Here is a 461,373-nt window from a genome sequence, read left to right as displayed (position 1 = left end):
CCGCATCAGTCGCTGGTACGCCCATCACTTGAACCTGTTCAAGCTCAAGGCCGGTCAGGCAGCGACTCACGGGCTGTCGAAGGGCAGGGTGACCAGTGCGTTGGTGGTGCTGGGGCTGTTGGTGTTCTCCAAGTATTTCTACATGGCCAGCCTCACGAGCTATTTCACGTTCTACCTGATCGAGAAGTTCGACCTGTCGGTGGCCAGTTCGCAGTTGCACCTGTTCCTGTTCCTCGGTGCGGTGGCGGCGGGCACGTTCTTTGGCGGGCCGATCGGCGACAAGATCGGGCGTAAGGCGGTGATCTGGTTCTCGATCCTCGGCGTCGCGCCGTTCACGCTGCTGATGCCCCACGTTGATCTGTTTTGGACCAGCGTCCTCAGCGTGGTGATCGGCTTCATTCTGGCTTCAGCGTTCTCGGCGATTGTGGTGTACGCGCAGGAACTGGTTCCGGGTAATGTCGGGATGATTGCCGGGGTGTTCTTCGGTTTGATGTTTGGTTTTGGCGGGATTGGCGCGGCGTTGCTGGGGCACCTGGCGGATATTCACGGGATTGAGTACGTGTATTTCCTCTGCTCGTTCCTGCCGTTGTTTGGCGTGTTGGCAATCTTCTTGCCGCGTACCAAAAAGGCCTGATTCACGCATTTCCCATTGTAGGAGTGAGCCTGCTCGCGATAGCGGTGTGTCAGTCAGCACATCTGTAGCTGATAGAACGCTATCGCGAGCAGGCTCACTCCTACAGGGGGAATGTGTTGAGGCATAAATTTCAGGCACAAAAAAGCCGCGTATCAAACGCGGCTTTTTCTTGGGCGTAACGCTTACACGTTGAAGCGGAAGTGCATCACGTCGCCGTCCTTGACGATGTAATCCTTGCCTTCCAGGCGCCATTTACCGGCTTCTTTGGTACCGGCTTCGCCCTTGTACTGGATGAAGTCGTTGTAGGCGATGACTTCGGCACGGATGAAGCCTTTCTCGAAGTCGGTGTGGATCACGCCGGCAGCCTGAGGTGCGGTGGCACCGACTTTGACGGTCCAGGCGCGGACTTCTTCGACACCGGCGGTGAAGTAGGTCTGCAGGTGCAGCATTTCGTAACCGGCGCGGATCACGCGGTTCAGGCCAGGCTCTTCCAGGCCCAGGGCCTCGAGGAACATGTCCTTCTCTTCGCCGTCATCGAGTTCGGCGATTTCCGCTTCGATCTTGTTGCAGACCGGAACGACCATCGCGCCTTCTTCTTCGGCAATGGCGCGAACCACGTCCAGGTGCGGATTGTTCTCGAAACCGTCTTCAGCGACGTTGGCGATGTACATGACCGGTTTGGTGGTCAGCAGGTGGAAGCCCTTGATCACGGCCTTTTCGTCAGCGCTCATGTTCTTCATCAGGCTGCGCGCCGGCTTGGCTTCGGTGAAGTGCGCGATCAGTTGCTCAAGCAATGCTTTCTGAACGACTGCATCCTTGTCACCGCCCTTGGCGTTGCGCGCAACTTTCTGCAGTTGCTTCTCGCAGCTGTCGAGGTCGGCGAAGATCAGTTCCAGGTCGATGATTTCGATGTCGCGTTTCGGGTCGACGCTGTTGGAAACGTGGATCACGTTTTCGTCTTCGAAGCAGCGCACCACGTGAGCGATGGCGTCGGTCTCGCGGATGTTGGCGAGGAACTTGTTGCCCAGGCCCTCACCTTTCGAGGCGCCGGCCACCAGGCCTGCGATGTCGACGAATTCCATGGTGGTCGGCAGGATGCGCTTCGGATTGACGATGGCCGCCAGTGCTTCCAGGCGCGGATCCGGCATCGGCACGATGCCGCTGTTCGGCTCGATGGTGCAGAAGGGGAAGTTCTCGGCCGCGATACCGGATTTGGTCAGGGCGTTGAACAGGGTGGACTTGCCGACGTTAGGCAGGCCGACGATGCCGCAATTGAATCCCATGGTGTTTCCCCTCGGAGTAGAGTCAGGCCTTCTGGCTGTGCAGGTTTTTCATCGCGCGGTTCCATTCACCGGCGAGGATATCCGGCAGCACGCCGAGGGCAAAGTCGATGCTGGCATCGAGTTTTTCCTGTTCGGCGCGTGGCGCACGACCCAGGACGAAATTTGAAACCATACTGGCGACGCCCGGGTGGCCAATGCCAAGCCGCAGGCGGTAGAACGTATTCTGATTGCCCAGTTGCGCAATGATGTCGCGCAACCCGTTGTGACCGCCATGGCCGCCGCCCTGCTTGAGCTTGGCAACGCCCGGAGGCAAGTCGAGTTCGTCATGCGCCACCAGAATTTCTTCAGGCTTGATGCGGAAGAAACCGGCGAGTGCCGCCACGGCCTGGCCGCTGCGGTTCATGTAAGTGGTGGGAATCAGCAGACGAACATCCTGACCCTGATGCGAATAGCGCCCGGTCAGGCCAAAATATTTGCGATCGGCCACAAGATTCACATTCTGTGCGTGGGCGATGCGCTCAACAAAAAGGGCCCCTGCGTTATGCCGGGTCTGGTCGTATTCGGCGCCTGGATTACCCAGGCCAACGATCAGTTTGATGGCAGTCACGATAGGGGCCCTTCCTTTGAGTGGTGAGTAACATCGCCGCAATCAGGCAAAGCGGCGAAAGTGGACGAAAAATGCTCATTTACCATGGATGTAAACTCCGCGTTCTCGCCCGCTTTCTCGCTACGTTCCAGTCCGCGATGTTACTTGCTCACTCAGGCTAAACAGAGTGAATTACTCTGCTGCGCCTTCTTCGGTAGCTTCTGGAGCAACGCGTGGAGCGTGTACGTTTGCAACAGCTTTGTCGTCACCGTGAGCCAGTGCAACGAACTCAACGCCTTTAGGGGCTTTGAGGTCGGACAGGTGGACGATTGCGCCGATTTCCAGAGCCGACAGGTCGACTTCGATGAACTCAGGCAGATCTTTCGGCAGGCAAGTTACTTCGATTTCGTTCAGGACGTGCGAGATCTCGCCGCCTTTCTTGATCGGAGCTTCTTCACCAACAAAGTGCACAGGCACGATAGCGGTCAGTTTCTGACCGGCTACGACGCGTACGAAGTCAGCGTGCAGAACGTGACCCTTGGACGGGTGACGTTGCAGAGCTTTGATGATGACGTTCTGCTTTTTGCCGCCAACGTTCAGTTCGATAACGTGGCTGTAGGCAGCTTCGTTTTCGAGCAGTTTGGCAACTTCTTTGGCCAGCATGCTGATGGATTCAGGGGCTTTTTCGCCACCGTAAACAACAGCTGGAACCAGAGCGGCGAGACGACGCAGGCGGCGGCTCGCACCTTTCCCCAGGTCGGAACGCACTTCAGCATTCAGAGTAAAATCGTTCATTTTGTATCTCCAAAATAGCCATGACCGAGTGGCGTTTGCGACCAGCGCCGAACACGGTATGGGCAAAAAAGCCCCGCCCCGGCAGGAATGCCGGGGCGGGGCGCTTTTCGTCAACGAGACATTTCGAGAAGGGCAGGGCCCTTAACGGAACATCGCGCTGATCGATTCTTCATTGCTGATGCGGCGAACCGCTTCGGCAACAACCGGTGCGATATCCAGTTGACGGATACGTGCACAGGCTTGTGCTGCAGCGGACAGCGGGATGGTGTTAGTCACCACCAGCTCGTCCAGCACGGAATTTTCGATATTCTCGATGGCCCGACCCGACAGCACAGGGTGTGTGCAGTAGGCAAAGACCTTGGCTGCGCCATGCTCTTTCAGGGCCTTGGCCGCGTGGCACAGAGTGCCGGCGGTATCGACCATGTCATCGACCAGAATGCAGGTACGCCCTTCGACATCACCGATGATATGCATCACTTCAGAGTGATTGGCTTTCTCACGGCGTTTGTCGATGATCCCGAGATCCACGCCCAGGGATTTGGCAACGGCACGTGCACGCACGACGCCACCAATGTCCGGGGATACGATCATCAGGTTTTCGAAGCGCTGATCTTCAATGTCATCCACCAGAACCGGGGAGCCGTAGATGTTATCTACCGGAATATCGAAGAAACCCTGAATCTGGTCAGCATGCAGATCAACCGTGAGAACACGGTCGATGCCGACTACGGTAAGCATGTCAGCAACGACTTTCGCGCTGATAGCCACACGTGCGGAACGCGGACGGCGATCCTGACGGGCATAACCAAAATAAGGAATAACAGCAGTGATACGAGTAGCCGAGGAGCGGCGGAAGGCATCAGCCATCACTACCAGTTCCATCAGGTTATCGTTGGTCGGGGCGCAAGTCGGCTGAATAATGAAAACGTCTTTACCGCGAACGTTTTCATTGATCTCGGCAGTAATTTCGCCGTCGGAGAACTTACCGACAGAGATGTCACCGAGAGGGATATGCAGCTGACGTACAACACGCCGAGCCAGATCGGGGTTAGCATTCCCCGTAAAGACCATCATCTTGGACACGCGCAGTACCTAGAGGCTGAGGGTAACCTGGATGAGTATAGAAAATGGCAGGGGCGGCTGGATTCGAACCAACGCATGGCAGGATCAAAACCTGCTGCCTTACCGCTTGGCGACGCCCCTGTATCTGTTGCATCAAGTGCCGTGCACTTGGTTCCTTTAGAGCAGACTTTGCAGCTTGCGGTGCAACATCGAAACGTTGCTGCCTTTGGCTACAAACCCTGTAAGGGTCTCTGTCAGAAGGGCCGAGACTTTATCAGCTTCAGCTTTGCTTGGGAAGCCCCCAAACACACAACTTCCAGTTCCGGTGAGCTTTGCTTCGGTAAATTTACCTAACAAATCCAATGCGTTACGTACTTCTGGATAACGCCTTGCAACCACCGGCAAGCAGTCATTTCGACTGTTTCCCTCGGGAACGGGGCGCACTTTAATGGGCGGCGTGTTACGTGTCAACAAAGGATCGGAAAAAATTTCTGCCGTACTTACAGAGACTTGCGGCACGAGCACCAGATACCACGGTTCTTCGGGATCCACGGGGGTGAGTTTCTCGCCCACGCCCTCGGCAAACGCCGCGTGGCCACGGACGAAAACCGGTACGTCGGCCCCCAGCGAAAGGCCCAGTGCGGCCAGGCGATCTTCATCCCAGCTCAACTGCCACAAATGATTCAGGCCGAGCAAAGTCGTCGCCGCGTTCGAACTGCCGCCACCGATGCCGCCGCCCATGGGCAGGACTTTATCAATCCAGATATCGATGCCGAGCGTGCAACCGGACTGTTGCTGGAGCATTTTTGCTGCACGCACGATCAGGTTGCTGTCATGCGGCACGCCGGCGAACTCGGTGTGCAGTTGAATCACACCGTCATCACGCACGGCAAAAGTGATTTCATCGCCGTAATCGACAAACTGAAACAGCGTCTGCAACTCGTGATAACCGTCTTCACGGCGACCGAGAATGTGCAGCATCAGGTTGAGTTTGGCCGGCGACGGCAGGGTCAGGCGTGCAGCGGTCATGGGTTACTGCCCCAACTTGCGCGGTTGCCAGGTCTTGATCACCAGCGTCACGTCGAGGTCATTGCCGTGCAGTTTGATGCGCTCGGGCAACCAGTAACCGTTTTGTTCGGTGTAAGCGGTGTATTCGACCTTCCAGCCATCCTGTTCCAGGTTGGCCAGACGGCTGTCGGCGTCCAGGTTCAGGCGACTTTTGCTGTCTGGAGCGGGCAGGCCACGCACCCACCAGGCCAGATTCGACACCGGCAGTTTCCAGCCAAGCTGTTCTTCGAGCAAGGCTTCCGGGGACTGCGATTCGTAGCGCCCCTGATTGGCGACTTCCAGCGACACTTTGCCCGGACGCCCGGTCAGTCGCGCGGCGCCACGACCCAGCGGGCCGGACAAACGAATGTCGTAGTAATCCTGACGTTGCAGCCAGAACAGCGTGCCGCTACCGGAATCTTTCGGTGCGCGGATACCGATCTTGCCGTCGATCTGCCAGCCATCAAGGCCGGTCAGCTGTTGTTTGTTAGCGGCCCATTGAGCCGGACTGCCGTGGCCCTCGACCGATTCGCGGGTACCAAAACCCGAGCAGCCGGCGAGCAGGGCGATGAAGCTGAAAACAATAACGTGGCGCGAAAACATGGGTTAGAGAGTCTCGGATCCGGTCAGGCGCTTGATGGTGCTGCGCAGAATGGTGCTGTCGGGCTGATCCTTGAGGAATTTGCCCCAGATTTGTTTGGCTTCACGCTGGTTGCCCTTGGTCCACAACACTTCACCGAGGTGCGCGGCGACCTCGTGATCAGGGAAGCGCTCCAGCGCCTGACGCAGATATTTCTCGGCGTCATCCAGATTGCCCAGGCGGTAATTCACCCAGCCGAGGCTGTCGAGTACGGCTGGGTCTTCCGGATTGATCTGGTGCGCCTGCTCGATCAGCGCTTTCGCTTCAGCGTAGCGTGTGGTGCGGTCGGACAAGGTGTAGCCGAGCGCGTTAAGCGCCATGGCGTTGTCCGGATCGCGCTTGATGATCAGGCGCAGGTCTTTTTCCATCTGTGCCAGATCATTGCGTTTTTCCGCGAGCATCGCCCGGGTGTAGAGCAGATTCAGGTCGTCCGGGTATTGCTGCAAGGCGTGTTGCAATACTTTCCAGGCCTTGTCGTCCTGTTTGTTGGCCGACAGGGTTTCCGATTCGATCAGATAGAGCTGAATCGCGTAATCCGGTTGCTCGTCGCGCTGGGCGGCGAGTTTGCTCTGCGCTTCAGCGGTCTTGCCGTTGTTCATCAAGATATCGGCCTGACGCAATTGCGCCGGCAGATAATCATTGCCCGGGCCAACCTGGGCGTATTCGATAAGGGCGCCTTGCGGGTCGTTGCGCTCTTCAGCGATGCGACCGAGGTTCAGGTGCGCCGAATCGACGTGACTTTCGCGGGCGATCAAATCTTCCAGATAACCCTTGGCCTCGTCCCAGGCCTTGGCTTCCAGGCAGACCAAGGCCAGCGAGTAACGCAGTTCGTCGTCTTCCGGGTATTGCTGAACCAGACTGGAAAACTCGGCCTTGGCGTCGTCCATGCGGTCTTGCTCAACCAGCATGCGCGCGTAAGTCAGGCGCAGGCGTTTGTCGTCCGGGTACTTCTTGATGCTTTTTTGCAGCAGGGGCAGCGCTTCGTCGCCACGGTTCAGCAATTGCAGCAGGCGCGCGCGCAGCAGAATCGGGGCGATCTCGCCTTCTTCCGGCGGGTGGTCTTCGAGCAATGCCAGTGCGGCTTTGTTGTCGCCGTCCTGTTGCAACAACAGGGCCTTGCCGAAAATCAGCTGGCTGTTGTTCGGATGGCGCTGCAACAAACGGTCGAAACTTTTCATCAGGCCGTTACGGGTTTCCTGATCGGTATCGGCGGCCGACAGCGCGAGGAAGTCGAAATGGGTATCGCCCTTACCCTGCAGGACTTTCTCCATATAGACCATCGAGTCGTCATAACGCCCGGCACGCGCCAGTTGCACGGCCGCGGCGCGTTGCGCTTCGAGGTCGTCCGGGGCGTTTTTCGCCCAGATCAGCGCGGTATCGAGGGCCGGTTGATCGGCGCCCAGATATTCGGCGATACGGAACGCACGCTCGGAGACACCCGGATCCTGGGTGTTGATGGCCTGGGTTACGTAGTTATCCAGGGCAATGTCGAAACGATTGCGCTGGCCGGCGAGTTCGGCGCTCAACAGGCTGAAAACGGTTTCCTCGCTGAACGAGCTGTAAACCTTGGGCTTTTCAGGCGCGGGCGTGGTGTCTTCGACCGAAGGCGTACCGTCCGGCGAAACGGGCGCCAAGGCCTGGCAGCCGCTGAGGAAGACAAAAGCGAGGAGCAACGCGGAAGATCTATTCATATAGGAAGAGGACGACTAACCTGCGGTCGGATCATCATGACACAAGCCTTCGGCCAAACATAACCGAGACTCAATTGTGCCCATTATAGGGGCTGACGATTGGGACAATAGTCAGCGGTAGTTGTTCTGAATCTTTCGAAGGTGGACAATTGCCGGCTTCACGTCACCATCAGCGACCTTGAATGGCCTTCCTTGCACTCGGTATCAACCACAAGACTGCTTCAGTAGACGTCCGCGAGCGCGTGGCTTTTACTCCTGAACAGCTGGTGGAGGCCTTGCAGCAGCTCTGCCGACTGACCGACAGCCGCGAAGCTGCGATCCTCTCCACCTGCAATCGCAGTGAGCTTTATATAGAACAGGATCAGCTTTCGGCCGATATCGTGCTGCGCTGGCTGGCCGACTATCACCATTTAAGCCTCGATGAGCTGCGCGCGAGTGCTTATGTGCATGAAGATGATGCGGCAGTTCGTCACATGATGCGCGTCGCCTCCGGGCTCGACTCGCTGGTGCTGGGCGAGCCGCAAATTCTCGGTCAAATGAAATCGGCCTACGCCGTGGCCCGCGAGGCCGGCACCATCGGGCCGCTGCTGGGGCGGCTGTTTCAGGCAACCTTCAATGCCGCCAAACAGGTACGCACCGACACCGCCATCGGTGAAAACCCGGTATCAGTGGCGTTTGCCGCCGTCAGCCTGGCCAAGCAGATTTTCAGTGATTTGCAGCGCAGTCAGGCTTTGTTGATCGGCGCCGGCGAGACCATCACTTTGGTCGCCCGCCATTTGCACGAACTGGGCGTCAAGCGCATCGTCGTTGCCAACCGCACTCTGGAACGGGCCAGTCTGCTGGCCGAGCAGTTCGGTGCTCACGCGGTGTTGCTCTCGGACATCCCGGCCGAACTGGTGCGCAGCGATATCGTCATCAGTTCAACCGCCAGTCAGTTGCCGATTCTTGGCAAGGGCGCGGTGGAAAGCGCATTGAAACTGCGCAAGCACAAACCGATCTTTATGGTCGACATCGCCGTTCCCCGGGATATCGAGCCGGAAGTCGGCGAGTTGGACGACGTTTACCTCTACAGCGTTGACGATCTCCACGAAGTGGTCGCCGAAAACCTCAAGAGCCGCCAAGGCGCAGCGCAAGCCGCCGAAGAGATGGTCTCGGTCGGCGCTGACGATTTCATGGTGCGCCTGCGCGAACTGGCGGCGGTCGATGTGCTCAAGGCCTATCGTCAACAAAGCGAACGCCTGCGCGACGAGGAGCTGCAAAAAGCCCTGCGCCTGCTGGCCAATGGCGGCAACGCCGAAGACGTGCTCGGACAACTGGCCCGTGGCCTGACCAATAAACTGTTGCATGCGCCCAGTGTGCAACTGAAAAAGCTTTCTGCCGAAGGCCGCCTCGATGCGCTGGCCATGGCCCAGGAACTCTTTGCCCTCGAGGGCTCACCGGATAGCTTTTCGGATAAAAAACCGCAATGAAAGCGTCACTGCTCAATAAGCTGGACATCCTCCAGGACCGTTTCGAGGAACTGACCGCGCTGCTCGGCGACGGCGAAGTCATTGCCGATCAGGCCAAATTCCGCGCTTATTCCAAGGAATACGCCGAACTTGAGCCGGTGGTACAAGGCTATAAAAAGCTGCTCAGCGTACAAAGCGATCTTGAAGGCGCGCAGGCGCTGCTCAAGGACAGCGACCCGGACATGCGTGAAATGGCCGTGGAAGAAGTCCGCGAAGCCAAGGAATTGCTGATCACCCTGGAAGCCGACCTGCAACGCATGTTGCTGCCCAAGGATCCCAACGACGGCCGTAACGTCTTTCTCGAAATCCGTGCCGGCACCGGTGGCGACGAGGCGGCGATCTTCTCCGGCGACCTGTTCCGCATGTACTCGCGTTACGCCGAGCGGCGCGGCTGGCGTGTCGAGATCCTGTCGGAAAACGAAGGCGAACACGGTGGCTATAAAGAAGTCATCGCCCGCATCGAAGGCGACAACGTTTACGGCAAGCTGAAATTCGAATCCGGTGCGCACCGCGTACAGCGCGTGCCTGCTACCGAATCACAGGGCCGTATCCACACCTCGGCCTGCACCGTGGCGGTATTGCCCGAGCCGGACGAGCGCGAAGCCATCGAGATCAACCCGGCGGATTTGCGCGTCGATACGTTCCGCTCCTCCGGGGCCGGCGGTCAGCACGTTAACACCACCGACTCGGCGATCCGCATCACGCACATACCGACCGGCACTGTCGTCGAGTGTCAGGAAGAACGTTCCCAGCACAAGAACCGCGCTCGGGCGATGGCCTGGCTGTCGGCCAAACTCAACGATCAGCAAACCGCAGCGGCGGCCAACGCGATCGCCAGCGAGCGTAAATTGCTGGTTGGCTCGGGCGACCGTTCCGAGCGAATTCGTACCTACAACTTTGCTCAGGGCCGGGTCACTGACCATCGCGTCAACCTGACCCTGTACTCCCTTGACGAAATTCTTGCCGGTGGCGTTGAAGCGGTGATCGAGCCATTGCTGGCCGAATACCAGGCTGACCAACTCGCAGCGATAGGTGAATAAATGACCATCATTGCCAGCCTGTTGCGTGCCGCGCAATTGCCGGATTCACCGACTGCGCGTCTGGATGCCGAGTTGCTTCTCGCCGCTGCACTGGGCAAATCGCGCAGTTTTCTGCACACCTGGCCCGAGCGCATCGTGCCGAGCGAAGCGGCGCTGACTTTTGCCGAGTACTTGCAACGCCGCCGTAGCGGTGAACCGGTGGCTTATATTCTCGGGCAGCAGGGCTTCTGGAAACTCGATCTTGAAGTCGCGCCGCACACGCTGATTCCGCGTCCTGACACTGAATTGCTGGTGGAAGCGGCGCTGGAGTTGCTCCCCGCGACGCCGGCCAAAGTGCTCGACCTCGGCACTGGCAGTGGCGCAATTGCGTTGGCCTTGGCCAGCGAACGTCCGGCGTGGAAAGTCACTGCCGTGGATCGCGTACTCGAAGCCGTGGCCTTGGCCGAACGCAATCGTCAGCGTCTGCATTTGAACAACGCCACGGTGCTGAGCAGTCATTGGTTCAGCGCGCTGGAAGGTCAGCGTTTCCAGTTGATCATCAGCAATCCGCCGTACATCGCTGCGGCCGATCCGCATCTGGTCGAGGGCGATGTGCGCTTCGAACCGGCCAGTGCGCTGGTTGCCGGTGAGGATGGACTCGACGATCTGCGTTTGATCGTCGCGCAGGCTCCGGAACATCTGGAGGCCGCTGGCTGGCTGATGCTCGAACACGGCTATGATCAAGCCGAAGCCGTGCGCGATTTGCTGTTCACGCGCGGTTTTGAAGAGGTCCACAGCCGCACCGATCTGGGCGGCCATCAACGCATCAGTCTGGGGCGCCTGCCGTGCTGAATGATCAGGAATTGCTGCGCTACAGCCGGCAGATTCTGCTGCAACACATCGACATCGATGGGCAACTGAAGCTCAAGGACAGTCGCGTGTTGATCGTCGGCCTCGGCGGTCTCGGTGCACCGGTTGCCTTGTATCTCGCGGCGGCGGGTGTCGGTGAATTGCATCTGGCGGATTTCGACACGGTCGATCTGACCAACCTGCAACGCCAGATTATTCACGACACCGACAGCGTCGGTATGAGCAAGGTCGACTCGGCGCTCAAGCGTTTGACGGCGATCAATCCAGAAATCCAACTGATCGCTCATCGTCAGGCACTGGACGAGGATTCTCTCGCTGCTGCCGTGGCGGCGGTGGATCTGGTGCTCGACTGTTCCGATAATTTTTCCACCCGCGAAGCGGTCAACGCCGCGTGTGTGGCGGCGTGCAAACCTTTGGTCAGTGGCGCGGCGATTCGGCTGGAAGGGCAGTTGTCGGTGTTCGACCCGCGTCGTGCCGAGAGTCCGTGTTACCACTGTTTATATGGGCACGGCAGCGAAGCCGAACTGACTTGCAGCGAAGCCGGTGTGGTCGGGCCGCTGGTCGGCCTGGTTGGCAGCCTGCAAGCACTGGAAGCTTTGAAGGTTTTGGTCGGTTTTGGCGAACCACTGGTGGGGCGCTTGTTGTTGATCGATGCCCTCGGTTCGCGTTTCCGCGAGTTGCGGGTCAAACGCGATCCGGGTTGCAGCGTCTGTGGTCCGCGCCATGCGTGAAGCGCCGATCGGCGTGTTCGACTCCGGCGTCGGCGGCTTGTCGGTACTGGCGGAAATCCAGCGTTTGCTACCCAATGAATCGCTGCTCTATGTCGCTGATTGCGGGCACATTCCCTACGGTGAGAAAACCCCTGAATTCATTCGCCAGCGCTGCAGCGTGATGGCCGGGTTTTTCCGCGAGCAAGGCGCCAAGGCCTTGGTCATCGCGTGCAATACTGCGACGGTCGCGGGTGTCGCCGATCTACGCCGTGATTTCCCTGACTGGCCGCTTGTCGGCATGGAGCCTGCGGTCAAACCTGCCGCTGCCGCGACCCGCAGCGGAGTGGTCGGTGTGCTCGCCACCACCGGCACGTTGCAGAGCGCCAAGTTCGCCGCACTGCTTGATCGCTTTGCCACCGACGTGCGCGTGATTACTCAGCCATGTCCCGGTCTGGTCGAGCTGATTGAAAGCGGCGATCTGCACAGCGCCGAGTTGCGCCAGTTGCTGCAAGGGTATGTCGAGCCACTGTTGGCCAGCGGTTGCGACACGATCATTTTGGGCTGCACCCACTATCCCTTTCTCAAGCCGATGCTCAAGTCGATGATCCCCGCGGACATTAGCCTGATCGATACTGGCGCTGCTGTGGCGCGGCAACTTCAGCGGCTTTTGGCGGAGCGCGATTTGCTCGCTGTCGGCCCGAACCAACCGGTCAGATTCTGGACCAGCGCCGATCCTGAGTACTTCAAAAACATCCTGCCACTGCTCGGACAAAACGCTGGCGAAGTGCAAAACTTCGACTTGTAAAAAAATTGTGAAATAACTAAAAAATCAGCTGAACTTCTAAGTAGGCGCCAGCTTCTATAGCGAAGAGTTATCTAGAAAACCAAACGATCGTTCCGGAAAAGGAAGTTTCAACGTGAAGCGACTATTCTGCTTGGCCGCGATTGCGGCCGCACTGATGGGGCAAAGTATTACTGCACAAGCGGCAGGTGTTGAGTTTGCGGTGGGGGCCACCAGCGACTCGACCATGACGTACCGCTTGGGCATGAATTTCGACTGGGACAAGAGCTGGCTGCAAAGTGACGTCGGTCGCCTGACCGGTTACTGGAGCGGGGCTTACACCTACTGGGAAGGCGACAAGACCTCCAGTAACAACAGCCTGTCGTTCTCGCCGGTATTTGTTTATGAGTTTGCCGGTGAATCGGTCAAACCGTATGTCGAGGCGGGGATCGGCGTAGCCGCGTTCTCCAATACCAAGTACGAATCCAATAATCTCGGCGGCTCTTTCCAGTTCGAAGACCGCTTCGGTTTTGGTCTGCGTTTCGATGGCGGACATGAAGTCGGGATTCGTGCGACGCACTATTCCAACGCCGGTCTGGCCAGTGACAACGACGGTGTAGAAAGTTACTCGCTGCATTACACGATGCCGCTCTAACGGCTAAACGCTTGACCCCTGTGGGAGCGAGCCTGCTCGCGAAAGCTGTTTCATGTTCAACGAAGATGTTGAATGAAAGACCGCTATCGCGAGCAGGCTCACTCCTACATTTGTTTTGGGGTGTTCTTGTGATCAGCGGTAGGCAGTCGTGATGCCTTTGCGTTCTTCAATGCACTCCGGCGCGCCCATCTCGAACTCGCGGCAAATCAGCGGACGCTTCTCATAGATCGTGCACATCATCGTGTCGCGATCCAGCGCCGCGCACCAGCCGTCATCCAGACGCAGCATCACTTCGCCGCCCCACTCATCGGTATCGATAAAGCGATCAGGCACGCCAGTGTCGGTGATCAGCATCACTTCGAGCTGGCAACAACACGCCGCGCAGGTCGAGCAAGTGACCGCCGGTTCCGTGATTTGTTGGTGGGGAATGGTCTTCATGGTCGGCAGTGTAAGGCAGTGGCCGGCACACGTGTGAAAGGTCTGACAGACGCTCAGTGCGCCAGCCGCCGAGCCATCGTATGCAGCAACGGAAACAGCAGCGCCCAGAGCAGGCCGATACCGATCAGCGTCGGCAGTTCGCCATAGGGAAATTGCACCCCGGCCAGGCGCCCGCCAGCGTAATACGACAGCGCGCCGCCGACAGCGCCGAGTAAGCTCGCCAGCCACCAGGGCCGCGCGCTCCAAGCCAGGCAATGGCGCAAGGTGGTCGCCAACAACGCCCAGAGCAACATCAGCCACAACGGAATTAGCGGCGACTGATCCTGAAACGCGAACACCCCGGCACCGCGCAACACACTGTCGACAGCGGTGCCGACAATCACCACGCTGAGGATCAAACGCCCCTCAGCCGCCCAACTGCTGACCCAGCACAGATGGATCACCAGCACCGCCAGCGCGACCAGCAACCACAGGCTGTTGCCGCCGAGCACGCAAGTCAGCCAGCCGATCTGGAACAGTACGGCATTGGCGACACGCTCAAGCATCGAAGCGTCCGAGCAGCGGCGCAGTCATTGCGGCGGGTTTGGCCAGTAGCAACTGCGCGGTGCCGATGGTGCGTTCGAGGAAACCGCCCTCGCAGTAACACAGGTAAAACTCCCACAGCCGCAGGAAATAATCGTCATAGCCCAGTTCGCTCAAGCGGCCATGGGCGCGGCGGAAGTTCTCGTGCCACAGGCGCAGGGTGCGGGCGTAGTGCAGGCCGAAATCTTCCATGTGCAGCAGGTTCATGTCGGTGTCGCGGCCGACCACTTCGAGCATTTTCTGCACGCAGGGCAGGGCGCCGCCGGGGAAGATGTAGCGCTGGATGAAATCGACGCCGCGCTTGGCCTGTTCGTAACGCTGCTCGCGGATGGTGATCGCCTGGATCAACATCAGGCCGTTGCTCTTGAGCAACTGCGCGCACTGTTTGAAGTAGGTCGGCAGGAAGCGGTGGCCGACGGCTTCGATCATCTCGATCGACACCAGTTTGTCGTATTCGCCGGTCAGGTCGCGGTAGTCCTTGAGCAACAGCGTGACGCGATCCTGCAAACCCAGTTGTTCGATGCGTTGCGCGGTAAACGCGTACTGCTCTTTCGACAGGGTCGTGGTGGTCACGCGGCAGCCATAATGTTGCGCGGCATACAGCGCCATGCTGCCCCAGCCGGTGCCGATCTCCAGCAAATGGTCGCTGGGTTGCAGCGCGAGCTTCTGACAGATCCGCTCCAGTTTGTTCAGTTGTGCCTGTTCGAGGCTGTCTTCCGGGGTCAGGAATTGCGCTGCGGAATACATCATGGTCGGGTCGAGAAACTGCTCGAACAGATCGTTGCCAAGGTCGTAGTGCGCGGCGATGTTCTTCTGCGAACCCTTGCGCGTGTTGCGGTTGAGCCAGTGCAGACCTTGCACCAACGGCCGGCTGAGACGGGCCAGACCGCCCTCCATGGCATCGAGCACGTCGAGGTTGCTGACGAACACGCGGACCACGGCCGTCAGATCCGGCGAACTCCAGTAGCCGTGGATAAAGGCCTCGCCGGCGCCAATCGAACCGTTCCCGGCAACCATGCCCCAGACGGCCGGATCGAGCACATGGATTTCCCCGAGCAAAGCACTGCCCGGGGTACCGAACATCAGGCGTTCGCCGTCCTCGACCACCAACAGTTGCCCGTTTTTCAACTGAGCCAATTGGCGCAGCACGCCACGGCGCAGCAGCGACCCGGTCAAACCGTTGGTGCTGAGCCGACTGACCGACAGACTAGAGGATTTCATGGCGGTGCTCCTTGGGAGGCACAGTGGCTGTTTGAAAACTGCCGTCGGCAGTCTGATGAGCAAAAATCGGTGCGCGTTTGAGCAGCAGTCGCAGCGCTTGCCAGTAAATGGCCAGGGCGGTTTTCGCGGTCATCCACGGAAAGCGCCGCAGGTAACGATGCAGGCTGCGCCGGTCGAGGCTTTCGCGTTGCAGATTGAGCGTCGCGTCGAACAGTTTGTGCTCGCCCTGCCAGTCAGCCATGTGCACGCCGAGTTTTTGCGCGGCGGGGCTGAAGCTCATGCGGTATTCGAGATCGCGCGGCAGAAACGGCGAAACGTGAAAGGCTTTGGCCACGGCAAAGTGCTGATGGAAATCCTGCAGATTGACCGGCGGGCGCGCCGGCAACACATAGTGATAGCGCTCGCCCCACGGCGTGTTGGTGACTTCACAGACGATCGCCGCCAGTTGCCCGTCCGCCTCATGGCAGTAAAAGAAACTCACCGGGTTGAACGACAGCCCCCAACTGCGCGCCTGGGTCAGCAGGCAGATCGAGCCTTGCGGTTCGTGGCCGATGGCGATGCCGACCTGCTGGCGTACGGCATCGATCAGGCGTATGCCACGGCCGGTAAAGGTCTTCAGGTAGTCAGTCTCGCGAAATGAAAACGGCGCAAAGCGACTGCGTCCGGCCAGCGGCGACAGTGCAAGCACGGCGTCCTGTTCGCTGAGATCGAGGTAGAGCAAGCCGATCCGGTAACGGAATTCATGGCGGCGCGGCGAAAAACGCCGATGGCCGATCCAGCCGCTATACAGGGCGCTGTTCATAAGCTTTCCCCGAACGCGGCGGCCACGCGCAAGGCGCTGACGACACCGTCCTCATGGAAACCGTTGGCCCAATAGGCGCCGCAATAATGTGTGTGTTGCGCGCCATCCAGCTCGCCCCAGCGCTGCTGCGCGGCCACGGCCGCGAGGCTGAACTGCGGGTGGGCGTAGGTGTAGCGGGCAAGCACTTTGTCGGGGCTGATGCCGGCACTCTGATTGAGGCTGACGCAGAACGTGGTGTCGCTCTGAATGCCCTGCAGAATGTTCATGTCGTAGGTGACGGCGGCGTGAGTATGGCCAGCGCCGCTGAGTCGATAGTTCCAGCTGGCCCAGGCAAGTTTGCGCGTTGGCAGCAAACGCGTGTCGGTGTGCAGCACTACTTCGTTGTCGGCATAGGGCAGGGCACCGAGGATCGCGCGTTCGGCTTCGCTGGGCACCGCCAGCAGTTTCAGCGCCTGGTCACTGTGACAGGCGAACACCACCCGATCGAAATGCTCGAGGCCTGCCGGGCTGTGGATAACTACGCCATGCACATCGCGATCGACCCGGGTGACCGGACAATTGAGCCGAATCCTGTCCTTGAACGCGGCCGTCAGTGGCGCGATGTAAGCGCTCGAGCCGCCTTCGATGACTTGCCATTGCGGCCGATCACTGACTGACAACAGCCCGTGATTCTTGAAGAACCGCACAAAAAACTGCAGGGGGAAGTTGAGCATTTCCGCCATCGGCATCGACCAGATCGCCGAACCCATCGGCACGATGTAATGCAGGATGAAACGTTCGCCGTAGCCGCCGGCCTTGAGGTATTCGTCGAGGGTGGTGTCGGCGGCAATGCGCAGTTCGACGAGGTCACGCTGGGCTTCTTTATTGAAGCGCAGGATGTCGCGCAACATGCCCCAGAACCCCGGCGACAACAGATTGCTGCGCTGGGCGAAGAGGCTGTTGAGGCTGTTGCCGTTGTATTCCAGGCCGGTGTCCGGGTCGGTTACCGAAAAACTCATTTCGGTCGGTTTGAACGCCACGCCAAGCTGGCCGAGGAGGCGGATAAAGTTCGGGTAGGTCCAGTCATTGAACACGATGAAGCCGGTGTCCACGGCGTAGGGCTGCCCTGCGACGGTGACGTCTACCGTGTGCGTGTGGCCACCGACCCAGTCGCCCGCCTCGAACACCGTCACTTCATGGCGGCGATTGAGCAGGTAAGCGCAGGTAAGCCCGGCGATGCCGCTGCCGACGATGGCAATTTTCATGTCGGATCCGTCAGCGGAGGCGACTTGCGCACCATGCGCTTGCCGATGGCCAGTTGCACGCGTGCCGGCAGTTTCGACAGCGGCCACAGCGCGGCCATGAACAGCGCCGGGAAGGCGATTTCCAATGGCCGATCTTTGAGCTTGGCGAAGATGTGCCGCGCGGCTTTATCCACAGGCCAGCTCAACGGCATGGGGAAATCGTTTTTCGCGGTCAGCGGTGTTTCCACAAAACCGGGGCTGACCACGGTGACTTCAATGCCTTCGTCGGCCAGATCGATGCGCAGCGATTCGAACAGGTAACGCAATCCGGCCTTCGAGGCGCCGTAGGCTTCGGCCCGTGGCAGCGGCAGGTAGGTGACCGAACTGGCCACGCCGATCAGATGCGGCGCGGTGCCTTTGCGCAGCAGCGGCAGCGCGGCCTCGATGCAGTAGCTGCTGGCGAGCAGGTTGGTGCGCACCACATGCTCGATGATCGAGGCGTCGAACTGCTTGGCATCGACGTACTCGCAGGTGCCGGCGTTGAGAATCACCGAATCCAGCGAACCCCAATCCGTGGCGATCTGCTCGCCGATTTCGCGAACCGTCTGGCTGTTGGTCAGGTCCCCCGGCACCACCAGAACTTGCCCCGGATAGCGTTGCGACAAGACCTTGAGCGGGGCGATCTGACGGGAACTGACCGCCAGGTGCGCACCGGTTTTCAGGATCTCTTCAGCCAGCGCCGCGCCGATGCCACTGCTGGCCCCGGTCAACCAATAGCGCCGTGGAGGTGTACGACTCATCCCATTCTCCTTTTCAGCCAGGCGATGACCCGGCCCAATACTGGCAAGTGTTCATACAGCAGCGCCCCGGCATCGAAATAATCCCGATGGCGATAAACCTTGTCGTGCCAAAGCAGGTGCGAGCAGCCGCTGACACGAATCACACGGCCACCCGCCAGGCGCGGATGGCGATAACTCATGACCCAACGCAGGTAGCCTTCGCAGTCGCCGATCTGGTCGAAACCATGAAAATCGAAGCGCAGTTCGCTGACGTTGGCGTACAGCTCGCCGAAGTAGTCGCGCAATTGCGCCAACCCTTGCACCTCGTGCAGTGGGTCGGTGAAGTGAATGTCATCGCTGTACAGCTCGCCGAGGTTTTGCAGGTTGTCTTTGTTCAACGCTGAAAATTGCCGGGCGAAGCGGCGCAGGAATTCACTCATCATCGCCTCCGGAAGACGTACGCGAAGGCAGGTTCTTGAAGGCGGCCAATGCGCGCTGGCGCGAAGTGCTGAGGTTGACGATCGGCGACGGGTAGTTCGCCACGCCGAACAAACCACCGACGTCGGCCGGGTTGTGCACTTCTTTCTTGTTGAGAGCCGCCAGTTCCGGTAGCCAGTGCTTGATGAACAGGCCTTCGCTGTCGAACTTTTCCGACTGGCTCAACGGATTGAAGATGCGGAAGTACGGAGCCGAATCGGTGCCCGTCGACGAGCTCCATTGCCAGCCGCCGTTGTTCGCCGCCAAGTCGCCATCAATCAGGTGACGCATGAAAAAACGCTCGCCTTCGCGCCAGTCGATCAGCAGGTTTTTGGTCAGGAACATCGCCACGATCATGCGCAGGCGATTGTGCATCCAGCCGGTTTCGAGCAATTGGCGCATGGCCGCGTCGATAATCGGCAGACCGGTGCGCGCCTCTTGCCACGCGGCGAGATCGTCCGGCGCATCACGCCAGGCCAGCGCTTCGGTTTCCGGGCGAAACGCGCGGTGCCGCGAGACCCGTGGATAGCCGACCAGAATATGCTTGTAGAATTCGCGCCACAGCAGCTCGTTGATCCAGGTAACCGCACCGACCTTGCCGCTCTCGAACTCGCCCTGATTGCTCTGCAGGGCGGCGTGCAGGCATTGGCGCGGCGAAATCACCCCGGCAGCGAGGTATGCCGAGAGCTGACTGGTGCCGGGCTTGGCCGGGAAGTCGCGTTCGCTTTGGTAGTAGTCGATCTGCGCGTCGGTGAAGGTGTCGAGACGGCGCCGGGCTTCCTGTTCGCCGGCCGGCCACAGATCGCGCAGGGTTTGGCTCGGTGTGGCGAAGCCTTTGACGGAGTCGGGAATCAGGTCGCTGTCGATGGCAAGTTTTGCCTGTTTGCCTGGTGCCTTGACCAACGCAGGCATCGAGCGGTGCAAGCGTTCATAACAGACTTTGCGGAACTGGCTGAACACCTTGAAGTAACTCTCGGTCTTGGTCAGCACGCTGCCGGGTTTGAACAGCAACTGATCAAGGTAGCTGTGAAACGTGATGCCCTCGGCCTTCAGCATGTCCGCCACCGCTGCATCGCGACGGCTTTCATGGACGCCATATTCTTCGTTGACGTGGACGGCTTCAATCTTCAGTTGCCGACAGAGCTTGAGCAGTTCCGCTGGGGCTTGATCCCAATGCGCGGCAGTACGGATCAGCAACGGAATATTCAACGCGGCGAGGCTTTTGCTCAGCTCATCGAGGTTGCGCAACCAGAAGTCGACCTTGCACGGCGCATCGTCATGTTCCAGCCACTGCTGCGGACTCAACAGGTACACGGCGACCGTCGGGCCGCGCGCTGCGGCGGCCGCGAGGGCGGTGTTGTCATGTTGGCGCAAGTCGCTGCGCAGCCAGATCAATTGCATGTCGGCACTCACGGCGTCCATTAAATCAGCCCGCGCTGAACGAGTTCCTGGTGCGCAAGAAGCGCGTCTTCCGCCAGGAACACATCAGCCATCTCGGAGGTTTTTACGGACAACTCGGCGTGGTGGATGCATACCGTTGGTCCGACCAGCATTTTTGGGCAACTGACTCCGTTCAACAGCTTGGGCAACTGCGCAAGGTTCATGGCTTTGCTGGAATACAGCAGTACGCCACGGGCCTGCAGGTGTTCGACCGCCAGCGCCAGTTCGGTGGCCGGCAGCGGCCAGTCAAACACTTGCACCGGACAATCGGCGCTGCTGATCAGCCACGCGCACAGCCACAGATGAGGTTCCAGTGGCAGGTCGGAGTGATTGATCAACAACAGCGGGGCGCCATGTAGCTGACGATTGTTATGGTAGATGCGTGTGCCGAATTTGCTGCGTAGCCACGAATAAAAGAACACCCGCTCCATCTGCGCGCCGAACTGGCCTTGCCAGCGCTGCTCCAGTTCCGCCAGCAGCGGCATCAGCAATTGCTCGCACAGCGTGCGTGGCGGGTAGAGCGCCATGGCCTGATTGACGCTGTCGTCGAGGCTGCGTTCATTGAGCTGCGTGACGGCCGCCAGCAATGTCTGGCGCAAATGCTGCCAGTCGTTTTCCACCGATTCGCTGAACGCCTGTGGTGCGTCGAGCAGCGGCTTGACCTGACTGACGGCAACACCACGATTAAGCCAGGTGAGGATGGTCAGGATTTGCTGCACATGTTCGGCCGAATATAGTCGGTGGCCCTTGGGCGTGCGTTGTGGCACGACCAACCCGTAGCGGCGCTCCCACGCGCGCAGGGTGATCGCGTTGACGCCGGTCTGCCGCGCGACTTCGCGAATCGGTAGCCAGCCCTCGTCGAGGGCTTTCTTAAAATCCGCGCCAAGGTCTTCCTGGGCGCTGGTATCCATTTTGTCGTTCATTAGATTGCGTTTCGCAGGCTGAGGTTTTCCGGGTGCGGTTGCAGGTAAACCTGTTGCGCGATGTAGGAATCCGGATGGAGGCGAAAGTGATGCTTGAGCAACGTCAACGGCACCACCAGCGGCACGATGCCCTGGCGGTATTGGCCGATGACGTGTTGCATTTCCTGTTTGTCTTCGGCGCTGATCGCCTGCTTCAGATAACCGCTGATGTGCAGCAGGACATTGCTGTGAGTGCCGCGCGTGGCACATTTCTTCAGGGCGGCCATCAGTTCGCTGAAATAGCGCGGGCCGAGTTCGGCGGGATCGGTGTCGGCCATATTGCCCAACAACTTGCCCAGCGTTTTGTATTGCAGTGGGTTGTGCGCCATCAGCAAGTATTTGTAGCGCGAATGGAATTCGGTGAGGGCGCGACGGCTCAGGCCATTGGCGAGGACCTGTTGCCATTCGCTGTAGGCGAACACACGGGTGATGAAGTTCTCACGCAGTACCGGATCGTTGAGGCGCCCGGCTTCTTCCACGGGCAGATCCGGGTGCTGTGCGCAGAACGCCTGGGCGTAAATCCCGCGCCCGCCGCCGTTCACCGGGGCGCCGTTGGCGTGGTAGACCTTGACCCGTTCGAGGCCGCAGGACGGCGACTGCTGCATGAAGATGTAGCCGCAGATGTCATTCAGCTCGGCGGCCATTTTTGTGCCGTACTCGGCCAATGGCTGAGTGACGTTGATCGACGGGTTTACCGTGCCGACCGCTTGCGGATGCTCGGCCTCGCCGACAAGGCGGATCGGCTCGCGCGGGATGCCCATACCGATCGCGACTTCCGGACACACCGGGACGAAATCGAAATGTTCGGTGAGGGTGCGGCTGCACAGGCGGGATTCCTTGTGTCCACCGTTGTAGCGCACCTCGGCGCCCAGCAGGCAGGCGCTGATGGCGATTTTGGGTTTGGCTGCGCAAGAGTCAGACATGGGCACCTCGAATCCATACCTGTACAGAGGTTGATCTCTGTACAACTTTGCTCAGCATAGATTCATGGGTGTACAAGTCAAATGGTTTGTATAACTTTTTCGGTTGAGCGCGGTTCATTGTGGGAGCGAGCTTGCTCGCGAATACGGATTAACATTCAACAAATTCATTGATTGACACACCGTTTTCGCGAGCAAGCTCGCTCCCACAGGGGACGGTATTTACTTCCAGCCCTGCAGCCATTCAGCGTTGTTTTGTAGTGTCTGCCAATCGAGTCGCTCCGCACGCTGGGTCAACACCGCCTGCAACTCAACTTCCAGCACCGTGCCTTCCTCGTCGCGAAACAGCTCGGTCACCAGAAAGTGTTTTTCACGATTCTGCGGGTGGGCTGCTGTCCATTTCGACAGCAGCAATTTACGCGGATTGATGCGGTTCATTGCAGGTGTTCGTGCAAGCGTCGCGCAGCTTCCTGGCCACTGAGCCAAGCGCCTTCGACGCGCCCGGACAGGCACCAGTCGCCGCAAGCATACAAACCCAGATCGGCATCGGCCAGGGTGCCCCATTCGTGGCCCGTCGCCGGACGTGCGTAGAGCCAGCGGTGGGCGAGGCTGAAGGTTGGCGCGGGCATGGCGCTGTGCAGCAATTCGGCAAAAGCACCGTGCAGTTGCTCGATCACAGCTTCCTTGGACAGATCGATGTGCTGCCGGCTCCACGCGCTGCTCGCATGCAGCACCCAGGTGTCGAGGCTGTTGTCACGTCCGGGCTTGCTGCGGTTGCGTGCCAGCCAGTCGAGCGGACTGTCCTGCACGAAGCAGCCTTCAATGGGCGTATCCAGCGGTGTGTCGAAGGCGAGGGCGACAGCCCAGGTCGGGTCCATTTTCACCCCGGCGGCGGCCCCGGCAAGTTTCGGGGCTGCGGCCAGCAAGGCTGTCGCTTGAGGGGCCGGCGTGGCGATCACCACGTGGCTGAACGGGCCATGGGTGAAGCCTTCGGCGTCCTGCAGATGCCAGTGTTCTTCACCGCGAAAGACCTCGGTGATGCGGCAGGCAAAGTGCACTTCCAAGCCATCGAGCAGTCCACGAGTGATGGCGCTCATGCGTGGCGTCCCGACCCAGCGCGTCTGCTCGTCCGGCGACAGATTCAGTTGCCCGCCCTGATACGTGTAGAGCTGCGGTGTCCACTCGGCGACCCAGCCCAGGCTTTGCCAGCGCTGCACTTCGGTGACGAAGCGCCGATCACGCGCGGTGAAATATTGCGCGCCCATGTCCAGTGAACCGGCGTCGCTGCGTTTGCTCGACATGCGCCCGCCGCTGCCGCGACTTTTATCGAACAATTGCACGGTATGCCCGGTCTCTGTCAGAGCCTGGGCGGCGGAAAGTCCGGCGATGCCGGTGCCGATGATTGCGATAGGTACAGTCATAGGGGCCTCGTTTACCTTTCTGTACAGACTACGCCGTGGATGAAACCTGTACAATTTTGTTTTTTGGTATAACTTCTAGCGTTCTCGATCTGACAGCTTGGCCTATGGTTAAACAATAGAGCCTGCCCGATAGAAAAGATCCCTGCTTTTAAAAATAGACTAGTGATCCGGGTTAAACGCCACGCGAGGAAGATGTCATGCACATATTGCTGACCGGCGGTACTGGTTTGATCGGACGTGCGCTCTGCCGATACTGGTTGGAGCAGGGGCATCGCTTGACGGTGTGGAGCCGCAAACCGGAGAAAGTCGCGAAAATCTGTGGTGCGCAGGTGCGGGGTATTGCGCGTCTGGAAGACCTTGGCGAGGAGCCTGTGGACGCGATCATCAATCTTGCCGGTGCGCCGATTGCCGATCGGCCGTGGACCCATCGACGCAAAGCGTTGCTGTGGAGCAGCCGTATCACGCTCACGGAAACCCTGTTGACCTGGCTCGACACGCGCGCGCAGAAACCAGCGTTGCTGATCTCCGGATCAGCCATTGGCTGGTATGGCGATGGCGGTGAGCGCGAATTGACTGAAGATTCGCCGCCGGTGATCGACGACTTCGCCAGTCAGTTGTGTATTGCCTGGGAGGAAACCGCACAGCGTGCCGAGACACAAGGCATTCGCGTGGTGCTGGTGCGAACGGGTCTGGTGCTGTCGGCCGAGGGCGGCTTTTTGTCGCGCTTGCTGTTGCCGTTCAAACTCGGGCTCGGCGGGCCTTTGGGCAATGGCCGGCAGTGGATGCCGTGGATTCATATCAACGATCAAATCGCCCTGATTGATTTTCTTCTGCATCGTGATCAGGCCAGTGGTCCTTATAATGCGTGCGCGCCGAAACCTGTGCGCAATCGCGAATTTGCCAAGACGCTGGGCAGCGTGTTGCACCGCCCGGCGTTCATGCCGATGCCGACCCTGGCGCTGAAGGTCGGCCTCGGTGAGATGTCATTGCTGTTGCTCGGCGGCCAGAAGGCTATGCCGGCACGCTTGCTGGAAGCGGGTTTCACTTTCCAGTTCACGGATTTACGCGCGGCCCTGGACGATCTTTCCAGCCGCCTCTGAAATAGGACGTTGCATGACCGATCACGCCTTGCTTCTGGTCAACCTGGGTTCCCCGGCCTCAACCTCAGTGGCCGATGTGCGCCGCTACCTCAATCAATTCCTGATGGACCCGTACGTGATCGACCTGCCGTGGCCGGTGCGGCGTTTGCTGGTGTCGCTGATCCTGATCAAGCGCCCGGAGCAGTCGGCCCACGCCTATGCGTCGATCTGGTGGGACGAAGGTTCACCGCTGGTGGTGCTCAGCCGGCGCCTGCAAGAGCAGATGAAGGCGCAATGGAAGCAGGGGCCAGTGGAGCTGGCGATGCGTTATGGTGAGCCGTCGATTGAAACCTGCCTGCTGAAACTGGTGGCGGCGGGGCACAAGCGCATCACGCTGGCACCGCTGTATCCACAGTTCGCCGACAGCACCACGACCACAGTGATCGAAGAAGCCAAGCGGGTGATCCGCGAAAAGAAACTCGACGTGCAACTGTCGGTACTGCAGCCGTTCTACGATCAGCCGGAATACCTGGATGCGCTGGTCGAAAGCGCCCGGCCGCATCTGCAGCAGGATTACGATCACTTGCTGCTGAGCTTCCACGGTCTGCCTGAGCGGCACCTGACCAAACTCGATCCGACCGGCAATCATTGCTTCAAGAATGAAGACTGCTGCAAGAACGCCTCGCCTGCGGTATTGGCGACCTGTTATCGCGCGCAATGCCTGCGTACTGCGGCGTTGTTCGCTGAGCGCATGGGCCTGCCGGATGGCAAATGGTCGGTATCGTTTCAGTCGCGTCTGGGCCGGGCCAAGTGGATCGAACCCTACACCGAGGCACGGCTGGATGAGCTGGCGAAAAGCGGCGTGAAGAAAATACTGGTGATGTGCCCGGCGTTTGTCGCCGATTGCATCGAGACGCTGGAAGAGATTGGTGATCGCGGCAAGGAACAGTTCCGCGAAGCGGGGGGCGAAGCGGGGGGCGAAGAGTTGGTGCTGGTGCCGTGCCTGAATGACGACCGGCAATGGGCTAAGGCGTTGGCAACCCTCTGCGAAAGAGCGCCGCTGGCCCTGTGATGATCGTTCCCACGCTCCGCGTGGGAACGCAGCCCGTGACGCTCCGCGTCACTGGACGCAGAGCGTCCCTAGAGGCATTCCCACGCAGAGCGTGGGAACGATCAGATCTAAAGGCTTAGATCAGCGGCTCATCCGCCTTCTTGTTCTTCCAGCCATCATTGCCCGGCAGAATCAGGTTCAGCGCAATCGCCACCACCGCGCACAACGCGATGCCTTTGAGGCCGAAGTCGTCTGGACCGGTGCCGGTGCCGACCAGCACACCGCCAATGCCGAACACCAGCGTCACCGACACGATCACCAGATTGCGCGCCTCGCCCAGATCGATCTTGTGACGGATCAGGGTGTTCATCCCCACCGCCGCGATCGAGCCGAACAGCAAGCACAGAATCCCGCCCATCACCGGCACCGGAATGCTCTGCAGCAGCGCGCCGAACTTGCCAATGAACGCCAGGCTGATAGCGAAGATCGCCGCCCAGGTCATGATTTTCGGGTTGTAGTTCTTGGTCAGCATCACTGCGCCAGTCACTTCCGCGTAGGTGGTGTTTGGCGGGCCGCCGAACAGACCGGCGGCGGTGGTGGCAATGCCGTCACCGAGCAGGGTGCGATGCAGGCCGGGCTTCTTCAGATAGTCGCGACCGGTCACGCTACCGACGGCAATCACGCCACCGATGTGTTCAATGGCCGGAGCCAATGCCACTGGAACGATGAACAGAATCGCCTGCCAGTTGAATTCCGGCGCGGTGAAGTGCGGGATCGCAAACCATGGCGCTGCGGCAATCTTCGCGGTATCAACGACACCGAAATAGAACGCCATGGCAAAACCGACCAGCACGCCGGAAATGATCGGCACCAGGCGGAAGATGCCTTTACCGAACACCGCCACGATCAATGTGGTCAGCAATGCCGGCATCGAGATCAGCATCGCGGTCTGGTAATGGATCAGTTCAGAACCGTCGCCAGCCTTGCCCATCGCCATGTTCGCGGCAATCGGCGCCATGGCCAGGCCGATGGAAATGATCACTGGACCAATCACCACCGGTGGCAGCAAGCGGTCGATAAATCCGGTGCCTTTGATCTTCACGGCAAGACCGAGGAAGGTGTAGACGAAACCGGCTGCCATCACACCGCCCATGGTCGCAGCAAGGCCGAACTGGCCCTTGGCGAGAATGATCGGGGTGATGAAAGCGAAGCTCGACGCCAAAAACACCGGCACCTGACGCCCGGTGACGATCTGGAACAGGATCGTCCCAAGACCTGCGGTAAACAGTGCCACGTTCGGGTCCAGGCCCGTGATCAGCGGCATCAGCACCAGGGCGCCGAAAGCCACGAACAGCATCTGGGCGCCGGACAACACCGTACGCCAGAGCGGATCGTTGAACTCTTGCTGCATGGTCACGCGTCCTTCTGCTTGGTGCCGAAGATCTTGTCACCGGCGTCGCCAAGTCCTGGGATGATGTAACCGTGCTCGTTCAAGCGCTCATCGATGGACGCGGTGTAGATGGTCACGTCCGGGTGAGCCTTTTCTACAGCGGCAATACCTTCCGGCGCGGCCACCAGCACCATGGCGCGGATGTCTTTGCAGCCGGCTTTCTTCAACAGATCAATGGTCGCCACCATCGAGCTGCCGGTAGCGAGCATCGGGTCGATGATCATCGCCAACCGTTCGTCGATTTCCGGAACCAGTTTTTCCAGATAAGTGTGCGCTTGCAGGGTTTCTTCGTTGCGGGCAACGCCCACAGCGGAAACCTTGGCACCCGGGATCAGGCTCAGCACGCCTTCGAGCATGCCGATGCCGGCGCGCAGGATCGGCACGACGGTGATCTTCTTGCCGGCGATCTTCTCGACCGACACGGTGCCGCACCAGCCTGCAATATCGTAGGACTCCAGCGGCAAATCTTTTGTAGCTTCATAGGTCAACAGGGCGCCGACTTCCTGAGCGAGCTCACGGAAGTTCTTGGTGCTGATATCGGCGCGGCGCATCAGGCCGAGTTTATGACGGATCAGCGGATGGCGGATCTCGAGGATGGGCATGGAAAAACTCCGGCGGCGGGCAAAAAAACCGGCCTAGATTAATCTATCCGAGGGTGATGTCCTATAGGACATTCTGTACGTTAGTCCATAAAGGCTTGATTCGGCCTCAATGGATGCGTACCTTTGCCCGCTTTTCCGAAAACATCCCCCCCTGGAGAGCGCCATGTCCGCTGATCTCGAGCATATCCGTCAAATCATGCGAGAGGCTGACTGCCTGTACACCGAAGCTGAAGTCGAGGCCGCCATCGCCCGCGTCGGTGCACAAATCAACGAACAACTGGCTGACAGCAATCCGGTAGTGTTCTGCGTGATGAACGGCGGGCTGATTTTCTCCGGCAAACTGCTGACGCATCTGCAGTTCCCGCTGGAAGCCTCCTACCTGCACGCGACCCGTTATCGCAACGAAACCAGCGGCGGCGACCTGTTCTGGAAAGCCAAGCCGGAAGTTTCGTTCATCGACCGCGACGTGCTGATCATCGACGACATCCTCGATGAAGGTCACACCCTCGGCGCGATCATCGACTTCTGCAAACACGCCGGTGCGCGCAAAGTGCACACCGCCGTGCTGATCGACAAGGATCACGACCGCAAGGCGCGTCCAGACCTGAAAGCCGATTTCGTCGGCCTGCCGTGCATCGACCGCTACATCTTCGGTTACGGCATGGACTACAAAGGCTACTGGCGCAACGCCAACGGGATCTTTGCCGTTAAAGGCATGTAAGAACCCAGCACTACCCCCTGTAGGAGTGAGCCTGCTCGCGATAGCGTCGTATCAGCCAACATCAACGTTGCTGACAGACCGCTATCGCGAGCAGGCTCACTCCTACATTTGTTTGCACGATACCCATGCTAGAGTGCTCGGCCCCGCCTTCCGGAGCCTGTCATGCGCCTCTTGATCCGCAGCCTCGCCGCGTTTTCCTTGATCTTCTGCCTGCCTCTTTCCGCCGCGCCGATGCACAGTCAATTCCTGCCGCCGGACGATCTGACCGTGCGCGATGCCGAGCCCGAGCAGCAGCAATTGCTGCAGGTCACTGATTATTCCGTGGTCGTCGGCGCGCAACGCCAGTCCAATCAACAACCGATTCCGGTCACGTCTCCATTGATGATTCGCCTCAAGGGCAAATCCCTCAACAAAGGCGCGACCATTACTCAGGTGTTGGTCAATTTCGACGGTGAAAGCAAAAGCCTGAAAAAGCCGGTTTATGACGACAAGAGCAAAACCCTCACACTGTTTTATCCACAGGCCCAATACCGCGTGATCATCGATCTGCTGCGCAACGACACTGTGTATGTGCAGTTCCTCAGTTACGCCAATGGCCATATCTGGGCCGATTTGCACACCGGGGCGGTGCGATCGCGTTGAGCCGGGCGGCCGGGCAGGGGTAAACTGCCCGCCCCGTGTAATGTCTGCGAGCTGGAGTCGGCAATGCGTAAAGATAAAAAACAAGTGATTGGTGACGAGATCGGCGATGAGCAGATCAAGCTGTTCCTCGATTTTGAGCCGGTCGACGCCACTTCGCCGTCGCTGCACAAACTGATCAAGGCTTACCGTGGCCTGCGCATTGATGATTTCGAGCGGTTTCTGACGTTCTTCGTTGCCGCCGGTTATGACGTGGATGGCAAGGACGAGCACGGTCAGACGTTCGTTGCTCAGATCAAGGATCAGCGCAACGCGGCCGAGTACATCGGGCTGATCGACAAGGCCCGCAGCTAAGATCAAAAGATCGCAGCCTGCGGCAACTCCTACAGAGAGTTTGTGTTTACCCTGTAGGAGCTGCCGCAGGCTGCGATCTTTTGCTTTTCAAGGCCATAAAAAAACGCCCCGCACTCACTGAGTACGGGGCGTTTTTTTATGCGGCAAGATCAAGCGTAGCTTGGGGTTTCGCTGCTTTCTTCAACCAGTTCCAGCGCGATGTTGTTCTGCGTGTTGATCTTGCGATACAGCGCAGCATCAGTTTCCAGGACCTTTTCACGGGCCGGGAAGATCTCCGCCAGTTTGCCAGCCCACTCACCCTTGGCCTTGGCCGGGAAGCACTTCTCGATCAGTTCCAGCATGATCGAAACGGTCACCGACGCGCCTGGCGAAGCGCCGAGCAGGGCGGCGAGGGAGCCGTCCTTGGCCGACACCAGTTCGGTACCGAACTGCAGGATGCCGCCCTTTTTCGGGTCTTTCTTGATGATCTGTACCCGTTGGCCGGCCACTTCCAGGCGCCAGTCTTCGGCTTTCGCCTCAGGGTAGAAGCGGCGCAGGGAATCCAGACGCTGCTCCATCGATTGCATCACTTCGCTGACCAGGTACTTGGTCAGGTCCATGTTGTTTTTCGCCACGGCCAGCATCGGCCCGATGTTGCCGGCGCGAACCGACAACGGCAGGTCCATGAAGGAGCCGTGCTTGAGGAACTTGGTGGTGAAACCGGCGTATGGCCCGAACAGCAGGGATTTCTTGCCGTCGACCACGCGGGTGTCCAGGTGCGGCACCGACATCGGTGGCGAACCCACCGCGGCCTGGCTGTACACCTTGGCCTGGTGATGCTTGACCACTTCCGGGTTGTCGCAACGCAGCCACTGGCCGCTGATCGGGAAGCCGCCGAAGCCTTTGCTTTCTTCGATGCCCGAGGCCTGCAGCAACGGCAGCGCCGCGCCGCCCGCACCGAGGAAAACGAACTTGGCGTCGACTTCACGGCTGCTGCCGCTGTTGACGTCCTTGATGCTGACGGTCCAGCCAGCGCCGTTACGCTTGAGGCCGGTAACGCGCTTGCAGTATTTGACTTGAGTGTCGGGAGCGCTGGTCAGGTGCTTGAGCAACTGATTGGTCAGGGCGCCGAAGTTGACGTCGGTACCGTTCATCACGCGAGTGGCAGCGAGGACTTCGTCCGGCGAGCGGCCCGGCATCATCAGCGGCATCCACTCGGCCATCTTGGCCTTGTCCTCGGTGTACTCCATGTCGGAGAAGGCGTGATGCTTGTGCAGGACGTCGAAACGTTCCTTGAGGAAGGAAACGCCTTTGTCGCCCTGAACGAAACTCAGGTGCGGCACCGGGCTGATAAAGGATTTGCACGAGCCGAACGTGCCTTTCTTGGTCAGGTACGACCAGAACTGCTTCGACACCTCAAACTGGGTGTTGATGTGCACGGCTTTCTTGATGTCGACGGTGCCATCGGCGGCTTGCGGCGTGTAGTTCAGCTCGCAAAGGCCAGCGTGACCGGTGCCGGCGTTGTTCCATGGGTTGGAACTCTCGGCAGCACCGGAATCCATCAGCTCGACGACTTCCAGCTTGATCGCGGGGTCGAGCTCTTTGAGCAGCACGGCCAGGGTGGCACTCATGATGCCCGCCCCAACCAGAACTACGTCGACTGCTTCGTTATGCGCCATTTAACGCGTCTCCAAAATCTGCAGCACCAAATTGTCGGCATGGCTGCCAGGCGTTCCGGGACAGGTCAGTGATGTCCAGGCTATCCATGGTCAGGTTCGCCATGTCCGAATCTTCGCAATTTTTCGCAACTTCGACGGATGTATGCGGCTTGGCTTTCAAGAGCTCCATGAACTCATTTCAGCACGCAGCTGGCAATTCGACTTATGGTCGAGACATCCGTTTTTGTGCAACCAAATCCGTAGCGGACAGGCTTCAGGCTCCGATATTCGAGGTATACCCGGTCCTGTGTCGTTGGGCTGTTTCAGACGCTAATGGTGCATGTTCAGACGCAAAACTTTTCATTTGCTCGCCACACTCTTGTGAAGTTGTGAAAACCCGTTTTTTTCACGCTCTTTTGAAGACGTGAACCTCAAAAAAGGGCTGTCCAGGCCTGGCACCTTGCCCGCAAAGGCAAAACAACGCGGTGGCCGAGCGTCATGACAGCTCTGCAGATTCGCGAAAAGCGGGGTTTTTGCCGGAAGAACAGGCAAGCGCGCCAACTTCACTCGATCTGTGTGGGCGGCTCTCTGTGGGCGATTTTGGGTGTCGATGCATGCGCATTGACGCTGTTGCGGGGCCCGATCAGGAGACGTCCTTATAATCGGGGGGAGATTGTATCGAAGAAATGCGGGCAGTTGCTCGTGTTTAATGACTTTTATTAGGCATCCGGTCAGATGCTCAACATCGCTTGCACCCGTGCACGGGGCTGCGACGCTATGACGCGGGCGCTGGCGGGCAGTGGCTGGTGCAACCAGTTGAGGCGGATTTCTTCGATTTCCACCCAACCGTCGCCCATCGGCTGCAGGCTGCACTGCTTGAATGCCTGGCAATGGCCATTGCGGTCGAGCAGGGCGAAGCTGCGGTGCAACGGGCGTGGCGCGAACAACGAGATCAGATAACGCATGATTGAGTACCTTGTGGGGGACTGATTGCAAGGTTGCCAAGGCGCCGTGACGTGAACGTGTATGCCGGGTGAATAATCTGTGACAGGAACCGCTTTCCCACGGGTTTGTCAGACATTTCAGTATTCGCTGCCGGGCGCTGGTTACCCGCAGTGGCCCACCGCTATACTGCCGGCCTGTTTGTGCCTGATTCTGGAGAGAAGAGCATGTTGCAACGCCTGTTGTTCGGTTTGATCACTGTGGCCGGTTTGACCCTGACCGGCTGCGCCCACAGCCCGCAACAACTGAGCCCGGAGCCGAAGCTGACCACTCAGCTGCCAGCGGTCGGCCGTGGCCAGCCAGTCGTCGTGCGTGTGGTTGACGGTCGTCCGTCGCCAACTTTGGGCACCCGTGGCGGCCTGTACCCGGAAACCAGCGCCATCACCGTGCAGCGCGAGCAGATCCTGCCGAAGTTGCAGGCTCAGGCTGAAGCCGCCGTGCGTTTGCTCGGCTTCACCCCGACCAACAACGCACCCAACGCTCCGCAGTTGACCGTGACCCTGGCCGAGCTGAAGTATCAGTCGCCGAAAGAAGGTATGTACGTGACCGAAGCGACCATTGGCGCAACCTTCCGCTCCGATGTGCAGAACGCCAACCGCCGTTATAGCGGCCGTTACGGTGCCTCGCTGGACCAGCGTTTCGGCATGGCGCCAAACCAGGAAACCAACACCAAACTGGTCAGCGATGTCTTGAGCGATGCGCTGACGCGTCTGTTCAAGGACCCGACGGTGGGTCAGGTTCTGGCTGAGTAAGTTTTCGGCGGATGTGAAAAAGCCCGGGGCCAGTGATGGTTTCGGGCTTTTTTGTGGGTGTCAGGTTTGGGATTTGTATCGTATGGGAGATCGATCCCCCTCACCCCAGCCCTCTCCCCCAAGGGGGCGAGGGGGAAAGGGAGCCGATCTGTGTTGTGCCTGCGATCTGCATTCATCTCGGAGTTTCAGGTCGATTTGCGTTGTTCTTGAGATCTACATTCACCTCGGACTTTCAGGTCGATGTACCTCGACAAAACACCTCGGTCAGTCCCCTCTCCCTCCGGGAGAGGGCTAGGGTGAGGGTGCTTTTGCTTTTAGGCAGCCTGGGAATAAAAGTCGAGCACGCTAACACCCGTCAACAAATCCGTCTCCGGCAAATCCGCATGCTGATGCCCGCCCAGCGCGCAATACACCAGCCAATGGCGATCCTGGACATTGAAGGCGAGGCTGCCGACAAGGCTTTGTTGCTCGTCGTAAGGGCTAATGAGGTACAGACGATCCTGGTTTTCAGCGTGAAGCATGTCGCGTTCCATGTGCGTTTCGAGGCGCGCATCTTGGTGTATCCACATGACGAAGCCGTGACACAGGACAGCCATCGGTCGATTGTCAGGTTATTTGTCGCAAAGACTGGGGGTGAACCGGCAGGTTTGGTTAGAATCCGCGCCGCAGTCGTCGATCTGGCGTCTGCCACACCGGTTCAGATAGAGGTCTGTGATGTCGCTGCACTTGATGACGCTGTTTACCGCCCATCCCGCCAAGTTGATCAACTTGCTCGCGTTGTTGTTGGCGTTTCCGGGGAGTTGGCTGCTGCACGCCACTCGTCGCCGTGAACAACGTGCGATGGCCAGCATTGCCGCTCAGCGCCAGGCGCAACCGAATGCCGAACCAATCCTTGATTGGGCGACCTTGCGCATGAACCGGTTTTTCTATCGTTTTGGTTTTGCTTGCCTCGGGCTGGCCCTGATCGTCTCCTGGATCAGCACGCGCTATTAAAAGCAAAAGATCGCCGCCTTCGGCAGCTCCTACACGAATCCCCTGTAGGAGCTGCCGCAGGCGGCGATCTTTTGATCTTGCCGTTGCTTTACAACGGCAACCCAGCCTTGACCCGGTATTGATTACGCACCGGCGTCGCATATTGCAGCACCAGATACGGACGATGCTCCTCAGGGCACGCATCCAAGCGTTCCTGCCACTCTTGCTGCGCCTTGGCCAGCTCATCCGCCGGGAACACCTCGGCAGCTTTCGGCACATTCAACTGCGGATCGGCATCGGCCCACTGGGCGTACGCCAGGTAGTGCACCGGGAACAACCGGTAGCCACCGAGAATTTGTTTGTCCATCTCGATCGCCAATTGCTTGGTGTCTTCGAACAGCTCGGTAATCGGCGCGGCAAAGTTCACGTGCACCCGGCCCTTGTAGCCAGTGATGCCTTTGGCGATGCTCACGTCATCTTCGCCCGGCGCTTTCGCGTAAGTGCCGGTGGTGGCGCGGATGTACAACTCGCGAGCCTTGGCCTGGTCGCACGGGTCATATTCGTAGCTGATCGACACCGGGGTAACGTTCAGCGAGCGGATGACTTCGCCGAACGGCTCGTCCTTGCGGCTCATGTGGAACATCTTGAGGATCGCCGACTCGGTACGGTCATCGCCATCCTTCGCCCGACCTTCAGCCTGAGCGATCCAGATCGACGCGCAATCGTTGCGGATCGAGTGGTTGATGTACGCCGACAGCAACTGATAAGCAGCCATTTTCTCGCGACGGCCGGTGATCGAACGGTGGACGATGAAGCTCTTGTTCAGACGCATCAGATCGCTGACAAACGGCTTCTGCAGCAGGTTGTCGCCGATCGCGATGCGCGGCGTCGGCAGGCCGGCGTGGTACACGGCGTAGTTGACGAAGGCCGGGTCCATGACGATATCGCGGTGGTTGGCGATGAACAGATAGGCGCTGCCGGACTTGAATTGCTCGACACCGGTGTAGGTCACGCCGTCGGTGGCGCGCTCGATGGTGTGGTCGACGTAGGACTCGACCTTGTCCTGCAACGTCGCCACCGAAGTCACGTCGGCGAACTCACGACGTAGCCGATGGGCTATAAGTGGTTTGAGCATCCAGCCGAAGGCACCGGCAAAACGCGGGAAGCGGAAGTGGGTGAGGATATCTAGAAACGCCTTGTCGCCGAGCAGTCTTGCCAGTACCACAGGTACTTCGCTGTCGTCGTAAGGTCGGATGGCATCGAATTCGCCCATCATGCTCTCTTGTTGGAAACGGCTAGGGTAAGTAAAGGTTTTGATCGAAAACCCGCGGGGCACGGTCTGAAAAAGTAGCCAGACAAAAATAGCCCTGCAAATAGACCGGCGATTATACGCACAAGTCACTTGGGAGACCGCGATGCTGGAAACCGCTGAATACGAATGTCCTTATTGTGGGGAGCTTGTTGAGACGTCGGTGGACTTGTCCGCCGGCGATCAGACCTATATCGAGGACTGTCAGGTGTGTTGTCGGCCAATAACGTTCGTATTGCAGGTCCATGGAGAGGACTGGTTTCTGGAAGTTTTCAGTGAGAACGAATAAGGGGCGCCCATGCAGCGAATCTACGAGCCGGAAAATCTGATGGAAGGTGAAATGCTCAAGGGCATGCTCGCCAGCGAAGGCATCGAGGCGCATTTGATTGGCCGCGATTTGCTCGGTGGAACGGGCGAGCTGCCGATCTTCGGTCTGTTGGGCTTATCTGTGGATAACGATCAGGCCGAATACGCCCGTGAGCTGATCACCGCGTACAATGCCGCGCTGCCGCTGCCCGGCGATGAACCGGAGAGCTTCCCCGGGACGCTGGTCTGTTAGGCTGAGCTTCGTATTACTTCAGAGTCGTGTTGCCCCATGTGTGGACGTTATGCCCTGTTTCGCTGGAACCGCGACTTCGCGGCCCTGCCTGGTTTTCCCGCCGATCAGCAGGCGCAGTGGAACATTTCCCCCAATGATTCGGTGCTGATGCTGCGTGCCAGTGAAGATGGCCAGCGCAGCCTGGCCCGCGCCCGTTGGGGATTAACGCCGCCGTGGCTGACCGATCTGTCGAAAACCCCGGCACATGCCCGGGCGGAAACCGTGGCTGAGCAGCCGATGTTTCGTGAGGCGCTGCGCCAGCGTCGTTGCCTGCTACCGGCGAATGGTTTTTACGAATGGCGCGGGACCCAGCGCAAGCGGCCGTTCTGGCTGACGCCGGGGGAGGGTTCTTCACTGTTTTTCGCGGCGATCTGGGAGGCTTATCCGGTGCAGGAACAGGTGTGGTTGAGTACGGCGGTGATTACTCAGCCGGCGTCGAGTCAGCGCCGGCCGTTGATTCTCGATGAGGCGGGGCAGGCGGCGTGGCTCGATCCCGAGACGCCGTTGCATGTGTTGCAGGGGTTGCTGGCCAGTGAACCCGCGGCGCTGCGTGAGCGGGTGTTGGCGAATCTGATCAATGATCCGAAGCTCAACGGGCCGGAGTGTTTGACCCCGGGCTAAAGCCTGCAGATCAAAAGCCCCTCACCCTAGCCCTCTCCCAGAGGGAGAGGGGACTGACCGCGGGATATTGACGAAACACACCGACTTGAAAGCTTTTCACCGAATCCATAATCGCCACGATTTTTCAGGTCGATGTATGACGGGAGACAACTCGGTCGGCCCCCTCTCCCTCCGGGAGAGGGCTGGGGTGAGGGGCTTTTCGCTTTTCAGACCTTGAACTGATTGATCAACCGCCGCTGCTGCTCTGCCAGTTTGGTCAAATCGGCACTTGCCGAACTCGACTCATCCGCGCCCCCCGCCACTTCATTGGCCACTTGCCCGATGTTGATCACATTGCGGTTGATGTCATCGGCCACCGCACTCTGCTCTTCCGCCGCACTGGCAATCTGCGTGTTCATGTCGTTGATCACCGAAACCGCCTGGGTGATCGTTTCCAGCGCCTCAGCCGCTTTCGCCGCATGCTGCACGCTTTCATCGGTGCGGTTCTGGCTGTCTTCCATGACCCGCACGACATCGCGGGTGCCTTGTTGCAGTTGCTGGATCATGCTCTGGATTTCTTCAGTGGCTTTCTGGGTTTTCTGCGCCAGATTGCGCACCTCGTCGGCCACCACGGCAAACCCACGACCCTGTTCACCGGCACGCGCCGCCTCGATCGCCGCGTTCAGGGCCAGCAGGTTGGTCTGCTCGGCGATGCCGCGAATGGCGGTGAGAATGGCGTTGATGTTCTCGCTGTCCTTGGCCAGGGTCTGTACCACATCCACCGCTTTGCCGATTTCCACTGCCAATACGCCAATCGAATTGGACGTATCGCGGACAATCTGCATGCCCTGGCTGGCGGCCTGGTCGGCATGACTGGCCGCTTGTGCCGCCTGCGTCGCGTTCCGCGCGACATCCTGCGCGGTGGCGGTCATTTCCTGCACCGCCGTGGCGACCTGATCGATCTCGGCCATTTGTTTTTGAATGCCGATGTTGGTGCGAATGGCGATGTCAGCGGTGTGTTCCGAGGAATCGCTGACGCTCTGTACCGACGTCACCACCTGCGTGATCATCGCCTGCAACTTGGCCAAAAAGGTGTTGAAGCCCTTGGCGATCGAGCCCAGTTCATCACTGCGATCGCTGCTCAAGCGTCGGGTCAGATCACCTTCGCCCTGCGCGATGTCATTGAGCATGGCGACCATCTGTTTAAGCGGTCGGGCGATGCCGTGGCCGACCAGCCAGATCACCAGCAGGCCGAGGCCGGCGATCAGCAGACCGACCATGGCCATGCCGAAGGTGTCGGATTTGCGTTGCGCATCGAGGTCGGCCTGCAGTTTTTGCAGATCCGCCATCACGGCGTTGAGCGGCAGTTGCAGCATCAATGTCCAGCGCGCGTCGGTCTGACCGATGCCGAACGGCAGGTACAACTCGATGCGGCCCTTGTCCTTGTTGACCGAGTAAGTCACTTCGCCGCGTTTGAGATTGGCCAGGTTGGCGGTCTGCCCGGCGTCGAGGATGTCGCTGACTTTCTCGCCGAATTTGCTCGGGTCTTGGGTGTACGCGACGATCCGGCCGTTGCCGCCGATCAGGGCCATTTGCCCGGCGCCGCTGTACAGCTTTTGGTTGGCGCCGAGGAGCATTTCCTGAATGAAGTTCACCGACAGGTCGGCGCCGACAATGCCCTGGAAGGCACCGTTAAGCATGATCGGCTCGATAAAGGAGGCGAGCATGACGATCTTGTCGCCGACCTTGTACGGCGCCGGATCGATCACGCAGGCTTTCTTCGTTTCCTTCGAGCACAAGTAGTACTCGCTGGCGCGCACGCCGGTGGACAGGGTTTTCTGGTCGTCGACGTCGACCAGTTTGTCCAGGCCGAGGGTGCCGTCATCGTTGCGGAACCACCACGGCAGGAAGCGCCCGTTGGCGGCATCGATGCCAACGACGCTGGTGCCGACGTAGGCCGCGTCATTGTGGTCCAGGGCGTTCTTTTCCCAGCCGATGTAAGTGCCGAGAATCTTCGGGTTCTTCTCGACGTTTTCTTTGATCAGGCTGATCAGTTGCTCGCGGCTGACGCTCAGGCGTGGCTGGCCATCGGCGCCCGGCGTGCCGAGCAGGGCGTTGACTCGCACCAGGCCGCCGGCAATCAGCAGCGGCGCCTCGAGCTCGCGCTGGATCTGGCTGACCTGGGTTTGCGCCAGCGAGGTCAGGCGCTGTTCGATGACTTGCTCGAACTGCGCCTGGGTGCGTTGTTGCACCATTTCTTGCGTGCGCGCACCGGAGAACAGCGCATACAGCACCAGCGCGGCGACCACACTGAGCACGATGGCGCCGGCCAGGGCGGCGACGGAAAACTGGATCGACTTGAACTTCATGGGAGCTCCGCACGCAAGAGGACGTCTGCGCTGATGTATCGGCAGCGGGCATTGGGCCATGAGTGCGAGCCGGAGCAATTGAAAGCTAATGTCGCAAATGGATCAGTGCGCGACGCAGTTGCACGGGACTTGGCGGTCGCTGTGAATTTTTTGCGACAGCTCTGGTGGGAAACGTCTGAAAGTCGCTGCAACACGTCCGTTGTATCTGGCGTCGATACAATTACCCGCCTAGGATACGCGCAGGTTTTCAGGGAGCTTTTGAATGAACAAGACATTGGTTGTAAGTGCACTGAGCGCAGCGCTGTTGCTGGTCGGTTGTCAGTCGGTCAACACCACCAGCGGCGGCGCCGTGGGGGTGGAGCGCAAGCAGTACATGTTCAGCATGCTGTCCTCGCAAGAGGTCGACCAGATGTATGCCCAGTCGTATCAGAAGACCGTCGGCGAGGCGTCCAGCAAAGGTGTGCTGGACAAGACCAGTCCCGAGGCCAAGCGGGTTCAGGCGATTGCCAACCGTCTGATTGCCCAGGCGCCGAACTTCCGTCCGGACGCGGCGCAATGGCAGTGGGAAGTCAATCTGATCAAGAGCGATGAGCTCAACGCCAACTGCGGTCCTGGCGGCAAGATCATTTTCTATACCGGGCTGATCGACAGCCTGAAACTCACCGACGATGAAATCGCTGCGGTCATGGGCCATGAAATCGCGCATGCCCTGCGCGAACACGGTCGTGAAGCGATGTCCAAGGCGTACGGGATTGAAATGGCCAAGCAGGGCGCAGGTGCATTGCTCGGTCTGGGTCAGGACAGTCTGGCGCTGGCCGACACCGTGGCCAACTACGGCATGACCCTGCCGAACAGCCGTGCCAACGAAAACGAAGCCGACCTGATCGGTCTGGAACTGGCCGCACGCGCCGGTTACAACCCGAACGCCGCGATCACTTTGTGGAACAAGATGAGCAAGGCATCGGAAGGTTCGCCGCCGGAGTTCATGAGCACTCACCCGGCTTCGACCAGCCGGATTGCCTCGTTGCAGGCGGCAATTCCGAAGGTTATGCCGTTGTACGAAAAAGCTCCTAAATCCTGAGTCGGTGATCGTTCCCACGCTCTGCGTGGGAATGCCTCAAGGGACGCTCCGCGTTCCAAGCGGGACGCAGAGCGTCCCCGGCTGCATTCCCACGCAGAGCGTGGGAACGATCCTTCACTGAGGATTAAACCCAGCCACTGCTCTGCATCGCCTTGTACACCGCAACAATCGCCAAAATCATGAATGCCGAAGCGGCGAGGCGACGGATCAAGGTCAGTGGCAGTTTGTCTGCGGCGAAGTTACCTGCCAGCACCACCGGCACGTTGGCAATCAACATGCCCGCCGTGGTACCGATAATCACCAGCCACAGTTCCGGATATTGCGCGGCGAGCATCACCGTCGCGACCTGAGTCTTGTCACCCATTTCTGCGAGGAAAAACGCAATCAGCGTGGTCAAGAACGGCCCGAACTTGCGTGCGGTGCTGGTTTCATCGTCATCCATTTTGTCCGGGACCAGTGTCCACAGCGCAGTGGCCGTAAAGCTTGCGGCGAGAATCCAGTGCAGCGTGGCATTCGAGAAGAAGCTGCCAAACCAGGCGCCTACCGCACCGGCTGCTGCGTGGTTGGCCAGGGTCGCGGCGACAATACCGGCAATGATCGGCCAGGGTTTGCGGAAGCGAGCGGCGAGAATCAGCGCGAGCAGTTGCGTCTTGTCGCCGATTTCGGCCAAGGCAACGATTGCGGTGGGAACGAGTAACGAGTCCAGCATCAGGATTTCCTAAGGGGCGGGTCGACACGGCTATGACACGTACAGCCTTCCCGCCCCGGGTAAGGTGTGCGTGTCATAGGTCTTGTCAAACCCTGCGATCCGTCTGCTGCGGACGCTTGGGTCGCATACGCCATGATCTGAGGATCAAGTATGTTGACGTATGCCGGACGAGCTTGGCGCTCGTGGGAGACTACTCCCCTAGGACGGAGCGGATTCTGCCTTCGCAAATCCGATTGAGCAAGAACAAATTTTCAGCCGCGCTTGGCCCGGTAAATCCGGAAACCATTGCCTTCGGCCTTGACTGCACAGACGCCCAGATGCTCTTCGATCAGCGGTTGATACTTGAGGAAGCTGTTCGCCACCAAGCGCAGTTCGCCGCCATTTTTCAGGTGTTTGGCCGCTTTTCGCAGCAAGTTCTCGGTTGCGAAATAATCGGTGTGCACGCCGACATGGAACGGTGGATTGCTCAGAATCGCACTCAAACCCATCGGCGCGGCATCGATACCGTCGCCAGTCAGCACTTCAGCTTCCAGACCATTGGCCGCCAATGTCAGGCGACTGCTGGCGGCGGCGAACGCATCGACATCAAGCAGGGTCACCTGATTGTGTGGGTAGCGACGCTTGACCGCAGCGCCCAGAACACCGGCACCGCAACCGAAGTCGAGCAGATGGCCGCTCGGCAATTTGTCCAGATGCTCCAGCAGCAGGGCGCTGCCGCGATCCAGGCGACCGTGGCTGAACACGCCCGGCAGGCTGATAACTTTCAGCGGACCCTCGGCCAAAGGCAATTCATAGGTCTGCGCCAGGCTTTCCAGGGATTTCACTTCAGGGGCGTTGGCCACGGTGACTTGCCAGAGCTGGCAATGACGCGCGCTGTCGAGTTTGCGCGGCTTGCCGAACGGGTTGAGCTGCTTGGATGCGCCTTCGATGCCGCTGCGCTTTTCCCCGACCAGAAATACTTCACGCCCGGCCAGACGCGAAGCCAGGGCGTTGAGGATGTAGTCGGTGAGGTCTTTGGACTTGGGCAGAAACACCACGGCGCTGTCGAATTCTCGCTCGGGTATGTTCACGCCAAAATGGCTACGGCCTTCAAAGCGTGCGTCCAGCGCGGCCTGGTCGCCGGCATGCCAGCACCAGCCAAATGCGTTGGGCAGGCGCCCGAGCAAATCGTCGGCAGGCAAACCGGCCAACAACAGCGAACCTTGAAATAACTCGGGCTGACGAAGCAGTACTTCACTGCGCGGATCCATAACTGCTCCTCAAAAAAAAGTGCCGCAGTTTATCAACTGACGACCCGCAGCGCCTTACCGCTGAAGAACGCCTGAGCGTTTTCGGTCAATTGGCCGACGATGCGCTGCCGAGCCTCGCGGCTGCCCCAGGCGTTGTGTGGCGTAACGATCAGGCGTGGGATGTCCGCCGCGAGCAACGGATTGCCTTGGGTCGGCGGCTCTACACTCAACACATCGGTGGCCGCGCCGCCAAGGTGACCGTTGCGCAGGGCTTCGGCCAGCGCCTGTTCATCGATCAGACCGCCACGCGCGGTGTTTACCACGAACGCACCGGGCTTCATCGACGCCAACTCGCGAGCACCGATGAAATGGCGAGTGTGTTCGTTCAGCGGGCAGTGCAGGGTGAGGGCGTCGATCTGCGGCAACAGTTCATCCAGCGGCAAACGATCCGGACGAGCAGGGCGCCCGGGAATCTGCCCGAGCAACACGCGCATGCCGAACGCTTCGGCCAATCGCGCCACAGCGCCGCCGAGTTCGCCATGACCGAGCAGGCCGAGGGTTTTGCCTTCCAGCTCGACAATCGGATAGTCGAGCAGGCAGAACTGTTTGGCTTGCTGCCAGCGACCTTCGCCAACGGCTTTTTGATAATCGGCCAGACGCGTGGCGAGGTTGAGCAACAGCATGATCGTGTGTTGCGCCACCGACGGCGTGCCGTAACCCTGGCAGTTGCACACGGTGATGCCCTGAGCACGAGCGGCGACGAGGTCGACGTTGTTGGTGCCCGTGGCGGTGATCAGGATCAGTTTCAGAGCGGGGTTGGCGGCCATGGCGGCAGCGTTGATCATGATCTTGTTGGTGATCGCCACCGTCGCCCCTTGCAGGCGCTCGGCAACCTGCTCGGGCAAGGTCTGGGCGAAAAGCTGCAGATCGCTGAAACACTCACGCAGCGGACTGAGGTCGAGGTCGCCGAGATCCAGCGAAGGGTGATCAAGGAATACCGCGCGGTGCGTGTTGGTCATCAACTGTACCTTTCGTGCTGTGAGCGTAGGGCGTAATCTGCCGAGCCTACCAGATGAAACAAATTGATACGCTTGGCCGAAAGGAGCCCCCATGTACTGGACCGAGTTCTTGACCGTTGCACTGATCCACTTGCTGGCCGTCGCCAGCCCCGGCCCGGACTTCGCCGTGGTGGTGCGCGAGAGCGTGACCCACGGTCGCAGCGCCGGCACCTGGACCGCGCTGGGCGTGGGCACGGCGATTTTCCTGCACGTTGGTTATTCGCTGCTCGGTATCGGCCTGATCGTGTCGCAATCGATCGTGTTGTTCAACGCGTTGAAATGGGCGGCGGCGGCTTACTTGCTGTACATCGGCTTCAAGGCATTGCGCGCGCAACCAGCGAAAGCCGTGGCCGATGACTTGCACAAAGAGGCCGGCGTACGCACGGCGCGCGGCGCGTTCACGTCAGGCTTCGTGACCAATGGTCTGAATCCGAAAGCCACGCTGTTCTTCCTGTCGCTATTCACCGTGGTGATCAACCCGCACACGCCACTGGCGGTGCAGGCCGGTTACGGGATTTACCTGGCGGTCGCGACTGCGTTTTGGTTCTGTCTGGTGGCGATGTTGTTTAGTCAGCAGCGGGTGCGTGCCGGTTTTGCCCGCATGGGCCACTGGTTCGACCGCACCATGGGCGCGGTGCTGATCGCTCTCGGCGTGAAAATCGCGTTCACCGAGATGCACTGATCTCAGAACCGCGACTTAAATCTGTGGGAGCGAGGCTGCTCGCGAAGGCGTTGGGTCAGTCGACATTATTGGTGGCTGAAAGACCGCTTTCGCGAGCAGGCTCGCTCCCAAAGGGCCTTACACAAGTTCGCTGAGTTTGCTCAGGGTGTTCAGGTAGTCGCGGGGATTCTCTCCCAGCAAACGGCGAAACATCGCGCTGAACGCCCGTGCGCTGCCGTAACCCAAGTCCTGCGCCACACGCTGCACGCTGTCCCCAGCGAGCAGGCGCGGCAGGGCTTCCATCAGGCGCAGTTGCTGACGCCAGGCGTTGAAACTCATCTGCACTTGTTGCTGAAACAGCCGCGCCAGCGTGCGTGAGCTGGCGCCGACCTGCTGCGCCCAGTCTTCCAGCGTATTGGTGTGATCGGGGGTGTGCAGCAGTGCCAGACAGATATTTTGCAGACGCCGGTCGGTTGGCATCGGAATGTGCAGCGGCAGGTTTTCCAGACCGGCGAGCTCTTCCAGCATCAACTGCTGAATCAGCGGATTGTCGGCATGCGGCGGCCCTTGCACGGCACGCAGGATCAGCTCGCGCAGCAGCGGCGTCACCGCCAATACGCAGCACTGTTGCAGGCTGGCGGGTGACAGTTCTGGGGCGATGAACAGCGAGCGCATCTGCACGTCGCCGCTCATGAAAATCTCGTGCGCCACTTCTGGCGGAATCCACACCGCGCGACTTGGCGGAATCACCCATGCACCCGAGTCCGTGACCACGCGCATGATCCCGCTGACGGCATACAACAACTGCGCCTCACGATGCAGGTGCAGCGGCTGGTGCGCGCCATCCAGATAATCCCGGGGGTAGGCGCTCACCGGGCCGTGTTCGAAATGGCTGATCAACATGTCTGATTCGATGACTTGTCTGGCAGGAATGCGCTTTGTGGCCAACTTAGCATAGCGCCACACAACAACGTAAAGCGTGCCGCCATGAATCAATCCAGAAACGTCATTCGCTATATCAACGCCGCCCATGTGATCGATCACATGTTCATGCTGATATTTCCCGCCGCCGTGCTCGGTATGACGCAAGCCTTCGGTCTCGACTACGCCACGCTAATCGGCCTGTCACTGGGCGGCTTCATTGCCTTCGGCGCGTGTTCGCTACCCGCTGGTTGGCTGGGCGATCACTGGAGTCGGCGGCAGATGATGCTGGTATTTTTCTTCGGCATCGGCGCTTCAGCGATTTTCACTGGCCTGAGCAGCAGCCCGGCCATGCTGGTGATCGGTCTGACCCTGATCGGTATTTTTGCGGCGATTTATCACCCGGTCGGCACGGCGATGTTGGTCGCTTATGCACAAAATCGCGGCCGGGAAATCGGCATCAACGGTATGTGGGGGAATCTGGGTGTGGCGTTTTCGGCGCTGATCACCGGTTTGCTGGTGGCGCAATTCGGCTGGCGCTCGGCGTTTCTGATACCGGGCGCAGTGGCGATTGTGCTGGGGGTTGGCTTCGCCTTGCACGTGCGTGAAGAGCCGATTCCGAAGCGTGCGCACACGCCACTCAAGGGGGCCGCTGGCCAGCGTATTTCCATGCTCATGGTGTTCGGCGTGCTGGCGCTGGCGACGGCCACTGGCGGCGTGGTGTTCAACGCCACCACCATGACCTATCCGAAGCTGTTTCAGGAGCGTTTGCATGAGCTGTTTGCCTCGCCGCAAACCCTTGGTGTGGTGGTCAGTCTGGCCTATGCCTTTGGTGCGGTTGCACAGTTGAGCATTGGTCGGGTGTTGCATCGGCTCAGCCTGAAATGGCCGTTCATTGTCCTGACGCTGTGCCAGGCACCGCTGCTGTTTGCGCTGGCCTATGCCGACGGCTGGGCGGTGATCGCCCTCGGCGCAGCGTTCATGTTCGTGGTCTTCGGTCAGGTCACCGTCAACGATGCGATGGTCGCCAACTTCGTCGCCCCGCAATGGCAATCACGGGTGTTCGCCCTGCGTTACTGTTTATCGTTCGGTGCCAGTGCGACGGCGATTCCGCTGATTTCCTATGTCGAACCGCGCCATGGTTTTGTAGGCCTGTACTTGATTCTTGCGGGTTTCGGCGCTTTGACCTTCCTTGCAGCAGTCGTATTCCCACGGACGCCTTCCGAGGAGGCTGTAGGGCAAACTGCCTGATCAATAGCGAAAACCGGCAAATGCTGGCGCAAAGCTAGCATTTGTACGGCTTTGCAAATCATTCCTTTGGCTGATTTGGCTGGCGTATAAGGGTTCTAGAGTACCGATCTCTACGCCAACACCGTGCAGTCAGAAAAGGGATTCTTATGTTGCAGACTCGCGTCATTCCCCCGGCCGATGGGGCCTACCAGTATCCATTGCTGATCAAACGGCTGCTGATGTCCGGCGCCCGTTACGAGAAAACCCGCGAGATCATTTACCGTGACCAGATCCGCTATAGCTACCCGACCCTGATCGAGCGTGTGGCGCGGTTGGCCAACGTGCTCACGGCGGCCGGTGTGAAGGCCGGTGACACCGTGGCGGTGATGGACTGGGACAGCCATCGTTACCTGGAATGCATGTTTGCGATCCCGATGATTGGCGCGGTGATTCATACCATCAACGTGCGCCTGTCGCCGGAACAGATCCTCTACACCATGAACCACGCCGAGGACCGCTTTGTGCTGGTCAACAGCGAGTTCGTCGGTCTTTACCAGGCAATCGCACCGCACCTGAGCACGGTCGAGAAAACCCTGCTGCTGACTGATCTGCCGGAAAAAACCGCCGAGCTGCCGAACCTGGTCGGTGAGTACGAACAACTGCTGGCCGCCGCGAGCCCGCAGTACGACTTCCAGGACTTCGACGAAAACTCGGTCGCCACCACCTTCTACACCACTGGCACCACCGGCAACCCGAAAGGCGTGTATTTCACCCATCGGCAACTGGTCCTCCACACCATGGGTGTGTCGACGATCATGGGCGCGATCGACAGCGTGCGCCTGCTCGGCACCAACGACGTGTACATGCCGATCACACCGATGTTCCATGTACACGCCTGGGGCCTGCCGTATGTGGCGACCATGCTTGGCCTCAAACAGGTTTATCCGGGGCGCTACGATCCGGAGTTTCTCGTCGAGTTGTGGCGCAAGGAGAAGGTTACCTTCTCCCACTGCGTGCCGACCATCCTGCAAATGCTGCTCAACGCCAAAGGCGCGCAGGGCACCGATTTCGGCGGCTGGAAAATTGTCATCGGCGGCAGCGCGCTCAATCGCACCTTGTATGAAACCGCCAAGGCGCGGGGTATTCAGCTCACCGCTGCGTACGGCATGTCGGAAACCGGGCCGCTTGTATCCTGTGCGCACCTCAATGATGAGTTGATGGCCGGCACTGAAGACGAACGCACCACCTACCGGATCAAGGCCGGCGTGCCGGGGCCGCTGGTGGAAGCGGCGATTGTCGATGCCGAGGGTAACTTTCTCCCGGCCGACGGCGAGACCCAGGGCGAACTGGTGCTGCGTGCGCCATGGCTCACCGAAGGCTATTTCAACGAACCGCAGAAGGGCGCCGAGCTCTGGGCTGGTGGCTGGTTGCACACCGGCGACGTTGCCACACTCGACAGCATGGGCGTGATCGACATCCGCGACCGCATCAAGGATGTGATCAAGACCGGCGGCGAATGGATCTCCTCGCTGGACCTCGAAGACCTGATCAGCCGTCACGTTGCGGTACGCGAAGTAGCAGTGGTGGGCATCGCCGATCCGCAGTGGGGCGAGCGTCCGTTTGCCTTGCTGGTAATCCGTGAAGGGCATGTGATCGGGGCACGCGAGCTCAAGGAACACCTCAAGCCGTTCGTGGAATTGGGGCACCTGAGCAAGTGGGCGATCCCGAGTCAGATCGCCCTTGTTACCGAAATTCCCAAGACCAGTGTCGGCAAGCTCGACAAGAAGCGCATCCGCCTCGACATCACCGAATGGCAGGCCAACAACAGCACCTTCCTCTCGACACTTTGAGTGTCTGCTGGCGCGCCGAAACCGGCGCGCCAGACCCACCAAGCAAGCGCTTGGCTTGTGAAATCGAAAAAATCAGCCATCCTTGCCGTGCCGACATGCGTCGGACTGGCGAAAGGACTGTTCCAGAGTGGTTGGCAGCTGCAAATCACACTTTAGAGGGATCAAGCAGTACCACCTGCTGGCTATAGTCCGCTCAAGGATTTTTAAGAACGGGGCACACGCACAAAACGGGGCGATGCATTTTTGGAGTGATTTCGGGTTGTCTCTGGCACCCGGTCCTTCAGGCGTTTTTAAAAGTACTCACTGCCATAACAATAATGCACATGGAGTAGCGTCGATGACCTCAGTAAACCAGTTCTGGCGCCGGGCGAAACTGCCTCTGGCAGTCAGTCTTGCCTCTTCGCTCGCCGGGCCCGCATTCGGCGTCAGTTTCAACGTCGGTGAAATCGAAGGCCAGTTCGACTCATCCCTGTCGATCGGTGCCAGTTGGTCTACTCAGAGCCCGAACAAGAACCTCATCGGCGTCAACAACGGCGGCCACGGCCTGTCGCAAACGTCCGATGACGGTCACGCCAACTTCAAGAGCGGTGAAACCTTTTCGAAAATCTTCAAGGGCATTCATGACCTTGAACTGAAGTACGGCGACACCGGCGTGTTTGTCCGTGGCAAATACTGGTACGACTTCGAACTCAAGGACGAAAGCCGCGAGTTCAAGGACATCAGCGATTCGGGCCGCAAAGAGGGCGCCAAGTCGTCCGGCGGGCAGATCCTCGACGCCTTTGTCTACCACAACTACGCGATCGCCGATCAGCCGGGCTCCGTGCGTTTGGGCAAGCAGGTGGTGAGCTGGGGTGAAAGTACCTTCATCGGTGGCGGCATCAACTCGATCAACCCGATCGACGTTTCCGCGTTCCGTCGTCCGGGCGCCGAGATCAAGGAAGGCCTGATCCCGGTCAACATGTTCTACGTGTCCCAGAGCCTGACCGAAAACCTTTCGGCCGAAGCGTTCTATCAGCTGGAATGGGACCAGACCGTCGTCGATAACTGCGGCACGTTCTTCTCGCAGCCAGACATCGTTGCCGACGGTTGCAACGACAACCTGCGCGTGCTGAACAAGCGTTCGCAAATCCCGGCCATTGCCCTGGGGCCGTTGGCGGCCAACGGTGTCAACGTCAACGAAGAAGGCGTTCTGGTGCGCCGCGGTCCGGATCGTGATGCCCGTGACAGCGGCCAGTGGGGCGCGTCCTTCAAGTACATGTACGAACCGCTGGACACCGAGTTCGGCGCCTACTTCATGAACTACCACAGCCGTGCGCCGATCTTCAGCGCCACCGGTGCTCCGCAATCGGTCTACAACACCGCGCGCGCGCTGCCGGGGCCGTTTGCGGCACTTGCGCCATTGCTGGTCGCGGGCAACTCGAATTACTTCATTGAGTACCCTGAAGACATTCGCCTCTACGGTCTGAGCTTCTCCACCACCCTGCCTACCGGTACCGCGTGGAGCGGTGAGATCAGCTACCGTCCGAACGCGCCGGTACAACTGAACTCCACCGACATCCTGTTCGCCGGTGTGCGTCCGATCGGCGGGGCACTGACCAACGCTTCGATCCTCAATGGCGTGCCGGGTCAGGATCTGCACGGTTACGAGCGCAAGGAAATCACCCAGATCCAGACCACGTTCACGCACTTCTTCGATCAGGTCATGGGCGCCAGCCGTCTGACCCTCGTCGGCGAAGTCGGCGCGACCTACGTCGGCGGGCTGGAAAGCCGTTCCGACAAGCGCTATGGCCGCGATCCGGTGTACGGCCCGGGTGAGTTGCCGGCCACTGGCGGTGTGAATACCTGCGCCAATATTCTCAACGCCAGCACCATCAATGGTGCCGGGCCGGGCTCACCGCAGAACAACCGCAGCCGCAATTGCGACAACGACGGCTTCACCACCTCGATGTCGTGGGGCTACCGCGGTCGCGCCATCTGGGAATACAACGACGTCTTCGCCGGTGTGAACCTCAAGCCGAACGTGGCCTGGTCCCACGACGTCAGCGGTTACTCGCCAGGCCCTGGCGGCAACTTCGAGGAAGGTCGCAAAGCGGTCAGCCTGGGCGTCGATGCCGAATACCAGAACACCTACACCGCGAGCCTGGCGTACACCAACTTCTTCGACGGCAAGTACACCACTGTGGATGACCGCGACTTTGTTGCGCTCAGCTTCGGCGTGAACTTCTAAGCACTGCATTTCAGGACGAACGAATTTATGAAAATAACAAAGAGTCTGTTCCACGCCGGTGTTCTGGGCCTGTCGCTGCTGGCGACCGGCGTCATGGCCGCCGTGCCTGCTGCCGAAGCCGACAAACTGGGCAAGAGCCTGACGCCGATGGGAGCGGAAATGGCCGGTAACGCCGACGGTTCGATCCCGGCGTGGAAGCCGCTGCCGAAGAATGCCGGCTCGGTCGACAGCAAGGGTTTCCTGTCCAATCCATACGCCAGTGAGCAACCGCTGTTCACCATCACTGCGAAAGATGTCGACAAGTACAAGGACAAGCTGGCGCCAGGTCAGTACGCGATGTTCAAGCGTTACCCGGACACCTTCAAGATGCCGGTCTACCCGTCCCATCGTGGTGCGACCGTGCCGGATGACGTGTTCGCAGCGATCAAGAAAAACGCCACCACCACCAACCTGGTGTCCGGCGGCAACGGTCTGGAAAACTTCGATACCGCTGTACCGTTCCCGATTCCAAAAACCGGTGTGGAAGTCATCTGGAACCACATCACCCGCTATCGCGGCGGCAGCGTGACTCGTCTGGTGACTCAGGCCACGCCGCAACCGAACGGCTCGTACAGCCTGGTGTACTTCCAGGATCAGTTCGTGTTCCGCGACAAGATGAAGGACTACGATCCGGCGAACCCGGGCAACATCCTGTTCTACTTCAAGCAGAAAGTGACCGCGCCGGCACGTCTGGCCGGTGGTGTGCTGCTGGTGCACGAAACTCTCGATCAGGTGAAGGAACCACGTTCGGCGTGGGTCTACAACGCCGGCCAGCGTCGTGTGCGTCGTGCGCCACAAGTGTCCTATGACGGTCCGGGTACTGCGGCGGATGGCCTGCGTACCTCCGACAACCTCGACATGTTCAACGGTGCGCCTGATCGCTACGACTGGAAGCTCGAAGGCAAGAAAGAGATGTACATCGCCTCCGACAGCTACAAGCTCGACGATCCGAAACTGAAGTACGCCGACATCATCAAGGCCGGTCACATCAACCAGGATCTGGCGCGTTACGAGCTGCGCCGCGTCTGGCATGTGGTTGCCACCCTGAAAGAAGGTCAGCGTCACATCTACGCCAAACGTGACTTCTACATCGATGAAGACACCTGGCAAGCAGCGGTGATCGACCACTACGACGGTCGCGGCCAACTGTGGCGCGTCGCCGAAGCGCATGCCGAGAACTACTACGACAAGCAAGTGCCGTGGTATGCCCTGGAAACCCTCTACGACTTGCAGTCCGGCCGCTATCTGGCACTGGGCATGAAGAACGAAGAGAAGAGTGCGTATGACTTCGGTTTCACCGCCACCACCAGCGACTTCACCCCGGCCGCACTGCGTCAGGATGGCGTTCGCTAACCCGCTGTAACCCGAGGCCGCATCCTCGTGAAAACGCCCCGACTGGTTCGGGGCGTTTTTTTGCGTGTAGCCTTTTTGTAGCCATTTGTAGCAGCAACCTTCATAACCGGTTCGTTTAAGGCTAGTCTGCGGACATCTGCAATGCCGCCAACAGCAATTCGAACAAGAGCCGGCCATGACTGATCTGTCCCCACTTCCGGGTCCCGCAAGTGTTGCCGTCGCGGCACTGGACGGGCGTTTTTTCCGCCCGCCGCTGCCCGACGGCTACGTCTTGCGACCACGCCTTTGCGAGCGCCTGCAGGCCGGGCTCGGTGGGCGTCTGTTGCTGGTCAGTGCCCCTGCCGGGTTTGGCAAGAGTTCGCTGGCGGTGGAGTTCTGTCAGAGTCTGCCGGCACACTGGCAAAGCCTTTGGCTGGGCCTGAGTCCTCGCGACAGCGACCCGGGGCGCTTTCTCGAACGTCTGCTCGAAGGCTTGCAGGACTACTTTCCGCAACTGGGCAGTCGCGCACTCGGCCTGCTGAAAATGCGCCAACGCCATCAGCCCTTCGCCTTCGAAGAATGGCTCGACGGCCTGCTCGATGAACTGACCCTGCACCTCGATCCCGATGCGCCGCTGCTGTTGGTGCTCGACGATTACCATCTTGCGCAAGGCCCGGTGCTCGATCGCTGCCTGCAGTTTTTCCTCAACCATTTGCCCGATGGCTTGCTGGTGATGGTCACCAGCCGCCAGCGTCCGGACTGGCATCTGGCGCGCTTGCGTCTGTCACGGCAGTTGCTGGAGTTGCATGAAGCGGATCTGCGCCTGACTCACGACGAAGCCCTGACCTTGCTCGATCGCCACAGCAGTTCGCTGCGCGGTGAAGCGCTGGAAAACCTGATCCAACGCAGCGAAGGCTGGGTCGCCGGTTTGCGGTTCTGGCTGCTCGCGGTGTCTGAGGCCGGCAGCGATGCGGCGCTACCGCAAGCGTTGAACGGGGGGGAAGGGCTGATCCGCGACTATCTGCTGGAAGAGGTCATCGACTGCCTGCCGGCCGAGGTGCAAGCCTTTCTGTACGACACCGCCCCCCAGGAACGCTTTTGCAGCGAGTTGTGCGACGCCGTTCGCGAAGCCCACGACAGCGCCGAGATCCTGCGTTTCCTGTTGGCCCATCAGGTCTTTCTGGTGCCGCTGGACGAGCACGGTCACTGGTATCGTTATCACCATTTATTTTCGGATTTGTTGCGCAGTCGGCCGATTGCTCAGGCGATGGTGCCGACTGCAACGCTGCACCTGCGTGCCTGTCGCTGGTTCAACGCACAAGGGCTGCTGGATGAAGCCGTGGAGCAGGCGTTGCGCGCCGGTCACCTGGATGTTGCGGCAAATCTGGTACAGAACCTCTCGGAGGAGCAACTGCTGGCCGAGCAAAACGTCGGCATGCTGCTGCGCTGGAAAATGGACCTGCCAGACAGCCTGTTGATCAGCACCCCGCGCTTGATCGTGTTGTACAGCTGGGCGCTGGGGCTGGCCTGTCAGCTCGATGCCGCCGAAGAGTTGTCCAGCCATCTGAGCCGTTTCCTGCCGGCGCCTTCCGCTACCGCGCAAAAGTCGATGCTGGCGCAATGGCTGGCGTTGAGCGGGATTATCGCTCGAGGGCGTGGGCACCGTGAGCTGACGATCAGATATTGCACCGAGGCCCTGGAAAGCCTGCCGGCCAAACGTTATGGCCAACGGCTGATGTGTCTATCGACCTTGTCCAATCTGGCCATTGCCGATGGCGATCTGTGGCGTGCACGCGGTCTTAACCGCGAATCCCTGGAGCTGGCGCAGCGGGTCGGCAATCCGTTGTTCGAAGCTTTGGCCCATTACGACCGTGCACGGGTGTTGCAATCGCGTGGCGAAATCCTGCGCGCACTCGATGAAGTCCATCAGGGCCTTGAGCGACTGCGTGGTTTGTCGCCACAACGTCTGTACGCGGTGCGCGCTCGGCTGACGTTGTATGAGGGTTTTCTGTTGGCCATGCGCTTGCAGCCTCAGGCGGCACGCGTGCGGTTGTTGGCCGGGATCAGCGAGGCACGAGCCTGTCGCGATATCAGCGTATTGATCGGCCATTGTGTCATCGCTCGTCTGGACGGCAGCAGTGGCGAATTCGCCAAGGCTTTTGCCGAACTCGCCGAAGCCGAACGCCTGATGCACATCTGGGACGTGCCGCCGATCTACTACCTGGCGATGATCACGCTGGTCAAATGTGAACTATGGCTGGCGCAGGGCCGTACTGATCTGGCCGAAGCGTGGCTGGCGCGATTGGGCCAGACCTACACCGGCGAACGCGCCGCTGCGCCGCCGGAGTTCCATCCACAACTGCCGCTGCATGTGGAACTGCAACAGGCGTTGCTGGACATTATTCAGGGGCAACCGATGCTCGCCGAAGGGCGTTTGAACGTGTTGCATGAAAACGGCCAGCAAACCGGCCGGCAGTTGCTCAGTGTGATGGCGTTGACGCAGAAGGTGGCGCTGTTGCTGGCAGGTGGCCGCGAGCCTGAAGCGCGCAAGGCATTGGGTCAGGCGCTGGAAGCAGCCGCCGGAGGCGTGCTGCAGCCGTTCGATGCCTTGATGAAGGGGCACGAGAATTGGCTGCGAAGCCAATTGCAGACTTCGCCGGCGCTCACAGGACAGCAACTGCTTGATCACTTCCCGCCAGCGACGTCTCGCCCGGTTGTGGATTGCGCAGTGGCTGAGCAACTCAGCAGCCGCGAACTGGCGGTACTACGCCTGATCGCCCAAGGCTGTTCGAATCAGGAGATCAGCGAACAGTTGTTTATCTCTTTGCATACCGTGAAAACCCACGCCAGCCACATAAACAGCAAGTTGGGGGTCGAGCGGCGCACGCAAGCGGTGGCCCGGGCGAAAGAATTGGGGGTGTTGCAGTAGCCGGAGCTGGATGCCTCTGGCGCAAGGCGAACCTTGGGCCAGAGGTTGTCGATTACTTCGCTTCGTCAGCGTCCACGCCGTTTATCGACCCCTCACGTTCAAGAATCGACATCAGGCCCAAGGCGCAATCATCGCTAGTTTTGCTGGCGATGGACTGTTGCAGGTTCTCGCTCAGCACAGCTTTGAATTTTTTCCCAGGCAGCGTCGCATTCCACCCCAGCAGTGTCTTGACTGCCGGTGCAGGTAATCCGCTGGATTTTTGATAAAGGCTTTCTGCGCTGCCGTCACTCATGATCGCAAAGCCGGTTGGCGTGTCGATGTGGCCGCGGTACAACCGTAGCTTCGATATCGCTTTAGGGTCAGTCAGAAACCAGGTGGTATTGGCGTATTCACCGTTTTCTGGAGGCGAGAGAGTCTGGAGTTGCCCGTCCGAATCAATGCTTGCGATGACACCATCGCCCAAGTGCCCGGCCATGTAGCGACCCTGCGAGTAAGCAACGAACGACAGGGTGCACGCCAGATCGTTGATGTCGCCGCCGTGCTTGGCGGATTTGCGCCTGAATGCGTCCAGACAGCGATTGACCAGACGCTGGGCTGCCTTCGCATGGATTTTTTCCATATTTTGCCAAAGGCTTTCAAAATTCTTGCAGACGTAGGCGAGTGTCGCGGTGACCGCGACCTGGGCGCCAATGTCCGACCGGGCTCTGGAGCCCGCACCGTCAGCCAGGGCTATGCAGGTCACGCCGTTGGACTCTCTTGCCGCGACATAGTCCTGGCAAGGTGTTTGAGTTTTCAGGTGCGAGCGCCCCGCGACCGACGCGAAAGCGGTTTTACAGGTGAAGTCTGGGAGGTCAGACATGGCTCAGACCTGTCCCCAGGCTTCGATGCCTTTGATATCCAGTGGCACTGCGTCACCGGGTGTCGACTGTGAGGCACGGGAAACACTTTTGCTCAGCCAGGCAAAAAACTCGTTGAAGCGCAGGCCTTTGAGGCGCAGTGGCGGGCGTGACGGCGAGAATCGAGCCAGCGATTGTACGTTCGCGGCTTTACCGATTGCGATGGGGAACACGGTCAGTTTGCGTTTGCTGATCATGTCGCTGACGCGAGTGGCTGCTTCGCTAATGTCATCGGTCGGCTCGCCATCCGTCATGAGAACCATCCACGGCTGAAAGTAATCCACGCCAGCCTGTTGATAATCCTCTTTGCGCGCTTCCAGCAAATCCAGAGCGATGCCCACGGCGTGCCCCATCGGAGTCATGCCGGAAGCGACCAGCGGCGGTACGTCCTGACGGCTGATGGAGCCGAAATCCATGACTTTCTGCGCTGTTCCGCCAAAAGTCACGATGCAGATTTCAGCGGCATATTGCGCTATTTCATCGTCCTTGATTGCTTCGAAAAACTGCTGAACGCCCGAGTGCAGTTCTGCAATAGGTTCGCCTTCCATTGATCCGCTGACATCCAGCACGAGGCAGACGGGTACGCGTGTGGTCGGGTTCTCAGCAAGTTCTTCCTGACTGAGGAGATAGTTGTCTGGCATGGAATTGTCCTTGTGGGGTGAGCGTTACAGCCAACGCTTCAAGAGTCGTTTGAACCAGCGCAAAACGATGTTTTGCGGATTGCTCGCGTGCACTGGCAATGGTCGATAGGGTTGCGGTCGAGCGGATGTCGGTTGCTGCGGCGGCCTTGCCGCTGTCGGGCGAGCGGTTGCAGGTGCAGCCGCGGGCGCAGGACGTTTCGGAGCCGGTGCCGCCACTTTGGGAGGCGGAGGCGGCGTTGGGCGAGGCACGATGGGCGCCGGAGGTGGCGCCGCACGCTGGCCGGCCTGCTCGATTTTCTTTTGGCTCTCACTGGCCAGTTTTTTCAGTTTCGCTGTTTTCTGGCAGTCCGAGCATATGGTCGGCTTGCCTGCCGCCTTCATTTTTTCAAACCAGTCCTTGGCCACCTTGTGGGGCTTTTTGCAACTGCCACAGACGTCTTCAACGGGATCTTTGATATGAAACGCGGCAGGAAACAAATCATCGCAATGTTTGCCTTTGCGTAACCCTTCGCCGTACTGAGTCAGCAGTTTTAGCCAGTCATCGATGGGGCGTCGCTGATTGTCTTCGAAAGTATTGCTGAATGCCTGTTTAAGCGGATACGGCAAATGACTCCAGATATGCTGCCAGACGCCCACCGGCGCGACGCTTGCCCGGCCGATGCCGCTGCCCTTTTTGAATCGGTAGGGGAAGTTCATGTTCTTGATGTTGTCGGAAGCCGTTCCGCCACCCTGTTGAGAATAGGGTGGTTTGCCTGGCAGCAGGATCATGAACAGCATGGTGGCGATGGCGAACAGCTCGTGATTTTTTGTGCGCAGGTAGTCGCCATATTTTTCGTCCTGGATTTCCGGCGCGGTGAACGGCACCGTGCCCACTTCGCAGGGGAAATGTCCAATCTGGAAGCTGTCGGTATCGACCATCCAGACCTTGTTGCTGTCTGCCGTCACGAGCAGGTTCATCGGATTGATGTCGCCCACGATGATATTCAGCGAGTGCAGATAGTGCACCTGTTTCAAAAAGGCGGTCGCGACATTCACCAGGTCACGCCGCGTCCATTTCGCGAAGGTCTTCAGCAGTACCTGTTTGACGAATACCGTGCTGTGGAGTGTTCTGCCATCCGCGCGAGGCATGACATAACCCACGAACTCCTTTTGCGCATTGAACACCAGCTCGGTCGGCCAACAAATGCCGGGTTCGGCGATTTTACGCGTCACCATCAGGCTGATTTTCTCGCGGCGCCGGGTCGTGAGTTTTTCAATGTGATAGATCTTGCAGACTTCTGCGTTGCCAGCCACGGCATGGATCGTTCCTTCTCCGCCGGCGCTGATGGCTTTATCCAGGGTCAATTGACGACCGCTCGAGGTGGTCACCACCGAGCCTTGCGCGACACGTTCACCTTGGTTGCGAATAACCATGTCGGCAGTGAGGAGCGGGGTTGCCGGCATGTCGAAAGGCACGATCGGTGCAGGTGCAGGTGCAGGTGCAGGTGCAGGTGCAGGTGCAGGTGCAGGTGCACTTTTAGGTGGTAGCGAGGGTGCCGGTCCGGTCCAGCGCTGGGCTCTGGCCTGCGCGGCTTTGCACTGCGCGAGCTGCGATTCGTCGCATGTCAGTAGCAGCAGATCGTAATGGCGGCACAAGTCGACGACTTCTCCCGACGGGCTTTGCTCCAGTGGCGTGGTCGTGCGTTTGAGCGCGAAGATCGCTTGGCCATTGAACGAGCATTCGGCCAGCAGATCGCCGGGATGCAGCGCTGTACCTTTAGGGAGCGCACGGTGCGGCCGAGACGGTTTGCCGATGAAGTACCGAAAAAAATCCCGTGCGTTGCGGTGGACCTGCTCTTTTCCCTCGGTCAGGGACTGAAGCTTCAGAAGATCGGAATGGGCGATAAAAGGCAAACCATTCCTGGCGCGAATGCGGTTGATAATGTCCGGGTCCAGAAAAAGGACGCTTTTATCGACGAGCACGTGTTCCATAGAGTGGGGCATTGGCTTCCTGCCGTCTTGTTTCAAAATTGGCACGGCGCGAGGATACCCCATCAATTTTGCGCATCACAACCGCAGTGGCACGCCTTGGCATCAGGATCAAAACCATGCAAACCCCGAACACAGCGCTCATCCGCGAAACCTTTCCCGTCGGTCCGCTCCAGTGCAACTGCACCATCATCGGCGACCCGATCACCAAAAAAGCCATCGTCGTCGATCCGGGTGGTAATCCTGACCTGATCATGGCGCGCCTTGATGCCCATGGCCTGAAAGTCGTCAGCATCATTCACACCCACGCGCACCTCGATCACTTTCTCGCTTCCGGGCAGATGAAGGAAAAAACCGGCGCGACCCTGCATTTGCACAAGGAGGACCAATTCCTTTGGGACAACCTCGAAATGCAGTGCCAGATGTTCGGTGTGCCCTACACACCGGTGCCATCGCCAGATCGCTGGTTGAGCGACGATGAGGAACTGGCCTGCGGTTGCGGTGTTGCCCTGCACACGCCGGGACATACACCCGGTTCCATGAGCTTTTGGTTTTCCGAGGCTAAGCTGTTGATAGCCGGCGACACGTTGTTTCGTCGCGGGGTAGGGCGCACGGATTTATGGGGCGGCGATCAGGCGACCATCGTGCGTTCGATCAAGCAGCGGCTATATACGCTGGACGAGGACGCGACCGTGGTGACCGGTCACGGGCCGGATACGCGTCTGGGTGATGAAATGCGCGAAAACCCGTTTGTGCGCGCCTGAATATTTTGTCACGAGTGCTCCGCGGAATTTTTGTGCATTGTCATGATCCAACGCCCGCACAGGTCCATTACTTAGTGGCCGCTGCACCACAGAATGCAAAAAAAGTAGGAGCTCTCCATGTTCACCACGCGTCGTTTGATTATTGTCGCTACTGCCGTGGCCTTGCTGTCCGGCTGCGCCTCGCCTAACCCGTATGACAATCAGGGCCAGGCCGACGGTGGCTCGCAAGGCATGAGCAAAACCGCCAAATACGGCGGCCTCGGTGCACTCGCCGGCGCACTGGCCGGTGCCGCCATCGGTCACGACAACCGCGGCAAAGGTGCCTTGATCGGTGCGGCGGTGGTGGGTGCGTCCGCCGCCGGTTACGGTTATTACGCCGACCAGCAAGAAAAGAAACTGCGCGCGAGCATGGCCAACACTGGCGTTGAAGTGCAGCGCCAAGGCGATCAGATCAAGCTGATCATGCCGGGCAACATTACGTTCGCCACTGATTCGGCGAACATCGCGCCAAGCTTCTACCAGCCGCTGAACAACCTCGCGGGCTCGTTGAAAGAGTTCAACCAGAACCAGATCGAGATCGTTGGCTATACCGACAGCACCGGTAGCCGCCAGCACAACATGGACCTGTCCCAGCGTCGTGCGCAGAGCGTGGCGACCTACCTGACCTCGCAAGGTGTCAGCGGTGCCAACCTCTCCGCCCGTGGTGCCGGCCCGGATAACCCGGTTGCCAGTAACGGTGACGTGAATGGCCGGGCGCAGAACCGTCGCGTTGAAGTCAACCTGAAGGCGATTCCGGGTCAGCAGTATGGTGGTCAGCAGCAACAGCAGCCGGGTACGGTTCAGCAGTATCCGTAAGCGCTTGCCCGAATGAAGAAATGCCCGGTCCTGTGATCGGGCATTTTTTTGTCTGGCCTGTTATGGCCTCATCGCGAGCAGGCTCACTCCCACATTTGAAATGCATTCCCCTGTGGGAGCGAGCCTGCTCGCGAAGGGGCCGCTACAAACACCGAAGATTACAGACACAAAAAAGCCCCCGGGACACATCACTGTCCGGGGGCTTTTTGTTTTCAGCGAAGGCTGATTACTTCTTCAGACCATAGTGCTCATCGAGCATGCCCGGCGAGTTCGGGGTCTTCGGTGCGTAGTCTCGCGGTGGCTCCTGATCGCGCGGTGGCGTCAGGCGTTCACGTGGCGTGACTGCCGCGTCAGCGTGCAGGGCAGCGATCAGGCGCTGGCGGGTCTGCTCGTCCAGGGCCAGACGATTGGCACCCTCGGCGAGATGATCCTGCACTTCCTGATAGCTCTGGGTCAGCTTCTTGACCAGCATCGCGGTGCTGTTGAAGTGGGTGACCACTTCGTTTTGATAACTGTCGAAACGCTCCTGGATATCATCCAGTTGACGCTGCGTACGGCTCGGCGCGGCGTTCGGCGCAACGCGCGCGATCAGGAATCCAATGGCGACACCCACAACCAGGGCAAGAGTCGGTAACAACCAAACTAAGAGCGAGTGTTCCACGAGTCCTTCCTCTATAAACGGCTTTGCTTTACGTTAACGGCTCGAACCTGCGCTGTATACCGCGATTCACTCGCAATAGATTGGCACAGACAATTTGCTAGACGAGTCGACCCGATTCGAGGTCACGGAGTTCCTTCCTTGCTGATGCGTGAAACCCCTGTAGTGATTGATGGCCCAGTCGGCCAAATCGAAGCTTTGTACCTCGACAACGAGCAGCCGCGCGGCATCGCGCTGATCTGCCATCCGAATCCGGTGCAGGGCGGCACCATGCTCAACAAGGTCGTCTCGACCCTGCAGCGCACCGCGCGCGACGCGGGCCTGATCACCTTGCGCTTCAACTATCGCGGCGTTGGTGCCAGCGAAGGTTCCCACGACATGGGCACCGGCGAGGTCGACGATGCTCAGGCTGCCGCTGCATGGCTGCGCGAGAAACACCCGGATCTGCCACTGACCCTGTTCGGTTTCTCCTTCGGCGGATTTGTTGCAGCAAGTCTCGGCGGTCGTCTCGAAGCCCAAGGCGTGCAGCTCAAGCACCTGTTCATGGTCGCCCCGGCGGTGATGCGCTTGGGCGAGCAGGATCAACTGCCGCAACAGGGCGAACTCACGGTGATCCAGCCGGAAACCGACGAAGTCATCGATCCGCAACTGGTCTACGCCTGGTCGGAAAAACTCCAGCGCCCCCATGAGCTGCTGAAAGTGGCAGAATGCGGACACTTTTTTCATGGCAAGTTGACCGATCTCAAGGATCTGATCCTGCCGCGTCTCTCGAATTGATTGCAGTCTGACAAGCGATTACCCATGACGAACCGTACCCGTATCCTCACTGGCATCACCACCACCGGCACGCCGCACCTGGGCAACTACGCCGGCGCCATCCGCCCGGCGATCCTCGCCAGCCGCGACAGCAATGCCGATTCGTTCTATTTCCTGGCCGACTACCACGCCTTGATCAAATGCGATGACCCGCTGCGCATCCAGCGCTCGCGTCTGGAAATCGCTGCGACCTGGCTGGCCGGTGGCCTCGATGTCGACCGCGTGACCTTCTACCGTCAGTCCGACATCCCGGAAATCCCTGAACTGACCTGGCTGCTGACCTGCGTCGCGGCCAAGGGCCTGCTTAACCGTGCGCACGCTTACAAGGCTTCGGTGGACAAGAACGTCGAAACCGGTGAAGACCCGGACGCCGGCATCACCATGGGCCTCTACAGCTACCCGGTGTTGATGGCCGCAGACATCCTGATGTTCAACGCGCACAAGGTGCCGGTCGGTCGTGACCAGATCCAGCACGTGGAAATGGCCCGCGACATCGGCCAGCGTTTCAACCATCTGTTTGGTCAGGGCAAAGAGTTCTTCACCATGCCCGAAGCATTGATTGAAGAAAGCGTGGCGACGTTGCCAGGCCTCGACGGTCGCAAGATGTCGAAGAGCTATGACAACACCATCCCGTTGTTCTCCAGCGCCAAAGAGATGAAGGACGCGATTTCGCGGATCGTCACGGACTCCAAAGCGCCAGGCGAAGCCAAGGATCCGGACAACTCGCACCTGTTCACCCTGTTCCAGGCCTTCGCCACACCGGCGCAGGCTGATGAGTTCCGCAGCGAACTGCTCGGTGGTCTGGGTTGGGGCGAGGCGAAGAACCGTCTGTTCCAGTTGCTCGACAACGATCTCGGCGAAGCGCGCGACAAGTATCACCAGTTGATCGAGCGCCCGGCAGACCTGGAAGACATCCTGCAAATCGGCGCCAAGAAAGCCCGTGCCGTGGCAACGCCGTTCCTCAATGAACTGCGTGAAGCCGTGGGCCTGCGTTCCTTCGTCAATCAGGTGCAAGTCGCCGCGACCACGAAGAAGAAAGCCGCGAAAGCCGCGCGTTTCGTCAGTTTCCGTGAAGACGACGGTAGTTTCCGTTTCCGTCTGCTGGCAGCCGATGGCGAGCAACTGCTGCTATCGCGCAACTTCGCCGACGGCAAAGCCGCAGGCCAGGTGACCAAACAGCTGCAATCCGGCCAGCCGCTGGACGTGCGCAGCGAAGACCTGAGCTTCAGCGTCTGGCTGGAGGGCGAGTGCGTTGGCGACAGCCCGGCATTCGCTGACACTGCTGCGCGAGATGCGGCCATCGAGGCTCTGCGCGTCGCGCTGACCCCGGTTCAGGACTAATCGGCGGCACGGTCCGACCAAGGGCCGATTGCCATTCCCACGGGCCGTCGCTACAGTGACGGCCCGTTTTTGTTGCCTTGCTAACGAATTATGACGCCCCTAGAACGATACCAAGCTGATCTGAAACGCCCGGACTTCTTCCATGACGCCGCGCAGGAAACTGCCGTGCGTCATTTGCAGCGTCTGTACGAGGATCTGATCGCCGCCGATCAGAACAAGCCGGGTCTGCTGAGCAAACTGTTCGGCAAAAAGGATCAGACGCCGGTCAAGGGCCTGTATTTCTGGGGCGGCGTGGGTCGCGGCAAGACTTACCTGGTCGACACCTTCTTCGAAGCACTGCCTTTCAAGGAAAAGACCCGCACTCACTTCCACCGCTTCATGAAGCGTGTGCACGAAGAAATGAAAACCCTCGGCGGCGAGAAAAACCCGCTGACCATCATCGCCAAGCGCTTTGCGACTGAGTCGCGGGTGATCTGCTTCGATGAGTTCTTCGTCTCCGACATCACCGACGCGATGATCCTCGGCACGCTGATGGAAGAACTGTTCAAGAACGGCGTGACCCTGGTCGCGACCTCGAACATCGTTCCGGACGGCCTGTACAAGGACGGTCTGCAACGTGCGCGTTTCCTGCCGGCGATTGCGCTGATCAAGCAGAATACCGAGATCGTCAACGTCGACAGCGGCGTCGACTACCGTCTGCGTCACCTCGAACAAGCCGAGCTGTTCCACTATCCGCTCGACGAAGCTGCTCACGAAAGCCTGCGCAAGAGCTTCCGCGCGCTGACGCCGGAGTGCACCGCCGCAGTCGAGAACGATGTGCTGATCATCGAAAACCGCGAGATCCGTGCGTTGCGCACATGTGACGACGTGGCGTGGTTCGATTTCCGTGAACTGTGCGACGGCCCGCGTAGCCAGAACGACTACATCGAACTGGGCAAGATCTTCCACGCCGTGCTGCTCAGCGGTGTCGAGCAGATGAGCGTCACCACTGACGACATTGCGCGCCGCTTCATCAACATGGTCGACGAGTTCTACGACCGTAACGTGAAGCTGATCATTTCGGCTGAAGTCGAGTTGAAGGATCTGTACACCGGCGGCCGCTTGAATTTTGAATTCCAGCGCACGCTGAGTCGTCTGCTGGAGATGCAATCGCACGAATTCCTGTCACGGGCGCACAAGCCTTAAGCAGAATCGCGAAACAAAAAAGGGCCTGCAATTGCAGGCCCTTTTTTATGCGCTGAAGCAAAATTCGAGCGGACTGCGATTCCTGTGGGAGCTGGCTTGCCAGCGATGGCGTCGTGTCAGGTGATATTTATTTCACTGACAAACCGCTATCGCTGGCAAGCCAGCTCCCACAGGTTTTGTATTTGCTTCGGGGGGCTATGCAGCCTGCTGAAACTGCTGTCGATACTGATTCGGCGACAGCTCGGTGTGCTGACGGAACAGCCGCGCAAAGAAGCTCGCATCATCGTAACCGACCTCATAACTGATGGTCTTGATGCTCTTGCGGCTGCCGGACAGCAGGCCCTTGGCGGTTTCGATACGCAGGCGTTGCAGGTAATGCAGTGGCTTGTCACCGGTGGCGGTCTGGAAGCGGCGCATGAAGTTGCGGATGCTCATGCCGTGCTCGCGGGCGACGTCTTCGAAGCGGAACTTGTCGGCGAAATGCTCTTCAAGCCAGTGCTGGATCTGCAGGATGATCACGTCCTGGTGCAGCTTCTGCCCACCGAAACCGATGCGTCCTGGCGCATAGCTGCGCTGCACTTCATAGAGAATGTCGCGGGCCACGGCTTGCGCGACATTGGCCCCACAGAAACGCTCGATCAAGTAGATGTAAAGGTCGCAGGCTGACGTGGTACCGCCGGCGCAATACAAGTTGTCGGCATCGGTCAGGTGCTTGTCCTGATTGAGATAGACCTTGGGAAAGCGCTCGGCGAAAGCATTGAAGAAACGCCAGTAGGTGGTCGCTTCCTTGCCGTTGAGCAGGCCGGCCTCGGCCAGCCAGAACACCCCGGTGGCTTCACCGCACAACACCGCGCCACGGGCGTGCTGTTCACGCAGCCAGGGCAACACTTGCGGATAACGGCCGCACAACGTGTCGAAATCGTCCCAGAACGCCGGGAGGATAATGACGTCGGCGTTTTCCAGGCCACCGTCGACCGGCATTACCACGTCACTGAAGCTGTTCACCGGTTTGCCGTCGGGGCTGACCAAGCGTGTTTCGAACGCTGGAGTCAGGCCGTGGCCCAGTTGTTTGCCATAACGCAGGCTGGCCAGATGGAAGAAATCCTTGGCTTGCATGAGAGTGGAGGCGAAAACCCGGTCGATTGCCAGGATGCTGACGCGCCGCAAGGGCGTGGAGACTTGCTTGGACATAATTCAACTTTTGTTTTGTTTTTATAAGGGAAAGTGGTCACCAGACGGCTGGATCGTCTTATTTTTTGTCGGATGTGTCCAGTGTCCTGTGTCAGAGGGGAGGCTTAGTCTCTGAAGGCCATCTCCCTCCAACAACAAAGAAAGGTGCCGCATGATCCCCAGAACCTTGTTCAGCTCCGAGCACGAATTGTTTCGCGACAGCGTCCGCACCTTCCTCGAAAAAGAGGCGGTGCCGTTCCATGCGCAATGGGAGAAACAAGGCCATATCGACCGCAAACTCTGGAACAAGGCCGGGGAGGCGGGGATGCTCTGCTCGCACCTGCCGGAAGAATACGGCGGCCTGGGGGCGGACTTTCTCTACAGTGCGGTGGTGATCGAGGAGGTCGGGCGACTGGGCCTGACCGGCATCGGCTTCTCGCTGCATTCGGACATTGTCGCGCCGTACATCCTGCATTACGGCAGCGAGGCGCTGAAGCACAAATACCTGCCGAAACTGGTTTCGGGCGAGATGGTCACGGCCATCGCCATGACCGAGCCGGGGGCGGGTTCCGATCTGCAAGGTGTGAAGACCACCGCTGTGCTGGACGGTGACGAATATGTGATCAACGGTTCGAAAACCTTCATTACCAACGGCTTTCTCGCGGATCTGGTGATCGTGGTGGCCAAGACCGATCCAAAGGCCGGCGCCAAGGGCACCAGCCTGTTTCTGGTGGAAGCGGGTACGCCGGGTTTCGATAAGGGCAAGCGCCTCGAGAAGGTTGGTATGAAGGCGCAGGACACGTCGGAATTGTTTTTCCAGGACGTGCGCGTGCCGAAAGAAAACCTGCTGGGGCAGGCCGGGGCCGGGTTCGCTTATCTGATGCAGGAGTTGCCGCAAGAACGTCTGACGGTGGCGATCGGTGGCCTGGCTTCAGCTGAAGCGGCGTTGCAATGGACGCTTGATTACACCCGCGATCGCAAGGCGTTCGGCAAAGCCATTGCCGACTTCCAGAACACCCGCTTCAAGCTGGCCGAGATGGCAACTGAAATTCAGATCGGCCGAGTGTTCGTCGATAAATGTCTGGAGCTGCACCTGCAAGGCAAGCTCGACGTGCCGACGGCGGCGATGGCGAAATACTGGGGCACCGATCTGCAATGCAAGGTGCTCGACGAGTGCGTGCAGTTGCATGGCGGTTACGGCTTCATGTGGGAGTACCCGGTGGCCCGGGCGTGGGCGGATGCGCGGGTGCAGCGGATCTATGCCGGCACCAATGAAATCATGAAGGAGATCATTGCGCGGTCGCTTTGATGATCGTTCCCACGCTCTGCGTGGGAATGCCGCCGGGGACGCTCCGCGTTCCGCTTTGGTGGTGATCTGATCGGCCTCTTCGCGAGCAGGCTCGCTCCCACAGGGGATCACCGTACCTGTGGGAGCGAGCCTGCTCGCGAAGCTTTTAGCGGTAAATCAAGGCGCTGGGTTCGGGTGATCCTTGTGAATCGCCTCGATCCCTGTCAGCACTTCATCGGAAAGCTTCAGATCAAAACTGGCAATGTTGCTGTCCAGTTGCTCAAGCGTCGTCGCGCCAATGATGTTACTCGTGACGAATGGTTGCTGAGTGACGAACGCCAATGCCATCTGCGTCGGGTCCAGACCGTGCTCCCGGGCCAGCGCGACATAACGGCTGCACGCTGCTTCCGACTGCGCATTGAAATAGCGGCTGAAGCGACTGTAGAGGCTCAGGCGACCTTTCGGCGGACGAGCGCCACCTTCGTACTTACCTGACAGGAAACCAAACGCCAGCGGCGAATAGGCGAGCAGGCCGCACTGTTCGCGTATGGCGATTTCCGCCAGGCCCACTTCAAAACTGCGGTTGAGCAGGTTGTAGGGGTTCTGGATCGACACCGCGCGCGGCCAGCCACGCGCTTCGGCCAAGGCCAGAAAACGCATGGTGCCCCACGGGGTTTCGTTGGACAGGCCGATGTGGCGGATCTTGCCGGCCTTCACTTGCTCGTCGAGTGCTTCGAGAGTGTCTTCGAGCGGGGTCAGGTTGGCTTCGATCTTGTGCTTGTAACCCAGTTGTCCGAAAAAGTTGGTGCTGCGTTCCGGCCAGTGCAATTGATACAGGTCGATGTAATCGGTCTGCAGGCGCTCGAGGCTGGCGTCCACCGCTGCGGTGATGTGCTGGCGGTTATGGCGCAGGTTTTTGTCGCGGATGTAGTCGATGGTGTTGCCGGGGCCGGCGATCTTGCTGGCGAGGATCCAGTCGGCGCGGTCGCCGCGACTTTTGAAGTAATTGCCGATATAGCGCTCGGTGGTGGCGTAGGTTTCGGCTTTCGGCGGCACCGGGTACATCTCGGCGGTGTCGATGAAATTGATCCCGGCTTCTTTGGCCCGTTCAATCTGCGCGAAGGCTTCAGCTTCAGTGTTTTGCTCGCCCCAGGTCATGGTGCCGAGGCAGATTGCACTCACGTTCAGGTCGGTACGGCCTAGCTGGCGATAGTCCATCGGGTGCTCCTTGGGCAAAACAATCATAAAAGCAGGTTGAAATATTTTTCGCAATCTGCATAATTGCCGACCTCTTTCTGCAGTGGAAGTGATGCGCCGCCGCCGAAGAATCTTGCCGTTGAACGGACGCGCCGACCCGAGCCCCCGAAAGCGTCTGTATCCGGCTGCCTTTGACTTGTCAAAGTACGCACTATTCAGTAAGATCCGCCGTCTAATTTACAGGGCGGCCCCTGAGGCTATAAAGAATGAAAACTTTTACTGCTAAACCGGAAACAGTAAAGCGCGACTGGTTTGTCGTCGACGCTGCTGGTCAGACCCTGGGTCGTCTGGCCACCGAAATCGCGAGCCGTCTGCGTGGCAAGCACAAGCCTGAGTACACTCCTCACGTTGACACCGGCGACTACATCGTCGTCATCAACGCCGAGCAGATTCGTGTTACCGGTGCTAAAACCACTGACAAAATGTACTACTCCCACTCCGGTTTCCCGGGCGGCATCAAGTCGATCAACTTTGAAAAGCTGATCGCTAAAGCCCCTGAGCGCGTGATCGAGACCGCGGTTAAAGGCATGCTGCCTAAAAACCCACTGGGTCGCGACATGTACCGTAAGCTGAAAGTCTATGCGGGCGCTGCACACCCACATACTGCTCAGCAGCCCCAAGAACTGAAGTTTTAACGGAATAGTACATTATGTCGGCGACTCAAAATTACGGCACTGGCCGTCGCAAGACCGCAACCGCACGCGTTTTCCTGCGTCCGGGTACTGGTAACATCTCCATCAACAACCGTTCGCTGGAAAACTTCTTCGGCCGTGAAACTGCCCGCATGGTAGTTCGCCAGCCGCTGGAGCTGACTGAGACTGTCGAGAAGTTCGACATCTACGTCACCGTGATCGGCGGTGGTGTAAGTGGTCAAGCTGGCGCAATCCGCCACGGCATCACTCGCGCTCTGATGGACTACGACGAAACCCTGCGTGGCGCTCTGCGCAAAGCTGGCTTCGTTACTCGCGACGCCCGTGAAGTTGAACGTAAGAAAGTTGGTCTGCGTAAAGCGCGTAAGCGTCCGCAGTACTCGAAGCGTTAATTCCGCTTCCGCGTTCAAAAAGAACGCCCGCCTCCTCACGGAAGCGGGCGTTTTTTTATGCCTGTGATTTATCAAAGAATTGCGCTGCGACAACTTGCCACTTCCGTAGACCCCCTATACTGCAAGGCTTGAGGGTAAGAGCTCCGGGTAATTCCCTTGTCAGAATTGGGGCTTTTCATTACCATTCGGCAAAATTTTTATAAGTAACATTGATTTATTTAGTAGATGCCTGATTTAACAGGCCACAAAAGCTGATGGGAGAGGACTGAATGAGCAATGACGGCGTGAATGCAGGCCGGCGTCGCTTCTTGGTAGCAGCCACATCCGTGGTGGGTGCTGCAGGAGCGGTGGGGGCTGCGGTCCCGTTCGTGGGGTCATGGTTTCCCAGTGCCAAGGCGAAAGCCGCCGGTGCACCGGTGAAAGTGAATGTCAGCAAAATCGAGCCAGGACAGCAGATGATTGCTGAATGGCGCGGCCAGCCGGTGTTCATTGTCCGCCGTACTGCGGAAATCCTGGGGAATCTCAAGAAGATCGAGGGCCAGCTCTCCGATCCAACCTCCAAAAACTCCACGCAACCCACCTATGTCGACCCTGAAGTGCGTTCGATCAAGCCGGAAATTCTGCTGCTGATCGGGATCTGCACGCACCTGGGTTGCTCACCAACTTTCCGTCCCGAAGTGGCACCTGCGGATCTCGGCAAAGACTGGGTCGGTGGCTATTTCTGCCCTTGCCACGGCTCCCACTACGATCTGGCTGGCCGCGTCTACAAGTCGCAACCTGCGCCTTTGAACCTGCCAGTTCCCCCGCATTCCTATGAGACCGATGACCTGATTGTCATCGGCGTCGATACGGAGAAAGCGTGATGAGCAAGTTCATGGATTGGGTTGATGCGCGCTTTCCTGCGACCAAAATGTGGGAAGACCATCTCAGCAAGTATTACGCTCCAAAAAACTTCAACTTCTTCTATTTCTTCGGCTCTCTGGCGCTGCTGGTGCTGGTCAACCAGCTCGTCACCGGCGTCTGGCTGACGATGAGCTACACGCCATCGGCAGAAGAGGCTTTTGCGTCTGTCGAAGGCATCATGCGTGACGTCAATCACGGCTCGATTTTGCGTCTGCTGCACGCTGTCGGCGCTTCGATGTTCTTCATCGTGGTGTATCTGCACATGTTCCGCGGCCTGCTTTACGGCTCGTACCAGAAACCGCGCGAGCTGGTCTGGGTCTTCGGCATGCTGATTTATCTGGCGCTGATGGCTGAAGCGTTCATGGGTTACCTGCTGCCATGGGGTCAGATGTCCTACTGGGGTGCCCAGGTGATCATCTCGCTGTTCGGTGCGATTCCGGTGATCGGCAACGACCTGACGCAGTGGATTCGTGGTGACTATCTGATCTCCGGAATCACCCTGAACCGCTTCTTCGCCTTGCATGTCGTGGCTCTGCCGATCGTGATTCTCGGTCTGGTGGTGCTGCACATTCTGGCGTTGCACGAAGTCGGTTCGAACAACCCTGACGGCGTCGACATCAAGAAGCACAAAGATGAAAACGGCATCCCGCTGGACGGCATTGCTTTCCACCCGTACTACACCGTGAAAGACATTGTCGGTGTCGTTGTGTTCCTGTTTATCTTCTGCTTTATTGTGTTCTTCTTCCCGGAAATGGGTGGCTATTTCCTCGAAAAACCAAACTTCGAGCCGGCCAACCCGTTCAAGACGCCGGAGCATATCGCGCCGGTCTGGTACTTCACGCCGTTCTACGCGATCCTGCGAGCAATCCCTGACAAACTCATGGGCGTTATTGCCATGGGCGCTTCAATTGCTTTCCTGTTTGTCCTGCCGTGGCTCGATCGCAGTCCGGTCAAATCCATGCGCTATAAAGGCTGGATGAGCAAAGTCTGGCTCGTCATATTCTGCGTTTGCTTTGTGCTGCTTGGCTGGACTGGCGTGAAAGCTCCGACGCCGTCTCTGACGTTGCTGTCGCAGGTCTGCACCTTCCTGTACTTCGCGTACTTCATCCTGATGCCGTTCTACACCAGGCTCGAGAAGACCAAACCGGTTCCGGAAAGGGTGACTGGCTGATGAAAAAGTTATTTTTTGCTCTGATTTTTGCTGCTCTGCCTGTTCTGTCCTTCGCCGCTGAACACGGTGGTCCGGAGCTGGAAAAGGTCGACATCGACGTTTCCGACAACGCTGCGCTGCAGGATGGCGCACGTACCTTTGCCAACTATTGCATGGGTTGCCACAGTGCCAAGTTCCAGCGTTACGAGCGGGTGGCCGATGATTTGGGCATTCCTCACGAAATGATGCTGGAGAAACTGGTGTTCACTGGCGCCAAGATTGGCGATCACATGAACATCGGCATGCAGCCGGCAGACGCCAAGACCTGGTTTGGTGCCGCACCACCGGATCTGACCCTGGTCGCTCGCGTACGCGGCACCGACTGGCTCTACGGTTACCTGAAGTCGTTCTACGAAGATCCTGCACGTCCATGGGGCGTGAACAACAAGGTCTTCCCGAACGTCGGCATGCCTAACGTGCTGGTCGGCCTGCAAGGTCGTCAGGTCGTGGGTTGCAAACAGGTGCAGATCGTCGAAGACGGCAAGAAGCAATATGATCCGCTGACCGGTACGCCTCTGACTCATGAAGCGTGTGATCAACTGACCATCGTGCCGAAATCCGGTGCTCTGAACGAAGAGCAGTTCGATGAGAAGGTCAAGAATCTGGTAACCTTCCTGGCTTACTCGGCTAACCCGGTTAAGCTGCAACATCAGCGCATCGGTACTTATGTCTTGCTGTACCTGGCGTTCTTCTTTGTGTTCGCCTACCTGCTCAAGCGTGAATACTGGAAAGACGTGCACTGATACGCTTCAAGCATTGCTGTTAATCGCGCGCGCCCAAGGGCGCCTCCGATAGCGCAACGTCTGGTTTGCCAGGTGTTGCGGGAGGCGCCCTCTGGGCGCGCGCGTTTTTCCGGTTCCGACAAATTCAACAAGCGAGGAGGATCGCCATGGGCGTGACCAATCGGTTGGCCTGTTACTCCGACCCCGCCGACCACTATTCCCACCGAGTGCGCATTGTGCTTGCAGAGAAGGGTGTCAGCGCCGAGATCATTTATGTGGAAGCTGGTCGCCAGCCGCCTAAACTGATTGAGGTAAACCCTTACGGCAGTCTGCCGACGCTGGTCGATCGTGACCTGGCGTTGTGGGAGTCGACCGTGGTGATGGAATATCTGGATGAGCGTTACCCGCACCCGCCGTTGATGCCGGTTTATCCGGTGGCGCGTGCCAACAGCCGTTTGCTGATTCATCGAATTCAGCGCGACTGGTGTGGTCTGGTGGATCTTATTCTGGATCCCAAGTCCAAGGAGGCGGCGCGTGTCGTGGCGCGCAAGGAATTGCGTGAAAGCCTGACGGGCGTGTCGCCGCTGTTTGCCGACAAGCCGTTTTTCCTCAGTGAGGAACAAAGTCTGGTGGATTGCTGCCTATTGCCAATACTCTGGCGTTTGCCGATTCTGGGTATTGAACTGCCGCGGCCAGCCAAGCCGCTGCTTGATTATATGGAGCGCTCGTTTGCGCGTGAGGCATTCCAGGCGAGTCTGTCTGGTGTCGAACGCGATATGCGCTAAGGCTTAAGGAGCCGCTATGAACTCCAGTCGACCTTATCTGGTCCGCGCGCTCTACGAGTGGATTGTTGATAACGATTGCACCCCGCACATGCTGGTCAATTCCGAGTACCCGGCAGTGCAGGTGCCGCAGGGTTTCGCCAGCGACGGGCAGATTGTCCTGAACATCTCGCCGAGTGCTGTGCGTCATCTGCACATGGACAACGACGTGGTGACCTTCGAAGGTCGCTTCGGTGGTGTCCCGCACAGTCTGTACGTGCCGATCAGCGCGATCCTGGGGATCTACGCCCGGGAGAATGGTCAGGGCATGGTGTTCGATCTCGAGTCGCCAATGGATGACGAAGAAGAGATCGAGTCGGATGACGACTTGCCGCCACCGGACAGTGAACCGCCGCGCCCTAGCGGCCGGCCAAGCCTGAAAGTGGTGAAGTAATAAAAAAGGCGATCCAGATGGATCGCCTTTTTTATTACATGGGGTTGTGCGTCAGTCGATGTATTCGAACAGCTTGACGATCTTCTGCACGCCGGAAACGCCCTGAACCAGATTAGTTGCCTGAGTGGCTTCCTGTTTGGTCAGCAGGCCCAGCAGATAGACGATGCCGTTTTCGGTCACGACCTTGATGCGTGAGCCAGGAATGCTGGCGTCGGTAAGCATCTGCGTCTTGATCTTGGAGGTCAGCCAGGTGTCATTCTGGCGAGCCAGGAAGCCGGACGGCGGTATGACCTGCAGTTCGTTATGAACAGTTTTTACCCGTTGCACGGCGGCTGCCGCTTGCTCGGCTTTGGCTTTCAAATCTGCGCGAGGCGTTTGACCGGCCAGCAAGACAACACCGTTGAAACTGGTGACGACGATGTGCGAGTCGTTGTCCAGTGCCGGGTCGGCCTTGGCCACGTTCACACCGACTTTGGTTTCGATCAACGAGTCATCGATCTTGCTACCGAAGGTGCGCGTGCCACGGTCGTCGTCGATCGGTGCTTCACGGCTGGCGTTCACCACTGAGGTGCAGCCACTGATGCCGAGGCACAGGGTCAAGGCCAGAAGGCCAAGGCGATTAGGGGTCATTCTTCACTCCCGAACAGTTGGCTGTCGATCAGATCGCAGAGGCAATGGATCGCCAGCAAGTGGACTTCTTGAATACGTGCAGTGACATTGGCCGGTACGCGAATCTCGACGTCCTCGGGCAGCAGCAGTGACGCCATGCCGCCACCATCGCGTCCGGTCATAGCTACGACAATCATTTCGCGATCATGTGCGGCCTGGATCGCTTGAATAATGTTCGCCGAGTTGCCGCTGGTCGAAATCGCCAGCAGGACATCGCCTGGCTGACCGAGCGCGCGGATCTGTTTGGAGAACACTTCGTTGTAGCTGTAGTCGTTGGCGATCGAGGTGATCGTCGAGGTGTCGGTGGTCAGGGCGATGGCCGGCAGGCTCGGGCGCTCGCGTTCAAAGCGGTTGAGCAGCTCGGAAGAGAAATGCTGGGCATCGCCGGCCGAGCCGCCATTGCCGCAAGAAAGCATTTTGCCTTCGTTGAGCAGGGCATTGACCATGATCTGGCTGGCTTGCTCGATGTGCGGTGCAAGTACGTCCATCGCCTGTTGCTTGGTGTCGATACTGGCCTGGAAAAGCTGGCGAATTCGGGATTGCATGTCCATCTGTGTGACCTTAAGTAGCGCGGCTGTCCGGCACATGAATGTGCAGCCCGCAAAGCAAAGAGCAAAATTTGTCGGTGGGATTGTCCGGGTCGCAACGCCGGCGATCAACTGTCGAAAGCATTCTGCAACCAGTTCAGCTGACTCGGATGGCTGTCGATGGCCACCACGTCGAAGCGGCAAGGGGAATTGGCCCAGCGCGATTCGCGCTGAAGAAAATACTGTGCAGCGAAAATCAGTTTCTGCTGCTTGCGCCTATCAATGCTAGCGAGCGCGCCACCCCATTGAGTGTTTTTTCTGTAGCGAACTTCAACGAATACTACTGTATCGCCATCAAGCATGACCAGATCAAGCTCGCCGCGTTTGCATAACCAGTTCTGCGCCAGCAGGCGCAGACCTTGTTGTTGCAGATGCTCGAGCGCCTGGCGCTCGGCATCCTTGCCGCTTTGCGAGCGTGACCTGTCAGGCATCAGCGCGGGGTATCCGGCAGGCGCTGCACCTGGCCGCTGACGAACTGTGCCCAGGGCAACTGGCGCACAACGCGTTGGGTCTGGGTCATGCCGAGGCTGCCCGACTCACCGTCGATGCGGCTGTCTGGCAGGGCCTTGAGTTGACCCAGGCGCGGAGCCAGGCGATAGGCATCCACACCCATCGCGTACAGGCGACCGAGGCTGCCGGCGGCTTGCGGCCACTGCGCAACCACTTGCTGACGCAGTGGGTCGCTGGTGTCCAACAGCCATGGGGTTTCGCAGAAGCGAATGCCGTTCATGTCGTTGTACTGGTTGACGTCGCCACTGGCGCTGTAAACGTGCGACGTCGCGTACACCGGAACGTCACCAGCGTACTGGAAGTTCAGGGTTGGCTTGATCTGCTGCGCCTGTTGCGGGGTCGCGGCGAGGAAGATGAATTCGATGTCCTGACGACGCGAAGGCTGCGCGGCTACGTTGGTGCCGGCGGCATTTTGCAGGCTCTTGGCGCGGGCTTCGCTTTGACGCAGCTGGAACATGTCGGCTATCTGCTGGGCCAGTTGCACAGGCTGATCAACCCGTTCAGTGGCGACGATGCTGCCACCGTTGGCCTGCCAGTCCTGGCTGAAAGCACGCAGTACACGGTCGCCCCATTCGCCTTTCGGCACCATGATCGCGGCGCGGTGCAGGCCATCGGCACGGGCGCGGCGCGATACTTCGCGGGCTTCGTCTTCAGCCGCCAGGCCAAACTGGAACAATTGCGCCGGGCCTTGATCACCTTCGCTGTAGTTCAGCGCGAGGGTGGTGATCGGCAGTTGCGGGCGAGTGCTCAACTGTTTGACCAGTGGTTTTTCCAACGGGCCAACGACCAGTTGCACGCCGTCAGCCTGAGCCTTGCGGTAGAACTCGTCCATCGAAGTCAGCTTGGAACTGTCGTAGAACTCGATCGCTGGCGGCTTTTGCCCGGCCTGTTGAGCCTGGTAGTGCGCAGCCATGAAACCTTCACGCAGTGCCTTGCCGACAGCGGCCAACTGGCCGTCCTGTGGCAGCAGCAGGGCGATCTTGCTCAGGGGCTGGCTGGCCAGTTCCTTGAGTTTGGTCAGTGGCAACGGCAGGTTGATGGCGGCCGGATGCTTTGGATTTTGCGCGCGCCAGGTGTCGATCGCCGCTTGCTGCTGTTCCAGGGTGCCAGCGGATTTCACTGCCATGGCCAGCCCCATCCAGCCGCCGAGATCGTCGGTGCTGTTCGGTTGCAGTTGATCAGTTGGCAGCGAGCCGATCAGGGTCCAGATCGCTTCGTGGTTCTTGCTCGCGGCGTCGCCTTGCAGCATCGGCGCGATGAACACGCGCTCGCGGGCAGCGGCCAGGGTCTGGCCATCGGCCTCAAGGGCGCGGGCATGTACGGTGCCGGTGCGCACTTGCTGCTCTTCAGGCATCTCGCCCAAGTGCTGCAGGCTTGGATGGCTCAGGGCAGTCAGCGCGGCTTTCGGCTGATTGCGGGTCATGGCCAGTTCAGCATTCAGCGTGCTGGCGAAAATCTGCTGGCCTGGCTTCAGTTGCTCCATTGGCACTTGTTGAAGGATCTGCGCGGACTGTCCGGCGTTACCCTGACGGTAAGCCAGATCCGCAGCGCTCAGGCGCAGCAGGGCGGCTTTTTCCGGGGTTTTCGCCTGGCTAGCCTGTTCGAGCAGTTGCTCGATGCTGGCATCCGGGGTCCGTGGAAGTTCGCCAAGGCTGGAGGAAGGGGAGCTGGCGCAAGCCGCCAACAAGGCAGCGAGGCAGAGGGCAGTGAACAGCCGCAGGCAAGCGATCATGTAAGTGTTCCTGATACTCGATCAAATTAGCGTCGAATTGTACCCAAGCACTGGCCGGGGCGCGATGTTACTGGCGTGAATCGGACGATTTAGCTGAAGTAAATGTTGCAGTGCTGCATAACCACGGACAAAACCGTGGTGGCTCGAAGCGCGTCGCAAGCCTCGTGTCGCGCTACAATGGCCGCTTTTACCGATCACGAGGTGTGCGCTTTGACTGCTCCAGGTTCCCTGAATTCCGCTGCTGGCTCGCTTTATGTGGTGGCGACGCCCATCGGCAACCTGGACGACATCAGCGCCCGGGCCCTGAAGATCCTCCGCGAAGTGGCCTTGATCGCTGCCGAAGACACTCGTCACTCGGCGCGCCTGATGCAACACTTCGGGATCGGCACGCCGCTGGCCGCGTGTCATGAACACAATGAACGAGATGAAGGTAGCCGCTTTATTACCCGCTTGCTGGCGGGTGATAACGTCGCGTTGATTTCCGATGCGGGAACGCCGCTGATTTCCGATCCGGGGTATCACCTAGTGCGTCAGGCCCGCGCGGCCGGGATCAATGTCGTGCCAGTGCCGGGCGCCTGTGCCCTTATCGCTGCGCTGTCGGCGGCCGGTCTGCCGTCTGACCGTTTCATCTTCGAAGGTTTTCTGCCGGCCAAGTCGGTCGGACGCAAGGCGCGACTGGAAGCGGTTAAAGAAGAGCCGCGTACGTTGATTTTCTACGAGGCCCCGCACCGCATTCTTGAATGTCTGCAGGATATGGAAGCCGTGTTTGGCGGTGAGCGCCAGGCATTGCTCGCCCGCGAGATCACCAAGACCTTCGAAACGCTCAAAGGTCTGCCATTGGCAGAGTTGCGCGCGTTCGTCGAATCCGATAGCAATCAGCAGCGTGGCGAATGCGTAGTGCTGGTGGCGGGCTGGACGGCACCGGAGTCCGAGGATGCCGTCAGCAGCGAGGCGATGCGTATTCTTGATCTGTTGCTCGAAGAGATGCCGCTCAAGCGTGCCGCCGCGTTGGCAGCACAAATCACAGGCGAGCGCAAAAACGTGCTGTATCAGGTCGCGCTGGAGAAACAGAAAGGCGTGTAGGCCGTCACCCATAGCGGTCTTGAGGCTTTTAGCGCTTGTTCTTCGGGCGCTCTGCCGTTAACCTTCGCGGCGGAGAGTCGATCGGACAGTCGCTGCCCTCTATGAAAATTAGGGGGGGGAGGAAAGTCCGGGCTCCATAGGGCGAAGTGCCAGGTAATGCCTGGGAGGCGTGAGCCTACGGAAAGTGCCACAGAAAATAACCGCCTAAGCGCTTCGGCGCCGGTAAGGGTGAAAAGGTGCGGTAAGAGCGCACCGCACGTCTGGCAACAGTTCGTGGCTAGGTAAACCCCACTTGGAGCAAGACCAAATAGGGTCTCAAGGCGTGGCCCGCGCTGGGACCGGGTAGGTTGCTAAAGATGTCCAGTGATGGCCATCGTAGACGAATGACTGTTCAAGACAGAACCCGGCTTACAGATCGACTCTCCACCTTTTTCTTTCCCTGCTTGAATCATTGGCAACAGGGCTGTGTAATATCAGCAGGCCTGCTCTGAAAGTCCGGCAGCGGCAAACGCAGTAATAGCCATTTCCCACCTTGCTTCAATCAACAGCAGAAGCGCTTTTGTAATACCGAAAAAATCTTACTCTTAACAAATTACTTTAACTTTCGAGCGCAGCTTTCAGTGCTGCATCAAGTTATTGGTCAAAAGTATCCGTCAGATTCTCGTTGCACCTCCTTTTATGCTCCTAAATCTCCGTTCTGTAAGGGTTTTCCTTTAATCCGCGCCTTGACGGTGTGGTGGGCGCATTCCTATAGTGTGCGCAAGTGGCGGAAAGTGGCATGAAGTGGGTTTTTTGAGCTCAAAACGATAAAAATTGGAGAAACGCAGACGTGTTTCGCGGAGCTAACGCTATCAGTCTCGATGCAAAGGGCCGTCTCGCCATGCCGAGCCGGTACCGTGACGAGCTCGATTCGCGTAGTTCTGGCCAATTGATCGTGACCATTGATGCCGTTGATCCGTGTTTGTGTGTCTATCCGCTCGACGAGTGGGAAATTATTGAAACCAAGTTGCGCGCGCTTCCTTCGCTTCGCGAAGAAAACCGTCGCCTGCAACGTTTGCTGATTGGTAATGCCGTCGACCTCGAACTCGATGGCAGCGGTCGTTTTCTGGTTCCACCGCGTCTGCGCGAATACGCCAAGCTCGATAAGCGCGCGATGCTGGTAGGCCAACTGAACAAGTTCCAATTGTGGGACGAGGATGCATGGAACGCGGTATCTGCCGCTGACCTTGCTGCTATTCAACAACCGGGCGCGATGCCTGATGAACTGCGTGATTTGATCCTGTGACTATTGATAGCGGCTTTAACCACATCACCGTACTGCTTGACGAAGCCGTCGAGGCTCTCGCCGTACGTCCTGATGGCTGCTATCTGGACGGCACGTTCGGGCGCGGCGGACACAGCCGGCTGATCCTCAGCCAGCTCGGCACGGACGGTCGGCTCATCGGGTTCGACAAAGATCCACAAGCGATTGCCACCGGGCAAACGCTAGCGGCCGAAGACGGCCGCTTTGTCGTTGTGCAGCGCAGCTTTGCCGAACTGGGTTCGGTGGTTGCCGAGCAAGGTCTGGCCGGCAAGGTCAGCGGCATTCTGCTCGATCTGGGCGTGTCTTCGCCGCAGCTCGACGACGCTGAGCGCGGCTTCAGTTTCCTCAACGACGGCCCGCTGGACATGCGCATGGATCCGTCCCGCGGCATCAGCGCTGCCGAATTCGTCAACACCGCGCCGGCTGAGGAAATCGCCCGGGTGTTCAAGGAATACGGCGAAGAACGTTTCTCCGGTCGCATGGCCCGTGCTGTCGCCGAGCGTCGCGATATCAAACCGTTCGAGCGCACTGCCGATCTGGCCGAAGTATTGAAAGTCGCCAACCCGGCATGGGAAAAGGGCAAGAACCCGGCCACCCGTGCATTCCAGGGTTTGCGCATTCACGTCAACAACGAGCTGGGTGATCTGGAAGCCGGCCTCGAAGCCGCACTGGATGCTCTGGAAATTGGCGGCCGTCTGGTGGTGATCAGCTTCCACTCGCTGGAAGACCGCATCGTCAAATTGTTCATGCGCAAGCTGGTGAAAGGCGAAGCCGACAACCTGCCGCGCAACCTGCCGGTTCGCCATGTCGCGTTCGAACCGAAAATCAAAGTCCATGGCAAAGCGCAGACGGCCTCCGACGCCGAACTCAAAGCCAACCCACGTTCCCGTAGCGCCGTCATGCGCGTCGCGGAGAAGCTGCGGTGAGCAAGCTTTTCGCCAAGCCACTGCCCGGCGGCAGCTTTCTGATGCTGCTGCTGTTTATCGGCGTGCTCGTCTCGGCCATCGCCGTGTCGTACAGCGCGCACTGGAACCGGCAGTTGCTCAACACCCTTTATAACGAACTCAGCGTGCGTGATAAGGCGCAGGCCGAGTGGGGGCGTTTGATTCTTGAGCAAAGCACCTGGACCGCGCACAGCCGCATCGAAGTGCTGGCTACCGAGCAACTGAAAATGCACATTCCTGGCGCGGCTGACGTGAAGATGGTGGCGCCATGATGAAACTCGAAGGCGCACTGTTCCCATGGCGCTTCCGCCTGATGGTGGCGCTGCTCGGCATCATGGTCGCGGCGATCTGCTGGCGCATCATCGACCTGCAAGTGGTTGACCGTGACTTCCTCAAAGGTCAGGGCGACGCGCGCAGTCTGCGTCACATTCCGATTCCGGCTCACCGTGGTCTGATCACCGACCGTAACGGCGAGCCTTTGGCTGTAAGTACCCCCGTGACCACGCTGTGGGCCAACGCCAAGGAAATGCAAACCGCTAAAGAGAAGTGGCCGGCACTTGCCGCCGCGCTGGGTCAGGATCCCAAAGCCCTGACCGAGCGCCTTGAAGCCCAGGCCAACAAAGAATTCATTTATCTGGTGCGCGGGCTGACCCCCGAGCAAGGCCAGGCTGTGCTCGATCTGAAAGTCCCAGGCGTCTACGGCATCGAAGAATTCCGCCGGTTCTACCCGGCCGGTGAAGTCACCGCGCACATGGTCGGTTTTACCGACATCGATGACCACGGTCGTGAAGGTGTCGAGTTGGCTTATGACGAATGGCTCGCCGGGGTGCCGGGCAAACGACAAGTCATCAAGGATCGGCGCGGTCGGCTGATCAAGGATGTTCAGGTCACCAAAAACGCCAAGGCCGGCAAGCCCTTGGCGTTGTCCATTGACCTGCGTCTGCAATATCTGGCCAACCGCGAACTGCGCAACGCGATCATCGAGAACGGCGCCAAGGCCGGCAGCCTGGTGATCATGGACGTCAAGACCGGCGAGATTCTCGCCATGGTCAACCAGCCGACCTACAACCCGAACAACCGCCGCAATCTGCAACCGGCCATGATGCGTAACCGCGCGATGATCGACGTGTTCGAACCGGGTTCGACCATGAAAGCCATCTCGATGGCCGCTGCAATCGAAACCGGCCGCTGGAAACCGAGCGACACCGTCGAGGTGTATCCGGGCTCCCTGCAGATCGGCAAATACACGATCAAGGACGTTTCCAAGAGCGAAGGTCCGGTGCTCGACTTGACCGGCATCCTGATCAATTCCAGTAACGTCGGCATGAGTAAGGTCGCGTTCGATATCGGCGGTGAAACGATTTTCCGCCTCGCGCAGAAAGTCGGTCTCGGCCAGGACACCGGCCTCGGCTTCCCGGGCGAACGTGTCGGTAACCTGCCGAACTACCGCGATTGGCGCAAGGCTGAAACTGCGACCCTGTCCTACGGCTACGGTATTTCCGTGACCGCGATTCAGTTGGTGCACGCGTTCTCGGCGCTGGCCAACAACGGTCGTCTCGCGCCGTTGACCCTGATCAAAACCGACAAGCCGCCGCAGACCACGCAAGTGCTGCCGGAAGCCGTGGCGAAAACCTTGCAAGGCATGCTCACCCAGGTGATCGAAGCGCCGCGCGGCGTGTTCCGTGCGCAGGTGCCGGCGTATCACGTAGCGGGCAAGTCGGGTACCGCGCGCAAGACCTCGGTGGGCACCAAAGGCTACGCGGAAAACTCTTACCGCTCGCTGTTCGCCGGTTTCGGCCCGATGAGCGATCCGCGTTACGCCATCGTTGTCGTGATCGATGAGCCAAGCAAGGCCGGTTACTTCGGTGGTCTGGTTTCCGCGCCGGTGTTCAGCCGTGTGATGTCCGGCACCCTGCGCCTGATGAACGTAACGCCGGACAACTTGCCGACGACACAGCAGGCCAACGCCACCCCGGTCATACCGCTGAAAGCCAATGGAGGGCGCGGCTGATGTCATTAAGTCTGAACAAGATATTCCCCCACGCCGGCCACGATCTGTTGATCCGTGAACTGGCGCTGGACAGCCGCAACGTGCGCGCGGGCGATTTGTTCCTCGCCGTGCCGGGCGGCAAATTCGATGGCCGTGCGCACATCGCCGATGCCTTGCAGCGTGGCGCTGCGGCTGTAGCCTATGAAGTGGAAGGCGCCACCGTGCTGCCGATCACTGACGTGCCGCTGATTCCGGTCAAAGGCCTGGCAGCGCAGCTGTCGGACATCGCCGGGCGTTTTTACGGTGAGCCAAGTCATCACCTGAACCTGATTGGCGTGACCGGCACCAATGGTAAAACCAGCGTGACCCAATTGGTCGCGCAGGCGCTGGATTTGCTCGGCCAGCATTGCGGCATCGTCGGGACCTTGGGTTCCGGCTTCTATGGCGCACTGCAAAGCGGTCTGCACACCACGCCGAATCCGATCGCGGTGCAAGCGACCTTGGGCGACCTGAAAAAGGCCGGCGCCAAAGCCGTGGCCATGGAAGTGTCGTCCCACGGTCTGGATCAGGGCCGCGTGACGGCGCTGGCGTTCGACGTCGCGGTGATGACCAACCTGTCCCGCGATCATCTGGATTATCACGGCACTATGGAGGCGTACGCCGAGGCCAAGGCCAAGCTGTTCGCCTGGAATGATCTGAAGTGCCGCGTGGTCAACCTCGACGACGATTTCGGCCGGCAACTGGCCGCGGAAAAACGTGAATCGCGCTTGATCACCTACAGCCTGCTCGACAGCAGCGCTTACCTGTTCTGCCGCGAAGCGCAGTTCGACGATCACGGCGTGCGCGCCACACTGGTCACGCCGCAGGGTGAACATCATCTGCGTAGCACCCTGCTCGGTCGTTTCAATCTGAGCAACGTACTGGCAGCGGTCGGTGCCTTGCTCGGTCTGGATTACGCGCTCGACGAAATTCTCAAAGTACTGCCGAAACTCGAGGGCCCGGCCGGTCGCATGCAGCGCCTGGGTGGCGGCACGCAGCCGTTGGTGGTGGTCGATTACGCCCACACCCCGGATGCACTGGAGAAAGTACTGACCGCGCTGCGCCCGCACGTCAAAGGTCAACTGCTGTGCCTGTTCGGCTGCGGCGGTGACCGTGATCGCGGCAAGCGTCCGTTGATGGCCGAAGTGGTCGAGCGTCTGGCCGATCAGGTGCTGGTCACCGACGACAACCCGCGCACTGAAGATCCGGCAGTGATTTTCGATGACATCCGCGCCGGTTTCACGGCTGTGGATAAAGTCACTTTCGTCGCCGGCCGTGGTCAGGCGATTGCACAACTGATTGCGGGCGCCTCGGCCGATGACGTGATTGTTCTGGCCGGTAAAGGTCACGAGGACTATCAGGAAATCAACGGCGAGCGCCATGCCTTCTCTGATCTGGTCGAGGCTGATCACGCCCTGACCGCGTGGGAGGTGGCCCATGCTTAAGGCCCTCAAACTCAGCGAACTGACCAACGCGCTCGACGCACGTTTGATCGCCGCCGATGCCAGTTTCGACGGCGTCAGCATCGACAGCCGTGCGATCCAGCCGGGTCAACTGTTTATTGCGTTGACCGGCCCGCGTTTCGACGGTCATGACTACTTGAACGATGTCGCCGCCAAAGGCGCCGTCGCTGCACTGGTCGAACGTGAAGTTGCCGACAGCACGCTGCCGCAACTGCTGGTCAAAGACACCCGTCAGGCCCTCGGCCAATTGGGCGCGCTGAACCGTGCTGCATTCACTCAGCCAGTCGCTGCCATCACTGGCTCCAGCGGCAAGACCACGGTCAAGGAAATGCTCGCGAGCATCCTGCGCACGCGCGGTCCGGTATTGGCGACCCGTGGCAATCTGAACAACGACCTCGGCGCGCCGCTGACCCTGCTCGAATTGGCCCCGGAACACACTTCGGCGGTGATCGAACTGGGCGCCTCGCGTCTCGGCGAAATCGCTTACACCGTTGGCTTGACCAAGCCTCACGTGGCGATCCTCAACAATGCCGGCACCGCGCACGTTGGTGAGTTTGGCGGCCCGGAAAAAATCGTCGAAGCCAAAGGCGAAATCATCGACGGGCTGGCGGCCGACGGCGTCGCCGTGCTCAACCTCGATGACAAAGCCTTCGGCATCTGGAAGACCCGTGCGGGCGTGCGCAAAGTGCTGACCTTCGCCCTGAGCAACACTCAGGCTGACTTCTACGCCAGCGACCTGACCACTGATGCCCGTGGTTGCCCGGCCTTCAATCTGCACACACCTGAAGGTGTCGAGCACGTTCAACTGAACCTGCTCGGCACCCATAACGTCGCCAATTCCATGGCTGCCGCCGCTGCCGCTCACGCCTTGGGCGTGTCGCTGTTCGGCATCGCCACCGGGCTTGGCGCCGTGCAACCGGTCAAGGGTCGCACCGTCGCGCAACTGGCGAAAAACGGTATGCGCGTGATCGATGACACTTACAACGCAAACCCCACCTCGATGTGCGCGGCCGTTGATATACTCGCCGGCTTTTCCGGCCGCACCGTCCTGGTGCTCGGAGATATCGGCGAGTTGGGCGATTGGGCGGAGCAGGGGCACCGCGACGTGGGCGAGTACGCCCGGGGCAAGGTTTCCGCGCTTTATGCCGTTGGGCCAAACATGGTTCACGCCGTAAACGCTTTCGGTGAACAGGCCTATCACTTCGGCAGCCAAGCCGAACTGATTCAGGCCCTCGACGCCGAGCAGGACACAAACACCACCATTTTGATCAAGGGTTCGCGCAGTGCAGCGATGGAAAACATCGTTGCGGCTCTGTGCGGGCCCAGTCTGGAGAAACATTAATGCTGCTGCTGCTAGCGGAGTATCTGCAACAGTTCTACAAAGGCTTCGCGGTCTTTCAGTACCTGACCCTGCGCGGGATCCTCGGTGTGCTGACCGCGCTGGTTTTGTCGCTGTGCTATGGCCCGTGGATGATCCGCACCCTGCAGAACCGTCAGATCGGTCAATCCGTGCGTAACGACGGTCCGCAATCGCACCTGTCCAAGTCGGGCACCCCGACCATGGGCGGCGCGCTGATTCTGTCTTCGATCGGCGTCAGCACTCTGCTTTGGGCTGACCTGAGCAACCGCTACGTCTGGACTGTTTTGCTGGTGACTCTGCTGTTCGGCGCCATCGGTTGGGTCGACGATTACCGCAAGGTCATCGAGAAGAACTCCCGTGGCTTGCCGAGCCGCTGGAAGTATTTCTGGCAGTCGGTGTTCGGCCTCGGCGCGGCGATCTTCCTTTATATGACCGCCTCCACCCCGGTGGAAACCACGCTGATCCTGCCGATGCTCAAGGACTACAGCATTCCGCTGGGCCTCGGTTTCATCGTGCTGACTTACTTCGTGATCGTCGGTTCGAGCAACGCAGTCAACCTGACTGACGGCCTCGACGGTCTGGCGATCATGCCAACCGTGATGGTCGGCGGTGGCCTCGGCATCTTCTGCTACCTGTCGGGTAACGTGAAATTCGCTGAGTACCTGCTGATCCCTTACGTGCCGGGCGCGGGTGAACTGATCGTGTTCTGCGGTGCGCTGATCGGTGCCGGCCTCGGCTTTCTCTGGTTTAACACCTATCCGGCGCAAGTGTTCATGGGCGACGTCGGTGCACTGGCACTCGGCGCGGCACTGGGCACCATCGCGGTGATCGTCCGTCAGGAAATCGTCCTGTTCATCATGGGCGGTGTGTTCGTGATGGAAACCCTGTCAGTCGTCATTCAGGTTGCGTCCTTTAAGCTGACCGGTCGCCGTGTGTTCCGCATGGCACCGATTCACCACCATTTTGAACTCAAGGGCTGGCCCGAGCCGCGCGTGATCGTCCGTTTCTGGATCATCACCGTGATTCTCGTGCTGATCGGCCTTGCCACCCTGAAGCTGAGGTAGAACGAGTGTCTCTGATCGCTTCTGACCACTTCCGCATCGTTGTCGGCCTCGGCAAGAGCGGCATGTCCCTGGTTCGCTTCCTGGCGAACCGGGGCACGTCGTTTGCCGTCGCCGATACGCGGGAAAATCCACCGGAACTGGCCACGCTCAAGCGTGACTATCCGCACGTGGAAGTGCGTTGTGGCGAGCTGGACGTCGAATTCCTCTGCCGTGCCGACGAGCTCTACGTGAGCCCCGGCCTGGCGTTGGCGACCCCGGCCCTGCAAGCCGCTGCGGCCCGTGGCGTGAAACTGTCCGGCGACATCGAGCTGTTCGCGCGTAACGCGCGGGCGCCGATCGTGGCCATCAGCGGTTCCAACGCGAAAAGCACCGTCACCACCCTGGTCGGCGAAATGGCGGCTGCGGCCGGCAAGCGCGTTGCTGTCGGTGGCAACCTCGGCACCCCGGCGCTGGATCTGCTCAGCGACGACGTCGAGCTGTACGTCATGGAACTGTCGAGCTTCCAGCTGGAAACCACCGACCAGCTCAATGCCGAAGTGGCCACCGTCCTGAACATCAGCGAAGACCACATGGATCGCTACAGCGGTCTGCCGGCGTACCACCTGGCCAAGCACCGGATCTTCCGTGGCGCGAAGCAGTTCGTGGTCAATCGCCAGGATGCGCTGAGCCGTCCGTTGATGGGCGAGGGTCAGCCATGCTGGACCTTCGGCCTGACCAAACCGGATTTCAAGGCATTCGGTATCCGCGAAGAAGATGGCGAGAAGTATCTGGCCTTCGAATTCCAGAATCTGATGCCGGTGCGTGAGCTGAAAATTCGCGGCGCACACAACCAGTCCAACGCCCTCGCGGCATTGGCGCTGGGGCATGCCGTGGGCTTGCCGTTCGAGGCCATGCTCTCGGCGCTGCGCAACTTCGCCGGTCTCGAACACCGTTGCCAGTGGGTGCGTGATCTCGACGGCGTGGCGTATTACAACGATTCGAAAGCCACCAACGTCGGCGCCGCTCTGGCCGCCATCGAAGGCTTGGGCGCGGATATCGACGGCAAGGTCATCCTGATCGCCGGTGGCGATGGCAAGGGTGCCGAATTCAACGATCTGCTTGATCCGGTAGCGGTCAACTGCCGTGCCGTGATCCTGATGGGCCGCGACTCCGACAAGATCGGTGAAGCCATCGGTGATGCCGTGCCACTGATTCGCGCGACCTCGCTGGTTGACGCCGTCGCGCAATGCCGCGCCGCCGCCCAACCGGGTGACGTGGTGCTGCTGTCGCCGGCCTGCGCCAGTTTCGACATGTTCAAGAACTATGAAGACCGTGGTCACCAGTTCGTCCGCGCTGTGGAGGAACTGGCATGAGTCTGTTCAATATCATCAAGCCGTACCCGTCGCCGATTATTACCGGGCGCGGCATCGACCTCGATTTTCCGATGCTCGCCGGTTGCCTGGCTTTGCTCGGTCTCGGTTTGATCATGATCGCTTCGGCGTCCACTGAGGTGGCAGCCGCGCAGTCGGGCAGTCCGCTGTATTACATGATTCGCCACCTTATTTATGTGGTGCTGGGCCTGGGCGCCTGCATCGTCACCATGATGATTCCGATCGCCACCTGGCAACGCCTCGGCTGGTTGATGCTGATCGGGGCGTTCGGCTTGCTGGTGATGGTGATCATTCCCGGCATCGGTCGCGAAGTGAACGGTTCGATGCGCTGGATCGGTTTCAGCTTCTTCAACGTGCAGCCGTCCGAGATCGCCAAAGTGTTCGTGGTGATCTACCTCGCCGGTTATCTGGTGCGGCGTCAGAAGGAAGTGCGCGAGAGCTGGATGGGCTTCTTCAAGCCGTTCATCGTGCTGCTGCCGATGGCCGGCCTGCTGCTGATGGAGCCAGACTTCGGCGCCACCGTGGTGATGATGGGCGCTGCGGCGGCGATGCTCTTTCTCGGCGGGGTCGGACTGTTCCGTTTCTCGCTGATGGTGGTGTTGGCGGTCGGAGCGGTGGTCTTGCTGATTCAAATGCAGCCGTATCGTATGGCGCGTCTGACCAACTTCGCTGACCCGTGGGCCGACCAGTTCGGCGCCGGCTACCAATTGTCCCAAGCGCTGATCGCGTTCGGTCGTGGCGAATGGCTGGGTGTGGGCCTGGGCAACAGCGTGCAGAAGCAGTTCTACCTGCCGGAAGCGCACACCGACTTCGTGTTCTCGGTATTGGCTGAAGAACTCGGCGCGGTGGGTTCGCTGTGCACCGTGGCGCTGTTCGTGTTCGTGTGTATTCGTGGCATGTACATCGGCTTGTGGGCCGAGAAAGCCAAGCAGTTCTTTGCCGCTTATGTGGCCTACGGCCTGTCGTTCCTGTGGATTGGTCAGTTCCTGATCAACATCGGAGTGAACGTCGGCCTGCTGCCAACCAAAGGTCTGACCTTGCCGTTCCTCAGTTATGGCGGCAGCTCGTTGGTGATCTGCTGTGCCTGCCTCGGTTTGTTATTGAGGATTGAGTGGGAGAGTCGAACCCACCTGGGCAGTGAAGAGATGGAATTCCATGAGAGCGACTTCGCCGAGGAGCCGAATCATGGGCGCTAACGTATTGATCATGGCCGGCGGAACCGGCGGCCACGTGTTCCCGGCGCTGGCCTGTGCTCGCGAGTTTCAGGCGCGCGGCTACACCGTGCACTGGCTCGGCACGCCACGCGGAATTGAAAACGAACTGGTGCCCGCGGCAGGTCTTGAACTGCACCGCATCAACGCCACCGGCCTGCGCGGCAAGGGCAAGCTGTCGCTGCTCAAGGCGCCGTTCATGCTGCTGAAATCGGTATGGCAGGCGCGGGCAATCATTCGTCGCTTGAAGCCGGTGTGTGTGGTCGGCTTCGGTGGTTATGTGACTGGCCCGGGTGGTCTTGCCGCGAAACTGGCCGGCGTGCCGGTGATCGTTCACGAGCAGAACGCCGTGGCCGGCACCGCCAATCGGTTGCTGGTGCCGTTCGCCGCTCGGGTGTGTGAAGCGTTCCCCGACACCTTTACTCTGTCGGACACCCGCCGTACCACCGGCAACCCGGTGCGCAGCGAGCTGTTCCTCGACACATCGCGACCTGCTCTGGCCGGCCGCAAAGCGCGTTTGCTGATCCTTGGCGGAAGCCTGGGCGCAGAACCGTTGAACAAATTGCTGCCTGAAGCCCTGGCCCAAGTCGCTGCCGATTTGCGCCCGGAAGTGTTTCATCAGGCCGGCAAAAACCACGATGAAGTGACTGCAGAGCGCTACCGCGCCGCCGGCGTGGATGCGCAGGTGCAGCCGTTCATCAAAGACATGGCCCAGGCCTATGGCTGGGCTGACCTGGTGGTGTGCCGCGCAGGCGCGTTGACCATCAGTGAGCTGGCTGCCGCCGGTCTGCCCTCGATGCTGGTGCCTTTGCCCCACGCGATCGACGATCACCAGACCCGCAACGCCGATTATTTGGCCCGTGAAGGCGCTGCCTTCCTGATGCCACAAAGAACGACTGGTGCCGCGGACCTTGCCGCGCGCCTGACAGAGGTCTTGATGCAACCGCAACGACTCGAAGATATGGCCCAAGCGGCCCGCCGTCTGGCGAAACCCGATGCCACCCGTAGCGTGGTCGATACCTGTCTGGAGGTGGCACATGGTTGAGAATCAGAAAGCCATGCCACAACCGGAAATGCGCCGCATCCGTCGCATCCACTTCGTCGGCATCGGCGGCGTGGGCATGTGCGGCATCGCCGAAGTGTTGTTGAACCTGGGCTACCAAGTGTCCGGTTCCGACCTGAAAGCTTCGCCGGTGACCGAGCGTCTGGAGTCGTTCGGCGCGCAGATTTTCATCGGCCACCGTGCCGAGAACGCCGCTGCTGCCGATGTGCTGGTGGTGTCGAGCGCGGTAAATACCTCTAACCCGGAAGTGGCGAACGCGCTTGAGCGTCGTATCCCGGTGGTGCCGCGTGCAGAAATGCTCGCCGAGCTGATGCGCTATCGCCACGGCATCGCCGTCGCCGGTACCCACGGCAAAACCACCACCACCAGCCTGATCGCTTCGGTGTTCGCGGCCGGAGGCCTGGACCCGACGTTCGTTATCGGTGGTCGTCTGAATGCGGCGGGCACCAATGCCCAGCTCGGCACCAGCCGGTACCTGATCGCCGAAGCCGATGAAAGCGATGCGAGTTTCCTGCACCTGCAACCGCTGGTGGCCGTGGTTACCAACATCGACGCCGACCACATGGCGACCTACGACGGTGACTTCAACAAGCTGAAGAAAACCTTCGTCGAGTTCCTGCACAACCTGCCGTTCTACGGTTTGGCGGTCATGTGCCTGGACGATCCGGTGGTGCGTGAAATCCTGCCGCTGGTGAAACGTCCGACCGTGACTTACGGCTTCAGTGAAGACGCTGACGTGCGCGCGATCAATATTCGCCAGCAAGGCATGCAGACCTTCTTCACCGTGCTGCGCCCGGATCGCGAGCCGCTGGACGTGTCGGTGAACATGCCCGGCAACCACAACGTACTCAACTCGCTGGCAACCATCTGTATTGCCACCGACGAAGGCGTCAGCGATGAAGCCATCGTCCAGGGCCTGTCGGGCTTCCAGGGCGTTGGTCGACGCTTCCAGGTTTACGGCGAACTGCCAGTGGACGGGGGCAACGTGATGCTGGTCGACGATTACGGTCACCACCCGACCGAAGTCGCCGCAGTGATCAAAGCCGTGCGCGGTGGCTGGCCGGAGCGCCGTCTGGTGATGGTTTACCAGCCGCACCGTTATAGCCGCACCCGTGACCTGTACGACGATTTCGTCAATGTACTGGCCGACGCCAACGTGCTGCTGCTGATGGAAGTCTATCCGGCCGGCGAAGAGCCGATCCCGGGCGCCGACAGCCGCAAGCTGTGCAACAGCATCCGTCAGCGCGGTCAGCTCGACCCGATCTACATCGAGCGTGGCGTCGATCTGGCGCCGCTGGTCAAGCCGCTGCTGCGTGCCGGCGACATCCTGCTGTGCCAGGGCGCCGGTGATATCGGCGGTCTCGCGCCGAAGCTGTTGAAAAGTGAATTGTTCGCTGGCGCCGTGGCGGCGCCGGTCGAGGGGAAGTTGAAATGACTGCTGCCTACGCCAAGCTGTTTTCCACTATCGCGCCGAAAGACTTCGGCCGTGTCGCCGTGCTCTTCGGTGGCCTGAGTGCCGAGCGTGAGGTGTCGCTGAAATCCGGTAACGCCGTACTCGACGCGCTGCAAAGCGCTGGCGTGGACGCGTTCGGCATCGACGTTGGCGAAGACATTCTGCAACGGCTGCTCAGCGAAAAGATCGACCGCGCGTTCATCATTCTTCACGGCCGTGGCGGTGAAGACGGCTCCATGCAGGGCCTGCTCGAAGTGGCGGGCATTCCGTACACCGGCAGCGGCATTCTCGCTTCGGCACTGGCGATGGACAAACTGCGCACCAAGCAGGTCTGGCACAGCCTCGGGATTCCGACGCCGCGTCACGCCGTGCTGTGCAGCGAAGCCGATTGTATTTCGGCGGCGACGGAACTGGGCTTCCCTTTGATCGTCAAACCGGCGCATGAAGGTTCAAGTATCGGGATGGCCAAAGTGAGTTCTGCGTCCGAGTTGATCGACGCATGGAAAGCGGCCAGTACCTACGATTCGCAAGTCTTGGTTGAGCAATGGATTCAAGGTCCGGAGTTCACCATCGCCACCCTGCGTGACCAGGTGTTGCCTCCGATTGCCCTGGGTACACCGCACACGTTCTACGACTACGACGCCAAGTACATCGCCAACGATACCCAGTACCGCATTCCGTGCGGGCTGGATGCCGCCAAGGAACAGGAACTCATGGATCTCACGGCCAAGGCCTGTGAGGCGCTGGGTATTGCCGGTTGGGGCAGGGCGGACGTGATGCAGGACGCCGACGGGCAGTTCTGGTTCCTGGAAGTGAACACCGCACCGGGCATGACCGATCACAGTCTGGTACCGATGGCGGCCCGTGCGGCTGGCCTGGATTTCCAGCAACTGGTTCTGGCCATTCTGGCCGCCAGTGTTGAAGACGCTCGAGGTTAAGACGATGCAAGGCGCTCAGCTCCGACATCAGCCTCCCGCACCCGGCCGCAAGCCGGTGCCACGGGGTGCCAGCCGAATGGTGGCGAAAGAGCCGATGTCCGCGCGCCTGCCGAAAGCCAATTTCGGCTTTCTGAAAAGTCTGTTCTGGCCAGTGCTGCTGGTGGTGCTGGGCTTTGGTACTTACGAAGGTGCAACGCGTTTGCTGCCGTACGCCGACCGGCCGATCACCAAGATCGCCGTGCAAGGCGACCTGAGCTACATCAGCCAGCAAGCGGTGCAGCAGCGGATCGCCCCGTACGTGGCGTCGAGCTTCTTCACCATCGACCTGGCCGGTATGCGCACCGAGCTTGAGCAGATGCCGTGGATCGCCCATGCCGAAGTCCGTCGCGTGTGGCCGGACCAGGTGGTGATCCGCCTCGAAGAGCAACTGCCGGTGGCGCGTTGGGGCGACGAGTCGTTGCTGAACAACCAGGGCCAGGCGTTTACGCCCAAGGAACTGGCGAACTACGAACACCTGCCACAGCTGTTCGGCCCACAACGGGCCCAGCAGCAAGTCATGCAGCAGTATCAGGTGCTGAGCCAGATGCTGCGGCCGTTGGGCTTCTCGATTGCGCGCCTGGAATTGCGTGAACGCGGGAGTTGGTTCCTGACCACCGGTGCCGGCAGTTCCGGCCCCGGCATCGAGTTGCTGCTGGGACGCGGCAACCTGGTGGAAAAGATGCGCCGTTTTATCGCCATCTATGACAAGACGCTTAAAGACCAGATTACGAACATTGCGCGCATCGATCTGCGCTACGCCAACGGCCTTGCTGTTGGCTGGCGGGAACCAGTAGCGCCGACGACAGCCCAACCCGCTGTCGCAAAGAATTAAGAAGAGGCAGGACCCATGGCAAACGTGCAAAGCGGCAAAATGATCGTCGGTCTCGATATCGGCACCTCCAAAGTGGTGGCGCTGGTCGGCGAGGTTTCCGACGACGGCTCGCTGGAAATCGTCGGGATCGGTACCCATCCGTCCCGTGGCCTGAAGAAGGGCGTGGTGGTCAACATCGAGTCCACCGTGCAATCGATCCAGCGCGCGATCGAAGAAGCCCAACTGATGGCGGGCTGCCGCATTCACTCGGCGTTCGTCGGCGTGGCGGGCAATCACATCCGCAGCCTGAACTCCCACGGCATCGTCGCGATCCGTGATCGCGAAGTCAGCTCGGCCGACCTTGAGCGCGTCCTCGACGCTGCTCAGGCCGTGGCGATTCCGGCAGACCAGCGCGTGCTGCACACCCTGCCGCAGGATTACGTGATCGATAACCAGGAAGGCGTTCGCGAACCACTGGGCATGTCCGGCGTACGTCTGGAAGCCAAGGTTCACGTGGTCACCTGCGCCGTCAACGCCGCCCAGAACATTGAAAAATGCGTGCGTCGCTGCGGTCTGGAAATCGACGACATCATTCTTGAGCAACTGGCCTCGGCCTACTCGGTACTGACCGACGACGAGAAAGAACTGGGCGTGTGCCTGGTCGACATCGGCGGCGGCACCACTGACATCGCGATCTTCACCGAAGGCGCGATCCGCCACACCGCAGTGATCCCGATTGCCGGTGATCAGGTGACCAACGACATCGCCATGGCGTTGCGCACCCCGACCCAGTACGCCGAAGAAATCAAGATCCGCTACGCCTGCGCCCTGGCCAAGCTGGCCGGTGCCGGTGAAACCATCAAGGTGCCGAGCGTTGGCGACCGTCCACCACGCGAACTGTCGCGTCAGGCCCTGGCCGAAGTGGTCGAGCCGCGTTACGACGAACTGTTCACGCTGATTCAGGCCGAGCTGCGTCGCAGCGGCTACGAAGACCTGATCCCGGCGGGCATCGTCCTCACCGGCGGTACTTCGAAGATGGAAGGCGCCACTGAACTGGCCGAAGAAATCTTCCACATGCCGGTGCGCCTCGGCGTGCCGCATGGCGTGAAGGGCCTGGATGACGTGGTGCGCAACCCGATTTATTCCACTGGCGTTGGTTTGTTGATGTACGGCCTGCAAAAGCAGTCCGACGGGGTTTCGTTCTCCGGCATCGGCAGCCGCGACAGCTACAGCAACGAAGAGCCACAGGCGCCGTTGCTGGACCGATTGAAGAAGTGGGTTCAAGGCAACTTCTAAAGCTTTACCGCAACACCGCAACAAAAAAGCAGTAGGCGAAAAAACTAGAGAATGTAAGGAGAGGGAAAATGTTCGAACTCGTAGACAACATCCCCGCAAGCCCGGTAATCAAAGTTATCGGTGTTGGCGGTGGCGGCGGCAACGCTGTCAATCACATGGTCAAGAGCAACATCGAAGGCGTTGAATTCATCTGCGCCAACACTGATGCTCAAGCGCTGAAAAACATCGGTGCGCGTACCATTCTGCAACTGGGTACCGGCGTGACCAAAGGTCTGGGCGCTGGCGCCAACCCTGAAGTAGGTCGTCAGGCCGCTCTCGAAGACCGTGAGCGCATTGCCGAAGTCCTGCAGGGCACCAACATGGTGTTCATCACCACTGGCATGGGCGGCGGTACCGGTACCGGTGCTGCGCCGATCATCGCCGAAGTGGCCAAGGAAATGGGCATTCTGACCGTTGCTGTCGTAACGCGTCCGTTCCCGTTCGAAGGCCGCAAGCGTATGCAGATCGCCGATGAAGGCATCCGCATGCTCTCGGAAAGCGTTGACTCGTTGATCACCATTCCTAACGAGAAGCTGCTGACCATCCTCGGTAAAGACGCCAGCCTGCTGTCGGCTTTCGCCAAGGCTGACGATGTACTGGCCGGTGCCGTTCGCGGTATCTCCGACATCATCAAGCGTCCGGGTATGATCAACGTCGACTTCGCCGACGTACGTACCGTGATGAGCGAAATGGGCATGGCGATGATGGGCACTGGCTGCGCCAGCGGTCCGAACCGTGCACGTGAAGCCACCGAAGCGGCGATCCGCAACCCGCTGCTGGAAGACGTGAACCTGCAAGGCGCACGCGGCATCCTGGTGAACATCACCGCCGGTCCTGACCTGTCCCTGGGTGAGTACTCCGACGTGGGTAGCATCATCGAAGCCTTCGCTTCCGAACACGCGATGGTCAAGGTCGGTACCGTTATCGATCCGGACATGCGCGACGAACTGCACGTGACTGTGGTTGCCACTGGTCTGGGCGCGAAAATCGAGAAGCCTGTGAAGGTCATCGACAACACCGTTCACACCTCCATGGCTTCTGCCCAGGTACAACAACCGGCTGCGGCCCGTCAGGAAGCGCCAGCGGTCAACTACCGTGATCTGGATCGTCCGACCGTCATGCGCAACCAGGCTCAGGCCGGTGCTGCGGCTGCCGCGAAGATGAATCCGCAAGATGATCTGGACTACCTGGACATCCCGGCTTTCCTGCGTCGTCAGGCCGATTGATGGAATGTATCAGGGCTATGAAGGTGATTGGTGTTCAGCAAAGGCATGGTCTGCTATCATCGCCAGCCTTTGTTGATACCAGTTCGCAATTTGCGCTGAAGCGGCCCAAGCCATGATTAAACAACGCACACTGAAAAATATTATCCGTGCCACAGGTGTAGGCCTGCACTCCGGTGAGAAGGTCTATCTGACCCTCAAGCCTGCGCCTGTCGACACTGGCATTGTGTTTTGTCGCGCTGACCTCGACCCTGTGGTGCAGATTCCTGCCCGCGCGGAAAACGTCGGTGAAACCACTATGTCGACGACGCTGATTAACGGCGACGTGAAAGTGGACACGGTAGAGCACTTGCTCTCGGCCATGGCTGGCCTGGGCATCGATAACGCCTACGTCGAGCTCTCCGCGTCCGAAGTCCCGATCATGGATGGCAGCGCTGGACCCTTCGTATTCCTGATTCAATCGGCAGGCCTGGAAGAACAGGACGCCGCCAAGAAATTCATCCGCATCCTGCGTGAAGTGACAGTGGAAGACGGCGACAAGCGCGCCACTTTCGTCCCTTTCGAAGGGTTCAAGGTGAGCTTCGAGATCGATTTCGATCACCCGGTATTCCGGGACCGCACCCAAAGTGCAAGCGTGGATTTTTCCAGCACTTCGTTCGTAAAGGAAGTCAGCCGCGCCCGTACCTTTGGTTTCATGAGTGATATCGAGTACCTGCGCAAGCACAACCTCGCACTCGGCGGCAGCGTTGAAAACGCAATCGTGGTCGATGCCGATGGCGTACTGAACGAAGACGGCCTTCGCTATGAAGACGAATTCGTGAAGCACAAGATCCTCGATGCCATTGGCGACCTGTATCTGCTGGGTAACAGCCTGATTGGTGAGTTCAAGGGCTTCAAGTCCGGCCACGCACTGAACAACCAGCTGCTGCGCAAGTTGATTGAGCAGACAGACGCTTGGGAAGTGGTGACGTTCGAAGACGCCAGCACCGCACCAATCTCTTACATGCGCCCGGTTGCGGCGGTGTAAGTAAAAAACCTCTCTAGTTTTTTGAAGGCCATCCTCGGATGGCCTTTTTTTATGCCCTTTTAAAATCAAAAGATCGCAGCCTTCGGCAGCTCCTACAGGGTGATCGCATTCTCATGTAGGAGCTGCCGAAGGCTGCGATCTTTTGATCTTAATAGCTGACGACGCGGTTACGCCCACTTTCCTTGGCCTGATAAAGCGCCTTGTCCGCCGCAAACAACAACTGCTCCAGCGTCATCTCACTCGCCGCCGTCCAGCTCGCAATGCCGATACTCACGGTCATCGGCCGCTCGGCCCCGTCGACCAACGGCAACTGCTCCACCCCCTGACGAATATGCTCGGCTATCTGCTGTGCGCCATGGCCATCGGTCTCGGCGAGAATCACCGAAAACTCTTCACCTCCGTAGCGCGCCACCAGATCCGTCGGTCGCCGCACGTTTTCCGTGATGACCCTGGCCAGCGTCTTCAGCGCCAGGTCGCCGGCCTGATGCCCATGTCGATCATTGAAAGCCTTGAAGTGATCGGCATCGATCATCATCACCGACATCGGTTTGCCCGAGCGCTGGGCGCGGAACCACTCATGGCGTAGTGCCTGATCGAGCATCCGCCGATTGGCCACGCCCGTCAGCGCATCGGTAGCGGCCAGTTGGGCCAACTCGCGCTCGGCCCGTTGGCGCAGGCGCAACTCGCGGGCCAACAGCCAGGTCAGCCACAGCAAACCCATACACAACACGCCCGTGGCACCACTGATCAGCATCGCGGTGCGCCGCCAGGTGCCAAATACTTCATCGCTGGACAGCGCGACCATCACCGTCAGTGGCAGATTGCCGACCCGCGAATAGGTATAGAGGCGTTGTTGATGGTCCATGCTCGAGGTGCTGGTAAAACTGCCATTGCCATCCTTGTCTCCCAGAATACGCACGACATTCGGTCGGTTGCCGTAGCTCTTGCCGATGGAATCGCTTTGCAGATACGGCTTCTGCGCCAGCAGGACACCGTCGTTGTTGATGATGTTCAACGTGCTGTCTTTGCCAATGTCGAGGCTGTTGAACAACTGATCGAAGTAATCGAGTTTCATCGACGCCACGGCTACCCCGGCGAACTCGCCGGTTTGCGAGGAAATCCGTCGACTGAAGCTGATTCGCCACTGATTGGCCTCCTCACAGTCGCAACGGGTCTTGAACGGGCGGCTGATGAACATGCCGACGTCGTGATTGAAAGCGTGGGCAAGGAAGTATTCGCGGTCGGCAAAGTTGCCCGGTTTTGGCTCGATCCGTGAGGAGTCGGCAATCACATCTCCGTGCTTGTCGAGGAGCAGTATGTCGCCCTTGAAGCGCGCGGTGGTCGAGCGGTCGAACAGCGCCAGATGGCGGATCTGCGGTGAGACATCTTGCAGGTCGTCGCGCTGGGCGGCGGCGATCAGGCCTTGCAGGGTCAAGTCGTACAACTCGACGGTGCGCAGGACATCGGCGTCGATCAGTTGCGCGATGGTGGTGGCACTGCGGGTAGCCGACTCCTGAGCGTTGGCGTGCTCGCGGATCAGGAGGAACGTGACGATGCACAGAATCGCGATCACGGTCAGCGAACTGCCGCAGATCAGCAGCAACTCGGGGCGTCCGGTCTTGCCCGCAACGGGTGGGGTACGGCTCGCGATCATGATTGGGCTGTCGGTTGGGGAGAAGTCTTATAAGCGTAGTAGGCCAAAAACCACAGCCGAAGCCAGAAACCATTTCCAATGTGGGAGCAGGCTCGCTCCCACAGGGTGCATCACTGAATTCAAGACGGTGTTATGGCGCCGATCTTAGAAGACGTTGATCGGGTAGTCGATGATCACGCGGTATTCATCTGTATCCGAATCAATCACGCCGTAGCCGTTGCCGCCACGGTTGGTCGCCCATTGCAGGTGGAGCGCCAGATCCTTGGCCTGACCGCTCTGCACCACGTACTTCAAGTCGAGATCGCGTTCCCAATGCTTGGCGTTGCGGCCATCGGCGCTGTACCAGTTGGAATAGCCTTTGCTGTCGGGGTCGACCTTGGTCAGGTCCACCTTGCCGCGCGAATACGACACCGCCGTGGTCAGCCCCGGCACGCCGACACCGGCGAAGTCATAGGCGTACTTGAGCTTCCACGAGCGTTCGTTCGGGCCGTTGAAGTCGGAGTATTGCTGGGAGTTGTCGAGGTAAACGCTGTCGCCTTGGCTGATGTAGTCGAACGGCGTGTTGCCGTTGACCCGCTGATACGCGGCGGTAACGCTGTGATTACCGACGCCAACGGTGAAATGCAGGCTGTAGGTGTTGTTGTCGATGTTGCCCAGCAGCGCATCACCGGTGTCTTGCGTGTGATAGAAGTGCAAGCCCGGGTTGAGGCTGACTAGATCGTTCAACTGCCAGGTGTAGTCGAGGTCGTAGTAATACTGGTTCCAGATGTCCTTCAACTCAGAGGCATAAAGGCTGCTGGTCAGGCCTTCGACACCGCTCCACGCCACGCCGGCCCAGTTCAGGTGCTGGCTCTCATCACCGTCGGCAAGAGTGCCGTAGGAAGTGCCGATGCGCGTGTGGCCACTCTGGTTGTAAGGCTTGTTGAAACTCGCCTGGCCGCCTTCGATCAACCAGCCATCGAAGCTGTGGTTGGTCAGGCTCACACCACGAAAAGTCTGCGGCAGCATGCGCGTTTCACCGCCGGCAATCACCGGGTTGGTGAGGAACAGGTCACCGGCCTTCAACTCGGTATCGAACGCGCGCATTTTCAACGTGCCGCCCGCCGTGGAGAACGCCCCCGGCGCTTTGCCGCCATTCTCTCTGACCGGCAGGATGCTCGAGCCGTCGGTGCCGCCACCGCCATCGAGCTTCAACCCGAGCATGGCGTGGGCATCAATGCCGAAACCGACCGTACCTTCGGTGTAGCCCGACTTGAAGACCCCGAGAAAGCCCTGGCCCCACTCGATGTTGTCGTCCGCTTTCTGCAAGCGGTTGCGATTCATGTAGTAGTTGCGGGCGTTGAGGTTGAGGCTCGAACCCTCGACAAAGCCATCTTTGGCAGGCTCGTCAGCGTGAGCGGCAGGGGCAATCGTTGCGGCAATTGCAAAGAACAGCGGGGTGCAGCGAACTGGGTAACGCACGTGCGATGGAGCTCCTTGGGTCAACTGGCCCTTCAATGGCTTGAGGGCTTGATGTTTCTTGTTGTTACAGACGAACCAAACGGCTTTCAGACCACAACGAAAAAAGGCCGCTGAAAGGCAGCGGCCTGGAATGACGACGGTTGAACGGGAAGAGCCAAACAACCGCGTCGAGGGAAACGTTGGCGCGGAGCGCGACTCAGCTGTCTGTCTCGCTTGCTTGAGTCTGGGAAGTGGCAGCCTGCGGGGCTTGCGAGGCGTCCTGAGCCTTGGCCATCACTTCGGCCTGATGCTGATCGAAGGCCTGAGCGCGAGCGATATTTTGCGCTACGAACGACTGCGATTCTTCAGCCATCGCCATCGGCGACAGGATCAATGAGGACAAAACGAAAGCGCTGGCAATACCCATACTGTTGGACATCTTGAAAACCTTCTCGCTTGGCGAGTGCTGTTTGGTGCGGGCAAAGATAAGGTCGCCGGGCGTTGGGAAACAGCGTGATTTTCATAAATGACTGTTGCGCAGGAGGTAAAAGTCGAAGTTCGCGGTGTAGCCAAGAGCAACCCCCTCACCCCAACCCTCTCCCCCAAGGGGGCGAGGGGGAAGGGAGCAGATTGGGGGCTTTTCAAAGCCTGAGTTCGACGGGATATTTCAGGTCGGCGTACTTCGAGAGAACAATTCGGTCAGTCCCCTCTCCCTCCGGGCGGTCCGACGTTTCGGGAGGGTTAGGGTGAGGGGCTTTTCAGACCGGCAAATAAATCCCGAAGGTATTCATCCCCCGATCACTGCGCACAAACACATCGCCGCCATGCATCAGCGCAATCGCCTTGACGATCGCCAGCCCCAAGCCATGGTTATTGCCACTGTTGCTGCGCGAGGCATCCACCCGATAAAAGCGCTCGAACAAGCGCGGCAAATGCTCGCTGGCAATCGGCGAACCGGGGTTGGCCACGCCGATACTCACCTGATGCGCTTCAACCTCAATCCGCACCTCGATCACCTGACCCGGCCCGGTGTGCTGCACCGCATTGCTCAATAGATTGATCAACGCCCGACGCAAATGCGCAACCTCGATTTGCACCTGCGCATCGCCGCTGACCTGCACCTGAACCTGCGCATCTTCAAGAATGAAATCCAGATACTCCAGCGTCGTCGCCACCTCATCCGCCAGCGACGTCGAGGTCAGTTTGGTCGCCTTGTTACCCTGATCGGCACTGGCCAGAAACAACATGTCGTTGATTATCGAACGCAGCCGTTCCAACTCTTCCAGGTTCGATTGCAGCACTTCGAAATAATGTTCGGCAGAACGCCCACGGGTCAGCGCCACCTGAGTCTGGCCAATCAGATTGGTCAGCGGCGAACGCAGCTCATGAGCGACGTCGGCGTTGAACGATTCCAGCCGCGAGTAGGCCTGTTCAACCCGTTCCAGCGTCGAGTTGAAGGAGTCGACAAACTGCTCAAGTTCCGGCGGGAGCGGCGACAAACGCAAGCGCCCGGCCCGCAGCGGCGGCGCCAGACGCTGGGCTTCATGGGACAGTTTGATCAGCGGTTTGAGACCAATCCGCGCCACCCAATAACCCAGCGCCGAAGCCATCAGCACACCGACAATCGCCAGCCCGATCAAGGCAATCAGCAGGTTGTGCTGCGTCTCATGAAAGGTCTCGGTATCGATGCCGATCATGAACCTTAGCGGCGGACGCTGATCCTTGGCCGGCAACTCGGTCAGCAGCACTTTCAGTGGATAAGGCTGGCCGGGCAACTGCAAGTCATGCATGCCCAGCGGGCCTTTGGCAAAAGTACGGATCGCCGCATCGGGCTGACCGTATTCGTAACCCGGATCACCGCTCACCACCCAGAAACGAATGCGTTTGTCCTCTTCACCCAGCAGCTTCAACTTGGCGTTGATCTTCACCCAATGCTCGGGTGTGCCGAAGCGATTGAGCGCCGATTCGAGCACGCTGTAACGCGCATCCAGCTCGGCTTCCGGCAGCAGCCCGAGGCCTTTATCAACCTGTTGATACAACGCGCCGCCGATCAACAGAAACACCAGCAGCGCCACCAGCGTGAACATGCCGCTCAGGCGCAGCGCGATGGAATTACTGGACACCACGGCTCTCCAGCACGTAACCCATGCCACGAATGGTGTGCAGCAGTTTCTCGTCGAACGGCCCGTCGAGCTTGGCGCGCAGGCGTTTGATCGCGACTTCGACGACGTTGGCATCGCTGTCGAAATTGATGTCCCAGACCATTTCGGCGATGGCGGTTTTCGAAAGGATTTCACCTTGGCGACGGGCGAGGACGCTCAACAACGAAAACTCCTTGGCGGTCAGATCCAGTCGGGTTCCAGCGCGAGTCGCCTTGCGGCTGATCAAATCTATCCACAGGTCGGCGATGCTCACCTGCACCGGTTCATGGCCGCCGCTGCGGCGGGTCAGCGCTTGCAGGCGCGCGACCAGTTCAAGGAAGGAAAACGGTTTGCCGAGGTAATCGTCGGCGCCGTCGCGCAGGCCTTTGATGCGGTCTTCGACGCGCTCACGGGCGGTGAGCATGATCACCGGGGTTTGCTTGCGCGCACGCAACGCGCGCAGCACGCCGAAGCCATCGAGGCCCGGCAACATGACGTCGAGGACGATCACCGCGTAGTCGCTTTCCAGCGCCAGATGCAGACCCTCGACGCCGTCACGGGCCAGATCCACGGTGTAACCCTGTTCCGTCAGACCGCGGTGCAGATAGTCCGCGGTTTTTTCCTCGTCTTCGATAATCAGAACGCGCATGACCCGCCTCAGTCTGTGGTCGCCAGCGCCGCTACGGGCGCAGGTTTGGGCCTGTGGAACAGCCGCTCAAGCCACAAGTATATGACCGGAGTGGTAAACAACGTCAGCATCTGGCTGACCAGCAAACCGCCGACCACCGCGATCCCCAGCGGCTGACGCAGTTCGGCGCCAGTGCCGTAGCCGAGCATCAGCGGCAGCGCGCCGAGCAGGGCGGCGAGGGTGGTCATGATGATCGGCCGGAACCGCGTGATGCATGCTTCGAAAATCGCATCCTGCGGTGACAGGCCTCGGTGGCGCTGCGCTTCGAGCGCAAAGTCGATCATCAGAATGCCGTTCTTCTTGACGATACCGATCAGCAACACCAGGCCGATCAAGGCCATGATCGAAAAGTCCTGGCCGCAGATCCACAGCATGATCACCGCACCCAAACCTGCCGCCGGCAGCGTCGAAATGATCGTCAGCGGGTGCACGAAGCTTTCATAAAGCACACCGAGAATGATGTACACCGCCACCAGCGCCGCGAGAATCAGCCACGGCTGACTGGCCAGCGAACTCTGGAACGCCTGCGCCGCCCCCTGGAAATTGCCGCTGATCGCCGTCGGCATGCCGATCTCGGCCTTGGCCTGATTGAGCAGAATCACCGCATCACCCAGCGCAACGCCGGGCGCGAGGTTGAACGACAAGTTGGCGGCCGGGAACATGCCGTCGTGGGCAATCGACAACGGGCCAATGGTCGGCGCATCGAACTTGGCCAGCGCCGACAGCGGCACCATCTCGCCACTCAGCGGCGAACGCAGGTAGAAATAGTTGAGGCTTTCGGCCTTGCCGCGTTGCTTGGTGTCCAGTTCCAGAATCACGTTGTACTGGTTGACCTGAGTCTGGAATTCATTGATCTGCCGTTGCCCGAAGGCATCGTACAGCGCCTCGTCGACATCGCTGGCGGTCAGGCCGAAACGGGCGGCGGCGCTGCGGTCGATGCTGATGTGAGTGATGCTGCCGCCCAGTTGCAGGTCGTTGGAAATATCGCGGAACGCCGGGTTGCTGCGCAGTTTTTCCGTCAGGCGTTGCGTCCATGTCGCGAGGGTCGCGCCGTCGTTGCTCTTGAGTACGTATTGATACTGCGCGCGGCTCGGGCCGGAGCTGAGGTTGATGTCTTGGCCGGCGCGCAGATAGAGGACGATGCCGGGGACTTTCATCAGTTGCGGACGGATGCGGTCGATGAACTGGCTGGCGCTGACGTCACGGTCGCCGCGTTTTTTCAGGGCGATCCAGAAACGGCCGTTGGCGATGGTCTGGTTGCTGCCGGAGACACCCACCGAGTGGGAAAACGCCTGCACGGCCGGATCGGCGGCGACGATTTCGGCCATCGCCAGGTGTTTTTTCACCATGTCGCCGTAGGAAATATCCGCAGCGGCTTCGGTGGTGCCGAGGACGAAACCGGTGTCCTGTACCGGGAAGAAACCTTTGGGGATAAAGATGTAACCGCCGATGGCCAGCGCCAGCGACAGACCGAACACGCCGATCATCAATTTCTGATGGGCGAGGGCGCGGCGCAGGCCTTTCTCGTACCAGCCGAGCAAGCGTTCGCTGAAGCCCGGTTTGGCGTGGGCGTGATGCACCGGTTTGCGCATAAACAGCGCCGCTAGTGTTGGCGCCAGAGTCAGCGACACCACCACGGAAATCATGATGGTCGAGGTCGCTGTCAGGGCGAATTCCTTGAACAGTCGCCCGACCACACCGCCCATGAACAGCAGCGGAATAAACGCCGCCACCAGCGAGAAACTGATCGAGACCACGGTGAAGCCGATCTCGCCCGCACCCTTGATCGCGGCCTCGCGCATGTCGTCGCCGGCCTCCAGATGCCGGTGGATGTTTTCCACCACGACAATCGCGTCGTCGACGACGAAGCCGACCGCGACGACGATCGCCACCAGCGTCAGGTTGTTCAGGCTGAAACCGAGGAGGTACATCAAAGCGAAACTGGCGATCAGCGAAACACCCAGAACCGCCGAGACAATCAGGGTCGCCGACAACTGACGCAGGAACAGCGCCATCACCGCGACCACCAGCAGGATCGCGATCAACAGGGTGATTTCGACTTCATGCAGGGAGGCGCGAATGGTCTGGGTGCGGTCGATCAGGGTTTTCACTTGCACCGAGGCCGGCAGCATGGCTTCGAGGCCGGGCAGGGCGGCTTGAATGCGGTCGACGGTTTCAACAATGTTCGCGCCCGGTTGGCGCGAGATCACCAGGTTCACGCCAGGTTGATCTCCGGCCCAGGCTTGCACGTAGGCATCTTCCGAACCGTTGACCACTTTGGCGACATCACGCAGGTGAACCGGGGCGCCATCCTTGTAGGAAACGATGAGTTGGCTGTAGTCCTCAGGGTGGAACAACTGGTCGTTGGTCGACAACGTCGAGATGCTTGATTCGCCGTACAGCGCCCCTTTGGCCAGGTTGAGGCTGGTTTGCTGAATCGCCAGTCGGATGTCGGCGAGGGTCAGGCCGATCGCCGCGAGTTTGTCCGCCGAAGCTTGCACGCGGATCGCCGGACGTTGCTGACCGGTGATGTTGATTTGGCCTACGCCGTCGATCTGACTGATCTGACGCGAGAGCAGGGTTTCCACCAGGTCGCTGAGTTCGGTGCCGGGCATTTGCGTCGAGCTGACGCTGAGGATCAGCACCGGGCTGTCGGCCGGGTTGACCTTCTTCCAGGTCGGTAGCGTCGGCATGTCCTTGGGCAGTTTACCGGCGGCGGTGTTGATCGCCGCTTGGACTTCCTGAGCGGCAGTGTCGATGCTTTTATCGAGGGTGAATTGCAGGGTCAAAAGGCTGGAGCCCAAGGCACTGCTGGAGGTCATCTGGGTCATGCCGGGGATGGCGCTGAATTGCACCTCAAGCGGCGTGGCCACGGATGAGGCCATGGTGTCGGGGCTGGCGCCGGGCAACTGCGCGGAAACCTGAATCGTAGGAAATTCCGCTTCCGGCAGTGGGGCGATTGGCAAGCGCGGGAAGGCAATCAAACCGACCAGCACCAAAGCGATGGTCAGCAGGATTGTGGCGACCGGGTGATCGATGCACCACGTCGAAACACCTTTATGCGCCTTCATGGCTTCGGCTCCGCCTGCACCACTTGCGGCGGCTCGCTCATGACTTGCACGGTCGAACCGGGTTTAAGCCGCGACTGGCCGTCGGTGACCAGCACGTCACCGGCCTTCACGCCTTTGATGATGTCCTGGCCGCTGCCTTGATAAACCATCTGCACTTGCACCGCTTCGACCTTGTCGCCATTCACCCGGTAAACGAAGTGTTGGTCGAGGCCGCGTTGTACGACGGTGGGCGGGACGACCAGCGCATCTTTGTCGAGGGCTGTCTGAATTTTTACCGTGACCAGCAGGCCAGGCCAGAGCTTCTGGCTGGCGTTGTCGAATTCGGCCTTGGCGCGGATGGTGCCGGTGTTGGCGTTGATCTGGTTGTCGATGAGGGTCAGGTGACCTTCGCCGAGCAGGTTGCCGGTTTCGCCGTCCGTGTCGGCGCCGATGTAGGCCTTGACTTGCGCGCGTTGCGGGTCGTTGATCAAGCCTTGCAGGGTCGGCAGCATTTGCTGGGGCAGGGAGAATTCGACGGCGATCGGGTCGATCTGGGTGACGGTGAACAGGCCGGCGGTGTCGGTCAGGCGCAGGAAGTTGCCTTCGTCGACTGTGCGAATACCGACGCGGCCGGTGACCGGGGAGCGGATCTGTGTATAGGAAAGTTGTACTTGCGCAGCATCAATCGAAGCCTGGTTGCCTTGGGCGGTGGCTTTCAGTTGGTTGACCAGGGCTTGTTGTTGGTCGTAGGTCTGTTTCGAGATGCCGTCGTCGACGGTGAGCAGTTTGTAGCGTTTGAGGTTGACCAGGGCGACTTGCAGTTGCGCCTGGCTTTCGCCCAGTTGGGCGCGGGCTTGGTCGAGGCTGGCGCGGATGGAGCGGTCGTCGATGGTGGCCAGCAGGTCGCCTGCTTTGACGAGTTGGCCTTCTTTGACGAGGATTTTGGTGAGGATGCCGTCGATCTGGGGGCGCACTACGACGCTGTGTAATGAGAGTACGGAGCCGATGCCGCTGGTGTAGCGGGGGACGTCTTTTTCGCTGACCGCTATGACTCGCACCGGGATGGCGGTGGGGGTGGCGAGTTTGGTGGGGGCGGGTTTCATTGCCCACCATGTACCTGCGGCGGCCAGGACGATCACTAGGGCTAGCAGGGCTTTGTTTTTTTGGATTCGCATGCGGGGTGGGCGCCGGACGGAGTTTGGGCAGGGTTAGGGTCTTTATAAACTTGTTTGGGGGTCAGGAGGGTGACGGCTAGCTGTCGGCGCTGTCAGTTTTCTTTGCGGTGGATCCGTTGCTGCGGTAACGGCGGCTTAGGGTTTCGCCCTTACGGCGACTCACTTTTTTACAAGCGCCTAAAAAAGTAAGCAAAAAACGCTTGCTCCTACGTACGGCCCGCTCGCTCGGGCTCGGGGTTCCTTCGCTGCGGGATCGATCCGGGCGCAGCGCCTACGGTTTGCTTCGCTGCACCTCCTCTCGCTGTGTTTGGCTGCGCCAAACGGTCGCTGCGCTCCCACGCCCGGATCAATCCCTCCGCTCAGCCTTCCGACGTCGCCCGTGGATCAAGATCAAGAGCAGGCGAGCTGACACTCGGCCTATTGAGTGGTGAAGAGCGGGGCGTGGTCGGCTTTGAATTTGTGGTGGTGCTTCCCCTCACCCCAGCCCTCTCCCCGAGGAGAGGGAGCCGATTTGTGGGCCTTTCAGAATCTGAGTTCAACGCGGAATTGCACGTCGGCGTAGCTCTCCCAAACACCACGGTGAGTCCCCTCTCCCTCCGGGAGAGGGTTAGGGTGAGGGGCTTTTGATCTGTTTCAGAATCTGAGTTCGACTCGATATTGCACGTCGGCGTAGTTCTCCCAAACAACTCGGTCAGTCCAGTCTCCCTCCGGGAGAGGGCTAGGGTGAGGGGCTTTTGATCTGTTTCAGAATCTGAGTTCAACACGGTATCGCACGTCGGCGTAGCTCTGCCAAACACCACGGTCAGTCCCCTCTCCCTCCGGGCGGTCCGACGTTTCGGGAGGGCTAGGGTGAGGGTTGGCTTTTGGCTGTTTAAATTTGTGTCAAATAACCAGAACCTTCCCACAAGGTTTTCAGGTTGTCCGTCGGACGTGCGCTCTCTAGTCTTTGGTTGTCGCCGAAAACTCGGCGATCGGGTGTGAGAACCCGGGCTAAGTATTATTCCAATACCAGTACCGTCATAATCGGCGCCAGCTGATTGCTGCCTGCATTTTTATGGCGGCTATGTACGGGCGGACTTCGGTCCGGCCGGAGGTTGTACTGGTCCTTGCCCGGTTTCTCACCCCGTACGTAGCTGCCACCCAATTCGCCGCGTGAGAAACGGTAATTGTTGGCTCCAATCAGTGAGGACTGAGTAAATGACTAAGCCCGTACCCGATCCACCCATCGATCCCACCACCCCACTCGAAGACGCCATCCGCGCCGACGACCAGATCAAAACCCGCGAAGCCATCAAGCGCGCCCTCGATTTCTACCTTTGCCCCGAACCAGTCAAACCACGTCAGCCCAGTACGATGTTCCTCATCCACCCGAACATCGACACCGAAAGCCTGCTCGCCCACGCCTGCGAATCGCTGGCTTCAGCCAATGTCATGGCCGGTGATCTGGCCGATCAGCTCAGTCGCCCGCAGCGCAGTACGGCGCTGGCGATCCAGCAGATCGTCATGCTCGCCGAGCTGGCGGTAAACCGGGCGCTGGATCGGGTTGATCCTCAGGGTTGAACGCCGCGTCATCGTTCATCGCCAGCAGGCTGGCTCCCACAGTTAAAACGCATTCCAATTGTAGGAGTGAGCCTGCTCGCGATGGCGGTATAACGGTCCCAAAAAGGGACCGATCAGTCCCTATTCGGGACCCATTTGCCAACTATGCTTCTCAAGATCCGTCCCAGCACGCGGATAACATTGTGTAGCCCGGGTTCTCTGGGCCGTTCACCCCCGGGAGTGTCTTGAAATGAAGCTGAAAACCGCTCTGCCGTATGTGCTTCTCTTGCTTCCACTCACAGCGTTCGCCGCGCCGGCCAGTCAATCCGGCGAGATCCGTTTCACCGGGCAAATCGTTGATTCGGGCTGTCAGGTCGGGCCGGCCGGGGCGTTTGTTGCTCGTGAGTCTCGCCAGATTGAAATCAAGCCCGGCGTGAAAGTCGATGTCGACACTGAGCGCAACGCCTGTAGCCATCAGTCGCTGCCGATTTCCATGCGCTATGAAGCGCTGAAGACCTCGACTGACAAAGGCATCGTCACCATCACCTACCTGTAAACCGTTCGGCGTGCGCTGCAAATCTTCAGGTGCCGAGCCATGGCGCACAGGTATACTGCGCGCCTTCGCGGCTCACTGATCGGGCCCGACTTTTTGCTTTCCGGAGCTTTTATGACTTCCCCGACCCTGCCGCCGGTTGACGACGCTGTGAGCGATGTCTCGGCTGAACTGGCCGATACCAGCGAAATCAAAGCCGAAATCCCGGCGTTCAAATTTCCGTTCAAACCGGGCGAACTGGCTTCTGCCAAAGGCTCGAACCAGCCGTGGTACAAGAACGGCGCCAAGAACGGCCACACCAAGACCCCGGGCATGGCGCCGCCGGGCACCCGTCGTTCGATGGGCAAGCGCTGAGTTTTATTCCCGCCTGCGTTCAACGCGGCGATTGATACTGCCTGTGCCGGACCTTTCGCTGGCAAGCCAGCTCCCACAGGGTTCTGTGTCGTACACAAATTACGTGAACGCCCGAGATACCTGTGGGAGCTGGCTTGCCAGCGATGAGGCCAGTTCGGTTTTTGCAAAATCCCGATCAAGCCGCCCGTAGCGAGATAAACGCATACGTCTGCGCCGGCTCCGTCACCACCTGCGCCCCGGCCGCCAAAATCTGCGCGGCAACATCATCGCCCGATAGATGAAACACCCACTCACTGGGTGCAGTCATCAACGGCTGCGCGGTCACCTGATCAATCACCGCCGCAAACGCATCCATGTTCGGCAAGTACGCAGTAAAGCCGTCCCCTTTCAGTGCTGTGGTGCGAATCCCGAGCATCGCGCAAATCGCGTCCTTGATGCCGATGTCATCCCGATCGGCCTGGCGCGAGCGCTGAATCAACTCCACCAGTTCCTGATCGACCAACTCACCGCCGGCAATCAACACCGGCCCCTGTTGCCAGGACTCCGGCGGACAATCCTTGGCGGCAGGGTTGAGCGGGATATGCGGATTGATTTCTGCCGGATAAATGCGGCACACCAACGGCCGTCGCTCGTAGATCCGGCACAACTTGTCTTCGTCAAGATTCCGACAGGGGCCGACGTTGTACGCGGCGAAAGTGATCGCCACATGGGCGTCTGCCGCGCCGCTGCGAACGAGCGCTGAGCGTCGTTCGGCATGTTCCCGCTGCTGCGCCGGCAAACCCAGGCCATTACCGAGAAATGCCTCCACCAGCACGATCACCTGACCGCCATCCGCCGCCCACATGCGGGCTTCGGCCAAGGTCAGCGGGACATGGTGGTCGGTGCAGCATTTGCCACAGCCTACGCAGGAAAACGTCGTATTCATTGAGCGATCTGTCTTCAATCAGGGTGTGAAACGGTGGCGGAAAACCACCGCACAGGCGCGGATCGAAGCAAGTTATGCGCCACTCACTGGGATTTGGCTGTCGGGCGGATCGAGTCCCACTCGGTGACGAAGGCGGTTTTCGATTTTTTGTTGTAGAGGCAAAGCTCGGTGCCTTGCTGGCCTTTCATGTGTTTTTGCGGGTATTGGCCTTGCAGCAGAACGGCGGTGTAGCCGACGCGGTCATCGAATTGTGCGGGGATGCCGACTGGTTTGGCGTTTTTCAGGCCGCTGGCCTTGGTGCAACTGGCGAGCACGGTTTTGTCGTAGGCGGCCCAGGCATCGGGGCTGGAGGCTTGAGCCTGGGAGGTTAGGGCGGTGAGGCAGAGCAGGCTTGCGGTGAAGGTTTTCATGGTGGGCGTCCTTGGTCGTGGGTGGCCAAGGTTTGAGTCTGTCTGAGAAGGGAAGTTGCCTGTGCTCGCGAAGACGGTCGATCAGTCCGGCACCAGCTCGCGGCGGACCACATACATCCCGGCACTTTCATACAAGCGCTGCGCCCGCTGGTTGTCCTCCAGCACTTTCAGATCAACAAACCCTTCACGGCGCTGCTTAAACACCTTGAATGCATTGAGCAACAACGCCCGGCCCAAACCGCGGCCCTGCATGCGCGGATGCACCACCAGATTCTTGATATACGAACTGGTCCAGCATTGCGCCACGCCGACCACGCCTTCGCCATCACGGGCAATCAAACACAGGCTCGGATCGTATTCAGGATCGGTTTCGAACTGCTGCTGCCAAACGTCCAGCACCGGCACTCGGCCGCCACCTTCGCGATAACCGAGTTGCATCAAGTCATGCACATCCGCCGCCAGTTCGACGGAGTACGTGCACAGTTCAATGTCTTGTGGCCAAGGGGCATCCGGCGCGTCCTTGCCCAGGTCGCGCCGCATCAAAAAACAATGCCTCTGGGCCAAGACTCAGTGCCCGTGGGCGGCGACGTGTTTGGCCGCTTCGATCAGGCAGTGGGTCAGTTCTGGAGAGGAGAACTTGGTCAGCACACCGTTCGCCCCGGCCAGCCGCGCTTTTTCGCTGTTCATCGCGCTGTCCAGCGAGGTGTGCAGCAGCACGTACAAATGGGCGAAGTCCGGGGTCTCGCGCAGGGTGCGGGTGAAGGCGTAACCGTCCATTTCGGACATCTCGATGTCGGAGACGATCAGGTTGATCTGCTGCGCCGTGCCTTGCAGGTCGAGCAGGCAGTCGATGGCTTCCTTGGCGCTGCGTGCGGTATGGCATTGCAGGCCGAGGTTGCGCAGGGTGTGCACCGATTGCTGCAGCGCCACTTGGCTGTCGTCGACCACCAGGATGCGTGCGTTGCCGAGCACCTCGGCGTCTTCCATGCTCAGGTCGGTCGGGGCCATTTCGATCTGCGCCGGGGCGATGCTGTGGATAACCTTTTCGATATCCAGCACCTGCACCAGCGTACCGTCCACCGAGGTCACGCCGGTGATGTAGGCACGCGAACCGCCCGAGCCGAAGGGCGGGGGCTTGATGTCGGTGGTCAGGCAGTGGACGATTTTGCTCACAGCCTGAACGTGCAGGCCCTGCTTGGAGCGGCTGACGTCGGTGACGATCAGGCAGCCGCCGTTCGGGTCTTCCAGCGGGCGTTCGCCGATGGCGCGGCTGAGGTCGATCACCGACAGCGAAGCACCGCGCAGGGTGGCGATGCCTTTCACGTGCGGGTGCGACTCCGGCAGCTTGGTCAGCGGCGGGCAGGGGATGATTTCACTGACTTTCAGCAGGTTGATCGCCATCAGCTTGCCGCTGCGCAAGGTAAATAGCAGAAGCGAAAGTGAGTCTGCGCGGGCTTTGGTGGAGGACATATGAACCTTCTGTGGAAAAGGTGGTGGGCGAGGGTGCAAATCGCCAGAAACTATTGATGCCGGGTTATCGGCGTTAAAAGGTTGGGCTTTAGGTTAGTTGTCGGGTGGCGTGCAGATCAAAAGCCAAAGCCCCTCACCCCAGCCCTCTCCCGGAGGGAGAGGGGGCCGACCGAGGTGTCTGGCGTTGTACATCGACCTGAATGACCGAGTCGATTATGGATTCGGTAAAGATCAATCACGTCGGCGGAATTCTGCAATGTCCCCCAATCAGTCCCCTCTCCCTTTGGGAGAGGGCTAGGGTGAGGGTGTGCTTTTAGCTCTTCATGCCTAGTCGTTTGGCCATGCGGCCGAGGTTGGCTCGGTCCAGCCCCAACTCCCGCGCCGCACTCGCCCAGTTATCTTGATTACGCTCCAGCGCCGCACTGATCAAACGCCGCTGATATTGCTCGGTCGCACTGCGCAGATCCCCGCTAATCAGCGGCATCTCAGCCACAACTCCGGCAACCGCCTCAACCGAGTTATCCACAACCTCGCGCGGCAAATCCAGATCCGCCGCGCTCAAACTGAGAATCTTCGGCCGCACCTTGCAGTTGCCCAGCGCCTTCAACGCACTGCGCCCGATCAAGTGTTCCAGTTCACGCACATTGCCCGGCCACGTGTAGGCGAGCAACGCCTCCTGGGCGTCGCTGCTCAGGCGCAGGCTGTTGAGACCCATGCGTGAACGGTTCTGCTCAAGAAAGAAGCCGCTGAGCAACAACACATCGCGACCGCGCTCACGCAGCGCCGGTACGCGCAGCGGGTACACGCTCAGGCGATGGTAGAAGTCGGCGCGATAGCGACCGCTGCGTACTTCTTCGGCCAGGTCACGGTTGGTCGCGGCAATCAGACGCACATCGACCTGATGCTCCTTGTCCGAGCCCAAACGTTGCAACTGGCCGCTCTGCAAAACGCGGAGCAATTTCGCCTGCACGGTCAGCGACAATTCACCGACTTCATCGAGAAACAACGTACCACCATTGGCCAGTTCGAACTTGCCGCGTCGGTCGCTGGTGGCGCCGGTGAAGGCGCCGCGCACGTGGCCGAACAGTTCGCTTTCTACCAGCGTGTCGGGCAGGGCGGCGCAGTTGAGGCTGATGATTGGTTTTTCGGCGCGGGGAGAGGCGGCGTGAATCGCTTGGGCGACCAGTTCTTTGCCGACGCCGGTTTCCCCGGTGATCAACACCGTCAGATCGCTGCCGCCGACCAGATTGATTTCCTCCACCAGTTTTTTCAGCGCCTTGCTCTGGCCGATCATTTCGCGGTTCTGCTGGCCGCTGGCCTGACGATAAACTTCGGCGCGCTGGTGCTCGTCTTCTGCGCGATTGGCCAGACGTTCTATACGTTCGGCGGCGTTGACCGTGGCCGAGGCGAGGCTGGCGAAGGCTTGCAGGGCGTCGAGTTCGATCGGTTCGAAACGCTCGGGGTCGAGAGCGTCGAGGGTGATCAGGCCCCAGAGTTTTTCATCGACAAATAAAGGACAGCCGAGGCAATCGTGAACCTCCAGATGCTCGTCGAGTCCGTCGACGAGACCGTCATAAGGATCGGGCAAGTCGCTGTCGGCGGCGAAGCGCGTGGGTCCGGCTCCGCTGAGGAGCATTTCGAAACGCGGGTGCTCGCTGACTTTGAAGCGCCGACCGAGGGTGTCCGTACTTAAACCGTCCACGGCCAGCGGCACCAGCGATTCACCATCGAGACGCAACAACGCTGCTGCATCACAGGGCAGCAGGGCGCGCATGGCTTCGAGCAGGCGTCGATAACGCTCGCCCTCGGGCAGTTCGCGGGACAAATCGGAAACTAAAGGCAGCAGGGCGGTGAGCAGGGATTTGGCGGTCATGGTCTTGTAGTCAAAGAGACAAGATGTAGTCGGGATGACTATAAAGGCCTTTGGGTCGTTATGACTACATCGTTATTAAGTTATTGAGTTATATGAAAAAATAAGTTGGCACGGAATCTGATAACCCTAAGGTAACTTTTCAAAGAAGCTCAGGAGTCAACCTAATGCTTAGCGTTCAGGATCGTGCCATCGTCAAATCCACCGTGCCTCTGTTGGAAAGCGGCGGTGAAGCGCTGATCACGCACTTCTACCGCATGATGCTCGCCGAATACCCTGAAGTCCGCCCGCTGTTCAACCAGGCGCACCAGGCCAGCGGTGATCAACCGCGCGCCTTGGCCAACGGCGTGTTGATGTACGCGCGGCACATCGATCAGCTCGACCAGTTGGGTGATCTGGTGGCGAAGATCATCAACAAGCATGTTGCCCTGCAGATCCTCCCTGAACATTATCCGATTGTCGGTGCCTGTCTGCTCCGCGCTATTTCCGAAGTGCTCGGCGAAGAGATCGCCACGCCAGAAGTGATGAGCGCCTGGGGCGCGGCGTACGGTCAACTGGCGGACATTCTGATCGGCGCCGAAACCGCGATCTATGACCAGAAAGAACAAGCCGTCGGCGGCTGGCGCGGGGCGCGTGAATTCATCGTCGCGGCCAAGGTCGAGGAGAGCGCGGAAATCATTTCGTTCTACTTTGAGCCGGCAGACAAAGGCCCGATTCTCGCGGCCGAACCGGGTCAATACATCGGCATGAAGCTGATCCTTGATGGCGAGGAGATCCGCCGCAACTACTCGCTGTCGGCACTGGCGAACAACGGTCAGTACCGCATCAGCGTCAAGCGCGAACCGGGTGGCCGTGCCTCCAACCACTTGCACGATCAACTGCAGGTTGGCGCCAGCATTCAGCTGTTCCCACCATCGGGTGAGTTCACTTTGACCGCGAGCGACAAGCCGTTGGTGTTGATCAGCGGCGGCGTCGGCATCACGCCAACTCTGGCGATGCTTGAAGCCGCGCTGGAAACCGAGCGTCCGGTGCACTTTATCCACTGCGCGCGCAATGGCAGCGTGCATGCGTTCCGCGACTGGATTGATGAGTTGGCTGAGCGTCATCCGCAACTCAAGCGTTTTTATTGCTACGCCGAGGATGACGGTGTGAGTCCGGCGGCGGACAAGGTCGGGATGTTGAGTCAGGAGTTGCTGGGCGAGTGGTTGCCGGCTCAGCGTGATGTCGACGCCTACTTCCTTGGGCCGAAGGGTTTCATGGGGGCGATCAAGCGGCATTTGAAAGCGCTGGGTGTGCCGGAGCAGCAGAGCCGTTATGAGTTTTTTGGGCCGGCTGCGGCTTTGGAATAATCCAGAACCGAGTCACCTTCATTCGCGAGCAGGCTCGCTCCCACAGGATTTGTGTTCGACGCAGATCCAATGTGGGAGCGAGCCTGCTCGCGAAGGCCGTTATGCGGTCTCGATTCTTAAATTCTGTTTAAAGGTTAATCGTTTCTTAACCGCTTTATCGTTTATTCCCCCGGTGTAGACTTGCGACAACCTTCAGCCGCGAGCCGGTTGAACCATGGACATAAAAGGGAAACGCGATGAGCGAGGAAACGATTCGGTTGGGCCGTGAGCGGCGCTTTCTGGTGCTGTTGGGGATCATCTGTCTGGCGCTGATCGGTGGCGCTCTATATATGCAGATCGTGCTCGGCGAAGCGCCGTGCCCACTGTGCATCTTGCAGCGCTATGCGTTGCTGCTGATCGCGCTGTTCGCGTTCATCGGCGCGGCCATGCGCACCCGTCGCAGCATCACCGTTTTCGAGGTGTTGGTGGTGATTTGTGCGATTGCCGGGGCCGGTGTGGCCGGGCATCACGTGTACACCCAGTTCTATCCGGCGGTGAGTTGCGGCATCGATGTGCTGCAGCCGATTGTCGATGATCTGCCGCTGGCGAAGATCTTCCCGCTGGGCTTCCAGGTTGACGGTTTCTGCTCGACGCCGTACCCGCCGATCCTTGGCTTGTCGTTGGCACAATGGGCACTGGTGGCGTTCGTGCTGGTGGTGATCCTGGTGCCGCTGCTGACCTCGCGTAACCGAAAAGCACTGCGCTGAGTCAACTAATCGGCTGTCTGGCCGATACAGAAAACGCCTCGATTTGCGGATCAGCCAATCGGGGCGTTTTGCTTTTCACGGTGTTTGTGAAAACACCGTGACGGGTGGCAAGGAAGGGTGTGTCAAGTGTGCGACATGTTGTCACACGCGCCATGTCGCAGGGCCATTGAGTGACGCGGAATCGGCCGTTGTTACAAAAAAGGATTGGTCAGTTTCCGGGTTTTTCGGCTTTAGCACGCGAGTGCCAGAGCAGGCAGTTTTAACAAGCGCGGGTATATGGCCAAAAGCCTTGGGTTATCGGGCTTTGCGCTGTTCCAGCGTTCGGAAATAGCCTTCGGAGCTGTCTGAACTGACGCGGGTACACCTACATTTTTTGGTGTTTTTGTTGAGAATCTATTTCGATAACATGTGGAACTTTTGCAAAAATGGCGATGCATTGTTGCTCGAACGGATAAAAATTATTTCGGGATAAGACATGGTGTATAGGGCGCTACCTATCTACAATCGCCCGCACTGAATTCCCGGCACTGTTCAGCCTTTATTAAGGAGGCGAGCAGGAAGTCGGGTGTCGAGTGAGTCGAAAGGCTTTCAAGACACCCAGGTGTCGGTGCCTTCCAACTTTCCGCACCAAATGGAATTGGTCTGTAACAAGGCCTTTGACCACGAATTCGAATAAGAACTGACCGCTGTCCCAGGTTTTGTCGAGCGTCTGACGCGCGACGGGCGGCCCTTATTCAATCCAAAGAAAATGCCAACCCTTGGCAGGGTGAAGTGTTGGCGATCAAAACCCAACTGCATTGCGCAAGCTGCTTTAGAGGTCGTGAGATGAGTAAAAACAGGTACCCCAGATTACTAGGCCTAGTGCCGCTGCTCGGCACGTTGTTGCTGGGAGGCTGCAACATGACCTTGCTCAATCCAACGGGCCAGGTTGGCCTGGAACAGCGAAACCTGATCATCACCGCGACCCTGCTGATGCTGTTGGTCGTTGTGCCGGTTATCGTCATGACCTTCCTGTTCGCCTGGAAGTACCGCGCGTCGAACAAGAACGCCGTCTACACCCCGAAATGGTCGCACTCGACCAAAATCGAAGTGGCAGTCTGGACCATCCCGGTCCTGATCATCATTGCCCTGGGTTACATCACCTACATTTCGACCCACGAACTGGACCCGTATCGTCCGATTCAATCCGACGTCAAGCCAGTGACCATCGAAGTCGTTGCGCTGGACTGGAAGTGGCTGTTCATCTACCCGGAACAAGGCATCGCCACGGTCAACAAGATCGTGTTCCCGGCGCACACGCCAATCAACTTCAAGATCACCTCTGACGCTGTGATGAACTCGTTCTTCATCCCGGGTCTGGGCGGCCAGATCTACGCGATGGCGGGCATGCAGACCAAGCTGCACCTGATCGCTGACCGTAACGCTGAAATGGACGGTATCTCCGCCAACTACAGCGGCGCGGGTTTCACCGGTATGAAATTCAAGGCTATCTCCACCACTCAGGAAGATTTCGACGCCTGGGTAAGTGAAGTCAAGAAGTCACCTAAACAGCTTGATCAAGCTGAATACGCGGCCCTTGCCAAACCGAGCCAGAACAACCCAGTCGAGCTCTACTCCTCGGTCACGCCGAACCAGTTCCAGATCATCGTCGACAAGTACGAAGGTATGAAGCCGGGCAAGCCGCTGAAGCACGAGAAGAAAGAGAAAGAAGTGGCGGCCACGGAAATTGACTCGAGTTCGCATTCAGCTGCCGGGGCAGAGGAGTAAACGATGTTTGGTAAATTAAGTTGGGAAGCAGTCCCATTCCACGAGCCGATCGTGATGGTGACCATCGCCATGATCGCCCTCGGTGGTCTGGCGCTGTTCGCTGCAATCACCTACTTCAAGAAGTGGACCTACTTGTGGACCGAGTGGTTGACCTCGGTCGACCACAAGAAAATCGGCGTGATGTACATCATCGTCGCCATGGTCATGCTGCTGCGCGGTTTTGCCGACGCCATCATGATGCGTACCCAGTTGGCTATGGCCACCGAGGGTTCGCCTGGCTACCTGCCACCTGAACACTATGACCAGATCTTCACCGCTCACGGTGTGATCATGATCATCTTCATGGCGATGCCATTCTTCACCGGCCTGATGAACCTTGCAGTGCCGCTGCAGATCGGCGCGCGTGACGTTGCGTTCCCGTTCCTGAACTCCCTGAGCTTCTGGCTGCTGGTTTCCGGCGTAGTGCTGATCAACCTGTCCCTGGGCGTCGGCGAATTCGCCAAGACCGGTTGGGTTGCCTATCCACCATTGTCGGGTCTGCAATACAGCCCTGGCGTGGGCATGGACTACTACATCTGGGCGCTACAGCTATCCGGGTTAGGTACGACGCTAACGGGGGTTAACTTCCTCGCGACCGTACTGAAAATGCGTACCCCTGGCATGAAACTGATGGACATGCCGATCTTCACCTGGACCTGCACCTGGGCAAACGTTCTGATCGTGGCTTCGTTCCCGATCCTGACCGCTACCCTGGCACTGCTGACCCTTGACCGTTACATGGATTTCCACATTTTCACCAATGAACTTGGTGGCAATCCAATGATGTACGTCAACCTGTTCTGGGCCTGGGGCCACCCTGAGGTTTACATCCTGATCCTGCCGGCATTCGGCATCTTCTCGGAAGTGATCTCGGCGTTCACCGGCAAGAAACTGTTCGGCCACCACTCGATGATCTACGCCTCGGGCGCGATCTCGGTACTGGGCTTCATGGTTTGGCTGCACCACTTCTTCACCATGGGTTCGGGTGCCAGCGTCAACGCCTTCTTCGGTCTGGCGACGATGCTGATTTCCATCCCGACGGGTGTGAAGCTATTCAACTGGCTGTTCACCATCTACCAGGGCCGTCTGCGCTTCACCAGCCAGGTTCTGTGGACTCTGGGCTTCATGGTGACCTTCGCCATCGGCGGCATGACCGGCGTACTGCTGGCCATCCCGGGTGCTGACTTCGTTCTGCACAACAGCCTGTTCGTGATTGCGCACTTCCACAACGTGATCATCGGCGGCGCGGTATTCGGTTACATCGCTGGTTTCGCGTTCTACTTCCCGAAAGCGTTCGGCTTCAAGCTGCACGAAGGCTGGGGTAAAGCAGCGTTCTGGTTCTGGATCTCGGGCTTCTTCGTCGCGTTCATGCCGCTCTATGCACTGGGCTTCATGGGCATGACCCGTCGTCTGAACGCCACCACCAACCCTGAGTGGGTACCGTACCTGTACGTTGCCATGTTCGGTGCGGTGATGATCGCTGTCGGTATCGCCTGCCAACTGATCCAGCTGTACGTCAGTGTGCGCGACCGCAACAAGCCAGAGAACGTTTGCGATCACGGTGACCCGTGGAATGCACACACCCTGGAATGGTCGACCTCGTCGCCACCTCCGTTCTACAACTTTGCTGTGCTGCCTAAGGCTGACTGCATCGACCCGTTCACTGAAGCCAAGGAAAACGGTACTGCGTACCAGCGTCCGGCCAAGTACGAGCCGATCCACATGCCGAACAACACCGCCACTGGCGTGGTGATGGGCGCACTGTTGACCGTCTTCGGTTTCGCGATGATCTGGCACATCTGGTGGTTGGCAATCGCCAGCCTGGCCGGCACCGTCATCTACTTCGTGATCCACGCTGCACGTGACGACCAGGGCTATATGGTTCCGGTTGAAACGATCGAGCGTATCGAAGCCGAGCAGCACAAGCGTCTGGTTGCGGCAGGGAAAATCCCGGCCGGTGCCACCCGTGTTGAAACCTCGTTGGAACAGGCTTAAACCATGTCGAACTTAGTGACCAATGTTGGACACGCCCATGGTGACCATGGGCACGATGACCATCACCACGACTCGGGCGAGATGACCGTATACGGTTTCTGGCTCTACCTGATGACCGACTGCATTCTGTTTGCGTCGATCTTCGCGGTGTACGCAGTACTGGTAAACAACGTTGCCGGTGGCCCGTCGGGCCACGACATCTTCGAACTGCCATACGTGCTGGGCGAAACCGCTCTGCTGTTGTTCAGTTCGATCACCTACGGCTTCGCCATGCTGGCGTTGTTCAAAGGCAAGAAGCAGCAGGTTCTGGGTTGGTTGTTCATGACCTTCCTGCTGGGCGCAGGCTTTATCGCCATGGAGATCAACGAGTTCCACCTGCTGATCTCCGAGGGCTTCGGTCCTAGCCGTTCGGGCTTCCTGTCCGCGTTCTTCACCCTGGTCGGTACCCACGGTCTGCACGTATCTGCGGGTCTGATCTGGATGGGCATCATGATGTACCAGGTCAACAAGCACGGCCTGACGGCGACCAACAAGACCCGTCTGAGCTGCCTGAGCCTGTTCTGGCACTTCCTGGACGTGGTGTGGATCTGCGTATTCACCGTTGTTTACCTGATGGGGACTCTGTAATGGCTAATGCACACTCCCATGACAGCCATGATGCTGGCCACGGCAGCGTAAAGTCGTACGCCATTGGCTTCATCCTGTCGGTGATCCTGACCGTGATTCCATTCGGTCTGGTGATGTACCCGAGCCTGCCGAAGGCCACCACGCTGGCAATCGTTCTGTTGTTCGCAGTGATCCAGGTGATCGTTCACCTGTATTACTTCCTGCACCTGGACCGCTCCATTGCTCAGCGTAACAACGTGATCGCGTTTGTCTTTACGGCCATTGTGATCGTGCTGCTGGTTGGCCTGTCGTTGTGGATCATGTTCAGCATCCACACCTACATGATGGCGAAGTGAGGTAAGACCCGATGTCGCTCAAGCACTTTATCCAAATCACCAAACCGGGGATCATTTTCGGTAACGTGCTTTCTGTGGCAGGCGGGTTTTTCCTGGCCTCGAAAGGGCATGTGGATCTGGCGGTGTTTCTGGCTGCCATGATCGGTACATCCCTGGTTGTTGCCTCCGGTTGCGTGTTCAACAACTGCATCGACCGCGACATCGACCTGAAGATGGAACGCACTAAAAACCGGGTGCTGGTGCAGGGCTTGATCTCCCTGAAACTGGCCCTGGTCTACGCGACCATCCTTGGTGTTCTCGGCGTTGCGTTGTTGTATAAGGTGGCCAATCCGTTGGCCGCTTTGTTCGCGGTGATCGGTTTCATCATCTACGTCGGCTTCTACAGCCTGTACCTCAAGCGCAAGTCGGTTCACGGCACGCTGGTGGGCAGTCTGTCGGGCGCCATGCCGCCAGTGATCGGTTACGTTGCCGTAACCAACAGCTTCGACATGGCCGCGCTGACGTTGCTGGTGATGTTCAGCCTGTGGCAGATGCCGCATTCCTACGCCATCGCGATCTTCCGCTTCAACGATTACCTGGCCGCATCGATTCCGGTGTTGCCAGTGAAGCGCGGGATCCAAGTGGCCAAGAAGCACATCCTGCTCTACATCCTGGCGTTCCTCGTAGCGACCTTGATGCTGACCTTCAGCGGTTACGCTGGCATGAGCTATCTCGCGGTGGCTGCGGCCATGGGCATGTACTGGTTGTACATGGCCTGGACCGGCTACAAGGCAGTGGATGACACGGTCTGGGCACGCAAGCTGTTTGTGTTCTCGATCTTCACCATCACTGCGTTGAGCGTCATGATGTCCCTGGACTTCAAGGTGCCGGCAGAGTTGCTGCTGACGTACGCGCCGTAAGGTTTAAAGGCTTGAAGAAAAACCCCGCACATTGAGAGATGTGCGGGGTTTTTTGTTTATCTGGAGCCGGATTTGTTGATAGTCTGTCTGTAGGCGATTTGCCTATAGTTTGCACATGCGAACCGTATTCTTTGAAACAACGATATTTACCACAAGCGTTGGTCATTACCTGACAGACGATGAGTACCGAGAACTGCAGGCTTATATGCAGGGCAATCCGTTGGCAGGCGATGTGATGCCCCGAACGGGTGGATTCAGAAAACTACGTTGGGCTGATGCTCGACGTGGCAAGGGCCGACGAGGCGGCTTGCGGGTCATCTATTATTGGCTTATGAATGATGGTCAGTTCTGGATGTTTGCAATTTACGACAAAGATGGGCTTGAGAATCTGACTGCCGAGCAAGAAAAGGCGCTCAAAAAAGCCATAGATAAAGAGTTGAAAACACGAGGTACCCCATGAAAAAACGCGACCTGTTTGCAGAGTTGATGCAGGGCGTTGATGAGATGGCGGCTCAACGCGAAGGAAAAATTACCCTGCGCAATACAGTGCTTGAGGACAAACCAGTCCCGGAAGTCGGAGCCCAAGAAATCGTGGCTTTGAGAGAAAAGTTACATATGTCTCAAGCCGTCTTTGCCAAGCGAATCAGGGCGAGTCCCAGCACTCTGAGAAACTGGGAGCAGGAAAAGTCAAAGCCAAATGCTCAAGCTGCTTTGTTGATCCGTTTGGTTGAAAAATTCCCTGACATGGTTGACCGCCTGAGCGCCGTTTAACGACAAAGTCATTTAAATTTAAAGCCCCATTACTTCGAAAGAGGTGTGGGGCTTTTGTTTTCCGTGACTGCGGGTTGCGGCGCAGTAACAAACCCCCTAGATTTGGATCCAACCATGACAGTGATAGCTCCTTGCCATTTGCGGTTGCCCATCTGTCTTAACCTGCGGTTCTTCATGCACTGATCATAAGGCTGGGCGAAATGACTGAGAGGATGACCTGCGACGAGCGTTTTATTGCCCTGGCCCAAGAGCTGAACTACGACATCTATGGTGAGAACACCGCCGGCGGCAATTACGCGCCGCTGATCCGACATCATGATGAGCTGTATATCAGCGGCATGGTCCCGCGCACCCACGGCAAGATTCAGTATCCCGGTCGGGTTGGGCTGGAGTTGACCCTCAAGGATGCCCAGGCCGCCGCCAGCATCAGTGCAATGCGTTGCCTGGCGCTGATCGTCGATGCGGTGGGTTCGCTGGACAAGATCAAGGCGTTGTTGCGGGTGACGGTGTATGTGAAGTCGACGCCGGACTTCGTTGACCTGAGCGAAGTCGCCAACGGTGCGTCGGACGTGTTCAGTCATGTGCTCGGCGATGCCGGCCGGCACACGCGCACTACGGTCGGTGTGTATCAGTTGCCGAAGAACGCGGCGATTGAAGTGGACATGATTGTAGCGTTGCATCCTTCGGCTTGAGGGTGGTTTGACGGCTTGCCCTCACCCTAGCCCTCTCCCAGAGGGAGAGGGGACTGACCGAAGGGCTCTCAAGGTGTACGTCGACCTGAAGTATCGAGCCGAACTCAGGTTTGAAAATCACACAAATCCGCTCCCTCTCCCTCGGGAGAGGGCTGGGGTGAGGGGCTAGGATTTTCGCCTCCTCACGAATCACAAGCCGGACAACAAAAAGCCCCGCACTGAATCTCAGCGCGGGGCTTTTTCGTACAGCGGCTGCGCTATTACTGCGCGGCGATGCTGTAACCATCAAACGCAGTCTGCTGTTGCAATGCGGTGATGATGTTCTTGCGGTTCACTGCCTGCTCTGTACCCGCATTATCAACGAAGACTTCGCTTTCCAGTTCCGCTTCCTCACCTTCACCGACGAAGGTGAAGCCGAGGAACTCCAGCGCTGCACGGTCAACGTTCAGGCGCGAGCGTGGCGTGCGCAGTGGCAAGGTCACGCTGATGCCGTCCTTGCTGATGGTGAAGATTTCGACTTCTTTCTTCTTCGCCGCTTTGCTCTTGCCGCCGCTCGGATTGCTGATCGCCTGATGGGTCTGGTTCAGCACCTTGAGGGCCAGGCCATAAACGATTTCCTGGAACGCCGGATCGTCCTTGAAGCTGGACAGAATGCGGCCGATCGAGAACTTGCTGCTGAGGTCTTCAAGAGCAGCGAGGTCGGCGGCTTCGGCGTCTTTCAGCGCCTTGAGTTCGCCCATCAGCTCGTAGGCCTTGTCGTCATCGAAGCTGTCGTGAGCCTGACGGATCGCCGCGCGCAGCTCGCGGATCTGGTCGCTTTCGCGGGTCGACTGGAACGCGTCCAGGACCATCTCGCTGATGATTTTGGCTTGTGGCAGGTGTTGTGAAAGATTGATGGAGTTTTCGTATTCCGCTTTGGACGATTCGGTGACTACGGATTCAGCGGTGTTGAAATCGGACATTGAAATTTCACTACTTTTTAACTTGAGTGGAGATGAGAAAACCGAGGGCTTTTTCAGGCCGACTAATTTAGGGGAGCGGGGCGGCGTTGTCACGGAGCAACGGGCCGGCGGTCTCAACTATTTGCCCTGGCTGTGCAAATTCATTGAACGCATCATCCATTGTTCGGCGCTTTGCTGATCTGTTGATCGCGAGAAGCGGAACGTCGCGCCACGCCCGCTCATGTCCAGTAACTGTATATCGCGCCCGTGTAGTTGCAGGATACGGTGCACGATACGCAACCCCTCAGGAAAAACCGGTGTTGGTGAAAAACGGCTCCTGAATCATTGGGCGCCCAATGGCGGGCGTTGAGCCTGAAGGGTGCGCAGCAAACGGTAATATTTCAGTGAGCGAGCGCTAATCAGACCACTGATAAAGCCTGATGCTGCGGCTTTGAACAGCAACATATCCGGGGCGGCAGCGCGCTCTGGGTGCACGTCATCCTGATAACCGAAGTAGTAGTTCACTGCAAAAAAAAGCAGGAGCAGAATCAGCGCTTTCCAAGTGCCCGGCACGATCAACCCGGTTTCCGGATCATCAAGATTTATCCCCTTGTCGGGGAAAATCAGCCATGCCGACAGAGTGCCCAGTAACAAAGCAATGAGCCAGCCGCTGAGGCTCAAGCCTGGATCAACCGTCAGGTTCAACGACAACAGCGACCAGCCCAACAACACCAGCGGGGTCGACAGCAGGGAAAACCGGCTTTCATGTTGGGGTTTGCGGGCCTTGAGGCCGAAATACACCAGAACCAGAAAAACCACATAAACCCACAAGGGAGTATTTTGAAGAGTGACGAGCATCGCGCAGCGTCCATGCTGGAAAGAGAAGCTGATCATAGCCGTTGCCAGAGCGCACGCCCGTTATTTCAATCGCGGTCGCTCCATGGCAATCACCGACGTCTCAAAACCCAGGCGGGCAAAAAAGGCTTCGGCGCCTTCTCGTCCTGCACGCAGTACCCAGGTGATATCGGGGTTATCGCCCATGACATGCTCAACCAGTCTGCGGCCAATGCCTGTGCGTCGATACTCGCCATCGACCACGACCATCGACAGGTAACCGTTGGACAAGCCATCGGTTATGCCCCGGGCAAAGCCAACGATCTGCGCGCCGAGCAGGGCAATCGCCGTGCGTTGCGAGTGTTCGATGAGTTGCGCGAAATGTTCGCTGGAACCGGTACGGTGCCCCCAGCCATGTTGGCCGAGGAACAGCCGTACCGACTCCACTTCGTCAGATAGCAGGTCGCGTACGGTCAGGTTGTTGTTCATCTTCGCTTCGACTCCTTGTCAGTAATTCTTCGAAACATTGTCCATGTCGCTCGTTTTCAGGATCTGCCCCATGTCTGCATCGCGAATTCGACGAAGCGGCGCAGCTTTGGCAAACGATAGCGATCCGGAGCATAAAGCAAATGCAGGGGGCGGCTTGGAGGTTGATAGTCGGGAACGACGGTCACCAGTTTGCCGTCGCGCAGATCCTGTTCCACCAGTGCATCGGGCAGCATCACGATGCCCATGCCGGTGCGTGCGGCCTGGTGCAACCCTGCGGAAGTGTTCATCAGCATCGGCCCGCTGACGTCGACGAGAATTTCTCCCTCGGGGCCGCTGAGGCGCCAGCGTTTTTCCACCGATTGCCAATCGTCACCGGCAGGGTAGGCGAACGACAGGCAGTCGTGTTGTTGCAAATCCTCAGGTGTTTGCGGCATGCCGCGCCGGGCCACGTATTGCGGGGACGCGCACACAGTCAGTGTGTAATCGATCAGGGGGCGAGCGATCAGATTCGACTCCTCGAAATGCCCCAGCCGAAACGCCACGTCCAGACCACTTTCCAGCAAGTCTGGACGGCTGTTAGTCAGCACCACGTCCATTTTGACCTGTGGGTACTGCAGGGAGAATTCGCTGAGCGCTGGCGCCAGGCGTTCTACGCCAAAAGTCAGTGGCGCGGTAATGCGCAGCAGGCCACGCGGCTCATCGAGTGCTTGTTCCGCCAAGCGTTCGGAGTCGGCCACCAGTCCCAAGACATCCAGACAACGCTGGTAGTAAACGCTGCCAAATTCAGTCAGCCGCTGGCGTCGGGTGGTGCGCTGCAACAGTTGCACACCTAATCGATGTTCGAGCGCGCGCAGGTGATTGCCAACCATGGTCGTCGACATGTCGCACTGCAACGCGGCCGCCGTCATGCTCCCGGCTTCGACGACTTTGACGTACACGCTCATCGACTGGAACAAGTCCATTATCAAGCCTTGCTTTTAAATGAATGAAGTTTTGCCGAGTTTATCCAGTTTCGCTGGCTAACCATACTGCCAGCACACCGACCTGCACTGGAGTTTGAAGTCATGACCGCCGCCCTGATGAACACCTACCAACCACTGGCCTTGAGTTTCACCAAAGGCCTGGGCACTCGCCTGTGGGATCAGGCCGGCCGCGAGTATCTGGATGCGGTGGCCGGTGTCGCGGTGACCAATGTCGGCCACTCGCACCCGCGGATCGTTTCGGCGATCAGCGAGCAGGCGGGATTGCTGCTGCACACGTCGAATCTGTACAGCATCGACTGGCAGCAGCAACTGGCGAAACGGCTGACTGAGCTGTCGGGGATGGAGCGCGCGTTCTTCAATAACTCGGGTGCCGAGGCCAATGAAACGGCGCTGAAACTCGCGCGTTTGTACGGCTGGCGCAAGGGCATCGAACAGCCGCTGGTGGTGGTCATGGCCAACGCGTTCCACGGCCGCACACTTGGTACCTTGTCAGCCAGCGATGGCCCGGCAGTACGTCTGGGTTTCAACGATTTGCCGGGGGATTTCCTCAAAGTGCCGTTCGGCGATCTCACGGCGCTGGAGCAGGTGCAGCAAAAGCACGGCGAGCGCATCGTGGCGATTCTGGTTGAGCCAATCCAGGGAGAAAGTGGCGTGCAACTGGCGCCGCCCGGTTATCTGAAGGGCCTGCGTGAATTGTGCGATCGCCATGCGTGGCTACTGATGCTCGATGAGATCCAGACGGGTATTGGCCGCACTGGCCGCTGGTTTGCGTTCCAACATGAAGGCATCGTCCCGGACGTCATGACCCTGGCAAAAGGACTGGGCAATGGCGTGCCGATCGGCGCGTGCCTGGCGCGGGGCAGGGCGGCGGATCTGTTCACGCCCGGCAGCCATGGCAGCACCTTCGGCGGCAATCCGCTGGCGTGTCGGGTCGGTTGCACGGTGCTGGATATCATCGAAGAACAGGGTCTTTTGGAAAACGCCCGGGTTCAGGGGGAACGGCTCTTAACTCGTTTGAGCGCAGAGCTGGCGGACAATCCCAATGTGCTGGCGATTCGTGGTCAGGGTTTGATGATCGGTATCGAGCTGAAACAACCGGTGCGTGATCTGACCCTGATCGCCGCGCGGGATCATGGACTGTTGATCAACGTCACGCGTGGCAAGACGATACGGCTGCTGCCACCGCTGACGATTGATGAGCGGGAGGTGGAGATGATTGTCAGAGGTGTGGGCCGAGCACTGATCGCGCATTGATGGCTTGTAAGTAGCACTGTGGGAGCGAGCCTGCTCGCGAAGGCGGACTATCGGTCGACATCTCTGCTGGATGATCGACCGCTTTCGCGAGCAGGCTCGCTCCCACATGTTCGGTGTAGACCTTAGTCCGGATAGTCCGCCAGATCCGGCGCCAGCATCCGCGTCTTCGCCTTGCCATTCGAATTGTGCTGAATGATTTCGCGCGGCTGCCCCTGCTCATTGAAAAACACCTGGCCGATTCCCGCCGAATTCCATAAGCGTTCACCTGCCTCAGCATGTTCCGGCGTATACGGCACGATGCGCATGCGTCGGCGTTTGGTGAACCAGTTCAGCGGTGAGCGTGGCGAGTAGAGCCAGCGGTTGAGGCGGTCGAACCATTCCAGCAGGGTTTTCGGAAACTCGTTTTTGATCCCGCTGCTGGTGATCTGCCAGATTCGCGGCCCGGCCTTGCGGTGTCGGATAAGTACTTCGTAGACGAAGGAATAATGCACATCGCCCGACAGCACCACGTAGTTACCCGGTGTGCGCGAGTGGCGGAAAATATTCAGGATCACCTGCGCCGCACCGCGATGGGCCATCCAGTTTTCCGCGTCGACCAGCAGCGGAAAACCGCACCAACTGAAGACTTTTTGCACGGTTTCAATCAGCTTCACGCCGAAGATCGGCGCCGGGGACACGATAATCGCTGATGGGTGATCGAGCAGTTCCTGCTGCAGTTCGCTCAACGCCTCCCAATCGAGCAAGCCCGAGGGTTGCTTGAGCGCCAGCTCGCTGCGCCAGCGGCGGGTACGGGTGTCGATGACTACCAGCGCCGGACTGCTCGGCAGGACGAAATGCCATTGCTGAAAGCGCAGCAAATCATCGATCAGAGCATCTTGCACCGGGCTGTCGAGATACTGGTCATCACCGCTGGCGCTCAGCCCCAGGGTTTTCTCCAAAACATCCTTGAAGGCATCGGGATTGTTGCCCCAGCCCTGACACAACATGTAGGCGATCAGCGCGTTGCCGATGATGCGTTTGGAGAACGGATGGCCGTAGGCCGTTTCCTCCCATTGCGCGGACAGGTTCCAGTCATCGGTGATGTCGTGATCGTCGAAAATCATCAGGCTCGGCAGATGCGCGAGCGCGCGGGCGACCTTGTCCAATCCAGCCTTGAACGCGTCGATGCGGGTCTGTTCGAGGGTGTAGCGCTTGAGGCGTTCGGGCGTCAGTTCGGGCGCTTGCGGATCGATCAGCGACCAAGGCGTCGGCGACCACACCAGCAGGTACATCGCCATGACTTCGGCGAACGTCACCAGGTGATTGTCAGCACTGCTGCTGGTGAAAATCGGCTTACGCGCACCGCCGAAAAATCGCTCGCGCAATGTCTCGTTGCTCTCCAGCGCCGGTAACAAATCCGCACGGTGGTAGTAACTGGCCGGGTGTTTGTAGAGCTTGGCGCTGTCGCTGACCACGGCACCTTCGAGGTGTTCGTCGAACAGGCCAAGGCGTTCGATCAAGGCATGAATCGCCCGCAACATCGGGCCGGCCACGTCGTCGGCGTAGACCTGATCGCCGCTCATCATCAACAGGGCGGGGCGTTGTTGTGGATCGGTTTCCGTTGCCAATAATTGGTCGACGCAAAGCAAACCATCCGCCGCCGGGTGATGCGGTTTGCGGCAGGAGCCGTGTAGCAGTTGATCGATCCGTGAGCGCAGGACGAAGTTCGGACTGGTTGCATCGCCGTACAGCAGATGCGGTGCCCAGTCGGCGATGCCCTCTGCATTGTCGATCAGCAGGTCATAGTCGATACATGTATCGCAGGGCAGGGCGCTGTCGAGAGAAACATCGATGAGATGAACAAACGCCTGACGACCTACGGGAATGACGGCGCATTTCCCAGCGTCGAGAGGAATGTCTCCTACACCTTGCAGGCGCAAGGTCAGCGCCAGTGGCCGCGTGCCGACCAGCCACATGACCACGCGCGTTGGCTCCAGCCGTCGCAACAGCGGGCCGGCCAGGACAGGAGGCAGCGGGATCAGGTCAGCGGGTGTCGAGGACATCGAGGGCAAAGCTCAAGGCGCACAGGCCGGCGATGATAGCGCAGGCGGCGCCTTGATCCCTTAAATAAGCCTTAAGAGTCGGCTTTTTGCACTTTCAGCGCCAACAAACGCCATTGCGCAGGCAGCGCGTCAACTCGCGGCTGCTCTTGCACCGAGCAATCGAAACGGTAGGTGACATCGTCGCCGTTCATGTTGCGCGCGGTGACGGTGTTGTTGAAGGTGTAGACCTGATCCTTGAAGCGGTGGCTGACCAGTGCCTTGCTGTCAGCAAAACGCGCCGAAGCGGGGAAGCGCAACGTGCTGGTCACAAACGGGCTGCACATGACATACGCGATCATCGACTTGTCGGCCTGTGCGTCGCCGCGCAATTTCTTGTTCAGCGCTGCCAGGGCCATGCGCCCCTGATAGTCGCTTTGATCCAGCACGGTCTGTAACCCGATTGATTTCGGCGCCCGGCTGGCGTAATTCGGCAACAGTGCGGAGTCGGCGGGAGAGGGCGTGTCGTCCGGCTCGATGGCAGCAAAAGCCGGCGCATCTTTCAGTTCGGCGGCGGGTGTGACTGCCTCGGCTTCAGGTAATAGGGAGGTCGGCTCGATGACTTGCGTGTTTTCAGCCTGCGCCGCTTCGTAGTCATGCGACGAAGGAAACAACGACAACGTGATCGACAGCACTACCATCGCGACAATGAAACCGCCCGCTGCGCCGACGATGTTGCCGTAGAAAATATTCCAGCTGCCACGGTTCTTGACCACCCAGCGCCACATGAACCCCCACACCGCGACAAACGCCAGAAAACGCAGAAACTCCATTTGATCCTTTCCTTAAACCTTCAAAACCTGAAATCAACGCACGCCCAAGGTGAACGCTGACGATGGGCGGCAAGATAACAAAACAGACGTGTAATGCCAGTGACGATAGCGGCGCTCAGTGAAAATTAAGCGCGAAAAACGCCAGCGTCGACACACCCGCAGCCAATCCACAGATGCCAGCGAAAAGTTGCCGGGCCAACGGATGCTCTGGCCGAGGACGCCTGACCAACCACATCCAGACACCCGCCAACACGCCGAACGTGGTGATTACTTGCAACACGCTACTGGCCAGGTTCTCCGGCGAAGGAGACACGTGCGCCGGGAACAGGCCTGAGCAGACCACCGAAAAAATCATCGCTACGATAAAGCCGCTGGCAGCACCCGCCAGGTTGGCGAGGATCAGGTTCCAGGCACCACGGGTCTGCACGACCCAAGCCCAAACGGCTGCCCAGACGAAAAAGTACAACACGGCCATCAAGGTGTTTCTCCCTCTGAAAATCGATTCCATCGAGGCGCTGGCGACCTCGTTACTGGCAGTGGACGGCAAGATAGCAAAATAGTAGCGTCGCGCCATCGCTCTTCTCTGTAATGGACTACCTATGCCTGTCAGAACTCATTTTTTGCGCCTGTTCTGCGCAATCACAATTGCCGTCGCAATAACCCCCGCATTCGCCGCCGTGCAAGAACACCCGGAAAACAGCTGGAAGTATTACGCCGGCAACTGCCAGCGCGTGCTGGAAAAAATGGCCGACGTACAAAGCGGTCGCACCACCGCCTACGACGTGATGTTTGCCCTGGAAAGCAACCTGCAGACCATGAATGAACACCGCTCCAATCTGACACCCAATCACCTGGGCTCGCGAGAATTCGCCGAATGCGAAAACTTCGCGGGCCAGGCTGAATCAATCATTGCCCAAGGCAAAGCCGAGTTCGCCGCGAAAATGCAAGGCGCTGCGGAGCAAGGCCGCATCGCCCACCAGAACTCCCCCGAATACCAACGCGCCCGCGCCCTCGGCTACAGCGACGTCGGCGACATCTCCTTCCTCAAACTGCACGAAGACACCGACGGCGAAGCACGCCTGAAAACCATGTTGATCACTGTCGACGAAATCTGCGGCCAATACTTCCGCGCCACGCAATACGTGAAGCCGTATGTGATCTATACGGTTCGGCCTTCTGACGGCGGCTGTGGCGAAGTGAAACGCGTGGCGGTGGTTGGCGGCCGATCAGTGGAGAAGGGCGATTACATTGATGAGAAGGGCGAGTTTCAGTATCTGGGTTGGAAAAAGCTTGTTGGCGCCGATGGCTTCCCGACGGATATCCGCGTGCTGAAAGCCCGTCGTTGAACCAAAGAAATACCGGGATGTTTTCTTGAAGATGAGGATGGACAGATGATCGACTTCAACAACAAAGGCTTCTTCAAACTCAAGCAGAACGATGAGTACGCCGAACGCGTAAGTGCGCTGCTGCTGGATGGCGAAGAAGTGATCGACTCTTACAAGGCCATGCGTGACGGCGTGGTGTTTACCAACAAACGCATCATCGCGGTCAACGTTCAGGGGATTACCGGCAGCAAGAAGGATTTCACTTCCTTGCCGTACAAAAACATCGTCGCCTACTCCGTGGAAACCTCGGGCACGTTCGATCTGGATTCGGAGCTGGAGATTTACTTTTCGTCACTGGGGAAGGTGAAGTTCGAATTCACCGGGAAGACCTCGATGGTGGAGATCTCCAAGTACATCTCGAAGCATCTGCTGTAACGGCTCAGCCCATTACAAGATGTCTTTCAAGTAACCCTTCAGCGCAAGGAGCGGCTGATCCAGCTGCTCCAGCGAGCGCGCTTCGCTGAACTCCGCGGATAACTTGTGCAGCTCGCGCCCCAGCGGTTTCTCGACACCGCCCAAGGCGTCCATCGCCAGGCTCAGGCATTCATTCATCTTGAACTGAATGGTCTCGACATCCCCACGCCGCACCAATAGTTCGAAAATGTCTTTCTGGTAATCACCCATGACCATGTCGTCCCGCAAAATCGGGCTCAGGCCTTCTTCCTCATAAGCTAGTTTGAGAGAGAAAAGGGCGACTGTTTCCAGTGACGTTTCCATGGGGGGGGGATCCTTGGGTTTTCGGTTGACCAAGAAGCGGTGGATCAAAAGATCGCAGCCTGCGGCAGCTCCTACAACAGCAGCCACTTTCCGGCAGACGAAAAAAAAGGCCTTGCTAAGCAAGACCTTTCTTAATTTTGGTGCCCCGAGGGAGACTCGAACTCCCACTCCTTTCGAAAACGGATTTTGAATCCGCCGCGTCTACCAATTCCGCCATCAGGGCTCAATGGCGGCGAAGTATAGAGATGAGATTACCGTCGGTCAATCAGGTACATAGAGAATTTTCGATATTTCCGCTAGACTTTCCGGCCCTGCTAGACGAACCCCATCATGCGCGTTGCTGACTTTACTTTCGAGCTCCCTGATTCGCTGATCGCCCGCCACCCTTTGGCCGAGCGTCGCGGTAGTCGCCTGCTGACCCTTGACGGGCCGAGCGGCGCCCTCGCACACCGTCAATTCACTGATTTGCTCGAGCATTTGCGCCCGGGCGATTTGATGGTGTTCAACAATACCCGGGTGATTCCGGCGCGGCTGTTCGGGCAGAAAGCGTCCGGCGGCAAGCTGGAAATCCTCGTTGAGCGGGTGCTCGATACGCACCGCGTGCTGGCCCATGTGCGCTCCAGCAAGTCGCCGAAGCCGGGTTCGAAGATCCTTATCGACGGTGGTGGCGAAGCCGAAATGCTTGCGCGTCACGATGCGTTGTTCGAACTGGGCTTCGCGGAAGAAGTGTTGCCGCTGCTCGATCGCGTCGGGCACATGCCGTTGCCTCCTTATATAGACCGCCCGGACGAAGGCTCGGATCGCGAGCGTTATCAGACCGTGTACGCCGAGAAACTCGGTGCGGTGGCGGCGCCGACGGCGGGGCTGCATTTCGATCAGTCGCTGATGGAAGCGATTGCGGCCAAGGGCGTTGAGACCACTTTCGTCACGCTGCACGTGGGCGCGGGGACGTTCCAGCCGGTGCGCGTCGAGAAGCTTGAAGATCACCACATGCACACCGAGTGGCTGGAAGTCGGCCAGGATGTGGTCGATGCGGTCGCAGCGTGCCGTGCGCGCGGTGGTCGGGTGATTGCTGTCGGCACCACCAGCGTGCGTTCGCTGGAAAGTGCCGCGCGCGATGGCGTGCTCAAGCCGTTCAGTGGCGACACCGATATCTTTATCTTCCCGGGCCGACCGTTCCATGTGGTCGATGCCCTGGTGACCAATTTCCATTTGCCGGAATCCACGCTGTTGATGCTGGTTTCGGCATTTGCCGGTTATCCCGAGACCATGGCTGCCTACAAGTCCGCCGTCGACAACGGTTACCGCTTTTTCAGCTACGGTGATGCGATGTTCATCACCCGTAATCCCGCACCTACTGCCCCTAAAGAAACCGGCCCAGAGGAAACAGAATGAGTCGCGAATGTCGCATGTCCTTTGAACTTCTGGCCACCGATGGCAAGGCCCGGCGTGGTCGCCTGACCTTCCCGCGTGGCACCGTCGAGACCCCGGCGTTCATGCCGGTGGGCACTTACGGCACGGTCAAGGGCATGTTGCCGCGTGACATCGTTGCCACCGGTGCAGAAATCATTCTCGGCAACACCTTCCACCTGTGGCTGCGCCCTGGCACCCAAGTGATCAAGGAACACGGCGACCTGCACGATTTCATGCAGTGGAAAGGCCCGATCCTCACTGACTCCGGCGGTTTTCAGGTGTTCAGCCTTGGCGCGATGCGCAAGATCAAGGAGGAGGGCGTGACCTTCGCCTCCCCGGTCGACGGCGCGAAAGTGTTCATGGGCCCGGAAGAATCGATGCAGGTGCAGCGCGATCTCGGCTCCGACATCGTGATGATCTTCGACGAATGCACGCCGTACCCGGCTGATGAAGATGTCGCGCGGATTTCCATGGAACTGTCGCTGCGCTGGGCGCAGCGCTCGAAAAATGCCCACGGTGAAAACACCGCGGCGCTGTTCGGCATCGTTCAGGGTGGCATGCATCAGGATCTGCGCATGCGCTCGCTCGAAGGCCTCGACAAGATCGGCTTCGATGGCCTGGCCATTGGCGGTCTGTCGGTGGGCGAGCCGAAGCACGAGATGATCAAAGTATTGGATTATCTGCCGGGCATGATGCCGGCTGACAAACCTCGTTACCTTATGGGCGTTGGCAAACCGGAAGATCTGGTTGAGGGTGTGCGCCGCGGTGTGGACATGTTCGATTGCGTGATGCCAACCCGTAATGCCCGCAATGGGCATCTGTTCATTGATACAGGCGTGCTGAAGATCCGTAACGCGTTCCATCGCCATGATGAATCGCCGCTGGATCCGACCTGCGATTGCTATACCTGCCAGAACTTCTCCCGCGCTTATCTGCATCACCTGGACAAGTGCGGCGAAATGCTGGGAAGCATGCTCAATACCATCCACAACTTGCGCCATTATCAGGTGCTGATGGCTGGTTTGCGCGAGGCTATTCAACAGGGTACATTGGCCGCCTTTGTCGATGCCTTCTACGCCAAACGCGGGCTCCCCGTTCCGCCTTTGGACTGAGTTTTCTGACCCCAAGATTCAACATTTGCAACTGGAGTGCTAAATGAGCTTTTTTATCTCTAACGCCATGGCTGACGCGGCTGCACCGGCTGCTGCCGGCCCAATGGGCGGCGGTTTCGAGTGGATTTTCCTGGTCGGCTTCCTGGTCATCTTCTACCTGATGATCTGGCGTCCACAGGCCAAGCGCGCCAAAGAGCAGAAGAACCTGCTGAGCAGCCTGCAGAAAGGTGACGAAGTTGTGACCACTGGCGGCATCGCTGGCAAGATCACTAAAGTTGCCGATGACTTCGTGGTTCTGGAAGTTTCCGACACCGTGGAAATGAAGTTCCAGAAAGGCGCCATCGCCGCCACGCTGCCAAAAGGCACGCTGAAAGCGATCTGAAGCAACAACTTCTACTCAATCGACGGGGCGCGCAAGGCGCCCCGCGTTCATAACGGGCGGCGTGATGCTGAACAAATATCCTCTGTGGAAATACATTCTGATCCTGGCGGTGCTGGCGGTCGGTCTGATTTATTCCGCTCCGAATCTATACCCCGATGACCCGGCCATTCAGGTCAGCGGTGCAAGCACTGCGCTGCAAGTCAATCAGGCTGATCTGGATCGTGTGAGCACTGCGCTCAAGGAGTCCGGGATCAACGTCAAGGCAGCCACGCTGGCCGCCAACGGCAAGGGCGGTCTGATCCGTCTGAGCAAGGCTGAAGACCAGCTGCCGGCCAAAGACGTTGTGCGCAAGGCATTGGGTGACGACTACGTTGTCGCGCTGAACCTGGCACAGACCACCCCGCAATGGCTGCGCAACCTGGGCGCGCACCCGATGAAGCTGGGTCTGGACTTGTCCGGTGGTGTGCACTTCCTGCTGGAAGTGGACATGGACAAAGCCCTCGATGCACGCCTGAAAGTCTACGAAGGCGACGTCAAGAGTCTGCTGCGCAAAGAGAAGCTGCGCTATCGCAGCCTGCCGCAACTGGGCGGTGCCATTCAGTTGGGCTTCAGCGATGAAGACTCCCGCGAACAGGCCCGTGCACTGATCCGCAAGAACTTCAACGATTTCGACATTGTTCCGGCCGACCTCAACGGTCAACCGGTGCTGCGTCTGGCGATGACCCCGGCCAAGCTGGCGGAAATCCGTGAATACTCCATCAAGCAGAACTTGACCACGGTACGTAACCGCGTCAACGAGCTGGGTGTTGCCGAACCAATCGTTCAGCGTCAGGGCGCCAACCGCATCGTGGTTGAGCTGCCGGGCGTGCAGGACACTGCCGAAGCCAAGCGTATTCTCGGCAAGACGGCCAACCTTGAGTTCCGTCTGGCTGCTGAGCCGGGTGCTTCGAAAGCCACCTCCGAATCCTTTGAGTTCCGTGAAGGCAATCGTCCGCCAGCGCAGATCGAGCGTGGCCTGATCATCACCGGTGACCAGGTTACCGATGCCAAGGCTGGTTTTGGCGAGCACGGCACACCAGAAGTGAACATCCGTCTGGATGGTCACGGTGGTGAGCTGATGAGCCGCGCCACCCGTTCTAACGTCGGTCGCAGCATGGCGGTGATCTTCATCGAACAGCGTCCGGTCACCACTTACACCAAGCAAGTGGTTGATGGCGTCGAGAAAGACGTTGCGGTGCAAACGTTCAAGGAAGAGAAGAAGATCATCAGCCTGGCGACCATTCAGTCGCCGCTGGGTGCTCAGTTCCGCATCACTGGCCTGAACGGTCAGGGGGAGTCGTCCGAACTGGCGCTGCTGCTGCGTGCCGGTGGTCTGGCTGCACCGATGTACTTCGCTGAAGAGCGCACCATCGGCCCGAGCCTGGGTGCTGACAACATCACCAAAGGTATCGATGCGTCGCTGTGGGGCATGCTGTTCGTGTCGCTGTTCATCATCGCCATCTACCGCTTCTTCGGCATCATCGCCACCGTCGCACTGGCGGTGAACATGGTGCTGCTGCTGGCCTTGATGTCGCTGCTGGGTGCAACGCTGACCCTGCCAGGTATCGCCGGTATCGTGCTGACCATGGGTATGGCGGTCGACGCCAACGTGCTGATCTTCTCGCGGATCCGTGAAGAGATCGCCGCCGGCATGACCGTGCAGCGTGCAATCAACGAAGGCTTCGGCCGGGCATTCACCGCGATTCTCGACGCCAACCTGACTACCTTGTTGGTCGGCGGGATTCTCTTTGCCATGGGCACCGGCCCGGTCAAAGGTTTCGCAGTGACCATGTCCCTCGGGATCTTTACCTCGATGTTCACGGCCATCATGGTGACCCGCGCAATGGTCAACCTGATCTTCGGCGGACGTGACTTCAAGAAGTTGTGGATTTAAGGGGCTGCCATGTTACGTACAATCAACTTCATGGGCGTTCGCAACTTCGCGTTCGGCGTCACAGTATTCCTCACGTTGCTGGCTATGTTCAGTGTCGCTACCAAGGGCATGAACTGGGGTCTGGACTTCACCGGCGGTACGCTCATCGAGCTGACCTACGAGCGTCCGGCCGACGTTACCAAGGTGCGTGAGCAGCTGGTGACGTCGGGTTACCACGAAGCAATCGTGCAGAGCTTCGGTGCGACTACCGATCTGCTGGTGCGGATGCCGGGTGAAGACCCGCAACTGGGCCATCAGGTGGCGGAAGCGCTGCTGAAGGTCGGCGGCGACAACCCGGCAACGGTCAAGCGTGTCGAGTTCGTCGGCCCGCAGGTCGGTGAAGAGCTGCGTGACCAGGGCGGCCTCGGCATGCTGCTGGCGCTCGGCGGCATCCTGATCTACCTGGCTTTCCGCTTTCAGTGGAAATTCGCGGTCGGCGCCATCGTTTCGCTGATTCACGACGTGATCGTAACCATCGGTATCCTGTCGTACTTCCAGATCACTTTCGATCTGACCGTGCTGGCGGCGGTGCTGGCGATCATCGGCTACTCGCTGAACGACACCATCGTGGTATTCGACCGGGTTCGTGAGAACTTCCGTGTCCTGCGCAAGGCAACGCTGATCGAGAACATCAACATCTCGACCACGCAAACCCTGCTGCGCACCATGGCAACGTCGATCTCGACTTTGCTGGCGATCGCGGCACTGCTGTTCTTCGGCGGTGACAACCTGTTCGGCTTCTCGATCGCGCTGTTTATCGGGGTTCTGGCGGGTACTTACTCGTCGATCTACATCGCTAACGTGGTGCTGATCTGGTTGAATCTGACTACCGAGGATCTGATTCCTCCGGCCAACACCGAGAAGGAAGTCGACGACCGTCCATAACGGCCATCGTTTTCCCGGCTGTCAGCCCAAGAAAGGCGCGAGTTGAACTCGCGCCTTTTTTTATGCTCCAAGGCTGGGAGAAGCGCGGGCGCGTCCCGCATGTGATGGTCAGGAGGTTCATGTGAACAAGTCGTTGCTGGTTGGTGCGGTATTGGGTGCTGTCGGTGTAACTGCCGGGGGTGCTGTTGCCACCTACAGCCTGGTTAAAAGCGGCCCTGAGTATGCGCAAGTATTGGCCGTTGAACCGGTTAAAACACAGATCAAGACTCCACGTGAAGTGTGCAAGGACGTGACAGTGACTCGTCAGGCACCGGTAAAAGATCAACACCAGATTGCCGGTACCGTCGTCGGTGCGCTGGCAGGTGGTTTGCTGGGTAATCAGATTGGCGGCGGCACCGGCAAGAAAATTGCCACGGTGGCCGGTGCGGTCGGTGGCGGTTATGCGGGTAACAAGGTGCAGGAAGGCATGCAAGAGCGTGACACCTACACCACCACGCAAACCCGCTGCAACACGGTCAATGACATCAGCGACAAGGTCGTCGGTTACGACGTGCGTTACTCGCTCGATGGCAAGGAAGGCAAGGTGCGGATGGATCGTGATCCGGGCAACCAGATTCCGGTCGACAAGGAAGGCAAGCTGATTCTGTCGCAGAATGAGCCGGCTCAGTAAGTACCGACTGTTTTAACAAGAAGCACCCTGCGGGGTGCTTTTTTTGTGCCCGCAGTTTTTGGCTAAACCGTGCCCCCCTGTGGGAGCGAGCCTGCTCGCGAATGCGGTGTGCCAGCCGGCATCAATGTTGATTGTCAGAATGCATTCGCGAGCAGGCTCGCTCCCACATGAAGATTTTGGTGGTCTGAAGATCGAATTCCAGGCATAAAAAAAGCACCCCGAAGGGTGCTTTTTTCCTTTCGCGTGAAGCTTAGCGCTTCAGCGAAGCCGGCAGGTGCGGCTGGATCGCCGTCAGTACTGCCTTGAAGCATTTGGTGTTGCCGGCAACGATGTGGCCTTTTTCAAGGAAGTCGTGACCGCCGGTGAAGTCGCTCACCAGGCCGCCAGCTTCTTGAATCAGCAGGGCGCCTGCAGCCATGTCCCACTCGGACAGACCCGATTCCCAGAACGCGTCGAAACGACCGGCAGCGACATAAGCCAGGTCCAGGCTTGCCGAACCGGCACGGCGGATGCCGGCAGTCTGGCCAACCAGGGCGCGGAACATGCCCAGGTAGTTGTCGAGGTTGTCCATCTGGTCGTCACGGAACGGGAAACCGGTACCCAGCAGGGCGCCGTCAAGGCTGGTACGACCGCTGACGCGCAGGCGACGACCGTTCAGTTGAGCGCCGCGACCACGGCTGGCGGTGAATTCTTCCTGGCGAACCGGGTCCAGAACCACTGCGTGCTCCAGGCGGCCACGGTACTTACAGGCAATGCTGACAGCGAAGTGAGGAATGCCACGCAGGAAGTTGGTGGTGCCGTCCAGTGGATCGATGATCCACAGGTACTCTTCGCCTTCGATACCGGTGCCGGCGTGCATGCCGGTCTCTTCACCCTGGATCGAGTGATTCGGGTATGCCTTGCGCAGGGCGTCGATGATTTTCTGTTCAGCGGCGCGATCGACCTCGGATACATAATCCTTGGCGTCTTTTTCGTCGACCTTGATGGTATCCAGGCGCTCGATGGAGCGGAAGATCAGTTCACTGGCGCTGCGGGCGGCGCGCAGCGCGATATTCAGCATGGGCTGCATGGATGTGTCACCTAAGGTTGTTAAAGAAAGCCGCGCATTCTATCAGAACTTTTCTTCAGGTGAAGGACGCTGTTCGCTTTCATAGCTTAACGGTAGGCTGTTCTGTAAGATTTGCACCCCTTTCCTGTGTCCGAGAGCGCCTCCCTTGCTGCAGAACATTCGTGTCGTCCTGGTCAATACCAGCCACCCCGGCAACATCGGCGGGGCCGCGCGCGCCATGAAAAACATGGGTCTGTCGCGATTGGTGCTGGTCGAACCGCGGGTCTTCCCGCACCACGAAGCCGATGCTCGTGCTTCCGGTGCCGGTGACATCCTTGAAAATGCGCAAGTCGTCGCCACCTTGGAAGATGCCTTGGTCGGCTGCAATCTGGTGCTTGGCACCAGCGCCCGTGACCGCCGCATTCCCTGGCCACTGCTGGATCCGCGCGAGTGCGGCACCAAAGTAGTCGAGGAAGCCGGGCAGGGCGCCGAAATCGCTCTGGTATTCGGTCGTGAAGATTCCGGTCTGACCAACGAAGAGCTGCAGCGATGTCACTTTCACGTGCATATCCCCTCCGACCCTGAGTTCAGTTCGCTGAACCTCGGCGCGGCGGTGCAGGTGTTGAGCTATGAGGTGCGCATGGCCTGGCTGGCCGCCCAAGGCCAGCCGAGCAAGATCGAGAAAGAAGAAGTGGCTTCGGTGAAAAGCGCCGAGCTGGCGACCATGGATGAATTGGAACGCTTCTATGAGCATCTGGAGCAGACACTGGTCGCCATCGAATTCCTCGATCCCGAGAAACCACGGCACTTGATGGCGCGCCTGCGTCGGTTGTACGGACGCAGCTCGGTCAGCCGGGCGGAAATGAATATTTTGCGTGGCATCCTCACGGAAACCCAGAAAGCGGCCCGTGGTGAGCTTCTTAAGCGGAAGGACTAAATGATGTTTGAGCGTTTGCGTGAAGATATCCAGAGCGTATTCCATCGAGACCCGGCGGCGCGTAACGCTTTTGAAGTCCTGACCTGCTACCCCGGCATGCATGCGATCTGGATCCATCGATTGGCCGGCATGCTCTGGCGCAACGAGCTGAAATGGCTGGCGCGGCTGGTGTCGAACTTCGGTCGCTGGCTGACCGGGATCGAGATTCATCCGGGGGCCAAGGTCGGTCGTCGTTTCTTTATCGACCATGGCATGGGTATCGTCATCGGTGAAACCGCCGAGATTGGCGATGACGTGACTATTTATCAGGGCGTGACCCTCGGCGGCACTAGCTGGAATAAGGGCAAACGCCACCCGACGCTGGGTGATGGTGTGGTCGTGGGCGCGGGCGCCAAGGTGCTCGGCCCGTTCACCGTCGGCGCTGGTGCCAAGGTTGGTTCCAACGCCGTGGTGACTAAAGAAGTGCCGCCGGGCGCCACTGTTGTCGGTATTCCTGGGCGAATCATCGTCAAGTCCGATGAAGAGCAGGATGCCAAGCGCAAGGCCATGGCCGAGAAGATCGGTTTCGATGCCTACGGCGTCAGCGAAGACATGCCTGACCCGGTGGCGCGCGCCATTGGTCAGTTGCTCGATCACCTGCAAGCGGTGGACGGGCGGCTGGAGGGGATGTGCGGCGCGCTGAAGGATCTGGGTAGCAATTACTGTGCGAAAGATCTGCCTGAACTGCGTGAAGAAGACTTCGCCTGCGTCAAAGGCAAAGACGAGTCCAAAGCCAGCTAGCGCCTCCTGTAGGAGCTGCCGAAGGCTGCGATCTTTTGATCTTGTCTTTCACAGAATCAAAAGATCGCGCCTTCGGCAGCTCCTACAGAGGCTTGCGTCAACCGGTGTGCCATTAGGCCGCAGACCCTGCTATCATTCGCGCGCTCTTTTGCGGGTAAACCTGACTAAAGTACTAGGTCTTAAAGTTGACTTAAATACTCGGGAATTGCATACTCGCCCCATTCTGAACTCCGTGGTAACTGTCCATGCGACTGACTACAAAAGGCCGATACGCCGTGACCGCCATGCTCGACCTGGCGTTGCACGCGCAGCACGGGCCCGTGTCCCTGGCCGATATCTCCGAGCGCCAAGGCATCTCCCTGTCCTACCTCGAACAGCTGTTCGCCAAGCTGCGCCGCAGTAACCTGGTTTCCAGTGTTCGCGGCCCGGGTGGTGGCTACCAGTTGTCCCGCGAGATGCAGGGTATCCAGGTCGCCCAGGTGATCGATGCAGTAAATGAATCGGTCGATGCCACCAAATGCCAGGGCCAGGGCGATTGCCATTCCGGCGACACCTGCCTGACCCATCATCTGTGGTGCGATTTGAGCCTGCAGATTCACGAATTTCTAAGTGGTATCAGCTTGGCTGATCTTGTGACTCGCCGTGAGGTGCAAGAAGTAGCCCAGCGTCAGGACCAGCGCCGTTGCAACAGCAAGGCGCCACGCCTGGACAAGATTGAAGCGTCCGCCGTCGAATGACAGCCAGAGAGCTAGCGGCACGCCAGCCCTGATTTAGGAGATAGTCCATGAAATTGCCGATTTACCTTGATTACTCTGCGACCACCCCGGTTGATCCGCGTGTTGCGCAAAAAATGAGTGAATGCCTGCTGGTCGACGGAAACTTCGGTAACCCGGCGTCCCGTTCCCACGTGTTCGGCTGGAAGGCTGAAGAGTCCGTTGAAAACGCCCGTCGTCAGGTGGCCGATCTGGTCAACGCTGATCCGCGCGAAATCGTCTGGACTTCCGGTGCTACCGAGTCCGACAACCTGGCAATCAAGGGCGCGGCACATTTCTACGGCTCCAAGGGCAAGCACCTGATCACCTCCAAGATTGAGCACAAGGCTGTCCTCGACACCATGCGCCAACTGGAGCGTGAAGGTTTCGAGGTTACTTACCTCGAGCCGACCGAAGACGGTCTGATCACCCCGGCCATGATTGAAGCTGCACTGCGCGAAGACACCATTTTGGTCTCCGTAATGCACGTGAACAACGAAATCGGCACCGTTAACGACATCGCCGCGATCGGCGAAATGCTGCGCGCCAAGGGCGTTCTGTTCCACGTCGACGCCGCTCAGTCCACTGGCAAGGTCGAGATTGACCTGCAGAAACTGAAAGTCGACATGATGTCGTTCTCCGCCCACAAAACCTACGGCCCTAAAGGCATCGGCGCGCTGTACGTCAGCCGCAAGCCGCGTGTGCGCATCGAAGCGACCATGCATGGCGGCGGTCACGAGCGCGGCATGCGTTCCGGCACCCTGGCGACCCACCAGATCGTCGGTATGGGTGAAGCGTTCCGCGTAGCCAAAGAAGACATGGCTGCTGAAAACGTCCGTATCAAAGCCTTGAGCGACCGCTTCTACAAGCAGGTCGAGCATCTGGAAGAGCTGTACGTCAACGGCAGCCTGACCGCCCGCGTTCCGCACAACCTGAACCTGAGCTTCAACTACGTTGAAGGCGAGTCGCTGATCATGGCGCTCAAGGATCTGGCGGTATCGTCCGGTTCGGCCTGCACCTCGGCGTCGCTCGAGCCTTCGTACGTGCTGCGCGCCTTGGGCCGCAATGACGAACTGGCGCACAGCTCGATCCGCTTCACCTTCGGCCGTTTCACCACCGAAGAAGAAATCGACTACGCCGCGCAGAAAGTCTGCGAGGCCGTTACCAAGCTGCGCGCTCTGTCGCCGCTGTGGGACATGTACAAAGACGGCGTCGATATCTCGAAAATCGAGTGGGCGGCACACTAAATATAGAAGCCGCCAGATACAGATCCTGTAGCGACGCGGCGGTTTACGCAGCGCAGTTGCAGGGTCTCAAGAGCGGCCCTGATGAGTGAGGATTGAGAATCATGGCTTACAGCGAAAAGGTCATCGACCACTACGAAAACCCGCGCAACGTCGGCAAGATGAACGCGGAAGATCCTGATGTCGGCACCGGCATGGTCGGCGCTCCGGCGTGCGGCGACGTGATGCGTCTGCAAATCAAGGTCAACGACGCTGGCATCATCGAAGATGCCAAGTTCAAGACCTACGGCTGCGGTTCGGCCATCGCTTCCAGCTCCCTCGCCACCGAGTGGATGAAGGGCAAGACCCTGGACGAAGCCGAAACCATCAAGAACACTCAGCTGGCCGAAGAACTGGCCCTGCCGCCAGTGAAAATTCACTGCTCGGTACTGGCTGAAGACGCTATCAAAGCGGCTGTTCGCGATTACAAGCAGAAGAAAGGCTTGATCTGACTTTCTGGATTAGGCGACGAGTAAGGAGTCACCGATGGCTATCAGCATGACAGAAGCGGCTGCTCGACACGTGCGGCGCTCCCTCAACGGGCGCGGCAAAGGTGAAGGGATTCGTCTGGGTGTTCGCACCACAGGCTGTTCCGGCCTTGCCTACGTGCTGGAGTTTGTCGACGAGGTGGTTGCAGAGGATCAGGTGTTCGAGAGTCACGGCGAAAAAGTGATCATCGACCCGAAAAGCCTGGCTTACCTGGACGGCACCGAGCTCGATTTCGTCAAGGAAGGGTTGAACGAAGGCTTCAAGTTCAACAACCCCAACGTACGCGGTGAATGTGGCTGCGGCGAAAGCTTCAACATCTGAGGCTTGTCGTGGGTATTCCTTGTCATTTCGCTTTATTCGAGCTGCAACCGGGTTTCCGTCTGGATCTCGAGCAGTTGGCTACGCGCTATCGTGAGTTGGCGCGCGGCGTTCATCCTGATCGCTTTGCCGACGCTTCCGAGCGTGAGCAGCGGTCGGCACTCGAGCAGTCTGCGCGGCTCAACGACGCCTATCAGACGCTCAAGAGTCCGGCCCAGCGCGCACGCTACCTGCTGACCATCAGCGGGCATGAAGTGCCGATGGAAGTCACGGTCCATGATCCCGAGTTTCTTCTGCAGCAGATGCAATGGCGCGAAGAGCTCGAAGACCTCCAGGACAGTGCTGACCTCGAAGGTGTCGCGGTGTTCAAGCGGCGCCTGAAAGTGGCTCAGGAAGAACTCAATGAAAGCTTCGCAGCCTGTTGGGATGATGCGGCGCAACGCGAACAGGCCGAACGCCTGATGCGGCGCATGCAGTTCCTCGACAAGCTCACCTACGAAGTGCGCCAGTTAGAAGAGCGCCTCGACGATTAACCCAGTGCCGCTCCGGTCGCACGCCTGATATACAGATAAGTCCTGATCACGATGGCCCTACTGCAGATCGCCGAACCCGGCCAAAGTCCTCAACCGCACCAGCGTCGTCTGGCTGTGGGGATCGACTTGGGCACTACCAATTCGCTGGTCGCTGCGTTGCGCAGTGGTCTTTCCGAGCCGTTGGCTGACGCAAACGGGCAGGTCATCCTGCCGTCCGCTGTGCGTTACCACGCCGATCGCGTCGAAGTCGGCGAGTCGGCCAAACTGGCCGCCGCTTCCGATCCTTTGAACACCGTGCTGTCGGTCAAGCGCTTGATGGGTCGTGGTCTGTCCGACGTCAAGCAATTGGGCGAACAACTGCCCTACCGCTTTGTCGGTGGCGAATCGCACATGCCGTTCATCGATACCGTGCAAGGCCCGAAAAGCCCGGTTGAAGTCTCCGCCGATATCCTCAAGGTTCTGCGTCAGCGCGCTGAAGCGACGTTGGGTGGCGAACTGGTGGGTGCGGTGATCACCGTTCCGGCGTATTTCGACGATGCCCAGCGTCAAGCGACCAAGGATGCGGCCAAATTGGCGGGTTTGAACGTGCTGCGTCTGCTCAATGAGCCGACTGCGGCCGCTGTGGCGTACGGTCTGGATCAGCACGCTGAAGGCCTGGTCGCGATTTATGACCTCGGCGGCGGTACTTTCGATATTTCGATTCTGCGTCTGACCGGCGGTGTTTTTGAAGTTCTGGCCACTGGCGGCGATAGCGCGCTGGGTGGCGATGACTTCGATCACGCGATTGCCGGCTGGATCATCGAGAGCGCGGGTCTGTCCGCCGATCTCGATCCGGGCGCACAACGCAATCTGCTGCAAACCGCTTGCGCGGCCAAAGAAGCCCTGACCGATGCGGCCAGCGTTGAAGTGGCCTATGGCGACTGGAAAGCACAGCTGACCCGTGAAGCCTTCGATGCGCTGATCGAGCCGATGGTCGCTCGCAGCCTGAAAGCCTGCCGCCGCGCTGTCCGTGATTCCGGTATTGAGCTGGAAGACGTGCACGCCGTGGTCATGGTTGGCGGTTCGACGCGCGTTCCGCGTGTTCGCGAAGCCGTTGCCGAAGCCTTCGGTCGTCAGCCGCTGACCGAAATCGATCCGGATCAAGTGGTGGCCATCGGTGCCGCGATCCAGGCCGACACCTTGGCTGGCAACAAACGCGATGGTGGCGAACTGCTGCTGCTCGACGTGATTCCACTGTCCCTGGGGCTGGAAACCATGGGCGGCCTGATGGAGAAGGTGATTCCGCGCAACACCACCATCCCCGTCGCTCGCGCACAAGATTTCACTACTTATAAAGATGGCCAGTCGGCCATGGCGATCCACGTATTGCAGGGCGAGCGTGAGCTGATCAGTGACTGCCGCTCGCTGGCGCGCTTCGAATTGCGCGGCATTCCAGCGATGGTCGCCGGTGCGGCGAAGATTCGTGTGACCTTCCAGGTCGATGCCGACGGTCTGCTCAGCGTTTCCGCCCGTGAGTTGGGTTCAGGCGTTGAGGCAAGCATTCAGGTCAAGCCGTCCTACGGTCTGACCGACGGCGAAATCGCCAAGATGCTCAAGGATTCGTTCCAGCATGCCAATGACGACAAAGTCGCCCGCGTTCTGCGTGAGCAGCAAGTCGATGCCCAACGCTTGATCGAAGCGGTGCAGGGCGCTCTGGAGGCCGATGGCGAGCGTTTGCTCGACGCCGAAGAGCGTATGGTCATCGATCTGCAGTTGCAGGAACTGGCCGAACTGATGAAAGGCACTGATGGTTACGCCATTGAGCAGCAGACCAAGCGTCTGTCGCAAGTGACCGATGCTTTTGCTGCCCGCCGCATGGATCTGACGGTGAAAGCCGCTCTGTCTGGGCGCAATCTGAATGAAATCGAGGATATCTGATGCCGCAGGTCATTTTTCTGCCCCACGAGAAGTTCTGCCCTGAAGGCATGGTGGTCGAGGCTGCGCCCGGCACCTCGATTCTCGAACTGGCCCACGAACACCACATCGAGATGGAAAGCGCCTGCGGCGGCGTCTGTGCTTGCACCACTTGCCACTGCATCATCCGCGAGGGTTTCGACTCGATGGAAGAGGCTGACGAGCTGGAAGAAGACTTCCTCGATCGCGCCTGGGGCCTGGAAGCGCAATCGCGTCTGGCTTGCCAGGCGATCGTCGGTGAAGAAGACATCACCGTCGAAATTCCGAAATATTCGCTTAACCATGCGGCTGAAGCGCCGCACTGACTGGTAAGACTGTCATGAGCTACGGTTGGAATGATGTTCAACGTATTGCAGAAGAATTGGCCGAGGCCAAACCGGGCGTAGACCCGTTTTCTGTCAATTTCGTCGATCTGCAGCAATGGATCAAAGAGCTGCCGGATTTTGACAATACCTCTGGTCGTGTTGGCGAGAAGGTGTTGGAAGCGGTTCAGACGCTCTGGGCTGAAGAATTGGACTGATCGTCCTCGCAGGTTAGGCAATACCCAAGAACCCGCGTATAATTCGCGGGTTTAATTTTTCGCAAATTACCGTTTCTGGAGTTACACCATGGCTGTTCAACGCACTTTCTCCATCATCAAGCCTGACGCTGTTGCAAAAAACGTCATCGGCGAAATCACCACTCGTTTCGAAAAAGCCGGCCTGCGCGTTGTAGCTTCGAAACTGAAGCAACTGTCCAAAGCTGAAGCTGAAGGCTTCTACGCTGAGCACAGCGCTCGTGGTTTCTTCGGCGACCTGGTTGCTTTCATGATCTCCGGTCCTGTTGTTGTTCAGGTTCTGGAAGGCGAAAACGCTATCGCTCTGAACCGTGAGCTGATGGGCGCTACCAACCCTAAAGAAGCTGCTGCCGGCACCATCCGCGCTGACTTCGCTGATTCCATCGACGCCAACGCTGTTCACGGTTCGGACTCCGAAGCCGCAGCTGCTCGTGAAATCTCGTACTTCTTCGCAGCTACTGAAGTAACCACTCGCTAAGCATTGGCTTAAGAGTGAAGGTGAATCCATGACTACATCGACTGTAAAAACCAACCTGCTGGGTCTGACTCAACAGGAAATGGAAAAATTCTTCGACTCAATCGGGGAGAAGCGTTTCCGTGCCGGTCAGGTAATGAAATGGATTCACCACTTTGGTGTCGATGATTTCGACGCCATGACGAACGTCAGCAAGGCCTTGCGCGACAAGCTCAAGGCCATTGCTGAGGTCCGTGGTCCGGAAGTGGTCAGCGAGGACATCTCCAGCGACGGCACCCGTAAGTGGGTGGTGCGCGTGGCGTCCGGCAGCTGCGTCGAGACCGTGTACATTCCCCAGGGCAAACGTGGCACTCTGTGCGTTTCGTCCCAGGCAGGCTGTGCCCTGGATTGCAGTTTCTGCTCCACCGGCAAGCAAGGCTTCAATAGCAACCTCACCGCCGCCGAAGTCATCGGTCAGGTGTGGATTGCCAACAAATCTTTCGGCAGTGTCCCGGCTACCGTCGACCGTGCCATCACCAACGTGGTGATGATGGGCATGGGTGAGCCATTGCTGAACTTCGACAACGTCGTCGCCGCCATGCATCTGATGATGGATGACCTCGGCTACGGGATCTCCAAGCGCCGCGTGACCCTGTCCACCTCGGGTGTGGTGCCGATGATCGATGAGCTGGCCAAGCACATCGACGTTTCCCTGGCGTTGTCCCTGCACGCACCGAATGACGCATTGCGTAACCAATTGGTGCCGATCAACAAGAAGTATCCGCTTAAGATGCTGCTCGAGTCGTGCCAGCGCTACATGTCCGCCCTTGGCGAGAAACGTGTGCTGACCATCGAGTACACCTTGCTCAAGGACATCAACGACAAGGTTGAACACGCCGTCGAGATGATCGAGCTACTGAAGAATATTCCGTGCAAGATCAACCTGATTCCGTTCAACCCGTTCCCGCATTCCGGGTACGAGCGGCCAAGCAACAACGCGATCCGTCGTTTCCAGGATCAGTTGCATCAGGCCGGTTTCAACGTCACCGTCCGCACCACCCGTGGTGAAGACATCGACGCTGCATGTGGTCAATTGGTAGGGCAGGTGCTGGATCGCACCCGTCGCAGCGAACGTTACATCGCCGTGCGCGAGTTGAGCGCCGACAGCGATCTGGCACAGAACGCCGCGAACACAAATTAAGAGAGGATCTCTATGTCCCTGCGCTTTGCGCTGCTGTTGCTGTTGGCCAGCCTGTGTGCTGGTTGTGTCCTGTCGGGTGACTACAACCCGATGAAGACCAGCAAGGGCCGCGATGAAGCGCGGGCTGCCTACGTGCAGTTGGGGCTGGGATACTTGCAGCAAGGCATGACCGAGCGTGCCAAGGTGCCGCTGAAGAAGGCGCTGGAAATCGACGGTTCCGATCCTGACGCCAACGCTGCCCTCGGGTTGGTGTTTCAGTCCGAAATGGAGCCTGAGCTGGCCGACGAACACTTCCGCAAGGCTTTGTCCTCCCGTCCCGCCGATGCGCGCATCCTCAACAACTACGGCAGTTTTCTCTACGAACAACAGCGTTATAAAGAAGCCTACGAGCGTTTTGAACAGGCCGCCGCCGATACCCTGTATCCTGAGCGTTCGCGTGTGTTCGAGAACCTCGGCATGACGGCGGCGAAGCTCGGTCAGCGTGATCTGGCACAGCAACAGCTGGAAAAAGCACTGCGTTTGAACCGTCAACAACCACGTGCTTTGCTGGAAATGGCTGAGTTGTCCTTCGAAGACAGGCATTATGTGCCCGCGCGAGACTATTACGACCGTTTCAGCCAGTTGACCGAACAAAATGCACGTAGTCTATTGCTCGGCGTTCGGCTGGCAAAAGTGTTTGAAGATCGCGACAAGGCCGCCAGTTATGGCCTGCAATTAAAACGACTCTATCCCGGTACGCCGGAATATCAGCAATACCTGTCGGAGCAATGATGAAAGCGGCGCATCCCGAAGTTGTAGCAGCGAATCGCGTTAACCCCGGTGAGACCCTGCGCCAGGCCCGCGAAAGCAATGGCTGGTCGCTGGCCGAAGTGGCCCTCAAGCTCAACCTCACCGTGACTTCCCTGAGCAATCTTGAAGCCGGCGCTTTCGACAAGCTGCCGGGGCATACCTTCGCTCGCGGTTACATTCGCGCTTATGCCAAATTGCTCGGCATGGACCAGACCGTTCTGGTTCAGCAGTTCGACCAGTCCACCGGTACCGACTCCCAGGGCAGCAACGTGCATGCCCTTGGCCGTATCGAAGAGCCTGTGCGGGTTTCCCACACCATTTTGCGTATTGTCAGCCTGCTGTTGCTGATCGCGGTCATCGGCGGCGGTTTCGTCTGGTGGCAGGATCAGACATCCCAGCGCACCAAGGACCTGACGTCGCTGGCGCCTGAGCACGTTGAAGTCGAAGGTGCTGACGGCACCACCCAGATTCACCCGATCGATGAGCCGGAAGACCAGGCTGTCGAGGAAAACCAGGCCGATACTTCAACGGCGTTGGCGCTGCCTCAGTCTGAAACCACCGCTGAGTCCACCGGTGCCGAAGCTGCTGCGCCAGCGACTGCTCCAGCAGCTCCAGTCGCTCCGGCCACCACGCCAACTGCTCCGGTTCACACCCCAGCGCCAGTTGTCGCTAACCCGGCCACTCCAGCGCCAAACACTCCGGTCACTCCAGCGCCGACCGTCACTGCTCCGGTAGCCCCTGCGGCATCAGCAGCTACCGCAGAAGCGGCTGCTCCGGTGGTTGGCGATGGTCAGGTACAACTGCAGTTCAGTGCCGATTGCTGGGCACAAGTGACCGATGGCCGTGGCAAAGTGATTTTCAGTGGTCTGAAGCATAAAGGCGATAGCGTCACCGTTTCCGGCAAGCCGCCGCTTAACGTACGTCTGGGCGTTGCCCGCGCCGCGCAGGTCAGCTACAACGGCCAGCCGGTCGATATCGCTCCGTTCACCAGTGGCGAGACTGCTCGCCTGAAGTTGGGTCAATAAGTCATGCACGGCGAATCTCCAATCAAACGTCGCGTTTCGCGCAAGATCTGGGTCGGCAACGTACCGGTGGGCGGCGATGCGCCGATCGCGGTACAGAGCATGACCAACAGCGACACCAATGACGTTGCCGCCACTGTTGCGCAAATCAACCGTCTGGAAGCCGCTGGCGTCGACATCGTCCGCGTCTCGGTGCCGGACATGGACGCCGCCGAGGCGTTCGGCAAGATCAAACAACTGGTCAAAGTGCCGTTGGTTGCCGACATCCACTTTGACTACAAGATCGCTCTGCGCGTGGCCGAACTGGGCGTGGACTGCCTGCGTATCAACCCGGGCAACATCGGTCGTGAAGACCGTGTTCGGGCGGTGGTCGATGCAGCGCGTGATCGCGGCATTCCGATCCGCATCGGCGTCAACGCCGGCTCGCTGGAAAAAGACCTGCAGAAGAAATACGGCGAGCCGACCCCTGCTGCGCTGGTCGAATCTGCTTTGCGTCACGTTGAGCACCTCGAACGCCTGAATTTCCAGGACTTCAAGGTCAGCGTTAAGGCCTCTGACGTGTTCATGGCCGTCGAAGCCTACCGCTTGCTGGCGAAAGAAATCGTTCAGCCGCTGCACCTGGGCATCACCGAAGCCGGTGGATTGCGTTCGGGCACAGTGAAATCCGCCGTGGGCCTAGGTATGCTGCTCGCCGAGGGGATTGGCGATACTATCCGCATCTCGCTGGCGGCCGACCCGGTCGAGGAAGTGAAGGTCGGTTACGACATTCTCAAGTCTTTGCATCTGCGTTCCCGGGGCATCAACTTCATCGCCTGCCCGAGCTGCTCGCGGCAGAACTTCGATGTGGTGAAAACCATGAACGAGCTGGAAGGGCGCCTTGAAGACCTGCTGGTGCCGCTGGATGTCGCGGTGATCGGTTGTGTGGTCAACGGCCCCGGCGAAGCCAAGGAAGCCCATATCGGCTTGACCGGCGGCACGCCAAACCTGATTTACATCGACGGCAAGCCGTCGCAGAAACTGACGAATGACAATCTGGTGGACGAGCTGGAAAAGCTGATCCGCCAGAAAGCGGCCGAAAAGGTCGAAGCTGACGCTGCGGTTATTGCGCGCGGCTGAGCCTGATTGAAGCGCCGAACGAATTTAAGGATTTAAAGTGAGCAAGTCTCTGCAAGCCATTCGTGGCATGAATGACATCCTGCCCGAGCAGACCCCGTTGTGGCGTTATTTCGAGGGCACCGTTGCGCGTTTGCTGGATAACTACGGTTACAAGCAGATTCGCATGCCGATCGTTGAATTCACCGAGCTATTCAAGCGCTCGATCGGTGAAGTGACCGACATCGTCGAAAAAGAGATGTACACCTTCGAAGACCGCAACGGCGACTCCCTGACCCTGCGTCCGGAAGGTACCGCGGCGTGCGTGCGTGCCGTACTCGAGCACGGCATTACCGGCGGTGGCCAGGTGCAGAAACTCTGGTACATCGGCCCGATGTTCCGCCACGAGCGTCCGCAGAAAGGCCGTTATCGTCAGTTCCACCAGATCGGTCTGGAAGTGTTCAACCTCGACGGCCCGGACATCGACGCCGAGCTGATCACCATGACCTGGCGTCTGTGGGGCGAGCTGGGCATTCGTGATGCGGTCAAGCTCGAGCTCAACAGCCTCGGCACCAGCGAGTCCCGTGGGCGTTATCGTGAAGCGCTGGTCGAGTACCTCTCGGCGCACCACGACAAACTCGACGAAGACAGCCAGCGTCGCCTGAAAACCAACCCGCTGCGCGTGCTCGACACGAAAAATGCCGACACTCAAGCGGTGCTGGTCGATGCGCCGAAAATGGCCGATTACCTCGACGACGAATCCCGTGCGCACTTTGAAGGTTTGAAAGCGCGTCTGGATGCCGTCGGCATTCCTTACGTGCTCAACCCGAAACTGGTGCGCGGCCTCGATTACTACAGCAAAACCGTATTCGAATGGGTCACCGACAAACTCGGCGCCCAGGGCACTGTTTGCGCGGGCGGTCGTTACGACGGTCTGGTCGAGCAAATGGGTGGCAAGCCGACCACCGGCGTCGGTTTCGCCATGGGCATCGAACGTCTGGTGCTGATGCTGGAAACCCTGGAGCAGATCCCGGAAGAAATCTCCCGTCAGGTCGATGTCTATCTGTGCGCCTTCGGTGAAGAAGCCGAGCTGGCCGGTCTGGCTCTGGCTGAACGTGTTCGTGATCAACTTCCAAACCTGCGTCTGCAAGTCAATGCCGGCGCCGGCAGCTTCAAAAGCCAGTTCAAGAAGGCCGACAAGAGCGGTGCGCTGTACGCACTGATCCTCGGTGACGACGAAATGGCCCAGCAAGTGGTAGGTTTCAAACCCCTGCGTGGCCAGGGCGAACAACAAAGCATTGCCTGGGATGCGCTCGCCGCTCACCTGGCCACCTGCGTCGTGCAGGGTTGAAGCTGTCCAAACAGCCGATTTAGCGATTAAGGAGTATTGGGGTGTCGAGTACCGAAGACGAACAGTTGGCGGATTTGAAGGACTGGTGGACACGCAACGGCAAACCTCTGGTCACTGGCGGCCTGTTGGCGCTGGTCATCGTGTTCGGCTGGCAGGCTTATCACAAGTATCAGAGCAACCAGTCGCAAGGCGCCTCGGTGCTCTATCAGCAACTGCTGGAAACCACGCTGACGCCTGACGGCAAGCCTGATGCGGCCCGCGTTGCGGATCTGGCCGGCAAGCTCAACAGCGAATTCAGCGGTTCCGCCTACGCGCAGTACGGCAGCCTGTTCGTCGCCAAAGTGGCGGTCGACAGCGGCAAGCTGGATGACGCCGCGGCCGAACTGAAAGCCATTGTCGACAAACCGGCCAACCCGGCGCTGGGCGAAATCGCCCGTCAGCGTCTGGCGCAGGTACTCGGCGCGCAGAACAAGGCTGAAGATGCCCTGAAACTGCTCGACGGTGATGCCGACAAAGCATTCCTGGCCACTCGCGAAGAACTCAAGGGCGACCTGCTGGTACAGCTGGGCCGTACCGATGACGCGAACAAGGCGTATCAAAAAGCCAAGGCGGCACTGTCGGATGAAGCGGCGGTCGGTGGCCTTCAAATCAAGCTCGACGACCTGGCCAAAGGGGATGCGTGACGTGATCCGTTGGAAGCATGCAGCATTGCTGGCTCTGGCCCTTCTGGCCGCGGGTTGCAGCAGCAACAGCAAGAAAGAATTGCCACCGGCTGAACTGACCGACTTCAAAGAAGAAGTGGTTCTGCACAAGCAGTGGAGTCGTTCGATCGGTGACGGTCAGGGCGAAACCTACAACATGCTGGTGCCGGCGATCGACGGTGACACCATCTACGCCGCCGATGTAACCGGCGTGGTGATGGCCATGGATCGCGGCAATGGCGACGTGAAATGGAAGCAGGATCTTGACCTGCCTGTCTCCGGCGCCGTTGGCGTGGGTTACGGTCTGGTTCTGATCGGTACGCTGCGCGGCGAAGTCGTTGCTCTGGACACCAGCAACGGTGAAGAGAAGTGGCGCGCTCGTGTGAACAGCGAAGTCCTCGCGCCGCCAGCCAACAACGGCGACGTGGTGGTGGTACAGACTCAGGACGATCGTCTGATCGGTCTGGATGCTTCCACCGGTACTCAGCGCTGGGTGTATGACAGCACCCCGGCCGTGTTGACCCTGCGTGGCACCAGCGCACCGCTGGTTACCAACCGCCTCGCGGTGGCTGGCCTGTCGACCGGTAAAGTGGTCGCTCTGGACATTTCCAACGGCGTGCCGGTCTGGGAACAACGGATCGCGATTCCACAAGGTCGTTCGGAACTGGAGCGCGTAGTCGACATCGACGGCGGTCTGCTGTTGTCCGGCGGTACGCTGTACGTTGCCAGCTATCAGGGTCGCGTGGCGGCACTGGATCTGGAAAGCGGTCGTCAACTCTGGCAGCGCGATGCGTCGAGCTACGCCGGTATCGCTCAGGGTTTCGGTAGCGTTTACGTGAGCCTGTCCTCGGGCACCGTTGAAGGCGTCGACGAACGTTCCACCACAGCATTGTGGAGCAACGATTCGCTGGCTCGTCGTCAACTGTCGGCTCCGGAAGTGTTCTCCAGCTATGTTGCAGTCGGTGACCTGGAAGGTTATCTGCACCTGCTGAGCCAGGTTGACGGTCGTTTCGTCGGCCGTGAGCGCATCGACAGCGACGGCCTGCGTGCCCGTCCGCTGGTGGTGGGTGACACGATTTATGTCTATGGCAACAGTGGCAAACTGGAAGCCCTGACCATCAAGTAACAACTATGCTTGGGGTTAAACCCCCAGGCGGCCCCGGATTCATGGGGCTTGCAGCGCTAACAGGCGTTGCCCCGAGCACCAGCCGCTGCCTCGCAGCGGCTTTTGTATTTTCTGAAATAACGAAGTGGAGAGCCGCATGGTTCCCGTAATCGCCCTGGTGGGCCGACCGAACGTCGGCAAGTCCACCTTGTTCAACCGCCTGACCAGGACTCGCGACGCCATCGTCGGCGACTTGTCCGGTCTGACCCGTGATCGCCAGTACGGTGAGGCCAAGTGGCAAGGGCGTTCCTACATTCTGGTCGACACCGGTGGTATCTCCGGTGACGAGCACGGTATGGACGAAAAAATGGCCGAGCAGTCGCTGCTGGCCATTGAAGAAGCAGATGTAGTGTTGTTCCTGGTAGATGCCAAGGCCGGTTTCACCGCCGCCGACCAGATGATCGCCGAACACCTGCGCAAACGTAACAAGCGTTCCTACGTGGTCGCCAACAAGGTCGACAACATCGACCCGGAAATGGCCCGCGCTGAATTCGCCCCTCTGGGCATGGGCCACGCGATCCCGATCGCCGGTGCTCACGGTCGCGGCATCACCCAGATGCTGGAAATCGCCCTGGGTGATTTCCCGAGAGACGAAGAAGAGCCAGAAGAAGGCGAGGAAGAGATCGTTGCCGAAGGCGAGGAAGCCAAGCGCATTCCTGGCCCGAGCGAAAAAGACGGGATCAAGATCGCCATCATCGGTCGTCCGAACGTCGGCAAGTCGACCCTGGTCAACCGCATGCTCGGTGAAGACCGGGTTATCGTCTATGACCAGCCGGGCACCACTCGCGACAGTATCTACATCCCGTTTGAACGGAATGAAGAGAAGTACACGCTGATCGACACCGCCGGTGTGCGCAAGCGCGGCAAGATCCACGAAGAAGTCGAAAAATTCTCCGTGGTGAAAACCCTGCAGGCGATCAAAGACGCCAACGTGGTGATCTTCGTGATGGACGCCCGCGAAGGCGTGGTCGATCACGACCTCAACCTGCTGGGCTTCGCCATCGAATCCGGTCGTGCACTGGTGATCGCGATCAACAAGTGGGACGGCATGACGCCGAGCGAGCGCGACTTCGTCAAGGTCGAGCTGCAACGTCGCCTGTTCTTCGTTGACTACGCCGACATCCACTTCATCTCGGCCCTGCACGGCACTGGCGTGGGTAACCTCTACGCGTCCGTACAGAACTCGTTCAAGTCGGCGGTCACGCGCTGGCCGACCAACCGTCTGACCCAGATTCTGGAAGACGCGGTGGGCGAGCACGCGCCACCGATGGTCAACAACCGCCGGATCAAGCTGCGCTACGCCCACTTGGGTGGTGCGAACCCGCCGATCATCGTGATCCATGGTAACCAGATTGAGAAAGTGCCGAAGTCGTACGTGCGCTATCTGGAGAACACTTACCGCCGTGTGCTGAAGCTGGTCGGTACGCCGATCCGCATCGAGTTCAAGGGCGGCGAGAACCCGTACGAAGGCAACAAGAACACGCTGACCGACCGCCAGGTCAACAAGAAGCGTCGCTTGATGTCGCACAACAAGAAAGCCAGCAAGAAGCGCCGCGACAAGAAGTAAGGTGCGGCTCGTTGATCGTTCCCATGCTCCGCGTGGGAATGTATCCCGTGACGCTCTGCGTCACATAAGCGGTGGACGCAGAGCGTCCAAGGCTGCATTCCCACGCAGAGCGTAGGAACGATCAACATGAGAGAAGGGTGCCATCCGGCGCCCTTTTTTTATGGGCGCCGGATGGGCTATCCTCGGGCTCTCCCGCGCCGTCGTCAGAGCCGGGTGTTGAGCAGGGAACCCCCGATGATCACCAGTAAGCTGCCGAATGTCGGCATCACTATTTTCACGCAGATGTCTCAGCTCGCGGCCCAGACCGGAGCGATCAACCTGTCCCAGGGTTTTCCTGACTTCGACGGCCCGCAGTCCCTGCGTGATGCGGTCGGTCGGCACATCGCCAGTGGCCACAACCAGTATTCACCGATGACTGGCCTGCCGGCGCTGCGCGAGCAGATTGCGGCGAAAATCGCTCGCAGCTATGGCGTGCAAGTCAGTGCCGACAGTGAAGTGACGGTCACGCCAGGCGCGACCCAGGCGATCTTTTGTGCGATTCAGGCGGTTATCCACAGCGGCGACGAAGTCATCGTGTTCGATCCGTGCTACGACAGCTACGAACCGGCGACGGAGTTGGCGGGCGGTCGTTGCGTACATGTACAACTGAATCCGAACGACTTCTCCATCGATTTCGATCAACTCGCTACTGCCCTGAGTCCGCGCACGAAAATGATCGTCATCAACACCCCGCACAACCCGAGCGGCGCGCTGATCAGTCGTGCCGAACTCGATCAACTGGCAGAGTTGATCCGTGGTCGCGACATCTACCTGATCAGCGATGAAGTCTACGAACACCTGGTGTTCGACGGCGTGCCGCACGTCAGCGTGCTGGCCCATGAAGAGCTGTATCAGCGCGCATTCGTGGTCAGCTCGTTCGGCAAGACCTATCACGTCACCGGCTGGAAAACCGGTTACGTCGTCGCGCCGCCAGCGCTGACCACCGAACTGCGCAAGGTCCACCAGTACGTCAGTTTCTGCGGCGTCACGCCGTTGCAATATGCGCTGGCCGATTACATGGCCGAGCACCCGGAACACGTCGAAGAGTTGCCGGGTTTCTATCAGGCCAAGCGCGATCTGTTCTGCGATCTGCTGGCGCCGTCGCGCTTCACCTTCACCCGAGTCACTGGCACCTACTTCCAGTTGGTCGATTACTCGCAGATCCGTCCTGACCTGAATGACGTCGAGATGGCCATGTGGATGACCCGCGAACACGGCGTGGCGAGTATTCCGGTGTCGGTGTTCTACCAGAACCCACCGCAAGGCCAGCGCCTGGTGCGCCTGTGTTTTGCCAAACGCGAGGAGACGTTGCGTGAAGCGGCGGCAAAACTATGCGTGATCTGAGTGCGTTACCTGATCTGAACCTGGCGCTGATCCAGACCAGCCTGGCCTGGCATGACCGCCAGGCCAACCTTGAACATTTCGAGGTGTTGCTGGAGCAGGCGTGGGGGGCGGATCTGATCATCCTGCCGGAAATGTTCACCACTGGATTCTCCATGGAATCCGAAACCCTTGCCGAAGCCGAGAATGGCCCGACCAGCAAATGGCTGCGGGTTCAGGCGGCAAAGCTCGATGCAGTCATTACCGGCAGCGTGATCATTCAGGCCGCCGACGGCAGCCATCGCAATCGCCTTCTATGGGCGCGACCGGACGGTGAAGTGTTGCATTACGACAAGCGTCACCTGTTCCGCATGGCCGGCGAGCACAATCACTACACCCCCGGCGAACGTCAGGTGCAGTTCGAACTCAAGGGCTGGCGCATCCGTCCGCTGATCTGCTACGACCTGCGCTTCCCGGTGTGGAGCCGCGATGCGCAGGACACTGATCTGTTGCTGTACACCGCCAACTGGCCGGGCGCGCGGCGTCTGCACTGGAATCGCCTGTTGCCGGCGCGAGCCATCGAAAACCTTTGCTATGTGGCGGCGGTGAATCGCGTCGGCACGGACGGTAAGGGCTTCGCCTACACCGGTGACAGTCAGGTGCTGGATTTCCAGGGGGAAACCTTGCTGGCGGCGGGGGAGGCGGACGGGGTGTTCAAGGTGGTTTTGGAGGCGGCGTCACTGGCGGCGTATCGCGAGCGCTTTCCGGCGAATCTGGATGCCGACACCTTCGAGTTCACCTGAGGTAACTGATTGTTCCCACGCTCTGCGTGGGAATGCAGCCGTGACGCTCCGCGTCACTGGACGCAGAGCGTCCCTTGAGGCATTCCCACGCAGAGCGTGGGAACGATCGCAAGCAAAAAAAGGCCCCGGAGTTTGCACGCCGGGGCCTTTTGCATTTCAGCGATCGATTACGCCGCTTTCGCCTCAGGCTGGCTCAGTGAGCGGTTCAGCGCGCTGAACAGGGCCTTGAAGCTGGCCGTGGTGATGTTTTCATCGATGCCCACGCCGTGCACTGCACGTTCGCCGTTCACACGCAGCTCGATGTACGCCGCTGCTTTGGCGTTGGTGCCTGCGCCGATCGCGTGTTCGTTGTAGTCCATGATCTCCACCGGAATCGGCAGGCCAGCGACGAGTGCTTCCAGTGCACCGTTGCCCTTGCCGCGCCAGTGCAGGTTGGTTTCGCCCTGACCTTTGCTTGCCACTTCCACTTCGACGGCGCTGTTGCCGTTTTCTTCCTGCAGGCGATGGCTGACCAGCGCATACGGGGTGTTGGCTTGCAGGTATTCGCTGATCAACAACGAGTGAATCTGTTTGGCGGTCATCTCCAGGCCCAGACGATCGGTTTCACGCTGCACAACCTGGCTGAATTCGATCTGCATGCGACGTGGCAGGCTGATGCCGTACTCCTGCTCCAGCAAGTAGGCGATGCCGCCCTTGCCCGACTGGCTGTTGACGCGAATCACCGCCTCGTAGCTGCGGCCGATGTCGGCCGGGTCGATCGGCAAGTACGGCACTTCCCACAGTGCATCCGGTTTCTGCTGGGAGAAGCCTTTACGGATCGCATCCTGGTGCGAGCCGGAGAACGCAGTGTGTACCAGGTCACCAACGTACGGGTGACGCGGGTGAACCTGAATCTGGTTGCACTCTTCGACCACTTTGCGCACGCCGTCGATGTCGGAGAAGTCCAGCTGCGGGTCAAGACCCTGGGTGTACATGTTCAGAGCGACGGTGACGAGGTCAACGTTACCGGTACGCTCGCCGTTGCCGAACAGGCAGCCTTCGACGCGATCGGCGCCGGCCATCAGGCCCAGCTCGGTAGCGGCGACGCCGGTGCCACGGTCGTTGTGGGTATGCAGGCTGATGATCACGCTGTCACGACGGTTGATGTTGCGGCCGAACCACTCGATCTGGTCGGCGTAGACGTTCGGGGTCGCGCACTCAACGGTAGCCGGCAGGTTGAGGATCATCTTGTGCTCAGGCGTCGGGTTCCACACCTCGATCACCGCGTCACAGACTTCCTTGGCGAATTCCAGCTCGGTAGCGCTGAAGGTTTCCGGCGAGTATTCGAAGGTCCACTCGGTGTCCGGCTGCATCGCCGCGTATTTGACGAACAGCTTGGCCGCGTTCACGGCGATGGCCTTGATACCGTCCTTGTCCTGGTTGAAGACGATGCGACGGAAAGAAGGCGAGGTGGCGTTGTACAAGTGAACGATGGCTTTTTTCGCACCGCGCAGGGATTCGAAAGTACGCTCGATCAAATCTTCACGGCCCTGGGTCAGCACCTGAATGGTGGTGTCGTCCGGGATGTGGCCTTCTTCGATCAGGGTACGCACGAAGTCGAAGTCGGTTTGCGAAGCGGCCGGGAACGAGGCTTCGATTTCCTTTACACCGACCTGCACCAGGGTTTTCCAGAAGCGCAGCTTTTTCACCGCGTCCATCGGTTCGATCAGCGACTGGTTGCCGTCACGCAGGTCGGAACTGCACCAGATCGGCGCGGTGTCGATGGTTTTCGACGGCCAGGTGCGATCCGGCAAGTTGATGACGGGAAACGCGCGGTATTTCGAAGACGGATCTTTGAGCATGCTCATCGGGAAATTCCTTATTGTCTGGGCCGAAAAGAGGCGGCCTGCCGGTGTTACGAATGTTCTTGGAAAAGCGTGGGACGAGGTGCCGCGATTCAGCCTGGCAGTCGTGCGCTGACAAGGCACAGGCTGCGGTGCTGGCGAAGCTGAATGAGGGTGTGAGAGGTTTTCATGCCTTCAACCCTAACCGCGGGGGGAGAGGTTGGCAAGCAGTCGGAAAAAATTGAGAGGAATACTCGGAAAGCGAGGCTATGCAGGATTTTATTGCGCTTAAGGCGGTGGATCTTATTGATGTTTGCGTGCGGTTAGATTGGGGCGCAATTGAGTTTTTGAAGATTCATTGAGTGTGGCGGTGTTTTATAGGCCGCCTTCGCGAGCAGGCTCGCTCCCACAGGGGATCTTTGTTGTGAATAAGATCCAGTGTGGGAGCGAGCCTGCTCGCGAAGAGGCCGGTCGCCTCAACACATATTTAAGGTTGAAATGCACCAATAAAAATCGCCGGATCCACCCGCGCATCATTCAGGCTGACATTCCAGTGCATGTGCGGCCCGGTTGCCCGGCCCGTCGAGCCGACTTTGCCGACCACCGCGCCCCGCGCCAGTTGATCGCCGACTTTCACATCAATCTTCGACATATGGCAGAACATGCTGATAAAGCCCTGCCCATGGTCGACAAACACGGTGTTGCCATTAAAGAAGTAGTTGCCGATCAGAATCACTTTGCCCGCCGCCGGAGTCTTGATCGGCGTGCCCGCTGGCACGGCAAAGTCGAGACCCGCGTGGGGATTGCGTTCTTCACCATTAAAGAAACGACGCACGCCAAACTTGCTCGACAGCGGCCCGTTGACTGGTTTATCCAACAACAAATTGCTTGGCGTGTTCGGGCTGAAGCTGCGGTAAGCCTTGATCTGCTCGGCCAGTTCGCCCTCGATGCGCTTGAGGTTCGACTGATCCGGGTTTACTTGCTGTTTGTTCTTCAGGGTGATGCGCTGTTCCGGGTATTTCTTGTTACCCACGGTGAATGGCAGATTGCGCCCGCCACTGCTGATCTGTTGCGCGCCCGGCTTCACCGTCAACGGCACGCCGACAATCGCCAGCCAGTTGTTCTGCTCTTTCACCACCAGCACCGGTTTGCCCTGATACGTGGCTTTCGGTGCCTGCGCGGCGGTGCCCAGATCAACCACCGCCACACCGCCCGGCACCGGTTTGTTCAGTAGCCGGGTGATGTAACTGTCGGCGTGGGCATTGAAGGTCAGGCAGAGCAAAAACAGTGGAGCGAGAAAGCGCGGCATGGATCAGTCCAGTAAGGAGAGAGTGACAGGCGTCAGGTGATTGTCCTCGACGCGCACTTGCAGTTCGCCTTCGCCGAGTTTGGCTTTGAGGCGCTGGCCGGTGTGGGTCTGTGCAGCGTTGCGAATCGCATGGCCACGCTCATCGAGCAAAATGCTGTAACCGCGACCGAGCGTCGCCAATGGGCTGACCACGTGCAGCGTCTGCATCTGACTGTGCAATTGCAGGCGCCGGTTTTTTAGACCTTCGCGCATGGCGCGAGGCAAGCGTTCGGCGAGGCTGTCGAGTCGCTGGCGCAACATCGCCAATTGCCGCCCCGGATGCTGGCCGGCGAGGCGTGTTTCCAGGCGGATCAGGCGCTCGCGACGGGTATTGAGATGGCGCTCGAACGCCCGACGCATGCGCATGTCCAGATCATCCAGGCGCTGAGCCTGTTGGCGCAGACGTTCGCCGGGATGGCGCAAGCGACGGGCCATGCCTTCCAAGCGCAGACGATCACGCATCAAACGGTCGCGCATGCGCATCACCAAGCGCCGATGCAGGCTTTCGACCTGACGGATCAGATGACTGGAATCGGGCGCGAGTAATTCGGCAGCCGCAGACGGCGTCGGTGCGCGCACGTCGGCAACAAAGTCGCTGATCGACACATCGGTTTCATGGCCGACGGCGCTGACAATCGGCGTCACGCAGGCATCAACGGCACGGGCTACAGCTTCTTCGTTAAAGCACCAGAGGTCTTCCAGCGAGCCGCCGCCACGGGCGAGGATCAGTGCGTCGAAACCACGGGCATCGGCCATTTTCAGAGCGCGGACGATTTGCGCGGTGGCTTCCCGGCCTTGTACGGCAGTCGGAATCAGCGTCAGTTGCACCTGCGGCGCACGGCGGCGGAATACGCTGATGATGTCGCGAATCACCGCGCCGGTTGGCGAGCTGATGATGCCGATGCGCTGCGGATGCGCGGGCAACGGCACTTTGCGTTCGGCACTGAACAGACCTTCGGCGCTGAGCTTTTCCTTCAGCGCATCGAAGGCCAGACGCAGTGCACCGTCACCGGCAGGTTCGACAGTGTCGAGAATCAACTGATAGTCGCCACGGCCTTCGAACAGCGAAACCTTGCCACGCACCTTCACCGCCAGGCCGTCCTTCAACGCCTGACGCACTCGCGCAGCGTTCTGCCGGAACAGCGCGCAACGCACCTGCGCGCCGCTGTCCTTGAGGGTGAAATAGATGTGGCCGGACGCCGGGCGCGCGAGGTTGGAGATTTCGCCTTCGACCCAGATGTTGCTGAACACGTCTTCGAGCAACACCCGCGCGCGGCCGTTGAGCTGGCTGACGGTCAGGACCTCACGGTCCAGGCCAAGTCTTGCAAAGGGATCTTTAATCATGGGGCGCAGTTTAAAGGCATTTGCCGTCGAATCACCATGACACCGCACAAAACCCTGTGGGAGCGAGCCTGCTCGCGAAAGCTTCTTATCCTTCGACATCTTCAGTGGCTGACAGTCCGCTTTCGCGAGCAGGCTCGCTCCCACAAGGGGGATTGGTGAAGGTCTGGAGGAAGTGTTGGATCAGCGGGGTCGGATTCTGTGGGTAGGCGAGGGCGACGGTGCTTTGGCAATCGGGATCGGTCAGCGGCAGAAATCGTACGCCGCTTGGGGCGATGTCCTGCATCGATTCCGGCAGCAGGGCGATGCCGAACCCGGCCTGAATCAGCTGGAGCTGGGTGGTCTTGCGCGACATGACCCGCGCCGCTTGCGGAAAGAAGCCCTGACGCATGCACAGGTCAGCACACAGATAGCTCAGGCCGCCACGCTGTGGATGCGGGATCGAGATGAACGCTTCGTCCTTCAGTTGGGCCAGATCGACACGCTCAGCCTCGGCCAATCGATGATTCATCGGCACTGCCAACAGCAACCGTTCAGTAAACAGCGGCACAATCTGAATACCTTCGCGCTGGCGCAACACTGGCAGGCGCAGCAGGCCGACATCGAGGCGTCCTTCGACGAGTTCTTCCAGTTGCGCTTCCGAAGAGAGTTTGCCGATATCCAGTGACACGCCAGGCTGTTGCTGCAGATAAGCGCCGAGATCACTGAGCACCCGGCCACTGATAGACACAGTGCTGGAGTGACTGAGGCGCAAGGTGCCGAGCTGGCCATTGCCGACTTCGGTGGCCATGGCGCTAGCCTTGCTCAGCTCATTGAGCAAATTTTTTGCTCGCGGCAAAAAAGCTTCCCCAGCCGCAGTGAGGCGAGGCTGGCGCGCGGTGCGCTCGAAAAGCGGGGTTTGCAGGCGCGTTTCCATGTCCTTGATTTGCCGGCTCAGCGCCGATTGCGCAACGAACAAACGTTCAGCCGCAGCACTGAAACTGCCACATTCGGCAATTTCGACGAAGTAACGCAATTGACGGGTTGAAAGCACCAGTTATGCCTTTTTGAGATGGGTGATCGACTTTGAAGATATTAGTCGCAACCCTCGGCGCTGGCTAAAGTCATCTCAGGCTTATTAAGGAAGCGGATCGATGAGTGTGGCGGGGTTGTTGAGTGAATGGGCGTGGGGCGCTGGCGGCTGGGCTGTGATTGGGTTGGGCATCGCATCGGCTTACATCGTGTTCGGCATTGCCGGATTTGGCACCGCACTGGTGGCGGGGCCGATTCTGCTTCTGTTCATGCCGTTGTCGAAGATTGTGCCGCTGCTGGTGCTACTGGATTTCGTTGCAGCGTTCGGCAACCTGCTGCCGTCGCGGCGGGATGTGGCTAAGCCGGAGTTGTTGCGGCTACTGCCGTGCATGGCGCTGGGCTGCACGCTGGGAGTGATTTTCCTGCTTAATCTGAAATCCGATCTGTTGCTGTTGTTGATGGGCCTGTTTATCAGCGCTTATGCGGTTTACAGCCTGTGGGTCAAAGCCCGGCCGGCGCAATTGTCGGCGGCCTGGGCAGTGCCGATGGGCACGGTGGGCGGGTTGTTCGGCGCGCTGTTTGGCAGTGGTGGCTTTCTATACGCGATTTATCTCAACAGTCGACTGCCGAAAGACGCTGCGCGGGCGACGCAAAGTGCGCTGATCAGTTGCAGCACGGTGGTGCGTTTGAGCCTGTTTGCCATCGCCGGTGTGTATGCCGAGCTACCCTTATTGATGCTGGCCTTGTGTTTGTTGCCGGCCATGGTGCTGGGGTTGTGGATCGGGCGGCGCTTGACCATGAAGTTGTCGCGCGAGGCGTTTGTGCGGCTGGTGACATGGCTGGTGCTGGCGAGCGGGCTGGCGTTGATCGGACGCTACCTCAGCACTTGACCGGATTTTGTCAGGGATTAAGCTGCCGGCCTTTAGGGCCTCTTCGCGAGCAGGGAACTGCATGCCATTGTGGGAGCGAGCCTGCTCGCGAAGGCGTCAGAAGTCACACCGCAGGATTTCCCATGAATTCGCAAAGCATCATCGTCCCGAAAATCTCCACCCTGCCGGTCCACGAACCCCGGGCCCGGGCGATCGTGCGCTGGCTGGTGCGCAAGAACATCATCAAAGAAGAGCTGACAACCTGTGGCCGCACCGGCAACCGCATGGCTTACGCGATTGCCGATGGCGCCCGCGCCGTGGTCCTGCACCCGCAAGCGCTGCCATTTGGTGAGCCGATCAACGGGCTGGAGATCGTCACCAAACGCTGCATCTACACGCCGGCCAAGGGCTTTCTCGAAGAGGCTGGTTGTGCCGAGTGTCGTCGCGAGATCGGCGAAGCGCTGTTTGAAAGCCTCGAAGACTGGATGCCGGGGCGCACCGACAACTTCACCTGCCCGGAATGCGGTCACGAAGACGACATCAACGGCTTCCTGTACCTGCAGGAGTGCGGGTTTTCCAACCTCGGCTTCATCTTCAATAACTGGCTGGAGGCGGGCTTCAAGCAGAGCTTTATCGATGAGTTCGCCGATTGGCTCGATCAACCTGTCTCTTGGGTCAAGGTGGAGCTGTAGCGGCGGGGGTCTCCGTATATCAGCAACATTGATATTAAGCTGAGTTTTACATTGAACAGCAGGGGGTGGATGACTATAATGGCGCGCTTCCATTTTCCCGCTCGGGAGCCCCCGCGATGCTGCGTATCAGCCAAGAAGCTCTGACATTCGACGACATTCTCTTAGTGCCTGGTTATTCCGAGGTGCTTCCTAACGAAGTCAGTCTCAAGACCCGCCTTACCCGTGGCATCGAGCTGAACATTCCTCTGGTTTCTGCTGCAATGGACACCGTCACTGAAGCCCGTTTGGCAATCGCCATGGCTCAGGAAGGTGGCATCGGCATTATCCACAAGAACATGACCATCGAGCAGCAAGCTGCCGAAGTGCGTAAGGTCAAGAAGTTCGAAGCCGGCGTCGTCAAGGATCCGATCACCATCGAGGCTGATGCCACGGTACGTGACCTGTTCGAATTGACCCGCATGCACAACATTTCCGGCGTTCCGGTCCTGCACGATGGCGACCTGGTCGGCATCGTCACTTCCCGTGACGTGCGTTTCGAAACCCGTCTGGAAGCCACCGTACGTGAAGTGATGACGCCTAAAGAGCGTCTGGTCACCGTGCGTGAAGGCGCCGACAAGAACGAAGTCCGCGAGCTGCTGCACAAGCACCGTCTGGAAAAAGTTCTGATCGTCGATGACAAGTTTGCCCTCAAAGGCATGATGACCGTCAAAGACATCGAAAAAGCCAAAGCCTACCCGCTGGCCAGCAAGGACGATCAAGGTCGTCTGCGCGTTGGCGCTGCGGTCGGTACGGGTAAAGACACCGGTGACCGTGTAGCGGCTCTGGTCAACGCTGGCGTGGACGTCGTGGTAGTCGACACCGCGCACGGTCACTCCAAAGGCGTGATCGACCGCGTTCGCTGGGTTAAAGAGAATTTCCCTGAAGTGCAGGTGATCGGCGGCAACATCGCCACCGGCGCCGCAGCCAAGGCTCTGGCCGAAGCTGGCGCTGATGCGGTCAAGGTCGGTATCGGCCCTGGCTCGATCTGCACCACCCGTATCGTCGCCGGTGTCGGCGTCCCGCAAATCAGTGCCATCGCCAACGTCGCCGCTGCCCTTGAAGGCACTGGCGTACCGTTGATCGCCGACGGCGGTATCCGTTTCTCCGGTGACCTGTCCAAGGCCATCGTAGCCGGTGCTTCCTGCGTGATGATGGGCTCGATGTTCGCCGGTACTGAAGAAGCGCCGGGCGAAATCGAACTGTTCCAGGGCCGTTCGTACAAGGCGTATCGCGGCATGGGTTCGCTGGGCGCCATGTCCCAGGCTCAAGGTTCCTCCGACCGTTACTTCCAGGACTCCTCGGCAGGTGCCGAGAAACTCGTTCCGGAAGGCATCGAAGGCCGTGTGCCTTACAAAGGCACCCTGAGCGCGATCATTCACCAGTTGATGGGCGGTCTGCGTTCCTCGATGGGCTACACCGGTAGCGCCAACATCGAAGAAATGCGCACCAAGCCTGAGTTCGTGCGGATCACCGGCGCTGGCATGGCCGAATCCCACGTTCACGACGTGCAGATCACCAAAGAAGCGCCAAACTACCGCGTAGGTTGAGCCTTCAAGCAACAAGCAAAGCAACCGGGGCTGTTTGATTCAGCCCCGAGTTGTTTCTGAATCACGACTGTTTCTGAACGACTTAGACGAGACTGAATCATGGCCCTCGATATTCACGCTCACCGCATCCTGATCCTCGACTTCGGCTCGCAATACACCCAACTGATCGCCCGCCGCGTGCGCGAAATCGGTGTGTACTGCGAACTGCACCCGTTCGACATGGACGAAGATGCGATCCGCGAATTCGCTCCTAAAGGCGTCATCCTCGCCGGCGGCCCCGAGTCCGTGCACGTCGCCGACAGCCCGCGCTGCCCACAGGCAGTGTTCGATCTGGGCGTACCGGTCTTCGGTATCTGCTACGGCATGCAGACCATGGCCGAGCAACTGGGTGGCAAGGTTGAAGGTTCCGAACTGCGTGAGTTCGGTTACGCCCGCGTTGACGTGGTCGGCAAGAGCCGTCTGCTCGACGGCATCGAAGACCACATCGACGCTGACGGCCTGTTCGGCCTCGACGTATGGATGAGCCACGGTGACAAGGTCACCAAAATGCCGGAAGACTTCCACATTCTGGCCAGCACCCCGAGCTGCCCGATCGCCGGCATGTTCAACGACGACCGTGGCTACTACGGCGTGCAGTTCCACCCGGAAGTAACCCACACCAAGCAGGGCGGTCGCATCCTGTCGCGCTTCGTCCTCGACATCTGCGGCTGTGAAGCCCTGTGGACCCCGTCGAAGATCGCTGAAGACGCCATTGCCAACATCCGCGCACAAGTCGGTACCGACAACGTGCTGCTGGGTCTGTCCGGCGGCGTTGACTCCTCGGTAGTTGCCGCGCTGCTGCACAAGGCCATCGGCGACCAACTGACCTGCGTCTTCGTCGACAACGGCCTGCTGCGTCTGCACGAAGGCGAGCAAGTGATGGCCATGTTCGCCGAGAACATGGGCGTCAAAGTGATCCGCGCCAACGCTGAAGATCAGTTCCTCGACAACCTGGCCGGCGAAGCCGATCCGGAAAAGAAGCGCAAGATCATCGGTCGCACCTTCATCGACGTATTCGATGCCCAGTCGAACAAACTGGAAAACATCAAGTACCTCGCTCAGGGCACCATCTACCCGGACGTGATCGAATCGGCTGGCGCGAAAAGCGGCAAGGCCCACGTGATCAAGTCGCACCACAACGTGGGCGGCCTGCCGGAAGAGATGAACCTGAAACTGGTCGAGCCACTGCGCGAACTGTTCAAGGACGAAGTTCGTCGTCTGGGTCTGGAGCTGGGCCTGCCGTACGACATGGTCTACCGTCACCCGTTCCCGGGCCCGGGCCTGGGCGTGCGCATCCTCGGTGAAGTGAAGAAGGAATATGCCGACCTGCTGCGTCGCGCTGACCACATCTTCATCGAAGAACTGCGCAAAGCCGACTGGTACCACAAGGTCAGCCAGGCCTTCGTCGTGTTCCAGCCAGTGAAATCGGTTGGCGTTGTTGGCGACGGCCGTCGTTACGCCTGGGTTGTGGCCCTGCGTGCTGTAGAAACCATCGACTTCATGACCGCGCGTTGGGCTCACCTGCCTTACGAACTGCTGGAAACCGTATCCGGCCGCATCATCAATGAAATCGAAGGCATCTCTCGCGTCACTTACGACGTATCGAGCAAGCCGCCGGCGACGATTGAGTGGGAATGATCTCACTACTCGTTGATTAACGAAAAACCCTTGGCCTGAAGCCAAGGGTTTTTTCGTTTCATGTCTTGAAAACGGGTTAGTTGGGTAAGCGACTTTGCAGGGTCAGGCCGATCTCTATCAGGCGCTGGGATAAAGCGCCGAGGTTACGGAACATGATGCCGCTGATCCGGGGCATCGACTGTGCCCAGATGTAAAACTGACCATTCCTGCAATTTACTATTGTTCGAACGATATTGCTGGAGCTGTCGCGACGCACGAGCATGTAGGTATTTTGCATTTTTTTGAGCATGAACATGCCGTTGCGATTGAGGAGTGTGTTCTCTGCTGCCTCAGTCCATTGCGGCATAGGTGTTTCGATCTGCAAGCGCAGATCGGCGAATAGAATATCGGATGAGTTGCGCGTCGTTGCCCCGTTATCAAACGGGCCCCGAGTGACTTTCAGTCCCGGGTCGATACTGACGCCGGGCACTTCGCTGGGCACCGCTTCTTCAATGCGTAAACCGATGCCGCCCCTGAGTTCGCTTATGCCTGGCAGATTTCTGAAAGCGTTGGTGTTCGTTGCCTCGACTAGGGCAGCCCATTTTCCGGTTCTGTTAAGGAGCTCGTCACCCCACATGATTTGAGAGGCGAGCCGGGCGTGGATCATCTGCTCTTCGATCGAAGTCAGCGGTATTTTCAGTTTGTAACTGTGTGCGACTTCAAGACCATGGCTGCGGATGCCATTGGCCTGGGCAGCCTTGATCAGTTCAAGCATGTTGAATCGGTCATCAGGGTCGGTACTCAGGCTGGACAAGTAGCCGCTAAGGTCCTCTGACATCTCTCCCGACAGGTAAAAGTCGTTGAGGTCTGCCTGGGCAAAATCGCTCAGCAAACCACGTACATAAAGTGTGTCGATATGCCGTGCGAACGCCGGCATGTTTTCGATCATGAAACGCATGCTGGCGATGCGATCAAGGGTTTCGCCGACGACCAGTCCATCGGTATTGGCAAAGATGCGATCAATCAACTCAGCCGTCTGCATCTCGGCATCGATTGGCGGGATGACTGGCCGTGCGGGCAGGTTGGTCCAGTTCAGCTCTGAGTAATACTCTTTGGCCTCGTTTAGCAGGAACGAGCGTTTTTCGCGAAAATAGGCCGCGTACGTATCGGCAGTTGATGGGTTACCACGGTTTGCGCTGGAGAGCTCGGCGAAAGTCTCGGGCAGGTTCATTGCCCATCTTTTCATTTTCGCAATGTCCATTCCTACGATGTCGTTCAGGGGCGTAACCAGACGCAGTGGTCGCGCAACTGGTGAAACCGGTTCAACGAGGGGAAGCTCCGCTGACGGGGTTGATGAGGCTGGGGCCGAGGATGAGGACGAGGGCAGGTCAATGCCCAGTAAACAGGCCTTGCCCACGCATTGGCCGCCTCCCCTGAGGCGCAACGCGGGTATGCGTTCCCACTTGCCGCTACTACTCAAGCGTACTGGCAACGAGTAAGCGAACTGATTGGGTCGCTCGGGATTGACGATGGCCCAGTGGCCAGTGTCTTCGGATTCGGCAAAGTAGCGCACGTAGTAAGCCGCACCCTCTATTTCGATGGCATAGCCCGGTTCCTTGTCCAGGCGGTAAATGCCCTCATACTTGCCTGGAGCTGCCTCTGCAGAACGCTGGGCAAGTAGCTCGTTGCATCGATATTTGGCAGGAATCTTTGGAACAGACCAACCTTGGCGCGCAGCCGCCGTGGCCAACTGCTGGGTGGATGCGATGGTGGTCTCGGTGGCGATTTCGTTTGCCAGCTCAACGGTCGCCTGTGGATCAATCGTCGCGACTGGCGGTTGATCCACAGGCGGCAAGAAGGGTGCGTCAGGCGCAGTGAACTCGACCAACCCGAGCATTTCTTGCGCTTCGGCAAACTCCACCTGCGGGCCCACTTCAAGTTGCGCGCCCGTGCTGATCAGAAACGGAATGTTGAACACAATGTCGATCGCATTCAGCACTGCGCCGGTAACTCCGGCCTTGCGTTCGGTTGGCGTGGTGCCGTTGATGGCCTGATCGATGTTCAATCCCATGTTCGCGATGCTGGCGCCAATCAAAGGCAACGCCAAAGGCCAGCCCACCGCTGCCATCGGACCGAATACTTTCAGACCGGCACTCAAATAACCGATCCAGAGTTTTTTGCGCAATTGACTGTTGGAAGTGAGTACAAGGTGCGCCTCGGCAACCATGGCCGTACGTGTCGACTCGCTCAACCAAGTGAATGCGTCACCGCTGATCGCGACGTTGCTGCGATTGATCATTTGATGATCGCTGTGACCCCAAGTGCTCACTAGGCGGTTCATCAGATCGGTGAGGTTTTCGGTCAAGTGATTGCGGTCAGCCAGCGGGAAATGCTTGAGAAAAGCCGTGCGCTTGTCCTCTGAATTCATCTGCTCCAGCATCCACCAATGCAGATCCGCTTCATTCTCCATCAAGAGGAATGTCTGGGCTTCGCCTGGCAAGTAAAGGGTCTGGCGGCCACTGTCTTCCACCAGACGCAGTGCATTGGAGGCTACGTGGCCATCGAGATCCAGCGCCCGCACTTCAGCACCGACCGGGTGTAACGCTTGCAGCATTGGCAAGGTAACGGGCCAGGTGACGGGCCCGATTACCGAGTCGACGACGCGCTGAAAGTCAGTTCCGTCAAGGTCACCCTGTTGCAGCGCCTGCACCGCCAGGCTGAGAAAGTTGCACTTTGCCAGGGCTCGGAAGTTATCCGACGAGGTTTGCCAGAAAGTCGTCAGTTGGCCTATGTAGCGCGCGCTGAAGTCGACGTCCCAGAACGCCTTCAGCACATCACTGCCCAGCAACCGGACTTCATTGCTCTGATTGAAGTTTTCTGCCTCCGGGCCATCCGAGTAGAACCCGCAGTAAAGACCAAGCAGATCTGCGTTGTCTTGATCAGTCGCGCGAAAGCGATGGATCACCAACTGTGTGAGGGTGAGCGTTTCGTAAGGCTTTTCCAGCAAATGTACCCAACCCGTGAAGGTCAGCGTGCTGCTCTGCGCCGTTTTGAAACGGTGGAAGTAAACACGGTCGGAATCGAGGCCGGACAGTCCGTTGTCCGCCAGTATTTCGTTGGCCACTTGATGGGCAGCGTCGAGCAGGCTCGGGCAGGTCTGCACGATCGTCGCAGCAATGGCTTTGAGGGCAGTTTTGTCCTCAGCGTTTGGCAGGAGACGTCGTTCGGGGGAGGTCATGCGTTCTTCATCCTTGAGAAACAAAGACTGAGCATGACCGATTCGCTTAAGGGCAGTGCACTACCCGGCTACCGCATATTGCTCCCCTATTGATAATCGAGTGGGTGTGATGGGGGAGGATGGCTTGTATGGCGTTCTCCAGGCACCTGTCATCGGTATCAAAGATATTGGGATCGAATCAGATCCGTATCGAACGGCGTCAGCCCTTTATCTAGCGCAAACACTTGCTCAGCCTGCTGCGGCGAATCCACTCGTTCTCCCCGCGCTCGAGCATGTAAGTCGAACAGCGTTTCCAGATCCGGCCGTGGTGTATGCACCAAGGCCCGTAGCATCAACGATACCCCGCTAAGATTTTTGTCGACGTTGTTCCACCGGGGAGATGAAGTAAGCCCCAGATCGGCCCAGACCACGCGTCGTTCCTGTAAGTCCATCACGAATGGCAGACAAATTACTGTGTCGGAGGCGATATCGATGCGGTCGACCACGGAGCGTGGCTCGAACACTTCACCCGACGCCGTGTCGGTGCGGGCCATCCATCCGGCGAAGCATTCCGGAAGATCGCAATACGGCTGCTGAGTAAAAGAGTTAATGGACGTGACGACATAGCGGATACCTTTCTCAACCAGAATATCAAGGTCGAGGTCGATGAACTCCGAAGCCCCGTCGGGCGCATCGACGATGTCGCCGCTGTGGTAGCCGCCGTAACCCTTCAGGTTGTAGTACGCGACCGTATCTTTGAACACGAAATTGGCGTCGAAAAATGCGGCGGACAAGTCGATGTCCGTACGAGCACGACCGTTCTTCCACCACAGAAACAGTCGAATAAAACGTGTGTCGGGCATTGGCAGCCGACTGCCCCGAACGAGGGTGCGCAGGGACTTCGATGAGGCACGCTGAGCCAGCGGCACCTTGTATTCGCGTAATGCTGGATCGACGTAACAGCGGCCTAATGGCGGTAGCAGCGCAAAACGATTTACCAGAGCGTCTTCGCAGATGCGAGCCGCGCGCGCCAACAGTTCAGGTGAGAGAGGCTCTCGGTGATCCCTGATGGCATAGACTTTGGCGAATGAACCTTTCGGTGTGAACGCCCGCAGGGGCAAGGGGCGCGAGGCGCGAACCTGGGCCAGCACCTGCAACAGGACAGGCGAGGACACTCGTGCTGCAACCGTCTCAAACGCGTCGAGTACCGGGTCTGCTTCCGTCGCGCGGCGCAGGGTCACGTCTAGTCTTCGTGCGAACTCACCTGGACGGCTTTGTAAAAGGGGCGTAAGCGCGGTGATGTCACGTTGGGCCAGCAATGTTTCGACACGTGAGTTAAATGTGACGGGCGGATCGTTACGGCGCGCTGCCGTGATAACGGCTAAAGCTCGAGGATACTTATCGCCATAATCGCCGGGATGTAATACCTCAGCCAGGCGCTTCCAGCGCTCAGCATGGCGCATCACGTCTTCTGCAGCGTTGGGTATGTTATCGAGCAGGCGCAAAAATAGACGGCGCATCGAGCGCTTCATTGCTTTGAAGCGTGTCGTAGCTGTCGTCAGCGACACATCTGCGCCACTCAACGCGACAGCCAGTCGTAGCACGTCAGTTGCGGTCTCGACGTTTCGTTGCAGGAAGGCGTCCACCCTTGCATCGGTGGCGACATACCGGATCAGTGCGCCGCCAACCTGTGCACGGATCTCCCGGAACGGAATGGTCTCAGGCAGCAAGCGGAACACATCGCTTTTGTACTCTCGAATAAACCAGACTACATCGGCCGTTTCTTCTTCAGAGAGCGAAGTGCGCGATGAAACCAGCGGCTCAAGCAGTGACTCGAATTCAGAGACGCTTCCCGGTTCGATAACGCGGGATATGAAGTTGCCTTCAAGCATCGGAGGTCGAGCGTGTTCTGTTGCTGGTAAGCGCCAGAGCGTGAGGTAGTGGATGACGGCGTTAAGGTACAACTCCGCCTGGGAGGCCGTCAGAACCTGCTCTGGGAAGTCAGGATAAAACGGCCGGTGATGCACGTGAGCACCAGTCTGCCGTCGAAGCACTCTGATAATTTCGCGTAGCCAGTACTTCAGTTCTGTAGCTGACAACGTGCCGATTTGCTCAATCAGAGACTCTGACAGTACGCATCGGAACGCCGCGATTTCCTGGACAGCCGACGCGACCTGGGCGCGCGTAGCACCGCCAGAGCCCATCGGGACGTGAACTTTGCTGCGGCGACGCAGGAACAGCTCCTGATTCATACTTGAGTTTCTCCTTTGATCGCCGTCATGGACGAGCTGCAGCATCGTGTCTACAGCAGATATAAAAACGCCTGCAAGAAAGCAGGCGCAGTGTGGAGAGCGAAACCCCTAGGTCATAGGAGGTTTAGAAGGAAGGTGTTCCATAGCCACGGCGGCATTCTACGTAAGGTTGTCTCTGTTTGTCAGGTGGTTGCCTGTCTCAACGGTAACAAGCTGCTTCGGCAGAAGATTGGTTACTAACGATCAGCCTCAATCAGGGATCCGGCTACGCAATATCAGCCCGGTATCGGACAACCGTTGAGACATGTCCTTCAGGTTGGCGAATGCGATGTCATTCACCCGCTGCCACGCAGGTCGGTGGAGGGAGACCTTGCCGTCACTCGATCGAGTGATCGGTGTGCGTTGCAGCATGCCTTGTTTGCTGCGGTGGATCAGCGTGTAGCGCTCACCTGTTTTTTCGAACAGATACATGCCGCGCCTGTACAACAGATTCTCCAGCGTTTCTTCGGTCCAGGTCACCTCGGGTGCGGGCATTTTCAAGCGCAGATCGGCGCGCAGAAAGTCTGGATTTCCTTGTCTGACAGTGCCGCCGGGCGAGCTGCCGCGTGGTACTTCAATACCCGGATCGACATCCACGCCCAGCTCTTCACCGGCGCCGACTTCATCGATTCGCAAGCCTATTCCCCCCTTCAGTTCACTGATGCCCAGCAGTCCTCTGAAGGTATTGGTGCTGTGAGCATCGGTTACTACGATCCATTTTCCCGGGCTGTTGAGGTAGACGTCACCGGTCATGATGTCGTTGGTCAGGAAGGTGTTCATCATTTGCTCGTCGACGGACGGCAGCGGTGTTTTCATTTTGTAGCTGGCGGCGCAATCGATCGCCTGAATCCGAACCCCGTTCGCTCGCGCGACCTGGACCAGTTCCAGTGGGTTGAATCGACCGGCGGGATCGGTGCCCAGACTGTTCAAGTAAGTGTGTAAATCCGCAGTCATATTGCCGCTGGTGAAGTAGCGGTTCAGTTCCACTTGAGCGAAGTCACTGAGCAGGCCGCGCAGGTAGAGGGTTTTCACGTGTCGGGCCAGCGCCGGCATGTTTTCGATCAGAAAACCCATGCTGGCAATGCGATCAAGGGTTTCTCCGACCACCAGTCCGGAGGCACTTTCAAAAACGCCATCGACAAGATCGGTCAGTGGCATCAGCCGGTTGATCTCGGGTATCACCGGGCGCGGGGGCTGGATGACCCACGGCAGGTTCTTGAAAAAACCTCGGGCTGAACTTTGCAGAAGTTGGCGTTTGCCGGCGGCATACAACTCGAACGGATCGTCCATGGCGAAACCGCCGGCACCGTCGGGCTGCAACCGGGCATGGGTTTCGTTGAGGTTTAACGCCCAGGCTTTTATCGAACGGCGTACCGACGGTTCGATGTCAAAGGCACTGGTCACCGGGCGTGGGGGCCTCGATGTCGAGGGTTGCGGTTCTTCTGCCGGTTGCACGGGCGTTTCGGGCGAGGCAGGTTCGAAGGTGTCGAGTTCGAGATCCGGAGTGCATTGTTTGCCCATGCACTGGCCGCCACCCTTGAGACCCAAGGCTGGCATGCGCTCCCATTCTCCTTCGCCATTGAGACGGACAGGCAGCGCGTGGACAAGCTGGTTTGGGCGCTCAGGGTCGACGATCGCCCAGTCGCCGTTGCCGTGAGCGTTGGCGAAGTAGCGCACATAGTACGGCGTGTCATTCATCAGAATGGCATAGGGCGGATCCGAGTCGAGGCGGTAGACACCGTGGAACTTCCCGGACTCTTCGCCGAGTGCTGTGCCATCAAGCAGCTCGTTGCATTGGTAACGTTCGGGCACCGGAGGCGGTAGGGCTTTCTGCGCCGGAACCAGCATCGTTTCATCAATATCTGGCCCGGGGATGTCGGCATCGTCCGGCACCATGATCGGCTCTTGGTAATCGGCTTTGGCAGAGGCATTCCAGGTTTCGCTGTACTCAGCCATCTCGGCGGCTTCTGCAGCCTCGACCTCGGCGCCAACCTCCAGCATCGGCCCGGTGCCGATCAACAATGGAAGGTTGAATAACAGATTGATACCACTCAAAACCGCACCCAGCACGCCGGCCTTGCGTTCGGCCCTTGTCTTGCCGTTTTGCGCCTGATCGATATTCAGACCCATGCTCGCAAGGGTGGCGCCAATCACCGGTAGCGCCAGTGGCCAACCGACAGTGGCCATCGGACCAAATACCTTGAGGCCCGCACTCAGATAGCCGATCCACAGTTTCTTGCGCAGATCGCCATTGGATGTCAGAGACAGGTGGGCTTCAGCAAACATCGCCTGACGTGTCGAGTCGCGCAGCCAACTGAATGCATCATCGCTCAGTTCCTGGTTTGTGCGGTTGATCAGGTGATGGTCGGCCCGGCCCCAGGTGGCCACCAACCGATTCATCAGATCGGGCATGTTCTCGCTCATGTGCTGACGATCGGCGAGGGCAAAATGCTCCAGGAAGGTCGCGCGGCGTTTGGCGTCGTTCAGTTGATCCAGAACCCACCAATGCAGGTCTGCCGGCGTTTCCTTGACCACGAACGCTGCGGTCGCACTCGGCAGATAGATAATCTGCCGACCGGCAGAATCGACGAAGCGTAGCAATTGCGTGGAGATATGCCCGTCTATGTCGAAGGCGAACACATCTCCCGTTGTCGTGTGGCTTGATTGCAACATGCTCAGGGTGACCGGCCAGCTAACCGGTCCCACCACTGAGTCCACCAGCCATTGAAAGTCACTGCGGGTGAGTTGCCCAAGGTCCAACGCCTGCACTGCACGGCTAAGGAAATTGCACTTGGCCAAGGTGCGGAAATCCTCGCCGTGGCTGTTCCAGAAGTCCGTCAGCGTGGCGCTGTAGTACCCACTGAAATCGAGGCTCCAGAACGCCTTCAAGACCTCGTTGCCGTGCAGGCACACCTGGTTTTTTTCGTCGAAATTTTCGCCCTGCGGACCTTCGCTGTAGAAGCCACCGTACAGATCGAGCAGGTCGGCGTTGTCCTGGTCGGTGGCACGAAAACGATGAATGACCAGCTGTGTCAGGGTCATCGATTCGTAGGGTTTCTCGCGGATGTGCTCCCAGCCGGTAAATGAGCGAGTGCTGCTCTGGGCCGTCTTGAAGCGATGGAAATAAACCTCATCCGGGTCGAGGCTCGACAGGTCTTTTGCTTCCAGCAGATCACGGGCGGCTTCATGGGCAGCGTCCTGCAGTCCGGGGCAATTGTGCACGACGGTATAGGCGATTCGCTTCAGAACCGCCTTGTCTGCCGCGTTAGGCAGAAGGCTTTGTTGGGTGGCGTACATGCTTTCTCCATCCTTGAGAAATGAAGGCCGAGCATGGCCGATTCGCTCAAGGGGAGTGCACTACATATGTACCGCACATGATCGTTGGAAACGTGTCGGGGTCAGCGCCGTGCCACGTCGGAAAAGTAGAATTTGTCGAGGGTGTGGCGGGATTCGGTGTACTCGAACTGACGCCCGTCCTGGAGGAAGGTCTGGTTGCTGACCACGATCACATGGCTCTGGCCATCGAGGTCCAGGTGCAGTTGATCATCCTTGCTGCGCGGCACCGCTTCGATGGTGCGTTGGGCGTAGGCAATCTGTAGCTGCAGGGTCTGCTCGATATGGGCGTAGATCGATTGCTCGGCGATGTCGAGGGACAGGCCGGGAATCACTTCGCTGACGAAGTGGTTGATGTCGAGGATCACGCGTTTACCGTCGATCCGCCGCACACGTTTGATTCGGGTGATGAGGCTGCCGGGTTCGGCATGGATGTGTTCGAGCAGGGGGCCTTCGAGCGGGATCTGGCTCAGCTCGACCACTTCGGTGCTGACATCTTTGCCCAGGCGCGGATAGGTTTCCTGGAAACTGACGATGCCGCCGAGCTGAAATTCGATCGGGTTGGTCGAAAGCACAAAGGTGCCCTTGCCGTGGATTTTCTGCGCAAAGCCGCGCTCCTGAAGCAGTTCAATGGCTTTGCGCACCGTGCCTCGGCTGGCCTGATAGCTGTCCATCAGTTCGGTTTCGGAAGGCAGGCGGGCGCCGCGCTCCAGGCGTTCAGTCGTGATGCTGGCCAGCAGATCGCTATAGATCTGGTTGTATTTGCTCATGGGTAGGCTCGGTGCCGACTGTGCTCAAAGCTTCGAACCTTAAGGCCAGGGTAGGGCTTTGTCCATGTGGGCGATGGAAATCACCCTAAGGCAGGGTAGGAAAATTCGCCTTCGGTCTGGCAGGAACATACATAAACAAACTCGTCTGTACGAGTTGTTGCATTAACTCGTACAGACGAGTATTTTTCGCTTCGGCGTGCTGCCAATAACAACAATCCATAGCGGAAGAACTAGCATGAGCCACGACTATCCGAACATCACCAGGCAATTGCTGCAAAGCCTCGGCGGCAGCGACAACCTCGAACAGGCCGCCCATTGCGTCACGCGGTTGCGGCTGGCCCTGAAAGATCCGGGCCTGGTCGACAGTGCCATGCTCAACCAGATCGACCTGGTCAAAGGCTCGTTCTTTACCGGTGGCCTGTATCAGGTGGTGATCGGTCCGGGCGAAGTGGAAAAGGTCTATGCCGAACTGCGTCGTCAGACCGGTCTCGCGGCGTCGACGATCGCTGACGTCAAACAAAAAAGCACTGAAAAAATCAACGCCATGCAGCGTCTGGTGCGGGTGTTTTCCGACGTGTTCATGCCGATTCTGCCGGCACTGATCATTGCCGGCCTGCTGATGGGCATCAACAATCTGCTGGGTGCCAAAGGCATGTTCATCGACGGGCAGACCCTGCTCGATGCCTACCCGAAACTCGATGGGCTATGGAGCCTGATCAATCTGATGGCCAACACCTCGTTCGTGTTTCTGCCAGCGCTGGTGGGCTGGTCGGCGGCCAAGCGCTTTGGCGGCAGCGAGATCCTTGGCATCGTGCTCGGTCTGATGCTGGTGCACCCGGATCTACTCAACGCCTGGAACTACGGCAAGGCCGTGGCCGGGCTGGACGGGCAGCAGTTGCCGTACTTCGACATTCTCGGATTGTTTCAGGTGGAAAAGGTCGGCTATCAGGGGCAGATCTTGCCGATTCTGCTGGCCGCTTACGTAATGAGCGTCATCGAAAAATGGCTGCGCGCGCGCGTGCCCAACGCCATTCAGTTACTCGTGGTACCGATCACCACCATCGTCGTTACCGGCGTATTGGCGCTGGCCGTGATTGGCCCGGTAACCCGCCACATCGGCATCTTCATCACCGAAGGGCTGGTCATGCTGTTTGACCTGGCACCAATGGTGGGTGGCGCCATTTTCGGTCTGCTGTATGCGCCGCTGGTGATCACCGGCATGCACCACATGTTTCTCGCGGTCGACCTGCAATTGATCTCGACCCAGGGCGGTACCTTCATCTGGCCGATGATCGTCATGTCCAACCTTGCTCAGGGCAGTGCCGCCCTGGCGGTGTTCTGGATGACCCGTAATGCACGGGACAAGAGCATGGCGTCGACTTCGGCAATCTCTGCCTACTTCGGTATCACCGAGCCGGCGATGTTCGGCGTCAACCTGCGCTACAAGTTTCCGTTTTATGCCGCGCTGACCGGTTCGGCACTGGGCTGCGTGTTCCTGTCGCTGAATAAGGTTCAGGCCTCGGCCATCGGCGTCGGCGGACTGCCGGGGTTCATCTCGATCATCCCGCAGTACATCCCGATGTTTGTGCTGGGGATGCTGATTGCCATGCTCGTGCCGTTTGTTTTGACCTGTGCATTGAGCATGAAGATCGTCCGGCCCGGTTATCGGGTTGCCTGAACAATCGCTTTCGCGAGCAGGCTCGCTCCCACAGTTGATTGCATTTCAATCTGGGCGCGAGCCGCACGGACTTATTGAAGGAGTTGTGCCATGCAAGACTGGCAGCGTTCGGTGATCTACCAGATCTATCCGAAGAGTTTTCATAGTCACGCCGGCAACCCGACGGGTGATCTGCTCGGTATCGTCGCCAAACTCGATTACCTGAAGTGGCTGGGCGTCGACTGTTTATGGATAACGCCATTTCTGCGTTCGCCGCAACGCGATAACGGCTATGACATCAGCGATTACTACGCCATCGACCCGAGCTACGGCAGCATGGCCGACTGCGAATTGCTGATCGCCGAGGCGGGCAAGCGCGGGATCAAGCTGATGCTCGACATCGTGGTCAATCACACCTCGATCGAACACGTCTGGTTTCAACAGGCGCGCAGCAGCCTCGACAACCCGTACCGTGACTTCTACATCTGGCGTGATCAGCCGAACAACTGGGAATCCAAGTTCGGCGGTTCCGCCTGGGAGTACGAAGCCCAGACCGGTCAGTATTACCTGCACCTGTTCGACCACACCCAGGCCGATCTGAATTGGGACAATCCCAAGGTGCGCGCTGAAGTGTTCCGGATGATGCAATTCTGGCGAGACAAGGGCGTCGGCGGTTTTCGCCTGGACGTGATCAATCTGATCTCCAAGCCTGCGGACTTCCCCGAAGACGACAGCGATGGCCGACGCTTTTATACCGACGGGCCGAATGTCCACGCGTACTTGCAGCAGATGCACCGCGAAGTCTTCGAAGGGCACGACCTGATCAATGTCGGCGAGATGTCATCGACCAGCCTCGAACACTGCATTCGCTATTCGAATCCGCAGTCGAAAGAGTTGTCGATGACCTTCAACTTTCATCACCTGAAAGTCGATTATCCAAACCTGCAGAAGTGGGTACGCGCCGACTTCGATTTCCTTCAGCTAAAGAAAATTCTGTCCGACTGGCAGACCGGCATGCAGGCGGGTGGCGGCTGGAACGCGCTGTTCTGGTGCAACCACGATCAGCCGCGCGTGGTCTCGCGCTTCGGCAACGACGGCGAGTACCGCGAATGCTCGGCGAAGATGCTCGGCACCGCACTGCACTTTCTGCAGGGCACGCCGTTCGTCTATCAGGGCGAAGAGTTGGGCATGACCAATCCGGGGTTCGAATCGATCGAGCATTATCGCGATGTCGAGACGCTGAACATTTTTCGCCTCAAGCGCGAGGCCGGCAGCAGCGATACCGACAACATGGCGGCGATCATGCAGAAGTCCCGCGATAACGGGCGCACGCCGATGCACTGGGACGCCGGGCCAAACGCCGGTTTCAGCCGTGTCGAACCGTGGATCGGAGTGCCGGCCAATGCTGCGCAGATCAACGTCGCAAACCAGCTCGACGACCCGGACTCGGTGTTGCATCACTACCGCCGTCTGATCGCGCTGCGCCGCAGTGAACCGTTGATCACCGACGGGCTGTACCAACAATTACTGCCCGAACATCCGCAGGTCTGGGCGTATGTGCGTGAAGGTGACGCCGAGCGTTTGTTGGTGGTGAACAACTTCTACGGGACAACCTGTGAAGTGGAATTACCGGCGACGGTCATCAGTGAATCGATGAGCCAGCGCCAGTTGATCAGCAATTATCCAGAGGGCGCGTTGCGCAAGCGCCAGGTGACGTTGCGACCTTACGAGTCCTTCGTCCTGCACCTGATCGATCCCTGACCTTTAACTAAAAAAACAACGTTCAAAAAACACGCAGAGCACTGCGCGGGGGATTTCTGCGCGCCGAATTCATGCAACCAGACAATAAAAACAATGGGGTGGCTTATGAAAACAACAATAAATCGCAGCCTTGCAGTCGCAGGTTTTTGCCTGGCCTTACCGCCAACGTCACAAGCGCTGGAGTTTGGCGGCTACCTGCGCAGCGGTGTCGGCACGTCAGTCAACAGCAGCGGTCAGTCGTGCTTCCAGTTACCGGGTGCGCAGACCAAATATCGCTTGGGTAACGAATGCGAGCAGTACGGCGAACTCGAGTTGCGGCAGGACCTGTACACCCTTGACGACGGTTCGGTACTGAGTGTCGACGGGATGGCCTCGCTGTATAACCGTTACGACCGCAGCCCCACGTTCAAAGACGACAATGGTTCGATCCGCTTGCCGCAGGCCTACGCACAGTGGTCGGCGATGCCCGCGCTCAACGGTGGTTCATTGTGGGCCGGACGCCGTTACTACAAGCGCAATGACATCCATATTTCCGACTTCTACTACTGGAACCAGAGCGCCACGGGGGGCGGGGTCGAAGACGTGTTGATCGGCGATCTGAAATACAGCTACGCCTTCTCGCGCAAGGACAACCTGTACCAGAAGGACTACATCAATCGGCACGACTTCAACATCGCCGGTTTCAAGACCAATCCTGGCGGTGAGCTGGAGTTCGGCTTGAGTTATATCGACAAACCCGACAGCCGCGATGCCCACCGGGGCTGGGCGATCACCACGCAACATGTGCAGACGGATTTTCTCGGCGGCAAAAACAAACTGGCGCTGCAATACGGTGAAGGGCCGGGCACCGGACTGGGTTATACCGGCAACGTCAAATTGGACGACAGCAATAAAAGTTATCGAGTCGTCGAGTTTTTCGACTGGCAGGTGACGCCGCGCTTCGGTGGCCAGATTGAAGCGGTGTACCAGAAAGACATCCGCCCGGACGGTGTCGACCAGAACTGGATCTCGCTGGGGGTGCGACCGACTTATGCGCTCAGCGAACACTTCAAACTGGTCACCGAGCTGGGTCACGATCAAGTCGAAGCTCCGGGGGGTACGCGCAAACTGAGCAAATTTACCTTTGCCCCGACCTGGTCGCCGAAAGGCCCGGAGTTCTGGGCGCGTCCCGAGGTGCGGCTGTATTACACGTACGCCACCTGGAACGAGGCGGCCAAACGCGCGGCCAACGAACTGGCCAAAGGCTCGGCACTCTCCGACACCGGCGCCTTCGGTAGCGCTCGCCACGGTGCGAATGTCGGATTGCAGGTCGAATACTGGTGGAAATAAGCGATGCTGATGGAGCGTCGCGCTCCATGGGCACTTCAAAGAACAAAACTGCAGGTGACGTCATGGCCACACCCCAACCATTGCAATTGCTGGCTCCCTTGTCCGGTGTCCTGATCGCGCTTGAGCAGGTGCCCGATCCGGTGTTTTCCGGGCGCGTGATCGGCGACGGTCTGTGCATCGACCCGACTTCATCGACCCTGTGTGCGCCCATGGCCGGCGTCATCAGCAACGTGCAGGCCAGCGGGCATGCCGTGAGCATCACCGATGACCATGGCGTACAAGTGTTGATGCACATCGGCCTTGATACCGTGAACCTCGGCGGGCAAGGCTTCACCCGCCTCGTTGAAGAGGGGCAACGGGTTGCCGCCGGACAAGCGTTGATCGAATTCGACGCCGATTACATTGCCCGGCATGCGCGCAGCCTGATGACGTTGATGCTGGTGGTCAGCGCAGAGCCGTTCACCTGGCGGGTCGCGTCGAGCGGATGGGTCGAAACCGGTCAGCCGTTGCTTGAGCTCGCCCGTACTCAGGCTTGTGGCGTGGATGCTGGCGCGGCAGAAGGTCAGGCCGTGTTCTCTCAAACGTTGAAACTGCCCAATCCCAACGGATTGCACGCGCGCCCGGCAGCGGTGTTCGCGCAAGCGGCAAAGGGCTTCGCGGCAAAGATTTACCTGCATAAACAGCAGGCTCAGGCCAACGCCAAATCCCTGGTGGCGATCATGGCGTTGCAGACCGCGTGCGGCGACAGCGTGCAGGTCAGTGCGGTGGGCGAAGATGCTGACGCGGCAATCGAGGCGCTGACTCGATTACTGATTGAAGGCTGCGGTGAAACGGTGACGGCGGTGGCGCCTGTCGAGCTGGTCGAAACCGAGGTTCTGACCCTGCTGCGTGGCGTCTGCGCGTCACCCGGTTCGGCGTTGGGCCAAGTGGTGCAGATCAGCGAGCCGGTGTTCGACGTCAGCGAGTTCGGCGGCGGAGCAGACGGCGAGCGCGAGGCCCTCGCCAATGCCCTGATCGAAGCCGATCTGGCCTTGCAGCATTTGCGCGACACCGCCGCTGGCGAGGCCGAGGCCGAGATCTTCAAGGCGCATCAGGAACTGCTCGAAGATCCGGGGCTGCTCGATCAGGCCCAGGCATTGATCAGTGAAGGCAAAAGCGCGGCGTTTGCCTGGCGCGCGGCCACTGAAGAAACCGCGGCGATGTTTCGCCAACTGGGCAGTGCGTTGCTGGCTGAACGGGCGGCGGACCTGACCGATGTCGGGCGCCGCGTGCTCAAGCTATTGCTGGGGATAGGCGAGCAGGCGATGGAGCTGCCGCATGGAAGCATTCTGATTGCCGATCAACTGACCCCGTCGCAGACCGCCGGCATTGATACCAGCAAGGTGCTGGGTTTTGCCACGGTCGGCGGCGGCGCAACCAGTCACGTGGCGATTCTTGCGCGCGCCTGCGGTCTGCCGTCGATCTGCGGGGTGCCGGTGCAGATGTTGGCGTTGAGTAACGGCACCCCGGTGTTGCTCGATGCCGACAAGGGCGAATTGCATGTGCGTCCCGATCCTGCGGCCGTCAGTCAATGGCAGGCGCGGCACGCACAACAGCGTCAACGCCATGAGCATGAGTTGGCCAGCGCAACGCTCGCGGCGCGGACCCGTGACGGCCATCACATCGAGGTGTCGGCCAACGTCGCCTCGTTAGCGGAAACCGAGCAGGCCATGGCCCTCGGCGGTGCGGGCGTCGGCCTGCTGCGTTCGGAGTTTCTCTACCTGGGCCGTAATCATGCGCCGAGCCATGACGAACAGGCTGCGACCTACAGCGCCATCGCTCGCTGCGTGGGACCTGCGCACAATCTGGTGGTGCGCACCCTTGATGTCGGTGGTGACAAACCGCTGGCCTACGTGCCGATGGACAGCGAAACCAACCCGTTCCTTGGCGTGCGCGGCATTCGTTTGTGCCTGGAGCGCCCGCAGTTATTGCGTGAGCAGTTCCGGGCCATGCTCGGCTGCTGCGAGCTGACACGTTTGCACATCATGTTGCCGATGGTCACGCAACTGTCGGAGCTGCGTCTGGCGCGGCAAATGCTCGACGAGGAAATCCTCGCGCTGGGGCTAACGCAACGGCCGAAACTGGGGATCATGATCGAGGTGCCGGCCGCGGCGCTGATGGCGGACCTGTTTGCGCCGCTGGTGGATTTCTTCTCGATCGGCACCAATGACCTGACGCAATACACCCTGGCGATGGATCGCGATCACCCGCGTCTGGCCAGTCAGGCGGACAGTTTTCATCCCTCGGTATTGCGCCTGATCGCCATGACCGTCAAGGCCGCGCACGCCCATGGCAAATGGGTCGGAGTCTGCGGGGCAATGGCCTCGGAACGTCTGGCGGTGCCGTTGTTGCTGGGGTTGGGCGTGGATGAACTGTCGGTGAGCGTGCCGATGATTGCACCGGTAAAGGCGACGGTGCGCGAACTCGAGCTGGCCGATTGTCAGATCATCGCCCAACAGGTGCTGGGGCTGGAAAGTGCCGGGCAGGTGCGCGAGGCGTTGCAGCTCTTTCACGAGGCAACCGTCGATACTTTACGGGTTCTGGAGAACTGAAGATGTTGGATAAATTGCAGAAGGCATTCTGGAAAGCCCTGACCCCGGATCTGGTGGTGGACACACCCGAAGTCCCCGCCGAGCCGTGCGCCGGATTGAGCGCCGCCATCGTCGCGGCGCTGGGCGGTGTGGATAATCTCCAGTCACAGCAACCGCTGGCGTTGACGCGGGTGCGGGTAGTATTGCGTGATGTGTCGGGTATCGATCAACAGGCGTTGAGCGCCGCCGGGGTCGCGGGCGTGATGCCCTTGGAGGATGGTGTCGTGCACCTGATTACCGGGCTGCGACCTTAAGCCGGTCAAGGGCATGCGGCCTCAGGTCGCCCTTACTGTTTCTCAACCGCAGGTGTATCGTATTCGCCTTTTGCAGGCTTTCAGGGCCTGTCGCTGATACGTGAGGTAGTTGAGTTCATGTCCTTTACCCGTCGCCAAATCCTCGGTGGCCTGGCCGGTCTTGTTGTCGTTGGTGTCGGTGCGGGGGGCGCGTCGCGGTATTGGCTGGGAAAAATGGCCGACGCCGAGGCGGGCCACGACTATGAGCTGATCGCCGCACCGCTGGACGTCGAGCTGGTGCCGGGGCACAAGACCGAGGCCTGGGCATTTGGTCCGTCGGCGCCGGGCACCGAGTTGCGGGTGCGTCAGGGTGAATGGCTGCGGGTGCGTTTCATCAACCATCTGCCGGTAGCGACGACCATTCACTGGCACGGCATTCGTCTGCCGCTGGAAATGGACGGTGTGCCGTACGTGTCGCAGCTGCCGGTGTTGCCGGGCGAGTACTTCGATTACAAATTCCGCGTGCCGGATGCCGGTAGCTACTGGTATCACCCGCATGTCAGCAGCAGCGAAGAGCTCGGGCGCGGCTTGGTCGGGCCATTGATCATCGAAGAGCGCGAGCCGACCGGTTTCAAGTACGAAAAGACTTTGAGCCTGAAAAACTGGCACATCGATGACGAAGGCAATTTCGTCGAGTTCAGTATTCCCCGTGAAGCGGCTCGTGGCGGTACGGCGGGGCGGTTGTCGACCATCAACGGCGTGCCGAACCCGGTGATCGAACTGCCGGCCGGGCAGATCACCCGGGTGCGCTTGCTCAACCTCGACAACACGTTGACTTACCGCATCAACATTCCCGGCGTCGAAGCGCAGATCTATGCGCTGGACGGCAACCCGGTCGAACCGCGGCCGCTGGGCAAGGAATACTGGCTGGGCCCGGGCATGCGTATCTGTCTGGCGATCAAGGCGCCGGCAGCGGGTGAAGAATTGTCGCTGCGCAACGGCCCGGTGCGTCTGGGCACGCTGCGTTCAGTGGCCAATAACGATGCGCCGACTGACTGGCCGAAAGCGCTGCCGGCCAATCCGGTGGCGGAGCCGGACCTGGCCAATGCCGAGAAACTCAACTTCAATTTCGAGTGGGTCGGTTCGGTATCGGTCAACGTCGACAACGGCAGGCCGCCGAGCCTGTGGCAGATCAACGGCAAGGCCTGGGACATCACCGACAAGACCTGCGCCGACCGGCCGATTGCCAGTCTGAAACTGGGGCAGAGCTACATCTTCGAATTGAAGAACATGACCCAGTATCAGCACCCGATCCACCTGCACGGCATGAGTTTCAAGGTGATTGCGTCGAACCGGCACAAGATCATTCCGTATTTCACCGACACCTATCTGCTGGGCAAGAACGAGCGCGCGCAAGTGGCGCTGGTGGCCGATAATCCGGGGGTGTGGATGTTCCACTGCCACGTGATCGATCACATGGAAACCGGCCTGATGGCCGCCATCGAGGTGAAGTGATGCGCCAGATTCGCCCTGCGGCAATTATCGACCGCAGCCGTGATCGCGATTTCATGCGCGAAGCGCTGCTCCTCGCCGCACAAGGCGCAGCCCTCGGCGAAGTGCCGGTGGGCGCGGTGCTGGTGCAGGACGGCGAGATCATCGGTCGCGGTTTCAATTGCCCGATCAGCACCAGCGACCCGAGTGCCCACGCGGAAATGGTCGCCATTCGCGAGGCCGCGCAGGCGGTGGATAACTATCGTCTGCCGGGTAGCACGCTGTATGTGACGCTGGAGCCGTGCAGCATGTGCGCCGGTTTGATCGTGCATTCGCGGGTGGCGCGGGTGGTGTATGGCGCGCTGGAACCGAAAGCGGGGATTGTGCAGAGTCAGGGGCAGTTCTTCACTCAGGGCTTTTTGAATCACCGGGTGTTGTATGAGGGTGGGGTGTTGGCGGAGGAGTGTGGCGCGGTGTTGACCGAATTCTTTCGCGCCCGAAGAGCAAAAAGCCCCTCACCCTAACCCTCTCCCGGAGGGAGAGGGGACTGACCGGGTTGAATGGGCGATCTGCGCCGACCTGAGTTATCGAGTCGAACTCAAGTCTTGAAAAGCTCAACGATCAGCCCCCTCTCCTTGGGGGGATGGGGCTGACCGAGCTGGATGGGCCAAGTCCGTCGACCTGACATACCAAGTCGAACTCAAGTTTTGAAAAGCCCAAAGATCAGCTCCCTCTCCCACAGTGTGAGGGGACTGACCGGATTGGATGGGCGAGGTGCACCGACCTGAGTTATCGAGTCGAACTCAAGTTTTGAAAAGCCCAAAGATCAGCTCCCTCTCCCACAGTGAGAGGGGACTGACCGGATTGGATGGGCGAGGTGCACCTACCTGATTTATCGAGTCGTACTCAAGTTTTGAAAAGCCCAAAGATCAGCTCCCTCTCCCTGGGGAGAGGGCTGGGGTGAGGGGTGGGCTCACCGCGGTGTTTGGGCGATTGGATTATTTACGGGCGACAATCACCGCCCGCATCGGCGCCGGCAAGCCTTCGATGGTTTTGCTGTGGTCTTCGGGATCAAGGAAGTCGCTCAGCGACTGATACTTCATCCACTCAGTCCCGCGCTGTTCTTCAACCGTGGTTGTGCTCACGTCCACGCAGCGAATATCGGTGAACCCGGCACGGCGCAGCCACAACTCCAGCGCCGGCACCGACGGCAGGAACCACACATTACGCATCTGCGCATAACGGTCTTCCGGCACCAGCACCTGATGCTTGTCGCCTTCGACCACTAGCGTTTCCAGCACCAGTTCGCCACCCTTGACCAGGCAATCCTTCAGCGCCAGCAAATGCTCGATCGGCGAGCGACGGTGGTAGAACACGCCCATGGAAAACACCGTGTCGAAGCCTTCTAGGTTTGGCGGCAGGTCTTCGAACGGAAAGGGCAGGTGCCAGGCATTGGGTTCTGACAGATAACGCTGCACGGCCTGGAACTGGCAGAAGAACAGCCAGTTCGGGTCAACACCGATCACACTGTTCGCGCCGGCACCGAGCATGCGCCACATGTAATAACCGTTGCCGCAACCGACATCGAGGATGCGTTTGCCCTTCAAGTCGAGGTGCGGAGAGACACGCGACCACTTCCAGTCCGAACGCCATTCGGTGTCGACGTGCACACCAAACAAGTCGAACGGCCCTTTGCGCCACGGCGACAGGCCCATCAACGCGGTGTGCATCTGCGCGCGGGTTTCATCGTCGCAATCGGTGTCGAGTTTCAGACCGTTGAGCAGGTCGACTTCGCTCGGCTGGATTTTCGGCAGGGCATCCAGCGCACTTTGCCAGCGCTCCAGGTCGCCGTGACCTTTCTCCATTTTCTTGTCGAGTTGCGCTTGCAGAGTGTTGGCCCATTCGGCCAGCGGTGTGCCGGCCAGACGGCGGGCGAGGGGAGACAGATCAATCATGGCAAGGCAATCAACGAGGCAAAGTTAAGACACTGGAACCACGGCACGACTTTCGAGAACCCGGCGGCCAGCAGGCGTTCGCGGTGTTCTTCGAGGCTGTCGGGCTTCATGACGTTTTCGATGGCGCTGCGCTTCTGGGCGATTTCCAGTTCGCTGTAGCCGTTGGCGCGTTTGAAGGCGACATGCAGATCGGTGAGCAGCGCGTGTTCTTCGGCATCGTTGAAGCGCAGCTTCTCCGAGAGGATCAGCGCGCCGCCCGGCAGCAGCGATTGGCGAATGCGCGAGAGCAACGCCGTGCGCTGATCGGGGGCGATGAATTGCAGGGTGAAGTTCAGCGCCACCACCGAGGCGGGCTGGAAGTCGAGGGCGAGAATGTCGCCTTCGATCACTTCGACCGGCAGCAACTCCTGGAACATCGAGTCCTGACCGTTGAGGTATTCGCGGCAGCGCTCAACCATCGCTGCCGAGTTATCCACAGCGATTACCCGGCAACCGTCGGTGCGCACGTGGCGACGCAGGGCTTGAGTGACAGCGCCCAAGGACGAGCCGAGGTCGTAGAGCACGCTGTTCGGCTGGGCGAACTGCGCGGCGAGCACGCCGAGGTTTTCGACGATGGTCGGGTAACCCGGCACCGAGCGCTTGATCATGTCCGGGAACACCCGCACCACGTCTTCATTGAAGGCGAAGTCGGGCACCTGGGCCAAAGGCTTGGCGAAAATACGATCGGGTTCTTTGCTCACGGCGGTTCCGGCGGTGTAAATGGAAAGGCCGGCATTTTAGCCAAAAGGGCGCGGGGATGCTTGGGTTGTCTGATAAAGCGTTTTTTTGCCGGTGATCGTTCCCACGCTCTGCGTGGGAACGCCGCCCCGGACGCTCCGCGTCCCTGCGCAAATGACGCAGAGCGTCACAGGATGCATTCCCACGCGGAGCGTGGGAACGATCAGATTCGTTTAGTCTGGGAGAAAGCGGAGGCGGCGATGCCCCATTGGCCCAGCCAGTAGCTGAGGATGATGACGTACGGCGCGGCGTGGAATGGCGATACAAAGCGATCGATGCCAATCACGCTGTCAGAGAACACAAACGCCACTGCACCGCCCGCCGCCAGCAACGCCGAACGTTTCGGCACATCGGTGCCGAGACGAGCAAGCGCGCGCCAGAGCATCGCGCTGATTGCCGTGCCATAGACAATCACCGGTACTAGCAACGGCCCGAGTCCGCTGGAAATGAGCATCCCCAGCAACACCGCGCCAACACCGAGAGCAAGCACCAGCGGCAACACCGCCAGACGCTTGCAGTCACTCAGATAAGCCTTCAGATAAGCCAGGTGTGCGACCAGAAACGCACCGAGGCCAAACACGAACAAATCCCCCGGCCAAGCGAGCAACACATCACCCAGCAACGAGAAAATCAGGCCGAGACTGATCCAGCGCCGATAGTCGCTGGGTGGCGCATCGTGCAGCCAGCCGAGCAGCGCCAGCACCGGCAACGGTTTGACCAACAGACACAGTAACGCCGCGTGGGTGCTGACACCGTAGAGAAACGTCACCGCGCCCATCAGCGCCAGAATCAGCCAGCCCACGATCAGTTCACCGAAATGGCGCAGTCAAAGGTTTCCACGGGCAGCACTTCCGGTGCCCATGGCTGTTGCGAGGTCAGGCGCAGACGCCCGGTGCCGGGGGCAAATGCTTGAAAGCGCCAGGTCGATACGCCCGCCGCGCCGACGACGCCGGCGTCTTCCGGATTGCTGTAGACCTCGGGGCTGAGTGCACGCAATACGCCGCCAGCCGAATCCTGAATGGCCCAGCGATAGCCGGTGGTCGGGTTGCTTGGCAGCATGATGATGAGGTTTTGCCCGTTAGTCAGCCGTACGGGGCATTCGCTTTGTTTTTCCACGGTCACGTTGTGTTTCGGTTGTGTGGCGCAGGCGGCCAGCAACGAAAGGGCGAGGGGGACAAACAGGCGAGTGGGGGACATAAGGTCAGAGGCTCCGGCGTTTACGACGAACGGCGAGCATAACTGAAGATGAGACAAAGTGTGACAACGCCAAGCCCTCACCCTAACCCTCTCCCAGAGGGAGAGGGGACTGACCGAGGTGTCTTGTGTCATACATCGACCTGAAAGACCGAGTCGATTATGGATTCAGCGAAGTACTTTCAGGTCGGTGTAACTCTGCAATATTCCGCAATTAGCTCCTTCTCCCTCCGGGAGAGGGTTGGGGTGAGGGGTTTTCTGTCAGAACAATACCTTCGCTACATCGGCAAACTTCTTCGCGAAATGCACCGTAATGCCTTCCTTCAGATAATCCGGCAATTCCTCAAAATTGCCCCGGTTCGGCTCCGGCAGAATCAACTCGAAAATCTTCTGCCGGCGCGCCGCAATCACCTTCTCGCGCACCCCGCCAATCGGCAGCACATGCCCAGTCAGGGTCAATTCGCCGGTCATCGCTACACCTTTCTTCGGCGGCTGATTGCGTGCGAGCGAGAGCAGGGCGCTGGCCATGGTCACGCCGGCGCTCGGACCGTCCTTGGGTGTCGCGCCTTCCGGTACGTGCAGGTGGACGAAGGCTTCGTCGAAGAACTTCGCGTCGCCGCCGAATTGTTTCAGGTGCGAGCTGACGTAGCTGTAGGCGATCTCCGCCGACTCCTTCATCACATCACCCAGTTGCCCGGTGAGTTTGAAGCCACGGTTAAGCGTATGAATCCGCGTGGCTTCGATCGGCAACGTCGCGCCGCCCATGCTGGTCCATGCCAGACCGGTAATCACGCCAGTACCGGACAGCACTTGTTCGTTGCGAAACACGGGATGGCCGAGTGACGCTTCGAGGTCTTTCGGCCCGAGTTTGATCACCGCTTTCGGCTCGTCGATCAGCTTCATCACCGCTTTGCGCACCAGTTTGCCCATTTGCTTTTCCAGCTGGCGCACGCCGGCTTCACGGGCGTAACCGTCGATCAAGGCTTTGAGCGCGGTGTCGCTGATGCTCAGGCTGCCCTTGGACACGCCGGCCTTTTCCAGCAGTTTCGGCCACAGGTGACGCTTGGCGATGGCGACTTTTTCTTCAGTGATGTAGCCCGACAGGCGAATCACTTCCATGCGGTCAAGCAATGGGCCGGGGATTGAATCCAGAGTGTTGGCGGTGCACACGAAGAGGACTTTCGACAGGTCCATGCGCAGGTCGAGGTAGTGGTCGAGGAATTCGACGTTCTGCTCCGGGTCGAGGGTTTCCAGCAGCGCCGAGGCCGGGTCGCCCTGGTAGCTCTGGCCCATCTTGTCGATTTCATCGAGCATGATCACCGGGTTCATCACCTCGACGTCTTTCAACGCCTGCACCAGTTTGCCCGGCTGCGCGCCGATGTAGGTGCGGCGGTGGCCCTTGATCTCGGCTTCGTCGCGCATGCCGCCGAGGCTGAAGCGGTAGAACGGCCGGCCGAGTGATTCAGCGATGGATTTACCGACGCTGGTTTTACCCACGCCTGGCGGGCCGACCAGCAGCACGATGGAGCCGCTGATCTCGCCTTTATAAGCACCCACGGCGAGGAACTCGAGGATGCGATCCTTGATGTCGTCGAGGCCAGCGTGGTGTTTGTCGAGGATTTTGCGCGCGTGCTTGAGGTCGAGTTTGTCCTCGCCGTAGACGCCCCACGGCACTGACGTCGCCCAGTCGAGGTAATTACGGGTGACCGCGTACTCGGGCGAACCGGTCTCGAGGATCGACAGCTTGTTCATTTCCTCTTCGAGGCGCTTCTGCACTTGCGCTGGCAGGACTTTGCCTTCCAAGCGTTGCTCGAACTGTTCAAGATCGGCGCTGCGGTCGTCCTTGGTCAAGCCAAGTTCCTGCTGAATGACCTTGAGTTGTTCCTTGAGGAAGAACTCGCGCTGATGCTCGCCGATCTTGCGGTTAACTTCCGCCGAAATCTCTTTTTGCAGGCGCGCGACTTCGACTTCCTTGCGCAGCATCGGCAGGACTTTTTCCATGCGCTTGAGCATCGGCACGCAGTCGAGCACTTCTTGCAGTTCGGGGCCGGTGGCCGAGGTCAGCGCGGCGGCGAAGTCGGTCAGCGGCGACGGGTCGTTGGGGCTGAAGCGGTTGAGGTAGTTCTTCAGCTCTTCGCTGTACAGCGGGTTGAGCGGCAGCAGTTCTTTGATCGCGTTGATCAGCGCCATGCCGTAAGCCTTGACCTCGTCGGTCGGCTCGGTGGGCTGGTGCGGGTATTCAACCTCCACCAGATACGGCGGGCGGTGGTGTTTCAGCCAGGTCTTGATGCGCACGCGGCTCAGGCCTTGGGCGACGAATTGCAGTTTGCCGTTCTCGCGGCTGGCGTGGTGGACTTTGACCAGCGTGCCGTATTGCGGCAGGGCGCCGGTGTCGAAGTGGCGCGGGTCTTCCTGGGGCGTGTCCATGAAGAACAGGGCCAGGGAATGGTGTTCGGATTTGCTGACCAGTTCGAGGGTTTCAGCCCAGGGCTCTTCGTTGACGATGACTGGCAGGACTTGCGCCGGGAAGAACGGGCGATTGTGGATCGGGATGATGTAGACCTTGTCCGGCAGGTTCTGGCCGGGCAGGGCAAGGCCTTTGCCGGAAGACGTGTGTTCGATGTGTTCGGCTTCGGTGTAGTCGTCGGGGTTTTCCGGGAATTCTTGCTGGTCGCTCATGGGGCACCTGCGCAATGGAGTATGGGTCTTAGATGGGGCAGGCCTTGGGTGGTTTCAATGGGGGGCGATGTTTCTGCTTGTGTGTTCAGGGTTTTGACAGGGTTTCTCTGCACTTGGCGATCGTTGTTTCCATCTGAACGCCACCCGAAACACGCTCGCTGAGACATTGGCCTGCGCTATTGCTATAAGGCGCAGAGCGGTGGCATCCGGGCTATAAAAAACCACCGGGCCGTCAAGCCCGGTGGTGGTTGGCAATGCGCAGGTCAGGCCTGACGGTTATTTCACCTCGGTCAATTTCAGATCACTGACCAGCATATCGATCAAGGTCCCCAGGTATTTGAAACGCTCATCTTTTTTCTCCCAGCGATCAATGAAAAACAAGCCGTGGTCATTGACCTGAATCGGTGTCTCAACGATGTCGCCGGACCTGGATTTATGCACCAGACGGAGCTCGCCCGTATCCGTATTTTCGATCATGAACATCCCGGGTCGGGTCAGTTTGCTGCGCTCGACGGCCGGCGTCAGGGCTGGTTTTTTCTTTCCGGCGACGGCCACTTCCAACAGGAAATCGCTGCGCAAGGCCCGGCTATTGGTTCCGCGCTCGCTGGCCACCGCTCTCCAGGTCCCGCGATGGATATCTCTGGCCAGTTCCGGAGCGGTGTCGCGTACGTGGAGACTGACCGCCGAGAGCGTATCCGCCAGACCCGGCACACCCAGGTTGTAGTTGGTGTGGGCATTGCCGATGAGGGCCACCCACTTGTGCGGCCCATGTGCCAGTTGGTCGGCATCGATCACATGGGTGGCGAAATAGCTGAACATCTCGTTTCGCGAGATATCTTCGTTAAACACACCCTTGAGGTGGTAAGACGCCGTGCAATCGAGGGCCCTGATACGGACTTTGTACTTGGCCGCCGCCTGGAGCACCTCTGTGTAGGTATCGTTACCGTTATAGGTCGGCATTTGGCCACGATCCTGAACGCGCAGGTAATTCTTCAGTCTGTCCGGCATGCGCTGTGTCCGAAAAAAAGTATCCAGATCGGCCTGGTGCAAATCGGTGAACAGATGTTCCACGTAGAGCGTGTCATACCCGGCTTGCTTGAGCGCCTTCATGTACTTTTTCAGCAGCGCTTTGCTCGATACGTGGCTATGGGCCTCACCGATCAGCAGGTTCAAGCGGCCGTCGGTCAGCAGCTGCAAAAACGCCTCGAACGTGGTGTCTGAGGTGAGCGTCGGCAGCGTGGCCGCTTCGGGGGGCGTGTAGTAAGTAAATGCGTCCCTGGCCTTTTTCTCCAGACGTTTGCGGTGGGCGATGAACGCGTCGAACGCCTTTTTTTCACTCGGTACGGTCGGGCTGTAGCGTGAATCCATGGCGTAGGGTTGATGCAACATTTGCGCAATATCGTCGCGCATCGAGGGCGGGATATCGTACTCGCTGAAATGCTCGACAACGGGGGTAATCGCTGCTGGCCTGGAGACGGGCTGAGGCGCCTTGTACGCCGTCGGCCATTGCACACGATAATCGCCCTTGGCGGCCGAATCCCCGGCGATTGCCCCGGCTGAATCGAGGCCGATACGTGCCGCCTGACCCTCTGCGACATCCTCCACGCGCACGGCGACAGCCGCGTGCAAGTCGGCCAGGCCGGGGGTGTTGTCGAAGGTGGACATGCGTGATTGTTCGGTGAGGATCACCCAGCGCTCATCAGGCGCGTCGGCGATATCGGCGGCCAGCGTCTTGTGCGAATAGAAATTCCTCAGGCTGTTGCTGCGAGGGGTCAATGGCGAGACCTCGTCCAGTACCAGCGCGCCTTCCAGTTTGTAGCTGGTCGAAGCATCCAGCGCATGGATTTTCAGGCCCTTTTCGCGAGCGGTACGCACCAGTGCCAGATAGGAAAATGGCGCGTCCTGCTCATGGCCCAGCGCACGGTCGACGGCTTCAAGATGTTTTTCGATGTGTTTCCAGGATTTTCCCTTGTTCATTTTTTCCAGCTTCGCCTTGAAGACATCCGCTGCCAGGTATTCCACGTAAAGTCGCTTGAAGCCACTTTCAACGAGGGTGTCCAGATGATTGATCAGCAGTTGTTTGCTGGCGATCGAACCGGGCTGGGCGCCGATCACCAGATTCTTCCCTTTGACCGCGTCACTGGCGATCAACTGTGTAAATGACAAGTCGTCGGCGATCGGCGGGACTTGGGCGCGGGCTGGCAGCGCGGTAAGGTCAGCGAAATGCGCGGCGGCGTCTTTGCTGAGCTTTTCGACCTGTTTCAGGTAGGCGGTGCGTGTCGAGGCGAGGCGTTCCACGACCCCGACAAGGATCAAGCGGGGATCGGTGCCCATGTAGTCTTGACTGCTAAGGAGGGTGTTTTCCCGGGTTTGCGGATTCATCACCGTTTCGATGCGCTGGCGGTATTTGGGCTCGACGCCATAGATCTTGTGCGGACCGTCTGGCTCTGGCACGGCCTCGTACTTCGGCGCACCGCCGGACACGCCGGCGCGCACCATCACCCCGTCGGAATTGCGCACGGCGAGAATGCCGCTCGAGAGGGGGGCGCCGAATTCCGGGTTGTTCAGATAGAGCACATGACGACCGAGTAAGTCGGCATTTTCCCGGATGTAGTACACCTGGCCTCTGAAAAACACCGCACTCATTTCATTCCGCTTGGGGCCAGGTTCCACTTGTTCGATCACGGTCATGACATCGCGTTGTTCGTTGAGGGCGCTGGCGATGCTCTGTCGCAAAGGCCGGGGCACAGTTTTGAGCGAACGCAGCGCCGGACGCAGGTCGGTCAGCAACGCGCCGACACTGTTGAACAGATAACCGACCAGGTGCTGGAACGCTTCGCCGTGGTCACCCTGACGGTACGCGTGCAGCACGAGCATGGCGTCCTTGAACGCCAGGAGCAGGCCGGTGCTCAGGCTCAGCAGCGGGAACGGCGCCGTGGCAATGGCGGTGATCCATTCGATACTGTTCCAGACCAGACCGGCGATCATCTCGGCACGGCTGGTGGTGGTGGCGTTAACGTCGTCGATACGACGTTGCAACTTCATGTCGTAAAGGACAGTGCGCAGGTCACTGACCGCCGCGACCGCGCGGGTCGAGTCGTAGCGTGCAGGGCTGGGTGTGGTTTTATTGAGGTCTTTGGGCAGCCCTTTCTTGATGTTTTCAAGGTATGTGCGAACCCGGGTCCGGGCGCTGACGTCGACGCGCAACGTCAGGTATTCGAGCATGCCGGACTGCTGCTGAAGCAGGTAATTGAACAGCCGCGCTTCGCGGAAAGCGACGCCGTCGGGCGCCTCGGGGGTGTAGAGCAGAACCGGGTTGGCGCCATGGCTGAACAGCCACGCATCGAGCACCCATTCGCCGTCGATCATCAAACGGTGGAGCGGATAGGTCGTGCGCATGGAGCCGGAAGTTTCAGCCATGCTGTCGATACTCTGCTCCAGCCATTGCAGATCATGGCTGGCGATATGGCCCTGCAGCTGGCATTCCAGCGCGGCGTTTTTCATCTGGCGCTGGGTAATGGCCAGGGTCGTGTTGCGCCGGAAGTCATAGCCTTCGCTCGTCGAACTTTGCAGTTCAGCCTTGACCTTGTCGATGTAGCGTTGGCCGATCCACACACCGGTGACCGAGCGTGCGACATTCTGTGCGGTCAGGCTGCTGATATCGATGCCTTGCGGGCCTTTGAAGCGGGCCGAGCGGAAAAATTTCTCATCGAGAAAACCGACGCCGTCGGCGTAGCCATCGCGATACAGCGTGGTGTAGTTCAGAGGTTTTGGCGTCCACGAGCGCACGATGGCGGTCGGCGAGTAAGCCCAGACGGTATCCGGATCGACATCGTTGGTGGTGCGCTTGAGCAAGCGGTTCAAGCTGATTTTGGCTTGCTCGTGCACGTAGTCATCAAACGCCGGAAAGCGACTGCCCGACAAGGCATGCTTGTTGAACGCGCGCAAGGCGCCTTCGGCGTCTTCACTCAGGGTCGTCAGCTTTCGGCGGTTGGCAGCCGTGGTGGAGCGATACCACAGCGGTGTACTGAAGTCATAGTCGTCGATCCGTGTGGCGAGCACATGTTCAGCCATCGCGCGCAGGCAATCGGGATGACTGCCGGTGTGAGCGAACGTGACCTTTTGATGCTCCAGCGCCTCAGGTTTGAAACTCAGCCCGGCCAACACGTGGCGCAGCTTTGCGCGAAAGCGCATGGGCGCACGGCTGATCAGGTAGCCGGCCATGCTGTCGGCGGCATCACTGTGTTTGGCCCAGCCCAGCAGGTGGGTCTGGCATTCGCGCTCACTGTCGAAGGCCTGGAATTGTTGCGTTCGCGGCGCCTGTGGTGTGCACAGCAACAGCCGTTTGAGCGCGCCGCCGTCATCGTACTGGCGCAGCACCCAAAAATCTTGCAACTGGGCGCCGTGCAGCGACAGGGTGGCGGCGCGCAGGCGCGCATCGCTACCGTCACGCAGGCGCTGGATCAGTTGCAGGTCATTGTCGAGCAAGTGCCCTTGCAGCACCGCCGTGTGAGCGAGGGCGACGATACGTTTATCGAGCATCTGCTCGATGGCAGGTTTGATTGCGGGCCTGGCCTGCAGCTCATTTTGCAAGTGATTGAAGTCAATCCGAGGTTGCAGCTCTACGGCTTGCCTGATCAGCCACGCCGGCGTCACGTCCGCGTAGGCTGGCGGCAAAGGCGCGTCATCGTAGGTGAGGGTGGTGTACTTCAAAAACTCCGAACCCGGTAATTCATCGCCGGTGTGCGGGCCGCGCAAGGACAGCTCGAGCAGACTGGATTGATGCACATAAACGCCGTAGCCCGGCACTCGGCGATCGGTCGAAAGGCTTAACTTTGCCGGCTCGAGGTCGTCGATTTCCAGGTCTTCGCTCAGGCGCTCCAGCCATTGCTGGCGGGCCAGTGCCGTCAGACTGCCAGCCGGCTCCATCAAGTCGAGCAGGTCTTGCCGCGCCTGCTGGTAGTTGCGCAGATGCTGCGCCAGTGCGTCTTTTTGCGCGGTGCTGGCGCTTCGAAACCAGTCCGGTGCGCTGTAGTGCAGGTGGCGCTCGAACAAGGTTTGCGCGCGTAATTCCAGACGCGGCGTGAGATCCGGCAGGGCAGCGGCAATGGCGCGGTCCAGCGCGGTGAGCAATTGCCTGGGGTCTTGCTGAGGGTTTTCGGCGAAGCTCAAGGCGCGCTCGATATCCTGCGTGCGTTTTTCGATCAGCGCGTCGTAGGTGTGTTCGAACAACGGTCTGCTGTCGATTGGCGCGAGCAGCAGCGGGCAGATCCCTGCTGCGCCCACGGCGTGATAGCGCGTCGGCAACATGGACATGAACTCCTCGCTACCGCTGGCGTGGTTCAGCGATGTGCGCAGTTGGCTGTCGAGATCAGCAAGGGAGTTGAAGAATTCGATGCCTCTTGCGGGGGTAAACAGCAGGGCGAAACCCATGCTCTGGTCGGTCTGCAGGTCCTTGACGCGGCGAGTGTCTTTTTCCGTGACCACAAAGGCGCCGGCCAGCTCAACGGTGGTGTCTTGATAGCTGAACTGCAGCGCGTACATGGCCGGACGCAGCATCGGCACCGCATCGAGTTTTTGCAGCAGTTCGCCGGCTTGCGGGTGCAGCAGGCGGTCGGTGACGGCCTGTCTGGCTTCGTGGCCGATGGCGGTGAAGCCTGCGTCATATTTGAGGAAGGTTTTCGCTGGTTTATCGTCGATCCGGTCGCGCTGATCCATGTTGATCAGTTGGGTGGCCAGCCTGACTTTCAGGGTGGCGATCAGTTGTTTGCCTTCGTCGCTTTGCAGATCGCTGTTTTCCAGCGCCTGATACAGCTCGCGGCTGCGTTGCAGGTAGCTGGTGCGATAGGTTTTCAGTTGTTCGTCGAGGCGTTTCAGAAAGGCCTGTTCGGTACTCGGTTTTTGTTCGGGAAGCAGCGGGGTTGATGTATTGAACAGGTGATGGGCGATCGCGTTGAGATCGTTTTTGACCTCTTCGGAGGTGGGGGTTGTGGCGAGGTTCATGGGCATTTTTTCCATGCTGAGGGTGAGCGGCCAGCATGGCGAGGGGCAGTGGGGGGCGGGTGGTATATATGTATAGGGGGTTATTGGTCTGTCGATGTAGAGCTTGGGTTCGACTCGGTATTTCACGTCGGCATGCGTCTGCCCTGCACCTGTGATGGAGCGGCAGACGCACGTTTAACCCGACGAGTGAAATCCTGATCTGTTTGTTAGATAGGGGAAGTCAGCTCTTGGAGAAAAAAGTATCCGCTACCGGTGAGTTCACGTGTTTCATCACCGTGGCGTGCCTTACCGGAAAGTTGCAAATTATCGAGGGAGTATAAGTACAGGCCGCTATTGAGTTGACTTACAGAAATGTCGGAAGAGGATGTCACTTCATAGTCATAAGGCTGAATACCTCGTTCGGTCACGACATATTCAAGGTAGCCAGCGATTGCAGGATCCAGCAGCTTGCGAAGCGAGATGGAGATGGCTCGTAGGCTCGATGAACCGTGGTTATCTTCGAAAGAAAAATTGTAACCGCCGAGCTGGTTGACAGAGGTGGAAATGCTGGTTGTCGTGAAGCTGGTCAGATTAACCGGCGTACCGCCAATGGTGCCTTTTACATTAACGTTGAGAATACCGTTTACCCAAACTGCTGGGGATGCCTTTGGATGGGTCATGGGGTGCTTCCTGTGCCTGATTTTGGTTGGAGAAGGAAGTCTGATTGGGCGGGTGAAGACAGTGAACTGTCATATCTGACAGGTTTTTATACGTGTTCGCGATGAGCCTTCTTGATAGGAGTTATATGGCAGGCACAGTGTTGATCAAGTGCGGGGCAGGCTTGCTCGCGAAAGCACTGCGTCAGTCAGTCCAACTGCCGAATGGGCTGACGCCTTCGCGAGCAGGCTCGCTCCCACAGGGGGTTAGCTGTGTGTTGGGGATTGCGCGATTTCGTGGTTATCCAGCACGCGGTTCACCGCCAGTTCGGCGAGCATGATGATTTGCTGGATGGCCAGAGTCGTGCGCCGCTGCGGCAGGTCGATGTAAGCGGCGATGTCGCTGGTCATGAGGCTGGCCTGGGCCAGCGATTCGCAGGCGTGGACCAGCAGGCTTTCGCTGTCCTGTTCGGGGGCGACCTGGAACATGGTGCTGGGTTTGTGAAAGCGCAGGGTCAGGGCGTTGGGTTTGAGGTAGTGGTCAAGGGCGCGTTCGGCGGCTTCGTGGAATCGCTTCGAGCCGGGGAATTCGTAGGGGGTGGTGTCTTCGGTTTCGGGCGGATTGGGTGTTGGCTTTTTCATGGTGAATACTCAGTTGGTGAAAGTGGAGCTGCCTTCGATTGCCGCGACGCAATCTGAGGTGGCAGCTGTACGCGGGTTCGCGGACCGATAACTGAGAAATCGGCATACCTCCAAGAAGGTATCCCGCGCACAGCCGCCATGACACAGACAAACAGCACCGAGGTGCCGTCAGGTTGGCGATTATGCATCAGTTATCGGGCCGCGACGCCCGTTCGCTGAATTTGCAGCGCCCCCCCGAGCCTATCCAGCCGATTTCCGAGGCACAACCGACACGACTTGTCGGAAATCTCCCTGCAACTCCCAGCATCTGTAGGACAAGAACAATTCCTACAACCAACGCTGATCAAACTGTGGGAGCTGGCTTGCCAGCGATGGCGTTCTTCCAGCCGGCATATGTGCCGGCTGACCCGACGCTATCGCTGGCAAGCCAGCTCCCACAGGTTTCTCCAGAGGATTCAAAATTGGCAGGCACAAAAAAGGCGATGTCCCTTGCGGGGCATCGCCTTTGTTTTACCGCCGCTAAAACTTATTCCGGCAGTTTGTACGCAATCACATAGTCACCCATCTTGGTGCCCAGCGAGCCATGACCGCCGACAACCAGCAGCACGTATTGCTTGCCGTCCTTGCCGGTGTAGGTCATCGGTGTCGCTTGACCACCCGCCGGCAGACGCGATTTCCACAGCTCTTTACCGCTGTTCACGTCGTACGCGCGCAGGTACTGGTCGAGGGTGCCGCTGAGGAAGCCGACGCCGCCAGCCGTGACCATCGAACCGCCCATGCTCGGCACACCCAGGGTGAAACCGATCGGGATGGGCGAGCTGTCGCGGCTGGTGCCGTTTTTACGTTTCCACACGACTTTGCTGGTGGTCAGGTCGATACCGGCAACGTAGCCCCAGGCCGGGGCCTGGCACGGTACGCCGAATGGCGACATGAACGGGTGCATGATCACCGCGTATGGCGCGCCGGTGTTTGGCTGCACACCAGCGGTTTCGCTTTCGCGTTTGCTGCCGGCGGCGACTTGCTCGCGTGGCACCATTTTCGAAACGAAGGCCATGTAGTTCGGGCTGGTGAACAGCATTTGCCGAACCGGATCGACCGAGACGCCGCCCCAGTTGAACACGCCGACGTTACCCGGGTAGATCAGGCTGCCCTGTTCCGACGGCGGGGTGTACTGGCCTTCATAACGCAGTTCCTTGAACTGGATGCGGCACAGCATCTGGTCGAACGGGCTCGCGCCCCACATGGCTTTTTCGGTGAGTTCCGGGGCCAGCAGGTTGAGGTCCGAACGGGCCTGGGTCGGTGCGGTGTGGTCGCCTTTGACAGCGCCTTGCGGGACCGGGATTTCCTTGATCGGAATGATCGGCGTGCCGTCACGACGGTCGAGGACGTAAAGGCTGCCCTGTTTGGTCGGAGCGATCAGCGCCGGTTTCACGCCGTCGGCGGTTTTCATGTCGAGCAGGGTTGGCTGGCTGCCAACGTCCATGTCCCACAGGTCGTGGTGGGTGAACTGGTAGTTCCAGCGCACTTTACCGGTGGCCAGGTCCAGAGCCACGATGCCGGCGCTGAATTTCTCGGCGCCCGGGGTGCGATCAGCGCCCCACTGGTCTGGGGTCTGGTTGCCCAGTGGCAGGTAAACCATGCCGAGTTTTTCGTCGACACTGGCCAGCGACCACATGTTCGCCGAGTTGCGGCTATAGGTTTCGCCCGGTGCCAAAGGCTCGGTGGCGTCAGGCTTGTCGCTATCCCAGTTCCATACGAGGTGACCGTCGCGCACGTCGAAAGCGCGGATCACGCCCGATGGCTCGTTGGTCGATTCGTTGTCGGTCACGTGACCGCCCATGATCACCAGATCACGAGTAATCGCCGCTGGCGAGGTGGAGTAGTAACCACCGGCGGTGAACGGGCCGATGCCTTGGGTCAGGTCAACCACACCGTTGTTGCCGAAGCCTTCGCAGATCTTGCCGGTGTCGGCGTTCAGGGCGATCAGGCGGGCATCAGCGGTGGGCAGGTACAGACGACGCGGGCAAGCCTGAGCAACGGCTTTGCCAGCTTCGGAAATTACCGCCGAGGCTGCGTTTTCAGTTTTGGCGTAAGCGGCTTCGTCGTAGTACGACACGCCACGGCAAGTCATGTGGGCGAAGCCTTTGAAGCCGACCGGGCTCTTGATCTGTGGGTCGAAGCGCCACAGTTCTTTGCCGGTGTCCGGGTCCAGGGCTAACACTTTGCTGTGCGCGGTGCAGGCATAGATCATGCCGTTGGCTTTCAGCGGAGTGTTTTCGTTGGTCAGCTCGACCGGGTCATCAGCGGTCGGCAAGTCACCGGTCTGGATGCGCCAGGCTTCTTGCAACTTGCCGACGTTGGCCGGAGTGATCTGCTTCAGTGGCGAGTAGCGGTCACCGAATTCGGTGCGGCCGTAGGCCTGCCAGTCGCCATCGGGCATGGCTGGCGCGGTGCTGGTGGTGTCCGCGGTGTCGCGGCCCAGTTCGCCGAAGGTTTCGCCCGGGTGGGTGAACAGGCTGGCCAGAGCGGTGACGCCGGCCAGCACCACAGCGACGGTCAGACCGCCAGTGCCCATCGGCGCCGGGCCGTTAAGCAGCAGCGGACGACGGAACCACGGCAGCAGCATGACGAAGCCGAGGACAAACCACAGGGCCAGGCGTGGCACCAGTTGCCACCAGTCCAGACCGACTTCCCACAGCGCCCAAACGGTGCTGGCAAACAGAACGATGGCGTACAGGCCCAGCGCCGCGCGACGGCGCATCAGCATCAGAATGCCGGACAGCGCGATGCCGATACCGGCCAGCAGGTAGTACAGCGAGCCGCCGAGCATGCTCAGCTTGACCCCACCGGCCAACATGGCCAGGCCCATCAGTAGAAGCAGAATGCCGAGCAGGCTCGGTAGCAGACGGCCCCGACTCGAAGCACTTTCGGTGCTCATAGTGTGATTCTCCGTGACGTTTATGTAGTCCCGCGCTGTAGTCACTTTAGATGACGATTAGGCACAGGCATGGTTCAGATAAAAACTTGTCTAGCTAACGAATTTCTTTTTTGTAGGAGTGAGCCTGCTCGCGATGGCGGTGTTTCAGTCACTGGAGATGTCGCCTGAAACACCGCTATCGCGAGCAGGCTCACTCCTACAATGGATTTACGTAAATCTTTAGAACGAGGACTGGATCTTGATCCCGCCGATCAGGGCGTCGTCGACGTCGTTCACGCCACCGGGGTGGCGGATGTATTGCAGGTTCGGGCGTACGGTCAGCCAGTTGGTCACGTGCACGCCGTAGTACAGCTCGGCGCTGTATTCGGTGTCTTGCGGCGGCAGGAAGGACGGATCGTCGTAGTCGTACACGGCGTTGGCGCGGTTGCTGGCTTCGGCGTTTTTGCGGAAAGCCGGGTTGACGTGCACGCGGGCGAGGGCGAAACCGATGTCATCCTTGGCGCGCGCATCGAGCGGGCCTTTGTAGGTGATGCCGGCCTGCACGTAGTTGTCGATCGCGTTGGTTTTCTTGTCGTGCATCGTGCCGTTGGCGAACACGCTCAAGCCGCGACTGTTATCGCTGGCCATGCTGGTGATCTGCTGCTGGATGCCCAGCCATACGCCGTGTTTGCTCGACGCGCTGCGATAGGCTTCACCGCTCAGCGCTGCCGGCTGGCCTTGGCTGTCTTTATAGACGTCGCTGGCCTTCGCGTTGCTGTAGTAATAACCGGCGCGGTATTCGCCCGGCAGGCCGTTGAGTTTCGGCGTCCACACCAGTTCGATCGGCAGGATCGCGCCCTGGGTGCCGCTGCCGCTGAGTTTGAAACCGTTGCCGCGATCGAGGTTCGACGGGTTCTGCTCGTAAGCGCCGACCTGTGCGTACAGTTCCGGGGTGAGGTGATATTTGACGCGCAGCGCCCACTGGCTGACCGGCCAGTTGTACCAGATGCCGCCGACCCAGTTGCCGACCTGCGAACCGCAGAACGCGAGGTTCTGGAAGTCGCACGGAAAGCTGTTGAAGTCTTCGCCTTCGCCGAAACGGCCGACCTTGATGTCGAGTTTCTGATCGAAGAATTTCTGCTGGTACCACATCTGTGTCAGGCGCGTGGTCTGGCCACGGCCCCAGACTTCCTGGGCCGAGGTGAAGCCGCCAACGCGCGGATCGTTGATGCGGTCATTGCTGATGTTGTTGCCGCTGCGTTTGGTGATGGTCAGTTGAAACTCGGCGTCGTCCCAGCCGAGGATCTTTTGCAGGTCGAGGTGTGTGCCCAGACCGAACTGATCGCTATAGCGCGCAGTGCGGTCGTGGTCGTAGCCGCCGTGCAGGTTGCTGCCCATTTCGCCGGTGTAATCGAGCTTGAAGTCGTAGCCTTTTTCCGAGAGTTCGGTGCGCGTGCCGTTCCAGTCACCGAGCATGTACGGTGATTCACTGTCGAACGCGGGCGCCGCTTGAACGCAAGTGGCGAGGCCGAGGGCGGTAAAGCCGCCAAGGGTGCGCAGGGTTGAGGTAGCGCTGTCTCGGGAGAAGGAAAAGTCGGGCATGGCTCAGTCTTTTTTTGGTGTTTTCGGGGTGCAATTCGAGCGCTTCAATATGTCGCAGGCAGTGAAGCGATTCAGCGGAAGGGCGGCAGGATAAAGATCTGTTACAAAAAGACAAAGGCCTTTTGTGAACATGCAGCGTTTCGGATTCGGTAACAGTGCGGCAAACGGGCGCATTGTCGGCCGGATCGTGGCCTGCGATCTTTCCGGGTTGGCCTACATTTAAAGTCAGGCCTTCCACCCAGTCAGCCCCTCGGCTAAGGTGCGCGGCTTCCGCATTTTCACTTCGCCCATAGGCCTGGCATGAACGAACAAACTCCCGATCCGCTGCACGGCGTCACCCTTGAACAGATCCTCAATGCACTGGTGAGCCATTACGAATGGTCGGGATTGGCCGAGCGCATCGATATTCGCTGCTTCAAGAGTGATCCGAGCATCAAGTCGAGCCTGACGTTCCTGCGTAAAACGCCATGGGCGCGCGAAAAGGTCGAGCGTCTGTACGTGAAATTGATGCGCACCAAGCGACCGCTCTGAAATGCATACCGGTTGTTGGCGCCGCCGCCTGATCACCTGCGCAGCCATATTGGGCTGGGCGGGGTTGGGCATTCAGCTTTATCTGATTTTCTTTGCGCGTTTAAGCGTCGGCGCCAGCCTGTTGGGCGGGCTGGTGAGCTTTTTCAGCTACTTCACGATTCTGACCAACACGCTGGTGGCGACGGTGCTGACCTGTGCCGTGACCGCTCGCGAATCCGCCGCGCGCCGCTGGTTTTTGCAGTCGTGGGTCAGCAGTGGCATTGCCGTGAGCATTGCTGTGGTGGGGCTTGCCTATAGCCTTTTGCTGCGGCATTTGTGGCACCCGGAAGGCTGGCAATTTATTGCTGACGAGTTGCTGCACGACGTGATGCCGTTGCTGTTTCTTGCTTATTGGTGGCTCTGCGTACCGAAAGGCACGCTGCGGTTGTGGCATCTGCCGGTGTGGCTGATCTATCCGCTGGTGTATTTCATCTACGCCTTGCTGCGCGGGCATTTGCTCGGCGCGTATGCGTATCCGTTCATTGACGTGGCGGTGTTGGGTTATCCACAGGTGCTGCTCAATGCCGGGGGGATATTGCTGGGGTTTGTGGGGATTGGCTTGCTGGTCATTGGCCTCGACCGCTGGAGGCTTGCACGAAGTTAAAGCACCTGTAGGAGCTGCCGCAGGCTGCGATCTTTTGACTTTGCTTTTTCAAAAACAAGATCAAAAGATCGCAGCCTGCGGCAGCTCCTACAAGGGGTATCACTCTTCTTCGGAAGTGCCTTCAGCGCGCCAGTAGCCGACGGCTTTGATGAGCTGTTCATCCAGCCCATGCTCATCGATCAGCACCCGGCGAATCTGCCGTGAAACTTTCGTTTCGGTCGCCACCCACGCATACAGATTGCCTTTAGGCACCTGCAGTTGCTTCACCGTCGCCAGCAGGTTGTCCTTGCTACCCTCGCGTAACACCCAGATCACATTGACCTGCGCCGCGCTTTCGAGCACTTGCTGTTCGGCGCCGTTTTCCACTTCGATCACCACCAAGGCCTTGCGATTGGCCGCCAGGCCTTCGAGGCGGCGGGCGATGGCGGGCAGGGCGGTTTCGTCGCCGATCAGCAAGTAGCTGTCGAAAATATCCGGGACGATCATCGAGCCGCGCGGGCCGCCGATGTGCAGGTATTGCCCGGGTTGCGCTTGCTCGGCCCAGGTCGACGCAGGGCCGTCACCGTGCAGGACAAAATCGATGTCCAGTTCCAGCGCATCGAGGTCGTAGCGACGCGGCGTGTAATCACGCATTTCCGGTTTTGGTCCATCGTCCTTGCCGGCGCCGAGCACCATGGTCTCCAGCGCGGCGGCTTGTTCGGCGTTCTGCGGGAACAGCAGTTTGACGTGATCGTCAGTGCCCAGGCTGATAAACCCGGCCAGCTCCGGCCCGCCGAGGGTAATGCGGCGCATGCGCGGGGTCAGGTCGACCACGCGCAACACCTCAAGCTTGCGGCGTTTGATTTCGTGCATCACACGGTGAATGGTTTGGGTATCGACTGCAGTCATTCGGCTTTCTCCGGGGCAGGTTGAACGGCAGGGCCGTCGACGATGGCTTTGGCGGTGTCGTTAAGCAGGTCACGCACGCGCAGGATTTCTGCGGCGCTCCAGCGGCCGTGGTGCATTTGCAGGGCATGCCGCAGGTTGTGCACGGCTTCGTGGATTTCCGGCGGCCGATCATGGCCACGTAGTGAGCGTTTGCTCACATCGATCCGCATGCGCACGCCGTCCAGCGCGACCGCTTGCTCACTGAGAGATAAACGACCGGCCTCGGTGACGCTGTAGCGTTTTTTACCGCCCTCGGCGTCGCCAGTGATCAGTTCGCTCTCTTCGAGAAAGGTCAGGGTCGGGTAGATCACCCCGGGACTGGGGCTGTACGCGCCGTCGAACATGCCTTCGATCTGGCGGATCAGGTCGTAGCCGTGGCACGGCTGTTCGGCCACCAGCGCCAGCAGCAGCAATTTCAGGTCACCGGGGGCGAATACCCGTGGGCCACGGCCGCCGCGCTCACGTCCGGGGCGCTTCTCGAAGCCGTCACGGCCGTCGCCGTGTTCGCGGTGGGGGGAATGATGGTCTCTCATTTCAGTCTTCTCTCGTCGTGTTTAGATACAACTTAAGATATATCTTAAGGTCTGCGCAAGACGTTTTTCCCGCGTCGCGACCTCGGCTGACGAGCGGCAGCCCACCCGCCAATGCAAGCGATGATTTTTCAGGGGGGTGTAAGTCAGCGATAACTTGAAAGTTAAAGTCATCACTCTATTTGATGTAGAGTATATGTTCTAAATGACCCTGAGTTACCGCACTATCAGGGCGAAGTTGCTGTATGGTTTTTTAATTTAAACTGTCTGTAGGGGATAACTTACAGTTACTGTTTCGAATATCGTTATTTTGTTCTTTTTTCTGGCGAGTCATGGGGTTGTTTAACTACGAGGTTATCGGAAGTTGCTTGCTTACTTTCCAGAGGCAACAGTCGATGATGCCTAGGCGTTGAACGTTCAAGTTGATCTGGCTCAACTCGGGCAATGATTTACCTGAACTTTCAATGTTCATCCCCCTATCAAGAAAACAGGTACATAACGATGTTCAAGAAACTCGCAATCGCCGCTCCACTGGCTCTTCTGGCACTGGGTTCCACTGGCGCATTCGCCGCTGGTGAAGCGTCGCACTCGATCAGCCTTGTCGCGCATGTGCCGACCAACGGTTTCTATGTGGTGCCGACCGATCCGGATCTGGTCAACAAGGACCAGGACATGAGCTATCAGCCAACCACCGGCAAGATGCGCGACGTCAATGGCTTCTTCGACGTGCGCAACAATAACGGCTCGGTACACGCCAGCCTCGAGAGCCTGCCAAAACTGGTCTCGGGCAGTACTTCTATCGAACTGCGCGTGCTGTTCAACAACAAGGAACTGACCCTGACTCCGCAACTGGTCGTGGGTGAAGCCGAGTCCGACGTCAACTACCGTGCGCCGCTGAACATTAGCGCGGTGGGCAACAACTTCCAGCCTGGTGATTACACCGGGGCCGTGGCGATGATCTTCGACGCCGTGACGCCATAACAGCAGTCACTTGATCGATCGATCAGGCACTAAGCCCAACTTCAATGTTGACGCTTGACCGTCGGGGCTGACGATTTGTTTGCCTCGACGGACTTCCATTGTTTGTTATCCGAGTACGCGTTCATGTTCCCGATGACACCCATCGCGGCTGCGCTTGCGCTGTTGTTTTGTGCCAGCGCAGCTGTGGCTTCCAACTCCACCGGCACCACACCACGCAGTCTGCTGGCGCAGGCCAAGGGTTTGCCGGCGGATTTCGAGGAGCATTTCTTTGATGTACCGCTGGCGGTACGGGTCGAAGTCGATCAGCAACCACTGGGTGAGGCCATGGTGGTGTTGTCCCGCGACGATCGCCTCACCCTGCTCGAATTCACTGACACCAGCGAAAATCGTTTTGGCCCCGCCGAGCGGGAAAAATGGGCGAGCTATCTGAAACCCGGCGTGCCCTTGGGTGCGTGCAGCGGTTCCTGCCCGGACCAGTTTCTGGCGGTGCATTACAACCTGGAAAACTCGCTGGTCTCGATTCTCACCGAAAATGCCGAACGCGACGTTGAAGCCAAGCGTTACTTCGAACAGCCTGATGGTGGCAGTCATGGCTTGATGGTGCGTAACCAGCTCAACCTCAATGGCGGCCAGGATCAGGATCTCGGCGGGCGTTTCGGCCTCGAAGCCAGCTCAAGTCTGGGCAGTTGGAGTCAGACACTGAATCTGCAAGTGGCCCGTCTCGGCGGTCCGGACGACAAGCTTTATCACGCCGTTCAAGAGCTGCACACCCAGCGCGAACTGCAAGGCAGTTTTTTCCGCCTGGGCTATTTCACCCCCAATTCCGAAGGGCTGACGCGCCAGCCGCGTACGTTCGGCAGCAGTCCCGACACCGCCGTCGGCGTGATGTACGGCAGCTCCGACAGCCTGGCCATCAACAGCCCGATGCCCAGCGTTTATCCGATCTATGTCACGGCCAACCGCCAGGGTTCCGTCGAGATCTGGCGCGATGGCCTGCTGATCAATACCCAATCGGTGCCGGCCGGTTTGCAGACCCTCGACACCCGGCCGCTGCCCGGTGGCATTTATGAGGTGGAAGTCCGGCTGATCGAAGACGGCCAGATCACCTCCACTACTCAGGAGTTGGTGTACAAGCCCAACAACTGGCGCAACCTCGACGAGCGCTGGCGCTACAACGTCTTTGCCGGCGAAGAACAGAAACTGCTGAGCAACTGGGACACCCAGGCCAGCGGCAGCCCGACAGCGGGCGCTTCGGTGAATTACCTGTTGCATCCGCGCGTCATCCTCGGGCTGTCGGCGCGGCAGATTCGCGAAAAGCTGCAATACGGCACGTCCATCGACTGGACCTTGGCCAATCACATCAGCCTCTACGCCAACGTCTACAAGACCGAGGATTACGGCACCGGTCTCGATCTGCAAAGCCTCTACAACTACGGCGCCGGCAGTCTTGTCGTCAGCCATAACCGCAGCTGGCTCGACACCACCAATACCTACGACACGTTGCCGGACGGCACCCGGGTGCGCCCGCGCAATGTGTTCATCGGCCAGACCAGCAATTCCTCGCTGGCGCTCAACCATCGCCTCAGCAGCAAGAGTTCGGTCAACGCGCGGGTCTCGCACAGCGAGGGCAATGTCGAAGGCATGGGCGTCGATCTGGGCTGGACCCAGCGCACGATGGTGCTGGGCAGCGATGCCAGTTGGCGCCTGTCGATTTTTGATCGTCCCGGCAGTTTCAGCAGCGGCGATGCGCGCAATCGCGGGGTCGACCTGAGCATCAACATGGCGCTCGGCGCCCCCGGTCAGCAGATCAGCGGCAGTATCGGCTCACGCACGGCCCGTGACGGTGCGCGTGACAACAACGCCTCGCTCGGCTGGCGCAAGGATTTCCGGGATCACGTCTTGCAGAACGTGTCGGTCACGGCACTCACCGACACCTACGGGGTGGGCGTCGCCAGCCTGGCCAACTTCCGCACCGACGCGGTCAATGGTGACGGCTTTATTCAGCGCTCCTCCTACAACGGCAACTTCACCGGTGGCCTCAACCTCGACAGCACGCTGGTGGTCGGTGCGCAGCAGATGCTCATGACCAGTCAGACCGAAGTGCGCGGCGCCGGGCTGATTGTCGACGTCGAGTCGGACATCGAGGACATCGTTCTGCGGGCCGACGATTTCAGCGGTGGCGGTGCGGCGTTGAAGCCGGGGCGCAATTTCATCCCGATCACCGCGTACCAGAACAGCTCGGTGAGTTTCGACTTCGAGGGCAACCACGTACCGGCCGCGTCCATCGAACCGCCGCGCACCCGCTATCACTTGAACAAGGGTGGCGTGGAGTACCGCAAGGTCCGCGTGATGAAAACCATGACCGTACTCGGCCGACTGGTGGATGGCCAGGGGCGGCCGCTCAAGGGCCATCACGTGATCAACCACGCCAGCCGTGGGGTGAGTGAAGTCGACGGGTTCTTCTCGATGGAAATGAACGCCGGCTCACCGACCCTGGAAGTGCGTCAGGGCAACCAGTTGCTCTGCCAGTTCCGCCTCAACGAGTCCGACCATCGCAGCGAAAACAATGTGCTGATGATCGGCGATCTGCGCTGCACGCCGGACACCCTCGCTGACGCTACCTCCACCGAACAGAAGGCAGGTTGATCTTATGAAAAAACTTACAGGTGGTTGTGCATTGCTGCTGGCGCTAAGCATGCCCACGGCACAGGCGATAAATCAGGAAATCCGTGCGCTGTTTCAACCCGATTCTTCGCAACCGGGCAAGAACCTGTTCGTCAACCAGACGCCCAATAGCGGCTATTGCGTGAACTTCCCTGCGCAGTGCGCCAGCGCCAACATGTTCAGCATCGAGTTGCCTGTCGGCTATAGCTCAACCGGCGAGCTTATGCCGGGTGACGATGTCTCAGTGCAGGCCCCCGCCGACTGGAAACGGTTGACGGTGACTAATCAGGATACTCAGGAAACGGAAACCGTAGAGGTGCGCATCACCGGCATAGGCTCCAACTATATCCTGAGCGATACCGTGGAAAAACTGACCGGGGTGGAGCACCCGACAGGCCATGACATCCTCTGGACGTCCCTTAGCGGTTGGCTCTACGCCCCCGCGCCTTGCAGAGGCACTAGCGTGTCCGGGTACAGCGCTCGCACCTATCGCTTTTTCTGGCAGACGCCTGTGCAAGCGCCCTGCACCAAGACCGCTGCTTTCCGTATCCCCTCGATGTCTTTCGAGAAGATCGATTTTGCGTATGAGCTGAGAACCCCCAACCCGTTGAGCATGTCGAGCGGTCTGTATACCGGATCCATCGAATACTCGATGGGACCCGGTGGCGATTTTGACATGGGCGCGGCTTTTCAGCCGGACGAAGGCAGGCTGACCCTCGACTTCGTACTGGACGTACAGCACACCCTCAAAGTCGATCTCCCGCCGGGTGGCAGCAAAGTGTCGCTGGAACCCGAAGGCGGATGGGCGCAGTGGATCGACAGCGGGCGTAAGCCGAAGCGGATCTTTCGCGACCAACCGTTCTTCATCTCGGCATCTTCGCGCTTCAAGGTGATGATGCTATGCAATTCCCAGGGCGGGCCGTACTGCAATCTTGGCAGCCCCTCGGGCGACACCACATCGGTCAAGGTCTCGATGACTTTGCCCGCGGGAATCGACGGCGCCGGCAATGGCCCCGTCAATAGAATGCCGTTGAACTTCAACAACTGGGTCGGCCCGTTCCAGCCCAGCCTCTATGTCGAGCGCAAGCCCGGCGCGCTGCATTTCGAGCTGGACCCGTTTGCGATCGATTTCCTCCTGCGCCCCGGCAAGAACGACCGGCTACGCGGCAACATCACCATTATCTGGGACTCGGATGCGTGAGCGCTCCAGTCCGGCCCATTTCGATTTTCATGGAGTTGAACGCGATGAAACGTGGTTTTCTGCTGGGCGTGCTCAGCATGTGTTGCCTGACGGCGCAGGCCGGCCCGCAAATCAATGTCGGCACCGTCTACGACTATCTCGACGCTGATAAAAGTACTTACCTGAAACGCGTATTCAATAGCGGCGATGCCACGGCCTTCGTCAAGGTCAATGTGCTTGAGATCATCTACGGCGCCGATGGCGTGCCGCAGGAAGTGCCCGTGCAAAACGCTGCCGACGGTGCTTCACGCAATGGCGTGATGGCCAGTCCGGCGCGGCTGATCGTCCCGGCGCAGGGCATGCAGGGTACGCGTTTGCTGTACATGGGCGAGCGCGATCGCGAGCGCTATTTCCGCGTGCGCTTCGTCCCGGTGGTACCGGAAAAGGAAGACGAATTCGTGGTCAGCAGCGAGGAGCGCGAAGACTACAAAAACTCGCTTTCAGCCGGGGTCAACGTAATGACCGGGTTCGGCACGATCTTCTTTGTGCGGCCGAAGGACGCGCGTTTTGCCACCGTCATCAATGACACCGAAAAACGCTATGAACTGCGTAACGATGGCAACACCGTGCTGATTGTCGATGAGTTCAAGAGCTGTTCACTGAGCAAAGAAAGCGACTGCGGCGCGACCACCAAACACCATGTGCTGGCGGGCAAGACCTTTGCCTTCGACAAGGAAAAGGGCCGCGAATACCGCTTCTTCCTGATCGAAGGCAGCGAGAAAAAAAGCATGAAGACCGCCAGTCGCTAGGTTTGTTTTCCATTGACCCATCGGGTAACCAACATGATCAAGCAATGCACCGCCGCCGCGCTGATGGTCGCCACTGCGCTGACCGGCGCCGGGGCGTGGGCCGCGCGCGAAGAGCACACCTTCGAAGTGTCCCTGACCATTCCCAGCCGCCCGTTCTATATCATTCCGGCAGAACCGGACTGGATTCACCGGCCACAGCGGCTTGAGTGGGACTATCAGCGCTCGACCCTCAGCGGGCTGATGCGCAATTTCGATGTGCACCATGACAGTAGCGCGATTGAAGCGCGTCTGGCGTTCGATCCTTATCTGGAGAATGGCCGCCCCGGCGAAGTGATCGATCTGCTGGTCTCCTTCAATGATGTCGAGCTGAGTTCGCACGTCACCCCGCGCCAGGTGTTGTCCGTGGAAGAAGCCGCCAGGGGCAAACGCGTGGCGTTGAAAATCGACCCGATCGAGCCGGAGGGCGGCTATCGTTCCGGGGATTACCACGGCAGTGTCGTGCTGATGTTCAATGCCAGGGCACCGGGGGCGGAATGAGTGCGGTTTGGCCTGACCCAGAGCACGCAAGCCCGGGCCTATGGGGGGGCGAAAAGCTGTCGCAGGGGCCGGCCAGTCCTTGATGGTCTGACCGGTTTGCAAGCCTGCCGTCAGAGGTTCGCGATTCTCATGGCCTCCCGGGTCAATTGTCGGGAAAGGTCATCGCGCTGATAACCGATTTGTTTCTGCAGGTCCTGGTACAGCCTTTGGCTCAAGGGCTCATCCTTGAGTACATCGGCCACGGAAATGCCGAGTTGGTTCGCAAGACTTTCCAGTTTTTGCGTCAGTGGTTTTATCTGACCCGGATCCTTGAGTTCAGCCCACTGCGCTTTTATTTCCTTCAATTCTTCGACCCATTCGAGTTTGTTCTCAAACAGATGATCATTGCGCTCGTATTGTGTCGGGTGAGTCTTGCGCAGGTGGCGCTCCCAGAAATTGTCCGAAGGAAGATTGATCATTCCATTGACCAGACCGTCGCCCTGTTCCCGCCTCATGATCATCCTGTAAGCCAACTCGATCTCCGCTTCGTTGACACCAGAACGAGGCTGGTAGCGCATGCCTTCAGACTGCCAGGGCAGTTCAAGTCGTTCAGCCAGTCCGGTTTCGAATGCCAGATGGACCTCGACCTCATCCGGGGCGAGGTTGTTCGGGTCGATCAGGTTCTGTTGTTCCTGACGGCTGTATTCCACGCGAGCCTCGTCGCTCACCAAGTCCAGCCGCGCAGCACTGCGGGCCAGGCGTACGAGGGTGTTATCCAGAACCTGGGCCGATGTCGGCGCTGTATAGGCTTTGGACACCAGCACTTTCATTCCCAGTGAATTGAACAATTGCGCACCGAGATCGCCGCAGTCCTCCGGGGACACGATCTGTTTGAACAGTTTTTCGCGCAGCTCCGAATCGAGGGCGGCGGCTTCGACCATTTCCCAGACACGTTGGGTCAGCTTGCGGCGTGCGGGCTCAGTCCGGTAGTCGGCGCTTTCTCTTTGTTTGGCAATCACGCTGAAAAAACCGGCGGAGTCCGGCTCCGCCATCAGGTCATGCCAGGTTTCTTCGCGGTATTTGCTCAGTGCCGAAGACGGGCCGAAACCGCCGGGTACATCGGCAACGAGTTGCCAATGGCGGAGTTCGTCATTGGCGGCGGGAAAATAATCCTGCACAAAACCCAGGCCTGAAGACTCTCGATACTGGCCATAACGCACCCGCTCTTCATTGGTCAGTTTTTCCGGGCTGAAACGTGCGCGGCTGAGCACAAACGCCTGATCAGAGCCAGGCGTGACTTCGGGCAGGGTATTGATCGGCGCCCCCCGCATGTCGAGCATGAAACTGCGTGGCCGGTGTCGGTTGGCTGTGCCGACCTTGAACAGTCCCTCGGGCCAGGTCTGGATGCCGGTATTGGCCAGGCTCAGCTCCTCCAGCCGGTACATTCGCCCGACATCCGGGGGTATGCGCAAGGGATTGCCGTTCAGGTTTAGCGTGCGCAGACGTACCAGTGCGTCGAGTTGTTTGCTGGAGCGATACGTCAAGTCGATACGGTTATCGGCCAGATCCAGATCCTCAAGTTGACGCATCTGGCCGATGCTGGAGGGTATTTCTTTCAGATTGCACTGGCGGGCGCTCAATTGGCGCAGATGAGGGAAGCTGCCGAGCAGTCCGTCGCGATTTGCCGAGAGGGATGTCTTGTTGAGCCTAAGTGCGGTGATCTGATCAAGGTGTTGCTTCATGCCGGGTTGCTTGCGCAATTCTTCCCACCAGTATTCGAGATCATATCGGTTCAACTCAGTGGTCAGGTCCAGCGTATAGCCTTGCTCTGGATGATGGATCTGTTCGTCGAACCCAGCGCTTTTGCGCTCGAAACACTCAATTAACCTTTCTTCTATGTGCCTCCCGCCAAGTTGCATGTAATCCATGGACGCTCCGTAGCCCGGATTTCCCTCGTCGTCCACGCCGGCGGGTTGTTTTTCACGCGATGCCTGTAATTTACGGTGCAAATCCTTGCGCTCGCTTTCCAGCTTTGCGATGGCATCGACTGCATTGCCCTCGCTCTTGCGCTGCAATATTTCAATGAACGTGTTCACCTCCCTTTCATTCATTTTCGGGTAGAGCTTGCCGATACGTTTTTCCAGCGTCGGCTCACCCCAAAGCCATGACCAACCGCGCACCAGCGTTTCGGTTTCAATCGTCGCCACCGGACGGATGGGCGGCTCTGCCAGCGCAGTTCGGCGCTGCGCAGGGCCGGCGGCCTCTTCCATGATCCACAGTTTCAACGGGCGTCCCTGGCCGCGCGAGTAACCCACGGCAGGCAGTGTTTCGGCAGGCACGGCATGCAGAATCGACTCATAGAAATCATCCGCGTCATGCAGCGAGCGGTTGCCTGCGTCGAGCACCTCATAGCGGCCCTGTGCGTCGCGGATCAGGCGCCTGACGACGGCTGCATCATCCGATCCGACACTGCAGCGCAGCGGGCCGTCATAGGTGCCATCGCGCACCTCCAGACGCAGATCGGCAAAGGTGTCGGTGTTGAGCTTGAGGGTGTTGAGCGCAAGGCGTTCGCTGTCCGCGGTCAGCAATTCGTCGTGATAAAAACCCTCATAGGCGCGGGCGGCGCAGGCTTCGAAATCCAGTTCTCGGGCCTGGACCTTGAGGCGTAACGGTAGGCGTTTTTCCTTGGCGATTCTTTGCAGTTCGGCGGGTCTGGCCTGGGCCACGAGTTTTTCGGCAAGCGGCAGCGGCAGATCGGGAAAGGTCTGTCTAACGGTTTTGATGTCGGTTTTGTCGGTTCTTTCCCCTGCTTGATAGACACGGCGGGAGACGTCCCCGCGACGTTCATCGACGGCATTGGCGAGGTGATTGCGCAAGACCGCTGCACGGTCGTCGCGAGGAATTTCCGGGCCCAGCAGGTGGTTGAATTCTTCATTGGTGAGGAAGTTCGTCACGCGATCCGGCAACTGTCCCGCATTCAGATCGTTGAGGCTGATGCGCAACGTCTCCGCCGGCGCAGCCTGCGGATTGCCGTACTTGCGCGAGTAACCACTCAGACTGGCATCGGCAAACACCTCCAGCGCTTTGCTGTAAGGCCAGCCCGGCAAACCGGTCAACACCGGTTCCAGCCAGACGGCCTGTGGATCGATCGGGCGGCCCGCGCGGATGTCGGCAGTCGCCGTGAGTACATCGTCGTAGGCGCTGAAGCGCTTGACTGTGTCGGCCAACAGCGGCGGAGGCGGGCTGTTGTCGATATGCATCTGACGCAGGGCGTCGTGATCGGTGCCGCTGCCGATGCGGATCTGCTCAAGTTCCGCGGGCGAAAAGCGTTCGACGCTGTGGCCCAGTCGTCGCATCAGCGCGTCATTCGGCCAGTTGTGCGGGGTCTCCGCTTCATGCACCCAGGCGCCGTGGCCGTTGTGTTCGATTTTCGGCCGGTAGGCGTTGGCGCGGCTCGGGTGCTTGATGCGGTGGGTGTTGGACGTCGCATCAGTCGTGGCCTTTTCGACGACGTACAGCTTGCCTTCCAGCGGCAGGACGTGTTCGTTGCGGTACTGATGCAGGCCATGGCGATCGGGTTTGGCGCCGGGCGAGAGCATCAGTTCGTTACGTTCGTAGGGATTCAGGTCCGGGTGCCATAAGCTGTTTTTGCCATTGGGCAGCTTGACCGGTTTCATGCCGTCTACCAGCGACGACAGTTTGACGCGAAAGGTTTCGCCGATCTGCGCGCCGGCGGCGAAGGCGGCCAACTGAATGATGTCGGTGACCACACTGATGACATGCCCGGCAGCGTCCTGCCAAAGCCCTTCGGCCAGATCAACGATGCCTTCGATCACATCGCTGGTTAGCTGGTAGGCCGTGTAGGCCATCATCAGTTCGCCCAGCCCCGGCACGAATGGTGTGGCGATCAACAGCGCCACGTTGAAAATGTCCGAAAGGATTTTCTTGAAGTTGTCCCACCACGCCCAGCGCGCTTTGCTGTCGGTGTCGGCGGTGGAGACGGCGATCTCCCGGGCGTCGTTGAGGATCTTGTTGAGCTTTTGCTGATAGGCGTGGCGCCAGTAATCGCCCTGCAATTTCACCCGACCGATCTGCAGGTTGGGATTGTCCTGCGGGTCCTTGCGCCACGGTGGTTGCTGATCGGTGGGATCCTGACGCGGGTGATACCTGACGATGAACAGGCGTTGCTCAAGCTCGGCAAAGAAATGCCCGCGCTGCTGATGGTCGACAAACTGGCTGAAGAACTGACGGTAGGTCTGTTCGGTCCACTCGCTGAATCGGTCCTCACGAAGCTGGCGCACCAACTCCTCCCGGAAGGCTTTCAGAGAGTTGTACTCCTTGACCGGGTGATCCGGGTCGTGGGGAATGTAGACGATCAGGCGTCGAACACCGCGGCTGTCCGATGCCGTGTGCGTCAGCAGCAGAATCCCGGTCAGCCGGGTGCCGAGCAGCGACAGGTCAGCGCACTGCATCGCGCGGCCATTGAGCAGCAGTTGCGGTTTTTCCTCGGTCAGGCTCAAGAGCATTTTGTAGGCGTCGTACTGGATATCGTCCTTGATCAGCGCCAAATGTGCGGCGACGGCGAGGGCGTCCTTCTGACTCTGGTTGACCTTGTACTGCAGCACGCTCTCGGCCAGCGGTTCGCCGGGCAGCAGGTAACTTTCCAGGTGTTTTTTATACTGCGCGCCGATATCCAGATCGCGGCACAGCGCCTGAAACTGGCTGATGGGCATGGCGCTTTTGATCGGTACGACATCGAACAGACCGCGCTCATCGGGCTCGCTGATGTAGTCCGAGCCATGGCCGACCGTTTCACTGCTGGCGAAATTGTGCAGGGCGGCATCCAGCAGCGAGATGGTGCGGGTCACGACGCCTGCGGAAAGGTCGATGGCGTACCACGGTTTGTCCTTGGGCAGGTAAAGGCGCAGAAAGGTGCTTTTGACGTCCGGCTCGATGCCGTGCCGCTCCTTGATTTTTGCCTTGAGCAGCGGCTCGGCGAAGGCATGGAGATCGACTTTCGCCAAGAGATGATCAACCTGGTTCTGCGATCCCCAGGCCTTGAGGTTGGCCGCAGCGAGTTTGTTCAGATACGCGGAAGGTGCTTTGGTGTACCAGGCTTCATTCTTCAGTGGCGAAGCTGCCAAGGCGAGGCTCCGGCTGACGGTGGCACTTTTGAAATTGTCGTTGACGGCGGACTTGATGAATTCGTAGTGCCGTCCTTTGTCCGCGTTTTCCGCAGGCAGGGGAGAGAGAGACATGGCCAATCATCCTTGATTGTTGAGGAGTGATCAGCCTACTCAGGGCAGGGCAAAACAAAAGTTCAAAGATCGGGAGGCAAACCGCGTTGCCGGTCACCAACCCGACGAAAATTCGAATCTGAAAAATACATAAATACCACCCGCCAAACTGAAAATTCGTCACCCTGATGCAGAAAAACCCGACACGATTTGTTACCTCGCCGTAGGGCGCAGCGCTTCGAGCATCGCCACGCTGGCGGTCTGCGTCGGTTTGCACTGTGAGTCGCTGCCGGGTTGCAGATACGGCGTCAGAATCGGCGCCATGCCCTTGAGCACCTGCACTGGCAGGGCCGAGGTGAACTTGAAGTTCTCTGCCGAACGCCCCGGAACGAACGCGGTGAGGGTGCCGAAGTGGTGATCGCCGATGTAGAAAACGAACGTCGCCGTGCGGTTGATCGACTTCGAACTGAGGATGCGTCCGCCCGAACCGATGGCTTCGATGCGGTTGTCGCCGGTCCCGGTTTTGCCACCCATAGCCAGTGGGCTGCCATCAGCGAGTTTGAAACTGCCGGAAACACGTTTTGCCGTGCCGGCGTCGACCACTTGCGACAGTGCCTCGCGCATGGCTGTGGCGACCGCGGACGGCATCACCCGTTTGCCGACATGCGGGTCATTGACCAGTTGCGTTTCGTAAGGCGTGCCTGCGGCGAAATGCAGGCTGTCGATGCGCAGCGTCGGCATGCGCACGCCGTCATTGAGGATGGTGCCGATCAACTCGGCCAGAGCGGCAGGGCGGTCACCGGAGCTGCCAATCGCGGTGGCCAGCGACGGCACCAGATGGTCGAACGGGTAGCCGACTTTCTGCCAGCGCTGGTGAATTTCAAGGAACGCTTCAATCTCGAGCATGGTGCGAATACGGCTGTCGCGGGCGCCCTTGTGCTTGCTCTTGAATAGCCAGCTGTAGACTTCCTGACGTTCGAAGTGACTGGCCTTGACGATCTCGCTGAAGGTCGCGTCTGGGTGGTTCAACAGGTAGCCCATCATCCACAGATCCAGCGGATGCACCTTGGCGATGAAGCCTTGATCGGGCAAATCGTAACTGCCGGGACCATAGGAATCGTAGAGGCGGATCAGGCGATCATCAGTGAGTTTTTCGGTGAGCTTGGTGCCTTTAAGGTGCGAGCGGACGAACGTGTTGAAGTCTTCTTGGCTGGCATCGGGTAGCAGGTAGCGATGCACGGCGGCCATGCGGATCGGCGTCGGGCGCATGCTGTCGAGGAAGGTGTCGAGACGCGCCTGCGTGTCTTTGTTCCTGTATTTTTTCCAGAACTTGAGCTGGAACGCCGTGCCTTCGCGGTCGGCGAAACTTGCCAGGTATTCCTGCCGACGCGGATCGCGATCGTCCTTGAGCAGTTCGGCACTGCTATTGGGCCCTGAATAAGTGACATAACGCACCACATCGCGCATCAGCCGAATAAACGGCAGGTTGATCGATTCGCGCAGGGCGTCGCGCAGAGTCGGTATGCGACCGTTGTCCTCTTTGCGAAAATTGTGAAATGTATGCAATCCGCCGCCGGTGAAAAACGCCTCGCCGGGGCTGGCCGAGTATTTGCGGTCGAGGGCTGCGCCGAGCATCTTCGACAGGTCGTGATCCTTGTTCTGGATCAGGTAATCGATGACCCACTGGCTCAAGCGGTCCTGATCGGGGACTTCGACTTTCTTCAGTTCCGGCACGCTCATGGCGCCGTACTTGTCGTGCAGTTCGGCGATGATTTGCAGGTAAGTGGTGAGCACGCGCATTTTCGCGGTGGAGCCGAGTTCGAGTTTGCTGCCTTCGTTGATATCGAACGGCTGGTCAGTGCTATCGGTCTGCACCCGCACGCGGGAACCGTCCGGAGTCAGTTCGAAGAGGGTAAAGCTGTAGCGCACTTGGGTGGTGCTGGTCGGGGTCAGCAAACGTTCACCGAGCAAGCCGATTTCGGCGGCATAGGCCGGGTCGGCGAGTTTCTTCAGGTAAGCGGTGGCCTGGGTTTGCAGTTCGCCCTGCAGGGTGCTGGTGGCCGAGAGGTCGAGGCGGTCGAGGTCGTACAGCGGCCGGTTGAGCATGCTCGCCAGACGACTGCGGGCAACGCTGATGCCCTTGTTGGTTTCGATCGGCTGAATGGTCGGCTGGGTCTGCCAGTCGCGGTAAGTGACTTTGCTGGCAAGGGCGGCATCGGCTAGCGCGTTGTCGATCACACCGTTCTGTTTGAGCAGGCGCAAATGGCTGTCGGTAAGCTCGGCAAGCTCTTCACGGCCCTTGGTCAGGTAACGCGAAGGGCGGCGCTGGGCGATCATCAGCGACAACATCTCGCGCAGGGCCAGGCCTTTGGCGGCCATGGTCTTCGCATCGGTGGCCGGGCTGTTCAGTTGTTCGTTGGCCTGGTTGAAGTCGCTGCCGTACCAGACGCGCAGGCCTTCGGCCATGCCATGTACTTCGCCATGCCCTGGCACCGCCGACAGCGGCACGCTGTTGAGGTAGTCACGCACGATGTTCTGTCGTGCCCCGAGGGTTTGCGGGCCGGGCTGATAGGCACGCACGCTGGCCGACATCATCTGCCGCAGTTTCTCGGCACCGGACACCGTCAGGCCATCCGGGGAATGCCGGTACTTTTCTAATTGCGTGGCTAACGTACTGCCACCCGCCGACTGGCCCGGCAGGCGCAGCAATTTCGCCACTTGTGACCACGCGGCCATGCCGAAGCGCGGCCAGTCCACCGCCGGGTTGGCCAGCGGCTGTTTCGGGTCGAGCAGGAAGCGGTTTTCGATGAATAACAGGCTGCTGACCACCACTGGCGGGATGGATTCGAAGCTTGAATATAGCTGTTGCGGGTAGTTGTACTTGTACAGCGGTGCGGCCCGGCAATCGGTGATCGACAGCCCGGCCTGAATCTTTTCGGAATACGGCACGAACAGGCCCTTGTCGGTGTAGCTGAGCAGTGCCGGGGAAAACCGCGCCTGTTCGGTGATGACGTAGTTGCGTTTGAGCAGGCGCGGCAGGAATTCATCCAGCGAGCTGTAACCCAGGCGCAGATCGAACGGGCCATTGCCCGGATAACGAATGGCTTCGCTGGGGCCGGGTTCGAGGGTGTACGTCAGTGACGCGGCGTATTGGCTGAGCTCACGCGCCTGGAAGCGCGAAGTGCGCATTTCCTTGGACGCAGCCAGCCCCACGACGATCGCGATAATCACCAGCAACAACCAGAAAGCCTTCCACCCATGCCGGTTGCGGCGGGGTTTTTCAGGGACAGGCGCTTCATCCACTCGTTCAGTCGGAACCACGGCTTTACTCGAATCGGTTTGCCACAAAGCGCCCATAGTCGATTGATCCATTCACGCAGATTGATCGGACTTGTCTGAAGCTTAGACGGTGGTTGGGGCTGGTGAAAAAAATGTGCGGGATGGGCGAGGGGAGTTGCTGAATAAATCTGGAAGGCGGGTGCCGGAGCGAAAATGAGCCTGAAGCAAACTTTGCGGCGAGGGAGATCTGAGCGGCCGCAATAGAACCGTTCAGCAATAAAGTTGACCAAGCGGACACATGACGATGCACCAATGCTGTGCAATACTCGGCGGCTTTTTCGGCGGCGAATATTCCTACGCAAAGCAGGGAATGCCTCTCGGCATACCGGGCTTTTACCGAGAGTTGTCGCTGAATGTTGTGGCTTATAGAGTGAAAACTCCTGCCAAAGGCTTTTTATACTGCACGTCCCGCTGATCTTGCAGGCTGTCCTGCAAGACGTGTCTGCTCACAAAGCAGGCGCGGTTTCATTTCAAGCCAGGGCTTATCGGCCGACGCTTCGACACTCGGTGGTCATATCCAATAACAAGACGAGGTTGCACCCCTATGCCAGTCGGCAATCAACTGCCTCACGGCGACACCGCTCAGGGCGGTCCGCTCAAACGCGAACTCGGCGAACGGCATATTCGCCTGATGGCACTCGGTGCCTGTATCGGCGTCGGTCTGTTTTTAGGTTCCGCCAAGGCCATCGAAATGGCCGGCCCGGCGATCATGCTGTCGTACATTCTGGGTGGTCTGGCGATCCTGGTGATCATGCGCGCTCTCGGCGAAATGGCCGTGCACAATCCGGTCGCCGGCTCGTTCAGCCGTTACGCGCAAGACTACCTCGGCCCGTTGGCGGGCTTCCTCACGGGCTGGAATTACTGGTTCCTGTGGCTGGTGACCTGCGTCGCGGAAATCACCGCGGTGGCCGTGTACATGGGCATCTGGTTTCCCGATGTACCGCGCTGGATCTGGGCCCTCGCGGCGCTGATCAGCATGGGTTCGATCAATCTGATCGCGGTAAAGGCCTTCGGTGAGTTCGAATTCTGGTTCGCCCTGATCAAGATCGTCACCATCATTGCGATGGTGATCGGCGGCGTCGGCATCATCGCCTTCGGGTTCGGCAATGACGGCGTGGCACTGGGGATTTCCAACCTGTGGGCCCACGGCGGCTTCATGCCCAACGGCGTGACCGGCGTGCTGATGTCCCTGCAAATGGTCATGTTCGCCTACCTCGGCGTGGAGATGATCGGCCTGACCGCCGGTGAAGCGAAGAACCCGCAGAAGACCATTCCCGATGCGATCGGCTCGGTGTTCTGGCGGATTCTGCTGTTCTACGTCGGCGCACTGTTCGTGATTCTGTCGATCTACCCGTGGAACGAAATCGGCACGCAGGGCAGTCCGTTCGTGATGACCTTTGAGCGTCTGGGCATCAAGACCGCCGCCGGCATCATCAACTTCGTGGTGATTACCGCAGCATTGTCGTCGTGCAACGGCGGTATCTTCAGCACCGGGCGTATGCTCTACAGCCTGGCGCAGAATGGCCAGGCGCCGGCCGGTTTTGCCAAGACTTCGAATAACGGTGTACCGCGTCGAGCGCTGTTGCTGTCGATCGGTGCGTTGTTGCTGGGCGTGCTGCTCAACTATCTGGTGCCGGAAAAAGTCTTTGTCTGGGTGACCTCGATTGCCACCTTCGGCGCGATCTGGACCTGGGTGATGATCCTGCTGGCGCAACTGAAATTCCGCAAAGGCCTGAGCGCCAGCGAACGTGCCGGCCTCAAGTACAAGATGTGGCTGTACCCGGTCAGCTCGTACTTTGCGCTAGCGTTTCTGGTGCTGGTAGTCGGCCTGATGGCGTACTTCCCGGACACGCGCGTGGCGCTCTATGTGGGGCCTGCGTTCCTGGTGCTGCTGACCGTGTTGTTCTACGTGTTCAAGCTGCAACCGAGCAACGTGGCGCAAGGTGCGGCGCGTTCGGCTTCGTAAGTTTTAGCGTCTGCATCAACCAAGCCCCGGTCGCGAGACCGGGGCTTTTTATTGCCCGTGCCGCGGATCGTCTCCAAGGCTGAACCACCTGCGCTTGCTGCAGCGGCAGTGTGATGTCCACTCGTCGGAAGTAGCCGCGCACCTGTAATTTCTGACAGTAGACCTGGCACCTGCCTTGGCCTAGGTTGAAGTTTCGCCAAACGTGGCAAGAGCGGGGCACCGGCATGAAGGGATTCTCGGCATTGACGGTTATCGGAATCGCCGATGGATTGATCCATTGGCAGATCTTTTTCGTCCTGTGCACGGCTGCCGAACTGACCCAAGCCGCCAGCAATTTCGCGGCTTTCTGCGTAGCGGCCATGTTCTCGTTTTACGTGAACATGCTGTACACCTTTGACAGCCGAACGTCGGTGCTTGGTTATCTGCTGTTTATCGTGGTGATGGGCGCGCTCAGTTTTGCTATCGGTGCGATCGCCGATACGCGTGATCTGCCGGGATTGCTGACGGTGGCGGTGTTTACACTGCTGAATCTGTTGCTGGGGTACAGCTTTTTCAGGTTTGTATTGTTTCGCAGACAACGGCTATGAAGACTTTTGCGGCCGTTGCATTTGTCAGACGAGCCTTTACGCCAGTGCTCGTTGATCGATTCGCGCTCGCTATCGTTTTGATCCTCGCACTACTCGTACGGTTTTACGCTATTTCAGTACCCGCCATCTGGAACGATGAAGCCTATAGTCTGCTGCTTGCACGCGAAACACCGGAGCGCATCTGGGCGCTGACGGCACGGGATGTGCACCCACCGCTTTACTACATGCTGTTGCACTACTGGGTGTCGGTGTGGGGAGACTCGGCGTTGTCTGCCCGGGCCTTGAGTGCACTCGCGGATCTCGGCACTCTTTTACTGTGTATCAAGTTGATGAGCCTGATTTCAACGCGCAGGGCGACATGGATTGCCGCGCTGCTATTGGCGTTACTCCCGATTTCGGTGCGCTATAGCCAGGAAGTAAGGATGTACAGCCTGCTCGGGTGCTGGTTGATGGCTGCAACTGTTGCGTTGGTTTGTTGGGCGAGGGTTGCGGAGCAAGGCCGTTTTGCGGTGATCTACGTGCTCCTGATGAGCGCTGCTTTTTACACTCACTACTTCGCAGGTTTGTGTGTACTGGTGCATTGGTTGTTTTGGTGGCTGAGCCGGAATAACCGTCCCGGGATGGCGATTACCCTAGGGCAATGGCTACTTGCTAACCTGACTATCGTGGTCCTGTATTTGCCTTGGGTACCTCATCTGATTGCTCAACTTGCGAATACGACGGGCTTGGGTTGGATCAAACCGGTGACGCTGCAGGAGGCGTTGTCGCTAGTCTGGCAGTTCACGCTGATGGGAAATGGGCCTTTTCAAGCATCGGCGTGGCATCTCCTGCCTCTGGCGCTTTTACTGTTCTGCGCCACAACAGTCATCGCGGACTACTCCCTAAAGCGACCTTTTCGTTTTTTGCCGATTGGTTATTTTTTTGTTCCGCTGACAACGCTCTATGTGTTTGCCTTATTCCTTCCACTGTTCGTTCCTAGATATCTGGTTTTTTCGGCGCCCGCCATTGCGATGATTGCAGCGTTGGCACTTGACGGCATCTGGAGACGTCGAGCGTTGTTGGCGACTGTTGGTTTATTGCTTTTTGTTGTTGTGCAATTAAATGGTCTGACTGCGGTTTACCGGCAGACAGATGGCTTGAATGGAACGAATTACCGCAGAGATACCGAGTTTGGTCAGTTGGTGAAGCGGCTCAATCAGAATGCCCTTCCAGGTGATGAGGTGATCATTGCTAACCCGTTCTGGTACCCGACATTCACTTATTACGACACCACTGGTATTGATCCCCGGTTTGAGGTGCGCTCATCGATTGATGATTACCTGAAGCTGACCAGTCGTGGTCTTTTGAGCCTGATCAAAGATCCCGTAGCGAGTATTTATATTGATGGGATAACGGTTTTGGATTGCCGCAGCCAAAGAGTCTGGTGGATCACAGATGCTGATTTGCATGCTGACAGGCCACAGTTCGCAAAGGATCGGACTCCCGTGTTGACGATTCACGGGGGAAACATTTCTGCGTATCTGTTTACTGCCGATTCGGTGCCGGCTTCAGCGCAGGCCAGCACCTATTGCACACTTAAGCCACGGCCACTTCCTGCGGCTCAAAACTGTCCGCCCGCGCCATCTGCCACATCCGCGAATAGAACTCGCCATTCACTTCCCCGGTGAGCAATTCCCCCGGTTTCAGGAACACATGCAACTGCGAGAACAGTTTGATCTCGGTCGCCGACATGCGCCGCACCAAGTGCTTGGCCGACAGTTGCGACGGATGCTCAAGACCGGCGGCGGCAAGCATTTCTGCCAGCGCCTTGAGGGTATTGCGGTGGAAGTTGAACACGCGCTGTGCCTTGTCCGGCACTACCAGCGCGCGTTGGCGCAAGGCATCCTGAGTGGCCACGCCGGTCGGGCATTTGTTGGTGTGGCAGCTTTGCGACTGGATGCAGCCGATGGCGAACATGAAGCCGCGTGCGGAGTTGGCCCAGTCTGCACCGATGGCCAGTACGCTGGCGATGTCGAAGGCGCTGACGATCTTGCCGCTGGCGCCGAGTTTGATCTTGTCGCGCAGGTTCAGGCCGACCAGGGTGTTGTGGACAAACAGCAGGCCCTCGCGCATCGGTACGCCGATGTGGTCGGTGAACTCGACCGGTGCGGCGCCGGTGCCACCTTCCTTGCCGTCGACGACGATAAAGTCCGGGAGGATGCCGGTTTCCAGCATGGCTTTGGCGATGCCCATGAACTCCCACGGATGGCCGAGGCAGAACTTGAAGCCCACCGGTTTACCGCCGGACAGTTCACGCAGTTGCTGGATGAACTGCATCATTTCGATCGGCGTGGAAAACGCACTGTGACGTGACGGCGAGACGCAATCTTCGCCCATCAGGATGCCGCGTGTTTCGGCGATTTCCTTGGTGACTTTGTGTTTGGGCAGGATGCCGCCGTGGCCGGGTTTCGCGCCTTGGCTCATCTTGATTTCGATCATCCGCACTTGCGGGTTCTGCGCCTGGGTGGCGAAGCGTTCCGGGTCGAAACGGCCGTCGCTGGTGCGGCAACCGAAATAGCCGCTGCCCAGCTCCCAGGTCAGGTCGCCGCCGTGTTCGCGGTGATACGGGCTGATGCTGCCTTCACCGGTGTCGTGGGCGAAGTTGCCGAGTTTCGCGCCTTGGTTCAACGCGCGAATGGCATTGGCGCTGAGCGAACCGAAGCTCATCGCCGAGATGTTGAATACCGAGGCCGAGTACGGCTGACTGCACTGCGGGCCACCGACGGTGACGCGGAAACTGCTCGGGTCGCTCAGCGGCGCCGGACGCATCGAGTGGCCGATGAATTCGAAACCGGATTGATAGACATCGATCAGCGTACCGAACGGCTTGTCGGCGGTTTCGTTTTTCGCTCGCGAATAGACCAGCGAACGCTGGGCGCGGGAGAAGGGCAGGGCATCGCTGTCGGACTCCAGCAGGTACTGGCGGATCTCCGGGCGGATGCCTTCAACCAGATAGCGGATATTGCCGAGGATCGGGTAGTTGCGGCGCACCGCGTGCGGGCTTTGTAGCAGGTCGAACAGACCGATCAGGCTCAGTACACCGGTGACGGCGGTGATTGGCCATAGCCAGTCATGTTCGAGGAAAGGCAGGCTGGCGAGGGTGAACATCACGCAGACGGCAAAGAAGGCGTAGCGGCTCAGGAGTGACAGGCTCATACGGTTTCCTTGGTTCGGACTCAGAGATTTCGGCGAAAGGCTCAGGGATGTACAAAATCCCTGTGGGAGCGAGCCTGCTCGCGAAAGCGACCTGTCAGTAGAAAAATTATTGTCTGATCCGACGCATTCGCGAGCAGGCTCGCTCCCACAAAAAGCAACTTCACCAAACGATCAGGCGTTTTGTGCCTGAAGAAAAATCGAAAACAGCTCGGACTGGGATTTGATCCCCAGCTTGCTGTACATGTGTTTCTTATGGACTTTCACGGTTTCTACGGAGATTTCCAGCTTACGGGCGATTTCTTTACTGGAGCAACCGCTGAGCATCAAACGCCCGACATCCAGTTCACGGGCGGTCAATTGCGCGCCCTTGAGTTGCTGCACCGACGCCTCCAGTTGCACCCGCCAGTCTGCCCGGACAGGGGCGGCGGCGAGGGCCACGGTTTCGTTGATCTCGTACGGCAGGCGCTGGCGCAGCAGGCCCAGCACCCAAGGCTGGATCAATGACAGCAAGGCGATATGTTCGCCAGTGAAACGTTTTTCACTGCCCAGCGACAGACACAAGGTGCGATCGCCTTCGAGCTGACAATTGAACTGGATTTCGTCGGCCACGACATTCAGACGAAAGTATCGCTGGTAATACTCGGTCAGTTCGAAATGCTCCGGCGCCACTTCCGAGAGGCGATACAGACCGGTGCGCGTTTGCTCGCGACAGGCGATGTAGAACGGGTCGAGCAGGTACAGGCCGCGTAAGTAATCCTGAAACAACGGGTCAGGGTTGCCGTCTGCGCCCGGGCATTCGGCGAAGACTTGCGGGTGTTGATCGGCGCTGAACAGCAGCACCACCCAGCTATCGAACGGCACGTATTGGTCGAGCAGTCGCACCAGTTGCGCCCAGAAATTCGGCTTGTCGAGCGCGTCGATCAATTGCCCGACGGCGCGGTGCCAGGTGATGTCGTCAAACGAAAGTGTCATCGATCTACCCCTATCGGGTTACCCCGGCCGCGTAATTCCCTGGCCGCTCGCTTGCTGCGCATACTGGCCCACAGACAGCCACCGGGCAATCTTTCAGCGCCCGCCGCTTATCACAAGGAATTCCCATGAAAGTCGAACTCGCGCAATTGGCAGGCCGTGACAATGCCACGGTCTACAACCTCGAACGCGCACTGGCAGCGATTGCCGCGTGTGCGGCCGACACGCAATTGATCGTGTTCCCGGAAACCCACCTGATGGGCTTCCCGACGGCCGAAACCGTGGCGCAAACCGCCGAACCGCTCGACGGCCCGACCGTCAGCACCGTGCTGGCCGCCGCGCGTGAACACAACATCGCCGTGGTGATCGGTATGGCCGAGAACGACAACGGTCGCTTCTACAACACCACGTTGCTGATCACCCCTGAAGGCATTGCCCTGAAATACCGCAAGACCCATCTGTGGGCGTCGGATCGTGGCGTGTTCGAGGCCGGCGACCGTTACACCACCTGCGAATGGAACGGCGTGCGTATTGGCCTGTTGATTTGCTACGACATCGAGTTTCCGGAGTCGGCCCGTGCCTTGGCGCAACTGGGTGCCGAGTTGCTGATCGTGACTAACGGCAACATGGACCCGTACGCGCCGACTCACCGCACCGCGATCATGGCCCGTGCCCAGGAGAATCAGGCCTTTGCGTTGATGGTCAATCGCGTGGAGGCGGGGGATGACGGTTTGATGTTTGCCGGTGGCAGTGCGCTGGTCGATCCGCTGGGGACATTGCTGTTCGAGGCCGGGCGTGAGGAAGGGACGTTCTGCGTTGAACTGGATTTCGCGCGGTTAGAGATTGCGCGCAGGGATTACCGCTATCTGGATGATCAGCGCTTGAAGTTGCCGGGGGAGGTGGTGGAGCACGGTGATGGTGTTCGTGAGTTGTTGATTCCACGCCGTTGACCGCTGCCTCACCCTAGCCCTCCCGAAACGTCGGACCGCCCATAGGGAGAGGGGACTGACCGAGTTGATTGTTCGAGGTACGCCGACCAGAAGCAACGGGTCGAACTCAGGTTTTACCCGATCGTTCCCACGCTCTTCGTGGGAATGCAGCCCGGGACGCTCCGCGTCCCAAGAGCGGACGCAGAGCGTCCATTGAGGCATTCCCACGCAGAGCGTGGGAACGATCAGCCACACCCGAAAACATTCGCCGAACCCGGCTCTGCCATAAATCCAATAACATTCGGAGTAAGTCGCCCATGGCTCGTTTGCAACGCACCCTTTCATTAGGGTCGGTGGTGCTGTTCGGCATCGCCTACATGACGCCGATCATTGTCCTCGGCACCTTCGGCATCCTCGCCCAGTCTACCGCCGGCATGGTGCCTGCCGCGTATCTGGCGGCGCTGGTGGCGATGTTCTTCACCGCTATGAGTTACGGGCGCATGGCCGCTGCATTCCCCGTCGCCGGTTCCGCCTATAGCTACGTGCGCAAGGCAATCAGCCCGAAACTCGGCTTCATCGCCGGTTGGGCGGTGTTGCTCGATTACCTGTTTCTGCCGATGGCGATCTGGCTGATCGGCGCGGCTTATCTGGCCTCGGCATTCCCGTCGATCCCGCAATGGATCTGGGTGCTGGCCTTTATCGGCATCACCAGCGCGATCAACATCATTGGCCTGAAACTGGCCAACGGCATCAACGCCTTGTTGATGCTGGTGCAGTTCCTCGTGCTGATCGCTTTCGTCGCGCTGTGCGTGCACTACATCGGTGGCGATGCGAGCACGCCGTTGTGGTCGATCAAGCCGTTCTTCAACGGCGACATGCAGATGCCGCTGATCATGAGCGGTGCGGCCATCGCCTGCTACTCGTTCCTCGGCTTCGATGCGGTCAGCACGCTGACCGAAGAAACCCGCGATCCACGCCGCACCATCCCGCTCGCGATCATGTTGATCACCTTGATCGGCGGGCTGATCTTCGTTGGCGTTTCATACTTTGTGCAGATCGCCCATCCATCGTTCCAGTTCGACAGCGTCGACTCCGCCGCCTATGAAATCGCGCGCAATATCGGCGGCGATCTGTTCGTCTCGATCTTCCTCATCGGCCTGATTGTCGGTCAGTTCGCTTCGGGGCTGTCTGCGCAAGCCAGTGGCTCGCGCCTGCTGTTCGCCATGGGCCGCGACGGCGTGTTGCCCAAGTCGTTCTTCGGCACTTTGCACGCGCGCTTCGGCACACCGGTCAACAGCATCCTGCTCTGCGCCGTGGTGGCGTTACTGGCACTGAAACTCGACGTGACCACCTCGACCTCGTTCATTAACTTCGGCGCGTTTCTGGCGTTCAGCCTGGTCAATCTCTCGGTGATCTTTCATTACTGGATCGGCGGTGAGAAAAAAGGTCCGCGCGAGCTGCTGCTGTTTCTGCTCTTCCCGTTGATCGGGCTGGTGGCGGACTTGTGGCTGATGGTCAGCCTCGATCACCTGGCGGTGTACCTGGGCTTGAGCTGGCTGGCGATCGGCGTGGTTTACCTGGCAGTACTTACCGGTGGTTTCCGTCGCCAGCCACCGGAAATGGACTTTCAGGAAGCGACCTGAGGCGTCTTCAGGCAGCGGGCCGGTTCTGGCGCATCGGCAACTCGATGCGAAAGGTCGTGCCCACCCCCGGTTCGCTGCGTACCGAAATGTCGCCACCGTGCTTTTTCACAATGCCGTAGGACAGGGACAGGCCAAGCCCGGTGCCCTGGCCGACGGGTTTGGTGGTGAAGAACGGATCGAAGATTTTCTGCAGGATCTCCGGCGCAATCCCCGCGCCGGTGTCCGCGACTTCCACCCACGCCGTGTCTTGTTGTTGCCCGGTGCGCAAGGTGATGGTGCCGCGTTCGGAGCCCATGGCCTGCGCCGCATTGACCACCAGATTCATGATCACCTGATTGATTTGCGACGGCAGGCATTCGATGTCCGGCAGGGGCTGGTACTCCTTGATCAGGTCGGCCTTGTACTTGAGTTCACTGGCGACAATGTTCAGGGTCGACTCGATGCCTTGTTGCAGATTGGCCCACTGCCATTGCTGCTGGCTATCGACCCGGGAGAAATCCTTCAGGTCCTTGACGATCTGCCCGACCCGGCCAATGCCTTCCTTGGATTCGCGGATCAGCACCGGAATGTCTTCGAGGAGAAAATCCAGATCGGCGTCTTTGCGCAATTGCTCAAGCCGCGCCACGGATTCGCTGTCTGGTATTGGCCCAAGCGTCTGCCAGGCATCGAGTACGCTGAGCAATTGTTTGAAGTAGCCGTCGAGGGTGCCGAGGTTGGAGGAGATGAAGCCGATCGGGTTGTTGATTTCATGGGCCACGCCCGCCGCCATTTGCCCGAGTGAGGCGAGTTTTTCCGACTGTACCAGCTGACTTTCCAGTTGCTTGCGCTCATCGATTTCCCGTTGCAGGTCTTCGCTGGCCTGCTTGAACTGGGCGGTGCGCTGATCGACCAGATGTTCCAGGTGATGCATTTGCAATGACGCGCGTTCGGTCATCTGCCATTTGGTCAGCAGGGTGTTGGCCATCTGCTGCACTTCGATGTTGTCGAACGGCTTCTTCAGAATCAGCAAGCGGTCATGCGCCTGCAGACGCTCCAACAGTTCATCCCAGGAATAATCCGAGTAGGCGGTGCAGACCACCACTTGCAACTGTGGATCCTGCTGCCACAGATGCTCGATGGTTTTCGCGCCGTCCCAGCCGTCGGGCATGCGCATGTCGACAAAGGCCAGCGCATAGGGGCGTTGTTCCGCCAAGGCCTGATTCAGCTTGCCCAGACCTTCCTCGCCGCCATAGGCCGAGTCCAGCTCGAACGGCGGACGTTTGGCGCGCACCTGAGCGCCGAACAGTGCTGCTTCCATCTCGTCCAGTTCCACCGACTGCACCGCCGGCGGCGCGAGAATCTTGCGAAAGTCTTCATGGATCGACGGCATGTCGTCGATCAGCAGAATGCGGCGGTTCGACAGCTCGCTCATGCGCTCTCCGTGACGCTGATCAGGGGGATCTGCAAGGTGAACAATGCACCCTGGCCCGGGCCGTCGCTGTGCGCGGTGAGGTGGCCGTTCATCTCGATGGCGGCCAGGGCGCAGCTGTGCAGACCGAAACCGTGGCCTTCCTTGCGGGTGGTGAAACCGTGGGCAAAGATCCGCGTCATGTTTTCCGCGGCGATGCCTTCGCCGTCGTCCTTGACGCTGATTTCAAGGAAGTTGTCATCGACAATTTTGACCGCCAGGGTCATGGTGCGTGGGCGGTTGCTGAGGTCGGACATGGCGTATTTAGCGTTGCTGATGAGGTTGATCAGGATCAGCAGCAAACGGTGTTTGTCGCCCATCACCTGCGGCACGTCAGCGTACTCCCGGACCACCGTGACGTGGTGCCGGGTGAGTGCCCCGGCGTTCATGCGCAACGCGTCTTCGAGCAATTCGTTGATGAACAGCGGTTCGGTCATGCTGTTGGCACCGGCATAGGATTGCTGGGTGGCGACGATGTCTTTGATGTGGTCGACGCTTTTGTTCATCTGGTTCAACTCGTCGAGCATTTCCTGCTGTTCCTGGGTAATGGCGACCACCAATTGGTTGAGGTAGCCGGGGAGCAATTTGCCCTTGGCGTCTTCGCTGAGGAACACGCCGAGGTCATCCGGGTGTTCGTTGATCAGTTGCATGGCCTTGCCCAGGCCTTGGGCCTTGCTGTTGCGCAGCTTGCGCGTGATCAGGTCGCTGGAAATGTTCACGCTGTTGAGCACGTTGCCGACGTTGTGCAGCACATTGGTGGCGATTTCCGCCATGCCGGCCTGACGTGCCGCGTCGAGCAGTTCGCTCTGGGCGTCCCGCAGTTCCCGGGTGCGTTCTTCGACTCTTTGTTCCAGTGCATCGTTGGCCGTTTGCAGGGCGTTATTGACCCGATTGATTTCGGCGAAACTGCCGATCAAACGAATGGCCAGCCACACCAGTGACAACACCAGCAAGACCGAAAACAGCAGCAGGTAGAAGTGGTACTGCCGGTCGACCTGATCGGCGCGCTGCTGATCGCGATCGAGCATGGTGGTGATGTTGTCGAGGCTGTCGGCCACGGGGATGTTTTCGATGCTTTCGAGCAACTGATTGACCACTGGCTGCTCGCGCGCAATCAGCGAAATATGGCTGCTCATGATTCTGATCGGGGTCTGAAACGCGAGCGGCAGGCGTTGTGCATTGACCTTCAGTTTGTTCAGGCCGACCTCGATGTCGGCGGCCCGGTCGTCGGAGGTGACCTGGGCGAATTCGAGGGCGCTGAGCAGCAGGTCGTAGGTGTCGGTGGTGATGTTTTGCAGCTGCAATTTATCGAAGTCCGACAGGCTGGCCAGTTGCTGTTGGATGTCGTCTTCAGCGGTGGGCAAAAAAGCCAGGGAGTTGCGTAACAGCGCGTTGTGCGATTTGAACTGTTCGACCAGACGGGTCTTTTCCTGCATCGCCTGCAGGAAGCTTTCGTGAGCATCGTTCCATTGCGTCGAGTCGTTGCGCCCATGCCCGGACTCGATCTCGTCGAAGCGCGCCCAGAGCCGGTTCATCTCATTCATCGGTGACACCAGCGGATCGTAGTTGTGGGTCAGCGCCACCCTGGCCTTGAGGATCTCGTTCTCCCACTGCGAATTCTGCTGTTTGATCTGCCGGATCAGATCCCGCGATTCGGTGTACGTCATGCTCTGGTCAGAGCTCGACTTGAAGTACAGGAACAGCAGGATCGAGGCCAGCGCCAGGGCCACCAGGGTCAGCAACAACAGGCTGCGTCGCCGCGAAATGTTGATCATGGCTGGACTTCCCGTTGGCCGGTCAGGGTTGTGAGAAACAGCATGATCAGCCGTTTATCCTCAGCGCTTGGCATGCGCCCCAACTGATACTGGAACATCACATCCACGGCGCGTTCGAGGGTAGGGGCCGATCCGTCGTGAAAGTACGGTGCGGTGATCGCGACATTGCGCAGGCTCGGCACCTTGAACACCGCCCGGTCTGCTTCGTCGGCGGTGACGTTGAAGCGGCCTTGGTCGGCCACGGTCGGGTTGCCACGATCGGCAATGTAATCGCCGAACACGCCGAATTTCTGGAACATGTTGCCACCGATGTTGACCCCCTGATGGCAGGCAATGCAGCCGTACTCCTTGAAGCGCTGGTAACCGTACTTTTCCTCCAGGGTGAGGATGTCGGTATTGCCCTGCAGGTATTGATCGAAGCGTGAATTGGGCGTCAGCAAGGTGCGTTCGAAACTGGCCAGCGCTTGCTGGACGTTGGCCTGGGTTACGCCGTCCGGGTAGGTGGCGGCGAAATCGCGACGGTAATCGGGGTCGTTGCCGATGCGTTCGATTACGGTGCGCCAGTCGCTGCCCATTTCATGGGGGCTGGTGATGACGACGTTGCTTTGTTCCTCCAGCGTTTTAACGCGGCCATCCCAGAACTGGCGGAAGTTGAGGGCTGCGTTGAACACGGTCGGTGTGTTGACGGCCACCGGTTTACCGTCGAAGCCCAGTGACAAGGCGCGGCGGTCGGCACCGTTCTTGTCGAGTTGATGGCAGCTGGCGCAGGACAGCGTGTTGTTGATCGACAAACGTGGCTCGTGGAATAGCCGTCGACCGAGTTCCACGCGCCGGGGATCCTGCTGCGGCACCGCGGGCAACGGTTTGAGCGGCTCGTCCAGCGGCTCGGCACTGGCGCCGATACAGACTCCGTACAGCAGCAACGCGACGGCGTGATGGAAAAGGCTCATCGGCATTTGTCTCCCTGACTCAAGGCCGGTTTCACAGTGATCATTCAATCGTCCAGGGCGCGGGTTGCGTACCGGCCAGCAACCGCGCAAATGCGTCTGCGGGTAGGGCTTCGCTGAAAAAGTAGCCCTGGCCTTCTTCGCAGTGATGGGCCTTGAGAAAGGCCAGTTGGTCAGCGGTTTCGATGCCTTCGGCGATGACGTCCAGTTCCAGACTCTTGCCCAGGTTGATGATGGCGCTCACCAGCGCGGCATCGTTGCGGTCGTTGCACAGGTTGCGAATGAACGATTGGTCGATCTTCAGCACATCGATGGGAAATCGCCTCAAGTAGCTCAGGCTGGAATAGCCGGTGCCGAAGTCATCAATGGCCAGACGCGTGCCCAGCGTTTTCAGGCGATTGAGCGCCGTCATCGTCGCCTCGACGTTTTGCATCAGCACGCCTTCGGTAATTTCCAGCTCCAGCCACTCGGGCGCCAGACCTGTCTGTTCCAGGACGCGCTCGATACCAGCGACGAAGTCACGCTGGCGAAAATCGATGGGTGAAGTGTTGACCGACATGCGGATCGGCGGCAGTCCGGCCAGTTGCCAGGCACGGGTCTGACGACAAGCTTCAGCCAGCACCCATTTGCTCAACGGCACGATCAGGCCGCTGTCCTCGGCCACCGGTATGAAGTCCGACGGATAGACCCAGCCATGCCCGGGTTTCTGCCAGCGCAGCAGTGCTTCGGCACCCACCACTTTGGCACTGCGCAGGTCGACTTTCGGCTGATAGTGCAGGACGAATTCATGCGCCTGCAGGGCGCGGCGAATGCCCGACTCGATGCTGTGCTGCTCCCGGGCGTGCTGGTTCATGGCTTCGATGAAAAAGCCGATGTTGTCAGGCCCCTGCTCCTTGACGTTGCGCATCGCGGTCTCGGCTTTCTTGATCAGCTCGGTGGCTTCGAGGCCGTCTTCGGGGTAGACGCTGATGCCGACGCTGGCGGTGACGCTGACGTCGTGGCCGGCAATCGTCTGCGGCAGGCGAATGGCGGCGAGGAGTTTTTCCGCGATGCCGTGGGTTTGCTGAGGGTGGTTGATGTCGCCGAGGATCACCACGAACTCATCGGAACCGTAGCGAAACACCGAGTCCGAATCGCGCACGCAGGACAACAGTTGTCGGGCGACCCGTTTGAGCATCTCGTCACCCGCCGGATGGCCCAGCGCATTGTTGATGCGCTTGAAGCGATCCAGACCGAGAAACATCACCACCAATTGTTTGTCATGCCGTCGGCACACGGCCATGGCCTGACTCAGGCGATCACCGAGCAAGGTGCTGTTGGGCAGCTCCGTGAGGCTGTCGTATTGCAGCAGGTGCGAGACCTTGAGCAGTTCGTGCACCCGCGCCTCGATGGTCCGCTCAAGGCTGAGCATCTTCAGCGCCGCGTCCTGCGCCAGTTGCCATTTCCAGGTCAGGGCATTGGCCATCTGACGGATTTCCAGACTGTCGAACGGCTTTTTCAAGATCAGCAACTGATCGCCGAACTCCAGCCGTTCGGCCATCGCTTCCCAGCTGTAGTCGCTGTACGCCGTGCACAAGGCGATTTGCAGGTTCGGGTCGACACGCCACAGTTGCTCGATGGTTTCCAGGCCATCCCAGCCGGGCGGCATGCGCATGTCGATAAAGGCGAGGGCGTAGGGATTGCCACTGGCCAGTGCGCGATTGACCAGTGCCAGCGCTTCCAGGCCTTGATAGGCGGAGTCGAGCTGGAAGCTCAGGTGCGGCGTCTGCTGGCTGCCGAACAGCGTCTGCTCCAGTTGCTGCAAATCGACGGCGTCCGCCACCTGCGGGGCGAGGATCTTGCGAAAGTCATCGTGGATCGCCGGCGTGTCATCGATGATCAGGATGCGCCGGTTGGTCTGTGGAAAAGGCGTTTTCATGCCTCGTCCTCCTTTGGCGCCAGACGGCAACTGTCCTTGAGCAACTGCCCGGCTTGTTCGGCGCTGACCGCTGCGCTGAAATACATGCCCCGGGCGCTGGGCAGCGGGGGCGCGGTGGGGGGCGTGCACGGTTGATCCGACGATGGCTGGCCTTCGGCAATGATGTCGATGTCCAGGTCCCGGGCGAAGTTGACGATCGCGCGCAGGGCGTTGGCACTGGCGACATCGTGGGCGGCACTGTCGACGAAACTCTGCGCCAGTTTGAGGTGATTGACCCGGTAGGTTTTCAGGTAGTCGAACGAGGAGTATTCGGTGCCGAAATCATCGATGGCGATGCTCACGCCCAGTTCACGCAGGCGCGGCAACGCGTCGTTGTGCGTCCACTTGGTCTGGGCCAGTGTGGCCTCGGTGACATCGAAACGCAGGTCCCAAGGGGCGAGTTCCCAACGGGCGGTGGTGCGCAGCACGTTGTAGATCAGCTCGGGGCCGCTCTTGAGTTGGGCCAGCGAAAGTTTGATCGCCATTACGGGCGGCGCGACGCCTTCGTTACGCCACAGATGCATCTGGTGGCAGGCGTGATCCAGCACCCAACGCCCGAGCGGAATGATTGCGCCGGTTTTCTCTGCAATCGGCACGAAGTCGCAGGCCTGCAGCAGGCCGCGACTAGGATGCTGCCAGAGGACTTGTACCTCCATGCCGAGAATCCTGCCGCTGTGCAGATCGACCTCCGGCGCATAGCGCAGCATCAGCTCATTGCCCTCGAGGGCGGTCATCAATTCGCTGACCAGAGTCATGCGTTCGGCCACTTCCCGAGAGATTTCCTCGGAGTGGAAGTGGTACTGGTTGCGGCCCATTTCCTTGGCGCGGTACAGCGCCATGTCGGCTTGCCCGAGCAGCGCGTCGGCATCGAGGCTGAGGTCGCTGTAACTGCTGATGCCGATGCTCACCGAAATATGCAGCGCATTACCGGCCAGGTGGTAGGGCGCCAGCAGCGTGTCGCGAATCTTGGCGGCCATCGCGGCCGATTGGGTCGGGTCGCTGACGTCCAGTTGCAGGATCGCGAATTCGTCGCCGCCCAGGCGCGCCACTACGTCACTTTCGCGGACACCGGACTTGATGCGCCGGGCGACTTCCTGCAACAGCAGATCGCCCACCGGGTGGCCGAAGGTGTCATTGATCCGCTTGAAATGGTCGAGGTCCAGGTAGAACACCGCGAACGGCATGGCGCCTCGTCGTGCGGCGGCGAACGCTTGATGCAGGCGCTCGATCAGCGTGGCGCGATTGGCCAGCCCCGTGAGGCCATCGGAGCGGGCGAGCAAGGCCAGTTTGTCCTCGGCCAGGCGGCGCTCGGTGATGTCGAGGATGATGCCTTCGACTTCCAGCAGACGGCCGTCATCATCGCGCACCGGAATGTAGCGGTTCTCCACCCAGCGCCAGGTGCCCTGGCCGGTGCGCATGCGGAACTCGATGGACGCGCCCGACGCATGCCGATCCAGCACCCGGGCCATGGCCGCATCGACGTTCGCCTGATCGTCCGGATGAATCAGTGCCTGCGCCCAGTCGGGCGAACCCACCAGGTCGGCGGCGACATGGCCGTAACGGGTGATGTTGTGGGAGATGTACATCAGCGCAAACGAGGGGTCGCCGCGCAAACGGTAAAGAATCGTCGGGCTGTTCTGCACGATCACATTGGCGTCGGACAGCTCCCGGGTGCGTTCCTGCACCGCAGCTTCTAGCAGGCTCATCTTCAGTTCAGCGTCTTCGGTCATCTGCCATTTGACCGTAAGGGCGCTGGCCATCTGGCGGATCTCGATGGCGTCGAAGGGCTTTTTCAAAATCAGCAAGCGGTCGTTCAGTGCCAGACGCCGGTCGATGTCTTCCCAGGAATAATCGGAATAGGCCGTGCACAGCGCAACTTGCAGCTTGGGGTCGACTTGCCACAGCCGTTCAATGGTCTCCAGGCCATCCCAGCCCGGTGGCATGCGCATGTCGATGAAGGCCATGGCGTAGGGGCGGTTTTCTGCCAGCGCGGCCTCAAGTTTTTCCAGGGCTTCGCGGCCCTGAAACGCCGAATCCAGTTCGAAATGTTGGGTTTGCGGTGCGGACGGCGTGCCGAACAGCAGGCTCTCGGTTTCGCCCAAACCATCGACACCGGGGATGACCGGGCTGAGAATCTTGGCGAAATCGCCATGGATCGCTGGGCTGTCGTCAACGATCAGCACGCGGCGATTGATGTGCACGGTTGGCGCTGTCATGCCGCGCCACCCGTGGGGAGGCATGCTGTGGTGATCCGGGGCATCCTTTTCCCTCGCCATTTGCCTGTTTGTATCAGCCGATGGAGTCTTGCGCTGTCTTCAGCATAGTCGGCTCCCCGGTACTGCGCTTTCGGCCCCGGACAAAGATCGGCGTGAATGCCGGCCAAAATCATCTAGCCTTGGACTCAGGCGCGGACCGGCGCAGTGTTGGCTCGGTGCGTCGTAATTTCCCTGTTTGCTTGAGGCCATGCCATGGAAGAGCCATCCGCGCCGCTGCCGGCGCATCGACCCACGGTGCTGCTGGTCGATGACGAGGAGTCGATCCTCAACAGCCTGCGCCGCCTGTTACGCGGCCAACCCTACGATCTTCTGTTGGCCACCAGCGGCGCTCAGGCGCTGGAGATCCTCGCGCAGCAGCCGGTGAACCTGGTGATGAGCGATGCGCGGATGCCGGGCATGGACGGTGCTTCGTTGCTGGCGCATGTCCGTGAACGTTTTCCGGCGACGGCGCGGATCATGCTCACCGGCTATGCCGAACCGGCGGCGATCATCAAAGCCATCAATGACGGGCAGATTCACCGGTACATCAGCAAGCCGTGGAATGACGAAGAGCTGTTGCTGATTCTGCGCCAGTCCCTCGAACACCAGCATTCCGAGCAGGAGCGCCAACGGCTGGAGCGCTTGACCCGAGTGCAGAACGATCAGCTCAAACTGCTTAACAGCACTTTGGAAAAGCATGTCGCAGCGCGCACCGCCGAACTGCAGCAGACCGCCGACATGCTTGATCTGGCGTACGAAGAGCTCAAGCACAGCTACGTTACCGGCACCGAAGTGTTCTCGCTGCTGGCCAATTTGCGCTTGCCACCTGCCAAACAGACCAACCGGCAGATCATCGAACTGGTGCGCAGCTACTGCAAACAGCATGGGCTGGACGAGGCCACCAGCCGTGATCTGACCATGGCTGCGGCGCTGTACAACATTGGCAAACTGAGCTGGACCGACGCGATGATGACCACGCCCTCGGATCTGCTGCGCCATACCGAACGCGAGCGTTATCGCAGCTATCCGAAGCAGAGCGAATCGTTGCTCATGACCCTGGACCCGATGAAGGATGCGGCGCGTCTGATCCTGCATCATCAGGAGCGTTGGGACGGCAGCGGCTTTCCCGACCGGCTCAAGGGCGAGGGCATTCCGTTCGGCTCACGCTTGCTGAAACTGGCGGTGGATTTCGTCGAGTTGCAGCGCGGTCTGATCCTTGAGCGGCAGATGAACAGCGATGAAGCGCTGCTGTACCTGCGCCAGTACGCCGGACGTTTGTACGATCCCGATCTGGTCGAGGATTTCATTCAGGTGTGTGCCGCGTTCCTCAGCGACGTGACGCTGGCCGATCCGTCGGTCAAGGTGCTGTCCACTCGGGATCTGGCGGCGGGGATGATTCTGGCGCGCAACCTCAATGCCGATAACGGCATGCTGCTGCTCAATGCTGGCAAGGTGCTCAGCGCGCTGTTGGTGGAAAAGCTGATTGCGTTTGAAGCCATGGAGGGCGGCAAGTACACGATTTTCGTCAAGGTGCCGGAGGAGGTTGAAGCCACGCTCAAGGCGCAGGGGGAATGATCGGTGAGGTGACGTCATTGGGCCGGGCATGGGATCCTTGCGGTTTTTCCAGGCCGGTGGCTGATCCATGACTTGTGCATCCGTTGTCTCTGCAAACCTCATTCGTATAGCCGCCGCGCTGTTGCTCAATCCCGCAGGCCAGACTCTGTTGGTGCGCAAGCGCGGCACTACGGCGTTCATGCAACCGGGCGGCAAGATCGAGGCGCACGAGTTGCCGGTGCACGCGCTGGCCCGCGAGCTGGAAGAAGAGCTGGGCTTGCAGATCGATCCGGCGCAGGCGGCTTTTCTCGGCCAGTTCTCGGCGCCTGCGGCCAACGAGCCGGGGTGTGTCGTGCAGGCCGAGATCTTTCAACTGACGATCGAGGCCGACGTCACGCCGGCGGCGGAAATCGAAGAAGTGATCTGGGTCGATCCGGCCACTGATCCTGCTGTGGTTCTGGCGCCATTGACACGTGACCTGATCCTGCCGTTTTATCGCAAGTCGCTGAACGCAATCGCCTGATCATCCACGCAAAGGACTTTGCCATGATCCCGCTTCAAGACTTGCTGATCTTCGCCGCTGCCGCATTGCTGATGGTGCTGACGCCGGGGCCGAACATGATCTATCTGATTTCGCGTTCGATCTGTCAGGGACGCAAGGCCGGGGTCACGTCGTTGCTCGGTGTGGTCAGTGGATTCTTTGTGCATATGTTCGCCGCGGCGGCGGGATTGACTGCGGTGTTTCTGGCAGTGCCGATGGCCTATGAAGTGCTGAAGTGGGCCGGTGCGCTGTACCTGCTGTGGCTGGCCTGGCAAGCAGTGAAACCCGGTGCGCGCTCACCGTTCGAGGCGCAGCAATTGCCGCCGGACTCGTCGCGAAAGCTGATCACCATGGGCTTTCTCACCAGTGCGCTGAACCCGAAAATCGCCGTGTTCTACCTCTCGGTGTTTCCGCAGTTCATCTCCCCTGAACACGGCTCGGTGTTCACCCAAAGCATCATTCTCGGCCTGACCCAGATCAGCGTCAGTTTCTGCGTCAATTTGCTGATCGCGCTGTTCGCGGCGGGCATCGCTTCGTGGTTTGTGCGTAACCCGACGTGGCTGGCACTGCAGCGTTATTTCATGGGCTTCGTCCTCGGCGGCCTCGCTGTGCGGCTGATGCTTGAGCAACGCAGGACGGCGTGAACATGTGGATCGAACGGCTGGACGCCAGTCATGCCCTGGCTTACCGCGAACTGATGCTCGAAGCCTATGACCGCCATCCGCAGGCGTTCACTTCCAGTGTTCGCGAACGCGCGGTGATGCCATTGAGCTGGTGGGAAGGGCGCCTGACCAGCAAGCTCGATGTGGTGCTTGGCGCGTTTGAAGCTGGCACGTTGGCCGGCATCGTCGGCCTGGCCCTCGAACCGCGCGAGAAGGCCCGCCACAAGGCCACGTTGTTCGGCATGTACGTCTCGGCGGATTTTCGCCAGCACGGTCTGGGCCATGAACTGGTGCAGGCGGCCATTACCGAAGCGCAAAACCACCCGGCACTGAAACTGCTCCAGCTTACCGTTACCGCCGGCAATGACGCCGCGTTCAATCTCTACCAGCGCTGCGGCTTTATCCAGTTCGGCCTCGAACCGCTGGCGGTGCGGGTGAACGAAGATTATTTCGACAAGATCCACATGTGGCGTCAACTCTGATATTGCGCTGATCCCTGTGGGAGCGAGCCTGCTCGCGAAGGCAATCTGACAGTCACTATTTGTGTGTCTGATACATCGCTTTCGCGAGCAGGCTCGCTCCCACAAGTGACTCAGCGAACCGCGCTGACACCGTCCAGGGTCGAGAACGACGTGTCCTTCGCCGTCAGCAGAAAATCCCGCATGTACGGTGCATCGAGCATGTCGGTGCGAATCGCCGCGTACAACGTTGCGAACAAACCTTTTTCCCCCAGCCGTTTACCCTTCACGTAACCGCGCGAGCTGTATTCGTGCAGCGCCCAGTGCGGCATGCCGCAAACACCACGACCACTGGCGACCAGTTGCATCATCATCACCGTCAGTTCCGAAGTGCGCACCTGCGCCGGCTCGATGTCGGCCGGCTCCAGGAAGCGTGTGAAGATGTCGAGACGGTCGCGTTCCACCGGGTAGGTGATCAGCGTTTCCGTCAGCAAGTCTTCGGGGACGATGTACGGCTTGCTCGCCAGCGCATGCTGATTGGCCACGGCAAGCATGGCTTCGTAGGTGAACAGCGGTACATAGGTGATGCCGGCGATTTCCAGTGGATCGGAAGTCACCACCAGATCCAGATCGCCACGCGCCAGCGCCGGCAGCGGTGCGAAGGCGAAACCCGAAGCGAGATCGAGTTCGACTTCCGGCCAGGCATCGCGGAACTGGTCGATGGTCGGCATCAGCCACTGAAAGCAGCTGTGGCATTCGATGGCCATGTGCAAACGCCCGGCCGTACCACCGGCGAGACGGCCGATATCCCGCTCGGCGGCGCGCAACAGCGGCAGGGTTGCGTCAGCCAGTTGCAGCAAGCGCAAACCGGCGCTGGTGAACCGGACCGGTTTGGTCTTGCGCACGAACAACGCCATGCCCAGGCGTTCCTCAAGCTCCTTGAACTGGTGGGACAGCGCCGACTGCGTCAGGTGCAAACGGTCGGCGGCATCGACCAGGCTGTCGGCTTCACGCAAGGCGTGCAGGGTTTTCAGGTGACGGATTTCAAGCACCGAAGGCTCCATGAGGAAAACTTGTGATAAGCGCAAAGAGGGTGAGTTTGTCTCATGATGATAGCGCTGTCGACATCGACGCGTTCTTTTACGGCAGAACTGCCGAGTGACGGCTCGGCAGTTCTTCATATGACTACAGTGTCTTATGCTCAGAGTCCCTCGAAATGCCGCAGGACAATGGACTGTGCAGTGATTCTGGAATCAAGCAGGGTCGGGTCGTCAGCGTGAGTCAGCTTGCGATGCGCCGGCAGTTTCAGGTGGGCTCTTTCGAATTGGCGCAAGGGTCGGGTCGCCGAACGGTAATGGAAATGCACGTACCAGAGTAATTGCGCGGGCTCCTGTGTGAGGTTCCAGACCTCATATTCCTGCAGGTAGTTGGGGCGCCCCTGATGATCAGCCAGTTTTTGGATCGCAAGGGGTTTGCGGATCTCCACCGCGTTCTGTCCGATGAGGTCATCAAGCATGCCGTCGGTGGGCTTTTGACTGGTCATCGAGCGTTGGGTGCGCAAGGCGCGACCTTCGACGATCAGCTCCGCGGCCTGATCGCGCAATTGCTGGATGATCGGTTGCTCTGCCGACTTGGCAGCGATACCGTCGGCACGGGTGGTGAGTTCACTCGCCTGACTGTCAAGCATGTGTTGCAGGTCGACGGGCAGCATGCCGCGATTGGCGTTGCTCTGCACCGTGGCGCGGTAAGTGGCCACGTTCTCCAGACGTTGCTGTGCCTCAGTTACCAGGGTGGCCAGACTCAGCTCGGCGGGGGAGGGAACTGCCAGGTTTTGCGGGTTGGTCAGGCGCACGACGCCATCGGCGCCATGTTCCCAGATTTCTTCATAGCCTCTAATCCCGGTACTTCTGTATTGACGGGCGTTGGTCAGGTTATCCCATTGCTCCACGCCATGGCGCAATTGGTTGTCATCCGTGATGAACACGCGCTGCAGGGGTTGCCCCGCGACCCTCGGCTCGGGTGGCCTGTTGATAGCGGCACGCGCTCGATCCGCCAGGCGATCAACGCCTTCCAGCAAGGGCTCGACTACGCCCAGATGAAAGAATTGCGGATAGCTGGCGGTCCATACCGCCATCTCGCGCCGATACTCGACGCAAGCGTCGATGCTTTCCTGAAGAATGCGATTACGTTGGGCGGTCGTGTTCTGCATGTTCGGCAAGTCGTACTGGCGGTACAGATGCAGATCGATTCTGTTGCGCAGGGGCTCTGCCATCGTCACAAAATAGCGCCACGAGGCATCGTCGGGGCTGCCGGCTTTTCTGACGATTTCCAAGCGTTGGGAGGTTTTCAGGTACAGCAGGATGGGTTCACTGTGACGGCTGTTAATGTTATCGACCAGCGCCGTCATTTCCGGCCGGTCTTTAGCCAGCATGCGATCATACCAATGATGGACCTGGTCCCTGAGTTCGCCCAACTGATCGAGCTGATTGACGATCTCGACACGAAACCTGTGTATGTCTTCAATGTGTTTCAAACGTTCAGCCACAGCATCACCCGGCAGCGCATTGTGTAGCTGCTTCAATCGGTTGATTGCTCGTGTTGTGCCATGAATTTTATGCGACAGGTGGAAGGCGCGTCGCTGGTAACGATCAGTCAACAGCCATGCGGTCTTGCCTCGCATTTGGGCGACAGTCCTGTGTTTTCTGCCTTGGGTCAACGCAGTCAACTCGGTCAACGCCTCATAACGTTGCCTGGCCAGTTGGATATCGCCAATGCATGCGGCTTCGGCCGTTGGCAACATGGTCAGGCGTTGCGCTTCCGTGGCTTCGGCGTAGGCATTGATCACCTGGTCACTTTTCGCTCCCCTGAGTTGCAATTGGCGGCCCAAATTGTTTGCGGTGGCGGCCAGTTGATGGTGGCGGCGGAAGTTTCGATCTACCAGCCAGCGCGGCAGGTGTTGCCGAATCACCGACGGCCAGTAAGGGTCGAGTGTATCGACCAGGCGCCCGCCGACATTGCCACCCCCCACCACGCCACCTTCAAGGGCTGTGCCATAGACGCCAAACCAGGTGTCCCATTGCCCGCTTTCATCCAGTGCGATCGGCTGCTTGTAGGTTTTTCGCGAGTTGCCGGACAGACGCCAGCTGCGCGAATCCCGGCTCAGCTCTACTTGGTAGACGCGGCCCTGACGCTCGATGAAGTCGCCGTCGGCAAGCCGGTAGATCCCGCGGTAGAGGCCGTGGCTGGCCGGTTCTGTGCCACCCAGGGAAATCGGCTTTTCATAGTCGTAATCCTTGAAGCGCGCCAGCACATGTCGGGCGTGGCGCTGCGACTTGACCTGCAGTGTCGCCACATCGCGCACCACCGCGTGCAGCTGACGCGCCCGTGTCAACGCGCGGGTCGTCCGGGAGGGCGTCGAGGCCGCGGCTTCACCCGGGAGCAGATCCATGAAGGCGTCGATCAGCGACAGCAGCATTGACTCGATTTCAACTAGACCGTCAGCCACGTCACCACGCAAGAACGCGGCGGCTGCCTGATTGGCAGCGGTCCAGGCCTGATAGAGGGCCAGCACACTGCCGACGAAGGGCACCATGCCCAAGGCCATTTTGATGTAGTTGAAGGCGCGCGGGCCTTTCAGGGCGTAGCGCTCGAAGAACAGTTCATCGTTGGAGCGCGACGTGCCGCGATGGGCCTCGATCAAGCGTCCCATGTGCGCATCGAGCAGGTGTGCGGCCAGCGAGGTACTGGCCGGCCAGCGCACTCCGACTTCGATGATCGCATCGAAGTTTTTTTCCACGGCCTGACCGATTCGGTTGACATGGGCCCTGACGTTACCTTGCAACGTTCTGTGCGCCAGGTACTCGATCCACTTGTCACTTGCGCACAAGGTGAACAGTCCTTTGCGCGCCGCTTCGAGCGTGTCGTAGCGGCGCAAGAACTGTCCGTCGTGGCTGTCCGGCAGGTACAGCAGAGTGACGCCGCTGATCTGCTCTTCGATGAAGCTGACGCCGGACAGGGTCACCGGGCCTTCGCCGGGGGTGTCCTTGCCGCCGACTTTCAGCGACACCGGCAACAGCACAAGACGCTTGCCGCTGGCTTGCCACGCCTGTGGGGTGTCGGCGTCGATGGCGATGTTCAGCAGCGCCGCTTCATCAGCGCTGAGGTGTTTTTGCAGGCGTGCATTTTCGCTCTGTATTTTCAGCATCAGGCGCCACGGCTCGATCAGGCTTTCCCGGCGATGTTGTTTGACGAATGCCGACTCGCTGGCGGCGCCCTGGAAGGCGTCACGGATCTTCTGCTCATAGGCTTTGGGCAGGTCCAGCTCCGGCAGAACCTTGCGCAGATAGGTCAGGTTGATGCCGTTGAGCAGGCGCGTCCGATCCTTTTTATGCGTCGCGGTGATTTCCAGACGCAAGAAGATCAAGCGTTGTGACAGCGAGTCATTGAGCACCGATTGCACGTTATCGATATTGAGCTGGGCCAGGTCCTCCAGTGACATTTTGCTGCGTGCTTTGCTGGGCACAATGGTCGTGATCTTTCTGACGCCACCCGGCCCCGACTCCGGGACCTGTTCGGTTTTGGTCGAGTCGGGCAGTTCGACTTGTATGGAAAAGTCGCCCTCAAGGGAAAAGTCCCTGCGCAATCGGGCGTGCAGATGGCGGCGGGTGAAGTCATCACGAGGTTCCAGGGCGAGGGTCATGAGGGCGTGGCTTTGACGCATCGCCGCGACGTACGCCTCGATGTTCTGTTTCAGCGCGCTACGCTCGTTTTCCTTGAGTTTGACCAGCCAGCCCGGCAGGTTGCCGGCGAGGGTGCCGCTGCGTTGCTGTTCCTGCAGATGAGTGAAAGCCAGGTGTCTGGCGGCGTGCAGCGGAACCTGAAGATTGGCCAGGCAGCCTTGGCGCAGAACCTCCAGCGCGTCAGCCTGTTCGGGTTTGCCGCGCAGGGGTGTGGCTTTCGCTTCGAAGTCGCTCACCAGCGCGTTGAGGCAATAAAGCAACGGGTCGGTGGTGATCGGACTCAGTTGCAGGGCCAGGTCGTTGTCGTCGTCGAGAATCCTGAACACCTCGCGCGCCAGTGTCCGGCGATCGGCAAAGCGTTGCAGGCCACCGCCATTGCCCGGCCAGTAGAGCATCAGACTGGAAGTGTCCGAGAGTGCCGCCTGGCGTCCGATGACGAGTGCGCCCTTGAGCACTTCGCTTTGCGTTGTCGTGACCCCGTCCTTGGTTTTGCTCAGTGACAAGGTCAGGCTGGCCGCCGTGATATCCGTGTCACGCTCGGCCGCGACGGGGGGGGCCAGCACGGCCTTGAGCAGATCGTGTTCGGCGCTGTCAAGTTGGCCAAGGTTTGCTTGCAGTCTGCCTTCGGCATACAGGCCGTCCCGGTGTGCCTGACGCAGGGCACTGAGGGCGGTGTTGAAGGTATTCGCGTCGAGGGCCGTTTCGCGGTAAAGCAGGGTTGTGGCAGCGGTCGCGCCAGTTTGTTCGGCGGCTTCCAGCGCTTTGAGGGCGTCCTGGCATTCTCGGTATCGAGAGCCGTCGCTGTCATTGGCCTGCAAGCGCTCAAGCGCCTCGCGTTGGCGTTTGAGCGCCGCGTGGCGCACCGCCAGTGGAATCCCGGCGGACAGGCTGCCGAACAGCGGTGTTTCGTCGGTCTCGACATCGCTGGCGGAATTGAGTGGTTTTGGCGGCGCCGCCACGATGATCGCGCTGCTGCGCTGATGATCAATCAGGTCGACATGCACCAGTGAGCGCGCGCCATGCGCCCTGAGCCCGGGATGGCCTTTGTTGGTATTGCTCAAGGCGTCGAGCTGCGCGTGGTGACGGTCGGCGAACAGATCGCTGGCGCCAGTGACCATCGGGTCAAGCGCTGTGCTGTAGTCAACGCGAAGGATTTTCTTGGGCAGTCCGGTGGGGATCTGTACCTCGCTGGTCAGCCACGTCTGCATGTCTGCGCGGGTGGTGAAGGCCTGGATCGATATGGCGTTTCCGGGCAGATAAAGCAAAGGCGCCGCCGTGGCCAAATTGCCGACGCTGACGACCCATGCACCGGGGAGTTTGATTTTGCTGTCGTTGCTCAGCACCAGGGCCAACTTTTCCGTGTGCACAGGTTGACCCTCGATTGTCAGCGCGCCAGCACCTGAATCAATGATCAGTTGCAGCGTTTTGAGTTGTGCCGGGGTAATCGTCTGATGGGCGAGAGCCATGTGCGCAGTGGCTTCGAAATGCTCGCGGTAAAGCTGCGTGGCGCGGCTACGTCGCGACACCGGTGTGCGCGGCGCTCGCGCGTCCCAGAATTCTGCCCAGCGAATCTCGTGGCTTTTGCGTGGGTCGAGGGCTTTGAGTTTTTCCAGGAGCTGCAGGGGCTTCAGGGTGGCTAACAGATGGCCCGCGCGGATACCGGTGAGGACACAACGCTGATCCAGATCGGTTTCCAGTGTCGGGTGTTGAACGACAAAGGCACAGGCGTCGGTGAGGCTGACGATGTGCTCCGGCTGGTCAGCGGTGGCCGCAAAGCGCAGTCCGGTCTTTTCGCCGTCTAGTTGCAGTTGTTGGCGCAGCAATTCATTGACGCTGTCGCGCAGGGCCGGGCTGGCGGCAAACAAATCGCGCAAACCCTCGCTGCTGGCGCGCCAGCGTTGGCAAGCCTGCAGCAGGAGGCTGTCATCAATCGTTTTCGGCAGCTGTTCGACGGTCTCGGGCAACGGTGACGGTGCGGGGAGCTCATCCAGAATAAGGCGCTCGAGCATGGTGGCGTGACTCGCATTGGCGGGGCGGGGAATCCGTCCCTGAGCGGGTCATTCAAGAGAAATCGCGCAAGGCGATGGCGGTACATAGATATTGTTTGCAACCACCGCCCATGACCATTCGGCACTCTTCATTAAACTGTCATCGAAGTGTGGCAGCGCGCTTGAACAAACTTCATCAGACTCGCGCTCTACTGGGGTTCTGCGTTTCGGTGTTTTTCATGGTCAAGGGTTTTGTATCGGTCGCGGCTGTTCTGGTCGCGATTTTTTTCGGATCGTCGTCTTGGGCGGCGGCGCGTTGCGACGTCAATGTGCCGACCGAGCACGTTGATCTGCAGCAGGTGAGCCTGGCTTACCAGAGCATTGGTCGCGCGTCGGATCCGGCGTTGTTGCTGGTCATGGGCTTGGGTGGACAGTTGATCCACTGGCCGGACGAAGTAGTGGTTGCGCTGTGTCAGCAGGGTTTTCGGGTGATTCGCTATGACAACCGCGACGTCGGTCTGTCGACCTGGCGGCAGGCGCCGGCTGACGCCAATCTGACCTTCGAAGTGCTGCGCTACAAGCTCGGTCTGCCGGTGGCAGCGCCTTACAGCCTGACCGACATGGCAGACGACGCGCTGGGCTTGATGGACGCGTTGCACGTCGAGCAATTCCACGTGCTGGGCGCGAGCATGGGCGGGATGATTGCCCAGCACATGGCGGCGATGGCACCGCAGCGGGTCGAGAGTCTGACATTGATCATGACCACCTCGGGCGCCGAAGGTCTGCCGGCACCCAGCGCGGCGCTGGTGCAGTTGTTGTCGCGTCGCGGCGCACCGAATCGACAGGTGGCGCTGGAACAGCAGGCTGATCTGCTGGCCGCGCTGGGCAGCCCGGCGGTCACCGATGATCGCCAGGTCTTGCTGCATCAGGCTGCGCTGTCGTATGACCGCGCGTTCAATCCCGAAGGCGTGAAGCGGCAGATCATGGCGATTCTTGCCGAGCCGAGCCGGGTGGCATTGCTCAATCAGTTGCGGGTACCGACGCTGGTGGTGCATGGCACGGCGGATCCGTTGTTGCCGGTGATGCACGGGGTTCATCTGGCGGCGCATATTCGCGGCAGCCAGTTGAAACTGATTCCGGGGTTGGCGCATCGCTTTCAAGAGGCGTTCAAGGAGCCGTTGCTGGCGGCGGTGCTGCCGTATTTGCAGGCGCATCGTGAAGACACTTCGCATTGGGCGCAGATTGAGCCGGTGGTGGGCGGGAATCTGCTGTAATCGAGGTATTTGTATCGCCTGAGCGGGCCTCTTCGCGAGCAGGCTCGCTCCCACAGGGGAACGCATTCCAAGGGTGGGAGCGAGCCTGCTCGCGAAGGGGCCACTACGGTCACCAAAAAATCCGGAGCAGGTGTATCGTGCAAATTTTCCCGCACGATTTCCCCCCGCGAGGTGTGTGATGAGTTCTGCCTTGAAAATCGATTTTGTCAGCGACGTCTCCTGCCCCTGGTGTGTCATCGGTTTGCGTGGCCTGTTACAGGCACTGGAGATTCTGCGCAACGAAGTGCAGGCCGAGATCCGTTTCCAACCGTTCGAACTCAATCCGAAAATGGGCGCAGACGGGCAGAACATCGCTGAGCACATTCAAGAGAAGTACGGCTCGACCCCGGAGCAATCGCAGAAAAATCGCGAAGCCATTCGTGCCCGTGGCGCTGAACTCGGGTTTGCGTTTCGCACTGACGGCAACAGCCGTATCTACAACACTTTTGATGCGCACCGCTTGCTGCACTGGGCCGGGCTCGAAGGTGTGCAACTGTTGTTGAAAGAGGCGCTGTTCAAGGCGTATTTCAGCGATGGCGGCAATCCGTCGGATCATCGGCAACTGGTGCAGATTGCGGAAAGTGTCGGGCTCGATCGTCAGCGAGCCGAGGCGATTCTGGCGTCCGACGAGTTTGCCGATGAGGTGCGTGAAGAAGAGCAATTGTGGTTGCAGCGCGGGGTGAGTTCGGTGCCGACCGTGGTGTTCAACGGGCAATACGCGGTGACGGGTGGGCAACCGGTGGAGACGTTTGTCGGGGCGATCCGGCAGATCATGGCTGACGCCCGGGGTGGTGCCGTCAACTGAAAAGCTAAAAGCCCCTCACCCTAGCCCTCTCCCTGAGGGAGAGGGGACTGATTGGGGGATGCTGGAGTGATACGCCGACGTGAACGTGCTGTACCGAATCCATAATCGACTGGATCTTTCAGGTCGATGCAGCTTGCAAGACACCTCGGTCGGCCCCCTCTCCCGGAGGGAGAGGGCTGGGGTGAGGGTGGCTTTTGCACTTAGCTGTGCAGGCGCACCCACACAGTCACCAACACCGTGGCGGCCATCAACCAGGCCACCGCCGCCACCGCCAACGAAGCCTCCAGCCGCAACCGATCCACCATCACATACAACGTCGCCAGATACACAAAGTACGGAATGATCGACCACATGCCGAACACAATCGTGGTCTTCAAATCCTCAATTGAACGCCCCCTGCCGACGATGTAATGCGCAATCAGCGCAAACGTCGGAAACAGCGGCACCAATCCGGCGATGTAGTAGTTTTTGGTTTTCGACAGCGCCGCGATGATCAGTACTACCGCGGCGCCCAACAGGGCTTTGAAAAACAGATCCACATCGTTCTCGCTTAATGGCTCAGACCGTATTTTTTCACTTTGTCGAACAGCGTGGTCTTGGCCATGCCCAATTCCAGGCTGGCCTGAGTCAGGTTACCGCCGCTGCGTTGCAGGGCGTCGCTGAGCAGGTTGCGCTCGAAGGCTTCCACCGCTTCGGCAAACGCCAGGCCTTGGCCGCCAGCGCTGGTGCCGGACTTCTTGAACGCCGGCAAACCGAGGGCAAAACGTTCGGCGACGTTGCGCAATTCACGCACGTTGCCCGGCCAATCATGGCTCATCAGGTTCGACAGGGTCTGGTTGTCCAGCTCCGGCAGTGCGCGGTCGAAGCGCAGTGCTGATTGCTGGGTGAAGTGTTCGAACAGTTGCAGGATGTCTTCGCGGCGTTCGCGCAGTGGTGGCAGCTCCAGCGTTACCACGTTGAGGCGGTAGTACAAGTCGCTGCGGAACTCGCCGGCCTTGCTCGCTTCGTCGAGGTCGGATTTGGTTGCTGCGATCACCCGGCAATCCACGGCCACGCTCTGGTTCGAGCCGAGACGTTCGAGGGTGCGCTCCTGCAACACGCGCAGCAGTTTGATCTGCAATGGCAGCGGCATGCTTTCCACTTCGTCGAGGAACAGCGTGCCGCCGTCGGCGTGTTCGATCTTGCCGATACGGCGTTTGCCGGCACCGGTAAAGGCGTTGGCCTCGTGGCCGAAAATCTCGCTTTCGAAAAGGTTTTCCGGCAGACCGCCGCAGTTCAACGCGACGAATTGCTTGCTGTGGCGACGACTGAAATCGTGCAGGCAGCGGGCGACCAGTTCCTTACCGGTGCCGGTCTCGCCTTCGATCAGCACGTTGGCCGAAGTGTCGGCGACGTTGGCAATCAGTTCGCGCAGGTTCTGCATCGCCGGCGAGCGGCCAATGATCCGCCCTTCAAGGGAGTCGCGCTCGGCCAGTTGCCGGCGCAGCGATGAGACTTCGCGGGCGAGGCTGCGTTGCTCCAGTGCCCGCCGTGCGACGTCGACCAGGCGCTCCGGCGAGAACGGTTTTTCCATGAAGTCATAGGCGCCTTTCTGCATCGCGCCGACGGCCATGGAAATGTCGCCGTGGCCGGTGATCAACACCACCGGCAGGCTGCGATCACGTTGCTTGAGGCGGGTCAGCAGTTCGAGGCCATCGATGCCCGGCAGGCGAATGTCGCTGATGACGATGCCGGCAAAGTTGTCGCCGACGCGCTCCAGCGCTTCTTCTGCACTGCCGACGCCGACACAGGGAATGTCTTCGAGGGTCAGCGCCTGTTGGCAGCCGAGCAGCACATGGGGGTCGTCTTCGACGATCAGCACACTAAGGTCGTGGTTCATATTGGCTCGGCAGGAGTAGGGCTTACCAACGGTAAACTGAGGACGAAGGTGGTGCCACCGCTGGCCGGGTGTTCGACACCCAGATGCCCGCCGGTGGCGGCGGCGAGGCTGGCGGAAAGGGTCAGGCCAAGGCCCAGGCCTTGTTCGCCGGGTTTGGTGGTGAAGAACGGTTCGAACAGATGCTTGCGCGCTTCAGCGTCGATGCCGTGACCGTTGTCACGTACACGCAGGCGATATTTGGCGTTGAATTCTTCACCCTCCAGCCACAGCTCGGGCAGGGGTTGCGCCTGCATGGCGTCGAGGGCATTGCCGATCAGGTTGACCAGAATCTGTTCGAGGCGGGTCTGGTCGATCTGCACCTGGACATCGATGAACTGGCGGTGAATGTTGACCGCCGAACTCTCCAGGCGTGCACCGAGCAATTGCAGCGCGGCCTCCACGGCTTTGCCGAGGCTGGCCTGGCCCTGGTTGTCACCGCGCCGGGCGAACGAACGCAGGCTGGCGGTGATCCGGCCCATGCGGTCGATCAGCTCGTTGATGGTTTTCAGATTGGTGCTGGCGACATCCAGTTGGCCCCGTTCGAGGAAGCGCACGGTGTTGCCCGACAGCGTACGCATCGCCGCCAGCGGCTGATTCAATTCGTGAGCGATGCTGGTCGACATCTGACCGATGGCGGCGAGCTTGCCAGCCTGCACCAGTTCATCCTGCGCACGGCGCAACGTCTCTTCGGCCTGACGCCGTTCGCGGATCTGGCTCTTCAGGCGCTCGTTGCTGGCGCGCAGATCAGTGGTGCGTTCGGTAATCCGACGCTCCAGTTGATTGTTGGCTTCCTGCAAGGCTTCGCGGGCGGCGAGACGGGTGGCGATGACCTTGCGTCGCTCGTTCCAGGCGATCAACAGGAATGCCACCAGCGCAAACGCGACGGCGACCAGAATCCCTTGGTTGATGGCTTCGCGGCGCAGGTCCTGCAACGGCGTGAGCAGGGTGAAGTTCCACGGTGTGTCGCTCAGTGGCCGGGTCTGTGCCAGATAGCTGATGTCGTCATCGTCGGAGCGCACTTCGCTGTTGGCGGGGAAGGTCAGTTTTTCCACGCCTTCGGACAGGGTTTCCCGGGCCAGCGGTTGCAGTTCGTTGAGCGGGAACCAGTAGTACTGCAGGCTGCGGGCGAGTTTTTCTTTGATTTCGTCGGTGAGCGGGATCACTGACTTGAGGCGTCGAGCCGGATCGCTGGAGAGAATGATGATGCCGTTCTCATCGCTGACAAAGGCTTCTAGACGGGCGCGTTGCCAGCGTTCTTCCATGGCTTCCAGGCGCACTTTGACCACGGCGACGCCGATGATCTTGCCATGCTCTTCGAGGCCGTGGGCGAGGTAATAGCCGGGCTCACCGTTGGTGCTGCCGATGCCGTAGAAACGCCCCGACTCGCCGCGTACGGCTTTCTGGAAATAGGCGCGGAAGGACAGGTCTTCACCGAGATAACTGTCGACATCGCGCCAGTTGCTGGTGGCCATGACACGGCCGGTGGTGTCCATCACGTAGATGGCCCGACTGCGACTGCGCCGGTTCAGGCCTTCAAGGTAATCGTTGACCGTTCGCCGGTGTTCCGGGGTCGGGTCGGCCAGCAACTGCGACACACTGGTTTCGAGTTCCAACAGGCTGGGCAGGTAGGTGTATTTGCTGATTTCGCTTTCGACGGCGCGGGCGTTCAGTTCGAGCTGACGCTGGCCGTTTTCGCCGAGGCTGCGAATGCCGAAATGCTCACTGGTCCAGAAGCCGGCGTAACCCAACCCGATCATCAGGACGATGACCAGTGGCGGCAGGAACAGATGACGAATCAGACGAGGCTTCACGGCAAGTGATGGCGGCGCGGCGCGATAGAGATTGGGGTCGCATTTCATCACAGTTGCCTTGGGTCAACCACCACACTTGTTGCAAGGGCAGCGCCGGCCCTTGTGGGAGCGAGCCTGCTCGCGAAAACGGACTGACATTCAACATCCAGGCTGAATGTAATGGCCTCTTCGCGAGCAGGCTCGCTCCCACAGGGATGGAGCAATGCCCCGGCAGGTGTGTTGCTTTTAGTGCTGCAGGATTTTCTCGAGGAAGTGCTGCGCGCGTTCGGAGCGGGCGCTGATGTCGCCGAAGAATTCCTCTTTCGGGCAGTCTTCGATGATCTTGCCGGCGTCCATGAAGATCACCCGGTCAGCCACTTTGCGCGCAAAGCCCATTTCGTGGGTCACGCACATCATGGTCATGCCTTCGTGGGCCAGTTGCACCATCACGTCGAGCACTTCGTTGACCATCTCCGGGTCGAGCGCCGAGGTCGGTTCGTCGAACAGCATGACGATCGGGTCCATCGCCAGCGCACGGGCAATCGCCACACGCTGTTGCTGACCACCGGACAGTTGCCCCGGATGCTTGTGGGCGTGAGCGGACAAGCCGACGCGCTCGAGCAATTGCAGACCTTTCTTGGTCGCCTCTTCCTTGCTGCGGCCCAACACCTTGATCTGCGCGATGGTCAGGTTTTCGGTGATGGTCAGGTGCGGGAACAGTTCGAAATGCTGGAACACCATGCCCACGCGCGAGCGCAGTTTCGGCAGGTTGGTCTTCGAGTCGGCAATCGAGGTGCCGTCGACGACGATGTCGCCTTTCTGGAACGGCTCCAGCGCGTTGACGCATTTGATCAGGGTCGATTTGCCGGAACCCGACGGGCCGCAGACCACGATCACTTCGCCTTTTTTGACCTCGGTGCTGCAATCAGTCAGCACCTGGAAGTCCCCATACCACTTGTTGATGTTCTTGATAGAGATCATACGGCGAACCTTTTTTGCAGACGCTTGACCAGCAGCGAGGCGGAAAAGCTGATGATGAAGTAGACGACACCGGCGAAGATCAGGAACTCGTTGGATCGACCGATGATGTCGCCGCTGGAGCGGGCGGAGTTGAGGAAGTCCACCAGGCCCACGGTGTAGACCAGCGAGGTGTCCTGAAACAGGATGATCGACTGTTGCAGCAGCAACGGGGTCATCTTGCGGAACGCCTGGGGCAGGATGATCAGACGCATGGTCTGGCCATAGGTCATGCCCATTGCTTGTGCGGCGGCCATCTGGCCTTTGGGGATCGACTGCACACCGGCGCGGACGATTTCGCAGAAGTACGCGGCTTCGAACATCATGAAGGCCACGACGCAGGAGGTGAACGCCCCGATTGGAGTGTCTTCACCGGTGATCCAGCGCAGTACGAATGGCACCGCCAGGTAGAACCAGGTGATCACCAGCAGCAGCGGGATCGAACGGAAGTAGTTCACATAAGCGCCGGCCACCCGCGACAGCAGTTTGCTCGACGACAGGCGCATCAGTGCGAGGATGGTCCCCAGCACGATGCCGCCGACCACGCCCATGACCATCAACTGCAAGGTCATGACCATGCCGTTCCACAGGCCCGGAATGGCGGGGATGATGCCGCTGAAATCGAAGTCCATTATTTACCCCCCACGGAGATCAGGCCGGGCACTGCGACTTTCTTCTCGACCATGCGCATCAGCAACATCAGGCTCATGTTCAGGGTGAAGTAGATCAGCGTGGCCAGGGTGAAGGCTTCAAACAGGTTGGCCGAGAATTCGGCGGTCTGTTTGGTTTGCGCCAGCAGTTCCATCAGGCCGATCAGGGACGCCACGGAGGAGTTCTTGAAGACGTTGAGGAATTCCGAGGTAAGCGGCGGAATGATGATCCGGTAGGCCTGGGGCAGCAGCACGTTCCAGTAGATCTGCGGCAGCTTGAATCCCATGGCGCGCGCGGCGGATTCCTGGCCGCGTGGCAGCGCCTGAATGCCAGTACGCACTTGCTCGCAGACACGGGCGGCGGTGAACAGGCCCAGGCACACGACAACGCTCAGGTAAGCCGAGGTGGTCGGGTTGAGGTCCTGTTTGTACCAGTCCTGCAGGTTTTGCGGCAGCAGGTCGGGCACCAGGAAGTACCAGATGAACAGTTGCACCAGCAGCGGCACGTTACGGAACAGCTCGACGTAGCAGGTCGCGATGCCCGATACGATGCGGTTTGGCACCGTGCGCATGACCCCCAGAATGGAGCCCAGCAGCAAGGCGATGATCCATGCCACGATGGCGATGGCAATGGTCCAGCCCAGGCCGGAGATGTACCAGTCGAGATAAGTCTCGCTGCCAACGCCGGTGGACTTGAAGAACACGCCCCAGTCCCAGTTGTAATTCATTAGGGTCTCCCCTCGAGATCGATCGATGTACAAGCACCCGCTTGGGGAAGATCCTTTCCCGCCTGACGTTGAACGTCAGGCACACGCGATCGGCTCGGAAACCGCCAGGTCGAGTGTTCCACAGTGAAGCCAGCAGGTAGTAACAAACGCCTGAGGGAGGGTCGCCCCCTCAGGAGACAAGGTTAGTCAGGAATCAGATTTTTACGTCAGGCGCCGGCTTGTCGCTCGGGTTGGCGATCAGATCTTTTACCTTGTCGCTCATCGGGAAGTTCAGGTTCAGGCCTTTTGGCGGGATCGGGCTCTCGAACCACTTGCTGTAGATCTTGTTGATCTCGCCGGACTTGTACAGGCCGACAATGGCGGCATCGACGGCTTTCTTGAAGGCCGGGTCGTCTTTACGAACCATGCACGCGTAGGCTTCGAAGGACTGCGGCGTACCGGTGATGATCCAGTCAGTCGGCTTCTTGGCCTTGGCTTCTTCGCCGGCCAGCAGGGCGTCGTCCATCATGAAGGCTACGGCGCGGCCGCTTTCCAGCATGTTGAAGGATTCGCCGTGGTCTTTGGCGGAGATGATGTTCATGCCCATCTGCTTGTCGGCGTTCATCGCTTTGATGATGCGCTCGGACGTGGTGCCGGCGGTGGTCACGACGTTTTTGCCTTTCAGGTCGGCAAAGTCAGCGTAGGACGGCTTGCCATCCTTGTCTTTCTTGACCAGCAGACGGGTGCCGATTTCGAAGATGTTGACGGTGAAGTCGACTTGCTGGGCGCGTTCGGCGTTGTTGGTGGTGGAGCCGCACTCGATATCCGCGGTACCGTTCTGGATCAGCGGGATACGGGTTTGCGAGGTTACCAGGTTGTATTTGACCTGCAGGTCTGGCTTGTTCAGGTCTTTTTTCAGGGCTTCAACGATGGCCACTTGAATGTCGTGGGAGTAGCCCACTGGTTTGCCGGAAGCATCCGCGATGTAGGAAAACGGAATGGAGCTGTCGCGGTGAGCGAGCGTGATGGTGCCCGAATCGTTGATTTTCTTCAGGGTGCCGGTGAGTTCGGCGGCGAAAACTGGCGTGCTGATCAGAGCGGCCGCAATGGCTGCGCCCAGGATATGGGGAACGATGCGCATCAAATTTTCCTCGAATTGTTTTTTTTATGGAGCCAGTTCGTCGGCCCTTTTGTGCTTCGAATGCCTGACGGCTCCTGAAGTGTTGGCACAACAAGCATTCGTCGAGAGAGTGTAGAGCATGACTCGTGCCAGACCAGGGAGATGTACTTAACTTTATGATTTATAACGTTATTAAAGTTTTGTGATGGTTTGTTTTGGCGTAACTGATCCGGTTTACCGAATCGACCGGGAAGTCGCGTTCGGAAAACCGAACGATCAAAAGCCCCTCACCCTAGCCCTCCCGAAACGTCGCACCGCCCAGAGGGAGAGGGGACTGAACGCGGCGACTGGGCGAGATGCACCGATTTGAGATACCGAGTCGAACTCAGAATTTGAACCTCATGAAGATCGGCTCCCTTCCCCCTCTACCCCCTGGGGGAGAGGGCTGGGGTGAGGGGGGAACGATCAAACTGACACAATCAAATTTTGCAGAGCCCACAAAACAAAAAGCCCCTGAATCTCTCAATTCAGGGGCTTTCGTTTAAAGCGATGTTCACATCACGCCGCTTCAATCTTGCTACGGTTCTGCTCGACCTTGCCTAGGTACGCCGCCAGTTTCTCCTGCTCGGCCGGAGTGGTGAACAGGCCCAGCTTGCTGCGGCGCCACAGAATGTCGTGGGCCGTGGTTGCCCACTCTTCGCTGCACAGGTAATCGACTTCGCGGGTGTAGAGCCCGCCGCCGATGTGTTCGCCCATGTCCGCGAGGCTTTCCACACCTTCAAGCATGCGCCAGGTCCGGCTGCCGTAGGTGGTGGCCCAGCGGCGGGCGATCTCGGTCGGTACGAAGTCGAACTTGTCGCGGATCTGCGCGCACAAGGCTTGCGGGGTGGTCATGTCCTCGCCGCCAGGCAGGGTAGCGGTGGCGGTCCAGCTCGGGCGCATCTGGGTGAAGAACGGCATCAACTGCGCCATCGCCGATTCGGCGAGCTTGCGGTAGGTGGTCAGCTTGCCGCCGAACACCGACAACAGCGGTGCCTCTTCAGTGCTGCCCGACAAGGCCAGGGTGTAATCACGGGTGACGGCCGACGGGTTGTCGGATTCGTCGTTGCACAGTGGGCGTACGCCCGAGTAGCTGTGCTGGATGTCGTCACGGCTGATCTGCTGCTTGAAGTGGGCGTTGACCACTTTCAACAGGTAGTCGGTTTCGGCGTCGGTGATTGCCACTTTCGCCGGATCACCGGTGTACTCACGATCGGTGGTGCCGATCAGGGTGAAGTGGTTCAGGTACGGAATGGTGAAGACGATGCGCTGATCTTCGTTTTGCAGAATGTGCGCGTGATCGCCTTCATACAACTTCGGCACGATGATGTGGCTGCCCTGGATCAAACGGATGCCGTAAGGCGATTCCATCTTCAGGTCGTCACGAATGAACTTGGCAACCCACGGGCCGGCGGCGTTCACCAGCGCTTTGGCGGTGATTGAAAACAGGCTGCCGTCGGCTCGTTCCAGATGCAGGTGCCACAGGCCTTTGGTGCGACGGGCGCTGACGCACCGGGTCTGAGTGTGCACGTGGGCACCTTTTTCGCGGGCGGCCATGGCGTTGAGTACCACGAGGCGGGCGTCGTCGACCCAGCAGTCGGAGTATTCGAAGCCTTTCTTGATTTCGCTTTTCAGTGCGCTGTCGGCACCAAACTTGAGGCTTTTCGAACCTGGCAGTTTTTCGCGCTTGCCGAGGTTGTCATAGAGGAACAGGCCAGCGCGGATCATCCATGCCGGGCGCAGGTGTGGACGGTGCGGCAACACGAAGCGCATCGGTTTGACGATATGCGGCGCCTTGGCCAGCAACACTTCGCGCTCAGCCAGCGCTTCACGTACCAGACGAAATTCGTAATGTTCGAGATAGCGCAGGCCGCCGTGGATCAGCTTGCTGCTAGCCGACGAGGTGTGGCTGGCCAGATCGTCTTTTTCGCAAAGGAACACCGAAAGCCCGCGACCGGCGGCATCCGCTGCGATCCCCACGCCATTGATCCCGCCGCCAATGACAGCGATGTCGTAGATCTCGGAGAGAGGGGGCGTACGCAAGGTAGAGGTGGACATCGGCTGGCCTCGGGTTCTTTTGATTTTCTATATTGGAAATCGAACATGAATGTTCATTTGCGAAAATGGTAGCCCATAAACACGCGCACAGCCAGTCACGTTCGATTGAAAAAACTCATCGAAGGGCGAGTAAAAGAAAATATTCGAACATTTACGGGCAGGTCGTTCCCATGCGCAGCAAAGGAATGCATCCATCGACGCTCTGCGTCGGCTTTGAGGTGGGACGCAGAGCGTCCCGGGCTGCATTCCCACGCGGAGCGTGGGAACAAGTAACTAGACGACTTCCAGGCGAATCTTGTGCTGACTCAACAACTGCGCCAGCGCCGGCACCGGCTGCTGATCCGTTACCAGGCAATCGATCAGGCTGATCGGCCCCAGGCGAATCATCGCATTACGCCCGAATTTGCTGGAGTCCGCCGCCAGAATCACCTGCCGCGCATTGGCAATGATCGCCTGCGACACCCGCACTTCCTGATAATCGAAATCCAGCAAGCTACCGTCTTCATCAATACCGCTGATCCCGACCAGGGCGAAATCAACTTTGAACTGATTAATGAAATCCACGCTCGCCTGACCGACCACGCCGCCATCACGGCGCACATTGCCGCCGGTCAGCAGCACATCGAAATCATCCTTGGCACTGAGCATCGACGCCACATGCAGGTTGTTGGTGATGATCTTCAGATGATTGTGGTTGAGCAGGGCGCGGGCAATCGATTCGGTGGTGGTGCCGATATTGATGAACAGCGAGGCGTGATCGGGGATCTGGGCGGCGATGGCTTCACCGATGCGTTGTTTTTCATCGCGCATCTGGTCGGCGCGCATTGCATATGCAGTGTTTTCGACGCTGGAATCGTAGGCTGCGCCGCCATGGTAGCGACGCAACAGATTGGCTTCCGCGAGCTGATTGATGTCGCGGCGGATGGTTTGCGGGGTAACAACGAACAGCGTGGCCATTTCCTCGATGCTCACATAGCCGCGTTCGCGGACCAGCTCGAGGATTTGCTGCTGACGGGGAGGCAGATTCATGGGGCTTCCTTTGGGCTGCCGTGCAAAATTTGCCCATGATGCCGCACGAATCCGCTCCCGACCAGTTAGATGCCTATCTAGATCTGAAGGTTGGCTTATTCAGCGTCTTCACGCGCCCAGTCACGGGTGCGGCTGACGGCTTTTTTCCAGCCTTTGTACAGCTTCTCTTTCTCGGTTTCGTCCAGGCTCGGTTCAAACTCACGCTCGATCACCGCTTTACCGCGTAGTTCGTCCAGGCTGCCCCAGAAACCGCACGCCAGACCGGCCAGATACGCGGCGCCAAGTGCCGTGGTTTCGCGCATTTGCGGACGCTCGACCTGCGTGCCGAGGATGTCGGCCTGGAACTGCATGAGGAAGTTGTTCGCCACCGCGCCGCCGTCCACGCGCAGGGCTTTGAGGCGTTCGCCGGAGTCTTGCTGCATGGCGTCGAGCACGTCGCGAGTCTGGTAAGCGATCGACTCCAGTGCGGCGCGGATGATGTGATCCACGCGCACGCCGCGAGTCAGGCCGAACAGCGCGCCACGGGCATACGGGTCCCAGTACGGCGCGCCCAGACCGGTGAAGGCTGGCACCAGGTAAACGCCGTTGCTGTCCTTCACTTTATTGGCGAAGTATTCGGTGTCGTGGGCGTCGTTGATGATTTTCAGTTCATCGCGCAGCCACTGCACGGTCGAACCGCCGTTGAACACCGCGCCTTCCAGTGCGTAAGCGACTTCGCCACGCGGGCCGCAAGCGATGGTGGTGAGCATGCCGTGTTGGGATTTCACCGCTTTGTCGCCAGTGTTCATCAGCAGGAAGCAGCCGGTGCCGTAGGTGTTTTTCGCCTGACCCGGCTCCACGCACATCTGGCCGAACAATGCGGCTTGCTGGTCACCGGCGATACCGCCGATGGCAATGCCGCTCTTGGTACGACCGTAGATTTCCGAAGACGCCTTCACTTCCGGAAGCATCTCGCGCGGGATGTCGAGGATTTCCAGCATCTTCGAATCCCATTCCAGCGAATGGATATTGAAGAGCATGGTGCGCGAGGCGTTGGTGTAGTCGGTGACGTGCACCTTGCCGCCGGTGAATTTCCAGATCAGCCAGCTATCGACGGTGCCGAACAGCAGCTCGCCGTTGCGCGCTCGCTCGCGGCTGCCTTCGACGTTGTCGAGGATCCACTTCAGTTTGGTGCCGGAGAAGTACGGGTCGGTGACCAGACCGGTGTTGTCGCGGATGTAGTCTTCGTGGCCATCGCGCTTGAGCTGCTGGCAGATCTCGGTGCTGCGGCGGCACTGCCAGACGATGGCGTTGTACACCGGGCGGCCGGTGGTCTTGTCCCAGACCACGGTGGTTTCACGCTGGTTGGTGATGCCGATGGCAGCCACCTGATCGTGATGCAGCCCAGCCTGGGCCAGCGCTTCAACCATCACCGCGCTCTGGGTGGCGAAGATTTCCATCGGGTCGTGTTCAACCCAACCGGCTTGCGGGTAATGCTGGGCGAATTCGCGCTGCGCGGTGCAGACCACGTTCGCGTCGCGGTCGAAAATGATCGCGCGGGAGCTGGTCGTACCCTGATCGAGGGCAATGATGTAGTTCTTATTCTGAATGTCGGTCATGTCGATTGCCTTGGACGAAATAAGGGAGAGTGGGCCGTGGCGCAGGCTCTATAGGGCAGGAGCCGGTGCCGACTGTTTCAAGAAGTTCTTGGTTTGCCGTCAATGGCCGGTTCTGCATCCTTTGTAGCAGGTGTGGCGCCGGTCAGGTGACGGGCGATGAGCCCGCGATACCCGGCAGCGCCGAGGCAGGCACCGACAATCGGTGCAAAAATCGGAATCAGGAAATACGGAATATCACGGCCGCCAGTGAAGGAAATTTCACCCCAGCCGGCGAAGAAAGTCATCAGTTTCGGACCGAAGTCACGCGCCGGGTTCATGGCGAAACCGGTCAACGGCCCCATCGAACTGCCGATCACCGCGATCAGCAAGCCGATCAGCAGCGGTGCCAGCGGGCCTTTCGGCAGGCCGTTGTTGTCATCGGTCAGGGACATGATCACGCCCATCAGGATCGCGGTGATGATCATCTCGACCAGGAATGCCTGGGCGGTGGACAGCACCGGGTTCGGGAAGGTCGAAAACACCGAGGCCAATTCAAGGCTGGCGGCCGAGCCGCGGACCATTTGGTGAGTTTGTTCGTAATCGAAGAAAAGATTGCTGTACAGCGTGTAAACCAGCAGCGCGCCGCAGAAGGCGCCGGCGATCTGGGCAAGAATATAGAACGGCAGTTTGCGCTTTTCAAAGTCGGCGAAGATCGCCAGGGCGATGCTCACGGCCGGGTTCAGGTGCGCGCCGGAAACTCCGGCGGTGAGGTAGATCGCCATGCTCACGCCGACGCCCCAGATGATGCTGATTTCCCACAGGCCGAAGCTGGCACCCGCGACTTTGAGCGCGGCGACACAGCCGGTGCCGAAAAAGATCAGAAGAGCAGTACCCAGAAACTCGGCCATGCATTGGCTTGAGAGCGTTGGTTGCTGTAAAGCAGTTGTCATTGAAAACCTCGTTTTTGTTGTTGTCTGGCGCGTTTGCCAACAGGGCAAGGCGCGATTTTCCCCGAGTAGGAATCCCCATTCCGTTCCCGGTTTACTGCTGGGTGTCGCTGTGACGACAATTCTTACATTATTCAGATTCGAAAAAATATAGACAAGAAACAAACCTGTCAAAGGTCGAAAGTGAACCATCGGTCACAATAAAACTATTCGCTGGGTGAATGATCCTTTGTGGCCCAGGTGCGACAACGTGCGCTGAATGTCTGCGAGCCGCGGGAATCGTGGCTTGGGATAGAGCCTTTTGGAGGCTGATCACCTAGAATCCGGCGGAGGTTTTTTTTGCCATTGCCGAACCTGGAGCTGCCATGACCCCTGCGTTGGACTTGTTGAAAAAAGTTCGTGCCGAACATCGCGTGCACAGTTACGAACATGACCCGAAGGCCGCGTCCTATGGCCTTGAGGCCGCAGAGAAGCTGGCACTTGAACCGGCACAGGTGTTTAAAACCCTGCTCGCGGCCAGTGAAAAAGGCGAGTTGCTGGTGGCGGTGGTGCCGGTCGTCGGAAGCCTCGACCTCAAAGGTCTGGCCCATGCCGCTGGCGTAAAAAAAGTCGAGATGGCTGACCCGGCAGCCGCTCAGCGCTCCACCGGTTATCTGTTGGGCGGCATCAGCCCGTTGGGGCAGAAGAAGCGCCTGCGTACCTTTATCGACAACTCGGCTCAGGGTTTTGCGACTATTTATGTCAGCGCCGGTCGGCGTGGCCTGGAGGTGGAACTGGCGCCCGCGGTGCTCGCCGAACACACCCAGGCCAAATTTGCCGACATCGGCCGTCCTTAGTCATTAATGCTGTATGTAAAAAATTGACTGGTTCTGTCACTGGCGCTGTTCACGGCGTGGCTGCATCCTCCGCCGACTGACTCAGGGAGAAAGTTATGCAGCTCGAGTTTCATCAGGTCGACGCGTTCAGTGATCGGCCGTTCAGTGGCAATCCGGCGATGGTTTATCGGCTGGAGACGTGGCTCGCGGATGAGTTGATGCAGAAGATCGCCGCCGAACACAATCTGGCGGAAACTGCGTTTCTGGTGCGCGAAGGTCAGGCCTGGCATATCCGCTGGTTTACCCCGACCACTGAAGTGCCGTTGTGCGGGCACGCCACGTTGGCCAGTGCTTATGTGCTGTTCGAGATCTACAAGGAAAGCGCCGAGCGTATCGACTTTACCTGTAAATCCGGTCCGCTGAGCGTCACGCGGGAAGGTGATCGGTTGTGGCTGGATTTCCCGTCGATCATGCCGTCTGAGATTGGTGTGACTGTCGACGTTGAGCGGGCGCTGGGGGTCGAAGCGGTGGATGTGCTCGGCTCCAACGAACTGTTTGTGGTGCTGGAGTCGGAGCAGGCGGTGCTCGATTGCAAACCGGACATGGTCGCGCTGGCCAAATTGCCGTGGCTGGGCGCTATCGTCACGGCGCGGGGTAATCAGCACGACTTCGTCTCGCGCTATTTTGCACCGGCGATCGGCATCAATGAGGACCCGGTGACCGGTTCGACGCATTGCAGCCTGATTCCGTATTGGTCCAAGCGTCTGGGCAAGTCGAGCCTGACCGCGTATCAGCGATCGGCGCGGGGTGGGGAGTTGTTTTGTCGGCTGGAGGGTGAGCGAGTGAAGATTGGCGGCAATGCGACGCTGGTTGCGAGCGGCACCCTGATCCTCGGTTAAAAGCTAAAAGATCGCAGCCTTCGGCAACTCCTACATTGATCCCTGTAGGAGCTGCCGAAGGCTGCGATCTTTTGATCGTTAAAGCGCGGTGCTGTAGCGGCGCACGCCGTTTTCCACTGCCGGGATTTGTGCGGCGGTGCTGCCCGATGCCTGGAACAGCACTAGATGCTCAGCGGCAACACGAATCCCCACCTCCGCGCCCACCTGATGATCCGCATGGCTCGGGAAAATCGATTCCAGCTGCGCACCCGTCGGCAATTGCAGGCGATACAGCGTCGAAGCGCCAAGGAACGTCTTACCCACAATCCGTGCTTTCAAGGCGCTGTCCGGCGCATACACAATGTCATCCGGGCGCAGCAACACGTCCACTGCACCGCCAATCGGCCAGGTATAAGCGCGATTTCCGCGTAACTCACCCAGTTCAGTCTGCACCGATTCCGGGCTGTCGAGCTGGCCGCGAATGAAGTAACCCTGACCGATGAAGCTGGCCACATACGGTGTCGCCGGTTCGTGATAAAGGTTGTACGGCGTGTCCCACTGCTCCAGTCGACCTTCCTTGAACACGCCAACGTGATCGCTGACGGCAAAGGCTTCCTCCTGATCGTGGGTCACCAGAATCGCGCTGGTACCTCGGGCCTTGAGGATGTCGCGCACTTCGTGGCTGAGCTTGCGGCGTAGTTCGCCATCGAGGTTGGAGAATGGCTCGTCGAGCAACAGCAATTGCGGTTCCGGCGCCAGGGCGCGGGCGAGGGCAACACGTTGCTGCTGGCCACCGGACAACTCGTGCGGGAAGCGTTTGCCGAGATTCTTCAGGTTGACCAGTTCGAGCAGCTCTTCGGTGACGCGCTCTTTGTTCGGATGCTTGCGAATACCGAAGGCGATGTTGTCGGCAACGCTCAGGTGCGGGAACAGCGCGTAGTCCTGGAACACCATGCCGATCCGGCGTTTTTCCGGGGCGAGCGTGAAACCGGCGCTGGAAATGGTTTCGCCACCGAGGGTGATTTCCCCTTCGTGCACTGGCTCGAATCCGGCAATGGCACGCAGGGTGGTGGTCTTGCCGCAGCCAGACGAGCCTAGCAGGCAGCCGATATCACCGGCGTTGAGGTGCAGATTGAGGTTCTGCACCACACGTTGATCTTGATAGCCGCAAGCGAGGTTGCGCAGGTTCAGCAGTAATTCATGGCTCATGCGTGGTGATATGCCGGTTCAACGAGGAACTCGAGCAGGGCCTTCTGTGCGTGGAGACGGTTTTCTGCCTGATCCCAAGCGACGGAGCGCGGGTCATCAAGCAGGTCGAGGCTGATTTCTTCGCCACGGTGCGCCGGCAGGCAATGCATGAACAGCACGTCCTCGGCAGCGAGGTCGAGCAGGGCGCGGTTGACCTGAAACGGCGCGAACAGCTTGAGGCGCTTGGCAGTTTCCTCTTCCTGACCCATCGAAGTCCAGACGTCGGTGCTCACCAGATGCGCGCCGCGCACGGCGTCTTGCGGGTCGCGGACGATGGTCACGCGATCGCCAGCTCTGGCGACGAATTCAGGATTTGGCTCGTAGCCTTCCGGGCAGGCAACGCGCAACTGGAAGTCGAACTGGATCGCCGCTTCTATATAGCTGTTGCACATGTTGTTGCCGTCGCCGATCCAGGCGACCGTTTTGCCCTGGATCGAGCCACGGTGTTCAAGGAACGTCTGCATGTCGGCCAGCAACTGGCACGGGTGCAGGTCATCGGACAGGCCGTTGATCACTGGCACGCGCGAGTTGGCGGCGAATTCGGTCAGGGTGCTGTGGGCAAAGGTACGGATCATCACCGCATCGAGCATGCTCGACATGACGATGGCGCAGTCGCCGATCGGCTCGCCACGGCCCAGTTGGGTATCGCGCGGCGACAGGAAGATTGCCTGGCCGCCGAGCTGGATCATGCCGGCCTCGAACGAGATCCGGGTACGGGTCGAGGATTTTTCGAAGATCATCCCCAGCACGCGGTTTTTCAGAGGCTCGAACAGTACGCCGCGGTTACGCAGGTCCTTGAGCTCAACGCCTCGACGGATCACGCTGACCAGCTCTTCGGGCGTGCAATCCATCAGGGAGAGAAAGTGCCTTGCGCTCATCATTGACTACCTTTTGCTACAAACCGCAGATGCTCAAAGCCTTGTTTAACGGAACAACGGGCGAGACCTGCGGCGTAAGCCGCACGGGGCGACGAAATAGGGGAAGGCGCGATATTGACACTAAATGTCGCGTTTTTCCAATAGGCTACGGTTTTTGCGGGATTCGGAGGGCGCACTGAATGTTGCAGTCGCGCATTTGAAGCCGGGTTCAGGACAGCAGCGAGCCTCTTTGTACACTGGCGTTACAGGGCTTGGCAATGCGGCGTGGCGGGGATCGCGTCGCTTGGGTCGGTTTACCACCGTGGCGCCATGCCATCACTTGGTCGGATGCTCAGGCTGAAACATTTGCTAAAGCAAAGTGCTGGGTTATAAATAAGTTTCGAGCGACGCAGGAAGCCTCCGCATGGAATCGAAAGAAAAACTGTTAATGGAACTGCTGGGCCACACGGCTCGCTCACTGACCCATCTCACCGCCTCAGTCACTTCAATGTCATTCGAACTGCTGCGCAGCGAAGACGAAGTGGTGAAGAGCGCCGGCCGCCACATGATCGATCGCATGGCGACCATCAGTGCCGGGCTCGACGAACACTGGCGATTGATCGGCGAGCTCACCGGCGTACATGTCGCCCACGAGCAGATTGAAACCATTCAGGAGATTCAGTTGGCCGCACCGCCTCAGCTGCCGTCGAACTGATCATGGCGGTTTATCGGCTCGCCTGATAACCGCCGATTCACAAGACGAACGTCGCTGGCGCAGGATCGGCGCCGGGGCCATAGTTTTGTTCCCGCGGGCGTGATTGCCTGCCCAGAACAAGACAGAGACTGGCCATGACCAAGACTCTCCATCACCGTGCCTGCCATCTGTGTGAAGCCATTTGCGGGCTGACCATCGAAACCACCGAAACCGAGGGCAACGTCGCGATCACTTCAATCAAGGGTGACGCGCTCGACACGTTTAGTCGTGGACACATTTGCCCCAAGGCTGTGGCCCTGCAAGACATCCAGAACGATACTGATCGCCTGCGCCAGCCAATGCGCCGTGTGGGCAGTGAATGGCTGCCGATAGAGTGGGACGAGGCTTTTGCGCTGGTGGCCGAGAAGCTGGCGGCCATCCAGGAGCGTCATGGCCAGAACGCCGTGGCGGTCTATCAAGGCAACCCGAGCGTGCATAACTACGGGCTGATGACCCACAGCAATTATTTCCTGGGGCTGCTGAAGACGCGCAATCGCTACTCGGCGACCTCGGTCGATCAGTTGCCGCATCACCTGAGCAGTTATCTGATGTACGGCCATGGTTTGCTGTTGCCGATTCCAGATATCGATCACACCGACTTCATGCTGATTCTCGGCGGTAATCCGCTGGCGTCCAACGGCAGCATCATGACCGTGCCGGATGTCGAGAAGCGTTTGAAAGCGATTCAGGCGCGCGGCGGCAAAGTGGTGGTTGTCGATCCACGGCGCAGCGAGACGGCGGCCATGGCTGATCAGCATTTGTTCGTGCGTCCGGGGGGCGATGCGGCGTTGTTGTTTGGCGTGTTAAACACCCTGTTTAGCGAAGGCTTGACCAGCGAAAGTCATTTGCCGGTCGATGGGCTGGATGACGTGCGCGCCGCTGTCGCTGCGTTTACCGCTGAAGCCATGAGCCCGTTGTGTGCTGTTCCTGCCGAGCAGATCCGCCAACTGGCCCGGGATTTCGCCGCCGCGCCGAGTGCCGTGTGCTACGGACGCATGGGCGTTTCGACGCAGGCCTTCGGCACCTTGTGTCACTGGGTGGTGCAATTGATCAACCTGGTCACCGGTAATCTTGATCGCGTCGGCGGTGCACTGTGCACTGAACCCGCAGTGGATCTGGTGGCGTCGACTTCGGGCGGGCATTTCAACAAATGGCAGAGTCGCGTTTCCGGGCGTCCCGAGTACGGCGGCGAGCTACCGGTCTCGGCCCTGGCCGAAGAGATGCTCACCGAAGGCGAGGGCCAGATTCGTGCGCTGATCACCGTCGCTGGCAACCCGGTGTTGTCGACGCCGAACGGGCGGCAACTGGAGCAGGCGCTGGATGGCCTGGAGTTCATGGTCAGCGTCGACCTGTACATCAATGAAACCACGCGCTATGCCGACCTGATTCTGCCGTCGACCTCGGCGCTGGAAAACGATCACTACGACACGACGTTCAACCTGTTCGCGGTGCGCAACGTCACCCGCTTCAACCGCGCGATCCTCGCCAAACCCGAGGGCGCTTTACATGACTGGGAGATCTTCGTGGGCCTGGCCAAGGCCTTGGCCGAGAAGACTGGCAAGGAACTGAAACCGACCATGCCACCGGCGAAGATGATCGACATGGGCCTGCGCATGGGCCTGTACGGTGACGCGTCCGAGCAAAAGCTTTCGTTGGCAACGTTGTTCGATCATCCCCACGGGATTGATCTGGGCGCGTTGAAGCCGAACCTGGCTGCGCGCCTGAAAACGCCGAATCAGCGCGTGCAGGCTGCTCCGCCAGAGATCCTTGCTGACCTCGCACGCTTTGCCGCATTGCAGGCGCCGGCCGCCGATGAGCTGTTGATGATTGGCCGTCGTCATGTGCGCAGCAATAACTCGTGGATGCACAACTATCACCGTCTGGTGAAGGGCAAGCCGCGCCATCAACTGCTGATGCACCCGGATGACCTCGCTAGCCGTGGGCTTAACGATGGTCAGTTGGTTCGCGTCAGCTCGCGGGTGGGGCAGATCGAGGTCGAGGTGCTCGGCAGTCTGGACATGATGAAAGGTGTGGTAAGCCTGCCGCATGGTTGGGGGCATGCGCGGCCGGGCGTGCAAATGGCGATTGCCAGCAGTCAGCCTGGGTCTAGCGCAAACGATCTGACCGATGAGTGTCAGCTTGATGAGCTGTCGGGTAACGCCGCACTTAATGGTGTGCCGGTGACGGTGGCGGCGGCCTGAATGTGACCGTCGGGGAGACCGAGCATGGCGCTCGGGATTCCGTTACAATGCGTCACCGTGCCGACCCATGAGTCGGAAAGTTCAGCCGAGGTGCTCCATGGATATCATCGAAACGATTAAAGAGCAGATTGCCAACAACACCATTCTGCTTTACATGAAAGGCTCGCCGAATGCCCCACAGTGTGGCTTCTCTGCGAAAGCTGCGCAGGCTGTGATGGCTTGTGGCGAAAAGTTTGCGTACGTGGACATCCTGCAGAACCCGGAAATCCGCGCCAACCTGCCGAAGTACGCCAACTGGCCGACTTTCCCGCAACTGTGGGTCGGCGGTGAACTGGTCGGCGGTAGTGACATCATGACCGAGATGGCTGCAGACGGTTCGCTGCAAAGCACCATCAAGGCGGCTGTTGAAGCGGCAGCGGCGAACAAGTCCGAAGCCTGATCGGCCAGGTTTCATGCGACAGCTGCTGCTTGTGTAGGAGCTGTCGCATGAAACGAGGCTGCGATCTTTTGATCTTCAGCCAATAAAAAGCCCCGCCACTCGAAAGAGTGCGGGGCTTTTTAGTGCGTTCGAAAAGTTACTGCAAGTTGCCGGTGCAACCTGAAAAGATCGCAGCCTTCGGCAGCTCCTACTCTTCGCCCATCTGCGATTGCAGATAGTTCTCAAGACCGACTTTGTCGATCAGGCCCAGTTGGGTTTCTAGCCAGTCGATATGTTCTTCTTCGGATTCGAGAATGTCTTCGAGCAGTTCACGGCTGCCGAAATCGCCAACGGTTTCGCAATGGGCGATTGCGGTCTTCAGGTCAGCGTGACCGGTCTTCTCGATACGCAGGTCGCACTCCAGCATTTCCTTGGTGTGCTCGCCGATGTGCAGCTTGCCCAGGTCCTGCACGTTCGGCAGGCCTTCGAGGAACAGGATGCGCTTGATCAGCTTGTCCGCGTGTTTCATCTCGTCGATGGATTCTTTGTACTCGTGCTTGCCGAGCTTGTTCAGGCCCCAATCTTCATACATGCGTGCATGCAGGAAGTACTGATTTATCGCGACCAGCTCATTGGCAAGGATCTTGTTGAGATGCTGGATGACTGTAATGTCGCCTTTCATGATCGGAGTCCTGCCCTGTATTAGCTGTATATACGGCAGAGTTTGAGCTTCGTACTTATAAGTGTCAAACCTAAGTTATTGAATAATATATGAAAATTAATCGGAATAAGAATGTTTGTGTTCCGCGTCTGGGCGCTAAGCAGTTGATTTACAGGCATAAAAAAACCGGACATAAGTCCGGTTCTTTGAAATGGGGGGCAATTAGGCGGCAGTAAATTCTACAGGATAGGGGATCGCAGCCTGAGCGGTTTGCAGCTTGGTCAGGGTTTCGCGAACGACTTCCTTGGCAAGGCACGCACATTTGCCGCATTGGCTGGCGACGCCGGTGGCCTGGCGGACTTCTTTATAGCTGCAGCAACCTTCATAGATCGCATCGCGGATCTGTCCGTCGGTGACGCCAGTGCAGAGACAAACATACATAAGTGAGAACCGTCGCTGGTTGTGACTCAATTGCGATGGATCTTAATGTTAACGAGAATGATTGTCAAAGTGCTTTCGGAAGGCTTCTGCTGATTCACAGCCGTGACTGACGAACGGTATTTGCTGGCGATTTGCCTGGCCCCGTAAATGCAGCGCCGTTCTACGCCTGCTTTGAAAAACCGTTAAGGACAGGCCAAATTCGCAGTGTATGATGGTCGGCCCTTGCGAAGGGGGTTCGTGTCACAGGGCTGTCGCTTGAGGGTGGCAGGCTGGCGCGGACCCTGAACTTCAAGTTTTTACACCAGGAGATATCAATGAGCGTACTCGTAGGCAAACAAGCCCCTGACTTCACCGTCCCGGCCGTACTCGGCAATGGCGAGATCGTTGACAGCTTCACCCTGTCCTCGGCCATCAAAGGCAAATACGGCCTGGTGTTCTTCTACCCACTGGACTTCACCTTCGTCTGCCCGTCCGAGCTGATCGCTCTGGACAACCGCATGGCCGACTTCAAGGCACGCAACGTTGAAGTGATCGCTGTGTCGATCGACTCGCACTTCACTCACAACGCATGGCGCAACACCCCAGTAAACAATGGCGGCATCGGCCAGGTGAAATACACCATGGCTGCCGACATGAAGCACGACATCGCCAAGGCTTACGACGTTGAATCCGAAGGCGGCGTGGCTTTCCGTGGCGCGTTCCTGATCGACGACAAAGGCGTTGTCCGTTCGCAGATCATCAACGACCTGCCGCTGGGCCGTAACATGGAAGAGCTGATCCGTCTGGTAGACGCTCTGCAATTCCACGAAGAGCACGGCGAAGTCTGCCCAGCCAACTGGAAAAAAGGCGACAAAGGCATGAACGCTTCGCCAGAAGGCGTTGCGGCTTACCTGACCGAGAACGCTGCAGCCCTGTAAGGCGCAACGTCGAGGTACAAAAAACCGGCCCACGTGGCCGGTTTTTTTATGCGGAGAATTAATTGAAACAGCCTCTCGGCATCATTTGTTTCAAATGTTCGGAAAAAATACTGGATGAGTGAACAGTGGCTGGATAGGGTTGTGCTCGAGCGATAACGGGGTACGAAGGCGACTGCCTTGTCCTGAATCGCGCCTCACTTCAGTAAGGACGGTGCAATGGATTGCATGATGCAGAAGGGGATTCAAATGCCGAGTAGCTTGGACGTTGCGGATTATTTCCTCTGCCTGGAAGGGCATGAGGGCGAGATATCCAATCTCAAGATTCAAAAAATGGTTTATTACGCTCAAGGGTTCAGTCTGGCCGTCCATGGTGAGGCTCTCTTCCCTGAAAAGCTGGAGGCGTGGATGCACGGGCCGGTGGTCCCGGATCTGTATCGAAGATTCAGCCAATTTGGATCGAGTGCCATTCCTCCTCCAAGTGATTTCAATCCAGATCTTTTCAGTGCCAAACAACAAAGTCTGCTCAACGAAGTATTCGACGTTTATGGCCAGTTTTCGGCGTGGAAACTACGTCAGTTGACGCATGAAGAAGCCCCTTGGCGTAGAAACTTCAAGGAAGGGGAGTTCAGCCGAGAAATTCCCGCCTGTGAGATGGAGGAGTATTTCCGGGAGCATTTGGTGAACTGAAATGGCCAAGTTCAAACGCAGGGAACGCGATGCGGCAATTACAGTAACGGCACGGACGTCCACCATCGAAATAGATTCATCGGAAGCGCGACCTCCGGTTTTCTCATTTGAGTATTTGCAGAATGGCTGGTGCATTCAAGATTGCGAGGCCGTCGAACGGTCGAAAATGCTTGAGCGTCTGAGGATTCTGGGAAGAATGCCGTGGAGAGAATTGCGCAGAGAGCATAGGCATCGATATGGCTGTGAAACAATTGAGAGAAACAGTCTGAAAGTGGGAATTCCTGCTTTTTTGACAGGTGATGTCAGATTGCTGGTGTTTCGGGCTTTTGAACGTGTAGCGATGGTGGGATACAAGAGCCATCGGATTTTTTATGTCGTGTGGATTGATCGAGAATTTAAGCTCTATAAGCATTAAACAAAAAAACCGGCCCACGTGGCCGGTTTTTTTATGCGCGGGATTTACCCGACGACCCTCAATCAGTCGTCGAAGTCTTCCCAGCCGCCCATCTGTTTCCAGCGGTTGACGATGCCGCAGAACAGCTCAGCGGTTTTCTCGGTGTCGTAACGCGCCGAGTGCGCCTCGCGGCCGTCGAAATCGATGTCAGCGGCCTGGCAGGCTTTCGCCAGTACGGTTTGGCCGTATGCCAGACCAGCCAGCGTCGCGGTGTCGAAACTGGAGAATGGGTGGAACGGGTTGCGTTTCATGTCCAGACGCGCAACGGCTGCGTTCAGGAAGCCAAGGTCGAAGCTGCTGTTGTGCCCGACCAGAATCGCGCGCTTGCAGCCATTGGCCTTCAGCGCCTTGCGAATGCCACGGAAGATGTCGGTCAGCGCGGTTTCTTCGCTGACCGCCATGCGCAGCGGGTGATCGAGTTTGATTCCGGTGAACTCCAGCGCCGCAGCTTCGATGTTGGCGCCTTCGAACGGCTCAACGCGGAAGAAGTAGGTGTGATCCGGGTATACAAAACCCTTTTCATCCATGGCGATGGTGGTCGCGGCAATCTCCAGCAGAGCGTCGGTGGCCGAGTTGAAGCCACCGGTCTCTACGTCAACGACAACCGGCAGGTAGCCGCGAAAGCGTGCTGCCATCGGGTGACGGGAGCCGCCGCCACCACTTTGACCGTCCAGTTCGTCGTCGAAATGGTCTTCACTCACGCGTGTTCCTCCAGCAGGCGCCAGCGCAGTTTTTCACCGGCGCGCAGCGGGATAACGGTCAGCTCGCCAAACGGCAGGCTGGTCGGGGCGGTCCATTCTTCACGAACCAGGGTGATGCGATCGGTGTTCGCCGGCAGGCCGTAGAAACGCGGGCCGTTGAGGCTGGCGAAGGCTTCGAGTTTGTCCAGCGCATTACGCTGTTCGAAGGCTTCGGCGTACATCTCGATCGCGGCGTACGCGGTGTAGCAGCCGGCACAGCCGCAAGCGGCTTCCTTGGCGTGCTGTGCGTGCGGCGCCGAGTCGGTGCCGAGGAAGAACTTCGCGCTGCCACTGGTGGCGGCGTCGAGCAGGACTTCCTGGTGCGTATTGCGCTTGAGGATCGGCAGGCAATAGAAGTGCGGCCGAATCCCGCCCACCAGCATGTGGTTGCGGTTGTACAGCAGGTGATGCGCGGTGATGGTCGCGCCAACGTTGGCCGAGGCCTCGTTGACGAACTGCACGGCGTCGCCGGTGGTGATGTGTTCGAACACCACTTTCAGCGTCGGGAAGCGCTCGACCACGCGGCGCATGTGCTCGTCGATGAAGATCTTTTCGCGGTCGAACACATCGACGTCGCCACGGGTGACTTCACCGTGGATCAGCAACGGCATGCCGACTTCGGCCATGGCTTCCAGTGCCGGGAAGATCTTGTCGATGCTGGTTACCCCGGAATCGGAGTTGGTGGTCGCGCCGGCCGGGTACAGCTTGGCTGCGTGCACAAAACCACTGGCCTTGGCTTCACGAATTTCTTCGGGCTGGGTGCGGTCGGTGAGGTACAGCACCATCAGCGGTTCGAAGCGACTGCCGGCCGGGCGGGCAGCGAGAATCCGCTGGCGATAGCTGTCGGCTTCAGCGGCGTTGCGCACCGGTGGTACCAGGTTGGGCATGATGATGGCGCGGCCAAAAGTGCGCGCAACATCGGCAACGGTATTGGTCAACACGGCACCATCGCGAAGATGAATGTGCCAGTCGTCGGGACGCAGCAGGGTCAGGCGGTCGGACATGAGGGGATTCCAGGCGGGTCAAACTGAGGCGAATGCTACCGGAAAAGACTCTTGCAGGCACTCGCTATCAAGTTTTGCCGGAACCTTCCGATATCCCGTAGGTATGCCGTAAACATAGTGTGAATCGGTCTTTGTGTTTCAGAAGCCAATGGAGCCTCCCGTGCGCCAGCGTTATTTAGCCTTGCTCAGTGTGTTTGCCAGCCTTCCCGCGATGGCGCTCACGTACCAGACCCGTCTGGAGAACATTGAGTGGACGGTCGCCGGCGACAAGTTCGAATGTCGTCTGACCCAGCCGATCACTGATTTCGGCTCAGGTGAGTTCGTGCGCAAGGCCGGCGAGCAGGCGATATTCCGTCTGAACGCCTACAACGCCATGCTCGGCGGCGGTTCTGCAACGTTGCTGGCAGCGGCTGCGCCTTGGCAGCCGGGCCGTGGTGACATTAATCTGGGCTCTGTGCGGCTCGGCAGCGGCAACGTGCTGTTCAGCAGTTCGCAGTCCCAGGCCGGGGGGCTGATCAGCGGCCTGCTGGACGGGCGCAGCCCGGTCGTGCGTCGCGCGTCTGGCGATGGCCGTGTCTCGGAAGTACGCCTGTTGCCGGTCAAGTTCAGCAAGGCCTTCAACGATTACCAGACATGTGTGGCGAAATTGCTGCCGCAGAATTTTGACCAGATCAAGCAGTCGCAGATCGGTTTCCCCGGTGAAGGCGTTGACCTCGACGCTGCCGCCAAAGCCAAACTGCAAGTAATGCTTGAGTTCATGAAGGCCGATCCGACGGTCAATCACATCGAACTCGACGGCCATTCCGACAACAGCGGTAATCGCCTGACCAACCGTGAACTGTCGCGCCGCCGCGCGCTGGCGGTGGTCGACTTCTTCAAGGCTAACGGCATTCAGGAATCGCAGATCACCGTGCGTTTCCATGGCGAGCAATATCCCATTGTGCCGAACACCAACGCGGCCAATCGCGCGAAGAACCGTCGGGTCAATGTCAAACTGGCGCGCGTGGCGCCGGTCGCGGCTCCGGCACCGCAAGCGAGCACGCCAGCCAATACTGCGGCGACTTCCTGACCCGCCGGTCATCGTCGCGCTCTCGACAGATTCTGTCGCTTTGTCGTCTTAAGCTGTCGCGCCTCTGTAAATTATCGCGTTGGAGCGGTAGACTCCTCGGCTTTCCGTAGAACCCCGTGGAGTGATGGCATGGCGGACGTAAACAAGGTCGTTCTGGCGTATTCCGGCGGCCTGGACACTTCGGTGATCCTCAAGTGGCTGCAGGATACTTATAACTGTGAAGTGGTGACCTTCACCGCTGATCTCGGGCAAGGCGAAGAGGTCGAGCCGGCCCGCGCCAAGGCTCAGGCCATGGGCGTCAAAGAAATCTACATCGACGACCTGCGCGAAGAGTTCGTGCGTGATTTCGTGTTCCCGATGTTCCGCGCCAACACCGTTTACGAAGGCGAGTACCTGCTGGGTACTTCCATCGCGCGTCCGCTGATCGCCAAACGTCTGATCGAAATCGCCAACGAAACCGGCGCTGACGCCATTTCCCATGGCGCCACCGGCAAGGGTAACGACCAGGTGCGTTTCGAACTGGGTGCCTACGCGCTCAAGCCAGGCGTGAAAGTGATCGCGCCTTGGCGTGAGTGGGACCTGCTGTCTCGCGAGAAGCTGATGGACTACGCCGAGAAGCACGCGATCCCGATCGAGCGTCACGGCAAGAAGAAGTCCCCGTACTCGATGGACGCCAACCTGCTGCACATCTCCTATGAAGGCGGCGTGCTGGAAGACACCTGGACCGAGCACGAAGAAGACATGTGGAAATGGACCGTCTCCCCGGAGAACGCTCCTGACAAAGCGCAATACCTGGAACTGACCTACCGCAACGGCGACATCGTTGCACTGGACGGCGTCGAAATGACTCCGGCCACCGTGCTGGCGACGCTGAACAAGATCGGTGGCGCTCACGGTATCGGCCGTCTCGACATTGTCGAAAACCGTTACGTCGGCATGAAGTCCCGTGGCTGCTACGAAACCCCGGGCGGCACCATCATGCTGCGCGCTCACCGCGCCATCGAATCGATCACCCTGGACCGCGAAGTCGCTCACCTCAAAGACGAGCTGATGCCGAAATACGCCAGCCTGATCTACACCGGTTACTGGTGGAGCCCAGAGCGTCTGATGCTGCAGCAGATGATCGACGCTTCGCAGGTCAACGTGAACGGCGTTGTGCGCCTGAAGTTGTACAAAGGCAACGTGATCGTTACCGGCCGCAAGTCCGACGATTCGCTGTTCGATTCCAACATCGCGACCTTCGAAGAAGACGGCGGTGCTTACAACCAGGCTGATGCCGCGGGCTTCATCAAGCTCAACGCGCTGCGCATGCGCATTGCTGCCAACAAGGGCCGCAAGCTGTTCTAAGCGTTCTGGTCTGAAGCGTAATGAAAAGGGCGGCCTTGTCATCGAGACAAGGCCGCCCTTTTTGCATGATTCTTTGTTTGCGTCTGATTGAAGCCTGTTCCTGGTCTTGGCATCTGTGGCTACGACTCATCTTTCATGCCCGTCCCAGCAGCGTTACCGCCTGTGCGCAAAGGTTATAAACAATACAAATCGTTTTGCCTGAGCCTTTCCTGACGTGCCTGATCTTCAGCAATGAATGCTGCGTCAGTAAAACATCCGATACATGATTGGAAAGAAACACCACTACCCGGGGAGTTTTCCGGTCCAGGTTCCGGATGTTTTCCAGAATCGTGGCTAACTCTCTCGATGCATCGACACCCCGAACGTCGATGAGGTGCAGGTCACTGACCCACGCGGGCAACTGAATGTTGTGCTGAACAATCAGGTTCGATTTTGAATTGATGGCCGAGGGCGGGTCAGGTGCGTTGTGGACTTTGCACGCGTCCTTGCATTCGGTTGGGCCTGACTCGCTGGGCACGATACAACTTGATAGTCCAAATGTCCCTTGCGTGGCTGGCTCCAGGGGCGGTGTGTTTCGTTTGTTCTCGCGATCGTTGTTATCGATTACTTTAAGAAAGTTTTTGTCCTTGCCGAAGTCCGAGGGTGAGTAGAGGGAACGGTAATTAAAGTTTAAAGTTATAAAAAATAGAAACAGCAAGTAGAACGGAAAGCTGATCAGAAACCATACGTAGATCTCTCTGTCCTTGTTGTCTAGAAAAGGCAGCGAAATGGCGGCTGATGTTTCCGAAATAGCTGCAAATATGGCAATTACCGTCATTGGGTTAGTGATTTTGTTTTTTATTTTCAGCATGCTTGTACTCTTGTGTTTGATCTGTCTCGTTGGTGATAAGTTTGTGTGGTTGAGTAGCTTGGCAGGCGGGTTTCAAATACTTGTATTTATAGCAAAAGTATTGTGTTAGGTATAAATATCTTGTTTCAAGTGTTTATATCGGGTTTGAAGTTGTGAGGTTGGTGTGTCGGCTGTTGCATTGTGTTTCGGGTTAATAATCAAAGTTCTCGGCCGAGCGCAGATTTGCACGTGTCATGGCCGTTCGGGCATAGTGAAACTCAGCGATAAGGCATGATTTCTGTGTCGCTAGTCGTAGTCTGTAACAAGTTAAAAGCGAAATATTTCCGTGAGCGGAGGAGGAAATAACGTCGGATGTTTACTGGGGGTAGCGGCTTTTTGTAGGAATAGTCCGCAATGACTGTAGGGTATGTCTCTCGATGCTGGTGCGTGTTAACACTGCCATGCCATAGAGCAAGTGACTGGGCTATTGTGCGTGTTCTCAAAATTCGAACAGCGAAACTGGACTTGCCCATGAATAAAGTGCTGATCGTGGATGATCACCCTGTCATTCGTCTTGCGGTACGTATGCTGATGGAACGTCATGGCTACGAAGTCATCGCAGAAACTGATAACGGTGTGGATGCGTTACAACTTGCTCGAGAACAAATGCCGGATATTGTCATTCTGGATATTGGAATACCCAAGCTTGATGGTCTGGAAGTTATCGCGCGCCTGACTACGACGGCCATGCCTATTAAAGTTCTGGTGTTGACCTCCCAGGCTCCCGGGCACTTTTCAATGCGCTGCATGCAGTCGGGAGCGGCCGGCTATGTCTGTAAACAACAGGACCTGACCGAGTTGCTCAGTGCGATCAAGGCGGTATTGTCGGGCTATAGTTATTTTCCCAATCAGGCTTTGCATACAGTCCGCACCAGTCTGGGCAATGCCAGTGAAGCCGACATGGTGGATCGTCTGTCCGGTCGGGAAATGATGGTGTTGCAGCAGTTGGCGCGAGGCAAGACAAACAAGGAAATTGCCGATGGCATGTTTTTGAGCAACAAAACCGTAAGCACCTACAAGACGCGCTTGTTGTTGAAGCTCAATGCGAGATCCCTGGTTGATCTGATCGAGTTGGCGCAGCGTAATGGTCTGGTCTGAATGTATCGATGGCTGACAGGGTGATGGGCCGGTCGAACTCAGCTAGCCGCAGAAAGTGAAAAGCCTCCATTTCGGGAGGCTTTCAAATATCAGTCATCAAAATCGTAATCGGCCAATTGCTTTTGCAGTCGGCGCTCCTCAAGCAGGTTATCGATCGTACGGCGCTTGCTGAGATTGGTCTTGGCGACTTCGACCACAGGTTCGGTGTCCTCAGTTTCCGCAGCGATATCATCATCTACATCAAGTGGCTCTTTGTCGCTACTCATCAGCTAACTCCCGGCTAAGAATGCCTTTGGCGCTCCTTATATCGATATTCCTGCGGCGGGTAAAAAAGATTTTTTCAATCGACTTATCAATTATTCCAATAGCCGGTCAATCGTCCGAAGTTTTCTCCTTGTACTCGCACAGGTCTTCGATCCGGCAACTGCCGCAGCGTGGCTTGCGGGCCAGACACACATAACGGCCATGAAGTATCAGCCAGTGATGAGAGTCGAGAAGGAATTCTTTGGGTACAAACTTCATCAGCTTCTTTTCCACTTCGACCACATTTTTACCCGGTGCAATGCCGGTGCGGTTGCTGACCCGAAAGATATGAGTGTCGACGGCCATGGTCAGTTGGCGGAAAGCCGTGTTGAGTACGACGTTGGCGGTCTTGCGGCCCACTCCCGGTAGGGCTTCGAGCTCTTCACGGGTTTGCGGGACTTCGCTGCCATGGCGTTCGACCAGCAAGCGGCAGGTCTCGATGACGTTCTTGGCCTTGCTGTTGTAGAGGCCGATCGTCTTGATGTATTCGGATAGCCCCTCGACGCCCAAAGCGTGGATCGCCGCTGGCGTGTTGGCAACCGGGAACAGCTTTGCCGTGGCCTTGTTGACGCCGACGTCTGTCGATTGCGCCGAAAGAATCACCGCGATCAACAACTCGAACGGCGAGGAGTAGGCCAGTTCGGTCTTCGGTTCCGGGTTGTCTTCGTGCAGGCGGCGGAAAATCTCCAGGCGTTTTGCTGCATTCATGAGCGATGTGTTTCCTTGGATATCGAGTTCGGGCGAACTATCGCCTGACGCGCCGCCAGCAGCAGCGCCAACAAAATAAAAGCACCGGGGATCAACGTGATCAGGTGCAGCCCTTCGCCAAATACAACAAGACCTGGCCAGTGTTCGAACAGTCCCCGGCCGAGACTGCCGTGACCGACGAGTTCACGCAGCCCGGCGAGCCCGAGCAGCAATCCGCCGAACATACCGCAGAGTTTGAGCCGCTCGATCCACGACTGTCGCCAGAAACCGTTGTGCTCCAGCACCACGCATTGCAAGGCGATCAGGCCGACATAGAGGCCGAAGGTTTGCTGCCAGGGCAGAAACCAGCGTTGCGCCAAAAGATCTGCGCAACTGGTGAGGGTCGCGGCGAGCAACACGCTGGCGAGCAACACGCTTTTTTCTGTGAGTCGTGGTCGCAAGGCAGCCATGCACAGGCCATACAAGCCTGCGACAGTAACGAACATCAATAATGTCCCCACACCACCTGCCAGTGAGTCACTGGTGCCAAGCAGCAATGTCAGCATCAAAGTGTTAGAGAGGACTGCTGATCGGTTCATGTTCCGCTCCCCAGCAGCGCGGCCCGATGTTCATCGAAGTAGCGCAGGGCATCATGGATCGCGCTGATGGCTGCGCGCGAGGTGATGGTCGCGCCAGCTATTTGATCAAATTGTCCCTGATCCTTTTGCAGCGCCCATCCCGCATCAGTCGGCTCCTTGCTCGATGTGCCGATAAACGACTGTAGCCAGGTATTCGGCCAGTCACCCAGATGCCCGCCGAGTCCTGGCGTTTCCCTTTGTTTAAGGGTTTTTACACCGAGCAATTTGCCGTTGGTATCGATGGCGATCAACAGTTCGATGGCGCCCGCATAACCCTGGGTTTGACTGTGCAGCAAGATCGCAACGGTCTGGCCGCGTTTGGTCGCGCGATAGCCACCCGTTAAGGTGCTATGGCTCAAGTTCAAGTCTGCCAAGGCCAAAGGCTGCTCGAGCGGTTGATTGTCGTAGGCATCGAGTGGAAGCAAATCCAGCAGTTTGCGGCTTTCGATCCAGTGCTGCCCGCTGGCAATTTGCGCTGCAGAACTACGGTATAAAACATAAGTCGCAGCGACGCCGATGACCGCCAACAGCAGGACAATAGACGCGCTGGCCGTGCGATTCATGGGCGCACCTCTGACTGACGGCTCGCGGCAAATCGCTCCAGCGCAGGCACGCAAAGATTCATCAGCAGCACTGCGAACGCCACGCCATCCGGGTATCCACCCCAGGTTCGAATCACGTAAGTCAGCAGCCCGACACTGCCTCCGAACAGCAGACGGGCAAGCGCGCTTTTAGCGCCAGAGACCGGTTCAGTGATGATAAAGAACGCCCCCAGCATGGTCGCGCCACTGAGTAGGTGAAACAGCGGTGACCCATGCGAGTCCGAGCCGGAACCGTTCCAGCACAGCAGACTGATGACAAACAGGCTGGCGAGCATGCCCACTGGCGCATGCCAACTGAAGACGCGGCGCTGCAGCAGAAACAACCCGCCGGCGAGGAACGCCAGATTCACCCATTCCACACCGTGTCCGCCCCATCGACCGAAGGCTGGATTGCTGGTGAACAACTCGTCCATGGTCAGGCTTTTATTGATGCGCAGGCTGTCCAGTACGGTGGCCTGGACCCAAGCATCCGGCGCCTGACCTGCGCCGAACACTTGTTGAAACGTTGCCGTCAGATCCAGGCCATGAGCCGGCCAATGGGTCATTGGTTGCGGGAACATCACCATGGCCAGGGCAAACCCGAGCATTGCCGGATTGAACGGGTTTTTGCCGACGCCGCCGTACACGTGCTTGCCGAACAGCAGACCCGCAGCCATGGCCGTTACCGTCAGCCACCAGGGGCAATAAGGTGGCAGGGCAGCAGCCAGCAATGTCGCGCTGACCAGCGCGCTGCCGTCGCTCAGCGCTGGCTGCAGGGGCTGTCGACGCAGGTGCAGGACCGCTGCTTCGACAATCAGTGCTGTGGTGGCCGCCAGAATCAGATTGATCAACACCCCCCAACCGTATAGCCAGAACAGTCCGAGCAGCCCCGGCAAAGCGGCCAGCAATACCAGCTTCATTGCCTGTTGCAGGCGATTGTTCGGTGCCTCAAGGGGCAACATGATCTTGCACCTGGCGCTCGGCGTCTTGCAGGCGGGCGCGGGCCTTGGCGAGGATTTCGGTGGGCGTGTCGGCGCGCCGTTCGAGTTTGTTGAGGTCGGCGCGGGCGTAGGCCAATTCGGTTTTCAACTGGCGAAGCTGGCTGTCGACCTGGCGTTTTTCGACGCGCACCAGGTCAGGCAACGGCTGATCGCTTGTAGCTTCGGCGGCGTGCAGGGCCTGTTCGGCATCGCGTAGTGCTTGTTCCAGCGCGGCGATCTGTTCGGGCGCCGCTTCGGCGGTTTGGGCTTTTTTCAGTTCGGCACGACGCATTGCCAACTGGATTTTTGCCCGTTTCAAGTCGGCATCTTTCGCCGGGGCCGTGACTGCCGGGGCAGGCGGGGCGCTGCTTTCAAGTTTCGCCAAGGCCTGCTCGGCCGCGTCGAACTGCTGCTGCAACACGATCAATTGTGCCTGCTGCTCGAACGTCGGCGGATGACCGAAGGCTTTCAACGACTTGTGCAATTGCGCGCGGCTCATCGCTACATCAATTTTGGCTTTCTTCAGCGCCGCGTCAACGGTGGCGGCTTTCTGCGCACGCACGCGTTGCAATGCTGCCTGCACCGGATCGGTCGCGGTCACTTCAGGCTGCACCGCCCGTTTCGCCCGCGCTTCACGCTCAGCCTGTTTCTGTTGTTCTTCGCGGTGCAAGCGCTCGTTTCGGCGCTCGAAGCGTTGACGCGCGTGATCGCGTTTGGCCGCGCGCGCGCGCTGCTCGTCGAGACTGACGGCGAGGCCGCCCACCACCGGCAACGTGCCCGGCGACAATGGATGCATTTCGATGCAATCCACCGGGCACGGTGCGACACACAGATCGCAACCGGTGCACTCGTCGACGATGACCGTGTGCATCAGTTTCGCCGCGCCGACGATCGCGTCGATCGGGCAGGCCTGAATGCACTTGGTGCAGCCAATGCATTCGGCTTCACGGATAAACGCCACTTGCGGCGGTGCCGAGCCGCGACTGATGTCCAGCTCCAGCACCGGCACTTTCAACAGTTCAGCCAGCGCCGCGATGGTTTCGTCACCGCCCGGCGGGCACTTGTTGATCGGCTCGCCCTCGGCGATGCCTTGTGCGTACGGTTTGCATCCGGGATGGCCGCACTTGCCGCATTGGGTCTGCGGCAGGAGGGCATCGATGCGTTGAATCAGACTCATGTTTTGATCAGTCCACTGAATCCGAGAAAAATCACTGCGATCAGTCCGGCGCCGATCAGATCAATCGGCAGGCCACGAAAGGGCAGGGGGATATCGTTGTCGGCCGTGCGCTCGCGCAAATCGCTGAAGAGGCTCAGCACCAGCCAGAAACCCAGCCCGGCGCCAAGACTTAGCGCTATTGCCTGCGGCAGGCCTTGATCGTTTTGCGCGTTGATCAGTGCCAGCCCGAGCACTCCGGCATTGCCCAGCAACAATGGCCATAGCCCGTCGAAAGGCAGACCGTGAAAGCCGCCGGACAACAGTTTCAGCAGCGGTGCGATCAGCAACACACTCAATGGCAGAAACACGAACAGCCGCAGGGCTTCAAGATGAAGCGGCACCAGTAGCCAATGCCAGATCACGTAAGCGGTTACGCCCGCAACCAGCATCAGGCACAACGTCGCCAGTCCCAGCGCATGCACCTGGCGACGACTGCCCGCCAGCAGCGGATCGACGCCCAGGGGCCAGTGCAACACGAAGTTGTTAAGCAGCGCAGCACTGATAAGCGTAAGCACGAGTTCGGTCATGGTTCTGCCAGAGAAACGGGCGGCTATCTCATAAGGTTAGGCATTATCCAGCAGCCACGTAGGGTGGGCCAGATATGAAAAATCCCACCGGCATGCGGGGCACGCCGGTGGGATCGATTTGTTGCCGGGCCTTACTTGATGCGTTGACCCGGCTTGGCGCCGCTGTCCGGGCTCAGCAGGTAGATTTCTTCACCGCCAGGGCCGGCGGCCATCACCATGCCTTCGGAGATACCGAACTTCATTTTCCGTGGCTTGAGGTTGGCGATCATCATGGTCAGGCGCCCGTCGAGTTTCGACGGATCCGGGTACGCGCTCTTGATCCCGGAGAACACGTTGCGTTGCTCGTCACCGATGTCCAGGGTCAGGCGCAGCAGCTTGTCAGCACCTTCGACGTGTTCGGCTTTGACGATCAGTGCGACGCGCAGGTCGATCGCGGCAAAGGCGTCGAAGTCGATTTCCGGCGACAGCGGATCCTTGGCCAGTTCGCCGTTGCCGGCCGGAGCGGTTGCACCGGTGTCGGTCTGGCTGGCGGTCAGGTCTTCTTTCGAGGCGTCGGACATGGCTTGTACTTTCACCGGGTCGATGCGGGTCATCAACGGTTTGAATTCGTTCAACTGGTGGTTGGCCAGCAGGGTGGTGTGGTCGTTCCAGGTCAGCGGGGCGACGTTGAGGAACGCCTCGGCATCGGCGGCCAGCAACGGCAACACCGGCTTGAGGAAGATCACCAGTTGGCGGAACAGGTTGATGCCGGTGGCGCAGATCGCCTGGACTTCATCCTGCTTGCCTTCCTGTTTATTCAACGACCACGGCGCCTTGTCAGCGATCCACGCGTTGGCGCGGTCGGCCAGGGCCATGGTTTCACGCATGGCGCGGGCGAAGTCGCGGGCTTCATAGGCGTCGGCAATGCTTGGCGCAGCGGCGAGGAAAGCCTCGGTCAGCTCCGGCGCAGCGTTTTGGTCGACCAGCAGACCGGCGTTGCCTTTTTGAATGAAACCGGCGCATCGGCTGGCAATGTTGACCACTTTGCCGACCAGATCCGAGTTGACCTTCTGCACGAAGTCTTCGAGGTTCAGGTCGAGGTCATCGACGCCACGGCCCAGTTTGGCCGCGTAGTAGTAGCGCAGGTATTCCGGCGACAGGTGATCCAGATACGTACGGGCCTTGATGAAGGTGCCGCGCGACTTGGACATTTTCTGGCCGTTGACGGTCAGGTAGCCGTGCACGTTGATGCCGGTCGGCTTGCGGTAACCCGCGCCTTCGAGCATCGCTGGCCAGAACAGCGCGTGGAAGTTGACGATGTCCTTGCCGATGAAATGGTACAGCTCGGCGGTGGAATCCTTGCCCCAGAACGCGTCGAAGTCCAGCTCCGGCGTGCGGTCGCAGAGGTTCTTGAAGCTGGCCATGTAGCCGATCGGCGCGTCCAGCCACACGTAGAAATACTTGCCCGGCTCGCCCGGGATCTCGAAACCGAAGTACGGCGCATCGCGGGAGATGTCCCATTGCTGCAGGCCGGCGTCCAGCCATTCGGCGATCTTGTTGGCCACGGCGTCTTGCAGTGTGCCGCTGCGGGTCCAGGCCTGCAGCATTTGCTGAAAGTCTGGCAGTTTGAAGAAGAAGTGCTGGGAATCCTTGAGCACCGGGGTGGCGCCAGAGATCGCCGACTTCGGATCCTTCAGATCGGTCGGGGCGTAGGTTGCACCGCATTTCTCGCAGTTGTCGCCGTACTGATCTTCAGTGCCGCATTTCGGGCAGGTGCCCTTGATGAAGCGGTCGGCCAGGAACATTTTCTTTTCCGGGTCGAAATACTGGGTGATCGAGCGTTGGGCAATGTGCCCGGCGTCACGCAGCTTGATGTAGATCTGGCTCGACAGCTCACGGTTTTCTTCGGCGTGAGTGGAGTGGAAGTTGTCGAAATCGACCAGGAACTCGGCAAAGTCGGCGCTGTGTTCAGCCTGTACGTTGGCGATCAGTTGTTCCGGGGTGATGCCTTCCTTTTCCGCGCGCAGCATGATCGCCGAACCGTGGGCGTCGTCGGCGCAGACATAAATGCACTGGTTGCCGCGATGCTTCTGGAAGCGCACCCACATATCGGTCTGGATATATTCCAGCATATGGCCAAGGTGAATCGAACCGTTGGCGTAGGGCAGGGCGCTGGTGACGAGGATCTTGCGTGGTTCGGACATGTGGGGCTTCGCTACTTGATGAAACGGAGGTCGGCCACTATAAAGCGCTGGCGCATATTTTTCACCCTGTGCGCCTGTTTCATTGGATGAGCAGACGGAAAAAATCGCAGCCTGCGGCAGCTCCTGCAGACGTACGTCGATCTCCTGCAGGAGCTGCCGAAGGCTGCGATCTTTTTCAGGTACGATACCCGCCATCTATTCCCAGTCTTGTTATCGGAGTTGCCCATGAGCGCCGTCACTCGCGCAGCGGTGGAAGCCGTCCTCAGCCAATACACCGACCCTTACCTTAACCAGGATCCGGTCAGCGCCGGTTGCGTGAAGCACATCGAGATCGTCGGTGATCGCGTCAACGTGCAGCTGGAAATCGGTTACGCCGCCGGTCTGTTCAAGAGCGGCTGGGCGCAACTGCTGCAACTGGCCATCGAAAACCTCGACGGCGTGGTGATCGCCAAGGTTGAAGTGAACAGCGTGATCGCCGCGCACAAGGCGCAGGCGCAGATTCCCGGGCTGGCCAACGTCAAGAACGTGGTCGCCGTGGCGTCCGGCAAGGGCGGCGTGGGCAAATCGACCACCGCCGCCAACCTCGCTCTGGCCCTGGCCCGTGAAGGCGCCAAGGTCGGCATTCTCGACGCCGATATCTACGGCCCGAGCCAGGGCATCATGTTCGGCATCCCCGAGCGCACCCGCCCTGAAATCAAGGATCAGAAATGGTTCGTGCCGCTCAAGGCCCATGGTGTGGAAGTCATGTCGATGGCGTTCCTGACCGACGACAACACGCCGATGGTCTGGCGTGGGCCGATGGTTTCCGGGGCGTTGCTGCAATTGGTCACGCAAACCGCGTGGGGCGATCTGGATTATCTGGTGATCGACATGCCGCCAGGCACTGGCGACATTCAACTGACCCTGGCGCAGAAAGTCCCGGTGGCTGGCGCGGTAATCGTCACCACACCACAGGATCTGGCCTTGCTCGACGCGCGCAAAGGCGTGGAAATGTTCCGCAAGGTCAACATTCCGGTGCTGGGCGTGGTGGAAAACATGGCCGTGCACATCTGCTCGAACTGCGGGCATGCCGAGCATCTGTTCGGTGAGGGCGGTGGTGAGAAGCTGGCGACCCAGTACGGCGTCGAACTGCTGGCTTCACTGCCGCTGTCGATGCTGATCCGCGAGCAGGCCGACGGCGGCAAGCCAACGGTGATTGCCGAGCCGGACAGCCAGATCGCCATGGTCTATCAGGAACTGGCCCGCCATGTCGGCGCGCGGATTGTGTTGCAGGAAGCGGCGACGCCGGCGATGCCGAATATCACCATCAGCGACGATTGATACATCAGCAACACCGATAACCCTGTAGGAGTGAGCCTGCTCGCGATAGCGGAATAACATTCAACAGATTTGTTGAATGAATGACCGCAATCGCGAGCAGGCTCACTCCTACATTTGTTTTGTGTTGGCAGTTAGATCCGCAACCCGCCATCCATCTCCAGAATCCGCCCGGTGTAGTAGTCGTTTTCGAAGATGTACGCCGCCGAGTGCGCAATCTCTTCCGGCTTGCCCATGCGCTTGAGCGGAATCCCCGAAGTCATCTTCTCCAGCGCTTCCGGCTTCATGCCCAGGGTCATCTCGGTTTCAATGAAGCCCGGGGCAATCCCCGCCACACGAATGCCATATCGCGCCAGTTCTTTCGCCCATGTCACCGTCGCCGCCGCTACACCGGCCTTGGCCGCCGAATAGTTGGTCTGGCCAACGTTGCCTGCACGCGAGATCGACGAGATATTGATGATCGCGCCGCTGGTCTTCAGCTCAACCATTTTTGCCGCCACTTCACGGGTGCAGAGGAACACGCCGGTCAGGTTGACGTCGATGACGGCCTGCCACTGTGCCAGGCTCATCTTGGTCATTTCGCCGTCCTTGACCTTGAGCAGCAGGCCATCACGGAGGATCCCAGCGTTGTTGATCAGGCCGTGGATCGCGCCGAAGTCGGCGGCGACCTGGGCGACCATGTGCTCGACCTGCTCTTCATTGGCGACGTTGCAAAGATAGCTGCGCGCCTCGACGCCCTTGGCTTTGCAGGCCGCGACCGCGTCGTCGAGTTTTTCCTGATTGAGGTCGACCAGCGCGAGCTTCGCGCCTTTGCCGGCGAAATACTCGGCCATCGAGCGGCCCAAACCCTGGCAACCGCCAGTGATAATGATTACTTTGTCGTTGAGTTGCATTCGCATGCCCCGATAGCAGTCTGAGTCGTTTTTGTTTTCAGCGACTCCCGATCTGCACCGGCCGTGGCTGGGTTGCACATGAGAGTTGCCCGCTGGCGTGACTGGGACTTGATCCCGGGCGCCTGTCCGTTTTTTCGACGGATTCTATTTAAGGAGTCATAAATTGAGCGTTGAAGTGGCGAAGAATGCCCGAGAATTGCTTCTCAAGGAATACCGTGGAGTGCTGTCGACCCACTCCAAATCGATGCCCGGTTTTCCTTTTGGCTCCGTGGTGCCGTACTGCCTGGACGAGCAGGGTCGGCCGCTGATCCTGATCAGCCGCATCGCCCAGCACACCCACAACCTGCAAAAAGACCCGAAGTGCTCATTGCTCGTCGGCGAGCGTGAGGCAGATGATGTGCAAGCCGTTGGTCGCCTGACCTATCTGGCGGAGGCGCAAAAGCTCGAAGACGTTGCCGCGATCGAAGCCGCCGCCGAGCGTTACTACCGTTATTTCCCCGATTCGCAGAACTACCACAAGGCCCACGATTTCGACTTCTGGGTGTTGAGCCCGGTGCGTCATCGCTACATCGGCGGTTTCGGCGCGATTCACTGGGTCGATCAACTGACCCTGGCCAACCCGTTCGCTGGCAAGGCTGAAATCAGCATGGTCGAGCACATGAACAGTGACCACGCCAAAGCCATCGCGCACTACGTCGACCTGGCCGGTCTGCCGAAAACCGTGCCGGCGCAACTGGCCGGGATCGACACCGAGGGCATGCACCTGCGCATCGGTCAGGCGTTGTACTGGCTGCCGTTCCCGGCACCTTGTAATACGCCGACACAAGTGCGCGAAGCCTTGGTTTCTCTGGCTCACGCCGAGGTCTGGCCAAAAAATGAGGTGGCTGGTGCTTGAATTCACGAAAGGGCGACGTCATCTAAGGCTTACTGCAAGGCATTTCTTGCGTTGAGGAAACTTTGATGCGCCCTTTTCTGTTGCTCTTTCTGCTGTTTCCGGTGCTGGAGCTGTTCGTATTCGTCAAAGTGGCAGGGGCTATCGGGTTTTTCCCGGCCCTGCTGCTGATCATTCTCGGCTCGATGTTCGGCATTTTCGTGCTGCGCGTCGCCGGTCTGGCCACTGCATTGCGTGCCCGTGAAAGCCTGAACCGCGGCGAACTGCCTGCGCAAACCATGCTGGAAGGTTTGATGCTGGCATTGGCCGGTGGCCTGTTGATCCTGCCGGGCTTCATCAGTGACGTGGTCGGTCTGGTGATGTTGCTGCCATTCACCCGTCGCCTGCTGGCGAACAAAATGCGCCAGCGCGCCGAAGAACAGGCCATGCGCCAGCGTGCGTTCGCCGACGACCTGCAACCCCGTGGCGGTCCTGCACCGCGCCAGCCTCTGGGCCGCGAGGGTGACGTGATCGAAGGCGAGTTCGAACACCGGGACTCCAAGTAACATCTGCATCGACACGGCACCTTCGGGTGCCGTGTTCGTTTATGGGCTGCTTTTGTGCAGCACATAGGTGAAAATTTTTTCGCCTCGCCCTTGTAATAAGCTTATGCGCCCTTATGTATCGGTCACCGAAAGGTTTCCGGTATTTGAACCGGACAGACTTCCGCGGTTCGCTCGACGAACCGCAACCGGCGCAGGCCGGATTTGTTAAACCCGCCGGGACTACACCGGCCGATGAAAACCACAATTAGGAGAGATCGACAATGAAGCTTCGTCCTCTGCATGACCGCGTCGTAATCCGTCGCAGCGAAGAAGAAAAGAAAACCGCTGGCGGTATCGTCCTGCCAGGTTCGGCTGCTGAAAAAGCCAACCACGGTGTGATTCTCGCTGTAGGCCCGGGCAAAGCTCTGGAAAACGGCGAAGTGCGCGCACTGTCCGTGAAAGAAGGCGACAAGGTTGTGTTCGGTCCTTACTCCGGCAGCAACACAGTGAAAGTCGACGGCGAAGACCTGTTGGTAATGAGCGAGAACGAAATCCTCGCTGTTATCGAAGGCTGATAACCCCGTTCATTTTCCCGCTACTACAAAGTATTTAAGGAATATCGATCATGGCTGCTAAAGAAGTTCTGTTTGGCGATTCCGCCCGTAAAAAAATGCTCAAGGGCGTCAACGTCCTGGCAGACGCAGTAAAAGCGACCCTGGGCCCGAAAGGCCGTAACGTGATCATCGAGAAGAGCTTCGGCGCTCCGACCATCACCAAGGACGGCGTTTCCGTCGCCAAAGAAATCGAACTCGAAGATCGCTTCGAAAACATGGGCGCGCAGCTGGTCAAAGACGTTGCCTCCCGTGCCAACGATGACGCTGGTGACGGTACTACCACCGCTACCGTTCTGGCTCAGTCGATCGTCAACGAAGGCCTGAAAGCCGTCGCTGCCGGCATGAACCCGATGGACCTGAAGCGCGGTATCGACAAAGCGACCATCGCTATCGTCAAAGAGCTGAAGAACCTGTCCAAGCCATGCGCTGACACCAAGGCCATCGCTCAGGTAGGCACCATCTCCGCCAACTCCGACAACTCCATCGGCGACATCATTGCCGAAGCCATGGAAAAAGTCGGTAAAGAAGGCGTGATCACCGTTGAAGAAGGCACTGGCCTGGAAAACGAACTGTCGGTTGTTGAAGGCATGCAGTTCGACCGTGGCTACCTGTCCCCGTACTTCGTCAACAAGCCAGAGACCATGGTTGCCGAGCTGGACAGCCCGCTGATCCTGCTGGTCGACAAAAAGATCTCGAACATCCGTGAAATGCTGCCAGTGCTGGAAGCCGTTGCCAAAGCCGGCCGTCCACTGCTGATCGTTTCCGAAGACGTTGAAGGCGAAGCCCTGGCGACTCTGGTTGTAAACAACATGCGTGGCATCGTTAAAGTCGCAGCCGTCAAGGCGCCAGGCTTCGGCGACCGTCGTAAGGCCATGCTGCAGGACATCGCTGTTCTGACCGGCGGTACCGTTATCTCCGAAGAGATCGGCCTGAGCCTGGAAGCAGCTACCCTGGAAAACCTGGGCAGCGCCAAGCGTGTGACCATTTCCAAGGAAAACACCATCATCGTTGACGGTGCCGGCGCAGATTCCGACATCCAGGCGCGTATCGCTCAGATTCGTGCTCAGGTTGGTGAAACTTCCTCGGACTACGACCGTGAAAAACTGCAAGAGCGTCTGGCCAAGCTGTCCGGCGGCGTTGCAGTGATCAAGGTTGGCGCTGGTTCCGAAGTTGAAATGAAAGAGAAGAAAGCCCGCGTTGAAGACGCCCTGCACGCAACCCGTGCAGCCGTTGAAGAAGGCGTGGTACCTGGCGGTGGCGTTGCGCTGATCCGCGCTCTGCAAACCCTGGTTGACCTGAAAGGCGACAACGCTGATCAGGACGTGGGTATCGCTGTGCTGCGTCGCGCTGTTGAAGCACCGCTGCGTCAGATCGCTGCCAACAGCGGCGACGAGCCAAGCGTTGTCGTCAACGAAGTCAAGAACGGCAAAGGTAACTTCGGTTACAACGCTGCGACTGGCGAATACGGCGACATGATCGAAATGGGCATCCTGGACCCAACCAAGGTGACTCGTTCCGCTCTGCAAGCGGCATCGTCGATCGGCGGTCTGATCCTGACCACCGAAGCAGCTGTAGCTGACGCGCCGAAGAAAGACGGCGCTGCAGGCGGCGGCATGCCTGACATGGGCGGCATGGGTGGCATGGGCGGCATGATGTAAGCCAGCCTTACCCCTGTAACGCAAAACCCCGCTGGCGCAAGCCAGCGGGGTTTTTTATTGCCTTTGATTTAGTGTTGGCGCAAGTCCGAGTAATCGTTCATCGCTGGCAAGCCAGCTCCCACAGTGATTCGAGCGTTCACAAAATGTGTGCTCGGCACCAACCCTGTGGGAGCTGGCTTGCCAGCGATGGCGTCAGATCAGGCGCTGACCGGTTGCGCCTCGACCACGGCCGCGGTTTTCACCGCCGGGCGATACAGCACCCAGTAATACGACCCCAGACAAATCAGCCAGCAGAAAATCGCCGTCCACACGTTGTGCGAAAAGAAGTGCGCACCCTGCATCATCCGGCTGATCGAAAACACCGAACCCAGCGCGAAGGCAAAGATAAACGCCTGACGGGCCAGACGCGGACGGCGATCACGCAGGACAAAGAACAGCGCAAACAAGGTGAACCCCGTCGCCGCATGGCCACCAGGCCAGCAACGGCCGGGTTTGTCGGTTTGTGGACGATGTTCCATCAGTTTGCTGTAGGTTTCATGCCCGCCAAATTGCTCCAGGCTCCATGGGCACTGCACCGCCGTCACGGCTTTGACCGGGGTAACGAACGAGGTCGCCAGGCCCAGCGACAGCACCAGACAGCCCAGTTCGCGCTTGAACGGTTTCAGTCTGCCGACGAAGAACGAGCTGATGAAGCCGAGGATGGCAAACACCGAGAACGCAATGACCACCTGCTTGGCGCGATCATGGAGGATGTCTTCAAGGAAAAAACTGTGTCGCCCGATAAAGTCACCTGCGACCGGGTCATAGAACAGTCGGGCCAGATCCATGTCCAGATCAGTCAATTCAAGCAGCACCAGAATGATCGCCGCGACGGTGGGTATTCCCAGGCATAACCAAAAATTCAGTGGCCTGGAAACGGGGCGGGCAGAAGTCGACACCATGGGGCAATTCCTTGGTCGTAAATAGGGTCTGAAGAGCGCAACCGCGCGGAGTCTGCGCGCGTGCGCGTCGCCGATTTGTTAACCGAAAGTGAAAAAAACGTTGGCATGCACAATGAGCTTTTTCTCGTTAAACAACCCGACGCACGCCTAGCTCTGAGCCACACTTGGCCGTAAGCTGCGCGGGCCAAGACGGCCGTTACCCCGTACGGAGGAGGTGCCCATGCGAATTCTATTGGTCGAAGACAACCGCGACATCCTGGCCAATCTGGCCGATTATCTGGGCCTCAAAGGCTATACCGTCGATTGCGCCCAGGACGGTCTGTCGGGCCTGCACCTGGCCGCCACCGAGCATTACGACCTGATCGTGCTCGACATCATGTTGCCCGGCATCGATGGCTACACCCTGTGCAAACGCCTGCGTGAGGATGCCCGCCGGGACACGCCGGTGATCATGCTCACCGCTCGCGATCAACTGGACGATCGTTTGCAAGGCTTCAAGTCCGGGGCTGACGATTACCTCATCAAGCCATTTGCCTTGTCTGAACTCGCGGCGCGGGTCGAAGCGGTGATGCGACGTGCTCAGGGTGGTGGCCGCCGGGCCCTGAAAGTCGCAGATCTGAGTTACGACCTCGACACGCTGGAAGTGACCCGCGATGGCAAACTGCTCAAGCTCAACCCGGTAGGCCTCAAGCTTCTGGCCGTGTTGATGCAGAAGAGCCCACACGTACTGCGTCGGGAAATTCTCGAAGAAGCGTTGTGGGGCGATGATTGCCCGGACAGCGACAGCCTGCGCAGCCACGTTCACCAACTGCGACAAGTCATTGATAAACCTTTTGCCAAACCACTGCTGCACACTGTGCACGGGGTGGGTTACCGGCTGGCCGACGTGTAATGGAGTTCAGGCAAAGTCTTTCCCAGCGGATCATCATTGCTTTTGCCTTGATGAGCGCACTTGTGGCCGGCGCCTTCGCGATGGGCATCGTCGCGACCGTGCACCTGGTGGAAGAAAAATTGATTTCGGCGGGGCTGGGCGGCGATCTGCAACGGCTTCTGCTGATGGACAACGTTTCGGACTGGAGCCATCGCCCGGAACCCGACCAGTTGTTCTATTTCAGTGGCGGGCCGGGCGATTTTGAGCTGCCCAAGGACCTGCGTCACCTCGATTCGGGTTTCCATGAAGTGTTCCGCGAGCAGCTGTCGTATCACGCGATGGTCGAGGTCGTCGACGGTCGGCGTTATGTGCTGCTGCAGGATCAAAGTGATTTCGAAGAGCGCGAGCGCGTGCTGTTTGCCGTGGTGCTGGTCGGCTTCGTGCTCAGTCTGGCCCTGGCGGTATTCCTCGGGTGGGTGCTGGCGCGCAAGGTAATGGCGCCGGTGGTGCGACTGGCCCGGCAGGTGCGCCATCGCGATCAGTTGCTCGGTCTGGCGCCGCCGCTGGCACCGGATTATGCGGCAGACGAGGTGGGTGAACTGGCGGTGGCGTTCGATGCCACGCTGGGACGCCTTCGTCAGGCGCTGACGCGTGAAAGGTTGTTCACCAGCGACGTCAGCCATGAATTGCGCACGCCGTTGATGGTATTGGCCAGTTCCTGCGAACTGCTGTTGGAGAACCCGGGGATCGACCAGCGCGGCCGCTCGCAAGTCGAGCGAATTGCCCGCGCCAGTGAGGAAATGCGCGAGCTGGTGCAGACCTTCCTCATGCTGGCGCGCGCCCAGCACGAAGATGCGGGGATGGCTCTGCAGCAGAATCTCTCGCAGGTGGCCGAAAACTTATTGTGTCTGTGGCGCGGGCCGATCGAGAGCAAAGGCCTGAATCTGGTCTTCGAACCTGGCAATCCGACGGACGCTCGTTACAACGCGACCCTGTTGAATGCCGTGATGGGTAACCTGTTGCGTAACGCGCTGCATTACACCGAGAAAGGCTTCATTCGCCTGACACTCACGGCCAACGGCTTTGTGGTGGAAGACTCCGGTGTCGGCATTCCGGAAGAAAAGCGTGAAGCCATGTTCGAGCCTTTCGTGCGTGGCAGCGAAAAGCGCGGCGAAGGCTTGGGGTTGGGATTGTCGCTGGTTCAGCGGATCTGCGAGAACCAGGGCTGGACCGTCAGCTTGAGCACGATGGAACCCAATGGCTGCCGCTTCGAGGTGGATCTGGGCAAAATCTGACGCACGGAGTCGCTCGATGCTACTCCCTCCTTCCTGTCTAAATCCTGTATAACGATGTAATAATTTGTCTATTTACCGGACATTTTTTTCACAAATGGATGACCTGACGCTGACATGCCGCTCCTTAAGGTGGTGACATCAGCAATTCAGGAGTCCAGGTGATGGCCGGTCCGATCAAACTCGATTTTTCCGAGAAGTACGACGATCAACACGCGCAGAAATACCTGCGCAAGCACAAAGAAAGCCTTGGACGTCGTCTCTCCCATTGGCGTGACGAACAGCTAGCCCGCAAGGCGCTGGCGTTGGTGGGTGAGCCGGGACTGGTGCTGGATTTGCCTTGCGGTGCCGGGCGTTTCTGGCCGTTGTTGGGCGAAAAGGCCAACCGGGTGATTATCGGCGCGGACAATTCCGAGTCGATGATCAAGACGGCCATGGAGTCGCAACCGGCGGATGTAGTGAAACGGGTACAACCCTTGCACACCTCTGCCTTCGACATTGCCTTGCCTGACAACGCGGTCGACAGCATTTTCTGCATGCGTTTGCTCCACCACATCGGTGAAGCCGAGCATCGCCGGGCGATTCTGAGCGAATTCGAGCGCGTTACCCGGGACAGTGTGATCGTTTCGCTGTGGGTTGATGGCAATTTCAAAGCCTGGAAACGCCAGCGAGCCGAGCGCAACCGTGACAAACGCGAGTATCAGAATCGCTTTGTGTTACCGGCCGCTACGGTGGAAAAGGAGTTCGAGGAAGCAGGTTTTCGGATTCAGGAACAACTGGACTTTATTCCGCTCTACGCCATGTGGCGGGTTTACGTATTACGCAAGAGGTAACAGGATGGCAGTGCAATTTGCAGCAGAAACGGATGTCGCTCCGCAAGATCGCTTTGACTTTTACTGGAACCAGCGCGGCGAGTGGGTGGAAGAACCCAACGTTCGACGTGGTGGGGAAAGTGGCGTGCAAAGGGTCGTGGGGCGCGATGGTCAACTGCTGTATGCCAAGCGCCAGACCGGTCATATCTATCGCAGTTGGTTGCACCCTTTTGGCCGTCCTACTGTTTTGCGTGAACTTGATGCGCTGACCGGCGTGAGCAAGCTCGGTGTGCGCGTGCCGCAAATCGTTTTCTGCGGCGCCCAGCCTGATCCGCAGCACAAATGGCGTGCACTGCTGGTCACCAAGTCCCTGGACGGTTTCCAGGAACTGGAACATTGGCTGGCGGCTGCCGGCGGTCGCGATCAGTGCGGCGATGTGGTGTATGAGCGTGTGCTCAAGGACCTCGCCGAAAACCTGGCGCGCATGCACAAGGGCCGTTGGCAGCACAGCTGCATCTACATCAAACACGTGTTTGTGCGTGTGACGGGCGAAGGCGACTCGGCCAAGGTCGAGGTCGCTTTGATCGATCTGGAGAAATGCCGCCAGCGTCTGACCGCCTATCGCGCCGCTTCCCACGACATGAAGCAATTGCGCCGCCATTCGTCGTTCCGCGACGCGGACTGGAAAAAACTCGTCTACTTTTATGAGACGGCGTTTGGCAGCGCTATCAAAGGTTTATAGCGATGAAACTAGAAATTGCACGAGGTTTGTTTTTAGTTGGAGCCTTGGCAGTTGCGTCATTGGCGGTGGCTGCCTGGGAGCAGCCCCGCATGCAGGTGGTGGGCGCGTCCGTAGACGACGCCCACTGCGCAGTCCCACGGGTGGCGAAAGCCTCCGTGGCGACCAAACCCGATCATGATCTGTTGTTGTTCATGTTCGGACTTTCTCAAGGGATGAGGCCGCAGAGTTGAAACGATTGAAGCCCACATAAAAGGCCTCGCAGATGCGAGGCCTTTTTTATGCCCGGAGCAACACAGATCCCTTGTAGGAGTGAGCCTGCTCGCGATAGCGATTTGTCAGTTAAAAATGATTTAAATGACACACCGCTATCGCGAGCAGGCTCACTCCTACAGGGGTTATGCGGTTGGCTTGGGATCGGGTTTCGCCAGCAGGGTGTAAACGCACGGCAAGACGAACAGCGTAAACAACGTGCCAATCGACATCCCCGTGGCAATCACCATGCCGATATCAAAACGGCTCACCGCACCGGCGCCCGTGGCCAGAATCAGCGGCACCATACCAAACACCATCGCCGCCGTGGTCATCAACACCGGCCGCAAGCGAATCGCCGCCGCTTCCTCAACGGCTTCGCGCGCCGTCAGGCCCTTGTCCTTGCGCAACTGGTTGGCGAACTCGACGATCAGGATGCCGTGTTTACTGATCAGCCCGATCAGCGTCACCAACCCGACCTGGGTATAGATGTTCATGCTCGACCAGCCGAGGAACAGCGGAATCAACGCCCCACAGATCGACAACGGCACCGTCACCAGGATCACCAGCGGATCGCGGAAGCTTTCGAACTGCGCCGCCAGCACCAGAAAGATAATCGCCAGCGCCAGCGCGAAGGTTACCCACAGGGCACTGCCTTCCTGCACGAACTGTCGCGATGCGCCGCCGTAGTCGAAAGCAAACCCGGCCGGTGCTTCTTCGCGGGCAATCTGCAACACGGTGTCGATAGCTTCACCCATGCTCACCAACGGGAAACCGGAGATCTTCGCGGCGTTAAGTTGCTGGAACTGATTGAGCTGGCGCGGTCGAGCGCGGTCGCTGACCTTGATCAGCGTCGACAGCGGCAATAACTCGCCCTGAGTGTTTTTCACGTAGTAGTTGTTCAGCCAGTCCGGATTATCACGATAGGGGCGCTCGACCTGGGCAATGACCTTGTAGCTGCGCCCATCAATGGTGAAACGGTTGATTTCCGCCTCGCCCAACAGCGTCGCCAGCGTGCCGCCGAGATCCTGCATCGACACGCCCATCTGCGCTGCTTTGGCGCGGTCAATATCGACCACCACCTCGGGTTTGTCGAACGCCAGATCGAGATCGACGAAGGCGAACTTGCCCGACTCCATTGCACGTTTCTTGATCCGGTCTGCCACTTGCAGCAGTAGTTCATAGTCGTTGGCGGTGTTGACCACGAACTCAAACGGCAGGCCTTCACCGGTGCCGGGCAGGGAGGGCAGGTTGAAACCAAAGATCTGCAAGCCAGGAATGCCTTCCAGTTTGCCTTGTACCTCGGGGAGGATTTGCATCTGCGTGCGACTGCGCTCGTTCCATGGTTTGAGCAGGAAACCGCCGATGCCGGCCTGCACGCCGTTGTAGCCGTTGATCTGGAACGAGGAGTAGTACTCCGGGAATTCCTTGAAGATTTTGATGAACTCGTCGGTGTAGGTACTCAGGTAATCGAGGTTGGTTGGCTGCGGCGCAGTGGCCATCATGAAAATGATGCCCTGATCTTCGTCCGGGGCCAGTTCCGATTTGGTGAACTTGAGGAACACCGGGATCAGGCACAACACGATCACTGCGAACACCAGCACCACCGGACGCGTGTTCAGCGTGCCGTGGAGCATGCTCTGATAGCGGCGCTTGAGGCCGTCAAAAATGCGGTCGAGGCGGTGCGCGAGGCCGCTGGGATTTTCCTCGTGGCGTAGCAAAAACGCGCACATCATCGGCGACAGGGTCAGGGCGACGATCCCGGAGATCACCACGGCGCCGGCCAGGGTCAACGCAAACTCCTTGAACAACGCTCCGGTCAGCCCGGTGAGGAAACCGATCGGCGCATACACCGCCGCCAAGGTGATGGTCATCGACACCACCGGCATGGCGATTTCCCGTGCGCCTTCCAGCGCCGCATCAAATGGCGTCTTGCCTTCCTCTATATGCCGGTGAATGTTTTCCACCACGACAATCGCATCGTCCACCACCAGACCGATGGCCAGCACCATCGCCAGCAGCGTCAGCAGATTCATCGAGTAGCCCATCATCTGCATGAAGAACATCACGCCGATCATCGACAGCGGAATGGTCACCACCGGGATTACTACCGAGCGCAATGCGCCGAGGAATAGGAACACCACGACGATGACGATCAGCACCGCCTCGAACAGGGTTTTTACCACTTCATCGATCGAGGCCTGGATAAACAGTGTGGCGTCGTAGGCGATCTCGCTTTTCAGGTTCGGCGGCAGTTGCGCTTCCAGCTCCGGCATCAGCTTGCGCACTTCCTTGATCACATCCAGCGGGTTGGCGCCCGGGGTGGCCTTGATGCCGATGTACACCGACGGCGTGCCGCCAAACGAGCTGATCGAGTCGTAGTTTTCCGCGCCCATTTCCACCCGCGCGACATCACTCAGCAACACGCGGCTGTCGCCACTGACCTTGAGCGGAATCGCCGCGAAGGCTTCAGCGGATTTCAGTTCGGTGTTGGCGTTGATGCTGGTGACCACGTACTCGCCTTTCACTTCGCCAGCAGCGGAGAGGAAGTTGTACTGGCGCACGGCGTTGGTCACATCGCTGGCGCTGAGGCCGAAACCGGCGAGTTTCACCGGGTCGAGCCACAGGCGCATGGCGAACACCTGATTGCCGAGAATCTCCGCCTCGGCCATGCCCGGCAAGGTCGCCAGTTTTGGCTGGATCACCCGTGACAGGTAGTCGGTGATTTGCGGGTTGCTCAAATCCTTGCTGAAGAAGCTGATGTACATCAGCGCCGAGGCGTCGGCGGACTCCTTGCTCAGCACCGGGTCTTCGGCGTCCTGTGGCAGCTTGTTTTTCACCTCGTTGGCTTTGGCCAGCAGTTCGGTGAACAAACGGTCGGTGTTGGAGCCGATGCGCGCGTAGATCGAGATCACCGAGAAGTTCTGCCGGCTGACCGAAGTCATGTAGTCGATGCCCTCGGCGCTGGCGAGGCTCTGCTGCATAGGTTGGGTGATGTAGCCCTGAATGGTTTCGGCGTTGGCCCCGGGGTAAGCGGTGGTCACCGTGATCAGGGCGTTTTCCATTTGCGGGTATTGGCGCAGCGGCAACTTGCTCCAGGCCTGAAAGCCCAGCAGCACAATCAACAGGCTGACCACGGTGGCGAGCACCGGGCGGCGGATGAACGGATCAGTAAAAGCCATGGGATTTCCTTGATCAGTCGGCGCGCGGCGGACTGTTCTGCTCGCCGAGGGTCTTGTCGTCGCTGATGGCAATGTGGGCGCCGTTGTCCAGTTTGATCTGGCCAGCCGTTACCACTTGTTCGCCGCTCTGCACGCCCTTGTTGATCATCACCAGGCCATCGCGGCGTTCACCGGTTTCGATGAAGCGGCGTTCGGCGATCAGCACCGGTTGGCCCTTGTCGTCCTTTTCGAGACTGCCGTCTTCGGCTTTCTTTTGCCCGACCACGTAGATCGAGTTGCCGTAGAGGGTGTAGGTGATCGCGCTCTCCGGCACGACAATGTGTTTCTGCGGATCCGGCAACAACACCTCGAGGCTGGCGAACATGCCCGGCAGCAATTTGCCGTCGGGGTTGGCCAGCGTGGCGCGAACCAGAATGTTGCGCGTAGTGCTTTCGACGATCGGGTTGATCGCGCTGATCTTGCCGGCGAAGTTTTGCTTGGGATAGGCGGCGACTGCAATCTGCACCGGCTGACCGATGGCCAGTTTCGGCACCGATTGTTCGGGCAGGTAGAAGTCGGCGTAGAGGCTGCTCAAGTCCTGCAGCGTGGCGATTTTGGTGCCGCTGGCGAGGTAGTCGCCGACGTCGACCTGACGGATGCCGATGGTGCCGCTGAACGGTGCGAGGATGCGTTTTTTCGCCAGCGAAGCGTTGAGCTGATTGACCGTGGCTTTGTTTTTTTGCAGTACAGCGGAGAGCCGGTCGTACTCGCCTTTGGAGATTGCGCGGCTGTCGACCAGTTGCGCGCCACGGCCGAAGTCCAGTTGCGCCAGACCGAGATCAGCCTTGGCGGTTTCCAGCAGGGCGGTTTCGACGCCACTGTCGAGTTGCAGCAAGGGTTGCCCGGCCTTGACCTTCTGTCCGGACTCGAACTTGAGTTCGGTGACGGTGCCGGCGACTTCCAGGCTCAGCTCGACACCTTGCAGCGCCTTGAGCGTGCCGACGGTCGGCAGACGCATCTGCCACGGCTGTTCGGTGGCATTGGCCACGGCAACGCTGATCGGCGGTTTCGGCTTGGAAAAGCCCTGGATCATTGTGTAGATCGAAAAGGCTTTGTATCCGCCCAGCACCAGGACGATCAACAAAACAACACCCAACATGATCAGCATGCGGCGACGCAGCATATTTCCAGTTCCTTGGATAAATCAGGTGAGACAGGCGGGCACATTACTCCGAGTACAGGGGGGATTCCAACTGGCAGTTCTTACAGGGGGGCGCAAAAAGATCGCAGCCTGCGGCAGTTCCTGCAGAGGAGTGCATTCCAATGCAGGAGCTGCCGCAGGCTGCGATCTTTTAAGGCAGTTTTACGCCATCAAGTGCAGATGGTTGTCCCAGAGCCCCGCCGGTAATTCCAGTGGCTTGGCCAGCAGCTCATCCTGACGGCAATCGTAGTAACGGCAACGTCCTTGCCCGGAGGTCACGACAAAACCGTCCTTCACCGCACCCACACCCGCGCAATCGGGCAACGGCGCGTCGAGGCGCACCTCGCCACTGTCCAGATCCCAGATAAAGAAGCGGTTGCCACGCGGCGCCGTCAGCGCAACCAGGCGCAAGTCGCTGTGCACCGCAACACTGGCGGTGTAATGCCCCATCGACTGCAACTGATGCTCCGGCAACGGGAACGCCACGAACGGCTGCCCCGGACGCTTGATCGCCAGCAACTCCGAACGCTCATGCGAGGCGCCCATGAACTGCTGACCGGCGACGATGGTGCCATCGCTGGCGATGCCCAGATGGCGCACGCTGTTCATCTGCTGGGCGAGGGTTTCCTTGCTCAGCAGGGTGCCATCGCGCTGCATCAGCACCAGACTTGGCTCCATGGCGTTGAGGTTCATGTCGACGCGGCTTTCTGCCTCGGTACGAATCCCGCCATTGGCCACCACCAGCGTCTCGCCATCGGGCATCCACGACACCTGATGCGGGCCGAGGCCGTGGGTGGAAATTTCGCCGGTGTGCACCAGCCGTTCGCCTTCGAACTTGTACACACCGAGCAAACCACGGCCAGGATCGGTGGTGTCGTTCTCGGTGGCGTACAGGTATTCGCCGTCCTTGTGCACCACGGCGTGGCCGTAGAAATGCCGGTTCGGCTGCGACGTCACGGTCTGCAGCAACGTGCCGTCGCGCAGGTCGATCAGGTAACTCTCGGTGCCTGGACGACGGGCGACGAACAGCGCGATCGACTGCGTCGGGTGGTTGATGATGTCGTGGCAACGCTGGCCGACTTCGGTGGCGAACACCCGGGTGCCGTCCAGCCGATAGCCGACGGCGTAGTGCTTGCCGTCGGTGTCGTCGCGTGCCGACAGCAGCAGCGGGCTCTGATCCTTGCGTTTGAACAGCGTCCAGCCGCCCAGCGTCACTGCTCCCAGCAGTGCACTACCTAAAGTCAGAACCTGACGTCGCAGCATGGCACTTGCCCTCATCAGTCACCGTCGTTGGCGTTGAAGCCCAGTTGGATACCCAGCGCCTTGGCCAGTTCGCCTTCGTGCAGGCGATGGACGACGTTGAGGCTGTCGTAGATGTCGTTGAGTTGCTGGCGACCGGCGTCATCCTCCAGCATTTCGCCGAGCGAACGCTGGGTGCTGTCGAACAGTTTCAGCGAAGCGGCGTAGGCAGCGTCGATCTTGTCCGCCAGTGGCTTCTGCTCAGCCGGCAACAGACCGCGCAGGCCTTTGTTGTCGACACCTTCCCAGACGGTTTTGGCAGCGGCGAGGCTGGCTTCCAGTGCGGTCAGCGAGGACTGGCTGCGCCAGGCATCGGCCTGGAACGGTTGAGGCACGCCTTTGCTCTGGCGGCCCATTGGCGTGCCGAGTTTTTTCTTCAGAGTGTCCAGTGCAGTGACTTGCACACGCAGCAGATCGGCGATCGCTTCGTGGGAGTCGGCATAGCGCTGGTTGGGGAACTTGGTCATCTGCGCGAGCATGCCGTCAGTGTTGTTCCAGCCCTGCAGAATCTCTTCGGCCAGTTGCTTCTGTCGTTCGCCAATGGCGATCAGCAGTGGGCAGTACTTGGCTTTCTGCTCGGCGTTGGCCACGTCAGGCTTGGCGTCGAACAGGATGTACTCGTACGCCGACAGACCTTGAACGACTACGCTCGATTTGGCCAGGGCGGCGGCGTCGATCTGCGGCTGCGCGACGACCAATTGCTCGACCTGACGGCCGACGAGGTTCTTCTTGTCCGGCCAGAACTGTACTTGCCACGAACGGTTGCCCTCGGCCAACGGGCCGATCAGCAGCGGTTGCAGCTCGGCCCAGGCTTTCTGCGCGTGCAGGAAATCGGCGCGGGCGGTTTCCAGGGTTTCCTTGCCCTGGCAGTAGGCGAGGGCGCTGACCGCCAGTTGCTTGTCGGCCTCGACCCAACGGGTGTAGGTCGGCAGGATCACTGATTTGGCGATGGCCGCCGACGTGACCGCTTGCGGATCCTGCGGCGAGCAGGCACCGAGGGCGAGCGCGGCAAGGCTGGTGAACAGTAGCTTGGGACGGAACATGTCGGGCTCCCGATTCTTTTCAGTGTTTAAAGTGAGTTCAAAAACGCCAGCAGCGCGGCACGCTGCTCGGCATTGAAAGACAAAACCTGTTGCTGCGCGGCTTGCGCTTCGCCGCCATGCCAAAGCACCGCTTCGAGCAGATCGCGCGCGCGACCGTCATGCAAAAACTGTGTGTGGCCGCTGACGGCTTGCGTCAGGCCGATCCCCCACAACGGCGGCGTGCGCCAGTCGCGGCCAGAGGCCTGGAATTCCGTACGGTTGTCGGCCAGGCCGTCGCCCATGTCATGCAGCAACAGATCGCTGTACGGACGAATCACCTGATTGGCCAGTTCAGGTTCGGCTGCGTTGGCGACGGTGGTGTATTTCGGCGTGTGGCACGAATCGCAACCGGCCTGGAAAAACAGGTTCTTGCCGGCCAGCACTTGTTCATCGTTGACGCCACGCCGCGCGGGTACGGCGAGGTTACGGCTGTAGAACAGCACCAGACGCAGGATGTTGTCGCTGACTTCCGGCTCGCCGTCCGGGCCATTGCCGTTCGGTGCCTGTTTGCAGGCAGTTTGCGCGTCGGTGCAGTCATCAAAGGGTCTCAAACTCGTCGTAAGACCCATATCACCGGAAAACGCGTGAACATTTTGTTGATTGAGGTTCGGTTGCCCGGCTTTCCAGCCGAATCTGCCCATGACGGTCTTCTGCAAGGCGTCATCCCAGACCTGATTGGGGCGGCCATTGATGCCGTTTTTCGTTTTGGCCTGTGCGGCGGCGTTGGCAAGGATGGCTTCTTCGGGGATCGCTTCGAGCAGGCCCAGACCAATCATCGGCGGCGCGACGCGGGCGGAAAAACGCGTGTCCGGGTGCATTGGGCCGTAGCCCAGTTGGGTGATCTGCAAGACGGGTTTGCGCAACTCGACTTCGGTGCCGTCCTTGAAACGCACGGGCACTGGCGTGTAATCGACGCGCACTTTGCCTTCGGGGGCTACGCCGGGCACGGCCATGTCCTGGAACTGGCCGCCGTAGACCGGCTCCGGCACTACGCCGACCTGCTCAATGAGCTTGGCGAATTGCGGCGCATCAGGGATCGACAGGCGCACCAGCATCGACACCGCGTTGGCGGCATCCGGCGTTGGCGGATGGCCGCGACCGTCCTTGATGTGGCAGTTCTGGCAGGCGTTGGTGTTGAACAGCGGGCCGAGACCATCGCGCGCAGTGGTGGTCGACGGTGCGATCACCCATGGGCTGCGGAAGAAACTGTTGCCGACACTGAAATCCACCCGCCGCGACGGTGGCAGATTCGCCGAAGGCAGGGAGAATGCGTTCTGATCGGTCTTGCGCACGGTCGCTGCACCGCCCGAACGTGCTTCACCCGGCTCAGCCTTGGTGAAACGCGGGGCGTCATCGCACGCACTCAGGCCCAGGGCCAGCAACAGTGCGGACAAGCGAAGAGGCAGCGAGGGCATCAGACATCCTGCGGACGGGCGAAAATAAAGGCGCAAAGTCTAACAGGGCGAAGGAGTTTGAATAAGAGGAATTATCGTTTGCTTGATACAACGCGAATCTGAAGGCCTATGCAAAACCCCTGTAGGAGCTGCCGAAGGCTGCGATCTTTTGATCTGTCTTTTTAGAAGCAAAGTCAAAAGATCGCAGCCTTCGGCAGCTCCTACAGTGAGCCGTGTACGGCAGGTATGAAAAAGGCGACCCGAAGGTCGCCTTTTTTTGACGCAGACGCAGTTGATCAGAACTCGTGATCAGCGTTGTCCGGGTTCAGGTCGCTGATGCCCAGTTTACCGGCAGCGGCTTCGATCGAACCGGTCTGCTTGACCAGCGATGCGATCGCGTCGCGAACGATCTGGTTGCCAGAGGTGTTGCCGGCAGCGATCAACTGGTCGTAGTGCTCACCCTTGTTGGCGTGATCGACCATGACCTGGATCTTGGCTTCAGTGGCGGCCAGATCGGCTTTCAGTGCGGTGTCGGCAGCCGGGTCGGCCTTGGCCACCAGCGACGACAGGCTGGCGCCGGTCATTTTGGTGCCGTCAACACGGGTGTACTCGCCCAGGTAGACGTTACGAATGCCTTTGGCATCGTAGAAGTGCGAGTTGTGGGTGTTGTCGCTGAAGCAATCCTGCTCGTCTTCAGGGGAGTTGGCTTCCAGGGAAACCTTCATGCGCTCGCCGGCCAGTTCGCCCAGGGACAGGCTGCCCATGCCGAAGAGCATTTTGCGCAGACCGGTTTCGCCCGGCTCGGCTTCCAGGGTGGCGCGGTAGTTGTCAGCCACGTTCGGCTTCCAGTTGCCGACCATTTCTTCCAGGTCGCTGACCAGCAGTTGGGTCACGGACTTCAGGTAAGCACGACGACGATCGTTGTGACCGCCAGTGGCGCCGGCGCCTTCCAGGTAGTCGGAGGCCGGACGGTTGCCAGCGCCAGGGCCGGTGCCGTTGAGGTCTTGGCCCCAGAGCAGGAATTCGATCGCGTGGTAGCCGGTGGCGACGTTGGCTTCGGAACCGCCCAGCTCGTTGAGGCTGGCGAGTTTTTCCGGGGTGATGTCTTTGACGTCGACCTTGTCTTCGCCGACCTGAACTTCGGTGTTGGCGATGATGTTGGCGGTGGCGCCCGGGTTACCCAAAGCGTGCTCGTAGGATTTGTCGACGTAGTCGATCAGACCCTCGTCCAGAGGCCAGGCGTTAACCTGACCTTCCCAATCGTCGATGATGGTGTTGCCGAAGCGGAACACTTCGCTCTGCAGGTACGGAACGCGCGCGGCGACCCAGGCAGCCTTGGCGGCTTTCAGGGTGTCGGCGTTCGGCTTGGCGAGGAAGGCGTCAACGGCGGTTTGCAGGGTTTTCGCGGTGGATTCGGCGTCGCTGTAAACGGCGAAGACCATGTCGGCGTAGTGCGCGACCACAGCCTTGGCGGCGGCTTCGTCGACTTTACCGGCAGTGGCAGGCGCCGCCGCAGGTGCGGTGGTGCTGGCGGCTGGGGTCGGTGCGGCCGGAGCGGCGGCCTTGTCTTTGCCTTCGCCGCAACCGGCGAGGGAAATAGCGATGGCCAGCAGACTGGCGGTAGCCAGAGGCATACGAATCATGGCGAACATCCTGCTTCGATAGTTGAGTGGACTCGCGCTGGGGGTGCGCAAAACTGCGACATAATGCAAATCTTTCGCATTATGTGTAAAGGGTTGTGGCTGGAAATATTTCTTATTTACGCAGATCAAAAGATCGCAGCCTGCGGCAGCTCCTACAGTGGGAACGCATTCCAAATGTAGGAGCTGCCGCAGGCTGCGATCTTTCGATCTTCTAGAGAATGGCCGCGTTACTGCGTTGCGCCTGTTTGAGATAGGCGCCCAGTTCCCGGGCCGGCAGCGGTTTGCTGTAGTGGTAACCCTGACCTTCGTGGCAGCCTTCGGAGATGATGTAGCTTTCCTGTTCGGCGGTTTCCACGCCCTCGGCAATTACCTGCATGCCCAGGCTCTTGCCCAGTTGAATGATCGCGCGAACGATGGTCGCATCGTCGTCGTCATCGAGCAGGTCCTGAACGAAGCTCTTGTCGATCTTGATCTTGTCCAGCGGCAGGCTTTTCAGATAGCTCAGGGACGAATAGCCGGTGCCGAAGTCATCGATGGCGATCAATGCGCCAGAGCGGCGCAGGCTGAGCAAGTGCTGGGCGGCGGTGCTGATGTCTTCCATCAGGCCGGTTTCGGTGACTTCCAGTTCCAGACTGCGCGGTGGCAGGCGGTACATCTGCAGCAGGTTGTTGACCACTCGCGGTAGCTCGGCGTGGTGCAACTGAACCGTCGACAGGTTGACCGCCATGCGCAAGTCGACGAAGCCCTGATCGTGCCATTCGCGCAGTTGTTTGCAGGCCTGATCGAGTACCCATTCGCCGATGGCGATGATCGTGCCGTTCTGCTCAGCCAGCGGGATGAACAAGTCCGGCGGCACCAGACCGTGTTCCGGATGCTGCCAGCGAATCAACGCTTCGACGCCGACCACGCGGTGATCGCGATAGCTGATCTGCGGCTGATAGACGAGGTAGAACTGATCACGCAACAGCGCATCGCGCAGGTCTTTTTCCAGCTCGCGACGGCGGCGCATCTCGCTGTCGACGCTGGCGATATAGAACTGATAACGGTTGCGCGAGCGAGTCTTGGCCAGGGTCATGGTCTGCTCGGCCTTCTGCAACAGCTTCTCGGTGCTGTCGCCGTCCTCCGGGAACAGGGTGATGCCAATGGTCGCGCGCAGGCGGATTTCCTGATGGTCGAGGGCGAACGGCGCCTCCAGATCATCAAGGATGCTTTGCGCCAGTTCGGCCGCTTCGTAAGGTTGCTCGATATCCGCTTGTACCAGTGCGAACTGGTCGCCGCCGAGACGAGCGAGGGCGCCGAGGCGACCGCTGTGGGCGCGCAGACGATCGGCCAGGGCCAGCAACAATTGGTCGCCGGTCTGGTAGCTGAATTGCTCGTTGATACCTTTGAAATCATCCAGCCCCACGCACAACACCGCGACCCGGCGTTGCAGCTTGCCGGCGTCGACCAGAATCTTGTCCAGTTGCTGCTGGAGTTGCTGGCGATTCGGCAGGCCGGTGAGGAAGTCGTACTGGGCCATGCGCAGCAGACTGTTTTCCGCTTCATGACGCAGATGGGTGTTGCGTTCGATCGACTCAAGCAACTGATTGGCGGTGTTGATCCAGATCCCCAGCTCGTTTTTTTCGTGGCCCTTGATCTGCGGAATCTTGTGTTCGCTGGGGCGATCGGGGTTGATCTCGGTGAGGTGTTCGATGATCCGCGACAACGGCTTGGTCAGCAGCCAGTGATAGACCAGATACAACACCAGGCCCATCGCCAGTGCGCGCAACACCCCGGAAATAAAGATGATCACCGAACTGACGATAAAGCCCTCGCCATAGGTGGCGGTGTCGAGGGTGATGCTCAGGTCACCGTAGTACTCGCTGTACGGACCACGCCCTACCAGTTGCGTGGTGAAGGTACGTTCCTGGCCGAGAATCAGGTCGGTCAGCCAGCGGCTGTTGGACTGCTGCAATTCGCGGGATTTCTGCGCGAGCATGGCTTCGTTGGGATGGCCGATAGAGGCCTGACGCACGGCATCGTCCTGGAACAGGCCTTCGATCACCTGCATGCCCATTTCCCGGTCGAGGCTGTAAACCGCCTGGGTCGAGGGATCGCGGAACATGTCGAGGATGCGTTCGGCGTCGCCGGCAACGGCCTGGCGGGTTTTGTAAGCATCGAAAACGATCTGTGCGCAGCTCAAGACTACGCCGACGATCAATGCCGACAGGAGCACGACCCGGAGCAACTTCACCGACAAGCTGTTCTTGAGTTCCAGCTTCAAAGGGTTATTCCTTGTTCCGTGCGGGTAGCGTCAAGTTGCCATGAGTATTGGCAATCCCGAGTTGGCAGTCAAAGGGACAATCAGGCCGGGGATGATTTGCCCGTGGTCTCGTCCGAAATGCTGCTGTCTGGAGTATTAGCCCTAATTTGTACTATGTCGGTAGTTTCGCCCCTCAACTTGAGCGGTTCGCAGCATTTTTTCCTCTTTTTGATGTTAGCCCGCAGTGGCACGGCAGCAAGCGGCCTGAGGCTGCATTTTCTGTTTGATCGTTCCCACGCTCCGCGTGGGAATGCCTCCAGGGACGCTCTGCGTCCAGTGACGCGGAGCGTCACGGCTGCATGCCCACGCGGAGCGTGGGAACGATCATCGTACGGGGTCTATCCGGGCATAAAAAAACCCGGCAAAAGCCGGGTTTTTTGACTGGCGCGCAGCTTAAGCGGTGAAGGTTTTGCCTTCGAACTGCTCAGCAACGAACTTCCAGTTGACCAGGTTCCAGAACGCTTCGACATACTTCGGACGAACGTTGCGGTAGTCGATGTAGTAAGCGTGTTCCCAGACGTCGCAAGTCAGCAGCGGGGTGTCGCCGCTGGTCAGCGGGTTGCCGGCGCCGATGGTGCTGGCCAGAGCCAGGGAACCGTCAGCCTTTTTCACCAGCCAGCCCCAGCCGGAACCGAAGGTGCCGATCGAGGTTTTGCTGAACTCTTCCTTGAACTTGTCGAACGAACCGAAAGCAGCGTTGATGGCTTCAGCCAGCGCGCCGGTTGGTTGACCGCCGGCGTTTGGCGCCAGGCAGTTCCAGTAGAAAGTGTGGTTCCAGACCTGAGCGGCGTTGTTGAAGATACCGCCCGAGGAAGTCTTGACGATTTCTTCCAGGGTCTTGCCTTCGAACTCGGTGCCTGGCACCAGGTTGTTCAGGTTCACGACATAGGTGTTGTGGTGCTTGTCGTGGTGGTATTCCAGGGTTTCCTTGGAAATGTGCGGCTGCAGGGCATCGTGTGCGTAAGGCAGCGGCGGCAATTCGAAAGCCATGATGATTCTCCTAATCAGGTCTGTTGCGGTGAGCGCAAGGCCGATCACGGGCGGCCAGAAATGCACCGGCGAGTTTTTACTCTTTGCGGCGCAGGGTTTCGATCATAGCACCGGGGTTGCGCCATAACCACGCAACAACTGTGTGGGATAGAGGTTCCAGAGCCGTTTGGAATAAATCAGCTGGCGAAAATCAATTGCCCGGCAACCGTGAACATCATCAACGCCACCACCAGATCGAGAATCCGCCAGGTGCTCGGCCGGGCCAACCATGGCGCAAGCCATGCCGCGCCTAGCGCAAGCGTGAAAAACCACAACAGCGAAGCACTCGCAGCCCCGACTACATAAGCCCCTGGCACCGATTGCTGCGCGCCGAGCGAGCCGATCAGCAACACCGTATCCAGATAAACGTGCGGGTTGAGCAACGTCACTGCCAACGCGCTGAGCATCACCGCGCGCAACGAACGCACGGTCTGGTTTTCGCCTTGATCCATGCTTTGTTTCGAACAGGCCCGACGCAGTGCCTGGCTGCCGTACCAGATCAGAAACGTCGCGCCGCCCCAACGGGCAATCGCCAGCAGCGTCGGGTTCTGCGCCAGAATCGTCGCCAGCCCGAATACCCCTGCCGCCACCAACAGCGCATCGCAGACCACGCACAATGCCGCCACGGGCAAGTGGTGTTCACGACGCAAGCTCTGCGCCAATACAAACGCGTTCTGCGTGCCGATCGCCATGATCAGCCCGAACGCCACCAGCAGGCCGTTCACATAGCTTTGCCACATAACAATTACTCCGCGTTGGCTGCGAGATCGCGCAGCACTTGCATGGCGCGTTCGGCGTCGGCCTGGCCGACGAACAAATGGTCGTGGTAATAGCCGGCAATCACGTTGCAACTGATCCCGGCCTTGCCCAGTGCCGTGGCGAATGCGGCGGTGAGGCCCACGGCTTCCAGCGCCGAGTGCACGTTGAGGGTGATCCACGCGGCGACGTAGTCGAAACTGAAACCGGCCTGTTCAGCTTGGGAGCGTTCGAGAATCACGGTCAGGCCTTCCTGTTCGCGGAAGCTGCCGACGATCTCCAGATCCCTCGGTAACACGCCATCGGGCAGGGTGCAGAATACGTATTCGCCGGCGTTCAATTGCGGGCTCATGCTGCGCAACAAGGTTGTGAGTGAGGTTTCGCCAGCCATTGCAGTGATCCTTGAAAAAGAGTGCTTGCTGGCTATTCTCCGGGCGAAACCTGTATAAGAAAAACCAATAGTGCTGATCGCTCATTAGGAAAACTGATGTTCGACTACAAATTGCTTTCTGCTCTGGCCGCCGTGGTCGAGCAGGCCGGATTCGAACGGGCCGCGCAAGTGCTGGGTTTGTCGCAATCGGCGATTTCGCAGCGGATCAAACTGCTCGAAGCGCGGGTCGGCCAGCCGGTGTTGATTCGCGGCACGCCACCGTCGCCGACCGAGATAGGCCGGCGTCTGCTCAACCATGTGCAGCAGGTGCGTCTGCTTGAGCGTGACCTGCAAACCCTTGTGCCCGCGCTGGACGAGGAGGGTTTGCCGGAACGTTTGCGCATCGCTCTTAATGCCGACAGCCTCGCCACGTGGTGGGCCGAAGCGGTGGGAGATTTTTGCGCCGAACAACATTTGCTGCTCGATCTGATTGTCGAAGACCAGACCGTCGGCCTCAAACGCATGCGCGCCGGTGAAGTGGCCGCATGCCTCTGCGCCAGTGAACGGCCGGTGGCCGGCGCACGCAGTGTGTTGCTCGGGGCGATGCGTTATCGCGCGCTGGCCAGCCCGGCATTTATCGAGCGACATTTCCCCGACGGCGTGCGCGCCGAGCAACTGCCACGCACCCCGGCGCTGGTGTTCGGCCCGGACGACTTCCTCCAGCATCGCTACCTCGCCTCGTTGGGCGTCGATGGCGGATTCGAACACCATTTATGTCCGTCCTCGGAAGGTTTTATCCGCCTGATCGAAGCCGGACTGGGCTGGGGCCTGGTGCCGGAACTGCAAGTGCGCGATCAATTGCAACGCGGGTTATTGCGTGAACTGCTGCCAGATAAACCGATCGACGTGCCGTTGTACTGGCATCATTGGCGCAATGGCGGTCAACTGCTGGGCTTGCTGACCGAGCAATTGCTGCGTTCTTCGGCGCAATGGCTGGTGCCGTTGGACTGACGGCCAGCGTCAAGACACACGAATCAGGCAAAACGAAAGACATCGGAGCTTTACATGAAAATTCTGGTCACCGGCGCAAGCGGCTTCATTGGCGGACGCTTTGCGCGTTTCGCCCTGGAGCAGGGCCTGGACGTGCGGGTCAACGGTCGCCGGGCCGAGAGCGTCGAGCATCTGGTGCGCCGTGGCGCCGAGTTTGTCCCCGGCGACCTGACCGATCCCGATCTGGTCCGCGAGTTGTGTTCCGACGTTGAAGCCGTGGTGCATTGCGCGGGCGCCGTCGGGCTGTGGGGCCGCTATCAGGACTTTCATCAAGGAAACGTGCAGGTCACCGAAAACGTTGTCGAAGCCTGTCTGAAACAGCGCGTCCGCCGTTTGGTGCATCTGTCGTCGCCATCGATCTATTTCGATGGCCGTGATCATTTCAACCTGACCGAAGAGCAAGTGCCCAAGCGGTTCAAGCATCACTACGCCGCGACCAAATATATGGCTGAGCAAAAGGTTTTCGGTGCGCAGGAGTTCGGCCTGGAAACCATCGCCCTGCGCCCGCGTTTCGTCACCGGCGCCGGCGACATGAGCATCTTCCCGCGCCTGCTTAATATGCAGCGCAAGGGCCGCTTGGCGATCATCGGCAATGGCCTGAACAAAGTCGATTTCACCAGCGTGCAGAACCTCAACGAAGCGCTGCTCAGCAGTTTGCTGGCCGCCGGTTCCGCACTGGGCAAGGCCTACAACATCAGCAACGGCGCGCCGGTGCCGCTTTGGGATGTGGTCAATTACGTGATGCGCAAAATGGAAGTGCCGCAGGTCACCAAGTACCGTTCGTATGGTCTGGCCTACAGCGTCGCGGCGCTCAACGAGGGCGCTTGCAAACTCTGGCCGGGGCGCCCGGAGCCAACCCTGTCGCGCCTGGGCATGCAGGTGATGAAAAAAAATTTCACCCTCGACATCAGCCGCGCCCGGCATTATCTCGACTACGATCCGAAAGTCAGCCTGTGGTCGGCGCTGGATGAGTTCTGCGGCTGGTGGAAAGCTCAGGACATCCGTTGAAACGATTCGGCCGGGCGGCAATGAACCGTGTAGCCGCTTGGGGGTCAATCCCTGCGGCTGCGGCGGTTATACTTCGCAGCATTTAGCCATCACCGCGTTTCACAAAGGTTGCCTCAATGTCCATGCGTAATGATGCCCACGACGATTTCGATGATGTCCCGAGCCTGCGGGCCGACACCTTCGACGACGATGACATTCCGACCACCGCCCGCACCTCCGTGCACTCGCGCACGCCGCCCGTGGTCAAGGTCAAGGCGGCCAGCACCGGCCCGTTGTGGGCGTTGGTCGGCGCATTGTTTTTCGCCTTCGTCGGTCTGGCTTGGTGGAGTTTCCAGCAAATCTCGTTGATGGAGCAGCAACTGGTTGCGACTCAGGAAAGCTTCGCGCGCATCAGTGAAGAAGCGGCGGGGCGCTTGCAGGACATTTCCGGCAAGGTCGTGGCCAGCCAGTCCAACGTCACCAGCGACAGCGAAGCCCTCAAGCTGCAGATCAAACAGCTTGAAGGCAAGCTGCTCGATCAGAGCAAACAGCAGCAAGGCGTCGCGGGGCAGGCCAGTGATCTGGACAAACGACTGGCACAGATGACCGCGCAGACCACTGAACAGCAGAATGCCAATACCCAGTTGCAGGCGCAGGTCAAAGCCTTGACTGCGGAACTGGCGACGGTGAAAAGCACACCGGCCGACACCAGCAAGGTCGATGCTCAGTTGAAGGCCTTTGACGCGCAGTTCAAAAGCCTCGGCGCCGACATCGCGGCGTTGAAGAAGCAGGGCAACCCGAGCGCGGCGATCGATCGCCTCGAACAGGAAATCGTCGTCCTCAAAAGCGAGCAGGACAACCGCCCGGCAGCCCCGCAAGGCGGCAATACCGCCGAGTTCGACGCCTTCCGCGGGCAGATGACCCGCAACATCAATACGTTGCAGGCGCAAATCCAGAATCTGCAGCAGCAGATCAACGCCCGCCCATAAGCTTTGTTGATCAGTGCAGGGGATTCTGTAATCCCCTGCATCATTCTGAATACTCGTACATCACCCCAAGCCGTCTACGCTCTTGAAACACCAACAAGAACGAGGGATGCGCTATGGGGTTTTTGCATAAAGTGGCCTGGCTCGGCGTGATATTACTGGCCGGTTTCGGCCAGGCCAGCGCCGCCACGACCGCCAAGGATGACAGTCAGGCCGCCATCGCCTTGCTGGAAAAAGCCCTGGCCTATTACCACGACAATGGCGACAAGGCGTTCGCCGCGTTCAGCCGTCAGGGCGAGTTCGTCGACAAGGATCGCTACGTGTTCGTGGTCGACACTAAAGGCGTGATGCTCGCCAGCGGCGGGCCTTCATCAGCGTTGATCGGTCGTGACGTCAGTGAAGTCCTCGGCCCGGATTTGCAGAAAACCTTCAAGGACGCGTTGAAAGTGCCGGAAGGCAACGGCATCCAGCAGGCAGAGTATCGTTGGCAGAACTGGTCGGACGGCAAGGTCGAGCGTAAGCATGTGTTTTATCAACGCATCGGCGAGCGGATTCTGGCGGTGGGTTACTACTTGCCGCGAGCGTCGGCCGAGCAGGCCAAGGCGTTGCTCGACAAAGCGGCGACTGATTTGGGCAAAGACGAGAAGGGCACGCTGACCGCGATCAATTCGCTCAAGGGCGGCTACTTGCAGGATGACTTGTACGTGTTCGTCGTTGATCTGAATACCCAGCGTTATGTCGCCCACGGCACCAATCTGCGCTTGATCAATACCGACTTCGGCAAGGTCAAGGATCCGGAAGGCAAACCGGTGGGCGAGCCGATTCTGGCGCTGATCGGCAAGCAGGATGAGGGTGAATATGAATACCGCTGGAAGAACCCGGTGACCGGCAAGGTTGAGGATAAACATGCTTACCTGAAGAAGGCCGGGCACTTCCTTGTCGCCGTGGGTTACTACAGCCCTTGAAGGATGATCGTTCCCACGCTCCGCGTGGGAATAATGCAGCCCAGGACGCTCTGCGTCCCATCCAAAGCCGAACGCAGAGCGTCCGTTGAGGCATTCCCACGCAGAGCGTGGGAATGATCAAGGGGAGACAGTTATTTTGCGCCGTGCTCGCGCCCGCGCAGCAGGTTGTTCGGCATCGCAATCGCTGCCGCCAATCCCAGCAACGACACCGCCGCACTTACCCACAGCAAATGCCGGAACGTCACCAGCAACTCCGCACGCAAGGCATTTTGCGCATCCCCCGGCGCGGCGTTCAGACCATCCAGCAGGACGTTGCCCGAATGGCCCTCGCTCATCAGCGAACTGCTCGCCAGATGGGCGAAGCTGGAGTCCTGCAGCAACGCCAGCAACAGCGCCGACATCAGCGCCACGCCCACTGCGCCGCCGAGGGAGCGAAACAGGTTGGTGGTGCTGGTCGCAACGCCGATGTCGCGTTGCTCCACCGAGTTCTGCGTGCCGACCAGCGAAGTAGGGAATTGCATGCCGCTGGAAATACCGCAGAGCAACATGAACAGACCACTGACCAGCGTCGCCTCGGGCGGGCTGAGCGCCATGCCGAAGATCGCAACCGGCATCAGCATCGCACCGGTCAGAATCTGCGGTTTGTAGCGCCCGGTGATCGACGTGCGACGCCCGGCGAAAAACGCACCAATCGGCAGCCCCATCGCCAGCGGCAGCAAGTGCAACGCGGCACTGTCGGCCCCGGCCCCGGTGACACTCTGAAAGCGCAGCGGCATCAGCACGATCAACGAAATCGCCTGGAAACTGGTGAAGAAAATCGTGCACCAGCACAGCAGGGCATTGCGGTTGGCAAACAGGTGCATCGGCAGCAACGGCTCGCGCGCCCGACGCTCGTGCCAGACAAACAGCGCCAACACCACCACCGCACAAGCGAGCAGACCGAGCACTTCGCTGCTGCGCCACGAATGCCCCTGACCAACCTGAGTGATGCCCAGCAGCAGGGCGGTCAGGCCGATGATCATCAGCAGCGTGCCGAGGTAGTCGATGACCGGTTTGCGCTGGGGAATCGGCAGGCCACGCAGATTGCGGCGGGCCACCCACCAGGCACCGAGGCCCAGCGGCAGGTTGATCAGAAATACCCAGCGCCATGACAGGTATTCGGTCATGTAACCGCCGAGTACCGGGCCGGCGACACTGGCCACCGCGTACATGCTGCTGAAGTAACCCTGATAGCGCCCGCGTTCGCGCGGCGGCACGATGTCGCCGATGATTGCCTGACTCACCGAGATCATCCCGCCGGCGCCGATGCCCTGAAGGATCCGCGCCAGCACCAGTTGCTCCATGCTTTGCGCCATGCCGCAAAAGAGTGAGGCGAGGGTGAACAGGCCCATGCCGAACAGCATCAGTTTGCGCCGCCCATACAAGTCGCCGAGCTTGCCGTAGATCGGCACGGCCACCGTCATCGCGACCATGTACCCGGAAATCACCCAGGCCAGCAGGCTGACGTCCTTGAACTGCGCAGAAATGGCCGGCATCGACACGGCGACGATGGTTTGGTCCAGCGCGCCGAGAAAGATCGCCATCATCAGCGCGACCAGCACGCTGCGAATGGCCGGTTTGGGCGTTTCGGGGTGATTGAGATTGGTCACGGGCAAAACCTGCGGGCAGTGAGAGTCCCGCAGATCGTCAGGCGAGCGGGGATGCTCGCCAGTGTAAGTCGGTAGCAGGCTATTCGATAGCCTCATAAGGAAGTCCGACGTAATTTTCTGCAATGGTTTTTCGCCCTGCTTCTGAACTGACAAAGTAGTCCAGTTCCGAGGCGCTGATGCGCTGGCTGAACGCATCGTGATCATCGAAGCGATGCAGCATCGAGGTCATCCACCAGGAAAAGCGCTCGGCTTTCCACACGCGGCGCAGGCAGATTTCCGAGTATTTCTCCAGCAGATCGGTGCGGTCGTCGCGATAAACCTTCAACAGAATATTGAACAGCGTACTGACGTCGCTGGCGGCCAGATTCAAACCCTTGGCGCCGGTCGGCGGAACGATGTGCGCGGCGTCACCGACCAGAAACATCCGCCCGTACTGCATCGGCTCGACGACAAAACTACGCAGCGGCGCGATGCTTTTTTCAATTGACGGGCCAGTGACCAGTTTTTCGGCAAGCTCCACTGGCAGGCGTTTTTTCAACTCATCCCAGAAACGCTGATCGCTCCAGTCATCGACGTTTTCATCCGCCGGCACTTGCAGGTAATAACGCGTGCGGGTGGCCGAGCGCATGCTGCACAACGCAAAGCCACGTTCATGGCGGGCGTAGACCAACTCTTCATGCACCGGCGGTGTGTCGGCCAGAATCCCCAGCCAGCCAAACGGATAAACCCGCTCGAAGACCTTCAGGCTATCGGCCGGAATCGACTGCCGCGCGACACCGTGGAAGCCGTCGCAGCCGGCGATGTAGTCGCAATCGACGCGAAAGATTTCGCCGTCCTTTTCGAAGGTGACAAATGCCTCGTCGCTTTTCATGTCGTGAGGAACGACATGGCTCGCCTGGTAAATCGTCGGCGCGCCAGCCTCCCGACGAGCGGCCATCAGGTCGCGAGTGACTTCGGTCTGGCCGTAGATCATCACGCTCTTGCCACCGGTCAGCGCGTGCAGATCGATGTGCACCTGACGTCCGTCCAGAGCCAGATCGAAACCGCCATGCACCAGACCTTCGGCGTCCATGCGCTGACTCACGCCAGCCTGACGCAACAGCTCTACCATGCCTTGTTCAAGTACCCCGGCGCGAATGCGTCCGAGCACGTAATCAGGTGTCTGGCGTTCAAGGATGAGGGTGTCGATACCAGCGTTGTGCAGCAACTGGCCGAGGAGCAATCCGGATGGACCGGCGCCGATAATGGCGACTTGGGTTTTCAGCGTTTTCATTGTTTTTATGGCTCGCAAGCTTCACGCGACAAGCGCCGGTGAATATTTTTTATGGATCGAGTGCTTGCATTTTTCCCTTGCGGGTCTGTCAATTGAAGGTGAAAACTGAGCTGATACCTGTACATTCTGCCAATCGGTGCGATTATCGCCCACAACCCCGAGGCCTGGATTGAAGTGATGAACAAGCCTGAGCTGCCTTCGATTCCAGTGTTCAAGCTCTACGGTGAAAGCCTGGACTGGCCGACCCCTGACTTGCTGCACTGTGAAACCATTTCCTCCCGCAGTCGCGAACATGAGTGGGAAATCAAACCCCACCGCCATGCTGATTTGTGCCAGTTGCTCTTCGTCTTCAAAGGTCAGGCAGAGCTTGAGATCGAAGGGCAGCGCACGCAACTCCAAACCCCGGCGATTCAAGTGCTGCCACCGTTATCGGTGCACGGCTTTCGCTTTTCCGAAGACGTCGAAGGGTTCATCGTTACCCTCGCCACACCGCTGATCAATCACTTGCAGGCGCAACTGGGCGATTCGGTGCACGCACTGGCCAGTGCAGAAAACTACCCGGCAGGCACCGACGGTGATTACCTCAACAGCCTGTTTTCGGCGTTGCAGGCTGAGTACAACGGCCACCAACCGGCGCGGGAAATGCTCATGCATTCGCTGGTCAGCGTGATCATGGTCTGGGTTAGCCGTCAGGCGATCGTGCGGCACAAAGCCAGTCAGCGGCCGCAACGTCAGCGCGAATACCTCAATGGCTTTATTCAATTGGTCGAGGAGACTTACCGCCAACACGTGAAGGTTGAAGACCTTGCGCATCGGCTGGGGATTTCGGTATCGCACCTCAACGGCACTTGCCGTGAACTGGCGGGGCAACCGGCGTTGCAGATCATGCACGAGCGTCAGTTGCTGGAAGCCAAGCGCTTGCTGACCTACACCAGCATGACGATTTACGAGATGTCGGAGTTGTTGGGATTTTCCGATCCGACCAACTTCACGCGCCTGTTTCGGCGCCGGGTGGGGATTTCACCAAAGGCTTTCCGCGACCGTCTGAAGGCCGAGCAGTAATCCACTGACATCACAACCCTCCCTGTAGGAGTGAGCCTGCTCGCGCCTACAGTTGAATATCAGCGCAGCGCGTTCAGCGTGGCATTGTGCGGAATGCAGCGCTCGAAGTTGCAGCTCGCATACTCGCGCGGCAGTTGTCGCTGCTGTTCGACCCGCCAGGCAGCGGTGCCGTACAGCGCCAGCGTGGCGGCGCAGGTGATGAAAATCGCGACGTACCTTCTTGTTTTGATGTTCATGGCGTAGACCTCTGAACGACATACCCTGCGGTATTACTTTCAGCATAGGTCAGCGCTGGGGAGTTGCCAGCGAGTGTGCTTGAGGATTTAACCGGCCATTCAGCACATTGATAGCCAGTGTGGGAGCGAGCCTGCTCGCGAAAGCCGTGTCTCAGTTACTGAAAAGTTGGCTGAACGGACGCTTTCGCGAGCAGGCTCGCTCCCACAGTGGATCGGATTTACAGGCCGGTATCCCATTCGGGGGTTTCGGGGAATCTGAGCACCAGAAAATCCAGCATGCTGCGCAGCGCCGCCGGCATGTGTTTGCGTGAGGCATACACCGCATAGATGCTCATCTGTCGCGGCTCGGCATGGGGCAGCAGGCGGACCAGTTCGCCGCTGTGAATATGCACCCCGGCCTGATAGGTCGGCAGCATCGCCACCCCGGCGCCGGCCAGGGTGGCGCGCAGTAACGTGCTGGCCTCGTTGGCGCTGATATTGCCCTGCACCGGCACTGAAACCGGTTCGCCATCCTCCTCGAAATGCCACAGGCTTTTGCCGAAATACGAGTGCGTCAGGCAGTTGTGTTGGCTCAACTCTTCGACCCGCAATGGCGCCGCTTGCTCCTGCAGATAAGCGGGCGCGGCGCAGACTACCGAACGACAAACGGTCAGGCGTCGGGCGATCAGGTTGGGGTCGAGATCGTTACTCGTGCGAATCGCTAGGTCGATGCGCTCATCGACCAGATTCACCGTGCGATCGAGCATTTGCAGATCGATGCTCACCCCCGGGTAGCGTTTGACGTAAGCGGCCATCGCATCCGCCAGTTGGGCCTGGCCGAACGAAGTGCTGACGCTGATCCGCAGCAGCCCGCGCGGGGCGTCGTGGGGTTCGCTGACGGAGGCCTGCATGTCCGTCGACAGTTCTAGCATCTGCCGGCAGCGCGGCAGAATCTCACTGCCGGCGGCGGTCAGGCTCAACTTGCGCGTGGTGCGGTGCATCAGGCGCGCGCCGACCCAGTCTTCCAGCTCTGCCAGATAACGTGAAACCACCGGCCGCGAAAGGTCCAGATGATCGGCCGCTGCCGACTGGCTGCCCAGATCCACCACGGTGACAAACACCCGCATTGCTTGGAGACGATCCATGATTTGCCCGCTTTCAGAAACAAACTATGTTCAAGCATCGCATTTTTTGTACTGAGTCAGGCAACTAAGCTCTGTTCCATCGCCAAACACGGCATTCGGACACCGGAGCAACAGATGATCGGTTTCACCACACTCAAACGCGTTCTGCTCGCCACTGCTTCTCTGGGTTTCGCCGCGCATGCAGCGGCTGCCAATCTGACCCTGGATGTCTACAACCCAGGGACAAACGCGATTTTCCCGGTGACCTCGGTGCTGGTCAGCGGTGAGAAAGACGCGATCCTCGTTGATGCGCAATTCGGCAAATCCCAGGCCGAGCAAGTCGTGGAAAAGATCCGCGCCAGCGGCAAGCACCTGACCACTATCTACATCAGCCATGGCGACCCGGATTACTACTTCGGCCTTGATACCCTGACCAAGGCATTCCCGGAGGCCAAGGTACTGGCCTCGCAACCGACGGTTGATCACATCAACAAAACCGTCGCCGGCAAACTGGCCTTCTGGGGCCCGAAAATGGGCGCCGACGTTCCGGCGAAAACCATCGTGCCGGGCGTGCTCAAGGGTGACAGCCTGATGCTCGAAGGGCAGAAATTGCAGGTCATCGGCCTCGACGGCAAACAACCAGATCGCAGTTTTGTGTGGATCCCGTCGCTCAAAGCCGTGGTCGGTGGTGTGGTTGTCGCCGAGAACATCCACGTATGGATGGCCGATACCCAGAGCGCGCAATCCCACGCCGACTGGCTGGAAACGTTGCACTCGATCGAAACCCTCAAACCGAACACCGTGGTGCCGGGTCACTACCTGGGTGACAGCCGCCGCTCGCTGGCCAGCGTGAAATTCACCGCCGACTACATTAAGGCGTTCGACGCGGAAACCGCCAAGGCCAAAGATTCCGCCGCACTGATCGCCGCGATGAAAAAGCGCTACCCGACACTCGGCGAAGAAAGTTCGCTGGAGCTGAGCGCGAAAGTCGCCAAGGGCGAAATGCAGTGGTAAGCCGATTCTGAAAACGCAGCACTCTCAAGCCAACTGGAGAATGTCATGAGCAAGATCGCAATCATTGGTGCCACCGGCCGTGCCGGTAGCCAACTGCTGGAAGAAGCCCTGTGTCGCGGCCATAGCGTTACCGCTATTGCCCGCGATACGTCGAAGATCGGCGCCCGTGCCGGTGTGGTCAGCAAGAATGTCGATGTGCTGGATTCGGCCGCGTTGCAGGGCGCGGTGGCCGGTCACGATGTGGTGATCACCGCCGCGCATTTTGCCACCGTGCCTGCGGCGGCGATTGTCGGGCCAGTGAAGCAGGCGGGCGTGCAGCGCTTGCTGGTGGTCGGCGGTGCTGGTTCGTTGTTGCTGCCGGACGACACTCGGGTGATCGACAGTGCGGGTTTCCCGGCGGAGTACAAAGCTGAAGCCAGCGCTGGCGCGGTTTTCCTTGATGCCTTGCGTTCGGAGAAAGATCTGGACTGGACCTTTCTGTCACCTTCGGCAGAGTTTGTCGAAGGTGAGCGCAGCGGCAAGTTTCGTGTCGGCCAGGATCATTTGCTGGTGAGTGCCGAGGGGCGTAGCTGGATCACCTTTGCCGATTACGCGATTGCGCTGATCGACGAGGTGGAAACGCCGAAGCATTCGCGTCAGCGGTTTACTGTCGGGTACTGAGGCGTTTCTGAGGGATGGGTCTGGCTCTAGATCTTTCCCCCCTCACCCCAGCCCTCTCCCGAGGGAGAGGGAACCGACCGAGGTGTCTGGCGTTGTATATCGACCTGAGTGATCGAGTCGATTATGGATTCAACGCAGTAATTTCACGTCGGCGTATTTCTAGAGCATCCCCCAATCAGTCCCCTCTCCCTCTGGGAGAGGGTTAGGGTGAGGGAAAAAGCCTCACCGCAAATGCGCCTGCTCTACCAGCCAGATCATCAGTTCCTCCAACTGCGGCGAAGGCTCGGTTCCCGCAGGCACCACCACGTAATACGCCAACCCCGTCCTCACCTTCAACGCAAACGGCATCACCAGCCGCCCCGCGCGCAAGTCATCGCCGATCAACGACCAGTCGCCAATCGCCACCCCCGTCCCATGCGACGCCATCGACATCGCCTGATCCAGCGTTTCGAAATGCTGGCCCATGTTCACATTGTTCAATTGCAACTCGACTGCCGTCAGCCACACCGTCCAGTCCTGGATATCGCGGGTCGGATGCAACAACAGATGCTGTTGCAGATCGGCCGGGTCGGACAGTTCCGGTGGGCCTTTCAAAAGTGCCGGTGAGCAAACCGGGGTCAGTTGTTCATCGAACAGATGCAGCGCGGTCGAGGAGTTGTCCGGCGGCGTTCCGTAGATCACCGCCGCGTCGAACTGCTCGCGCTGAAAATCCACGCCATGGGCCAACGTCGTGGTCAGTTTGACCGGCACATCCGGGCGTTCCTTTTGCCATTGCAGCAGGCGCGGCACCAGCCAGCGCATCACACAACTTGGCGCCTTGAGTTGCAGGGTTTCGCGCTTGAGACCGATCTGCTCGGTGGCCTCAGTGATCAGACCGAAGACCTTCTCCACCCGTGGCAACCACTCCCGGCCTTCGGCCGTCAACTCCAGGCCACGGGCCAGACGAATGAAAAGTTCATACCCCAGATGATCTTCCAGCCCGGCGATCTGCCGGCTCACCGCGCCCTGGGTGATATGCAACTGCTCGGCGGCCCGGGTGAAGTTGCAGCACTGCGCTGTGATCAGAAACGTATGCAGGGCGGGCAGGGGAGGCAGTCGTTTCATGGGGATCCAAGGTATGACGTGAGGACATGGCTAGTATGACTTTTAATCGATTGTTGCCGCTACCTGCCGACCGTTCAATGAGCCCATGTTCAGGTCATGTGGGAGCGAGCCTGCTCGCGAAGGCTGTTTCACATTCAGCATTGATGTTGGCTGATCCAGCGCTTTCGCGAGCAGGCTCGCTCCCACAAGGGATCTGTGTTTTTAGCTGACAAAAGGGCAATGACATGGCGACGTGTGGCGAAGTACTGGTCAAGTTACTCGAAGGTTATGGGGTCGAGCAGGTGTTCGGCATTCCCGGCGTGCACACCGTGGAGCTATATCGCGGGCTGGCCCGTTCGAGCATCAACCACGTCACCCCACGGCATGAACAGGGCGCCGGTTTCATGGCTGACGGTTATGCGCGGACCAGCGGCAAACCGGGTGTGTGCTTCATCATTACCGGCCCGGGCATGACCAACATCACCACCTCCATGGGCCAGGCTTACGCCGACTCGATCCCGATGCTGGTGATCTCCAGCGTACAGAGCCGCAACCAGTTGGGCGGCGGGCGCGGCAAGCTGCACGAGTTGCCGAACCAGAGCGCACTGATCGCTGGCGTCGCAGCGTTCTCTCACACCCTGATGTCGGCGTCGGAATTGCCCGGCGTGCTCGCTCGCGCATTCGCCTTGTTCCAGGCCGGGCGTCCGCGTCCGGTGCACATCGAAATTCCGCTGGACGTGTTGGTGGAAGAGGCCGATGAGCTGCTCGCCAGTATTCCGGTCAACATCGACCGCGCCGGTGCCGCGCCCGCTGCCGTAAGCCGTATGAGCGCGTTGCTGGCCGGCGCCCAACGTCCGTTGATTCTCGCCGGTGGCGGTGCGATCGATGCCGCAGCAGAGCTTACCGAACTGGCTGAACTGCTCGACGCACCTGTAGCGCTGACCATCAACGCCAAAGGTCTGTTGCCGTCGACGCATCCGCTGTTGATCGGCTCTACACAAAGCCTGGTCGCCACCCGCGAATTGGTCGCCGATGCCGATGTGGTACTGGCGATCGGCACCGAACTGGCCGAAACCGATTACGACGTGACCTTCGCCGGTGGTTTCGAGATTCCCGGCAAGCTGCTGCGCATCGACATCGACGCCGATCAGACCGTGCGTAACTATCCGCCACACGTCGCCCTGGTTGCCGATTCGCGCAATGCCGCGCAGGCATTGCTCAGCGCCTTGTCGCACAAAACGCTGGCCGAGCGCCGCAACGATTGGGGCCAGGTACGCGCGGCGCGTCTGCGTGATGATCTGGCCGCGACCTGGGATGCACCGACGCTGGCGCAAACCCGTTTCCTCGAAACCGTGCTGCACGAATTGCCCGACGCGGTGTTCGTCGGCGACTCCACGCAACCGGTGTACACCGGCAACCTGACCTTCAATCCGGAGCGTCCGCGTCGCTGGTTCAACTCGTCGACCGGCTACGGCACCCTCGGCTATGCGTTGCCGGCAGCGATTGGCGCATGGCTCGGTGGGCAACCCGATAAAGGTGCACGGCCACCGGTGGTGTGCCTGATCGGCGACGGCGGTCTGCAGTTCACCCTGCCGGAACTGGCCAGCGCCGTCGAAGCGCGCACCCCGGTGATCGTCCTGCTGTGGAATAACCAGGGCTACGAAGAGATCAAGAAATACATGGTCAACCGCGCCATCGAACCGGTCGGCGTCGACATCTACACCCCGGACTTCATTGGCGTGGCCAAGGCCCTCGGCTGCGCCGCCGAAGCGATCAACTCAGTGGAACAACTGCGCAGTGCACTGCGTGCCGCGACCGATCGCCAAGGCCCGAGCGTAATCGAAATCGACCAGAACCAGTGGATGCAGGCGGTGGCCAAGTGATCAATTTTCCAACCACACTCGACGGCCTCTACATCAACGGCCAATGGTCGGCCGGCCGCGAACATCTGCGCGTGATCAACCCGGCCACTGAGGCGTTGCTGACCACGGTCAATGGTGGTGACGAGCACGCGGTGAGCCAGGCCGTGAGCGCTGCGACTGAAGCATTCAGGGACTGGTCGCAAACCAGCGGTGCTGAGCGCGGCGCGATTCTGCGCAACATCGCCAATGGCGTGCGCAACGGTCGCGATCACTTGATGAAACTGCAATCGAGCAACAACGGCAAACCGCAGTTCGAAGCGGCCATCGACGTCGACGATGTGATCGCCACCTTCGAGTACTACGCCGAACTCGCTGAAGGCCTCGACGCCAGACAGGACAGCAACGTGCCGCTGCCCAGCGATGATTTCAGCGCACGCTTGCGGCGCGAGCCGTGCGGCGTGGTCGGGCTGATCGTGCCGTGGAATTTCCCCATGGTCACCACCGCGTGGAAACTTGCGCCGGCCCTCGCCGCCGGGTGCTGCGTGGTGCTGAAACCGTCGGAAGTCACGCCGCTGCCGGAGCTGGAACTGGCGGCGATCATCGCCGAAGCCGGCCTGCCCAACGGCGTGTTCAACGTCGTTTGCGGTACTGGCCTGGCGGTCGGTGCACCACTGTCGGCGGATCCGCGCATCGCCAAGATTTCCTTCACCGGTAGTAACGCCGTCGGTGTCCAGGTGATGCAGCGCGCCGCCGAAACGGTGAAGGGCGTGAGTCTGGAACTGGGCGGCAAATCTTCGCTGCTGGTGCTCGAAGATGCGGATCTGCAACTAGCGGTCGAGTTGGCTTGCGGTGGCGGTTTCTTCAATGCCGGGCAGATGTGCTCGGCCACCAGCCGTGTGTTGGTTGCCGATGAATTGGCGGATGAATTCCTTGAACGTTTGCACAAGCGTGCGCAGGCGATTCGCGTGGCGGATCCGTTCGACCCGGACGTGGAGATGGGCGCACTGGTCAATCAGGCGCAATACCAGCGCGTGCTTGGTCACATCGACCGGGGTCTGAGCGCTGGCGCGAAGCTAGTGTGCGGCGGCAATCGTCCGGCAGATCTGCCGCGCGGATATTTTTTGCAGCCAACCGTGTTCACCGACGTGCCCCTCGACAGTGCGCTGTGGTGCGAAGAGATTTTCGGTCCGGTGCTGTGTGTGCGCAGTTTCAGCAGCGAAGCCGAGGCAATTGCCCTGGCCAACGACAGCCAATTCGGCCTGGTCGCCAGTGTGGTGACGCGTAACGCCGAGACCGCCGAGCGGGTCGCCAACGCCCTGCAGGCGGGGCTGGTGTGGCTCAACGCGCCGCAAGTGATCTTCCCGCAAACCGCGTGGGGCGGTTACAAGCAGAGCAGCATCGGCCGCGAATTGGGACCGTGGGGCCTGGCCGCGTTTCAGGAAATCAAACACGTGATCCGGGCGCTCTGAACGCCCGAAAAAGGTGAGCGCATGCCTCGCAACGAGGCATGCGTCGACGTCATGGCTTCAATGATTTTTTTTCGATAGTCAGGTGTTTTGCACGACCTCAGGATGAACCCGTCGGCAGCGCTGCAGGCCTTTGAAAACAGGGCCTGCAGCGGATCCGGCCGCGCGGATGCAACGGTTGCGACCAACCTCATACTTAAAAGAACAAAGGGAGTCCGTCATGGGCGAGCACGATCTGAACAGGCGTCAATTCATTAAAACCGTCGGCGTCGCCTCGGTGGCTGCGGCCGCCCTGAGCATGCCCTTCATCCGGGCGAGCGCCAGCGACACGCGGTTCGCCGGCAAGACCCTGCGTTTGCTGACCTGGTCGGATGACACCGGCCTCGCGGCACTGCGCAACATCGCCGCCACGTTCGAAGCCAAGACTGGCGCCAAGGTCATCGCCGACCGCACCGGCAGCACTTCGGAAATGGTCGCCAAACTCAAGGCCGGCGGTGATCGTCCGCAGTACGACATCATCACGTTGGCCGGCGTCGGTGCCGAAGGTCTGGCGGCCGCCGGGCTGCTGGAAAAACCCGACCTCAACCGTATTCCCAACCTGATCGACGTCCCGGAAAAATACCGCACTGGCGCCAATGGCCACGGCATCGGTTACCTGTTGTGGTGCAACAGTCTGGTCTACAGCACTCGCACCCAGAAAGAGGCGCCGAGCAGTTATGCCGCGTTGTGGGATGCCGATCTGGCGCCGAATATTTTCCTGCCTCCGCCGAACTGGACCGAGGCGATGGACCTGATCATCATCGCCGCGAAACTGGCCGGCGGTGACGAACACAACATCGAACCGGGCTTCAAGAAACTCGCCGAACTCAAGGATCGCGTGGTGACGTTGGGCGAAAACCCGAACCAGATTGCCGAGCTGTTCCGCACCGGTTCGCTGGACATGGGCGGCCTCTATGCCCCGGCATTTTTTCCCAAGCAGATCCGCGATCCGAACTACGGCCTCGGCGCTACGTTCGGCATGAAGGAAGGTTTCTACACCGACCTGATGCTTTCGGTGATGCCGAAGAATCGGCCGGGAGATACCGATCTGGCTTACGCGTTTATCGACCACTCCCTCGACCCGCTGGTGCAGGGCAAGATGGCCGAAGACATCTTCAACGGCCCGGTCAACGCCAAGGCGATCATCTCCGCCGAAGCGCGCAAGAGCCCGTTCATTCTGACGCCGGAGCAGATTGCCGAGAAGGCGATCATGCACGACAACGCCTTCCTGGCCACCGTGCATGACCAATGGATTCGTCGCTATACGGAAATTTTTTCTTCCTGAGCCGAACACAAACCTTCAGAACACCGCAAACCCTTGTGGGAGCTGGCTTGCCAGCGATGACGGCCTTCCTGTCGACAATGATGTCACTGACAGATTGCTATCGCTGGCAAGCCAGCTCCCACAGGTTTCTCAGTGAATATGAAGGTTGTGTTTGTCAGTTGTTCTTCCATTGACGAGATCATTGCTATGGAACATCAATCCCTGACCCAACCGGTTGGCGCCGGCGATGTGCGTCCGGCGCGCGGTATTTCTCCGACAGCGCGGGCGTGGCTTTTCCTCACGCCGTCGATGCTGTTTCTCGGCGTGCTGATCGCCGCCAGCCTGTTGGTGCTACGCATGAGCGTCGGCACCAAAGGCGCGGAATGGAGCGGTTTCAGCCTGGCCAGTTATGCCCAGTTGCTCGAACCCTATTACCTGAAATCCTTGCTGCTGACCTTGCGTCTGGCGCTGATCAGCGCGGTGATTGCCGTGGTGCTGGCGATCCCGGTGGCGTACACCATGTCGCGGCTGACCTCGCCGTTTCTGCGGCGGATTTTCCTCGCAGCGGTGCTGTTGCCACTGCTGGTCAATCTGCTGCTGCAAAGCTACGGCTGGCTGGTGATTCTCGGTCCCGGCGGCATGCTCAATCAGGCGCTGATGGGCCTCGGCCTGATCAAGCGGCCGATCATGTTGCTGTACAACCAGAACGGCGTTCTGATGGGCCTGGTGCAAACAGCGTTTCCACTCGCGGTGTTGCCGATTGCCAGCGCCATGCGCGGCGTCGCGCGAAGCTATGAAGAAGCAGCCGCAACCCTCGGTGCCAGCCGTTTTCAAGTGTTCCGCCAAGTGGTTCTGCCGATGAGTTTGCCGGGGATCATCACCGGTGCAACGTTGGTGTTCGCCTACAACGCCAGCAGCTTCGTGGTGCCGTTGCTGCTCGGTGGCCGTCGCGTGCCGATGCTGGCGGTGATGGTGCATGACCAGATCGCGCCGCTGATGAACTGGCCCGCCGCGTCGGCAGCCGGGGTGGTGCTGATTGTCACCACGCTGGCGATCATGACTCTCTCTGAATACATCACTGGCCGTCGTCGGCGTCTGCTGGAGGCTTCGCAATGAGTGCCCTGACCAAGAAGCGCATGGTGCTGTTGCCCGGCGAAACCGGCAAGTTCGCCGGCATCCTCTCCGGCTTCATTCTGCTGCTGGCGGTGTTGCCGATCCTGACCATGATCGTCATGTCGTTCAGCGGTGCGTCGAACCTCGACTTCCCACCGAGCAGCTACAGCCTGCAATGGTACAAAGCGGCCTGGCACACCTTTGTTTCGCCGGACGCCAGCGACGTGCTCAGCCTCGGTCAGGCCATGGCCACCAGCCTGTTGGTGTCGTGCCTGACGATGGTTTTTGCCACGCTGATCGCGGTGCCTGCCGCGTATGCGCTGACCCGCTGCGAATTCCGTGGCAAGGCCGTGGCGCTGCAACTGATGTCGCTGCCGCTGGTGTTCCCGATGGTGGTGTTAGGCCTGGCCTTGCTGCTGGTGTTCGACAGCCTGCCGTTCCACCTGACCACTTCGCGGCTGGTGATTGCCCACGTGATTCTGGCGCTGCCGTTTGTGGTGAAGAACTGCACCGCAGCGATGCTTTCCATCGGCAGCGAGGTCGAGGAAGCGGCGCGGATGCTTGGCGCTTCGCCGTTGCGCGCAATTGTCGATGTGGTGGTGCCGTTGATGAAATCGGGGATTCTGGCCGGCATGCTGCTGGCGTTCATCGTCTCGTTCAACGAATTCACCGTGACCTATTTCCTCTACACCATCGACGTCATGACCGTGCCGATCTGGATGTACAGCCGCACCGTGTCATCGCTCGACCCTACCGTGTTCTCGTTTGCCGTGCTGATCGTGCTGATCGACTTCGTCCTGATCTGGGCGCTGGAGAAGCTGGTGGGCGAGGGCGGCGTTTCCTTTTGATTTGAGGTGCAACATGACTGGTCTGATTCTGGAAAACGTCGAGAAATTCTACGGCTCGGCGTGCGCGGTACAAGACGTCAACCTGCATTTGCCGGAAGGCAAACTGGTGTGTTTCCTCGGCCCGTCCGGCTGCGGCAAAACCACCTTGCTGCGGATGATCGCCGGGCTGGAAACCTTGAGTGGTGGCGAGATTCGTCTGGACGGCGAAGACATCGGCCAGACCCCGGCGCACCTGCGCAACTTCGGCATGGTGTTCCAGTCGCTGGCGCTGTTCCCGCACATGACCGTTGGCGAGAACATCGCCTACCCGCTGAAGTTGCGCGGCGTCAGCAAGGCTGATCAACACAAGCGCGTGGTCGAGTTGCTGGAGCTGATCCAGTTGCAGGCGATGATCGATCGCCCGGTGGCGAAACTTTCCGGCGGCCAGCGGCAGCGCGTGGCGATTGCCCGGGCGATTGCTTCGCACCCGAAAATCCTCCTGCTCGATGAGCCGCTATCGGCGCTCGACGCCAAGCTGCGCGAGTCGATGCAGGTGGAAATCCGCCAACTGCAGCAGCGCCTGAACATCACCACGATCATGGTCACCCACGATCAGCGCGAAGCGATGACCATGGCCGATATCGTCGTCGTGCTGGGCGAACACAAGGTGCAGCAGGTCGGTACGCCGATCGAAATCTATCGGCATCCGGCCAATGAGTTTGTCGCGGACTTCATCGGCTCGGGCAATATTTTCCCGGCCACGGCGCTGGGCGATGGCAAGGTCAGCCTGCCGGGTGGTGACGCGCTGCAAGTGCCGATCTGCAGCAGCATTGTCGTCGGGCAGAAGGTGAAGATGCTGATTCGCCCCGAAGACCTGCAACTGTCCGCACCGCAAGCGACGGCGGGGAATCGATTGCTCGGCAAGGTGACGTTTGTGCGTGATATCGGCGCGACCATCGAGACGACGGTGGAGTGTTCCGGGGTGACGTTTACGGCGTTGAGTACGCCGTGTCAGGGGATCGGGTTGGGGATTGGGCATCCGGTGTCGGTGACGTTGCCGGCGGACGCTTGTCGGGTGTTGGGGGCTTAGATTGGGGGCTGACTCCAAATCGCCCCTCACCCCAGCCCTCCCGAAACGTCGGACCGCCCGGAGGTAGAGGGGGCCGACCGAGGTGTCTGGCGCTATCCATCGACCTGAGATATCGAGTCGATTATGGATTCGGCAAAGTACTTTCAGGTCAGCGTACTTCTTCAATATCCCCCATTCAGTCCCCTTTCCTGGGGTAGAGGGAGCCGACCGAGGTGTCAGGCGTTATCCATCGACCTGAAAAATCCAGTTGATTGTGGATTCGGTAAAGCACTTTCAGGTCGGTGAACCTCTCCAATATTCCCCATTCAGTCCCCTCTCCCTCTGGGAGAGGGTTAGGGTGAGGGGCTCTTGAAGTTCACACCGAAAGTCTCAATCGCGCCAAATCCCTTAACGGCGGTGCACCAAACAAGCGGCTGTACTCACGGCTGAACTGTGACGGACTTTCATACCCGACGCGATACCCCGCCGCCGACGCTTCCAGCCCCTCGGCCAGCATCAGGCGCCGCGCCTCTTGCAGGCGCAACTGCTTCTGATACTGCAACGGACTCATCGCCGTCATCGCCTTGAAACGGTGATGCAAGGTCGAGACGCTGAGGTTCACTTCTTTGGCCAGGTCATCAATGCGCAGCGGCTGTTCGAAGTTGCCGTTCAACCATTTGATCGCCTGACTGATGCGATGGCTCTGGCTGTTGGCGATCGCGATTTCATACAAACGATGGCCCTGCGGGCTGCGCAACAGGCGATAAAGAATCTCCCGGCGAATCAGCGGCGCGAGCATGGCGATGTCTTTCGGTGCATCGAGCAATCGGGCCAGACGCAGCACGGCATCGAGCATCGAACTGTCGATCTGCTCGACATACAAACCCCGCCCGGTCGGCCGCGTCGGCACACCCATCGGGCCGGCGTCGGCGATCAGCGCGGTGATTTCGGTCGGGTCGATATCCAGGCGCACGGCGAGGATCGGTTCTTCCGGCGAGACATTCACCACGCGCCCGCTTAACGGCATCGAAACCGACACCACCAGATAATTCAGCGGATCGTAATTAAAGAACTCGTCGGCCAGCCGCACTTCCTTACGTCCCTGCGCCATGATGCACAGCGCCGGTTGCGCGAGCACCGGGGCAAAGTCGTGGGATCGGGTGTGGCGCGACATGAACAGCGAGCCGATGGCGGTCTCGTAGCTGCCATCGTCGGTGGTGTTGCGGCGGATGATCGCCGCCAGTTCCGCGCGCTGTTTTTCCATGTCAGCGGTGGGTTCGGCTTGAAAACGATCGAATGACGTCATGCACGGCATCCTCGGCAGGGGAGGTGGAATGGAGCAGAGCATATGTTTGTGCAAGCGCCAGCGGTAGACACATCCTGCGAAATGCTTGCCTGATTCTGCATGGGATTGTGGGCGGGCTCAGCCATAGCAGGATGTAGGGCGGCAAAGTTGCTTGATACGCCGTATGACAACCGTGTGACGCAGTTTTACAGGTTGTTACAGGTCTTCTGCGCAGTCTCGCAGGATTGTGCAACGCAGCGACAGGAATCGACTAACGGCGGCTGGCGTGCGGCCCTTAACCTTTGATCCTGTCGCAGCCCGTCCCCCGGCTGCCACGCGACTCCCTGGGAGGGTTGAACATGTCCAAGCAGATTCCCGTCAGTCATATGGCCTTCGTTCGAGCGCGCGCCGGGCGTTCGGCGGAACTCGGTGTACGCCTGAGCGCGTTGATCGAGCCGTCCCGCGCCGCCCCCGGTTGCCTGAGCTTTGCCTTGCAGCATTCGCAGTGTGATTCCGAGTTGTGGCTGGTCTGCGGGTTCTGGAGCAGCCAGCAAATGATGACCAACTATTTCAACAGCCCGTCGATGGAAATCTTCGCCGAGCTGGTGCAGGAACTGGTGGTCAACAGCCTCGACTTCCACACGTTCAAGGACGTGTCGGCGGCGCAAGCCCTCGGTCAATGCCCGGCGCCGGTACACAAACTCGTCGGTTGAGGGTTTAATGTCCGGCTTGTTTGTCTGAGCCGGGATATGTGACATGGCACGTAAAGAGTTCGAACACTTCGAAGCAGTTTCCGCAGTCGTCCCCGTCGAGTTGGGCGGCAACAAGGGCTATCACGCGGCAATCGCGGTCAAGGCCCTGGTCGATGGCGGTGCACCACGCTTTCACAAACTGTTGAATGACCAGATCTTCCCCGGCGCCATTGCCGCTGATGAAGCGGCCATCAATGAGCTGGATAACCTCAAAGGCGTCACTGAAGACGCCGAGTTGATCTGGTAACGCGTTACTTGTTTGCGCCCGGACGCCACATCTTGAACAGGGCCTCAGGCCCCAACTGGAAATAATCCGCCGGTCCGCCGCCGCGCAGAATCGGTTCTGCTGCGGCGGTGTCGTAAATGCCGTCCTTCAACAGCCACTTGGCGATATGCACGGCGACCACTTCGCCGAGGATCAGCCAGCTCGGCACGGTTTCGCCATCGGCGCGCTGCAACTGAATGATCTGCGTGACCTTGCATTCAAAGGACACCGGACTTTCTGCGACCCGTGGTACTGAAATCACCTTTGACGCCACTGTCGTCAAACCCGCCAATTCAAACTCGTTGACCTCAGGCGCGACCATCGCGCAGCTCTGATTCATCTGCTCGGCCAGCGGGCGGGTGGCGAGGTTCCAGACGAACTCGCCGGTCTGCTCGATGTTGTTCAGGCTGTCTTTGCGCCCGACGCTGGAAAAACCAATGATCGGCGGAATGTAGTTGAAGGCATTGAAGAAGCTGTACGGCGCCAGGTTCAAGCGGCCGTTGGCATCCTGCGAGGAAATCCAGCCGATGGGGCGTGGGCCGACGATGGCGTTGAACGGATCGTGGGGCAGACCGTGGCCGTTGGCGGGTTCGTAGAAGTGGATGTCATCGGGCATGGTGGGTGAATTCCTGAGGCTGCGTTTCGGATGCAGCCATAGTGCAAGGACGCCCCGCATATTTCCAGCCAGACGCAAAACCCCGTGTAGGAGCTGCCGAAGGCTGCGATCTTTTGATTTTGCTTTTAAAGATCAAGATCAAAAGATCGCAGCCTTCGGCAGCTCCTACAGTGGATTTGTGTGTATTTGAGAAAATTGTCATGCCCCAGAAATGACTAAGCCCGGCCGAGGCCGGGCTGTGGGAGGACTGCTGATACTTAGCTGATGGCAGCGGCGGTACCGGTTTTATCGAAACCGTCAGCCGCGACGGTTTTACCCAGGTTGGTCTTGTCGAAACCATCAGCAGCCACAGCTTTGCCAAGGCTGGTTTTATCAAAACCATCAGCAGCGTAAGTGCCGGTGTGGCTGGTTTCGATGGCGGCGCTGGCGCCGTTGATGAAGTCTGCGGATTTGGTGCGATCCGAGCCGTCGGCAGCAAAGGTATTAGCGGCCAGTACGGACAGGGTCAGGGCGAGGATCAGTTTGGTTTTCATGTCGGTTACTCCAGATTCGTTGGCGGTGTGTCTTGCATGGGTTTAATGCTATGCCAAATAAGTTGATTAAAAAGCGCAAATTAATGCTAAGAACAATCGATTAACTTGATGTTAAGGGCGGCACGTTGAATTCGCTTTCGTCGTCGGAGCGAGCGTCGCGCAGGTCATCGATCAGGTGATTGCAGAATGAGGGGGCAGCATTAATTAGCGATTAATCGCTGTGCGGCGTGTGTGAGGGATTTTTCATGCAGGTCTGGATAACGCTGTGACCCAATTGCGAGCAGGCTCGCTCCCACAGGGAAATGCATTCCAGATGTGGGAGCGAGCCTGCTCGCGAAGAGTCCATCACAGCCACCATTGCAGTGGCTGTGAAACCCGATCAGTCAGTCACGATCCGCGAATGCTTCTGGGTGTCCTTCATGGTGATGTACACCAGCAACGACACCGCGATGCATGCCGTCACATACCAGTAGTAACCGGTTTCCATGCCGATGCTCTTGAACCACAGCGCGATGTATTCAGCGGTGCCGCCGAAGATCGACACGGTCAGTGCATACGGCAGGCCAACGCCCAGGGCGCGGATCTCGGTCGGGAACAGTTCGGCTTTCACCACCGCGTTGATCGAGGTGTAGCCGCTGACGATGATCAGCGCTGCCATGATCAGGAAGAACGCGCCCCACCAGCTCTGAATGGTGTGCAGGGTCATCAGGATTGGCACGGTGAAGATCGTCCCCAGCACGCCGAAGGCGATCAGGATCGGACGACGACCGATCTTGTCCGAGAGGCCGCCGATGATCGGTTGCAGGCACATGAACAGGAACAGCGTGGCGGCAGAAATGGTGGTCGAGTCGGAGATGCTCATACCGACCGTGTTCACCAGGTATTTCTGCATGTAGGTGGTGTAGGTGTAGAACGCCAGGGTGCCGCCCATGGTCAGGCCGACCACGGTCAACAGTTCTTTGGGGTGGCGCATCAAGGTGCGCATGGCGCTTTCCTTGGACTTCTCTTTTTTGGTGAACGACTCGGTTTCTTCCATGCCGCGACGCAGGTACAGCGCCACGACCGCACACAGCGCGCCGATGGCGAACGGAATACGCCAGCCCCACGCGTACAGTTGTTCAGTGGTCAGCACGTTCTGCAGCACGATCAGGACGCCCAGCGCGATGAGCTGGCCGGAGATCAGGGTCACGTACTGGAAGCTGGAGAAGAAGCCGCGACGTTCCTTGGTCGCCATCTCCGAGAGATAGGTTGCCGAGGTGCCGTATTCGCCACCGACCGAGAGGCCCTGCAGCAGACGGGCGAACACCAGCAGGATCGGCGCGCCGATGCCGATGGTTTCGTAGTTCGGGCTGAGGGCGATCAGCAGCGAGCCGAAGCACATCAGGTAAACCGAGGCCATCAAGGCTTTTTTACGGCCGACCTTGTCGGCGTACATCCCCATCAGCCAGCCGCCAATCGGACGCATCAGAAAGCCGACGGCGAAAATCGCGGCGGTGTTCATCAGTTGGGCGGTGGTGGAACCGGCGGGGAAGAAGGTTTTTGCGAAATACAGGGAGAAGGCGGCATACACATACCAGTCGTACCACTCGACCATGTTGCCGACGGAACCGCTGAAGATCGATTTGATCCGGCTGGCGGTGGTTCTTTCTTTGGCCGGCACGGCAGCCGACCCAAGTGGCAGGGCGTTGGAGTTATCCATTGAAGGATCCTTCGTTTAATTGTTTTTGTGGAGCGCGTCGAAACGCAGCCTGCGAGGGCTATAGCAGGAGGTGTGCCAACGGGGGGAGGGCCGGTTTAGAGGGCGTGGCGGGATTGGGTGAGCGGATTTGTGCCGATGGAATTGATCTTGTGAGCGGATTTCCGCTTATTGGGGCTGAGATCAAAAGCCCCTCACCCTAACCCTCTCCCGGGGGGAGAGGGGACTGATCGAGGTGCTTTTGATAGTTACGCCGACCTGAGATACCGAGTCGAACTCAGGTTTCGAAAAGCATGAAGATCGGCTCCCTTTCCCCCTCGCCCCCTTGGGGGCGGTCCGACGTTTCGGGAGGGCTGGGGTGAGGGGGATGGTTTTCAGCCGCAGCAAAAATCCCGACCCAGCCTCACTCAGCCAAAAACATCTCCCGACTCAACCCATGCCGCTGCAGCTTTTCATTGAACGTGCGGCGCGGCAGTTGCAACTCTTCAAGTACCGCTTTCACATCGCCCTTGTGCCGGGTCAGCGCCGCACGCAAACACTGCGCCTCAAACGCCTCCTGCTGCGCCGCCAGCGATTGCCCCGGATCAATCCCCGGTGCCGGTTCATCCAGGCCCAACACCTGACGTTCGGCAACGTTCGCTAGTTCGCGTACGTTGCCCGGCCAGTCGTGGCTGAGCAGATGGCTCAATTGCGCGCCACTCAAGGGTGGAAAGGTGCGGCCCAAGCGCTCAGCGGCATTGTGGGCGAAGGTTTCGAACAGCAGCGGAATGTCTTCGCGGCGATCGCGCAACGGCGGCAAACGCAGTTCGGCGACGTTCAGGCGATACGCCAGATCCTCGCGAAATCGCCCGGCCCGAGCTTCATCGAGCAGATCCGGTTTGGTCGCCGCGACAATCCGCAGATCAACGCGAATGCTCTGGTTCGAGCCCAGCCGTTCAAGCTTCTGCTCCTGCAACACGCGCAACAGTTTCACCTGCTGTGCCAGCGGCATGCTTTCGATTTCATCGAGAAACAAGGTGCCGCCATCGGCGTATTCCAGCTTGCCGATGCGCTTGCCCGAGGCGCCGGTAAATGCACCGCTCTCGTGACCGAACAACTCCGCCTCGAACAACTGCTCAGGAATCGCCGCGCAGTTCAGCGCCACAAACGGCTTGGTAGCGCGCGGGCCGAAATCATGCAGGCAGCGCGCGACCAGTTCCTTGCCGCTACCGGTTTCGCCACGGATCAACACATTGACCGGCAACGCCGCCAGGTCCAGCACTTGCCGACGCAACGTCTGCAAACCACGAGACACACCGAGCAACGTCGCATCGAGTTTCGCGCGGTTGTCGGCCTGCTCGTGCAGCGCACGGTTTTCCAGAATCAGCCGGCGTTTGTCCAGCGCCCGGCGCAAGCTGCCGAGCAGGGTTTCCGGGCTGAACGGTTTTTCCAGAAAGTCGTAAGCACCGTCGCGCATCGCCTCGACGGCCATCGGTACATCGCCATGACCGGTGAGCAGAATTACCGGCAGGTCAGCGTCGCGTTTCTGCACTTCGGCCAACAACGCCAGGCCGCCTATGCCGGGCATGCGCACGTCGCTGAGGATCACCCCGGCAAAGTGCGCGGGCAGGGCGGCGAGGCATTCTTCAGCGCGGCTGAACAGCTGCACCTCGAAGCCGGACAGGCTCAGCCACTGCTCGACGGCGCTGCGAATGCTGCTTTCGTCATCGACCACCATCACTGAATTGAGCATCAGATGTGTGCCTCCAGATCGATCGGCAAAGTCAGGCTGAACACTGCGCCGCTGTCGCCATTTTCAGCACTCAGACGGCCGCCGGATTCATGCACGATGGCGAAGGATACCGCCAGGCCGAGACCCAAACCGTCGCCCACCGGTTTGGTGGTGAAGAACGGATCGAAGACCTGGCCCAAATGGTCTTGGGCGATGCCGCCGCCATTGTCGCTGACGCTCAGGCGCCACAGTTGTTCATCGGCTTCCAGACGGATTTCGAGACGCTTGCACGCTTTGCCCTGCATCGCATCGAGGGCGTTGCGCAGGAGGTTGATCAGCACCTGTTCGAGACGAATCGCATCACCGCGCACCCATGCCGGACGCGTCAGGTGCAACACCAGACTGACCTGCTCGTCACGCAACCGTGCATCGAGTAACTGCAAAGACTGATCGACCACCGTCGCCAGATCCAGGCGCTCACGCAAGCCGCTGGGGCTTTTGCGCGCGAAGGTCTTGAGGTGGCCGGTGAGGGCAGCCATGCGCGTGAGCATCTCGTCTACCGGTTTCAAGGCTTTATAAGCATCGTCGACCCGGCCATGCTCGAGCAGCAGGCGCAGCGTCGCCAGTTGCATGCGCTGAGCGGTCAGCGGCTGATTGATTTCATGGGCCAGCGCGGCGGACATCTGGCCGAGCGCGGCGAGTTTGGCCGATTGCACCAGACCGTCCTGCGCGGTGCGCAAATCGCGGGTGCGTTCTTCCACCAACTGTTCCAGCTCTTCGCGGTTGCGCTGGCGGATTTTCGACAGGCGCCAGCGCTGGTTGAGAAACAGCAACAGAAACACCAGCGCCAGCCACACCCCAGCGGCGGCCAGCCCGGCGTTGCGCAGGTCTTCGAAGGCCACTTGCGGATGGCGCAGCAGGTGCAAGGTCCAGCCTTCGGCGCTGAGGGGCAGCGATTCCCATAGATAATCCGCCGTGCCTTGCGGGCCTTCGACGCGGCGCAGGTCGCTGTTGTCATCGAAGCGGCGCAGCGATAAATGAGTCAAGGGCTGCAGCGATTGCTTGTCGTACTGCCGGGTGGCTTTGATTTCATCCATGTCGCGGGCGCTCAATGGCCGCAGCGCGCGATAGCGCCAGCCGGGCTGGTTGGCGATGAAGATGATCCCGCGCGCATCGCTGACCAGCAGTGTGTCATTGCCCTGACTCCATTCGCGTTCCAGCTCGGGGAATTCCAGCTTGACCACCATTGCGCCAAGGAACTCGTCGTTGTCGCCGAGCACCGCGCTGGAGAGGAAATAGCCGGGAATTCCGCTGGTCACGCCCACCGCGTAAAAACGCCCGGTGCCTTGGGTGCGGGTCTGGCTGAAGTAGGGGCGGAAACCGTAATTGTGGCCGACGTAACTGCTCGGCAAGCGCCAGTTGCTCGCCGCCACGGCGAGGCCCGTGTGATCAAGCAGTTCAAGGGTCGAGGATTGCGCCGCGCCGTTGATCTTTTCCAGCTTGAGATTCAGCGCCGCCTGTTCGTCGGCATCGACCGGCCCGGCCAGCGCCGAACGCAATTGCGGGTCCAGCGCCAGCACGGCGGGCAGGGCGCGGTAGCGGTCGATCAGGGTATGCAGGGAGTTGGCGTACAACGCCAGTTGCTGGTTGGCACGGGCGGCATCCTCCTCCAGCGCCTGACGTTCGGCGTGGCGGATCGCAAGCGTAGCGGCAAGCGCCGCGCCGGCAATGATCAGCAGGGTATACAACGACAGACGCAGGGTACGGGAAGTCGGCAGCATGCTGGGCGCAGGAATAAGGACGGGCAGGCACCTTACCATGAGCACTGTTCAGGCCAGGAGTCGCGTCGTCACCTTTTCATACGGCAGTAAAAGTCGACGAATTGGAATGAAGCACGGTCCTCAGGTTTCGAAGCCTTTTTATTCGCTGTCCTGTGTCGCGTTCAATGCGTTCAATGCGCTTAGAGGGGTCAGTACGACTCAGGGTCTTGACCGTTTCGATTAAATGTTCCGAGCGATACTGCAGCATATTAATCGTGTCGGTAATGTCGGCATCCAGTGCAGTCACCTCATCCTCGGTAAGATCATTTGCGCTGGTTGCTATTTCATTCAAGAGATCGAGGGTGTCCGGAATCACCTTGATAGTCGGCCCGACGTAGGGGATCTTGCCAGCGCCTGCCAGCGCCAATTCCTTGCCAGCCGCGATGCCGCCTTGTTTGATCTCTTGCCGTCCTTCGGGTTTGAGCGGGTTGTAATCGGCGATAGCTTTAAAGTTAACCACGGGCCCTTGTTCGGCCTGTGTTTGCTTTAACAGCCTGGTTCCTTTCAATCGATCCGGTTGCAAGCTGATGGAGGTGTTCAAACCGGTTTTTCTGCCGATCGCTTTCGTCGTTTTACTCACGGTTTTTCCGACTAGGAAACCAAGAGCCCCGCCAATCAGCATTCCCAGAGGGCCGCCAGGGATTCCCAGTGCTACCCCGGCTGCGCTCATGCCTATGCCAACCGCGTTGGATGTGCCCTTTTCCGCAAGAAAAAAACCTGTACGTTTCGCGGTTGATACCCTGCTGTTGGGCTCAGAGCGATGATTGAGTATTTGAGTGGTGACATCCCTGACAGCCAGATCGACGGCTGAAAGCAGCTCGTTATGGAAGGCCAGTTTCTTCTGCATACGCTCTGTGGGAGTGTTTCCGGTAATAAATGCCCGAACGCCTGCGCTTGACGGTTGAGCTTCTTCTGTTTTGTTGCCTGTCGTGTCGAAGTAAGTCATGGGATTGTTGCGCACAAACCCATATAGGTTCAGCCCATCCACATCCCCTGCCGGGTCGGCACTGACCCAGCGTTGCAACCACGGCGCGTAATAGCGGGCGCCGTAGTAGTACAACCCGCTGACATCCATCTCCTTGCCCGAATAGCGGATGAAGCGGTACCTGGTTTCCGAATTCGGTGCCATCCACGCGGTTTCGCCAAAGGGGTAATAGCCTTCCTGGCTGATCATGACGGCGTCTTGATCCAGTTCCATCACGCTGGAGCCGAGATGATCTTCAAGGTTGTAACGCAATTGATCGCTGTCGATATCTTTGGGGTTGTTCTTTGCCCAATGCAGGCAGCGGGCGTTACTGAGGGTGATGACGTGCAGTTCTTCACCGTTGTCGCGGGTGCGGATTTCAAGCCCGGGCAGGTAGCGCACCTGGTGGAAATGTTCGGCGTTGGCAGCGAAGGTTTCGTGGCGTTTGAACACGCGAATGCCCTGGCTGTAAAGGTAATGCTCGGCGTCATTGCGATCGTTTTCACGCTGGATCAGCGTCACGCTCTTCACCTCATCGCGGGCATTCCAGATCAGCGGCTTGCCGGGGTGCATCGCTTTCTGGTTACCGTGACTGTCGAACAGATCGCCAAACACCGGTTCCGGGTCGCCGGTTTTCCAACGCACCCCGCGATTGCTCTTCAGATCGATGAACATTTGCCGGGTCGAGTTGTTGCCGGCGCGTACGTGACACAGTTCGATCAGGTTGCCACCGTTGTCGTACTGGTAGGTCTGGGTGTAGTTGAGGCGATTGTTCGGGTCGCCCGGTTGCGGCAGGCCGGGAATGTCCGGCGGCGGGGCGTCGTCGTAGCCGGTGGCGCTGGTCAACCGATAGAGCGAGTCGTAGGTGAAGTCGCGGTGGCCATCGATCAACTGATTGGCGAAGTAACGTGGTTGAAAGGCGTGGTCTTCGATGCGGGTGATATTGCCGACGGGATCGTAGAAATATTCGAGGTTCTGCAGCACTGCGCCGGTGTCTTTGCGACTGGACTGAGTGTGCAGACGACTGTCTGCAGGGTCGTACGTCCACGTACTGAGGACGCGATTGCCGGCCAGTTGTTCAATGATCTGCTCGTTGGCGTTGTACTGTGCGTCCAGCAATACCGGTTGCCAGTCAGACGTATCCTTGATCAGCAGTTCCGTTTGCTTGAGTTGCCCGGCCAGGCCGTAGCGCGAGCGTCGCCGATGGCCACCGGCGTCGGTCTGCTCGAGCAGCGCGCCGAGCGAGCTGAACACATGGTGAGTGGTGAACGGCTCACCGTCGTGGAACGTGCGGGTTTCCCGCAGCGGCTGGCCGGTCAGGGAATAACTGTCCGTGAGCAGCGAACCGGAACGGTCTTTCTGTTCCAGCAACTGGCCGCGACGGTTGTATCCGGCTTCGGCCGAGGCATCGGCGTAAATGAAAACATCGACATCGGGTTGGCCATTTTCCTCGACCGCGACCACCCGCAGTTGCTCATCGAAGATCGTCTGCCACTGGCTACCGCGCTGATCCCAGCGCCGCAACGGCTCACCCGCCAGCCCCGGCAGGATCAGGCGCCAGCCGGCGTCGACGCTGTCGGTCAATACCCCATCACCGTTTAGTGAGTAGACGTTAATGAGGTTCGCAGTGGGCAGACGCGGATCCCGCTGCGCCACCATACGGCCGACCACATCGTATTGCTGAAGCGACACGAGTGCTTTTGGTGTGTCGTCTGCCAGAGTGCGCAAGTAACTGACCTGACGGATCGGCGAGCCCCGGCCATCGATCACCGCCACCGTTGGAGTGCGCCTATGAACAGGGTCGTATTTCATGCGAATTTGTGTTTGGTGAAGGGCTGAACAAATGTCTGAAATTTCGACGCTGGTTTCGCTTGTTTGCGCAAAAATCTGTTGTCTGTCAGCAAATCTTCTTTGTGCCACTTCAGGGTGGTCTGGCTGCTTTCGATATATCCCAGGATTGCACTGGTCTGCTCTCGCAAGGTATCGAGCCGAATGGTCTTGGCAGCCATTAAGCGGCTCTTGTCAGGTAGCACGTCAGCCGAATTGATCGTGTTTTGTCCTACGCGTCTGAAGGCTTTCTCAATATCGGCCATTCGCGAAGTGAGGACTTGTTTCCAGTCGGCGAGCATCGTTTCGATTTTTTCAATCTTGACCGGATCCAGACCCTGTTTAATGTCCTCCACCTCCTGCACCCGCGAACCGATATTAAGTGTCGCCCCCACGCCTGGAACAAATGTTCCGACGCCGCGGTTCAGTAAGGTGTTGGCGGCATCGGCCGGCGTGAAACTCGATGAACGCTCTGTGATGCCGACCTTTTGATCAATGGCTGCGACGCTCATTGCCGAAGTTTGTGGAATCAATGGGACTGTCATATTTGCAAAGGACGTGTATTTGCTGGCGATCTCCTCGCCGATATCGCCGCTGATGTGCATGGCAATCATCTCCGACAAGAAGCCGACGGCGGCGGGCATAGCAGCGGTAAGTGTTGAGCCTGCGAACCCGCCGCCGAAATAACCAGCGAAGAAGCCGGCAGTGCCTATCAGTGATTCTGCAACAATATTCGCCAGCAGTTCAGTCCCGTACTGTCCGCTTGATACTTTCAGCATTTGGTCCAGCGTTGTGGCTGAGTAATCACCGAGAGTGGTCACGAAGTTTGAGAAATTGACGATATCGAATTTCTCTTGGCTGTTGCCTTGCACATCCACATAAGTTAACGGGTTGTTCAACACCATCGCATACAGATTCAACCCATCCACATCTCCGGCCGGATCGGCACTGACCCAACGCTGCAACCACGGCGCGTAATAGCGTGCGCCGTAGTAATACATGCCACTGACGTCCATCTCTTTGCCCGAATAACGGATGAATTTATAGCTGACCCCGGTCTCTGGAGGTGGGGTCATCCACGCCGTGGCGCCAAACGGGTAATAGCCTTCCTCGCTGATCAGTTGTGCTTGCTGATCCAGTTCCATCGCACAGGAACCGAGGTGATCTTCGAGGCTGTAACGCAATTGATCGCCGTCGATGTCTTTGGGATTGTTCTTTGCCCAATGCAGGCAGCGGGCGTTGCCGAGCGTGATGACGTGCAGTTCTTCACCGTTGTCGCGGGTGCGGATTTCAAGCCCCGGCAGATAGCGCACCTGGTGGAAATGCTCGGCGTTGGCAGCGAAGGTTTCGTGGCGTTTGAACACGCGCATACCCTGGCTGTAACGGTAGTACTCGGCATCATTGGAACCGCCATCGCGCTGGACCAGGATCACGCTTTCCAGCTCATCGCGGGTATTCCAGAGCAGCGGTTGGCCCGGTTGCACGGTCAGTTGATTGCCGTGGCGATCGAACAAAGTGTCGAAATCCGGCGGCTCGTCGCCGGTTTTCCAGCGCACCCCGCGATTGCTTTTCAGATCGATGAACATTTGCCGGGTCGAGTTGTTGCCGGTGCGTACGTGACACAGTTCGATCAGATTGCCACCGTTGTCGTACTGGTAGGTCTGGGTGTAGTTGAGGCGATTGTTCGGGTCGCCCGGTTGCGGCAGGCCGGGAATGTCCGGCGGCGGGGCGTCGTCGTAGCCGGTGGCGCTGGTCAACCGATAGAGCGAGTCGTAGGTGAAGTCGCGGTGGCCATCGATCAACTGATTGGCGAAGTAACGTGGTTGAAAGGCGTGGTCTTCGATGCGGGTGATATTGCCGACGGGATCGTAGAAATATTCGAGGTTCTGCAGCACTGCTCCAGTGTCTTTGCGACTGGACTGAGTGTGCAGACGACTGTCTGCAGGGTCGTACGTCCAGCGACTGAGGACAAGATTACCGGCCTGCTGCTCGATGATCTGGTCGGCGGCGTTGTACTGCGCATCAAGCAACACGGGCTGCCATTGGCTCTGGCCGCTGATCAACAGTTGTACCTGCCGAAGGTGCCCGGCCAGGCCGTAGCGCGATCGTCGCCGATGGCCGCCGGCGTCGGTCTGCTCGAGCAGCGCGCCGAGCGAGCTGAACACATGGTGAGTGGTGAACGGCTCGCCGTCGTGGAACGTGCGGGTTTCGCTCAGCGGCTGGCCGGTCAGGGAATAACTGTCCGTGAGCAGCGAACCGGAACGGTCTTTCTGTTCCAGCAACTGGCCGCGGCGGTTGTACCCGGCCTCGGCCGAGGCGTCGGCGTAAGTAAAAACGTCGACATTGGACTGACCATTTTCCTCGACCGCGATCACCCGCAGCTGCTCATCGAAGCTCGTGCGCCAATGGTTGTCGCGCTGATCCCAGCGTTGCAATGGCTCACCGGCCAGACCCGGCAGGGTCAGGCGCCAGCCGGCGTCGACGCTGTCGGATTTCAATACCGTGCCGTCCAGGCTGTAAACCGTGGTCAGGCAGGGTGCCGACAAGCGCGAATCCCATTGCTCGATCAGACGGCCGGCGTAGTCATGCTGCTGACGGGTTACCAGCGCTACGGGGTTGTCGGCCGTCACACTGCGCAAGTACCCGACCTGCCGCATTGGCAAACCACGCGCATCGCTTACCGCCAGCGCAGGTGTACGGCGATGCACGTTGGCAATCATGGCTGCGATGCCTTGGTTGGCGATGATGGCTCGGCGGTGTCGTTGAAGTCTTCGCTGGTGTGATACCAAGGGTGGTACGTCTCTCGGGAAAAGTCGCCCTTGGCATTGACCATTCCGACCTGCCGGCTCTTGACGTCATAGCGAAGCTGATCGTGATGGCTCAGTGTGCGCAGGGACTGATCGTTGACGTAGGTATAGGTGTTGGCGAAAAACGCGCGGTACTGACGAACGGGCAAGCCTTTGTTGTTGTATTCGACCCGCTCGCTGATGCGCCAGCGCGGGTTGGCATCGACCACTTTGATCTGGCCATCCTCGACGATCAGCGAGCCGTCGGCGTCCACGGCATAGGCCTTGCCCGGATCGACCAATTGCTGGGTTTGCAGAGCCCGGCCAAAACCGTCGACGCAGGCTTTGGTGATCTGGATCTGCGCATCCACCTCGTCATCAGGGTAGCGGTCGGCACTGAGGATCACACTGTGCACCGGTTCGCGATGCACTGTTGCGATGGCGTCTTGCAGCGCCTGTTCATCAGGCGTCAAGGCGCCGCTGCGCCGGGTCAGTTGGCGGCGTGTACTGGCCCTGATGTGGCCGCTGGGCAGCAGATAACCCTGAGCGATCCATGCCAGGGCGGCGCGGGTGTCGTTGGCCATCTGCCCCATCCAGCTGAACAGATCCTTGCGCAGGGTACTCGCGGCTTTTTGCACGGCATCGGTCGGGTTGGCAATTGCCGTAGCCGGGCTCCGGTCCTCCGGAAGTTTGTATTCGCTCAGTGGCCTGAAACCCGCTTCCCTGTTGTTCTCTGAGCCATAATAACTGGTGGCCAGGGGCTGATTGGAGGGTTCATACAACGCCTGATGAGTATTCAGGTTGGCATCGATGATTTTCAGCGGTTGCAGCGCGTGGTAGTCGTACTCGATGCAGGTGGTACAGCCATCTGGCAGTTCCACGAGGGTGACAGCCAGCGCATACGCGTCGTATACGGCGTGAGTGAAGCCATGGCTGAGGGTTTCGCGATAGCGCCGGACCTTGTAGAAACCGTCGAGGCTGGCGTATTCGGCGTAGCCGAAATTAGCCGACCACAGGTCATGCTCCGTGCTGCCCAAGGGATTTATCCAGAACAGAAACGGCATGGGCAGATAGCCGATCTTCTTCAGTTCGTCGCGCACGTTGAAGGGCGCAGGCAGCACGCTGTAAGCGTCCAGCGCCGTCTTGTCCAGTTGTGCCACTTCCAGTGGACCGACCAGGGCCTCGAATCCGGCAACGCCGTCGTCCAGCCGTTGGCCATCGGTACTCAAGTAGCGCTGTACAGACTGCGTGGTCAGCACCCGTTCAGCGTTCCAGTGCGCCGAATCCTCATGTGCCTTCAGGCACTCATAGGACACTTGCGCGGCTTCAAGCCCGGTGGGCAGGGTGCCTTTGGGCAAGACCAGTGCATTGCCACGCTGCTGATAGGGCAAACCGAGACGCCAATGCTGCCGGTCCTTGTCCAGATCGATGAACGCTGAACGGCTTTCATTCAGGTAGAACGATTGTTGCGCCGGGTCATGGGCGTCGAACCACCACTGCTGTACATCCGGGTCGTCGAACGGTGGTGCATCTTTTTCGGTCAGTCGCCGGGCGTAACTCACCGTGATGGCGTGCGTCGGCTGGCCGTAAGTGTTGTAGCGCAGGACCACATCGTTGCGACACATGGGGTCATCGACGAAACCGTCGTACTGGTAGCTGATCCTTTCCACCACCAGTGGCAGCAAGACGGCGGTGGCATAAGGACCTTGCTCGCGAACCTCGCGCACCTGATATCGCACTTCTTCTACGGCATAAGGCGTGGCAATCCCGGGGGCGTCCATGTCTGCATCAGCGTAGGTTTCGCTGCGGGCCATCGAGCCGACCAACGCTCGGGAGAGCTGGTATTGGCTGTCTTCATCCTGCACCGGAATCAGTTCATCGGCATCGTCTTCCGGGTGATGGCGACTGAACAGGGTGTTACCCAGGGCTACCGCTTGTGCATCCTGATTGAAGTAGTCGTCGCGCGGCCGGTCCATCGATTGCCCGGTATGAAACCAGGTGCAGACACGCACCGGCTCGCTGAAACCTTCGCTCTCATCTGCTCTGGCGCTCTCACTGTCGGTTTGTTGCAACAGACCGAAACCGCGGAACTCACGCTCGCGGCTGTCGTAGACGCCTTCACGCCAAGTGAAGGTCTGAGTCAGGCAATTGCCAGTGATTTCATCCAGCTGCCGTTGTTTCTTGACCACCGCCACCGGGAACGGCAGGCGGCAAGCCGGCAAACGCTTAAGGGTGAGCAAACGGTGTTTTTCATCCAGCCATTCCTGCGCCGAACTGCGATAAGCGACGCTGGCACTGCAACCCATGTTGTTGTTACTGCTGGTCAACAGATACGGCTTGGCCGAAACGAAATCGTAGCGCCAATGCTGCGGCTGCATGTGCGTCACCGTCAGGATCAGACTGGCGCAGCCCAGGCCTTGCAGATCGGCGAAACTCACCTGACAGAGGCGATCGTAGCGCACGCCGTCGGGCCACGGCACGCTGATCGGTATTTGCTCCAGGCCGTTGCCGCCACGATTCAGGTAGATCTCGAAGGTATCCGACTTCAGATAAATCAGCGACGCGGCACCGGAGCCGTCGAGGTCGGCAAGGCGCACCCGGGACGAATCGAATTGCTCGTAGTTGAAGGGCAACTCGCTGATCTTGCGACCTTTGCCAAACCGGCCGTGGCCCAGGTTCGGCCAGCAGCGGATTTCGTCATGGCGTATCCGACACAACTCGGGCATATCGCTGCCCAGCAGGTTGCCCAACAGCACCAGTTCTGTGCGCGAATTGCTGAACAGTGGCAAGCGGTCGTCGTCGGGTTCGTGCAGCACCTCTTCAGGCGCGGCGAAGCCTTGTTCGCGCTCGTTGGCATACAACCGCACGGAGCTGGGCCCGATCAACGCCAGGCTACTCAAGCCGTCACCGCTCAAGTCGCCAAGTGTCGAGAGAGTGTTGAAAAACTCTGGTGGGAATTTGCCGAAGGGGACGAAGTCGGCAAACTCGCGTTGTTCTGTCAGGGTGCGAAAACCACTGATACCCGGTTGCGCGGTGACCCAATCGAGCCTTCCGTCCCCCGTCAGGTCGGTCAGCAGTTGCTGGACCGGACGGTTGCGATCGGCGAGCGGAATCTTTTCCAGTGCGGTCCATGGCCCATAGCCGATTTCATCGGTGCCCTTGGTCGCGCGTAGTGGTTCGCGGTAGTACCAGGCCTGGTCATAACGGCAGAGGAAACCCGGCACACCTTCGCCATAAAGATCCACACACTGGTAAAAACCACCGTCCTCGATACCCGGTTGAACATCGGGTTCGAAGAAGCGCGCCGGGGTTTTATTGATGTCGAAGGGGGCATAGTCGAACTCGACCGGCGGCGTGTTTTCGACAATGCCGTTCGCATCGAATGCCTGATAGTGCGCCGCGCTGATCTGGCTGTAGGCCCACTGCGCGATATTTTGCGGTTGGTGATATTCCAACAGCAGGCGGCGTACCAGTTTCGGTTGGTCAGTCGATTGCTCGGGAAAATGATGAAACAGCAATGCCTGTTGGCAGAGTCTGCGAGTGCCCAGTTCAAAACCCTGACCGTGGGTTGAAAAGCTGTCTGGGCGAACGGTCCAGGGTTTGAGGGGGGCACCGTCATATGCCGGGATGTCGGTCAGTGACGTGCTGCGCTCGCCGTAATCGAACAGCAGATGAAAGTGCCAGCCCAGTTCGGCGGGATTGTCCGTCGTCCAGCTGTACAGATCGCTGCTGGCCGTGAAGTTGCCGTAACACACGCGGCGCAGATAACGCTGGGCGCGATAGTCACGCACGGGGGCGGGATCCTGATCATCGGTCTTGTATTCAAAGCAGATGTGTTCGCCGCGCGCGTTCATGCTTTCGCACAGCAGCCATGTGGCGATTCGTCCAGGAGCCTGGGGATCGGCAATTCGTGTGGCTTCGGTTTTGCCGTAAAGGTGCAGCGAGCCGTCAGCGCCGTGTATCAGCCAGAATACCGGTGGATCGGCTTCTCGGGTCTGCCGCTGCCAGCGCTCGCGCAAGGCAAAATCGCTTTCCACTCGAGGACAATAGCGCACGACTCTGTGCGGGCCAATGTCGACGCCGTTGTAGACGCTTTCCTCTCGGAACTTGAGTTCACCATGCTCATCGAGCTCCGGCATCCACACTTCGCCATCGGCACCGACGATCTCGTCGTGATCGGTATAACGTGGCACGCCTTTGTTGGTTCTGCGATTGATCTGACCCACGCCGGACAGGTGCCAGGAAAGGCCGAATGGACCGTTGCCACTCTGACTGCTGTAACTCAGCGAGAACTGAGGATCCCAGCCCCGCCCGGCAGACGTTGGAATCGGCAACTCGAACGAGGCGGCTCCGGTCGGGCCCACAGCGCCCCAACTTTTGCCGATGGTGGCGATCGATGCGCTTTTGGCGATGGAAGGGGTGGTGATGCTCAGCTCTTGTTGATCAGGCATGGTCGAATCCATTGCGCACGGGGTGGGCGTGAATGGACTGACGCTAACAAGAATGGCGGGTAAATGAACCTGTCAGATCTGACAGGTGCGCAAGATCATTTTGTATGCTTCGGAGCTTTTTTTATCGCGAACGGTTGGCCCCTGTGAAAACGGCCGGGTCATCGTTGCAGATGAACCGGCCGTTTTTATGGCAGCGAAGGGCTTATTGCACTTCTACCGCCAGGCTTTCGCTGATCTTCTGTTGCCAGATCGCAGGGCCGGTGATGTGCACCGACTCACCTTTGCTGTCCACCGCAACGGTGACCGGCATGTCCTTGACCTCGAACTCGTAGATCGCTTCCATGCCCAGTTCGGCAAACGCCAGCACTTGCGACTTCTTGATCGCCTGAGCGACGAGGTAAGCAGCGCCGCCAACGGCCATCAGGTACACGGCTTTGTTGTCCTTGATCGCTTCGATGGCGGTCGGGCCGCGCTCGGATTTACCGATCATGCCCAACAGGCCGGTCTGCTCGAGGATCTGCCGGGTGAACTTGTCCATCCGCGTCGCGGTGGTCGGGCCCGCCGGGCCAACCACTTCGTCACCGACCGGATCAACCGGGCCGACGTAGTAGATGAAGCGACCTTTCAGATCGACCGGCAGGGTTTCACCCTTGTTGAGCATCTCGACCATGCGCTTGTGCGCGGCGTCGCGACCGGTGAGCATTTTGCCGTTGAGCAGGACGGTTTCGCCCGGCTTCCAGCTCTGCACGTCTTCCGGGGTCAGGGTGTCGAGGTTGACACGGCGAGCCGACGGGCCGGCTTCCCAGACGATTTCCGGGTAGGCGTCCAGCGGTGGCGCTTCCAGCGAGGCCGGGCCGGAGCCGTCGAGCACGAAGTGTGCGTGACGGGTGGCGGCGCAGTTCGGGATCATGCACACCGGCAGCGAGGCTGCGTGGGTCGGGTAGTCCATGATCTTCACGTCGAGCACGGTGGTCAGGCCACCGAGGCCCTGGGCGCCGATGCCCAACTGGTTGACCTTCTCGAACAGCTCCAGGCGCATTTCTTCGATGCGGTTCTGCGGGCCACGGGCCTTCAGTTCGTGGATGTCGATGGATTCCATCAACACTTCCTTGGCCATGACGGCGGCTTTCTCGGCGGTGCCGCCGATGCCGATGCCGAGCATGCCCGGTGGGCACCAGCCGGCGCCCATGGTCGGAACGGTCTTCAATACCCAGTCAACGATCGAGTCGGACGGGTTGAGCATGGCCATTTTCGACTTGTTCTCGGAACCGCCGCCCTTGGCCGCCACGTCCACTTCCACGGTGTTGCCCGGGACGATGGAGTAGTGAATCACGGCAGGGGTGTTGTCCTTGGTGTTTTTCCGAGCACCCGCCGGGTCGGCGAGGATCGAGGCACGCAGGACGTTTTCCGGCAGGTTGTAGGCGCGACGCACGCCTTCGTTGATCATGTCGTCCAGGCCCATGGTGGCGCCATCCCAACGCACGTCCATGCCGACGCGCACGAACACGGTAACGATACCGGTGTCCTGGCAGATCGGGCGATGGCCGGTGGCGCACATGCGCGAGTTGATCAGGATCTGCGCCATCGAGTCACGGGCCGCTGGCGATTCTTCGCGCAGGTAGGCTTCGTGCATCGCCTGGATGAAATCCACGGGGTGGTAATAGGAAATGAACTGCAGGGCGTCGGCAACGCTCTGAATCAGGTCATCTTGCTTGATCACGGTCATGAGTCGCGCTCCTCTAAAAGACGGGAACATTCAATAAGGTGCCTGCGGCTTGGGTGCATCGGTCGGTCGCAAGCACCTTTCAAGGCACGCCGGGGCTGCTGGCGCGACGCTAAAAAGGCGCGGCAGTATAACGCGCCTCGGTGGGGCGTACACGCGCCGGCAATCATTCGTTGGTCGCATGGGTGGGCGAATATCGGACAGCGGGTTTGCACTTCAAGAGCTACCCCCTCACCCCAGCCCTCTCCCCCAAGGGGGGCGAGGGGGAAAGGGAGCCGATCTTCATGCTGTTCAAACCTGTGCTCGACTCAAGAAAGGGAGCTGATCTTCATGCTGTCCAAACCTGTGCTCGACTCAAGAAAGGGAGCTGATCTTCATGCTGTTCAAACCTGTGCTCGACTCAAGAAAGGGAGCTGATCTTCATGCTGTTCAAACCTGTGCTCGACTCAAGAAAGGGAGCTGATCTTCATGCTGTTCAAACCTGTGCTCGACTCAAGAAAGGGAGCTGATCTTCATGCTGTTCAAACCTGTGCTCGACTCAAGAAAGGGAGCTGATCTTCATGCTGTTCAAACCTGTGCTCGACTCAAGAAAGGGAGCTGATCTTCATGCTGTTCAAACCTGTGCTCGACTCAAGAAAGGGAGCCGATCTTCATGCTGTTCAAACCTGTGCTCGACTCAAGAAAGGGAGCTGATCTTCATGCTGTTCAAAACCTGAGTTCGACTCAGGAAAGGGGGGCGATGTTCAGGCTGTTCAAGTCTGAGTCCGGCTCGGTATTTCAGGTCGGCGTATCGCCAACAATCGACTCGGTCAGTCCCCTCTCCCTCTGGGAGAGGGCTAGGGTGAGGGGCTTTTGGCGGTCTACGCAGGCCACACTTTTGACGTCAAATTTCGGGCCCGAAAATCGGTGGTCATTTATCGACTACGCCTCTAAAGTGGCAGCCGGTCTGTAGAGTAGGACACTCGGTCAGCCTCTTATCGCACGGTGAGTCAACGATTGACCCATAACGCCATTCAACGTCTTTTGCTCAAACGCTTTGCCCTCGCTGCGGCCACCTATGGATTGGCTTTGCTGCTGCTGTGGCTGGCATTTTTCACGGGGCACTACGAGCAGTCCCTGACTTCTGTGGCCATCGGCAGTGCGCTGGTGGTGATCAGCCAGTCGGTGCTGTTCGCACTGTTCTGGAGTGGGCGCAACCTGCGCTTTGCCGATCCCAGCCTGACCGAAGCGCAGGTGTTGATCGGTCTCGGCTGGCAGACCTGGCTGATCGCTCATCTGGATGAAGCCCGCGGCGCCTTCCTGGTGTTCTACGTGCTGATCCTGCTGTTCGGCCTGTTCCATCTCAGTCGACGGGCGTTCATACGCTGTGCCCTGTTGGTGTTCTTCAGTTTCTGTGCCATCACGCTGTGGGACGGCTACTACTTCCGCTTGCGCGAGCCGGCGCTTGCCGCCTTGCAGGTGTGCATTCTGGCAATGGTGCTGGCGTGGCTGGTGCTGTACGCGCGCTTCGTCCAGGTTTCGCGGCAACGCCAGCGCCAGCGCCGGTTTGCCTTGCAGGCGCATCAGGACACCCTGCGCGGGATGATGCGGCAGTTGGAAGATCTGGTCGCCACCGATGAACTGACCGGGCTGTTCAATCGTCGGCATTTTCTGCGTCTGGCCACGCGAGAGCTGGATGAAATGGACGACGATGTGGTGCACGGTCTGGCGCTGATCGACCTCGACCATTTCAAACGCATCAACGACCTGCACGGCCATGCCGCCGGCGATCAGGTGTTACAGGCCTTCGCCGGCGTTGCCCAGGCGTGTCTGCGCGACGGTGATGTGCTGGCGCGTTATGGTGGTGAAGAATTCGTTGTGTTGTTGCCCGATTGCGACGCCGAACGGCTGACTACTTGCTGTGAACGTCTGCGTATTGCCTTTACTGACGTTGAACTGGTCGGCCTGAATGTGCGCAACCTCAGCCTGTCGGCCGGCATGACGCTGTTGGTGTTGGGCGATGATCTGGACGACGCCTTGCAGCGCGCCGATCAGGCCTTGTATCGGGCCAAGCGTGACGGGCGCAATCGTTGTGCGGCCGCGTGGGAGAACGTCGATGCCTGAACTTCGCGTCGGTGAACGACAATGGTCAGTGGCAGCGGGCAGCAATCTGCTCGATGCCCTCAATCAGAATGGCGTCGCCGTGCCTTACAGCTGCCGCGCCGGCAGTTGCCATGCCTGTCTGGTGCAATGCGTGCAAGGCCTGCCCGCCGACAATCGGCCGGACGCCTTGAGCGCCGAACAGCGTCAGCAAGGCTGGCGCCTGGCGTGTCAGTGTCAGGTCGTCGAAGATTTGCAGGTGCACACCTTCGACCCGATCACCGATGGTCGCCCGGCAGTGGTCGAAGCGCTGGACTGGCTCAGCGACAGCGTCCTGCGCTTGCGTCTGACCCCGCAACGGCCGTTGCGCTACAGCGCCGGGCAACATCTGGTGTTGTGGATCGGGCACATTGCGCGGCCGTATTCGCTGGCGAGCCTGCCGGAGGAAGACCGCTTTCTCGAATTCCATCTCGATTGCCGCCAGCCTGGTGAATTCAGCGATGGCGCACGAAAATTGCAGATCGGCGATCCGATCCGTCTCGGCGAACTGCGCGGCGGTGCTTTGCATTACGATCCCGACTGGCACAGTCGCCCCTTGTGGCTGCTGGCCGCTGGCACCGGTCTGGGCCCTTTGTTCGGCGTGCTGCGCGAAGCCTTGCGCCAGGATCACCAAGGCCTGATCCGCGTCATTCACGTGGCTCATGACGATCGCGAGCACTATCTGGCCAAACCCCTGGCGGCACTGGCTGCGCAGCGGGAAAACCTCAGTGTCGAGCTGTGGACGGCGGCCGAGTCAGCCGCCGCTTTGGCGCAACTGCGCCTTGTCTCCCGGCAAACCCTGGCCTTAGTCTGCGGCTCGACGGCCAGCGTCGACGCCTTCGCGCGGCGTCTGTACCTGGCCGGATTGCCGCGCAATCAACTACTGGCTGACGTGTTCCTGTCCCGTGGTTGAGCGCTGATATTTCAGACGCGAGACACATCATGACCGAAGCCATCCTGCTGGAACGCGAGCGCGGTTTGCTGACCCTGCGCCTCAACCGTCCGGACAAGAAAAACGCCCTGACCCGCGCCATGTACAGTCGCCTCGCCGAGGCGCTGAAACAGGCCGATGGCGACCCGGCGATCAACGCCGTGCTGATTACCGGCAGCGCCGAATGCTTCACCGCCGGCAACGACATTGCCGACTTCATCCAGCAACCGCCGAGTGACCTCGACAGCCCGGTGTTTCACTTCATGCTCAACCTGCTTGAGTGCCGCAAACCGGTGATCGCCGCGGTGGCCGGCGCGGCGGTGGGCATTGGCACCACATTGTTGCTGCACTGCGATCTGGTTTATGTGGCCCGCGATGCGCGGTTGCGCATGCCATTCGTCAACCTGGGTTTGTGCCCGGAGTTCGGCTCCAGCCTGATCCTTCCACGTCTGCTTGGGCAGGCCAAAGCGGCAGAGTTGTTGTTACTGGGCGAAGGCTTCAGCGGTGAACAGGCGGCGCAGTGGGGGATTGCGACCGAAGCATTGGGTAGCGGCGCTGCGGCGCTAAGCAAGGCGCGGGAAATGGCGCTGCGTTTCGATGAACTGCCGGCCGAAGCGGTGCGTATCAGCAAGCAATTGATGCGAGCGCCGGATCGCGAGTTGATTCGTAAGGTGATCGAGGAGGAGGGCGCATTGTTCACCCAGCGCCTTCGTTCGCCAGAAGCAATGGTGGCGTTGACCGGATTTATCAAACGGCATTAAAAAGCCAACCCTCATCGGAACGCCGCCCGCCCAGCCCTCTCCCAGAGGGAGAGGGAGACGACCGAGGTGTAATGCGCTACACATCGACTTGAAAGAAACGGTCGGATTCAGCGCAGAGCTATCAGGTCGGTGCAATTCTGCAATATCCCTCAATCGGTTCCCTCTCCCTCTGGGAGAGGGCTAGGGTGAGGGGCTTTCGATTCAACGCAGACAACAAAAAGCCCCGGCACTCACATGCCGGGGCTTTGGTTTTTCAGCGCGTCACTCAGACCTGCGGGTCGCCCACGTGCAGGATCTTCATGCCGTTGGTGCCGCCGGTGGTGTGGTAGCTGTCGCCCTTGGTCAGGATGACCCAGTCGCCTTTTTCCACAACGCCGCGTTTGGTCAGCTCGTCGATGGCCTTCTGGCTGACTTCGTGCGGTTCCAGCGAAGCCGGATCGAACGGAATGGTGTACACGCCACGGAACATTGCCGCGCGGGCCTGGGCTTCGCGGTGCGGGGTGAAGGCGTAGATCGGCACCGAGGAGCGGATACGCGACATGATCAGCGGAGTGAAGCCACTTTCGGTCAGAGCGATGATCGCTTTGACGCCCGGGAAGTGGTTGGCGGTGTACATGGTCGCCAGCGCGATGCTTTCGTCGCAGCGGGTGAATTCCTTGCCGATACGGTGGCTGGAGGTCTTGCCGGTCGGGTGCTTCTCGGCGCCGACGCAGATGCGCGCCATTGCCTGCACGGCTTCCAGCGGGTACAGGCCAGCGGCGGATTCGGCGGACAGCATCACGGCGTCGGTGTAGTCGAGCACGGCGTTGGCTACGTCGGACACTTCAGCGCGGGTCGGCATCGGATTCTGGATCATCGACTCCATCATCTGGGTCGCGACGATCACCGCCTTGTTGTGGCGGCGTGCATGCAGAATGATTTTCTTCTGAATGCCGACCAGTTCGGCGTCGCCGATTTCCACGCCCAAGTCACCACGGGCAACCATCACCGCGTCGGATGCCTTGATCAGGCCGTCGAGGGTTTCGTCGTCCGCTACGGCTTCAGCGCGTTCGATCTTCGCCACCAGCCAGGCAGTGCCGCCGGCTTCGTCGCGCAGTTGACGGGCGTATTCCATGTCGGCAGCGTCACGCGGGAAGGACACTGCGAGGTAGTCGACTTCCATTTCTGCAGCGAGCTTGATGTCGGCCTTGTCTTTTTCAGTCAGGGCCGGCGCGGTCAGGCCGCCACCGCGACGGTTGATGCCTTTGTGGTCGGACAGCGGGCCGCCGATGGTCACGGTGCAATGCAATTCTGTTGCGGTGGCGGTATCAACGCGCATCACCACACGGCCGTCGTCGAGCAGCAGCTCGTCACCCACGCCGCAGTCCTTGACCAGATCCGGGTAGTCGATGCCGACCACTTGCTGGTTGCCTTCGGTCAACGGATGGCTGGTGGAGAAGGTGAACTTGTCACCGATCTTCAGCTCGATCTTCTTGTTGGCGAATTTGGCGATACGGATTTTCGGGCCTTGCAGGTCACCCAGCAGGGCGACGAAACGGCCGTGCTTGGCGGCGAGGTCACGCACCAGCTTCGCGCGAGCCTTGTGCTCGTCGGGGGTGCCGTGGGAGAAGTTCAGACGGGCAACGTCCAGACCAGCCAGAATCAGCTGTTCGAGAACTTCCGGCGAGTTACTGGCCGGGCCAAGGGTAGCGACGATTTTGGTACGACGGACGGACATGCAAAGACTCCTGAGTTCAAGCGCTAGCGAAGGCTACTATGCTCTTGGGGTGTAGTCATTGTTCGTTTGCACTACTTATTACTTTCTTTATTGAACACGACGATTGGCGCAAACACTTCTGAAGAATTCCCGGCAGGGGTCGATACAGAGCACAAGACAGGAGAACCCCCATGCGATTGTTGCCCATTGCCGCCCTTGCCCTCAGCGTCCTCGCCGTGACGGGCTGCACCCGTTGGTCGATGAACCATCATTTGAACAACGCCTACAGCGCCTATGATCGCGGCAACTGCGAGCAGGTCATGCTTGAGTTGTCCAAGGTCGAACGCGCCAGCCGTGCCCGCCCGTACGTGTGGCCGGAAGTGTCGATGATGCGCGGCCAGTGCCTGGAACGGCAGAAAATGTTTGTCGACGCGGCGCAGACCTATCAGTTCATCATCGCCTCGTACCCGAACAGCGAATACGCCTATCGCGCCCGTGCCCGTCTGGAAACCTTGCAGAGCCTGGGCCATTACCCGACGCGCAGCGCCGCTGCCGTGGTGCGCCCGACCCGTTTCTGATGACAGTTGTCATACAAAATCTGGCCGTGTGTACAAGCTGAGCTATAGTCGAATAACCCGGATTCGGCACCGCGTTCTGAATCCGGAGCAACACCTGCGACTGGCAGTTGTAAGGTGACGGCGACGTAGCGACCGTCACACCGGAAGCGGGGAGAGCGAGCCTGCGACACAGGCACGTTCCGAAGCAAGGTGCGGCTCTGTGACGGAGCCTTGCATGGCGAACTGCGCATGTTTACCGAACGGATCGAACGGCATCAGTTGCCGTATTTCCTCAGAGTGTTCAACAGCGTCACCGACAAGCCCATCGGTTTTCTCGGCAACCTCTCCGAAGACGGGCTAATGCTCATCAGCCAATTGCCCATGATGGTCGGCGTGGACTTTCAGTTACGCCTGAAAATCCCCGCCAGCGATGGCTGTCAACAGGTGATCGACTTCACCGCGTGCTGCGTGTGGTGCCATGAAGACGCCACGCCGCTGCACTACGACGCCGGCTTCGTCCTGCAACGCGCACCGCCGGAATTTGGGCAGCTGGTGCAGGCGTTGCAGCGTTATTTCAGTTTTCAGCCGTTGCCGGCTTCGGCCTGATTCAAACCCGCTAAAAGCTTCGCGAGCAGGTCGCGCCTACCTTCGATTTGTGGTGTGTAACAGATCTTGTGGGAGCGGGCTTGCCCGCGAAAGCGTCTCCACTGGAACACGAGTCGCTCGGTCAAGCTGGGTCATACACCTGTTCGTTATTCAGCCTTTTCGGCTAGCCACATTCCCACTCCACTCCCTGATCAAGCGCCATCTCCAGATGCTGCGTTTTGCTTTTTTTCGGCCATCTCGCGCCTCACAGCCATCACCGAACCCGGCGTATCGAAACGCCTTGTCGACAAGAGTACCGTTGGTCGGGACTGTCAGGTTTGACAGGTGACATGTATTTGCAGGAGCGCTGATTCTGGAATCGGTTTTTAATTCACGAATGCGGGAGAAAGAACAGTGACGGATGATTCAGAAATTCCCCTTGGCTGGGCAGCGCCTACTTTTTCTCCCAATGTTAGCGGAACTCTTCAACAGTTCCCCCTGACTATTCGGGTCAACACAATACCGAACAACCTGACAAAGCGTGAGGTCCACTTCAAGCTTAATGGCAACCATTGGTACGAAATGGATCCAGGCTCAAACTCGAACGAGCAATGGTACGACGTCATTATTCCTGAAATAAAACATAGTGACCGTCTGGAAATACATACGCGTTACGTGGGGGGAATGGTGGGATCGGACTGGGGCTTCTCAGGGCAGTTCCGCATCATCAAGCCTTTGGGAATTATCTGGCCGCCTCAAAATAGTTTTGTTTCTTCATCAATAATTATCTCTGGCACCGGAGCCTGGGATAATCCCGTAATTGAGGTGACGACAGGCGACAAGTCTTTCAAAGGCACGCCAAACCTTGACGGGACCTGGTCTGCCGCATTGGAAAAACTTCCCCTCGGCAGACACAGCGTGCATGCAACACAGACTTTCGGTGGTAAAACTTCCAAATCCACGGAATGGAATTTAACGGTAATCGAGGAGCCGCGAATAATATCTCCAGTAAGCGGTGCAGTGATCGGTGAGGCAAAACCGATTGTTTCCGGCACTGGTGAAGTCTATGCAAGTATCAACCTCCACCGGCGAGGAAACCCCCTGGATAGATATGGTTCAGGAATTGTAGAGTTTGACGGTCACTGGAAAATAGAGCTGACCAAAGCGCTCTCATGGGGAAGTTTCATACTGGTCGCAGAACAAACGTTCGAAAAATCGACATTGCTTTCTAACCCTGTCGATCTCACGGTTAACCTTTCGCCCGTTATTTTAGATCCGGCGGCGGGTACGCTACAGTCTCAATCGTTTGACCTTTCAGGTGATTTGGCCATCCAGGGTGCCATCCTGGCTGTTTACATGGATTTGGGATCAGAGCACGTGGGGGAGGCCGCGGTTTCGGCTGGGACCTGGAGAGTGCCGGTAAATGTCCAGCCTGGACCCGCTTCACTCGTAGCGATACAAACTCTGGACAATGTCCCTTCACCTCGCAGCGCGCCTCGAGATTTCCGGATCCGGCCTCCCAAACTGGCAGAGCCTGATGTCACCTTTCTTCCTGATACAAGCTTGAAATTCTCCGGTACCGGTCATTACGACAAGAACCTGCGGACCGAAATCCAGTTCTCTGCCAGCGACAGCTCGCTGCCTTTGCCTCCCAACGTCCGCGTCGATGCCCAAGGCGAGTGGGAAACTGCCCCCGTTGTCTGGCCTCTGGGCAGCTACGATGTGACGGTGATTCAAAAGATCGCCGACAACGCCAATGGCTGGATCGAATCGCTGCCGCTTGAATTCGAAGTCCACAACAACATGCCGGATATCACCGAGGCGAGCTACACCGAGGAGTATCTACCCGTCTTCAGCGGCGAAGGTTACACAGGCGCCACCGTCTCGCTCAGGTTTCCCGATTCAACCGAGGCTGCACGAAGTGTAGTGGTCGAGAACGGCAAATGGTCCACCCCGGCATTGGTGAAGTGGGGGCCAACCAACAAGCGGGAAGTCCGCATTACACAGCATCTGGGAGACCATTCCTCGCAACGTCCTTTCAGCTTGCACGTCACGATTCCACCGCTGGCGCCAGGCCTGGATGATCCTTCCGAGGAGGGGCTGGAGCCGATATTCAGCGGCACTTGTTGGTCTGAAGCGCTGGTGAAGCTCCGGTTCAGCGACGACGGCTTGGAGTACGAAGCGGATGTGGAGGGTGAGCGCTGGGCATTTCAGCGAACCAAAGCATTTGAACCCGGAGTCCTCCACCGCGTCACCGTTACCCAGATCGTTTTCGATCTCCCTTCAGTGCCGGCATCGAAAACCTTCACTGTCCACAGAGTCATGTTGCAACCGCTCATCGTCGCGCCGGTATCCGGCTCAGAAGTGGGATACGACGTCACCATTGAAGGTGATAACGGCATGCAGGGCGCGATGATGCAATTGCATGACAGCCAGATGGGAAGAACGCTGGGTGCTCCGCTCGAATTGCTTGAGGAGGGCAAATGGTCGATCGAACTACGCGATCTGGAGCTGAGGCCTTACTTCCTCCACGCGCAACAGATACTTAACGGGCAAGAGTCGCCCAACAGCGCGGTGCACGAACTCAAGGTGGTGGTGCCGCCGCCTCGATTCAGGACGCCGATCCCTGGCGGGAAAGCGCCGCGCACCTCGAAGATTGTTGGCACTGGCCGACCTGGCGCGCGGGTGGAGGTCTGGCTGGAAGGCGCTACTGAGCCATTGCTGACGGATATTGAGGTGAACGCGAAAGGCTGCTGGGAAGCCGAAGTGAGTTTGCCGGTGGGCAACACAACCATCTGGGCCTTTCAAACCTTCGTCCACAATGGCATTCCGCAGCGCTCTCAACCCAATGAGCGTTTGCGTTACAAGGTCGTGCCGGCGGCGCCGTTTATCGAGACCCCGTCTGCCGATGACCATGTTGGCCGCCGGGTCGTGGTGTCGGGTTTCGCGACGCCCGGCGACACCGTGACTGTGACGCTGGGTGGCGACCAGGCCAGCGCCAAGGTGCGGGAAAACCGGACGTGGTCGGTAACGCTGAAGCCTGGGCAAAACGAAGGCAATCATGAACTGGAAGTTGTGGCGGCTTACGAAGGGTTTGAATCCGATAGCGCGAAACGCACGGTTCAGCTGGCAACTTATCTGCCCACCATTGAGATACCCGCGCCGGGACGCTGGGTCAGCAACCCGGTGCTGTTTGCCGGCACGGGCCGTCAAGGTGTCGGTGTTCTGGTCGACCCGTTCAACCCGGACAAGACATGGGCAGCGTCGATTCAGGTCGACCCTGACTGGCAAGGCCTGTCTGACCAAACGCTACCTTTGGGTGGCAACTGGTGTCGTTTCAAGCTGCAGCCAAGCGACAGCGATCCGCTGGGTTCCGACTGGGTCGCCAGTGAGCGGTTTGAAATCGAATCAGCACCGACGGATAAATCACGCTTGTAAATTTCCGATGAACGGGCATTAAACCTGTCATTTCTGACAGTTGGCGGCTGCTGCGTTCAAGCGCTAAATCCTTATGGAACGCTAGGTCCGCCTGACACGACAGTCAGGCGGACCGGGCCCGTTATCGACTCAAGGAATGTGACCATGGCTGATTCACTCCGTCCCGCTGCGCAGTTGTTCATTCAGCTGTTTGGTGAGCAAACGTCCACTGTGCAAAACCGGCTTTCGAAACTCTGGAGTTACGTTGAGCAGGGGGAATCATTTTTCCCTCTGGTCGAAAAGGGTCTTCCGGTTCTGGTTGGCGAGTACGGACTTGAGCAAGAAGAGGCCCGGCGCTTTTTGCGCCGGGCCAACAGCCTGGCGACCTATGTGCGGCGTCGATTTATTGAACATCACGAGCAGGCGGACAAAGTCGGGCCGACAGGACCGTCCAGTGGTTTGATGTCGCTCGTTAAGGGGCCGCAACTGGAGCGAATATTCGATCTGCAATTGGGAGCCAAGTGCCCCTCGGATTCTCTGGAGTCCATGTTCGGGCCTTCGGCGTATCTGGTCTTCTTGTATCGATTGATTCGAGACTTGATCGAATCCGTTGGTGACGACACCAAGCTGCCGTTGCATGAGCGTCGCACGGATTTGATGAAGTTGACGGTCGACAGTAAAGCGGTGAACGCGCCGGAGTCATCAGTCGACGTGATCGTACGCGTGCTACAGGCGTTCATCGCTGCGAACACGGAGGTTCCACTTGAACAGGCATTGATCAAGGCACGCTATCCCAACGGTCTGCCGTATTACCAGCATTGGATCACGGTTGATGGGGTTGCGGGTTTCAACGGACGATCAGTGGGGGATTTTGCCAACATCATTGACGAGAAATTTCCCAACTTCTTGCACTCCGGCTCCCTGACCAGGCTTGCCGCTGCGGCCCTGGCCCATGCCTCTCGGCTTGGCCCTTACCAGCAGCAGCTGCTTACTGAACCTTACAAAACCGTCGACAATTACGTTGCCTTCTATCTGGACAATTTTGACGTCGGAGCTCACATAGCTATACAGGGTCTCGCCTACATTTTTAGTTTGACTGAACATGCAAATCTAGTGGCAGAGGAAGTTATCAGTCTTTTATCGGTTGGGGATCACACACCGTGGCGTTCTGCCAACGTGAACTATCCCGATCAGACTCTTCTCCCGGAAAGTGGACGATCCGGCTCGGTTTACATCAATAACTACGCTCATCCGGCTATTGGTATCACCGCTCAGTCGGGATCCAGCTTCAATAAAATCATGATCGAACCCACAACCAGCGAGGGTTTGAATTTCTTTGATCGACTCAACCGCAAGTTACGCCTGGACAAATGGCTGAGTCTGCCCCCTGAGCAGACTGACGCCTTGTTGGTGGCGGCGATCAGGGCCCAGGCACGCGGCGCTGAAAAGCCTGAAGTATGGGCGATTTCGGTCAACGTGATACATGCATTGGGTCTGTTTCAGCGACTGCGTGAACGCTACAACTGCACGGCAGCGGATTTCGCCGTGTTTCTCGATGAACTGTCACTGTACGGTCGCGGTGATGCACTGTCGCAGTTCGATCAGGTCTTCAACAATCAAGACAATTATCGCAAGCCGCTGAGACTCGACGGCACACCGTTTGCGCTGATACCGACATCGGATCAAGACAATCTGACGGTCAGCCAGCTATGCAGTGGTTTGGGCATTGATCTTCAGACTTACCACTACCTGGCATTGGCGATAGCCCAGGCTCATGACCTTACCGATAATCTGGTGCGCAGTCCGGCGGTCATTTCCAGTTTTTACCGTTTGGTAAAACTGCCCCGGCTGTTGAATATCACGCCGGTCGAAGGCGTGTTGATGCTCAGTGTGCTGGGGGGAGAAACCTGGCTCAAAGGGCTGGCGGGCAAGCCGCGTATTGTTGATGTGGCGGACGATGACAGCCGCACTGACGCCACGGCTGGCGGTCCGGGCGTGCTGAGCCTGATCGAAGCCATGCGGGCCTGTGTGCAATGGTGTGAGCAAAGCAACATATCGGTGTTGTGGATGTTGCAGCACGTGAGTGCACCACTGCGTCTGAGCGACTTCTCCCAGCAGGATCAGCAGTTCTTCGACAAGATCGGCACCCTCCTGCCCAGCGCGCGTTTATCCAACAATTCATTTCTCGTGGCCGGTATCCCGCCGGCCGGAGGAAGCGACTGGCTGGATTTATTGTCGATTGACAGTGAGGGGCTGGCGCCGGTTGTCGATGCCAATGGCCTGATACTGGCCACTGCCATGACGCCGGAAGATTATTCGGCCTTTGCCCGCGAGAAGCTCGAATGGGCCGTCAGGAACGGCCTGGACATTGAGGAAGCCCAGGTCAGCGTCTTGGCCGAGATCATGCTCACCGTTCTTCTGCAGGCCAGAGACGCTCAGGTTTCGCTGGTCAGGGAGTCGCTGGCAGTCTACGCCGGCATCGAGGGCGAATTGGCCATTCTGGTGCTGAACTGGGTCGATGCTTCGGTGTACCAACTGTTGCGCCAGGTGTATGACCGCACTGACCTCGAACCGCCAGCGACGCAGCGCAGGCGCGACGAACCTTCAGATCCGTTACTCGAATTGCTGGCTGTTGTGCGCCAGCGCGCCGAAGTCGTTTCAATGCTGGGTTTGAGTGCGGCCCTGGTCCGGGATTATCTGGATTATGGATATGAGGCGTGGGTCGACCAAAGCATCATCATCATCGATCCCTCTCAAAAATATGTGTTCTCGGTGCGCATACTTTACGCGATGACCACGCTGACCCGCGCGTTCAGCATGAGTGAACAGCCGGAGCAGAAATTGCTCGACTATCTGCGTCAGGTCCATTCGCTTCCTGCCCGACCCAGCGAGGATGCATTGCGGGTGGTGCAGCAGGCAGCAGCCATCAAACTGGCTGAATTCTTTGCCTGGAGCGCGCAGGAAGTCAGCGAATGTGTTCGCCATATCGATCCTGAAACCCAAGTGTTGAAAACCCTGGAACAACTGGATCTGCTGATGCGCGTTTACCAGTTGTCGATGCAGACCGGTATGGATGCCCGGACCATTTTGCGGATTGGAACCTTGCCGGAGACAACCGATGCCAGCGAGGCCTATGCCCAGGCAGCTGAACTGGCTTTGCTCAGTCAGACCCAGACGCGTGTGCCTGTCGTGCAAGCACCGGGCGAACTGAAGCAGTTGGTCAGGATGACTTGCGCAGTAGAACCGACGGAAGTCTTCGCTAGTAAAAAAGATGAAAAAGCGATCATTACGATGACGCTCACCGACGCCCGAGGCGCAGCGTTGAAAGGCATCGCTGTTGATTGGCACTCCGAGCTAGGGACCATCAGATCGGGCATCACCGATCCCGAAGGAGTCCTCACGGCTGAGTATTTTCCGGGCACAGTCTTGGGCACGGACAGACTTTATTTTTCCCTGAGCCTGCTCGAGCCTGAGTGGGCAGTGAGCATCGACGTCATCGCCCACGCCGAGAGCATGAATTTCCCGACCGGGCTGATGTCTCCGGTGCCAACGGAGGTCGTGCCGCTTGGTCAGGAAATCACACTCTACGCCACGATGGTGGACCAGTACGGAAACCTTGGGGCCAACATGCTGGTGGGCTGGGCCTGGGAGGTAGAAACAGATCCCGAAGAAAGGCCAACGATCCGTCCGAAACAGGGTTTCACCAATCAGCAAGGTCAAACCACGGTTTATATCACCAGCGATTTCAGCGGTGAATTCGAAGTCGGTATACGCAGCCTGGCAAGCGGGAAGGGGACTGTCTTCGAACCCATCCGATTTGGGGGGACACAAGGCCGCACCCACTCACCTGAACAAGCGGCACCGCCTTCCGCCAGTGACGCGGGAACCTCTTCCACGGAGCAAGGATCATGACATCGAACAACATTGGCCTGTTGCAGGAAAAACGTCGTACCGCGTTGCTTGAGTATTGCATCGGGCAAGTAAAGGCGGAGCGTTACCCGCCTTTGCTGACCCCAGAGGACGTGTTCGAATTGCTGCGCATCGACCCGTTGGACAGTGCTCGTGTGCAGACGTCGGGGGTGGCCGAAGCGATCAGTTGTGCGCAGCAATATATCAGTGCGGTGTACAACAAAATGGAGCCCGGTTTCGAAAACCACGAGTTTCCCCCCGAGCAGCTGGAAAACTGGGCGCTGTACAACAACTACTCGGACTGGGCTGCAGTGCAGATGATCGCGCTCTACCCGGAAAACTACATCAATCCGTTCGTCCGTCAGCGTAAGACGGATCTGTTCAAGGCCCTTGAAAACAACCTCAACCAGGCCCGTTTGAGCAGCGATTCGGTTCAAGCCGCGCTACAGGATTACTTGCAAGCCTTCGAACAGATCTGCGATCTGGATGTTGTCAGTGGCTACATGGACGGCACGACCCCGGAGCGCGCCGATTATTACTTTGTCGGGCGTCAGCGGGTGCCGCCGTTCCAGTACTTCTGGCGCAAGGCGCAAATCGAGATCACGCCCACGTGTGTGGCCGTCAACCCGGCGGCGTGGAGTGAATGGAAAGCGGTGGATATTCAACCTGCCGGGCGGGTGCTGGACATGCGTCCGGTGGTCTGGAACGGCCGACTGTGTCTGGTCTGGGCGGAGTGGCGGGACAAGGTCGGCGAGATCATCGAAGCCGATCCTCCGGATCCCGATAAGGACGACAGATCCCGATTTGTGCCCCATCAACTGGATATCAATGTGGCCTTCATGAGGCAGAACGGCCAGTGGTCGGCGCCTTTGAATTTACTCCATGGCGAGTTTGATGACGATCTCTCTGCAGGTGCCCGGCTGATTGCAACTGTGTGGGTCGACCCTCAGATCCCGAAAGGCAAGCTTGGGGTGTTGCTGGTCAATGGTAAGGCCGGCACGGGTGCCTTGAACGAGAAAGCGATCATCGATGTGTTGATGCGCCCTGATGTTGAAGACGGTGGTACCTGGCTGGAGCTGGCCAAGAATGAGCGATTTGTTTCTGCCTTGACGGTTCAGCACCCCTTGGGTCTTGAGGTTACTGTGGTCCCAAGTGAGTCACCGTCAGGCTCCATGGCAGCTTTTCTGGGGCTGAACGTCTTCGCCATGCGATCGGGTAATGATGATGTGCTGACGGTTGAGGGCTTTTGCAGGTCAACAGGGTTACCAGGCATCGAGAAGACTGCGTTTACCTTGCAGTTGGAACTTGCAAATATTGACGACCCTAAACCTGTGAAAAGTGATGTTGCAATCGCCGGCGATTGGACAATGCAGTTCTTGGATACCTTCAGTCGACCAAAGGGAACGTGGGACAACGTCAGGTTCACTCTAAAGAATGATATTGAAGGCTTTGGCGGTAAACAGTTTGACTTGACGATTGTCGAACTCTCGGATTTTCTCGCGCCAACGCTGCTGAAAAACACCTCGGATGCCGCTCAATTCCTCGACTTTCAACTTGGCGATGACTGGGCACTGCGCTACGTTCGGCTCAATTCGCTGTTCGGCCCCGAGTTGGTCACACGCTCCACTGTCTCTCCAGCGACTCTGATTAATTGGGACTCCCAGCATCTGTCCGAGCCACCGCCTACCAGTGTTGATTTCGAGGAACGCAATGGCGCTTTCGACGGTGCCAACGGGTTGTTTTTCTGGGAGCTGTTTTTCCATTTGCCGCATTTGATCGCGACACGCTTGCGTGATGAAGAGCGGTTTGCCGAAGCACAGACGTGGTTGCATTTCGTCTTCGATCCCCGGGCTACTGCCGACAGCAGCTCGGTACCCGAGAAACCGAGCTACTGGCGCTGTCGACCGTTGATCAACGATTTGGGCAATGCCGGCTGTGAATCCTTGGCGCCCGCCGACCCGGATGCGATTGGATATTCAGCGCCCGTGCATTTGAGGCTGCTGATGTTCATCGAATATGTGAAGAACCTCATGGCCTGGGGGGACTGGCATTACCGCCAACTGACCCGCGAAAGCCTGGTGGCGGCAAAGCTGTGCTATGTACAAGCGGGATCATTGATGGGCAAACCGCCTCTGACTCAAACGGTGAACTTGTGGCAGACCGCGACGCTGGAGAACCTTCTGGCCCAAAGTTGCACGCGTACGGCACTGGAAGATTTCGAGCAGACATTGAATTACAGCCTGGCAGATGTTCCGGGCGGCTCCGATACGGCTCCCATGCTGGGCATGTTGGGGTGTCCGCCGTTCAGGGCACCCATCAATGATGAGTTATTCAGTTGGTTCAACCAGCCGCAGTACCGCATGAACAACTTGCGCAACAACTTGACCATTGATGGCAAGCCCATGCTCCTGCCGTTGTTCAACCCACCGACTGACCCGAATCAATTGCTGCGCGATCTGGCCGCAGGTGGTGTCGGTGGCGCCAGACCGATGGGCGGACGGCTGGTGGTGATTGCGTTTCGCTGGCGCACGATCTTCGAGGTTGCCTTGCGTGCGGTGCAGGCCTTGCAGGATTACGGCAGCCAGGTACTCAATCTGCTTGAGCGGCGTGATCGTGCCGAGCAGGAAGAGCTGCAGCAAAACCATCTGGTGGAGTTGGGCAACTACGCCAGAACCGTGCAGGAGCAATCCATCGCTCAGTTGGAAGCGAGCATGACGGCGCTTGAGCAGAGCCGGACAGTGGCTCGGGAACGGGCTGCTGCTTACGCAGCCCGCTATGACGAAAACGTGTCGGCTGTCGAATATCAGGTCATGGCAAACCTGGACCAGTCCAAAGAGCTGGCGCTGACTGCCAAAATCCTCAAACCGGTAGGCGCGGCCTTGGCGGCCGCGCCCAATATCTTCGGTATGGCGATGGGCGGGTTTCGTATCGACAAAGTTACGGATGCCATCTGCTTTGGCCTGGAGATAGCTTCGTCGATGCTGCAAATCGATGCCGACAAGCAAGCTACCACCGAAGGCTATCGCCGTCGCCGCAATGAATGGGGGTTGCAACGCGATCAGGCGCTGGCAGAAATCGCGGCCATCGATGCGCAAATCGTCGCGCAGAACCATGCGATTGATGCGGCCAGAACCAACCTCGCGCAAACGCTACGAGCTAACGCTCAGGCGTTGACGATGTACAACTATCTGAAAAAGCGCGCGACCAATGCCGAATTGTTCGGCTGGATGCTGGGCCAGCTCAAGGCCTTGCACTATCAGGCTTACGACGCAGTAGTCAGTCTGTGCCTCAGCGCGCAAGCGGCGATGAATGCCGAAACCGGCGATTACGATTCCAATATTCCCTTGCCGCAGATCTGGCAGGATCAACGCCTCGGTTTGACCGCTGGCGAGCATCTGCGCGCGTTTCTGCTGCGCATGGAATATGAGTACCTGCAGCGCACCGAGCGACGGCTTGAACTGGTAAAAACCATCTCCTTGCGTCGCCTGTTCAACGATGCAATAGACCCTCAGCTCGGTATCGGTAGCTGGGAGGCTGCATTGGCGCAATTGCAGACGACCGGCTCGCTGGAATTCAAACTCACCCAACTGCTGTTCGATCGGGATTATCCGGGACATTACTGCCGGCAGATCAGTTCGGTGGAAATCGACTTGCCAGTGCTGGCGGGACCTTTCGAGGACGTGCGCGCGACCTTGCTGCAGGTCGGCAGTATGACTGCCAGCCGGGCTTCGGTGCAGTCAGTGCAGTACTTGCACAATCCGGATCCTGAGGAATTGGCCCCTTCCGATATGCTTTTCAACTTGCGTCCGGGCCAGCAGATTGCCTTGTCGGTGGGTATTGCCGACAACGGCATGGCGGCGGCGAAGCCAGATGAAGGTTTGCTCTATCCATTTGAAAATACCGGTGTGGTGTCCGCCTGGGAGCTGAAATGGCCATGGCATAAAGAACCGCCGCAGGAGGCCATGCTGGGCTCAATGAACGATGTCATTTTGCGCATTCGCTATACGTGCAAGAGCGGAGATCAGTCGTTTACCGATTCGGTGAAGGAGTTGGTCAATGCAGCACAAGAGGGCCCGGCCGGCAAGGGCAAGGGCAAGGGCAAGGGAGTGCGCAGTCATGAATAATCCTATCGTTCAGGTGAATGAAAACCTGGTGTGCAACGGTGATTTCGAAGAAAGGTTCGATTGTTGGGCAAGGACGGGGGCGGTTGCCATAGGCCTGGCGTATTACGACAACACGCCTGTCAAACACATCAAAGCGCCGAAGGGCACGGGTGTCACGCAGGACGTCACACTTCCCAGAGATCCTGATGGCAATGGTGCTTATTGGCTGAGTTTTCTGTGGGAAAGCAGTTTCAGCCAATCAGGCTGGGTGAGGATTTCTCAGGGAGAAATCGAGCATTACCGCATCGAACTCAAACCCGTCGGTAAACCTGATCAGGCACAACAGCGCGAGGGTTTCGGATCAGGGCCAGAGAGGCGATTCAGTCCGACCCTGCATGAAGTGGAACTGACATCGGACATCTCAAGCTCAAAGCCGCTGCGCATCGAAATATACAGCTCGACAGAGTCTTCAAGTCCATTTGGCGAACTCTGGGTTACACGCGTCAAAGTCGAGTTGAAACTCGCACCACTTGAGTTGCAGGAAGTTGAGCTGGACGGCATGTCGTTCCCGCCCTTGCGCAAAATGTACCTGTGTCAGGGCGCCAGCAGGGGCGGAGCTTTTGGCAGCGACGCATTGATCACACCCCACGTACTCGGTTTTGTACCTGTGCCGGATAACCCTTGGGACGGCACCCCGGTTGCATTGAGCATCGACAATAACCCGCAGGGCGCGATTGTCGCGACGCCTGCTTGGGACACCCAGCAATCGCTGGACGTGCCATGGACGCTCGATTGCCCGTTAATCGATGATCAGGACTACGAATTCACCCTGAGCTTGCGCAACCGTTACACCGCGCAGGCCTACGAGATCCCCGTATCGCTGGGGCATCATCGACTGATTTTTCGTGAGGTGGTCGAGGCCGCTTACTACCCGTTGATTGAGCAAAGTGTCCGTTTGGGTGTGCAAGTAGCGTCGTATTACACCGGCCAGCCATTTGCCGGGCTTACGGTGAACTGGGCGACCGTCGAACACGGGGTGTTGGCGGCTACCGTTACTGATGAACAAGGTTGGGCTTACTTCGATTATGAGGCGAAGGCAGCAGGGGACTTCGTTATTGAAGCCTCTGTGGTTAGCCTTTATTACGAGCAGGGTGTGTGGACTCAGACGTTTGACGTACTGGTACTGGGCGAGGATCCGTGGGCACGGTTGACTGTCCGTGAAAACAACGAAATCAGGGACTGGATTGATAACAGTTATCCGAACCGGGGTTCTACCCATTCCATTGATGTAATGCTGGCGGCCAACAGTCGTCTGCGAGGCAGCGACTTCTATCTGCATTGGCACGGTGACAAGCCTGGGCAACTGGGTGTCGTGGTCAGTCCGCCACTGGAAACATCGGTGCCCATGCCGATCGATGGAGGGGGCACTGCATCCTGGACGCTGAACTGCGAAGACCGGCGCGACGGGATATTCGAGTTGTCACTGGTCTGCTCGAAGCTGTTGTTGCCGTCGCCCAGAAAACGTATGTCGCTGGCGCGCAACAGGATCAGGATCAAAGAGGTACGTCAGGCCGAGAATAGTCCGGTGGTGGAGGAACACGAATATGCGTACCTGCGCTTGCAAGTGGTGCATGTTACTGATCAGGGCGACGGCGAACCGGTGATCGGTGCGCTGGTCGAGTGGCAAACCGCCTACAGCGTCGTGCAAAGCCAAACGGGAAGCGGTGGTTGGGGGAGCCTGAAGTTTTACACCAGAGAACACGGGATTCATGCGATCACCGCGGCGGTCCGAGCGCATGAATCGGCCGAGTCGCATGAGTGCGAATTTAGCGTGACCGCGATTGCCAGGAGTTCATGGAAAGACAAAGTCAACATCACGTTTGATCGCGGCTACATCGACAATGTTTGGGGGCTTTTCTGCCGACGAGGCCAATCCCATTCCCTGCAGGTCACGGCGCTTGCCGACAGTCCTCTTATCGGCCAGGAAATCACGTTGGCATGGGGCATTGACGACCCAGGCATCGGGTTGGTGGTGAGTGAACTTGGCGAGCCCAAGGTATTGCTCGCGGATGAACCGCTGATCTGGACCCTGAGCTCTGAGTTCATAACGAGCCGCAGCAGTATGTTCGGACTTCGGTTGTTGACCGATTCACTTGAGGATCGGGAGTTGCTCGGTCGCTTGATATCACCGGATATTTACGATGAGTTCACGCTCGTTCTGGATCAAATGCGCACCGACAAAGGTCAGTCGCTGTATCCCTGCATTGGCGCTGTGCACCGATATATTTTCAGAACGAATGCGTTGAGCCCATTGGTGGGTATTAACATGGAACTGAACTGGTACGGCAGCACGGCGGAAGAGCTGGGAATCGTGCGTAATCCTCCACAGGGAAGCATCAATTATATTGATGAAAGTGGCATGACCTGGACACTGGATTGTTCCGCTAGCCGTGGGGCCGGGGAGTTCGGTCTACAATTCTTGACTGGGGCTGGCACGATTGATGTCACCAGAATGCACTTGGGCCATAACAAACTCAGCATTGAAACCGTACGTGAGTCTGCCGTTTTCCCGATCGTGGGTCAGGACCCAGCATGGATGTGGGCGAAAGTACGTTCGGATTTCTCGGAAGCTGCCATGGTTCAAGTGCCAACGCAGTGGAAGGTGGATGGTCATTCTGAAGAACATGTGACTGCTGACGATGGCTGGGCAGGCTTTGCGTATGGGGCAACCACAGGCGGATCGGCAACGGTTGAGGTGTCTGTCAGCAGTCCGTATGACAATGCTACTGATACACGTTCGATGGAGGTCTGTTCGCTGGCCGACGATCCGTGGGCTCGATTGCAGTTCAGTATGGACAACGGGCCTGCACAGCCTTTCGGCCAGGACACCGGTTTTGCGCGTCGCAAACTGACCCATAGAATCGATGTAACTGCCCCGCAAGACACCTTCTTGTCCGGTCGAAATTTGACGCTGGGCATGGTCGGCACCGGACCTGAGGCACTCGGCATTCGTTTTACTCAGCCAGTACTCGGTTTGCCAAGGGTCTTTAGCCGCGAGGCGGGATTCACCGATTCCTTCATGGTCGATGACAAGCGTAACGGCAGTTTTGGCTTGTTTCTGGCCTGCGAAAGCCTGGCTCGATGGTCACCAGTCAATGCAATGTCGGTGGGCGAAGGCGCCCAAGTGGTGAAAATCGCCGAGCGTTCGCGGGTTAGCCAGACGCTGTACTGGGGCGAGGCTGTGTCCGAGCAGATCACCGTTGTTTCGGCCATCAGTGGCAGGCCGATGGCGGGGATGAACGTTGTCTGGCGCAGTGCGGATCTTGGCGAGGTGACGACGACCACCAACTTCTATGGCGAGGCGCGGATCCGCTTTGTGCCCAAGACGCCCGGAGCGGCGCAACTGACCGCGACGGTGGGGGATGCGCAGTATTCGGAATCGATTTCGTTGCCGTATTTCCTGCACGAGCCGCGAGAGATCAAAGAGCTGGTCAGTGATGACCCGAGCGGTTATCCGGGGCAGGAAGTTTCAGCCCGGGTTTACGTCGTCTCGGCCATTACCGGTAATCCCTTGGCAAACGTTGAGGTCAATTGGGATTTTCCTGGAGTCGACATCGCGCCGACGACAACCGATAGCGAAGGTATCGCCAATGTCGTGTTCCGACTTTCGGCTCTTCAACCCGGTCTTCTCTATGCAGGCGTTCGGGGGGGCTTGGCTGGATGGGAGGTCAGTTTGATTCCTTTTACGCTTAAAGCGCACGAGCGAATGATGACTGAGATCAGCGGCAGTGGCAGTTACCCGGTTGATCGATCTGTGCCTGTCTCGTTCAGGATTGTATCGATCCCCGACGGCAAGCCTATTGTCGGCCAAAAAGTTCTCTGGGTACTGAACAGTGTTCCCGATGGCTCTTCATTTTCAACGGAAGATGGATGGGTGAGAAAAAGTTATTCGTCGCAAGGAATGGTTGGCTACAAGACCATTCGTGCTTCTGTTGTCGATGAGCAGGGGGCGGTACTTGATGAAGAAGTATTCCGGCTTCAATTCTTTGACTCGGAGTTGCCTTGAACCTCGTACAGATATCAGTAGGGGATCATGCGGTTCCGCTCCTTTTCCAACTCAGATACTGCGTCACCAGTTCGGTCCCCAACTCGGCGGGCCGGACATCCACCACCGGAACGCCATGAGCACTCAACCGCTCATGGAGTTCTGCCCGCTCATTCAGGTAACTCACCGTGCCGCAGTAAGCCAGCGCTTCGGGCAGCGTTTGCACCGTGGTCTGGCGTAACGTATCCAGCGTCTCTTCGCGCAGGCTGGCGACCAGTACCCGATGTTGTGCGCTCAGGCGTTTGACCGCGCTCAGCAGTTCCTCATCGTCCTCATCGCGCAGGTTGGTTACCAGCACCACCAAGGCCCGGCGCTTCTGTCGCGTCAGCAGTTGATTGGCGGCGGCCTGATAATCGGCAGGGCGCTGCGTGCTGTCGAGGTCATAAACCGTGTTCAGCAGTACATTCAGTTGTGCGCTGCCTTTGACCGGCGCGAGATGGCGTGGGTGTTCGCTAGCGAAGGTACTCAAACCCACCGCATCGCCCTGACGCAAGGCTACATAACTGAGCAACAGGCAGGCATTGAGCGCGTGGTCGAAGTGCGACAGTTCATCGTCCTGGCTGCGCATGCGTCGGCCACAGTCGAGCATGAGGATAATCTGCTGATCGCGCTCGTCCTGATATTCACGGGCAATCGGTGAGCGTTGGCGTGCGGTGGCTTTCCAGTCGATCTGGCGCAGGCTGTCGCCTTCACGGAATTCGCGCAGTTGATGGAATTCCAGGCCCTGACCGCGCCGTTGCCGTTGGCGCACGCCGAGCTGGCTGAGCCAATTGTCCACCGCCAGCAACTCACCGCCGTAGAGCCGGGCGAAGTCGGGGTAGACGCGGGTCTGGTCGCTGACCCTGAGCAAGCGTTTGCCTGACCATAATCCCAAGGGGCTGGGCAGGTTGATTTCGCACTGGGTGAAGTTGAAATGACCGCGTTTGAGCGGGCGCAGACGGTAGCCGAGCAGGCTGCGCTGGCCGGGTTGCAATTCAATCGACAACGGCAGGTTTTCGAAGCTCAGGCCTTCTGGCGGATGGTCGAAGAGTTGAATGTGCATCGGCTCGCTGAAGTCGTGTTCGATTTCCAGGCGCACCTCACTCCAACGGCCGAGTGCCAGGCTGCCGGGCATCTGCCGAGTGATGCGCGGTGTTGGCAAACGGTGCAGACGCAACGCATCCAGCGCCGCCAGAGCCAGCAGCGCGAGCAGCAATCCCCAGTTGATCGATATCAGGCTCGCCGGGATATCGATCTCCAGTGCGCGCAACGTGCCCAGCACAATGCCGATGAGCAGCAGGAAGGCCAGCCAGATCAACAGCAGGCGCGAGGGTTTCACAGGCGCGGCGCCGGAACTTGGTCGAGTAATTGTGCGAGCACCTGATCGACCTGCAGGCCTTCGATGTCCAGCTCCGGCGCGATGCGTACGCGATGGCGCAGCACGGCCAGCGCGCAGCCCTTGATGTCGTCGGGAATCACGAACTCGCCGCCACGCAACAAGGCGCGGGCACGGGCGCAACGCACCAGAGCAATCGAGGCGCGCGGCCCGGCGCCCAGGGTCAGCCCCGGCCAGGTGCGCGTGGCGCGCGCCAGGCGCACGGCGTAATCGAGAACCTGATCGTCCAGTGGCAAATCACTGGCAATCCGTTGCAGGGCTTGCACATCCTTGGCTTGCAACACGGTGCGCAGCGGTTGCACATCGAGCATGTCGGCGCGGGTCGAGCGGCAGACCTGGCGCACCATGTTCAGCTCCTGATCGGCGTCGGGGTAGTCCATGCGCACCTTGAGCATGAACCGGTCGAGTTCGGCTTCCGGCAGGGGATAAGTGCCTTCCTGTTCGATCGGGTTTTGCGTTGCGAGAACCATGAACGGTTGCGCGATGGGCAGGGCACGACCTTCGAGTGTGACCTGACGCTCTTGCATCGCCTCGAGCAAGGCAGCCTGGGTTTTTGCCGGGGCGCGGTTGATCTCGTCGGCCAGCAGCAGATTGGTGAACAACGGGCCTTTGCGCAGCTTGAACTGCTCGGTTTGCAGGTCGTACACGGCATGGCCGGTGACGTCGCTGGGCATCAGATCCGGGGTGAATTGAATCCGCGCAAACTCGCCGCCGAAACAACGGGCCAACGCCCGCACCAGCAGGGTTTTGCCCAATCCCGGCACACCTTCGAGCAGCACATGACCGCCGGCGATAAGCGCCGTCAGCACGTCATCGATCACCTGGTTCTGGCCGATCAACGCTTTTTGCAATTCGCCACGTACTGCTTGCGCCAACTGGCTGGCACGCTGGCGTTGCTGGGCGGCGTGGCTGGCGCTGCCGGGCTCGATCTGTTCAGTCATAGCGTGTTCCTCAAAGTTTGCAGGTGGGCGACCTGGCGGCAGAAATCGGCGCTGGACATGCGCCGATCCGGCACCGGGCTCAGGGCCTGGCTGATGGCGCGGGTGGGTTGTCGGGTCAGACGCGACAAAGCCAGCCATTGTTCGGCAACGTTTAATTGGTCAAAGCCGGGGTGACGGCGACGGGCACGGCGCAGAACGTCCTGTTGCAGTGCTTGCAGCAACGCCTGCTGGCCGTTGTGGCGCAACAGGAAATCGGCGCTGGCGCGCAGGTGTTCCTGCAATTGTCGGCGTCCACTCGGGGCGGGTAGTTGCAGTGGGCCGTGACGCACGCCGACGTGCCAGAGCCAAAGCCCGATCAACGCGAGCAAAGCGACAATGGCTTGCGGGAAGTAGCGCCAGAGCAAGGTCAGCAGGCCATCGTGCTCGGTGTTGTAGATCAACGTGACGTCGGTGTCGGCGCTCAAATACCAGAGCAGCCAGGCGTTGTCGTATTGGCTGATGGTCTTGTTCTTCCACAACTCGGCGTCGGTGACCACGGTGATCGTGCCCAGGCTGTAGGGCAGCTGCATCATGTGCGTGGCCTTGGCGCTGTTGGCCCACGCTTGCGCCAGATTCTTCGGGTCGTCGAGGTGGAAGTCGGTGTCGAAGCCAGCGTAGGCCGGTGCGTCTTCGTCTTCCAGATAGAGTCTGGTCAGTTGCGGGAAGCGCTCTGGTTCAGCGTCTGCGGGTAAGTCTTTCAGATCCTTGCTCAGGGATTGATGCAGTTGCACGCGATCGAGCAACAGATCGTTGCTTTGTTTGCTCTGCTCATCCCACAGCGACTCGGCGACGAACACCAGTCGCCCACCGGCCCGGGTCCAGTTCAACACTTGGTCAACCTGACGCGGGGTCATGTGTGAGCGGTCGTTGAACAACAGCAACGTGTGGCGGCGCGGGTCGATATCGGGGAGTGCCGCGAGGCTTTCGGCATGGCTGACGTTGAGCCCGCGTTCACGTAAAAACAGCTCGGCGGCCAGGTATGGATTGGCTTGCGCGGCGGGCGAGGGGCCGTGATCGACTTCTTCCTGATAAGGCGTGGCGTTGAGGTAGAGGAACACGCTCAGCGTGCCGATTAACAGGGCTATCAACGCAGCCACCCACCACAGTGTCCGGCGATTCAACGGGCGGCTCCGGGACCAAACAAGGCGCGCCAGCCATCGCACAGCTCCTGCTTCAGGGAGGCTGCCGGGACGCGATGCCCATAGGCCATGTTCTGCCAATGGGTGGTCAGGCTGCGGCTGAAGGCGAGCAGTTCCGGGCGTTGCAATTGTTCAACGTGCGCGAGCACCTGAAGTTCGGTGTCAGCGGGTTTCAGGGTCATATCGAAGTCGTGGAGCAGATGGCTGAGCAGCCCTCGATACAGCAGGCCCAGCGCTGCACGGGGTTGGCTTTGCCAGAGGTGTTCGGCGCTGCCTGCAATGTCGCCAGGCAAGGTGTCGCGGTTCAAGTCCAGACCGAAGGCTTGTTGCGGCACCGCGCGTTTCGGTTTGGCAGGCAGTCTCGGGCGGCGGCTGACGAACGCTTGGAGATAGTCGCGATAACGCCAGATCAGCCAGCCGAACGCAGCAATCACCGTGCCCCAAAGCAACACTTCAATGATCTTCGCCAGCACATTGAAGTGTTGCCCGTCGAGCCAATCCAGCAGGGTTTTCAGCCACTGCGGTGCTTCACCGGGTTTTTGCGCTGTGGCAGGTTTCGCCGGATCGTCGCTAAAGCGATAGCGGGTGACGGATTCCTTGTTCTTGAACGGCGGTTGCTCAAGCAGTGCCTTGATGCTGTCCCGTGAGGCCTGACTGGTCAGAGGCTGATTCAACAGTCGCGGTGCCTGTGGACTGTCATCCGGCTCTGCCGCCCACGCCGAAGGCACATTCGGCAGCACCAGAAAGACCGCCAGCAGCACTCCCAATACACCGTTGTTCAGGCGCTGTCGCAAGCGGCGAAACACCAGTTCGATATCCCAGGCTTCCAGTTGTGTGCGCCGGTTCAGATAAAGACTGAAGCCGCAGGCGACATAGATCGGCTCCCACACCACCAGCACCAGTGCGTAGAAGGCATTGGTCAGGTGTTCGAGCCAGCGCCAGTCTTGATCCGCCGCGAGTATCAGCGACTGCCAGCTCCAGTCCGTTTCGATTTGCTGCGGCAGCAGCATGTAGAACAGCACCATCAGGCCGATCCACAACGCGGTTTCCAGGTGCACGCCGATGATGGTCAACCACTGCGCGGCACCGGCGTTGCGTTGCAGGAGCACGTGCAGGCGTTGTTGTCGGGCGCTGCCATCGAGGCTTTCGAGTTGCACCACCGGCAGCAGAAAGCTGCGGCTGAAACTCAGACGGCGCCAGGTCAGGCTGGCCAGCAATTGCGGTTTGAGCAGGCGCGGCCATTCGCGCAGGGCTTGCTTGAGTGTCGGCGTTTCGCCAAACAGCGCTTTCGACAGGATGTACAGCGGCAGGCGTTCATAAGCCGGTTTCAGCCACCAGAAGATAAACACCGCCAGTGACGGCGAATCCCACAGCAACAGACTCAGCAAGGCGAACAGCGGCAGGGTGACAATCGCCCAACTGGTCATCAGCAGACGCCGATGTTGCTGGCTCATCAGCACGCCCAGGTCCATGGCTTCCCAGGTCGTGCGCGGGCGGATCACCACGGTGGCGTCACTCAGGCGCATGGCGGGTCCTTCCGGCGAACAACAGATAGACCGCGACCAGAGCCCAAAGCGCGGCGCCGACCAGATACTTGGTCAGTGGTGTGACGCTGGTTTTCGACGACCAATAAGCTTCGATAAACGCGGCAATCAACAGGAACAACATCACGCCGCAGACCAGCAACACGCTTTTGCGTGCGGCGCGTTTCAGCGCTTCGCTGCGGGTCAGCCGCCCGGGCGCGATCAACGCCCAGCCGAGTTCCAGGCCGGCGGCCCCGGCGAGGGCGATGGCACTGAGTTCGAAGGCGCCATGGGCGATGACGAATGACCAGAAGGTCTGGCCGAAACCGATCTCGCTGAGGTGCCCGGCCACCGCACCGATGACCATGCCGTTGTAAAAGAGAAAGAACGCACTGCCGACGCCTAGCAACAAGCCACTGGCGAAAGTCTGAAAGGCAATGCCGATGTTGTGCATCACGTAGTAACCGAACATCACCCAGTCCTCGCTGGCCGCACGTTCGGCGGGGCGCCCGAGGTGTCCGGCGACCGGGTCGTACATGCCTTGCATCTCGCGCACCTGATCGGCGGGGAGCAGGTTGTAGACCAGTTCGGGAAAGAAATACACCAACACGCCGACGCCGATCAGACTGCCGAAGAACAGCAGGCTGGCGACCAGCACAAAGGGCCATTCGGCACGAACCAGGCGGGGGAAGTCGGCGAGGATGAAACTCAGCAGATTGGCGCCGAGTCGACTGCGGTGACGGTACAGCTGTTGATGGCCGCGTAGTACTTGTTGTTGCAGCGAATCAATGAGGAAACTGCTGTAGCCGCGTTCCTGCGCCAACGCCAGATGCTGGCAAAGCCGCCGATAGGCTTTGGGGAAACCGGCGACTTGCGAGGTCTCCTTGCCGTGCTCAAGGCGTTCAAGGGCTAGCGCAAAACGCTCCCATTCGGCCTTGTGCCGCGTTTCGAAAAGACTTTGCTTCATGTCGGGCCCAACAAACCGCGAGCGATGCCATTGAGTTCAGCCACAGCCTTGGGCGCAGAAATGTGCAATGGCTGGGCGAGCAGGGCCGCCAGTTCATTGACCCGTGCTGGCGACAGTTCTTCTTGGCGTTCGGCAAAGCCCAGCACGGCGCGTTGTTCGGCGAGTGTCAGGGGCACTGGTGAGCGTCGAGGTTCGGCATCAGGCAGTTGCGGACGACTGAGCGGGCGTTCGCTGTAGACCACCAATGTGCCGGCGGCGATGTCGCCAAGGCGTTTGAAGGTCGGGTGTTGCAGGCAACTGAGGGTGCCGAGGAAGTAGCCGAAGGGCAGCAGATCGACAAAACGCAGCAGGTTGCGCAGCAGTGAGGCCGACCAGCCAACCGGGGTGCCGTCATCGTGCACCACGCGCAGGCCCATCCATTGTTTACCCGGCGAGCGGCCCTGACGCAGCACTTCGAACAGCACCATGTACCACCAGCTGATCGCAAACAGCAGTAGCGAGCCGAGGCCCATGCCGAGCTTGCCGAGAAACGCCAGGGCGATGAACAGCACCCCCATGATCACGCCGCGCAGGGCCAGATCGATCGCAAAGGCTACGGCACGCACCATTAACCCGGCGGGACGCAACGGCAGGTCGATGCCTTCCGGCGTTTCGACCTGATGCCGCGTATCCAGCGGCGGGGCCAGCGGTGCTTTCCTTGGCGGTGCTGTGGTCTCGAGCATGGGCTACCTGGTGTTCGCCTGTTCGGGGTGCAAGTGAGGTCGATGCTAGCAGCCTCTCGGGGGAAAACGACATAACTATGTATTGCACATCGTGAAGTACGAAGTGTTTGAATGACACGAGGCTGGCCGCGAGCGCGGTCGAGCGCCTAGACTTTGCCGATCTTCTGTTCAGGAACCGCCCGTGACTTCAATCTTCTGGTACGACTACGAAACCACTGGCATCAATCCGCGAAACGACCGCCCACTGCAAGTGGCCGGAATTCGCACCGACCATGCGCTCAACGAGATCGACGAGCCGGTCAACCTCTATTGCCAGCCCAGCGAAGACATCCTGCCGCATCCGGCGGCCTGCGCGATTACCGGCATCACCCCGAGCCAGTTGGCCGAAAAAGGCTTGAGCGAGGCTGATTTCATGACGCGGGTGCATGCCCAACTGGCGGCCCCCGGCACCTGTGGCGCGGGTTACAACACCCTGCGTTTCGACGACGAGATGACCCGTTACAGCCTGTATCGCAACTTTTTCGACCCGTACGCCCGGGAGTGGCAGGGCGGTAACAGTCGCTGGGATCTGATCGATGTGGTGCGCGCTGCTTATGCGCTGCGTCCTGACGGCCTGGTCTGGCCGACCGATGACGAAGGTCGGGTGACGCTCAAGCTAGAACGCCTGACCGCCGCGAACAATATCGATCACGGGCATGCCCACGAAGCGTTGTCGGATGTGCGCGCGACCATTGCACTGGCACGGTTGATCCGCGAGAAACAGCCAAAACTCTATGACTGGCTGTTCCAGTTGCGTAGCAAGCAAAAGGTCATGGATCAGATTCGTCTGCTGCAGCCACTGGTGCATATTTCCGGGCGTTTCTCGGCCGCGCGCAGTTATGTCGGTGTGGTGCTGCCATTAGCCTGGCATCCAAAAAACCGTAACGCCTTGATCGTCTGCGATCTGCACCTCGACCCGCAGGGTTTGCTCGATCTGGACGCGCAGACCCTGCGCCAGCGTTTGTACACGCGTCGTGATGATTTGCTGGAAGGCGAATTGCCGGTGCCGCTCAAGCTGATTCACATCAACCGTTGTCCGGTGGTGGCGCCGCTTGCGGTTTTGCGCGCGCAGGATCAGCAACGTCTGGGGCTGGACATGGCGCTTTATCAACAGCGAGCACTGCGGCTAACTGACGCACAGCAAGTTTGGAAAGATAAAGTTGCAGAGATTTATGTCAGCGAAGATTTCATTCCGAGCGAGGATCCGGAACAACAGTTGTACGACGGATTTATCGGTGACCGTGACCGACGTCTATGTGAGCAAGTGAGGAGCGCTGACCCGGCACAACTAGCGCAAGAGCAATGGCCTTTCGATGACGAACGTTTGCCTGAATTACTTTTTCGATATCGCGCACGCAACTTTCCCGAGACGTTGAATTTCGAAGAGCAAGAACGCTGGAGAATATTTTGTCAGCAGCGTTTGTCCACGCCTGAGTGCGGCGCACCGAATACCTTGAAATCTTTTAGCGAGGCGGCCGAGCAATGGTCGATTAATGCCACGCCGATGCAGAGTGAGGTGCTCAATGAATGGCAGAATTATGTCCAGGCATTGCGCAAACGTTTGAATCTTTGAATTCGAACATGACCGGGCTTAAATCCCGGGCATAAAAAAACGCCAGCATTCGCTGGCGTTTGTTTTTCGCGGATCGCTCTGCGAAGACGTTGCGGCTTAGCCCAGCAGGGTAGCCCAGCCTTCAACCACGTCACCGCCCCACTTGGCTTTCCACTCTTTCAGAGTTTTGTGGTTGCCACCTTTGGTTTCGATGACTTCGCCGTTGTGCGGGTTTTTGTATTGTTTAACTTTGCGAGCACGCTTGGTGCCGGTAGTTTTTACTGCGCCGCCGCGTACTGCTTTGGTTTTAGCTTCCGGATCCAGCAGCGCGATGATGTCACGCAGGGATTTGGAGTATTCGCCCATCAGGGTGCGCAGTTTGCCTTCGAATTCCAGCTCGGCTTGCAGTTTGTCGTCTTGGGACAGGTTCTTCAAACGGGCTTGCAGCTCTTTGATGGCTTCTTCGGTGGCGCGATATTCGTTGATCAAGGACATGATTACTACCTTAGTAGAGTGCGGGATGGCAGGGGGACAGTGCCGCAATAATAGTCAGGCTGTTTCATCAAGTAAACATTTAACCAGGGTTTTTATTTAAATTAGTTACGAGAAACTGCTCTCTATTGAATATTCAGTTAAATAGTGTGATCGAGTCATCACAGATATTCACAGTTGTCTGATCAAGCGATCCCGCAGGATCAGCACCAGTCTGTCGGCTACTCATCAAGAATCCGTAGCACTGAGCCTGGCGCCTCCCGTTGCTGATCAATACTGCAGTTTTCCTGCGCAGCCGCTAGAATGGCGGCCTTTGCGAAGTTCTGGAGTTTCCCCCTCATGCGCACTTTTCGGCTGGTGATATCTTGCCCGGACCGCGTTGGCATTGTTGCCAAAGTCAGTAATTTTCTGGCAGCCCACAACGGCTGGATCACCGAAGCGAGCCACCACTCGGACAACCAGGTGGGCTGGTTCTTCATGCGTCACGAAATTCGTGCCGATTCGCTGCCTTTCGGTATTGAAGTGCTGCGCGAGAAGTTTGCGCCGATCGCCGAAGAGTTCTCGATGGACTGGCGCATCACCGACACCGAGCAGAAAAAACGCGTTGTGCTGATGGCCAGCCGCGAATCGCACTGCCTCGCGGACTTGCTGCACCGCTGGCACAGCGATGAACTGGACTGCGAAATCTCCTGCGTGATTTCCAACCACGACGACCTGCGCAGCATGGTCGAGTGGCACGGCATCCCTTATTACCACGTCCCGGTCAATCCGCAGGACAAGCAACCGGCATTCGACGAAGTGTCGCGTCTGGTCAAACAGCACGATGCCGAAGTGGTGGTCCTGGCGCGTTACATGCAGATCCTGCCGCCAGACATGTGCCGCGAATACGCGCACAAGGTCATCAACATTCACCACAGCTTCCTGCCGTCGTTCGTTGGTGCCAAGCCGTATCACCAAGCGTCGCTGCGTGGCGTGAAGCTGATCGGCGCGACCTGTCACTACGTGACCGAAGAGCTGGACGCCGGCCCGATCATCGAGCAGGACGTGGTGCGTGTCAGCCACAGTGACAGTATCGAAGACATGGTGCGTTTCGGTCGTGATGTCGAGAAAATGGTGCTGGCTCGTGGCCTGCGTTATCACCTCGAAGACCGCGTGCTGGTGCACGGCAACAAGACTGTGGTGTTCTGATCTCAACCCCACGGGCTTGAAAAACCAAGGGTCTGGGCGTTCAATCGTCCAGACCCTTTTTCATTTCAGCAGTGAGGATAAGCCATGGCCGATCCACTGGACAAAGCCACTTCCAAAGCGCCGGCGACGTTGGGCGAAGGGTGTTTGAGTCGATATGATCCCGAGGACATGAGCCCGGAGGATGGCACCGAGTTTCCCGGCGCTGCGGAGTTGTGGGAACAATTGCAAGAGAAGTCCGACGACAACAAGGACGATGGCTGAAGCGCGATCATGCAGGCGCAGCCAAAGGCTCGGGCCGCGACCGGACGATCAAGCCTGCCCCACCTTCATCAGTTTCCTCAACAGCGGTCGGCCCAGCATCAACAAAAACACCGGCCCCCCGACCAGCAGATAAAAGTAATACGTCACCACCCGCCAAATCAGAATCGCCGCCGCTGCGGTGGATTTCCCCACCATCGGCGCCAGCAATGCTGCCGACGTCAACTCCGCCGCCCCCGCGCCGCCCGGCAGCAGGCTGAATTGCCCGGCGCCCAGTGAAAGCATCTGCACCAGAAAACTCCACGCCCACTGCAAGTCCGCGCCCAGCCCGCGTAGCGCCAGATACAGCACGCTGTAGCGCAGCAACCAATGCACACAGGTCAGGGCGAATACTTTGATCAAAGTTTGCCAGGGCAGCTTCAACGTATCGGTAAACGCCGCGAGAAAATGCAGCAACTTGCGCGCCCAGCGGCGGCGGGTACTGGCCTTGACGTTCATCCTTGCCAACAGGCGACCGCTCAGGCGGATCAAGGTGCGGTGATAGCGCGCGACCAGCACACAACTGAACAAACCGCCGAACAGCGAAATCGCACTGACGATCAGCAACCACTCGAGGCGATCGCTGAGGTGCTGGAACAGCGCATAAATCAAAATGCCGCTGAGGGCGCAGAGAAAGAACAGCAAATCGCTGAGCTGATCCATGGCAAACACCGCGCTGCCCCGCGCCGGCCGCACGCCCGATCGGGCCAACAGGGCCATGATCGTCAACGGCCCGCCGCTGCCACCGGGAGTCGCGCAGTAGGCGAATTCGGCGGCCATCACTACACCAAGGCTTTGCAGCGGCGTGACGCGCTCGCGTTGATCGCCGAGTAGCAGGCGCAGACGCAAGGTATTGATGCCCCAGCAAAGCAGGATCATGCCGAACATGATCAACAGCCAGTGCAACGGGAAACTCTGCAGCCGCGCCCAGGTGTCGCCGCCACCCAGCACAACCGGAATCAGCACCGCCGCGAGCAGGCCGATCAGCAAGAGAATGCCGCGACTCATGCGGCGCTTCCCAGTTGACCGCGCTGTTGGGCGAGCCAGTGGATTTTGGTCATCGGTACGCGTCCTTCGCTCAGTAGTCGTTCGAGGGTGTGCAGCCAGTAATCACGGGAAAAGCCGTGGCGCATGTCCACGGGATGCAAGCCTAGACGAATCACCGACGCCCGACGCCAACGCTGTTGACGCTGCTCGCTGACAATCTTCGACAGACCCCTTCGCCAGGCGCTGCGAGCGCTCCAGACCAGACCCGGCGCATCGATCGCGGTGAAATCCGGCAACCGATACAGATGCTGCGGATCGCTGGTGTAGCGCAGGGGCAGCTCGCGCAGGGCCTGGCGGGTGCCGTCGCTCATCAACCACGCCGGGGCAACGAAACCGTGCAGTGGCCAGTCGTGGCGCTGGAAGACTTCGATGCCGGTGCGCAGGCGAGCGAGGGCGGTTTCACGAGACAAACGGTAAAACTCCCCCTCATGGGTGTAAACGCGGCGCATGAACCAGTCGTGCGGCGTCGTCGGGCCGGGCTCCTGGTCATCGTGGAAATAACCATGCAACGCCAACTCATCGCCACGGGCGACGCGCTCATCGAGCCGTCGGCAAAATGCCGGGTGATCGTCGAGGACATTGTGCCGGTGGAAATTCGGAACGACCAGCCACGTCATCGGCACGTTGCCCAAGGCGTCGACGGCCTCGACAAACGGCTGGTAATCCGCCCACGTCGACGGAGCGACGTCGTGCAGCACCAGCAACACGGCGCGGTTGTTCATCGATTCAAGCATTGGCCACCTTGGGCAGCGTATGTCCGAGTACGGCGTGATAGTGGCCCAACAAACTGTCGACCACCGTATCCCACGCATAGCGGGTTTCGACATGCTGGCGCGCCTGTGTGCCAAGTTTGCTACAGCCGCGACTGAACAGTTCCCGCACGGCATTGGCCATCGCTTGCGGGTTGTTCGGTGCGCACAGGAGGCCGCAGGAATCAGTGACGATCTCTTCGAAAGCTCCGGCGGCCACGGCCACCACGGGAATGCCGCAGGCCATGGCTTCGAGGATCACCAGGCCGAAGGTTTCCTGGTCGCCGGCATGCAGCAAGGCATCCGCACTGGCCATCAACTGCGCGACGCGTGGCGCGGGGCAGAATTCGTCGATCACACTGACGTTTTCCGGCACAGCGGTGGGCATCGACGAACCGACCAGTAGCAGGTGATAGCGCGGGCCGAGGCGTTGCATGCATTTGAGCAATACCGGCAGGTTTTTCTCTTTCGAGCCGCGTCCGGCAAAAATCAGCAGCCGGGTGTCTTCGGCGATGCCCAGTTCTGCACGCAGTTGCGGGTCGCGGGCTTTGGGGTGAAAGGTTTGCAGGTCGACGCCCAGCGGTTGCACGAACACATTGCGTACACCGAGGCCGCTGAGCTTGTCGGCCATGATCTGACTGGGCGCCAAAACCCGATCGAAGTTGCCGTAAAGCCTGGTGACATACGCCTCGATATTCGGTGTGACCCAATGGCCCATGCGATTGCCGATCAGCAAGGGCAGATCCGAGTGATAGAAACCGATTACCGGCACATCCAGCTGTCGTCGCGCATCAAGGGCGGCCCAGGCGGTCAGATAAGGGTCGCCGACTTCGATCAGATCGGGCTGTAAATCCTGCAGGACATTTCGCCATGGCGCGAGGCGAAGGGGGAATCGATAGCCTTTGCCGAAGGGCAGGGCGGGGGCGGGAACCGTGTAAACGCCGTCGTGTTCGCCGAAGTGCGCACCGGGAATCAGCAGGCTGTGGCGGGTACCGGATTTGACTCCGAGCCGGCGGTGTTTGGCATCCAGATAAGTACGCACGCCGCCGCTGGCCGGGGCGTAGAACATGGTGATGTCGGCGATATGCACGGTGATCAACCCTCCGTTGCGTGGTTCTCCCTTGGTTGACCTTTATCAAGAATAGATGTTCGGTCGGGATTGCGCGGCCCCCTCACCCTAACCCTCTCCCAGAGGGAGAGGGGATTGACCGAGGTGGATGTTGGAGGTACGCCGACTTGAGAGACCTGAGTCGAACTCAGGTTTTGAACAGCACGAAGATCGGCTCCCTTTCCCCACACCATTTTGAGGGAGAGGGACTGACCGAGATGTTTGGGTTTTATGCATCGACCGGAAAGTCTTCAGTCGAACTCAGGTTTTGAGGAACATGAAGATCTGCTCCCTTTCCCCCTCGCCCCCCCTGGGGGAGAGTGCTGGGGTGAGGGGGTAAGGCTCTTGATCTTCAGATGCGGAAACTGCCAACCAGTTGTTTCAGACGCGAAGCCTGCTGCTCCAGGTCCGAACACGCGCGCAACGTCGCCTGCAAGTTCTCCACGCCTTCCTGGTTCAGCGTGTTGATCTCGGTGATGTCGACGTTGATCGACTCCACCACAGCCGTCTGCTCTTCGGTCGCGGTGGCCACCGACTGGTTCATCCCGTCGATCTCGCCAATGCGCTGGGTCACGCTGTTCAAGCGCTCCCCGGCAAGGTTGGCAATCTCGACGCTGTCCTGGCTGTGACGCTGGCTGTCGCTCATGGTGCTCACCGATTCACGGGCGCCGACTTGCAGTTCCTCGATCATGGTCTGCACCTGTTGCGCCGATTCCTGGGTGCGGTGCGCCAGATTGCGCACTTCATCCGCCACCACGGCAAAGCCCCGGCCGGCTTCACCGGCACGTGCCGCTTCAATGGCCGCGTTGAGCGCCAAGAGGTTGGTCTGTTGGGAAATGCTGGTGATCACTTCGAGAATCTGGCCGATGTTCACGGTTTTGCTATTCAGCGACTCGATGTTGCTGCTCGACGCGCTGAGCATGCTCGACAGTTGATTCATCGCCTTGATGCTGCGATCCACCACTTGCTGGCCGTCTTCAGCCAGACCGCGCGCGTCGCTGGCCTGATTCGAAGCCTGGGCGGCGTTGCGGGCGATTTCCTGCGCCGCGGCGCCGAGTTGGTTGATCGCCGCGGCGACACTGCTGGTGCGTGAGGCTTGTTGGTCAGAGTTGTACATCGATGAGTTCGATGCCGCGACCACGCGCAGGGCGACTTCGTTAACCTGGCCGGTGGCCGACGACACTTCGCGGATCGAGCCGTGAATACGCTCGACGAAACGGTTGAATGCGGTACCGAGCACGCCAAATTCATCGTTATTGACGATGGTCAGGCGTTTGGTCAGGTCGCCTTCGCCATCGGCGATGTCTTCCATGGCGCGGGTCATCACGTGCAGCGGCTGGATCAGCAGGCGGATCAGCATACCGAGCAGGGCAATGATGATTGCCACGGCAATCACGGTCGCGATCACTGCCGAGGTGCGGAATTCGCTGAGCATCGCAAAGGCCTGATCCTTGTCCACCGACAGGCCGATGTACCAGTTCACCGACGGCAGGCCTTTGATCGGCGCGAAGGTGACGATGCGGGTCTTGCCATCGACGGTGACTTCGCTGAAGTCGCTGCTGATGCGCGGGGTGTCCTGTGGATAGGCTTCTTTCAGTGATTTCATCACCAAGGCCTTGTCCGGGTGCACGAGGATCTTGCCGTCGGCGCTGACCAGGAACACATAGCCCATGCCGTCGAAGTCCCGGGCGGCGAGGGTGTCGACCAGCGATTGCAGGCTCAGGTCGCCGCCAACCACACCCACGCTCTGGCCGGCCTTTTTCGAGGCAGTGGCGATGGAAATGATCAACTGGCCGGTAGCAGCGTCGATGTACGGTTCGGTCAGGGTCGAGGTGCTGCTGCCCTCGGCACCTTTGTACCAAGGGCGCACGCGCGGATCGAAACCGTCGGGCATCTTGGTGTCCGGACGGATGGTGAAGTGCCCGGTGGCATCGCCCAGATAGGTCGCCATGAACGTCGAGGTCAGGCTTTTCTGTTCCAGCAGACTGGCGACGTTGGCGGGCTCGGGGTTGATGGCGATGTTTTGGGCGGCGTTCTCGATCAGTAGAATGCGGCCGCTGAGCCAGGTCTGGATATTGCCGGCAGTGACCTCGCCCATCTCGTTGAGATAGTTGTTCAGGTCATCGCGGATCGCATTGCGCTGTAACCAGTCGTTGTACAAGGTAAACGAGGCGAAGGCGGCGATGACGATGAGGGCGGCGGCAAGCAAAATTTTATGGCTGAAGCGCAGATTTTTGTTCATGGCTTGGGGTTCCGCTAAGGTCTTAATGTCCAGGGCATGCTTTTATAGAAGCGCGCAAAATGGGCAAGGGTGAAAACAAGCTGATATTTCCGTCTCTCCTTAGGGAAATGTCCGGCCTGACTTGTGGTCGGGGTCTCTCACTCCTCTTTATCGGCCATGCGCAATCAAAGATTAACCATTGGGTGACAAAATGCCTGACTCCTCGCAACTCGTAATCGGCGCTGATCTCGCAGGCCAACAGATCGCTCAGGCCATGCGCCTGGCCAACCGCCACGGACTGGTCGCGGGCGCCACCGGTACCGGTAAAACCGTCACTTTGCAGCGTTTGGCCGAGGCGTTTAGCGACGCCGGGGTCGCGGTATTTGCCGCCGACATCAAGGGTGATCTGTGTGGCCTCGGTGCGGCGGGCAATCCGCAGGGCAAGGTGGCCGAGCGCATTGCCGGGATGCCGTGGCTCAAGCACAAGCCGCAGGCCTATCCGGTGACCTTGTGGGACATCCACGGCGAGTCCGGTCATCCGTTGCGCACCACGTTGAGCGAAATGGGCCCGTTGCTGATCGGCAGCTTGCTGGAACTGACCGACAGTCAGCAGTCGGCGCTATATGCAGCCTTCAAGGTCGCCGATCGCGAAGGCCTGTTGCTGCTGGACTTGAAGGATCTGAAAGCGCTGCTCAATCACCTCAAGGACAATCCGCAGCTGTTGGGTGAAGACGCGGCGCTGATGACCACCGGTTCCAGTCAGGCGCTGCTACGCCGTCTGGCGATCCTTGAGCAGCAGGGCGCCGAAGCCTTGTTCGGCGAACCGGCACTGCAACTTGAAGACATTCTGCAACCGACCGCCGATGGTCGCGGGCGCATTCATTTGCTCGATGCCAGCCGTCTGGTGCACGAGGCGCCGAAGGTCTACGCGACGTTCCTGTTGTGGTTGCTGGCCGAGTTGTTCGAGCAGTTGCCGGAGCGCGGCGATGCCGACAAACCGCTGCTGGCGCTGTTTTTCGATGAGGCGCATTTGCTCTTTGGCGACACACCCAAGGCACTGCAGGAGCGGCTCGAACAAGTGGTGCGCTTGATCCGTTCCAAAGGGGTTGGCGTGTATTTCGTCACGCAGTCGCCGGCGGACTTGCCCGATGACGTGCTGGCGCAGCTCGGCCTGCGCATTCAGCATGGCTTGCGCGCCTTTACCGCCAAAGAGCAGAAATCCCTGCGCGCGGTGGCGGACGGCTTCCGGCCGAATCCGGCGTTTGACAGTTTGTCGGTGCTGACCGAGTTGGGGATTGGCGAAGCGTTGGTCGGCACGCTGACCGAGAAAGGCACGCCGGAAATGGTTCAGCGCGGGCTGGTGGCGCCACCGCAGTCGCGAATCGGGCCGCTGACGGAAACCGAGCGCACGCTGTTGATTGCGGGTTCGCCGTTCAAGGGGCGCTATGACAAGCCGATCGATCGTGAGTCGGCGTATGAAATTCTGATGGGGCGTAAAGGGCTGGCGCCGGAGGCCGAGGTGCCAGCGGGTAAGCCAGCAGATGAAGAGCCGAGCCTGGCCGACAGGGCAGGGGAGTTTCTCGGGACGGCAGCCGGGCAGGCGCTTAAGTCGGCGATGCGCCAGGCAGCCAATAACCTCGGTAAGCAATTGGTGCGCGGCTTGATGGGCTCTTTACTCGGTGGCAGCAAACGCCGCTGATCTAATGTAGGAGTGAGCCTGCTCGCGAAAGCGGTGTGTCATTCAACTTCAATGTTATCTGACACAACCTCTTCGCGAGCAGGCTCGCTCCCACATTAAATAATTATTCACGTTCGGATAGCGCTCAGGTCTTGGCTTTGGCGTGCGCCGCAAGGCGTTCCAGCGCCGCACGCAGATTCGGATCAGTGATCCCGTCCGCTGTGGCCTGAATCGTAGCCGCCGCATCCGTGGACAAATCCATCGTGTGCCCGGCCGCCCCGCGCTGCACTGTAGGCGGCTGCACCTTGAACAGAATCCGCGTCAAACTGGCGAACTCATCAAACATCTGCAGCTGCCTCTGCAAGCGTTTTTGCTGATAACGCAGACGTGTGGCCCAATGGCCATCGGTGACAATCAGCAACAGACTGCCCTCACGCCACGACGCTACATGGCAATGTTCACGGGCGGCGGGTTGCAGTTGGCTTTCGAGCAGACGCTGCAAATGCCCCAGTCGTTGGGCATGACCGAGGATGGCTTTGAGCGGCTTGGCTTCGCGCAGGAGAACGGCGGGTGCTCTGGCCGTAAGAGGGCGAAATGCCATGATCGAACACCTGAAGTAACAGAAACGCCATGGTAGCAGAAAGGCCGAAATCACTCGCCCATTGCTTTTGCCCTCGCTTTGCCCATTAAATCAACGACTAACTTCTGCCTTGTATGACTTGAAGTTGAGCAAAACGCCCCTATTTTAAGTGAGCCCCGTCAAAGCGCAGTGCCAGCATCGTGGAACATCGCCACTTTCCTCACTTCCGTTTCCGGGTAGAATGCTCGTTCGCATGCGGCCATGAGGGCTGCACGGGCGACGCTCACGGGGCCGCCCTCCATCCCTTTAGTGTGGAAGATCCTGCCGATATGTTTGCGCCTTTGTTAAAGAAACTTTTTGGAAGCAAGAACGAGCGTGAAGTCAAACGCATGCTCAAGACGGTGCAGCTCGTCAATGCCTTCGAAGAGCAAATGGTGGCCCTTTCGGACGATCAATTGCGCGCCAAGACCGCTGAGTTCAAGGCCCGCATCGCCAAAGGGGAAACCCTCGACAAGCTGTTGCCAGAAGCCTTTGCGGTCGCCCGCGAAGCCGGCAAGCGCATCATGGGTATGCGCCACTTCGACGTACAGCTCGTCGGTGGCATGACCTTGCACGAAGGCAAGATCGCCGAAATGCGCACCGGTGAGGGTAAAACCCTCGTAGCGACCCTGGGTGTTTACCTCAACGCACTGTCCGGCAAGGGCGTGCACGTTGTGACGGTGAACGACTACCTGGCGCGTCGTGACGCCAACTGGATGCGCCCGCTGTATGAATTCCTCGGCCTGACCGTCGGCGTCGTGACGCCGTTCCAGCCGCCGGAAGAGAAGCGTCTGGCCTACGCCGCCGACATCACCTACGGCACCAACAACGAATTCGGTTTCGACTACCTGCGCGACAACATGGCGTTCAGCATGGAAGAAAAATTCCAGCGCGAACTCAACTTTGCCGTGATCGACGAAGTCGACTCCATCCTCATCGACGAAGCGCGTACCCCGCTGATCATTTCCGGTCAGGCCGAGGACAGCTCCAAGCTGTACATGGAGATCAATAAACTGATCCCGCAGCTGGAACTGCACGTTGAAGAAGTCGAAGGCGAAGTCACCAAGGCTGGCCACTACACCGTTGACGAGAAGACCCGTCAGGTCGAACTCAACGAAGCCGGTCACCAGTTCATCGAAGACATGCTCACCCGCGTCGGCCTGCTGGCTGAAGGCGAGAGCCTGTACTCGGCACACAACCTGGGCCTGCTGACCCACGTGTATGCCGGTCTGCGTGCGCACAAGCTGTTCAATCGCAACATTGAATACATCGTGCAGGATGGTCAGGTCGTACTGGTCGACGAACACACCGGTCGTACCATGCCGGGTCGTCGTTTGTCCGAAGGCCTGCACCAGGCCATCGAAGCCAAGGAAGGCCTGAACATTCAGGCCGAGAGCCAGACTCTGGCCTCGACCACCTTCCAGAACTACTTCCGTCTGTACACCAAGCTGTCCGGCATGACCGGTACCGCCGACACCGAAGCGTTCGAATTCCACCAGATCTATGGTCTGGAAGTCATGGTTATTCCGCCGAACAAACCGTTGGCGCGTAAAGACTTCAACGACCTGGTGTTCCTGACCGCCGAAGAGAAATACGCGGCGATCGTTGCGGACATCAAGGAAAGCATGGCGGCCGGTCGTCCGGTGCTGGTGGGTACTGCCACCATCGAAACCTCCGAGCACATGTCCGCATTGCTCGTGAAGGAAGGCATCGAACACAAGGTTCTGAACGCCAAGTTCCACGAAAAAGAAGCCGAGATCATCGCGCAGGCCGGTCGTCCGGGCGCCCTGACTATCGCCACCAACATGGCCGGTCGTGGTACCGACATCCTGTTGGGCGGTAACTGGGAAGTTGAAGTCGCGTCGCTGGAAAACCCGACCCCTGAGCAGATTGCCCAGATCAAGGCCGACTGGCAGAAGCGCCACCAGCAAGTGCTGGAATCCGGCGGTTTGCAGGTGATTGCCTCCGAGCGTCACGAATCCCGTCGTATCGACAACCAGCTGCGTGGCCGTGCCGGCCGTCAGGGTGACGCCGGTTCCAGCCGCTTTTACCTGTCGCTGGAAGACAGCCTGATGCGCATCTTCGCTTCTGATCGAGTGAAGAACTTCATGAAAGCCCTGGGCATGCAGCCGGGCGAAGCGATCGAGCACCGCATGGTGACCAACGCGATCGAGAAGGCGCAGCGCAAGGTTGAAGGCCGCAACTTCGATATCCGTAAGCAACTGCTCGAGTTCGATGACGTCAACAACGAACAGCGTAAAGTGATCTATCACATGCGTAACACGTTGCTGGCCGCCGACAACATCGGTGAAACCATCGCCGATTTCCGTCAGGACGTGCTCAACGCTACCGTCAGCGCGCACATTCCGCCGCAGTCGCTGCCTGAGCAGTGGGACGTGGCCGGTCTGGAAGCTTCGATTGCCAGCGACTTCGGCGTGACACTGCCGATCCAGCAGTGGCTCGACGAAGACGATCACCTGTACGAAGAAACCCTGCGCGAGAAGCTCATGACCGAGCTGATGGCGGCGTACAACGAGAAAGAAGACCAGGCCGGTGCCGACGCACTGCGCTCGTTCGAGAAGCAAATCGTACTGCGCGTGCTGGACGACCTGTGGAAAGACCACCTGTCGACCATGGATCACCTGCGTCACGGTATCCACCTGCGTGGTTACGCTCAGAAGAACCCGAAGCAGGAATACAAGCGCGAGTCGTTCACGCTGTTCTCCGAACTGCTCGACTCGATCAAGCGCGACTCGATCCGTGTGCTGTCGCACGTTCAGGTGCGCCGCGAAGATCCGGAAGCCGAAGAGCAACGTCTGCGTCAGGAAGCCGAAGCACTGGCCGCCCGCATGCAGTTCGAACACGCCGAGGCCCCAGGTCTGGAGCAACCGGAAGTTCTCGGTGAAGAGGTCGATGTGGCCCTCGCCACCGCGCCGGTTCGCAACGAGCAGAAGCTGGGCCGCAACGAACTGTGCTACTGCGGTTCGGGCAAGAAATTCAAGCATTGCCACGGGCAGATCCAGTAAACCCCGTTTCAATCGCTGAAATACCCGCGCCGCGACCGGCTCCTGCCGTCGCGGCGTTTTGCCATTTAAACCACCGTCGCTGCGAGTGACGGTGCTGACATCATTGAGTAAGGAGCGCATTCATGGCTGTTGGTCTTGGTCCTTTGCCAACGTTGCACCCGGTTGCCGGTTTTGAACTCGGTATCGCCTCGGCCGGCATCAAGCGCCCCGGGCGCAAAGATGTCGTTGTGATGCGCTGCGCCGAAGGCTCGACCGTGGCGGGCGTGTTCACCTTGAACGCGTTTTGCGCGGCACCGGTGATCCTGGCGAAAAAACGCGTGCAGAACGCCGTGCGTTATTTGCTGACCAACACTGGCAATGCCAACGCCGGTACCGGCGAGCCTGGCCTGGCCGCCGCTGAACGTACCACTGCCAAACTGGCCGAGCTGACTGGCGTTGATGCCAGCCAGATTCTGCCGTACTCCACCGGTGTGATCGGCGAGCCGCTGCCGGTCGAGAAGATCGAAGGCGCGCTGCAAGCCGCACTGGATGATCTGTCGGAAAACAACTGGGAAGCCGCTGCCACCGGGATCATGACCACTGACACCCTGCCGAAGGGCGCCAGCCGCCAGTTCGAGCATGACGGCGTGACCATCACCGTCACCGGCATCAGCAAAGGCGCGGGCATGATCCGTCCGAACATGGCGACCATGCTCGGCTACATCGCCACCGACGCCAAAGTCTCCCGCGACGTCCTGCACAACTTGATGCTCGACGGCGCCAACAAGTCGTTCAACCGCATCACCATCGACGGCGACACCTCGACCAACGATTGCTGCATGCTGATCGCCACAGGTAAGGCTGCGCTGCCGGAAATCACCCGTGCTGAAGGCGAGTTTTTCGCCAAGTTGAAGCAAGCGGTGTTCGAAGTGTGCATGGACGTGGCCCAGGCCATCGTGCGTGACGGCGAAGGCGCGACCAAGTTCGTCACTGTTGAAGTCAACGGTGGCGGCAACCATCAGGAATGCCTCGACGTCGGCTACACCGTGGCGCACTCGCCGCTGATCAAGACCGCGCTGTTTGCCTCCGACCCGAACTGGGGCCGTATCCTCGCCGCCGTCGGCCGCGCCGGCGTGCCGGATCTGGATGTGAGCAAGATCGACGTGTTCCTCGGCGACGTGTGCATTGCCAGCCGTGGCGCCCGTGCGGCGACCTACACTGAAGCCCAGGGCTCGGCGGTGATGCAGCAGGAAGAAATCACCATCCGTATCGAGCTGGGTCGCGGCGATTGCAGCGAAACCATCTGGACCACTGACCTGTCGCATGAATACGTGAAGATCAACGCTGAATACCGCACTTGATCTAACCTGAGACCGAGTCGCCTGCATCGCCAGCAGGCTGGCTCCCACAGAGATCTGTGTCATTCACAAATCCCCTGTAGGAGTGAGCCTGCTCGCGATGGCGACCTGTCAGGTACCGAAGATTCCGGCCTGTCCCTCCTGATGAAAGGCACCCCCATCATGTCCCTGCACCTGATCATCGGCGACAAACTGCTTTCCTCCTGGTCCCTACGCGCCGCCCTGGCCGTTGAACTGACCGGCGCACCCTACAGCGAAGAACTGATCAAACTCGGCAAGCCCGACACCCGCGCGCTGCTGCTCAAGCATTCGCCGACCGCTAAAGTCCCGCTGCTGCAAACGGCGCGCGGCACCATTGCCGATTCATTGGCCATCGCCGAATACCTCGCCGAGCAGTTTCCGTCCGAGCAACTCTGGCCGAGCGACATATTCGCCCGTGCTCAGGCGCGATCCGCCTGCGCCCAAATGCACAGCGGCTTTTTCGCCATGCGCAATCACATGCCGTTCAACCTCAACCATGACGCGCCTCTGAACCCGGTGCCGCCGGAAGTGAAGGTCGACATCGAGCGCATGCTCGCGCTGTGGGCCGAGTGCCGTGCTGCTGCCACCGAGAGCGGGCCGTACCTGTTTGGTCGGGTGAGTCTGGCCGATGCCTTCTTCGCGCCGATTGCCGTGCGTTTGCGCACCTATCAGGTGACGCTGCCGGCCGCCGACGAAGCCTATGTTGAAACCGTCTACCAATGGCCCGCCTTCAAGGCATGGCAGAAGGCTGGACTGGAGGAGTTGAATCCGTGAAACGCGTACACGTCGCCGCTGCGGTCATTCGTGACAACAATGGCAAAATCCTCATCGCCCGCCGCGCCGACACGCAACATCAGGGCGGTCTTTGGGAATTCCCCGGCGGCAAGGTCGAGGCTGACGAAACAGTTGAAACCGCGCTGACTCGTGAGTTGCATGAGGAGTTGGGCATCGTCGTTGGCGCCGCTCGACCGCTGATCAAAGTGCGTCACGATTACCCGGACAAGCAGGTTTTGCTGAATGTCTGGGACGTGTCGGACTTCAGCGGCGAACCTCACGGTGCCGAAGGCCAGCCGTTGGCCTGGGTCACTGCGAAAGAACTGGCGAACTACGAGTTTCCGGCTGCCAACCAGCCGATCGTTGCCGCCGCGCGTTTGCCTGCGGAGTACTTGATTACGCCGGAGGACCTGGAAACGCCGGCGTTGCTGCGCGGTATCCAGAAGGCGATTGCCGGCGGGATCAAACTGATCCAGCTGCGCGCACCGAACGGCTATGACCCCAAGTATCGCGATCTGGCGGTCGATGCGGCCGGGCTGTGTGCGGGCAAGGCGCAACTGATGATCAAGGGGCCGTTCGAATGGCTCGGTGATTTCCCCTCTGCCGGTTGGCACATCACCTCAGCACAGCTGCGCAAATACGCGGCGGCGGGGCGCCCGTTACCGGCGGAGCGCTGGTTGGCGGCGTCGTGCCACAACGCTGAAGAACTGGCGCTGGCCGAGCAGATGGGCGTGGATTTCGTCACGCTGTCGCCAGTGCAGCCGACCTTGACCCACCCGGATGCACAGCCGTTGGGCTGGGAGCAGGCTGAGGCGTTGATCGAAGGCTTCAGCAAGCCGGTGTTTCTGTTGGGCGGGGTTGGCCCGGCCGAGCGCGAAAAAGCCTGGGGCGTTGGTGCACAAGGCGTGGCGGGGATTCGCGCGTTCTGGCCTGACTCTCTGTAAAGGCTGCTGACCTCATCGCTGGCAAGCCAGCTCCCACAAGGTTTTGTGTTGTTCACAAATGTTGTGTACAACTCGAAACCTGTGGGAGCTGGCTTGCCAGCGATGGCGGCCGGTCAGGCGCTACATCTCTGTCGGTTTTGGGGCCGGCTGCCAAAGAATCTCCGCAACCCCCTGCCGCCGCGCAATCAACCGCGCCGCGACAAACAGCAAATCCGACAACCGATTGATATACGCCAGCCCGACCCCGGCCAACGGCTCAATCGCATTCAAATGCTGACAGCGCCGCTCGGCACTCCTCGCCAGGCTGCGACAAACATGCGCCTGGGCAATCAACATCGAACCGCCTGGCAGAATGAAATTCTCCAGCGGCCCCAATTCCTCGTTCCACACATCGATCGCTGCTTCCAGTCGTTCGATTTCCGCCGTATTCAGCGCCTGATACGCCGGCATGGCCAGCTCGCCACCGAGATCAAACAAGCGATGCTGACAAGGCGCCAACACTTCAATCAGTTCATCCAGCCGCGGACACGCCTCGCGCTCGGCAATCAACCCGGCCAGCAACACGCCGACCTGACTGTTCAGCGTATCGACTTCGCCAATCGCCTCGATGCGCGGGTGATCCTTGGGCACGCGGCGGCCATCGCCCAGGCCGGTTTCGCCTTTGTCGCCGGTGCGGGTGTAGATTTTCGACAGGCGAAAGCCCATGGATTACCTCGATAATTGATTGGTTTCGGCAGCGATGGGCAGCGGTTGCGTCAACGGCAGGCGCAGGGTGAAACACGTGCCCTGGCCCGGTGCTGACTGCACCTCCATCTGCCCTTTGTGATTGTTGGTAATGATGAAATACGACACCGACAAGCCAAGCCCGGTGCCCTGACCGATTTCCTTGGTGGTGAAGAACGGCTCGAAGGTGCGTTTGCGCACGTTCTCGCTCATGCCGATGCCGTTGTCTTCGACCTGGATTTCAGCCCATGGCGGATTGAGCTTGGTGCGCAGGATGATCCGCCCCGGCTCGCTATCGTCTTCACGCTGGTGAATGGCTTGCGCGGCATTTTTCAACAGGTTGAGCAGTACTTGCTCGAGTTCGTTGGCGGTGCCCGGCACCGGGCCGAGTGCCGGATCGAACTGCCGGATGATCGCCTGGCCCTTGAAGTCGAAACCGATGGCCAGGTCGAAGTCATTGCCTGCGATTTCCACGGCTTGATCGATCAGCGCCGGCAGATCGCACGGCGCCATTTGTCGGGTGCTGCGACGGCTGAAGCTGAGCATGTGCGTGACGATTTTCGCTGCCCGAGCGCCGGCCTGTTGAATGCCATCGAGCAATTGCGGCACTTCGCGGCCTTGCAGGTAGCGATTCACCGTGTCCAGCTCGATGCCCAGTTGTTCGGCGGTTTCGAGGTTCTTCGGCAGATCGGCGGACAGGCGTCGCCGGATGTTTTGCACGTTATGCAGGATCGCGCCCAGCGGGTTGTTGATCTCGTGGGCCATGCCGGCGGCGAGGCCACCGACCGAGAGCATTTTCTCTGACTGCACCATCATTTCTTCCAGCGACAGGCGCTGGGTGATGTCGTCGATACGGATCACCACGCCACGCCCGGCACCGCCCATCAATGGATAGAACGTCAGCGCGTAATGCTTGGGTTCTTCATCCTTGAACCACGTTACCCGCTCGATTTTCGCTACGGTGTGCTGTTCGACGGTCTGCTTGAGTTGCGGCAGAAACGGCTTGAGCGGTTCGAAGGCGAGAAAGATCGGCTGGTTCAGCGCTTCGTCCAGACGTGTGCCGGAAAGGGCACTGGCCTCCTGGTTCCATTGGGTGACGTAAAGTTGCTCGTCGAGGGCGATCAGCGCCGAAGGCATCGAGTCGATGATGCTGTTGAGGTAGTTCTGGAAACCGGTGAGCTTCTTCTCGATCTTGCTGCGCACCTGGACTTCGAGTTCCAGTTTGCGGTTGGTGTGGCGGGTTTCTTCGGCCAGCCCCTGCGCCTGATCGTAGGCGGCTTGCGAGTCATCGCGGGCGCGTTTGAGCTGCTGCTCGCGGGCTTCGATGCGCGACAGCATGGTATTGAACGCCTCGGCCAGACTGCCGATTTCATCGTGGTTGCCGCGTGAGGCGCGCAGGGCGTAGTTCTCTTCGCGGGTCACCTGACGCGACAATTCCTCAAGCTGATGAATCGGCCGGGTGATCAGGCGTTTGATCTGTCGGGCAATCACCAGCCACAACAACACGCTGAAAATCAGGATACCGAGGCTCGCGGTCAGCGTGCCGGTGTAGAACGCCATCGGCAGCTCGCTGCTGGCCACCAGCAACAGATGGCCCGGCGCGGTGCCGGGGCGGGGCAGGGTGATCAACTGGTTGCTGCGAAACTCGGTCAGTTGCCACGCTTCGATGTGCCGATAGCGTTCCGGCAGGCTGAGTTTTTCGCCGCGCTGGACTTGCGCCAGCCGTTCGCCCTTGCCGTCATAAAGGGCGGCGGCGCGCAGCGGTGAGTAACTGTCGAGTTCTTTGAGCAGACGCTCGGCGCTTTGCGGTGATTGCAGGGCTTCGCTGACCAGGCTCGGGTTGGAAATCAGCCGGCCGATGGTCTGCAAGGCCTGCGGTGCCATGCTTTCCTGGGAGATGTAATAGGCGGCGCTGATAAAGGTCAGGTTGGCGACCAGCAGGACAGTGGTCAACAGCACCAGCAGGGCGGCCAGCAGTTTCTGGCCGACCGGCAGGTTTTCGAGACGCTGGCGCAATGGCATCAGGTTTATCGCAACAAAGGAACAAGTGGCCAGCGTAGCCGCTGCTCAGTCGCTGGGCAATCCAAGGCTGTGCAGATGAGCGACCAGTCGTTGCTGCAATCGATTGAGGTGCGGCAGGTTCAACTGGTGGCGCGTGGCGACTTTGCAGGCGTGGCCCAACAGATAGCTGATTTCGGTGCGGCGCTGGTTGGCGACGTCCTGAAACATCGACGAGTAGTTGGCAGCCGTAGCGTGGATCACCCGTTCGACTTCCTGTTGCAGGTTGTCGGCGGCGGCGGGTTGGCCGCAGCGCTCGAGCAATTCGGCGAGTTCGGCGCACAGGGTGGCGACTTCGCAATGGTGCTCCTGCAAGCCACCGTTGCGGCAATGGTGCAGCACGGTCAGCGGATTGATCGCGCAGTTGAGCGCCAGTTTGCGCCACAACCGCGTAAGGATATCGGTGCTCCATTCGTGGGGGATCTTTGCCGCGTCCAGATCGTCCAGCCAGATCGGTGCGACCGGATGGCCAGCGTCGCCCAGCCAAGTGAATCCGTGACCGGCGAACACCACACGCCAGTCGCCATCGCGAAAGGCACCCTCGGTGCTTGAAGCGCTGATGCAGCGTGCCATTGGCACACGGTTGGCGACGGCGTCCTGACTGCCGAGGCCGTTTTGCAGAAGGATCAGTTCGGCGTCCGCTGTCAGTCGTGGGGCGAGGCGGGCGACGGCGTTTTCGGCGTCGTAGGCTTTGCAGGCCACCAGCAAACGGCGGATCGGCTCGGGACTGTCGGGTGTTTCGCCGGGAACCGCATAGCTGCTCGCCACACCTTGCTCCACCAGCGTCAAGCCGCCCGCAGCCTGATAGCTTTGCAAGCGTTCGGCATCGCGCACGATCAGTCTGACCGGCAGGCCGGCGCGAGCCAGACGTGTGGCCCACAGTGTGCCGAGACTGCCAGCGCCGAGAATATGCCAGGGGGTGGCCATCAGTTTTTTGCTCGATTGCGTACAGGCATGTGCGGCTCGCCGTGTCGGTGGGAAAAGACCCGTTATAATGAGCCCGATTTTAACCGCAAGCCAAGCGCGCTCCATCCACATCGAGCGCGCCTTTTTATTGGAGAGATTACATGCCGTCGTTCGACGTGGTATCCGAACTGGACAAACACGAACTCACCAACGCGGTCGAGAACGCCGTGAAGGAACTCGATCGTCGTTATGACCTGAAAGGCAAAGGCAGCTTCGAGTTCAAGGAAAAGGACCTCACCGTCAGCCTGACCGCTGAAGCCGGATTCCAGCTGGAAGCGATGATCGAAATCCTCAAGCTGGCGCTGGTCAAACGCAAGATCGATGTGCAGTGCCTTGAAGTCAAAGACGCCTACGCATCGGGCAAGCTGATGAAGCAGGACGCGGTACTTAAGGAAGGCATCGACAAGGAACTGGCGAAGAAAATCGTCGGCCACATCAAGGACGCCAAACTGAAAGTGCAGGCCGCCATTCAAGGCGAGCAGGTACGCGTGACCGGCAAGAAGCGTGATGACCTGCAAGAGGCCATCGCGGCCCTGCGGGCCAAGGAATTCGGCATGCCCCTGCAGTTCAACAACTTCCGCGACTAAACTTTCCGGTCGGGGAACCTCTCGGCGTTTTCAGCGTCCGAGGCCCAAGCAACGGCAGAAACGATTGAGCCCCAGCGGGTTCGGTCTTTCTGCCGCTGATTTTTTACAGCCCGGGAAGCCGGAAATCAGGAGATAGAATATGGATTTGAATGCTGAGGTGGACAACCTGGTCAAGGCATCCCAAGCGTGGATCCCGATGATCATGGAGTACGGCAGTCGCGTGCTGCTGGCCGTGATTACCCTGGCCATCGGCTGGTGGCTGATCAACAAGGTCACGCAAAAGCTTGGCGGTTTGCTGGCCTTGCGTAATGCCGATCTGGCACTGCAGGGTTTTATCAGCAGCCTGGCGAACATTATTCTCAAAGTGCTGCTGATTGTCAGCGTCGCTTCGATGATCGGCGTTGAAACTACCTCCTTCGTTGCTGCGATCGGTGCGGCCGGTCTGGCAATCGGCTTGGCGTTGCAGGGCAGCCTGGCGAACTTCGCCGGCGGCGTGCTGATTCTGCTGTTCCGTCCGTTCCGTATCGGTGACTGGATCGAAGCGCAAGGCGTGTCGGGTACGGTCGACAGCATCCAGATTTTCCACACGGTGCTGCGTACTGGCGACAACAAAACCATCATCGTACCGAACGGCAATCTGTCGAACGGCATTATCACCAACACCAACCGTCAGCCAACCCGCAAGGTTGTGTTTGATGTGGGCGTGGATTACGAAGCCGATCTGCAAAAGGCCCGTCAGGTGTTGCTGGATCTGGCCAAGGATGAGCGCGTGTTGCAGGATCCTGCGCCACAAGCCGTGATTTCGACCTTGGGCGACAGTTCGATCACTGTTTCGCTGCGTGTGTGGGTTAAAACTGCAGACTACTGGGACGTGATGTTCATGTTTAACGAACAGTCGCGTGACCGTTTAAAGACTGCAGGCATTGATATTCCTTTTCCACAACGGGTGATTCGTGTGGTGCAGGAATCGGCGACACAATGATAGGTTGCTAATTAATTGCCTGACTTGTCGGTCAGGCAACTATTGCAAGTGCCAGGTAATAAAAAAGGCCCATCGCAAGATGGGCCTTTTTGTTGTTACCGCAAACTAGTGTTTGGCGATTACAAGATCGACAGTGGGTAGTCGACGATCAGGCGGAACTCGTTGATATCGCCTTCAGCCTGGTCGGCGTTGCCACGGTGCCATGCTTGACGAATACGGAAGGACAGGTCTTTGGCAGGGCCGGCCTGAACTACGTATTTGGCTTCAAGGTTGGTTTCGTGATGCTTGCCATCTTCGCCGTAACCGTAAGAGTTGTATGGGCTGCTGGCGTCCATTTTGGTGCCGTCGATGTCCCAACCTTTTACGTAACGGGTCATGAAGCTCAGGCCCGGAACGCCGTACTCGGCCATTTTCAGGTCGTAACGAATCTGTGCAGATTTTTCGTTAGGGCCGTTGAAGTCGGAGTACTGGATGGAGTTAGCCAGGAAGATCGAGTCGCCACCACGGTTGTTGTCACCCACGCCGACGTAGTCGAACGGCGTATCACCATTGACCTTCTGGAAGGCCAGAGTCACGGTGTGTGCTTTCAGGAACGAGAGCGCAGTTGCCAGAGAGAACGTGGTGTTGCTGATGTCACCGGCTTTGGAATCGCCACTGTCAGTGGTGCGGTAGATATTGAAGTCGGTGTTCAGCGAAGTGTCACCACTGATCGGGGTGGTGAGGTTCACGTTGCTGTAGTACTGGTTCCAGATATCCTTGAACTTCGAACCGTAGAGCGAGACGCTCAGGTTCTCGGTGATGCCGTATTTACCACCGGCAAAGTCCATGGTTTTGCCGGTGACAGGGTTTTCACCGGTGCTGGAGTACTGCGAGTGCAACTCACCATCGCTGTTCATCTCGTCCTGGCTGGAGGCCGAGTAGAAGTGGCCTGCTTCCAGATCCAGGTTGTCGATTTCGCTGCTTTGCAGTTGGAAACCGGTTGCGGTCTGAGGAATCAGACGGGAGCCGCCAACGGCGAAGACTGGAGCGGTGCTTGGCTGGAACTCGCCGAATTTCAGCTCGGTCTTGGAGATGCGGGCCTTGATCGCTGCGCCTGCTTTACCGAGGGAGTCGTTGGCATGACCTTGGGAGTCGAGGCTGGTGTTGCCCGAACCTGTGGTGCCATCGCCACCATCCAGTTTGATGCCCAGGTAGCCGAACGCATCAACACCCACGCCGACGGTACCTTGGGTGTAACCGGAGCTGAAGTTGCTCAGGAAACCTTGAGTCCAGTCTCGCTGATCGTTTGATCCGGCTTTTCTGTCTCGGTTGAAGTAATAGTTGCGCAGCAACACATCAAACTTCGCGTCTTCAACAAAACCTTTGGCTTCAGCCTGGTCACTTACAAACGGGGCGGCCGTTGCCACTTGAGTACTGGCTGCTGCAGCAACTGCCAGTGCGATCATGCTCCACTTCATCACGCGCATCGTGATTTGCTCCTTTGGTTTTAGAAGAGTACTGCCGTCCCACCTGTTTTATTATCTGGGCGGCTCTTTCTTTTTGTGTCGGCGCAAACTTATATCACGCCGACAATGTTGGCGATACTTGCTATTCCAACCTTTCAGCTTCTTTACGACGGTGTCGCAAATGACGTGGTGGATGTCGCAAATTCACAGTACCGACGCAGCCGGACTGACAACTTTCTCGCTGTTTATGGGCCTTTTTGCATCGGTAAAAAAGAGTCCCTGGCAAAACACTTGAATCTCCATCGGGCAACCCTGCCACTGTTCTTATGGGGCTTAAGGCATCCACTTCCAGTGGTGCGCTTATAGTCCATATGGGTACGAATGCAACAAGCGTGCACAAACCGCAATTTCGCTGCGGTTATTTTTCTGAACACCCGCCTGCGTTTGTGAAAACCTCGTGAAAGCTGGGCTTCAAGCCTGATTTTTTCATTGCTTGACGCCATTCCTCCTATGGTGTTGTCACGCCGAGAAACGCGCGTGACATCCAAAAACGTTACCGGTTCACCCCGCCAGTGAGTATTTGGCGGATGCCCGACGCAGTGAGCGTAGACGCACTGTGCGGTTTTGGTGCAAAAAAATTTGCAGCTGTTCTGAATTCATACAGCTTGCAGGGGCATGACGCTGCACGTCTCTGCTGATTCTGGTCATTTTTTTGTGCTGAACGTCGATGTTGGTTCCGTGCTGGTGCGTCGCGCTCGTAAATGTCACATCTCGGGGCGTTGGCAGAGCGACGGGGTTCACCGTCGTCGTGAAGGCTGGCGCATTCGCAGGTATGCTGCCGTCCTGTCGCTTGGTGCGCTGTCCATCGGGATGGCCGCTAAGCTGAATAATGATCAGCCGGGAGTGCGCGCAGTGTTTGCTTTAGATTCACGACTTCAACAGGACACGCTGACCATCGGTGATTTCCCTCTCTGCCGACTGCTGCTGTCCAATGATGCCAACTACCCTTGGTTCATTCTGGTGCCTCGTCGGGACGATATCAGTGAGTTGTTTCAGTTGGATGTCGCCGATCAACAGCAGTTTTGGCAGGAAACCACCGCGCTGGCTGAGCTGCTCAAGGATCTGTTCGATGCCGACAAAATGAACGTCGCGACCTTGGGTAACGTTGTCAGTCAGATGCACATGCATGTGATTGTGCGCAAACGTGACGACGCAGCCTGGCCGGCGCCGGTCTGGGGCAAACACCCGGCCAAGCCTTACAGTACCGAGCAGGTCGCTGCCATTCGCGAACGATTGCGACTGGTGTTGACCGAGCATTTCACCTTTGTGGAGGGCTGAGTCATGAATCTGGAAGAACGTGTTACCGATCTGGAAAGCCGTCTGGCGTTTCAGGATGACACCATTCAGTCGTTGAACGACGTGCTGGTGGCGCAGCAGCGCGTGGTCGAGCGCCTGCAATTGCAGATGGCGGCGCTGCTCAAGCGTCAGGAGGAGATGGTCGGCCAGTTCGAGTCCTTCGAGGATGAGGCGCCACCGCCGCACTACTGAGACCGGTACTTTTCAGCAGGCGTAAAAAAACCGCGAACAGCACGCTGCTCGCGGTTTTTTTATGCCTGGATCAGCGTCGCGGCAGCGCGGCGATCACGTCCTCGGCTTGCAGGCCCTTGTCCCGGTTCATTACCGAGAACTCCACGCGCTGGCCTTCGACCAGGACGCGGTGACCTTCGCCACGGATCGCGCGAAAGTGCACGAAGATATCATCGCCGGAATCCCGGGAGATAAAGCCGAAGCCTTTGGAGGTGTTGAACCACTTGACGGTACCGGTATCACGATTGGTCATGTCATAGCTGGTTGGAGCAGCAGCCGGTGAAGAACGATAGAAGCTGACGGCCAGGTGCAGGACCACGGCAACCAGCGCGATCACCAGAGTGAACAGCACGGCTGGCTGACCGGCGATGACGGGCATCGGGGCGATCAGGGTCAAGGTTTGCAGGACGACGGTCAGTACCAGCAGCGCGCTGACCAGGTTTTGCAGATGCTGACGAGGGCCTTTGTTCCAGAAAGGAATCACTGGAGCAATCACCAGGTTCAGCAGGCCGAAAAAGGCCAGGTAAAGTGCATCGGGTTGTTGCAGGTAGGGAACGGCTTCGGATTTCAAGCTGGGTATGAACGACAGCAGCAAAGCCGCTGCGCCCATTAGCAGGTGGACGATTTTCAACATTTTGATTGGCTCACGTTTATGACGGCTCACAAGGAAGAGCTGAAGGCGCACGGTTCGCTTCGGAACAAAATAAGAGGCGGTGGACACGTTCACGGCATCAGCCTATGCGCAACGCCCCGAAAAATGGGGCATGGCGACACACTGCCTATTTAACAGCAAAGCCTGCGGCTACTCAAATCAGCCCGGCCAGCGGCATGCGTCGGTCGATTTGTCGCAGCACCTGCACCCGATCCGGGCTGCGGGGTGTCGGTAGGCTTGCTAGAGTGGGTCTGCACCTGTTGGATGAATTCAATCGCCGTTAGGGGGTAAACATGGCAATCGATATCGGTATCAGTGAAGAAGATCGCAAATCCATCGTCGAAGGCTTGTCGCGTCTGCTGTCGGACACCTACGTGCTGTATCTGAAAACCCACAACTTCCACTGGAACGTCACCGGCCCGATGTTTCGTACGCTGCATTTGATGTTCGAAGAGCAATACAACGAGCTGGCGCTGGCCGTGGACTCGATCGCCGAGCGTATTCGCGCATTGGGCTTTCCGGCGCCGGGCGCCTATGCCACGTACGCGCGCCTTTCTTCTATCAAGGAAGAGGTGGGCGTGCCGAGTGCCGAAGACATGATCAAACAATTGGTCGATGGTCAGGAAGCCGTGACCCGCACGGCCCGTGGCATCTTCCCGCTGCTCGACAAGGTCAGCGATGAACCGACCGCAGACCTGCTGACCCAGCGCATGCAGGTTCACGAAAAAACGGCGTGGATGCTGCGCTCGCTGCTGGAAGCGTAATCCCCCTAGTGCGCGGGCCCGCCAGCGGGGCTCGTGCGCTGTCCGCAATCCTACCTGTGTCGTTGGCTTATCCTACGGAGTCGGTCAATAAGTCGTCTGGCTATAACTTTGTGTCTGCGCTTTTATGAAAGCCACAGGATGTGACTTTTCAAACAAGCAGAGATGGCAAAGGAGTGTCACTGATATGGCAGAGGGAGACAGGCGAGGCGACAGGATTGTCGGCTTGCCCCATGAGTTGAAAGTTGATCCGTTCATCAGCGAGTTCGACATGGCACTGGTTCAGCCATCGTCACGATCCGTGCGTCTGAACGGTTATGCGACCTGTCTGCGGCTGGAGCGGGTCTACTGGAACATCCTCGGCAACATGGCCGCAGATAACTGCTGTTCGATCAGCTCGCTGTTGTCCCACGTCGACCGCGAAGTGCATCTGCGTCACGGCGGGGTGAGAAATTTCAGCGCGCTGGTGCGGGTGGTGTGCGTCATGAACGGCGTCAAGCAGGCAGCAACTGCCGAATCGCTCTGAAACGGCGGTTGCAAACGAGGTCTCGGCCTGTGCAGTCTTACGGCTGCACAGGCCGCATTTAATCGATATAATCCCGCTCTTTCGCCGCAAAGCCCTGCGCGCGGTGGCAATCTGATCGCCGAGACACCCCCATGCCGATGTACGATTACCAATGTGCTTCCTGTGGTCATCAGTTGGAAGCCATTCAAAAGATCAGCGATGCACCGCTGGTCGACTGCCCTGCCTGCCAGGCGCCAGAGCTCAAGAAACAGCTGTCCATGCCAGGCTTTCGCCTCAGCGGCAGCGGTTGGTACGAAACCGATTTCAAGACCGGGACCAAGAAGAATCTGGCCGGTGGCGACAAATCTGACTAGGGTTCAACCCCAGGTTGAACGACACGCGTGAGTTTCCGCATTGCTTTGAAAGCAACGGGATCTCCACCGAATATCGAATGACGAGAAGCGAACCATTATCATGATGCGCAGCCACTATTGCGGCCAACTGAACGAAAGCCTGGAAGGCCAGGAAATTACCCTTTGCGGATGGGTTCACCGTCGCCGCGACCACGGCGGGGTGATTTTCCTCGATATCCGTGATCGTGACGGTCTGGCCCAGGTGGTATTCGATCCGGATCGCGCCGAGAGCTTCGCCGCTGCCGATCGCGTGCGCAGCGAGTACGTCGTGAAGATCACCGGCAAGGTGCGTCTGCGTCCGGCCGGTGCGACCAACGCCAACATGGCGTCGGGCATGATCGAAGTGCTGGGTTATGAACTGGAAGTGCTGAACGAGTCGGAAACTCCGCCGTTCCCGCTGAACGAGTTCTCCGATGTTGGTGAAGAAACCCGTCTGCGTTATCGCTTCCTCGACCTGCGTCGTCCGGAAATGGCCGAGAAGCTGCGTCTGCGCTCGCGCATGACCACCAGCATCCGTCGCTTCCTCGACGAGAACGGCTTCCTCGACGTTGAAACGCCGATCCTGACCCGTGCCACCCCTGAAGGTGCGCGTGACTATCTGGTGCCAAGCCGTACCCACGCTGGTTCGTTCTTCGCCCTGCCGCAATCGCCACAGCTGTTCAAGCAACTGCTGATGGTTGCCGGTTTCGACCGTTACTACCAGATCGCCAAGTGCTTCCGCGACGAAGACCTGCGTGCTGACCGTCAGCCTGAATTCACCCAGATCGACATCGAGACCAGCTTCCTCGATGAAAAAGAGATCATGGGCCTGACTGAAGAAATGATCCGCAACCTGTTCAAGGAAGTGCTGGGTCTGGAATTCGGCGATTTCCCGCACATGACTTTCGAAGAAGCCATGCGCCGCTACGGTTCCGACAAGCCAGACCTGCGTAACCCGCTGGAACTGGTCGACGTTGCCGATCAACTGAAAGAAGTTGAATTCAAGGTGTTCAGCGGCCCGGCTAACGATCCGAAATGCCGTATCGCCGCACTGCGCGTTCCAGGCGGGGCGAGCATGCCACGCAAGCAGATCGACGATTACACCAAGTTCGTCGGCATCTACGGTGCCAAGGGCCTGGCGTACATCAAGGTCAACGAGCGCGCTGCCGGTGTTGACGGTCTGCAATCGCCGATCGTGAAAAACATCCCTGAAGACAAGCTCAACGTGATCCTCGATCGCGTTGGCGCAGTCGATGGCGACATCGTGTTCTTCGGCGCCGACAAGGCCAAGATCGTCAGCGAAGCTCTGGGCGCACTGCGCATCAAGCTCGGTCACGACCTCAAGCTGCTGACCTGCGAGTGGGCGCCAATGTGGGTCGTCGACTTCCCGATGTTCGAAGAAAACGACGACGGCAGCTTCTCCGCGTTGCACCACCCGTTCACCGCGCCGAAATGCTCTCCTGAAGAGCTGGAAGCCAACCCGGCTGGCGCTCTGTCCCGCGCCTACGACATGGTATTGAACGGCACCGAGCTGGGTGGCGGTTCGATCCGTATCCACCGCAAGGAAATGCAGCAGGCGGTGTTCCGTCTGCTGGGTATCAATGAAGCAGAACAGGAAGAGAAATTCGGCTTCCTGCTCGACGCGCTGAAGTACGGTGCTCCGCCGCACGGTGGTCTGGCCTTCGGTCTGGACCGTCTGGTGATGCTGATGACCGGCGCCCAGTCGATCCGTGAAGTGATCGCCTTCCCGAAAACCCAGAGTGCTGCCGACGTCATGACGCAAGCGCCGGGTGTGGTGGATGCCAAGGCACTGCGCGAGCTGCACATTCGTTTGCGCGAAACGCCAAAGGCTGAGTAAGACGGGCCTGAAGGCGCATCTTCGGATGCGCCTTTTTTCTTTCTACAAAGAGCAGGTCGAGATTTTTTTGTTTGCTGGCCGCTGCATGAGCAGGGCGGGCAACGTTTCAAAGAGAATTCGGAGCGAGTTATGGCAGGTCATTCCAAGTGGGCGAACATCAAGCACCGCAAAGAACGTCAGGATGCCAAGAGAGGCAAGATCTTCACCAAGTGGATCCGCGAGCTGACCGTTGCAGCCCGTCAGGGCGGCGGTGATCCGGGTTCCAACCCGCGTCTGCGTCTGGCCTTGGACAAGGCGCTGAGCGCGAACATGAGCCGCGACATCATCGACCGTGCCGTGGCGCGCGGCGCTGGTGCCACCGAAGCGGATAACGTTGAAGAGCTGACCTATGAAGGTTACGGCCCGGGCGGCGTGGCGGTGATGGTCGAGTGCATGACCGACAACCGCAACCGTACTGCTGCTGCTGTGCGCCATGCGTTCAGCAAGTGCGGTGGTAACCTCGGCACCGACGGTTCGGTAGCTTACTTGTTCGAGCGCAAAGGCCAGATCAGCTTCGCGCCGGGCGTTGATGAGGACGCACTGACCGAAGCGGCGCTGGAAGCCGATGCCGATGACGTGGTCAGCCACGAAGACGGCTCGATCGATGTGTTCACCTCGTTCACCAGTTTCTATGCCGTGCGTAACGCGCTGGAAGCCGCTGGATTCAAGGGCGATGACGCGGAAATCGTCATGCAGCCGACCACTAGCGCCGAACTGGATCTGGAAGGCGCGGAAAAGGTGCTGAAGCTGATCGACATGCTTGAGGATCTGGATGACGTGCAGAACGTTTATTCCAACGCGGATATTCCGGAAGACGTGGCCGCTCAGCTCGGTTAAGAGCGGCTACGATTCAATGTGGGAGCGAGCCTGCTCGCGAAGGCGGATTTTCAGGCAACATCGTTGCTGATGATGAAACCGCCTTCGCGAGCAGGCTCGCTCCCACATTTGTTATGGGTTGATTTGAAAATCGTGCTTTTACCGAATCTGCAGGCGTTATGACTTTAATTCTTGGTATCGACCCCGGTTCGCGCATCACCGGTTACGGGATTGTTCGCGATACCGGGCGTGGCGGCTGTATCTATGTGGCATCCGGCTGCATCCGCACTGGTGCGGGCGAGCTGCACGAACGCCTGCAAATCGTCTATCGCGGCGTGCGCGAGATCATCCAGACCTACGGACCGGTGACCATGGGCATCGAAAAGGTGTTTATGGCGAAAAACGCCGACTCGGCGCTGAAGCTGGGGCAGGCGCGCGGTGCAGCGATCGTCGCCGGTGCGGAAGAGTGCCTGGAGATCGCCGAATATACGGCCACGCAGGTCAAGCAAGCCGTTGTCGGCACCGGCGCCGCCAATAAAGAGCAGGTGCAGATGATGGTCATGCACATGCTCAAACTCACCAGCAAACCGCAAATCGATGCCTCTGACGCTCTGGCCATTGCCATTTGCCACGCGCACACACGTTCCAGTCTGCTGCCGCACGGCCTGGGAACGGCACGCAGTCGTGGCGGGCGCCTGCGTCTCTGATAGCATCAGCATCAATTTTCCTGAAAGCCGGTTTTTGCGCCTGGGTCGTCGGCCCGAAATCCGCCTTTCGACAGTCGCCAGCCCACGGCTGGCCAACGCTCAAGGATCTGAAACGTGATTGGACGCTTGCGCGGCACCCTGGCTGAAAAACAGCCGCCGCACCTGATTCTGGATGTAAACGGCCTCGGGTATGAGCTGGAAGTGCCCATGACCACGCTTTATCGCCTGCCGTCGGTCGGTGAACCGCTGACCTTGCACACGCATTTGGTCGTACGCGAAGACGCGCAATTACTCTATGGTTTTGCCGGCAAGCGTGAGCGAGACTTTTTTCGCGAGTTGATCCGTCTCAATGGTGTCGGGCCAAAATTGGCCCTGGCCTTGATGTCGAGTCTGGAAGTCGACGAGTTGATCCGCTGCGTGCAGTCTCAGGACACCTCGGCGTTGACCAAGGTGCCGGGTGTCGGCAAGAAAACCGCTGAGCGTCTGCTGGTCGAACTCAAGGATCGCTTCAAGGCCTGGGAAACTACGCCAGCCATGTTCGCGCTCGTGCCGAACCAGCCGGATGGCCCGGCGCCGGTCAACACCGCCGAGAACGATGCGGTCAGTGCGCTGATTTCCCTGGGCTACAAGCCGCAGGAAGCGAGCAAGGCGATTACCGCCATCAAGGACAAGAATTTGAGCAGTGAAGACCTGATCCGCCGCGCCCTGAAGGGAATGATTTAAGTGATTGAAGCTGATCGTCTGATCACCGCCGCGCACAGCCCGCGCGAGCGCGAAGAAGTCCAGGACCGGGCCATTCGCCCGGTCAGCCTGGCCGACTACATCGGCCAGCCGACCGTGCGCGAGCAGATGGAGCTGTTCATCCAGGCCGCCCGTGGCCGAAGCGAATCCCTCGACCATACGCTGATCTTCGGCCCGCCGGGTCTGGGCAAGACCACGCTGGCCAACATCATCGCTCAGGAAATGGGCGTATCGATCAAGAGCACTTCCGGGCCGGTGCTTGAACGTCCGGGTGATCTGGCGGCGTTGCTGACCAATCTTGAGCCGCACGATGTGTTGTTCATCGACGAAATCCATCGCCTGTCGCCGATCGTTGAAGAAGTGCTGTATCCAGCGATGGAGGACTTTCAACTCGACATCATGATTGGCGAAGGGCCGGCAGCGCGTTCGATCAAGCTCGATCTGCCGCCATTCACGCTGGTCGGCGCGACGACTCGCGCCGGCATGCTGACTAACCCGTTGCGTGACCGCTTCGGTATCGTCCAGCGTCTGGAGTTCTACAGCACGGCTGATCTGGCGACCATTGTCAGCCGTTCCGCAGCCATCCTCGGTCTGCCGCTGGATCCGGAAGGCTCGTTCGAAATCGCGCGCCGCGCCCGGGGCACGCCGCGGATCGCCAACCGTCTACTGCGCCGTGTGCGCGACTTCGCCGAAGTGCGTGCAAAGGGCCATATCACCAAAGCGGTGGCAGACCTGGCGCTGAACCTGCTGGACGTCGACGAGCACGGTTTCGATCATCAGGATCGCCGCCTGCTATTGACCATGATCGAGAAGTTCGATGGCGGCCCCGTCGGTATCGACAGCCTCGCCGCTGCAATCAGCGAGGAACGCCACACGATTGAAGATGTGCTGGAGCCGTATCTGATCCAGCAGGGTTACATCATGCGCACTCCACGGGGCAGGGTGGTGACGCGCCATGCGTACCTGCACTTTGGTTTAAACATCCCGTCACGAATGGGTGAAATGCCCGTGGCAGACGAGTTTCTCGATGCCGTGGACGATTGATACACATTTTTTGTCGATTTATTCAGGGTTTGTACGGTCATAGGACGGTACTTTTGCGGTAAAGCCCTGAAACCATGAAAAACAGTTGCCTGGCCGGATTGGCAACCTGAGGAGTAAGCACTAGAGTATGCGCGCGCAAAACGGGCTTGAGTCGTTCGCACATCGTTGTCGCGTTTATTACGAGGACACCGATGCGGGCGGCATCGTGTATTACGTTAATTACCTCAAGTTTATGGAACGGGCTCGAACCGAGCGGCTTCGCGAGCTGGGCTTTGCCCAATCGCAGCTGGCAGGGGAGGACCTGTTGTTTGTCGTGCACTCCAGCGAAGCGCGCTATCACGCGCCGGCGCGACTGGACGACGAACTGCTGGTAAGCGCTGATGTAATCGAATTGAACCGGGTCAGCCTGCGCTTCAAACAGCAGGTCAGGCGGGCAACGGATAATGTGCTGCTCTGTGAGGGGCAGTTTTTGGTGGCCTGTGTGCGCACTAACAGTTTGAAACCCCGGGCCCTTCCCGAAGACTTGCGTGCGGCCTTTGCCGACGCGGTCGGCCCGGGTACACACTCAAAGCAGGAGATAAAGCGTGGAAGCTAACGTCGTCGACCATTCCTCCATGTGGAGCCTGGTCAGCAATGCCAGCATCGTGGTGCAGTTGGTAATGTTGACCCTGGTGGCCGCATCGGTAACCTCATGGATCATGATCTTTCAGCGCAGCAATCTGCTGCGCGCCGGTCGACGCGCCCTGGAGAGCTTCGAAGAGCGCTTCTGGTCGGGTATCGACCTGTCCAAGCTGTACCGTCAGGCGGGCAGCAACCCGGATCCGGATTCTGGTGTGGAGCAGATCTTCCGTGCCGGCTTCAAGGAGTTCTCCCGTCTGCGTCAGCAGCCAGGTGTCGACCCTGAAGCGGTCATGGAAGGTGTGGCCCGTGCCATGCGCGTCGCCATTTCCCGCGAAGAAGAGAAACTGGAGCAGAGCCTGCCGTTCCTCGCCACTGTCGGTTCGGTCAGTCCGTACATCGGTCTGTTCGGTACCGTGTGGGGCATCATGAACTCCTTCCGCGGTCTGGCCAGCGCCCAGCAAGCAACCCTGGCCACTGTGGCCCCGGGTATCGCCGAAGCTCTGATCGCTACTGCGATCGGTCTGTTCGCCGCGATCCCTGCCGTAATCGCTTACAACCGTTTCGCCGCTCGCAGCGAAACCTTGTTGGGCCGCTACTACACCTTCGCCGATGAATTCCAGGCGATCCTGCACCGCAAAGTGCACACCAGCGAAGAATAAGCAGGTAATTTCCAATGGCTTTAATCGCTCGAGCTCGCAAAAAGCGCAAGCCGGTTGCCGAGATGAACGTGGTGCCTTACATCGACGTGATGTTGGTACTGCTGGTCATCTTCATGGTGACCGCGCCGATGCTCAATCAGGGCGTGAAAGTTGATCTGCCCAAGGTTTCCAGCGAAGCCTTGCCGCAGGACAACAACACTCAGGTTCTGACCATTTCGATCAAGGCTGACAAGACCTACTACTGGAACCTTGGCAGCGAAGTCGATACCGAGAAGCAACAGGACAGGGCCATGACTCTGCCGCAAATGACCGACGCGGTGACCAAGATCATTCGTGCCGGCACTGAAGGCGGCAAGCGTACCCAGGTCTTCATCCGCGGTGACAAGACCGTCGACTATGGTTCCGTCATGGGCGCCATGGGCGGGCTGCAGAAAGCCGGGGTCGGTAATGTTGGTTTGATTACCGAGGCCCCCTGATGCAGCAACAGCGAGAGCCGTCCGCCTCGGAAAGCTACTTCTGGCCTAGCGTTCTGGCAATTGTCCTGCACGTGCTGGTGTTCGGCATGCTGTTCGTCAGTTTTGCCTTTACACCAGAGCTGCCGCCGGCCAAGCCGATTGTCCAGGCGACCCTCTACCAACTGAAATCGAAAAGTCAGGCAACCACCCAGACCAATCAGAAGATTGCGGGTGAGGCGAAGAAATCCGCCGCGCGCCAGACCGAAGTCGAGCAGATGGAGCAGAAGAAGGTCGAGCAGGAAGAGATCAAGGCCGCTGCGGAACAAAAGAAAGAAGAAGCGGCTCAAAAAGCCGAGGAAGCCAAGAAGGCCGACGAGTCGAAGAAAGCAGACGAGGCGAAAAAGGCTGATGAAGCCAAGAAAGCCGACGAAGCCAAGAAGACCGCCGAAGCCAAAAAGGCTGAAGAGAAACAATTGGCTGATATAGCCAAGAAGAAATCTGAAGAAGAAGCGAAAAAGGCTGCTGAAGAAGAGGCCAAGAAAGCCGCTGCTGAAGAAGCCAAGAAGAAGATCGTCGAAGACGCGAAGAAGAAAGCCGCCGAAGACGCCAAGAAGAAAGCTGAAGCTGAAGAGGCGAAGAAGAAAATCGCCGACGAAGCGAAGAAGAAAGCTGCTGCCGATGCTGCGAAGAAGAAAGCGCAGGATGCGGCGCGTAAATCGACTGAAGACAAAAAGGCTCAGGCCTTGGCCGATTTGCTTTCCGATACGCCGCAGCGCCAGCAGGCCTTGGCCGATGAGCAGGGTGACGAAGTCGCGGGCAGTTTCGATGACCTGATTCGTGCGCGAGCTGCAGAGGGCTGGGCCCGTCCACCTTCGGCACGCAAAGGCATGACAGTTGTACTGCAGATCGGCATGTTGCCGGACGGTACGGTGACTTCGGTCAGCGTCGCCAAGTCCAGTGGCGATGGTCCGTTCGATGCGTCGGCAGTCGCGGCAGTGAAGAATATTGGACGTTTGACAGAAATGCAGGGAATGAAGCCGAGCGATTTCGCTCCGTATCGTTCATTCAAGATGACATTCACACCTGAGGATCTAGCCTTGTGAGAAACCTTCTTCGAGGAATGCTGGTCGTGATCTGCTGCATGGCAGGGATCGCGATGGCGGATGAAAAGAACATTCTGGTTACCAGCGGCAGCGATCGGGCTACTCCGATCGCAGTCGTACCATTCGGCATGCAGGGCGGTGCCGTGCTGCCGGACGACATGGCAGAAATCATTGGTAACGATTTGCGTAACTCGGGCTACTACTCGCCGATTCCAAAGCAAAACATGATCAGCCAGCCAAGCCAGCCGAGCGAAATCATCTTCCGTGACTGGAAGGCGGTGGGTGCTCAATACATGATGGTCGGCAGCATTGCGCCAGCCGGCGGTCGCCTGCAGGTGCAGTGGGCACTGTTCAACGTGGCCACCGAACAGAAAGTGGCTGACGGCAGTGTTTCCGGCACCACCGAGCAACTGCGTGACATGGCGCACTTCATCTCCGACCAGTCGTTCCAGAAACTGACCGGTATTGAAGGTGCGTTCTCGACGCGTCTGCTGTACGTGACGGCTGAGCGCTTCTCCGAGAAGAACACCCGTTACACCCTGCAGCGTTCGGACTACGACGGTGCTCGCGCCGTGACCTTGCTGCAATCGCGTGAGCCAATCCTGTCGCCGCGTTTTGCACCGGATGGCAAGCGCATCGCCTATGTGTCGTTCGAGCAGAAGCGCCCACGCATCTTCATGCAGAACATCGACACCGGTCGCCGTGAGCAGATCACCAACTTCGAAGGTCTGAACGGCGCGCCAGCCTGGTCGCCGAACGGTGATCGCCTGGCGTTCGTACTGTCCAAGGACGGTAACCCGGATATCTACGTGATGAATCTGGCTTCGCGTCAGATCACCCGTGTGACCGCAGGTCCTGGCATCAACACCGAACCGTACTGGGGCAAGGATGGTTCGACCATCTACTTCACCTCGGACCGCGGCGGCAAGCCTCAGATCTACAAAACCAGCGCCAGTGGCGGTGGTGCCGAGCGTGTGACGTTTGTAGGTAATTACAACGCCAACCCGAAACTTTCGGCGGATGAAAAGACTTTGGTGATGATCCATCGTCAGGATGGCTTCACCAATTTCAAGGTGGCAGCTCAGGATCTGCAGCGAGGGAGTGTAAAGATCCTCACTGATAGCACTCTGGACGAGTCACCTACTGTTGCGCCCAACGGCACCATGGTAATCTACGCCACCCGCCAACAGGGCCGGGGAGTCTTGATGCTCGTGTCCATTAATGGACGCGTTAGGCTCCCGCTTCCTACCGCTCAAGGCGAAGTCAGAGAACCGTCCTGGTCCCCTTACCTGAAGTGAGCGGGCGCTACACGTTTTACTTAACACACTGGGGTTCATTAGGAGTTTCACGATGGAAATGCTGAAGTTTGGTAAATTTGCTGCGCTGGCTCTGGCCATGGCTGTAGCTGTAGGTTGCTCGTCCAAAGGCGGCGACAACGCCGGTGAAGGCGCTGTTGATCCAAACGCTGGTTACGGCGCAAACACTGGTGCCGTTGACGGTTCCCTGAGCGAAGAAGCTGCTCTGCGCGCAATCACCACCTTCTACTTCGAATACGACAGCTCGGACCTGAAGCCAGAAGCCATGCGCGCTCTGGACGTTCACGCCAAAGACCTGAAAGCAAACGGCGCTCGCGTTGTTCTGGAAGGCAACACCGACGAACGTGGTACTCGTGAGTACAACATGGCACTGGGCGAGCGTCGTGCGAAAGCCGTTCAGCGCTACCTGGTACTGCAAGGTGTTTCCCCAGCTCAGCTGGAACTGGTTTCCTACGGCGAAGAGCGTCCAGTTGCTACCGGCAACGACGAGCAGTCCTGGGCTCAAAACCGTCGCGTCGAACTGCGTAAGTAATTCGATATGCGAACGTGCCGTCGTGCTGTAACTGTTCTGGCTCTCAGCCTTGCGCCGCTTGCGGCGTGGGCTGCGGTTCCTGTGGTCGATGACAACTCCGGTTATAACAATAGCGGGAGCAGTTATCCGCCTGCAGGTTACGGTACGAACGGCGCCTATGCCGGGGGAGCGGCTTCGGCCCCTGCCTCGGCACAAGGCATGCTGTTCAACCAATTGCAACAGATGCAGGATCAGATTTCTCGCCAGCAAGGCGTGATCGAAGAACTGCAGAATCAGGTTGCGCGCATGAAGCAGGAATCCCTGGAGCGATACCAGGATCTTGATCGGCGCATAGGATCCGGCGTTGCACCTGCCGCGACTCCTGAGAATTCTTCTGCCGGTGGCGATGCAAGTGCTGCTGCCGGTGCTGCCGCTGGCGCCGGGGCTGCTGCCCAGGCACCTGCTGCAAGCAGCGAACCGGGTGATCCGGCCAAGGAAAAGCTGTATTACGATGCCGCTTTCGACCTGATCAAAGCCAAGGATTTCGACAAGGCCAGCCAGGCTTTTGCCGCTTTCCTGCGCAAATACCCGAACAGCCAATACGCGGGCAACGCCCAGTACTGGTTGGGCGAAGTCAATCTGGCCAAGGGTGATCTGCAAGGCGCAGGTCAGGCTTTCGCCAAGGTTTCGCAGCTGTATCCAAAGCACGCCAAAGTGCCAGACTCGCTGTACAAGCTGGCTGACGTAGAGCGCCGCCTTGGTCATACCGACAAGGTCAAAGGCATTCTGCAGCAGGTGGTGGCCCAATATCCGGGTACCTCCGCCGCTCAGTTGGCTCAACGCGATCTGCAACGCATGTAAGGTCGTGTTACCCGTTTAGAAGAAACCCGCGCTTGTCGCGGGTTTTTTCGTTAGAATTCACGCCCTTTTTCTGAAACACGCTTCTTGCGGTCTACGCGTTGGCGGGATTGCCTGAAGTGCCTGACGGAGGCGGACAGCCTGTTTAGCTGTTACGCCCGTGGCGACTATGCAAGACACATTGAGAATCACCGAAGTTTTCTACTCGTTGCAGGGGGAAACGCGGACTGCCGGGCTGCCCACGGTTTTTGTGCGCCTGACCGGTTGCCCTCTGCGTTGCCAATACTGCGACAGCGCCTATGCGTTCAGTGGCGGCACCATCCGCACCCTCGACGACATCCTCGAGCAAGTGGCCGGATTTCGTCCGCGCTACGTCTGTGTCACCGGCGGTGAGCCGCTGGCGCAGCCGAACGCCATTCCTTTGCTCAAGCAGTTGTGTGACGCCGGTTACGAGGTTTCGCTGGAAACCAGTGGCGCACTCGACATTTCGGCCGTCGATCCGCGCGTCAGTCGGGTTGTCGATCTGAAAACGCCGGACTCGAAAGAAGCCCATCGCAACCGTTACGAGAACATCGAACTGCTGAGCCCCAACGATCAGGTGAAGTTTGTCATCTGCTCGCGCGACGACTATGACTGGGCCGTCTCCAAACTGATTCAGTACGGTCTTGATCGGCGTGCCGGCGAAGTGCTGTTCTCCCCAAGTCACCATGACCTCAATGCTCGCGATCTGGCGGACTGGGTGGTGGCGGACAACCTGCCGGTACGCTTGCAATTGCAGTTGCATAAATATCTTTGGAACGACGAGCCGGGGCGCTGATATGACCGAACAACTGAACACTCTCGAAAAACGCGCGGTCATCCTGCTGTCCGGTGGCCTGGACTCGGCGACCGTCGTGGCCATGGCACGAGCCGAAGGCTACCGCTGCTACACCATGAGCTTCGACTACGGCCAGCGTTCGCACGCCGAACTGCACGCCGCTGCCCGCGTCGCCCGCGACTTGGGTGTGATCGAACACAAGGTGATTGGCCTCAACCTGAATGGTATGGGCGGCTCGGCACTGACCGACAGCAGCATCGATATTCCGGAGGAGCTGGGCGAAGGCATTCCGGTGACTTACGTGCCGGCGCGTAACACGGTGTTCCTTTCGCTGGCGTTGGGCTGGGCAGAAGTGCTGGGTGCGCGTGACATCTTTATTGGTGTCAACGCCGTGGACTATTCCGGTTACCCGTATTGCCGTCCCGAGTTTATCGAGTCGTTCGAGCGCATGGCCAACCTGGCGACCAAGGCCGGTGTGGAAGGCAACGGTTTCCGCATTCAGGCGCCCCTGCAGAACCTGAGCAAGGCGCAGATCGTTCAGGCGGGCGTGAAGCTTGGCGTTGATTATGGCCTCACCGTGTCCTGCTATCAGGCCGACGATGACGGCCGCGCGTGCGGCAAATGCGACAGCTGCCGCCTGCGCGCAGAAGGCTTCGCGGCCGCTGGTGTGGACGATCCAACACCTTATTTTTGATTATTTTCAAAAAGGTGTTGAATAGTCCTTAAAAATCAGTATTATACGCGCCACCACACAGCGGGTCGTTAGCTCAGTTGGTAGAGCAGTTGGCTTTTAACCAATTGGTCGTAGGTTCGAATCCCACACGACCCACCATATTTGGCGGTTTAGAAAATCCGGAAGGCCCACGAAAGTGAGGATTTCCGGGTTTTTTTTTGCCTGTAATTTCGCTCCGCGTTATTTCAATACCCGCAGCGCTGACGCAGGTCAGAATCATCTTTTGTATCAACGGGATATTCTGTAGCCTTGCGCAGCTTCAATGCTGTCCGTGCCTGATAATACTCACTCTCCCGGCGGTACCCTCAAGCGGTCCGGAGCCGGGTGTATACTCGACTTTCGCGCGAACGCGCCTGCAGGTCTTGCGAACATGACGCAGATTTCCGAACGCCTTCTGGTTCAAGCTCACCTCGATGCCAAACAGCCCAAACCGCTGACGGCCGAGGAGGAGGCTTATTACCGTTCCGCCATTGCCGCCGAGCTCAAGGCTCAGGACGCGGTGCTGGTGGCCCACTTTTATTGCGATCCGGTGATTCAGGCTCTGGCCGAAGAAACTGGCGGTTGCGTCTCCGATTCCCTGGAAATGGCCCGCTTCGGCAATGCTCACCCGGCCAAAACCGTGGTGGTCGCCGGCGTGAAGTTCATGGGCGAGACCGCGAAGATTCTCAACCCGGAAAAACGCGTGCTGATGCCGACCCTGGAAGCGACGTGCTCGTTGGACCTGGGTTGCCCGGTCGACGAGTTCTCGGCGTTCTGCGATCAGCACCCGGAGCGCACGGTGGTGGTCTATGCCAACACCTCCGCAGCCGTTAAGGCTCGGGCTGATTGGGTGGTGACTTCGAGTTGCGCGCTGGAGATCGTCGAAAGCCTGATGGACAACGGCGAGACCATCATCTGGGGGCCGGACAAGCATCTGGGCACTTACATCCAGCGCAAGACCGGCGCGGACATGCTGCTGTGGGACGGTGCCTGCATCGTTCACGAAGAGTTCAAGTCCAAGCAGCTTGAAGACATGAAAGCGTTGTACCCGGACGCTGCGATTCTGGTGCACCCGGAGTCGCCAACGTCGGTGATCGAACTGGCGGACGCCGTGGGTTCCACCAGCCAGTTGATCGCTGCCGCGCAATCGCTGCCGAACAAGACCCTGATCGTTGCGACCGACCGTGGCATCTTCTACAAGATGCAGCAGCTGTGCCCGGACAAGGTCTTCATCGAGGCGCCAACCGCTGGTAACGGCGCGGCGTGCCGCAGTTGCGCACATTGCCCGTGGATGGCCATGAACACCCTTGAGCGCACGCTCAAGAGCTTGAAGGAAGGGACCAACGAGATCTTTGTTGATCCGGCGTTGATTCCGCAGGCGATCCGGCCATTGAAGCGCATGCTCGACTTTACTCAAGCGGCGCGGATGAAGCTGGCCGGTAACGCCTGAGGTCTTTCAGGCAATAAATAAACCTGTAGGAGTGAGCCTGCTCGCGATAGTGGTGTGTCAAACAACGAAAATGTTGACTGACACACCACTATCGCGAGCAGGCTCACTCCTACAGTGGTTTTCGGCGTCTGAAAATTATTTGGTCTTCTTCGGGATCCGGACGAGGCGGGTATCGGAATAGATGTCATGCCACGTGCGCTTCTGCTTGTCGTACAGCGACCAGAGGAATCCCAACCCCACGCACAGCCACGACGCAATCGACACCATAAACCGCAACAACGCCTGCCACAGGCTGATCGCCGTGCCATTGGCGTTCTGCACGCGAATGCCCCACACCTGCATGCCCAGCGTCTGACCGCCGTGGGTCCAGAACTTGGCAAAAAATGCGAACAGAACCAACACCAGCACGGTCGAGTAGAGCGGATCACCGTCGAGCTTGCCGGCATCGGTCATCACTCGCAGGCGCTCTTCACCAATTATCGCTGCCTGAATCATCTTGTAGATGCCACCCGTGACGATCAGCAGGGCGGTGCATAGCAGAAAGTCATAGAACATCGCCGCCAGACGCCGGCCTAGACCAACGGCGGGAAAATCGCCCTGTGGGGTGAGCAGGTTTTTCGACATGGCAGCCTCTGGACGCAAAATGAAGCGCCATTTTACGGATTCGCGCGCACAAAAAAGCCCCTGATATCAATATCAGGGGCTTTTTCGTAACAGAAATCAGGCTTCTGCTTGTACTTCGTCAGCCTGCATGCCTTTCTGGCCCTGCACAGCAACGAAGGTCACTTTCTGGCCTTCTTTCAGGCTCTTGAAACCGTTGCCCTGAATGGCGCGGAAATGTACGAACAGATCCGGACCGCTTTCTGGAGTGATAAAACCAAAACCTTTCTCGTCGTTAAACCACTTGACGGTACCGCTCTGACGTGTGGACATTTCTTATTTCCTTTGACGCAAAAATTAATGACAGTCTCTTTCTCATGAAAGAGTACTGGGGCTGGTTGCAGGAGAGTAAGAAGACGTCGAACGGGATGTAGCTAACTTGTAGGCTACTGCCCAGGTCACGATTCCAAGCTGACCCATGCAAACACAGTGGAGAAACTCTACGCCAACTACGGGAGAAAAAACAAGCCCTGCGAAGCCCCCGGTTTTACTGAGCTTGAGCAAGTTAATCCTCTCGCTAGTGCGGTCTTAGACGATTAGCCTGTTCAATTGTTTTCGATCGTTATAAGCAAAGTTCATATTCGAATCAGTTGATAGAAAATGCACTTTTTTGTGGCGATTGCGTTACACATTAGTGCACGCATAACGCAATCGCGTTACTTATAGAAACAGTCAATCAGCCGCGATAGTAGCGTTGTGGAACAAATGGCATTTTGCTTACAAGCATTTGCACCTTTTTCCCACGAACGATGGCCCAAACCGGTGTGTCGAGGGTGACATATGCGCTGTCGAGGTAACCCATCGCCAACGGCCCGCCCAAGGTCGGACCGAAACCACCGCTGCACACGCTGCCGATGATTTCGCCGGCTTCGTTGACGATTTCTGCGCCTTCACGCACGGGTGTGCGCTCCTGCGGCAGCAAGCCGACGCGTTTGCGTGCCACGCCATTCTGTTGCTGGGCGAAAATATTCTCCGCGCCCGGGAAACCGCCGGCCCGCGCGCCATCAGCGCGACGTGGCTTGGAGATCGCCCATAACAGGCTGGCTTCGATCGGCGTGGTCTCGGTGTTCATGTCGTGGCCGTAGAGGCACAGACCGGCTTCCAGACGCAGCGAGTCGCGAGCGCCGAGGCCAATGGCCTGGACTTCCGGTTCGGCGAGCAGGGCGCGGGCAAGTTTTTCGGCATCTGCAGCTGGTACGGAGATTTCGAAACCGTCTTCACCGGTGTAACCCGAACGGCTGACAAAGCAGTCGACGCCGAGCAGATTGACACGGGCGAACTGCATAAAAGTCATTTTTTCAACGGATGGTGCCAGCCGCGCCAGCACGGTGACCGCCGCCGGACCTTGCAATGCCAGCAGAGCGCGCTCTTCGAACAGCGCCGTAATGGTGCACTGATCGCCGATGTGTTTTTGCAGGTGGGCAAGGTCCTGATCCTTGCACGCGGCGTTGACCACCAGGAACAATTCGTCATTACCGAGGTTTGCCACCATCAGGTCGTCGAGAATGCCGCCGTTGTCGTTGGTGAACATCGCGTAACGCTGCATGCCCACCGGCAGGTCGATGATGTCTACCGGCACCAGGCTTTCCAGGGCTTTGGCGGCGTTGGCGCCGGTCAGGCGAATCTGGCCCATGTGCGAGACATCGAACAGCCCGGCCTGCTCACGGGTGTGCTGGTGTTCTTTCATCACGCCGAGTGGGTATTGCACCGGCATGTCGTAGCCGGCGAACGGCACCATGCGAGCGCCGAGTTCGATGTGCAGAGCGTGCAGCGGGGTTTTCGACAGTTGTTCGGTGGACATGCGTGGCTCCTTGAAAATTAGAGTTTGGGGGTAAGAGGCAAGATCAAGATCAAAAGCCCCTCACCCCACCCCTCTCCCGAAGGGAGAGGGGGCTAATTACTTTTCTCTCCCAGAGGGAGAGGGCTGGGGTGAGGTCAGCATTCGATAATGTTGACCGCCAGACCGCCGCGGGCGGTCTCTTTGTATTTGCTTTTCATGTCGGCGCCGGTCTGGCGCATGGTGCGGATGACTTTGTCGAGGGAGACGAAATGCTGGCCGTCGCCACGCATGGCCATGCGCACCGCGTTGATGGCTTTTACCGAGCCCATGGCATTGCGCTCGATGCACGGCACTTGCACTAACCCGCCAATCGGGTCGCAGGTCAGGCCGAGGTTGTGCTCCATGCCGATTTCCGCAGCGTTCTCGACTTGCTGCACGCTGCCGCCAAGCACTTCGCACAACGCACCGGCCGCCATCGAACAGGCCACGCCGACTTCACCTTGGCAGCCGACTTCAGCGCCGGAGATCGATGCGTTCTCCTTGTAGAGAATGCCGATGGCCGCAGCGGTCAGCAGAAACCGTACGACGCCGTCGTCATTCGCGCCTGGGATAAAACGCATGTAGTAATGCAGCACCGCTGGAATGATCCCCGCCGCGCCGTTGGTGGGGGCAGTGACCACACGTCCGCCATTGGCGTTTTCTTCGTTGACCGCCAAAGCGTAGAGGTTGACCCAGTCGAGCACTGACAACGGATCGCGCAACGCCGATTCCGGGTTCTTGCACAGTTGCCGATGCAACGCTGCCGCACGGCGTTTGACCTTCAAGCCGCCGGGCAAAATACCTTCGTTACGGCAGCCCGCAGCGACGCAGTCCTGCATCACCTGCCAGATTTTCAACAGGCCGGCGCGGGTTTCCGCCTCCGGGCGCCAGGCGCTTTCGTTGGTCAGCATCACCTGACTGATCGACAGACCGTAGGTGGCGCAATGACCGAGCAAGTCCTTGGCGCTTTTGAACGGGAAGGTCAGCGGCGTGGCGTCTTCGACGATGCGGTCGGCACCGGCCGCGTCCTCGTCGACCACGAAACCACCGCCAACCGAGTAGTACTCGCGGCTGCGGATCTGAATCCCCGCCGCATCGAAGGCGCGGAAGATCATGCCGTTGGGGTGATAGGCCAGCGGCTTGCGGATCATTGCCAGATGTTCTTTCTCGTTGAACGCAATGCTGTGTTCGCCGAGCAGGTTCAGTCGTCCGTTGCCGCGAATTTCTTGCAGGCGCGCGGCGACGGTTTCGGTATCAACGGTATCGGGATGTTCGCCTTCGAGGCCGAGCAGCACGGCTTTGTCGCTGCCGTGACCTTTACCGGTGGCGCCGAGGGAACCGTACAGCTCAACGCGAACGCTGGCGGTGGTGGTCAGCAGGTTTTCACGTTGCAGGCCTTCGGCGAAACGCGCAGCAGCACGCATCGGGCCGACGGTGTGGGAACTGGAGGGGCCGATGCCAATCTTGAACAGGTCGAACACGCTTAACGACATGAGTGGTTCTCCGGTTTCTTGTTATAGGAATTGGCAAAACATCAGGCTTGATGGGTTCCATGTGGGAGCTGGCTTGCCAGCGATGGCGGAGTGTCAGGCAACAGAGATGGACACTGATCCACCCTCATCGCTGGCAAGCCAGCTCCCACAGGGATTTTTGGTGTTCTGGAGAATGGGACAGGTCAACCCGCCCCTCATTCCATTAAGCGTAGCTTTCGATCGACGGGCAGGCGCACACCAGGTTGCGATCGCCGAAGACGTTGTCGACACGACCGACCGGTGGCCAGTATTTGCCTTCAATCAACGACGCGACCGGGTACACGGCTTGCTCGCGACTGTACGGGTGATTCCACTCGCCAACCAGCTCTGCCGCCGTGTGCGGAGCGTTCTTCAGCGGGTTGTCGTCCTTGTCCAGCGTGCCGTTTTCCACCGCGCGGATTTCTTCGCGGATGCGGATCATGGCGTCGCAGAAGCGGTCCAGTTCTTCCTTGGATTCGCTTTCGGTCGGCTCGATCATCAGCGTGCCCGCGACCGGGAACGACATGGTCGGTGCGTGGAAGCCGAAGTCGATCAGGCGCTTGGCGACGTCATCAACGCTGATGCCGCTGCTGTCTTTCAACGGACGCAGATCGAGGATGCATTCGTGTGCCACCAGACCGTTGCTGCCGGTGTACAGCACTGGGTAGTGCTCTTCGAGACGACGGGAAATGTAGTTGGCATTGAGGATCGCCAGCTGCGAAGCGCGTTTCAGGCCTGCGCCGCCCATCATGCGAATGTACATCCAGGTGATCGGCAAAATGCTCGCACTGCCGAACGGTGCTGCGCAGACCGCGCCCTCTTTGCGTTCCATCTGGCCGTGGCCCGGCAGGAACGGGGTCAGGTGCGATTTCACGCCAATCGGGCCGACACCCGGGCCGCCACCGCCGTGCGGGATGCAGAAGGTTTTGTGCAGGTTCAGGTGCGAGACGTCGCCGCCGAACTTGCCCGGTGCGCAGAGGCCAACCATTGCGTTCATGTTGGCGCCGTCGATGTACACCTGGCCGCCGTTGTCATGAATGATTCCGCAGATTTCGCGGATGCCTTCTTCGAACACGCCGTGGGTCGACGGGTAAGTGATCATCAGCGCGGCGAGGTGTTCGCGGTGCTCGATGGCTTTGGCGCGCAGGTCTTCGATGTCGACGTTGCCGCGCGCATCGCACGCGGTCACAACCACGCGCATGCCAGCCATGTTGGCGGTGGCCGGGTTGGTGCCGTGGGCGGACGACGGAATCAGGCAGATGTCGCGACGCTCATCGCCACGGCTCTGGTGATAGGCGCGGATCGCCAAGAGGCCTGCGTATTCACCTTGCGAACCGGCGTTCGGTTGCAGCGAGATCGCGTCGTAACCGGTGGCGGCGCAGAGCATCGCTTCCAGTTCATCGGTCAGTTGCTGGTAACCGGCGCTCTGTGCGGCTGGGGCGAACGGGTGCAGGGCGCCGAATTCAGCCCAGGTCACCGGGATCATTTCGCTGGCAGCGTTGAGTTTCATGGTGCACGAACCCAGCGGGATCATGGTGCGATCCAGGGCCAGATCCTTGTCCGCCAGTTTGCGCAGGTAGCGCATCAGCTCGGTTTCCGAGTGATAGCGGTTGAACACCGGGTGGCTGAGGATCGGCGACTGACGTACCAGCGATGCTGGGATGGTGCTTTGCACCGCAGCGGCCAGCGCAGCGAAGTCCGGCAGGGTCTTGCCATCGGCGAACAGGCCCCAAAGGGTTTCGATGTCAGCCTGGGTGGTGGTTTCGTCGACCGACAGGCCCAGACGCTGAGCGTCGATCACGCGCAGGTTGATCTGCGCAGCGTGTGCCTTGTCGTGCAGCGCGGCGGTGTTTGCGCCGGTGGCGACGGTCAGGGTGTCGAAGAAACTGGCTTGTTCGACGTTAGCGCCCAGCGCGGTCAGACCCTTGGCCAGGATCGCGGTCAGGTGATGCACGCGGTTGGCAATCTGCGTCAGGCCTTTCGGGCCGTGGTAGACGGCGTACATGCTGGCGATGTTGGCCAGCAGCACTTGTGCGGTGCAGATGTTCGACGTGGCCTTCTCGCGGCGGATGTGTTGCTCGCGGGTCTGCATCGCCAGACGCAGCGCCGGCTTGCCGAAACGGTCAACCGAGACACCGACCAGACGGCCCGGCATATCACGCTTGAACGCATCTTTGGTGGAGAAGTAAGCGGCGTGCGGGCCACCAAAGCCCAGCGGCACGCCGAAGCGTTGTGCCGAACCGATGGCAACGTCAGCACCGAACTCGCCCGGGGCGGTCAGCAGGGTCAGGGCCAGCAGGTCGGCAGCCACGGCGACCAGAGCGTTGGCGGCGTGGAAGCGTTCGGTCAGTTCGCGATAGTCGAACACATCACCGTTGCTCGCCGGGTATTGCAGCAGCGCGCCGAAGAACGGCGTTACGTCAGTCAGTTCACGTTCGTCGCCGACCACAACTTCAATGCCCAACGGCTCGGCACGAGTGCGCAGCACGTCGAGGGTCTGCGGGTGGCTGTGGATCGAGGCGAAGAACTGGTGGCTGCCCTTGTTCTTGCTCAGGCGTTTGCAGAAGGTCATGGCTTCGGCAGCGGCGGTGGCTTCGTCGAGCAGCGAGGCGTTGGCGATCGGCAGGCCGGTGAGGTCGCTGATCATGGTCTGGAAGTTCAGCAGCGCTTCGAGACGACCTTGGGAAATTTCTGGCTGATACGGGGTGTACGCGGTGTACCAGGCCGGGTTTTCCAAGAGGTTGCGCAGGATCGGCGACGGCGTGTGGCAGTTGTAGTAGCCCTGGCCGATGTAGGTTTTGAACAGCTGATTTTTGCCGGCGATCGATTTGATCATCGCCAGGGCATCGGCTTCGCTGAGGCCGTCGTCCATGCCGAGCACGCTGGTGCCCTTGATGCTTTCCGGGATGACGCTGGCGCTCAGGGCTTCAAGCGAGTCGAAGCCGAGGCTGTTGAGCATGGCTTGCTCGTCACCGGCGCGCGGGCCGATGTGACGGGCGATGAATTCGTTGGCGGTGCCAAGGTTTACTTGAGTCATGTCGGTGTTCCTCAGGCTTCGGCTTGGGCTTTGATCAGACGGTCGTACGTGTCCTGATCGAGCAATTTGCCGACAGCGGCGGCGTCGTTAGGCTGGAAGCGGAAGAACCAGCCTTCGCCCAGCGGATCTTCGTTGACCAGTTCCGGGGCGTCTACCAGCGCCGGGTTGACTGCCAGTACGTCGCCGTCGAGCGGCATGTACACGCCGCTGGCGGCTTTCACCGATTCCACGGTGGCGGCTTCGGCGCCCTTTTCGTAAGCCTGCAGCTCAGGCAGTTGCACGAACACCACGTCGCCCAAGGCGTTCTGCGCGAAAGCGGTGATGCCGACAGTAACGCTGCCGTCAGCTTCGGTGCGCAGCCATTCGTGATCTTCAGTAAAACGCAACTCGCTCATGGAAACTCCTCAGGGGGCCAGACTCGTCTGGTGGACGCGGTGGAATAGTCGGGCGCGAAGGCCCTTATTTATGAAGGGTTGATTAGCAAGAATGTGGCCAATGTTGATTTATCGTTATAAATCAATGAATTAGATATTTGGGGGGTCGAAGGTTCAGAGATGCCTGTAGCGAAATCGCTACAGCATGGAGCGAGGATAAAAGCTGAACGGGATCAAAGCCTTGCACAGCGGTGATCGGAGGCGTGTGTAGCGATATCGTTCCGCTGTAGCGCTTTCAGTACAGGTGGAGGTCGTTTTTGACGCGATTTCGAAATCACCCTCTAACCCTGTGGGAGCGAGCCTGCTCGCGAAGAGGGTGTGTCAGTCACTAATGATTCTGCTGATATAGCGCTTTCGCGAGCAGGCTCGCTCCCACAGGGGGGGTATTTCCCGCAGGTGAATTTGTGGTGTTTTCAGGGTTTGTTGGGGATGCCGTATTTGCGCAGGCGATGGGCAATGGCCGTGTGCGAAGTTTGCAGGCGGCTGGCCAGTTGGCGGGTCGAGGGGTAGCTGACGTAGAGTTTTTCCAGCAGGGAACGCTCAAAAGCTTCGACCGCTTGCTCGAGGCTGTCGACATCGCTGTCGGTTTGCCGCGCCACCGAGGTGCCAGCAATGTCGAGATCGCCAATATCCACCAGGCTACTCTCGCAAATCGCCGCCGCGCGGAAGATCACGTTCTGCAATTGCCGCACATTGCCCGGCCAGCGATTGCCGAGCAGCGCCGGGTAAGTTCCTGGGGCGAGACGGCAGACCGGGCGCTGGATCTGCGCGCAGGCTTGCTGCATGAAATACCGCGCCAATAGCAAAATGTCTTGCCCGCGTTCACGCAGCGGTGGCACTTCTACGTTGAGCACGTTGAGGCGATAAAACAGGTCTTCGCGGAACAAGCCTTCGCTGACCATTTTTTCCAGATCGCGGTGGGTCGCGCTGAGGATGCGCACGTTGACCTTCACCTCACGATCACCGCCCACGCGGCGGAAGCTGCCGTCGTTCAAGAAACGCAGCAGCTTGGCCTGCAAGTACGGCGACATCTCGCCGATCTCATCGAGAAACACCGTGCCCTGGTTGGCCAGTTCCATCAGCCCCGGTTTGCCGCCGCGCGCCGCGCCGGTAAAGGCGCCGGGGGCGTAGCCGAACAGTTCGCTTTCGGCGAGGTTCTCCGGTAGGGCCGCGCAGTTGAGGGCCAGAAACGGTGCACTGTGTCGCGCGCTGATGGCGTGGCAGGCGCGGGCGACCAGTTCTTTACCGGTGCCGGTTTCGCCTTGAATCAACAGCGGTGCATCAAGAGCGGCGACTCTTTGCGCGCGGGCCTTGAGCGTACGAATCGCCGGGGACTCGCCGAGCAGCGCATCGAAACCTTCGGCGTGGTCATGGTGCAGTGCCGAGAGTTGTTCGCCGATACGGTTCGGTTGATACAAGGTCAGCAGGGCGCCGGCGTCAGTGATCGGCGTGGCGTCGAGCAGCAAAGTCTGGCCGTTGACGGTGATCTCGCGCAGCGGCAGACGGAAGCCATGTTCGAGCAAGGTGTCGAGCAGCGCGGGATCATTGAACAGTTCCGCGACACTCTCGCCGGCCGGTTCGCGACCGTACAGCGCGATCAACGCCGGGTTGGCCAGCAGCACCTTGCCGGCACTGTCGAGGGCGAGCACCGGGTCGGTCATCGCCGCCAGCAACGCATCGAGCTGCAAATGCCGACGCTGGCCGGGGAGGATGTCGACCACGGTCACAGCCTCGACGCCGAGCACGCGGAACAGCGCATCTTTAAGCTCTTCGAGCACTTGCGGGCTCAAGGTCGGGGCATCGATGTAGACGTTGGGCGGGATCATCTCCACCGCATCCAGATTGAGATTGCGCCCACCGAGGATAGCCAGGACTTCCTGGGTGATGCCGACGCGGTCGATGAAGCTGACGTGGATACGCATGGGGCGGTTCAGTGATCTGCAGTGCGGAGGGTGGCAAGTATGCCTTAAATCAAAAACACCCTCATCGGAAACGCCGCCCGCCCAGCCCTCTCCCAGGGGGAGAGGGGGCCGACCGAGGTGTCTGAGGTTTGACATCGACCTGAAAGAACCAGTCGATTATGGATTCGGTAAAGCGAGTTCAGGTCGGCGTAACTCCGAAGCATCTCCCAATCAGTCCCCTCACCCCAGCCCTCTCCCGGAGGGAGAGGGGGTCGACCGAGGTGTCTGAGGTTTGACATCGACCTGAAAGAACCAGTCGATTATGGATTCGGTAAAGCAAGGTCAGGTCGGTGTAACACTAGAGCATCCCCCAATCAGTCCCCTCTCCCTTTGGGAGAGGGCTAGGGTGAGGGGCTTTTGCGGGTTATTCGAAATGCTCAAGATTGACCGGGTCGCCGGACTTCATATCAAGTTGCTTGCGGATGTCTTCAAACATCATGTCGTAATGCTTGTGAACCGAGCCGATCTGGCTGTGCGTCTTGGGAATGCCGTACTTCTCGGCGATTTTCGTCACATTGTTGGCAAAGTTGTAGGCCTCCTCTTTGGGCAGGAAGAAGGTCTCTTTCATATCCTTGCCCTGAAGGTTGCCATGCATCGTGAACTGGATGCCTTTGCCTTTTTGCGGATCGCTGAAGACTTCATAGTCGAGGTGCACGTTGTAACTGACGTCATCCGGCGTCAACGCGTGCCGCTCAATATGCAGATGACCGGGTTCAAACTGGGCCATGTTTTTCTCCTTTCAAGGCATGGGAGAAGGGCAGACCTCGGGCCTGCCCCCGGAGTTTCTAATTATCGGTAAGTGATGCCGGGCTTCGCAGTGGTCACGCGAGTACCGGCAGTGCCCTGGACAATCGCTTCGATGTCCGCCAGCGAACCGATCACCGCGACCTTGCCAGTATGGCGCGCAAATTCGCAGGCTGCCTGTACCTTCGGCCCCATCGAGCCGGCGGCGAAGCCGAGGCGTTCCAGCTCATCCGGGTGCGCTTCGGCAATGGCTTTCTGCGTCGGCTTGCCGTAATCGATGAACGCCGCGTTGACGTCCGTGGCGATTACCAGCAAGTCGGCTTCCAGTTGCTCGGCGAGCAGCGACGAGCACAGGTCCTTGTCGATCACCGCCTCGATGCCCTTGAGGTTACGGTTCTCGTCGTACATGGTCGGAATCCCGCCGCCACCGGCGCAGATGACGATGCTGCCCTTGTCCAGCAGCCACTTGATCGGGCGGATTTCGAAGATGCGTTTTGGCCGTGGGCTGGCGACCACGCGGCGGAACTTGTCGCCGTCCGGGGCAATCGCCCAGCCTTTTTCGGCGGCGAGTTTTTCTGCTTCAGCCTTGTCGTAGACCGGGCCGATCGGCTTGGTCGGGTTCTGGAAGGCCGGATCCTTGGCGTCGACTTCAACCTGGGTCAGCAGGGTGGCGAACGGCACTTCGAAGTCGAGCAGGTTGCCCAGTTCCTGTTCGATGATGTAGCCGATCATGCCTTCGGTTTCGGCACCGAGCACGTCCAGCGGGTAAGGGGTGACAGAGGTGTAGGCCGCCGCTTGCAGCGACAACAGGCCGACTTGCGGGCCATTGCCGTGGGCGATGACCAGTTGGTTGCCGGGATGGATCTTGGCGATTTGCTCGGTGGCGATGCGGATGTTGGCGCGCTGATTGTCAGCGGTCATCGGTTCACCACGGCGGAGCAGGGCGTTACCGCCCAGCGCTACGACGATACGCATAATGCATGTCCTTTTCGTGTTGATCGTTCCCACGCTCTGCGTGGGAATGCCGCCACGGACGCTCCGCGTCCGCTGTGACGCAGAGCGTCACGGGATGCATTCCCACGCAGGAGCGTGGGAACGATCATGGATCAGCAGTGGTTACAGATCAGCCAGGGTCGAGACCAGAATCGCCTTGATCGTGTGCATGCGGTTTTCCGCTTGCTCGAAGGCGATGCAGGCTGGCGACTCGAACACGTCGTCGGTCACTTCGATGCCGTTTTTCAGGTGCGGATACTGCTCGGCAATCTGTTTGCCGACCTTGGTATCGCTGTTGTGGAACGCCGGCAGGCAGTGCATGAACTTAGTGCGCGGGTTGCCGCTGGCTTTCATCAGTTCGGCGTTGACCTGGTACGGCAGCAGTTGCTGGATACGCTCGGCCCAGGCTTCCACCGGCTCGCCCATCGACACCCAAACGTCGGTGTGGATGAAGTCGACGCCTTTGACGGCGGCTTTCGGGTCTTCAGTCAGGGTGATACGTGCGCCACTTTCTTCCGCATATTTGTGGCAACGCTCGACCAGATCATCCAGTGGCCACAGCGCTTTCGGCGCACAGATACGCACGTCCATGCCGAGTTTGGCGCCGACCAGCAGCAGCGAGTTGCCCATGTTGTTGCGCGCATCGCCGAGGTAGGCGTAGCTGATTTCATGGATCGGCTTGTCGGCGTGTTCACGCATGGTCAGCACGTCGGCGATCATCTGAGTCGGGTGATATTCATCGGTCAGGCCGTTGAACACCGGCACACCGGCGAACTTGGCCAGCTCTTCGACGATTTCCTGTTTGAAGCCACGGTATTCGATGGCGTCGTACATGCGCCCCAGCACGCGGGCGGTGTCTTTCATGCTTTCTTTGTGGCCGATCTGCGACGAGTTCGGGTCGATGTAGGTGACGTTGGCGCCTTGGTCATAGGCCGCCACTTCGAACGCGCAACGGGTACGGGTCGAGGTTTTTTCGAAGATCAGGGCGATGTTGTTGCCCTTCAGGTGTTGTTGCTCGGTGCCGGTGTACTTGGCGCGCTTCAGATCGCGGGACAGGTCGAGCAGGTAACGCAGCTCACGTGGGGTGTGGTGTTCGAGGCTGAGCAGGTTACGGTTGTGAATGTTGAACGCCATGATGATTCTCCTTGGATTCGGTAATCGGCCCGGCCGCTACGGGGTGTGTGCGGCCGGGGAGATGGTCGTTTAGTAATCGATCGGGTCGCGGATGATCGGGCAGGTCATGCAGTGGCCACCGCCACGGCCTCGGCCCAGTTCACCGGCGCTGATGGTGATGACTTCCACGCCGGCCTTGCGCAGCAGGGTGTTGGTGTAGGTGTTGCGGTCGTAGCCGATGACCACGCCCGGCTCCACAGCCACCACGTTGTTGCCGTCGTCCCATTGCTCGCGTTCGGCGGCGAAGCTGTTGCCGCCGGTTTCCACCACGCGCAACTTCGGCAGGTTGAGGGCTTTGGCCACGGTGTCGAGGAAGGTGCCTTCTTCGCGGCGGATGTCGATGCCGCCCTGTTTGCTTTCGTCTGGTCGCAGGGTGAAGGCGACGATCTGGTTCACCACTTCCGGGAAAATTGTCACCAGGTCGCGGTCGCAGAAGCTGAACACGGTGTCCAGGTGCATCGCCGCGCGGGACTTCGGCAGGCCGGCAACGATGACTTTTTCCACGGCTTTGTTCTTGAACAGGTTCAGCGCCAGTTGACCGATGGCCTGACGCGATGAGCGTTCGCCCATGCCGATCAACACCACGCCGTTACCGATCGGCATCACGTCGCCGCCCTCAAGGGTAGAGCTGCCGTGATCCTTGTCCGGGTCGCCGTACCAGATCTCGAAATCGGCATTGGTGAACTGCGGGTGGAATTTGTAGATGGCGGTGGTCAGCAGAGTTTCCTGACGACGCGCTGGCCAGTACATCGGGTTCAGAGTCACGCCACCGTAGATCCAGCAAGTGGTGTCGCGGGTGAACTGGGTGTTCGGCAGCGGCGGCAGAATGAAGCTGGAGTGGCCGAGGAAGTCGCGGAACATCTGGATGGTCTTGCCGCCGAAACTGTCCGGCAGATCATCGGCGGACACGCCGCCAATCAGGAATTCGGCGATGTGCCGTGGCTCAAGGCTTTTCAGCCAGGATTTGACTTCGTTGATCAGGCCCAGGCCCACCGAGTCGGCGGTGACCTTGCGCTCGAGAATCCAGTCCAGTGCTTCCGGGATGGCAACGATGTCGGTCAGCAGGTTGTGCATTTCCAGCACGTCGATGCCGCGCTCACGCATTTTGGTGACGAAGTCGAAGTGGTCGCGCTTGGCCTGGGCCACCCAGAGCACGTCGTCGAACAGCAGTTCATCGCAGTTGTTCGGGGTCAGCCGCTGATGGGCCAGACCTGGGGAGCACACCATGACTTTGCGCAGTTTACCGGCTTCGGAGTGGACGCCGTACTTAACTTTTTCCGTGGTCATTTCAGATCCTCCAGATAACAAAACAATCAGGGATTACAGAGTCAGGAAGCCGTCGTAGAGACCGTAGGCAGCCACCAGGGCACCCACGACCACTGCGGCGAAAATCAACTTCTCGACGTTAGTGAAAATCGGTTGTTTGAGTTCCAGCTTGGCCTTGGCGAACAGGATCGCGCCGGGTGCGTAGAGCAGGGCCGAGAGCAGCAAGTACTTGACCCCGCCGGCATACAGCAGCCACACCGCATAGATCAGGGCGATGCCGCCGATAATCAGATCCTTGCGGCGTTCGGCCGCGAAGCCTTCGTAACTTTCACCGCGCACCGCCAGCAGCAGGGCGTAGGCCGCCGACCACAGGTACGGCACCAGGATCATCGAGGTGGCGAGGTAGATCAGCGACAGGTAAGTGCTGGCCGAGAACAGCGTGATGATCAGGAAAATCTGCACCATCGCGTTGGTCAGCCACAGGGCGTTGACCGGTACGTGGTTGGCGTTTTCCTTACGCAGGAACTCCGGCATGGTGTGATCTTTGGCGGCGGCGAACATGATCTCCGCACACAGCAGCACCCACGACAGCAACGCCCCCAGCAAGGAGATGATCAGACCGACGCTGATCAGCACCGCACCCCAGTGACCGACCACATGCTCAAGCACGGCGGCCATCGACGGGTTCTGCAGTTTCGCCAGTTCCGGTTGGGTCATGATGCCCAGCGACAGCACGTTCACCAGCACCAGAAACAGCAGCACGGTGATGAAGCCGATCACGGTGGCTTTACCGACGTCCGAGCGTTTTTCGGCGCGGGCCGAGAAGATGCTTGCACCCTCGATACCGATGAACACCCACACGGTGACCAGCATCATGTTGCGCACCTGGTTCATCACACTGCCAAGATCCGGATTTTTGATGCCCCAGATGTCGGCGGTGAAGATGTCCAGTCTGAAAGCGAACACCGCGATCAACACGAACAGCAGCAGCGGTACGACCTTGGCGACCGTGGTCACGAGGTTGATGAACGCCGCTTCCTTGATCCCGCGCAGCACCAGAAAGTGCACGGCCCACAGCAGCACCGAGGCGCCAATCACCGCAGCAACGGTGTTGCCCTCACCGAAAATCGGAAAGAAATAGCCGAGGGTGCTGAACAGCAGAACGAAGTAACCGACGTTACCCAGCCAGGCGCTGATCCAGTAACCCCAAGCGGACGAGAAACCCATGTAATCGCCAAATCCGGCCTTGGCGTAGGCGTAGACGCCGCCGTCCAGGTCAGGCTTGCGATTGGCGAGGGTCTGGAAGACAAAAGCGAGGGTGAGCATGCCGACAGCGGTGATGGCCCAACCGATAAGTACCGCACCGACGTCGGCGCTGGCGGCCATGTTTTGAGGCAAGGAGAATATCCCGCCACCGATCATTGAACCGACTACCAATGCAACCAGTGCACCTAGTCGTAGTTTTCCGGGAGCTTCAGACATTTGCATGACTCCATTGCAGGAGAGAAGAGATCACAGCGTAGTTCTGTTGTCTGTTCAAACAGCTGACTTAGATCAGTGCATGGTCACATTCCATTGTTAATGAATGACTTAGGCTTCGGCTGAAGGCATAAAGCTCCTGCCCGCAAGGCCCGTCCTAGAGGCGTTGTGGCTACATCTTTGGGAATGGCTATTATTACTTTCGAATTATCACGCTAGTTCTTTTTCAGCTTTTGGCAAATTTTCCGCCTCTGTTTTCAGTACAGAATTGATTTATCGGGATCAGCGCACAAAACTGTCTTAACGTGCTAGGCGTTAGCGTCATCCGCTATATATAAACAGGCGTTAATTGGCGTTACCTGATAAACGTCATCTACCTTTATCCGTTTAGTTAATCGTTGTTACAAATGCACGCTCACCACACTTCAAAGGGAAACTGAAATGTCGCAACCGACGCAAAAGCTGCGATTAGGCGCGTTGATCGCCCTGGTGGTGGGTTCGATGATTGGTGGGGGGATTTTCTCGCTGCCGCAGAACATGGCGGCACGCGCCGACGCCGGGGCGATCCTGATCGGTTGGGGGATTACCGCGATCGGCATGCTGACGCTGGCGTTCGTCTTTCAGACCCTGGCCAATCGCAAACCCGAGCTGGATTCCGGCGTATACGCCTACGCCAAGGCCGGGTTTGGCGACTACATGGGCTTCTCGTCGGCTTGGGGCTACTGGATTAGCGCCTGGCTGGGCAACGTCGGTTATTTCGTCCTGCTGTTCAGCACCCTCGGTTATTTCTTTCCGGTGTTCGGTCAGGGCAACACGCCAATCGCTATTGGCTGCGCGTCGGTGCTGCTGTGGGCCGTGCATTTTCTGGTGATGCGCGGGATCAAGGAGGCGGCGCTGATCAATCAACTGACCACGGTGGCCAAAGTCGTACCGCTGATCATGTTCATCGTTATCGCGGCGGTCGCATTCAAGGCTGACATTTTTACCCGCGACATCTGGGGCACCAGCAACCCGAACTTCGGCGGGGTGATGGATCAGGTGCGCAACATGATGCTGGTCACGGTGTTCGTGTTCATCGGCATCGAAGGTGCCAGTGTGTACTCGGCGCGGGCGGAGAAACGCAGCGACGTCGGCCGCGCCACGGTGATCGGTTTTATCGGCGTGCTGGCGCTGCTGGTGCTGGTCAACGTGCTGTCGCTGGGGATCATGAGCCAGCCGGAACTGGCGAATTTGCAGAACCCGTCACTGGCGGCGGTGCTCGAGCACATTGTCGGGCCGTGGGGCGCCTTGTTGATCAGCATTGGCCTGGCGATTTCCCTGCTCGGCGCGTTGTTGTCGTGGGCGCTGCTGTGTGCGGAGATTCTCTTTGCCACGGCGAAGGACAAGACCATGCCGGCGTTCCTGAAAAAGGAAAACAAGAATCACGTCCCGGTCAATGCGTTGTGGCTGACCAACGTGATGATCCAGATCTTCCTGTTGATCACGCTGTTTTCGGCGGGCACTTACACCAGTCTGATTTATCTGGCGTCGTCGATGATTCTGGTGCCGTACCTGTGGTCGGCGGCCTATGCAGTGCTGTTGAGCGGGCGTGGCGAAACCTATGAGCATGCCTCGGCAGAGCGCACCAAGGATTTGCTGATCGGCGGCATCGCGCTGGGGTATGCGGTGTGGTTGCTGTATGCCGGTGGGGTGAAGTATTTGCTGTTGTCGGCGTTGCTGTATGCGCCGGGGGTAATTTTGTTTGCCAAGGCTAAGCATGAACAGGGCGAGCCGTTGTTCACCCATATCGAGAAGGGCATTTTTACCTGCGTGGTTATCGGCGCGGGGCTGGCGGCGTATGGGTTGTACAGCGGTGTGCTGTCGTTGTGAGGTTGTCGCTTGCGTATCAGCCGCCGTATGACTGGGCGGCGATGTTGGGGTTTCTCGCGGCGCGGGCGGTGGTCGGGATGGAGGTTGTGGTCGATGGTGTGTATTCACGCAGCATCGGTTTGAACGGGCTTCATGGCACGGTTTCAATTTGGCCTGAGGCAGGGAATGCCTTGGCCGTTGAGCTGGATTTTCCTGATCCGTTGGTGGTGCCCGAGATCGTTGTCAGGTTGCGGCGGATGTTTGATCTGGATGCGGATCTGGCGGTGATGCATGCGCATCTGGCGAATGATCCGTTGCTGGCGCGGTTGATTGCCGAGCGGCCGGGATTACGGATTCCCGGGGCGTGGGATGGCTTGGAACTGGCCTTTCGCGCGGTGCTCGGGCAGCAGATTACCGTGGTTGCGGCGATTCGCCTGGCGGGGAAACTAGTGGCGCAATATGGCGCGCCGCTTGATTCCACCGTGCCCGGATTGACGCATGTATTTCCCGAGGCGCACGTATTGGCGGCGGCAGATCTGGCGGCGCTGGGCATGCCAAAGAGTCGCGGTCGGACGCTGTCGGGGGTGGCGCAGGCGTTGCTGGAAGAACCTTCATTGTTCGAGCCGAATCGCGAGGGTGGCGTGGCGCGGTTGTTGGCGTTGCATGGGGTTGGCGAGTGGACGGCGCAGTACATTGCGTTGCGGCAGTTGCAGGATATGGATGGGTTTCCCCATGGCGATGTCGGGTTGTTGCGAGCGCTGGAGGTGCTGGAAGGCGAGCGGCCGACAGCGCGGGAATTGGCTTTGCGCGCTGAGACCTGGCGGCCTTATCGAGGGTATGCGGCGCAGCTTTTGTGGACATCTTTGAGCCGGGCAGATTGAAACATCATCGATCGGCCTGAAATTGCAGCCCTCACCCCAGCCCTCTCCCGGAGGGAGAGGGGGCCGACCGAGGTGTCTTGCGCGATCCATCGACCTGAAAGCCCGAGTCGATTATGGATTCAGCGCCAATCGTTCAAATCGGTGAATCTCTTCAATATCCCCCAATCAGTCCCCTTTGCCTGAGGGAGAGGGGCCGACCGAGGTGTCTTGCGCGATCCACCGACCTGAAAGCCCGAGTCGATTATGGATTCAGCGCCAATCGTACAAGTCGGTGAATCTCTCGAATATCCCCCAATCAGTCCCCTTTGCCTGAGGGAGAGGGGGCCGACCGAGGTGTCTTGCGCGATCCACCGACCTGAAAGCCCGAGTCGATTATGGATTCAGCGCCAATCGTTCAAGTCGGTGAGTCTCTTCAATATCCCCCAATCAGTCCCCTCTCCCTCAGGGAGAGGGTTAGGGTGAGGGGCTTTTTAAGCCCACCGTGGTTGGTGAGAACCCAATTCCGTAGCCGGCAAAGCCCATTGAATAGATGTGCCGCTGATCTTCACCGGCACCTGCAAGCGATGCGCCGGGCCCCACGGGGTCTGTTCCAGAAATGAACCCTGATCCTGCTCATCTTCCGCCCGCAATGCCTCACTTGTCCCCGGCCCATGCTCGATCAACAACTTCGCCGTCCGCGCCAGCGACAACCGCGCCGAGCCACCGCGACCCGTGTTCAAACGCTCGGTCAACAGTCGAAGCGCACTCGCCGCCAGCAAATACCCCGTCGCATGATCCAGCGCCTGCACCGGCAACGGCGTCGGTTTGTCTGCCTGCTGCCAGTGCTGCCCGGCCTCGGCAATGCCGCTGCTCATCTGCACCAGGCTGTCAAAGCCTCGACGGTTCTGCCACGGGCCGTTCCAGCCGTAGGCGTTGAGGCCGACGTCGATCAGGCCCGGCGCGATTTGGCGACGGCGCTCAACGCCGAAACCAAGATTCTCCAGGGCATCAGCACGGTAACCGTGCAGCAGAATGTCGGCGTCTTTCAACAAATTCTCGAAAACTGCACGATCCGCCGAGTCGTGCAGATCCAGCCGCGCGCAACGTTTGCCGAGGGTCATTTCCGGAACGACACCAGGCTCATTCCAGGTCGGGGAATCGATGCGCAACACGTTGGCGCCAAGGCCAGCGAGAAAACGGCTGGCGGTGGGGCCGGCGAGCACGCGTGTCAGATCCAGCACCTTGATCCCGGCCAACGGTTGCGCCACCGAGCCTTGCCATGGTTGGGCGTTTTCATCTGGCGAATCGATGAAATGCACCAGCCGCTCGGCATTCACCGCCAGCCCCTGCGGATGCGTCTGCCACTGCACCCAACTGCGCATTTGCGCGGCACAACCCTTGGCCTCGACCACCGCTTGCTCCAGATCCGTACTCGCCCATTGCGCGACTTTGGCAGCCATCGCTCCACGGTCGGCGCAGGCACCAAGCACGCGTTCAGCGGCGGCGCGGTGATGCGGGGCATTGGTGTGCAGGCGGATCCAGCCATCGCGGGTCTGATAATCGCCAGCGACGGGATCCCACAGTGGCGGGACTTGCCAGCCGATGGGACGGATTGATGTGGCGAACCAGAACGAGGCCAATCGACGATCGACTTCAACGACAGGTCGCTGACCGGTCTGCTGCCGGAGCAATTCGCTGACGGTCTGACCGGCCGCTGCGATGCTGGCGCAGGCAAGCTCAGTGACGGCGAACGCCGAGGGCAGGGCGCCTCGGTCGGTGAACGGAATCGGCGTGTGCGACAAACCGAGTTCGGCTTGAATGGACGTGAGTAAATCAGTCATCGAAGGCCCTCCGGAGCGAGAGGGCGATGATAGTGCAAAAGAATGTCGGGTCAGATGAAATCCCCGATTGCAGGGTTGCCACTTGACCCTGTGGGAGCTGGCTTGCCAGCGATAGCGGAGTGTCAGTCAACAATGTACTGACTGATGTGCCGTCATCGCTGGCAAGCCAGCTCCCACAAGGTTTTGTGGTGGATTGAGTGGCGGGGTCAGACGCGGAACTGATCCATCAACTTCATCTGCTGACTGGCCAGGGCATTGAGCTGGCTGCTGATCGCCGCCGACTCAGTGGCTTGTTCAGTCAATGTTTCGGTAACGGTGCGAATCGCCGAGACATTGCGATTGACCTCTTCGGCCACCGCACTCTGCTGCTCAGCCGCACTGGCAATCTGCAGGTTCATGTCACTGATCACCGTCACCGCGTCGCTGATTTTGCCCAGCGCATCCACCGCCTGACGAATCTGCCCGGCGTTGTTGTGCGCTTGGGTCTGGCTCGAATGCATGGTCGCGACCACGCCACGGGTGCCGGTTTGAATGCGCTCGATGACGATGCGGATTTCCTCCACTGAATCCTGCGTGCGCTTGGCGAGGTTGCGTACCTCGTCGGCAACCACGGCGAAACCACGGCCGCTCTCACCGGCGCGAGCCGCTTCGATCGCTGCGTTGAGGGCGAGCAGGTTGGTCTGTTCGGCGATGCTGCGTATCACCTCCAGCACCGAGCCGATCTGCTCGCTGTTGACTGCCAACGCTTCAACTTCGGTCACAGCTTTGCTGACTTCGTCGGCCAGTTGATTGATGTCGCGGGTACTGCGCTCGATGATCGACATGCCGTCCTTGGCCGACTGATCGGCACCTTTCGCGGCATTGGCCGCGTTGGAGGCGCTGTTGGCGACGTCGTGGGCGGTGGCGCTCATTTCGTTGGAGGCGGTGGCGACCTGGTCGATCTCGCGGAATTGCACCTGCATGCCTTCACTGGTCTGGCGGGCGATTTCCGAAGACTGGTCGGCGGTGCCACGGGCTTCGGTGATGCTCTGTTTGATCTGCGCGATGGTCGGTTGCAGCTTGTCGAGGAAACGGTTGAACCAGTTCACCAGTTCGCCCAGTTCATCTTGTTTGCTGTAGTTCAGGCGCTGGGTCAGATCGCCTTCGCCGCTGGCGATGTTCTTCAGCATCTCAGCGACGCTGTTGATCGGCCGGGTGACGCCGGACGCGGTCAGCCAGATCAGCAGCAGGCCAACCAGACCGGCGACTACAGCAACCAGCAGCGCCGTGATCACACCGGTTTCCTGAGCATCATCGAGCACCGCTTGCAGCTTGACCGAGTCAGCCAGCAGTACTTGTTTCGGCAAGTCGATGACCACGCCCCAGGCGCGCGAGTTACCAATTGGATCGACTGGGTAAACGGCGCGAATCAAATCACCTTGTTCAAGAATCTTCGGTGTGCCGGAGGTCAGCAGTTGCAGCACATCCTTGCCATCGGCGCCGAGGGTGTCGCTGATTTTCTTGCCGACCTTGGTCGCGTCGGAACTGTCGGCAGCGAGCACGCCGCTGCCAGAGATGATCAGCATGTGCCCGGCGTTGTTGAACAGATTGCGCTGGGAATCCACGGCCGCCGCTTGCAGGGCGTCGAGGGCGATGTCGACACCGACCACGCCGATGGCTTTACCGTCGACGATCAGGGGGACGGAAATGGTCGTCATGAGCATTTCCTTGCCACCGACAGTGTCGGCATACGGGTCGAGCAGGCAGGTGCGCTTGGCATCGCGAGGGCAGGTGTACCAGCTGTTGTACGGCGTGCCGCTGACGCTGAGGGTGGTTTTGGTCAGGTCTTCTTCGACCATGATGGTGTTCAGCGAGGCGCCGCCAGCGCGGCTCCAGTAGGTGGCGAAACGTCCGGCTTCGTTGGACTGGCGAGCGGCGTCGTTGGCGAATTCGCTGTCCTTGCCGTCGAGGCCGTTGGGTTCGAAGGCGAGCCAGATACCGAGCACTTTGTCGTTGCGCTCGAAGGCGGTTTTCAGGCTCAGGTTCAACTCTTCACGCAAGGCGCCGGCGTCCAGCGAACGCTTGGCGGCCATGACGCGCATGTCCTTGATCTGGTCAGCCACGGCCGTGATCACCGTCAGGCTTTCGCCGAAGGTTTTCTGCACCCGCACGGCTTGTTCGGCGGCTTTGGCTTGCAACAGATTTTGCACACTGGCGGTGAGCAATTTATTGCTGGAGTTACTGACCAGTTCGTCGTTCTGGTTGGTCTGGTAGATGTTCATGCCGACGATCAGCGCGACCACACCGAGCAGGCACAGACCGGAGAGCAGGACGATTTTCAGGCGAATGGACAGAGCGTCGAACATGGGGCGATCTCGCGAATGAATAAACGGGTGGCATTCGGGCAGGAGCTACCCGGTTCGCCAAATCCATTCAGCGCCATTCAATGCTCATCGGCGTGGAAGCAGAGGTCATGAGGCGCGTGCCGACGGACGGTCAGCGCTAAACGTTTGCGCAGGAGAAAGTGCTGAAAAAGCGAATAATTACAGGGATGTTTCAGTGTGAAGACGTTGTGGGTTCAAGCAGGGATGGCTTCCGGTCGCGACCAGATCCACAGATTACCCAGGCTCATCCCGGCAATCGCCAGATAGACCGGCCAGCCGTGGTCGAGCATCACCAGCATCAAGGTTGCGCAGAGCAACATGCTCACCGTCGCGCTGACCTTGGCCTTGCGCGCGATGATCTTGCCGTTGCGCCAGTTGCTGAGGATCGGCCCGAACAAACGATGGTTTTCCAGCCAGGCACTCAGGCGCGGCGAGCTGCGAGTCGCGGCCCAGGCGGCGAGAAGGATGAACTCGGTGGTCGGCAGGCCGGGCACGACAATGGCGATCAGGCCGATGCCGAGGCTGACGTAGGCCAAGAGGCCGAACAGCACGCGGGCGAGTTTCGAGGAGGCGGGTTGCGGCATGGGCTCGGGATTGCTGTGAGGCGAGATGGGGATCTTACAGATTTGTGAAGATCCCTGTGGGAGCTGGCTTGCCAGCGATAGCGGTCGATCAGTGACTACAAAGTTGACTGACATACCGCCATCGCTGGCAAGCCAGCTCCCACAGGGTTTTGTGGTGTGTCGGGAATCAGGCAGGTTCGGCTTCGGTGGCGTAAGCCTGTTCCAGCAGCACGGTAAAGCGGTTGAACGCGTCGATCGCGCCTTGCTCGACTTCGGCTTCTTCCTCGGCAGTGAACTGCAGCGAATCGAGGGTGCGCACGAAGCTTTTCCAGCCTTCGGCACGGCCACCTTCAGGCTCGCCGAGGTGACGGGCGCCAAAGGTTTCGCTCAGCTCCAGCGCCACCGCGCGTTTGATCAGGAACGCCGCACCGAGCTTCGAACCTTCGGAGACAAAGATCCAGCCCAGTGCGCGAGCCTTGCTCGGATTTTTCACTGCGCCTGCGACCGCTGCCGGTACTTCAGTGTCGAGATCGGCGAGGTCAGCCTTGGCCGCTTCGGCGCGGCAACGGGCCGGCAGATCCGGGACGATGGCGGTCAGTTCGGCGTCGTTATACAGATCGACCAGTTCCGACTGGAACAGGTACTGCGCGACGACAAAACGGGCGAAATTGGCGCGGGTCTCGAACGGCGCGTGGGCTTTGACCAGGGCGTCGAGCTTGTTGTGCGGCTCGTGGGTGATCTGGTTCAGGCGTTGTGAACGCAGGGCTTTTTCCGAAGTGGTCATGACATGTCCTTGATAAAAGAGGCGCTTGATAACGAGACGAACAAGGCGACGTGCAAGCGTAAAAAAACCTCACGGCGCGGTGCCTGAACACGCGCAGTGAGGTTGGCCGGATCAGATGTCCCAGATCAGATTGATCGCGAAGTTGCGGCCCGGTTGGGTCAGGCGATCGAGGTTGGCCGGTTGCGTCACCGAAGCTTCGCCGACGCTGTCGTAACCGCGCACGTCATCCCAGAGCCAGTATTTCTTGTCGGTCAGGTTGTAGATGCCGCCGCTGACGGTGACGTTGTCGGTGACTTTGTAATAACCGGCCAGATCAAGAATGCCGAAGCCTGGGGTTTTGAATTGGCTGCTGACGCCATCCGGCGACTTGAAGTTAGTGTCGTCGACGCGATCCTTTTTCTTCACCAAGGTCCAGCTCAGAAGGCCGCCGTAGTTGTCCTGGTCGTAACCCAGACCGAACACGCCGGTCAGCGGGTTGACGCTGTTGATCGGCACGCCGTTGTCGTTGTTGCGACCGTAGGCGTAGGCAATCGAGCCTTGGGTGTAGAGGCCTTGCGGCGCGCCAAACGCATCCAGGTTCAGGCGACCTTTGACTTCCGCACCCTTGATGGTGGCGTGCTTGATGTTGGCCGACTGGAAGGTCAGCTCGTTGCGTCCCGGGGTCACAGCGTCTTCGTTGATGAAATCGCGATACTTGTTATAGAACACCGCCACGTCGAACGAGCCGTGTTCGAAGTTGCCGCGCAGACCGGTTTCATAGCTTTTGCTTTTTTCCGGTTCGAGGTCCGGGTTCGGCGCCACGCTGTAGCCGGTGGTGGTGTTTTCGAAGCGACCGTACAGGGCTTTCGCGGTTGGGGTGCGGAAGCCTTCGGCGTACTGACCGTACCAGGTGTAATTCTCGGACAGGGCGTAGGTCAGGCCGAATTTCGGCGAGACTTTGTGCCAGGTCTTGTTCTCGTCGCTGACCGTGCCTTGGCCGTCCGCCGCCACGGTGTTGAGGAATTCCTGAGTGATGTGCGGCTTGAGCTGGGTGTAGTCGTAGCGCAGGCCCGGCAGGAAGGTCCAGTTGTTCCAGCTGATCTGATCCTGAGCGAACAAGCTGTAGGTGTTGATAGTCGGGTCCGGGAAGTCGGTGGCCTTGGCCAACACGTCAGCGGTGCTGGTTGCGCCGATCGCGGTGCAGCCGCGACCGACGGCCAGGCAAGTGCCGTCGCCGCTGCGCGAACCGGTGACTTTCTGTTGCTTGATGGTGGTGCCGTAAGTCAGTACGTGATCGGTGTTTCCAATGGCGAACGCCTTGTCCAGTTGCGCATCGAAGACCCATTGTTTCTCTTCGTAAATGGTGTCGCGAGTACGCAGCACCTTACGAGTGATCGGGTAGTAGAACTCGGTGGTGCTCTGGTCGGTCTTGGCGATCTGATGGTTGAGGCTCCACTTCACGTTGTCGACCAGCAGGCTGTCGAGGGCGAACGAGTGTTCGATGCCGAAACGCTCACGGGTGATGGTGTCGTTACCGGTGCGCCACTGGTACATGCCGCCGGGCAGCACGCTGTTGGGGATGGTCGGCGCGCCGTTGAAGTACGGGCCGCCGTAAGCGCTTTTCTGATCGGTGTCGCGATCATCCTTGTACTTTTCGTAGGTCAGGCCCAGACGCGAATCGTCGTTGTAGTTCCAGCCGATCTTGGCCAGCACGTTGTAGGCGTTGACGTCTTCCGGGTTGGCGGCGGTGCGTTCAAGGCCAGTGCCATTGTTGCTGCCGTAGGAGTCGGTTTCGTGACCGTCGCGCTGGCTGTAGTGCAGCAAGCCGTCGAACTGGTCGGCGCGGCCGGCAACGGTAGCGGACTTCAGCCAGCTGTCATCGGCGGAGCTGTAACCGGTTTTCAGGCGCGCACCGACGTCTTTGCCCGGCTTGATGATGTCGTCGGCATCAAGGGTGTAGTAGCTGACGGCGCCGCCGATGGCGTTGCTGCCGTACAGCACCGAGGCCGGGCCACGGAGAATTTCCACGCGTTTGACGATTTCCGGATCGACGTAGTTGCGCTGGGTCTTGGCGTACGGGCCGTTGAAGAAACCGTCCGGCACTTCGACGCCGTCAACCTGAGTCAGGATGCGGTCGCCGTCGATGCCGCGAATGTTATAGCCGCTGATGCCGCCACGCTGACCGGCGCCGCCGACGGACACACCCGGCTCGTAGCGGACCAGATCCTTGATGGTGTTGACATTGTTGCGGTCCAGATCCTGACGGGTCTGCACGGTGACGGTGGCCGGCACGCTGTTGACCGACTGCTCCTGACGGGTGGCGCTGATGGTCACCTGATCCAGATTGAGCGTGCCGCTGGCGTTGCGCTTTTCCAGCACGACGTTGTTGTTGCTGATTTTGCGGAAGCTCAGGTTGGTCCCCACCAACAGGCGCTCCAGGGCTTTTTCGGGTGGCAGCGAGCCACGCACGCCCGGCGACGACACGCCCTGACCCAGTTCTGCCGGCAAGCCGACTTGCCAACCGGTCACGGCGGTGAAGGCATTGAGCGCCGACACCAGCGGCTGCTGGCCGATGGCGAACGAGTAATCGCCCATGTTGCGCGTCGGTTGCTCGGTGGCCGCCATCAGCGGCGCAGTGCCCGCCATCAGGATGGCCGCTGTCAGCAGCGACAGTACGCGGGAAGGGGAAGAAGTCTGGCGGGTAAGGCGTGAGGACATCGATAGCGCTCCGTGTCGCACGAATCTTTATAGGTGCTGATTGACTCGCTTGTTGCGAATCAATTGCATTGGCTATAACGAGACGTACTAACGTTGGCTATCGAGTAAAAATAATTCTCATTTAGTTCAGGATGACCAGGGCGGGGAATTCTTTCAGTTGCGCCGAGGTGATCTGAGCGAGGGAGCGGACCACGTCGAGCGGCTGGTCGAGACGGTAATTGCCGGTTACGGCGACGTCGGCCAACTGCTCGTTGTTGTTGATGATCCAGCCCGGGTAGTAGCGGCGCAATTCGGCCAGCACCTGATTCAGCGGGCAGTTCTCGAACACCAGTCGGCCCTGGACCCAGGCCAGGTCCGTGTTGGCATCGAGTTTGGCCGGGCGGTCAAAACCGTTGGGGCCGATACGAATACTCTCACCCGCCGTCAGACGTACGCGAGCGTCGTTATGCGTCGCCTGCAGATCGACATCGCCGCGCTGCACGTTGACCTGCGCCACGCCATCGAGATAACGCACGGCAAATGCGGTATCGCGCACGCTGGCGCGAACCGGACCGGCGTCGATTTCCAAGGGTTGGCTGCGGCCACTGGCAATCTCGAAAAACGCTTCGCCCTGGTATAGCCGCGCGACACGTTTTTGATCGTTGATGGTGCTGGAGAATGCAGAATTGGTATTGAGCAGGACTTTCGAACCGTCCTCCAGTTGCAGGCGCTGACGCTCGCCAACCACCGTGAGGTGATCGGCCTGAAGGCGCATCGGCAAATTGCTGAAACTGAACAAACCGAGGATCAGCACGGCGGCAGTGGCCAGTGGTTTCCAGTGCGGACGCAGACGCTTGAGAAAAGTGACCTTCGCAGGTTTGGCCGCCAGGCTTTGCGCGCATTGGGCGACTTGCGGACCATCCCAGATCGCCTGGGCCTTGGCGAACGCTTCGGCATTCAACGGATCGGCCGCCAGCCAGGCATGAAATTGCCGGGTCTGCTCCTCGTCCGGGCTGCCGAGCACGATGAGCCAGTCCAGAGCCTGGTCCATTGCGTTTGCAGCGTCCTGCACCGAATCCGGCGAAGGCGAGCGGTGGGTGTCCGTCACGGTGTTTCCTCGGGCTTCTGGCGAAGCAGTTTCTAGCGTCAAGCTGCAAGCTGCAAGCCAGATGCGTGTACTGCTTTTCGTTTTTACTTGGAGCTTGAAGCTTACAGCTTGCCGCTGCTGTCGTGTCGTTCGGCGACGCCGATACAAATGCTCATGATCAGCTTCAGTTCTTTCTGCACGGTGCTGAGGGAAACATTCAGCTCGTCGGCGATTTCCTGATAACTGTTCCCGTGCAAACGGCTGAGGATGAAAATCTGCTGCTGGCGGGGGCTGAGTTGACTGAGGCTCACGTTCAGGCGCTCCAGCATCTGTTCGGCGTGGGCGGCATCTTCGGCGCTGCTGGCGGGGGCGGCAATGCTGTGCACGACATCCTGCGGCACGTCATCGACCATGGTCCGCGAATGGATCTTGCGCGCACGCAAATGATCCAGCGCAAGATTGCGTGCGGTCTGGAAGACAAAAGGTTCGAGGTGATCAATGGCCCGCTCGCTCAACGCCCGCGTCACACGCAGGTAGGTCTCCTGCAACAGGTCTTCAGCGGTGCTGTGATTGTTGACCATCCGTTCCAGCGTTCGCAGCAAGGATGTGCGCTGGGTGAGGAAGACGTGGTTGAAGCGCGATTGACTCACGGGAGGACCTGATCGATTTCAAGCGAATGATAATGCTTATCATCTAGTTGAATGGTCAAGCCCTGATTTTAAATACAGCACAAAACCCTGTAGGAGTGAGCCTGCTCGCGATAGCGGTAGATCAGCTACAACATCTGTGACTGACAGATAGCAATCGCGAGCAGGCTCACTCCTACAAGGGATACGGGATTTACTCCGCGTTACACAGCGCCAGGCAGTTATCCAGCATGCGGTTGGAGAAGCCCCACTCATTGTCATACCAGGCCAGCACTTTCAGCAGTTTGCCGCTGGCTTTGGTGTGGTTGGCGTCGAAGATCGACGACAGCGGGTTGTGGTTGAAGTCGCTGGACACCAGCGGCAAGGTGTTGAAACCGAGAATCTTCGAGTGCTGGCTCGCGGACTTCATCAGCGCGTTGACTTCCTCGGCGCTGGCTTCTTTTTTCAGCTGCACGGTCAGGTCCACCAGCGACACATTGATCACCGGCACGCGCACGGCCATGCCGGTCAGTTTGCCCGCCAGTTCCGGCAGCACCAGGCCCACGGCTTCAGCAGCGCCGGTCTTGCTCGGAATCATGTTCTGCGTGGCCGAACGCGCGCGGTACGGGTCGGTGTGATAGACGTCGGTGAGGTTCTGGTCGTTGGTGTAGGCGTGAATGGTGGTCATCAGACCGCTTTCAATGCCCAGCTCGCGGTGCAGCACTTGCGCCACTGGCGCCAGGCAGTTGGTGGTGCACGAAGCGTTGGAGATGATCTGGTGCGACTGGCGCAGAATGTCGTGGTTCACACCATAAACCACAGTGGCGTCGGCACCTTTGGCCGGGGCCGAAATGATCACTTTGCGCGCGCCGGCAGTAATATGCGCGGCCGCTTTGGCGCGATCGGTAAAGAGACCGGTGCATTCGAACACCACATCAATCTTTTCCGCCGCCCATGGCAATTCGGCCGGGTTGCGAATCGCGCTGACCGCAATGCGGTCGCCGTTGACGGTCAGACTTTCGTTGTCATGCTCGACCTGAGCGTCGAACGTGCCGTGAACGGTGTCGTATTTGAGCAGATGAGCATTGATCGAGCTGTCGCCCAGATCATTGATGGCGACGATCTGCAGATCCTGTCGATAGCCTTGGGTATACAGTGCGCGCAGGACATTACGGCCGATGCGGCCAAAACCATTGATTGCGATTCGAAGAGTCATGGAACAGCGCCGCCGTCGTTTTGTTGTTGGAATTACAAGATTATTCGCATAAAAATAGAAAACAAGCCTTTTTAGTGGCAATATTTTGTTTTATCTACAACGAGTGACCTGAATCAACTGGTCCGAATGGTCAAAAAAGCCGTCTGTCATTCCAACAACAACGGCGTTTGATCAGCATAGACAATCAGGTCGCCACATCCGTTAGCCTGGAGTTCTACACATGCATCCCCGCGTCCTTGAGGTCACCGAACGGCTTATCGCCCGCAGCCGCGCCACGCGTCAGGCTTACCTTGCACTGATTCGCGGCGCCGCCACTGACGGGCCGATGCGCGGCAAGCTGCAATGCGCCAACTTCGCCCACGGCGTGGCCGGTTGCGGCAGCGAAGACAAGCACAGCCTGCGGATGATGAACTCGGCGAACATCGCCATTGTTTCTTCGTATAACGACATGCTCTCGGCGCACCAGCCGTATGAAGTCTTCCCGGAACAGATCAAGAACGCCCTGCGCGAAATCGGCTCGGTCGGCCAGTTTGCTGGCGGCACGCCGGCGATGTGCGACGGTGTGACCCAAGGCGAGCCGGGCATGGAACTGAGCCTGCCGAGCCGCGAAGTGATCGCCATGTCGACCGCTGTGGCGCTGTCGCACAACATGTTCGACGGCGCGCTGATGCTCGGCATCTGCGACAAGATCGTGCCGGGCCTGATGATGGGCTCGCTGCGCTTCGGTCACCTGCCGACGATTTTCGTCCCGGGCGGGCCGATGGTCTCGGGGATTTCCAACAAGGAAAAAGCCGACGTCCGTCAGAAGTACGCCGAAGGCAAAGCCACCCGCGAAGAGCTGCTGGAATCGGAGATGAAGTCCTACCACAGCCCGGGTACCTGCACCTTCTACGGCACTGCCAACACCAACCAGTTGCTGATGGAAGTCATGGGCCTGCACTTGCCGGGGGCCTCGTTCGTCAACCCGAACACGCCACTGCGTGATGCGCTGACCCGTGAAGCCGCGCATCAAGTCACGCGTCTGACCAAACAAAATGGCAACTTCATGCCGATCGGTGAAATCGTCGACGAGAAGTCGCTGGTCAACTCGATCGTTGCGCTGCATGCCACCGGCGGCTCGACCAACCACACCCTGCACATGCCGGCCATCGCCATGGCGGCGGGCATTCAACTGACCTGGCAGGACATGGCCGACCTCTCCGAAGTCGTGCCGACCCTGAGTCACGTTTACCCGAACGGCAAAGCCGACATCAACCACTTCCAGGCAGCGGGCGGCATGTCGTTCCTGATCCGCGAACTGCTCGGCGCCGGCCTGCTGCACGAAGACGTCAACACCGTGCTCGGCCACGGCTTGAGCCAGTACACCAAAGAGCCGTTCCTCGATAACGGCCAGTTGGTATGGCGCGAAGGCCCGACGGACAGCCTCGACGAAAACATTCTGCGTCCAGTGGCGCGTGCGTTCTCGGCGGAGGGGGGGCTGCGCGTGATGGAGGGCAATCTCGGTCGCGGTGTGATGAAGGTTTCTGCGGTCGCGTTGGAAAACCAGATCGTCGAAGCGCCAGCCATGGTGTTCCAGGATCAGCAGGACTTGGCCGATGCATTCAAGGCCGGTTTGCTGGAGAAGGATTTTGTCGCCGTGATGCGCTTCCAGGGCCCGCGTTCCAATGGCATGCCGGAACTGCACAAGATGACGCCGTTCCTCGGCGTGCTGCAGGATCGCGGCTTCAAAGTCGCGCTGGTGACCGACGGGCGGATGTCCGGCGCCTCGGGGAAAATCCCCGCAGCGATTCACGTCAGCCCCGAAGCTTATGTCGGTGGCGCTTTGGCGCGCGTGCAAGAGGGCGATATTATCCGCGTCGATGGCGTCAAAGGCACCTTGGAACTGAAGGTCGACGCCGCAGAATTTGCAGCGCGCGAACCCGCCAAAGGCCTGTTGGGCAACAACATCGGCAGCGGGCGCGAACTGTTTGGCTTCATGCGCATGGCCTTCAGCTCGGCGGAGCAGGGCGCCAGCGCCTTCACTTCTGCCCTGGAGACGCTTAATTGAAACTGGCTTTGGTCGGTGATATCGGAGGCACCAACGCGCGGTTTGCGTTGTGGAAAAACCAGCAACTGGAATCGGTTCAGGTGCTGGCCACGGCCGACCACGCCAGCCCGGAAGAGGCGATCAGCCTCTATCTGAGCGGGCTCGGTCTGGTGCCGGGTTCGATCGGTTCGGTGTGCTTGTCCGTGGCAGGTCCGGTCAGTGGTGATGAATTCAAATTCACCAACAATCACTGGCGCTTGAGTCGCACAGCGTTCTGCAAAACCTTGCAGGTCGAGCAGTTGTTGCTGGTCAACGACTTCTCGGCGATGGCGCTGGGCATGACCCGTTTGCAGCCCGGCGAATTCCGCGTGGTCTGCGAGGGCACGCCAGAGCCGTTGCGCCCGGCGGTGGTGATTGGCCCGGGCACTGGCCTTGGCGTCGGTACCTTGCTTGATCTGGGTGAAGGTCGTTTTGCGGCGTTGCCGGGCGAGGGCGGTCACGTCGATCTGCCGCTGAGCAGCCCGCGTGAAACCCAGTTGTGGCAGCACATCCACAATGAAATCGGCCATGTCAGCGCCGAAACCGCGTTGAGCGGTGGTGGCTTGCCACGGGTTTACCGGGCGATCTGCGCGGTCGATGGGCATGAGCCGACACTCGACACGCCGGAAGCTATCACCGCAGCTGGTTTGGCCGGTGACCCGATTGCCCTGGAAGTTCTGGAGCAGTTCTGCTGCTGGCTCGGCCGTGTCGCCGGCAACAACGTGCTGACCACGGGCGGACGGGGAGGGGTTTACATCGTCGGCGGTGTGATTCCACGCTTTGCCGATTTCTTCCTCGAAAGCGGTTTCGCCCGCAGCTTTGCTGACAAAGGGTGCATGAGCGATTACTTCAAAGGCATACCGGTGTGGCTGGTGACAGCGCCGTATTCCGGGCTTGTCGGCGCTGGCGTGGCCCTGGATCAATCAACCCCAACCTGAAATGCAATCAAACTGTAGGAGTGAGCCTGCTCGCGATAGCTGTCTTGGATTCAACACATTCGTTGACTGACAAACCGTTATCGCGAGCAGGCTCACTCCTACAGTTGTTTTGTGGTGTTTGTAAAATCAGTGCTTAAGGCATAATCCGCCCCAATTCCAACAACAAGGATGCCTTCGAAGTGAGCTCAGTCAACAAGTCGATATTGTTGGTCGATGACGACCAGGAAATACGCGAGTTGCTGGAAACCTACCTGACCCGCGCCGGGTTTCAGGTACGGGCCACCGCCGACGGTGCCAGTTTCCGTCAGGCCCTCAACGAGGCGCCGAGCGATCTGGTGATCCTCGATGTCATGCTGCCCGACGAAGACGGCTTCAGCCTGTGCCGTTGGGTGCGTCAGCATCCGCGTCAGGCGCAGGTGCCGATCATCATGCTCACCGCCAGTTCCGACGAAGCCGACCGCGTGATCGGTCTGGAACTCGGCGCCGACGACTACCTCGGCAAACCCTTCAGCCCCCGCGAACTGCAAGCGCGCATCAAGGCATTGCTGCGTCGTGCGCAATTCGGTCAGGAGCGCAGCGGCAGTGACGTGCTGGCCTTCGACGAGTGGCGGCTGGACATGGTCAGTCACCGGCTGTTTCACACCGACGGCGAGGAAGTGATTCTCTCCGGTGCTGACTTCGCCCTGCTGAAACTGTTTCTCGATCACCCGCAGGAAATTCTCGACCGAGACACCATCGGCAACGCCACCCGTGGCCGCGACCTGATGCCGCTCGATCGCATCGTCGACATGGCCGTCAGCCGTTTGCGCCAGCGTCTGCGCGACACCGAGAAACCGCCACGACTGATTCGCACGGTGCGCGGCAGCGGCTACCAACTGGCAGCCAACGTGGTTGCCGGCAGTGGTCACTGAGTCGCTGCGCAAATTCGCCGCCAAAGTGCCGATGCCGCGTTCGCTGCTCGGGCGGATGTTGCTGCTGACGTTGCTCGCGGTGCTGTTCGCGCAGACCTTGTCGAGCGTGATCTGGGTCTCGCAACTGCGCGCTACTCAGCTCGAAGGCCTGGTCACCAGCGCCCGCAGCCTCGCCCATTCGATGACCGCCAGCGTCAGTTACTTCCGCTCGTTGCCGGTGGCTTATCGGCCGTTGGTGCTCGATCAATTGCGCAGCATGGGCGGCACGCGATTCGTGGTGACGCTCAACGACAAGCCGTTGGGCATGGACGTGCTGCCGGTGACGCCGCGCAAAGCGGCGGTGATGAAAGCCGTCGACGAGGTGCTGCGGCAGACGTTGGGCCATGACACCGATATTTCGGTGACCTTCGTCAGTCCTGAGGATCTGCGCATCTTCAATGCTGGGCTGAAACTCGATGAGCTGCCACGCTCCTGGGCGCATTACGCGTTGACCCTGGAGCCGGTGAATCCGCCCGTGTTGGTCACGCAGATTCAAATGGCCCCGGGCGAATGGCTGTACATCGCCTCGCTGTTGCCGGAGCCGTACACCAGTCTTGAAGAGCAAGGCCTGCCCTCGCAACAGGTGTGGTTCATCGTCCTCACCAGTGGATTCCTATTGCTGTTTATCGGCCTGCTGGTGCATTGGCAGAGCCGGCCGCTCAAGCGTCTGGCGCGGGCGGCGCGGGATTTGTCGCTAGGTGCCGACGTCGAGCCAGTGGCTGAGGGCGGCGGCAGTGAAGTGGTCGAAGTAGGCCGCGCCTTCAACACCATGCGCGAGCGCATCAGCCGCTACCTCACCGAGCGCAGTCAGTTGTTCAGCGCGATCTCCCATGACCTGCGCACACCAATCACCCGTTTGCGCTTGCGCGTCGAATTGCTTGAAGACGAAAAGCTGCAGGCCAAGTTCGGCCGTGATCTGGATGAGTTGGAACTGCTGGTCAAAGGCGCGCTGCAATGTGTGAAGGACACCGACATCCACGAGAACATCGAACCGGTGGACTTGAACCATGTACTCGACTGTCTGGTGGAACCGTATCTGGCGCCGAACGGCAATGGCCGAGTGACGCAGCAGGGCAAGGCGCTGGCGGCTTATCCGGGCAAGCCGCTGGCGTTGAAACGCTGCATCGGTAACCTGATCGACAATGCGTTGAAGTACGGGCAAAACGCGCATTTGCACATCGACGACGATGAGCGCGCGTTTGTTCTGCACGTCGACGATGAAGGGCCGGGTGTTCCAGAGCAGCGGCTGGAGCAAGTGTTCGAACCGCACTTCCGTCTGGCGGGGCAGCAGCAGGGTTATGGCTTGGGGTTGGGCATCGCGCGCAATATTGCCCACAGCCATGGTGGGGAAGTGACGCTGCAGAATCTGCGTGAGGGTGGGTTGCGGGTGACCTTGCAGCTGCCGCGTTCGGCGGATTGAGTCAAAAGCTTTCCCTCACCCTAGCCCTCCCGAAACGTCGGACCGCCCAGAGGGAGAGGGGACTGATCGCGTTGTTCATTCGAATTGCGCCGACCTGATGCATTGAGTCGATTATGGATTCGGTACAGCTCTTTCAGGTCGGCGCAACTCTTCAGCATTCTGCGATCGGCCCCCTCTCCCTACGGGCGGTCCGACGTTTCGGGAGGGCTGGGGTGAGGGGTAGCTCTTTGTCACCGCTCAGTGACAAACCCCGCCCCCTTCGTTACAAGCCCACCCCGACCCGTTGTTTAGACTCCCCGCAGTCATAACAACAAAAAAGGCCACCCATGGATCTCTTCCACCCAGGCTTCAGCAGTTGGCTGAACGCCCCTGCTCACCAGCAATGGCTTGCCGCCGAAGGCCTGCGTCTGCTGGATTTTGCCAAGGCATCGAAACTGCCCGAAGGCTTTGGCAACCTCGACGAGCGCGGCCGTCTGCCAGCGAACGCACAAGCCGAAACCATGAACACCGCGCGCATGACCCACAGCTTCGCCATGGCCCACATTCAGGGTTTGCCGGGTTTTGCCGAATTGGTCGATCATGGCATCGCCGCCCTGCGCGGGCCGTTGCGTGATGCCCTGCACGGTGGCTGGTTTGCGGTCGCCGAACACCGCGATGACAACACCGGCAAGAACGCCTATCTGCATGCCTTCGTTGCGCTTGCGGCCAGCTCTGCGGTGGTCGCACAGCGCCCTGGCGCACAGGCGTTGCTGGATGATGCGATTGACATCATCGACACGTATTTCTGGAGCGAAGAAGAGGGCGCGATGCGCGAATTCTTCAATCGCGACTGGAGCGAAGAAGAAGCCTATCGCGGCGCCAACAGCAACATGCACGCGACCGAAGCGTTCCTTGCGCTGGCCGATGTCACTGAAGATCCGCGCTGGTTGATTCGCGCGCAACGCATCGTCGAACGCGTTATTCACGGGCACGCCGCCGCCAACGGTTACATGGTCATCGAGCACTTCGACCGCGACTGGCAGCCGCTACGCGAATACAACCACGACAATCCCGCCGACGGCTTCCGCCCTTACGGCACCACGCCGGGCCACGGTTTCGAATGGGCGCGGCTGCTGCTGCACCTCGAAGCGGCGCGGGTGCAGGCCGGAATGCTCACGCCCGGTTGGCTCGCCACCGATGCGCAAAAACTGTTCGAGAACAATTGCCGCAACGGTTGGGACGTCGATGGTCTGCCGGGCATCGTCTACACCCTCGACTGGGACAACAAAGCCGTCGTTCGCCATCGCCTGCATTGGACGCACGCCGAGGCCAGTGCCGCTGCCAGCGCCTTGCTCAAACGCACCGGCGATGCGCAATACGAAACCTGGTACCGGCTGATCTGGGAATTCTGCGAAACGTATTTCATCGACCGTTGCGACGGCAGTTGGCGCCACGAGCTCAATCCGCAAAACCTGCCAAGTGCCGATATCTGGCCGGGCAAACCCGATCTGTATCACGCCTGGCAAGCCGTGCTGATCCCTCGTCTACCCTTGTCACCGAGTATGGCAACGGCTCTGGCGCAGTTGTCCCAGAGCGTTGCCATGTGACCAATCATGTAACCATGTAGTGACATTTGCGCGTCCCTTCGTTACCTGCGAAGGGAAACGTCCTGTTTAAACTCCTGTGCAGCGCAAGCACCAGACTTGCATGCATAACAACAAGAAAGGTACATCTCAGATGAATGCGATTTCTCGCCTCGCTACTGTCATTTCTGTCGCCTCCCTGTTCCCGCTCGCAATTCTGCCTCTCAGTGTTTCCGCTGCCGAATCCAAAGGTTCGGTCGAAGTCGTGCACTGGTGGACGTCCGGTGGCGAAAAAGCCGCCGTTGATGTGCTCAAGGCGCAAGTCGAAAAAGACGGTTTCACCTGGAAAGACGGCGCTGTCGCCGGCGGTGGCGGTGCGACTGCCATGACCGTGCTGAAAAGCCGTGCCGTTGCCGGCAACCCGCCTGGCGTAGCCCAGATCAAAGGCCCGGACATCCAGGAATGGGCGTCGACCGGCCTGCTCGACACCGACGTGCTGAAAGACGTCGCCAAGTCGGAAAAATGGGACAGCCTGCTCGACAAGAAAGTCTCCGATACCGTGAAGTACGACGGTGATTACGTGGCCGTGCCGGTGAACATTCACCGCGTGAACTGGCTGTGGATCAACCCGGAAGTGTTCAAGAAAGCCGGGATCACCAAGAACCCGACCACCCTCGAAGAATTCTATGCCGCTGGCGACAAGCTGAAGGCTGCGGGCTTCATTCCGCTGGCCCACGGCGGTCAGCCTTGGCAGGACAGCACCGTGTTCGAAGCCGTGGTGCTCTCGGTCATGGGTGTCGATGGCTACAAGAAAGCCCTGGTTGACCTGGACAATGCCGCGCTGACCGGCCCGGAAATGGTCAAGGCGCTGACCGAGCTGAAGAAAGTCGCGACCTACATGGACGCCGATGGCAAAGGTCAGGACTGGAACCTGGAAGCGGCCAAGGTCATCAACGGCAAGGCCGGTATGCAGATCATGGGTGACTGGGCCAAATCCGAATGGACCGCTGCCAAGAAAGTCGCCGGCAAGGATTACGAGTGCGTAGCCTTCCCGGGCACCGACAAGGCGTTCACCTACAACATCGACTCGCTGGCCGTGTTCAAGCAGAAGGACGCAGGCACTGCGGCCGGTCAGCAGGACATCGCCAAAGTCGTGCTGGGTGAAAACTTCCAGAAAGTCTTCAGCATCAACAAAGGCTCGATCCCGGTTCGCAATGACATGTTGAACAACATGGACAAGCTCGGTTTCGACTCCTGCGCACAGACTGCAGCCAAAGACTTCCTGGCGGACGCCAAGTCCGGCGGCCTGCAACCAAGCATGGCGCACAACATGGCGACCACGCTGGCGGTGCAAGGCGCGTTCTTTGATGTCGTGAC

General features: G+C 59.2%; 392 protein-coding genes, 3 tRNA genes, 1 other RNA gene, 3 pseudogenes and 1 riboswitch (2 of these 400 only partly in view). Of the genes and pseudogenes, 211 read left to right on the top strand and 188 right to left on the bottom strand.

The window, feature by feature from the left end; genetic code table 11:
• Positions 1 to 634 carry the 3' portion of an MFS transporter gene (locus J0G10_RS26030; RefSeq protein WP_093441447.1) on the top strand. It extends 584 nt beyond the left edge of the window, so only the last 634 of its 1,218 coding nucleotides appear in the window; its start codon lies off the left edge, out of view; the stop codon is at positions 632 to 634.
• A gap of 182 nt (positions 635 to 816) precedes the next feature.
• Here the strand turns inward: J0G10_RS26030 and ychF are convergent, their stop codons facing one another.
• From ychF to J0G10_RS25990, 8 genes are all read right to left on the bottom strand, one after another.
• Positions 817 to 1,917 carry a redox-regulated ATPase YchF gene (gene ychF, locus J0G10_RS26025; protein WP_007912904.1) on the bottom strand — a complete coding sequence of 367 codons (1,101 nt, stop codon included), beginning with the start codon at positions 1,915 to 1,917 and terminating at the stop codon, positions 817 to 819.
• 22 nt (positions 1,918 to 1,939) lie between these two features.
• Complete coding sequence (gene pth, locus J0G10_RS26020; protein ID WP_008079560.1) at positions 1,940 to 2,524, bottom strand: aminoacyl-tRNA hydrolase; 585 nt, start codon at positions 2,522 to 2,524, stop codon at positions 1,940 to 1,942.
• Positions 2,525 to 2,695: 171 nt separating this feature from the next.
• Positions 2,696 to 3,298: a 50S ribosomal protein L25/general stress protein Ctc gene (locus J0G10_RS26015; protein ID WP_095050602.1), complete on the bottom strand. Its 603-nt coding sequence runs from the start codon at positions 3,296 to 3,298 to the stop codon at positions 2,696 to 2,698.
• Positions 3,299 to 3,439: 141 nt separating this feature from the next.
• The gene (locus J0G10_RS26010; protein ID WP_003171603.1) at positions 3,440 to 4,381 is read right to left on the bottom strand and encodes a ribose-phosphate pyrophosphokinase; all 942 of its coding nucleotides are present in this window, start codon (positions 4,379 to 4,381) and stop codon (positions 3,440 to 3,442) included.
• Between the two features lie 45 nt (positions 4,382 to 4,426).
• A tRNA-Gln gene (locus J0G10_RS26005) sits at positions 4,427 to 4,501 on the bottom strand.
• A gap of 36 nt (positions 4,502 to 4,537) precedes the next feature.
• Positions 4,538 to 5,389 (bottom strand): 4-(cytidine 5'-diphospho)-2-C-methyl-D-erythritol kinase, encoded by an 852-nt coding sequence (gene ispE, locus J0G10_RS26000; RefSeq protein ID WP_095050603.1) that lies wholly within the window; start codon positions 5,387 to 5,389, stop codon positions 4,538 to 4,540.
• 3 nt (positions 5,390 to 5,392) lie between these two features.
• Positions 5,393 to 6,010: a lipoprotein insertase outer membrane protein LolB gene (lolB, locus tag J0G10_RS25995; protein WP_220556988.1), complete on the bottom strand. Its 618-nt coding sequence runs from the start codon at positions 6,008 to 6,010 to the stop codon at positions 5,393 to 5,395.
• 3 nt (positions 6,011 to 6,013) lie between these two features.
• Complete coding sequence (locus tag J0G10_RS25990; RefSeq protein WP_095050605.1) at positions 6,014 to 7,738, bottom strand: tetratricopeptide repeat protein; 1,725 nt, start codon at positions 7,736 to 7,738, stop codon at positions 6,014 to 6,016.
• Positions 7,739 to 7,920: 182 nt separating this feature from the next.
• Here J0G10_RS25990 and hemA point away from each other — a divergent pair, with 182 nt between their 5' ends.
• The 6 genes from hemA to J0G10_RS25960 all read left to right on the top strand — a co-directional run bounded on the left by hemA (position 7,921) and on the right by J0G10_RS25960 (position 13,281).
• Positions 7,921 to 9,207 (top strand): glutamyl-tRNA reductase, encoded by a 1,287-nt coding sequence (gene hemA / locus J0G10_RS25985; protein ID WP_007951716.1) that lies wholly within the window; start codon positions 7,921 to 7,923, stop codon positions 9,205 to 9,207.
• On the top strand, positions 9,204 to 10,286 hold the full coding sequence (gene prfA / locus J0G10_RS25980) for a peptide chain release factor 1 (protein ID WP_095050606.1): 1,083 nt from the start codon (positions 9,204 to 9,206) through the stop codon (positions 10,284 to 10,286). Before hemA ends, prfA begins: the two co-directional genes overlap by 4 nt.
• Positions 10,287 to 11,117 (top strand): peptide chain release factor N(5)-glutamine methyltransferase, encoded by an 831-nt coding sequence (gene prmC / locus J0G10_RS25975; RefSeq protein WP_220556987.1) that lies wholly within the window; start codon positions 10,287 to 10,289, stop codon positions 11,115 to 11,117. It abuts the gene before it with no gap.
• Complete coding sequence (locus tag J0G10_RS25970; RefSeq protein ID WP_095125793.1) at positions 11,111 to 11,866, top strand: molybdopterin-synthase adenylyltransferase MoeB; 756 nt, start codon at positions 11,111 to 11,113, stop codon at positions 11,864 to 11,866. Before prmC ends, J0G10_RS25970 begins: the two co-directional genes overlap by 7 nt.
• Positions 11,859 to 12,650: a glutamate racemase gene (gene murI, locus J0G10_RS25965; protein ID WP_095050609.1), complete on the top strand. Its 792-nt coding sequence runs from the start codon at positions 11,859 to 11,861 to the stop codon at positions 12,648 to 12,650. Before J0G10_RS25970 ends, murI begins: the two co-directional genes overlap by 8 nt.
• A 112-nt stretch (positions 12,651 to 12,762) precedes the next feature.
• Positions 12,763 to 13,281 (top strand): acyloxyacyl hydrolase, encoded by a 519-nt coding sequence (locus J0G10_RS25960; protein WP_220556986.1) that lies wholly within the window; start codon positions 12,763 to 12,765, stop codon positions 13,279 to 13,281.
• 132 nt (positions 13,282 to 13,413) lie between these two features.
• Here the strand turns inward: J0G10_RS25960 and J0G10_RS25955 are convergent, their stop codons facing one another.
• The 12 genes from J0G10_RS25955 to J0G10_RS25900 form a co-directional block, all read right to left on the bottom strand.
• Positions 13,414 to 13,719, bottom strand: coding sequence for a YkgJ family cysteine cluster protein (locus tag J0G10_RS25955; protein ID WP_077574517.1), 306 nt, complete (start codon positions 13,717 to 13,719; stop codon positions 13,414 to 13,416).
• Positions 13,720 to 13,772: 53 nt separating this feature from the next.
• The gene (locus J0G10_RS25950) at positions 13,773 to 14,264 is read right to left on the bottom strand and encodes a DUF2878 domain-containing protein (protein WP_095050611.1); all 492 of its coding nucleotides are present in this window, start codon (positions 14,262 to 14,264) and stop codon (positions 13,773 to 13,775) included.
• Entirely contained in the window at positions 14,257 to 15,522 is a 1,266-nt protein-coding gene (locus J0G10_RS25945) for an SAM-dependent methyltransferase (protein WP_093441411.1), read from the bottom strand. The genes J0G10_RS25950 and J0G10_RS25945 overlap by 8 nt, the downstream gene beginning before the upstream one ends.
• A complete protein-coding gene (locus tag J0G10_RS25940) occupies positions 15,509 to 16,324 on the bottom strand; it encodes a DUF1365 domain-containing protein (protein WP_095125790.1) in 816 nt (271 codons plus the stop codon). The genes J0G10_RS25945 and J0G10_RS25940 overlap by 14 nt, the downstream gene beginning before the upstream one ends.
• Entirely contained in the window at positions 16,321 to 17,568 is a 1,248-nt protein-coding gene (locus J0G10_RS25935) for an NAD(P)/FAD-dependent oxidoreductase (protein ID WP_220556985.1), read from the bottom strand. Before J0G10_RS25935 ends, J0G10_RS25940 begins: the two co-directional genes overlap by 4 nt.
• Positions 17,565 to 18,347, bottom strand: a complete 783-nt coding sequence (locus J0G10_RS25930) for an SDR family NAD(P)-dependent oxidoreductase (protein WP_093441397.1) — start codon at positions 18,345 to 18,347, stop codon at positions 17,565 to 17,567. Before J0G10_RS25930 ends, J0G10_RS25935 begins: the two co-directional genes overlap by 4 nt.
• Positions 18,344 to 18,766, bottom strand: a complete 423-nt coding sequence (locus J0G10_RS25925; protein WP_093441392.1) for a nuclear transport factor 2 family protein — start codon at positions 18,764 to 18,766, stop codon at positions 18,344 to 18,346. The genes J0G10_RS25930 and J0G10_RS25925 overlap by 4 nt, the downstream gene beginning before the upstream one ends.
• Complete coding sequence (phrB, locus tag J0G10_RS25920) at positions 18,759 to 20,204, bottom strand: deoxyribodipyrimidine photo-lyase (protein ID WP_220556984.1); 1,446 nt, start codon at positions 20,202 to 20,204, stop codon at positions 18,759 to 18,761. Before phrB ends, J0G10_RS25925 begins: the two co-directional genes overlap by 8 nt.
• Positions 20,205 to 20,224: 20 nt before the next feature.
• Entirely contained in the window at positions 20,225 to 21,166 is a 942-nt protein-coding gene (locus J0G10_RS25915) for a MerR family transcriptional regulator (protein WP_095050616.1), read from the bottom strand.
• Complete coding sequence (locus J0G10_RS25910) at positions 21,166 to 22,128, bottom strand: YbgA family protein (RefSeq protein WP_095050617.1); 963 nt, start codon at positions 22,126 to 22,128, stop codon at positions 21,166 to 21,168. The genes J0G10_RS25915 and J0G10_RS25910 overlap by 1 nt, the downstream gene beginning before the upstream one ends.
• A 219-nt stretch (positions 22,129 to 22,347) precedes the next feature.
• Positions 22,348 to 22,563, bottom strand: coding sequence for a TIGR02450 family Trp-rich protein (locus J0G10_RS25905; protein ID WP_093441373.1), 216 nt, complete (start codon positions 22,561 to 22,563; stop codon positions 22,348 to 22,350).
• Positions 22,560 to 23,546: an NAD(P)/FAD-dependent oxidoreductase gene (locus tag J0G10_RS25900; protein WP_095050619.1), complete on the bottom strand. Its 987-nt coding sequence runs from the start codon at positions 23,544 to 23,546 to the stop codon at positions 22,560 to 22,562. Before J0G10_RS25900 ends, J0G10_RS25905 begins: the two co-directional genes overlap by 4 nt.
• A gap of 197 nt (positions 23,547 to 23,743) precedes the next feature.
• On the opposite strand from J0G10_RS25900, the gene J0G10_RS25895 reads away from it, so the two are divergent.
• Entirely contained in the window at positions 23,744 to 24,646 is a 903-nt protein-coding gene (locus J0G10_RS25895) for a TIGR01777 family oxidoreductase (RefSeq protein ID WP_095125784.1), read from the top strand.
• 13 nt (positions 24,647 to 24,659) lie between these two features.
• Positions 24,660 to 25,697, top strand: a complete 1,038-nt coding sequence (gene hemH / locus J0G10_RS25890; RefSeq protein ID WP_220556983.1) for a ferrochelatase — start codon at positions 24,660 to 24,662, stop codon at positions 25,695 to 25,697.
• A gap of 115 nt (positions 25,698 to 25,812) precedes the next feature.
• On the opposite strand, the gene J0G10_RS25885 is transcribed toward hemH, so the two are convergent.
• Both J0G10_RS25885 and upp read right to left on the bottom strand, forming a co-directional pair.
• Positions 25,813 to 27,087, bottom strand: a complete 1,275-nt coding sequence (locus tag J0G10_RS25885) for a uracil-xanthine permease family protein (RefSeq protein WP_077574503.1) — start codon at positions 27,085 to 27,087, stop codon at positions 25,813 to 25,815.
• A 2-nt stretch (positions 27,088 to 27,089) separates the two neighbouring features.
• Positions 27,090 to 27,728 (bottom strand): uracil phosphoribosyltransferase, encoded by a 639-nt coding sequence (upp, locus tag J0G10_RS25880; RefSeq protein ID WP_007912842.1) that lies wholly within the window; start codon positions 27,726 to 27,728, stop codon positions 27,090 to 27,092.
• Between the two features lie 163 nt (positions 27,729 to 27,891).
• On the opposite strand from upp, the gene J0G10_RS25875 reads away from it, so the two are divergent.
• The 3 genes from J0G10_RS25875 (at position 27,892) to J0G10_RS25865 (ending at position 29,442) form a co-directional block, all read left to right on the top strand.
• Positions 27,892 to 28,449: a hypoxanthine-guanine phosphoribosyltransferase gene (locus J0G10_RS25875; RefSeq protein ID WP_008086142.1), complete on the top strand. Its 558-nt coding sequence runs from the start codon at positions 27,892 to 27,894 to the stop codon at positions 28,447 to 28,449.
• Positions 28,450 to 28,611: 162 nt separating this feature from the next.
• Positions 28,612 to 29,091: a hypothetical protein gene (locus J0G10_RS25870; RefSeq protein ID WP_220556982.1), complete on the top strand. Its 480-nt coding sequence runs from the start codon at positions 28,612 to 28,614 to the stop codon at positions 29,089 to 29,091.
• A 63-nt stretch (positions 29,092 to 29,154) separates the two neighbouring features.
• Entirely contained in the window at positions 29,155 to 29,442 is a 288-nt protein-coding gene (locus J0G10_RS25865; RefSeq protein WP_095050623.1) for a PA4642 family protein, read from the top strand.
• Positions 29,443 to 29,591: 149 nt separating this feature from the next.
• Here J0G10_RS25865 and mqo read toward each other — a convergent pair whose 3' ends face one another.
• Both mqo and J0G10_RS25855 read right to left on the bottom strand, forming a co-directional pair.
• Positions 29,592 to 31,100, bottom strand: a complete 1,509-nt coding sequence (gene mqo / locus J0G10_RS25860; RefSeq protein WP_095050624.1) for a malate dehydrogenase (quinone) — start codon at positions 31,098 to 31,100, stop codon at positions 29,592 to 29,594.
• A 710-nt stretch (positions 31,101 to 31,810) separates the two neighbouring features.
• Positions 31,811 to 32,044 carry a hypothetical protein gene (locus tag J0G10_RS25855; protein ID WP_007912834.1) on the bottom strand — a complete coding sequence of 78 codons (234 nt, stop codon included), beginning with the start codon at positions 32,042 to 32,044 and terminating at the stop codon, positions 31,811 to 31,813.
• Positions 32,045 to 32,248: 204 nt separating this feature from the next.
• Here J0G10_RS25855 and J0G10_RS25850 point away from each other — a divergent pair, with 204 nt between their 5' ends.
• Complete coding sequence (locus tag J0G10_RS25850) at positions 32,249 to 32,833, top strand: YajG family lipoprotein (RefSeq protein ID WP_116255181.1); 585 nt, start codon at positions 32,249 to 32,251, stop codon at positions 32,831 to 32,833.
• 314 nt (positions 32,834 to 33,147) lie between these two features.
• On the opposite strand, the gene J0G10_RS25845 is transcribed toward J0G10_RS25850, so the two are convergent.
• The gene (locus tag J0G10_RS25845; RefSeq protein ID WP_095050666.1) at positions 33,148 to 33,354 is read right to left on the bottom strand and encodes a hypothetical protein; all 207 of its coding nucleotides are present in this window, start codon (positions 33,352 to 33,354) and stop codon (positions 33,148 to 33,150) included.
• Positions 33,355 to 33,547: 193 nt separating this feature from the next.
• On the opposite strand from J0G10_RS25845, the gene J0G10_RS25840 reads away from it, so the two are divergent.
• Entirely contained in the window at positions 33,548 to 33,826 is a 279-nt protein-coding gene (locus J0G10_RS25840; RefSeq protein ID WP_093441332.1) for a hypothetical protein, read from the top strand.
• A gap of 88 nt (positions 33,827 to 33,914) precedes the next feature.
• On the opposite strand, the gene J0G10_RS25835 is transcribed toward J0G10_RS25840, so the two are convergent.
• Positions 33,915 to 35,078, bottom strand: a complete 1,164-nt coding sequence (locus tag J0G10_RS25835; protein ID WP_176471301.1) for a 1-acyl-sn-glycerol-3-phosphate acyltransferase — start codon at positions 35,076 to 35,078, stop codon at positions 33,915 to 33,917.
• A 142-nt stretch (positions 35,079 to 35,220) separates the two neighbouring features.
• On the opposite strand from J0G10_RS25835, the gene J0G10_RS25830 reads away from it, so the two are divergent.
• The 3 genes from J0G10_RS25830 to J0G10_RS25820 are packed head-to-tail and all read left to right on the top strand — an operon-like array spanning position 35,221 to position 36,333.
• Complete coding sequence (locus J0G10_RS25830; RefSeq protein WP_095050626.1) at positions 35,221 to 35,403, top strand: CPXCG motif-containing cysteine-rich protein; 183 nt, start codon at positions 35,221 to 35,223, stop codon at positions 35,401 to 35,403.
• 9 nt (positions 35,404 to 35,412) lie between these two features.
• The gene (locus tag J0G10_RS25825; protein ID WP_007912819.1) at positions 35,413 to 35,673 is read left to right on the top strand and encodes a putative signal transducing protein; all 261 of its coding nucleotides are present in this window, start codon (positions 35,413 to 35,415) and stop codon (positions 35,671 to 35,673) included.
• A gap of 36 nt (positions 35,674 to 35,709) precedes the next feature.
• A complete protein-coding gene (locus J0G10_RS25820) occupies positions 35,710 to 36,333 on the top strand; it encodes an SOS response-associated peptidase (RefSeq protein ID WP_095050627.1) in 624 nt (207 codons plus the stop codon).
• Positions 36,334 to 36,539: 206 nt separating this feature from the next.
• On the opposite strand, the gene J0G10_RS25815 is transcribed toward J0G10_RS25820, so the two are convergent.
• Positions 36,540 to 38,681 (bottom strand): methyl-accepting chemotaxis protein, encoded by a 2,142-nt coding sequence (locus tag J0G10_RS25815; RefSeq protein WP_095125780.1) that lies wholly within the window; start codon positions 38,679 to 38,681, stop codon positions 36,540 to 36,542.
• Between the two features lie 262 nt (positions 38,682 to 38,943).
• On the opposite strand from J0G10_RS25815, the gene J0G10_RS25810 reads away from it, so the two are divergent.
• Positions 38,944 to 39,762, top strand: coding sequence for a M48 family metallopeptidase (locus J0G10_RS25810; RefSeq protein ID WP_095050629.1), 819 nt, complete (start codon positions 38,944 to 38,946; stop codon positions 39,760 to 39,762).
• Positions 39,763 to 39,886: 124 nt separating this feature from the next.
• Here J0G10_RS25810 and J0G10_RS25805 read toward each other — a convergent pair whose 3' ends face one another.
• The 3 genes from J0G10_RS25805 to J0G10_RS25795 all read right to left on the bottom strand — a co-directional run bounded on the left by J0G10_RS25805 (position 39,887) and on the right by J0G10_RS25795 (position 42,719).
• Complete coding sequence (locus tag J0G10_RS25805; protein WP_077574495.1) at positions 39,887 to 40,471, bottom strand: TMEM165/GDT1 family protein; 585 nt, start codon at positions 40,469 to 40,471, stop codon at positions 39,887 to 39,889.
• 87 nt (positions 40,472 to 40,558) lie between these two features.
• A riboswitch (yybP-ykoY riboswitch) is annotated at positions 40,559 to 40,683 on the bottom strand.
• A 39-nt stretch (positions 40,684 to 40,722) separates the two neighbouring features.
• A complete protein-coding gene (locus tag J0G10_RS25800) occupies positions 40,723 to 41,721 on the bottom strand; it encodes a class I SAM-dependent methyltransferase (RefSeq protein WP_220556981.1) in 999 nt (332 codons plus the stop codon).
• Between the two features lie 32 nt (positions 41,722 to 41,753).
• A complete protein-coding gene (locus J0G10_RS25795; protein ID WP_095050631.1) occupies positions 41,754 to 42,719 on the bottom strand; it encodes a 2-hydroxyacid dehydrogenase in 966 nt (321 codons plus the stop codon).
• 91 nt (positions 42,720 to 42,810) lie between these two features.
• On the opposite strand from J0G10_RS25795, the gene J0G10_RS25790 reads away from it, so the two are divergent.
• Positions 42,811 to 43,440 carry a LysE family translocator gene (locus J0G10_RS25790; protein WP_220556980.1) on the top strand — a complete coding sequence of 210 codons (630 nt, stop codon included), beginning with the start codon at positions 42,811 to 42,813 and terminating at the stop codon, positions 43,438 to 43,440.
• Between the two features lie 117 nt (positions 43,441 to 43,557).
• Here J0G10_RS25790 and J0G10_RS25785 read toward each other — a convergent pair whose 3' ends face one another.
• Positions 43,558 to 44,322 (bottom strand): AraC family transcriptional regulator, encoded by a 765-nt coding sequence (locus J0G10_RS25785; protein ID WP_095125778.1) that lies wholly within the window; start codon positions 44,320 to 44,322, stop codon positions 43,558 to 43,560.
• 84 nt (positions 44,323 to 44,406) lie between these two features.
• On the opposite strand from J0G10_RS25785, the gene J0G10_RS25780 reads away from it, so the two are divergent.
• The 5 genes from J0G10_RS25780 to J0G10_RS25760 all read left to right on the top strand — a co-directional run bounded on the left by J0G10_RS25780 (position 44,407) and on the right by J0G10_RS25760 (position 53,947).
• Positions 44,407 to 45,591 carry an MFS transporter gene (locus J0G10_RS25780; RefSeq protein ID WP_220556979.1) on the top strand — a complete coding sequence of 395 codons (1,185 nt, stop codon included), beginning with the start codon at positions 44,407 to 44,409 and terminating at the stop codon, positions 45,589 to 45,591.
• A 146-nt stretch (positions 45,592 to 45,737) separates the two neighbouring features.
• Positions 45,738 to 47,420, top strand: coding sequence for a fatty acid--CoA ligase (locus tag J0G10_RS25775; protein WP_220556978.1), 1,683 nt, complete (start codon positions 45,738 to 45,740; stop codon positions 47,418 to 47,420).
• Positions 47,421 to 47,757: 337 nt separating this feature from the next.
• Positions 47,758 to 49,647 (top strand): DUF1302 domain-containing protein, encoded by a 1,890-nt coding sequence (locus J0G10_RS25770; RefSeq protein WP_016985157.1) that lies wholly within the window; start codon positions 47,758 to 47,760, stop codon positions 49,645 to 49,647.
• Positions 49,648 to 49,674: 27 nt separating this feature from the next.
• On the top strand, positions 49,675 to 51,039 hold the full coding sequence (locus J0G10_RS25765) for a DUF1329 domain-containing protein (protein WP_095050635.1): 1,365 nt from the start codon (positions 49,675 to 49,677) through the stop codon (positions 51,037 to 51,039).
• Between the two features lie 175 nt (positions 51,040 to 51,214).
• Positions 51,215 to 53,947, top strand: coding sequence for a LuxR C-terminal-related transcriptional regulator (locus J0G10_RS25760; RefSeq protein WP_095125775.1), 2,733 nt, complete (start codon positions 51,215 to 51,217; stop codon positions 53,945 to 53,947).
• Positions 53,948 to 53,999: 52 nt separating this feature from the next.
• On the opposite strand, the gene J0G10_RS25755 is transcribed toward J0G10_RS25760, so the two are convergent.
• From J0G10_RS25755 to J0G10_RS25745, 3 genes are read right to left on the bottom strand one after another with little or no spacing between them, the layout of a single operon-like run.
• Entirely contained in the window at positions 54,000 to 54,806 is an 807-nt protein-coding gene (locus J0G10_RS25755) for a PP2C family serine/threonine-protein phosphatase (RefSeq protein ID WP_220556977.1), read from the bottom strand.
• A gap of 3 nt (positions 54,807 to 54,809) precedes the next feature.
• Complete coding sequence (locus J0G10_RS25750; RefSeq protein ID WP_095050638.1) at positions 54,810 to 55,484, bottom strand: vWA domain-containing protein; 675 nt, start codon at positions 55,482 to 55,484, stop codon at positions 54,810 to 54,812.
• Between the two features lie 24 nt (positions 55,485 to 55,508).
• Positions 55,509 to 57,455, bottom strand: a complete 1,947-nt coding sequence (locus J0G10_RS25745; RefSeq protein ID WP_220556976.1) for a protein kinase domain-containing protein — start codon at positions 57,453 to 57,455, stop codon at positions 55,509 to 55,511.
• Positions 57,456 to 57,571: 116 nt separating this feature from the next.
• Between J0G10_RS25745 and J0G10_RS25740 the strand changes: the two genes are divergently transcribed.
• Positions 57,572 to 58,216: an MBL fold metallo-hydrolase gene (locus J0G10_RS25740; protein WP_220556975.1), complete on the top strand. Its 645-nt coding sequence runs from the start codon at positions 57,572 to 57,574 to the stop codon at positions 58,214 to 58,216.
• A 117-nt stretch (positions 58,217 to 58,333) separates the two neighbouring features.
• Positions 58,334 to 59,071: an OmpA family protein gene (locus J0G10_RS25735; protein ID WP_095050641.1), complete on the top strand. Its 738-nt coding sequence runs from the start codon at positions 58,334 to 58,336 to the stop codon at positions 59,069 to 59,071.
• Between the two features lie 226 nt (positions 59,072 to 59,297).
• Here J0G10_RS25735 and J0G10_RS25730 read toward each other — a convergent pair whose 3' ends face one another.
• Positions 59,298 to 59,732, bottom strand: a complete 435-nt coding sequence (locus J0G10_RS25730; RefSeq protein WP_095050642.1) for a Z-ring associated ZapG family protein — start codon at positions 59,730 to 59,732, stop codon at positions 59,298 to 59,300.
• A 144-nt stretch (positions 59,733 to 59,876) separates the two neighbouring features.
• On the opposite strand from J0G10_RS25730, the gene J0G10_RS25725 reads away from it, so the two are divergent.
• The 3 genes from J0G10_RS25725 to zapE all read left to right on the top strand — a co-directional run bounded on the left by J0G10_RS25725 (position 59,877) and on the right by zapE (position 63,071).
• On the top strand, positions 59,877 to 60,506 hold the full coding sequence (locus J0G10_RS25725) for an alpha/beta hydrolase (protein WP_220558896.1): 630 nt from the start codon (positions 59,877 to 59,879) through the stop codon (positions 60,504 to 60,506).
• 24 nt (positions 60,507 to 60,530) lie between these two features.
• Entirely contained in the window at positions 60,531 to 61,886 is a 1,356-nt protein-coding gene (locus J0G10_RS25720) for a tryptophan--tRNA ligase (protein ID WP_095050643.1), read from the top strand.
• 90 nt (positions 61,887 to 61,976) lie between these two features.
• Positions 61,977 to 63,071 (top strand): cell division protein ZapE, encoded by a 1,095-nt coding sequence (gene zapE, locus J0G10_RS25715; RefSeq protein ID WP_095050644.1) that lies wholly within the window; start codon positions 61,977 to 61,979, stop codon positions 63,069 to 63,071.
• 195 nt (positions 63,072 to 63,266) lie between these two features.
• Here the strand turns inward: zapE and J0G10_RS25710 are convergent, their stop codons facing one another.
• A complete protein-coding gene (locus J0G10_RS25710) occupies positions 63,267 to 64,163 on the bottom strand; it encodes a GlxA family transcriptional regulator (protein WP_175555647.1) in 897 nt (298 codons plus the stop codon).
• 250 nt (positions 64,164 to 64,413) lie between these two features.
• Here J0G10_RS25710 and J0G10_RS25705 point away from each other — a divergent pair, with 250 nt between their 5' ends.
• Positions 64,414 to 65,550: an acyl-CoA dehydrogenase family protein gene (locus tag J0G10_RS25705; RefSeq protein ID WP_095050645.1), complete on the top strand. Its 1,137-nt coding sequence runs from the start codon at positions 64,414 to 64,416 to the stop codon at positions 65,548 to 65,550.
• 156 nt (positions 65,551 to 65,706) lie between these two features.
• Here J0G10_RS25705 and J0G10_RS25700 read toward each other — a convergent pair whose 3' ends face one another.
• A complete protein-coding gene (locus J0G10_RS25700) occupies positions 65,707 to 66,747 on the bottom strand; it encodes an NADP(H)-dependent aldo-keto reductase (RefSeq protein WP_220556974.1) in 1,041 nt (346 codons plus the stop codon).
• Between the two features lie 245 nt (positions 66,748 to 66,992).
• Between J0G10_RS25700 and rplM the strand changes: the two genes are divergently transcribed.
• The 7 genes from rplM to J0G10_RS25665 all read left to right on the top strand — a co-directional run bounded on the left by rplM (position 66,993) and on the right by J0G10_RS25665 (position 71,878).
• The gene (rplM, locus tag J0G10_RS25695) at positions 66,993 to 67,421 is read left to right on the top strand and encodes a 50S ribosomal protein L13 (protein ID WP_007917032.1); all 429 of its coding nucleotides are present in this window, start codon (positions 66,993 to 66,995) and stop codon (positions 67,419 to 67,421) included.
• A gap of 14 nt (positions 67,422 to 67,435) precedes the next feature.
• Positions 67,436 to 67,828 (top strand): 30S ribosomal protein S9, encoded by a 393-nt coding sequence (rpsI, locus tag J0G10_RS25690; protein ID WP_008080273.1) that lies wholly within the window; start codon positions 67,436 to 67,438, stop codon positions 67,826 to 67,828.
• A 269-nt stretch (positions 67,829 to 68,097) separates the two neighbouring features.
• Positions 68,098 to 68,691: a ubiquinol-cytochrome c reductase iron-sulfur subunit gene (petA, locus tag J0G10_RS25685; protein WP_003228055.1), complete on the top strand. Its 594-nt coding sequence runs from the start codon at positions 68,098 to 68,100 to the stop codon at positions 68,689 to 68,691.
• Positions 68,691 to 69,902: a cytochrome b gene (locus J0G10_RS25680; protein WP_093430693.1), complete on the top strand. Its 1,212-nt coding sequence runs from the start codon at positions 68,691 to 68,693 to the stop codon at positions 69,900 to 69,902. Before petA ends, J0G10_RS25680 begins: the two co-directional genes overlap by 1 nt.
• Positions 69,902 to 70,684, top strand: coding sequence for a cytochrome c1 (locus J0G10_RS25675; protein WP_095050646.1), 783 nt, complete (start codon positions 69,902 to 69,904; stop codon positions 70,682 to 70,684). The genes J0G10_RS25680 and J0G10_RS25675 overlap by 1 nt, the downstream gene beginning before the upstream one ends.
• A gap of 146 nt (positions 70,685 to 70,830) precedes the next feature.
• Positions 70,831 to 71,448, top strand: a complete 618-nt coding sequence (locus J0G10_RS25670) for a glutathione S-transferase N-terminal domain-containing protein (protein WP_007917025.1) — start codon at positions 70,831 to 70,833, stop codon at positions 71,446 to 71,448.
• 16 nt (positions 71,449 to 71,464) lie between these two features.
• A complete protein-coding gene (locus tag J0G10_RS25665) occupies positions 71,465 to 71,878 on the top strand; it encodes a ClpXP protease specificity-enhancing factor (RefSeq protein WP_007917024.1) in 414 nt (137 codons plus the stop codon).
• Positions 71,879 to 71,929: 51 nt separating this feature from the next.
• Here J0G10_RS25665 and J0G10_RS25660 read toward each other — a convergent pair whose 3' ends face one another.
• The 4 genes from J0G10_RS25660 to J0G10_RS25645 form a co-directional block, all read right to left on the bottom strand.
• Positions 71,930 to 72,508, bottom strand: coding sequence for a BON domain-containing protein (locus J0G10_RS25660; protein ID WP_007917023.1), 579 nt, complete (start codon positions 72,506 to 72,508; stop codon positions 71,930 to 71,932).
• Complete coding sequence (locus J0G10_RS25655) at positions 72,505 to 73,098, bottom strand: phosphoheptose isomerase (protein ID WP_007917022.1); 594 nt, start codon at positions 73,096 to 73,098, stop codon at positions 72,505 to 72,507. The genes J0G10_RS25660 and J0G10_RS25655 overlap by 4 nt, the downstream gene beginning before the upstream one ends.
• Positions 73,099 to 73,202: 104 nt before the next feature.
• Positions 73,203 to 73,565 (bottom strand): YraN family protein, encoded by a 363-nt coding sequence (locus J0G10_RS25650; protein WP_220556973.1) that lies wholly within the window; start codon positions 73,563 to 73,565, stop codon positions 73,203 to 73,205.
• Positions 73,565 to 75,376 (bottom strand): penicillin-binding protein activator, encoded by a 1,812-nt coding sequence (locus tag J0G10_RS25645; protein WP_095050648.1) that lies wholly within the window; start codon positions 75,374 to 75,376, stop codon positions 73,565 to 73,567. The genes J0G10_RS25650 and J0G10_RS25645 overlap by 1 nt, the downstream gene beginning before the upstream one ends.
• Before the next feature lie 177 nt (positions 75,377 to 75,553).
• Here J0G10_RS25645 and rsmI point away from each other — a divergent pair, with 177 nt between their 5' ends.
• From rsmI to lpxC, 18 genes are all read left to right on the top strand, one after another.
• Positions 75,554 to 76,459 carry a 16S rRNA (cytidine(1402)-2'-O)-methyltransferase gene (gene rsmI, locus J0G10_RS25640; RefSeq protein WP_093430688.1) on the top strand — a complete coding sequence of 302 codons (906 nt, stop codon included), beginning with the start codon at positions 75,554 to 75,556 and terminating at the stop codon, positions 76,457 to 76,459.
• A gap of 73 nt (positions 76,460 to 76,532) precedes the next feature.
• Positions 76,533 to 76,886, top strand: an RNA gene (gene rnpB / locus J0G10_RS25635) — RNase P RNA component class A.
• 402 nt (positions 76,887 to 77,288) lie between these two features.
• Entirely contained in the window at positions 77,289 to 77,744 is a 456-nt protein-coding gene (gene mraZ, locus J0G10_RS25630) for a division/cell wall cluster transcriptional repressor MraZ (protein WP_007917012.1), read from the top strand.
• Complete coding sequence (gene rsmH / locus J0G10_RS25625) at positions 77,741 to 78,688, top strand: 16S rRNA (cytosine(1402)-N(4))-methyltransferase RsmH (RefSeq protein ID WP_371748248.1); 948 nt, start codon at positions 77,741 to 77,743, stop codon at positions 78,686 to 78,688. Before mraZ ends, rsmH begins: the two co-directional genes overlap by 4 nt.
• Entirely contained in the window at positions 78,685 to 78,978 is a 294-nt protein-coding gene (ftsL, locus tag J0G10_RS25620; protein ID WP_007917008.1) for a cell division protein FtsL, read from the top strand. The genes rsmH and ftsL overlap by 4 nt, the downstream gene beginning before the upstream one ends.
• Entirely contained in the window at positions 78,978 to 80,717 is a 1,740-nt protein-coding gene (locus tag J0G10_RS25615) for a peptidoglycan D,D-transpeptidase FtsI family protein (RefSeq protein ID WP_176471303.1), read from the top strand. The genes ftsL and J0G10_RS25615 overlap by 1 nt, the downstream gene beginning before the upstream one ends.
• Positions 80,717 to 82,180: a UDP-N-acetylmuramoyl-L-alanyl-D-glutamate--2,6-diaminopimelate ligase gene (locus tag J0G10_RS25610; RefSeq protein ID WP_095050650.1), complete on the top strand. Its 1,464-nt coding sequence runs from the start codon at positions 80,717 to 80,719 to the stop codon at positions 82,178 to 82,180. The genes J0G10_RS25615 and J0G10_RS25610 overlap by 1 nt, the downstream gene beginning before the upstream one ends.
• Positions 82,173 to 83,540 (top strand): UDP-N-acetylmuramoyl-tripeptide--D-alanyl-D-alanine ligase, encoded by a 1,368-nt coding sequence (locus J0G10_RS25605; protein ID WP_095050651.1) that lies wholly within the window; start codon positions 82,173 to 82,175, stop codon positions 83,538 to 83,540. Before J0G10_RS25610 ends, J0G10_RS25605 begins: the two co-directional genes overlap by 8 nt.
• Positions 83,540 to 84,622, top strand: a complete 1,083-nt coding sequence (gene mraY, locus J0G10_RS25600; protein WP_007917000.1) for a phospho-N-acetylmuramoyl-pentapeptide-transferase — start codon at positions 83,540 to 83,542, stop codon at positions 84,620 to 84,622. The genes J0G10_RS25605 and mraY overlap by 1 nt, the downstream gene beginning before the upstream one ends.
• Before the next feature lie 5 nt (positions 84,623 to 84,627).
• Positions 84,628 to 85,974 carry a UDP-N-acetylmuramoyl-L-alanine--D-glutamate ligase gene (gene murD, locus J0G10_RS25595; RefSeq protein WP_220556972.1) on the top strand — a complete coding sequence of 449 codons (1,347 nt, stop codon included), beginning with the start codon at positions 84,628 to 84,630 and terminating at the stop codon, positions 85,972 to 85,974.
• Positions 85,971 to 87,188: a putative lipid II flippase FtsW gene (ftsW, locus tag J0G10_RS25590; RefSeq protein WP_016987575.1), complete on the top strand. Its 1,218-nt coding sequence runs from the start codon at positions 85,971 to 85,973 to the stop codon at positions 87,186 to 87,188. Before murD ends, ftsW begins: the two co-directional genes overlap by 4 nt.
• Complete coding sequence (gene murG / locus J0G10_RS25585) at positions 87,178 to 88,248, top strand: undecaprenyldiphospho-muramoylpentapeptide beta-N-acetylglucosaminyltransferase (RefSeq protein ID WP_064392864.1); 1,071 nt, start codon at positions 87,178 to 87,180, stop codon at positions 88,246 to 88,248. Before ftsW ends, murG begins: the two co-directional genes overlap by 11 nt.
• Positions 88,241 to 89,701 (top strand): UDP-N-acetylmuramate--L-alanine ligase, encoded by a 1,461-nt coding sequence (gene murC, locus J0G10_RS25580; RefSeq protein WP_095050653.1) that lies wholly within the window; start codon positions 88,241 to 88,243, stop codon positions 89,699 to 89,701. Before murG ends, murC begins: the two co-directional genes overlap by 8 nt.
• Positions 89,698 to 90,657, top strand: a complete 960-nt coding sequence (locus J0G10_RS25575) for a D-alanine--D-alanine ligase (protein ID WP_093430684.1) — start codon at positions 89,698 to 89,700, stop codon at positions 90,655 to 90,657. The genes murC and J0G10_RS25575 overlap by 4 nt, the downstream gene beginning before the upstream one ends.
• 4 nt (positions 90,658 to 90,661) lie before the next feature.
• A complete protein-coding gene (locus J0G10_RS25570) occupies positions 90,662 to 91,528 on the top strand; it encodes a cell division protein FtsQ/DivIB (RefSeq protein ID WP_053123632.1) in 867 nt (288 codons plus the stop codon).
• A gap of 15 nt (positions 91,529 to 91,543) precedes the next feature.
• Positions 91,544 to 92,803 (top strand): cell division protein FtsA, encoded by a 1,260-nt coding sequence (ftsA, locus tag J0G10_RS25565; RefSeq protein ID WP_007916987.1) that lies wholly within the window; start codon positions 91,544 to 91,546, stop codon positions 92,801 to 92,803.
• Between the two features lie 68 nt (positions 92,804 to 92,871).
• On the top strand, positions 92,872 to 94,068 hold the full coding sequence (gene ftsZ, locus J0G10_RS25560) for a cell division protein FtsZ (RefSeq protein ID WP_007916986.1): 1,197 nt from the start codon (positions 92,872 to 92,874) through the stop codon (positions 94,066 to 94,068).
• Positions 94,069 to 94,180: 112 nt separating this feature from the next.
• Positions 94,181 to 95,092 carry a UDP-3-O-acyl-N-acetylglucosamine deacetylase gene (lpxC, locus tag J0G10_RS25555; protein ID WP_007916984.1) on the top strand — a complete coding sequence of 304 codons (912 nt, stop codon included), beginning with the start codon at positions 94,181 to 94,183 and terminating at the stop codon, positions 95,090 to 95,092.
• A 148-nt stretch (positions 95,093 to 95,240) separates the two neighbouring features.
• Here lpxC and J0G10_RS25550 read toward each other — a convergent pair whose 3' ends face one another.
• The 7 genes from J0G10_RS25550 to J0G10_RS25520 form a co-directional block, all read right to left on the bottom strand.
• A complete protein-coding gene (locus J0G10_RS25550; protein WP_095125773.1) occupies positions 95,241 to 96,746 on the bottom strand; it encodes a sensor domain-containing diguanylate cyclase in 1,506 nt (501 codons plus the stop codon).
• 144 nt (positions 96,747 to 96,890) lie between these two features.
• Entirely contained in the window at positions 96,891 to 98,207 is a 1,317-nt protein-coding gene (locus J0G10_RS25545) for an OprD family porin (protein ID WP_095125945.1), read from the bottom strand.
• Between the two features lie 196 nt (positions 98,208 to 98,403).
• Positions 98,404 to 98,625, bottom strand: a complete 222-nt coding sequence (locus J0G10_RS25540; protein ID WP_095125944.1) for a hypothetical protein — start codon at positions 98,623 to 98,625, stop codon at positions 98,404 to 98,406.
• Between the two features lie 319 nt (positions 98,626 to 98,944).
• On the bottom strand, positions 98,945 to 100,309 hold the full coding sequence (locus J0G10_RS25535; protein ID WP_220556971.1) for a heavy metal sensor histidine kinase: 1,365 nt from the start codon (positions 100,307 to 100,309) through the stop codon (positions 98,945 to 98,947).
• A complete protein-coding gene (locus J0G10_RS25530) occupies positions 100,299 to 100,976 on the bottom strand; it encodes a heavy metal response regulator transcription factor (RefSeq protein WP_007916978.1) in 678 nt (225 codons plus the stop codon). Before J0G10_RS25530 ends, J0G10_RS25535 begins: the two co-directional genes overlap by 11 nt.
• Before the next feature lie 8 nt (positions 100,977 to 100,984).
• On the bottom strand, positions 100,985 to 104,086 hold the full coding sequence (locus J0G10_RS25525) for a multidrug efflux RND transporter permease subunit (protein WP_095125942.1): 3,102 nt from the start codon (positions 104,084 to 104,086) through the stop codon (positions 100,985 to 100,987).
• A complete protein-coding gene (locus J0G10_RS25520) occupies positions 104,083 to 105,240 on the bottom strand; it encodes an efflux RND transporter periplasmic adaptor subunit (protein ID WP_220556970.1) in 1,158 nt (385 codons plus the stop codon). Before J0G10_RS25520 ends, J0G10_RS25525 begins: the two co-directional genes overlap by 4 nt.
• Before the next feature lie 1,197 nt (positions 105,241 to 106,437).
• On the opposite strand from J0G10_RS25520, the gene J0G10_RS25515 reads away from it, so the two are divergent.
• The 3 genes from J0G10_RS25515 to J0G10_RS25505 all read left to right on the top strand — a co-directional run bounded on the left by J0G10_RS25515 (position 106,438) and on the right by J0G10_RS25505 (position 107,686).
• Positions 106,438 to 106,800, top strand: a complete 363-nt coding sequence (locus J0G10_RS25515; protein WP_093430677.1) for a DUF6124 family protein — start codon at positions 106,438 to 106,440, stop codon at positions 106,798 to 106,800.
• Positions 106,801 to 107,029: 229 nt separating this feature from the next.
• Positions 107,030 to 107,335, top strand: coding sequence for a type 1 fimbrial protein (locus tag J0G10_RS25510; protein WP_220556969.1), 306 nt, complete (start codon positions 107,030 to 107,032; stop codon positions 107,333 to 107,335).
• 111 nt (positions 107,336 to 107,446) lie between these two features.
• Positions 107,447 to 107,686, top strand: a complete 240-nt coding sequence (locus tag J0G10_RS25505; RefSeq protein ID WP_220556968.1) for a hypothetical protein — start codon at positions 107,447 to 107,449, stop codon at positions 107,684 to 107,686.
• Between the two features lie 175 nt (positions 107,687 to 107,861).
• Here the strand turns inward: J0G10_RS25505 and J0G10_RS25500 are convergent, their stop codons facing one another.
• The 5 genes from J0G10_RS25500 to norR form a co-directional block, all read right to left on the bottom strand.
• Complete coding sequence (locus tag J0G10_RS25500) at positions 107,862 to 108,611, bottom strand: YkgJ family cysteine cluster protein (RefSeq protein WP_095050661.1); 750 nt, start codon at positions 108,609 to 108,611, stop codon at positions 107,862 to 107,864.
• A gap of 83 nt (positions 108,612 to 108,694) precedes the next feature.
• Positions 108,695 to 109,021 carry a hypothetical protein gene (locus tag J0G10_RS25495; protein ID WP_220556967.1) on the bottom strand — a complete coding sequence of 109 codons (327 nt, stop codon included), beginning with the start codon at positions 109,019 to 109,021 and terminating at the stop codon, positions 108,695 to 108,697.
• An 81-nt stretch (positions 109,022 to 109,102) separates the two neighbouring features.
• Complete coding sequence (locus J0G10_RS25490) at positions 109,103 to 109,561, bottom strand: GNAT family N-acetyltransferase (protein WP_220556966.1); 459 nt, start codon at positions 109,559 to 109,561, stop codon at positions 109,103 to 109,105.
• A 27-nt stretch (positions 109,562 to 109,588) separates the two neighbouring features.
• Positions 109,589 to 110,491: a chemotaxis protein CheV gene (locus J0G10_RS25485; RefSeq protein WP_038362880.1), complete on the bottom strand. Its 903-nt coding sequence runs from the start codon at positions 110,489 to 110,491 to the stop codon at positions 109,589 to 109,591.
• 313 nt (positions 110,492 to 110,804) lie between these two features.
• Entirely contained in the window at positions 110,805 to 112,364 is a 1,560-nt protein-coding gene (gene norR / locus J0G10_RS25480; protein ID WP_095050664.1) for a nitric oxide reductase transcriptional regulator NorR, read from the bottom strand.
• A gap of 164 nt (positions 112,365 to 112,528) precedes the next feature.
• On the opposite strand from norR, the gene hmpA reads away from it, so the two are divergent.
• The 10 genes from hmpA to J0G10_RS25430 all read left to right on the top strand — a co-directional run bounded on the left by hmpA (position 112,529) and on the right by J0G10_RS25430 (position 121,581).
• Positions 112,529 to 113,710, top strand: coding sequence for an NO-inducible flavohemoprotein (gene hmpA, locus J0G10_RS25475; protein WP_095050665.1), 1,182 nt, complete (start codon positions 112,529 to 112,531; stop codon positions 113,708 to 113,710).
• 236 nt (positions 113,711 to 113,946) lie between these two features.
• Positions 113,947 to 114,456, top strand: coding sequence for a disulfide bond formation protein B (locus J0G10_RS25470; protein ID WP_025109264.1), 510 nt, complete (start codon positions 113,947 to 113,949; stop codon positions 114,454 to 114,456).
• A gap of 825 nt (positions 114,457 to 115,281) precedes the next feature.
• Positions 115,282 to 116,223: a ubiquinol oxidase subunit II gene (cyoA, locus tag J0G10_RS25465; RefSeq protein WP_007916947.1), complete on the top strand. Its 942-nt coding sequence runs from the start codon at positions 115,282 to 115,284 to the stop codon at positions 116,221 to 116,223.
• 3 nt (positions 116,224 to 116,226) lie between these two features.
• A complete protein-coding gene (gene cyoB, locus J0G10_RS25460) occupies positions 116,227 to 118,257 on the top strand; it encodes a cytochrome o ubiquinol oxidase subunit I (RefSeq protein WP_007916945.1) in 2,031 nt (676 codons plus the stop codon).
• A gap of 3 nt (positions 118,258 to 118,260) precedes the next feature.
• Complete coding sequence (gene cyoC, locus J0G10_RS25455) at positions 118,261 to 118,884, top strand: cytochrome o ubiquinol oxidase subunit III (protein ID WP_034156084.1); 624 nt, start codon at positions 118,261 to 118,263, stop codon at positions 118,882 to 118,884.
• Complete coding sequence (cyoD, locus tag J0G10_RS25450; protein ID WP_007916940.1) at positions 118,884 to 119,219, top strand: cytochrome o ubiquinol oxidase subunit IV; 336 nt, start codon at positions 118,884 to 118,886, stop codon at positions 119,217 to 119,219. The genes cyoC and cyoD overlap by 1 nt, the downstream gene beginning before the upstream one ends.
• A gap of 11 nt (positions 119,220 to 119,230) precedes the next feature.
• Entirely contained in the window at positions 119,231 to 120,118 is an 888-nt protein-coding gene (cyoE, locus tag J0G10_RS25445; protein WP_007916939.1) for a heme o synthase, read from the top strand.
• 115 nt (positions 120,119 to 120,233) lie between these two features.
• On the top strand, positions 120,234 to 120,578 hold the full coding sequence (locus tag J0G10_RS25440; RefSeq protein ID WP_220556965.1) for a toxin: 345 nt from the start codon (positions 120,234 to 120,236) through the stop codon (positions 120,576 to 120,578).
• Positions 120,575 to 120,889: a helix-turn-helix domain-containing protein gene (locus J0G10_RS25435; RefSeq protein ID WP_127929687.1), complete on the top strand. Its 315-nt coding sequence runs from the start codon at positions 120,575 to 120,577 to the stop codon at positions 120,887 to 120,889. Before J0G10_RS25440 ends, J0G10_RS25435 begins: the two co-directional genes overlap by 4 nt.
• A 200-nt stretch (positions 120,890 to 121,089) precedes the next feature.
• Positions 121,090 to 121,581 carry a RidA family protein gene (locus tag J0G10_RS25430; protein ID WP_034156086.1) on the top strand — a complete coding sequence of 164 codons (492 nt, stop codon included), beginning with the start codon at positions 121,090 to 121,092 and terminating at the stop codon, positions 121,579 to 121,581.
• Between the two features lie 260 nt (positions 121,582 to 121,841).
• On the opposite strand, the gene J0G10_RS25425 is transcribed toward J0G10_RS25430, so the two are convergent.
• The 5 genes and pseudogenes from J0G10_RS25425 to J0G10_RS25410 form a co-directional block, all read right to left on the bottom strand.
• Positions 121,842 to 122,543, bottom strand: a complete 702-nt coding sequence (locus tag J0G10_RS25425; RefSeq protein ID WP_007949995.1) for a hypothetical protein — start codon at positions 122,541 to 122,543, stop codon at positions 121,842 to 121,844.
• 117 nt (positions 122,544 to 122,660) lie between these two features.
• A pseudogene (locus J0G10_RS30085) lies at positions 122,661 to 122,825 on the bottom strand (ATP-binding protein); the annotation flags it as partial.
• Between the two features lie 39 nt (positions 122,826 to 122,864).
• Positions 122,865 to 123,380, bottom strand: coding sequence for a DUF6622 family protein (locus J0G10_RS25420; RefSeq protein ID WP_220556964.1), 516 nt, complete (start codon positions 123,378 to 123,380; stop codon positions 122,865 to 122,867).
• 60 nt (positions 123,381 to 123,440) lie between these two features.
• On the bottom strand, positions 123,441 to 123,845 hold the full coding sequence (locus J0G10_RS25415; RefSeq protein ID WP_077574458.1) for a GNAT family N-acetyltransferase: 405 nt from the start codon (positions 123,843 to 123,845) through the stop codon (positions 123,441 to 123,443).
• A 56-nt stretch (positions 123,846 to 123,901) separates the two neighbouring features.
• Complete coding sequence (locus J0G10_RS25410; protein WP_220556963.1) at positions 123,902 to 124,807, bottom strand: LysR family transcriptional regulator; 906 nt, start codon at positions 124,805 to 124,807, stop codon at positions 123,902 to 123,904.
• Positions 124,808 to 124,909: 102 nt separating this feature from the next.
• Here J0G10_RS25410 and J0G10_RS25405 point away from each other — a divergent pair, with 102 nt between their 5' ends.
• Positions 124,910 to 126,082, top strand: coding sequence for an aspartate aminotransferase family protein (locus J0G10_RS25405; protein ID WP_220556962.1), 1,173 nt, complete (start codon positions 124,910 to 124,912; stop codon positions 126,080 to 126,082).
• A 122-nt stretch (positions 126,083 to 126,204) separates the two neighbouring features.
• On the opposite strand, the gene J0G10_RS25400 is transcribed toward J0G10_RS25405, so the two are convergent.
• The 3 genes from J0G10_RS25400 to J0G10_RS25390 form a co-directional block, all read right to left on the bottom strand.
• A complete protein-coding gene (locus tag J0G10_RS25400) occupies positions 126,205 to 128,124 on the bottom strand; it encodes an alkaline phosphatase D family protein (protein ID WP_220556961.1) in 1,920 nt (639 codons plus the stop codon).
• Positions 128,125 to 128,195: 71 nt separating this feature from the next.
• The gene (locus tag J0G10_RS25395; protein ID WP_220556960.1) at positions 128,196 to 128,933 is read right to left on the bottom strand and encodes a hypothetical protein; all 738 of its coding nucleotides are present in this window, start codon (positions 128,931 to 128,933) and stop codon (positions 128,196 to 128,198) included.
• A 115-nt stretch (positions 128,934 to 129,048) separates the two neighbouring features.
• Positions 129,049 to 129,408, bottom strand: coding sequence for a hypothetical protein (locus tag J0G10_RS25390; RefSeq protein WP_220556959.1), 360 nt, complete (start codon positions 129,406 to 129,408; stop codon positions 129,049 to 129,051).
• Between the two features lie 124 nt (positions 129,409 to 129,532).
• On the opposite strand from J0G10_RS25390, the gene J0G10_RS25385 reads away from it, so the two are divergent.
• Entirely contained in the window at positions 129,533 to 130,279 is a 747-nt protein-coding gene (locus J0G10_RS25385) for a hypothetical protein (protein WP_220556958.1), read from the top strand.
• A 45-nt stretch (positions 130,280 to 130,324) separates the two neighbouring features.
• Entirely contained in the window at positions 130,325 to 130,693 is a 369-nt protein-coding gene (locus J0G10_RS25380) for a PH domain-containing protein (protein WP_034156100.1), read from the top strand.
• 12 nt (positions 130,694 to 130,705) lie between these two features.
• Here the strand turns inward: J0G10_RS25380 and J0G10_RS25375 are convergent, their stop codons facing one another.
• Entirely contained in the window at positions 130,706 to 131,035 is a 330-nt protein-coding gene (locus J0G10_RS25375) for a hypothetical protein (protein WP_220558895.1), read from the bottom strand.
• Between the two features lie 138 nt (positions 131,036 to 131,173).
• Positions 131,174 to 131,258, bottom strand: a tRNA-Leu gene (locus J0G10_RS25370).
• A gap of 107 nt (positions 131,259 to 131,365) precedes the next feature.
• On the opposite strand from J0G10_RS25370, the gene queA reads away from it, so the two are divergent.
• The 6 genes from queA (at position 131,366) to J0G10_RS25340 (ending at position 137,469) form a co-directional block, all read left to right on the top strand.
• Entirely contained in the window at positions 131,366 to 132,430 is a 1,065-nt protein-coding gene (gene queA / locus J0G10_RS25365) for a tRNA preQ1(34) S-adenosylmethionine ribosyltransferase-isomerase QueA (protein ID WP_095048356.1), read from the top strand.
• Between the two features lie 14 nt (positions 132,431 to 132,444).
• Entirely contained in the window at positions 132,445 to 133,560 is a 1,116-nt protein-coding gene (tgt, locus tag J0G10_RS25360) for a tRNA guanosine(34) transglycosylase Tgt (RefSeq protein WP_162130783.1), read from the top strand.
• Positions 133,561 to 133,603: 43 nt separating this feature from the next.
• The gene (yajC, locus tag J0G10_RS25355) at positions 133,604 to 133,942 is read left to right on the top strand and encodes a preprotein translocase subunit YajC (protein WP_007916913.1); all 339 of its coding nucleotides are present in this window, start codon (positions 133,604 to 133,606) and stop codon (positions 133,940 to 133,942) included.
• A 64-nt stretch (positions 133,943 to 134,006) separates the two neighbouring features.
• On the top strand, positions 134,007 to 135,875 hold the full coding sequence (secD, locus tag J0G10_RS25350; protein WP_095048355.1) for a protein translocase subunit SecD: 1,869 nt from the start codon (positions 134,007 to 134,009) through the stop codon (positions 135,873 to 135,875).
• 9 nt (positions 135,876 to 135,884) lie between these two features.
• Positions 135,885 to 136,799 carry a protein translocase subunit SecF gene (gene secF, locus J0G10_RS25345; RefSeq protein WP_095048354.1) on the top strand — a complete coding sequence of 305 codons (915 nt, stop codon included), beginning with the start codon at positions 135,885 to 135,887 and terminating at the stop codon, positions 136,797 to 136,799.
• Between the two features lie 121 nt (positions 136,800 to 136,920).
• Positions 136,921 to 137,469, top strand: a complete 549-nt coding sequence (locus tag J0G10_RS25340; protein ID WP_007916907.1) for a glycine zipper 2TM domain-containing protein — start codon at positions 136,921 to 136,923, stop codon at positions 137,467 to 137,469.
• Positions 137,470 to 137,719: 250 nt separating this feature from the next.
• Here the strand turns inward: J0G10_RS25340 and suhB are convergent, their stop codons facing one another.
• Positions 137,720 to 138,538 carry a type III secretion system regulator SuhB gene (gene suhB, locus J0G10_RS25335; protein ID WP_095048353.1) on the bottom strand — a complete coding sequence of 273 codons (819 nt, stop codon included), beginning with the start codon at positions 138,536 to 138,538 and terminating at the stop codon, positions 137,720 to 137,722.
• Between the two features lie 145 nt (positions 138,539 to 138,683).
• Here suhB and trmJ point away from each other — a divergent pair, with 145 nt between their 5' ends.
• From trmJ to J0G10_RS25230, 21 genes are all read left to right on the top strand, one after another.
• A complete protein-coding gene (gene trmJ, locus J0G10_RS25330) occupies positions 138,684 to 139,454 on the top strand; it encodes a tRNA (cytosine(32)/uridine(32)-2'-O)-methyltransferase TrmJ (RefSeq protein WP_007916903.1) in 771 nt (256 codons plus the stop codon).
• 3 nt (positions 139,455 to 139,457) lie between these two features.
• Positions 139,458 to 140,234: a serine O-acetyltransferase gene (gene cysE, locus J0G10_RS25325; protein WP_007916901.1), complete on the top strand. Its 777-nt coding sequence runs from the start codon at positions 139,458 to 139,460 to the stop codon at positions 140,232 to 140,234.
• Positions 140,235 to 140,479: 245 nt separating this feature from the next.
• Positions 140,480 to 140,971 carry a Fe-S cluster assembly transcriptional regulator IscR gene (iscR, locus tag J0G10_RS25320; protein WP_038362955.1) on the top strand — a complete coding sequence of 164 codons (492 nt, stop codon included), beginning with the start codon at positions 140,480 to 140,482 and terminating at the stop codon, positions 140,969 to 140,971.
• A gap of 47 nt (positions 140,972 to 141,018) precedes the next feature.
• Positions 141,019 to 142,233, top strand: a complete 1,215-nt coding sequence (locus J0G10_RS25315; RefSeq protein WP_007916899.1) for an IscS subfamily cysteine desulfurase — start codon at positions 141,019 to 141,021, stop codon at positions 142,231 to 142,233.
• A gap of 101 nt (positions 142,234 to 142,334) precedes the next feature.
• Positions 142,335 to 142,721 (top strand): Fe-S cluster assembly scaffold IscU, encoded by a 387-nt coding sequence (gene iscU, locus J0G10_RS25310; protein ID WP_007916892.1) that lies wholly within the window; start codon positions 142,335 to 142,337, stop codon positions 142,719 to 142,721.
• Between the two features lie 34 nt (positions 142,722 to 142,755).
• Positions 142,756 to 143,079: an iron-sulfur cluster assembly protein IscA gene (gene iscA, locus J0G10_RS25305; RefSeq protein ID WP_220556957.1), complete on the top strand. Its 324-nt coding sequence runs from the start codon at positions 142,756 to 142,758 to the stop codon at positions 143,077 to 143,079.
• Between the two features lie 8 nt (positions 143,080 to 143,087).
• Positions 143,088 to 143,609, top strand: a complete 522-nt coding sequence (hscB, locus tag J0G10_RS25300) for a co-chaperone HscB (protein WP_095048351.1) — start codon at positions 143,088 to 143,090, stop codon at positions 143,607 to 143,609.
• 51 nt (positions 143,610 to 143,660) lie between these two features.
• The gene (gene hscA / locus J0G10_RS25295) at positions 143,661 to 145,526 is read left to right on the top strand and encodes a Fe-S protein assembly chaperone HscA (RefSeq protein WP_099757101.1); all 1,866 of its coding nucleotides are present in this window, start codon (positions 143,661 to 143,663) and stop codon (positions 145,524 to 145,526) included.
• Positions 145,526 to 145,867, top strand: a complete 342-nt coding sequence (fdx, locus tag J0G10_RS25290; protein WP_007916885.1) for an ISC system 2Fe-2S type ferredoxin — start codon at positions 145,526 to 145,528, stop codon at positions 145,865 to 145,867. The genes hscA and fdx overlap by 1 nt, the downstream gene beginning before the upstream one ends.
• Before the next feature lie 14 nt (positions 145,868 to 145,881).
• A complete protein-coding gene (iscX, locus tag J0G10_RS25285) occupies positions 145,882 to 146,082 on the top strand; it encodes a Fe-S cluster assembly protein IscX (protein WP_008084655.1) in 201 nt (66 codons plus the stop codon).
• A gap of 88 nt (positions 146,083 to 146,170) precedes the next feature.
• On the top strand, positions 146,171 to 146,596 hold the full coding sequence (gene ndk, locus J0G10_RS25280) for a nucleoside-diphosphate kinase (protein WP_007916882.1): 426 nt from the start codon (positions 146,171 to 146,173) through the stop codon (positions 146,594 to 146,596).
• Between the two features lie 28 nt (positions 146,597 to 146,624).
• A complete protein-coding gene (rlmN, locus tag J0G10_RS25275; protein ID WP_016984373.1) occupies positions 146,625 to 147,773 on the top strand; it encodes a 23S rRNA (adenine(2503)-C(2))-methyltransferase RlmN in 1,149 nt (382 codons plus the stop codon).
• A 12-nt stretch (positions 147,774 to 147,785) separates the two neighbouring features.
• Entirely contained in the window at positions 147,786 to 148,544 is a 759-nt protein-coding gene (gene pilW, locus J0G10_RS25270) for a type IV pilus biogenesis/stability protein PilW (RefSeq protein ID WP_093430650.1), read from the top strand.
• Positions 148,544 to 149,587, top strand: a complete 1,044-nt coding sequence (locus J0G10_RS25265) for a RodZ domain-containing protein (protein ID WP_095048350.1) — start codon at positions 148,544 to 148,546, stop codon at positions 149,585 to 149,587. The genes pilW and J0G10_RS25265 overlap by 1 nt, the downstream gene beginning before the upstream one ends.
• A gap of 3 nt (positions 149,588 to 149,590) precedes the next feature.
• A complete protein-coding gene (gene ispG, locus J0G10_RS25260; protein WP_003227888.1) occupies positions 149,591 to 150,700 on the top strand; it encodes a flavodoxin-dependent (E)-4-hydroxy-3-methylbut-2-enyl-diphosphate synthase in 1,110 nt (369 codons plus the stop codon).
• Between the two features lie 37 nt (positions 150,701 to 150,737).
• Positions 150,738 to 152,027 carry a histidine--tRNA ligase gene (hisS, locus tag J0G10_RS25255; RefSeq protein WP_016984369.1) on the top strand — a complete coding sequence of 430 codons (1,290 nt, stop codon included), beginning with the start codon at positions 150,738 to 150,740 and terminating at the stop codon, positions 152,025 to 152,027.
• A gap of 41 nt (positions 152,028 to 152,068) precedes the next feature.
• The gene (locus J0G10_RS25250; protein ID WP_093430648.1) at positions 152,069 to 152,710 is read left to right on the top strand and encodes a YfgM family protein; all 642 of its coding nucleotides are present in this window, start codon (positions 152,069 to 152,071) and stop codon (positions 152,708 to 152,710) included.
• Positions 152,703 to 153,854 (top strand): outer membrane protein assembly factor BamB, encoded by a 1,152-nt coding sequence (gene bamB, locus J0G10_RS25245; protein WP_034156262.1) that lies wholly within the window; start codon positions 152,703 to 152,705, stop codon positions 153,852 to 153,854. Before J0G10_RS25250 ends, bamB begins: the two co-directional genes overlap by 8 nt.
• 136 nt (positions 153,855 to 153,990) lie before the next feature.
• On the top strand, positions 153,991 to 155,460 hold the full coding sequence (gene der, locus J0G10_RS25240; RefSeq protein ID WP_095048349.1) for a ribosome biogenesis GTPase Der: 1,470 nt from the start codon (positions 153,991 to 153,993) through the stop codon (positions 155,458 to 155,460).
• Between the two features lie 234 nt (positions 155,461 to 155,694).
• Positions 155,695 to 156,843 (top strand): pyridoxal phosphate-dependent aminotransferase, encoded by a 1,149-nt coding sequence (locus J0G10_RS25235; protein WP_095125906.1) that lies wholly within the window; start codon positions 155,695 to 155,697, stop codon positions 156,841 to 156,843.
• Positions 156,831 to 157,622 (top strand): amidohydrolase, encoded by a 792-nt coding sequence (locus tag J0G10_RS25230; RefSeq protein ID WP_220556956.1) that lies wholly within the window; start codon positions 156,831 to 156,833, stop codon positions 157,620 to 157,622. The genes J0G10_RS25235 and J0G10_RS25230 overlap by 13 nt, the downstream gene beginning before the upstream one ends.
• A 167-nt stretch (positions 157,623 to 157,789) precedes the next feature.
• Here J0G10_RS25230 and leuA read toward each other — a convergent pair whose 3' ends face one another.
• The 4 genes from leuA to J0G10_RS25210 form a co-directional block, all read right to left on the bottom strand.
• Positions 157,790 to 159,469: a 2-isopropylmalate synthase gene (leuA, locus tag J0G10_RS25225; protein WP_007916856.1), complete on the bottom strand. Its 1,680-nt coding sequence runs from the start codon at positions 159,467 to 159,469 to the stop codon at positions 157,790 to 157,792.
• Positions 159,470 to 159,932: 463 nt separating this feature from the next.
• Positions 159,933 to 160,754: a M23 family metallopeptidase gene (locus tag J0G10_RS25220; protein WP_099757097.1), complete on the bottom strand. Its 822-nt coding sequence runs from the start codon at positions 160,752 to 160,754 to the stop codon at positions 159,933 to 159,935.
• Between the two features lie 3 nt (positions 160,755 to 160,757).
• Entirely contained in the window at positions 160,758 to 162,137 is a 1,380-nt protein-coding gene (xseA, locus tag J0G10_RS25215; protein WP_016984362.1) for an exodeoxyribonuclease VII large subunit, read from the bottom strand.
• An 85-nt stretch (positions 162,138 to 162,222) separates the two neighbouring features.
• Positions 162,223 to 163,167, bottom strand: coding sequence for a LysR family transcriptional regulator (locus J0G10_RS25210; RefSeq protein ID WP_220556955.1), 945 nt, complete (start codon positions 163,165 to 163,167; stop codon positions 162,223 to 162,225).
• A gap of 100 nt (positions 163,168 to 163,267) precedes the next feature.
• Between J0G10_RS25210 and J0G10_RS25205 the strand changes: the two genes are divergently transcribed.
• The 4 genes from J0G10_RS25205 to guaA all read left to right on the top strand — a co-directional run bounded on the left by J0G10_RS25205 (position 163,268) and on the right by guaA (position 167,969).
• Positions 163,268 to 164,035 (top strand): sulfite exporter TauE/SafE family protein, encoded by a 768-nt coding sequence (locus J0G10_RS25205; protein ID WP_095048344.1) that lies wholly within the window; start codon positions 163,268 to 163,270, stop codon positions 164,033 to 164,035.
• Between the two features lie 122 nt (positions 164,036 to 164,157).
• Complete coding sequence (locus J0G10_RS25200; RefSeq protein WP_095048343.1) at positions 164,158 to 164,706, top strand: sugar ABC transporter ATPase; 549 nt, start codon at positions 164,158 to 164,160, stop codon at positions 164,704 to 164,706.
• 116 nt (positions 164,707 to 164,822) lie between these two features.
• Positions 164,823 to 166,292, top strand: a complete 1,470-nt coding sequence (guaB, locus tag J0G10_RS25195; protein WP_034156270.1) for an IMP dehydrogenase — start codon at positions 164,823 to 164,825, stop codon at positions 166,290 to 166,292.
• A gap of 99 nt (positions 166,293 to 166,391) precedes the next feature.
• Positions 166,392 to 167,969: a glutamine-hydrolyzing GMP synthase gene (gene guaA, locus J0G10_RS25190; protein WP_122589943.1), complete on the top strand. Its 1,578-nt coding sequence runs from the start codon at positions 166,392 to 166,394 to the stop codon at positions 167,967 to 167,969.
• Positions 167,970 to 168,045: 76 nt separating this feature from the next.
• On the opposite strand, the gene J0G10_RS25185 is transcribed toward guaA, so the two are convergent.
• The 4 genes from J0G10_RS25185 to treR all read right to left on the bottom strand — a co-directional run bounded on the left by J0G10_RS25185 (position 168,046) and on the right by treR (position 177,559).
• Positions 168,046 to 171,186 carry a membrane-targeted effector domain-containing toxin gene (locus J0G10_RS25185; protein WP_220556954.1) on the bottom strand — a complete coding sequence of 1,047 codons (3,141 nt, stop codon included), beginning with the start codon at positions 171,184 to 171,186 and terminating at the stop codon, positions 168,046 to 168,048.
• A gap of 158 nt (positions 171,187 to 171,344) precedes the next feature.
• On the bottom strand, positions 171,345 to 173,417 hold the full coding sequence (locus tag J0G10_RS25180; RefSeq protein ID WP_220556953.1) for a TerD family protein: 2,073 nt from the start codon (positions 173,415 to 173,417) through the stop codon (positions 171,345 to 171,347).
• Positions 173,418 to 173,666: 249 nt separating this feature from the next.
• Positions 173,667 to 176,753 carry a membrane-targeted effector domain-containing toxin gene (locus tag J0G10_RS25175; RefSeq protein ID WP_220556952.1) on the bottom strand — a complete coding sequence of 1,029 codons (3,087 nt, stop codon included), beginning with the start codon at positions 176,751 to 176,753 and terminating at the stop codon, positions 173,667 to 173,669.
• Between the two features lie 101 nt (positions 176,754 to 176,854).
• Positions 176,855 to 177,559, bottom strand: coding sequence for a trehalose operon repressor (treR, locus tag J0G10_RS25170; RefSeq protein WP_220556951.1), 705 nt, complete (start codon positions 177,557 to 177,559; stop codon positions 176,855 to 176,857).
• A gap of 235 nt (positions 177,560 to 177,794) precedes the next feature.
• Between treR and treP the strand changes: the two genes are divergently transcribed.
• The 7 genes from treP to tadA all read left to right on the top strand — a co-directional run bounded on the left by treP (position 177,795) and on the right by tadA (position 187,184).
• Positions 177,795 to 179,237, top strand: a complete 1,443-nt coding sequence (gene treP / locus J0G10_RS25165) for a PTS system trehalose-specific EIIBC component (RefSeq protein ID WP_095125902.1) — start codon at positions 177,795 to 177,797, stop codon at positions 179,235 to 179,237.
• Between the two features lie 90 nt (positions 179,238 to 179,327).
• Positions 179,328 to 180,977, top strand: coding sequence for an alpha,alpha-phosphotrehalase (treC, locus tag J0G10_RS25160; RefSeq protein ID WP_095125901.1), 1,650 nt, complete (start codon positions 179,328 to 179,330; stop codon positions 180,975 to 180,977).
• 105 nt (positions 180,978 to 181,082) lie between these two features.
• Complete coding sequence (locus J0G10_RS25155) at positions 181,083 to 182,306, top strand: maltoporin (RefSeq protein ID WP_095125900.1); 1,224 nt, start codon at positions 181,083 to 181,085, stop codon at positions 182,304 to 182,306.
• Positions 182,307 to 182,368: 62 nt separating this feature from the next.
• The gene (ptsP, locus tag J0G10_RS25150) at positions 182,369 to 184,897 is read left to right on the top strand and encodes a phosphoenolpyruvate--protein phosphotransferase (RefSeq protein WP_220556950.1); all 2,529 of its coding nucleotides are present in this window, start codon (positions 182,369 to 182,371) and stop codon (positions 184,895 to 184,897) included.
• Between the two features lie 2 nt (positions 184,898 to 184,899).
• Positions 184,900 to 185,190, top strand: coding sequence for a PTS transporter subunit EIIB (locus J0G10_RS25145; protein ID WP_095048336.1), 291 nt, complete (start codon positions 184,900 to 184,902; stop codon positions 185,188 to 185,190).
• A gap of 117 nt (positions 185,191 to 185,307) precedes the next feature.
• The gene (locus J0G10_RS25140) at positions 185,308 to 186,684 is read left to right on the top strand and encodes a multicopper oxidase family protein (protein ID WP_095048335.1); all 1,377 of its coding nucleotides are present in this window, start codon (positions 185,308 to 185,310) and stop codon (positions 186,682 to 186,684) included.
• On the top strand, positions 186,684 to 187,184 hold the full coding sequence (tadA, locus tag J0G10_RS25135; RefSeq protein ID WP_095048334.1) for a tRNA adenosine(34) deaminase TadA: 501 nt from the start codon (positions 186,684 to 186,686) through the stop codon (positions 187,182 to 187,184). The genes J0G10_RS25140 and tadA overlap by 1 nt, the downstream gene beginning before the upstream one ends.
• A 474-nt stretch (positions 187,185 to 187,658) precedes the next feature.
• Here tadA and cmoB read toward each other — a convergent pair whose 3' ends face one another.
• From cmoB to J0G10_RS25085, 10 genes are all read right to left on the bottom strand, one after another.
• Positions 187,659 to 188,615, bottom strand: coding sequence for a tRNA 5-methoxyuridine(34)/uridine 5-oxyacetic acid(34) synthase CmoB (cmoB, locus tag J0G10_RS25130; RefSeq protein ID WP_095048333.1), 957 nt, complete (start codon positions 188,613 to 188,615; stop codon positions 187,659 to 187,661).
• Positions 188,612 to 189,355, bottom strand: coding sequence for a carboxy-S-adenosyl-L-methionine synthase CmoA (cmoA, locus tag J0G10_RS25125; RefSeq protein WP_007916813.1), 744 nt, complete (start codon positions 189,353 to 189,355; stop codon positions 188,612 to 188,614). The genes cmoB and cmoA overlap by 4 nt, the downstream gene beginning before the upstream one ends.
• Positions 189,356 to 189,555: 200 nt before the next feature.
• Entirely contained in the window at positions 189,556 to 190,194 is a 639-nt protein-coding gene (locus J0G10_RS25120) for a lysoplasmalogenase (protein WP_176471311.1), read from the bottom strand.
• A gap of 2 nt (positions 190,195 to 190,196) precedes the next feature.
• The gene (locus tag J0G10_RS25115) at positions 190,197 to 190,589 is read right to left on the bottom strand and encodes a protease inhibitor I42 family protein (protein WP_093430626.1); all 393 of its coding nucleotides are present in this window, start codon (positions 190,587 to 190,589) and stop codon (positions 190,197 to 190,199) included.
• 258 nt (positions 190,590 to 190,847) lie between these two features.
• Complete coding sequence (gene lon, locus J0G10_RS25110; protein ID WP_095048331.1) at positions 190,848 to 193,265, bottom strand: endopeptidase La; 2,418 nt, start codon at positions 193,263 to 193,265, stop codon at positions 190,848 to 190,850.
• A gap of 276 nt (positions 193,266 to 193,541) precedes the next feature.
• Positions 193,542 to 199,268, bottom strand: a complete 5,727-nt coding sequence (locus J0G10_RS25105; protein WP_220556949.1) for a membrane-targeted effector domain-containing toxin — start codon at positions 199,266 to 199,268, stop codon at positions 193,542 to 193,544.
• A gap of 206 nt (positions 199,269 to 199,474) precedes the next feature.
• Positions 199,475 to 199,927, bottom strand: a complete 453-nt coding sequence (locus tag J0G10_RS25100; RefSeq protein ID WP_095048329.1) for a hypothetical protein — start codon at positions 199,925 to 199,927, stop codon at positions 199,475 to 199,477.
• Between the two features lie 243 nt (positions 199,928 to 200,170).
• Positions 200,171 to 200,545: a DUF6124 family protein gene (locus J0G10_RS25095; RefSeq protein WP_220556948.1), complete on the bottom strand. Its 375-nt coding sequence runs from the start codon at positions 200,543 to 200,545 to the stop codon at positions 200,171 to 200,173.
• Positions 200,546 to 201,071: 526 nt separating this feature from the next.
• Positions 201,072 to 203,483 carry a glucose/quinate/shikimate family membrane-bound PQQ-dependent dehydrogenase gene (locus tag J0G10_RS25090; RefSeq protein ID WP_095125894.1) on the bottom strand — a complete coding sequence of 804 codons (2,412 nt, stop codon included), beginning with the start codon at positions 203,481 to 203,483 and terminating at the stop codon, positions 201,072 to 201,074.
• Positions 203,484 to 203,702: 219 nt separating this feature from the next.
• A complete protein-coding gene (locus J0G10_RS25085) occupies positions 203,703 to 205,064 on the bottom strand; it encodes a carbohydrate porin (RefSeq protein ID WP_220556947.1) in 1,362 nt (453 codons plus the stop codon).
• A gap of 300 nt (positions 205,065 to 205,364) precedes the next feature.
• Between J0G10_RS25085 and J0G10_RS25080 the strand changes: the two genes are divergently transcribed.
• Positions 205,365 to 205,595 (top strand): VF530 family protein, encoded by a 231-nt coding sequence (locus J0G10_RS25080; protein ID WP_007916799.1) that lies wholly within the window; start codon positions 205,365 to 205,367, stop codon positions 205,593 to 205,595.
• A 1-nt stretch (position 205,596) separates the two neighbouring features.
• Complete coding sequence (locus J0G10_RS25075) at positions 205,597 to 206,238, top strand: Pr6Pr family membrane protein (RefSeq protein WP_220556946.1); 642 nt, start codon at positions 205,597 to 205,599, stop codon at positions 206,236 to 206,238.
• A gap of 99 nt (positions 206,239 to 206,337) precedes the next feature.
• On the opposite strand, the gene J0G10_RS25070 is transcribed toward J0G10_RS25075, so the two are convergent.
• Both J0G10_RS25070 and J0G10_RS25065 read right to left on the bottom strand, forming a co-directional pair.
• Complete coding sequence (locus J0G10_RS25070) at positions 206,338 to 207,126, bottom strand: siderophore-interacting protein (protein WP_099757077.1); 789 nt, start codon at positions 207,124 to 207,126, stop codon at positions 206,338 to 206,340.
• Positions 207,123 to 207,698, bottom strand: coding sequence for a PadR family transcriptional regulator (locus J0G10_RS25065; protein ID WP_093430616.1), 576 nt, complete (start codon positions 207,696 to 207,698; stop codon positions 207,123 to 207,125). Before J0G10_RS25065 ends, J0G10_RS25070 begins: the two co-directional genes overlap by 4 nt.
• 498 nt (positions 207,699 to 208,196) lie before the next feature.
• Here J0G10_RS25065 and J0G10_RS25060 point away from each other — a divergent pair, with 498 nt between their 5' ends.
• The 5 genes from J0G10_RS25060 to J0G10_RS25040 all read left to right on the top strand — a co-directional run bounded on the left by J0G10_RS25060 (position 208,197) and on the right by J0G10_RS25040 (position 213,866).
• Positions 208,197 to 208,676: a CS1 type fimbrial major subunit gene (locus J0G10_RS25060; RefSeq protein WP_095048323.1), complete on the top strand. Its 480-nt coding sequence runs from the start codon at positions 208,197 to 208,199 to the stop codon at positions 208,674 to 208,676.
• Between the two features lie 123 nt (positions 208,677 to 208,799).
• Positions 208,800 to 211,322, top strand: coding sequence for a CS1-pili formation C-terminal domain-containing protein (locus J0G10_RS25055; protein WP_095048322.1), 2,523 nt, complete (start codon positions 208,800 to 208,802; stop codon positions 211,320 to 211,322).
• A gap of 4 nt (positions 211,323 to 211,326) precedes the next feature.
• Positions 211,327 to 212,541, top strand: a complete 1,215-nt coding sequence (locus J0G10_RS25050) for a hypothetical protein (RefSeq protein ID WP_099757075.1) — start codon at positions 211,327 to 211,329, stop codon at positions 212,539 to 212,541.
• Between the two features lie 44 nt (positions 212,542 to 212,585).
• On the top strand, positions 212,586 to 213,329 hold the full coding sequence (locus J0G10_RS25045; RefSeq protein WP_095125889.1) for a pilus assembly protein: 744 nt from the start codon (positions 212,586 to 212,588) through the stop codon (positions 213,327 to 213,329).
• A 33-nt stretch (positions 213,330 to 213,362) separates the two neighbouring features.
• Positions 213,363 to 213,866, top strand: coding sequence for a CS1 type fimbrial major subunit (locus tag J0G10_RS25040; protein ID WP_176471310.1), 504 nt, complete (start codon positions 213,363 to 213,365; stop codon positions 213,864 to 213,866).
• 110 nt (positions 213,867 to 213,976) lie between these two features.
• Here J0G10_RS25040 and J0G10_RS25035 read toward each other — a convergent pair whose 3' ends face one another.
• Positions 213,977 to 219,103 carry a dermonecrotic toxin domain-containing protein gene (locus J0G10_RS25035; protein ID WP_220556945.1) on the bottom strand — a complete coding sequence of 1,709 codons (5,127 nt, stop codon included), beginning with the start codon at positions 219,101 to 219,103 and terminating at the stop codon, positions 213,977 to 213,979.
• A gap of 192 nt (positions 219,104 to 219,295) precedes the next feature.
• Complete coding sequence (locus J0G10_RS25030; protein WP_220556944.1) at positions 219,296 to 222,439, bottom strand: transglycosylase domain-containing protein; 3,144 nt, start codon at positions 222,437 to 222,439, stop codon at positions 219,296 to 219,298.
• 526 nt (positions 222,440 to 222,965) lie between these two features.
• Here J0G10_RS25030 and J0G10_RS25025 point away from each other — a divergent pair.
• From J0G10_RS25025 to J0G10_RS25015, 3 genes are all read left to right on the top strand, one after another.
• A complete protein-coding gene (locus tag J0G10_RS25025; protein WP_095048316.1) occupies positions 222,966 to 224,387 on the top strand; it encodes an amino acid permease in 1,422 nt (473 codons plus the stop codon).
• Positions 224,388 to 224,611: 224 nt separating this feature from the next.
• On the top strand, positions 224,612 to 224,974 hold the full coding sequence (locus J0G10_RS25020; protein ID WP_095048315.1) for a GtrA family protein: 363 nt from the start codon (positions 224,612 to 224,614) through the stop codon (positions 224,972 to 224,974).
• On the top strand, positions 224,971 to 226,641 hold the full coding sequence (locus J0G10_RS25015; RefSeq protein ID WP_220556943.1) for a glycosyltransferase family 39 protein: 1,671 nt from the start codon (positions 224,971 to 224,973) through the stop codon (positions 226,639 to 226,641). The genes J0G10_RS25020 and J0G10_RS25015 overlap by 4 nt, the downstream gene beginning before the upstream one ends.
• On the opposite strand, the gene J0G10_RS25010 is transcribed toward J0G10_RS25015, so the two are convergent.
• Positions 226,550 to 228,169, bottom strand: coding sequence for an FMN-binding glutamate synthase family protein (locus tag J0G10_RS25010; RefSeq protein ID WP_095048313.1), 1,620 nt, complete (start codon positions 228,167 to 228,169; stop codon positions 226,550 to 226,552). The two genes, J0G10_RS25015 and J0G10_RS25010, sit on opposite strands and share 92 nt — an antisense overlap.
• A gap of 171 nt (positions 228,170 to 228,340) precedes the next feature.
• Positions 228,341 to 229,141: a helix-turn-helix transcriptional regulator gene (locus tag J0G10_RS25005; protein ID WP_095048312.1), complete on the bottom strand. Its 801-nt coding sequence runs from the start codon at positions 229,139 to 229,141 to the stop codon at positions 228,341 to 228,343.
• Between the two features lie 125 nt (positions 229,142 to 229,266).
• Here J0G10_RS25005 and J0G10_RS25000 point away from each other — a divergent pair, with 125 nt between their 5' ends.
• Together J0G10_RS25000 and J0G10_RS24995 are read left to right on the top strand one after the other, a co-directional pair.
• Positions 229,267 to 230,088, top strand: coding sequence for a carbon-nitrogen hydrolase family protein (locus J0G10_RS25000; protein WP_220556942.1), 822 nt, complete (start codon positions 229,267 to 229,269; stop codon positions 230,086 to 230,088).
• Positions 230,089 to 230,384: 296 nt separating this feature from the next.
• Positions 230,385 to 231,710: an APC family permease gene (locus J0G10_RS24995; RefSeq protein WP_220556941.1), complete on the top strand. Its 1,326-nt coding sequence runs from the start codon at positions 230,385 to 230,387 to the stop codon at positions 231,708 to 231,710.
• A gap of 7 nt (positions 231,711 to 231,717) precedes the next feature.
• On the opposite strand, the gene J0G10_RS24990 is transcribed toward J0G10_RS24995, so the two are convergent.
• From J0G10_RS24990 to J0G10_RS24970, 5 genes are read right to left on the bottom strand one after another with little or no spacing between them, the layout of a single operon-like run.
• Positions 231,718 to 233,121 carry an ATP-binding protein gene (locus J0G10_RS24990; RefSeq protein ID WP_220556940.1) on the bottom strand — a complete coding sequence of 468 codons (1,404 nt, stop codon included), beginning with the start codon at positions 233,119 to 233,121 and terminating at the stop codon, positions 231,718 to 231,720.
• Positions 233,118 to 234,932 (bottom strand): DAHL domain-containing protein, encoded by a 1,815-nt coding sequence (locus J0G10_RS24985; RefSeq protein ID WP_220556939.1) that lies wholly within the window; start codon positions 234,930 to 234,932, stop codon positions 233,118 to 233,120. The genes J0G10_RS24990 and J0G10_RS24985 overlap by 4 nt, the downstream gene beginning before the upstream one ends.
• Complete coding sequence (locus J0G10_RS24980; RefSeq protein WP_220556938.1) at positions 234,929 to 235,882, bottom strand: cytochrome-c peroxidase; 954 nt, start codon at positions 235,880 to 235,882, stop codon at positions 234,929 to 234,931. The genes J0G10_RS24985 and J0G10_RS24980 overlap by 4 nt, the downstream gene beginning before the upstream one ends.
• Positions 235,883 to 235,922: 40 nt before the next feature.
• A complete protein-coding gene (locus J0G10_RS24975; protein WP_220556937.1) occupies positions 235,923 to 237,797 on the bottom strand; it encodes a putative bifunctional diguanylate cyclase/phosphodiesterase in 1,875 nt (624 codons plus the stop codon).
• Complete coding sequence (locus tag J0G10_RS24970; protein ID WP_220556936.1) at positions 237,794 to 240,052, bottom strand: EAL domain-containing protein; 2,259 nt, start codon at positions 240,050 to 240,052, stop codon at positions 237,794 to 237,796. Before J0G10_RS24970 ends, J0G10_RS24975 begins: the two co-directional genes overlap by 4 nt.
• Positions 240,053 to 240,304: 252 nt before the next feature.
• Between J0G10_RS24970 and J0G10_RS24965 the strand changes: the two genes are divergently transcribed.
• From J0G10_RS24965 to J0G10_RS24950, 4 genes are all read left to right on the top strand, one after another.
• Complete coding sequence (locus tag J0G10_RS24965) at positions 240,305 to 241,666, top strand: HD domain-containing phosphohydrolase (RefSeq protein WP_220556935.1); 1,362 nt, start codon at positions 240,305 to 240,307, stop codon at positions 241,664 to 241,666.
• A gap of 67 nt (positions 241,667 to 241,733) precedes the next feature.
• Positions 241,734 to 242,168, top strand: coding sequence for an NUDIX hydrolase (locus tag J0G10_RS24960; RefSeq protein WP_095048304.1), 435 nt, complete (start codon positions 241,734 to 241,736; stop codon positions 242,166 to 242,168).
• A gap of 23 nt (positions 242,169 to 242,191) precedes the next feature.
• On the top strand, positions 242,192 to 242,830 hold the full coding sequence (locus J0G10_RS24955) for a LysE family translocator (RefSeq protein WP_093430595.1): 639 nt from the start codon (positions 242,192 to 242,194) through the stop codon (positions 242,828 to 242,830).
• A gap of 2 nt (positions 242,831 to 242,832) precedes the next feature.
• The gene (locus tag J0G10_RS24950) at positions 242,833 to 243,330 is read left to right on the top strand and encodes a GNAT family N-acetyltransferase (RefSeq protein WP_116255116.1); all 498 of its coding nucleotides are present in this window, start codon (positions 242,833 to 242,835) and stop codon (positions 243,328 to 243,330) included.
• 110 nt (positions 243,331 to 243,440) lie between these two features.
• Here the strand turns inward: J0G10_RS24950 and metR are convergent, their stop codons facing one another.
• Both metR and J0G10_RS24940 read right to left on the bottom strand, forming a co-directional pair.
• Positions 243,441 to 244,358, bottom strand: a complete 918-nt coding sequence (gene metR, locus J0G10_RS24945; RefSeq protein WP_007916739.1) for a transcriptional regulator MetR — start codon at positions 244,356 to 244,358, stop codon at positions 243,441 to 243,443.
• 149 nt (positions 244,359 to 244,507) lie between these two features.
• Complete coding sequence (locus J0G10_RS24940) at positions 244,508 to 250,054, bottom strand: dermonecrotic toxin domain-containing protein (RefSeq protein WP_220556934.1); 5,547 nt, start codon at positions 250,052 to 250,054, stop codon at positions 244,508 to 244,510.
• A gap of 218 nt (positions 250,055 to 250,272) precedes the next feature.
• Here J0G10_RS24940 and J0G10_RS24935 point away from each other — a divergent pair, with 218 nt between their 5' ends.
• A complete protein-coding gene (locus J0G10_RS24935) occupies positions 250,273 to 251,307 on the top strand; it encodes an alpha/beta fold hydrolase (RefSeq protein ID WP_095048301.1) in 1,035 nt (344 codons plus the stop codon).
• Positions 251,308 to 251,485: 178 nt separating this feature from the next.
• Entirely contained in the window at positions 251,486 to 252,151 is a 666-nt protein-coding gene (locus J0G10_RS24930; protein WP_220556933.1) for a DsbA family oxidoreductase, read from the top strand.
• Between the two features lie 200 nt (positions 252,152 to 252,351).
• Here J0G10_RS24930 and J0G10_RS24925 read toward each other — a convergent pair whose 3' ends face one another.
• The 11 genes from J0G10_RS24925 to J0G10_RS24875 form a co-directional block, all read right to left on the bottom strand.
• Complete coding sequence (locus J0G10_RS24925) at positions 252,352 to 252,690, bottom strand: GlpM family protein (protein WP_220556932.1); 339 nt, start codon at positions 252,688 to 252,690, stop codon at positions 252,352 to 252,354.
• 11 nt (positions 252,691 to 252,701) lie between these two features.
• On the bottom strand, positions 252,702 to 254,030 hold the full coding sequence (gene aauR, locus J0G10_RS24920) for a two-component response regulator AauR (protein ID WP_095048298.1): 1,329 nt from the start codon (positions 254,028 to 254,030) through the stop codon (positions 252,702 to 252,704).
• Positions 254,027 to 255,928, bottom strand: a complete 1,902-nt coding sequence (gene aauS / locus J0G10_RS24915; protein ID WP_095048297.1) for a two-component sensor histidine kinase AauS — start codon at positions 255,926 to 255,928, stop codon at positions 254,027 to 254,029. The genes aauR and aauS overlap by 4 nt, the downstream gene beginning before the upstream one ends.
• A gap of 177 nt (positions 255,929 to 256,105) precedes the next feature.
• Complete coding sequence (locus J0G10_RS24910) at positions 256,106 to 256,840, bottom strand: amino acid ABC transporter ATP-binding protein (RefSeq protein WP_007963947.1); 735 nt, start codon at positions 256,838 to 256,840, stop codon at positions 256,106 to 256,108.
• Positions 256,837 to 257,508 carry an amino acid ABC transporter permease gene (locus J0G10_RS24905; protein WP_003227756.1) on the bottom strand — a complete coding sequence of 224 codons (672 nt, stop codon included), beginning with the start codon at positions 257,506 to 257,508 and terminating at the stop codon, positions 256,837 to 256,839. Before J0G10_RS24905 ends, J0G10_RS24910 begins: the two co-directional genes overlap by 4 nt.
• Positions 257,508 to 258,254: an amino acid ABC transporter permease gene (locus J0G10_RS24900; protein WP_095048296.1), complete on the bottom strand. Its 747-nt coding sequence runs from the start codon at positions 258,252 to 258,254 to the stop codon at positions 257,508 to 257,510. Before J0G10_RS24900 ends, J0G10_RS24905 begins: the two co-directional genes overlap by 1 nt.
• Before the next feature lie 193 nt (positions 258,255 to 258,447).
• The gene (locus tag J0G10_RS24895; protein WP_095048295.1) at positions 258,448 to 259,374 is read right to left on the bottom strand and encodes a glutamate/aspartate ABC transporter substrate-binding protein; all 927 of its coding nucleotides are present in this window, start codon (positions 259,372 to 259,374) and stop codon (positions 258,448 to 258,450) included.
• 537 nt (positions 259,375 to 259,911) lie between these two features.
• A complete protein-coding gene (glpD, locus tag J0G10_RS24890) occupies positions 259,912 to 261,450 on the bottom strand; it encodes a glycerol-3-phosphate dehydrogenase (protein ID WP_095048294.1) in 1,539 nt (512 codons plus the stop codon).
• 273 nt (positions 261,451 to 261,723) lie between these two features.
• A complete protein-coding gene (locus tag J0G10_RS24885; RefSeq protein ID WP_007916700.1) occupies positions 261,724 to 262,479 on the bottom strand; it encodes a DeoR/GlpR family transcriptional regulator in 756 nt (251 codons plus the stop codon).
• Positions 262,480 to 262,574: 95 nt separating this feature from the next.
• Positions 262,575 to 264,077, bottom strand: a complete 1,503-nt coding sequence (gene glpK, locus J0G10_RS24880) for a glycerol kinase GlpK (protein WP_093430586.1) — start codon at positions 264,075 to 264,077, stop codon at positions 262,575 to 262,577.
• Positions 264,078 to 264,154: 77 nt separating this feature from the next.
• Positions 264,155 to 265,006: an MIP/aquaporin family protein gene (locus J0G10_RS24875; RefSeq protein WP_016986645.1), complete on the bottom strand. Its 852-nt coding sequence runs from the start codon at positions 265,004 to 265,006 to the stop codon at positions 264,155 to 264,157.
• A gap of 362 nt (positions 265,007 to 265,368) precedes the next feature.
• Here J0G10_RS24875 and ybaK point away from each other — a divergent pair, with 362 nt between their 5' ends.
• Both ybaK and J0G10_RS24865 read left to right on the top strand, forming a co-directional pair.
• Positions 265,369 to 265,839 carry a Cys-tRNA(Pro) deacylase gene (ybaK, locus tag J0G10_RS24870; protein WP_090285884.1) on the top strand — a complete coding sequence of 157 codons (471 nt, stop codon included), beginning with the start codon at positions 265,369 to 265,371 and terminating at the stop codon, positions 265,837 to 265,839.
• A gap of 95 nt (positions 265,840 to 265,934) precedes the next feature.
• The gene (locus tag J0G10_RS24865) at positions 265,935 to 266,717 is read left to right on the top strand and encodes a PhzF family phenazine biosynthesis protein (protein WP_095048293.1); all 783 of its coding nucleotides are present in this window, start codon (positions 265,935 to 265,937) and stop codon (positions 266,715 to 266,717) included.
• A 78-nt stretch (positions 266,718 to 266,795) separates the two neighbouring features.
• Here the strand turns inward: J0G10_RS24865 and J0G10_RS24860 are convergent, their stop codons facing one another.
• Complete coding sequence (locus tag J0G10_RS24860; RefSeq protein WP_007916688.1) at positions 266,796 to 267,905, bottom strand: ABC transporter ATP-binding protein; 1,110 nt, start codon at positions 267,903 to 267,905, stop codon at positions 266,796 to 266,798.
• Positions 267,902 to 268,822 carry an ornithine carbamoyltransferase gene (gene argF / locus J0G10_RS24855; protein ID WP_093430582.1) on the bottom strand — a complete coding sequence of 307 codons (921 nt, stop codon included), beginning with the start codon at positions 268,820 to 268,822 and terminating at the stop codon, positions 267,902 to 267,904. The genes J0G10_RS24860 and argF overlap by 4 nt, the downstream gene beginning before the upstream one ends.
• A gap of 403 nt (positions 268,823 to 269,225) precedes the next feature.
• On the opposite strand from argF, the gene J0G10_RS24850 reads away from it, so the two are divergent.
• The 3 genes from J0G10_RS24850 to grxD all read left to right on the top strand — a co-directional run bounded on the left by J0G10_RS24850 (position 269,226) and on the right by grxD (position 272,195).
• Positions 269,226 to 269,516 (top strand): hypothetical protein, encoded by a 291-nt coding sequence (locus J0G10_RS24850; RefSeq protein ID WP_016986650.1) that lies wholly within the window; start codon positions 269,226 to 269,228, stop codon positions 269,514 to 269,516.
• A gap of 134 nt (positions 269,517 to 269,650) precedes the next feature.
• Positions 269,651 to 271,756 (top strand): molybdopterin oxidoreductase family protein, encoded by a 2,106-nt coding sequence (locus J0G10_RS24845; protein WP_220556931.1) that lies wholly within the window; start codon positions 269,651 to 269,653, stop codon positions 271,754 to 271,756.
• Between the two features lie 97 nt (positions 271,757 to 271,853).
• A complete protein-coding gene (grxD, locus tag J0G10_RS24840; RefSeq protein ID WP_016773402.1) occupies positions 271,854 to 272,195 on the top strand; it encodes a Grx4 family monothiol glutaredoxin in 342 nt (113 codons plus the stop codon).
• Between the two features lie 187 nt (positions 272,196 to 272,382).
• On the opposite strand, the gene bfr is transcribed toward grxD, so the two are convergent.
• Positions 272,383 to 272,856, bottom strand: a complete 474-nt coding sequence (gene bfr, locus J0G10_RS24835; protein ID WP_007916671.1) for a bacterioferritin — start codon at positions 272,854 to 272,856, stop codon at positions 272,383 to 272,385.
• A 201-nt stretch (positions 272,857 to 273,057) separates the two neighbouring features.
• Positions 273,058 to 273,276, bottom strand: coding sequence for a bacterioferritin-associated ferredoxin (locus J0G10_RS24830; RefSeq protein WP_093430580.1), 219 nt, complete (start codon positions 273,274 to 273,276; stop codon positions 273,058 to 273,060).
• 314 nt (positions 273,277 to 273,590) lie between these two features.
• Here J0G10_RS24830 and J0G10_RS24825 point away from each other — a divergent pair, with 314 nt between their 5' ends.
• The 3 genes from J0G10_RS24825 (at position 273,591) to J0G10_RS24815 (ending at position 275,295) form a co-directional block, all read left to right on the top strand.
• Complete coding sequence (locus J0G10_RS24825; protein WP_003227723.1) at positions 273,591 to 274,193, top strand: peroxiredoxin; 603 nt, start codon at positions 273,591 to 273,593, stop codon at positions 274,191 to 274,193.
• A 216-nt stretch (positions 274,194 to 274,409) separates the two neighbouring features.
• Complete coding sequence (locus tag J0G10_RS24820) at positions 274,410 to 274,880, top strand: Panacea domain-containing protein (RefSeq protein WP_095048291.1); 471 nt, start codon at positions 274,410 to 274,412, stop codon at positions 274,878 to 274,880.
• Position 274,881: 1 nt separating this feature from the next.
• Positions 274,882 to 275,295 carry a hypothetical protein gene (locus tag J0G10_RS24815; protein WP_093430578.1) on the top strand — a complete coding sequence of 138 codons (414 nt, stop codon included), beginning with the start codon at positions 274,882 to 274,884 and terminating at the stop codon, positions 275,293 to 275,295.
• Between the two features lie 62 nt (positions 275,296 to 275,357).
• Here the strand turns inward: J0G10_RS24815 and rnt are convergent, their stop codons facing one another.
• Positions 275,358 to 276,035 (bottom strand): ribonuclease T, encoded by a 678-nt coding sequence (gene rnt, locus J0G10_RS24810; protein ID WP_007916667.1) that lies wholly within the window; start codon positions 276,033 to 276,035, stop codon positions 275,358 to 275,360.
• Positions 276,032 to 277,078, bottom strand: coding sequence for a dihydroorotase (gene pyrC / locus J0G10_RS24805; RefSeq protein WP_095125872.1), 1,047 nt, complete (start codon positions 277,076 to 277,078; stop codon positions 276,032 to 276,034). The genes rnt and pyrC overlap by 4 nt, the downstream gene beginning before the upstream one ends.
• Positions 277,079 to 277,238: 160 nt before the next feature.
• Between pyrC and J0G10_RS24800 the strand changes: the two genes are divergently transcribed.
• Positions 277,239 to 278,147, top strand: a complete 909-nt coding sequence (locus tag J0G10_RS24800) for a flagellar protein MotY (protein WP_095125871.1) — start codon at positions 277,239 to 277,241, stop codon at positions 278,145 to 278,147.
• Between the two features lie 129 nt (positions 278,148 to 278,276).
• Entirely contained in the window at positions 278,277 to 279,494 is a 1,218-nt protein-coding gene (locus J0G10_RS24795) for an argininosuccinate synthase (protein WP_007916658.1), read from the top strand.
• Between the two features lie 133 nt (positions 279,495 to 279,627).
• Here the strand turns inward: J0G10_RS24795 and J0G10_RS24790 are convergent, their stop codons facing one another.
• Entirely contained in the window at positions 279,628 to 280,344 is a 717-nt protein-coding gene (locus J0G10_RS24790; protein WP_095048288.1) for a hypothetical protein, read from the bottom strand.
• Positions 280,345 to 280,854: 510 nt separating this feature from the next.
• Between J0G10_RS24790 and J0G10_RS24785 the strand changes: the two genes are divergently transcribed.
• Positions 280,855 to 281,481, top strand: a complete 627-nt coding sequence (locus J0G10_RS24785) for a response regulator transcription factor (RefSeq protein WP_064119001.1) — start codon at positions 280,855 to 280,857, stop codon at positions 281,479 to 281,481.
• Positions 281,482 to 281,570: 89 nt separating this feature from the next.
• On the opposite strand, the gene J0G10_RS24780 is transcribed toward J0G10_RS24785, so the two are convergent.
• The 8 genes from J0G10_RS24780 to metG all read right to left on the bottom strand — a co-directional run bounded on the left by J0G10_RS24780 (position 281,571) and on the right by metG (position 288,596).
• On the bottom strand, positions 281,571 to 281,747 hold the full coding sequence (locus J0G10_RS24780) for a PA3496 family putative envelope integrity protein (protein ID WP_093430574.1): 177 nt from the start codon (positions 281,745 to 281,747) through the stop codon (positions 281,571 to 281,573).
• A 106-nt stretch (positions 281,748 to 281,853) separates the two neighbouring features.
• Positions 281,854 to 282,492, bottom strand: coding sequence for an endonuclease III (gene nth, locus J0G10_RS24775; protein ID WP_038369071.1), 639 nt, complete (start codon positions 282,490 to 282,492; stop codon positions 281,854 to 281,856).
• Positions 282,489 to 283,070 carry an Rnf-Nqr domain containing protein gene (locus tag J0G10_RS24770; protein ID WP_093430572.1) on the bottom strand — a complete coding sequence of 194 codons (582 nt, stop codon included), beginning with the start codon at positions 283,068 to 283,070 and terminating at the stop codon, positions 282,489 to 282,491. Before J0G10_RS24770 ends, nth begins: the two co-directional genes overlap by 4 nt.
• On the bottom strand, positions 283,067 to 283,672 hold the full coding sequence (locus J0G10_RS24765; protein ID WP_095048287.1) for an RnfABCDGE type electron transport complex subunit G: 606 nt from the start codon (positions 283,670 to 283,672) through the stop codon (positions 283,067 to 283,069). Before J0G10_RS24765 ends, J0G10_RS24770 begins: the two co-directional genes overlap by 4 nt.
• Positions 283,669 to 284,652 carry an RnfABCDGE type electron transport complex subunit D gene (locus J0G10_RS24760; RefSeq protein WP_220556930.1) on the bottom strand — a complete coding sequence of 328 codons (984 nt, stop codon included), beginning with the start codon at positions 284,650 to 284,652 and terminating at the stop codon, positions 283,669 to 283,671. Before J0G10_RS24760 ends, J0G10_RS24765 begins: the two co-directional genes overlap by 4 nt.
• A complete protein-coding gene (rsxB, locus tag J0G10_RS24755) occupies positions 284,639 to 285,847 on the bottom strand; it encodes an electron transport complex subunit RsxB (RefSeq protein ID WP_220556929.1) in 1,209 nt (402 codons plus the stop codon). The genes J0G10_RS24760 and rsxB overlap by 14 nt, the downstream gene beginning before the upstream one ends.
• On the bottom strand, positions 285,844 to 286,413 hold the full coding sequence (locus tag J0G10_RS24750; RefSeq protein ID WP_095048284.1) for an electron transport complex protein RnfA: 570 nt from the start codon (positions 286,411 to 286,413) through the stop codon (positions 285,844 to 285,846). Before J0G10_RS24750 ends, rsxB begins: the two co-directional genes overlap by 4 nt.
• Positions 286,414 to 286,544: 131 nt before the next feature.
• Positions 286,545 to 288,596, bottom strand: coding sequence for a methionine--tRNA ligase (gene metG / locus J0G10_RS24745; protein WP_220556928.1), 2,052 nt, complete (start codon positions 288,594 to 288,596; stop codon positions 286,545 to 286,547).
• Between the two features lie 225 nt (positions 288,597 to 288,821).
• Between metG and apbC the strand changes: the two genes are divergently transcribed.
• Positions 288,822 to 289,916, top strand: a complete 1,095-nt coding sequence (gene apbC, locus J0G10_RS24740) for an iron-sulfur cluster carrier protein ApbC (protein WP_095048283.1) — start codon at positions 288,822 to 288,824, stop codon at positions 289,914 to 289,916.
• A gap of 131 nt (positions 289,917 to 290,047) precedes the next feature.
• Here the strand turns inward: apbC and J0G10_RS24735 are convergent, their stop codons facing one another.
• Positions 290,048 to 290,806 carry an SDR family oxidoreductase gene (locus J0G10_RS24735; protein WP_064391936.1) on the bottom strand — a complete coding sequence of 253 codons (759 nt, stop codon included), beginning with the start codon at positions 290,804 to 290,806 and terminating at the stop codon, positions 290,048 to 290,050.
• Positions 290,807 to 290,969: 163 nt separating this feature from the next.
• Between J0G10_RS24735 and J0G10_RS24730 the strand changes: the two genes are divergently transcribed.
• The 4 genes from J0G10_RS24730 (at position 290,970) to groL (ending at position 294,494) form a co-directional block, all read left to right on the top strand.
• Positions 290,970 to 291,701, top strand: coding sequence for a HugZ family pyridoxamine 5'-phosphate oxidase (locus tag J0G10_RS24730; protein WP_095125867.1), 732 nt, complete (start codon positions 290,970 to 290,972; stop codon positions 291,699 to 291,701).
• A gap of 65 nt (positions 291,702 to 291,766) precedes the next feature.
• Positions 291,767 to 292,243 (top strand): FxsA family protein, encoded by a 477-nt coding sequence (locus J0G10_RS24725; RefSeq protein ID WP_095048280.1) that lies wholly within the window; start codon positions 291,767 to 291,769, stop codon positions 292,241 to 292,243.
• Positions 292,244 to 292,503: 260 nt separating this feature from the next.
• On the top strand, positions 292,504 to 292,797 hold the full coding sequence (locus tag J0G10_RS24720) for a co-chaperone GroES (RefSeq protein WP_007916610.1): 294 nt from the start codon (positions 292,504 to 292,506) through the stop codon (positions 292,795 to 292,797).
• A 50-nt stretch (positions 292,798 to 292,847) separates the two neighbouring features.
• A complete protein-coding gene (groL, locus tag J0G10_RS24715; protein ID WP_095048279.1) occupies positions 292,848 to 294,494 on the top strand; it encodes a chaperonin GroEL in 1,647 nt (548 codons plus the stop codon).
• A 197-nt stretch (positions 294,495 to 294,691) separates the two neighbouring features.
• Here the strand turns inward: groL and J0G10_RS24710 are convergent, their stop codons facing one another.
• Positions 294,692 to 295,435: a phosphatase PAP2 family protein gene (locus J0G10_RS24710; protein WP_095048278.1), complete on the bottom strand. Its 744-nt coding sequence runs from the start codon at positions 295,433 to 295,435 to the stop codon at positions 294,692 to 294,694.
• A gap of 220 nt (positions 295,436 to 295,655) precedes the next feature.
• Between J0G10_RS24710 and colR the strand changes: the two genes are divergently transcribed.
• The 5 genes from colR to J0G10_RS24685 all read left to right on the top strand — a co-directional run bounded on the left by colR (position 295,656) and on the right by J0G10_RS24685 (position 299,382).
• A complete protein-coding gene (gene colR, locus J0G10_RS24705) occupies positions 295,656 to 296,327 on the top strand; it encodes a two-component system response regulator ColR (RefSeq protein ID WP_095048277.1) in 672 nt (223 codons plus the stop codon).
• On the top strand, positions 296,327 to 297,601 hold the full coding sequence (locus J0G10_RS24700) for a sensor histidine kinase (protein WP_095048276.1): 1,275 nt from the start codon (positions 296,327 to 296,329) through the stop codon (positions 297,599 to 297,601). The genes colR and J0G10_RS24700 overlap by 1 nt, the downstream gene beginning before the upstream one ends.
• 161 nt (positions 297,602 to 297,762) lie before the next feature.
• On the top strand, positions 297,763 to 298,431 hold the full coding sequence (locus J0G10_RS24695) for a class I SAM-dependent methyltransferase (protein ID WP_095048275.1): 669 nt from the start codon (positions 297,763 to 297,765) through the stop codon (positions 298,429 to 298,431).
• A gap of 4 nt (positions 298,432 to 298,435) precedes the next feature.
• Positions 298,436 to 299,152 carry a lipopolysaccharide kinase InaA family protein gene (locus J0G10_RS24690; RefSeq protein ID WP_095048274.1) on the top strand — a complete coding sequence of 239 codons (717 nt, stop codon included), beginning with the start codon at positions 298,436 to 298,438 and terminating at the stop codon, positions 299,150 to 299,152.
• A gap of 2 nt (positions 299,153 to 299,154) precedes the next feature.
• Entirely contained in the window at positions 299,155 to 299,382 is a 228-nt protein-coding gene (locus J0G10_RS24685) for a hypothetical protein (protein WP_034153490.1), read from the top strand.
• Positions 299,383 to 299,547: 165 nt separating this feature from the next.
• Here the strand turns inward: J0G10_RS24685 and J0G10_RS24680 are convergent, their stop codons facing one another.
• The 10 genes from J0G10_RS24680 to J0G10_RS24635 all read right to left on the bottom strand — a co-directional run bounded on the left by J0G10_RS24680 (position 299,548) and on the right by J0G10_RS24635 (position 313,659).
• Entirely contained in the window at positions 299,548 to 302,583 is a 3,036-nt protein-coding gene (locus J0G10_RS24680) for a multidrug efflux RND transporter permease subunit (protein ID WP_095125865.1), read from the bottom strand.
• A gap of 13 nt (positions 302,584 to 302,596) precedes the next feature.
• Positions 302,597 to 303,745 carry an efflux RND transporter periplasmic adaptor subunit gene (locus tag J0G10_RS24675; protein WP_095048272.1) on the bottom strand — a complete coding sequence of 383 codons (1,149 nt, stop codon included), beginning with the start codon at positions 303,743 to 303,745 and terminating at the stop codon, positions 302,597 to 302,599.
• A gap of 180 nt (positions 303,746 to 303,925) precedes the next feature.
• Positions 303,926 to 305,026: a DUF1513 domain-containing protein gene (locus tag J0G10_RS24670; RefSeq protein ID WP_220556927.1), complete on the bottom strand. Its 1,101-nt coding sequence runs from the start codon at positions 305,024 to 305,026 to the stop codon at positions 303,926 to 303,928.
• 14 nt (positions 305,027 to 305,040) lie between these two features.
• Positions 305,041 to 306,105, bottom strand: coding sequence for an imelysin family protein (locus J0G10_RS24665; RefSeq protein WP_038366849.1), 1,065 nt, complete (start codon positions 306,103 to 306,105; stop codon positions 305,041 to 305,043).
• A gap of 26 nt (positions 306,106 to 306,131) precedes the next feature.
• Positions 306,132 to 307,559, bottom strand: a complete 1,428-nt coding sequence (locus J0G10_RS24660) for a di-heme oxidoreductase family protein (protein ID WP_220556926.1) — start codon at positions 307,557 to 307,559, stop codon at positions 306,132 to 306,134.
• 275 nt (positions 307,560 to 307,834) lie between these two features.
• Positions 307,835 to 309,181: an imelysin family protein gene (locus J0G10_RS24655; protein WP_220556925.1), complete on the bottom strand. Its 1,347-nt coding sequence runs from the start codon at positions 309,179 to 309,181 to the stop codon at positions 307,835 to 307,837.
• A gap of 211 nt (positions 309,182 to 309,392) precedes the next feature.
• Complete coding sequence (locus J0G10_RS24650) at positions 309,393 to 311,444, bottom strand: putative bifunctional diguanylate cyclase/phosphodiesterase (RefSeq protein WP_095125862.1); 2,052 nt, start codon at positions 311,442 to 311,444, stop codon at positions 309,393 to 309,395.
• 432 nt (positions 311,445 to 311,876) lie between these two features.
• A complete protein-coding gene (locus J0G10_RS24645) occupies positions 311,877 to 312,473 on the bottom strand; it encodes a superoxide dismutase (protein WP_007918933.1) in 597 nt (198 codons plus the stop codon).
• A 176-nt stretch (positions 312,474 to 312,649) separates the two neighbouring features.
• Positions 312,650 to 313,252 (bottom strand): LysE/ArgO family amino acid transporter, encoded by a 603-nt coding sequence (locus J0G10_RS24640; protein ID WP_016986684.1) that lies wholly within the window; start codon positions 313,250 to 313,252, stop codon positions 312,650 to 312,652.
• Between the two features lie 5 nt (positions 313,253 to 313,257).
• Positions 313,258 to 313,659, bottom strand: a complete 402-nt coding sequence (locus J0G10_RS24635) for an ACT domain-containing protein (RefSeq protein ID WP_186622841.1) — start codon at positions 313,657 to 313,659, stop codon at positions 313,258 to 313,260.
• A 96-nt stretch (positions 313,660 to 313,755) separates the two neighbouring features.
• On the opposite strand from J0G10_RS24635, the gene J0G10_RS24630 reads away from it, so the two are divergent.
• The 4 genes from J0G10_RS24630 to J0G10_RS24615 all read left to right on the top strand — a co-directional run bounded on the left by J0G10_RS24630 (position 313,756) and on the right by J0G10_RS24615 (position 317,626).
• A complete protein-coding gene (locus tag J0G10_RS24630; RefSeq protein WP_095048264.1) occupies positions 313,756 to 314,649 on the top strand; it encodes a LysR family transcriptional regulator ArgP in 894 nt (297 codons plus the stop codon).
• Between the two features lie 54 nt (positions 314,650 to 314,703).
• On the top strand, positions 314,704 to 315,696 hold the full coding sequence (locus J0G10_RS24625; RefSeq protein ID WP_220556924.1) for an NAD-dependent epimerase/dehydratase family protein: 993 nt from the start codon (positions 314,704 to 314,706) through the stop codon (positions 315,694 to 315,696).
• Between the two features lie 116 nt (positions 315,697 to 315,812).
• The gene (locus J0G10_RS24620) at positions 315,813 to 316,664 is read left to right on the top strand and encodes an ATPase (RefSeq protein WP_095048262.1); all 852 of its coding nucleotides are present in this window, start codon (positions 315,813 to 315,815) and stop codon (positions 316,662 to 316,664) included.
• Between the two features lie 113 nt (positions 316,665 to 316,777).
• Positions 316,778 to 317,626 (top strand): cache domain-containing protein, encoded by an 849-nt coding sequence (locus J0G10_RS24615; protein ID WP_095048261.1) that lies wholly within the window; start codon positions 316,778 to 316,780, stop codon positions 317,624 to 317,626.
• A 131-nt stretch (positions 317,627 to 317,757) separates the two neighbouring features.
• Here J0G10_RS24615 and J0G10_RS24610 read toward each other — a convergent pair whose 3' ends face one another.
• A complete protein-coding gene (locus J0G10_RS24610; protein ID WP_095048260.1) occupies positions 317,758 to 319,275 on the bottom strand; it encodes an MDR family MFS transporter in 1,518 nt (505 codons plus the stop codon).
• Between the two features lie 79 nt (positions 319,276 to 319,354).
• A complete protein-coding gene (pobA, locus tag J0G10_RS24605) occupies positions 319,355 to 320,539 on the bottom strand; it encodes a 4-hydroxybenzoate 3-monooxygenase (protein ID WP_220558894.1) in 1,185 nt (394 codons plus the stop codon).
• Positions 320,540 to 320,725: 186 nt separating this feature from the next.
• Here pobA and J0G10_RS24600 point away from each other — a divergent pair, with 186 nt between their 5' ends.
• On the top strand, positions 320,726 to 321,610 hold the full coding sequence (locus J0G10_RS24600; protein ID WP_093430541.1) for a helix-turn-helix domain-containing protein: 885 nt from the start codon (positions 320,726 to 320,728) through the stop codon (positions 321,608 to 321,610).
• A 59-nt stretch (positions 321,611 to 321,669) separates the two neighbouring features.
• Here J0G10_RS24600 and J0G10_RS24595 read toward each other — a convergent pair whose 3' ends face one another.
• Both J0G10_RS24595 and J0G10_RS24590 read right to left on the bottom strand, forming a co-directional pair.
• On the bottom strand, positions 321,670 to 321,846 hold the full coding sequence (locus J0G10_RS24595) for a hypothetical protein (protein ID WP_176471308.1): 177 nt from the start codon (positions 321,844 to 321,846) through the stop codon (positions 321,670 to 321,672).
• 218 nt (positions 321,847 to 322,064) lie between these two features.
• Positions 322,065 to 322,970 carry a LysR family transcriptional regulator gene (locus J0G10_RS24590; RefSeq protein WP_220556923.1) on the bottom strand — a complete coding sequence of 302 codons (906 nt, stop codon included), beginning with the start codon at positions 322,968 to 322,970 and terminating at the stop codon, positions 322,065 to 322,067.
• A gap of 114 nt (positions 322,971 to 323,084) precedes the next feature.
• Between J0G10_RS24590 and J0G10_RS24585 the strand changes: the two genes are divergently transcribed.
• Together J0G10_RS24585 and J0G10_RS24580 are read left to right on the top strand one after the other, a co-directional pair.
• Entirely contained in the window at positions 323,085 to 323,963 is an 879-nt protein-coding gene (locus J0G10_RS24585) for an MBL fold metallo-hydrolase (protein ID WP_220556922.1), read from the top strand.
• Positions 323,964 to 324,008: 45 nt separating this feature from the next.
• Positions 324,009 to 324,623: an NAD(P)-dependent oxidoreductase gene (locus J0G10_RS24580; RefSeq protein WP_220556921.1), complete on the top strand. Its 615-nt coding sequence runs from the start codon at positions 324,009 to 324,011 to the stop codon at positions 324,621 to 324,623.
• 222 nt (positions 324,624 to 324,845) lie between these two features.
• Here the strand turns inward: J0G10_RS24580 and J0G10_RS24575 are convergent, their stop codons facing one another.
• Positions 324,846 to 325,727 carry a LysR substrate-binding domain-containing protein gene (locus tag J0G10_RS24575; RefSeq protein ID WP_220556920.1) on the bottom strand — a complete coding sequence of 294 codons (882 nt, stop codon included), beginning with the start codon at positions 325,725 to 325,727 and terminating at the stop codon, positions 324,846 to 324,848.
• Between the two features lie 224 nt (positions 325,728 to 325,951).
• Between J0G10_RS24575 and J0G10_RS24570 the strand changes: the two genes are divergently transcribed.
• The 6 genes from J0G10_RS24570 to J0G10_RS24545 all read left to right on the top strand — a co-directional run bounded on the left by J0G10_RS24570 (position 325,952) and on the right by J0G10_RS24545 (position 333,367).
• Positions 325,952 to 327,589: a 5-guanidino-2-oxopentanoate decarboxylase gene (locus J0G10_RS24570; RefSeq protein WP_220556919.1), complete on the top strand. Its 1,638-nt coding sequence runs from the start codon at positions 325,952 to 325,954 to the stop codon at positions 327,587 to 327,589.
• On the top strand, positions 327,589 to 329,037 hold the full coding sequence (locus J0G10_RS24565) for an aldehyde dehydrogenase family protein (RefSeq protein ID WP_095125947.1): 1,449 nt from the start codon (positions 327,589 to 327,591) through the stop codon (positions 329,035 to 329,037). The genes J0G10_RS24570 and J0G10_RS24565 overlap by 1 nt, the downstream gene beginning before the upstream one ends.
• Positions 329,038 to 329,254: 217 nt before the next feature.
• Positions 329,255 to 330,358, top strand: a complete 1,104-nt coding sequence (locus J0G10_RS24560; RefSeq protein WP_095048253.1) for an ABC transporter substrate-binding protein — start codon at positions 329,255 to 329,257, stop codon at positions 330,356 to 330,358.
• A 186-nt stretch (positions 330,359 to 330,544) separates the two neighbouring features.
• Positions 330,545 to 331,453 (top strand): ABC transporter permease, encoded by a 909-nt coding sequence (locus tag J0G10_RS24555; RefSeq protein WP_095125856.1) that lies wholly within the window; start codon positions 330,545 to 330,547, stop codon positions 331,451 to 331,453.
• A complete protein-coding gene (locus J0G10_RS24550; RefSeq protein ID WP_095048251.1) occupies positions 331,450 to 332,298 on the top strand; it encodes an ABC transporter permease in 849 nt (282 codons plus the stop codon). The genes J0G10_RS24555 and J0G10_RS24550 overlap by 4 nt, the downstream gene beginning before the upstream one ends.
• A 13-nt stretch (positions 332,299 to 332,311) precedes the next feature.
• The gene (locus J0G10_RS24545) at positions 332,312 to 333,367 is read left to right on the top strand and encodes an ABC transporter ATP-binding protein (RefSeq protein ID WP_095048250.1); all 1,056 of its coding nucleotides are present in this window, start codon (positions 332,312 to 332,314) and stop codon (positions 333,365 to 333,367) included.
• Positions 333,368 to 333,722: 355 nt separating this feature from the next.
• Here J0G10_RS24545 and J0G10_RS24540 read toward each other — a convergent pair whose 3' ends face one another.
• Entirely contained in the window at positions 333,723 to 334,652 is a 930-nt protein-coding gene (locus tag J0G10_RS24540; RefSeq protein ID WP_093430530.1) for an AraC family transcriptional regulator, read from the bottom strand.
• Positions 334,653 to 334,990: 338 nt separating this feature from the next.
• On the opposite strand from J0G10_RS24540, the gene J0G10_RS24535 reads away from it, so the two are divergent.
• Both J0G10_RS24535 and J0G10_RS24530 read left to right on the top strand, forming a co-directional pair.
• The gene (locus tag J0G10_RS24535; protein WP_220556918.1) at positions 334,991 to 335,344 is read left to right on the top strand and encodes an antibiotic biosynthesis monooxygenase family protein; all 354 of its coding nucleotides are present in this window, start codon (positions 334,991 to 334,993) and stop codon (positions 335,342 to 335,344) included.
• A gap of 43 nt (positions 335,345 to 335,387) precedes the next feature.
• Positions 335,388 to 335,630 (top strand): hypothetical protein, encoded by a 243-nt coding sequence (locus J0G10_RS24530; RefSeq protein WP_095048247.1) that lies wholly within the window; start codon positions 335,388 to 335,390, stop codon positions 335,628 to 335,630.
• A 4-nt stretch (positions 335,631 to 335,634) separates the two neighbouring features.
• Here the strand turns inward: J0G10_RS24530 and J0G10_RS24525 are convergent, their stop codons facing one another.
• The 9 genes from J0G10_RS24525 to J0G10_RS24485 all read right to left on the bottom strand — a co-directional run bounded on the left by J0G10_RS24525 (position 335,635) and on the right by J0G10_RS24485 (position 353,778).
• Positions 335,635 to 336,264 carry a flavin reductase family protein gene (locus J0G10_RS24525; protein WP_007912610.1) on the bottom strand — a complete coding sequence of 210 codons (630 nt, stop codon included), beginning with the start codon at positions 336,262 to 336,264 and terminating at the stop codon, positions 335,635 to 335,637.
• 257 nt (positions 336,265 to 336,521) lie between these two features.
• A complete protein-coding gene (locus J0G10_RS24520) occupies positions 336,522 to 336,797 on the bottom strand; it encodes a hypothetical protein (protein WP_038366788.1) in 276 nt (91 codons plus the stop codon).
• Positions 336,798 to 337,176: 379 nt separating this feature from the next.
• Complete coding sequence (locus J0G10_RS24515) at positions 337,177 to 338,496, bottom strand: MFS transporter (protein WP_220556917.1); 1,320 nt, start codon at positions 338,494 to 338,496, stop codon at positions 337,177 to 337,179.
• 400 nt (positions 338,497 to 338,896) lie between these two features.
• Positions 338,897 to 340,225, bottom strand: coding sequence for a sigma-54-dependent transcriptional regulator (locus J0G10_RS24510; RefSeq protein WP_220556916.1), 1,329 nt, complete (start codon positions 340,223 to 340,225; stop codon positions 338,897 to 338,899).
• Positions 340,225 to 341,985, bottom strand: coding sequence for an ATP-binding protein (locus tag J0G10_RS24505; protein WP_220556915.1), 1,761 nt, complete (start codon positions 341,983 to 341,985; stop codon positions 340,225 to 340,227). Before J0G10_RS24505 ends, J0G10_RS24510 begins: the two co-directional genes overlap by 1 nt.
• A 76-nt stretch (positions 341,986 to 342,061) precedes the next feature.
• Positions 342,062 to 344,800, bottom strand: a complete 2,739-nt coding sequence (locus J0G10_RS24500; protein ID WP_220556914.1) for an RHS repeat-associated core domain-containing protein — start codon at positions 344,798 to 344,800, stop codon at positions 342,062 to 342,064.
• Positions 344,797 to 347,535: an RHS repeat-associated core domain-containing protein gene (locus J0G10_RS24495; protein ID WP_220556913.1), complete on the bottom strand. Its 2,739-nt coding sequence runs from the start codon at positions 347,533 to 347,535 to the stop codon at positions 344,797 to 344,799. The genes J0G10_RS24500 and J0G10_RS24495 overlap by 4 nt, the downstream gene beginning before the upstream one ends.
• A complete protein-coding gene (locus tag J0G10_RS24490; protein ID WP_220556912.1) occupies positions 347,532 to 352,052 on the bottom strand; it encodes a SpvB/TcaC N-terminal domain-containing protein in 4,521 nt (1,506 codons plus the stop codon). The genes J0G10_RS24495 and J0G10_RS24490 overlap by 4 nt, the downstream gene beginning before the upstream one ends.
• Before the next feature lie 202 nt (positions 352,053 to 352,254).
• Entirely contained in the window at positions 352,255 to 353,778 is a 1,524-nt protein-coding gene (locus J0G10_RS24485; protein WP_034153454.1) for a fumarate hydratase, read from the bottom strand.
• 993 nt (positions 353,779 to 354,771) lie between these two features.
• Here J0G10_RS24485 and J0G10_RS24480 point away from each other — a divergent pair.
• The 3 genes from J0G10_RS24480 to J0G10_RS24470 are packed head-to-tail and all read left to right on the top strand — an operon-like array spanning position 354,772 to position 357,585.
• Positions 354,772 to 355,878 carry a GGDEF domain-containing protein gene (locus J0G10_RS24480; RefSeq protein WP_220556911.1) on the top strand — a complete coding sequence of 369 codons (1,107 nt, stop codon included), beginning with the start codon at positions 354,772 to 354,774 and terminating at the stop codon, positions 355,876 to 355,878.
• The gene (locus J0G10_RS24475) at positions 355,871 to 356,806 is read left to right on the top strand and encodes an iron-sulfur-binding ferredoxin reductase (RefSeq protein ID WP_095048239.1); all 936 of its coding nucleotides are present in this window, start codon (positions 355,871 to 355,873) and stop codon (positions 356,804 to 356,806) included. The genes J0G10_RS24480 and J0G10_RS24475 overlap by 8 nt, the downstream gene beginning before the upstream one ends.
• A gap of 29 nt (positions 356,807 to 356,835) precedes the next feature.
• Positions 356,836 to 357,585, top strand: a complete 750-nt coding sequence (locus J0G10_RS24470) for an enoyl-CoA hydratase-related protein (RefSeq protein WP_093430518.1) — start codon at positions 356,836 to 356,838, stop codon at positions 357,583 to 357,585.
• A 265-nt stretch (positions 357,586 to 357,850) separates the two neighbouring features.
• Here J0G10_RS24470 and pyk read toward each other — a convergent pair whose 3' ends face one another.
• The gene (gene pyk / locus J0G10_RS24465) at positions 357,851 to 359,302 is read right to left on the bottom strand and encodes a pyruvate kinase (RefSeq protein WP_095048237.1); all 1,452 of its coding nucleotides are present in this window, start codon (positions 359,300 to 359,302) and stop codon (positions 357,851 to 357,853) included.
• 170 nt (positions 359,303 to 359,472) lie between these two features.
• Here pyk and J0G10_RS24460 point away from each other — a divergent pair, with 170 nt between their 5' ends.
• The 6 genes from J0G10_RS24460 (at position 359,473) to J0G10_RS24435 (ending at position 375,918) form a co-directional block, all read left to right on the top strand.
• Positions 359,473 to 359,859 (top strand): tetratricopeptide repeat protein, encoded by a 387-nt coding sequence (locus J0G10_RS24460; protein WP_042560673.1) that lies wholly within the window; start codon positions 359,473 to 359,475, stop codon positions 359,857 to 359,859.
• A gap of 228 nt (positions 359,860 to 360,087) precedes the next feature.
• Positions 360,088 to 360,444: a PilZ domain-containing protein gene (locus J0G10_RS24455; RefSeq protein ID WP_093430706.1), complete on the top strand. Its 357-nt coding sequence runs from the start codon at positions 360,088 to 360,090 to the stop codon at positions 360,442 to 360,444.
• A gap of 393 nt (positions 360,445 to 360,837) precedes the next feature.
• Positions 360,838 to 363,861, top strand: a complete 3,024-nt coding sequence (locus J0G10_RS24450) for an Ig-like domain-containing protein (protein ID WP_245398003.1) — start codon at positions 360,838 to 360,840, stop codon at positions 363,859 to 363,861.
• A 144-nt stretch (positions 363,862 to 364,005) separates the two neighbouring features.
• The gene (locus J0G10_RS24445) at positions 364,006 to 367,752 is read left to right on the top strand and encodes a Tc toxin subunit A (RefSeq protein WP_220556910.1); all 3,747 of its coding nucleotides are present in this window, start codon (positions 364,006 to 364,008) and stop codon (positions 367,750 to 367,752) included.
• Positions 367,749 to 371,873: a Tc toxin subunit A-related protein gene (locus J0G10_RS24440; RefSeq protein WP_099757023.1), complete on the top strand. Its 4,125-nt coding sequence runs from the start codon at positions 367,749 to 367,751 to the stop codon at positions 371,871 to 371,873. The genes J0G10_RS24445 and J0G10_RS24440 overlap by 4 nt, the downstream gene beginning before the upstream one ends.
• Entirely contained in the window at positions 371,866 to 375,918 is a 4,053-nt protein-coding gene (locus tag J0G10_RS24435; protein WP_245398002.1) for a hypothetical protein, read from the top strand. The genes J0G10_RS24440 and J0G10_RS24435 overlap by 8 nt, the downstream gene beginning before the upstream one ends.
• A gap of 25 nt (positions 375,919 to 375,943) precedes the next feature.
• Here J0G10_RS24435 and J0G10_RS24430 read toward each other — a convergent pair whose 3' ends face one another.
• The 6 genes from J0G10_RS24430 to J0G10_RS24405 are packed head-to-tail and all read right to left on the bottom strand — an operon-like array spanning position 375,944 to position 382,663.
• Positions 375,944 to 377,275 (bottom strand): DUF58 domain-containing protein, encoded by a 1,332-nt coding sequence (locus J0G10_RS24430; protein ID WP_220556909.1) that lies wholly within the window; start codon positions 377,273 to 377,275, stop codon positions 375,944 to 375,946.
• Positions 377,272 to 378,273: an AAA family ATPase gene (locus J0G10_RS24425; protein WP_095048231.1), complete on the bottom strand. Its 1,002-nt coding sequence runs from the start codon at positions 378,271 to 378,273 to the stop codon at positions 377,272 to 377,274. The genes J0G10_RS24430 and J0G10_RS24425 overlap by 4 nt, the downstream gene beginning before the upstream one ends.
• Positions 378,270 to 379,433: a DUF4350 domain-containing protein gene (locus J0G10_RS24420; protein WP_095048230.1), complete on the bottom strand. Its 1,164-nt coding sequence runs from the start codon at positions 379,431 to 379,433 to the stop codon at positions 378,270 to 378,272. The genes J0G10_RS24425 and J0G10_RS24420 overlap by 4 nt, the downstream gene beginning before the upstream one ends.
• A complete protein-coding gene (locus tag J0G10_RS24415) occupies positions 379,430 to 380,977 on the bottom strand; it encodes a DUF4129 domain-containing protein (RefSeq protein ID WP_220556908.1) in 1,548 nt (515 codons plus the stop codon). The genes J0G10_RS24420 and J0G10_RS24415 overlap by 4 nt, the downstream gene beginning before the upstream one ends.
• Positions 380,964 to 381,941, bottom strand: coding sequence for a stage II sporulation protein M (locus J0G10_RS24410; RefSeq protein WP_220556907.1), 978 nt, complete (start codon positions 381,939 to 381,941; stop codon positions 380,964 to 380,966). Before J0G10_RS24410 ends, J0G10_RS24415 begins: the two co-directional genes overlap by 14 nt.
• Complete coding sequence (locus J0G10_RS24405) at positions 381,938 to 382,663, bottom strand: RDD family protein (RefSeq protein ID WP_095048228.1); 726 nt, start codon at positions 382,661 to 382,663, stop codon at positions 381,938 to 381,940. The genes J0G10_RS24410 and J0G10_RS24405 overlap by 4 nt, the downstream gene beginning before the upstream one ends.
• 181 nt (positions 382,664 to 382,844) lie before the next feature.
• On the opposite strand from J0G10_RS24405, the gene sbcB reads away from it, so the two are divergent.
• Positions 382,845 to 384,275: an exodeoxyribonuclease I gene (gene sbcB / locus J0G10_RS24400; protein ID WP_095048227.1), complete on the top strand. Its 1,431-nt coding sequence runs from the start codon at positions 382,845 to 382,847 to the stop codon at positions 384,273 to 384,275.
• Positions 384,276 to 384,371: 96 nt separating this feature from the next.
• On the opposite strand, the gene mvaT is transcribed toward sbcB, so the two are convergent.
• Positions 384,372 to 384,749 carry a histone-like nucleoid-structuring protein MvaT gene (mvaT, locus tag J0G10_RS24395; RefSeq protein WP_007912775.1) on the bottom strand — a complete coding sequence of 126 codons (378 nt, stop codon included), beginning with the start codon at positions 384,747 to 384,749 and terminating at the stop codon, positions 384,372 to 384,374.
• Positions 384,750 to 385,085: 336 nt separating this feature from the next.
• On the opposite strand from mvaT, the gene purU reads away from it, so the two are divergent.
• Both purU and J0G10_RS24385 read left to right on the top strand, forming a co-directional pair.
• Positions 385,086 to 385,934 carry a formyltetrahydrofolate deformylase gene (gene purU, locus J0G10_RS24390; RefSeq protein ID WP_007912774.1) on the top strand — a complete coding sequence of 283 codons (849 nt, stop codon included), beginning with the start codon at positions 385,086 to 385,088 and terminating at the stop codon, positions 385,932 to 385,934.
• 84 nt (positions 385,935 to 386,018) lie between these two features.
• Positions 386,019 to 386,195, top strand: a complete 177-nt coding sequence (locus J0G10_RS24385) for a hypothetical protein (RefSeq protein WP_220556906.1) — start codon at positions 386,019 to 386,021, stop codon at positions 386,193 to 386,195.
• Positions 386,196 to 386,243: 48 nt separating this feature from the next.
• Here the strand turns inward: J0G10_RS24385 and J0G10_RS24380 are convergent, their stop codons facing one another.
• From J0G10_RS24380 to J0G10_RS30400, 5 genes and pseudogenes are all read right to left on the bottom strand, one after another.
• The gene (locus J0G10_RS24380) at positions 386,244 to 387,239 is read right to left on the bottom strand and encodes a lysylphosphatidylglycerol synthase transmembrane domain-containing protein (RefSeq protein WP_095048226.1); all 996 of its coding nucleotides are present in this window, start codon (positions 387,237 to 387,239) and stop codon (positions 386,244 to 386,246) included.
• The gene (locus J0G10_RS24375; RefSeq protein WP_095126196.1) at positions 387,236 to 388,012 is read right to left on the bottom strand and encodes a DUF2334 domain-containing protein; all 777 of its coding nucleotides are present in this window, start codon (positions 388,010 to 388,012) and stop codon (positions 387,236 to 387,238) included. Before J0G10_RS24375 ends, J0G10_RS24380 begins: the two co-directional genes overlap by 4 nt.
• Complete coding sequence (locus tag J0G10_RS24370) at positions 388,005 to 389,096, bottom strand: glycosyltransferase family 4 protein (protein WP_176471328.1); 1,092 nt, start codon at positions 389,094 to 389,096, stop codon at positions 388,005 to 388,007. Before J0G10_RS24370 ends, J0G10_RS24375 begins: the two co-directional genes overlap by 8 nt.
• 391 nt (positions 389,097 to 389,487) lie before the next feature.
• Positions 389,488 to 390,252 (bottom strand): methyl-accepting chemotaxis protein, encoded by a 765-nt coding sequence (locus J0G10_RS30405; protein WP_371043227.1) that lies wholly within the window; start codon positions 390,250 to 390,252, stop codon positions 389,488 to 389,490.
• 93 nt (positions 390,253 to 390,345) lie between these two features.
• A pseudogene (locus J0G10_RS30400) lies at positions 390,346 to 391,377 on the bottom strand (HAMP domain-containing protein); the annotation flags it as partial.
• Positions 391,378 to 391,567: 190 nt separating this feature from the next.
• On the opposite strand from J0G10_RS30400, the gene J0G10_RS24360 reads away from it, so the two are divergent.
• Positions 391,568 to 393,055 carry a helicase HerA-like domain-containing protein gene (locus tag J0G10_RS24360; protein ID WP_095126207.1) on the top strand — a complete coding sequence of 496 codons (1,488 nt, stop codon included), beginning with the start codon at positions 391,568 to 391,570 and terminating at the stop codon, positions 393,053 to 393,055.
• A gap of 124 nt (positions 393,056 to 393,179) precedes the next feature.
• Here J0G10_RS24360 and J0G10_RS24355 read toward each other — a convergent pair whose 3' ends face one another.
• Positions 393,180 to 393,635 carry a DUF721 domain-containing protein gene (locus J0G10_RS24355; protein WP_016983197.1) on the bottom strand — a complete coding sequence of 152 codons (456 nt, stop codon included), beginning with the start codon at positions 393,633 to 393,635 and terminating at the stop codon, positions 393,180 to 393,182.
• Positions 393,636 to 393,943: 308 nt separating this feature from the next.
• Here J0G10_RS24355 and secA point away from each other — a divergent pair, with 308 nt between their 5' ends.
• From secA to J0G10_RS24335, 4 genes are all read left to right on the top strand, one after another.
• Positions 393,944 to 396,679: a preprotein translocase subunit SecA gene (secA, locus tag J0G10_RS24350; RefSeq protein ID WP_095048223.1), complete on the top strand. Its 2,736-nt coding sequence runs from the start codon at positions 393,944 to 393,946 to the stop codon at positions 396,677 to 396,679.
• Positions 396,680 to 396,801: 122 nt separating this feature from the next.
• Complete coding sequence (argJ, locus tag J0G10_RS24345; RefSeq protein WP_095048222.1) at positions 396,802 to 398,019, top strand: bifunctional glutamate N-acetyltransferase/amino-acid acetyltransferase ArgJ; 1,218 nt, start codon at positions 396,802 to 396,804, stop codon at positions 398,017 to 398,019.
• Positions 398,020 to 398,178: 159 nt separating this feature from the next.
• Positions 398,179 to 398,811 (top strand): glutathione S-transferase family protein, encoded by a 633-nt coding sequence (locus tag J0G10_RS24340; protein WP_095048221.1) that lies wholly within the window; start codon positions 398,179 to 398,181, stop codon positions 398,809 to 398,811.
• Positions 398,808 to 399,755, top strand: a complete 948-nt coding sequence (locus J0G10_RS24335) for a Nudix family hydrolase (RefSeq protein WP_220556905.1) — start codon at positions 398,808 to 398,810, stop codon at positions 399,753 to 399,755. The genes J0G10_RS24340 and J0G10_RS24335 overlap by 4 nt, the downstream gene beginning before the upstream one ends.
• Positions 399,756 to 399,875: 120 nt before the next feature.
• On the opposite strand, the gene J0G10_RS24330 is transcribed toward J0G10_RS24335, so the two are convergent.
• From J0G10_RS24330 to J0G10_RS24320, 3 genes are read right to left on the bottom strand one after another with little or no spacing between them, the layout of a single operon-like run.
• Positions 399,876 to 400,460, bottom strand: a complete 585-nt coding sequence (locus J0G10_RS24330; RefSeq protein WP_220556904.1) for a cob(I)yrinic acid a,c-diamide adenosyltransferase — start codon at positions 400,458 to 400,460, stop codon at positions 399,876 to 399,878.
• A gap of 3 nt (positions 400,461 to 400,463) precedes the next feature.
• Positions 400,464 to 402,500 carry a sensor histidine kinase gene (locus J0G10_RS24325; RefSeq protein ID WP_220556903.1) on the bottom strand — a complete coding sequence of 679 codons (2,037 nt, stop codon included), beginning with the start codon at positions 402,498 to 402,500 and terminating at the stop codon, positions 400,464 to 400,466.
• Positions 402,501 to 402,545: 45 nt separating this feature from the next.
• Positions 402,546 to 403,463 (bottom strand): putative 2-dehydropantoate 2-reductase, encoded by a 918-nt coding sequence (locus tag J0G10_RS24320; RefSeq protein WP_220556902.1) that lies wholly within the window; start codon positions 403,461 to 403,463, stop codon positions 402,546 to 402,548.
• Positions 403,464 to 403,603: 140 nt separating this feature from the next.
• Between J0G10_RS24320 and J0G10_RS24315 the strand changes: the two genes are divergently transcribed.
• The gene (locus tag J0G10_RS24315; protein ID WP_007912755.1) at positions 403,604 to 404,089 is read left to right on the top strand and encodes a YajQ family cyclic di-GMP-binding protein; all 486 of its coding nucleotides are present in this window, start codon (positions 403,604 to 403,606) and stop codon (positions 404,087 to 404,089) included.
• 139 nt (positions 404,090 to 404,228) lie between these two features.
• Positions 404,229 to 405,071, top strand: a complete 843-nt coding sequence (locus J0G10_RS24310) for a mechanosensitive ion channel family protein (RefSeq protein WP_034153426.1) — start codon at positions 404,229 to 404,231, stop codon at positions 405,069 to 405,071.
• 119 nt (positions 405,072 to 405,190) lie between these two features.
• Here the strand turns inward: J0G10_RS24310 and J0G10_RS24305 are convergent, their stop codons facing one another.
• On the bottom strand, positions 405,191 to 406,537 hold the full coding sequence (locus J0G10_RS24305) for an OprD family porin (protein WP_150774433.1): 1,347 nt from the start codon (positions 406,535 to 406,537) through the stop codon (positions 405,191 to 405,193).
• 891 nt (positions 406,538 to 407,428) lie between these two features.
• Between J0G10_RS24305 and J0G10_RS24300 the strand changes: the two genes are divergently transcribed.
• The gene (locus tag J0G10_RS24300; protein WP_077574284.1) at positions 407,429 to 407,854 is read left to right on the top strand and encodes an HIT domain-containing protein; all 426 of its coding nucleotides are present in this window, start codon (positions 407,429 to 407,431) and stop codon (positions 407,852 to 407,854) included.
• A gap of 3 nt (positions 407,855 to 407,857) precedes the next feature.
• Positions 407,858 to 408,064, top strand: a complete 207-nt coding sequence (locus J0G10_RS24295) for a SlyX family protein (protein ID WP_093430493.1) — start codon at positions 407,858 to 407,860, stop codon at positions 408,062 to 408,064.
• A gap of 70 nt (positions 408,065 to 408,134) precedes the next feature.
• On the opposite strand, the gene J0G10_RS30170 is transcribed toward J0G10_RS24295, so the two are convergent.
• Positions 408,135 to 408,737 carry a cold-shock protein gene (locus J0G10_RS30170; protein ID WP_007912746.1) on the bottom strand — a complete coding sequence of 201 codons (603 nt, stop codon included), beginning with the start codon at positions 408,735 to 408,737 and terminating at the stop codon, positions 408,135 to 408,137.
• Between the two features lie 311 nt (positions 408,738 to 409,048).
• On the opposite strand from J0G10_RS30170, the gene J0G10_RS24285 reads away from it, so the two are divergent.
• From J0G10_RS24285 to nadA, 19 genes are all read left to right on the top strand, one after another.
• Entirely contained in the window at positions 409,049 to 409,519 is a 471-nt protein-coding gene (locus tag J0G10_RS24285) for a Dps family protein (protein WP_038366640.1), read from the top strand.
• Between the two features lie 184 nt (positions 409,520 to 409,703).
• On the top strand, positions 409,704 to 410,042 hold the full coding sequence (locus J0G10_RS24280; RefSeq protein ID WP_220556901.1) for a ribbon-helix-helix domain-containing protein: 339 nt from the start codon (positions 409,704 to 409,706) through the stop codon (positions 410,040 to 410,042).
• 131 nt (positions 410,043 to 410,173) lie between these two features.
• Positions 410,174 to 410,395: an FmdB family zinc ribbon protein gene (locus J0G10_RS24275; RefSeq protein ID WP_093430491.1), complete on the top strand. Its 222-nt coding sequence runs from the start codon at positions 410,174 to 410,176 to the stop codon at positions 410,393 to 410,395.
• 100 nt (positions 410,396 to 410,495) lie between these two features.
• On the top strand, positions 410,496 to 412,271 hold the full coding sequence (aspS, locus tag J0G10_RS24270; protein ID WP_093430490.1) for an aspartate--tRNA ligase: 1,776 nt from the start codon (positions 410,496 to 410,498) through the stop codon (positions 412,269 to 412,271).
• 129 nt (positions 412,272 to 412,400) lie between these two features.
• Positions 412,401 to 413,147 carry a YebC/PmpR family DNA-binding transcriptional regulator gene (locus tag J0G10_RS24265; RefSeq protein ID WP_007912738.1) on the top strand — a complete coding sequence of 249 codons (747 nt, stop codon included), beginning with the start codon at positions 412,401 to 412,403 and terminating at the stop codon, positions 413,145 to 413,147.
• Positions 413,148 to 413,305: 158 nt separating this feature from the next.
• Positions 413,306 to 413,833 (top strand): crossover junction endodeoxyribonuclease RuvC, encoded by a 528-nt coding sequence (gene ruvC / locus J0G10_RS24260; RefSeq protein WP_007962095.1) that lies wholly within the window; start codon positions 413,306 to 413,308, stop codon positions 413,831 to 413,833.
• Between the two features lie 114 nt (positions 413,834 to 413,947).
• A complete protein-coding gene (gene ruvA / locus J0G10_RS24255; RefSeq protein WP_034153418.1) occupies positions 413,948 to 414,556 on the top strand; it encodes a Holliday junction branch migration protein RuvA in 609 nt (202 codons plus the stop codon).
• On the top strand, positions 414,557 to 415,618 hold the full coding sequence (gene ruvB / locus J0G10_RS24250; protein WP_007912736.1) for a Holliday junction branch migration DNA helicase RuvB: 1,062 nt from the start codon (positions 414,557 to 414,559) through the stop codon (positions 415,616 to 415,618). It abuts the gene before it with no gap.
• 127 nt (positions 415,619 to 415,745) lie between these two features.
• Positions 415,746 to 416,213, top strand: coding sequence for a tol-pal system-associated acyl-CoA thioesterase (ybgC, locus tag J0G10_RS24245; protein WP_095048214.1), 468 nt, complete (start codon positions 415,746 to 415,748; stop codon positions 416,211 to 416,213).
• On the top strand, positions 416,203 to 416,898 hold the full coding sequence (tolQ, locus tag J0G10_RS24240) for a protein TolQ (protein WP_008080223.1): 696 nt from the start codon (positions 416,203 to 416,205) through the stop codon (positions 416,896 to 416,898). Before ybgC ends, tolQ begins: the two co-directional genes overlap by 11 nt.
• A gap of 23 nt (positions 416,899 to 416,921) precedes the next feature.
• Positions 416,922 to 417,374: a protein TolR gene (tolR, locus tag J0G10_RS24235; RefSeq protein ID WP_161806672.1), complete on the top strand. Its 453-nt coding sequence runs from the start codon at positions 416,922 to 416,924 to the stop codon at positions 417,372 to 417,374.
• Positions 417,374 to 418,456 carry a cell envelope integrity protein TolA gene (tolA, locus tag J0G10_RS24230; protein WP_016983827.1) on the top strand — a complete coding sequence of 361 codons (1,083 nt, stop codon included), beginning with the start codon at positions 417,374 to 417,376 and terminating at the stop codon, positions 418,454 to 418,456. Before tolR ends, tolA begins: the two co-directional genes overlap by 1 nt.
• 17 nt (positions 418,457 to 418,473) lie before the next feature.
• Positions 418,474 to 419,754, top strand: a complete 1,281-nt coding sequence (tolB, locus tag J0G10_RS24225) for a Tol-Pal system beta propeller repeat protein TolB (protein WP_016983828.1) — start codon at positions 418,474 to 418,476, stop codon at positions 419,752 to 419,754.
• Between the two features lie 52 nt (positions 419,755 to 419,806).
• The gene (gene pal / locus J0G10_RS24220; protein WP_003178634.1) at positions 419,807 to 420,304 is read left to right on the top strand and encodes a peptidoglycan-associated lipoprotein Pal; all 498 of its coding nucleotides are present in this window, start codon (positions 419,807 to 419,809) and stop codon (positions 420,302 to 420,304) included.
• Positions 420,305 to 420,310: 6 nt separating this feature from the next.
• Positions 420,311 to 421,144 carry a tol-pal system protein YbgF gene (gene ybgF, locus J0G10_RS24215; protein ID WP_007912724.1) on the top strand — a complete coding sequence of 278 codons (834 nt, stop codon included), beginning with the start codon at positions 420,311 to 420,313 and terminating at the stop codon, positions 421,142 to 421,144.
• Between the two features lie 166 nt (positions 421,145 to 421,310).
• On the top strand, positions 421,311 to 421,958 hold the full coding sequence (gene queE, locus J0G10_RS24210; protein ID WP_095048211.1) for a 7-carboxy-7-deazaguanine synthase QueE: 648 nt from the start codon (positions 421,311 to 421,313) through the stop codon (positions 421,956 to 421,958).
• Position 421,959: 1 nt separating this feature from the next.
• Positions 421,960 to 422,652, top strand: coding sequence for a 7-cyano-7-deazaguanine synthase QueC (gene queC / locus J0G10_RS24205; protein WP_220556900.1), 693 nt, complete (start codon positions 421,960 to 421,962; stop codon positions 422,650 to 422,652).
• 62 nt (positions 422,653 to 422,714) lie between these two features.
• Positions 422,715 to 422,790 (top strand) — tRNA-Lys (locus tag J0G10_RS24200).
• 271 nt (positions 422,791 to 423,061) lie between these two features.
• Entirely contained in the window at positions 423,062 to 424,120 is a 1,059-nt protein-coding gene (nadA, locus tag J0G10_RS24195) for a quinolinate synthase NadA (protein ID WP_016773509.1), read from the top strand.
• A gap of 135 nt (positions 424,121 to 424,255) precedes the next feature.
• On the opposite strand, the gene J0G10_RS24190 is transcribed toward nadA, so the two are convergent.
• The 12 genes from J0G10_RS24190 to arcD (J0G10_RS24135) form a co-directional block, all read right to left on the bottom strand.
• On the bottom strand, positions 424,256 to 424,744 hold the full coding sequence (locus J0G10_RS24190; protein WP_095048209.1) for an RDD family protein: 489 nt from the start codon (positions 424,742 to 424,744) through the stop codon (positions 424,256 to 424,258).
• A 96-nt stretch (positions 424,745 to 424,840) separates the two neighbouring features.
• Positions 424,841 to 425,053 (bottom strand): cold-shock protein, encoded by a 213-nt coding sequence (locus J0G10_RS24185; protein WP_003227496.1) that lies wholly within the window; start codon positions 425,051 to 425,053, stop codon positions 424,841 to 424,843.
• Positions 425,054 to 425,456: 403 nt separating this feature from the next.
• A complete protein-coding gene (gene gcvT, locus J0G10_RS24180; protein ID WP_095048208.1) occupies positions 425,457 to 426,581 on the bottom strand; it encodes a glycine cleavage system aminomethyltransferase GcvT in 1,125 nt (374 codons plus the stop codon).
• A gap of 134 nt (positions 426,582 to 426,715) precedes the next feature.
• Entirely contained in the window at positions 426,716 to 428,092 is a 1,377-nt protein-coding gene (locus J0G10_RS24175; RefSeq protein ID WP_095048207.1) for an L-serine ammonia-lyase, read from the bottom strand.
• Positions 428,093 to 428,294: 202 nt separating this feature from the next.
• The gene (gcvP, locus tag J0G10_RS24170) at positions 428,295 to 431,147 is read right to left on the bottom strand and encodes an aminomethyl-transferring glycine dehydrogenase (protein ID WP_220556899.1); all 2,853 of its coding nucleotides are present in this window, start codon (positions 431,145 to 431,147) and stop codon (positions 428,295 to 428,297) included.
• Positions 431,148 to 431,158: 11 nt separating this feature from the next.
• Entirely contained in the window at positions 431,159 to 431,542 is a 384-nt protein-coding gene (gene gcvH / locus J0G10_RS24165; RefSeq protein ID WP_220556898.1) for a glycine cleavage system protein GcvH, read from the bottom strand.
• A 452-nt stretch (positions 431,543 to 431,994) separates the two neighbouring features.
• Positions 431,995 to 433,503 carry a sigma-54-dependent transcriptional regulator gene (locus J0G10_RS24160; protein WP_007908048.1) on the bottom strand — a complete coding sequence of 503 codons (1,509 nt, stop codon included), beginning with the start codon at positions 433,501 to 433,503 and terminating at the stop codon, positions 431,995 to 431,997.
• 403 nt (positions 433,504 to 433,906) lie between these two features.
• Complete coding sequence (locus J0G10_RS24155) at positions 433,907 to 434,269, bottom strand: DUF5064 family protein (protein ID WP_095048204.1); 363 nt, start codon at positions 434,267 to 434,269, stop codon at positions 433,907 to 433,909.
• Positions 434,270 to 434,331: 62 nt separating this feature from the next.
• A complete protein-coding gene (arcC, locus tag J0G10_RS24150) occupies positions 434,332 to 435,261 on the bottom strand; it encodes a carbamate kinase (protein WP_034153407.1) in 930 nt (309 codons plus the stop codon).
• Between the two features lie 141 nt (positions 435,262 to 435,402).
• Positions 435,403 to 436,413, bottom strand: a complete 1,011-nt coding sequence (locus J0G10_RS24145) for an ornithine carbamoyltransferase (protein ID WP_008086805.1) — start codon at positions 436,411 to 436,413, stop codon at positions 435,403 to 435,405.
• A gap of 69 nt (positions 436,414 to 436,482) precedes the next feature.
• Positions 436,483 to 437,739 (bottom strand): arginine deiminase, encoded by a 1,257-nt coding sequence (gene arcA / locus J0G10_RS24140; protein ID WP_095048203.1) that lies wholly within the window; start codon positions 437,737 to 437,739, stop codon positions 436,483 to 436,485.
• Positions 437,740 to 437,772: 33 nt separating this feature from the next.
• Entirely contained in the window at positions 437,773 to 439,200 is a 1,428-nt protein-coding gene (gene arcD, locus J0G10_RS24135; RefSeq protein WP_095048202.1) for an arginine-ornithine antiporter, read from the bottom strand.
• A gap of 438 nt (positions 439,201 to 439,638) precedes the next feature.
• On the opposite strand from arcD (J0G10_RS24135), the gene arcD (J0G10_RS24130) reads away from it, so the two are divergent.
• Positions 439,639 to 441,066, top strand: a complete 1,428-nt coding sequence (gene arcD, locus J0G10_RS24130; protein ID WP_095048201.1) for an arginine-ornithine antiporter — start codon at positions 439,639 to 439,641, stop codon at positions 441,064 to 441,066.
• Complete coding sequence (locus tag J0G10_RS24125; RefSeq protein WP_220556897.1) at positions 441,063 to 441,926, top strand: DNA-3-methyladenine glycosylase family protein; 864 nt, start codon at positions 441,063 to 441,065, stop codon at positions 441,924 to 441,926. Before arcD (J0G10_RS24130) ends, J0G10_RS24125 begins: the two co-directional genes overlap by 4 nt.
• A 470-nt stretch (positions 441,927 to 442,396) precedes the next feature.
• Here J0G10_RS24125 and J0G10_RS24120 read toward each other — a convergent pair whose 3' ends face one another.
• The 9 genes and pseudogenes from J0G10_RS24120 to gap form a co-directional block, all read right to left on the bottom strand.
• Positions 442,397 to 443,746: a CoA transferase gene (locus J0G10_RS24120; RefSeq protein WP_220556896.1), complete on the bottom strand. Its 1,350-nt coding sequence runs from the start codon at positions 443,744 to 443,746 to the stop codon at positions 442,397 to 442,399.
• 206 nt (positions 443,747 to 443,952) lie between these two features.
• Positions 443,953 to 444,708 carry a methyl-accepting chemotaxis protein gene (locus tag J0G10_RS30395; protein ID WP_400507418.1) on the bottom strand — a complete coding sequence of 252 codons (756 nt, stop codon included), beginning with the start codon at positions 444,706 to 444,708 and terminating at the stop codon, positions 443,953 to 443,955.
• A 102-nt stretch (positions 444,709 to 444,810) separates the two neighbouring features.
• Positions 444,811 to 445,818: pseudogene (locus tag J0G10_RS30390) on the bottom strand (methyl-accepting chemotaxis protein); the annotation flags it as partial.
• A gap of 485 nt (positions 445,819 to 446,303) precedes the next feature.
• Positions 446,304 to 446,693: a YbaN family protein gene (locus J0G10_RS24110; protein WP_095048197.1), complete on the bottom strand. Its 390-nt coding sequence runs from the start codon at positions 446,691 to 446,693 to the stop codon at positions 446,304 to 446,306.
• Positions 446,694 to 446,859: 166 nt separating this feature from the next.
• Entirely contained in the window at positions 446,860 to 447,456 is a 597-nt protein-coding gene (locus tag J0G10_RS24105; protein ID WP_095048196.1) for a biliverdin-producing heme oxygenase, read from the bottom strand.
• A gap of 111 nt (positions 447,457 to 447,567) precedes the next feature.
• Positions 447,568 to 450,153, bottom strand: a complete 2,586-nt coding sequence (locus tag J0G10_RS24100) for a TonB-dependent receptor (RefSeq protein ID WP_220556894.1) — start codon at positions 450,151 to 450,153, stop codon at positions 447,568 to 447,570.
• A 121-nt stretch (positions 450,154 to 450,274) separates the two neighbouring features.
• Positions 450,275 to 451,240, bottom strand: coding sequence for a FecR family protein (locus J0G10_RS24095; protein ID WP_095048194.1), 966 nt, complete (start codon positions 451,238 to 451,240; stop codon positions 450,275 to 450,277).
• Between the two features lie 101 nt (positions 451,241 to 451,341).
• Positions 451,342 to 451,869 (bottom strand): RNA polymerase sigma factor, encoded by a 528-nt coding sequence (locus J0G10_RS24090; protein ID WP_064391734.1) that lies wholly within the window; start codon positions 451,867 to 451,869, stop codon positions 451,342 to 451,344.
• Between the two features lie 190 nt (positions 451,870 to 452,059).
• On the bottom strand, positions 452,060 to 453,061 hold the full coding sequence (gap, locus tag J0G10_RS24085) for a type I glyceraldehyde-3-phosphate dehydrogenase (protein WP_095048193.1): 1,002 nt from the start codon (positions 453,059 to 453,061) through the stop codon (positions 452,060 to 452,062).
• Between the two features lie 220 nt (positions 453,062 to 453,281).
• On the opposite strand from gap, the gene edd reads away from it, so the two are divergent.
• The 6 genes from edd to J0G10_RS24055 all read left to right on the top strand — a co-directional run.
• On the top strand, positions 453,282 to 455,108 hold the full coding sequence (gene edd, locus J0G10_RS24080) for a phosphogluconate dehydratase (protein WP_093430466.1): 1,827 nt from the start codon (positions 453,282 to 453,284) through the stop codon (positions 455,106 to 455,108).
• Positions 455,105 to 456,064 (top strand): glucokinase, encoded by a 960-nt coding sequence (locus J0G10_RS24075; protein WP_220556893.1) that lies wholly within the window; start codon positions 455,105 to 455,107, stop codon positions 456,062 to 456,064. The genes edd and J0G10_RS24075 overlap by 4 nt, the downstream gene beginning before the upstream one ends.
• A 179-nt stretch (positions 456,065 to 456,243) precedes the next feature.
• On the top strand, positions 456,244 to 456,975 hold the full coding sequence (locus tag J0G10_RS24070) for a response regulator (RefSeq protein WP_220556892.1): 732 nt from the start codon (positions 456,244 to 456,246) through the stop codon (positions 456,973 to 456,975).
• The gene (locus tag J0G10_RS24065) at positions 456,965 to 458,434 is read left to right on the top strand and encodes an ATP-binding protein (protein WP_095048190.1); all 1,470 of its coding nucleotides are present in this window, start codon (positions 456,965 to 456,967) and stop codon (positions 458,432 to 458,434) included. The genes J0G10_RS24070 and J0G10_RS24065 overlap by 11 nt, the downstream gene beginning before the upstream one ends.
• A 326-nt stretch (positions 458,435 to 458,760) precedes the next feature.
• The gene (locus J0G10_RS24060) at positions 458,761 to 460,020 is read left to right on the top strand and encodes a D-mannose isomerase (protein ID WP_095048189.1); all 1,260 of its coding nucleotides are present in this window, start codon (positions 458,761 to 458,763) and stop codon (positions 460,018 to 460,020) included.
• Between the two features lie 130 nt (positions 460,021 to 460,150).
• Positions 460,151 to 461,373, top strand: partial view of an ABC transporter substrate-binding protein gene (locus J0G10_RS24055; RefSeq protein ID WP_016983700.1) — the 5' portion only. It continues 79 nt past the right edge of the window; the window shows 1,223 of its 1,302 coding nt (coding positions 1–1,223); the start codon lies at positions 460,151 to 460,153; its stop codon lies off the right edge, out of view.

Source organism: Pseudomonas germanica, from assembly GCF_019614655.1.
In the GTDB taxonomy this organism is placed as follows: domain Bacteria; phylum Pseudomonadota; class Gammaproteobacteria; order Pseudomonadales; family Pseudomonadaceae; genus Aquipseudomonas; species Aquipseudomonas neuropathica.
Note: the sequence above shows the minus strand (reverse complement) of the source record. Positions and strands in the feature narration are given on the sequence as shown.

Coding starts and splice junctions, on each gene's coding strand:
- ychF (WP_007912904.1), bottom strand. CDS start 1,917: ATGGGATTCAATTGCGGCATCGTCGGCCTGCCTAACGTCGGCAAGTCC.
- J0G10_RS26015 (WP_095050602.1), bottom strand. CDS start 3,298: ATGAACGATTTTACTCTGAATGCTGAAGTGCGTTCCGACCTGGGGAAA.
- ispE (WP_095050603.1), bottom strand. CDS start 5,389: ATGACCGCTGCACGCCTGACCCTGCCGTCGCCGGCCAAACTCAACCTG.
- lolB (WP_220556988.1), bottom strand. CDS start 6,010: ATGTTTTCGCGCCACGTTATTGTTTTCAGCTTCATCGCCCTGCTCGCC.
- J0G10_RS25990 (WP_095050605.1), bottom strand. CDS start 7,738: ATGAATAGATCTTCCGCGTTGCTCCTCGCTTTTGTCTTCCTCAGCGGC.
- hemA (WP_007951716.1), top strand. CDS start 7,921: ATGGCCTTCCTTGCACTCGGTATCAACCACAAGACTGCTTCAGTAGAC.
- prfA (WP_095050606.1), top strand. CDS start 9,204: ATGAAAGCGTCACTGCTCAATAAGCTGGACATCCTCCAGGACCGTTTC.
- prmC (WP_220556987.1), top strand. CDS start 10,287: ATGACCATCATTGCCAGCCTGTTGCGTGCCGCGCAATTGCCGGATTCA.
- murI (WP_095050609.1), top strand. CDS start 11,859: ATGCGTGAAGCGCCGATCGGCGTGTTCGACTCCGGCGTCGGCGGCTTG.
- J0G10_RS25955 (WP_077574517.1), bottom strand. CDS start 13,719: ATGAAGACCATTCCCCACCAACAAATCACGGAACCGGCGGTCACTTGC.
- J0G10_RS25950 (WP_095050611.1), bottom strand. CDS start 14,264: ATGCTTGAGCGTGTCGCCAATGCCGTACTGTTCCAGATCGGCTGGCTG.
- J0G10_RS25945 (WP_093441411.1), bottom strand. CDS start 15,522: ATGAAATCCTCTAGTCTGTCGGTCAGTCGGCTCAGCACCAACGGTTTG.
- J0G10_RS25940 (WP_095125790.1), bottom strand. CDS start 16,324: ATGAACAGCGCCCTGTATAGCGGCTGGATCGGCCATCGGCGTTTTTCG.
- J0G10_RS25935 (WP_220556985.1), bottom strand. CDS start 17,568: ATGAAAATTGCCATCGTCGGCAGCGGCATCGCCGGGCTTACCTGCGCT.
- J0G10_RS25930 (WP_093441397.1), bottom strand. CDS start 18,347: ATGAGTCGTACACCTCCACGGCGCTATTGGTTGACCGGGGCCAGCAGT.
- J0G10_RS25925 (WP_093441392.1), bottom strand. CDS start 18,766: ATGAGTGAATTCCTGCGCCGCTTCGCCCGGCAATTTTCAGCGTTGAAC.
- phrB (WP_220556984.1), bottom strand. CDS start 20,204: ATGCAATTGATCTGGCTGCGCAGCGACTTGCGCCAACATGACAACACC.
- J0G10_RS25915 (WP_095050616.1), bottom strand. CDS start 21,166: ATGAACGACAAAATGGATACCAGCGCCCAGGAAGACCTTGGCGCGGAT.
- J0G10_RS25910 (WP_095050617.1), bottom strand. CDS start 22,128: ATGTCTGACTCTTGCGCAGCCAAACCCAAAATCGCCATCAGCGCCTGC.
- J0G10_RS25905 (WP_093441373.1), bottom strand. CDS start 22,563: ATGAACCGCATCAATCCGCGTAAATTGCTGCTGTCGAAATGGACAGCA.
- J0G10_RS25900 (WP_095050619.1), bottom strand. CDS start 23,546: ATGACTGTACCTATCGCAATCATCGGCACCGGCATCGCCGGACTTTCC.
- J0G10_RS25895 (WP_095125784.1), top strand. CDS start 23,744: ATGCACATATTGCTGACCGGCGGTACTGGTTTGATCGGACGTGCGCTC.
- hemH (WP_220556983.1), top strand. CDS start 24,660: ATGACCGATCACGCCTTGCTTCTGGTCAACCTGGGTTCCCCGGCCTCA.
- J0G10_RS25885 (WP_077574503.1), bottom strand. CDS start 27,087: ATGCAGCAAGAGTTCAACGATCCGCTCTGGCGTACGGTGTTGTCCGGC.
- upp (WP_007912842.1), bottom strand. CDS start 27,728: ATGCCCATCCTCGAGATCCGCCATCCGCTGATCCGTCATAAACTCGGC.
- J0G10_RS25875 (WP_008086142.1), top strand. CDS start 27,892: ATGTCCGCTGATCTCGAGCATATCCGTCAAATCATGCGAGAGGCTGAC.
- J0G10_RS25870 (WP_220556982.1), top strand. CDS start 28,612: ATGCGCCTCTTGATCCGCAGCCTCGCCGCGTTTTCCTTGATCTTCTGC.
- J0G10_RS25865 (WP_095050623.1), top strand. CDS start 29,155: ATGCGTAAAGATAAAAAACAAGTGATTGGTGACGAGATCGGCGATGAG.
- mqo (WP_095050624.1), bottom strand. CDS start 31,100: ATGGCGCATAACGAAGCAGTCGACGTAGTTCTGGTTGGGGCGGGCATC.
- J0G10_RS25855 (WP_007912834.1), bottom strand. CDS start 32,044: ATGCGTTATCTGATCTCGTTGTTCGCGCCACGCCCGTTGCACCGCAGC.
- J0G10_RS25850 (WP_116255181.1), top strand. CDS start 32,249: ATGTTGCAACGCCTGTTGTTCGGTTTGATCACTGTGGCCGGTTTGACC.
- J0G10_RS25845 (WP_095050666.1), bottom strand. CDS start 33,354: ATGCTTCACGCTGAAAACCAGGATCGTCTGTACCTCATTAGCCCTTAC.
- J0G10_RS25840 (WP_093441332.1), top strand. CDS start 33,548: ATGTCGCTGCACTTGATGACGCTGTTTACCGCCCATCCCGCCAAGTTG.
- J0G10_RS25835 (WP_176471301.1), bottom strand. CDS start 35,078: ATGGGCGAATTCGATGCCATCCGACCTTACGACGACAGCGAAGTACCT.
- J0G10_RS25830 (WP_095050626.1), top strand. CDS start 35,221: ATGCTGGAAACCGCTGAATACGAATGTCCTTATTGTGGGGAGCTTGTT.
- J0G10_RS25825 (WP_007912819.1), top strand. CDS start 35,413: ATGCAGCGAATCTACGAGCCGGAAAATCTGATGGAAGGTGAAATGCTC.
- J0G10_RS25820 (WP_095050627.1), top strand. CDS start 35,710: ATGTGTGGACGTTATGCCCTGTTTCGCTGGAACCGCGACTTCGCGGCC.
- J0G10_RS25815 (WP_095125780.1), bottom strand. CDS start 38,681: ATGAAGTTCAAGTCGATCCAGTTTTCCGTCGCCGCCCTGGCCGGCGCC.
- J0G10_RS25810 (WP_095050629.1), top strand. CDS start 38,944: ATGAACAAGACATTGGTTGTAAGTGCACTGAGCGCAGCGCTGTTGCTG.
- J0G10_RS25805 (WP_077574495.1), bottom strand. CDS start 40,471: ATGCTGGACTCGTTACTCGTTCCCACCGCAATCGTTGCCTTGGCCGAA.
- J0G10_RS25800 (WP_220556981.1), bottom strand. CDS start 41,721: ATGGATCCGCGCAGTGAAGTACTGCTTCGTCAGCCCGAGTTATTTCAA.
- J0G10_RS25795 (WP_095050631.1), bottom strand. CDS start 42,719: ATGACCAACACGCACCGCGCGGTATTCCTTGATCACCCTTCGCTGGAT.
- J0G10_RS25790 (WP_220556980.1), top strand. CDS start 42,811: ATGTACTGGACCGAGTTCTTGACCGTTGCACTGATCCACTTGCTGGCC.
- J0G10_RS25785 (WP_095125778.1), bottom strand. CDS start 44,322: ATGTTGATCAGCCATTTCGAACACGGCCCGGTGAGCGCCTACCCCCGG.
- J0G10_RS25780 (WP_220556979.1), top strand. CDS start 44,407: ATGAATCAATCCAGAAACGTCATTCGCTATATCAACGCCGCCCATGTG.
- J0G10_RS25775 (WP_220556978.1), top strand. CDS start 45,738: ATGTTGCAGACTCGCGTCATTCCCCCGGCCGATGGGGCCTACCAGTAT.
- J0G10_RS25770 (WP_016985157.1), top strand. CDS start 47,758: ATGACCTCAGTAAACCAGTTCTGGCGCCGGGCGAAACTGCCTCTGGCA.
- J0G10_RS25765 (WP_095050635.1), top strand. CDS start 49,675: ATGAAAATAACAAAGAGTCTGTTCCACGCCGGTGTTCTGGGCCTGTCG.
- J0G10_RS25760 (WP_095125775.1), top strand. CDS start 51,215: ATGACTGATCTGTCCCCACTTCCGGGTCCCGCAAGTGTTGCCGTCGCG.
- J0G10_RS25755 (WP_220556977.1), bottom strand. CDS start 54,806: ATGTCTGACCTCCCAGACTTCACCTGTAAAACCGCTTTCGCGTCGGTC.
- J0G10_RS25750 (WP_095050638.1), bottom strand. CDS start 55,484: ATGCCAGACAACTATCTCCTCAGTCAGGAAGAACTTGCTGAGAACCCG.
- J0G10_RS25745 (WP_220556976.1), bottom strand. CDS start 57,455: ATGGAACACGTGCTCGTCGATAAAAGCGTCCTTTTTCTGGACCCGGAC.
- J0G10_RS25740 (WP_220556975.1), top strand. CDS start 57,572: ATGCAAACCCCGAACACAGCGCTCATCCGCGAAACCTTTCCCGTCGGT.
- J0G10_RS25735 (WP_095050641.1), top strand. CDS start 58,334: ATGTTCACCACGCGTCGTTTGATTATTGTCGCTACTGCCGTGGCCTTG.
- J0G10_RS25725 (WP_220558896.1), top strand. CDS start 59,877: ATGCGTGAAACCCCTGTAGTGATTGATGGCCCAGTCGGCCAAATCGAA.
- J0G10_RS25720 (WP_095050643.1), top strand. CDS start 60,531: ATGACGAACCGTACCCGTATCCTCACTGGCATCACCACCACCGGCACG.
- zapE (WP_095050644.1), top strand. CDS start 61,977: ATGACGCCCCTAGAACGATACCAAGCTGATCTGAAACGCCCGGACTTC.
- J0G10_RS25705 (WP_095050645.1), top strand. CDS start 64,414: ATGATCCCCAGAACCTTGTTCAGCTCCGAGCACGAATTGTTTCGCGAC.
- J0G10_RS25700 (WP_220556974.1), bottom strand. CDS start 66,747: ATGGACTATCGCCAGCTAGGCCGTACCGACCTGAACGTGAGTGCAATC.
- rplM (WP_007917032.1), top strand. CDS start 66,993: ATGAAAACTTTTACTGCTAAACCGGAAACAGTAAAGCGCGACTGGTTT.
- rpsI (WP_008080273.1), top strand. CDS start 67,436: ATGTCGGCGACTCAAAATTACGGCACTGGCCGTCGCAAGACCGCAACC.
- petA (WP_003228055.1), top strand. CDS start 68,098: ATGAGCAATGACGGCGTGAATGCAGGCCGGCGTCGCTTCTTGGTAGCA.
- J0G10_RS25680 (WP_093430693.1), top strand. CDS start 68,691: ATGAGCAAGTTCATGGATTGGGTTGATGCGCGCTTTCCTGCGACCAAA.
- J0G10_RS25675 (WP_095050646.1), top strand. CDS start 69,902: ATGAAAAAGTTATTTTTTGCTCTGATTTTTGCTGCTCTGCCTGTTCTG.
- J0G10_RS25670 (WP_007917025.1), top strand. CDS start 70,831: ATGGGCGTGACCAATCGGTTGGCCTGTTACTCCGACCCCGCCGACCAC.
- J0G10_RS25665 (WP_007917024.1), top strand. CDS start 71,465: ATGAACTCCAGTCGACCTTATCTGGTCCGCGCGCTCTACGAGTGGATT.
- J0G10_RS25660 (WP_007917023.1), bottom strand. CDS start 72,508: ATGACCCCTAATCGCCTTGGCCTTCTGGCCTTGACCCTGTGCCTCGGC.
- J0G10_RS25655 (WP_007917022.1), bottom strand. CDS start 73,098: ATGGACATGCAATCCCGAATTCGCCAGCTTTTCCAGGCCAGTATCGAC.
- J0G10_RS25650 (WP_220556973.1), bottom strand. CDS start 73,565: ATGCCTGACAGGTCACGCTCGCAAAGCGGCAAGGATGCCGAGCGCCAG.
- J0G10_RS25645 (WP_095050648.1), bottom strand. CDS start 75,376: ATGATCGCTTGCCTGCGGCTGTTCACTGCCCTCTGCCTCGCTGCCTTG.
- rsmI (WP_093430688.1), top strand. CDS start 75,554: ATGGCCGCTTTTACCGATCACGAGGTGTGCGCTTTGACTGCTCCAGGT.
- J0G10_RS25615 (WP_176471303.1), top strand. CDS start 78,978: ATGAAACTCGAAGGCGCACTGTTCCCATGGCGCTTCCGCCTGATGGTG.
- J0G10_RS25610 (WP_095050650.1), top strand. CDS start 80,717: ATGTCATTAAGTCTGAACAAGATATTCCCCCACGCCGGCCACGATCTG.
- J0G10_RS25605 (WP_095050651.1), top strand. CDS start 82,173: ATGCTTAAGGCCCTCAAACTCAGCGAACTGACCAACGCGCTCGACGCA.
- mraY (WP_007917000.1), top strand. CDS start 83,540: ATGCTGCTGCTGCTAGCGGAGTATCTGCAACAGTTCTACAAAGGCTTC.
- ftsW (WP_016987575.1), top strand. CDS start 85,971: ATGAGTCTGTTCAATATCATCAAGCCGTACCCGTCGCCGATTATTACC.
- murG (WP_064392864.1), top strand. CDS start 87,178: ATGGGCGCTAACGTATTGATCATGGCCGGCGGAACCGGCGGCCACGTG.
- murC (WP_095050653.1), top strand. CDS start 88,241: ATGGTTGAGAATCAGAAAGCCATGCCACAACCGGAAATGCGCCGCATC.
- J0G10_RS25575 (WP_093430684.1), top strand. CDS start 89,698: ATGACTGCTGCCTACGCCAAGCTGTTTTCCACTATCGCGCCGAAAGAC.
- J0G10_RS25570 (WP_053123632.1), top strand. CDS start 90,662: ATGCAAGGCGCTCAGCTCCGACATCAGCCTCCCGCACCCGGCCGCAAG.
- ftsA (WP_007916987.1), top strand. CDS start 91,544: ATGGCAAACGTGCAAAGCGGCAAAATGATCGTCGGTCTCGATATCGGC.
- ftsZ (WP_007916986.1), top strand. CDS start 92,872: ATGTTCGAACTCGTAGACAACATCCCCGCAAGCCCGGTAATCAAAGTT.
- lpxC (WP_007916984.1), top strand. CDS start 94,181: ATGATTAAACAACGCACACTGAAAAATATTATCCGTGCCACAGGTGTA.
- J0G10_RS25550 (WP_095125773.1), bottom strand. CDS start 96,746: ATGATCGCGAGCCGTACCCCACCCGTTGCGGGCAAGACCGGACGCCCC.
- J0G10_RS25540 (WP_095125944.1), bottom strand. CDS start 98,625: ATGTCCAACAGTATGGGTATTGCCAGCGCTTTCGTTTTGTCCTCATTG.
- J0G10_RS25530 (WP_007916978.1), bottom strand. CDS start 100,976: ATGCGCGTTCTGATTATCGAAGACGAGGAAAAAACCGCGGACTATCTG.
- J0G10_RS25525 (WP_095125942.1), bottom strand. CDS start 104,086: ATGAAGGCGCATAAAGGTGTTTCGACGTGGTGCATCGATCACCCGGTC.
- J0G10_RS25520 (WP_220556970.1), bottom strand. CDS start 105,240: ATGCGAATCCAAAAAAACAAAGCCCTGCTAGCCCTAGTGATCGTCCTG.
- J0G10_RS25515 (WP_093430677.1), top strand. CDS start 106,438: ATGACTAAGCCCGTACCCGATCCACCCATCGATCCCACCACCCCACTC.
- J0G10_RS25510 (WP_220556969.1), top strand. CDS start 107,030: ATGAAGCTGAAAACCGCTCTGCCGTATGTGCTTCTCTTGCTTCCACTC.
- J0G10_RS25505 (WP_220556968.1), top strand. CDS start 107,447: ATGACTTCCCCGACCCTGCCGCCGGTTGACGACGCTGTGAGCGATGTC.
- J0G10_RS25500 (WP_095050661.1), bottom strand. CDS start 108,611: ATGAATACGACGTTTTCCTGCGTAGGCTGTGGCAAATGCTGCACCGAC.
- J0G10_RS25495 (WP_220556967.1), bottom strand. CDS start 109,021: ATGAAAACCTTCACCGCAAGCCTGCTCTGCCTCACCGCCCTAACCTCC.
- J0G10_RS25490 (WP_220556966.1), bottom strand. CDS start 109,561: ATGCGGCGCGACCTGGGCAAGGACGCGCCGGATGCCCCTTGGCCACAA.
- J0G10_RS25485 (WP_038362880.1), bottom strand. CDS start 110,491: ATGTCCTCCACCAAAGCCCGCGCAGACTCACTTTCGCTTCTGCTATTT.
- norR (WP_095050664.1), bottom strand. CDS start 112,364: ATGACCGCCAAATCCCTGCTCACCGCCCTGCTGCCTTTAGTTTCCGAT.
- hmpA (WP_095050665.1), top strand. CDS start 112,529: ATGCTTAGCGTTCAGGATCGTGCCATCGTCAAATCCACCGTGCCTCTG.
- J0G10_RS25470 (WP_025109264.1), top strand. CDS start 113,947: ATGAGCGAGGAAACGATTCGGTTGGGCCGTGAGCGGCGCTTTCTGGTG.
- cyoA (WP_007916947.1), top strand. CDS start 115,282: ATGAGTAAAAACAGGTACCCCAGATTACTAGGCCTAGTGCCGCTGCTC.
- cyoB (WP_007916945.1), top strand. CDS start 116,227: ATGTTTGGTAAATTAAGTTGGGAAGCAGTCCCATTCCACGAGCCGATC.
- cyoC (WP_034156084.1), top strand. CDS start 118,261: ATGTCGAACTTAGTGACCAATGTTGGACACGCCCATGGTGACCATGGG.
- cyoD (WP_007916940.1), top strand. CDS start 118,884: ATGGCTAATGCACACTCCCATGACAGCCATGATGCTGGCCACGGCAGC.
- cyoE (WP_007916939.1), top strand. CDS start 119,231: ATGTCGCTCAAGCACTTTATCCAAATCACCAAACCGGGGATCATTTTC.
- J0G10_RS25440 (WP_220556965.1), top strand. CDS start 120,234: ATGCGAACCGTATTCTTTGAAACAACGATATTTACCACAAGCGTTGGT.
- J0G10_RS25435 (WP_127929687.1), top strand. CDS start 120,575: ATGAAAAAACGCGACCTGTTTGCAGAGTTGATGCAGGGCGTTGATGAG.
- J0G10_RS25430 (WP_034156086.1), top strand. CDS start 121,090: ATGACTGAGAGGATGACCTGCGACGAGCGTTTTATTGCCCTGGCCCAA.
- J0G10_RS25425 (WP_007949995.1), bottom strand. CDS start 122,543: ATGTCCGATTTCAACACCGCTGAATCCGTAGTCACCGAATCGTCCAAA.
- J0G10_RS25420 (WP_220556964.1), bottom strand. CDS start 123,380: ATGCTCGTCACTCTTCAAAATACTCCCTTGTGGGTTTATGTGGTTTTT.
- J0G10_RS25415 (WP_077574458.1), bottom strand. CDS start 123,845: ATGAACAACAACCTGACCGTACGCGACCTGCTATCTGACGAAGTGGAG.
- J0G10_RS25410 (WP_220556963.1), bottom strand. CDS start 124,807: ATGGACTTGTTCCAGTCGATGAGCGTGTACGTCAAAGTCGTCGAAGCC.
- J0G10_RS25405 (WP_220556962.1), top strand. CDS start 124,910: ATGACCGCCGCCCTGATGAACACCTACCAACCACTGGCCTTGAGTTTC.
- J0G10_RS25400 (WP_220556961.1), bottom strand. CDS start 128,124: ATGTCCTCGACACCCGCTGACCTGATCCCGCTGCCTCCTGTCCTGGCC.
- J0G10_RS25395 (WP_220556960.1), bottom strand. CDS start 128,933: ATGGAGTTTCTGCGTTTTCTGGCGTTTGTCGCGGTGTGGGGGTTCATG.
- J0G10_RS25390 (WP_220556959.1), bottom strand. CDS start 129,408: ATGGCCGTGTTGTACTTTTTCGTCTGGGCAGCCGTTTGGGCTTGGGTC.
- J0G10_RS25385 (WP_220556958.1), top strand. CDS start 129,533: ATGCCTGTCAGAACTCATTTTTTGCGCCTGTTCTGCGCAATCACAATT.
- J0G10_RS25380 (WP_034156100.1), top strand. CDS start 130,325: ATGATCGACTTCAACAACAAAGGCTTCTTCAAACTCAAGCAGAACGAT.
- J0G10_RS25375 (WP_220558895.1), bottom strand. CDS start 131,035: ATGGAAACGTCACTGGAAACAGTCGCCCTTTTCTCTCTCAAACTAGCT.
- queA (WP_095048356.1), top strand. CDS start 131,366: ATGCGCGTTGCTGACTTTACTTTCGAGCTCCCTGATTCGCTGATCGCC.
- tgt (WP_162130783.1), top strand. CDS start 132,445: ATGTCCTTTGAACTTCTGGCCACCGATGGCAAGGCCCGGCGTGGTCGC.
- yajC (WP_007916913.1), top strand. CDS start 133,604: ATGAGCTTTTTTATCTCTAACGCCATGGCTGACGCGGCTGCACCGGCT.
- secD (WP_095048355.1), top strand. CDS start 134,007: ATGCTGAACAAATATCCTCTGTGGAAATACATTCTGATCCTGGCGGTG.
- secF (WP_095048354.1), top strand. CDS start 135,885: ATGTTACGTACAATCAACTTCATGGGCGTTCGCAACTTCGCGTTCGGC.
- suhB (WP_095048353.1), bottom strand. CDS start 138,538: ATGCAGCCCATGCTGAATATCGCGCTGCGCGCCGCCCGCAGCGCCAGT.
- cysE (WP_007916901.1), top strand. CDS start 139,458: ATGTTTGAGCGTTTGCGTGAAGATATCCAGAGCGTATTCCATCGAGAC.
- iscR (WP_038362955.1), top strand. CDS start 140,480: ATGCGACTGACTACAAAAGGCCGATACGCCGTGACCGCCATGCTCGAC.
- J0G10_RS25315 (WP_007916899.1), top strand. CDS start 141,019: ATGAAATTGCCGATTTACCTTGATTACTCTGCGACCACCCCGGTTGAT.
- iscU (WP_007916892.1), top strand. CDS start 142,335: ATGGCTTACAGCGAAAAGGTCATCGACCACTACGAAAACCCGCGCAAC.
- iscA (WP_220556957.1), top strand. CDS start 142,756: ATGGCTATCAGCATGACAGAAGCGGCTGCTCGACACGTGCGGCGCTCC.
- hscA (WP_099757101.1), top strand. CDS start 143,661: ATGGCCCTACTGCAGATCGCCGAACCCGGCCAAAGTCCTCAACCGCAC.
- fdx (WP_007916885.1), top strand. CDS start 145,526: ATGCCGCAGGTCATTTTTCTGCCCCACGAGAAGTTCTGCCCTGAAGGC.
- iscX (WP_008084655.1), top strand. CDS start 145,882: ATGAGCTACGGTTGGAATGATGTTCAACGTATTGCAGAAGAATTGGCC.
- ndk (WP_007916882.1), top strand. CDS start 146,171: ATGGCTGTTCAACGCACTTTCTCCATCATCAAGCCTGACGCTGTTGCA.
- rlmN (WP_016984373.1), top strand. CDS start 146,625: ATGACTACATCGACTGTAAAAACCAACCTGCTGGGTCTGACTCAACAG.
- pilW (WP_093430650.1), top strand. CDS start 147,786: ATGTCCCTGCGCTTTGCGCTGCTGTTGCTGTTGGCCAGCCTGTGTGCT.
- J0G10_RS25265 (WP_095048350.1), top strand. CDS start 148,544: ATGAAAGCGGCGCATCCCGAAGTTGTAGCAGCGAATCGCGTTAACCCC.
- ispG (WP_003227888.1), top strand. CDS start 149,591: ATGCACGGCGAATCTCCAATCAAACGTCGCGTTTCGCGCAAGATCTGG.
- bamB (WP_034156262.1), top strand. CDS start 152,703: ATGCGTGACGTGATCCGTTGGAAGCATGCAGCATTGCTGGCTCTGGCC.
- der (WP_095048349.1), top strand. CDS start 153,991: ATGGTTCCCGTAATCGCCCTGGTGGGCCGACCGAACGTCGGCAAGTCC.
- J0G10_RS25235 (WP_095125906.1), top strand. CDS start 155,695: ATGATCACCAGTAAGCTGCCGAATGTCGGCATCACTATTTTCACGCAG.
- J0G10_RS25230 (WP_220556956.1), top strand. CDS start 156,831: ATGCGTGATCTGAGTGCGTTACCTGATCTGAACCTGGCGCTGATCCAG.
- leuA (WP_007916856.1), bottom strand. CDS start 159,469: ATGAGCATGCTCAAAGATCCGTCTTCGAAATACCGCGCGTTTCCCGTC.
- J0G10_RS25220 (WP_099757097.1), bottom strand. CDS start 160,754: ATGCCGCGCTTTCTCGCTCCACTGTTTTTGCTCTGCCTGACCTTCAAT.
- xseA (WP_016984362.1), bottom strand. CDS start 162,137: ATGATTAAAGATCCCTTTGCAAGACTTGGCCTGGACCGTGAGGTCCTG.
- J0G10_RS25205 (WP_095048344.1), top strand. CDS start 163,268: ATGAGTGTGGCGGGGTTGTTGAGTGAATGGGCGTGGGGCGCTGGCGGC.
- J0G10_RS25200 (WP_095048343.1), top strand. CDS start 164,158: ATGAATTCGCAAAGCATCATCGTCCCGAAAATCTCCACCCTGCCGGTC.
- guaB (WP_034156270.1), top strand. CDS start 164,823: ATGCTGCGTATCAGCCAAGAAGCTCTGACATTCGACGACATTCTCTTA.
- guaA (WP_122589943.1), top strand. CDS start 166,392: ATGGCCCTCGATATTCACGCTCACCGCATCCTGATCCTCGACTTCGGC.
- J0G10_RS25185 (WP_220556954.1), bottom strand. CDS start 171,186: ATGACCTCCCCCGAACGACGTCTCCTGCCAAACGCTGAGGACAAAACT.
- J0G10_RS25180 (WP_220556953.1), bottom strand. CDS start 173,417: ATGAATCAGGAGCTGTTCCTGCGTCGCCGCAGCAAAGTTCACGTCCCG.
- J0G10_RS25175 (WP_220556952.1), bottom strand. CDS start 176,753: ATGTACGCCACCCAACAAAGCCTTCTGCCTAACGCGGCAGACAAGGCG.
- treR (WP_220556951.1), bottom strand. CDS start 177,559: ATGAGCAAATACAACCAGATCTATAGCGATCTGCTGGCCAGCATCACG.
- treP (WP_095125902.1), top strand. CDS start 177,795: ATGAGCCACGACTATCCGAACATCACCAGGCAATTGCTGCAAAGCCTC.
- treC (WP_095125901.1), top strand. CDS start 179,328: ATGCAAGACTGGCAGCGTTCGGTGATCTACCAGATCTATCCGAAGAGT.
- J0G10_RS25155 (WP_095125900.1), top strand. CDS start 181,083: ATGAAAACAACAATAAATCGCAGCCTTGCAGTCGCAGGTTTTTGCCTG.
- ptsP (WP_220556950.1), top strand. CDS start 182,369: ATGGCCACACCCCAACCATTGCAATTGCTGGCTCCCTTGTCCGGTGTC.
- J0G10_RS25145 (WP_095048336.1), top strand. CDS start 184,900: ATGTTGGATAAATTGCAGAAGGCATTCTGGAAAGCCCTGACCCCGGAT.
- J0G10_RS25140 (WP_095048335.1), top strand. CDS start 185,308: ATGTCCTTTACCCGTCGCCAAATCCTCGGTGGCCTGGCCGGTCTTGTT.
- tadA (WP_095048334.1), top strand. CDS start 186,684: ATGCGCCAGATTCGCCCTGCGGCAATTATCGACCGCAGCCGTGATCGC.
- cmoB (WP_095048333.1), bottom strand. CDS start 188,615: ATGATTGATCTGTCTCCCCTCGCCCGCCGTCTGGCCGGCACACCGCTG.
- J0G10_RS25115 (WP_093430626.1), bottom strand. CDS start 190,589: ATGTCCCCCACTCGCCTGTTTGTCCCCCTCGCCCTTTCGTTGCTGGCC.
- lon (WP_095048331.1), bottom strand. CDS start 193,265: ATGAGCGACCAGCAAGAATTCCCGGAAAACCCCGACGACTACACCGAA.
- J0G10_RS25105 (WP_220556949.1), bottom strand. CDS start 199,268: ATGAACCTCGCCACAACCCCCACCTCCGAAGAGGTCAAAAACGATCTC.
- J0G10_RS25100 (WP_095048329.1), bottom strand. CDS start 199,927: ATGACCCATCCAAAGGCATCCCCAGCAGTTTGGGTAAACGGTATTCTC.
- J0G10_RS25095 (WP_220556948.1), bottom strand. CDS start 200,545: ATGAAAAAGCCAACACCCAATCCGCCCGAAACCGAAGACACCACCCCC.
- J0G10_RS25090 (WP_095125894.1), bottom strand. CDS start 203,483: ATGAGCACCGAAAGTGCTTCGAGTCGGGGCCGTCTGCTACCGAGCCTG.
- J0G10_RS25085 (WP_220556947.1), bottom strand. CDS start 205,064: ATGCCCGACTTTTCCTTCTCCCGAGACAGCGCTACCTCAACCCTGCGC.
- J0G10_RS25080 (WP_007916799.1), top strand. CDS start 205,365: ATGAACGAACAAACTCCCGATCCGCTGCACGGCGTCACCCTTGAACAG.
- J0G10_RS25075 (WP_220556946.1), top strand. CDS start 205,597: ATGCATACCGGTTGTTGGCGCCGCCGCCTGATCACCTGCGCAGCCATA.
- J0G10_RS25070 (WP_099757077.1), bottom strand. CDS start 207,126: ATGACTGCAGTCGATACCCAAACCATTCACCGTGTGATGCACGAAATC.
- J0G10_RS25065 (WP_093430616.1), bottom strand. CDS start 207,698: ATGAGAGACCATCATTCCCCCCACCGCGAACACGGCGACGGCCGTGAC.
- J0G10_RS25060 (WP_095048323.1), top strand. CDS start 208,197: ATGTTCAAGAAACTCGCAATCGCCGCTCCACTGGCTCTTCTGGCACTG.
- J0G10_RS25055 (WP_095048322.1), top strand. CDS start 208,800: ATGTTCCCGATGACACCCATCGCGGCTGCGCTTGCGCTGTTGTTTTGT.
- J0G10_RS25050 (WP_099757075.1), top strand. CDS start 211,327: ATGAAAAAACTTACAGGTGGTTGTGCATTGCTGCTGGCGCTAAGCATG.
- J0G10_RS25045 (WP_095125889.1), top strand. CDS start 212,586: ATGAAACGTGGTTTTCTGCTGGGCGTGCTCAGCATGTGTTGCCTGACG.
- J0G10_RS25040 (WP_176471310.1), top strand. CDS start 213,363: ATGATCAAGCAATGCACCGCCGCCGCGCTGATGGTCGCCACTGCGCTG.
- J0G10_RS25035 (WP_220556945.1), bottom strand. CDS start 219,103: ATGTCTCTCTCTCCCCTGCCTGCGGAAAACGCGGACAAAGGACGGCAC.
- J0G10_RS25030 (WP_220556944.1), bottom strand. CDS start 222,439: ATGGGCGCTTTGTGGCAAACCGATTCGAGTAAAGCCGTGGTTCCGACT.
- J0G10_RS25025 (WP_095048316.1), top strand. CDS start 222,966: ATGCCAGTCGGCAATCAACTGCCTCACGGCGACACCGCTCAGGGCGGT.
- J0G10_RS25020 (WP_095048315.1), top strand. CDS start 224,612: ATGAAGGGATTCTCGGCATTGACGGTTATCGGAATCGCCGATGGATTG.
- J0G10_RS25015 (WP_220556943.1), top strand. CDS start 224,971: ATGAAGACTTTTGCGGCCGTTGCATTTGTCAGACGAGCCTTTACGCCA.
- J0G10_RS25010 (WP_095048313.1), bottom strand. CDS start 228,169: ATGAGCCTGTCACTCCTGAGCCGCTACGCCTTCTTTGCCGTCTGCGTG.
- J0G10_RS25005 (WP_095048312.1), bottom strand. CDS start 229,141: ATGACACTTTCGTTTGACGACATCACCTGGCACCGCGCCGTCGGGCAA.
- J0G10_RS25000 (WP_220556942.1), top strand. CDS start 229,267: ATGAAAGTCGAACTCGCGCAATTGGCAGGCCGTGACAATGCCACGGTC.
- J0G10_RS24995 (WP_220556941.1), top strand. CDS start 230,385: ATGGCTCGTTTGCAACGCACCCTTTCATTAGGGTCGGTGGTGCTGTTC.
- J0G10_RS24990 (WP_220556940.1), bottom strand. CDS start 233,121: ATGAGCGAGCTGTCGAACCGCCGCATTCTGCTGATCGACGACATGCCG.
- J0G10_RS24985 (WP_220556939.1), bottom strand. CDS start 234,932: ATGATCAACATTTCGCGGCGACGCAGCCTGTTGTTGCTGACCCTGGTG.
- J0G10_RS24980 (WP_220556938.1), bottom strand. CDS start 235,882: ATGAGCCTTTTCCATCACGCCGTCGCGTTGCTGCTGTACGGAGTCTGT.
- J0G10_RS24975 (WP_220556937.1), bottom strand. CDS start 237,797: ATGAAAACGCCTTTTCCACAGACCAACCGGCGCATCCTGATCATCGAT.
- J0G10_RS24970 (WP_220556936.1), bottom strand. CDS start 240,052: ATGACAGCGCCAACCGTGCACATCAATCGCCGCGTGCTGATCGTTGAC.
- J0G10_RS24965 (WP_220556935.1), top strand. CDS start 240,305: ATGGAAGAGCCATCCGCGCCGCTGCCGGCGCATCGACCCACGGTGCTG.
- J0G10_RS24960 (WP_095048304.1), top strand. CDS start 241,734: ATGACTTGTGCATCCGTTGTCTCTGCAAACCTCATTCGTATAGCCGCC.
- J0G10_RS24955 (WP_093430595.1), top strand. CDS start 242,192: ATGATCCCGCTTCAAGACTTGCTGATCTTCGCCGCTGCCGCATTGCTG.
- J0G10_RS24950 (WP_116255116.1), top strand. CDS start 242,833: ATGTGGATCGAACGGCTGGACGCCAGTCATGCCCTGGCTTACCGCGAA.
- J0G10_RS24940 (WP_220556934.1), bottom strand. CDS start 250,054: ATGCTCGAGCGCCTTATTCTGGATGAGCTCCCCGCACCGTCACCGTTG.
- J0G10_RS24935 (WP_095048301.1), top strand. CDS start 250,273: ATGGTCAAGGGTTTTGTATCGGTCGCGGCTGTTCTGGTCGCGATTTTT.
- J0G10_RS24930 (WP_220556933.1), top strand. CDS start 251,486: ATGAGTTCTGCCTTGAAAATCGATTTTGTCAGCGACGTCTCCTGCCCC.
- aauR (WP_095048298.1), bottom strand. CDS start 254,030: ATGAACCACGACCTTAGTGTGCTGATCGTCGAAGACGACCCCCATGTG.
- aauS (WP_095048297.1), bottom strand. CDS start 255,928: ATGAAATGCGACCCCAATCTCTATCGCGCCGCGCCGCCATCACTTGCC.
- J0G10_RS24910 (WP_007963947.1), bottom strand. CDS start 256,840: ATGATCTCTATCAAGAACATCAACAAGTGGTATGGGGACTTCCAGGTG.
- J0G10_RS24905 (WP_003227756.1), bottom strand. CDS start 257,508: ATGGACTTCGATTTCAGCGGCATCATCCCCGCCATTCCGGGCCTGTGG.
- J0G10_RS24900 (WP_095048296.1), bottom strand. CDS start 258,254: ATGAATTACAACTGGGACTGGGGCGTGTTCTTCAAGTCCACCGGCGTT.
- J0G10_RS24895 (WP_095048295.1), bottom strand. CDS start 259,374: ATGCGCATCGTTCCCCATATCCTGGGCGCAGCCATTGCGGCCGCTCTG.
- glpD (WP_095048294.1), bottom strand. CDS start 261,450: ATGTCCACCTCTACCTTGCGTACGCCCCCTCTCTCCGAGATCTACGAC.
- J0G10_RS24885 (WP_007916700.1), bottom strand. CDS start 262,479: ATGAATCTGCCTCCCCGTCAGCAGCAAATCCTCGAGCTGGTCCGCGAA.
- glpK (WP_093430586.1), bottom strand. CDS start 264,077: ATGACCGACATTCAGAATAAGAACTACATCATTGCCCTCGATCAGGGT.
- J0G10_RS24875 (WP_016986645.1), bottom strand. CDS start 265,006: ATGACAACTGCTTTACAGCAACCAACGCTCTCAAGCCAATGCATGGCC.
- ybaK (WP_090285884.1), top strand. CDS start 265,369: ATGACCCCTGCGTTGGACTTGTTGAAAAAAGTTCGTGCCGAACATCGC.
- J0G10_RS24865 (WP_095048293.1), top strand. CDS start 265,935: ATGCAGCTCGAGTTTCATCAGGTCGACGCGTTCAGTGATCGGCCGTTC.
- J0G10_RS24860 (WP_007916688.1), bottom strand. CDS start 267,905: ATGAGCCATGAATTACTGCTGAACCTGCGCAACCTCGCTTGCGGCTAT.
- argF (WP_093430582.1), bottom strand. CDS start 268,822: ATGAGCGCAAGGCACTTTCTCTCCCTGATGGATTGCACGCCCGAAGAG.
- J0G10_RS24850 (WP_016986650.1), top strand. CDS start 269,226: ATGGAATCGAAAGAAAAACTGTTAATGGAACTGCTGGGCCACACGGCT.
- J0G10_RS24845 (WP_220556931.1), top strand. CDS start 269,651: ATGACCAAGACTCTCCATCACCGTGCCTGCCATCTGTGTGAAGCCATT.
- grxD (WP_016773402.1), top strand. CDS start 271,854: ATGGATATCATCGAAACGATTAAAGAGCAGATTGCCAACAACACCATT.
- bfr (WP_007916671.1), bottom strand. CDS start 272,856: ATGAAAGGCGACATTACAGTCATCCAGCATCTCAACAAGATCCTTGCC.
- J0G10_RS24830 (WP_093430580.1), bottom strand. CDS start 273,276: ATGTATGTTTGTCTCTGCACTGGCGTCACCGACGGACAGATCCGCGAT.
- J0G10_RS24825 (WP_003227723.1), top strand. CDS start 273,591: ATGAGCGTACTCGTAGGCAAACAAGCCCCTGACTTCACCGTCCCGGCC.
- J0G10_RS24820 (WP_095048291.1), top strand. CDS start 274,410: ATGGATTGCATGATGCAGAAGGGGATTCAAATGCCGAGTAGCTTGGAC.
- J0G10_RS24815 (WP_093430578.1), top strand. CDS start 274,882: ATGGCCAAGTTCAAACGCAGGGAACGCGATGCGGCAATTACAGTAACG.
- pyrC (WP_095125872.1), bottom strand. CDS start 277,078: ATGTCCGACCGCCTGACCCTGCTGCGTCCCGACGACTGGCACATTCAT.
- J0G10_RS24795 (WP_007916658.1), top strand. CDS start 278,277: ATGGCGGACGTAAACAAGGTCGTTCTGGCGTATTCCGGCGGCCTGGAC.
- J0G10_RS24790 (WP_095048288.1), bottom strand. CDS start 280,344: ATGCTGAAAATAAAAAACAAAATCACTAACCCAATGACGGTAATTGCC.
- J0G10_RS24785 (WP_064119001.1), top strand. CDS start 280,855: ATGAATAAAGTGCTGATCGTGGATGATCACCCTGTCATTCGTCTTGCG.
- J0G10_RS24780 (WP_093430574.1), bottom strand. CDS start 281,747: ATGAGTAGCGACAAAGAGCCACTTGATGTAGATGATGATATCGCTGCG.
- nth (WP_038369071.1), bottom strand. CDS start 282,492: ATGAATGCAGCAAAACGCCTGGAGATTTTCCGCCGCCTGCACGAAGAC.
- J0G10_RS24770 (WP_093430572.1), bottom strand. CDS start 283,070: ATGAACCGATCAGCAGTCCTCTCTAACACTTTGATGCTGACATTGCTG.
- J0G10_RS24765 (WP_095048287.1), bottom strand. CDS start 283,672: ATGAATCGCACGGCCAGCGCGTCTATTGTCCTGCTGTTGGCGGTCATC.
- J0G10_RS24760 (WP_220556930.1), bottom strand. CDS start 284,652: ATGTTGCCCCTTGAGGCACCGAACAATCGCCTGCAACAGGCAATGAAG.
- rsxB (WP_220556929.1), bottom strand. CDS start 285,847: ATGAGTCTGATTCAACGCATCGATGCCCTCCTGCCGCAGACCCAATGC.
- J0G10_RS24750 (WP_095048284.1), bottom strand. CDS start 286,413: ATGACCGAACTCGTGCTTACGCTTATCAGTGCTGCGCTGCTTAACAAC.
- metG (WP_220556928.1), bottom strand. CDS start 288,596: ATGTCCGAACCACGCAAGATCCTCGTCACCAGCGCCCTGCCCTACGCC.
- apbC (WP_095048283.1), top strand. CDS start 288,822: ATGAGCGCCGTCACTCGCGCAGCGGTGGAAGCCGTCCTCAGCCAATAC.
- J0G10_RS24735 (WP_064391936.1), bottom strand. CDS start 290,806: ATGCAACTCAACGACAAAGTAATCATTATCACTGGCGGTTGCCAGGGT.
- J0G10_RS24725 (WP_095048280.1), top strand. CDS start 291,767: ATGCGCCCTTTTCTGTTGCTCTTTCTGCTGTTTCCGGTGCTGGAGCTG.
- J0G10_RS24720 (WP_007916610.1), top strand. CDS start 292,504: ATGAAGCTTCGTCCTCTGCATGACCGCGTCGTAATCCGTCGCAGCGAA.
- groL (WP_095048279.1), top strand. CDS start 292,848: ATGGCTGCTAAAGAAGTTCTGTTTGGCGATTCCGCCCGTAAAAAAATG.
- J0G10_RS24710 (WP_095048278.1), bottom strand. CDS start 295,435: ATGGTGTCGACTTCTGCCCGCCCCGTTTCCAGGCCACTGAATTTTTGG.
- colR (WP_095048277.1), top strand. CDS start 295,656: ATGCGAATTCTATTGGTCGAAGACAACCGCGACATCCTGGCCAATCTG.
- J0G10_RS24700 (WP_095048276.1), top strand. CDS start 296,327: ATGGAGTTCAGGCAAAGTCTTTCCCAGCGGATCATCATTGCTTTTGCC.
- J0G10_RS24695 (WP_095048275.1), top strand. CDS start 297,763: ATGGCCGGTCCGATCAAACTCGATTTTTCCGAGAAGTACGACGATCAA.
- J0G10_RS24690 (WP_095048274.1), top strand. CDS start 298,436: ATGGCAGTGCAATTTGCAGCAGAAACGGATGTCGCTCCGCAAGATCGC.
- J0G10_RS24685 (WP_034153490.1), top strand. CDS start 299,155: ATGAAACTAGAAATTGCACGAGGTTTGTTTTTAGTTGGAGCCTTGGCA.
- J0G10_RS24680 (WP_095125865.1), bottom strand. CDS start 302,583: ATGGCTTTTACTGATCCGTTCATCCGCCGCCCGGTGCTCGCCACCGTG.
- J0G10_RS24675 (WP_095048272.1), bottom strand. CDS start 303,745: ATGCTGCGTCGCCGCATGCTGATCATGTTGGGTGTTGTTTTGTTGATC.
- J0G10_RS24670 (WP_220556927.1), bottom strand. CDS start 305,026: ATGCTGCGACGTCAGGTTCTGACTTTAGGTAGTGCACTGCTGGGAGCA.
- J0G10_RS24665 (WP_038366849.1), bottom strand. CDS start 306,105: ATGTTCCGTCCCAAGCTACTGTTCACCAGCCTTGCCGCGCTCGCCCTC.
- J0G10_RS24660 (WP_220556926.1), bottom strand. CDS start 307,559: ATGCCCTCGCTGCCTCTTCGCTTGTCCGCACTGTTGCTGGCCCTGGGC.
- J0G10_RS24655 (WP_220556925.1), bottom strand. CDS start 309,181: ATGATTCGTATGCCTCTGGCTACCGCCAGTCTGCTGGCCATCGCTATT.
- J0G10_RS24645 (WP_007918933.1), bottom strand. CDS start 312,473: ATGGCTTTCGAATTGCCGCCGCTGCCTTACGCACACGATGCCCTGCAG.
- J0G10_RS24640 (WP_016986684.1), bottom strand. CDS start 313,252: ATGTGGCAAAGCTATGTGAACGGCCTGCTGGTGGCGTTCGGGCTGATC.
- J0G10_RS24635 (WP_186622841.1), bottom strand. CDS start 313,659: ATGGCTGGCGAAACCTCACTCACAACCTTGTTGCGCAGCATGAGCCCG.
- J0G10_RS24630 (WP_095048264.1), top strand. CDS start 313,756: ATGTTCGACTACAAATTGCTTTCTGCTCTGGCCGCCGTGGTCGAGCAG.
- J0G10_RS24625 (WP_220556924.1), top strand. CDS start 314,704: ATGAAAATTCTGGTCACCGGCGCAAGCGGCTTCATTGGCGGACGCTTT.
- J0G10_RS24620 (WP_095048262.1), top strand. CDS start 315,813: ATGTCCATGCGTAATGATGCCCACGACGATTTCGATGATGTCCCGAGC.
- J0G10_RS24615 (WP_095048261.1), top strand. CDS start 316,778: ATGGGGTTTTTGCATAAAGTGGCCTGGCTCGGCGTGATATTACTGGCC.
- J0G10_RS24600 (WP_093430541.1), top strand. CDS start 320,726: ATGAACAAGCCTGAGCTGCCTTCGATTCCAGTGTTCAAGCTCTACGGT.
- J0G10_RS24595 (WP_176471308.1), bottom strand. CDS start 321,846: ATGAACATCAAAACAAGAAGGTACGTCGCGATTTTCATCACCTGCGCC.
- J0G10_RS24590 (WP_220556923.1), bottom strand. CDS start 322,970: ATGGATCGTCTCCAAGCAATGCGGGTGTTTGTCACCGTGGTGGATCTG.
- J0G10_RS24585 (WP_220556922.1), top strand. CDS start 323,085: ATGATCGGTTTCACCACACTCAAACGCGTTCTGCTCGCCACTGCTTCT.
- J0G10_RS24580 (WP_220556921.1), top strand. CDS start 324,009: ATGAGCAAGATCGCAATCATTGGTGCCACCGGCCGTGCCGGTAGCCAA.
- J0G10_RS24575 (WP_220556920.1), bottom strand. CDS start 325,727: ATGAAACGACTGCCTCCCCTGCCCGCCCTGCATACGTTTCTGATCACA.
- J0G10_RS24570 (WP_220556919.1), top strand. CDS start 325,952: ATGGCGACGTGTGGCGAAGTACTGGTCAAGTTACTCGAAGGTTATGGG.
- J0G10_RS24560 (WP_095048253.1), top strand. CDS start 329,255: ATGGGCGAGCACGATCTGAACAGGCGTCAATTCATTAAAACCGTCGGC.
- J0G10_RS24555 (WP_095125856.1), top strand. CDS start 330,545: ATGGAACATCAATCCCTGACCCAACCGGTTGGCGCCGGCGATGTGCGT.
- J0G10_RS24550 (WP_095048251.1), top strand. CDS start 331,450: ATGAGTGCCCTGACCAAGAAGCGCATGGTGCTGTTGCCCGGCGAAACC.
- J0G10_RS24545 (WP_095048250.1), top strand. CDS start 332,312: ATGACTGGTCTGATTCTGGAAAACGTCGAGAAATTCTACGGCTCGGCG.
- J0G10_RS24540 (WP_093430530.1), bottom strand. CDS start 334,652: ATGACGTCATTCGATCGTTTTCAAGCCGAACCCACCGCTGACATGGAA.
- J0G10_RS24535 (WP_220556918.1), top strand. CDS start 334,991: ATGTCCAAGCAGATTCCCGTCAGTCATATGGCCTTCGTTCGAGCGCGC.
- J0G10_RS24530 (WP_095048247.1), top strand. CDS start 335,388: ATGGCACGTAAAGAGTTCGAACACTTCGAAGCAGTTTCCGCAGTCGTC.
- J0G10_RS24525 (WP_007912610.1), bottom strand. CDS start 336,264: ATGCCCGATGACATCCACTTCTACGAACCCGCCAACGGCCACGGTCTG.
- J0G10_RS24520 (WP_038366788.1), bottom strand. CDS start 336,797: ATGAAAACCAAACTGATCCTCGCCCTGACCCTGTCCGTACTGGCCGCT.
- J0G10_RS24515 (WP_220556917.1), bottom strand. CDS start 338,496: ATGGATAACTCCAACGCCCTGCCACTTGGGTCGGCTGCCGTGCCGGCC.
- J0G10_RS24510 (WP_220556916.1), bottom strand. CDS start 340,225: ATGCTCAATTCAGTGATGGTGGTCGATGACGAAAGCAGCATTCGCAGC.
- J0G10_RS24505 (WP_220556915.1), bottom strand. CDS start 341,985: ATGCTGCCGACTTCCCGTACCCTGCGTCTGTCGTTGTATACCCTGCTG.
- J0G10_RS24500 (WP_220556914.1), bottom strand. CDS start 344,800: ATGAAATACGACCCTGTTCATAGGCGCACTCCAACGGTGGCGGTGATC.
- J0G10_RS24495 (WP_220556913.1), bottom strand. CDS start 347,535: ATGATTGCCAACGTGCATCGCCGTACACCTGCGCTGGCGGTAAGCGAT.
- J0G10_RS24490 (WP_220556912.1), bottom strand. CDS start 352,052: ATGCCTGATCAACAAGAGCTGAGCATCACCACCCCTTCCATCGCCAAA.
- J0G10_RS24485 (WP_034153454.1), bottom strand. CDS start 353,778: ATGACCGTGATCAAGCAAGATGACCTGATTCAGAGCGTTGCCGACGCC.
- J0G10_RS24475 (WP_095048239.1), top strand. CDS start 355,871: ATGCCTGAACTTCGCGTCGGTGAACGACAATGGTCAGTGGCAGCGGGC.
- J0G10_RS24470 (WP_093430518.1), top strand. CDS start 356,836: ATGACCGAAGCCATCCTGCTGGAACGCGAGCGCGGTTTGCTGACCCTG.
- pyk (WP_095048237.1), bottom strand. CDS start 359,302: ATGTCCGTCCGTCGTACCAAAATCGTCGCTACCCTTGGCCCGGCCAGT.
- J0G10_RS24460 (WP_042560673.1), top strand. CDS start 359,473: ATGCGATTGTTGCCCATTGCCGCCCTTGCCCTCAGCGTCCTCGCCGTG.
- J0G10_RS24455 (WP_093430706.1), top strand. CDS start 360,088: ATGTTTACCGAACGGATCGAACGGCATCAGTTGCCGTATTTCCTCAGA.
- J0G10_RS24445 (WP_220556910.1), top strand. CDS start 364,006: ATGGCTGATTCACTCCGTCCCGCTGCGCAGTTGTTCATTCAGCTGTTT.
- J0G10_RS24440 (WP_099757023.1), top strand. CDS start 367,749: ATGACATCGAACAACATTGGCCTGTTGCAGGAAAAACGTCGTACCGCG.
- J0G10_RS24435 (WP_245398002.1), top strand. CDS start 371,866: ATGAATAATCCTATCGTTCAGGTGAATGAAAACCTGGTGTGCAACGGT.
- J0G10_RS24425 (WP_095048231.1), bottom strand. CDS start 378,273: ATGACTGAACAGATCGAGCCCGGCAGCGCCAGCCACGCCGCCCAGCAA.
- J0G10_RS24415 (WP_220556908.1), bottom strand. CDS start 380,977: ATGCGCCTGAGTGACGCCACCGTGGTGATCCGCCCGCGCACGACCTGG.
- J0G10_RS24410 (WP_220556907.1), bottom strand. CDS start 381,941: ATGAAGCAAAGTCTTTTCGAAACGCGGCACAAGGCCGAATGGGAGCGT.
- J0G10_RS24405 (WP_095048228.1), bottom strand. CDS start 382,663: ATGCTCGAGACCACAGCACCGCCAAGGAAAGCACCGCTGGCCCCGCCG.
- mvaT (WP_007912775.1), bottom strand. CDS start 384,749: ATGTCCTTGATCAACGAATATCGCGCCACCGAAGAAGCCATCAAAGAG.
- purU (WP_007912774.1), top strand. CDS start 385,086: ATGCGCACTTTTCGGCTGGTGATATCTTGCCCGGACCGCGTTGGCATT.
- J0G10_RS24385 (WP_220556906.1), top strand. CDS start 386,019: ATGGCCGATCCACTGGACAAAGCCACTTCCAAAGCGCCGGCGACGTTG.
- J0G10_RS24380 (WP_095048226.1), bottom strand. CDS start 387,239: ATGAGTCGCGGCATTCTCTTGCTGATCGGCCTGCTCGCGGCGGTGCTG.
- J0G10_RS24375 (WP_095126196.1), bottom strand. CDS start 388,012: ATGCTTGAATCGATGAACAACCGCGCCGTGTTGCTGGTGCTGCACGAC.
- J0G10_RS24370 (WP_176471328.1), bottom strand. CDS start 389,096: ATGTTCTACGCCCCGGCCAGCGGCGGCGTGCGTACTTATCTGGATGCC.
- J0G10_RS30405 (WP_371043227.1), bottom strand. CDS start 390,252: ATGTACAACTCTGACCAACAAGCCTCACGCACCAGCAGTGTCGCCGCG.
- J0G10_RS24360 (WP_095126207.1), top strand. CDS start 391,568: ATGCCTGACTCCTCGCAACTCGTAATCGGCGCTGATCTCGCAGGCCAA.
- J0G10_RS24355 (WP_016983197.1), bottom strand. CDS start 393,635: ATGGCATTTCGCCCTCTTACGGCCAGAGCACCCGCCGTTCTCCTGCGC.
- secA (WP_095048223.1), top strand. CDS start 393,944: ATGTTTGCGCCTTTGTTAAAGAAACTTTTTGGAAGCAAGAACGAGCGT.
- argJ (WP_095048222.1), top strand. CDS start 396,802: ATGGCTGTTGGTCTTGGTCCTTTGCCAACGTTGCACCCGGTTGCCGGT.
- J0G10_RS24340 (WP_095048221.1), top strand. CDS start 398,179: ATGTCCCTGCACCTGATCATCGGCGACAAACTGCTTTCCTCCTGGTCC.
- J0G10_RS24330 (WP_220556904.1), bottom strand. CDS start 400,460: ATGGGCTTTCGCCTGTCGAAAATCTACACCCGCACCGGCGACAAAGGC.
- J0G10_RS24325 (WP_220556903.1), bottom strand. CDS start 402,500: ATGCCATTGCGCCAGCGTCTCGAAAACCTGCCGGTCGGCCAGAAACTG.
- J0G10_RS24320 (WP_220556902.1), bottom strand. CDS start 403,463: ATGGCCACCCCCTGGCATATTCTCGGCGCTGGCAGTCTCGGCACACTG.
- J0G10_RS24315 (WP_007912755.1), top strand. CDS start 403,604: ATGCCGTCGTTCGACGTGGTATCCGAACTGGACAAACACGAACTCACC.
- J0G10_RS24310 (WP_034153426.1), top strand. CDS start 404,229: ATGGATTTGAATGCTGAGGTGGACAACCTGGTCAAGGCATCCCAAGCG.
- J0G10_RS24305 (WP_150774433.1), bottom strand. CDS start 406,537: ATGCGCGTGATGAAGTGGAGCATGATCGCACTGGCAGTTGCTGCAGCA.
- J0G10_RS24295 (WP_093430493.1), top strand. CDS start 407,858: ATGAATCTGGAAGAACGTGTTACCGATCTGGAAAGCCGTCTGGCGTTT.
- J0G10_RS30170 (WP_007912746.1), bottom strand. CDS start 408,737: ATGTTGAAAATCGTCCACCTGCTAATGGGCGCAGCGGCTTTGCTGCTG.
- J0G10_RS24285 (WP_038366640.1), top strand. CDS start 409,049: ATGGCAATCGATATCGGTATCAGTGAAGAAGATCGCAAATCCATCGTC.
- J0G10_RS24280 (WP_220556901.1), top strand. CDS start 409,704: ATGGCAGAGGGAGACAGGCGAGGCGACAGGATTGTCGGCTTGCCCCAT.
- J0G10_RS24275 (WP_093430491.1), top strand. CDS start 410,174: ATGCCGATGTACGATTACCAATGTGCTTCCTGTGGTCATCAGTTGGAA.
- aspS (WP_093430490.1), top strand. CDS start 410,496: ATGATGCGCAGCCACTATTGCGGCCAACTGAACGAAAGCCTGGAAGGC.
- J0G10_RS24265 (WP_007912738.1), top strand. CDS start 412,401: ATGGCAGGTCATTCCAAGTGGGCGAACATCAAGCACCGCAAAGAACGT.
- ruvC (WP_007962095.1), top strand. CDS start 413,306: ATGACTTTAATTCTTGGTATCGACCCCGGTTCGCGCATCACCGGTTAC.
- ybgC (WP_095048214.1), top strand. CDS start 415,746: ATGCGCGCGCAAAACGGGCTTGAGTCGTTCGCACATCGTTGTCGCGTT.
- tolA (WP_016983827.1), top strand. CDS start 417,374: ATGCAGCAACAGCGAGAGCCGTCCGCCTCGGAAAGCTACTTCTGGCCT.
- tolB (WP_016983828.1), top strand. CDS start 418,474: ATGCTGGTCGTGATCTGCTGCATGGCAGGGATCGCGATGGCGGATGAA.
- pal (WP_003178634.1), top strand. CDS start 419,807: ATGGAAATGCTGAAGTTTGGTAAATTTGCTGCGCTGGCTCTGGCCATG.
- ybgF (WP_007912724.1), top strand. CDS start 420,311: ATGCGAACGTGCCGTCGTGCTGTAACTGTTCTGGCTCTCAGCCTTGCG.
- queE (WP_095048211.1), top strand. CDS start 421,311: ATGCAAGACACATTGAGAATCACCGAAGTTTTCTACTCGTTGCAGGGG.
- queC (WP_220556900.1), top strand. CDS start 421,960: ATGACCGAACAACTGAACACTCTCGAAAAACGCGCGGTCATCCTGCTG.
- nadA (WP_016773509.1), top strand. CDS start 423,062: ATGACGCAGATTTCCGAACGCCTTCTGGTTCAAGCTCACCTCGATGCC.
- J0G10_RS24190 (WP_095048209.1), bottom strand. CDS start 424,744: ATGTCGAAAAACCTGCTCACCCCACAGGGCGATTTTCCCGCCGTTGGT.
- J0G10_RS24185 (WP_003227496.1), bottom strand. CDS start 425,053: ATGTCCACACGTCAGAGCGGTACCGTCAAGTGGTTTAACGACGAGAAA.
- gcvT (WP_095048208.1), bottom strand. CDS start 426,581: ATGTCCACCGAACAACTGTCGAAAACCCCGCTGCACGCTCTGCACATC.
- J0G10_RS24175 (WP_095048207.1), bottom strand. CDS start 428,092: ATGTCGTTAAGCGTGTTCGACCTGTTCAAGATTGGCATCGGCCCCTCC.
- gcvP (WP_220556899.1), bottom strand. CDS start 431,147: ATGACTCAAGTAAACCTTGGCACCGCCAACGAATTCATCGCCCGTCAC.
- gcvH (WP_220556898.1), bottom strand. CDS start 431,542: ATGAGCGAGTTGCGTTTTACTGAAGATCACGAATGGCTGCGCACCGAA.
- J0G10_RS24160 (WP_007908048.1), bottom strand. CDS start 433,503: ATGCGTATCCACGTCAGCTTCATCGACCGCGTCGGCATCACCCAGGAA.
- J0G10_RS24155 (WP_095048204.1), bottom strand. CDS start 434,269: ATGGCCCAGTTTGAACCCGGTCATCTGCATATTGAGCGGCACGCGTTG.
- arcC (WP_034153407.1), bottom strand. CDS start 435,261: ATGCGTATCGTCGTAGCGCTGGGCGGTAACGCCCTGCTCCGCCGTGGT.
- J0G10_RS24145 (WP_008086805.1), bottom strand. CDS start 436,413: ATGGCGTTCAACATTCACAACCGTAACCTGCTCAGCCTCGAACACCAC.
- arcA (WP_095048203.1), bottom strand. CDS start 437,739: ATGACCACGGAAAAAGTTAAGTACGGCGTCCACTCCGAAGCCGGTAAA.
- arcD (WP_095048202.1), bottom strand. CDS start 439,200: ATGTCTGAAGCTCCCGGAAAACTACGACTAGGTGCACTGGTTGCATTG.
- arcD (WP_095048201.1), top strand. CDS start 439,639: ATGTCGCAACCGACGCAAAAGCTGCGATTAGGCGCGTTGATCGCCCTG.
- J0G10_RS24120 (WP_220556896.1), bottom strand. CDS start 443,746: ATGACTGATTTACTCACGTCCATTCAAGCCGAACTCGGTTTGTCGCAC.
- J0G10_RS30395 (WP_400507418.1), bottom strand. CDS start 444,708: ATGCAGGTGCAATTCCGCGAGATCGACCAGGTCGCCACCGCCTCCAAC.
- J0G10_RS24110 (WP_095048197.1), bottom strand. CDS start 446,693: ATGCCGCAACCCGCCTCCTCGAAACTCGCCCGCGTGCTGTTCGGCCTC.
- J0G10_RS24105 (WP_095048196.1), bottom strand. CDS start 447,456: ATGACCACTTCGGAAAAAGCCCTGCGTTCACAACGCCTGAACCAGATC.
- J0G10_RS24100 (WP_220556894.1), bottom strand. CDS start 450,153: ATGTCCTCACGCCTTACCCGCCAGACTTCTTCCCCTTCCCGCGTACTG.
- gap (WP_095048193.1), bottom strand. CDS start 453,061: ATGACTCTTCGAATCGCAATCAATGGTTTTGGCCGCATCGGCCGTAAT.
- edd (WP_093430466.1), top strand. CDS start 453,282: ATGCATCCCCGCGTCCTTGAGGTCACCGAACGGCTTATCGCCCGCAGC.
- J0G10_RS24060 (WP_095048189.1), top strand. CDS start 458,761: ATGGATCTCTTCCACCCAGGCTTCAGCAGTTGGCTGAACGCCCCTGCT.